Genomic DNA, 461,373 nt, shown 5'->3' with positions numbered 1-461,373 from the left:
CAACGCCTTGGTCCTCTCACCCGGATGATGTCACCGGGCGATCTGGGGCAGTGGGTCAAGCCGTTCGTTTTTCTGGATCTGTTCGAGTCTGTGCCCTCAACCGGCACGGGGTTCAGACCGCATCCGCATTCGGGTATTGCAACGCTCACCACTTTCCTCGAAGGCAGCATGACCTATGGCGATACCACCGGAAAACAGGGGGCGATGACCGCGGGATCGGTCGAGTGGATGCGTGCCGGCAGCGGGGTGTGGCACGCCGGCGAGCCTGCGCCAGACCACATGATGCGTGGATATCAGCTCTGGATTGCGCTGCCGCCATCGCTTGAGCTTGCGCCTGCGCAGAGCCTGTATCTGGAACCGGAACAGATCGCGCGCGACGGGCCGGCGCGCATCCTGCTTGGTCGCTATGGCGACAAAGTCAGCCCGATTCCGCTGCCCGTGTCCATCACCTACCTTCACGTCCGACTGGCGGACGGCGAACGCTGGACCTACCAACCCGCCGCCGATCACGATACGGCGTGGCTGGCGCTGAACAGCGGCAAGCTGCATGTCGGCGGTACGGTGCTTGAGCGCGAACTGGCGGTGTTCGCGCAAGGTAATGAGGCAATCGGGATGACGGCCGAGGGCGAGGTCGAGCTGGTCATCGGTTCAGCGGCTAAACATCCGCATCCGCTCGTGATGGGCGCGTATTCAGTTCACACCTGTATCGAGGCGCTCGCCGAAGGCGAACGTACGATCAACCAACTGCAACACAGCCCGGCGTTCGCCGCGCTTAACCGCCGCGAAGCGCGGTGGTCATAACGTCATTTAAAAGGAACTGTCTGTATGCAAAAGAAATCTGTCCTTGTTATTGGCGGTGGGGCGGCAGGGCACCAGATCGCTTATCAACTGCGCGATGCGGCGAACGTGACCCTCGTTGATCCCAAAACCTACTGGGAAGTGCCGATGGCGGTCCCGCGTTTGCTGGTCGCTCCTGACAGTCTGCCGGCGCAAATCCCTTATGACAGCTTCATCGGCACGGTGCGGTTCATACAGGGTAAAGCGGTGGGGTTGACCGACCACAACGCGCACGTGGCGCTGACGGATGGCAGCGAAGGCACGGTGTCATTCGATTATGCGGTGATCGCCACCGGGTCAGCGTATATCGATCCGCTTATCAAGGCCCAGGCGCCGTTGAGTACAAGCCGCACCGCCGAAATCCGGTCGATGCACAAACGTCTGCGGGAGGCACGCTCCGTGGTGGTGGCGGGGGCCGGGCCGGTTGGTATCGAGATTGCCGCAGAGCTGTGCGAGGCGTTTCCCGATCTGGCAATCACCGTGGTTCACAGTGGTAAGACGGTACTGAATAGCGCACCGGACAAATTTCCCCAATGGGCGGAAAAAGATCTGCGCGACAAAGGCGTTAAATTTGCGCTCAACGATCGCGTTGTGCTGCCCGCGCCCGGTGAACAGCCTGTGGACGGTAAGGTCGTCACTCACTCGGGACTTATGCTCGCGGCCGATGTCGTCATCTGGGCGGCGGGAGCGAAGCCGGTGACTGATTTTGTGGCCAGATCGTGGCCTGAGGCGGTGCAACGCAACGGCTTGATCAACGTCGATCACTATCTGCGTGTGGAAGGTCATGACCGGGTGTTCGCTGCCGGTGATATTACTAACCTGCCTGAAAACCGGCTGGCGATTATCGCCGGGCTGCACGCCAAATCGATTGTTGCGAACATCAAGCTGTTGATAGCCGCGAATCAGCCGTCCGAGGCCAGGCTTAAACCTTACAAACCGGTACAGCCCGGTAAAGGCATGGGTAAAGTCATGGTGGTCACGCTTGGCCGCAACGACGGTCTGACTTCGCTACCGTTCGGTCAATTCCGGGCGCCATTTTTCGCCCGCAAGATCAAAGCGCGCGATATGCTGGTGGGGATGTCACGCAAGGCCGTTGGCCTTTGACAAAAGGATGTGTTCTCGTGTCACTGTAGCCATCAGAAAGCGGATTATTTGCGGGAAATAATCATGTGAATCAAATAAATGAATAGCAGCTAGTTGAGTAGCTGCTATTTGTCTGCAACACCGCGACTGGTTTGGCAAACGACGATGTGTTTGCCAAACCACGACGTGTTCGTCAAACCACGATGGAAGCGATTATGCCGTGGTGTTGATGTTGCGGCCGATTGCCGGATTAGCGGGCAACTGCGGAATGGACTGAATGAGACTGGCTACCGTATCCTTCTGATTATCCAGTGATTTCTTCAGAACACTCGTACTGATCTCGCTGCTCAGTTGCATGTTGCTAAGACCGGTGGAAAGTGATGCGATCTGTGAAACATCCATCTTGGTTATCCTGTTTCTGCGTTTGAAGAGGCCCGATATGCAAGGGGGAATTCCCTGCCCATCAGTACACCGATGAGCTGGCGGCATATGCGCCAGCTTTTTTATGGTATCGGTTTTTTCTGTTCAAACTTTAGGCTAGCAGACAGAGCACATTACCGCCGCTCTTTTCATCTCATCGCACTATCTTTATCAGCGAGCTATTTTTCTCAAAGAACCATTTGTCTCGACGAACCATTTGTCTCGACGAACCATTTGTCTCGAAGAACTATTCGTCGAAGAACCAGTAGCCTTGATTAACCAGCTCGGTCAGTTCCGCAACGAAAGCCGGATTGCGCAGCGCCTCGCCGAGTTCCTTTTTCCCGAGAGTGGTGTAACGGCACAGCGCATCGGCGGCTTCCGGGGCGACCGTTTCCAGCCTTTCGCTGTTGATGAAAAAACTGTCGCCGATATGCAGCACCCGCAGTCCGCTTAAGCGGGTCAGGATTTCGCCGGACATCAGGGCGTCGGCAATCTCATCCGGCTCATAGGGCGGCTCTGCGGGGGCGATATCCAGCTCGTGGCGCGGCGTCGTCACGAAGCGACCGAACCACTGTTTAAAGTCTTCCGGCTGATTGAGCATGTCGATCATCATCGCGCGCAGGCGGTCGAGCTCATACGCTTCCACCCGGCCTGGATGTTCCCGGCAGGTTAAATCAGGGTCGCTGTAGTGCTCGCCGCCGAGATCGTTTTCCAGCGCATAGTCGGCAAAACTGCTGATTAAATCCCTGCCGTTTGGCCCGCGGAAGCCGACCGAGTAATTGAGCGTGGTTTCAAAGGTGAAGCCGTCGTGCGGGAAGCCCGGCGGAATATATAAAATGTCGCCCGCTTCAAGCTCTTCATCGATGATCGGCGTGAAAGGATCAACGTGCAGCAGCGCCGGATGCGGGCAGAACTGCCGCATCGGCAGCTTATCGCCAACGCGCCAGCGGCGGCGGCCCATCCCCTGAATGATAAACACGTCGTACTGGTCGATATGCGGTCCGACGCCGCCGCCCGGTACGGAAAAGGAGATCATCAGGTCGTCTAAACGCCAGTCCGGCAGCACGCGAAACGGACGTACCAGCTCGGCAGACGGGGCATGCCAGTGATTAACCGCCTGGGCTAACAGCGACCAGTCGGTTTCCCCTAAATGATCGAACTGCTCAAACGGCCCGTTCCACGCCTGCCACTGTCCATTAACATGGCTGACGATGCGGCTGTCCACCTCCGGCTCCATCGCCAGTCCCGCCAGTTCATCCGGCGTAATGGGGTCGACGAAGTTCGGGAACGCATTTTTTAATACAACAGGTTGTTTTTGCCAGTATTTTTCTAAAAATTCGGGCCAGTTAAGGTTAAGTTGATAAGCCATACTTTCACACCAGTGAGAAGACAAACGGGCCTGATTATAAAGAGGCTAACGTCCGTACCGCCTTGTCATTGGTCAAGATCGCGCGCTCGGGGAATCATCATGTGGTGGAAGACCGGTTATGGCTGGAGCAGAATCGTGGCGGAGAAACGCCATCTTATACGAGGGGGCGACCATGCCTGTATCAGTCTAAAAGCCCGGTCTAGACCGGGCATAGCAGATATCAACCTGGATCAGGCAGTGGCTCAGCGTCAGGCCGTTAATACGATTTTCCCGACGTTAAGGCCATCCTCCATGCGCTGATGAGCAACACTGGCCTCTGCCAGAGGGAATACGCTATCAATAACCGGTGACAACCCATCTTTGCCGAAATGAGACAGCCAGCGCGCTCTGAACCGCCGGGACATCTCATGCTTCACATCCTGGGAACGCGATTTCATGACCGTTCCGATGATCTGCAAGTGACGATAAAGAACACGATCCAGCGGAAGTTTCGCGTTTTCAATGCCCCCCATAATGCCAATCTGTATCAGACGTCCACCGAAATTGAGTGAATTCACATTACGTTCCAGGTAGGACGCACCAATAAAATCAAGGATGAGATCCACGCCGCGGTTATCGGTCAGATCGGAAACGACGTTGGCAAAATCCTCTTTAACGTAATCGATGGCATGGTCCGCCCCCATGCGATGGACAAGCGCGTGCGCCGTCTCCTGGGCGGTGGTGATGACCGTCGCACCGACCGCATGAGCCAGTTGCACCGCAGCACCGCCAACGCCGCCGGCGCCGGCATGAATGAGGACGGTTTCACCCGCTTTCAGTTTACCAAGATGGATTAACGCTTCATGTGCGGTAACAAAGGTCTCGGTAATGGCGGCTGCATGAATATAATCAAGACTTGCCGGGATGGGCATCGCCATACGGTAATCAATGCGGGAAACCTCGGCATACGCACCGCCACCGACGATCCCCATCACTCGGTCGCCGATGGCATACCCCTTAACCTGATCCCCTACCGCAATGACATCACCGGCGATTTCGAGACCCATGATGGTTGAGTCGCCAAAATCCGGACGTCCATATCCGCCTTTACGATGCGTCAAATCGGCACGATTAACGCCAGCGGCACGTGTCCGTACCAGCAGGTCATTGGGACGAATTTCGGGTTCCGGAACCTCACGGAGTTTGAGCACATCAGGTGCTCCAAACTGGTCAAAAATGATTGATTTCATGGCTGTTTCCTGTGAAAAAATTGGTTTAAACGGGGTGCCGGCATAAATGGATATACCGGCAGGGTATGTTCAGGCTGCGCCGTCCTCGCTGAATGTTGCGTTCGCGACTGCCGATGCGGTGATGGCGGCAGGAAAGCCTGCGTAGAAAGCCAGATGGGTGATGACCGCGCTGAGTTCTTCCCGGGTCAGCCCATTTTCAATACCCCGACGTAAATGGGCGGGCAGTTCGTTCGCATGATTCAGGGCGATCAGGCAGGCGATGGTGATCAAACTGCGATCGCGGGGAGCCAATGCCGGGTTAGTCCAGACCTGAGAGTACAGCGGCTGTTCGACAAAATCAGACAGCTCGGGAGTGAAGGGCCGGGCGGCAGCGCGGGGACGGGTAAAATCAATCGCTTTCATGGTGTGTTCCTTATCTTTGGTGATTCGGGTCAGGTTATGCATCAAATCTGGCTGATGAATTTGTTGGTCAGATAGTGTCCAATCCCTTCGGTGCCCCCTTCAGAGCCATGACCGCTTTCCTTCATTCCCCCAAAGGGCAGTTCCGTCGCGATGATGCGGTACTGATTGATGCCGATCATGCCGGCTTCCAGACCGTCCCCCACATCCATTGCGGTGCGTGCGTCACGGGTAAAGGCATAGGCAGACAGGGCATAGGGCAGGCGATTCGCCTCCGCCAGACCATCTGTCAGGGTATCGAACGGCATCAGGACCGCGATTGGGCCAAACGGCTCTTCATGCAGGATGCGGGCGTTCATCGGGACGTTGGCGAGCACCGTTGGCTCAAAGAAAAAGCCGGGGCGATCAATACGTTTCCCACCTGTCAGTACCTTCGCGCCCCGTTCCACCGCATCAGCAACCAGCGATTCCATCTTTTCCAACTGGCGCTGATTGGCCAGTGGGCCGACCTGCGTTTTGGCGTCCATGCCGTCACCGATAATCAGTTTCTCCGTTGCGCTAACAAAGCGCTCGGCGAAGCGATCATAGGATGCGCGCTGGATTAAAAAGCGGGTTGAGGATATACAGATCTGCCCGGTTCCACGGAACCGGTTGGCGACCCCGCCATCCGCGGCAGCGTCGATATCGGCATCGTCAAAGACCAGCACCGGGCCATGTCCGCCGAGTTCCAGGGTAATCGGCTTCACACCCGCCGCCGCCCGCTCGGACAGCAAACGGCCCACAGGTACCGAGCCGGTGAAGGCGACTTTGCGGATGATCGAAGAGGCAATGAGCTGGGATGAGACCTTATCTGGTACACCGAATACGACCTGCAGAACCCCTTTGGGAAGGCCCGCGTCATCAAGGCAACGGGCCAGCGCCAGGGCGGTTGCCGGGCTTTCCTCGCCGGGCTTCAGAATGACGCTGCAGCCTGCCGCCAGCGCCGCAGAGAGTTTTCGGGCCGGCGTTATCGCCGGGAAATTCCAGGGGGTAAACGCGGCTACAGGGCCAATGGCCTGTCTTTTAACCAGTTGCTGCACGCCGGGGCGATTCGCCGGTACCACGCGCCCGTCGATACGACGGGCTTCTTCTGCAAACCATTCAAAGTAATCGGCCGCGCGCAGCACCTCATCACGGCTTTCCGACAGCGGCTTGCCTTCTTCCTGGGTCATCTGGGCGGCAATGAGTTCCGCACGTTCGCGCATCAATGCCGCAGCATCTTTCATTATTTGCGCACGTTCGGCCGGTACTGTGCGACGCCATACTTCAAATCCCTCTTGGGCGCTATCCAGTGCGTTATTCAAATCAGCCGTGGTGGCCAGCGGCAGTCGCCCCAGCGCATCCCCCGTAGCCGGATTAATGACGGAGACGGTATCGCGGTTGCCGGCTTCCAGCCAGTCGCCATTAATAAATAGGTAGAGCGGATCATAGGTGGTGGTTTTCATATTTTCTTTCCCGGTTCGATGATGTCTGTAGGTGAACTTGCTGTGGGAAGAATATTAAGATTGGGGGAACTGACTGATAAGATGGCTTCTCCCCACAACAGCTATGCAGGAAATGCACAGATGCAGTCAGAGAAATTCGCCGAGTTCCTGAGCGTTTTTGTTGATGTCGCGCGCGAGAACAGTTTTTCTGGAGCCGGTCGTCGTCGTGGACGCACCCCTTCCTCGATCGGCCGCCAGATTGATGCGCTTGAGGCGCATCTTGATACGCCGTTGTTTCTGCGCTCAACCCGACATCTTACGCTGACGGATGCCGGCGAAGCGTTGCTGATCCGGGCAAGACAAATACTGGATTCACTGGCGGACGCACAGCAGGAGCTGGCCTCGATGAAAGGCGCCGTTACGGGCATTTTGCGGGTGGCGTGCTATCCGACATTCGGCAAACGCTACGTACTTCCCGTCATGGCGCAACTGACGCAGCAGCATCCTGATTTAAGGCTGGAACTGGATTTGACGGAACGGCTGGCAGACCCGGTTGCTGAGCGGCTGGATCTGGTTATCCGCATCGGTGATATGGCCGACAGCACCCTGATAGGCAGTCGCATCGGTACACAGACCCGGGTGCTGTGCGCCAGCCCGGCGTATCTGGCAAAGGCGGGAGTACCCGCCACGCCAGAGGAGATGTCGACGCATCGCCTGATCGATAAACTTCACGGTTCTGACCTGCTAAACTGGGCCAGTGTGCTGGGGCAGCCGGTACGCGCAGCTGGCTTTCCCCCGATGTTCGGTTGTGATGATTTTGACGCCATGCGACTGGCGGCAGTGGCGGGGATCGGTATCGCCTGGCTACCGGACTGGGTGGTTGGTCCGGATATCAAAGCGGGTCTTCTGACACAGCTGTTCCCGGCGTTGTGCCTGCAACCACAGGCATCGACGGGTATTTACGCATTACGCGCACTGAGAAATCCGCCAGCCCGCGTAACGGTTTTCCTTGATGCGTTGAGGGCCTATATCGGTCAGCCGAATACCTGGTCACTGACTGATTCGGTTGGCATCTGTGCTGAATGAGCCGTAAGTCCATCCAGAAACGTGATGCAGAACGTAAGCCTTATCGGCGTATTTAGTGGCATCCGGTAGAAGGGGAGGTCAGTCCACTCTGTGACGGCTCTGTTAGTAAACGCTGTCAAAGAACAACAGAAGACGATAGATAAGCTGATTACGCGGGTAGTTGCGCTGGAGTCTGCTAAATCATCTTGATAATCAATGTTTTCATTACAGCACCCGTTAGAGCACCTGTTGATATTGAAAAGTCGTAGCGATTAGATGTAACTGATTGACGAGATGGTACGCCCTACAGGATTCGAACCTGTGACCTACGGCTTAGAAGGCCGTTGCTCTATCCAACTGAGCTAAGGGCGCCTTGATGGGATACAGTCGCTTGGCGATGTGGGCTGGATTATACCGGGCATCCCTGATGAGTCAATGAATTGGCGCGCGATTTGGACTGGTCGGCGAATCCCTGAACAACCTTCGTATAGCTCGCTGTTATTCCTGCAAATGAAGCCGGTACCTCGGAAGCGATCTCGTAAATCGGACAGTTTCGGCGATATCTGTTTGAGTTTTACCTCCATTGCTGAGTAAGTTATTAGCCATCTCGCCTGCGGGTATCGCTGCAGGTTTCTGTTTCATCCCAGGGCAACCGGCGTAGGAATTGCCGCACCGGTTGACGACAGTATCAAGGGCACGTTGGGTGTATGCGTAAAGGGCTACTCGGAATTTACGGTTGGATGCTGCTGGTGGCGCTGTTTGCCTTCAGTTCGGTAAGTATGGCCGCGACGGATCCTGCGCCGGATGGGCAGGAGGAAACCGCGGACAAGGTGAATGTGGATACCGAACTGCTAAAGCTGCAGAAACAGCTTGATGGCATCAAACAACAGGTGTCCGGCACCACCACTGACGCCAAACTTAATGTATTGAACGATACCACGCTGGAACTGGTCGCCAATGCGGATAAACTCGCCGGCATCCTGACGCCGATGCGTGCGCAATTGCAGGCGCAACTGGACGTTCTGGGGCCGGCGCCGCAGCCGCAGGCCGCCGTGAACGAAACCGCCGAGGTCACGCGTAAGCGCGCCACGCTTAACCAGCAGAAACAGAAACTGGATGCGCAGGCCAGTCAGGTGCAGGCGATAAAAACCGGGGCGGAGAACCTGTCGACGCAGATTCTGGCGCTGCGCCGGAATGCGCTGAAAAATCAACTGGCGCTCAACTCCGGCAGTATTCTTGGCAGCCGCTTTTGGTCACCCATTATCAAGCCGATGCAGGAAGACATCGAGCGGTTATCCGATTTGAAGGATGACCTGAGCGAGGCGTTTATTGCCGCCTGGCAACCCGGATGGCGTTACGGGTCGGCGTTTTTTCTGCTGCTGGCGGCGGCGCTGAGTACGGCGGGGCGAAAGCTACTGGAGAAATATCTGGCGCGGGCGGGCATTCATTTGCTGCCGGAAGGTCGTTTGAGACGCAGTTTTCTGGCTATCGCGGTGGTGTTTTCCACTGTGCTGACGATGGGGTTGGCGGTCCTGCTGGTGGATTATGTTTTCACTCGTCATGGCGATGTGACCGATCGTACCGAGGGATTCATGGAAAGCCTGGTCCGGCTGGTGGTGTTCTGTTCGATGATTTCCGGGCTTGGGCGGGCTTTTCTTTCCAATAAACGTCCGTCGTGGCGCCTGCCGGCGATTGCCAACCCGGTGGCGCGGGCGATGGAACCTTTCTCGATTATCGCCACCGGCTTTATCGTTGTTTTTGGGGTAATTGAGCAGATCAATACTGTCAGCGGCATTTCGGTGGGGGTGACGATAGTCGGCAACGGCCTGTCGTCGCTATTTCTGGCGCTGACATCCGGGGCGATAGCTCTGCGCAGCGATCAGATTCGCCGGCGTATGGTGGAAGCCGGCGAAACGCCTGAAGCGCGCTCAACCCTGTCGGGATTGATTCATCTGGCCGTACTGTTGACCACGCTGGCGGTGCTGGTGTCGCTGCTGATTGGCTATATCTCGCTGGCGCGTTTCCTGACGTATGAACTGGTGTGGGTCGGCATGGTGCTATCCCTGCTGTACCTGTCGACCACTTTTGTGGAAGACGTGTGTGAAAGCCTGTTTTCCCCGGCTTTTGCCAGCGGACGGCAGATCAAACGAACGTTGAATCTGGATGATCGTCATCTGGATCAGGCTGCGGCTATTTTGTCCGCCGGGTTGAAAGTGCTGTTGATTCTGATGGCCGTGGTAGCATTGCTGAATGGCACGTTTGGTTCGACCACGCCGGTTGATCTGGTGCAGAAAGCGGTGGAGATCTGGGGTGGGAAGGGTCTGGAATCCATCAGTATCGTCCCCGCCCATTTGGTTAATGCCGTGGTTCTGCTAGTTATCGGCATTTACAGCCTGCGCGTATCCCGCCGCTGGCTGGAGCACGAATTCTTTCCGAAAACTACGCTGGAAGCCGGTATCAAGGCCTCTCTGGTGACGTTGTATTCCAATATTGGTTACATCCTGATTATTCTGCTGACGCTGGCGACGCTGGGTATCGAGTGGAGCAAGCTGGCGTGGATTGTCAGCGCCCTGTCGGTCGGGATTGGTTTTGGTTTACAGGAGATCGTGAAGAACTTTATTTCCGGGCTGATTCTGCTGACTGAACGGCCAGTCAAAGTGGGCGATCTGGTTAACATCAGTGGTGTTGAGGGCGATATCCGGCGCATCAATGTGCGCGCTACGGAAATTCAGTTGGGGGACCGTTCTACGGTGATCGTGCCCAACTCCCAGTTTATTTCACAGAATGTGCGCAACATTACTATGGGTAATCCGCAGGGGGTGGCGACACTGGCGCTGACCTTCCCATTGGATATTGATCCGGATGTGGTTAAAAACATTCTGCTGGATGCCTACTACGCGCATGAAAAAATTCTGGAAACCCCGGCGCCGTCGGTGATGTTCAGCCAACTGACCCCAAATGGCATGGTGCTCAGCGTGACCGGGTATGTAGGCAGCCCGCGCATGGTGGCGTCGGCCAAAAGCGATCTGTTGTTCGATATCATCAAACGCCTGAGAACAGAGAATATTCCGTTGGCGGTGCCGCAGAAAATGGTGCTGGAAAGCAATGTAGATGTTGCTGCGTTGCAGGCGGATGCGTTGCCCAGACAGTAAAAACGGTTGCTGTGTGCGTGCAACACATCACGGCAAACAGAAGCAGACCGGCTTTCATGCTTGGATGACGAGCCGGCCCGCAACGTGAGTGGGTTAACGTGTCTGCGCGTGGGCCATCTCGATGTAGATGTCGCGCAGGCAGCGTGTGACCGGACCTGGCTTGCCGTCACCTACCTGACGACCGTCGATTTTCACGACCGGCAAGACAAATGAGGTAGCGGAAGTGATGAAGATCTCCCGCGCCTGCCAGGCTTCTTCCGGTGTGAACGGGCGTTCTTCTACAGCAATCTGCTGTTGCTCGGCCAGTTTCAGCAGGGACTGACGGGTAATGCCGTGCAGGATGTCGTGGCTCAGCGGACGGGTAACGACGGTATTGTTTTCCAGCACGATATAGCAGTTGCAGGAGGTGCCTTCGGTGACAAAACCGTTTTCGACTAACAGCGCATCGTCTGCCTGATGGGCGTGGGCGTACTCTTTCGCCATACAGGCGGCCAGCAGGCTGACCGTTTTGATATCGCGGCGATGCCAGCGGATATCCGGGCAGGTGACTACGGACAACCCGGTGTCGGCTTTAGGATGATTGATGAGCGGACGATCCTGGGTGAACAGGACCAGCGTCGGTCTGACCTCGGCCGATGGAAAGTAGAAATCGCGATCGCCGCCGTTGCCGCGGCTGAGCTGAAGGTAAATCGAGCCTTCCTGCAGGTGGTTTCGTTCAATCAGTTGCTGGTGGATGGTTTTAAGGTCATCGATCGACACCGGCAGAGATAAGGATAGCTCGCGACAGGAACGTTGCAGCCGCACCAGATGCGCATCCAGATCGACCAACCCGCTATTGATGACGGACGTCACCTCATAGACGGCGTCGGCAAACAGAAAACCGCGATCGAACACCGAAATGGTGGCTTGAGATTCCGGCAGGTACTGACCATCAACATAAACACTGCGCTGCATGACAACACTCCTTAATGATGTCGGGCATAAAAACCATGCCGCACTGCCGTATTGATGGGAGGCAATGGCTTCAGGCATGAAAGAAAATTCAGGAATCGGACGGGCAGTTCTGCCGGCAGCAGTCGGAGGCATTGGGGGCAAAGATTGTCGCGCGTCGTAACCGCGCATAAAGATACTGATTTCTTTGATTGGGTGAAAGAGCGTTGCAACAGTCTGTCACAGGAAAAAGGCGGCAAAGAGACGTCGGCGGCGGTTAACCTTGACGCCTCATCAGCAAGCTGAAATGTGGGTGACAAAAAATAATCGCCAGGCGATCTCGACAAGTCTCTGCCAACTGGGATAGGGTGAATAACGGTCCGTTTTGCGGGCCAGGCGTCGCTCGGACGGTCCGGGCGCTCACGTTATCCTGAGGATCCTATGGCTGATTTTAATTCTCCGCGCCGTTTCTCGCGCATCGAACGTCTCCCCCCTTATGTTTTTAATATCACTGCTGAGCTGAAAATGGCCGCCCGTCGTCGGGGTGAGGACATTATTGATTTCAGCATGGGTAACCCGGATGGCCCCACGCCGCCGCACATTGTCGAAAAACTGTGTACGGTGGCCCAGCGTGAAGACACCCACGGTTACTCCACATCGCGCGGTATTCCCCGGTTGCGCCGGGCGATTTCCCGCTGGTATGCCGATCGCTATCAGGTGGATATTGATCCGGAAAGCGAAGCGATTGTCACCATCGGCTCCAAAGAAGGTCTGGCGCATCTGATGCTGGCGACGCTCGATCACGGCGACACCGTGCTGGTGCCCAACCCCAGTTATCCGATCCACATCTATGGCGCGGTGATTGCCGGCGCACAGGTGCGTTCGGTGCCGCTGGTTGACGGCGTTGATTTCTTCAACGAGCTGGAGCGGGCGATCCGCGAAAGTATTCCCAAGCCTAAGATGATGATTCTGGGCTTTCCGTCAAACCCGACCGCACAGTGCGTGGAGCTGGATTTTTTTGAGCGGGTCGTGGCGCTGGCCAAACAGTACGGGGTGCTGGTGGTGCATGATCTGGCGTATGCCGACATCGTTTACGATGGCTGGAAAGCGCCGTCGATTATGCAGGTTCCCGGCGCCAAAGAGATCGCGGTGGAGTTCTTTACGCTGTCGAAGAGCTACAACATGGCGGGCTGGCGCATCGGTTTCATGGTTGGTAACCCGGAGCTGGTGAGCGCCCTGGCACGTATCAAGAGTTATCACGACTATGGTACGTTCACGCCGTTGCAAGTGGCGGCGATTGCTGCGCTGGAAGGCGATCAGCAGTGCGTGCGCGATATTGCCGAGCAGTACCGTCAGCGTCGTAATGTGCTGGTGCGCGGTCTGCATGAAGCTGGCTGGATGGTGGATGAACCGAAGGCGTCGATGTATGTGTGGGCGAAGATTCCGGACGCCTACGCCCATCTGGGGTCGCTGGAGTTCGCCAAGCGCCTGCTGGCGGAAGCGAAAGTCTGCGTATCGCCCGGTATTGGATTCGGCGATTACGGCGACACGCACGTGCGTTTCGCATTGATTGAAAATCAGGATCGCATTCGGCAGGCGGTGCGCGGCATCAAAGCCATGTTCCGGGCTGACGGGGTGTTGTCCGGCAATAACTTGTTGTCCGGCAGTAAAAAGGGCGAGTAAGCCTGTCGGGTGCACTTGCAGAAATATTTTTCTGATGGTTTGATCACGCAGTCCTTTGCCGCCGCTTGTGGCGGCAAAGGGATAATGATTTGCTAAGCGGATGTCCAATCCGGGCATCCCAGAGATGGAACTTAATTAATAAGACGAGTCGAGTCATGCATGTATCTTCGCTAAAAGTGGTCCTTTTTGGTGTCTGTTGCCTGAGTCTGGCTGCCTGTCAGGCACCGGCGCCGGTGAAAAACACCGCTTCCCGCAGTGCGGCCAGCGTGCCGGCTAATGAGCAAATCAGCCAGTTGGCGTCATTGGTGGCGGCCAGTAAATACCTTCGGGTGCAGTGTGAGCGCAGCGATTTGCCGGATGACGGCACCATCCTGAGAACGGCGGTGAACGTGGCGGCGCAAAAAGGCTGGGATACCAGTCGCTATCAATCTTTGCCGCAATTGAGCGAGAACCTGTATCAGGGGCTGTTGAAAGACGGCACGCCGAAAGCGACGCAGTGCTCTTCATTCAATCGCGCCATGACGCCGTTTCTTGACGCCATGCGCACCGTCCGCTAAGAGAGAAGCAACTGCATGATGTGCAGTTGCTGTGTTATTTCTTCGTTGTTCTGACCGTTTTTTCCGGTTTTGACGTCGGCTCCGGGTCATTGACCTGTGCGGCGTCAGCGCCCGGTTTCCCGCCCGGCCAATCCTGTAACGAATCCAGAATGAACGCTTCGCCGTTAAAGCTGAAGATCACCATATCCTGCTCAATCTGCTCGATCACTAACCCCTGATACGGGCTGTCGCCTTCCCGGTAGCGTTCTCCGTTCAGGGTCACGCTGCGTTTGTCCGGATCAGATGTATAGACATGCGCGCTGAAAGCGATATAAGGCAGCTCACCGGGTTTGGCCGTTTGCCAGCCGACCGCGGATTTTAGCGGCTTATCTTCCGCTGCGGCATCTGGCGAGGTCGCGGTTTCCCTGTTATCCGTAGCGGCCTGAGGCGGGGGCGTAGCCTCGGCGACTGTTGCTGTTGCAGGCGCGACGATCTTGATCGGCGGGGCGGCAATTGCCGCAGTGGGGACTGAAAGCGAAGGAGGGCTGACATCCGCCCAGCGTTGATGACCAAACCAACCCAGCGCGAACAGCAGCAGCGCGTAGACAACCAGCAAATAACCGGGGATGCGGTAACCGGTCTGGATTGATGATGTCACTTCCGGTGTTTTTTTCACGTTTTACCTCAAACGTTATACAACCTGACGCTCATCCTGAGCGCACCATTACAGATCTTGACGGAGCGTCTGATGCCTCATTTTTCAGGGAATGAGAAGGAATAATCAACGTTTCATCCCATTTATGTGACCTGAATGCCATTTCGACAACATTCTATTACGCTGATCATTAATGCCGGTAAAACTTTGAGGCTGGTCGCAAAAAAAAACCGGCAATATGTTTTAATGAAACGGCGTTTTACTATCATAATGCCGCTGTTTCTGTTTGCCAGTGTGCAAAGAGGCGGTAGTGACAACGGCAGAACGGGTATCGGCATTGGTGCAGGTAGAGCATGGCTAAAGGTGTGTGGCAAACATACTATCATCCCATTGCTCAATGGTCGCAACGCAATTATACCAGTGCGTGTGCGTGAATACCGGCGTGATTGTGGTTGGATTAACGTACGGCAGGATGGCAAATAACGGTTGGTGATTAAATGAACCGTTATTAAATATTATTTGTGCGATGTTCGACTCGTTATCGTCCCGCATCCCGGCATAGATAACCGAGGCGTTAGAATTAAGGGACTATGCCTGTAGCTTGTACAGATAATAAGCGTAAGCTCGTTTATTGGGTAGATATACCCAAAATAATTCGAGTTGCAGGAAGGCGGCGACGCAGCGAATCCCCAGGCGCTTACATGAGTAAGTGACTGGGGTGAGTGAGGAAAGCCAACGCATCTGTAACTTGAAGTATGACGGGTATAAATGCCATTTATCGTGTGAATCGGTAATATCCACCATGATATGAAGTAAGTGTGTAAATGAGATGTAATTTTCTTGTGTCGCAGAATATTTTCCCGCTCCTGAGACGCAACGGTAAATGCGAGCATGGCCGATTGCGTCAGGCGTTTATCGGAAAATAGTGGGAAAAATGGTTGCTGACCGGGGGATTGTCTTGTCATTAACCTGAGTTATATTATTGGGCGTTTTAGCCTTATCCGGCACGGTGATATTGCGTGCAGATCGCCTGGCATAAACAGGAAACAGGATGCCTGTCAGCCAGTAACACGATTGCAGACAGGTTGAGTACATGCGTGACGTGACTGGCTGAAAACGGTCGGAACATGAATTTCATGCTGGCGCTCACGGCCTTTCCGGCGAATCGGTTGGCGAGAGAGTAATCCGTTATCCGGGCAGGCGGCTTATATGGCCGGTGCGGCATTAAGACAGCAACAATGCAGAAGCGTCGCTTTCAGGAATGGCTGCCATGCCCCCGAAAACCGGCGCTGTATGGCCCTTATTCCACGTTCGTGAACGTGGCAAGGATAATCGGCGAACACATAGGGATAATGTTTGCAGATGAATATCTCGAAACTGCCACCGCTATCTCCGTCTGTCATCAGACGGATTTTATTTTATCTGCTGATGCTGCTCTTTTGTCAGCAATTGGCCATGATCTTCTGGCGTATTGGTTTACCGGACAATGTGCCGGTCGCCAGCGTGCAGATTACCCCGGCACAGGCCAGACAGCAGCCTGTCACCCTGAATGATTTTACGTTATTCGGCGTTTCTCCCGAGAAAAATAAGACGGGCGCGCTGGATGCGTCGCAAATGAGCAATCTGCCTCCTTCTACGCTGAATCTTTCGCTGACCGGCGTTATGGCTGGCGACGACGATTCCCGTTCTATCGCCATCATCAGCAAAGACAACGAACAGTTCAGTCGCGGCGTCAATGAAGAGGTTCCCGGTTATAACGCCAGAATCGTATCGATCCGGCCGGATAAAGTGGTGCTGCAGTATCAGGGGCGTTATGAAGTGCTGGGATTATACGGTCAGGAGGATAACGGCCAGGACGGCGTCCCTGGCGCGCAGGTCAACGAGCAACTTCAGCAGCGCGCATCCACCACCATGAGCGATTACGTCTCTTTCTCCCCGATCATGAACGACAGCAAGCTGCAGGGCTACCGGTTGAATCCGGGGCCGAAGAGCGATTCATTCTACCGCGTCGGACTTCAGGATAACGACATGGCCGTTGCCCTGAACGGGTTGGATTTACGTGACGAAGAGCAGGCGAAAAAAGCCATGGAACGCATGGCTGATGTGCATAACTTTACCCTGACGGTGGAGCGGGATGGTCAGCGTCAGGATATTTATATGGAATTTGGGGGAGACGAGTAACGTGCTTGGCAAAGGGATCAAAAAAAGCTGGGGGTGGCTGGGGCTAACCGTTCTCCTGCTTGGCTCGCCGTGTGGCTGGGCTGCCGAATTTTCAGCCAGTTTCAAAGGAACCGATATTCAGGAGTTCATCAATACGGTCAGTAAGAACCTGAACAAAACGGTGATTATTGACCCGACGGTTCGCGGCACCATCAGCGTGCGCAGCTACGACATGATGAACGAAGGGCAGTATTACCAGTTTTTCCTTAGCGTGCTGGATGTGTATGGTTTTTCGGTGGTGCCGATGGATAACGGCGTATTGAAAGTCATCCGTTCCAAAGACGCTAAATCGTCTTCCATTCCGCTGGCTAATAACGAACAGCCGGGAATCGGCGACGAACTGGTGACCCGCGTGGTGCCGCTCAACAATGTGGCGGCACGTGATTTGGCTCCGTTGCTGCGTCAGCTCAACGATAACGCCGGCGCCGGCACCGTGGTGCATTATGAGCCGTCCAACGTGCTGCTGATGACCGGGCGCGCCGCGGTCATCAAACGTCTGGTGGATATCGTCAATACGGTGGATAAGACCGGCGATCGTGAAATGGTCACAGTCCCATTGACCTACGCATCGGCGGAAGACGTTGCCAAACTGGTGAACGATCTCAACAAGAGCGATGAGAAGAACGCGTTGCCAAGCACCATGCTGGCTAACGTGGTGGCGGATGGCCGCACCAACTCAGTGGTGGTGAGTGGTGAAGAAAACGCCCGTCAGCGTGCGGTGGAAATGATCCGCCAGCTGGATCGCAAACAGGTGGTGCAGGGCGGAACCAAGGTTATCTACCTCAAGTACGCCAAGGCGCTGGATCTGATTGAAGTGCTGGCCGGCAACGGCACCAGCGGCAACCGCAATTCGTCGTCGAATGCGTCGCGGCCGTCATCGCCGCGTTCCAGCAGCAGCTCAAACAGCAACAGCAACTCCGGTTCGTCCAGCAACTCGTCTTCCGGCAGTTCGTCTTCGTCGTCCAGCTCCAGTATGGGATTTGGCTCCGCGTTTGGTTCGACCAGCAGCTCGGGCGGCCGCACTATCACGATTCAGGGCAAAGAAGTGACGGTTCGCGCCCATGATCAGACCAACTCGCTGATCATTACCGCGCCGCCCGATATCATGCGGGACCTGGAGCAGGTGATCAATCAACTGGATATTCGCCGTCCGCAGGTACTGGTGGAAGCGATCATCGCCGAAATTCAGGATGCCGACGGGTTGAATCTGGGGATCCAGTGGGCCAACAAGCGTGCTGGCATGACCCAGTTCACCAACACGGGCATACCGATTTCAACGGCGGTGATCGGAACCGATCAGTTCCGCAGCGACGGTACGTTGACGACGGCGTATGCCAGCGCACTCAGCAGCTTCAACGGCATTACCGCCGGTTTTTATCGCGGCAACTGGTCAATGTTGCTGACCGCGCTGTCCAGCGACAGCAAAAACGATGTACTGGCGACGCCGAGCATTGTGACGCTGGATAACATGGAAGCGACCTTTAATGTGGGTCAGGAAGTGCCGGTACTGACCGGTTCGCAAACCACATCGGCCGATAACATTTTCAATACCGTCGAGCGTAAGACCGTCGGTATCAAGCTGCGGGTAAAACCGCAGATCAACGAAGGCGATTCGGTGTTGCTGCAAATTGAGCAGGAAGTCTCCAGCGTGGCGGACAGCAACAGTAGTACCAACAGTTCGCTGGGCGTGACTTTTAATACCCGCACCGTGAACAATGCGGTGATGGTCACCAATGGCGAAACTGTGGTCGTGGGCGGCCTGCTCGATAAAACCGCCGTTGAAACCAATAACAAGGTACCGTTGCTGGGCGATATTCCGTGGCTGGGCAGCCTGTTTCGTTCGAAAAGTCAGACGGTGAGCAAACGCAACCTGATGCTGTTTTTACGTCCGAGCATTATTCGTGACCCAAGACAGTTCCAGGAAGCGTCGATCAACAAATACCGTTCTTTCAACAATGAACAGCAGCAGCAACGCGGCGAAGGCAACGGCGTGCTGGACAACAATACCCTGCGTTTGTCCGGTGGCAACACGTACACCTTCCGTCAGGTACAATCGTCTATCTCCGCCTTTTATCAGCCGGAGGGGCGATGAGCGATCAGCCTGTCAACACGCCTGAACTGCGACCGGTGCTGCCGTTTGCCTTTGCCCGGGCGCAGCAGATTCTGTTGTTGCAGGATGAATCGGCTACGGCGGCGGAAGTGGTGTGCGTGCCCGACACGCCTGCGCCGGCGTTGCTGGAAGCGCGCCGGGTCGCCGGGGTGCCGTTGACGGTGAGTCAGGTCAGTCCGGAAGAGTTTGAGCGGCAACTGGTGATGCGCTATCAGCGCGATTCCGAAGAGGCGCGCCGCCTGATGGAGGACATCGGCAACGATATTGATTTCTACACGCTGGCGGAAGAGCTGCCGGACAGCGACGATTTGCTGGATGGCGAAGATGACGCGCCGATCATTCGACTGATCAACGCCATGCTCACCGAAGCCATCAAGCACAAGGCCTCGGATATCCATATCGAAACCTTTGAACGTCACCTGTTAATCCGGTTTCGTATCGATGGCGTGCTGCGGGAAATCCTGCGGCCGCAGCGTCAGCTGGCGTCATTGCTGGTTTCCCGTATCAAAGTTATGGCCAAGCTGGATATCGCCGAAAAGCGTGTCCCGCAGGATGGCCGCATGGCGCTGCGCATTGGCGGCCGCGCTATTGACGTGCGTGTGTCGACGCTGCCGTCCAACTACGGCGAGCGCGTCGTGTTGCGTCTGCTCGACAAGAACAGCGTCCGGCTGGATCTGGAAGCGTTGGGGATGGCCGAACACAACCGTCGCCAACTGGATATGTTGATCCACCGTCCGCACGGCATCATTCTGGTGACCGGGCCTACCGGCTCGGGGAAAAGTACCACCCTGTATGCGGCGCTGAGCCGTCTCAATTCCGCCGAACGCAACATTATGACGGTGGAAGACCCGATTGAATACGAGCTGGAAGGCATCGGGCAGACCCAGGTCAACCCTAAGGTCGATATGACCTTCGCCCGTGGTTTGCGCGCGATTCTGCGTCAGGACCCGGATGTGGTGCTGGTGGGGGAAATTCGTGACGGCGAAACCGCGCAGATCGCGGTACAGGCGTCGTTGACCGGCCATCTGGTGCTGTCCACGCTGCATACCAACAGCGCGCTGGGCGCGTTGTCCCGTCTGCAGGATATGGGTATCGAGCCGTTCCTGTTGTCCACATCGCTGTTGGGGGTGCTGGCGCAGCGGCTGGTACGTACGCTGTGCCCGTCCTGCCGTCAGCCTTATGTCCTCAACGACGAACAGGCGCAGCAGACCGGTCTGGTGGCGGGGACCACGCTCTACCATCCCGGCGGCTGCGAAAAGTGCAACTACAGCGGTTACCGCGGCCGTACCGGCATCCATGAACTGCTGCTGATCGACGATACGGTGCGCAACGCCATTCATCACGGCGAAAGTGAACTGGGTATCGCCCGGATGCTGGGCGACAAGCGGGTTACGATTCGTCAGGACGGGCTGGATAAGGTTCTGGCGGGCATCACCACCTGGGAAGAAGTGGTGCGTGTAACGAAAGAGGAATGACATGGCGCTGTTCCAGTATCAGGCATTGAACGCCCAGGGAAAGAAAAGTCAGGGCATGCAGGAAGCGGATTCTGCTCGTCACGCACGTCAGTTGCTGCGTGAAAAGGGACTGGTGCCGGTCAAAATTGAGGAACAGCGCGGCGAAGTGACTACCCGCAGCGGCTTCTCTCTGTCGTTGCGTCGTTCGCATCGCATTAGCGCCAGCGATCTGGCGTTGCTGACCCGTCAACTGGCGACGCTGGTGGCGGCGGCATTGCCGCTGGAAGAGGCGCTGGACGCCGTGGCGAAACAGAGCGAAAAGCCGAAGCTAAGCGCGCTGATGGCGGCGGTGCGCGCCAAAGTGGTGGAAGGGCATTCGCTGGCCGAGGCGATGGGCAATTTCCCCGGCAGTTTCGAGCGTCTGTATTGCGCTATGGTGGCGGCGGGCGAGGCATCCGGCCATCTGGATGCGGTGCTGAACCGGCTGGCGGATTACACCGAGCAGCGCCAGCAGATGCGCAGCCGTATCCAACAGGCGATGATTTATCCTTGCGTGTTGACCCTGGTGGCGATTTCGGTGGTGTCTATCCTGCTGTCCGCCGTGGTGCCCAAGGTGGTCGAACAGTTTATCCACATGAAGCAGGCGCTGCCGCTGTCCACGCGGTTGCTGATGGGCGTCAGCGACGCGGTGAGAGCCTATGGGCCTTGGGTGGTTTTATTGCTGGTGTTGGCGGTGATGGGGTTGCGCGTGTTGCTGCGGCAGGAAAAGCACCGTCTCGTCTTCCATCGGCGTTTGTTGTTCCTTCCCTTGATCGGGCGTATTGCACGGGGGCTTAACACCGCCCGTTACGCCCGCACCCTGAGCATTCTTAATTCCAGCGCCGTGCCGCTGTTACAGGCGATGCGCATCAGCGGCGATGTGCTGACCAACGATTACGCCCGCTTCCGGCTGGGGCAGGCGACCGATGCGGTGCGTGAAGGCGTGAGCCTGCACAAAGCGCTGGAGCAGACGTCGCTGTTTCCGCCGATGATGCGTCACATGATCGCCAGCGGCGAGCGCAGCGGCGAACTGGATGGCATGCTGACCCGCGCGGCGGATAATCAGGATCGCGAGTTCAGCGCCCAGATGACGCTGGCGCTGGGGTTGTTTGAACCGCTGCTGGTCGTCAGCATGGCCGGCATTGTGTTGTTTATCGTGCTGGCGATTCTCCAGCCGATCCTGCAGTTGAATACCCTGATGAGTATGTAGCGAAGATTGATACGTTTAATGAGGTAACGAAAAGATGGAACGACGTCAGCGAGGTTTTACCCTGTTGGAAATCATGGTGGTCATCGTCATTCTCGGCGTACTGGCCAGTCTGGTTGTCCCGAACCTGATGGGCAACAAAGAAAAAGCCGACAGGCAGAAAGCCATCAGCGACATAGTCGCGCTGGAGAGCGCGCTGGATATGTACAAGCTGGACAACAGCCGTTACCCGACGACTGAGCAAGGGCTGGGGGCGCTGGTGAAAAAACCGACCACGCCGCCGGAACCACGCAATTACCCCCAGGATGGTTATATCCGCCGCTTGCCGCAGGACCCGTGGGGCGCGGAATACCAGTTGGTCAGCCCCGGCCGTCACGGCAAGGTGGACGTGTTCTCCTACGGTCCGGATGGTATGCCGGATACGGATGACGACATCGGTAACTGGAATGTCGGCAACGGCGCGCACAACAACGGTAGTAACGGTAACGGGAACCCCTGATCGTGCGTCAGCGGGGATTTACGCTGCTGGAGATCATGCTGGTGGTGTTGCTGGCCGGTGTGGCCGCCACGCTGGTGATGATGGCGATTCCTGCGCCTAAGCAGCAGGACAGCGGCTGGCAAATCGCCCGCTTCAAGGCGCAACTGCAGTATGCGGTGGAGGACAGTCAGATGAATGACCATATTCTGGGCATTTATATTCAACCTCGCCGCTGGCAATACGCGTTGCTGCAACGTCAGGTGGTGGAGAATTCTCCGGAAGATCAGCAACGCCTGCGTTATGTCTGGGTACCCTGGCAGCCGTACCGGATGTCCTCGCCTAGCGAGTTACCGGATGGCTTTCAGATCGAGCTGTCCACGCAGGTGGGAGCCGCGGGGGATGGCGCCGGGTTTTCGCCGGGCAATGGCGACCCGCACATCCTGATCCTGCCGGGCGGCGAAGTCACGCCATTTCGTCTGACTTTGCACAATGGCAGTAGTTCCGCCTGGCTGCAGGTGGATACCAATGGTCGGGTGCAAACGTCGCCGGAAGCGGAGCAGTAAGGGATGAAACAGCAGGGAATGACGTTGCTCGAAGTGATGGTGGCGCTGGTGATTTTCGCGCTGGCCGGACTGACGGTGCTGAAAACGACCGCACAGCAGGCGAACGGGCTTGGTCGGCTGGAAGAGAAAACTTTTGCGCTCTGGATTGCGGAAAACCAGCAGGCGGCGATGCGGCTGGAAAAACAGTGGCCGCAGACGCAATGGGTAGACGGTGAAGTCAATTTTGCCGGCTCGCTCTGGTTCTGGCGTATTCAGGGCGTGGCAACGGCGGATACGCGAGTGCGCGCGGTAGATGTTGAAGTTCGTCATGAGCGCGACAGCCGGGCCGCCGATGCCGTATTGCGCAGCTATCAGGTTCAGCCGGGAGAACCCGCGCAGTGAAACGGCCAAACTGCGGATTTACCCTGCTGGAAGTGATGCTGGCGCTGGCGATTTTCGCCGCGCTCAGCCTGGCGGCTTCGCAGGTGATGAATGGTGTGATGCGCAACGACGAGGTTTCGGCGCGTAAAGAGGCTCGTCTGGCGGAGTTGCAACGGGCTTTCTCCCTGATGGAACGGGATTTTTCACAAATCGTTCCCCGCCGTAGTCAGGGCTATGAGCTGGGGTTTTACGCCGAACGCTATCAATTAAGCAGCGCCGACTGGGCGGTCAGTTTCATCCGCAATGGCTGGCTCAATCCGCTGGGTATTATGCCGCGTTCTGAACTGCAACGCGTTGGGTACCGCTTGCGCGGCGATACGCTGGAACGGCTGTTTTATGATTCTTCCGAGCCGCTGTCTACGCAGGAGGCGGCGATACGTCCGGTGTTAACCGGCGTGACCGGGTTTGTATTGCGCTTTTTCGGCAAGGATGGCTGGCAGGATCGCTGGGACGATCCGGCTCATCTGCCGCAGGGCATTACGATTGTCGTTACCTTGCGGGACTACGGTGAGATTACCCGCGTGTTCCTGGTGACGCCGCGCTATGTGGAGGCGCAGCGCAAGGGCGGCCCGAATGGCAATAATGGCGATGAGAACAAGGACGAGAACAATCAGGATCAGCCGCCGCAGGAAAATACCGATTCGTCCGGCGAGCAGAATCAGGCATCGCCGGACGACAACGGCGGAGGTGACTCATGAGTCGTCGGCAACGCGGCGTCGCCCTGTTGATTGTGATGCTGATGCTGGCGTTGATGGTCACCATCGCCGCGTCGATTACAGAGCGCAGCGGCAAGGCGTGGCAACGCACCAGCAATTTGCTCAACCGTACGCAGGCTCGCTGGTATGCGCTGGGCGCGGAGGCGTTGATTTCCAGTTCGCTGCAGCGTGACGCTCAGGCATCGCCGGAAAGCACCTTTATCGGTCAGCCCTGGTCGAAGGTGGATCACCAGATGATGGCGGATGGCAGCGAAATTCGTGCGCAGGTGCTGGACGGTCAGGCGTGTCTCAATCTTAACGCGCTCAGTCCGGCCAAAAAACCGATGCCCAATAGCGCATCCGGTAATAACAATAATGGTAATAACAATACCAACAGCAACGCCGGCAGCGGTAATACCGACACCAACAATCAAAGCCCGCCTTCCAAAGGCGGTAATCCTGAGCAGGGGCCTTATGCCGCTCAGGTATTTCGGCAGCTGCTGATGGTGCTGGGCGAAGATCCGAAGCAGGCCGAGCGCGTAACGGATGCGGTGCGCGACTGGATCGACGAGGATAGCGAACCGTTGATGAACGGCGCGGAAGACGACAGCTATGTCAACTTTCATCCCGGCAACCAGCGTATGACGGACGTCACGGAACTGCGGGCGGTCATGGGCGTGGATGCGGCGCTGTACCGCCGGTTGCTGCCTTATGTGTGCGTGTTGCCGGTGGACAAGCTGGTTGTCAACGTCAATACCCTGACGCCAGAGAGCGCGCCATTGCTGTCGGCGCTGTTCATGGGGGAGATGAGCGTGGAAGCGGCCGAGCGCGTTTTGCTGCAACGTCCGCCTCAGGGATGGCGCAATCTTAATGAATTTATGGGGCTGTCGCCACTGCCGGAAAACGCTAAAACCGGCGTCCGCCAGGTGCTGGCGATCAAGAGCGACTGGTTCTTCGCCGATATTCAGATACGGGTGGACGACAGTGAATTCTATCAACGCAGTCTGTTTCATCGTGGCAAGCAGATTGAGGTGGTACAACGTCAGTACGGGGGATATAGGACGGTGAACCCATGAACAGGGCCGAGAACGTCAGCGGCAAACAACAGCTGATTCTGCGGTTGTCCGCAGAGACTTCAGACAGCCTGGAATGGCTGATCTGGTCTGTCAGCCGCCACCAGACCCTGACGCAGGGCAACGGAACGCTGGAGCGTCTTCAGACGGTGCTGGCGGATTATCCGGTGATGTCGGTGCGGGTGCTGGTGCCGTCGACCGACGTCACGTTTCATAGCCTGTCGTTGCCGCGTCAGTCGCGCCGACAATTGCTGCAAGCCATTCCGTTTATGCTGGAAGAGCAGGTGGCGAGCGATATCGACCAACTGCATTTTGCCGTCATGGAGATGCAAGGGGATAACGCGACCGTCGCGGTGGTGCAGAAATCACGACTGCGGTCATGGCTGAACCTGTGTGAGACATTGGGCGTGCCGGTAGAGACGGTTGTGCCGGATGTGATGGCGCTGCCGCGAGCCGACAGCGCCTGGAGCGCCATCAGCCATCAGAATCTGTGGCTGTTCCGGTTGGATACCGGTATTGGCATGGCGGCGGAAGATAGCTGGTATCAGTCGCTGCTGGCCGGTTTTCAGCCGTTGCCCGCCGTGCACTGCTATAGCCCGGTGCCTGCGTCGGCTTTGACCTGGCAACCGCAACCGGTGACGGATTTGCTGACGCTGGCCGCGCAGGCCAGCCTGCCGATGAGTATGGATCTGCGACAGGGCGAATACGCGCCAGTGAAACCCTGGAAACAGGCGGTACTGCCGTGGCGCAATGTGCTGATCGCCTTGTTCGCCTGGCTGCTGCTGGTGCTGGGCGAGTCGGTCTGGACCCATTACCAGTTGTATCGTCAGGCGGATTACTGGCGTCAGGAGAGTGTGCGGATGTACCGCAAACTGTTTCCGGACGAGAAACAGGTGGTGAACCCGCGTGCGCAGATGCAACGTCATTTGCAGGAGGCGCGTTCCGGCATGAGCGGCTTTGCGCTGACGGAACAGATGAACCGGTTGCAGCAATTGGTGGCGCAGAATGACGGCGTGTCGCTGCAATCGCTATCGTACGATCGCAGCCGTGATGAACTGCGCCTCAGCCTGCGTGCGACGTCTTATGCGCAGATGGAACAGTTCCGCCAGCAGGCTCAGGCCTATTTCCAGATCCCGCCGGGTGAAATGAAGCAGGAAAAAGACCATGTGGAAGGCCAGTTAACCCTGAGGAGTCAGCCATGAATGAATTGCGTCGTCGCTGGCAGATAATGAGCCAGCGCGAACGGATGATGACGCTGGCGTGCGGCGGTCTGGTGCTGTTGTGCCTGCTGTATTATTTGTGCTGGGCGCCGTGGCAGGAGCAGGCGCGGCAGTGGCGGATGACTATTGACCGCGAGCGCCAGACCGTGCGCTGGATGCAGCAACAGGCGCCGCGTTTGCCGCCGACGGAGGGCGCGCGGCGGCAGATCGCCGGGCGGGACATCAGCCTGACGGTGCTGGTGCCGCAAAGCGCGGCCCGCTACGGCATCACCGTGCTGCGTATGCAGCCGCAGGAGTCGCAGGTGTCGGTGACGCTGGCCCGTAGCGATTTCAACAATCTATTGCACTGGCTGGCAGAACTGGAACAGAAAAACGGCGTGATCACCCAGGGACTGGATGTCACGGCAGTTCCCAACAGCGCCGGCATGGTGGAGGTGACCCGGTTGTCGCTGGAGCGGGTGCTGTAACCGGCAAAACGGTCAGCCTGCCTGACGCTAAACGGCAGGCTGGGCTTGATGCCGCCGCCGACAATCAACCAGTCTGCGCGCCGGCGCGCAAAAAACGATGTCTGTGATTCACCGGTCTGGCACGGGCTGGCGTCTTGTGTCAGCATACCAGGCCATCAGGGATCGGGATGGGAGAACAACATGGATCTGATCGCCTTTGCCAGCGCATTTCCGCGTATCTGGCTGACGGCGTTGTTATTGCTGGGGCTGATTACCGGTAGTTTTCTCAACGTGGTGATTCATCGACTGCCGGTGATGCTGGAAAGGCGCTGGCAGCAGGACGCGCGTTTTCAGCTCGGTCAGCCCGTTGGCGCGCCGTCTTCCCGTTATGACCTTTGCTGGCCGCCATCGTCCTGTCCTCATTGTCATCAACGACTGCGTGTGCGCGACAACATTCCGCTGCTGAGCTGGATATGGCTACGCGGGCGCGCCCATTGCTGTGGTGGCGCGATATCCTGGCGCTATCCGCTGATTGAGTTGCTGTCCGGGTTATCGTTTCTGTTGGCCGGGCTGCTTTGGCAGCCGGGGCTGGCGTTGCTGGGGGCGTTGCTGTGTTTTGGCATGCTGCTGACGCTGGCGGCTATCGACGCCCGAACCCAGTTACTGCCGGATGTCATGACCCTCCCGCTGCTATGGGGCGGTTTGCTGTTTAATCTGGCGGATACCTTTGTGCCGCTTGAGCAGGCTGTGGTCGGCGCGATGGCGGGCTATCTGTCGCTGTGGCTGATTTACTGGGCATTTCGTCTGCTGAGCGGGCGTGAAGCGCTGGGGCAGGGGGATTTCAAATTACTGGCCGCGCTGGGCGCCTGGCTGGGCTGGCAGGCGCTGCCGAATCTGGTGTTGATTGCCTCGTTGTCTGGATTGGTGGCGACACTGTTGTGGCGGCGCGTGCGCCGTATCAATATGCAGCAGCCGCTGGCGTTTGGCCCCTGGCTGGCGGTGGGCGGCGCAATCAGTCTGGTGCTGAATGTGCTGGGAGGCTGGAGTCACTGAGCCGTCACCGGTCGTTGCCAGGCGGCGCTGAGCACCGGAAATCCCCATAAAAAAACAGGCTGGCAGAGTGGCGCCAGCCTGTCGTTTGTTCGTCTTTCGTGTGTGCCTGATAATTATTTTTTGTTGTTGCCCCGACAGGAGCCGCCTGTCGAAGTGGATGGTGAAATACCGTCAGGGTTATTCCAGCATCAGTAAAAAAGTGCCTACCCACAAAAACAGAATAAATGAAACTCCCATGAACAAGTACTTCACTGATTTCTCTCCAGCAGTATCACGCCAGCAATGATTCCGATTGTGCGTTTCACCGTTCGGGAACTGCCTGGTTCTGAGCCGTTCCCCCAGCCATCGCTGCCATTTGCAGACAGATGACGGAATCGGCGCTAAATCTACGCTGGGTCAGGGGCGAAATTCAAGAGGAACGGCTTTAAATCCGATGGGGATAGCATTAAAAAGCATTGACGGCACGCTGCCCGCCAGGCGAAAGGCAGCGGTTTGCCGATGTTGAGAACAACGGATCAGATTATGCCGACAAACACCATTTTTGAGCAGTTGTGCCAGCGCCTTGAACAGGAGCGGGCGCGTTATCGGGTCGTGCATCACGACAGCGCCGGGCGCTCGGAGGAGGTGGCGCGGATACGCGGCACCGAACTGGGGCAGGGGGCCAAGGCGCTGGTCTGCCATGTCAAGGGTAATGGCCTGCGCCAGCATGTGCTGGCGGTATTGCCGGCAGACCAACAGGCGGATTTAACCCGTCTGGCGCAGGCGTTGGGCGGCACCCGCGCGTCGCTGGCCAGTCCGGCGGAGGTCGACGCCCTAACGCACTGTGTGTTCGGCGCCATTCCGCCATTCAGTTTTCATGCTGATTTGCTGCTGGTGGCCGACCCGATGCTGTTTACCCGCTTTGATGAACTGGCGTTTAATGCGGGATCGCTGACCTGCTCGGTGATTCTTAATACCGACGATTACCGGCGTATCGCCAGCCCGCGCGAGCTGGCGTTTTCCCGCCTATCCGGGTAGGCCAAAAAGAGACGCCTCAACAGGTGTCTGGTGTAAAAAGCACAATAACTCAGCCGGATAAGCCGGTCAGGCGGCGTACTTGAATGAGGCGTGGCTGCGAAGGGAGAGCGAATGCGGGTCGCGCGACTAGGGGGGGTGGTTAGCGGCACGAATAATTAAGGAACACAGTCTAGGATACAAATCGGGAATCACGTGGTAGGCTGTAAGCCGGTGCTGATATTGTTATCAGATTGTAATGAATAGGGTGTAAGGGACGACGGTAGCACTGATGGTGTCCGTGTCACCCTGGCAGGCAATCAACAGGGAGACACAGAACCTGATGCAGACAACAGAAGTAGACCAGCGTCTGACGGACATCGACCCGCGCCTGATCATGGTGTTGGTGCCGGGGCTGCGCGACAGTGATGAAGAGCACTGGCAGAGCCACTGGGAGCGGCGGTTTCCGTTCTGGCGGCGTATCCGTCAGAAAGAGTGGTATCAGGCGGATCTGGACCGGTGGGTGCTGGCGATTCGCCGCGAACTGGCGGCCTGTGATCGGCCGGCGGTGTTGATTGGTCACAGCTTTGGCGCGCTGGCCGCCTGTCATGTGGTCCAGCAAGGTATGGAAGGTATCGCCGGCGTGATGCTGGTGGCGCCGGCTGAACCCATGCGCTTTGAAATTGAAGATCGTATTCAGGCCGAACGACTGGCGGTGCCCAGTCTGGCGTTCGCCAGCCACAACGACCCGTTAATGACGTTTTCCCGCGCTGAATACTGGGCGCACGCCTGGGGCAGCGATCTGGTTGATGTCGGCGAGGGCGGTCACATTAATGCGGAGTCGGGGTTCGGCAAATGGGAATACGGATTGCAGCGGCTGGCCGCCTTTGCCGGGCAACTCGCGCCGGCAACCTGATATCGCTCCGGCGTGCGGGGACGTAAGCACACGTCTTCGCCGCGTTATAACCGTTTACCCTGTTATAACCGTTTACCGCGTTATAATCATTCACCTCGTTATAACCAATATGCTGCCATTAGCACCGAATGGTCTGGCAGCGCTCTTCACGATGGTGTATATCCCTATTCCTTCTATTTATTACGCTGATGCCACGAATCGTCAGGCGGTGTCACCGTCCGATGCGGACAATGACGCCGTAGCCGTTCGTTGAGTTCAGCCGTTCACTTGTTGGGTGTCAACGAAAAGGAAAAAGCTATGCCAGATTTGTTTGATCCAATCCATATTGGCGCTATCAAGGCAGAAAACCGTATTGTCATGGCGCCGCTGACCCGCATGCGCGCTTTCGACCAGCGGATCCCCAGCGCGTTATCACTGGACTATTACGTTCAGCGCGCCAGCGCCGGGATGATCCTGACTGAGGCTACTGCCGTCACTCCGCAGGGCGTCGGCTATCCCAATACGCCGGGGATCTGGTCGGACGAACAGATCGAGGGCTGGAGCCGCATCAATGCGGCGGTACACGCGGCGGGCGGCAAAATGGTGCTGCAAATGTGGCACGTGGGGCGCATTTCCGACCCTGTTTATCTGGATGGCGACTTGCCGGTGGCGCCCAGCGCCATTGCGGCGGAAGGGCATGTGGCGACCATTCGTCCGTACAAGTCTTATGTGGTGCCGCGAGCGCTGGAAACCGAAGAAGTAGCCGCTATCGTGGAGGATTTTCGCCGGGCGGCGGAAAACGCCAAACGCGCTGGCTTTGACGGCGTGGAAATTCATGCCGCCAACGGTTATCTGTTCGACCAGTTCCTGCATGACGGCTCCAACCTGCGCACCGACCAGTACGGCGGTTCCATCGCTAACCGGGCGCGTTTTCTGTTGGATACGGTGGACGCCGTACTGACCGTGTGGCCGGCGGATCGGGTCGGCGTGCACCTGAATACCATGTCCAACACGCACTCCGTGCAGGATTCCGACCCGCAGGCGCTGTTCGGCTATGTGGCTGAGCAACTGAACGATCGCCAACTGGCGTTCATCTTTGTGCGTGAAGCGCTGGATACGCCGCAGCGCATTCTGCCGCTGATTCGCAAAACGTTCAGCGGCGTGGTGATCGCCAACGATGGTCTGACCCGTGGCGCCGCTGAGCAACTGCTGGCGGACGGCGAGGCGGATGCGGTGTCGTTTGGCCGGGTCTATATTTCCAACCCGGATCTGGTTGAACGCCTGCGTCGCGGCGCGCCGCTCAACGAGCTGAACAGTAATACTATCTATGGACCGGGCGCGGAAGGTTACACCGATTACCCGGCGCTGGCGGAGTAACAAGCAATAGTCCTTAAGTACAGGATAAAGCATTTTTCCGGCGTCAAAAACTGTGCTGAGGTGAACGACTTCGCCGGATGCGCGGCAGGGAAGCCGCGCAAGCCCGTGCCGCGTCTGGAACGCGTCACGGGTGGTCCGAATAGCGAAGTCGAGCACCGAAGGCACCGCGAAGCGGCACAGTTTAGCCCCCAGCCAGAGGTCAAGGAGAGGCGGCGTTTGAGCCTCTTCTTGTCGTGCGTGCGATGAAGCGGCAAAGAAATGACACCGCTTATCCCGCACGAAACTATTCACTGACCGGACAAGCTTCACCATTCATAAAACAACATAGCTGTTTGTCAACAGCCTCAAAGGAGGCCATTGGCCTCCTTTCTTACATTTACGGCTGAATAACGGCCGTGGTCAGCCGGGCGATGCAGCAGCGCCGCTGGCGCTCGTCCACGATCTCTATCTGCCAGACCTGCGTCTGGCGGCCCAGATGCAACGGTTGGCAGATGCCCCGAACCTCGCCCTGCGCTACCGCCCGCAGGTGGCTGGCGTTGATTTCTACGCCGACCACGCTGGCGCCCGGTTCGGTACAGAGCCAGCCCGCCACCGAACCCAGCGATTCCGCCAGCACTACTGAGGCGCCGCCGTGCAGCAGGCCGAACGGTTGCCGGGTGCGGGCGTCCACCGGTAGGGTTGCTTCCAGACTGTTGTCCGTCATGTGGGTAAAGCGGATACCCAGATGGGACACCATGCAGTCATCGCTCATCTGATTGAGCGCCTCCAGTGAGGTGGCGCGTTTCCAGATCATGCTCATTTCTCCATGAAAACCGGTCATGCGCCCAGCGTGGCGCCGCCGTCGATCACCATATCCTGTAGCGTGACGTGGCTGGCGAGATCGGAAGCCAGAAACAGCACCGCATCGGTGATTTCGCGCGGATGGGCGATTTTGCCGAGCGGAATCCCCAGTTTGAACTGCTCGGGAAAACCGGCGATGGTGTGTTGTTCCGAGGCGGGTGAATGCCACAGGCTGCGTTGCATCGGCGTGTCGGTGGAGCCGGGCGACACCAGATTGCAACGCACGCCGTATGGCGCCAGCTCCAGCCCAACGGTCAGGCACAGGCTGCGCAGCGCCGCTTTGGACGCACAATAGGCCGCCATGCCGGCCCGCGGTACATGCGCGGCGTTGGAGCCAATCGAGACAATCGCGCCGCTGCGTTGCCGTTGAAACTGCGGGATCAGCGCCTGAAACAGGTGAAAGGCGCCGCCGGCGTTAACATTCAGGCAATCCTGCCAGTCCTGCTGACTGAGTGCTTCGGTCTGGCCCATGCGCAGGATGCCGGCGCCGTTCACCAGCACATCCAGACGCGGTGTTTGCGCCAGCAGCGTCGCGCAGACATCGGCAACGGTAGCCGCGTTGCTGATATCCAATTCGATGGCGCGAAACGGCGGTTTGTCGGCGGAAAACGCGCGGTCGAATCCGGTGACGGTAGCGCCCGCGTCGGCGAAACGACAGGCAGTGTCATAACCGATGCCGCGCCCGGCGCCGGTCACCCACACCTGTTTGCCGCTGAAATCCAGCGTGACGCTCATGCTTCCTCCCGCTGAGGCTGACTAAGCAGTTGGTGCCAGTGGCGCAACGTGGGGTTTTTCACCAGCGCCACGAAGTCGAGGTCATGTCCCTGCTGACGCCAGCGGGTAACCAGCGACATGATGCGCACCGAATCCAGCCCGTAGTCCAGCAGGTTGTCGTCGTCGCCGATGTCATCGTCGTCATCCAACAGCGGCAGCAGCTCGGCGCGCAAACGCGCCAGGCCGGCATCCGCCTGCGGGGCGAGCGCTTCCAGCAGTTGCCTGCTGGTCAGCACCCGGCCGCAACGCCCGGCGGTGTAACGCAGCGCCATCAGGTGCTCTTCCTGAGAGAAATCCGCCAGCGCGTCGGCGATCATGAACGGTTTGATATCACGCATAAACGCATCGGTGGCGGTGGTCAGGCAACCGATGTGCGCGTATACCCCGCAGATAATCAGCTGATCGCGGCCTGCCGCTTTCAGTCGTTGTTCCAGATCGGAACGGTGGAACGCGCTGTAGCGCCATTTCACCAGCACGGTGTCGTCCGAATCCGGCGTCAGGGCCGCGGCGATTTGCTGTTGATCCGGGTGACGGTTCAGGCCCGGCCCCCACATGTCGTTGAGCAGCGCCCGGTCGGCGTCGCTCTGTTGGTTGGGTTGCGCGGTGTAGAACACCGGAATGCCCTGCTGGCGGCACGCCTGACGGATGAGCGCGACATTGGCGACCAACTGCTCGGTCAGCGGGCTGTTTTCTCCCCAGAAATTGAGGAAATAGTTCTGCATATCGTGAATCAGCAGGGCGGCTCGCGAAGCATCGACCGACCAGTTAACCTTGTTGACCGGCAATTGCTCCACGCCGGGAAGCGGGTAGGCGTTCAGTTTTGGAATAGCCATGGTTTATTCTCCTGCGGCGGCGGCCGCCACGCGCTGTTGCGCCAGCTGGCGTAACCGCTGTTTATCGACTTTGCCCACCGCGGTTTCCGGCAGGGTAGGCAGTTGTTCAAATCGGTCCGGCAGTTTGTAGTCGGCGATGCCCTGTTCGCGCAGATGGCGACGCAGCGCCACCGCTTTGAGCGGTTCGCGGGTGACCAGAAACGCGCAGCTTTTCTCGCCCATCATCGGGTCCGGCACCGCTACCAGTGCGGCGTTGATGACCGCCGGGTGACGCAGCAGCAGGTTCTCGATCTCCTCGGCGGCGATCTTTTCCCCGCCCCGGTTGATCTGATCTTTTTCGCGGCCCACCACCTGCAAATAGCCATCCGCCTGCTGGATCACCAGATCGCCGGAGCAGTAAAAACCGTCATCGTTAAATACCTGGCGGTTGTGCGCCGGGCTGCGGTAGTAACCCCGAAAGGTGTAAGGACCGCGCGTCATCAGTCGGCCGGGTTCGCCGTGCGGCAACGGGTTGCCATCGGCATCGGCCACCCACACTTCGTCATCGTCGCTGATCGGGCAGCCCTGAGTGGTGAAACGGTGGGCATCGTCGTCGTCCAGTCGGGTGTAGTTCACCAGTCCTTCCGCCATGCCGAACACCTGTTGCAGCTGACAGCCCAGTTCCGCCGGCACCCGTCGCGCCAGCGCTTCGCTTAAACGCGCACCGCCGACCTGCAATACCTGCAAGCTTGCCAGCGCGCGGCGATCGCCGGATAACGCCACCGCTTCCAGCCACAGCGTGACGGCGGGCGGCACCAGCGCGGTCAGCGTGATCTGGTGTTGGGCAATCAGCGGGAAACAGCAGCTTGGGCTGGGGTCGCTCGCCAGCACCACCGTGCCGCCGGCGTAAAACACGCCCAGCGCGCCCGGCGAACTGAGCGGATAGTTGTGGGCGGCGGGCAGGGCGCACAGAAAGCGGGTGTGCGCGTCGACCCGACAAATCTCCACGCTGCCGCGAATGCTGTAGTAGTAATCGTTGTGGGTGCGGGGGATCAGCTTCGGCGTGCCGGTACTGCCGCCGGAAAGCTGGAAGAACGCCACCTGATCGGCGGGCGTCGGCGTGGCGGCCAGCAGGTCGCCGTCTTCCAGTAACAGCTGTGACAGCGCCTGCGCTGAGTCGGCATCGCCCCGCAGAATCACCTGCTGCAGCGACGGGCAGCGCCGGCGCAGTTCGTCGATAAAGCTATCGTCGGCAAACAGCGGATGGCTACGATCGGCGATCAACAGCGTCGGGGCTATCTGGTCGGCGTAGGCGCACAGCTCGCTGCGCTGATGGCTGAACAGCGCGTTCACCGGCACGATGCCGGCGCGCAGCAGCGCGAAGTAAGTCAGATAGAATTCGTCGACGTTGCCCAACTGCACCAGCGCGGTCTGTCCCGGTTTGATCCCCCGGCGTTGCAGCGCGCAAGCCAGTTGCGCCACCTGCTGATTCATCTGTCGGTAACTGATGGCGCGCTCGCCGCAGATCAACGCGGTGCCGTCATTGTCGGCGTGTCGGGTCAGGATGTCGCCCAGCGGCACATCCTGCCAGTAACCCCGTTCGCGATAGCGCTGTTCCAGCTCGGGCGGCCAGCGGGTGAATTCAATCATCATGCTGCACACTCCTGATCCTGTCGCAGACCAAATGCGCGCAGCATGGTGCTCAATTTAACGCCGGTTTCGTGCCATTCGGACACCGGTTGAGAATCCGGCACGATGCCCGCGCCGGCAAACAGCCGTACCCGGTTTTGTCGGACTTCGCCGCAGCGAATGGTGACGACCCACTGACCGTTGCCTTCATCGTCGCACCAGCCGACGATGCCGCCGAACAGCCCGCGCGAGAACGGCTCCAGTTGGGCGATGCGATCTCTGGCCGCTTCGAAAGGTACGCCGCACAGCGCCGGCGTGGGGTGCAGCAGGCAGGCGATGGACAGCGCGTTTTCCTGCGGGTCCAGCACGTCGCCCTGAATCCGGGTAGCCAGATGCCACAGCACCGGCGTGCTCAGTAGCTCCGGCGTGTCCGGAATGGTCAGCGTCCGGCAGCGTGAGGCCAATACCCGGCGGATGTCATCGGTCACCAGCCGGTGCTCGTGGCGATCTTTGGCCGACGCCATCAACATGCGGCGCAGGCGCTGGTCTTCCACCGGGTCGTCGCTGCGGCGGGCCGAGCCGGCCAGCGGTTGCGACACAATATGATGGCCCTGCTTGTTCAGCAGCAGTTCCGGGCTGGCTCCCAGCAGCGCGCCCTGTTCCAGCGGCACGTGGAAGTTATAGCTCCACGGGTTCTGGCGGTTGAGTTGCAGCAGCAGGCGAATCGAATCCAGCGGTTGCTCGGTATCGATATCCAGCAGGCGGGACAGCACGATCTTGTTCAGCTCGCCGCTGCGGGTCGCGGCGACCCCGGCGCTGACCATCTGGCAAAACGCATCCTGCTCCGGCACTTCGCGTATCTGACGCACGGTCAGCGGCGACGCGGACGGCGTGTCGTGCTGCAACGTCTCGCGTGCGAACCAATGGGACTGTTGCGGCACGAACAGCCTGGCGGGCTGGCGTTTGTCGAACGGGATGGCGCCAACCAGCAACGGCCGGGCGATACCGTCCTGTCGGGCGCGGGCAAACAGCGTTTTTACCTGTTGCTGAACGTCGCCTTGCAGGTGACCGCCGTCTGCCACTGCCGTCGCCAGAGTGGCGTAACATCCGCGGGCATGCAGGCTGTTGTCGGGGGACAGAAACAGAAAATCATCGTGCTGAAGCGTGCGTGCATCCAGCGATGAAGAGGTGGCTGCGAGCGTTGACACGGGGGTTATCCTTATGTCGTGAGTGAACAAAATGGTGGCGCTCAGGCGTCACCGCAGGGCGGGAAAACCCGCCCTGCCGCGTATTACCAGCTGTAGCTAACCGTGGCGACGACCGTGCGTCCGCTGCCGTAGAAGCAGGCGGTATCGCCGCCGCACGACGCCACATAGCGCTTGTCGGTCAGGTTGTTGACGTTCAACTGCACCGCAGCGCCTTTCAGTTGCGAGGCGAGCGAGCCCAGTTCATAACGCGCCATCGCGTCGTACAGGGTGTAAGCCGGTACCTTGAAGCTCTCCGCGTTATCGCCGTAGGTAGAACCGATATAACGCACGCCGGTGCCCAGCGTGACGCCTTTCAGCGGACCATTCTGGAAGCTGTAGCTGCCCCAGGCGGAAGCGGAATGACGTGGAATGGATGACGGCGTTTTGTTGACCTGGCTGGCGGTGTAACTTTCCTTGGTGACCGCATCGGTATAGGTGTAGGCCGCCATCAGGTTGATTTCCGGCGTCAGTTGCGAGTGAACTTCGGTTTCCACCCCTTTGGATTTCACCTTACCGATCTGCTCGTTGTATTTAGTCACGCTGTTGTACGACGTGATGTTTTTCTGCGTGATATCGAACAGCGATACGGTCAGCAGGGTATTACTGCCCTTGGGCTGGAATTTCACCCCCACTTCCTTCTGCTCACCGGTGGTCGGTTTAAAGGCTGGCGTGCCCGGCGCGCCGGAATCCAGGTTGGGTTCGAACGAGGTGCTGTAGCTGGCGTACGGTGAAATGCCGTTGTCGAAGGCGTACAGCAGACCAGCGCGGCCGGTGAATTTGCTGTCGTTTTGCTGGGTCGTGGTGCTGGTGGTGCGATCCTGCGTACGTATTTCGCTCCAGTCATGACGGCCGGACAGCAGCAGATTCCACTGGTTCCATTCCATCTGGTCTTGCAGATAAACGCCGACCTGATCGAGTTTTTTCTTGTAAGACTGGTTCAGTGCTAACTGACTGTCGCTGACCAGATAAGAACCGCCGTAGTTGGGGTTCGCCCAGTCAAAATTGTACTGGTTGCCGCTGTTGCGCCAGTAGTTGTAATCGCGGTCCTGCCATTTGTAATCCAGTCCGCCCAGCAGGGTATGTTCCACCTCACCGGTTGCCAGTTTGACCTTGATCTGGTTATCCAGCCCCAGTTCATCGGCGTTCAGTTCTTCGCGCACCTGACGGCGGGACAGGGAGGTATCGGAGATTTCCGGGTTACTCCAGGTATAAACCAGATACTTGTAGCGTTCCCGCAACTGGGAATAGCGAAGGTTTTGCTGGAAGGACACGTTGTCATTGAAGGAGTGATCGAAAATATAACCGATGCCGATCTGTTCGCGTTTTGAGCGGTTGTAGTTAGGGTCGCTGACATTCAGGTCCTCTGGAATATAGCCAGCGCTGGCTTCGGTCACGGTGCCGATTTTCGGCAGGAAATTGCGGTAACCGGCCTTCGGATCGTTCTGGTAGCTGGTCAGCAGCGTAAAGCTGGTGTCGCTGTTAGGCAGCCAGGTGATCGCCGGCGCGATGGCGACGCGTTTCTCTTTGTAATCCTTGACGAATTCATCGCGGGTGCTGGCGATGCCGTTGAGGCGATACAGCAGGGTTTTGTCGTCGTTGAGCGCGCCGCCGAAGTCAAACGCCGCTTCGCCCAAATGCTGGTTGCCGGCGCTGAACTGCACCTTGCGGATGGTTTCAGCGGTCGGGCGTTTGCTGGTCATGCTGATCAGCCCGCCGGGGTTAACCTGGCCGTACAGCACCGAGGCCGGGCCGTGCACCAGTTCCACTCGCTCCAGCAACCAGGGGTCGATTTTCCCCAGCGCGGCGCCCTGACCGCTCAGACCGTAGCTCAGGCCGTCGAGGAATTTCGGCGCGTAGCGGAAACCGCGGGCGATCACTTCATCGTTGCGGTTGGAAGAACCACGATAGTTGGTGACTACGCCGCTGGAGTAATTCAGCGCGTCAGAAACAGAGGAAACCGCCTGCGCGTCCATCTGGTCGCGGGTCACGACGGTGACCGCTTGCGGAGTTTTTATCAGCGGCGTGCTGGTTTTGGTGCCGGAGGCGCTTTCTTTCGCCACGATGCCTTTCAGCGGCGCGGTGACGCTTTCACCGGCGTTGGCCGACACAATCATGGTATCGGTGCTGGTGGTGTCGGCCGCCTGCGCGTGCGCCGCCATCAGCAGAGTGGAAGCCAGCACGGCTGGCATCGCCTTTTTATTTCCCTGCCAAGACTTTAATTTTTTTAATTGTTTATTCCTGGTGCTATGCATCAGTTATCCCCTCCTGTGAAAGACCTTATTTTTTGTGTGTTTCAGGCTTTATATTCACCGGTCTTGTCATTCATCCCATTTAATCAATTAATTGACTTTAAATTCATCAGGTTAATTTTTGGTGGCGTGTTTTGTGACCGGAGTATGAGTTTGTTTATCCCGCCAAAAATCGGGAATTGCATCTTATTGCAAATGTAAATGGTTCTCAATATTATTTCTCTTGTCTATAGAATTGTAAATCGTCTAACCAACTCATTAGCTTGGTTAACTAAATGTAAGAAAAACGTAAAGGGGCAGACCCCGGGAGGTTTTGATGCCGGCAGCACAGCCGTCAGGTTTCGCCGCAACACTTTTGTCATCGCCTCAGGCAGGGGAAGAGGTCTGGTGGCAACAGGTTGTCAGGTTGGGAACGCCACTGGTGGAAGTACAGGATGCCGGGCGAGTGCGGGTGACGTTTCTCTGGCGCGATCCGGACGGTGACGAACGCTATTCCGCCATCCGGCGGGTGTATGCCGATATCAACGGCGTGACCGATCACCACAGCACCGATCCGCAGAGTCTGGAACGGTTGCCCGGCACCGATGTCTGGCACTGGTCGATGAGCATCGAGCATGACTGGCGCGGCAGCTATTCCCTGATTCCCATCGTGGCGGCGCAACTGCCGCCGGTGTTTAGCGACGATGAGCAACTGCGTGACGAACAGCAGCGGGAGTGGTGGTGTTCGCTGTTTCCCTGCGCGATCGCCGATCCGCTCAATCCGGGCCAGCCGTGGGGAGAACAACTGTCGGCCGCTCATATGCCGGCGGCGCCGTCGCAGCAGGCCTGGGGCGCGGTGGATAACGGCTCGGCGTTACCGCCGGATGCAGCCTGGCTGACGGTATTTGACTGGAAGAGCGAACAGCTCGACAACCAGCGCCGTATCTGGCTGTACACCACCGGCAGCAACGAAGCGCCGGCCCGGCGGCCGTTGTGCATTGTGCTGGACGGGCAGAAATGGGCGCAGGAGACACCGTTATTTGCCGCGCTGGACGCGGAAACCGCACAGGGCAATCTGCCGCCTGCCGTCTGGCTGTTTATTGACGCCATTGACGGGGAAACCCGCTGCCGGGAACTGCCGTGCGATGCCACCTTCTGGCAGGCGGTGCAGGATGAATTATTGCCGCAGGCGGCGCGACTGGCGCCGTTCAGCGACGACCCGGACCGCACAGTGGTGTCCGGGCAGAGCTACGGCGGACTGGCGGCGCTGTACGCCGGTCTGCACTGGCCGCAGCGCTTCGGCCGCGTATTGACCCAGTCCGGCTCTTTCTGGTGGCCGAATCTGCAATTCATCACCGATTTTGACCTGCGCGACACGCTGGAACCCGGCGTGCTGGTCACGCAGGTAGGGCAGGGCGGACGGACGGCGTCGCCGCTGGTGATTTTTCAGGAAGCCGGGCGGCGCGAAGCCGATATCGCCTTCGTCAACCAACAGATGCATGACGCGCTGACGGCGGCGGGGCATCGGGTTCACCAGCGCGTGTATGCCGGCGGGCATGACACCCTGTGCTGGCGCGGCGGGTTGATTGACGGCTTCCGTTGGTTGCTGAGCGACGCGGGCTTACCGGCGGCGTCCCGGGATTAAGTATGCATGCTGCCGGCGTCTGACGGACGGCGGCGGCTCAATAACACGAGGTAATAACAATGAGTCAGGAACAACTTAATCCGTTTGACGATGATCGTCTGGCGTTTCTGGTACTGGTCAACGAACAGCAGCAATACAGCCTGTGGCCGGAGTTTGCTGCGGTGCCGGCAGGGTGGCGCGCGGTATACGGGCCGCAGTCCCGTGAGGCGTGCATCGCCTATACCGAAACCCACTGGCAAGACATGCGCCCGGCCAGTCTGCGGACCACTGAAGCCTAACCGGCGTTCACCAGTCAGGAATGTTTCCGTTGACGGAGTAAGGAAAACAACGTGTCAGAGCTATTCAACGAAGCTGAATCATCCAGCGAATCAGAGCTATCCATCGCATCAGAACGACCCAACGAGTTAACGCCGGCGCATCAGGCGGATTCTCTGGAACTGCCGCTGGTAGCGGCCCAACCCGGTATCTGGATGGCCGATCAAATCGCCAGCCAGCCGAATGCCTTTGCCGTGGCGCATGCGCTGGAGCTGTGCGGCCCGGTCGATCCGGTTCGCCTGTCGGCGGCCATCCGTCAGGGGCTGGCGGAGGCGGATACGGTACAGGCTCGTTTTGGCCTGAACGATCTCGGCGAGCCGGTGCAGTGGCTGCCGTCCGCACCGGATGCCGCAGGCATCCGCGAACCGGAATCGCTGGATTTCAGCGATCCGGCGCAAGGCGAACAGGCGGCCTGGGCGCTGATGCGTGCGGATCTGGCGGCGCCGCTGCCGGCCGATGGCGGGCAACCGCTGTATCGTCAGGCGATAATGCGGGTGTCGGCGCAGCCGGAGCGGTGGTTCTGGTATCAGCGTTTTCATCACCTGATGCTGGACGGTTTCAGTTTTGACGCCCTGACCCGACGGATTGTGGAGATTTATAACGCCCTCAGCGCCGGCGAAACGCCGGCGAATTCGCCGTTTACGTCGTTTGCCGACGTGGTGACGGAATATCAGGCGTGGGAGCGTTCGCCCGCCTGCCGGCAGGCGGCGGCATTCTGGCGCGAGCATGCCAGCGATTTGCCGGCGCCGGTGTCGCTGGCGGCGGACGTTTGCGCCCCGGCGCCGGCGGAAACCCGTACCCTGCATCAGCGGGTGACGTTGCCGGTCGCGCCCTTTGTCGCGCTGGCGGAGCAACGGTTCGGCGCTAAGGTGCAACCGGCTGAGATCGCCATGGCGGCGCTGGCGGTATACCTCTACCGCATGAGCGGCGAATCGCGGCTGTCCGTCGGTTTTCCGTTCATGCGGCGTATGGGGTCGGCGGCGCTGTGTGCCTGCGGGCCGGTGGTCAACGTGTTGCCGCTGCAACTGACGCTACAGCCGGATATGACGTTGATTTCCGCCACTCAGACGCTGCTGGCGGAAATCAGGGCGGTGCGGCGTCATCAGCGTTACGAAGCGGAGCAGTTACGACGGGATCTCGGTCTGGTCGGCGGCAGCGAAGGGCTGTACGGGCCGGTGATGAACTTCAAGGTCTACAACGCCGGGCTGACGCTGGGAAACACGCCGGTAACGACGCACGTACTGGCGATGGGACCGGTAGACGATTTGGAATTTACCCTCGGCGTGCAGGATGGCGAACTGCAACTGGAACTGGTCGCCAACCCGGCGCGTTACGACGGCCCGTCGCTGCAGGGGCACGCGCAGCGTTTACAGCATCTGTTGGCGCAACTGGTGCAGCAGCCGGATCGGGCTATCGGCGCGCTGTCCCTGCTCAGCGACAGCGAATGGCGGCATATCGACGGATGGGGCAGCGGCCCGCATCTGACCATACCGGCGACGCTGCGTTCGGTGCTGGATTGTCTGCAACAGCAGGTGCGGCAGCAGCCTGATGCGCTGGCCGTTGCCTGCGGCCGCGACCATCTCAGCTACCGCGAGCTGTCGGCGCGGGTGATGCAACTGGCGCGCAAGCTGAGGGCGCAAGGGATCGGCGCGGGGGATGTGGTGGCGATCGGCGTGCCACGCTCGGTGTCGTCGGTCGTGGCGATTTTCGGGGTGCTGACCAGCGGCGCCGCCTACATGCCGCTGGATCTGGATTATCCGCGTGAACGTCTGGCGCTGATGTGCGACGACGCGCGTCCGGCTTTGTTGCTGACCCACAGCGCCGTGCGCGCGCAGATGCCGGAACTGCCGCAGGTGCTGTGTCTGGACGACGCCGCCTTGCGGGCCGAGTGCGCCCGGTTGCCCGCACACCTGGTGACGGACGCGGAGCGGTGCGAGCCGCTGTGCGGCGAACATCTGGCCTACATGATTTATACCTCCGGCTCCACCGGAAAGCCGAAAGGGGTGATGAGCACCCACGCCGGCTTGCTCAACCTGATGATGTCCCATTCGAGCTTCCTGTTCGGCCCGGCGATAGCGCGTTTCTCACAGCAGCACGGCCGCCGCCTGCGCGCCGGACACACCGCGTCATTCTCCTTTGACTCCTCGTGGGAACCGCTGTTTTGCATGATGATGGGCAGCGAACTGCACATTTTCGACGAGGAACTGCGTAAAGACGCCTGGGCGCTGGTGCAGCATCTTAATCAGACGCCTATCGACCTGATGGACATCACGCCGTCGTTCTTCACCCAGATGATCGACAGCGGCCTGCTGGAGGCGGATAACCACCAGCCCGCATTCATCATGATCGGCGGCGAAGCGGCCACGCCGCGGCTGTGGCAACTGATGCGTCAGCATCCGCAGATGGAAATTCATAACTACTACGGGCCGTCGGAATACACCATCGATACCCTGGGCGCGCGGGTCACGGTGGCGGATCAGCCGGTTATCGGTCAGCCGGTCGCCAACACCCGGGTTTGGCTGCTGGACAACCAACTGCGCCCGGTGCCGGTAGGCATGCCCGGTGAACTGTACATCGCCGGGCCGGGGCTGGCGCGCGGCTATCTGCGCCGTCCGGATCTCACCGCCACGCGCTTTGTCGCCTGTCCGTTTATACCGGGCGCGGTGATGTACCGCTCTGGCGATCTGATGCGCTGGCGTCATGACGGTCAGCTGGCGTTTATCGGCCGTGTTGACCACCAAATCAAGGTACGTGGCTTCCGCGTGGAGCTGGGTGAAGTGGAAAACGCGCTGGTGGCGCTGGCCGACGTCAGCACCGCGGTGGTCATCGCCGAACCGCTTGGCGCGACGTACCGGTTGATTGGTTATTGCTCGGTGCCGGACGACGCCATCCGCGAACAACCGGATGTTGCCGCTCGCCTGTTGGCGCAGTTGGCGGAGCAACTGCCGGATTACATGATCCCGGCGGTGCTGATGGTGATGGCGGAACTGCCGCTGACCGTCAACGGCAAGATTGACCGTCAGGCGTTGCCGAAGCCGCAGCAGGCCGCCGCGGTGGCCGGGCGCGAACCGGCCACCGAACAGGAACGGCTGATTTGCCAGTCCATCGCCAGCCTGCTGAAGCTGGACAGCGTTAGCGCGGAGGCGGATTTCTTCGCGTTGGGCGGTGACAGCATTTCCGCTATGGGATTGGGCACGCTGTTGCGTCGCGCCGGCTGGCAACTGCGGCCGAAGGTGATTTTTGCCGAACGCACGCCGGCGCGTATGGCGCAGGCGATGCAGCCGCTGGCGGCCGTTTCTGCGCCGGCGCGCACGGTACGGCATGGCGTGGTGGACGGCCTGCCGATTGTGCACAGCTTCGCCCGACTGGCGGGTATCGAGAGTCAGTTTGCCCACGGCGTGTTCCTGTCGGTGCCCGACGCGCTGCAACCGGCGCACCTGACACAGGCGCTGACGGCGCTGGCGCAGGCGCATCCGGCGTTGAGCGCGCTGACCCGCGACGGGCAACTGGTGATTGACGCGTCTTCGCCGGCGGCCGTGTCGGTACACAGCGAAACGCTGGCGGCGCAGGAGCCGGTTGACGCGGCGGCCGAACGGGCGTTTGAGACGGCGGTGGCGCGTCTCGACCCGGCGGCGGGCCGGATGATGCAGGCGGTACTGCTGCAACGCGGCGACCGCGCCTGCGGGCTGGTGCTGGTTGTCCACCACTTGGTGGTGGACGGCGTATCGTGGCGCGTACTGTTGCCGGAATTGCGTCAGGCGGCCGAGGCGGCGATGGTCGGTCAACCGGCCGTGTTGCCTGCCGAAGAGTGTTCGTTGGTCGACTGGTCCGCCAGCCTGAAAGCGCAGGCGACGGCGCGGCGCGCCGAATTGCCGTTCTGGCAATCCGCGCTGACGGCGTCGCTGCCGCGGCTGGGGCAGCGACGTCTCGATCCGTCGCGCGATCAGGAACAGAGCCGACAGCTGGCGCGCCGGGTACTGGACGCCGGGTTGACCCATGCGGTGCTGACGACCCTGCCGGAACGCTATCAGGCACGGGTGGACGAGATCCTGCTGGGCGCGCTGATGCTGGCCTGCCATCGTCATTTCGGCGTACAGCCGCTGCGGCTGGCGCTGGAATCCCACGGACGTATCGATACCACGGATGGTCTGGATCTCGGACGTACGGTTGGCTGGCTGACCGCCGAGTACCCGGTGTGTATTGACGCGCCGGCGGAGCAGGCCGCCACGCCCTGGGCCATCCTGCGGTCGGTGAAGGGCGCGCTGCGGGCGGTGCCGGATCGCGGCGTCGGTTATGGCGTGCTGCGTTATCTGGATGAGCAAAGCGCCGGGGAACTGGCGACGCTGGAAGACAACGCGCCGGAGATCCTGTTCAACTATCTGGGACGGTTTGAGGCGGGCGAAGGACCCTGGTCGCCGCGCCGCAGCGACCGCTATTTCCGCGATGCCTTTGCCGTGGCGCAGGCTCCAGAGATGCCGCTCAGCCATCCGCTGGACATCAATATTTTCGTCGATGAAGGTGAACAGCCGCAATTGGCCATCCACTGGGGATGGGCGCAAGGGGTGTTCGAGGCGGATGATATCGAGGCGCTGCATCAGGGCATGACGCAGGCGATCGATGAGTGGCGGGAACTGGCGGGCTATCCGCCGTTGTCGGATACGCTGGTGTCCGCCGAAGTGGCGCAGGCCAGCGTAAACGACGCGGCGCTGGAACGTTTGCGTCAGCACTACGGGCCGCTGGCGGCGGTGCTGCCGGTGCTGCCGTTGCAGCAAGGGCTGCTGTTTCACGCTCAACTGGCGGACGCCGCCGGCAGTTATAACTCGCTGACCCGATTGTCGCTGCGCGGCCCGCTGTCGGTCGCGCAATTGAGTCAGGCGCTGGAGGCGGTGGTGCGTCATCATCCGCAGCTGGCGGCGCGCTTCGATACCGAACAGGCGTCAGCGCCGTTGCAGGTGTTGCCGATACTGCGTGACGACCATTGTTACTGGCCGCTGGATCACCAGACTTTGCCCGCGATGCCGGCAGACGAGGAAGCCGATGCATTGCTGGCGCTGGAAAAAGCTGAACTGGCGCGCGATTTGTTCCACCAGCCTTCGTCAATGCTGCACGCCTTGCTGGTCAGCCACGCGGACGGGGAACGGCACACGCTGTTTCTTAACGCTCATCACCTGGTGGTGGATGGCTGGTCGACCCCGGTGTGTCTGCGCGATCTGTTCACCGCGCTGTATCAGGGCAGTAGCGCGTTGACGCCGCACGCGGTGCCGTATGCGGACATTATCCGCCAGTTGGCGGCCCGCGACGCACAGGCATCGCGTCAACGCTGGCGCTCCGTGCTGGCAGGCGCGCGCCCGACGCTGCTGTTTGGCGACGGTCCGCATCACGGCGACGTCCGCGAGCTGGAACTGCTGCCGGGGCCGCAACTGGAACAGGGGCTGCTGTCGCTGTGCAAACAGCATGGTCTGACGCTCAACAGCGTGATGCAGGGCATCTGGGGGATGCTGCTCAGCACCGGCAGCGGCGCGGACGATGTGCTGTTCGGCTCGCCGGTGTCCGGTCGGTTCGGTCAGATTGACGGCATCAACCAGCAGGTCGGGCTGTTCAGCAATACGCTGCCGGTACGGGTGCGGCTGGATGCGTCGCGGGCGCTGTTGCCGCAGCTGGCCGAACTACAGGCGCAGCAAATCCAGCTGATTGAGCACGACGATGTGGGGCTGGGGGAAATCCAGCAACTGGCCGGCACCGGTACGCTATTCGACACCCTGCTGGTGGTGGAGAACTACCCGGATGGCGATGAGCTGAGTCAGGCGGGGCAAGCGTTGCGCTGCGAGTCGGTCAACAATCGGGGTTACACCCACTATCCGCTGACGCTGCTGGTGCTGCCCGGCAAACGGCTGCGGTTGCTGATGGAATACCGCGACAGCGTGGCGCAGCCGCAGCGGCTGGCGCAGCGCCTGTTGCTGCTGCTGGAACAGCTGGTGGCCGTGCCGGAGCGCCCATTGTCGGCCTGGAACCTGCAACTGCCCGAGGAACAGGCGCTGCTGGCGGCGGTCAACCGCACCGAACAGCCGGTGCCGCCGGGCACATTACATCAGGCGCTGGCGGCGCAGGCGCAACGCACGCCGGATTGCATCGCGCTGGTGGATTGCCAGCATCAGTTGACTTACCGTCAGGTACAACGGCAGACCCGCTTGCTGGCCGACAGGCTGATCGACGCCGGCGTGCGGCCCGGCGACATCGTGGCGGTGGCGCTGCCGCGCTCGGTGCGCCTCAGCCTGGCGCTGTACGCCATTCTGGAAACCGGCGCCGCCTGGCTGCCGCTGGATACCGGCTACCCGGATGAACGACTGGCGCTGATGGTGGAGGACGCGCAACCCCGGTTGATGATCACCGAAAGCAGCCTGCAGCCGCGCTTCGCCGAGCTGGCCGAGTTATTGCTGCTGGATACGCTGGCGGATGAACGCCAGTCGCCGCGTCACCCGTCGCCGCAGGTTGCGGAACAGCAGGCGGCTTACGTGATTTACACCTCCGGCTCCACCGGTCGCCCGAAAGGGGTGGTGGTCGGCCATCAGGCCATCGTCAATCGCTTGTGGTGGATGCAGCATCAGTACCCGTTACAGGCGGATGACGTGGTGCTGCAGAAAACGCCGTGCAGTTTCGATGTCTCGGTGTGGGAGTTCTTCTGGCCGCTGATGGTCGGCGCCCGGTTGGTGATGGCGCCGCCGGATGCGCACCGCGACCCGGATGCGCTGGTGCAGTTGATCAACGACTATGCGGTGACCACCCTGCACTTCGTGCCTTCCATGCTGGCAGCCTGGGTGAGCGCGCTGGAGACGCGCCCGCGGGCGGAGATCGGCTGCGGCAGCCTGCGGCGGGTATTCTGCAGCGGCGAGGCGTTGTCGCGCGAACTGGCGCTGAATTATCAGTCGCTCATCGCGGCATCGCTGCATAACCTGTACGGCCCGACCGAAGCGGCGGTGGACGTCACCTGGCAACCGGCGTCCGGCGAGGCGTTGGAGCGCTGTCAGTTGCCGGGCATTCCCATCGGTCTGCCGGTGTGGAACACCCAACTGCGCATTCTGGACGGTGCGCTGCGACCGGTGCCGGTTGGCGTACCGGGCGATCTGTATCTGTGCGGCATTCAACTGGCGCAGGGATATCTGCGTCGGCCGGATCTGACCGCCAGCCGCTTTGTGGCGGACCCGTTCGCCACCGGCGAGCGGATGTACCGCACCGGCGACATCGCGCGCTGGCTGGAAGACGGCACGGTGGACTATCTCGGCCGCAGCGACGATCAGTTGAAAATCCGCGGGCAGCGCATCGAACTGGGCGAAATCGAGCAGGTGCTGCTGGCGCAGCCCGGCGTGGCGCAGGCGGTGGTCGGCGCGCGCGAGCTGGGCGGAAAACAGACCCGCCTGCACGGCGCCGATGCCCGGCAACTGGTGGCCTGGCTGGTGCCGCAGGCGGGGACAACGCTGGATATCGCCTCATTACAACAGGCGCTATCGCAGCAACTGCCCGCGCACATGGTGCCGGTGAGTTACGTGCTGATGACGTCATTCCCGCTCAGCGCCAACGGCAAGCTGGATCGCAAGGCGCTGCCGGCGCCTGCCGGGCAGCAGGCCGCTGGGCGCGCGCCGCAGACGGACGTCGAACGGGCGATCGCCGCGTTGTTTATCGAATTGCTGGCGTGCGAGACGGTATCGGCACAGGACGATTTCTTCGCGCTGGGCGGTCATTCGTTGCTGGCGATGCGGCTGGCGGCCGAGATTCGCCGTCAGTTGCAGCGTTCGCTGACGGTCGGGCAGATCATGGCGGCGCGCAGCGTAGCCAGCATCGCCGCGCTGGTGGAGGGCGACACCGACAGCAGTCAGGACGGCAACGGCGAAACCCTGCCGCTGCGTTCCGGTCGAGGACCGGCGTTGTTCTGTCTGCATCCGGCGTCGGGCTTTGCCTGGCAGTATGCGGGACTGCTGCGTTATCTGGACGGGGATTACCCGATCGTCGGGCTGCAATCGCCGCGGCCTGACGGGGTGATCGCCCGTTGCGAATCGGTCGACGAGATGTGCGATCGCCATCTGGCGGCCATCCGGTGCCTTCAGCCGCAGGGGCCGTATTTCCTGCTGGGCTATTCGCTGGGCGGTACGCTGGCGCATGGTATCGCGGCGCGATTGCAACAGGCGGGCGAAACGGTGTCGTTCCTCGGTCTGCTGGATACCTATCCGCCGGAAGGGCAGGACTGGGCCGCGCCGGACGAGGCCGATGCCCGCGAGGAAGTGGCGCGCGAACAGGCCGGTTTTATGGCCGACACGCAGTCTGAGGACGATCCGCAACTGCGGGCGGAGCGGGCGGCGATGTTCGGCAACATTGTCGCCAACTATCAGGATGCGGTGCGGCTGTTGTCATCGGCCCGGTCATCCCGTTACGCAGGCGACGCTACGTTGTTTGTGGCGACCCGCACGCTGCCGGCTGATATGGATGTTGATGCCACCTGGGCGCCGTATGTGAGCACGCTGACGCAGTATCCTCAGCTTTGCGAGCACGCGGACATCCTGTCGCCGGCGTCGCTGGAAAACCTGGGGCCGTTGCTGAATAGGCTGCTGCGCAGGTAATCGGGATATTGGCCGACAATAGTCGGCTATGGAGGCTGTAGACAACCATCTTAATCGTCAGCAATGGGTTTTTCTGGCGTAAAAAACTGTGCCGAGGTGTTCGTCTTCGCCGGGTGAGCCGCATGGACGCGGCGAAAGCCCGTGCCGCGTCTGGAACGCGTCACGGGCGGCCCGAACAGCGAAGGCGAACGCCGAGGGGACCGCGCCAGCGGTACAGTTTAGCCATCAGCCAGAGGTCAAGGAGAGGCGGCGTTGAGCCTCTCCTTGTCGTGCGTGCGATGATGTTGCAAAGGGATAACGGATGTCATCAAGCACGAAACCTCTCGCAACTCCAACATAAATCACCAATAACAAAACAACAGCGCTGTTTGTCAACAGCGTCAAGGCGCCGGGTGATGGCGGCCGCAGGGGACGATCAGCGGGGTGTGGGAGACTGGATCGTCGATGATGACGCAGGCCATGCCGAACACCTCCTGCACCAGTTCGGCGGTGATGATATCGGCGGGCGTGCCCTGGGCCATCACGGCGCCGGCGCGCATCACGATCAGGTGGTCGGCGTAGCGGCAGGCCTGATTGAGGTCGTGCAGTACCGCCACCAGCGTGCGGTCATGTTGCTGATTTAGTTCACGGAACAGGTCCAGCAGGTCGATTTGATGGGCGATATCCAGCCAAGTGGTGGGTTCGTCCAGCAACAACAACGGCGTTTGCTGCGCCAGCACCATGGCGATCCAGACTCGCTGGCGCTGCCCGCCGGAGAGCTCGTCCACGCTGCGCTCCGCCAGTTCGCTAACGTTGGTGGCTGCCATCGCCTGTTCCACCGCCGTCTGGTCCGCGTCGCTCCACTGGCGCAGCAGCGTCTGGTGCGGGTAGCGTCCGCGCGCCACCAGATCCATCACCGTGATGTTGTCCGGCACGATGGCGTGCTGCGGCAATAGCCCCAGTTGCCGGGCCAGCGTTTTGGTGGGAATGCGGTGGATACTGGTGCCGTCCAGCAATACATCGCCCGCCATCGGTTTCAGCAGGCGGCACAGCGCGCGCAGCAGGGTGGATTTGCCGCAGGCGTTGGGGCCGATGATCACGCTGAATTTACCGGCCGGGATCGCCACGCTCAGATCCCGGGCGATGATTTTGTTGTCGTAGCCCAGCGTCAACTGCTCGGCGCGCAAAAGGTGTGTCATCAGAATCACTCTTTACAGACAAATTAACGTTGCTGATTACCGGCGTGATTCGCGGATCAGCAGCCAGATCAGATACAACCCGCCGATGCTGACCGTCACCGAACCCACCGGCAACTGTCGGCCGGTAAACAGATGCTGGGCGACGATATCGGCCGTCAGCAACAGCAGGCCGCCCACCAGCGCGGCGGCGCATAACGGCACCGTGCTGGCGCGGGTCAGACGGCGCGCAATCTGCGGCGCCGCCAGCGCGATAAAGGAAATCGGTCCGGCGCTGGCGGTCACCACCGCAATCAGCACGATGCCGCACAGCATCAGCCACAACCGGCTGGCCTCCGCGTTGACGCCCAACGCCCGGGCGCTGTCGTCGCCCATTTCCAACAGTTGCAGACGCCGGGCCAGCAGCAGCGTCGCCAGCAGCGTCAGCGGAATCAGCAGCAGCGCAGGCGCGGCTTTACTCCAGGTCATGCCGTTCAGTGAACCGGCGCCCCACAGCGCGGCGGTCATCACCGTTTCCAGCGCGCCGGTGATCATCAGCCAGGTGTTGAACGCCGACAGTATCGCGCTGACCGCGATGCCGACGATGATCAGCCGAAATCCGCTGATTCCCCGTCGCCATGCCAGCAAATAGACCGCCAGCGCCGTCGCCAGGCCGCCCAATACCGCGCCGCCGGCAATCTGGTAGTAGCTGCCGTGCAACAGGATGATGGTGACCAGCGCCCCGGTATGGGCGCCGGTGTTGAAACCGACGACGTCCGGGCTGCCCAGCGGGTTACGGGTCAGCGACTGAAAAATGGCGCCGCTGACGCCCAGCCCGGCGCCGAGCAGCAGCGCCATCACCGCGCGCGGGGCGCGCCACTGAGTCACGACGGTGACGGTGCTGGCCTCGCCGTGGCCGGCCAGCGCCTGCCATACGGTGGGCGCCGACAGCGGCAGGGTGCCGAGGCTGACGGCCAGCGTCAGCAGCGCCGCGCCGCCCAGCAGCAGCGACAGATTGATCCACAGCGCGCGCAGCGGCAGCCGGCCGCTAATCAAGCCGGCAGGCGCGCGCAGAAACAGGGTTCGGGTAGACATGGCGTGGCCTTCCTAGGACTTGCGCTGACGCACCAGCCAGATCAGGACCGGCGCGCCGATAAAGGCGGTGACGATGGACACCCGCAATTCGCCCGGCACCAGCAGGCGGCCGACAATGTCGGCACTCAGCAGCAGTATCGGTGCGAACAGCAGCGAATAGATCAGAATCCAGCGTTGATCCGGCCCGGCCCAGCCGCGTGCGATATGGGGGATCATCAGGCCGACGAACCCGATGGGGCCGGCCAGCGCGGTGGCGGAACCGCACAGCAGCATCACCGATAACATCGCGATCACGCGGATTAACGCTACGCGGGTGCCGAGCGCGGTGGCGAGATCTTCACCCATGCTGAGCGTATTCAGCGAGCGGGCGGCGAAAAAAGCCAGCGCGCAGCCCAGCAGTATGGTGGGCGTCACCCAGGCGATATTGCCCAGCGAGCGGATGTCCAGCGTTCCGGCTTCCCATAAGCGCAGCTGATCAAACGCCAGCGGATTGAGCAGCGACAGCGACGAGGTGAAACCGGACAGCACGGCGCTCAGCGCCACGCCCGCCAGCGTCAGACGTATCGGGTTGACCCGTCCGCCGCTCAGGGTGCCGATGATCCACACCATCAGGCTGGCCGCCAGTACGCCAAGCCAGGCGAAGCCGAGCCACGAGGCCATACCGGTGATGCCAAAGAAGCTGATGCCCAGCACGATGGCGAAGCTGGCGCCGGCGTTGACGCCGAGGATGCCGGGGTCGGCCAGCGGGTTGCGGGTCAGCGCCTGCATCACCGCGCCGGCCGCGCCCAGCGCCATTCCCACCAGAATACCGGCCAGGGTGCGCGGCAGCCGCGCCTGCAAAATGATGGTGCTGTCCGGGCCTTGCAGGTTGCCGGTCAGACTGTGCCAGACCACTTCCGGCGCGATGGCGCGAGCGCCCAGCATCAGGCTGGCGAGACAGATCAATGCCAGCAGCAGCAGACAGGGAATCACACCGGCAATCCGCCGGCCAGTTAACGATGACAGCGCGCGCGGCAAGGGAGCTGGCGCGGTGGTCTGGGTGGGAAAGGGTGACCTCACTGATAAGAATCGCTTTATTAAAAAATGCATATGATTATTATTATCATTAATGTTGTGGCGTAGCTAGGATAGCATACGGGCTTCGGCAAAGACATTGACCTGAAGCCGGATTGGCGCCATTTACCGCACTGCCCGGGCCGCGAATGATAGCGGCGCGATTCTGATAGAAAGCATTTTGATTAAGAACAGGAATTCAACAAACGCTCATGGCTAAATCTTCTTTTTTTCTCGACTTCAGTTTGCTGAAGCAGAATGCGCATTTTCGCGCCATTTTTGTGGCTCGCATGTTGTCGGTGTTTGCGCTCGGCATGCTGACGGTGGGGGTGCCGGTACAGATTCAGGCGATGACCGGCTCTACGTTGCAGGTCGGGATGGCGGTGGCGCTGGACGGCATCGGCATGTTTATCGGGCTGATGCTGGGCGGGGTGCTGGCGGACCGCTTCGATCGCCGCAAACTGATCCTGTTTGCCCGCGGCACCTGCGGGCTGGGATTCGTGGCGCTGAGTCTGAATGCGTTTTCCGGCTCGCCGTCATTACTGGCGCTCTATGTGCTGGCCGCCTGGGACGGTTTCTTCGGCGCGCTGGGCATGACGGCGCTGATGGCGGTGATTCCGTTGCTGGTCGGGCGGGAAAATCTGCCAGCCGCCGGCGCGCTGACCATGCTGACGGTGCGGTTGGGTGCGATTCTGTCGCCGGCGCTGGGCGGGGTGATCATCGTCGCGGGCGGCGTGGGTTGGAACTTCGCCGTCGCCGCGGCCGGAACGCTGGCGACGCTGATCCCATTGGTGCGGCTGCCGTCGATGAAACCGGCACCGGGCAAACCGGAGCATCCGCTGCAGGCGCTGGCCGGCGGGGTGCGCTTCGTTTGCTCCCATCCGGTGGTGGGCTGCGTGGTGCTGCTAGGCATGCTGGTGAGCGTGGTCGGGGCGATGCGGGTGCTGTTTCCGGCGCTGGCGGGCGATGCTTACCACGCCGGGCCGTCGGCAGTGGGATTGATGTATTCCGCGGTGCCGCTGGGCGCCATGATAGGCGCGTTCACCAGCGGCTGGGTATCGGGGACGCAACGACCGGGAAAGATTCTGCTGGGCTGCGCGACGGGCGCCTTTCTGGCGGTGGCGTCGCTGGGGCTGTTCAGCCATTTGCTGCCTGCGCTGCTGGCGCTGGTGTGCTACGGCTACTTTAACGCGATCACCTCATTGCTGCAGTTCACCCTAATCCAGAGCCATACGCCGGATCACCTGCTGGGGCGGGTCAATAGCCTGGGGACGGCGCAGGATGTCACCGGCGATTCGGTGGGCGCGCTGATTCTGGGGTTGATGGGCAAACTGCTGGCGCCGGCGACCAGTATTCTGGCTTTTGGCGCCGCCGCCGCGCTGCTGGGCGGCGTGATCGCGCTGCTGGTGCGTCCGCTGCGCCAGTGCCGCTTTGGCGAACCGGCGGCGTCGCCGGATGAAGAAGAAACCGGCGACGCGGTACACGAGGGCTAGGCGGCGTATTACAGCGCCGGCATACCCCAGTCCGTCAGCGGGATGCCGGCTGGCGGAAGTACTGTTCGATCTTGCTTAGCATGTTGCTGGCGCTGTAGTAATCGAGCCGGAAGGTGTCCGGTCCCATCGCCCAGATGCGGTGCTGTACGACCGGCTCCAGGTGGCTGAGGAACGGGTTGGCGATGACCCGATTAACGGTATCGTCGTCGTTGGCGAACAGCAGCAGCGATTGGCCGTTGAGGCTGCCCGCCATGTTCTCGCCGGAGATTTGCAGAATATCCTGTCGTTTACCCATCCGGGTTTCGGTAGGCAGGTTGTCCGGTAGCGACGCCAGTTGGAACCCCAGTTCCGACAGCAATTGTCCCTGCGCGGACGCGTGCGTCCACAAGTTGACCCCGCGGCCGTCTTCATAATACACCAGCGCCGACACCGGCTGAGGCGGCAGTTGAATCGTCTGCTTCACGGTCTGCACCCGTTGCTCGAAACGTTCAATCACCTGTCGGGCATCGGTTTCGTGACCAATGGCTTCGCCCAGATACCCGGCCAGTTGCTGCCAGCTTTTATCGCCGTAATCCACCACCAGCGTCGGCGCGATGGCGGAAAGCTGCTCATACAATTTCAGGGCGGAGTCGCCGCCGGTCGCCGCAATAATGATCATGTCCGGCGCGGCGGCGGCGATGGCTTCCGCATTGGGTTCGGTGATGTAGAGCGGTTTGACGCCGCGGGCTTTCGCCTCGGCGCTCCACTGGCGAAAGAACCCCTGATCGTCGGCCACGATGGTATTGGGGCTGGTGGCGCCGGAGCCGATCAGCGGCGCATTGATCGCCAGCAGCGTGCCGCTGATGGTTACGCTGGTAGACACGATGCGCTGAGGCGCGTGGTCGAGCGTCACGGGGCCTTTCAGCGTTGGTACCGTGCGGGGCCAGCCCGTCGACGTTGCCGCCGAGGCGCTGTGATCGGGCGAGGCGGCGTTATCGCAACCGGCGAGCAGCAGCATCGCCATCAATCCCCATATCCACATAATGCCGCGGTTGTTTCTATTTCCGGATACACCTGTTCCGGATAGCACGCCTGCCGCGCGCCGGTCTGATCCCACCATACGATTACCTGTTACCTGTCGAGCATGAAAAAGAGTGCTGCAAGGTTATCGATAATGCGTCTCATAAACAACGTTATCAGCCGAATCATGAATTTATATTAATAATTCTTTGAGTCGAAAATTATCAGTCATACATGCTGGTTTTTTTAGATTGGGTAATTTCATCGGTTTTTTAAGGTAAAAAGCGCGATCTGATATGTGAAGTTTTGTCAGTGATTACTCAAATCTCTGTATAACGATATTAAAAAGTGTAATAACATTAATGTGTCTATCCATTAGGAGAGACAGCAATATTCGTACAAAACAGGTCACGAAGACCTTAAGGCTGCCTTTGACGTCCGGTGTCAGGAGGCTTGCTTTCCTTTTCATTGGATCGTGAGAAGGCGTACCCATCATTATCATGCTCGGAAAACGGACTTATGTCGCAGATAAGAAAGCATATTTCTCTGGGGCGCTGCCTGCTTGCCGCGGGCAGTTTATTGGCGGCGAATGCCGCTTATGCGGATGAAACCTGTGTGGCGGGGAACTGGCAGGTCAGTAACGTCAGTGACATGCCGGCAGCACAGTATCAAACCGAACATTTTGCCTTTCGTTGGAATAATAGCAGTCAGGTTAACCGCAATGACGTGGTTGCCGCGGGCAAACAGCTGGAGCTGATTTGGGATAAATTCATCAACCAGATCAAATTCCCGCAGCCGTATTGCAACGCGACCGTCAAGTACAAAGCGAATATTCATATCGACCCGTCCTTCGGCCTGAACGGCGGGATTGCCGATGGCGGCACCATGGGAATGTGGATCGGTCCCGGCGCGCTGCTTGACCACTGGGGTCTGGCCCATGAGTTTACCCACGCGTTGCAGGGGCAGACCGGCAGCTTCCAGTCTTACGGCAATCAAAACTTCGTCGGCTGGATTTGGGAATCTCACGCCAACTGGATGGCGCATCAACTGGACGAATACCGCGGCACTTCCGCGCATTGTTCCGACATGCTGGTGAACTATCCGCATCTCTATCTGGGTTCGACCCGCGATCGCTACTGTAACTGGCAGTTCATGGAGCATCTGAAGAACCGCTACGGTTACAGCGCCGTCAATGACATGTGGGCCAAAGCGCCAAAAATCGGCAGCGCCGAGCAGAACACCACCGATCCGATCAGCGTGCTGAAGAGCAACATGGGCTGGAGCCAGTCCGAGTTGAACGACTTCTTCGGCGACTGGGCGATGCGCAACGTCAACTGGGATTACACCGACCCTGATGGTTACGATCGCGGTAGCTTCTACCGTCGTACTTACGGCGGTTACGGCGCGGTGACGCCGTCGCAGGGCAACGCCGATAAACTGCTGCGCACCACGGCGCTGGACCCGGTCAGCGCCTCTGGCGTGAGACGCTTCGCCGTGCCGTTCGATCAGGCGCCGCAGCGTTGGGGCTACAACATTGTGCGCCTGATTCCGGATAGCGGCGCCACCAAGGTGACCGTGTCGTTCCAGGGCGTGGTGCAGAGCGCGCCGGCGGTCAATAGCCTGCCGGGCCTGAAGAACGATCCGGTTTCCCTTACCCAGCCGGATTCCGACTGGCGCTGGGGGTTGGTGGCGATCGACTCCGCCGGCAAGAGCCGTTACAGCGCGCTGCAACGCGGCGCATCGGCCAAAATCAGCAACTTCGCCGTGAAATCGACCGACAAAGGGTTGTATCTGGTGGTGATGGGCTCGCCGTCGCAAATGCACCAGATTACCTGGGATCAGGCCTACTACTCGCTGTACCGCTACCCGTGGACGGTGGATCTGACCAACGCCTGGGCGGAAGGTTCGCAGCCGAACGCGCCGACGCCGACCGCCAATGGTCGCCGTCACAGCAACGGCGGCGGCTGGGTGGCTAATGGCGCGGAAGTGGCGTCGACCGCTTATGTCGGGCCGTACGCTCGCGTTATCGGCGGCAAGGTGCTGGATTATGCCCGCATCGAAGATCACGCCACCGTACTGAGCGGCACCGTATCCGGCAACGCCCGGGTCAGCGGCCTGACGGTGGTGCAGGGCGACACGGTGATCAAGGACAACGCGCAGGTTAACACGGTGTTCAAAGGACCGGGCGCTTTCGAGCGCGGCGTGGTGGTATCCGGCACGGCGCAACTGCGCGGCGATGCTGAGATTCGCGGCGTTTCCACCTCCAGAGGCGTGTTCTACGGCTTCATTGACGAGAATGAAGTGAAGGACAGCCGGGCCGGCGCCAACCTGACCGACGCGGTACCGGAAGTTACCGAACGTCCGGCCTACGCCAGATGATAACCGGCTGAATAAGCCATCAGCATGAAAAGGGAACGGGGCGACCCGGTTCCCTTTCTATCAGGGACATCATGCGCGGCGGCGTGAAACGGAACCATGCGCCGTCAGCCATGATACGCAAAGGAAAAGTAAAGGATGAAGCTATGACACACATAAGGACCGTGGCCCGGATGGTCAAAGGCGCGCTGATTATCGGCGGCCTGTTTACGTTCGCCCCGGCGTTTGCCGACGAAACCTGCGTGGCGGGCAACTGGCAGGCGGACGCTTCCACCGACATGCCGGCGGTGAAGTACCAGAGCGCGCATTTTGTCTTTCGCTGGAAAGACAGCGATGCCGGCAAACTGAACATAAAGGATGTGGAAGTCGCGGCGAAGCGCCTGGAGCTGGCCTGGGACAAGTACATCAACCAGATCAAATTCCCCGAACCCTACTGCAACAGCAAAGTGAAACTCAAGGCGAATGTCCACCTTGATCCTTCGTTTGCGCTGACCGGCGGCCTGGCGCCTAACGGCAGCATGGGAATGTGGATTGGCACGGAAGAGCTGAAAAACGACTGGTCGATCAATTGGGCGATGCCGCATGAACTGGCGCATGCGCTGCAGGGGCAAACCGGTGGTTTCCAGGCGACCGCGCCGGACAGCATCAACTATATGGGCTGGTTCTGGGAAGCGCATGCCGACTGGATGACCCATCAAATGGACAACATCCACCACAACCTGACCGGCAGCGCGGAAGAGGCGATCAATAACCCGCATCTGTATCTGGGCACCACGCGCACCCGCTATGGCGGCTGGCTGTTCCTGGAGAATCTGAAAAACCGCTATGGCTATAAGGCGGTGAACGATCTGTGGGCCAACGCGCCGAAAGCGGGCGAGCCGGGACAAGGGACCGCGGATCCGTTCTCCGTGCTGAAAAGCAACATGGGCTGGAGCCAGTCCGAGCTGAATGATTTCTTCGGCGACTGGGCGCTGCGCAATGTCGGCTGGGATTACACCGATCCGGATGGCTACAATCAGGGAGCGGTCTATCGTCGCATTCTGGGCGGTTACGAGGCGCAGACTCTCGACAGCAGCCTGTCATACCGTCTGCTGCGTACCGCAACCCTGGATCCTGTCAGCAACACCGCCGGCGCACGGCGTTTTGGCGTACTGTTCGAACAGGCGCCGCAACGCTGGGGCTACAACGTGGTGCGGTTGATCCCGGATAACGGCGCCAGCCGTATCAGCGTGAAATTCAACGGCGCGGTGCAGAACGTGGCGGCGGTGAATCGTTTCCCCGGACTGAAAAACGACCCGGCCACGCTGCAATCGCCGGATTCCGACTGGCGTTGGGGCGTGGTGGCGGTGAATGCGTCCGGCAAAGCGCGCTACAGTGCGTTGCAGCGCGGCGCCAGCGCTTCCGTCAATAACTTCTCCGTCAAAAAAGGTGAAAACCTGTATCTGGTGGTGATGGGGACCCCGACGGAAATGCATAAAATTAAGTGGGATCAGGCCTACTACTCGCTGTACCGCTACCCGTGGACGGTGGATCTGACTAACGCCTGGGCCGATGGCAGCCAGCCGAATGCGCCGACGCCGACCGCCAACGGTCATCGCCATCGTAACGGCGGCGGCTGGGTAGCCGACGGCGCGCAGGTGGATGAAAGCGCTTATGTCGGGCCGTACGCCAGAGTGCTGGGCGGCACGGTGTCGGGCAACGCGCGCATTGAAGATCATGCGATCGTGCTGAACGGTACGGTGTCGGATAACGCTCGCGTCAGCGGTCTGACGATCATTCAGAATAATACGGTGATTAAGGACAACGCGCAGGTTAATACGGCGTTCTGGGCGCTGGGTCTGACCGTTCCGGGGCTGGCGGTATCAGGCGATGCCCAATTGCGTGGGGATATCGATGCGCAAGAGGCGAACATGTCGGTATCGCGCGGCGTCTTCTATGGTTATCTGACCGGCGCGGAGATTCGCGACGGGCAATCCGGCGCTAACCTGACCGGGGCAGTGCCGGAAATTACCGAACGCCCGGCTTACGCTAAGTAAGTGCTGGATAGATAACGGCATTCACGCTGATGTCAGAATGAAATAACGGGGCGAAAGCCCCGTTTTCAATCCTTTCGAGCCACCCGCGCGGCGGCGATCTTCACACGTCTCGCGTGATAAACGGCGGGTAACGCAGCGGGTTACTGACCGTTCCAGGCACGGATTTGCCGATCACGCACCTGCAGTTTCTGTTCCGGCGTCAGCTTGTTGTAGTCGCTGCTGAGGCCGCTTTCCCAATCGCCGTACAACGGGTTGGGCAGTACGATGAATTGCGTACCGAATTTCGCCTGATTATTGCTGACGAATGCCCGACGTGCGGCATTGTCCTTGTGGTAGGTCGCCTCACCGAAGTCGTTCAGGTTATCCCCCACGTACAGCACAATGTCATTGCCCTGAGCGGCGATATCATCAAAGCGCGCCTGCTTGTTGCTGTTGCCCTTGCTTAGCCACAGCGTCTGGTCGTTCACGTTCGGAAAACCGAGTTTGACCAGGTTGTCACGCGTATCGCTGGCTTCGATAATCAGCCGGTTGGACACATAAAAAACCTGGCCGCCATGACTGTTGACATAACGGGCGAACTCCACCGCGCCCGGCACGGCCAGCGCCTGACGGGCCTGGGACCAGCGGTTCCAACTGAGCGGGCTGAATGATTTATGTTCTTTGGCCTGCCAGCCGCTGTAGGCGCTGTTGTCCAGCATGGTTTCGTCGATATCGACCACTACCGTCTTTTTCTTGCCCGGTTTGGCCGGCGCCGCGTCGAACGCCATCCGCGCGGTATTGAACGCCTGATAGCATAACGCCTGATATTCACCCGATTGCTGGAACCAGTTCAGGGCCAGCACCGACTGGTTGGCGAGCGTTGTCTGCGCATCCTGAGTTGCGGGCGTGGTGCAGCCGGTTAACGCCAGCACTGCCATCAGGGCGCTGGCGCTGAAAGTCAGCTTTTTCATGGTTTTTCCTTTGTTTTTGGCGAGCAAGGCGAGAACGCCGAGCTGGAATAGGAATAGTGTGGTAGTGGTATCGAAGCAGGAATATATCGGGGAGTAAATATGCTGGTTTTATTTGTACGCACTTTTTTAAGAACTGTCACGAATCGGCTCACAGGGGAAATCGGTGGGAATCGTAATGAAAACGATCCCACGACAACGAACTTAGCCTGTTGAAATGGTAAATACTATGCCGGAGAGTCAATAAAAAAAAGGAAACTCATAATGAGGGCAGATAATTGTAATGCGAATGATATGAACGTCATGGAATAAATTATCTTTTTATTAAACGGAAAATACTTCGTTTTTTTAATGCGTTTTATTTATTGTCGATATATCTTGCTGCGCGTTCTGTCGAGTCTTATTTATAACGGCGATTTATGGCGGTTTTATATCATCGAGATGACAAAAATATTTTTTCTTCATCAGCGCTTTTAATAGAAAATGGCTGGGAGATTTTCAGGCTGGTGATAGAAAACGCGATAAAACTGTTGGGGAAACGCTGCAGCAATACCCGACGCAGACAACAAAGCCGGGAATCATGATTTTTGGGAGTTATTTGGAAATTTTAAAGGCGTAGTGATGGCGTTGGGTGCGAATCCTCCTTTGCTGGAAAGGCTGTTGGTTTCCTGAAAAAAGCCTTTTATAGTATGAAAAAAAGTGGGGATAAAAATGGATGACAAAGCATATTGCTTCTGACAGGTGATAATTTTATATCGCTATCATTCATTGGTTTTGTTTTTTGAAACGAATAACGACTGTGATATTTATATTTAGGATAATAAGAATCCGCTCTGGCTAAAGATTGAATCCTGACTAAAAAAGCAGTTATGATGACTTCCGACCAGCCAGATGTTCGAGCTGGTATTTATTCACAGTTGTAACATGGGTGTTGTCATTGTGGTAATTAATATGAGCCACCCATCTTTCTTTTGCTTTTTAAAAGCACTTACAGGCATGACGCCTAATTAAGTAAAACAGAAACAGGAGATGATATGTTTTTTAAGAAGACAGCTGTTCTGGCAACACTCCCCCTTTGGATTGCGTTTGCGGCTCACGCCGATGATTTTGACAAGCTGGATCAGGCGCTGCCTTCCGGCGTTAACGCCGCGTCGATTGCGCCGGTATTCGATTTCGATACGGACGGTTGTCTGCCCAGCGCCGGGATCAGCCGCAGCGGCAAGCAGAATGGCGGCCTTAACCCGACCGGCAGCCTGACAGGCGGTTGCCGCTGGTCCACGTTTCTGGACAAATCCAACACGTTGCATCGTTACGCCTGCGTCAATAACGGCGGCAACCGCTACTGCGGCCACTTTTACGCGCTCTACTTCCTGAAAGATCAGATTGTGGCCGGCATCAAGAGCGGTCATCGCCACGACTGGGAATATGCGGCGGTCTGGACCAAAAACGGCGCCGTGACGCACGGTAGCTACAGCGCGCACGGTAAGCTGACGACGGCGGCCGCATCCAGCCTCGACAAACAAAATGGTCACCTGAAGTTTGTGTACCATAAAGACGGCGGGCTGACCCACGCTTTCCGTTTTGCCAAATCAGGCGAACAGGCGGAAAACCCCTACAACACTTTCGTTACGCCGGATATTGTCAGCTGGTACTCGGTGCATGGCGATGGCGTCAGCAATCAGGACATGCGCAACAAGATGAATACCTTCAACTACGAATCGGCTGATATCCCGATGAAGGACGGCAACTTCCTGTCTAATCTGAACAACGGCAAACCGGGTGATTACCCGAACTTCACGCAGGCCAGCGTGGACAGCTCCCGCTAATGCCTCCGGCCGGGCTGGATGGCCCGGCTATTTGTGATTCCCTCCATCTTTTTTAATCATCCTTGCGGCATGCATTACATGTTATTTCGCGTTTTCCCTATTTACGGTTTACGGCGCAAACCGTTGCTGGCGTAAACCGTGTGCGACGAATGCCGGTATCAGGAGGACGGGGACGGATTGATTTATGGTTGCAGACGAGATATCAGGCTGTAGCCAGCAGAATGTGCTGAGTGACGGGGCGATATAAAGATGAATGATAGGCTTATATAGGGGGGGTGAATTGACTGGCGTCCCCAGCAGGGATCGAACCTGCAACTAGCCCTTAGGAGGGGCTTGTTATATCCATTTAACTATGGGGACTGCGTTGGCGCCGCATTATAACCGATTTGGCTGTCGCCATAAGCACTTGCCGGTGCGTTTGCTCAATCCGCCACCAGTTTTGGCCTGAATAGCGGCCTTAATCGTGGTATCTTTCGCTACGCTGGCCGTCAGACAAATGGGTGACGGACTACGCAAATCACTGAATTAGGGTGCGATCGCACAATTGGTGCTGGAATTATACCGGTGCCTGAAGCAGGATCCGCATCCTCCAATGTTGACCGTCGCGTCAGTCGATGCGACGGCGGTTGTTTCCCGAGCAAGGGTGTCCAGCATGAACCGGACAATTCTGAAGCGCTGACGGGAGGGGCGTCACTTCTGGCGCCGCTATTAAACGATCGCCATTTTTCCAACAGACCGCCGCTGGCGGCACGGGCAAACCAAAGCCCGGTGTATTAAGATGATAACATGTGGCCTTGTGCGCTGGCGGCCCGATGGCAGGTCGTGCGGACTGCATGAAAGTTCAGCAGGGAGATACGTTATGAATTTTCGTCTGGGTGGTGTGGTACTGGCGAGCGCATTGCTTGCCGGCTGTGCCAGCTCTAAAACCTCAGCGCCTGAGCAGCGTTCGGATCCGCTGGAAGGATTCAACCGCACCATGTTCGGCTTCAACTACAACGTGCTGGATCCGTATGTGGTGCGCCCGGCAGCGGTGGTCTGGCGCGATTATATGCCGCAACCGGCGCGCAATGGTCTGACCAATTTCTTCGTCAACCTGTCTGAACCCGCCACCATGGTGAACTATTTCGCCGAGGGTAAACCCTATCAGGCGATGATTCACTTTAACCGCTTCTTCCTTAACACCTTGCTGGGGATGGGCGGCCTGATCGACGTCGCGGCAATGGCGAATCCGAAACTGGCGAAAGAAGAGCCGCACCGTTTCGGCAGTACGCTGGGGCATTACGATGTAGGCTACGGGCCTTATCTGGTGCTGCCGGGTTATGGCAGCGCCACGCTGCGTGAAGACGGCGGCGGGGTAGTGGATACGCTTTATCCGCCGTTGAGTTATCTCACTTTCTGGATGTCCGCCGGCAAGTGGGCGGTGGAAGGACTGGAAACCCGCGCCCGCCTGCTGGATTCCGACGGGCTGCTGCGTAATTCGTCCGACCCTTATCTGATGGTGCGCGACGCCTATTTCCAGCGGCACGATTTCCTGGCTAACGACGGTAAATCCGCCCCGGTGGCAAACCCGAACGCTAAAGCGATTGAAGGCAGTCTGGACGAAATCGATTCAGATAAATAAGCGTTTTTTTAGTATTGATAGGCGCCTGCGGGCGCCTTTTGTCACAACTCTTCTTACCTGCCCGCCTGAAACCCGCCAAACTGATTGTTTGTGAAACGTTATATTGTTGTTGAGCGTTTATTTAATTACATAAATTTATTTCCACCGTCTATGTAACAATAATAACAGCCGGTTAGAGAGGGTAACGATTCAGCAGCCCTGAGCAGCAATCCGCGTATGGCGTAACGCGCTCTTATCTCCGCCTGCCGTCAGCCATTTTTGCTCTATGCTGAAATAGACGAAGGCGTTGTCGCGCACCTGCTACGGGTTGCCGCCGTGTTTCTCATGGCTCATCGCTCCTGCATCGTTATCTCGCTAATCTGGAATCACCCTTGTTCACCTGCAGGGATGACACATTGACATAACGGGACATAAACATGAAAAAACTATTGGTTACCACCTTGTGTCTGGGCGCCATAGGGCTGGCACAGCCTGTCATGGCGGAAGAAAGTAAGGCAGTGGATGTGGTGCTGATCGGCGGTGGCGTCATGAGCGCCACGCTGGGCACCTATCTGCAGGCGCTGGAGCCGAACTGGACCATCAGCATGGTCGAGCGTCTGGATAATGTGGCGGAGGAAAGCTCCAACGGCTGGAATAACGCCGGTACCGGCCACTCCGCTTTTATGGAACTGAACTACACGCCGGAAAAAGCCGACGGCTCGATTGACATCAGCAAGGCGGTCGAAATCAGCGAAGCGTTCGAAGTTTCCCGTCAGTTCTGGTCTTATCAAATTTCTCACAATGTGATGAAAGACCCGTCGTCGTTTATCAATAGCGTGCCGCACATGAGCTTCGTGTGGGGCGACGACAACGTTAATTACCTGCACAAACGTTATCAGGCGCTGCAGCACAGCACCCTGTTCCGCGGCATGGAGTTCTCCGACAACGCGGATCAGATCAAGCAGTGGATCCCGCTGGTGATGGAAGGGCGCGATCCGCAACAGAAGATTGCCGCCACCCGTATGCCGATCGGCACCGATGTCAACTACGGCGAAGTCACCCGCCAACTGGTGGATGGGTTGAAACAGCATACGACTTTCAACCTGAAACTGAGCAACGAAGTACGCGACATCAAGCGCAACCCGGATAAAACCTGGGACGTAGTGGTTGCCGACCTGAAAAACGGCGGTAAAGAAAGCGCGATCAAAGCCAGGTTCGTGTTCATCGGCGCCGGCGGCGCGGCGCTGCAACTGCTGCAGAAATCCGGCATTCCTGAAGCGGGCAACTATGGCGGTTTCCCGGTCGGCGGCGAGTTTCTGGTCACCGATAATCAGGACATCGTAAAACGCCATCTCGCCAAGGTATACGGTAAAGCCTCGGTTGGCGCGCCGCCGATGTCCGTACCGCATCTGGATACCCGTATCTTCAACGGCAAGCAGGTGTTGCTGTTCGGGCCGTTCGCTACCTTCTCCAGCAAATTCCTGAAAAACGGTTCGCTGTGGGATCTGTTCTCGTCCATGAACACCTCCAACTTTATGCCGATGGTAAATGTGGGGATCGATAACTTCGATCTGGTGAAATACCTGATCGGTCAGTTAATGATGAGCGACGATGACCGTTTTGCCGCGCTGAAAGAGTACTTCCCGCAGGCCAAACAGTCTGACTGGCGTCTGGCGGTGGCGGGTCAACGCGTACAGGTCATCAAGAAAGACAAAGATCTGGGCGGCGTACTGAAGCTGGGCACCGAGATTGTCAGCGACAAAGACGGCTCCATCGCCGCGCTGTTGGGCGCGTCGCCGGGTGCGTCCACTGCTGCGCCGATCATGCTGAGCCTGATGCAGACCGTGTTCAAGGATAAGGTTGCGACGCCGGAATGGCAGGCCAAACTGAAGGAAATCATTCCGTCTTACGGCCAGAAACTGGAAGGCAATATCGACCTGACCAACAAGATCCGCGGTTACACCAGTAGCACGCTGAAACTGAACTATATGGAAGTGAAGCCGGAATAATACCGCCGGCATAGCCGACTTCCCATAAAACCAAAGGCCGCGATAGCGGCCTTCAGATTTCTGACAAAGCCCTTAAGTACAGGATGAAGCATTTTTCCGGCATCAAAAACTGTGCTGAGGTGGGCGACTTCGCCGGGTGAGCGACAGGACGTCGCGAAAGCCAGTGCCGTGCTGGGAGCACGTCACTGGCGGCCCGAACAGCGAAGGCGAACGCCGAAGGTAGCGTGCAGCGCCACAGTTTAGCCCCCAGCCAGTGGTCAAGGAGAGGTGGCGTTTGAACCTCTCCTTGTCGTGCGTGCGATGAAGCAGCAAAGAAATGACACCGCTTATCCTGCACGAAACTATTCACTGACCGGACAAACTTCACCATTCACAAGACACAGAACTGTTTGTCAACAGTCTCAAGGCCGCGATAGCGGCCTTTTTTACGAATACGGGTTAGGTACCCGGGTTAGAAACTGTAGTTGAAGTTCACGCCGTACAACCACGCCCGGCCTTTAGAGGTAAAGGTGTAAGAGGGCAGGTTGGCCGCGACGCCGGCTTCGTGAATCGTCACTTTCTGACCGTGCATGTAAGACACGCCCACATCCACCGAGGCGTCTTTGTTGAAGGCGTAGGTGGTGCCGGCGCTCAGCCAGAGACGATCCTGATCCGGGATGGAGATGGTGCGTTTGTCGGCCGGTACCGGGCTGTCGTCAAACGCGATACCGGTGCGGAAAGTCCAGTTGTCGTCGTAGTAGTACGTGGTGCCCAGCGCGATGCGGTAGGCATCGTGGAAGCGTTCGTCTTTCTGGAACAGTTGCTGGCCGTTGCTGCCGGTGGCGCGCAATTCCTGGAAGGAACTCCAGCTGGTGTAGGCCAGACTGTAGTGAACCGCCCATTGCGGGGCGACGCGGTGGTAAGCGGAAAGCTCCCACATTTCCGGCAGGTTGAGCGTCAGCTTGCCGGGGATGGTGGCGCCGCTGGTGCCGCGCGGCGCCGCCAGGTCGCTTCGGAAGGAACCATCAAAGTCGATGTCGACTTTGGAGCGGTAACTCAGGCCGAAGCGGTTGTTTTTATCCAGTTCATACAGGATGCCGGCGTTCCAGCCATAGCCCCATTCTTTACCATCCAGATGAGTGATCTCGGACGTTGAGCGTACGCCCAGCGCCGGACCGACTTCGCCGGCGTTACGCACAATCTTGGCATCGGCGTACACGGCGTTGACGCCCAGACCAAAGCTGAAATGCTGGTTGAGGCGATAGGCCGCGCTCAGATTCAGGTTGGAGGTTTTCAGGTCGGTTTTGCCCGCGATGGAACCGGCGCTGAAATTGTCGCTGAATTCAGTCGCCAGACCGAAGTTGGTGGTGGCGGATGCGCCTACCGCCCACTGCTCGTTCAGCGGCATGATGAAATGCAGGTTGGGCACCCAGGCGTGCGGCGCAATATTGTCTGCGCTGGCGTCACGGCCGGTGCTGCTGGAGCCGCGCAGGTCGATGTCCGGGTTAATGTAGGTCACGCCGCCGGAAAAGGCCGGACGATCAAACATCGTCATGGTCGCCGGGTTGCGGCTGCCGGAGGTCGCATTGTCTGCAATGGCGCTTTCACCCGAAAAGGCGCGCCCCAGGCCGGATGAGGAGAACTCATTCAACTGGAAACCTGCAGCGGTTGCATTGGATGCCATTAGCGCCAGCGCCACAGCAAGTGATGTTTTCTTTAACAGGACTTTCTGGCTCATGACCGAAACCTCACTGAACGTTTGTAATTTTTGTTAAGCGTGTAACAAGGGACGCGCATTGTAGGGGGGGTTAATGGGCTGACAAATCAGACCAGTTGCGAAAAGTATAAAAGTAAAACGATGAAATGTTTTCTTTCAGTTCCACAAATGTTGCAAAAATGATTCAGAAATTAGATCCAGTTAACAAATGTCATGATTATGTTTAGATGATTTAGCCTATTTCATTGAAAAATAACGTTAAGATGTGATTTACATCACGTAATACCCCTTTAATCGGTAAGTGCTAGTGATAGACGGCTGTGGTGAGTAAAATGGGGGCAGAATAGATGGATAGCGTGCTTCCGATTGTGGAGGCGCCTGTCGCCGCAGAGGAGTTTTGCCATGACAAACGCGATTAACAAATGTAGCGCAGAAGAAACCGCCGCCTGTTGCTGTGTGGATGTGGGAACCGTAATGGATAACACCGATTGCACCGCATCTTACAGCCGTGTATTTCCCCACCGCAGCGACGCGGAACAGACGCAGAAGCAACTGACGGAAAAAGCCCGTTCGGTTGAATCCGAACCTTGCGTGATTGACGCCCGTCTGTCCGAGGCGGAAGGCGGATTCAAACTGGATATGGATTTCACGTTTAGCTGCCAGGCTGAAACCCTGATCTTCCAGCTGGGCCTGCGCTAACCGGCCATCCTGAGCTAGCCCGCGATCACGTTAACCGCGATCAATAGCGGCGTGCTTGCCTTCGCTTTGCGGCTGACTCGCTGAGATCAGCCGCATTCCCCGAGTCTTCCCGCCTCATTATTCTTTCTGTTTCATTATCTTTGCCGCCTTATTCCCGTTGCGTATGAGCGCCCGGAAGCGTGGCGCGGCTCGCTGTTTGGTATCTGCTTGTTTGCATAATGTAATCTTCAGGTTAACAATGAGTTCAGACCCCATCGGTCTCTGAAAAGGGATGAACGGAATGGTTATGCGCGAACGCGAAGTAGTGCCGCTGGTCACCCGGCGTGGCGACCGCATTGCGATTGTCAGTGGGCTGAGAACCCCATTTGCCCGGCAGGCAACGGTTTATCATGGTATTCCGGCGCTGGAGCTGGGCAAGCTGGTGGTCAATGAGCTGTTGCTTCGCAGCGGCGTCGAACCGGAGCTGGTGCAGCAACTGGTGTTCGGGCAGGTAATTCAGATGCCGGAGGCGCCCAATATCGCCCGCGAAATCGTGCTGGGCAGCGGCATGAGCGTGCATACCGATGCTTATAGCGTCTCCCGCGCCTGCGCCACCAGCTTCCAGGCGGTCGCCAACGTGGCGGAAAGCATTCTGGCCGGTGCTATCGACATCGGCATCGCCGGCGGCGCTGATTCGGCTTCCGTGCTGCCTATCGGCGTCAGCAAGGCGCTGGCGCGTACGCTGGTCGATCTTTCGCGCGCCAGAACCTTCCGCCAGCGGCTGGCGTTATTCGCTCGCCTGCGGCCACGGGATTTACTGCCGGTGGCGCCCGCCGTGGCGGAGTATTCCACCGGGCTGCGCATGGGCGATACCGCCGAGCAGATGGCGAAAGACTACCGTATCAGCCGCGATGCGCAGGATGCGTTCGCTCATCTCTCCCATCAACGCGCCGCGCAGGCCTGGGCCGACGGCGTACTGCGTGACGAGGTGATGACCGCCTGGGTGCCGCCATATAAGCAGGCGATTAATGAAGACAACACGATTCGTCGCGACAGCGCGCCGGAACAGTATTCCCGCCTGAAACCTGCCTTTGACCGTCGCTACGGCAGCGTGACCGCCGGCAACAGTTCGCCGTTAACCGACGGCGCCGCCGCCGTGTTGCTGATGAGCGAATCCCGCGCCAGCGAACTGAAACTGACGCCGCTTGGCTACCTGCGCAGCTATGCGTTCAGCGCTATTCCGGTACAGCAGGACATGCTGGCGGGGCCGGCGTACGCCACCCCGCTGGCGCTCGATCGGGCTGGTATCCGGCTCGATGATCTGGCGCTGATCGACATGCATGAAGCCTTCGCCGCTCAAACACTGGCTAATCTGCACCTGTTCGCCAGCGCTGAATTCGCCCGCGATAAACTCGGGCGCAGCGCGCCGGTGGGGGAGGTGGACCGGGAGCGCTTCAATGTGCGGGGCGGCTCGATCGCCTATGGGCATCCGTTTGCCGCGACCGGCGCGCGCATGATCACCCAGACGTTGCATGAACTGCGCCGGCGAGGCGGCGGATTGGGGCTGGTTACCGCCTGCGCGGCAGGCGGTCTGGGGGCAGCCATGGTGTTGGAGGTAACGCAATGACCGAGCTGAATTCGATGCATCAGGCGCACGAACATGAGGCGCACGCCGCTTTCCAACTGACGCTACGCCCCGATCATATCGGGGTGATTACCGTGGATGTCCCCGGCGAGAAAGTGAATACCCTGAAAGCGGAATTCGCGGAACAGATGCGCGCGGTGCTGACGCAGGCCCGACAGCACAGTGGCCTGCAAGGGCTGGTTATCCTCTCCGGCAAGCCGGAATCGTTTATCGCCGGGGCGGATATCGGCATGCTGGATGCCTGTGCCGACGCGGCGGCGGCGCAGGCGCTGGCTGAAACCGGGCAGGAAACGCTGGAGGCGATCGCCCATCTGCCGTTCCCGGTGGTGGCGGCCATTCACGGCGCCTGTCTGGGCGGCGGGCTGGAACTGGCGCTGGCTTGCGATTATCGCCTCTGTACGCCGGACGACAGTACCCGTCTCGGGTTGCCGGAAGTGCAATTAGGGCTATTGCCGGGCGCAGGCGGCACCCAGCGGCTGCCGCGTCTGATTGGCGTGGACCGCGCGCTGGAGTTGATCCTGACCGGGCGGCAGTTGCGGGCGACTCAGGCGCGGCGGCTCGGGTTGGTGGATGAGGTGGTGCCGCACGCGGTCTTGCTGGAGGCGGCGCTGGGCTTTATCCGCCGGGGTAAACGCCAACCGTCTTCGCCCGGCTGGCGGCATCGGTTACTGATGCTGCCTTACGTACGCCGCTGGCTGTTTGAGCGGGTGCGGCGACAGACGCAGGCGAAAACCCAGGGCAATTACCCGGCGACGGCGCGTATCCTGGCGGTGGTGCGGCGTGGTCTGGAGCAGGGCAGTCAGGCTGGCTATCAAGCGGAGGCTCGCGCTTTCGGCCGACTGGTGGCGTCGCCGGAGTCCGTGGCGTTGCGGCGACTGTTTTTTACCGCCACGGCCCTGAAAAAAGATCGGGGCGCGCCGGTCGAACCCGGCCCACTGCGCCGGGTCGGGGTGCTGGGCGGTGGTTTGATGGGCGGCGGCATCGCCGGCGTCACCGCGCTGAACGGCCGATTGCCGGTAAGGATTAAAGATATTCATGAGCAAGGCATCACCCTCGCGCTGCGCAACAGCTGGCAACGGTTGAGCAAACAGGTCGAGCGCCGCCGCATCACGCCCGCAGAGCAGCGGCGGCAAATGAGCCTGATTTCCGGCGGGACCGATTACCGGGGATTTGAGCGCGTCGATGTGGTAGTGGAAGCGGTATTCGAAGATTTGGCGCTCAAACAGCAGATGGTGCGGGAAACCGAAGCGGTGACGCCGCCGCATGCGGTGTTTGCCACCAATACGTCGTCGCTGCCGATTCATCAGATCGCCGCCGGCGCCAGCCGGCCCGAGCAGGTGATTGGCCTGCACTATTTCAGCCCGGTGGACAAGATGCCGCTGGTTGAAGTTATTCCGCATGCCGGAACCAGCGAGCAGACGTTGTCCACCACGGTGGCGCTGGCGAAGAAGCAGGGCAAGACCGCGATCGTGGTAGCGGATAAAGCCGGGTTTTATGTTAACCGTATTCTGGCGCCTTACCTGAATGAAGCGGCTCGCTGCCTGCTGGAAGGCGAACCGGTCGAATCGGTTGATCAGGCGCTGGTGCGTTTCGGTTTCCCTGTCGGCCCCTTTACCTTGCTGGATGAGGTGGGGATTGATGTGGCGATGAAGATTGTACCGGTACTGGTGGCGGAACTGGGCGAGCGGTTTTGTGCGCCGCCGGCGCTGGAAGCCATTGCCCGCGACAATCGTAAAGGCCGCAAGAACGGCCGCGGCTTTTATCGCTACGATCAGTCGCGTTATGAACGGTTATGCGGTTTGTGGCGGCGTCGGGGCAAAGTGTCCGATGGCAGCCTCTATCCATTGCTGGATGTGACGCCCAAAGCGCATCTGGATCCGGCGCTGATTGCGCAGCGCTGCGTCATGATGATGCTGAATGAGGCGGTGCGCTGTCTGGATGAAGGAGTGATCCGCCGTCCAGGCGACGGCGACATCGGTGCGGTGATGGGAATCGGATTTCCGCCGTTTCTGGGCGGCCCGTTCCACTACATGAATCAATTAGGGATAGAAACGGTGGTGGGAACCCTGCTGTCGTTGCAGGCGCAGTACGGCGATCGGTTTGCGCCAGCGGAAGGGCTGCTCCGGCGACAGTCGCAGCTGGTTGGCTTTGCTGATGAAACGGAGCGCTGAGCGGGTGAAGGAGAAACCTAAACCCGTTATCCACCCTCGTTTTTTATTCTTGTCGGATGAGTAAATAATAAATTAAAAAGCCGAAAGGCAGATTTTTTGAATGAAATAACCCAATCTTGTTTAAAAAATTATTTTATTGGCTGACGAAAAACTTTATTTATCGGATTCACTTTTAGGTGAAAAAATTAATTGATAAAAATGCTGAATGCAATGATGCATTAGCGGAGTGATAATTGTATTTTATTGAAAATGCTTGCTTTTTATTTAATCGGTCCATCGTTTTTACCACCCAGTGCAACAATTCCCTGAATGCTGGGCATAATACCGCGCTGAATTATTTAAACGTACTGTATTCGGCACCGGTGTTTTCTCTGTTCACTATAGTGAGGCGGGGTATTTTTTCCAGTGTTTCCCGCGGTTATAAGATGAAAAAGTGTAAAAGTGTCAGAAAAATAAAACCGGTGCCGGTTTATTCTGTATTGTGGGGATTGATAATTTTTTTATCTGAATGAAAATTATTTTTTAGTCTAAACTGCTGTTAAATGAAATCTAAAAGCGAGCCGACAGCATATTATGATGACGTGATGCCGGCTTTGCCCTGAAAAAATTAAGGTTAATTGCCTGAAAAAACGGGAGGTTGCCGACTACGGCGTGATTGCGGGGCCGTGGCGCAGCGTGGCGCATGATGCGGTTGGTTGCGATTCGCCGGCAATTGGGGTAAAAAAATGCGCTTTGCGCTGGTCAAAACGCCATCAGCATGATGTGGCGATGCCCGATACCAGGCTGTGACCTGCCGCAAAACGGCTCCGTGCCGATTCAGCTAATCTGAAGCTATCCCCAGGGTTTTATTGCCCTTTTTCATCAATATAGCGGTGTAATATGCAAGTTTTGATCATGCGTCATGGTGATGCCGTACCTGACGCCGCCAGTGATGCGCTCCGGCCTTTAAGCAGCCGGGGAGATGAAGAATCTCGTCAGATGGCAGCCTGGCTCAACGATCAGTCGATTGATATTGATCGGGTACTGGTGAGCCCTTACGTACGGGCTCAGCAGACGTTGCAGGTCGTGGCGGAGGTGTTGCCGCTGCCGGAAAGTGAATGTCTGCCGGAGCTGACGCCGGGAGGCAACGCCGAACTGGTGTGCGACTATCTGCTGGCGCTGGCGAAAGAAGGCACCAGCGCGGTGCTGGTGATATCCCACCTGCCGCTGGTGGGATATCTGGTCGCCGGGCTGTGCCCGTCTGAGACCGCGCCCATGTTCGCCACGTCGGCCATTGCCAGCGTCGAGCTGGATGATGTCTCCGGTGCGGGCGTATACCACTGGCAGGTCACGCCGTCCCAACTGACGGCCAAAGTTAAACCCTGATCGTCCGACAACAGGCGCCGTTAGCGGCTCCTGTTCGGTTTTCATACGGTTTCCCGCCGCAGGCGATTTTCCAGAACGGCGAAGAAGGTGAGGAGAGGAGGGTTATTCCTCGTCGGCGCTTTCCTGCGCCACCAGCACCAGTAAGGCCGCATTGCCGCCGAATTCCTTCGGCGCCTGATGAAACGCCAGCACGTCCGGGTGTTGGGCCAGCCACAACGGCGTTTGCTGTTTAAGAATGTGTTTGCCGTGGCCGTGCATCACGCAGGCGCAGTAGACATGTTCGCGCCGACAGGCGGCCAGCAGCGCCCCCAGTTCCTGCTTGGCTTCCAGCTGCGTCAGTCCGTGCAAATCCAAAAACAGTTCCGGCGAATAGTCGCCGCGACGCAGTTTCTTCAGCTCGTAATGACTGGCGCCCGGCCGGACATAGCGCGTCGGCCCGTCATTCTCCAGTTGCGGCTGGAATTCGTCCGAGAAATAGAAACTGGCGTCCACCTGTTCCTGAATCATCCGTCGTGGCGGCAATGCGCCGGGTTTGGTACGGGCCGGACGGTGAACATAGGTGTCCTGACGTAACCGGGTGGCGCCCGCCACCGACGTGCGGAAAAGCGCCTGCTCCTCGTCATCAAGCATGAATTTTTTTTTCATTTTGCGTCACTCTGTCATCGTCGCGGTTCTGTTGCAGAACCTCAATACGGTATCCGCATAGTTTCGGTGTCCGCATAGTTTTGATATTCGCATAGTTTACCTGTTCCGTGCCGGTCGCTAAACAAAACCTTATCGTTGCATCCCCCGCTCCGCGCCGTCCGGCGGTGATATCTGCTGATTTGTCGCCGTCTTCATGGCAAACTATTGCCATCACAGAAACATGCGATTACAGAGACAGTAGTCTGTGGAGGACAAACTTGGACAAAATTTTCGTCGATGAGGCGGTCAACGATCTGCATACCATTCAGGATATGCTGCGCTGGACAGTGAGCCGGTTTAACGCCGCCAACGTCTACTATGGACACGGCACCGATAATCCGTGGGATGAGGCGCTGCAACTGGTGCTGCCCAGTCTGTTTTTGCCGATCGATATTCCGGAAGACATGTACCTCGCCCGGCTGACGTCCAGCGAGCGTCATCGCATCGTCGAGCGGGTGATTCGCCGCGTCAACGAGCGTATTCCGGTGGCTTATCTGACGAACAAGGCCTGGTTTTGCGGACTGGAGTTTTATGTCGATGAGCGGGTGCTGGTGCCCCGTTCGCCGATTGGCGAGTTGATCAACAATCGCTTTGCGTCGCTGTTGCCCAACGCGCCGCATCATATTCTTGATTTGTGCACCGGCAGCGGTTGCATCGCCATCGCCTGCGCTCAGGCGTTCCCCGAAGCGGAAGTGGATGCAGTAGATATTTCCGACGAGGCGCTGGCGGTGACCGAACAGAATATCCAGCAGCACGGCATGGAATACAACGTGACGCCGATCCGTTCCGACCTGTTCCGTGACCTGCCGGCGATTCAGTATGACCTGATCGTCACCAATCCGCCGTACGTGGATGAGGAAGACATGGCCGACCTGCCGCAGGAATACCGCTTCGAACCGGAGCTGGGACTGGCGGCGGGCAGCGACGGCCTGAAGCTGGTGCGCCGGATTCTGGCATGCGCGCCGGACTTTCTTACCGAAGAGGGCGTGCTGATTTGTGAAGTCGGCAACAGCATGGTGCACCTGATGGAGCAGTATCCGGATATTCCGTTTACCTGGCTGGAGTTCGACAACGGCGGCGACGGCGTCTTCATGTTGACCCGTTCCCAACTGCTGGACTGTCAGGCGCATTTCAGCCTTTACCGGGATTAATCCCTCCGCAGGGCGGCGGGCGGTAAATATCCGTCTGGCGCCCTGATGTTTTTTCAATGCTAAGGAGCCGTGATGGCAGGAAACAGTATTGGTCAGTTTTTCCGTGTCACCACCTTTGGTGAATCTCATGGCATCGCTCTGGGATGCGTGGTGGATGGCGTACCGCCGGGTATTCCGCTGACCGAGGCCGATTTGCAGCACGACCTGGACCGTCGTCGTCCGGGGACTTCTCGTTACACCACCCAGCGCCGCGAGCCGGATCAGGTGCGTATTCTGTCCGGGGTGTTTGAAGGCGTGACTACCGGCACCAGTATCGGTCTGTTAATTGAAAATACCGATCAGCGCTCGCAGGACTACAGCGCTATCAAGGATCTGTTCCGCCCCGGTCACGCCGATTACACCTATGAGCAGAAATACGGCATCCGCGATTACCGCGGCGGCGGTCGCTCTTCCGCCCGTGAAACCGCTATGCGCGTGGCCGCCGGCGCCATTGCCAAAAAATACCTGCAACAGCTGCACGGTGTGGTGATCCACGGCTATCTGGCGCAGATGGGCGATGTGGTGTGCGAACTGAAAGAGTGGGCGCAGGTGGAGCAAAACCCGTTTTTCTGCCCGGACGCGGACAAGCTCGACGCGCTGGATGAACTGATGCGCGCCCTGAAAAAAGAGGGCGATTCCATCGGCGCGAAAATCACGGTGGTGGCTGAGTCGGTGCCGCCGGGGTTAGGCGAGCCGGTGTTTGATCGTCTTGACGCCGATCTGGCCCACGCGCTGATGAGCATCAACGCCGTCAAAGGCGTGGAAATCGGCGACGGCTTCGCGGTAGTGAACCGTCGCGGCAGCGAAAACCGTGATGAAATCACCCCGGAAGGCTTTCAGAGCAACCATGCGGGCGGCATTCTGGGCGGCATCAGCAGCGGTCAGGCGATCACCGCCCATCTGGCGCTGAAACCGACTTCCAGCATCACCGTGCCGGGGCGCACCATCACCCGCGACGGCGACGCAACGGAAATGATCACCCGCGGTCGCCATGACCCGTGCGTGGGAATCCGCGCGGTGCCGATTGCCGAAGCGATGATGGCGATTGTCCTGATGGATCATCTGCTGCGCCAGCGCGCACAGTGCGCGGACGTGACGAGCCAGGTTCCCCGTTGGTAACACTATAAAAACACGGTAATACACCGAACACGAATACCATAAAACAATGAAAACAAACTGGATTGGGATGGTGGCGCTGCTGTTTTGCAGCGCCGCGCTGGCGAAGACACCGTGGCAGGAGATAACCCACCCGGTGGCAGGCCAGCCTCAGGCCATCGGCGCGTTTGCCAATGGTTGTATCATCGGCGCACAGCCGCTGTCGCTGCAGTCGTCTGATTATCAGGTGATGCGCGTCGACCAGCGGCGTTACTTCGGTCATCCGGACCTGCTGGCGTTCATCCATCGTCTCAGCGCCGGCGTGCATCGCGCCACCGGCGGCACCGTGCTGATCGGCGACATGGGCATGCCGGCCGGCGGACGGTTCAACAGCGGTCACGCCAGCCATCAGTCGGGGCTGGATGTGGATATCTGGCTGCAACTGCCGCGTCAGCGCTGGAGTCAGCAGCAGTTGCTGCAGCCGCAACCGCTGGATCTGGTGCTGGCGGACGGTAAAAACGTCAATCCGCGCGCATGGTCGCCGGATGTGCTGAAGCTGGTGAAGACGGCAGCGCAGGATAATGACGTAACGCGCATTTTCGTCAATCCGGCCATCAAAAAGCAACTGTGCCTGGAAGCCGGCGGCGATCGCAACTGGCTGCACAAGGTCCGGCCGTGGTTCGCCCATCGCGCGCACATGCATGTGCGGCTGCGTTGTCCGGCGGATAGTCTGGAATGTCAGGATCAGGATGCGCCGCCAGCGGGCGACGGATGCGGCGCTGAACTGAACAGCTGGTTCCAGCCGCGCAAACCGGGCGCCGAACCGCCGGCCAAAACGACGCCTCCCCCGTTGCCGCCTTCCTGTCAGGCGTTGCTTGATCGCCATCTGATTGCGGAATAATTCATGGAATGGTTCGTTGTTGGGCCGGATATTCTGGCCCTGTTGTTTCTGGCTAGCGTGATCGCCGGATTTGTGGATTCGATCGCCGGCGGCGGCGGGTTGCTGTCCATTCCGGTGTTGCTGGCGGCGGGGCTGTCGCCCGCTCAGGTGCTGGCGACCAACAAATTGCAGGCGGTGGGCGGTTCGTTTTCCGCCAGCCTGTATTTCATCCGCCGCAAAGCGGTGGACATGCGAATACTGAAGCTGGCGGTGCCGCTGACCTTGCTGGGCGCGATGTTCGGCGCCTGGCTGATTCAGCAGATTCACGCCGATTTCCTGCGTAAGTTGCTGCCGGTGCTGGTGATCGGTATCGGCCTCTATTTTCTGCTGATGCCGAAAGTGGGGGATGAGGATCGGCATGCGCGCCTGTCGCTGTTGCCGTTTTCCCTGCTGGGCGGCGCCTGCGTCGGGTTTTACGACGGCTTCTTCGGGCCGGGTGCCGGGTCGTTTTATGCGCTGGCCTACGTCACCCTGCTGGGTTTCAATCTGGCGAAAGCCACCGCGCACGCCAAAGTGCTCAATTTCACCTCCAATTTCGGCGGCCTGGTGTTTTTCATGCTGGGCGGTCAGGTGGTATGGGGCGTGGGTTTGGTCATGCTGGTCGGGCAGATTATCGGCGCCCGGCTGGGGGCCAGAATGGTGCTGACCAAGGGGCAGAAACTGATTCGCCCGATGCTGGTGATCATGTCCGCCCTGATGAGCATCAAATTGATTCATGACAACCACGGCAGCGAGATTGCCCGCTGGCTGGGACAGCTATTCTGATGACGATGTTGACTGAAACTGCACACACTCACCATTACGACCAGTTGATCGCCGTATTCAACCGGTGTTTTAGCGAGGAATACAACACCCGGCTGGTGAAGGGCGACGATGAGCCTATTTACCTGCCGGCCGACGATCAGGCGCCGTATCACCGCATTGTGTTCGCACACGGGTTTTATGCCAGCGGCATGCACGAGATTTCCCACTGGTGCATCGCCGGTGAAGAGCGGCGCAAATTGGTGGATTTCGGCTATTGGTACTGTCCGGACGGACGCGACGCCGCGACCCAGAGCCAGTTTGAGTCGGTGGAAATCAAACCGCAGGCGCTGGAGTGGATGTTCTGCGTGGCCGCCGGCTTTCCGTTTAATGTCAGCTGCGACAATCTGGATGGCGATGTCGATCCGGATCGCATCGCTTTCCAGCGCCGGGTGCACGCGCAGGTCATGATTTATCTGCAACAGGGCGTGCCCGGCCGACCTGCGCGCTTTATTCAGGCGCTGCGGGACTTTTACCACACTGCGCCGCAAACCGCGGCGGACTTTCCTTATCCGGCCGATCTGTGATGATCGGCGGGCAACACGATAACTGAGGACCATTAATGATCGCAGAATTCGAGGCGCGCATCCTGACGCTGATTGACAATATGGTGGAGCACGCCAGCGATGATGAACTGTTTGCCAGCGGTTACCTGCGCGGCCACCTGACGCTGGCGGTGGCGGAAGCCGAAGCGCATGGCGAACAGACGGCGCAGGCGCTGCATGCCCGGGTACAGGACAGCCTGAACAAGGCGATTAATAACGGCGAGCTGTCGCCGCCGGATCAGGCGCTGGTCGCCCAGGTTTGGGAATCGTTGTATCAGCAGGCGCAATTGCAGTAACACGCGCGAGGGTCGGAATGGGCGCCCGCCTGTGTCGACCTGTGATGGGGTCTTAACCCTTCGCTGAACCTGATTTCGTGACCGGCAGGCGTGCGGTCACGAAATCTAACAGGCGTATCTTCTGGCCCGGACATCATCCGGCTGTCTCAACGGCGCGACAAATCTACAGCCCGTGTTTTTGTCTTAACCGAAACAGTAACGCCTGTCTGGCATGGGCGACGCGCGGCTGGCGCAGCGCGCTGGGTTGCCAGAGTAAATAGTAACTTCGGCTGGCACGCGCTACGGGGGCGGGAATTTCACTCAGCTCTCCTCGTTCGATATAGGGCGTGCATAAATACGCAGGCAGGGCGCTCCAGCCAAATCCCTGGCACAACAGGCTGCATAAGGCGCGTAAGTCTTGCCCGACCATGGCGGGAAGGATGGCCGGCGCCTGCACACGGTTCGCCGTAAACCAGTTATCGATAAGCGGGAGCGTCAGGCTATAGGCCAGCACCGGTTCGGTTTGCATCGCCGCCAGGGTATCCGGCGTGTTCATCAGCCGGGCGACGACCTGGGGCGACGCGACCGCCATCACTTCGTCGGTCAGCATCAGCTCGCTTTTCAACCGGGTGTCATGCGAGGGCGCCGCCGAGATCCCCAGATCACAGTAGCCCTCAATCAGGCTTTGGGTAATCGCGTCGTAATCCCCGGTTTGCATCCGGACGCGCACCCCCACCTCCAGCAGCGGCAACAATTGTTTGGCTACGACTTCGGCCAGAAAATCCGCATGACCAATGATTTGTAATGCGCCAGCCAATTCCAGTGAACGCGCTTTCACCGAGGCCAGTGCGTTTTCCGCCTCATCCAGCCGATCGCCAATATCCGCCGCCAGTTCATCGGCCACCGACGTGGGGACGACGCCTCGCGTTTGCCGCTCAAACAGTGGTCGCCCAATCGACGTTTCCAAACCGGCGACATGCTGTGATACCGCAGGCTGCGTCAGGTTAAGCGTGCGTGCGGCGCCGCTGATAGAGCGTTGTCGATACACCTCAATAAAGGTTCTCAGCCGAACAAGAGACATGTATCACCCATAAAATTTTTTATATCCACACCTAAATATGCTAGTTGGTCACAACTGATTAACGTCGCTAAAGTGCGCTCTATCAAAACATAACTGCCTTTTATTCGGAAGGCGGTTTGCAGGAAGTAAAGGAAAATTTATATCAAAGCCGGACGGCAAGCGAAGGGATCGCACTCCAGCGTTACGGTTTGAGCGGATTCGTCCGCCTGCTGCGATCCAAATAACGGTGAGCCGAATGGATACGCGCTTTTTGTTTTCCCGCCTGTCGGGAAGAAAGACACCACACGATTGTTAAGGATTCACCATCATGCCTTTAGCGCAAACGACCAACGATTTAAAAGCGATATTGCAGACCATGAAGAATGCCCACATCGCCACTGGCCCGGCCGACGCCGCGCTGCGCCGCGACAGGCTGCTACGCAGCGCCCGGCTTATCCGGGAAAATTATTCGTCGCTCAGTAAAGCGATGGATGCGGATTTTGGTCATCGCAGCGTGTATCAGTCGCTGGTGGCGGATATGGCGACGACGGTGAAAACGCTTGAGCATTCCGCGGAGTACGTAGCGCAATGGATGAAACCGGAATTCGTCGACAGCCCCGTGCCGGGCATGCAGGCCTGGATACAGCATCAGCCGCTGGGCGTGGTCGGGGTGATCAGTCCGTGGAATTTCCCCATCAATCTGGCATTTGGGCCGCTGGCCGGCGTATTTGCCGCAGGCAATACCGCGATGCTGAAGCCTTCGGAGCTGACGCCCGCCACCTCGGAACTGCTGGCGGAACTGATCGCGCGTTACTTTGACCCGCTGGAGCTGGAAGTGGTGTTGGGCGACGCGGCGATTGGCGCTGCGTTCAGCAGCCTGCCTTTTGATCATTTGGTCTTTACCGGCAGTTCTGCCGTTGGTCGCCATGTGATGCGTGCCGCAGCCGATAATCTGGTGCCCGTTACACTGGAACTGGGGGGGAAATCGCCGGTGGTCATCGACCGTGATGCGGATGTCGGCCTGGCGGCGCAGCGTACCCTGACCGTGAAGACCTTTAATGCCGGTCAGATCTGCCTCTCCCCTGACTACGTCATGTTGCCGGGCGATCAGGTTGATGCCTTTGTTCAGGCCGGCAAGGCGTTTATGGCTCAGGCATTCCCGACGCTTCAGAACAACCCTGACTATACGTCGATCATTACGCCGCGACACTATGAGCGTCTGGTTGGTCTGTTAAAGGATGCTGAAAAACAGGGCGCGACGCTGGTGAGCCTGGCGCCTCAGGGCGAGCCGGATTTTGATGCGGTTTCCCGCAAGATCGCGCCGCATCTGGTGCTGAATGTCACCGATGAGATGCAGATTATGCAGGAGGAGATCTTCGGGCCATTGTTGCCGGTACGCACCTGTCATTCGCAGGAAGAGGCGATTGCGTACATCAACGCGCATCCGCGCCCGCTGGCTGCGTATTACTTTGGTCAGCAGTCGGCGCGGCAAACCGCGTTTGCTGAACGGACCACGTCAGGGGCGCTGGTCATCAATGATGTGATGACGCATGCCAGTAACGACGCACTGCCTTTTGGCGGGGTGGGGGCTTCCGGCATGGGCGCTTACCACGGCATTCATGGTTTCCGCCGTTTTAGCCACGCCAAAGCGGTTGTGGTTCAGGATGAAGAGGGCGCATCCAACCTGCGTTTGCGGGCGCCCTATAGCGACAAAGTGTCTCAGCTTGAAGCGTTTTTGAAAGGCTGATGCGAACGACCTACTGAATTAGTGAGTTAAGGAGAATGACGATGAAGGTACTGATGGTATTGACGTCCCACGACGCGCTGGGAAACACAGGCAAGAAAACCGGGTTCTGGCTTGAGGAATTCGCCGCCCCTTATTACACCTTCAAAGATGCCGGCGCTGATGTGGTGCTGGCGTCGCCGGCAGGCGGACAGCCGCCGCTGGACCCGAAAAGCGATTTGCCGGAATTTCAGACCGAACTGACCCATCGCTTCAAGGCCGACCCGGCAGCACAGCAAGCGCTGGCTTCCACGGTGAAACTGGACAGCGTGCGTATGGAAGATTTCGACACGGTGTTTTATCCGGGCGGTCATGGTCCGCTGTGGGATTTGGCGGAATCACCGGTTTCCATTGCGCTGATCGAAGCATTTGAACGGGCCGGAAAACCCATCGGTTTCGTGTGCCATGCTCCCGGCGTCTTGCGCCATGTCAAGGCCGCCAATGGCGAGCCGCTGATCAAAGGTCGCCGGGTCACCGGGTTTACCAACACGGAAGAAGCGGCAGTGGAATTGACGGATGTGGTGCCGTTTTTGATTGAAGACGAGTTTCAGAAACTGGGCGGGTTGTATTCCAAAGGCCCTGACTGGCACCCTTACCTCGTCGAGGACGGTAAGCTTATCACCGGCCAGAATCCGGCCAGTTCGGAAGCGGTCGCCAAGGCGTTGTTAAAACAACTGGCCTAATCGGCTGACAAAGGAAACAGGCAGAATGACCATAAGATTGCATCATCTGAATGCTTCGCGTTCCATGCGTATTCTCTGGTTGCTTGAAGAGGCGCAGCTTCCCTATGAGCTGATCCGCTACCAGCGCAATCCGCAGACGCAACTGGCGCCGGAAGCGCTCAAGGCTATCCATCCGCTGGGTAAATCGCCGGTGGTGGAGATTGACGGCAAGGTGATTGCCGAGTCCGGCGCCATCGTTGAGTACATTATCAGTAAATACGCGCCGCAGCTGGCGCCCGATGAGCAGGATGCGGGTTATGCCGACTATCTGCAATGGATTCATTTTGCGGAAAGCTCGGCCATGCTGCCGGTATTACTGAAAGTCTTTAATCAGTTTGAGAAAAATACCGGTCAGACGCTGAAGTTTCTGGATGATTATGCCGAGGTGGAGTTCAAAAAAGTATTTTCCTATTTGAACGACTACCTGGCTTCACGCGAGTTTATTGTTGGGCAGCGCCTGACCGGGGCGGACTTTATGTTGGGGTTCGTGGTGAAGCTGGTCACGGAGCGCTTTAATCTGGGGCAACAGTACCCCCATATTCTCCGTTATTCGCAACGCATTGCGGATATCCCGAGCTGGCAGCAGGCGCAGCGTCTGGAATCAACTCAGGCCTGACGGCTTTTACTGATTTTAGAACGGTTATCTTGTCTTAAAAGGGAGTTACAACTATGGCTGTTGAGAAAGTACTTTATCGCGCCCAGGCTTCGGTGACCGGCGGACGGGATGGACATGCGGTTTCCGATGATAATCACCTCGATCTGAAACTGACCACTCCGCGCGAGCTGGGCGGCCTTGGCGGTTCCGGCACCAACCCCGAGCAACTGTTTGCCGCCGGTTACGCGGCCTGTTTTACCGGCGCGCTGAAACTGGTGGCTTCCAAGGAGAAAGTGTTGGTTCCCTCCGCCACGGTGATTGAAGGTCTTGTCGGCATTGGTCCATCCGGCGGCGGTTTTGGTATCGAAGTTGAACTGCGCATTACCATTCCCGGCATGGACAAGGCGCAGGCTCAGGCGTTGGTGGAAAAAGCGCATCAGGTTTGCCCCTATTCCAACGCTACGCGCGGCAATATCGATGTGACATTGACCGTGTTGTAATTGTTTTTCGGATAAGTGTTGTAATTGTTTGTCGGATAAAGGGATGGCGCTCACACGGCCATCCCTGTTCCCTATTTTCAACGTGGGCTATTGCAGCCAGAAACAGAGCGCATAAAACACGCCCAGACTCGCCATCACCGCCAGCATGGTGTGGCGAACCAGCAAGGCGATCGCCACGCTGCCCACCGCGCCCCATAAGTACGGGTTGTCCGGAAAGGGACGCAGCGCTTCCTGATGCAGCAGGATCACCGGCCCGCAAATGGCCGTCAGCAAACAAGGCGCAGAGTAGTTGAGCGCTTGCCGGAACAGCGCGGGTAGCCTGACGGGAACGCCGGGTTCCAGAAACACGTAGCGGTAAGCAAATACGACCAGCGCCAGTAACAGTAATAATCCCCAACTCATGATGTTTCTCCGTTAAGCCGCGCCATCAGAACCGAAACGGCCATGCCGCCGAGGCCCGCTATCATGATCGCCCCTTCGATGCGCCAGTAAGCCAGCAGCATCGACATCAACAGTGAAAACAGCGTCCCCGCCAGCACCGGCAGGCGTTTGACCATCGGTACCACCAGCGTGATAAAGGTGGCGACGATGGAAAAATCCAGATGGTAGCGATCGAGATGGGGAATCGCATTCGCCATCATCACGCCCGCCAGACTGCATACCACCCAGCACAGATAAAACGTCAGCCCGGCGCCGAGTAGATAGGCGGTGGTCAGCCGTGTCTTTGCGGCTATCGCCAGCGCGAATAACTCGTCGGTCAACAGAAAACCGAGCAACAGGCGATAACGGGCTTTCAGCGGCGCGATGGTAGGGCGCAGCGTTAGACCATAAATCAGGTGCTGGGCGGTAATCACCATGACGGTCAGCAAGATAGTCATGACGCTGCTCCCCGACATCAACAGGCTCAGCGTCACCAACTGCGCCGCGCCGGCGAAGATAACCGCCGACATCCCCACCGCTTGCCAGAATGTCAGCCCGGCCTGTACCGCCATTGAACCCGCCAGAATGCCCCAGGGAATAACCGCCACGCACAGCGGCAGCATAGCGACTGCGCCGCTAAGGAATTGGTTGGATGCCGAGTCCGACGGATATCGTCGTGATAAGGCGGTGAAAGGTGAAAATGACATAACCACGATTCTCTTCTTCAACGAATAAGCCGGAAGAATAGACAGAAGAGCGGCGGCGGTATTGAAAGAAATTGCCTGATGTCTGATTACTTCAGAGTACGGACAAACTCACCCGGCGTGATGCCCATTGCGCGTTTGAAATGACGATTGAAGTGGCTCTGATCGGAGAAGCCGCACTGGGATGCGGTGTCAGACAGGCTGACGCCCTTTATCAGCAGCGAGCGCGCCTGACGCAGGCGAGCCTGAACCAGATAAGCATGGGGCGTCATGCCCAGCAGCGCCTTGAATTGTCTGAGAAAATGCCACGGGCTAAGGCCGGCTGCCTCCGCCAGTTGCAGCAGGCTGATATCCTGCTCCGGGCATTCGTCAAGCCACGCTTTCGCCCGCAGAATGGACAGGCTCGCCGATGGCAAGGTCCGTCCGTCGGAGCGGGTTTTGCTGTAGCGCATCATCAGCCAGCTCAATGATGAAAACAGCAGGGTTTCTTTCAACAGGCTATTGCCTGCCTGCGGCAGCAGGGTGAAGGCCAGCCGCAATTGCGCCGACAAGCCGGGGTCATGCAAGACGGCATCGGGAAACCACGGCGTGGCGCCTTGCGGCACGCGCAGGTCGCGCGACAGGTGGCATAACAAGTCCGGCGAAGGATAGATGGCGCGGTAGGACCAGCCGCTGGCGACTTCGGCGTGGCCGGTATGAATTTCATCGGCATTGACCAGAATGATATCGCCGGTGGGGGCGACGTGTTCATCGCCGGTACGATAGAAACGCTGCGCGCCTTCCTCAATCACGCCGATACAGAAATTCTCGTGCGAATGGCGGGAAAAACGCTGGTGATGGTAGCGAGCCTGCAGCATTTCCAGCCCGCCCAGATCTTTCAGGTGGTGAAACTGCACTTCTTCCCGCGATGAAGGTTTTCCCATGAACCGCTCCCGAATCCTGTTTGGTATAAAATTGCTGCCGTATTGAATGCGCTATCTGAATTCAACTATACCGCTTTGCCTTTTAGCAGTTTTCTCACCCAAAACCGATTGGGGTGCAACGCCGCCAGCGTATCGCTGTCCAGCGGCAGCGGTTCGCCGAACAACTGCGATGCCAGTATTTCAGCGGCCAGCGGCGCAGAGCATAAACCGCGTGACCCCAACGCGCCAATCAAATAGAGATTCGGCCAGGACGGGGCGGCGGCTACTTCGTCGCCGTCAGCCAGCCGTTCTGGCAGATCCTGATAACACGCCAGTGTCTGTGGGTAATCCGGCACCTGACCCAGCAACGGCAGATGATCGCGGATCGCGCAGCGCACGCCGCAACGCGCCTGTTGCCCGGAAATGTCCACCTCGGTGGGCCAGTCACTGTCGGGCAGACAATCAATCAACCGCTGACGGTTCTGCTGTTGATCGGTTTCACGGTAATCCGTATCCGTATCGCCGCGATGATAGCTGGCGCCGATACAATGCGTGTGGTGATGCGGGCTGACCGGCGTCAGGTAGCCATCGTAGCACAGCACCTGACGCAGCGTGGACAGCGACGGCGTGTCGGGGACGTGGCTGACCTGACCGCGCACCGCGTAGACGGGCAGGCGGCGGGTCTGCTCCCAGTCGCTTACCTGATGACCGTTGGCCAGCACCACCGTGGCGTGTTGACGCTGACGGCCGTCCGCCAGCGTCAGCTGCCAGCCGCTGTCGGTGTGGGCGAGTGCGGCGACGGCGGTAGATAAATGCGCCTGCAGGCCCTGCCGGCAGGCCAGCGCAAAGGCCGATGCGGTCAGCTCGGCCGGGCATAGCCAGCCGCCTTGCGGGTAGGTAAGGCCGTGGGTGTGCAGCGGTACGCCGGCCTGTTCGGTCAGGGTGCGCGCGTCCGCCGGGCGTACCAGCGTCTCCGGCCAGTTGCCGGCCAGTATCCGGGTGATTTTGCGCGTGCTTTTTTCATCGTAAGCCAGCTGGCTGACGCCGCACCAGTCGTGTTCAAACGTCACCCCTTGCGCGGCGAGAGTGTCATAGCAGCGGCGGGCGAAGCCGAACGCGGTGGCGAAAAATCCCGATAACGCATCCTGCTTGTCGTTCAGCAGCGGATAGAGCGCGCCCTGACGATTGCCGGAGGCGCGTTGTCCCACCTGTTCGTCGGCGCAGTACAGCGTCACCCGCGCGCCGCGTCGCAGCAGCGCGAGCGCCGTCAGTACCGCCGCGACGCCGCCGCCGACAATCGCCACCTCCTGCGGGTGTGTGGCCGCAGGACGCGCGTACCAGGGAGTGGGGTGCGGCTGTTCACTGCTGTGCGACACCGTGCCGCACAGCATTTCCCGTTTCTGACCGAATCCCTTGATTTTGCTGACGTCAAATCCCGCCTGTTGCAATCCCCGGCGCACAAAACCGGCCGCGGTAAAGGTCGCGAACGTCCCTCCGTTGCGACACAAGCGCGCCATGGCGTGAAATAACGCATCGGTCCACATGTCCGGATTTTTGGCCGGGGCGAATCCGTCGAGAAACCAGGCGTCGATACGCCGGGTCAGGCTGTTGTCCAGTTTGGGCAGCAGGGCGTTGACGTCGCCGAACCACAGGTCCAGCGTGATGCGCCCCTGCGCCAGAATCAGCCGGTGACAACCGGGCAGCGCCAGCGGCCAGTGCCGGCGCAGTTCGTCGGCGAAAGGCGCCAGCTCCGGCCAACTGGCGTGCGCGGCGGCCAAATCCGACTGGCGCAGCGGAAATTTCTCAAAACTGATGAAGTGCAGCCGCTGCAGCGCGGCGTCCGGTTGTTGCTGGCGAAACTGTTCGAACGCCTGCCACAGCGTCAGGAAATTCAGTCCGGTGCCGAAGCCGGTTTCCGCCACGGTGCAGACCGGGCCGGGATGGTCGGAGAAACGCTGCGGAAAACCGTTGCCCTGCAGAAAGACGTAGCGGGTTTCCGCCAGGCCATCCTGGTTGGAGAAATAAACGTCATCAAACTGTTGCGATACAGGTGTACCCTGAGCGTTCCAGTTCAGGTCTGCATGCTGGATGGAAGGGCTTGTCACGGCAACTAACTCATTATTCAAGCGGTGGCGAGATTTTAGCGAGCGGTTTATTAAGTCGCAAATTTGAGAAAAGTTAGTCTGATCGGACTTGTTCAGCTTACATCTGTACGCTAAAGTGCGGAGCTAAATCCAAACTCTACAAGCGGAAGAGGTATTGAATGAAACGTGCGGTGATTACTGGTCTGGGTATTCTGTCCAGCATCGGTAATAACAAAGAGGAAGTGCTGGCATCCCTGCGTGAAGGCCGTTCTGGCATCACTTTCTCCGAAGAGCTGAAAGATTCTGGCATGCGTAGCCACGTCTGGGGTAACGTCAAGCTGGATACGGCGGGCCTGATTGAACGTAAAATTGTACGTTTCATGAGCGATGCCTCTATTTACGCTTACCTGTGCATGGAAGAAGCCGTCAAGGATTCCGGGCTGTCCGAAGAAGCCTACCAGAACAATCCGCGCGTAGGGTTGATCGTTGGTTCCGGCGGCGGTTCCCCGCGTTTCCAGGTGTTTGGCGCTGACGCTATGCGTAGCCCACGCGGCCTGAAAGCGGTCGGCCCTTATGTCGTGACCAAGGCGATGGCTTCCGGCGTGTCCGCCTGTCTGGCGACGCCGTTTAAAATCCACGGCGTCAACTACTCCATCAGTTCCGCTTGCGCTACGTCCGCGCACTGCATCGGCAACGCGGTCGAGCAGATTCAGATGGGCAAACAGGACATCGTGTTCGCCGGCGGCGGCGAAGAGCTGTGCTGGGAACTGGCGTGCGAATTCGACGCTATGGGCGCGCTGTCTACCAAATACAACGAGACGCCGGAACGCGCTTCCCGTACTTATGACGCGGATCGCGACGGTTTCGTTATCGCCGGCGGCGGCGGTATGGTGGTCGTGGAAGAGCTGGAGCACGCGCTGGCGCGCGGCGCGCATATCTACGCTGAAGTGGTTGGCTATGGCGCGACGTCCGATGGCGCCGACATGGTAGCCCCGTCAGGCGAAGGCGCGGTGCGCTGCATGAAGCTGGCGCTGCAGGATGTCGATACCCCGGTGGATTACATCAATACTCACGGCACCTCAACGCCGGTGGGCGATGTGAAAGAACTGTGGGCGATCCGTCAGGTGTTCGGCGACAACGTTCCGCCGATCTCTTCCACCAAAGCCATGACCGGTCACTCGCTGGGCGCCGCGGGCGTGCAGGAAGCCATCTATACGCTGCTGATGTTGGAGCACGGTTTCATTGCGCCGAGCATCAACGTTGAAACGCTGGACGAGCAGGCGCAAGGCATGAACGTCGTCACCGAGCCGACCGAACGTCAGCTGACTACCGTGATGTCCAACGGTTTCGGTTTCGGCGGCACCAACGCCGTGCTGGTGATGCGCAAATACGCGCAGTAACCGCGAAAATATAAAAAATACCGGGCTTGCCCGGTATTTTTTTGTCTGACGATCGTTGCCGCCAATCCGCTTTTCTCTGCCGCTTTCTCTGATTTCCCGCGCGTTACAGCACTACTCACATCAGCTTACAGCACGACCCACATCAGCAAGGCCACCACCAGGATCGCTACCAGCGCCAGCCCGATAGGTTTATTGACCAGCGACCGCCATTCCTGCGGCAAGGCGACGATGAGCGGGTTGATAAACGGCTGCAACGGCGCGGCGGAAGCCTCCTGGATCTGCTGGAGTCGCCGGCGGTAGAGGAACGTCACCACGTCGCTGATTTGCGAAGGGGTGAGCGGCGTTTGTGGCGTAATGTTCAGGGTGCTGCGGGTGAAATCCTGCAACAGTTGTTGTTCCTGCTGATCGAGCGGCTGTTTCAGCGCCGCCTGCAGCGTATGCAGGGTGGGCAGGGTATGCTGCTGCAACAGAATGCTTTGGGTGTTGAGGAACTGGCTTAACACCTGAAAGTTCTTCGCCGGAATCGGATCGCCGGTTTTCAATCCCTGCATGTCCATCATCGTTTGCCAGACTTTACCCGGCGATTCGCCGGTCAGCGCCACCAGCTTTGACACCAACTGGTTGAGCTGGTTGTGTTCCGCGGGCAGCAGCGCGCGGTCCAGCAGCGCGGTCGCCGCCGGCGATGAATTGGCGGTGAACCCGTCCGGAATGACGCCGGCTTGCAGCATGGCCGCCAGTTGCTGAGACGTTTGCGGCAGCGGCGGCGGTATGGTGGCGGCGGTAGGCGTCTGGGGAAACTGAATCGGCTGCCCTGTCGCGGTATTGCCAAACGGCAGGGTATTGCCCCCCGTGGACAACAGCGTGGCTGCCTGCGGCAACTGGCCGTTTTGCAGCAGCGTCACCACCAGCTTTAGCTGCGAGGGCGTCAGCGAACTCAGCACCGTGTGGCCGAACTGCTGGCGGATGAAATCGCTGACGGCCTGACGGTTATTCCCCTGCGACAGCAGGCTGGTCAGCTGTTGCAGCAACTGGCGGGTATCCTGCGACCCCTGTACGGTCGTCAGTCGGTTCTGCAAACTCTGCTCGGCAGCCGGAAACTGGCTGGCAAGCAACTCCGCGTTATTTTTCGTGCCGAGCTCTGCGCGCACGGTTGCCCAGACTTCCGCCGGCTTGGCGCCGCTCAGGGTGGAAATCTGCACCACCAGCTTTTCCAGCGTGGTGCGCTGCGCCAGCGTGAGCGGTGAATCGTCCGTCTGGGATGTCGCGGTTTTCGACAACGCGGTTTCCAGCGTTTTTTCTCCCTGCAGGGAAACATTGCCGGGGTTACTGATCGGTTGCATGGTGTGATCCTTACCGTAAACGCTCGACGGGATTTCGCATCAACCCGATGAAATTATCGCCATCATACCCACTGTCATCATAACAACGGCGCGGTATTACCGATAGTTCGTCGGGCGTGAACAGGCGAAAATTCCGCTGAACCGAACGAAAAGGCGAGAAAACGCATGACCGGCGTGACGCGCGCCGATTCCGACGGGCAAAGCGGCGCGCGGAGATAGAGTAATCCGCGGCGCTCGCGTTATGCGGCCGGTGCCGGGGCTACGGTGGGCGGGCTGCGGGTACGGATTGCCGCCGGCCTGATCGGGCATATCCATGATGATGTGACAACACGGTTCCACAGTAACCAGCCTGCCGCTTTGACAACGGTTTCTTGCGGCCCGGTATGATGCCAGAACGCCGGCGGGTGCCGTTCCCGTCGTCAGTGTTACCCTGTGCCGGTTTGTGGCAGAATAATGCCCTTCGTTTCATCGCTGCGGCGCGGGTGTCGTCAGCGGTCTATCAGGAAAGCCAACGTGAAAATCCTAGTTGATGAAAATATGCCTTACGCGCAGACGCTGTTCAGCCGTCTGGGCGAGGTGACGGCGGTGCCGGGGCGGCCGATTCCGACGGATGCCCTGAACGGGGCGGATGCGCTGATGGTGCGTTCGGTCACCAAAGTGAACGCCGACCTGCTGACCGGCAAAGCGGTGAAATTTGTCGGTACGGCGACGGCGGGAACCGATCATGTCGATGAAGCGTTTCTGCGCCAACAGGGCATCGCCTTTTCCGCTGCGCCCGGTTGCAATGCGATTGCGGTGGTGGAGTATGTGTTTTCCTCGCTGCTGATGCTGGCGGAACGCGATGGCTTCAATCTGACGGATCGTACCGTCGGCATTATCGGGGTAGGCAACGTGGGCTCCCGTCTCAATGACCGGCTGACGGCGCTGGGCGTCCGCACGCTGCTGTGCGACCCGCCGCGGGCGGATCGCGGCGATAGCGGGCCGTTCCTGTCGCTGGACGAGGTGGTGGCGCAGGCCGATGTGCTGACTTTTCACACCCCGCTGCTGAAAGACGGCCCTTACGCCACCTGGCACAGCGTGGATGCCGCGCTGCTGGCGCGTCTGAAAGACGGCGTCATTCTGATCAACGCCTGCCGTGGTCCGGTGGTGGATAACGCCGCCTTGCTGACGGCGTTGCAAGGCGGCAAAAACCTCAGCGTGGTGCTGGATGTGTGGGAGCCGGAGCCGGAGTTGTCCATCGAACTGCTTGATCGGGTCGACATCGGCACCGCGCATATCGCCGGTTATACGCTGGAAGGCAAAGCGCGCGGCACCACCCAGGTTTTCGAAGCCTGGAGCCATTTCATCGGTCAGCCGCAACAGGTCGCCTTGTCGTCGCTGCTGCCGGCGCCGGAACTGTCCGAGGTCACCCTGACCGTGCCGCTGGATGAGCGTCAGCTCAAACGGTTGGTGCATCTGGTGTATGATGTGCGCCGTGATGACGCCCTGCTGCGTCAGGTGGCGCATGTACCCGGCGAATTTGACCGGTTGCGCAAGTTCTATCAGGAGCGGCGCGAGTGGTCATCGCTGCATGTCGTCTGCGCCGATCGGGAGAGTGCAGACCGGCTGAACCGGCTGGGTTTCACCGCGTCGGTCAACGATCACTAATTTCCTGTATCAAAATCAGATTAATCCGGGCGGTGCGATCATCGTCCGGTGTGTTTTATTCATTATTGTTGGGGAGAACGATCACATGTCCAATGGCTGGAATATCGCGCTGCTGGGCGCGACCGGCGCCGTCGGCACCGCTTTGCTGGAGCTGTTGCAGGAACGTGAGTTTCCCGTGGGTGAGCTCTATGCGCTGGCGAGTGAAAACAGCGTCGGCGAGAGCCTGCGTTTTAGCGGCCGTTCGCTGCGGGTGGAAAACGCCGCGGATTTCGACTGGTCGCAGGTACAACTGGCTTTTTTCGTCGCCGGTATGGAAGCCAGCGCCCGCTATGCCGACGCGGCGGGCAACGCCGGTTGTCTGGTAATTGACAGCAGCGGCCTGTTCGCGCTGGAGCCGGACGTGCCGCTGGTGGTGCCGGGCGTCAACCCGCACGTGCTGGCGGATTACCGCAACCGCAATCTCGTGGCGGTGGCGGACAGCCTGACCAGCCAGTTGCTCACCGCGATCAAACCGCTGATGGAGCAGGCCGGGCTGTCGCGTCTGCATGTGACCAACCTGCTGTCGGTGTCGGCTCACGGCAAGGCGGCGGTGGATGACTTGGCCGGTCAGAGCGCTCGTCTGCTCAACGGTATTCCGGCCGAGCCGGGTTTGTTCCCGAAACAGCTGGCGTTCAACCTGTTGCCGCTGCTGGCGGATACCGAAGGCAGCGTGCGTGAAGAGCGTCGGCTGGTGGAGCAGGTGCGTAAGGTATTGCAGGACGACGGCCTGCCGATTTCGGTCAGTTGCGTACAGTCGCCGGTGTTTTATGGTCATGCGCAGGTGGTGCATCTGGAAGCGCTGCGCCCGCTGTCTGCCGATGAAGCGCGCGACGTACTGGCGCAGGCGGGCGATGTGGCGCTGAGCGAGGAAGACGACTACCCGACGCAGGTGGAAGACGCGTCCGGCAATGTACAACTGAATATTGGCTGCCTGCGCAACGATTACGGCATTCCCGAACTGTTGCAGTTCTGGTCGGTGGCCGACAATATCCGTTTCGGCGGCGCGCTGATGGCGGTGGAAACCGCCGAGCGGCTGATTGAGGAGTACCTGGGGTAATGACGGCGTTGCAGCACGCGGATGACGAGGCGCCGCTGAAAATCGCCCTGGGGATCGAGTATGACGGCAGTCGTTATTACGGCTGGCAGCGTCAGGCTGAGGTGGACAGCGTTCAGGGTTGCCTGGAGGCGGCGTTGTCTCAGGTGGCGAACGAGCGAATCGACGTATTTTGCGCCGGTCGCACCGACGCCGGGGTGCATGCGACCGGGCAGGTGGTGCATTTCACCACCCGGTCGGTGCGTAAGGATGCCGCCTGGACTATGGGCGTCAACGCCAACCTGCCGCCGGATATCGCGGTGCGTTGGGTGAAAACGGTGGATGACGCGTTTCATGCCCGTTTCAGCGCCACCGCTCGTCGTTACCGCTACGTGATTTATAACCGGCGCTTCCGGCCGGCGATCCTGTCGCGGGGCGTGACGCACTACTACCTGCCGCTGGATGCCGAGCGCATGCACCGCGCCGGTCAGTGCCTGCTGGGCGAGAACGATTTTACCTCGTTCCGGGCGGTGCAGTGTCAGTCGCGCACGCCCTGGCGTAACCTGATGCACCTGCGGGTGGTGCGTCAGGGGGACTATGTCGTGGTGGATATCAAGGCCAACGCGTTTGTGCATCATATGGTGCGTAACATTGTGGGCAGCCTGATGGAAATCGGGTGCGGCAACCAGCCGGAAAACTGGATGGCCGAACTGCTGGCGGCAAAGGATCGAACGCTGGCCGCCGCGACGGCGAAAGCCGATGGACTGTATTTGGTTTCGGTGGATTATCCGCAGGATTTCGGTATTCCATGCGCGTCGATGGGACCGCTGTTTCTGCCGGATGAGGCGATTTAAGGGTAACTGGCGCGTCGTCAACGAACGGCGAAGTCGGCATTTGAACTGAATAAGGACGCGATTATGCTGGATTTTGTACGGTTTATCATTGATTTCATCCTGCACATTGATGTGCATCTGGCCGGGTTGGTGGCGCAGTATGGCGTGTGGATCTACGCGATTCTGTTCCTGATTCTGTTTTGTGAAACCGGCCTGGTGGTCACGCCGTTCCTGCCCGGCGATTCGCTGCTGTTTGTGGCGGGCGCGCTGGCCGCGTTGCCGACCAATGACCTGAACGTTCACCTGATGGTGACGCTGATGTTGGTGGCCGCCGTGTTGGGCGATGCGGTGAATTACACTATCGGCCGACTGTTCGGCGAGAAATTGTTCCGCAATCCCAACTCGCGCATTTTCCGGCGCAGCTATCTGGATCGCACCCATGCGTTTTATGAACGTCACGGCGGCAAGACAATAATTCTGGCGCGCTTTGTGCCGATTGTGAGAACATTTGCGCCCTTTGTCGCCGGGATGGGGCACATGCGTTACCGCGAGTTCGCCCTGTACAACGTGACCGGGGCGCTGCTGTGGGTGCTGTTGTTCACCTATGCCGGCTACCTGTTCGGCGATCTGCCGGTGGTGCAGGAGAACCTGAAGTTATTGATCGTGGCGATCATCTTCATCTCCATTCTGCCGGGGTTGATCGAGTTCTGGCGGCATAAGCGCGCCCTGACGCGGCAAAATATGAAATAAGTGGAAAATTATTTTAACATCCGGTTTGACCAGTTTTTTATCCACACGTCCGGATCGTTATGGTTTAATGAGCAGCATTTATGGCTGTGTTTGTATAAACAAGCCTGAATGCCAATGTCTTATCCCGGCGTATCCGGGATGCGATATCGCTTTATCGGCGGCGTTGCCAGGGATGGGGTAACGTGTAGCAGCGTACTGGCTGGTGCCAGGTTCAAGCAGAAAGGTTATCAATGAGCTGGATTGAACGAATTCTTAATAAAAGTAATGTCACGCCAACCCGCAAGGCGAATATTCCTGAAGGGGTGTGGACTAAATGTGACAGTTGCGGTCAGGTGCTTTACCGCGCCGAGCTGGAACGCAACCTGGAAGTGTGTCCGAAATGTGATCACCACATGCGGTTGTCCGCCCGGGCTCGTCTCCATGCGTTTCTGGACAAAGAAGGCATGGTGGAACTGGGCAGCGAGCTGGAGCCTAAAGATGTCCTGAAATTCAGAGACTCCAAAAAATACAAGGACCGTATCGTCTCGGCGCAGAAGCAGTCTGACGAAAAAGACGCCCTGGTGGTGATGAAGGGCACGCTGTACGACATGCCGGTGGTCGCCGCTTCGTTCGAATTCTCCTTCATGGGCGGTTCTATGGCGTCTGTCGTCGGCGCGCGGTTTGTCCGTGCCGTTGAGCAGGCGCTGGAAGACAACTGCCCGCTGGTTTGCTTCTCCGCCAGCGGCGGCGCCCGTATGCAGGAAGCGCTGATGTCGCTGATGCAGATGGCGAAAACCAGCGCGGCGCTGGCGAAAATGCGCGAACGCGGCTTGCCGTACATTTCGGTGCTGACCGACCCGACGATGGGCGGCGTGTCCGCCAGTCTGGCGATGCTGGGCGATCTGAACATCGCCGAGCCGAAAGCGCTGATCGGTTTTGCCGGCCCGCGCGTTATTGAGCAGACGGTGCGTGAAAAGCTGCCGCCGGGCTTCCAGCGCAGTGAATTCCTGCTGGAAAAAGGCGCCATCGATATGATCGTCCGTCGTGCGGATATGCGCTACAAACTGGCGAGCATCCTGTCCCGGTTGACGAATCGCCCGGAGCCGCAGGAATCTGCCGTGGCGCGGCCGCCCGTCTCGCCTGAATCACAGAGTGAAGCCTAATCAATGATGTACCGGGAGCAGGGCGGCGTTGTTGCCGTGTTCCCGGCAGCAATCAACCGTAAGTCAGTGAACGGGACTCATGGATAATCTTCAGACACCTCAAGCCACGTCGCCTCTGGCCACGTGGCTTCACTATCTTGAACATCTACACTTCCAGACCATCGACCTCGGTCTGGAGCGCATCCAACTGGCGGCGGAACGCCTGCATCTGCTGCAACCGGCTCCCCGCGTGTTTACCGTAGCCGGCACCAACGGCAAAGGCACCACGTGCTGCACGCTGGAATCCATCTTGAGCGCCGCCGGGCTACGGGTTGGCGTGTACAGTTCACCACACCTGCTGCGTTATACCGAACGAGTGCGCATTCAGGGCCGCGAATTGCCGGAGTCCCGGCACGCCGAGGCATTTGCCGCGATCGAGGCCGGTCGCAACGGCACTTCGCTGACCTATTTTGAGTTCGGCACGCTGGCGGCGCTGTGGTTGTTCAAGCAGGCGCAACTGGATGTGGTGATTCTGGAAGTCGGGCTGGGCGGCCGTCTGGACGCCACCAATATCGTGGATGCCGATGTCGCGGTCGTTACCAGCATCGCGCTGGATCACACCGACTGGCTGGGTAACGACCGGGAAAGCATCGGCCGTGAAAAGGCGGGCATTTTCCGCGGGAACCGACCGGCCGTGGTGGGCGAACCGGATATGCCGGCATCGATTGCCGCCGTAGCGCAGGAAAAAGGCGCGCAGCTGTTTCGGCGTGGGTCTGACTGGCAGTTTTCACTGCAGGACGGCGGCTGGCGCTGGCAGAGCGGCGATGTTCATTATGATGGATTACCCATTCCTACCGTGCCGCTGGCGAATGCGGCGACCGCCCTGGCGGCGCTGCAAGCCTCCGACATTGTTCTGACTGTCGACGCCATCCGTCAGGGGCTGCGTCAGGCGCAATTGCCGGGACGTTTCCAGATTGTGAGCGAAAAGCCGTTGTTGATTCTGGATGTCGCGCATAATCCTCATGCTGCGGCCTACCTGGCCGCGCGACTGGCTGATTTACCGCGCGCCGGCCGGGTTCGGGCGGTGATTGGCATGCTGGCGGATAAAGACATCCCCGGCACGCTGGCGCATCTTAAGCCGCAGGTGGATGTGTGGTATTGCGCTCCGCTGGAGGGGCCGCGCGGCGCCGATGCCGGGCTGCTGGCCACGCATCTGGATCACTGTACGTCATTCCCGGATGTGGCGACGGCCTGGCGGCAGGCGATGCAGGACGCCGGCGAAGATGATGTAGTGATTGTTTGTGGTTCTTTCCATACTGTCGCGCATGTGATGGAAGCGCTGGACGGGAGCGGAACGCATGGCGAGTAAATTTCAGAATCGCCTGGTAGGAACTGTTGTGCTGGTGGCGCTGGGGGTGATCGTGCTCCCCGGCCTGCTGGATGGTAAGAAAAAGCATTATGAAGATGACTTCGCCGCTATCCCGTTGGTTCCCAAACCGGGCGATACGCTGGAAGCGGAGTCGATGCCGCCGATAAATCAGTCGCTGCCGGCCCAGCCGCCTGAAGGGGCCGAGGCGGCGATGCAGAGTAAGAATGCGTCCGCTGCGGAAACGGCTGAAGAGCCGGATTCCGCGCAATCCTCCGCCCGTCATGGCGCGTCCCAGCCGTCGTCTTCCCGCCCGGCCGCAACGCCGGCGCCGGTGGTGACAGAACCACGTGCGCCGGTTCAGCAAGTGGCGCCGCCAGCGATGAAGGCGCAGCCGGCGAAGCCTGAAGCCAAAAAACCGGAAACCAAACCGGAAAGCCGGCCGAAGCCCGAGGCGAAAGCGACGGAGAGCAAGGCGGCTGAAAGTAAGCTGGCCGGAAGTAAGCAGGCCGAAAGTAAGCCGGCTGAAAAACCGGCCGACACCCGCGCGGCGGAAGCCAAAACGGAAAACAAAGCGCCGGAAAGCAAGCCGACGCCTCAGGAGCAGACGCCAGCCGGTCAGGCCTTTGTGGTGCAATTGGGCGCGCTGAAGAATGCCGATAAGGTCAATGAGATTGTCGCCAAGCTGCGTCTGTCCGGTTATCGGGCCTATACCGTGCCGTCGGCGCCAGTGGCGGGGCAGATAACCCGTATCTACGTCGGGCCGGATGCCTCGAAGCAGAAATTGCAGTCGGCGCTGGGCGAGTTGCAGCAGCTTAGTGGGCTGAGCGGGCAAGTCCGGTCGTACAGCGCGCGCTAAGGCGGCTAATCAGCCTATACCCAAAATAATTCGAGTTGCAGGACAACACGTTCACGTGTTGAACAACGCAACGCGTTGGACCTTTAGGGCAAGGCTCATAAGAGCCTTGTAACGCGGCAACAGAGTGAATCCCCAGGAGCTTACATCAGTAAGTGACTGGGGTGAGCGAGAGCAGCCAACGCATCTGCAACTTGAAGTATGACGGGTATATACAAGCAGGGGTAGGGGAGCGAGGCGACCTTGCCCCTTTATTTTGTGCGCGGAGCACTGAAGTTTTGTGGCGGAGCACTGAACCGCTATCGGCGGCGCGCGACGGACAGGGGCGCTATCCGTATGGCGGCGAGAGGTTTTTTTTATTTCTTCGCCTATCGAAAAAATCGGCGGGAAATACGCTACGCAAACGTTTTCTTTTTCTGTTAGAATGCGCCGCGAACAGGATGACCGGCGCTGCGATTGTCATCGTTCATTATTAGGATAGTTCATGGTTTGGGTTGATTACGTCATTATCGGTATTATCGGATTCTCGGCTCTGGTCAGTCTCATCCGGGGGTTTGTACGTGAAGCGCTGTCACTGGTGACCTGGGGGGCGGCGTTCTTTATCGCCAGCCACTACTATGCCTATCTCGCGGTCTATTTCACGCGGTTTAATGATGAGCTGGTGCGCAACGGTATCGCCATTGCCATTCTGTTTATTGCGACGTTGATTGTGGGCGCTATCGTTAATTATGTGATCGGTTCGCTGGTTGAACGCACCGGACTGTCAGGCACTGACCGGGTACTGGGCATTTGCTTCGGTGCATTGCGCGGTGTGTTGATCGTTTCCGCGCTGCTGTTCTTTCTGGATACCTTCACCGGTTTTTCACAGAGTGCCGACTGGAAGCAGTCCCATTTAATCCCGCAATTCAGTTATATCATCAGGTGGTTTTTTGACTACCTGCAAAGCACGTCGAGTTTCTTGCCGCGGCACATCTAGCCGCGGTAGCGCTGATGAGGAAAAGACCACATGTGCGGTATTGTCGGTATCGCCGGTTTTACACCGGTCAACCAGTCGATTTATGACGCGTTAACGGTGTTACAGCACCGTGGGCAGGATGCCGCGGGCATCGTCACCATTAATGATGCCAACTACTTTCGCCTGCGCAAAGCCAATGGCCTGGTGAAAGATGTGTTTGAAGCCCGGCACATGCAACGGTTGCAGGGCAACATGGGGATCGGCCACGTGCGCTATCCCACCGCAGGCAGCTCCAGTGCCTCAGAGGCCCAGCCGTTTTACGTCAATTCCCCGTTCGGGATTACGCTGGCCCACAACGGTAACCTGACCAACGCCCATGAACTGCGTAAAAAGCTGTTTGAAGAAGGGCGCCGTCACGTCAATACCACCTCGGATTCTGAAATCCTGCTGAACGTGTTTGCCAAAGAGCTGGATCGTTTCCAGCATTATCCGCTGGAAGCGGACAACATTTTTGCCGCCGTGGCGGCGGTGCATCAGCAGATTCGCGGCGCTTATGCCTGCATCGGCATGATCATCGGTCACGGTATGGTGGCTTTCCGCGATCCGAACGGCATTCGTCCGTTGGTTATCGGCAAGCGCGAGCTGCAGGATGGCCGCAACGAGTACATGGTGGCGTCGGAAAGCGTGGCGCTGGATACGCTGGGCTTTGAATTTCTGCGCGATGTGGCGCCGGGCGAAGCGGTATACATTACCGAGAACGGCCAGCTGTTCACCCGTCAATGCGCGGAAAACCCGAAAAGCCACCCGTGCCTGTTCGAATATGTCTATTTTGCCCGTCCCGATTCCTTCATCGACAAGATTTCGGTCTACAGCGCCCGCGTGCGTATGGGCCAGAAGCTGGGCGAAAAGATTGCCCGCCAGTGGGAAGAGCTGGATATTGACGTGGTGATTCCGATTCCGGAAACGTCCTGCGATATCGCGCTGGAAATCGCCCGCATCATCAACAAGCCGTACCGTCAGGGCTTTGTGAAGAACCGCTACGTCGGCCGTACCTTTATCATGCCGGGCCAGCAAACCCGCATTAAATCAGTACGTCGCAAGCTGAATGCCAATCGGGCGGAATTCCGCGGCAAGAACGTGTTGCTGGTGGATGACTCCATCGTGCGCGGCACCACTTCTCAGCAGATCGTGGAGATGGCGCGTGAAGCCGGCGCGCGTCGGGTTTATCTGGCCTCCGCTGCGCCGGAGATCCGTTTCCCGAACGTGTACGGCATTGATATGCCGAGCGTCAACGAACTGATCGCTCACGGTCGTGAAGTGGAAGAGATTCGTAAGATCATCGGCGCCGATGCGCTGATTTTCCAGGATCTGAATGACCTGATCGAAGCGGTGCGTGAAGACAACCCGGAAATCGTTCAGTTTGAATGCTCAGTGTTCAACGGCGTCTATGTCACCAAAGACGTGGATCAGGACTATCTGGACTATCTGGAAGCACTGCGTAACGACGACGCCAAGGCGATGCGCAGTCAGAATGAAGTCGAAGATTTGGAACTGCACAACGAAGGGTGATGATCGATCGCTAATCGTGGTTAAAAAGGGAGCGCAGGCTCCCTTTTTTGTCGCTGTTATTCTTGCCAATCCTCTGGTGATGCGGCAAAGTCAGCGCACATGTTTTACCGTCTCTGTTGCGGTGGGTCTGAGAGGTGAGAATGAAGCGACTGATTGTCGGTATTTCCGGCGCCAGCGGCGTGATATATGGGGTGCGGTTGTTGCAGGTACTGCAGCCGATCGCCGGGATTGAAACTCACCTGGTGATGAGCCCGGCGGCCCGGCAAACGCTGTCGCTGGAAACCGATCTGACCGTGCGCGATGTGCAGTCGCTGGCCGATGTGGTGCACGATTCCCGCGATATCGCCGCCAGCATCTCGTCAGGCTCGTTCAAAACGGCAGGTATGGCGATTCTTCCCTGTTCCATCAAGACGTTATCCGGCATTACCCATAGCTATACCGACAGCCTGCTGACCCGCGCGGCGGACGTGGTGCTGAAAGAGCGTCGCCCGCTGGTGCTGTGCGTGCGGGAAACGCCGCTCCACCTCGGTCATTTGCGCCTGATGAATGCCGCCGCCGAAATGGGCGCGGTGATCATGCCGCCGGTGCCCGCGTTTTATCACCGCCCACAAACTGTGCAGGATATCGTCGATCAGACCGTCAACCGGGTGATTGATCAGTTTGACATTGCGCTGCCCCAGGATCTGTTTACGCGCTGGCAGGGTGCGTAACCGCCTCATTTGCAATAATAAGCCATGTCATCGCGTCACCGGGCCGGCCGGTGTCGGAGTGAAGGTTTGCACTTTTTTGTGGCGTGATGTTTTTTATGGTGCATCGATATGCACCAATATCGTGCATTTAATGCGAATCACTCGCGTCCTGGTCGTTATCCCGATAGCATGAGTTGACATAATTCATTGATTATATTGATGCGGCTATCATGATCACCACGCCTGATTTTATGCAGAATTGCATATTCTTTATGGCATAAAATTTGCTATGTTTTGACAAACAACGTGCGGATTAACGCACACGGCAAACGCATTCATCACAACAATTTCGCGGTCAGATTTCACGAATCACTTAGGCATACACAATCATAAAATAAGGGTAACGCAATGAAAAAAATGTTGAAACTTTTGCCCCTTGCGCTGGTATTCGCAGCAGGCAGTGCCCTCGCCGAGGTTCCGAAAAATATCAAGATTGGCACCGACCCCACTTATGCGCCGTTTGAATCCAAGGACGCCAGTGGTCAACTGGTCGGGTTTGATATCGATCTGGCAAAAGAATTGTGCAAACGCATTCAGGCAAACTGTACTTTCGTCGAGAGTGATTTCGACGCGCTGATCCCGTCGCTGAAAGCGAAAAAGATCGACGCCATCATTTCCTCCCTGTCCATCACCGAGAAACGCCAGCAGGAAATCGCCTTTACGGACAAACTGTACGCAGCCAATGCCCGTCTGATCGCCAAAAAGGGCTCGCCGATTCTGCCGACGCTGGAGGCGCTGAAAGGTAAGCGTGTCGGCGTGCTGCAGGCATCCACGCAGGAATCTTACGCCAACCAGTACTGGCAGCCGAAAGGCGTTGATGTTGTCGCCTACCAGAATCAGGATCTGATCTATGCTGATCTGACCGCCGGCCGTATTGATGCCGCATTCCAGGATGAAGTGGCGGGCAGCGAAGGCTTCCTGAAACAGGCCGCAGGCAAAGAGTATGTGTTTGCCGGCCCGGCGGTGAAAGACGACAAACTGTTCGGCGTCGGCACCGGTATGGGGCTGCGCAAGAACGAAACCGAACTGAAAGCCGCGTTGGATAAAGCCTTTGCGGCCATGCGCAAAGACGGTACCTACGACACGCTGGCCAAGAAGTATTTTGACTTCGACGTTTACGGCGAATAAGCCTTCCTGATTAACCTCTGCCTGCTCCGTGCAGGCAGATGTGTGCCTTTTCTGAGCGGATTGATGTAATGCTTTATGGCTATTCCGAATTAATCATGGATGGCGCGCGCATGACGTTGCAACTGGCGTTGTGCTCGCTGGTGCTGGCGCTGCTGATCGGTCTGGTGGGGGCGGCGGCCAAGCTGTCGTCCAGTCGATTGTTGTCCGGCTGTTTTTCCGGTTACACCACCCTGATTCGCGGCGTACCGGATCTGGTCCTGATGCTGCTGATTTTTTACGGTCTGCAGATGGCGCTCAACAGCCTCACCGAAGCGCTTGGCCTGGATCAGATCGATATCGACCCGCTGGCGGCGGGGATTATTACGCTGGGATTTATTTACGGCGCCTATTTCACCGAAACCTTCCGCGGCGCTTATCTGGCGGTGCCTCGCGGTCAGATTGAGGCGGCGGTGGCGTTTGGTTTTACGCCGATGAAAGTGTTTCGCCGCATCATGTTCCCATCAATGATGCGCTTTGCGCTGCCGGGAATCGGCAACAACTGGCAGGTGATTCTCAAATCGACCGCGCTGGTGTCGCTGCTGGGGTTGAGCGACGTGATAAAAGCGACCCAACTGGCCGGAAAGGGAACCCATCATCCGTTCTTTTTCGCCATTGTGGCCGGCGTGCTGTATCTGATTTTTACCACCCTTTCCAATGGGGTGCTGTGGTGGCTGGAAAAACGCTACTCGCAGGGAGTCCGGAAAGTAAATTATGAGTGAGATTCTGCAACAATACTGGCAGGCCCTGCTGTGGAGTGACGGCTATCGCCTCACCGGGCTGGCGATGACGCTGTGGCTGCTGATTGTGTCGGTGACCATCGGCGGGTTGATGGCGGTTCCGCTGGCGGTAGCCCGTGTTTCGCCCCGTCGCCGCTACCGGTTGCCGGTATGGGCCTTTACCTATGTGTTTCGCGGCACGCCGCTGTATGTGCAACTGCTGGTGTTCTACTCCGGCGTGTACAGCCTGGAAATCGTGCGCGGCACCGATCTGCTGAACGCGTTTTTCCGCAGCGGCCTGAATTGCGCCATTCTGGCGCTGGCGCTTAATACCTGCGCCTATACCACCGAAATCTTCGCCGGCGCCATTCGTTCGGTGCCGCATGGCGAAATCGAAGCTGCCCGCGCCTATGGCTTTTCGCGTTTCAAACAGTACCGCTGCATCATTCTGCCGGGCGCGCTGCGCATCGCGTTGCCTGCCTACAGCAACGAAGTCATCCTGATGCTGCATTCCACCGCGCTGGCTTTTACCGTGACCGTGCCGGATTTGCTGAAAGTGGCGCGCGACATCAACGCCGCTACCTACAAGCCGTTTTACGCGTTCGGCATCGCAGGCGTGATGTATCTGGCGGTATCGTTCGTGCTGATCTCGTTGTTCAGAAAGGCTGAGCGCCGCTGGTTACGGCATCTTCATACCCGTTCATCCCATTAACCGTTCATTCCATTAAATAGTGCAGGAACAGACAAAGCATGCAGAATAATAAGCTGATGGTGACGGAATTACGTAAGCGTTATGGTCAGCATGAGGTGCTGAAAGGCATTTCATTACAGGCTAAAGCCGGGGACGTTATTTCTATTATCGGTTCATCGGGGTCGGGTAAAAGCACCTTGTTGCGCTGTATTAACTTTTTGGAAAAACCCTGTGAAGGGTCGATCCATGTGAATGGTCAGGAAATTCACATGGTGCGGGACAAAGACGGGCAGCTCAAGGTATTCGACAAGAAACAGCTACAGCTGCTGCGCACCCGGTTGACTATGGTATTCCAGCATTTCAACCTGTGGAGCTTCATGACCGCACTGGAAAACGTGATGGAAGCGCCGGTGCAGGTGCTGGGGCTGAGCAAGGCGGAAGCCCGCAAACGGGCCGAGTTCTACCTGAACAAGGTGGGGATCACCGGCGCATCACAGGAGAAATACCCGTCCGATTTGTCCGGCGGCCAGCAGCAGCGAGTGTCCATCGCCCGCGCGCTGGCGATGGAGCCGGATGTGCTGTTGTTTGACGAGCCTACGTCAGCGCTGGATCCGGAGCTGGTGGGTGAAGTGTTGCGCATCATGCAGCAACTGGCGGAAGAGGGCAAAACCATGGTGGTGGTGACCCACGAAATGGAGTTCGCCCGGCATGTCTCCAGCCATGTGATTTTCCTGCATCAGGGGCTGGTGGAGGAAGAAGGGCCGCCGGAGGCGGTGTTCGGCAACCCGCAAAGCCCGCGTTTGCAGCAGTTCCTGTCCGGTGCGCTGAAGTAACGTTCCGTACCGTCACGTCGTCCCCGCACCGGTTGGCCCGCTCAGCCTGCGCGGGGACGCAGCAAATCGTTCAGCGCCTCTTCCAGTTCAAAGAAGCGAAAACCGAAACCGGCTTTCTCCAGCCGCTGCGGAATAGCCCGTTGCCCGCCCAGCAGCAACGTCGCCGCTTCACCCATCAGTATCCTGAGCGCCCAGCCGGGCGTGCGCACAAAGCCGGGGCGATCCAGCGCGCTCGCCAGCATGGCGGAAAATTTCTCGTTACGCACCGGATAGGGCGACACCATGTTGAACGGGCCGCTCAGAATCGGGTTATCCAGCAGGTACAAAATAGCGTTGGTCATATCGTCGATATGGATCCACGGCAGGTATTGCTTGCCGGAGCCGATCGGGCCGCCTAATCCCAGCCGGAAAAGCGGCAGCATTTTTGTCAGCGCGCCGCCTTCGGCAGACAGCACCACGCCGGTGCGCAACAGGCTGACGCGGGTTTGGTCGCTTTCCGCTTCCAGCGCCAGCGCCTCCCAGCGCGCGCAGAGTTCATGGGTGAAGTCATCGTGAGGCGGTTCATCTTCGGTCACCAGCGCTTGCCCCTGATCGCCGTAATAGCCGACGGCCGAGCCGGACAGAAACACAGAAGGCGGCGTTTGGCTATGGCGAATCAACTGCGTCAACTGGCGGGTGATATCCCAGCGGCTTTGACACAACCGCGCTTTTTGGGCTTTGGTCCAGCGTTTGTCGGCGATCGGCTCGCCCGCCAGATTGATGACGCCGTCAAAACCGTCCAGCGAGGTTTGCTCCTCCAGCCCGCGCCAGTAATCAACCTGAGCGCCCCACAGCCGTCGCGCGCGTTCCGGAGAGCGGGTCACTACGGTTACCTGATGTGACAGGGACAGCAAACGCGTAATCAGATGACGTCCAATAAGGCCGGTTCCCCCGGTGATCAATAGCTTCATAGCTGGCCTCGCTTCGTATGTCAGGTTATTCCCTTCCGCCGGGCAGTCGTGCTACGCCCGCTGGAACACCGTCTCTCCATCTCGGTTTCAGCATAGATGATTCGCTTTCGCCTGCCGGTGATATTAACCACATCTCAGGGAACTTTTATCAGCGGAACAAGCACTTTTCAAACCAACAGCGTAGCGTGGCAGGATGACGGAAAATAGTTTGATGGCGGTAAATCATCGAGGGAAAATCACGCCCGGTAAACCGGGCGTGGCGGCTAGCCCGATTAGGCTTTCGCCGCGAGTTGGTAGGCGCGCTGCGTGGCTGGGCGTTCACGGATGCGCTCAAACCAGCTTTTCACCGCCGGGAAGGCATCAATGTCGATGCGCTGGCGTTCGTGAGACACTACCCAGGGGTACGTGGCGATGTCGGCAATACTGTACTCATCGCCCGCCAGCCAGGTGTGGTGGCGCAACTGCGTGTTCAGCACGCCGTACAGCCGCTCTGTTTCTTTCTGATAGCGGTCAATGGCGTAAGGCACCGGCTGAGGCGCGTAGTGGTTGAAATGGTGGTTTTGCCCCAGCATCGGCCCGAAACCGGCCACCTGCCAGAACAGCCATTGCAGCGTGGCGGCGCGCTCCCGTACGTCGGTGCTCAAGAACTGGCCGGTTTTCTCGGCCAGATAAAGCAGAATGGCTCCGGATTCGAACAGGCTGATCGGCTCGCCCCGATCGGCAGGTTGCCGATCCACGATGGCGGGAATTTTGTTGTTGGGGGAAATTGCCAGAAATTCGGGTTTGAACTGATCGCCAGCGCCGATATCCACGTGGTGCAGTTGATAAGGTAACTGTGCTTCTTCCAGGAACAGGGTGATTTTGTGACCGTTCGGGGTAGGGGCGTAGTACACGTCAATCATGACTCATCTCTCCATAGGGGAGTCATCAGCCAGAAACTGAGGACTCTGAAAAACAGTTGGCAGGCAAAGCCTAGCACTTTCCCGCCTGAAACATAAATAACCGTTATGGCTATCCTTTCCCTTTCGCTCCGGGCGGCGCGTATCTGTGCGGAAAAGCAATAAGCCGATAATTTTGACCGGTGATGACATGGGTTTTTGGTACTATAGCGGGACCCAATCTTCTCACGCATCGGGATAGAATTATGAAACTGATGTTTGCGTCTGACCTGCATGGCTCGCTGTCTGCCACTGAAACCCTGTTGACCCGTTTTGAACAGAGCGGCGCCGACTGGCTGATCCTGCTGGGCGATTTTCTCAACCACGGCCCCCGCAATCCGTTGCCGGATCGTTACCAGCCGGCGGATGTGGCGAACCTGCTGAACCGTTATGCTTCACAGATTATGGCGGTGCGGGGTAACTGCGACAGCGAAGTTGACCAGATGCTGTTGCAGTTTCCGATCACCGCGCCCTGGCAACAGGTGCTGCTGCCTGACAACCGCTTATTTGTGACTCACGGGCACCTTTATCACCCGGAAAAACGGCCGCCGCTGCACGCCGGCGACGTACTGGTGTTCGGTCATACCCATATCCCGGTGGCCGAGCGACGTGACGATATTTACTGTTTCAATCCCGGCTCTGTCAGCCTGCCAAAAGGCGGCTATCCCGCCAGTTACGGCCTGCTGGATAACGGCGTGTTGCAGGTTGTGCCATTGCAGGGTGGGGAGGCTATTGCACAGGTTGCGATTAGCCACTAACTTAGACGCTACTCTCACATCACATCAATAATTCCAATATTTTTAAAAACTGATGCGCGTGACCGCGCCACGACGAAAGGGTTTCAGAGGATGGTGGAACAAACACAGACGGCAGGCACGGAGTGGGTCGACATCGTTGATGAAAACAACGAGGTTATCGCCCAGTCGAGTCGCCAGCAGATGCGCGCTCAGCACCTGCGGCACCGTGCTACCTACATTGTTGTACATGATGGCATGGGCAAAATTCTGGTCCAGCGCCGCACCGAAACCAAAGATTTTTACCCCGGCTGGCTGGATGCAACCGCAGGTGGCGTGGTGCAAAGCGGTGAAAATCTGCTGGAATCGGCGCGCCGTGAAGCGGAAGAGGAGCTGGGAATCGCCGGCGTGCCGTTTGCCGAGCACGGTCTGTTTTACTATGAAAGCGATGACTGCCGGGTATGGGGCGCGCTGTTCAGTTGCGTAATGCACGGCCCGTTCGCCCTGCAGGCGGAAGAGATTGACGAAGTCAGCTGGCTGACGCCGGAGGAGATCACGGCGCGCTGCGATGAGTTCACCCCGGATTCACTCAAGGCGTTGTCGTTATGGCTAAGCCGCAACAGCGGCAGCAACGACTACGTTAAACCGCAACGTGTGTCGTCACGCGCCCAGAACGATGATTCGGCTGGAACGGAAGATCGCGACGCGGTGGAAGAAGAGCATTGAGTTAGGTTGTTCCGAAGGGTTATCCATAAAAAACGCCAGCGTTTGCTGGCGTTTTTGCTTCTGTCTTACCGGCGTATCGAAAGATGCGCCGGTCATGCCGTCGATCAGGCGATCTGGGTGGCCTGAATGGCGGTCAGCGCTACGGTGTAGACAATGTCGTCCACCAGCGCGCCGCGGGACAGGTCGTTAACCGGCTTACGCATGCCTTGCAGCATCGGCCCGATGGAGATCAGGTCGGCGGAACGCTGTACCGCTTTATAGGTGGTGTTGCCGGTGTTGAGGTCCGGGAACACGAACACGGTGGCTTTACCGGCAACCGGTGAGTTCGGCGCCTTGGACTGCGCTACGTCGGCCATGATGGCGGCGTCGTACTGCAACGGACCGTCGATCACCAGATCCGGGCGTTTTTCCTGCGCCAGGCGGGTCGCTTCGCGGACTTTATCCACATCGCTGCCGGCGCCGGAGTTACCGGTCGAGTAGGAGATCATCGCTACGCGCGGTTCGATGCCGAAAGCGGCGGCGGAGTCGGCGGACTGAATAGCGATTTCAGCCAGCTGTTCAGCGGTCGGATCCGGGTTGATGGCGCAGTCGCCATAGACCAGAACCTGCTCCGGCAGCAGCATGAAGAACACGGAGGATACCAGCGAGCTGCCCGGTGCGGTTTTGATCAACTGCAACGGCGGACGGATGGTGTTGGCGGTGGTGTGAACGGCGCCGGATACCAGACCGTCTACTTCGCCTTGTTCCAGCATCAGGGTGCCCAGCACCACGTTGTCTTCCAACTGCTCGCGGGCGACCACTTCGGTCATGCCTTTGCTCTTACGCAGTTCGACCAGACGCGGTACATAGCGCTCACGAGCTTCGACCGGATCGACGATCTCGATGCCTTTGCCCAGTTCAACGCCCTGCGCAGCCGCTACGCGCTGAATTTCATCCGGGTTGCCCAGCAGCACGCACTGCGCGATGCCGCGTTCGGCACAGATGGAGGCAGCCTTGACGGTACGCGGTTCGTCGCCTTCCGGCAGCACGATGCGTTTGCTTGCCTGACGTGCCAGTTCGGTCAGCTGATAGCGGAAAGCCGGCGGAGACAGGCGGCGTGAGCGTTCAGACGCTGCGGTCAGCGAATCGATCCACTGGGTATCGATATGGCGCGCCACGTATTCCTGTACTTTTTCCACGCGTTCGTGGTCGTCGGCCGGCAGTTCCAGGTTGAAGCTCTGCAGGTTCAGCGAGGTCTGCCAGGTGTTGGTATTAACCATGAATACCGGCAGGCCGGTCTGGAAGGCGCGTTCGCACAGTTTGCTGATGGCCGGGTCGATTTCGTAGCCACCGGTCAGCAGCAGGGCGCCGATTTCAACGCCGTTCATGGCGGCCAGACAGGCGGCAACCAGTACGTCCGGACGGTCGGCGGAGGTGACCAGCAGCGAACCCGGACGGAAATGTTCCAGCATATGCGGAATGCTGCGGGCGCAGAAGGTCACCGATTTCACGCGGCGGGTCTGAATGTCGCCGGCGTTGATCACGCGTGCGTTCAGGTGGTTGGCCATGTCGATGGCACGGGTAGCGATCAGATCGAAGCTCCACGGCACGCAACCCAGAATCGGCAGCGGGCTGTTGGCAAACAGCAGCTTCGGATCGATATTGGCGACGCTGGCTTTGGTGGAATCATCGAAAATTTCGGACAAATCGGGACGGGTGCGACCCTGTTCATCCACCGGTGCGTTCAGCTTGTTGATGATAACGCCGGTGATGTTTTTATTCTTGCTGCCGCCGAAGCTGGAACGGGCGATGTCGAGACGCTCTTTCAACTGAGCCGGGGAATCGTTGCCCAGCGCCAGTACGAAGACGATTTCCGCGTTCAGCGTTTTAGCGATTTCATAGTTCAGCGCGTTGGCGAACTGGTGTTTGCGGGTCGGCACCAGGCCTTCTACCAGCACGACTTCCGCGTCTTTGGTGTTTTCGTGATAGCGGGCGATGATCTCTTCCAGCAGCACGTCCTGCTGGTTGCTGCTCAGCATCGACTCCACATAGCTCATCGTCAGCGGCTCGGCGGCCGGAATGGCGGAGGTGGCGCGGACGATGGTGGTGGTCTGATCCAGTGCGTTTTCACCGGAACGCGGCTGTGCGATAGGCTTGAATACGCTCAGGCGCACGCCTTTCTGTTCCATGGAACGAATGACACCCAGGCTGACGCTGGTCAGGCCCACGCTGGTGCCAGTAGGAATCAACATGATTGTACGGGACACGGCTTAACCTCTGTTTGCGGTTGCTCGTTGTTCAAAAACGATGCTTCTAAAACAACTCCGTCAGCCGAAGCTGACGGAGTGGGGAGACTTATCAGGCGGTCAGGCGCAGCGCGTCCTGAGCGATGACCAACTCTTCGTTGGTCGGGATAACCAGAGCCGGACGGGCGCCGTCTTTGGCGATGTTGCCGCCTTTGCCGAAGCGGGCGGCCAGGTTACGTTCGTGGTCGACTTCGAAGCCCAGCAGACCCAGCTGTTTCAGCGTCAGTTCACGCACCATAGCCGCGTTTTCACCGATGCCGCCGGTGAAGATCACCGCGTCCAGACGACCTTCCATCAGCGCAGAGTAAGACCCGATGTACTTCGCCAGACGGTGGCAGTACACGTTCATGGCGCGTTTGGCGTCTTCTTTGGTTTCGTAGTTGTCTTCCACATAACGGCAGTCGCTGGTGACTTCAGTCAGGCCCAGCAGGCCGGATTCTTTGGTCAGCAGCTTGTTGATGCTTTCCACGCTCATGCCCAGGGAATCGTGCAGGTGGAAAACCACCGCCGGGTCGATGTCACCGCTACGGGTGCCCATCACCAGGCCTTCCAGCGGGGTCAGACCCATAGAGGTATCCACGCACTTGCCGTTGCGGATAGCGGAAACGGAACCGCCGTTGCCCAGGTGGCAGGTGATCACGTTCAGTTCTTCTACCGGCTTGTTCAGGACTTTCGCCGCTTCACGAGAAACGAAGTAGTGGCTGGTACCGTGAGCGCCATAACGGCGGATGTGATGTTCTTTGTATAATTTGTACGGCAGGGCATACAGGTAGGCTTCTTCCGGCATAGTCTGATGGAACGCGGTGTCGAAGACAGCGACGTTCTTGTCTTTCAGGTGCGGGAATTCCTTCAGTGCTTCTTCGATGCCGATCAGATGAGCCGGGTTGTGCAGCGGCGCGAACGGCACGGCGTCCTTGATGCCCTGCAACACGTCGGCATTGATCACTGCTGATTGCGTGAATTTTTCGCCGCCGTGGACGATACGATGACCGATTGCTACCAGTTGAGCAGACAGTTCCGGCTTCTGGCTGAGGATGGTGTTAACGATGAAGCTCAGTGCTTCGCTGTGGGCGGCACCGGCACCCAGTTCAGCTTCCTGCTTGCCACCGTCAATTTTCCATTTGATGCGCGCTTCAGGCAGATTGAAACACTCGGCCAGGCCAGACAGGTATTCGTCTCCGTTGACGGCATCAATGATGGCGAACTTCAGGGAAGAGCTGCCACAGTTAAGGACCAGTACTAACTTACTCGACATGGAAGTACCTACTTGTTATACATGGTTAAAAAAATGTCACACAACAGCCAGCGTAGCGCAGAAGGCGGTTGACATTTATGATTAACATCATGGCCGGGTGATTTTTCCAGACATGACGGCGGAAAACGCCGATGTAACAACCGCCCGGCAGCGTATGAAACGCCCCGGCCTGGCGACATCGGCGCGGCAAAAACGGCGACAGCAGACACACATGACGTTCGCTACGCGCTGAATCAACAGTGACCGGATTCGCCAGCCGACGCAACGAAACGCTGCCTGAAACAGCGGATGGCTAAACAGCGAGTGCAGAACAACGGTGTCATACGGCTTTTTATCGCAGCCCAAAAGGCTATTTTAGGATACCGATAGCAATCATTAAACACAAAATATATTTTAAGCTTGTCAATTACAGTTGGTGATTTATACAAATTTTTTATTTTTTATATGTGAAGTTGAGGTTGAGCATGACGACGAAACCCTCCGGTAAGACAGGATGGCTACAATTATTCCGTCTGGGCCAGCACTATATGAAAACCTGGCCGACGGATAAACGTTTGGCGCCGGTGTTTCCTGAAAATCGCGTGGCGCGCGCCACCCGGTTTGCCATTCGTATCATGCCGCCGCTGGCCGTCTTTACCCTGACCTGGCAAATCGCGCTGGGCGGGCAACTGGGGCCGAGCGTGGCTACCGCGCTATTCGCCCTTGGCTTGCCGATGCAGGGATTATGGTGGCTGGGGCGACGTTCTGTCACTCCGTTGCCGCCTTCCTTATTACAGTGGTTTCATGAAATTCGTAATAAGCTGCTGGCGTCGGGAATGGCGCTGGCGCCGGTGGAAGGACAGCCCACTTATCAGATGCTGGCGGACGTGCTGAATCGTGCCTTCAGGCAGCTCGACAAGACGTTCCTGGACGATCTTTGATGTAAACCCGGTTTTTAGCCAAAGACGCTGACATTTTTTCCATTGGATTCTGTTTTAAATCAAGAAACGAACGCCAGCCAGTATGCGATTCTGCTGTCAATATCCCTTTAGCCGGAATCAGATTCAGGAGTGCACCATGGAAATGACTAATGCTCAGAGACTTATCCTGTCCAATCAGTACAAAATGATGTCAATGCTGGATCCCGATAATGCGGAACGTTACCGCCGCCTGCAAACTATCATCGAACGGGGTTATGGGTTGCAAATGCGGGAACTGGATCGTGATTTTGGCGATTTAAACGAAGATGTGTGCCGTACCCTCATTAATATTATGGAAATGCATCATGCGCTGCAGGTTTCCTGGGCCAACCTGAAAGAGAAACCGGACATGGATGAGCGCCGTGTGGCGTTTCTTGGCTTTGATGCCGCTACCGAGGCGCGCTACCTGGGTTACGTGCGCTTTATGGTGCACGTGGAAGGGCGCTATCCCCACTTTGATTCCGGCACGCATGGCTTTAACTCACAGACCAAAATGTGGGATAAATACATCCGCATGCTGGCGATTTGGCAATCCTGCCCGCGTCAGTATCACCTGAGTGCGGTGGAGATCGCGCAAATCATTAATGCCTGATAAGTTCGGGGCCGGTAAATAAAGAAGGGGCTTTCTGTGGAGTGTAAAGGTTTTCTGTTTGATCTTGACGGCACGCTGGTGGATTCACTGCCCGCGGTGGAACGGGCCTGGAGCAACTGGGCAAAAGATCATGATATCGACCCGCAGACGGTTCTGGATTTTATTCATGGCAAGCAGGCCATCACCTCGTTGCGTCATTTTCTGGCTGGCGCCAGTGAAGAGACGATTCAGCGCGAGTTTGTCGCGCTGGAGCAGGTGGAAGCGACCGATACCACCGGTATTGCGGCTATGCCGGGCGCTCAGGCGCTGTTGGTCAGGCTGGACGAGTTGAATATTCCGTGGGCGATCGTGACGTCGGGAACGGTGCCGATTGCGCATGCTCGCCATCGCGCCGCGGGGTTGTCTGCTCCGCGCGAGTTCATCACTGCGGAGCAGGTGGCGCATGGCAAACCGAATCCGGACGCGTATCTGCTGGGCGCGCAGCGGTTGGGGCTGGCTCCTGCCGAGTGCGTGGTGGTCGAGGATGCGCCGGCCGGCGTGCTGTCTGGTCTGACTGCGGGGTGTAAGGTTGTCGCGGTGAATGCGCCGGCCGACACGCCGCGTCTGGACGAGGTGGATGCCGTATTACATTCCCTTGAGCAATTGCAGATTTCGCGTACAGCGGGTGGCTGGGTCAATATCACCCTGAAATGATGCCCCAAACCGGAGTAAACATGATCAAAACCCTGCTTTGTCAGGGTTTTTTTATGGCATGCTGATTTTCAGCGGTTTCTCCGGGGAATGCGTTTCCAGCTGGAATACCGCCTGATGAATAAGGACTGTTAACGTCAGGAGGAGGCATGTTGAGCAGTTCGCTGGTCTGGGTTGTCATGCTGTTATTGATTGCCATTGCGCTGTTTGCTACCGGCAAACTGCGCATGGATGTGATTGCTTTGCTGGTGATTGTGGCGTTCGTGCTAAGCGGCACGCTGACGCTACAGGAGGCGCTGATCGGTTTCAGCGATCCGAACGTATTCCTGATCGCCGCGCTGTTTGTGATCGGCGAAGGTCTGGTGCGAACCGGGGTGGCCTATCAGGTCGGCGACTGGTTGATGCGCGTGGCCGGGCAGAGTGAAACCCGCATGCTGATTCTGCTGATGTGCACCGTGGCGCTGCTGGGCGCCTTCATGAGTTCGACCGGCGTGGTGGCTATTTTTATTCCAGTGGTGCTGAACGTCGCCGCGCGGATGAAAACCACCCCGGCCCGCCTGATGATGCCGCTGGCCTTCGCCGGGTTGATCAGCGGCATGATGACGCTGGTGGCGACTCCGCCCAATATGGTGGTCAGCAGTGAGCTGATGCGTACCGGTATGGCCGGGTTCAGCTTTTTTAGCGTCACGCCTATTGGTGTGGTGGTGTTGCTGATCGGTATCGCGTATATGTTGGTGGCCCGTTTTTGGCTGACCACGACGGACAGCGATAACTTCAAGGAAGGGTGGAAACGTAAAACGTTTCGTGACCTGATCCGGGAATATCGACTGACCGGGCGCGCGCGCCGGCTGGCGATCCGCACCGGCTCACCGCTGATTGGTCAGCGCCTGGATGATTTGCAATTACGCCAGCGCTACGGCGCCAACGTGGTGGGGATTGAGCGCTGGCAAAAATTCCGGCGCATTATGGTCAGCGTCAGCGGCAATAGCGAATTGCGCTTGAATGATGTGCTGCTGATCGATATGTCGGCATCAGACGTGGATCTGCGTGAGTTCTGCGCCACCCAGCGCCTGGAACCGATGGTGCTGCGCGGCGAGTATTTCTCCGAACAGGCGCGGGATGTGGGCATGGCTGAAGTGTCGCTGATCCCGGATTCCGGACTGCTGGGCAAAACGTTGCAGGAGGCGTCGTTTCGCAGCCGCTATGGGTTGACGGTGGTGGGCATTCGTCGGGACGGCGAGGCGCTGGAAGGCACGCTGGCTGACGAAGCATTAAAGCTGGGGGATATTTTACTGGTGATTGGCGACTGGAAAAACATCCGCCTGCTGCACCAGCACAAGCACCACTTTATTGTGCTCAACCTGCCGGCGGAAGTGGATGAAGTGGCGCCAGCCAGTAATCAGGCGCCGCATGCGCTGTTTTGTCTGGCGCTGATGGTGGCGATGATGCTTACCGATGAAATCCCCAACGCTATCGCCGCGTTGATCGCCTGCCTGCTAATGGGTCAGTTTCGCTGCATCGACATGGAAAGCGCCTATCGCGCCGTGCACTGGCCGAGCCTGATCCTGATTGTGGGAATGATGCCGTTTGCTCTGGCGTTGCAGCAAACCGGCGGCGTGGCCTTGGCCGTCAAAGGGTTGATGGAAATTGGCGGCGATGCCGGTCCGCATATGATGTTGGTGTGCTTGTTCCTGCTTTGTGCGCTGACGGGCTTGTTCATTTCCAATACGGCGACGGCGGTGCTGATGGCGCCGATCGCCGTGGCGGCGGCGGAGCAGATGCAGGTTTCGCCGTATCCTTTCGCGATGATTATCGCTATTGCCGCTTCCGCTGCGTTTATGACGCCGGTTTCTTCGCCGGTGAATACGCTGGTGCTGGCGCCCGGCGGGTATCGTTTCAGTGATTTTGTTCGGGTTGGGGTGCCGTTCACGCTGTTGGTGATGGCGGTCAGCGTGGTGATGGTGCCGTGGCTGTACCCATTTTGAATGCAAACATGTGTGAACAGCCTGACTGACCTGCTGTCAGGCTGTGCGCCGCGCTCATTGGTGGCTGACTAAAGCGGCGACTCCTGGCTGATTTCATCCAGCGACAGGCTGAAGCTTGGAATAAACACCGTCATGAAATAATCCATTTCCGGGCTCTGGCGCTGCTGGAGCGTCTTTTCCAGTCGGGCTTTGGCCAGCAAAAATTCGTTATTGCCGGCCGACAGTTCTTCCAGACACTTCAGGTACGCGCAAAGCGCATCCGCCTGTTTCACGATGGCGTGCTCTTCTTCGCTGATATGGGATTCATCAAGCAGCGGGCTGAAATCCTGCTGCAGTTCGGCAGGCAGCATCGCAATCAGGTTCTGGCGGGCAATCTTTTCAATCTTCTTGTATTCGTGGGCAATCTGCGCGTTGTAATACTTGATGGGGGTGGGCATGTCGCCGGTCAGCACTTCACTGGCGTCATGGTACATCGCCAGCAGGGCAATGCGACCAACATTGAGGTTGCCATTGAATTTGCGGTTTTTGATCACCGCGAGGGCATGAGCGACAAACGCTACCTGCAGGCTGTGCTCGGAGACATTTTCGGTCCGGACATTGCGCATCAGCGGCCAGCGGCTAATCAGTTTCAGGCGGGACAAGTGGGCGAAGAAATGACTTTGAACCATAAGTGTCTCTCGGTGTACAGCATTAGGGGTTCATTGTGGCGGCTCCGGCATCAAGAAGCAAATCAGGCCGGGGGGAGCGGGAAAAGGCTCAGGCTGCAGGGGAGCAAACATGCCCGGCGCCAGTGCGGTGCCGGGCATCATCCTGATTACTGGTGATAACCTTCCAGGAAACGGCCAAATTTGTTGATCGCCATTTCCAGTTCGTCAACACGCGGCAGGGTTACGATACGCAGGTGGTCTGGCTCCGGCCAGTTGAAGGCGGTGCCTTGTACCAGCAGCACTTTTTCCTGCAGCAGCAGATCCAGTACCAGCTTCTGGTCGTCATGAATGTTGAAGCGTTTGGCGTCAATGCGGGGGAACATATACAGCGCTCCGCTCGGTTTGACACAGGATACGCCGGGAATCTGGTTGATCAGTTCCCAGGCGCGATTACGCTGCTCGTATAGACGCCCGCCAGGATGAATGAATTCGCTGATGCTTTGGTAACCGCCCAGCGCGGTCTGAATAGCATGCTGCATCGGCACGTTGGCGCACAGACGCATCGACGCCAGCATTTCCAGCCCTTCAATATAACCGCGAGCGTGCTTTTTCGGTCCGTTCAGCACCATCCAGCCCTGACGGAACCCGGCCACACGATAGGTTTTGGACAGACCGTTGAAGGTGACGGTTAACAGGTCAGGCGCCAGCGCGGCAATCGAATGGTGCTGAGCGTCATCGTAGAGGATCTTGTCGTAAATCTCGTCGGCGAAAATGATCAAGTTATGCTGGCGGGCAATCTCGACCACTTCCAGCAGCAGTTCTTTGCTGTACACCGCCCCGGTCGGGTTATTGGGGTTGATGATCACGATCCCGCGGGTACGAGGAGTGATTTTACTGCGAATGTCATCCAGATCCGGGAACCAGCCCGACTCTTCGTCACAGCGGTAATGCACCGCATGGCCGCTGGAAAGCGACACGGCCGCGGTCCACAGCGGGTAATCCGGCGCCGGCACCAGCATTTCGTCACCGGTATTCAGCAATGCCTGCATCGACTGGACGATCAGTTCGGAAACGCCGTTGCCGATATAGACGTCTTCCAGCGTCACGTCGCGCATATCGCGAGCCTGATAGTGCTGTACGATGGCCTTGCGGGCGGAATAGAGTCCTTTGGAATCGCAGTAGCCTTGCGCAGTCGGCAGATTGCGGATGACATCCACCAGAATTTCATCCGGCGCATCGAACCCGAAAGGCGCCGGGTTGCCGATGTTCAGTTTGAGTACCTTGTTGCCTTCTTCTTCCAGCCGTTTTGCTTCTTTTAATACCGGACCACGAATATCGTAACAAACGTTTTCCAGTTTTTTCGATTTTTCTATCGGTGACATTTAACAAACCTTTTACAGGATCCTATTCCTGATGAGTAATCGCCTAACCCGCCTAATGTACTCTTCCCGCCGTGTGTTTTGAAGAATCATTACCATGGCTGTGAAGCCGGTTCCAGATAACGCTCAGAGCCAGAGCGACAAATGACATCATTGTTAATGAATTGTAATTGATCTGTGATGGCGCTTTGGGTTTTTGACCCGAGATTGAGAGCGGGATCTATAAAACAGCCTCTGGTGCCGGTAAATTATCCAGCCGGATCGCATGACGAAGCATTAATCATGTCCAGATGGTGGCCGCAAGGAATAATCTCGGCAGCAATTGAGGTATTTTTTATACCTGATTCAAACGCTGAAACCGGTATCATAAAATGATGGCTGCCGTGAGGGTTATAAAAAAACCATTTTTTAAATACGGTAATGGCAGAAGAGCAAGGAAATGTTTCTCTATGTGGAAATGAAGGGGGCGTATCTTATCCGAAAAAAATAAAACGCAGCCAACTCGCTGATAATAAAAAATGGAGTTATTTAAACGAATAGTGAAGAAATCAGGGTAAGAATAAAAAAGACAGGGTATATCTCATTGCTCATAAGATAATTCTTTGACTGGAGAAAACCTCCTCGCGTAACTTCATGAAAATTTATGTTACATGTGACATTCTTGCGTGTTATTTAACAAATTTACAAAAATTTATTAATCTTTACATAAAAACTGAGTCACATGGTGATAGTAACTCACTGTATTAATGGTATTTGCGTGCGAACGGCGCCAGGTTTGGTCTGAGAGCTACTTTTGGGGAAGTGAAAGGATAGTGAAGTGAATTCATCAGGTGGCTTGATGGTTTTTATGATTGAATTAAAACGGGATTTCAAATTGAATAGCGCGATTTAAGAGTTTGCTGATGTTTTAAACGTAATGTCTTTTTCAAGCAAACGGAGAATCAATGATGCACAAAGCATGCGTTAAAAGTGAAAAATAAGAGATGTCGTTTATTTGGGTGAGCGTGTGTCATAACGTAAGCGCAATCAAAATCTTATATCCCTTCATTGTAAATTGCCGGTGAAGTGAGACAGCTGGTTTTTTTTTGATTTTTATTTTATTATCTAAAATAAATAAAAGGGTTCTTTTTGAAAGTCTGATTACGTCATAAGATGCTTAAATAAGGAGGCTGAGGGAAGAGGCGATTCGGACAAAGGAATATACATGGCCTTTTGCCGTAACCGTTCGTCTGCGATACTGTCCGTCTTATATTGTGCGTCCGGCCCTTGCCGGGGCATCAACATCAACACCAGGTATGTTTGTTAAAAATTAAAATAGATAAGTGAAGAACCGTATGACAAATACAAGTCGCCCTGTCCTCAACCTTGATCTCGATCTGTTGAGAACGTTCGTCGCTGTTGCAGATTTGAACACGTTTGCAGCCGCCGCTGTGGCTGTGTGCAGAACACAGTCGGCAGTGAGCCAACAGATGCAGCGTCTGGAGCAGTTGATTGGTAAGGAGCTGTTTGCCCGCCACGGGCGAAACAAGCTGCTGACCGAGCATGGCATCCAGTTTCTTGGATATGCCAGAAAAATCCTGCAATTTAACGATGAGGCCTGCGCCTCTCTGATGTATAGCGATATTCAGGGCACCCTGACTATCGGCGCGTCTGATGACACGGCGGATACCATCCTGCCTTTCATCCTGCAGCGCGTGACTACCGTGTTCCCGAAACTGTCGATCGCCGTCAGTATCAAACGCAGCGCAGAAATGGCGGATATGCTGCAACAGGGGAAAATTGATCTGGTCATTACTACGAGCAACAGCGACGATTTGCCGCATGTGTTGCTACGCACGTCACCGACGTTATGGTATTGCTCGGCCGATTATCAGTACCAGCCGGGAGAGACTGTTTCGCTGGTGGTGCTGGATGAACCGAGCCCGTTCCGCGCGCTGGCGCTGGAACAACTGACCGCCGCAGGTATTCCGTGGAAGATCTCTTACGTCGCCTCTACGTTGTCTGCGGTGCGTGCGGCGGTAAAAGCCGGTCTTGGGATTACCGTGCGTTCGGTAGAAATGATGAGTCCGGAACTGCGCGTGCTGGGTGAAGAGGAAGGCTTGCCGAAACTGCCTGATACTCGCTATTACCTGTGCAGGAATCCGGATCATGACAACGAGCTGACCAATGCCATTTTCAGCGCTATCGAGTCCGGTACCCGTTCGCATTTGCTGCCGGTCAGCACAGGAACGGAAAACGATACGCGGGAACCGCCGGCAGATGAATCATTAAAAGATATTACCTGAGTACAAACATAGCGGGGTGAAAGGCCCCGCTATGGCTTAGGCTTCCATCCTCCAGTCAGTCTTTGCCATGCTGATTTTCTCACCACGGTTTGTCCGTTCACTTCTGTGCGTCCGTTTTGTCCCTCTTTGTCTAATGCGCTGTTTGTGTTCTTTTTTTATTAAAACTGCATTTCTATTTTTTTAAAGCCATGTTGACCGAATGAAAAGGTTAATGGTTGAGCAATTGATGCAATTTTTTTACTAACATAAATGAAAAAAGTGTGCCCTGGATCAAAAAATACCCCTATTAACACTATGGGGGAACAGGAATTCTTGCCGAAAATGTTATAGTCACCCTGCCAATAAGGGCTTTGTGTGGGTGGAATCGTTAACGTGAAGCGGTTGACTGACTCGATTTAGTCAACGTGTTACACACAAAATGTTAACGAAACTGCGTGCATGTAAAGTAATGTGCTGTTATTTTTAGTGGCGTTGAAAATAAGGTTACATAACAGGGAATCAGGCCTCATTAAACAGCCGCTTAACCTTATAAGTTGTGGTGTTTTTGTGGCGAAAAATCCTTCCTTTTAATCGATGTGGCGACGAACTGCCGACAAAAGAGCAGGTGTCTGATCACTTTTGATGAGTAAGCAAGAGTATGTCAACAACTACTGAAGTCCTCGCCCATCACTGGGCTTTTGCGCTATTCGTTATCGTTGCTGTAGGTCTCTGCGGCTTTATGCTGCTCGGCGGCTTCCTGTTGGGAGGCAGAGCCCGGGCCAGACACAAAAACATTCCTTATGAATCAGGTATCGATTCCGTTGGCTCCGCGCGGTTGCGCCTCTCCGCCAAGTTTTACCTGGTCGCCATGTTTTTCGTTATTTTCGACGTTGAAGCCCTCTATCTCTACGCCTGGTCCGTATCTATCCGGGAAAGCGGCTGGATAGGCTTCGTCGAGGCCACAATTTTCATTTTGGTGTTGTTGGCTGGTTTGATCTATCTGGTGCGTATCGGCGCGTTGGACTGGACGCCGTCGCGTTCAAAAAGACAAGTCGTGAAATCCAATGTCGTGACTCAGACCACCAACACTCATCAGCAGTAATAGCGAGGCATTTAGAAGATGGATTATACGCTCACCCGCATTGACCCGGACGGTGAGAACGACCGTTACCCCCTCCAGAAGCAAGAGATTGTCAGCGATCCGCTTGAACAGCATGTCAATCGCAGCGTTTTCATGGGCAACCTCGAACAGTCGCTGCACAGCATGGTCAACTGGGGGCGCAGCAATTCCCTGTGGCCTTACAACTTCGGTCTTTCCTGCTGCTACGTGGAAATGGCGACGTCGTTTACTTCGGTGCATGACGTTGCGCGTTTTGGTTCTGAAGTTATCCGCGCCTCACCACGTCAGGCGGATTTCATGGTTGTGGCCGGTACGCCGTTTTTGAAAATGGCGCCGGTCATTCAGCGTTTGTACGACCAGATGCTGGCGCCAAAATGGGTAATTTCCATGGGGGCCTGTGCGAATTCCGGCGGTATGTACGATATTTATTCCGTGGTGCAAGGCGTGGACAAGTTCCTGCCGGTTGATGTGTACATCCCGGGATGCCCGCCGCGTCCGGAAGCCTACATGCAGGCGCTGTTGCTGCTGAAAGAGTCCATCGGTAAGGAGCGCCGCCCTCTGTCATGGGTGGTAGGCGATCAGGGGGTTTACCGCGCCAATATGCAATCCGAGCGCGAACGTAAACGGGGAGAGCGCATTGCGGTAACCAATCTGCGTTCTCCTGATGAGATTTGACCCTGTGAGTGAAGGCTGTAGTGGCTACGTAAGATCACGATAAATTCATATCACGATAAATCGTGTGTAGCCATTATCAGTCACAGAAATAGCACGTTTACTGTGGTGACATATTTATGACAGATTTAACGACGCACGATGTCGCTCTGCCTGCGTGGCAAACCCGTGATCATCTGGATGATCCGGTCGTCAGCGAGCTGTGTAACCGTTTTGGACCGGAAGCATTTACCGTTCAGGCAACCCGCACTGGCCTGCCGGTGGTTTGGGTGAAACGTGAGCAGTTGCTGGACGTAGTGGCTTTTCTGAAAAAACAGCCCAAACCTTATGTGATGCTGCTTGACCTGCATGGCGTGGATGAGCGTCTGCGTACCCATCGCCAGGGCCTGCCGGACGCCGACTTCACCGTTTTCTATCACCTGATTTCGATTGAGCGCAACCGCGATATCATGCTGAAGGTGGCACTGTCGGAAAACGATCTGAACATGCCGACCCTGATCAAACTGTTCCCCAACGCTAACTGGTACGAACGCGAAGTGTGGGACATGTTTGGCATCACCTTCAAAGGGCACCCGCACCTGACGCGCATCATGATGCCGCAGACCTGGCAGGGGCATCCGTTGCGTAAGGATTTCCCGGCGCGCGCCACCGAGTTCGATCCCTTCGTGCTGACCAAACAGCGTGAAGACATGGAGATGGAATCCCTGACTTTCAAACCGGAAGAGTGGGGGATGAAGCGCGGTACCGACAACGAAGACTTCATGTTCCTGAACCTGGGGCCGAACCACCCGTCCGCGCATGGTGCTTTCCGTATCATTCTGCAGCTTAACGGCGAAGAGATCGTCGACTGTATTCCGGATATCGGCTATCACCACCGCGGCGCGGAAAAAATGGGTGAACGCCAGTCCTGGCATAGCTATATCCCTTACACCGACCGTATCGAATACCTCGGCGGCTGCGTGAACGAAATGCCGTATGTACTGGCGGTGGAAAAGCTGGCCGGTATCGAGGTGCCTGAGCGCGTGAACGTTATCCGCGTCATGCTGTCCGAACTGTTCCGCATCAATAGCCACCTGCTGTACATCAGTACCTTTATTCAGGACGTCGGCGCGATGACGCCGGTGTTCTTTGCGTTTACCGATCGTCAGAAAATTTACGATCTGGTGGAAGCGATTACCGGCTACCGCATGCATCCGGCCTGGTTCCGTATCGGCGGCGTGGCGCACGATCTGCCGCGCGGCTGGGAACGTTTGCTGCGTGAATTCCTCGACTGGATGCCGGCGCGTCTGGATACCTACATCAAGGCGGCGTTGCAAAACAGCATCCTGAAAGGGCGTTCACAAGGCGTGGCCGCCTATAACGCCAAAGAAGCGCTGGAGTGGGGCGTAACCGGCGCCGGTCTGCGCGCTACCGGCATCGCATTCGACGTGCGTAAATCACGGCCTTACTCCGGTTATGAAAACTTCGACTTTGAAGTGCCGGTAGGCGACGGCATCAGCGACTGCTACAGCCGCGTGATGCTGAAAGTGGAAGAGCTGCGTCAGAGTCTGCGTATTCTGGAACAATGCCTGAAAAATATGCCGGAAGGTCCGTTCAAGGCCGACCATCCGCTGACCACGCCGCCGCCGAAAGAGCGTACGCTGCAACACATTGAAACGCTGATTAACCACTTCCTGCAGGTTTCCTGGGGGCCGGTGATGCCTGCTAACGAGTCATTCCAGATGATCGAGGCCACCAAAGGGGTTAACAGTTACTACCTGACCAGTGACGGCAGCACCATGAGCTACCGCACCCGTATCCGCACGCCGAGTTTCCCGCATTTGCAACAGATTCCGTCGGTGATTCGCGGTTGTCTGGTATCCGACCTGATCGTATACCTCGGTAGTATTGATTTTGTCATGTCAGATGTGGACCGCTAATTATGCACGAACATAACAACACTCAGGATTCGATCGATGCTCCGGCGCAGGCCGCCAGCGATGTTTTTGTGTTAAGTGACACAGAGCGCGACGCTATCGAGCATGAAAAACACCACTACGAAGATGCGCGCGCCGCGTCTATTGAAGCGCTGAAGATTGTGCAGAAACACCGTGGCTGGGTGCCGGATGGCGCGATTGACGCCATTGCCGAGGTTCTCGGTATTCCTGCCAGCGACGTGGAAGGCGTGGCGACGTTCTACAGCCAGATTTTCCGTCAGCCGGTCGGGCGCCATGTAATCCGTTACTGCGACAGCGTGGTGTGCCATATCACCGGTTATCAGGGGATCCAGGCGGCGCTGGAAAGAAAGCTGAATATCAAGCCCGGCCAGACTACATTTGACGGCCGCTTTACGCTGCTGCCGACCTGCTGTCTGGGAAACTGCGACAAGGGTCCGACCATGATGATCGACGAGGACACCCACAGTCAGCTGAAGCCTGAAGATATCGATTCGTTACTGGAGCAGTATCAATGAGTAAAAACATTGTTCTGACGGCTGAACAGCATCCCCTGACCTGGCGTCTGCGCGCAGACAAACAGCCGGTGTGGCTGGACGAATACCGCAGCAAGAACGGTTATGCAGGAGCCCAAAAGGCGCTGACCGGCATGGCGCAGGATGAGGTGGTGACCCTGGTCAAGGATGCCGGCCTGCGTGGTCGCGGCGGCGCGGGTTTCTCCACGGGTCTCAAGTGGAGCCTGATGCCGAAAGATGAAAGCATGAATATCCGCTATCTGCTGTGTAACGCGGATGAGATGGAGCCGGGCACTTACAAAGACCGCCTGCTGATGGAGCAGATGCCGCATCTACTGGTGGAAGGTATGCTGATCGGCGCTTATGCGCTGAAAGCCTATCGCGGCTATATCTTCCTGCGCGGCGAATACGTTGAAGCGGCGGCTAATTTGCGTCGTGCTATCGCTGAAGCGACAGAAGCAGGGCTGCTTGGTAAAAACATTATGGGCACCGGCTTTAATTTCGAGCTGTTTGTGCACACCGGCGCCGGTCGCTACATCTGTGGTGAAGAAACGGCGCTGATCAACTCGCTGGAAGGCCGTCGCGCCAACCCGCGCTCTAAACCGCCGTTCCCGGCTTCCGCCGGCGCATGGGGCAAACCCACTTGCGTAAACAACGTGGAAACGCTGTGCAACGTGCCGGCCATCATCGAGCATGGTGTGGAATGGTATCAGGGGCTGTCTGCCGGTAAGAGTAAAGACGCCGGCACCAAGCTGATGGGCTTCTCCGGTCGGGTGAAAAACCCGGGCCTGTGGGAGTTGCCGTTTGGTACCACCGCCCGCGAGATTCTGGAAGATTACGCCGGCGGTATGCGTGATGGTTTGACGCTGAAAGCCTGGCAGCCCGGCGGCGCCGGTACCGACTTCCTGACCGATGCGCATCTGGATCTGCCGATGGATTTCGAAAATATCGGCAAGGCCGGCAGCCGTCTGGGTACGGCGCTGGCGATGGCGGTCGACAATGAAATCAACATGGTATCGCTGACGCGCAATCTGGAAGAGTTCTTCGCTCGCGAGTCTTGCGGCTGGTGTACGCCGTGCCGCGACGGCCTGCCGTGGAGCGTCAAGATTCTGCGCGCGCTGGAGCGTGGGGAAGGGCAGCCGGGCGACATTGAAACGCTGGAGCAGCTGTGCCGCTTCCTGGGGCCGGGCAACACCTTCTGCGCCCACGCGCCGGGGGCGGTCGAACCGCTGCAGAGCGCCATTAAATATTTCCGGGACGAATTCGAGGCAGGCATCGCCAGACAGGTTGTCAGTAACGCCAAACCGATTGGCGGCATTCAGCCCAACCTGCTGAAACAGCGCTGGTAATCGCGCAATCCGGCGTGTTGAGCATCACGCCGGGATTAAACGCCGATTCATCCCGCAGACAGAATTTTTGATTAGTGCCCGCCGAGGCGGGCTGTTATGGAAGCATGCTGACTATGGCAACGATTCATGTAGACGGCAAAGAATATGAAGTGGACGGAGCGGATAACCTGCTGCAGGCTTGTCTGTCTCTGGGACTTGATATCCCCTACTTTTGCTGGCACCCGGCGCTGGGGAGCGTCGGTGCTTGTCGCCTGTGTGCGGTCAAGCAGTACCAGAACGCGGAAGATACCCGTGGTCGTCTGGTGATGTCCTGTATGACGCCGGCGTCGAATGGCACCTTTATCGCCATTGACGATGATGAGGCGAAGCAGTTCCGCAAGACGATTGTGGAATTTCTGATGACCAACCATCCGCACGACTGTCCGGTTTGTGAGGAAGGGGGCAACTGTCATCTGCAGGATATGACCGTAATGACGGGCCACAATTTCCGTCGTTACCGTTTCACCAAACGTACACACCACAATCAGGATCTCGGCCCGTTCATCTCCCACGAAATGAACCGCTGCATCGCCTGTTACCGTTGCGTGCGTTATTACAAGGATTACGCCGACGGCAAAGACCTGGGCGTTTACGGCGCGCATGACAACGTCTATTTCGGTCGTCCGGAAGACGGTGTGCTGGAAAGCGAATTTTCCGGCAACCTGGTGGAAGTCTGTCCGACCGGGGTCTTCACCGACAAAACCCATTCCGAGCGTTATAACCGCAAATGGGACATGCAGTTCGCGCCCAGCATTTGCCAGCAGTGCAGCGTGGGTTGCAACACCAGTCCGGGCGAGCGTTATGGCGAATTGCGCCGTATCGAAAACCGCTATAACGGCAGCGTGAACCACTATTTCCTGTGCGACCGCGGCCGTTTTGGTTACGGCTACGTCAACCTGAAAGATCGTCCGCGTCAGCCGCTGCAACGCCGCGGTGATGACTGGATCGCGCTGAACGCCGAGCAGGCGCTGCAGGGCGCCGCCGATGTGCTGCGTCAGGCGAAGAAGGTGATCGGTATTGGTTCGCCGCGCGCCAGCGTGGAAAGCAACTTCGCGTTGCGCGAACTGGTCGGCACCGGCAACTTCTACACTGGCGTCTCTCAGGCGGAACAACATCGCCTGCAGCTGATGCTGAAAGTGCTGAAAGAGAGCGGGGTGCATACGCCGTCTCTGCGTGAAATCGAAGGCTACGACGCCGTGCTGGTGTTGGGCGAAGATCTGACCCAGACCGGCGCGCGCATTGCGCTGGCGGTGCGTCAGGCGGTGAAAGGTAAAGCCCGTGAAATGGCGGCGGCTCAGAAAGTGGCCGACTGGCAGATTGCGGCGATCCTGAACATCGGTCAGCACGCCAAACACCCGCTGTTCGTCACCAACGTCGACAGCACCCGTCTGGACGATATCGCCGCCTGGAGTTATCGCGCGCCGGTGGCTGAGCAGGCCCGACTCGGTTTTGCGATTGCCCACGCGCTCGACAATGCCGCGCCGGCGGTCAGCGATCTGCCGGCCGATCTCAGCCAGAAAGTGGACGTGATTGTTCAGGCGCTGGCTGGCGCGCGTAAGCCGCTGATTATCTCCGGCACCAACGCAGGCAGCGACGATGTGATCGCCGCCGCCGCCAACGTCGCCAAGGCGCTGAAAGGCCGTGGCTCCGATGTCGGCATTACCTTTGTGGCTGCCTCCGCCAACAGCATGGGCGTAACCATGATGGGCGGCGGTTCGCTGGATGAAGCGCTGTCGCAACTGGAAACCGGCGAAGCCGACAGCGTGGTGGTGCTGGAAAACGACCTGTATCGTCATGCGCCTGCCGCCCGTGTGGATGCCGCGTTGGCGAAAGCCGCCAACCTGATTGTGCTGGATCACCAACGCACCGCGATCATGGACAAGGCTGGGCTGGTGCTGTCCTCCGCCAGCTTTGCGGAAAGCGACGGTACGCTCGTCAACCAGGAAGGCCGCGCTCAGCGTTTCTTCCAGGTCTATGACCCGACCTACTACGACAGCAAGGTGGTGATGCTGGAAAGCTGGCGCTGGCTGCATTCCCTGTACATCACCTACAACAGCCGTCAGGTGGACTGGACGCAGTTGGACCACGTGATTGACGCTTGCGTTAATGCGTTGCCGCAGTTGGCCGCGATCAAAGACGCCGCGCCGGATGCCTCCTTCCGCGTCAAGGGCCAGAAACTGGCGCGTGAACCGCATCGTTACAGCGGTCGTACCGCCATGCGCGCCAACATCAGCGTCCATGAGCCGCGTCAGCCGCAGGATAAGGACACCATGTTCACCTTCTCAATGGAAGGGAACAACAGTCCGCTGGCCGAGCGTCAGCAGGTGCCGTTTGCCTGGGCGCCGGGCTGGAACTCGCCGCAGGCGTGGAACAAATTCCAGGATGAAGTGGGCGGACATCTGCGCCACGGCGATCCGGGCGTGCGCCTGATCGAAGCCGGCGACGCTTCGCTGGCGTATTTCAGCCAGATTCCTGCGCCGTTTGCCCCGCAACAAGGGCAGTGGCAGGTTGCGCCTTACTACAACCTGTTCGGCAGTGACGAGCTGTCGCAGCGCTCCGGCGTTATCCAGCAGCGTATGCCGCAGGCTTGCGCGGTAGTAAATCAGGCCGATGCCGCATTGCTGGGCGTCAATGCCGGTGCGTTGCTGGACATCACCTGTGGTGGTCAGACGCTGCGTCTGCCGGTGCGTCTGAGCACTGAGCTGCGTCAGGGCCAGGTTGGTTTGCCGCTGGGCTTCCCGGGGATTGCTCCGGTGCTGGCGGGCGCGACCGTTGAAATGCTGCGGGAGGCTGCGCAATGAGTTGGTTGACTCCGGAAGTACTGGACATTCTGGCCACCGTCGGCAAAGCGATCGTGATTCTGCTGGTCGTGGTGAGCTGCGGCGCGCTCATGAGTATGGGGGAGCGCCGTCTGCTGGCGCTGTTCCAGGGGCGTTACGGGCCTAACCGCGTGGGCTGGGGCGGTTCGCTGCAACTGGTGGCGGACATGCTCAAGATGTTCTTCAAGGAAGACTGGACGCCGCCGTTTGCCGACAAGGTGATTTTCACCCTGGCGCCGGTGATTGCCTTTACTTCGCTGTTGCTGTCGTTCGCCATCGTACCGGTCAGCCCGACCTGGCAGGTGGCCGATCTGAACATTGGGGTGCTGTTCTTCCTGATGATGGCGGGCCTGGCGGTTTATGCCGTGCTGTTCGCCGGCTGGTCCAGTAACAACAAATACTCGCTGCTGGGCGCGGTGCGCGCCTCTGCGCAAACGCTGAGTTATGAAGTGTTCCTCGGGTTGTCCCTGATGGGCGTGGTGGCGCAGGCCGGCTCGTTCAACATGGCCGATATCGTTAATGCGCAGTCCACGGTGTGGAACGTGGTCCCGCAGTTCTTTGGCTTTATTACCTTTGCGATCGCCGGCGTAGCGGTATGTCACCGTCATCCGTTCGACCAGCCGGAAGCCGAGCAGGAACTGGCGGATGGCTACCATATCGAATATGCCGGGATGAAGTTCGGTCTGTTCTTCGTTGGCGAATACATCGGTATCGTGACGGTTTCCGCGTTGATCGTGACGCTGTTCTTCGGTGGCTGGCACGGACCTTTCCTGCCGCCGTTCGTCTGGTTTGCGTTGAAGACGGCGTTTTTCATGATGATGTTCATCCTGATTCGCGCTTCGTTGCCACGTCCGCGTTATGACCAGGTAATGGCATTCGGCTGGCGGGTGTGTCTGCCGCTGACGCTGCTGAACCTGCTGGCGACCGCCGCAGTCATTCTGTACAACGCTTGATAGGGGTGAATAAACCATGACACTGAAAGAACTTTTGATTGGTTTCGGCACCCAGGTACGCAGTATCTGCATGGTGGGTTCCAACGCGTTTAAAAAGCGTGAAACCAAAATGTATCCGGAAGAGCCGGTGAATCCGCCGCCGCGTTTTCGCGGCCGCATTGTGCTGACCCGCGATCCGGACGGACAGGAGCGTTGCGTAGCCTGCAACCTGTGCGCCGTGGCTTGCCCGGTAGGGTGTATCTCCCTGCAGAAGGCGGAAATGAAGGATGGCCGCTGGTATCCGGAGTTTTTCCGCATCAACTTCTCCCGCTGCATTTTCTGCGGCATGTGCGAGGAGGCCTGCCCCACCACGGCTATTCAGCTGACTCCCGATTTCGAAATGGGTGAGTTCAAGCGTCAGGATCTGGTGTACGAAAAAGACGATCTGCTGATCTCGGGGCCGGGTAAATATCCGGAATACAACTTCTACCGGATGGCCGGTATGGCTGTTGATGGGAAAGAGAAGGGCGAAGCCGAAAACGAAGCCAAACCCATTGACGTTAAAGGCCTGCTGCCCTAAGGAGCCAAGCATGGAATTCGCTTTTTATGCGACTGCGATTATTGCGGTACTGGCAACATTGCGTGTCATTACCCATACCAATCCAGTACATGCATTACTTTATCTGATTGTTTCGTTACTGGCGGTGGCCGGTGTGTTCTTCTCGCTGGGGGCGTATTTCGCCGGGGCGCTGGAGATAATCGTTTACGCCGGCGCCATCATGGTGTTGTTCGTCTTCGTGGTGATGATGCTGAACCTCGGCAACTCGGTGGATGAGCAGGAAAAACTGTGGCTGAAACCCAGCGTATGGGTAGGGCCGGGCGTGCTGTCCCTGATTCTGCTGGCGGTTATCGTCAAAGGGATTCTTAGCGTCACCGGTCAGAACATCGCGGGCAATATCGTGGATGCCAAAGCGGTCGGCATCAGCCTGTTCGGGCCGTATGTGCTGGCGGTGGAGCTGGCGTCGATGCTGCTGCTGGCGGGTCTGGTGGTGGCTTTCCACATCGGCCGTGAAGACAAGCGCGGAGAGCTGATTGCCAAAGATCAGGATGCCGACAAGAAAATAACGGAGGAACGCGCATGATTCCGCTACAACATGGCTTGCTGCTGGCGGCCATCCTCTTCGTGCTGGGGCTGACCGGGCTGGTGATTCGCCGCAATCTTCTGTTCATGCTGATCTGCCTGGAAATCATGATTAACGCTGCGGCGTTGGCTTTCGTGGTCGCCGGCAGCTATTGGGGGCAACCGGATGGTCAGGTGATGTATATCCTGGCTATTACGCTGGCCGCGGCGGAAGCCAGTATTGGCCTGGCGCTGCTGCTGCAGCTGTATCGTCGCCGTCAGACCCTGAATATTGATACTGTCAGTGAGATGCGCGGATGAACTTACTCTACTTAACAATTCTGTTTCCGCTGATCGGATTCCTGTTGCTGGCCTTCTCTCGCGGGCGCTGGTCGGAAAATGTTTCCGCCACCGTCGGGGTGGGGTCTATTGGGTTGGCTGCGCTGGTGACTGGCGGAGCCGTGGTGGATTTCCTCAGCCAGCAACAGCCTGGTGGGGTGACCTTCTTCAGCCAGCATCTGTGGAGCTGGATGACGGTCGGCAAGTTCGACATCGGCGTCACGCTGGCGCTGGACGGATTGTCGCTGACCATGTTGTCGGTCGTGACCGGCGTGGGTTTCTTCATCCACCTGTTCGCTTCCTGGTACATGCGCGGTGAAGAGGGCTATTCCCGCTTCTTCGCCTACACCAACCTGTTTATCGCCAGCATGGTGGTGTTGGTGCTGGCGGACAACCTGCTGCTGATGTACCTCGGTTGGGAAGGGGTGGGGCTGTGCAGTTATCTGCTGATCGGTTTCTACTACACCAACCCGAACAACGGCGCCGCGGCGATGAAAGCGTTCATCGTGACCCGCGTGGGCGACGTGTTCCTGGCGTTCGCGCTGTTTATCCTGTACCGCGAGTTGGGGACGCTGAACTTCCGCGATCTGATGGTACTGGCGCCGCAGCATCTGGCCGAAGGCTCCCCGGCGATCACCTGGGCGACGCTGATGCTGTTGGGTGGTGCGGTCGGTAAATCGGCACAGTTGCCGTTGCAGACCTGGCTGGCGGATGCGATGGCCGGTCCGACGCCGGTTTCCGCGTTGATCCACGCCGCGACCATGGTGACCGCGGGCGTGTATCTGATCGCCCGTACCCACGGCTTGTTCCTGCTGGCGCCGGACGTGCTGAATCTGGTCGCCAATGTGGGCGCCGTCACGCTGTTGCTGGCCGGTTTCGCCGCGCTGGTGCAAACCGATATCAAACGCGTGCTGGCCTACTCGACGATGAGTCAGATTGGTTACATGTTCCTGGCGCTTGGCGTACAGGCGTGGGACGCCGCTATTTTCCACCTGATGACCCATGCGTTCTTCAAGGCGCTGCTGTTCCTGTCGTCCGGTTCGGTGATCCTGGCCTGCCATCACGAGCAGAACATCTTCAAGATGGGCGGTCTGCGTAAAACCATTCCGCTGGTGTATGCCTGCTTCCTGGTGGGCGGCGCCGCGCTGGCGGCGTTGCCGATGGTCACTGCCGGCTTCTTCAGTAAGGATGAAATTCTGGCAGGCGCCTGGGCCAACGGTCACATTAATCTGGTGATTGCCGGTCTGGTGGGGGCGTTCATGACGTCGCTGTACACCTTCCGGATGATTTTTATCGTGTTCCACGGTGAAGCAAAAACCAAGGCCCACGCAGGCAGGGGGATTTCCCATCACCTGCCGTTGCTGGTGCTGCTGGTGCTGTCCACCTTTGTCGGCGCTCAGATTGCGCTGCCGCTGCACGGCGTACTGCCGGCCACGACCGAGCTTGAGCACGGTCAGGTCATGACGCTGGAGATCGCCTCCGGCGTGGTGGCTATTGCCGGTATTCTGCTGGCGGCCGCGCTGTGGCTGGGCAAACGTCAGTTGGTGACGAGCATCGCCAACAGCGCGCCGGGCCGTTTCTTCTCGACATGGTGGTTCCATGCGTGGGGATTCGACTGGCTGTATGACAAGGTCTTCGTCAAACCGTATCTGGCTATTGCGACGTTGCTGCAGCGTGACCCGCTCAATGCGCTGATGAACATTCCGGCCATCCTGACCCGCTGGGGCAACCGTGCGCTGATCGTCAGCGAAAACGGGCAGGTGCGCTGGTATGTCGCCTCAATGGGGGTCGGCGCCGTGGTGGTGCTGGCGCTGCTGTTGCTGGTCTAAGCGATGCGGTAATGCAGAGGGGCGGGGCGCTCGCTGATGAGTGGCCCCGCAGGCAGCAAGTTTTTCGTTTTCTTTAATTTAGGGACACAAAACGCCATGCTACTACCTTGGCTGATTCTTATCCCCTTTATCGGCGGCCTGCTGTGCTGGCAGCTCGAGCGTTTTGGCACTCGCGTGCCGCGCTGGATCGCGCTGATCTCCATGGGGCTGACACTGGCGCTGTCACTGCAGTTGTGGCTGCAGGGCGGCTTTTCGCTGGCGACACCGACGGGCCTGCCGCAATGGCAGTCGGAGTTCGTGCTGAACTGGATACCGCGCTTTGGTATCTCGATTCACCTGGCGCTGGACGGACTGTCATTGCTGATGGTCGTGCTGACCGGCCTGCTGGGCGTGCTGGCGATCCTCTGTTCCTGGCGTGAGATTCAACGCTATCAGGGCTTCTTCCATCTCAACCTGCTGTGGATTCTCGGCGGTGTGATTGGCGTCTTCCTGTCCATCGACATGTTCCTGTTCTTCTTCTTCTGGGAAATGATGCTGGTGCCGATGTACTTCCTGATCGCTCTGTGGGGACACAAAGGCTCTGATGGCAAGACCCGTATCGCGGCGGCGACCAAGTTCTTCATCTATACGCAGGCCAGCGGTCTGGTGATGCTGATCGCCATTCTGGCGCTGGTGTTCGTACACCATAATGCCACCGGCGAATGGACCTTCGATTATTCCCGTCTGTTGAAAACGCCGATGTCCTACGGTCTGGAATATGCGTTGATGCTGGGCTTCTTTATCGCCTTCGCGGTGAAAATGCCGCTGGTGCCGCTGCATGGCTGGTTGCCGGATGCGCACAGTCAGGCGCCGACCGCCGGTTCGGTCGACCTGGCGGGGATTCTGCTGAAAACCGCCGCCTACGGTCTGTTGCGTTTCAGCCTGCCGCTGTTCCCGAACGCTTCTCACGATTTTGCGCCGATCGCCATGTGGCTGGGTGTCATCGGCATCTTCTACGGCGCCTGGATGGCGTTCAAACAGACCGACATCAAACGTCTTATCGCTTACACCTCGGTGTCGCACATGGGCTTTGTGATGATTGCCATCTATTCCGGCAGTCAACTGGCCTATCAGGGCGCGGTGGTGCAGATGATTGCCCACGGCCTGTCTGCCGCCGGTATGTTCATCATTTGCGGTCAGCTGTATGAACGCCTTCACACTCGCGATTTGCGTCAGATGGGCGGTTTGTGGGGGCGTATTCGCTACTTGCCTGCGCTGTCGCTGTTTTTCGCGGTAGCCACGCTCGGGATGCCGGGTACCGGTAACTTTGTCGGCGAATTCATGATTCTGTTCGGCAGCTACCCGGTAGTGCCGGTGATTACGGTGATTTCCACTTTCGGTCTGGTGTTTGCTTCCGTTTATTCGCTGGTGATGATGCAGCGCGCTTTCTACGGCGCCGCCAAATCGGACACGCCTTTGCAGGCAATGAGCGCGCGCGAACTGTCGCTTATTCTGCTGCTGGTGGTGTTGCTGGTGCTGCTGGGCGTTTATCCGCAGCCGATCCTGGATACGTCCAGCGCGGCGATGGCCAATATCCAGCAATGGTTTACGTCATCGGTTCAGGGTTCAACAATTTCAACGACAGGGCTGTAATTCGCCATGACAATAACTCCTCAACAACTAATCGCGATATCGCCACTGTTAATCGTTGGATTGACAGTCGTGGTTGTGATGCTGTGCATTGCGTGGCGACGCAACCATTTTGTCAACGCTACGCTGACGGTCATCGGCCTGAACATCGCGTTGTTATCGCTGTATCTGGTCGGCCAGGTTGGGCCGACCGATGTCACCCCGTTGATCCGGGTGGACGGATTTTCGATGTTCTATACCGGCCTGGTGCTGGCGGCGAGTCTGGCGACCAGCACGTTCGCCTACCCGTGGCTGGAAGGCTACCCGGACAACAAAGATGAGTTCTATCTGCTGGTGCTGATTGCCGCACTGGGCGGTATTCTGCTGGCGAGCGCCAACCATCTGGCGGCGTTCTTCATCGGCATCGAACTGATCTCCCTGCCGCTGTTCGGTATGGTGGGCTATGCCTTCCGTCAGAAGCGTTCGCTGGAAGCAGCCATCAAATACATGCTGCTGTCCGCCGCCGCGTCCTCGTTCCTGCTGTTCGGTATGGCGCTGGTGTATGCCGATTCCGGCAGCCTGAGCTTCGCCAGCCTTGGCAAGAGCCTGAACGACCACCAGTTGCATGCGCCGCTGTTGTTGGTCGGCCTGGGTATGATGCTGGTCGGGCTGGGCTTCAAGCTGTCGCTGGTGCCGTTCCACCTGTGGACGCCGGATGTGTATCAGGGGGCGCCGGCGCCGGTGTCTACCTTCCTGGCGACCGCCAGTAAGATCGCTATCTTCGGCGCGGTGATGCGTTTGTTCCTGTATGCGCCGTTGGTGGACGCCGAATCGGTGCGCACTACGCTGGGTGTGATCGCTTTCGCGTCGATCCTGTTCGGTAACCTGATGGCGGTGGCGCAGAGCAACATCAAGCGTCTGCTGGGGTACTCGTCCATCGCGCATCTGGGCTACCTGCTGGTGGCGCTGATCGCGGTGCAGACTCAGCAACTGGCGCTGGAAACTATCGGCGTGTATCTGGCTGGTTACCTGTTCAGCAGCCTGGGCGCGTTTGGCGTGGTCAGCCTGATGTCCAGCCCGTATCGGGGGCCGGATGCGGATTCGCTGTTCTCTTACCGCGGTCTGTTCTGGCATAAGCCGATCCTGTCTGCGGTGATGACGGTGATGATGCTGTCGCTGGCGGGTATTCCGATGACGCTGGGCTTCTTCGGCAAATTCTACGTGCTGGCGGTAGGCGTGAATGCCCACCTGTGGTGGCTGAGCGCGGCAGTGGTGGTAGGTAGCGCCATCGGCCTGTATTACTACCTGCGCGTATTGATAAGTCTGTATCTGAGCGCGCCGCAAACCCTGAACCGCGATACGCCGAATAACTGGGCGTTGACCGCAGGTGGCGTTGTGGTACTGATTTCGTCGGTGTTGGTTCTGCTGCTGGGTCTCTATCCGCAGCCGCTGATTTCGCTGGTGCAACTGGCGCAACCGCTGATGTAATCCCTCAGTATCCCGTACTGAAAGCCGCGAATATCGCGGCTTTTTTATTATTGCGGGTTTATCGCCTTCACCTTCGTGGTTCTGTATCCAAATCCTGCCTCTATTTCTAATTTCCCTTCTTTTGAATCAGTTATCGGGTTTCATTCTGTACGGAAAAATATCGATACAGTGTCTTTTCCCGGTTTAGGAAAATATCTGATTGCCCGAAATGAGCATGCTATTTACTTTCCCCAGACGTTTTCGGTCTGGAAATAATGACAAGATCTTTTTTTATTTACAGTCCTTCTGCAACACGTCGGACTAATAAAGAAGGCTGGTTATTTTATCCATTAAATTCAATAAATAATGAGTTTTATCAGGTCAAGGGGATGATGAGATGGCAACATGTGACAAGGTTGGATACAGAATGACATTCCGGGATGTTTTTATTTTCCTGATGACATTAGTGGTATTTGATAGCCATGCCGATGGTCCGCCGGCAGTAAATGAAAGTACGCAGGATGAAAATAAAGAGGCTGATTTTCTATTTGAAAATCCGCCGCATTTGCAGCGACTGGTCAGGTCGCTATTGCAGAACCATTTTAGCGGGGTACAGGAGGGAAACAGAGAAAAATATTATGAACTGGATGTCGGGTATGTAGACGGAAAAATTTATGATCCGTCGCAAAACCGTTTCCAAAAGGTGCATTTACGGGGCTACACCGGCAGTACGGACAGACAGCCGGTTATTGGGGCGCCGTTTGTGGCGCCGCAGATTGATGTCATGCCCGGCGATACGGTGCGTATTCTGCTCAAGAATAATTTGCCGGTAGATAGCAGCTGCCAGCCGCATCAGATGAATGGTGGCGCGATAGCCCATTCTCATGCCAGCATGGCGCAAACGGCGTCGAAGGATTCACAGCCGTCGTCGAAACTGTTCGATCCGCCTCACTGCTTTAATGGCACCAACCTGCATGCCCACGGCGCCTGGATCAGCCCGGCAGGCAATAGCGACAATGTGCTGTTGTCGGTGAATCCGGGCAACAGTTTCGAATATCAGTACAACTTCTCGCAGGATATTCCGGCCGGCACTCTCTGGTATCACTCACACCGACATGGTTCCACCGCGTTGCAGGTTTCCAGCGGCATGGCAGGGGCACTTATCGTACATGGCAACCGCAAACCTACCGAAGCCTCGAACGGCGATCTGGATACGCTCCTGATCGATCCCGACAGTCAGCAGCCATTTCCCGAGCACACGGTATTGTTTCAACAGATTCAGTACGCCTGTCTGGGGCAGGACGGCAAGCTGAAGCGGGATAAGCAGGGCAATATCAACTGGAATTGCCGCCCGAATGAGACCGGCGTAATTGAAGATTACGATCAGTTCGGCCCCGGTACCTGGCAGGCGTCCGGCCGCTGGACCAGCATCAACGGCGTGGTGTTGCCGACCTTTAAAGCCACGGCCGGGCAGGTAGAGCGCTGGCGGCTGATTCACGCTGGCGTGCGGGAAACCATCAATCTGGAGTTCCGCAAGATAAAGCCGGGCCAGAGTCTTAACGAATTGCATCGCAAGGCTTATCTGGGCAATTTACGCCGCCAGGACGTGGGGGCGCTGATTAATGAACTCTGCTCCGGCGAAAAAGTGCCGTTCCAGGTGGTCGCCGCCGATGGCCTAACCATGTCCCACTCGCTGACGGCGGATAAGGTAACGTTGCAACCGGGGTACCGTTACGACCTGCTGGCGATGTTTCCGCAGGCGGGTGGGTATTGCATGATTCAGCCGCAGCAGTCCATGACGGGCAGCATTACCGGTAAGGCTCAGGGCAACAGTTTGCTGGGGTTTGTTTCCGTATCCGGCACGGACAGCATTGCCGTGCAGGACGTTGTGCCTACCTTACGGCAGAAACTGACCTATTCGGCGCAGAAGCTGATGCCGGAAGAGGTGCGTCAGGCGGTTATTCGCGATCTGAATCGTGACGATAACCAGATCTATCTCACCCGGTTCGCGCCGCATACAAGGGATGTGAGTGATGAAGAGATTGCCGGTCAGCCAAAACAGAAAATCGTCTTCTTTGCCGGCGGCACGCAGCCGAATACAAACAACGTCTTCGCTATTGGTCACGATTTTGGCGTCGAGAAAGTTAACAGTGTGTGGTTGCCGAAACACATACAGGCTTATGACCCGAAGCGAATTGACCTGACTTTGCCGCTATGGGCGTCGCAGGAGTGGGAGCTGCGTTCGTACAGCGTCAGCCATCCGTTTCATATCCACGTGAATCCGTTCCAGATTATCGCGATTTATGACCCGCAGGGGCGTGACGTCAGTTTGCCCGGTGTCACGGAAGCCGATGGCGACAGCCAGTTCGCCGGCTTGAAAGGGCAGTGGAAAGACACGATTTTCGTCAAAACCAACCTGTTGCCCGGCCAGTTGACGGGTACGCCGCAAAACTATTATCGCGTACTGCTGAGAACTCGCTATCAGCGCTATATCGGCGAATTCGTACTGCATTGCCACATTCTGGACCATGAGGATCAGGGGATGATGGAAAATGTCGAGATTGTGCTGCCGCAAACGCAAAAGGGCCAAACATCGTCAACGAAGTGACCAGGAAGAAATCAGATACAGGAATGAAGAAGACTGCGGGATATTTGCCGGAAGGGAGTGAAAAAACTAAAGCCGCCTCGTCTGGATGATTGGGGCGGCTTTTAGTTTACGGCGCTCATGTTAAAACGGGCTGATGATGGAACCGATACGTTCGCAGTAACTTACGTAGATGTCGCCCAGTTTTTTGAAGAAGCTGATGAATGCGTTCATGTGGTGTCTCCATTATCGTCGTTGAGGTTTTGTGTGATGTTCATCACGGTTTTGATAATAATAGATAAGGAACGCTATTTCAACTTTTTCGTGATGAAAGTCACATTATTTTGAAGGCGATGGCATTGTCGGAGGAATAACAGGCCGCCGTTCTGGCGGCCTGTCAGCGGGCGGAGCCGCGTGCTAGAGAGTAATATGCCCGTTAATCAAGGTGTTGCTGAGGCCGCCAATCCACGGCTGGCCGTCAATGTAGGAAACATTGACCCGGCCGTCCCGGTACAGCATGGTGCCCTGACGTACCCGATAACCGAGCGTGTGGTCTGCCTGCTCCGGCAACGGGCTGTGCTGAATCACTCTGGCAATACAGGCGTTGGCGCTGCCGGTTACCGGATCTTCCACCAGCGCATCATTCATGACAAAGAAGGCCCGTACTTCATAATCGGCGGGACCGGCGTGGTCATGCGGGCCGTAAATCGCTACGCCGTCGGTCTGTCCGAGTTGCTGCAATCGTTGTAGATGCGTGGCGTCCGGGCGCGCCTCCAGACAGGCGCGCGCGCTTTCCATCCGCACCGTCAGCCAGCGGATACCCATCTGCACGTTGACGGGACGATGATTCGGATGACGCAGATGGCTTCCGATGGCGCTGTCGAGCAACGCGTCATACTGAGGATCGAGCTCAGTCATCGTGACGTCCGGCGCGCGAAAGGCGAGCTGGCCGTTATCGCCGATAGCCACCGGCACCAGCCCGACGCCGCATTGCTGGATCACCTGATGCGGCACATGCGGCGTCAGGCCGGATTCCAGTAACGCGTGCGCGGTTCCCAGCGTCGGATGCCCGGCGAACGGCAATTCTGCCGACGGGGTGAAAATACGCACCCGATAATCAGCCAGCGGATCGTCCGGCGGCAGCACAAAGGTAGTTTCCGACAAATTAGTCCAGCGGGCGATGGCCTGCATCTGTTCATCGCTGAGGCCGTCGGCGTCGAGAATGACGGCCAGCGGATTGCCTTTGGCGGGATGATGGCTGAACACATCGACCTGTTTAAAACGGCGTGATGACGGCATCTGATCTTTCCTTCTGCGATCGGGAGCAGAGCTCATTATGTACGGTTAACAAGATGTTGTCGTGTCTGTCGTCAGGCGTGATCGCACGCTGATGTCGCTGCGGCGGGCATCAAATCCGCGCCTGATTAAAAAACGTTCAATAATCGCCGGGATTCTGTGTTTCGCTTGTGGCATAATGCGCGCCAAATCACATTCCGAATCGAGTAAGTGCTGTGCTGGTAACCAATAATATTACGATGCAATTCGGCAGTAAGCCGTTGTTTGAAAACATTTCTGTCAAATTTGGCGGCGGTAACCGCTATGGATTGATCGGCGCTAACGGCTGCGGCAAATCCACATTCATGAAGATCCTCGGCGGCGATCTGGCGCCGAGCGCAGGCAATGTCGCCATCGACCCGAATGAGCGTATCGGCAAACTGCGTCAGGATCAGTTCGCGTTTGAGCAATACAGCGTGCTGGATACGGTGATCATGGGGCACGCCGAACTGTGGGAAGTCAAAGAAGAACGCGACCGTATTTATGCGCTGAGTGAAATGAGCGAGGAAGATGGCTATCGGGTCGCGGATCTGGAAGTCAAATACGGCGAAATGGATGGTTACAGCGCTGAATCGCGCGCCGGCGAACTGCTGCTGGGCGTGGGGATCCCGCTGGAGCAACATTACGGGCCGATGAGCGAAGTGGCGCCAGGCTGGAAGCTGCGTGTCTTGTTGGCGCAGGCGCTGTTTTCCAATCCGGATATTCTGCTGCTGGATGAACCGACCAACAACCTGGACATCGATACCATCCGCTGGCTGGAGCAGGTGCTGAACGAGCGCAACAGCACCATGATCATCATTTCCCATGACCGTCACTTCCTGAACATGGTCTGCACCCATATGGCGGACCTGGATTACGGCGAATTGCGTATCTATCCCGGCAACTACGACGAGTACATGACGGCGGCGACGCAAGCGCGCGAGCGTCTGCTGGCGGACAACGCCAAGAAGAAGGCGCAGATTGCCGAACTGCAGTCGTTTGTCAGCCGCTTTAGCGCCAACGCGTCCAAATCGCGTCAGGCGACTTCCCGCGCCCGTCAGATAGATAAAATCCAGCTGGAGGAAGTGAAAGCGTCCAGCCGTCAGAACCCATTCATCCGTTTCGAACAGGACAAGAAACTGTTCCGTAACGCGCTGGAAATCGACGGGCTGACCAAAGGCTTTGATAACGGTCCGCTGTTCAGCCAGTTGAAAATGCTGGTGGAAGTGGGGGAGAAGGTGGCGATTCTCGGTACTAACGGGATCGGCAAATCCACCCTGCTGAAAACGCTGGTTGGTGAACTGACGCCGGAATCCGGCATGGCCAAATGGTCGGAAAACGTCCGTATCGGTTACTACGCGCAGGATCACGAGTACGAGTTTGATGGCGATCTCACCGTGTTTGACTGGATGAGCCAGTGGAAACAGGAGAATGACGACGAACAGGCGGTGCGTAGCGTGCTGGGGCGTCTGCTGTTTTCTCAGGACGACATCCGTAAAAAGGTCAAGGTGCTGTCCGGGGGTGAAAAGGGTCGGATGCTGTTCGGTAAGCTGATGATGGAAAAACCGAACGTTCTGGTGATGGACGAACCGACCAACCACCTGGATATGGAATCCATCGAGTCGCTGAACATGTCGCTGGAGATGTATCAGGGCACGCTGCTGTTTGTGTCTCACGACCGTGAATTCGTCAGCTCGCTGGCGACCCGCATTGTGGAAATCACTCCGGGTAAAGTGATCGATTTCAGCGGCAACTACGAAGATTATCTGCGCAGCCGCGGAATCCAATAACGTTTTGCCTTTCGGAAAAAAGCAGCCGCTCGTCGGCTGCTTTTTTTATTGCCCGAAATGTTAAAAAGACGGCGAACTGAAATCGGGCGCGGCGAGGGAGAAATAATGCTGGGTAAAAAACAACCGCAGCCTGCGCTTTTATCTTTCGTTTAGGCAGAGACATTATCCTGCAATCATACTTTTAAAAGTAAAGTATCTAAAATAATTGAATTGACTGATGAGCAGATGATGAATGTAAACGGATGACGGGAAAATAAAATCATCTTTAAGTTAATTTGAGGTAAAATCATTTAAAATCAATATGATAATAATTTTATTATAACTGATATAAGTCGCTGTTAAATCGATTAAGCTATTGTGGATCACAAAAAAATTATCCGTTTGTTACGCATTGAGATATTTTCTCATTTAATCTGACATGCCGTGCTTTTAAAAAAGAAATGTCGCGGAGAGCCTCACAGAAGACGTACAAATAAAATGGTTATTCCCCGGCCGATTGATAGAGATCAAATCGGTGACGTTATTCTCCTCATTATTCTATGCCGACACGTAAATGTGTTACTTCGACCTGGCTACAGGAGAATAATAAAGAATGAATGGGGAAAATATGATGCTTTCCCATCACGGCATCAATCGCCGTGATTTTATGAAGCTATGTGCAGCACTTGCCGCCACCATGGGGTTGAAAGAGGCCGCCGCCGCAGATATGGCCCAGTCACTGATGTCTCCCCAGCGTCCGCCGGTGATCTGGATTGGCGCGCAGGAATGTACCGGGTGTACGGAATCCCTGCTGCGCGCCACCCACCCGACCATTGAAAACCTGCTGCTGAATACCATCTCGCTGGAATACCACGAAGTCCTCTCCGCCGCATTCGGCGAGCAGGCGGAAGAAAACAAACACCGCGCCATCGAGCAGTACAAAGGCAAATACGTACTGGTGGTGGATGGCTCCATCCCGCTGAAGGATGGCGGCATCTACTGCATGGTGGCCGGCAAGCCGATCGTCGAGCATATCCGCGCCGCCGCCGAGCATGCCGCGGCGATCGTCGCCATCGGTTCCTGCTCCGCCTGGGGCGGGGTGCCGGCCAGCGGTTCCAACCCGACCGGCGCCGCCAGCTTGCAGGACGTGCTGCCGGGCAAAACCGTTATCAATATTCCCGGTTGTCCGCCTAACCCGCACAACTTCCTGGCGACCGTGGCGCACATCATCACTTATCAGCGCGCGCCGGCGCTCGACAGCCAGAACCGTCCCACCTTCGCCTATGCCCGACTGATCCACGAAAACTGCGAGCGTCGCCCGCATTTCGACGCCGGCCGCTTCGCCAAAGAGTTTGGCGATGAAGGACACCGGCAGGGATGGTGCCTCTACCATCTGGGTTGCAAGGGGCCGGAAACCTACGGCAACTGCCCGACGCTGGAGTTTTGCGACGTGGGCGGCGGCATCTGGCCGGTGGGGATTGGTCACCCGTGTTATGGCTGCAACGAGCAAGGCATCGGGTTTACCAAGGGCATTTTCCAGTTGGCCAACGTGGAAAACCCGACGCCGCGCGTTGAGAAACCGGCGGTCACCAGCCCGGAAGGCGGCAACAGTTCCGCTACGGCCACGGGGCTTATCGGCGGCGTGCTGGGGGCGGTGGCGGGCGTCAGCCTGATGGCGGTGCGTGAACTGGGCCGTCAGCAAAAACAGCAGGACGCCGGCAACGCATCCCGGGAGGGTTAAGCCGTGAACAGACGCAATTTTTTCAAGCTGGCTTCCGCCGGGGCGTTGCTGGCGGGCACGCCGCTGGCGACTGAAGCGGCGGCCACCAACCGGCCGCCAATTCCCGGTTCGCTCGGCATGCTGTACGACTCCACGCTGTGTGTGGGCTGTCAGGCGTGCGTGAGCAAATGCCAGCAGGTCAATAAGCTGGACTATAAGCCGGATAGCTCGGTCTACAGCGGCGGCGCGGCGACCTGGTCCAACAACGACAAGCTCAGTCCCTATACCAACAACATCATTCAGGTATGGCGCAGCGGCGACGGCAAAAACAAGGATCAGGTACAAGACGGCTACGCCTACATCAAGAAGCAGTGCATGCACTGCGTCGACCCCAACTGCGTGTCGGTGTGCCCGGTTTCGGCGCTGAAGAAAGACCCGAAAACCGGCGTGGTGCATTACGACGCCAGCGTCTGTACCGGCTGCCGTTACTGCATGGTGGCCTGTCCGTTCAATGTGCCGAAGTACGACTATGAAAACCCGCTCGGCAAGCTGCACAAATGCGAGCTGTGCAACCAGCCGGAACTGGCGCGGCTTGATAAGGGCGGCATGCCGGGGTGCGTAGAGGTTTGTCCGACCGGCGCGGTGATTTACGGCACCCGCGAGCAGTTGCTGGATGAGGCGAAACGTCGGCTGGCGCTCAAGCCGGGCGACGAGTACGCCTATCCGCGCCAGACGCTGAGTAGTAAAGACGCCTACCTGCACACCGTGCCGACTTACGAGCGTTATGTGTATGGCGAGAACGAAGCGGGCGGCACGCAGGTGCTGGTGCTGGCCGGGGTGCCGTACCAGAACCTGGAGATGCCGACGCTGGATTCGCTGTCTACCGGCGCGCGTTCGGAGCACATCCAGCATACCTTGTACAAGGGGATGGTGCTGCCGCTGGCGGTGCTGGCCGGGTTGTCGGTGCTGGTGCATCGCAATACCCGCGCCGAGCGGGAAGAGACGCACGATTCACAGGAGAAACCTCATGACGGCGCATAAAGCAAGTCCGTTGGGCGGGCGGCTGGTGAGCTGGCCCGTAATGCTGCTGGCTCCGCTGGTGGCGATTTGCGCGATCCTGATCGTGAAACGTCTGTTTCTGGGGATCGGCTCGGTGGCGGATCTGAACGGCGGCTACCCGTGGGGGATCTGGATCGCCTTCGACCTGCTGGTCGGCACCGGTTTAGCCTGCGGCGGCTGGGCGCTGGCCTGGGCGGTGTACGTGTTCAATCGCGGCGAATACCACCCGCTGGTGCGCCCGGCGCTGCTCGCCAGCCTGTTCGGCTATTCGCTGGGCGGGTTGTCGATCACCATCGACGTTGGGCGTTACTGGAACCTGCCGTACTTTTACATTCCCGGCTACTTCAATACCAACTCGGTGCTGTTCGAAACCGCGGTGTGCATGACCATCTACATCGGGGTGATGGCGCTGGAGTTCGCGCCGGTGGTGCTGGAACGCTTCGGCTGGAAAGTGTCGCTGAAACGGCTCAATAAGGTGATGTTTTTCATCATTGCGCTGGGAGCGCTGCTGCCTACCATGCACCAGTCGTCGATGGGGTCGTTGATGATCGCCGCCGGCTATAAGGTGCATCCGCTGTGGCAGAGCTATGAACTGCTGCCGCTGTTGTCGCTGCTGACCGCGTTCATCATGGGCTTCTCGATTGTGATTTTCGAAGGCTCGCTGGTGCAGGCCGGGCTGAAAGGGCGCGGGCCGGACGAACAGGCGTTGTTTCGCAAGCTGACCGGGCTGGCCCACGTGCTGGTGCTGCTGTTTGTGGTGCTGCGCTTCGGCGAGATCGTCTGGCACCAGAAAACCGCGCTGCTGTTCGCCGGCGACCGGTTTTCGGTCATGTTCTGGTGCGAAGCCGGTCTGATGCTGCTGCCGCTGGTTCTTCTGCGGCTGAAACGTTGCCGTCATGACGCCCGCTGGCTGTTCGTCAGCGCGCTCAGCATGTTGTTCGGCGCAGCCCTGTGGCGACTGAGTTACTCGCTGCTGGCGTTCAATCCGGGCAACGGCTACCACTACTTCCCCAAAGCGCAGGAGATCCTGATTTCCATTGGCTTCGTCGCCATTGAGGTCTGCGCCTACATCTTGTTAATCCGCCTGCTGCCGGTACTGCCCGCGCTGAAAGGCGAACATACGCATCATCAGGCTGAGGTAAAGCATGAGCCAACGCATCACCATTGATCCCATTACCCGTATCGAAGGGCATCTGCGCATTGATTGCGAAATTGAAAACGGCAAGGTCACCAAAGCCTGGTCATCCGGCACCATGTGGCGCGGTATGGAAGAGATCGTCAAAGGGCGCGACCCGCGCGATGCCTGGATGATCGTGCAGCGTATCTGCGGCGTGTGCACCACGGTGCACGCCATCGCCTCGGTGCGCGCGGTGGAGAACGCGCTCGGTCTGAACGTGCCGGTCAACGCCCAGTACATCCGTAACCTGATTCTGGCGGCGCACAGCATCCACGATCATATCGTGCATTTCTATCAACTGTCGGCGCTCGACTGGGTGGATGTGACCTCGGCGCTGAAAGCCGATCCGCAGAAAGCGGCGGCGCTGCTCAAAGGGCTGTCCGACTGGCCGCTGAATACCGCCGCCGAGTTCACCAAAGTGCAGCAGAAACTCAAAGATCTGGTAGCCAGCGGCCAGTTGGGGATTTTCGCCAACGGCTACTGGGGCCACCCGGCGATGTCGCTGCCGCCGGAAGTAAACCTGATCGCCGTCGCCCACTATCTGCAGGCGCTGGAATGCCAGCGCGACGCCAACCGTATCGTGGCGATTCTGGGCGGAAAATCGCCGCACATCCAGAATCTGGCGGTCGGCGGCGTGGCGAACCCGATCAATCTGGACGCGCCGAGCGTGCTCAACCTGGAACGGCTGATGTACGTGAAAAGCTTTATCGATCGGCTGGGCGATTTTATCGAGCAGGTCTACAAGGTGGACTGCGCGGTGATTGCCGCTCACTACCCGCAGTGGCTGACGCTGGGACGCGGCGCCGATCACTACCTGAGCGTGCCGGAACTGCCGACCGACAACAAAAACGGCAGTTTCCTGCTGGCGGGCGGGTATATCGAAAACAGCGACCTGTCGCGCTACCGACCGATCACCAGCCACAGTGACAAGTTCCTGATCGACGGCATCCGCGAGAGCGGCAAGCACGCCTGGTATCAGGACGATCAGCCGCTGGCGCCGTGGGAAGGGTTGACCCGTCCTAACTACACCGGCTGGCATGAAGACGGCAAGTACTCGTGGGTAAAATCGCCGACTTTCTACGGCAAAACCGTAGAAGTAGGGCCGCTGGCCTGGCTGCTGTGCGGTCTGGCCGCGAAGCATAAAGACACGCTGGTGCATTTCGATCAGGTAAAAGCCGCTTATAAAGCGCTCAGCGGCCATCAACTGGAAGAGAAACACCTGCACTCCACGCTGGGCCGGGTGATTGGCCGTACCGTGCACTGCTGCGTGCTGAAAGATACGTTGGCGCAGCAGTGGCAGGCGCTGGTCGACAACATCGGCAAAGGCGATCACCAGACCTTCATCAAACCGGATCTATCGCCGGACACCGAATTTCACGGCGTGGGCTTCGGGGAGATGCCGCGCGGCATGCTGTCGCATTGGATCGTGTTCAAAAACGGCAAGATCACCAATTATCAGGCGGTAGTGCCGTCCACCTGGACCTCCTGCCCGCGCAACGGCGACGACAAGCCCGGCCCGTACGAGCAGTCGCTGGTGGGCACGCCGGTGGCCGACCCGCACAAGCCGCTGGAAGTAGTGCGTACCATCCACTCCTTCGACCCGTGCATGTCCTGCGCGGTGCATGTAGTGGATACCGTCAACGGCAATGAAGTGACTCGGGTGAAGGTGCTGTGATGAACATACTGGTGCTGGGGATCGGCAATATCCTGCTGAGTGACGAAGGGGTTGGGGTGCGGCTGGTGGAACGGCTGGAGCAGCGGTTCGACTGCACGCCCGCCATTGAGGTGGTGGACGGCGGCACCTGCGGCATGGAACTGATGGAATGCATGGCCGGGCGCGATCACCTGATCGTGGCCGACGCCGTGCTCACCGGTCAGGCGCCGGGCAGTGTGACGGTGCTGCGCGACAGTGACGTGCCGGCGCTGTTTACCCGCAAGATCTCCCCGCACCAGTTGGGGCTGGCCGATGTGCTGATGGCGCTGCAACTGACCGGCGAGTTTCCCCGCCAGCTAACGCTGGTGGGGGTGGAGCCGGAAGCGCTCGATTCCGGCATCGGCCTGTCCGATACCGTTACCCGCGCGCTGGAACCAGCGTTGCAGCGCATCATCGCCGCGCTGCGCCAGAGCGGCGTTGCGGTAACTGAGAAGAGCGCGCAGGAGGTGTGTGGTGACTGACATTTTTTCCGCGTCGGCACTCGACGGCAGTAATAATCCGCCTGCAATACCCGGTGAGCGCAAAGAATCGGACTGGATTGCGGGGCATGATCAGAGTCCGGTGGCCTGGCTGGAGGCTGAGTTCAGCCGTATCGCGCAAGAGCGGATGCGGCTGTTGCCGTTTTATCGCGATGGCATTCCGGTGCGGGCCTGTGGGTTTACCCTGTTTGAACAGCAGTGGTTCGGCTGCCTGTTGACGCCGTGGATGCTCAGCCTGCTGGTGTTGCCGGGACCAGGACAGCAGTGGCCCCGGCGCGTGCTTTCCACCCGGCTGGCGCTGGAGCTGCCCTGCGGCAGCGTAAAGTTTGTCGTCAGCGAGAGTGACGACGGGCGGCAGTACCTGTCCTGCTCGCTGATGTCGCCGCTGGACTCGGCGCTTGGCGCCGAGCAGGCGCTGCAACTGGCGCAGCAAAGCGCGTGTATGGCGCTGTCGTTGCCGGTGCGCGACGCCGACGCTCCCGCAAACCTCAGCCGTCGCGTGCTGTTCAGTCGTTACCGGAGTTAGCGGCATGCATGAAATTTCCATGTGCTACAACGCGCTGGAGTTGATTGAGCAGCAGGCGCGTCAGCATGGTGCCCGGCGGGTGACCGGCGTCTGGCTGGAGATCGGCGCGCTGTCCTGCATCGAAGAGAGCGCGTTGCGGTTCTGTTTTGAATCGGTTTGTCGTCAAACGCTGGCGGAAGGCTGCCAGTTGCATCTGGCGGTGCGCCCGGCGCAGGCCTGGTGCTGGCAGTGTAGTCAGGCGGTAGAGGTAGCCGACCACGACAGCGGCTGCCCGCATTGCGGCAGTCATAGCCTGCGGGTCGAGAGCGGCGACAGCCTGCAACTGAAGCAACTGGCGATTGAATAACACGCCGTCGCCATGCCGGCGTGCAATCAGTAAAAAACGGTCTGGTTGACCGGAGGAGTCGTATCAATGTGTACCACATGCGGTTGTGGCGAGGGAGAGCGTCGAATCGAAGGCGATGAGCCGACCCATTCACACGACCATCCCCATACGCACGATCACCACCACGAACATAGCCACAGTCATGACCATGTCCACTCGCATCCCCATGAACACCATCACGATGGGCATCACCATGAACATGACCATCACCATGACGATGCGTCGGTCGCGCCTGGCGTGATCATTCATCATCACCACTACTACTATCACCACGGCGATGTGCATCACCATTATCACGGCGCGTCACGCCCGCTGGCGTTGCGTCGTGCGCATGATCACTCACACTCTCATGATGAGCACTCGCATGCTCATCATGAACACGCCCAGCCGGAAGCGCGCTTTCAACCGGTGGAACAAGAGCAGCATCTGCACTATGGGCAAGGGGCGGCCGGCACCCATGCGCCGGGCATTGGTCAGCAGCGCCTGTTGCAGATCGAGATGGATGTGCTGAGCAAAAACAATCAACTGGCGGCGCACAACCGCGAGCATTTCGACGCCGATCGGATTCTGGCGTTGAATCTGGTGTCCAGCCCCGGCTCCGGTAAAACCACGTTGTTGACCAGCACGCTGCATTTGCTGCGTGAACAGGTGCCGTGCGCGGTGATTGAAGGCGACCAGCAGACCACCAACGACGCCGAGCGTATCCGTGCTACCGGCGTCCCGGCGATTCAGGTCAACACCGGCAAAGGCTGCCATCTGGATGCGCAAATGGTGCATGACGCCATGCATCGGCTGCAACTGCCGGCGCACAGCCTGCTGTTTATCGAGAACGTCGGCAATCTGGTGTGTCCGGCCGGTTTCGATCTGGGCGAACGTCACAAGATAGCGGTGCTGTCGGTGACCGAAGGGGAAGACAAGCCGCTCAAATACCCGCATATGTTTGCCGCCGCTTCGTTGATGATCATCAACAAGATCGACCTGCTGCCGTATCTGGATTTTGATCTGGAAGCCTGTGTCGCCAATGCGCGCCGCGTCAATCCGCACATCGAGGTGATTGCGCTGTCCGCCCGCACCGGCGAGGGGATGGAAGCGTGGCTGGCCTGGCTGGAAGCACAGTTGCTGGGAACCGAGTTGGCGAAAACGCCCTCACAACCGTCGCTGTTATCAGGAGCCTAATCATGTGCCTGGGCGTTCCCGGAAAAGTGGTCGCGGTTGGGCCGGATCTGCATTACCCGGCGCGGGTGGATGTCTGCGGCGTACAGCGCGAGGTGAACATCGCGCTGGTATGCGAGGGTGACCCGGCGGCGCTGGTGGGGCAGTGGGTGCTGGTGCACGTCGGCTTCGCCATGAGCCTGCTGGACGAGCAGGAGGCGCAGGAGACGCTGGCGGCGTTGCAATCCATGCAGGCGGTCGGGCTGGAACTGGATGAAGTACGGCAAACCGGAGTCATTTATGCAGTACGTTGATGAATTTCGCGATCCTGAGCTGGCGAAAGCGTTGTTGCAGCGCATTCAGGCGCTGGTCGACGCGATGCCGCAACTGAAAACGCGCCCGTTGCAGTTGATGGAAGTGTGCGGCGGACATACCCACGCCATCTTTAAATTCGGTATCGACCGATTATTGCCGCCGGAAATCGAGTTTGTACACGGGCCGGGCTGCCCGGTGTGCGTGTTGCCGATGGGGCGGATTGACGCCTGTCTGGAGATCGCCGCCCGTCCGGAGGTGATTTTCTGCACCTTCGGCGACGCCATGCGGGTGCCGGGCCGCAACGGGTCGTTGCAGGACGCTCGCCGCCACGGCGCTGATGTGCGGGTAGTCTACTCGCCGCTGGACGCGCTGGCGCTGGCGGAACAGTTTCCTGATCGGCAGGTGGTGTTTTTCGGGCTGGGGTTCGAAACCACCATGCCGAGCACCGCGTTGACGCTGCAACAGGCCAAACGCCGCGGTATCCGTAATTTTTCGCTGTTCTGCCAGCACATCACCATTATCCCGACGTTGAAAAGCCTGCTGGAACAACCGGATTTACGTATCGACGGCTTTCTGGCGCCGGGGCACGTCAGCATGGTGATTGGCGCTTATCCCTATCAGCCGTTGTGCGAGCAGTTTCACAAGCCGTTTGTGGTCACCGGTTTCGAGCCGCTGGATATTCTGCAGGCGCTGCTGATGCTGGTGCAGCAACTGCACGACGAGCGCTGCGAGGTGGAAAACCAGTACCGCCGCATCGTGCCGGACAGCGGCAACACGTTGGCGCAGCAGGCGATGGCGGAGGTGTTCGAAACCAAAGCCAGCAGCGAGTGGCGCGGGTTGGGGGAAATCGCCGATTCCGGCATGCAACTGCGGGCGGAATACGCCGAATTCGACGCTGAGCGCCGCTTCAATCCGCAGCAACAGCAGGTGGCGGACGAGCCGTTGTCGCGCTGCGGCGAGGTGCTCACCGGGCGTTGCAAACCGGGCGACTGCCCGCTGTTCGGCCAGCGCTGCACGCCGCAAAACGCTATCGGCGCGCTGATGGTGTCCTCGGAAGGCGCCTGCGCCGCTTATTATCAGTATCGCCGGGAGTGCGCCTGATGAAGAACACGTTATTACCCAAAGAGATTACCCTGGCGCACGGCAGCGGCGGGCAGGCGATGCAGCAACTGATCGAAGGATTGTTTCTGCAGGCGTTTGATAATCCGTTGCTGGCGGAGCGCGAGGATCAGGCGCGTTTGCCGCTGGCCGCATTAAGCGAGCAGGGCGACCGGCTGGCGTTCACCACCGACAGCTACGTCATCGATCCGATCGAGTTTCCCGGCGGCGACATCGGCAAACTGGCGGTGTGCGGCACGGTTAACGATCTGGCGGTGAGCGGCGCGCTGCCGCGTTATCTCTCCTGCGGCTTTATTCTGGAAGAAGGGCTGGCGGGTGAGACGTTGCTGCGTCTTGTCACCTCAATGGCGCAGACCGCCCGCGACGCCGGGATCCAGATCGTTACCGGCGATACTAAAGTGGTGCCGCGCGGCGCGGCGGACAAGATTTTCATCAATACCGCCGGTATCGGCGTGATTCCTCACCACCTGCGTTGGGGTACTGGCGAAATCCGTCCCGGCGATCGTCTTATCGTCAGCGGCACGCTGGGGGATCATGGCGCCACTATCCTGAATCTGCGTGAGAAGCTGGGGCTGGAAGCGGAGCTGACCAGCGATTGCGCAGTACTGACGCCGCTGATTGCGCCGCTGCGTCAGATTGACGGCGTTCGCGCCCTGCGTGACGCCACCCGCGGCGGGGTGACGGCGATCCTGCATGAATTCGCGCAGGCCAGCGGCTGCGGTATGGAAGTGCAGGAGAGCGCCTTGCCGGTCAAACCGGCGGTGCGCGGTATCTGCGAACTGCTGGGGCTGGAGGCGCTGAATTTCGCCAACGAAGGCAAACTGGTGCTGGCGGTGTCGCCGGAGGCGGAAAACCGGGTGCTGGACGCCTTGCGGTCGCATCCGCTGGGGCGAGATGCCGCGGTTATCGGCAGCGTCACCGATAAAAAACAGGTGCGCCTGTGCGGCGTGTTCGGCGCCTCTCGGCTGCTGGATTTACCCCACAGCGAGCCCATGCCAAGGATTTGCTGAACGTTAGTGGGTTATAGGCTACCAGCCCATTCAGTACGTGCAGGACGGCGTTTTTCCGGCGTCAAAAACTGTGCTGAGGTGGACGACTTCGCCGGGTGAGCGGCATGGATGCCGCGAAAGCCCGTGTCGTGCCGGGAGCACGTCACGGGCGGCCCGAATAGCGAAGGCGATCGCCGAAGGGACCGCGTTAGCGGCACAGTTTAGCCTCCCAGCCAGTGGTCAAGGAGAGGCGGCGTTTGAGCCTCTCCTTGTCGTGCGAGCGACGAAGTGGCAAAGAAATGATGCTGTTTATTCCGCACGAAATTATTCACTGACCAGAAAAAATTCACCGTTTGCAAAACAACCCGGCTGCTTGTCAGCAGCCCAGATATGCGGGATGCGCCGGTGTCCATACAGTAACACTTACAGTGATAGCTTATGATGTCACCACATCACGACGGAATTGGAATCCGCGTTAAAGGCAAGGTGCAGGGGGTGGGGTTTCGCCCCTATGTCTGGCAAATCGCCCATCGTCTTGGCGCCAAAGGTAGCGTGCTCAACGACGGCGCGGGCGTGCTGATCCGGCTGTGGCCGGCGAGCGTCGAGGCCGATTTCGTGGCGGCATTGTACGCCGAATGTCCGCCGCTGGCGCAGATCGACCAGGTAGCATGTCAGCCCTACCGCTGGGAGACGCTGCCGGACGATTTCGTGATTGAGCACAGCGGCGCCGGGCAGATGGATACCCACATCGTGCCGGATGCCGCCACCTGCGAGGCGTGCCGTCAGGAGTTGTTTGACCCGCATAACCGCCGCTACCGTTATCCGTTTATCAACTGCACCCACTGCGGCCCGCGTTTTACCCTCATTCGGCAGATGCCCTACGACCGCCCGAATACCGCGATGGCGGCGTTCCCGTTTTGCCCGACGTGTCGGCAGGAGTACCAGCACCCGGCGGACCGGCGCTTTCATGCCCAGCCCAACGCCTGCCACACCTGCGGCCCGCAGGTGTGGCTGAGCGACGCTCACCGCATCGTGGCCCACGGCGATGACGCCATCATGCAGACGGCGGCAGCCTTGTGCGCCGGGCGAATCGTGGCACTAAAAGGGTTGGGCGGGTTTCATCTGGCCTGCGACGCCACCGATGCGCAGGCGGTAGCGCAGTTGCGATCGCGCAAGCATCGCCCGGCCAAGCCGCTGGCGGTGATGTTGCCGGACGCCGGCTGGCTGACGCAGTGCAGCACGGTTGTGGAACCCGCGTCGGCGCTGCGCCTGATGCAAAGCCCGGCGGCGCCGATTGTGCTGATGCCGCTACGACAGGATGGCGCGCTGGCGGCAGGAGTTGCCCCCGGTCTGGATGAAGTGGGATTGATGCTGCCCGCCAATCCGTTGCAGCATCTGCTGCTGGCGGCGGTGGCGCGGCCGCTGGTGATGACCTCCGGCAATGCCGGCGGTAAGCCGCCGGCGCTGGATAATACCCAGGCGCTGGCCGATTTGGCGGGTATCGCCGACCTGTGGCTGCTGCACGATCGCGATATCGTGCAGCGGGCCGACGACTCGGTGGTGCGGATGCAGGGGGAGCGGGCGGAGATGCTGCGGCGCGCGCGCGGCTATGTGCCGGATGCCTTGCCGCTACCGCCGGGGTTCAGCGAGCAGCCGGCGTTGCTGGCGATGGGCGCGGATCTCAAAAACACCTTCTGCCTGCTGCGCGATGGGTCCGCGATCGTCAGCCAGCATCTGGGCGATCTGGCCGATGACGAGGTGGAACGGCAATACCGGCAGGCGCAGACGCTGTTCGCCGATATCTACCGGTTTACACCGCAAGCCATCGCGGTGGATGCGCACCCCGGTTACGCCAGCCGCCGTCTGGGGCAGCAGCAGGCGGCGCAGTTGGGGATACCCTGCATGGAGGTGCTGCACCATCACGCGCATATCGTCGCCTGCATGGCCGAGCACCAGTGGCCGCGCGACGCCGGGCCGGTGATCGGTCTGGCGCTGGATGGCATCGGCTACGGCGGCGATAACCGCTGGTGGGGCGGCGAATGCCTGCGGGTGGATTACACGCAGTGCCGGCATCTGGGCGGTTTGCCCGCGGTGGCGCTGCCGGGCGGCGATTTGGCGGCGCGTCAGCCGTGGCGCAATCTGCTGGCGCAATTTCTGGCGTTTGTGCCGAACTGGGAAACCTTACCGCAAGCCGGCGCGATCCCCGCTAACGCAACGCCGCTGTTGACGCGCGCTATTGCGCGCGGGCTCAACGCGCCGCCAGCGTCGTCCGCCGGGCGGTTGTTTGACGCAGTGGCCGCCGCCTGCGGGTTTGCCGGCGAACAAAGCTGGGAAGGCGAGGCGGCCTGTTGGCTGGAAGCGCTGGCCCGGCAGCATCAGGATGAAACGCCGCCGGTGACCATGCCGCTCTCCGGCAAGCAACTGGATCTGGCGACGTTCTGGCGGCAGTGGCTGGCGTATCACGCTGCGCCGGCCGACCGCGCCTTTGCCTTTCATCTGGCGCTGGCCGACGGGCTGGCGGCATTGGTGCGTCAGGCGGCGCGGGAACAGGGGCTGAATACGGTGGCGTGTTCCGGCGGGGTGATGCATAACCGTTTGCTGGTCAATCTGTTACGTGAGCGGCTGGCGGATTTTACCCTGTTGATGCCGTCGCGTTTGCCGGCCGGCGATGGCGGTCTGGCGTTGGGTCAGGCGCTGATTGCCGCCAGCCGCCTGTCAGCGTAGCGCTAACTGTTATGGTTTTTTTACGTCAGACTGTATCTGTTCTGATTTGCGCGCCTATGCTACCTTCTCGCATGAATAACGCTGTGCCGGGAGGATTAGCGTGGACGAAGTCAAACGTATTCTGAGCGAAGAAATCGAGCGTCTGAACCGTGAAGAGCGGCGTGACAATCGCATCCGCTTCAGCCGTAAATTCATGGTGAGCCACCCTTATCTGTTCGGCGGTATGCTGGTGAGCTATGTGCCGGTGGCGCTGATTCTATGGTACGCGCCTTATTTCGGCGCGCCTTATGTGGCCGGGTTTACGCTGTTTCTGCTGCTGATGTCGCTGGCGATGTCGATGGATATCAATCCGCGCTACCGCTTCGAGGATATCGACGCGCTGGATTTGCGGGTGTGTTACAACGGCGAGTGGTATAACAGCCGCCATGTGTCGCCCCAGACGCTGGAGTTGTTGCTGCAGAGCCCGCAGGTGGCCGGGTCGGTTAAAGACGGCGTCGCCAGGCTGTTACAGACCAAGGGTTACCTCTATTTTTACGACGTCTTTTCTCTGGCATACCGTTCATCCACCCGGTCAATCCCCGGCTGATCGGTATGGGCGCCGCCTGTTGCCGATATGAGTAAAGTTCAACGGCATGAGGCGGTGACAGGGCGCGTCCCGCGTGGTACGTTCAAAACTCATCTTGTTTAAAGTCCCCGAGGCAAGCGACGCGCCATGACGACGTTAACCGCGAATTTCCCCGTTTCATCCCGACCGCCTTCGCTGCTCATTGTGCAGATGGGCGAACCGCCCGAACCGATCGCTCATGCCGTCGGCCAGCAGGCCGACTGGTTCGGCAGCGCGCTGGCCGATGAAGGCGTGCGCCTGCATGTGGTGCGGCCGGACGCCGGCGACGCTTTGCCGAACCTCGGCGAGCATGACGCCGCCATCATCAGCGGTTCCTGGTCGATGGTGACCGACCGGCTGGACTGGAGCGAACGCACCGCCGACTGGTTGCGCCAGAGTGTGGATGCCGGGCTGCCGGTGCTGGGGGTGTGCTACGGCCATCAGCTGTTGGCGCATGCGCTGGGCGGTACGGTGGCGGATAACCCGAATGGCCGGGAAATGGGCTTGAAGACCGTGACGCTGCATGACGACGCCGCGGAAGACGCACTGTTGACGGCGATACCGACGCAGTTCAGCGCCTACCTCAGCCATCTTCAGTCGGTGGTAGCGCCGCCGCCCGGCGCACAGGTGCTGGCGGCATCGGAACAGGATGGTTGCCAGATTATTCGTTATACGCCGCATACCTTGTCGTTTCAGTTCCACCCGGAGATGGATGCGGCGGTGATGAATGCCTGCCTGCGTCATTGCGCGTTGCCGGAAATGGCCGACAGCGCCGAGCCGGTGTGGGCGCGGCGGTTGCTGCTGGATTTTGTCCGGCTGGCGTTATCCCGCTCACTGGCGTTATCCCGCTAAGGAGTTCTCCGCTGGCGAAATTCGAACAACTGGCCGATCAGATGCAGGCGCAGTTACAGGCCGGCATCTGGCAACCGGGAGAAAAATTGCCGTCGCTGCGCGAAAAGGCGGTGCATTCCGGTCTGAGCCTGATGACGGTGCTGCATGCCTACCAACTGCTGGAAAGTCAGGGCTGGATCATTTCACGCCCGCAGTCCGGCTACTATGCCGCGCCGCGCGAACGGCCGATCGCGCCGCCCGCCAGCGGCGACGCGGTGCACCTGACGGAACACGTTGATATCAACAGCTTTATTTTCGATGTGCTGCACGCCAGCCGCTCGCCCGGCGTAGTGCCGTTCGGTTCCGCCTTTCCCGATCCACGGCTGTTTCCCCAGCGCCAGTTGACCCGCTCGCTGGCGACGGTGGCGCGCCGTATGCAACCTGAAAACGCGGTGGACAACCTGCCGCCCGGCAACGAGCGGCTACGCAAGCAGATAGCCCAGCGCTACGCGCTGCAGGGCATCGCCGTGTCGCCGGACGAGATCGTCATTACCAGCGGCGCGATGGAGTCGCTCAATCTGAGCCTGCAGATGCTGACCCGGCCCGGTGATTATGTGGTGGTGGAGTCGCCGTCGTTTTACGGCGCGTTGCAGGCGATCGAACGTTTACAACTGAAAGCCATCGCTATCGCCACTCACCCGCACACCGGCGTCGATCTGGCGGCGTTGCGCCAGGCGTTACACGATTATCCGATTCGTGCCTGCTGGCTGATGACCAACTTTCACAATCCGCTCGGTTGCACGCTGGCGTGGGAGAAAAAGCAGCAACTGGCCGCGCTGTTGCGCGAGCATCAGGTGCCGCTGATTGAAGATGATGTCTACAGCGAACTGTACGCCGGCACCTATCGCCCGCTGCCGGTCAAGGCGCTTGATAGTGACGGGCAGGTGCTGCACTGTTCGTCTTTCTCAAAGAATCTGGTTGCCGGATTCCGGGTCGGCTGGGTGGCGGCGGGGCGCTGGGCGCAAGGTATTCAGCGGCTGCAACTGATGAGTACGCTCTCCGCCAGCGCGCCGATGCAACTGGCGGTGGCGGATTATCTGGCCACCAGCAGCTACGACAGCCATTTGCGGCGTTTACGGCGTACGCTGGAGCAGCGTAAACACCGGTTGTATCAGGCGATGAAGGTGCATTTCCCGGCCGGGGTGGACATTTATTACGCTGAAGGCGGCTATTTCCTATGGCTGGGGCTGCCGGAAGCGTTCAATAGCATTGAACTGTATCAGCAGGCGTTGGCGCAGGGCATCAGCATTGCGCCGGGCAGAATGTTCACCACCGGCGATAAATTTGACCGCTATTTTCGTATCAATACCTCTTTCGAATGGCAGGAAAAAACGGAAAACGCCATCATCGCGCTGGCCGCTCTGCTGAAAAAAGGGCTGTCCTCTTCCTGACGCCGATACTCTGGTTGAATGCCAGACGCCGTCGGCTCATTACTTATCTCCCGGCTATGGCCGCATAGATACCGCTTGTTCATTAATACCGGGACGTTCATTTTTATTTTTTTCTTCGGCAGGTGATTGCCGCCGGTTTTCGTCGTAAGCGCTGTCGGAAATATGATTATTTAATTTTCCGATTTATTTCTTTTCAATCTGACTGGTTTATTTATTTTCAGCCGGAAGATTATCGTCGTTATTTTTTTATTAGTGACGATTGTCATCGTTATTTTCTTGTTATTAACGAAGGTGTAAAAATAGATTATAGATAGCGGATTTTTTATAAAGAAATTCTTAATTATTTCCAATTGGAATAACACCGTCGCGGTCTTTTCTCGTTACCGTTATGTAAAAAAATATACAGCGACACGGTGTGTTAGCGCGATTTGGTAATGAGAATTATTCTATTTAAGCTGGTGATAACGTTAAAAAACGGACTGTCTGTGGTGGATTGTGATGGATTTGTTGTTGTTGAGATAATTAATTGGCGCTTTTTATTCATCAGTTCATAATACATATGTTTGGTGGGGGTTTATGCGTTATTCCTGCCATCATTCATTCATATCAATAAAGCATTAATACATAAATACGATGTATACCCCAAATAGCTTGAGTTGCCGGAAAGCCAACACATCGGCAACTTGACGTATAAAGGGTATAGCTCTGAGTGATGTCGTGCGAGGAATCTCCATGCAGGTCAGCAGAAGGCAGTTCTTTAAAATATGCGCAGGCGGTATGGCTGGAACCACGGTCACCGCGCTGGGCTTTTCTCCCAGTGCCGCGTTAGCCGAAACGCGGCAATATAAATTATTACGCGCCAGAGAAACCCGGAATAATTGCACCTACTGTTCAGTCGGGTGCGGGATTCTGATGTACAGTCTCGGCGACGGCGCCAAAAACGCCAAAGCATCCATTTACCACATCGAAGGGGATCCGGACCATCCGGTCAGTCGCGGCTCGTTGTGCCCGAAAGGCGCCGGACTGGTGGACTTCATCCATAGCGACCAGCGCCTGAAATACCCGGAATACCGTGCGCCCGGTTCCGACAAGTGGCAGCGCATCAGCTGGGAAGAGGCGTTTGATCGCATCGCCCGGTTGATGAAAAAAGACCGCGACGCCAACTTCATCGAGAAAAACAGCGCCGGGGTGACGGTTAACCGCTGGCTGACCACCGGGATGCTGTGTTCGTCGGCGGCCAGCAATGAAACCGGCATTCTGGATCAGAAATTTGCCCGCGCGCTGGGGATGGTCGGCATCGATACCCAGGCGCGCCTGTGTCACGCCCCGACCGTGGCGGCGCTGGCGCCGACGTTCGGTCGCGGCGCCATGACCAACAACTGGGTGGACATCAAGAACGCCAACGTCATTCTGGTGATGGGCGGCAACCCGGCGGAAGCGCACCCGGTCGGCTTTAAGTGGGCGGTGGAAGCCAAGGTGAAAAACGGCGCCAAGCTGATCGTGGTCGACCCGCGTTTTAACCGCTCCGCCGCGGTAGCGGACCTCTATTCGCCGATTCGCGCCGGCTCCGATATCACCTTTCTGCTCGGCGTGGTGAACTACCTGTTGAGCCACGACAAGGTGCAGATGCCGTATGTGCAGGCATACACCAACGCCAGCCTGATCGTGCGCGACGACTTCAGTTTCGACGAGGGGATTTTCAGCGGTTACAGCGAGAAAGAGCGCAAGTACGACCGCACCTCCTGGCAGTACGAACTGGATGAGAACGGTTTTGCTAAACGCGATATGACGCTAAGCCATCCACGCTGTGTGTGGAACCTGCTTAAGACGCACGTCAGCCGCTATACGCCGGATCTGGTGACCAACGTCTGCGGCACGCCAAAGCAGGACTTTCTCACCATTTGCGACCTGCTGGCCTCCACCAGCGTGCCGGATCGCACCGCCACCATCATGTACGCGCTGGGCTGGACGCAGCACACCTCCGGCGCCCAGATGATCCGCACCGCGGCGATGATCCAGCTGTTGCTGGGCAACGTCGGTATGGCGGGCGGCGGCGTGAATGCGCTGCGCGGCCACTCCAACATTCAGGGTTATACCGACCTGGGGCTGCTGTCGCTGAACCTGCCGGGGTACATGCCGCTGCCGTCGGAAAAACAGACCACGCTGAAAGATTATCTGGATCAGATCACCCCGAAAGCGCTGCTGGCGGATCAGGTCAACTACTGGAAGAACACGCCCAAGTTTTTTATCAGCATGATGAAAAGCTTCTGGGGCGATAAGGCGCAGAAAGAAAACGACTGGGGCTACGACTGGCTGCCGAAATGGGACAAGAGCTACGATGCGCTGGCTTACTCCCGCATGATGCTGGACGGCAAGGTCAACGGCTACGTCGTGCAGGGGTTCAACCCGATAGCCGCATTTGCTGACTCCAACAAGGCGCGCGACGCGCTGGCGAAGTTGAAATACCTGGTGATCATCGACCCGCTGGCGACGGAAACCTCCAACTTCTGGCAAAACCACGGCGAACTGAATGACGTCGATCCGGGCAAGATTCAGACCGAAGTGTTCCGCCTGCCGTCGAGCTGTTTCGCCGAGGAAAACGGCTCCATCGTCAACTCCGGCCGCTGGCTGCAGTGGCACTATCAGGGCGCTGAGCCGCCGGGTGAGGCACGCCACGACGGCGTGATTATCGCCGGTCTGTTCCTGCGTCTGCGCGAGCTGTACGCCAAAGAAGGCGGCGCCAACCCGGCGCCGGTGCTGAACATGAGCTGGGATTATCTGGAGCCGGACGATCCGTCCGCCGAGGAGATCACCAAAGAGGCCAACGGTCGCGCGCTGGCGGATCTGTTCGATGACAAAGGCAACCTGCTGCTGAAGAAAGGGCAACTGCTGCCTGACTTCTCCCTGATGCGCGATGACGGCTCCACCGCCAGTTTTTGCTGGATTTACGCCGGTTCCTGGACCGAAGCGGGCAACCAGATGGCGCGACGCGACAACGCCGATCCGTCTGGTCTTGGCTGTACGCCGGGCTGGGCCTGGTGCTGGCCGCAGAACCGCCGCATTCTCTACAACCGCGCCTCGGCGGATGAACAAGGCCGCCCGTGGGATCCGAAACGCGTGCTGCTGAGCTGGAACGGTCAGAAGTGGAGCGGTATCGACGTGCCGGACTTCGCCGCCACCGTCCCGCCGGGCAGCGCCGCCGGTCCGTTCATTATGCAGGCCGAAGGGCTGGGCCGTCTGTTTGCTATCGACAAGATGGCGGAAGGGCCGTTCCCGGCGCATTACGAACCGACCGAATCGCCGCTGAAAACCAATCCGGTGTACAGCAAGGCGCTGATTAACCCAGTGGCGCGCATTCTGGAAGCGGACCGCTCGCGTATGGGAACGGCAGACGAGTTCCCGTTCGTCGCCACCACTTATTCGATCACCGAGTTGTTCCGCCACTGGACCAAGCACGCGCGCCTTAACGCCATCGTGCAGCCGGAGCAGTTCGTCGAAATCGGCGAAGGACTGGCGAAGCAGAAGGGGATTCAGGCCGGCGATGTGGTGAAGGTCAGCAGCAAGCGGGGATACATCAAGGCGAAAGCCGTCGTCACCAAGCGTATCCGCACCCTGACGATTCAGGGCAAACCGGTGGAGACCATCGGCGTGCCCTGTCACTGGGGCTTTGAAGGCACCACCCAGAAAGGCTTTATGGCGAATATCCTGACGCCGCATGTCGGCGACGCCAACAGTCAGACGCCGGAGTACAAGGCGTTTCTGGTCAATGTGGAAAAGGCGTAGTCGCGGAGAAACACTATGGCAATGCAATCACAAGATATCATCCGTCGCTCCGCGACCAACTCACTGACGCCGCCGCCGCAGGCTCGCAACCACAAAGAACAGGTCGCCAAACTGATCGACGTGACCACCTGTATCGGCTGTAAAGCCTGTCAGGTGGCCTGTTCCGAGTGGAACGACATCCGCGATGACGTCGGACACAACGTCGGGGTGTACGATAACCCCACCGATCTCAGCGCCAAATCCTGGACGGTGATGCGTTTCGCCGAATTCGAGGAGAACGGCAAGCTGGAATGGCTGATCCGCAAGGATGGCTGTATGCACTGCGCCGATCCGGGCTGCCTTAAGGCCTGCCCGTCGGAAGGGGCGATCATCCAGTACGCCAACGGCATCGTCGACTTCCAGTCGGAGCATTGCATCGGGTGCGGCTACTGTATCGCCGGTTGTCCGTTCAACGTGCCGCGCATGAACAAGGACGACAACAAGGTGTACAAGTGCACCCTGTGCGTCGACCGTGTGGAGGTTGGTCAGGAACCGTCCTGCGTGAAGACCTGCCCGACCGGGGCGATTCATTTCGGCACCAAGGAAGAGATGAAAGTGCTGGCGGCCGAACGAGTAATAGACCTGAACAGCCGTGGTTACAGCAATGCCGGTCTGTACGACCCGGCCGGCGTCGGCGGTACGCACGTGATGTACGTGCTGCATCACGCCGACAGGCCGCAGTTGTACAACGGCCTGCCGGCCAACCCGAGCATCAGCCCGGCGGTGACCTTCTGGAAAGGTATCTGGAAACCGCTGGCCGCTATCGGTTTTGCCGCCACCTTCGCCGCCAGCGTATTCCACTACGTGGGTATCGGTCCGAACCGGGTAGAAGACGATGACGAAGCGCACCACGAGGGCAAGCAGCATGAAAAAGAGTAATCGGATTCAGCGTTACAGCGCACCCGAGCGCATTAATCACTGGATTGTGGCGTTCTGCTTTGTGTTCGCCGCACTGAGCGGGCTGGGTTTTTTCTTCCCGTCGCTCAACTGGCTGATGAATGTGCTGGGTACGCCGCAGCTGGCGCGCATCCTGCACCCGTTTGTCGGGGTAGTGATGTTTGTCGCTTTCCTGCTGATGTTCTTACGCTACTGGAAACACAACCTGATTGAACGCAGCGACCTGGAGTGGGCGAAAAACATCCACAAAATCGCCCGCAACGAAGAAGTCGGCGATACCGGTCGTTATAACTTCGGTCAGAAATGCGTGTTCTGGCTGGCGATTACCAGTCTGCTGCTGTTGCTGGCGAGCGGGATCGTGATCTGGCGGCCGTACTTCGCGCCGTCGTTCTCCATCCCGGTGATCCGGGCGGCGCTGGTGGTGCATTCGGTGTCCGCGGTCGGTTTGATCCTGACCATCATGGTGCATGTGTACGCCGCCTTGTGGGTGAAAGGCACCATCACCGCGATGGTGGAGGGCTGGGTTTCCAGTTCCTGGGCGAAGAAACACCATCCGCGCTGGTATCGCGAGCTGCAATCCAAAGCGCAGGATAAGCACTGATCCTAATTCGCAAACTGGTGAAGTCTGTGGTTGATGGTGAGGTTTTTCAGCGTCAAAAACTGTGCTGAGGTGGGCGACTTCGCCGGATGAGCGGCATGGACGCCGCGAAAGCCTGTGCCGTGCTGGGAGCACGTCACAGGCGGCCCGAACAGCGAAGGCGAACGCCGAAGGAACCGCGCAGCGGCACAGTTTAGCCACCAGCCAGAGGTCAAGGAGAGGCGGCGTTGCGCCTCTCCTTGTCGTGCGTGCGATGAGATAACAAAGAAACGACACCGTTTATCTCGCACGAAACTATTCCCTAATCAGACAACCTTAACCGTTCACAAAGCAATACGGCTGTTTGCCTACAGCCCAACTCAGCGATTTACCAGTTTTGCCGGCAGCGCCACCACCAGCAGCGAACTGAGCAGCAGACAGAAGGCGAAGAACCACAGTGCGCCGCTGCCGCTGCCGGTTAGCTCCATAGCGAACCCCATGATTGAATTGCTGACCAGGCCGGCGATATTCGCCAGCGAGCAGGCCAGCGCAAAGCCGGTAGCGGCGGCGGTGCCGGTGAGGAAGGTGGCGGGCAGGCTGAAGAACACCGGCACGGTGCCAATAATGGTGGCCTGCGCCACCGAGAACAGCAGCACCGTCATTACGATATTCTGGGTGAAGAAGGTGCTCGCCACCATCGCCGCCGCGCCCAGCCAGAACGGCACGATGATGTGCCAGCGCCGTTCGCGCAGCCGGTCGGAGCTGGCGCCGAGCAATACCATGCCTGCCAGCGCCGCGATGCTGGGGACTGCCGTCAGCAGGCCAATCTGCCCGATATCGGCCACGCCGGCTTTTTTAATGAAGGTCGGCAACCAGAACCCCATGGCATAGGCGCACAGCAGAATCGAGAAATCGATGCCGCCCAGCATCCAGACTTTCAGGTTGAAGAAGCCGTCGCGAAAGCGGTGTTTCATATACGGCGCTTCGCGGGCGTCGATTGCCAGATCGGCGCGCACCTGCGCTTTGTCCGTCTCGCTCAGCCAGCGCGCCTGATCAACGCCGTCCGGCAGCAGCCAGAGGGTCAGCACGCCAAGCAGTACGCTCGGCAGCCCCTCCAACAAAAACATCCACTGCCAGCCGCGCAGCCCGTGGGCCAAATCAAAATGCGACATAATCCAGCCTGACAGCGGGCCGCCCACCACACTGGAAAGCGGCAGGCCGATCATGAACAGCGAAATGATGCGACTGCGCCGCCAGGAGGGGAACCAGCGCGTCAGGTAGTACAACACGCCGGGCAGAAAACCGGCTTCCGCCGCGCCAAGCAGAAAACGCAGCACGTAGAATTGAACCGGCGTGGTGACAAACATCGTCGCGGCGGACAGCAATCCCCAGCTGATCATGATGCGCGCGATCCAGATTCGGGCGCCGACGCGTTGCAGAATCAGGTTGCTCGGCACCTCGAACAGAATATAGCCGACGAAGAACAGCCCGGCGCCGAGGCCGAAGGCGACGTCGCTGAGCGCCAGCTGATTCGCCATCTGCAGTTTCGCCAGCCCGATATTGATGCGGTCAAGGTAAGCGGCGAGATAACACAGGCACAGGAACGGGATCAGCCGCCAGGTGATTTTGCGGTAAACCGACGCGATAGCGCCCGGCGTGGGTGTCTGAGAATAAACTGCGGTCATGTATGTCGTTTCCAGCATTAGACGGAGTTATCGTTATACCTATCAGGCGGTGTCCCTTGACCGTGCGCATCCGTGGCTGACGCCCTTTCACCGAGTGTCCGAACCTGTGCGCCGGATCGCCGCCGCGTGCCTGCCGGCGCGCCAGCGGCGCCAATAGTAAGGGCACAGCCTGAGTTCTGTCGGCGAAAGACAGCCACCCAATTTTGCGGTCGATAGCCGGTCGTGTCTATCCAGTTTGGCTGATGTTTTCCATTCCCAGGCACGGCTCGGAAAATCACTCCTTATTGTGAGGAATAACCTGCTAACATGAGGGCATCAGAACGGGGGCCGGCGTGGTATTCGCACGGCCCCTGCCACGTGGATAAACAGGAAACATAACCTGATGAGTATTCGTATTGTGCCGCAGGAGCAACTGGCCGACAGTGAGAAAACCTCAACCATCGGCACGATTCCTCCCTTGCTGTTCGCTAACCTAAAAAGCCTGTACAGCGGTCGTGCCGAGCGCCTGCGCCAGCTGGCGCAGGATCACCCGCTGGCGGATTACCTGCTGTTTGCCGCCGAAGTGGTGGACGCGCAGGAAAAAGTGCGGCATGACCATCCGCTGGAGAAGGACCTCGCCGGCCTGTTGCACGATAGCGCGCACAACAGCAGCGTGCAAAACAGCGCCGGACGCCCGCCGCTGGATGCCGCCACGTTTGCGCGCGATCCGCACTGGCATACTCTGCTGCAGGCGTTGATTGAAGAACTGAAAGCCACCGCCAGCGGCCAGGTACTGACCACGCTGGAAAACCTGGAAAAGATGCCGGCGCAGCAGTGGGACGCGCTGGCGGATGCGCTGATCGCGCAACAATTCACGCCGGAAAACAACGATAAGGCGCCGTTCGTCTGGGCGGCGTTGTCGCTGTACTGGGCGCAAATGGCGACCCAGTTACCGGGGCGGGCGCACGCCGAGCAGGGCGAGCATCGCCAGTTTTGTCCGGTGTGCGGCAGCATGCCGGTCTCCGGCGTGATACAGATTGGCGCCACCAGCGGCCTGCGCTACCTGCACTGTAACCTGTGCGAAACCGAATGGCATATGGTGCGTATCAAATGCAGTAACTGTGAGCAGGCGGGTAAACTGCACTACTGGTCACTGGATGATGAGAACTCTGCCATCAAGGCGGAAAGCTGCGACGACTGCGGCACCTACCTGAAACTGTTGTATCAGGAAAAGGATCATCGGGTGGAAGCGGTGGCGGACGATCTGGCGTCACTGGTGCTGGATGTGAAAATGGAAGAAGAAGGGTTCTCCCGCAGCAGCATCAATCCGTTCCTGTTCCCGGACAGTAGTCAGTAAGCGGAATAAGTTGCCTGCTGGAACGGTGTTGACTCACGGGAGCCAACGCCGTTGTTGTGGATTTGGTCTTTCTCTCTTCTGCTTTTATTCCAGTCGATGCTGCATTATTTTTTACGGCAGTAATTTATTCTTTTATCAAAAAAACTAATAGAATAATTGGCGTGAAGCTATTTTTAATCTCTTTTATTGCCCCGAATTTATTCTTAAATAGTTTTTCCCTCACCCGACTGACCGGCTCGTTTTTTCCCCAGCCAACAGACAAGCACGATTTTTTTATACCCTGAAGAACCATTATAGTGGCGCAGCCTCACGGGAATTATCCAGTTAGTTCATCAGGAATAATCGTCTGACAAACGATTATAAAATGTTTTTTTAAATCATTTTAAGGACTGTATTTATTATGAATACTGCTACTAACGTTAATCGCCTGCCGGGATACACTCAGGGCGCACAGGTCATTCGTGTTAAAAAAGTACGTCAACAAATTGATGCTATTAATGGCATCGTTTATTCCCAGATTAAAAGCCTACAACAAGTACATCAGTTGGAAATGTCCCTGCTCGTCCCCCGTACTACCGCCCTGAAACCGGCGATTGTCTATTTTCCCGGTGGTGGGTTCCGTTCGGCTTTCTATGAGAAATTCATTGAAATGCGCATGGCGCTGGCGGAATCCGGATTTGTTGTCGCGGCGGCGGAATACCGTGTTATTGCCGACCAATACCCGGCGTTGATCGAGGATGCCAAATCAGCGGTGCGTTACCTGCGTGAGCACGCGGCGGAATACGGCATTGACCCGACCAGAATCGGCGTACTGGGCGATTCCGCCGGTGGCTATGTCGCGCAAATGGCGGGAGCGACGAATGGGCAGCGAAACTTTGACAAAGGGCAGTTTCTGGATAAATCGTCCGATGTGCAGGCGATCGCCACCCTGTATGGGATTTCCAGTTTGCTAAATATTGGCGAGGGCTTTCCGGAAAATATGCGCAAAGTCCACGAATCGCCCGCGGTGCCGGAAGCCCTGCTGGTGAATGGCACTGCGTTTATGGATTTCCCCGGCGCCAGCATTACCAGCGATCCGGTCAAAGCGCTTAACGCCAGCCCGATGGGCCAGCTCAGCGGAAGAAAACCGCCGTTTCTGATCATGCACGGCAGCACCGACAATATCGTTTCGCCGCTGCAAAGCAAACAGCTCTACGAGGCATTGGTCGCGGGCGGCAACCGGGCGGAATATGTGCTGCTGGAAGGAGCTGGGCATGGCGATATTTACTGGTTCCAGCCGGTGATCATCAGCAAAGTCGTCAGTTGGTTTAAACAAACGCTGGGTGAACCAACCCCGGCCCCTGCCTTGTCTGGCGGCGATGATCCCACTGAAGGCCGTTTGTAATCAGGATAAGCCCGTGCCGTGAATCTTGCCGGCACGGGCTGTGCGCGCAGGGGAACTCCGTGATTCAGCGCGATGACTGACTGCTCATCGCCGCGTACCGGTTCATCTCTTTTCCGGTTGATCTCCCCGAGCGGTGCATTTCAGGGATAACAGCAGATAGGCGATGACCGCCAGCAGGTAACATCCCAGAATCACCAGCGCCATCGACAGCGCGCTGGTGCTGCCGGTCAGCCCGGTAAACGGCACGCTCAGCGCGCCGAGCGCGAACATGCTCAGACCAATCAGCGCCGAAGCGCTGCCGGCCTTGCTGCCCTGGCTCTGCATCGCCAGCGATGACGCGCAGGGGCCGACAATCCCGATCATGGCGATGGCGAAAAACAGCGGGATCAGAATGCCGATAAGCGGCGCGTGCAGCAACCCGGCCACCGTCAGCACCAGCGCCGAGATGACCGAGACAGCCAGTCCGGCGTGCAGCACGCGCTGCTCGCCAAAGCGCAGGCTAAAGTGGGAGGCCAGCTGTCCGGCGGCGATCAGCCCGATGCCGTTGACCGCAAAACACAGGCTGAACGCCTGCGGGCTGAGCCCGTACACTTCCTGCAGCACGAACGGCGAGGCGCCGATGTAGGCGAACATGCCGGCGCCGCACAGCCCCTGCGCCAGACACAATCCCATGAATGTTCGCTCCCGCAGCAGGCTTCCCAGCGACGACAGCATCGAACCGACCCCGCCGGCGATGCGCCGCTCGGCGGGCAGCGTCTCGTTTAGCCGCAGCAGACACATCGCCAGTAACAGAAAAGCAATCACCGCCAGCAGCACAAAAATACCGCGCCAGTCGGTCACGCCCAGCAGCAGACCGCCCAGTACCGGCGAGAGGATCGGCGCCAGGCCGTTGATCAGCATCAGCAACGAGAAAAAGCGGGTCAGGGCATGACCGACATACAGATCCCGCGCGACGGCCCGGGACAACACCGCGCCGCCCGCGCCGGCGATGCCCTGCAACAACCGGGCGACGATCAACTGGCCGATATCCTGCACCAGCGCGCACCAGACCGAAGTCAACAGCAGCATCGCCAGCGACAGCAACAACGGCAGGCGCCGGCCCAGCTTGTCGCTCAGCGGGCCGAAGATCAACTGACCGGCGCCCAGCCCGAGCAGGCCGGCGGTCAGGCTAAGTTGGGTGGCGGCCGTCGAGGTGGCGAGCGCGCCGGTCATCTGCGGCAGCGCCGGGAGGTAGAGGTCGGTACATAGCGGGCCGAGCGCGGCCAGCGTACCCAGAATCAGGGCGTATTCGAGTCGTGAACGGGATGATTTTTCAGTCATGGCGTCTTATCAGGAAACAGTGAGTCAAACAGGGATTGGTACAGCGGTTCCAACACCGCGACCGGGGCGCGCTGCGGAATCACACTGCGGAATGTCGTGCCTTCGCACAATACCGCCATCAGTTCGGTACGCGCGGCGATTTCCTCATCCGAAAAATGCGGAAAGCGGTGTTTCATCAACGTACTGGCACGGGTAAACATTTGCTGGTCGGCCTCCTGCATGATGCTCGCCACCCGCGGGTTACGGGTGGCTTCCGATGCCACTTCCAGCATCAGCAGGTTGTCATCGTCATCGCTGTCCCCGGCGATCGGTAACTGACGGCGGGCCAGCAGCGGCGCAAAACGCCGGGGGTCTTCATTTTCCGGCGTCATGCGCTGTAGCCGGATATCGACGATACGCCGCACGATCTCCTCAATGATGTCGTCTTTGTTGACGAAATAGCGGTAAATCTGCCCGACGCTAAGCTGCGCCTGCGCGGCGATTTCCGCCATGCTGGCGCCGTGAAAGCCGGACTGGCGAAAGCAGCGGCGGGCGGCGGCGATGATCTGATCACGCCGGGCCTGCGTCTTGTCTTCATGATGGGGTGATGGCATAGCATTGCTCCAATGCCTGGATAACGTTGCTAACGCTATCCTTGCAAATTTTATAAGAAGTCTGACGTCAAATTTTTTATATTGAGAACGAACGTTCATTCTCAATTCTAGGACAGGACTTGATGCGAAGTAACAACTTTATTGTAACAGTGGCTACGTGCGCTGCGCTGTTGACGGGATGCGATCGCAGCGCTGTTTCACCGGCGTCATCACAGCCGGTGGCGGTGACCGTGCAGACGCTGCATGGCGCACCCGTCACGCTGCACAGCGAACTGACCGGCCGCGTGACGGCGGCGATGGTATCCGAGGTTCGCCCGCAGGTGGATGGCATTATCCAGCAACGGTTATTTACCGAAGGCAGCGAAGTGAAAGCCGGGCAGATGCTGTATCAGATTGACCCGGCCAGTTATCAGGCGGCGGCGGATCAGGCCGCCGCGGCGCTGAAAAACGCCCAGTCCACCGTGCGCTCGGCCAAACTGAAAGCCGAACGTTACGCCCGGCTGCTGAAAGAAGAGGGGGTGTCGCAGCAGGACGCGGACGACGCGCAGGCCACCTATGAGCAGGATGTCGCCAGCGTTGCGGAAAAAACCGCCGCCCTGAAAACCGCGCAAATCAACCTGGCGTATACCCGCATTACCGCGCCGATTTCCGGCCGCATCGGTATTTCGTCGGTCACGCCGGGCGCGCTGGTGACCGCCAGCCAGAGCACCGCGCTGGCCACCATTCGCCAACTGGACCCGATCTACGTCGACCTTACCCAGTCCAGCAGTCAGCGGCTGGCGCTGCTGGCGCACCAGAAACAGCAGCAGGCGGCGGTAACGCTGACGCTGGAAAACGGCCAGCCTTACAGCCAGCCGGGCGTGCTGAAACTGGCGGAAGTGGCGGTGGATGAAGCCACCGGTTCAGTGACGCTGCGCGCCGAGTTCCCTAACGCCGGGCATATGTTGTTACCGGGCATGTTTGTGCGCGCCACCGTGGAAACCGCCAGCGTGCCTGACGCCATTCTGGCGCCGCAGCAAGGCATCCTGCGCGACACCAAAGGCAATGCCTATGCGCTGGTGGTCAACAACCAGCAGGTGGTGGAGCGGCGTGAGGTGGAAACCGGCGAAGCGATGGGCAGCCGCTGGCTGATCACTCAGGGGCTGAACGCGGGTGACCGGCTGATTACCGAAGGCACCGACAAGGTGCGCACGGGCGATAAAGTCACCGCCGTTGAGGAGAGCGCCCGGTCGGATACGGCGACGCCGCGCACGACGGAGGCCCGCTGATCATGTTCTCCCGTTTCTTTATTCATCGCCCGGTGTTTGCCTGGGTGATCGCCATTGTCATCATGCTGGCGGGCGCGCTGTCGATTGAATCGCTGCCGGTGGCGCAGTACCCGAATGTGGCGCCGCCCTCCATCGCCATCAAAGCCAGTTACCCCGGCGCTTCCGCCGACACGCTGGAAAACAGCGTGACCCAGGTGATTGAGCAGCAGCTCACCGGGTTGGACGGGTTACTCTATTTTTCTTCCTCCAGCGATTCGAGCGGCGATGTGCGCATCACCGCCACGTTTACGCAGGGCACCAACCCGGATACCGCGCAGGTGCAGGTGCAGAACAAGGTGCAACAGGCCACCAGCCGCCTGCCCACTGAAGTGCAACAGCAAGGCATCACGGTGACCAAGTCCCAGCAGGATTTCCTGCTGATCATGGCGTTATACGACACCACGGATAAAAGCACCGCCGCCGACATCGCCGACTACATGGTCAGCAACCTGCAGGACCCGCTCTCCAGGGTAGACGGCGTCGGCAGCGTACAGGTGTTCGGTTCCCAGTACGCGATGCGCATCTGGCTGGACCCGACCAAACTGGCGGCGTACAGCCTGATGCCGTCGGATATTTCCTCCGCGATCGAAGCGCAGAACACCCAGGTCTCGGCCGGGAAAATCGGCGCGCAGCCGGCCGGCAGCGATCAGCAATTGACCGCGACCGTCACCGCGCAATCACGGCTGAAAACCCCGACGCAGTTCCGCGACATCATCGTTAAAAGCGAATCCAGCGGCGCGCTGGTGCGCCTTGGCGACGTGGCGCGGGTCGAGCTGGGCAACGAGGACTACACCACCACCACCCGGCTGAACGGTCACCCCGCCGCCGGGATCGCGGTGATGCTGTCGTCCGGCGCCAATGCGCTGGCGACGGCGGAGCGGGTGAAAGCCAAAGTGGCGGAGTTCACCCCGCAGATGCAGCAAGGCTACGAAGTGTCCTACCCGAAAGACAGCACCGACTTTATCAAGGTGTCGGTGGAAGAGGTGGTGCAGACCCTGTTTGAAGCCATCGCCCTGGTGGTGCTGGTGATGTTTCTGTTTCTGCAGAACCTGCGCGCCACGCTGATCCCGGCGGTGGCGGTGCCGGTGGTATTGCTGGGGACGTTCGGCGTGCTGGCGGTGTTCGGGTACTCCATCAATACCCTGACGCTGTTCGGCATGGTGCTGGCGATTGGCCTGCTGGTGGATGACGCCATCGTGGTGGTGGAAAACGTCGAGCGGCTGATGCGCGATCAGGGGCTGTCGCCGGTGGTGGCCACGGAACAGTCGATGCGCGAGATTTCCAGCGCGCTGATCGGGGTGGCGCTGGTGCTGAGCGCGGTGTTTCTGCCGATGGCGTTCTTCGGCGGATCGACCGGGGTGATCTATCGGCAGTTCTCCATCACCATCGTGTCCTCCATGCTGCTGTCGGTGGTGGTGGCGTTGACGCTGACGCCGGCGCTGTGCGCGGCGTTGCTGAAACCGGCGGTGCATTCGTCGCCGGACGGCAACGGTTTCTTCGCCCGTTTCAACCGTGGGTATGACCGTTTGCAGCAGCGCTATACCGGGCGGGTGGCGCATGTCATTACCGGACCGTGGCGCTATCTGGCGCTGTACGGTTTGCTGATCGTGGCGTTGGGCTTACTGTTCCTGCGGTTGCCGGGCGGCTTCCTGCCTAACGAGGATCAGGGTGATGTCATGGTGCAGTTTACGTTGCCGGCTGGCGCCACCGAAGCCCGTACCAGTAAGGTGGGGGAACGCATCGAGCACTATTTCCTCACCGAGGAAAAAAACAATGTTGAAGCTATTTTCGTGATTTCCGGCTTCAACTTCAGCGGCAGCGGACAGAATGCCGGGATGGCGTTTGTAGCGCTGAAGAACTGGAGCCAACGCCCCGGCAGCGCGAACAGTTCCGACGCCATCGCCCATCGCGCCATGCAGGCGCTGTCCGCGATTCGCGACGCGCAGGTGTTCACCATGTCGCCGCCGGCGGTGCAGGGGCTGGGCCAGTCTGACGGCTTTACCTTTGAATTGCAGGCTACCGGCAATACCGACCGCAGTCGTTTACTGGCGTTGCGCGATCAACTGCTGGCGGAAGCGGCGAAGAATCCGCAGCTGTCCGCAGTACGCCCCAACGATCTGGTGCAGATGCCGCAGCTACAGGTGGACCTCGACTACGCCAAAATCCGCGCGCTGGGGCTGTCGATCAGCGATGTCACCAGCACGTTGAGCAGCGCCTGGGGCGGCACCTACGTCAACGACTTCATCGATCGCGGCCGGGTGAAGAAAGTCTACATTCAGGGCGACGCCGGCTCGCGCGGCCAGCCGTCGGATCTCGACAAGTGGTTCGTGCGCGGCACCGACAGCAGCGGCAACAGCGTAATGACGCCGTTCTCCGCCTTTGCCGCCACCCGCTGGAGCTACGGCCCGGAAAGCCTGTCGCGTTATAACGGGCTGGCGTCTTACGAAATTCAGGGCACCGGCGCGCCCGGCGTCAGCTCCGGCAAGGCGATGGACGAGATGGAAGCGCTGGCGCGCGCGCTGCCTGCCGGCACCACCTTTGCCTGGAGCGAGCTCTCTTATCAGGAACGGCTGGCCAGCGGGCAGGCGATATCGCTCTACGCCATGTCGATTCTGGTGGTGTTCCTGTGCCTGGCGGCGCTGTATGAAAGCTGGAGTATTCCGTTCTCGGTGATGATGGTCATCCCGCTCGGGGTGGTGGGCGCGGTGCTGGCCGCAACATTGCGCGGGCTGGAAAACGACGTCTATTTTCAGGTGGCGTTGCTTACCACCATCGGGCTGTCGGCCAAGAACGCCATTCTGATCGTGGAGTTCGCCGAAGCCGCTTACCGGCGCGGCGCCACGCTGTATGAAGCGGCGCTGGAAGGGGCGCGTACGCGTCTGCGGCCGGTATTGATGACGTCGATGGCGTTTATCGCCGGGGTATTCCCGCTGGCGGTGGCGACCGGCGCAGGCGCCAACAGCCGTATCTCCATCGGCAGCGGTATTGTCGGCGGTACGCTGACCGCCACCGTGCTGGCGATTTTTCTGGTGCCGATGTTCTTTGTGTTGGTCAGACGGGTATTCCCCGGTCGCCACACGCAAACATCGCCATCCACCTCGATGCCGACGCCTACGCAGGGAGAAAACTGATGCGCGTTATTATGACGTTACTGACCGGCGCTATGTTGTTATCCGGCTGTTCGCTGGATCCGCACTATCAGCGGCCGTCCGCGCCGGTGCCTGACGCCTGGCCGCAAGGGGCGGCCTATCATGCGGCGGCGGCGGCCCGCCAGCCGGCGGATGATATCCCGTGGCGCGAGGTGCTGGTGGACGATCGTCTGCGTCAGGTTGTCGACATGGCGTTGTCGGACAACCGTGATCTGCGCAAAGCGATTGCCGATGTGGAAGCGGCGCGCGCGCAGCTTGGCGAAAAGCGCGCGACGCTGCTGCCGACCATTAACGCCGGGATAGATGGCGATCGCAGCCGTTCGCTCAGCAGCAGCGGCAATGGGACGGTATTGAGCAGCAGCTACGGCGCCAGCCTGTCCACCAGCGCCTTTACGCTGGATTTGTTTGGTAAAAACCGCAGCCTGACCGGCGCGGCGCGGGAGGCGTATCTGTCCAGCGCCGCCACCGCCACCAGCACCCGGCTGACGCTGATCGCCGATACGTCCACCGCCTGGGTGGCGCTGGCGACCGCCCGCAGCAATCTGGCGCTGGCGCGTCAGACGATGGAGAGCGCCGGGCAGTCGCTGGCGGTGACCCGCAGCCGGTTGCGTAATGGTGTGGCGTCGGCGGTGGATGTGGCGCAGGCGGAAACCGTCTACCAGCAGGCGCGGGCGGACGTCGCCAGCGCGCTGACCACCGAAGCGCAGGATAAGAATGCGCTGGACCTGCTGGCCGGGCGCCCGGTGCCGGAGGCGCTGTTGCCTGCGGATGTGGCGTCGCTGGCGCAGGCGGTGAAACCGGTCGCCGCCGGTATTTCGTCCGCCGCGTTGTTGCGCCGTCCGGATGTGCAGGCGGCGGAACATACCCTGAAATCGGCCAATGCCAATATCGGCACGGCGCGGGCGGCGTTCTTCCCCAGCATTACGCTGACCGCCAGCAACGGCCTGAGCAGCGAGGCGCTGTCGTCGCTGTTCAGCGGCGGCGCGCACGTCTGGTCGCTGGCGCCGGCCGTCAGCCTGCCTATCTTTGACGGCGGCGCCAACCTGTCGGCGTTGCGCTACGCCGAGGCGGAAAAACAGGGCTATGTCGCCAGTTACGAGAAAACGTTGCAGACCGCGTTTCGCGAAGTGGCCGACGCGCTGGCGCGCAAAGGCACGATTGATGAGCAGCAGGCGGCGCAACGCGATTACGTGGCGGCGGCCGAGCGCAGTTATCAACTGGCCAGCAACCGCTACCGCGCCGGGGTCGATACCTACCTCAACGTACTGGATGCCCAGCGCACGCTGTACAGCGCTCGTCAGTCGTTGCTCAGCCTGGAACAGTCGCGGCTGGATAATCTGATTACGCTGTATAACGTATTGGGAGGTGGGGTGAAATAATATTTTTCGGCAGAGCGGGGATTATTTCCCGGCTCTGCCTTTTTAAATCTGGTTATATTTTTACTGCTGTTTTTTCTTTTGATAAATCGATTTTTTAGACTTAATACAGCAAGGATAATGGAGCGTATTCTGTCGGTCGCCAACGATTGCGACGGAAAACCGACTTACAACATCACCTATGACGCGGCCGGTAAAACGCCGCTGCTGATTGGCAAGCGGATTTATAATTCCGCCGGCCACTCTTCGGAAATTGGCAAGCAAAGTAGCGCCACAAACGGCGATATTGTGCATCTGGTGAATAATCTGTTCGACTCGAATTCAAAAATAAGATGTTCGCCACGCTGGATGCCGATATCGGCGCACAGCAGTTTGGACTGCCCCCACACCGATAGACGATCCTGCCCTATAGTTTGGAATACCACGCGCCGGTTTGGTGCTGGTCAGCCCGTTGGTTGCACAACCGCCTGAGCAGGCGCACTATTTGTATCAGGCGCACTATTTGCATATGTATTGCATAATGTGGCAATCGGCGGTGTAGAGAGAAGAGAGAATGGTAGCGGACCCTTCAACGACAATTCGTTTTCTGATGGCTTCGCGCCAGTGTGAACTGAATAGCCTGCGCGGGCTGCTGCAAAGCGGCGAGCTGGTGGGGCGCATCAGCCAGCTGGTGCACATGCTGCAACGCGAACGCGGCACCTCCAACCTGTTCCTGTGTTCGGACGGGCGGCTGTGTGTGGATGAACTGCCGCAGCGCGAGCAGGATGTGCAACAGGCCGAGTCGCAATTTATGGAACAACTGGATGACCTGGCGCAGCGCGCCGGGTCGTTGCCGCAGGCCAGCCGGCTGTTCAGCCGTGCCGCCAGTGTGGTTTACACGCTGGGGTTGCTGCCGTCGCTGCGCCAGCAGGTGCGGCAACGCGCGTTGCCGCAGTCGGACGCGATGACGGTGTTCAACGACATCATCCGCCATCTATTGACGCTGGTGTTCGAAGTGTCGGATACCGCGGCGGAGCCGGTGATTGCCCGGGCGCTGGTGGCGATGTTCAGTTTCATGCAGGGCAAGGAATTGGCCGGTCAGGAGCGGGCGGTCGGCGCAGCCGCGTTTGCCGCCGGTGAATTTCCGGTCAGTACTCAGCAGACATTGCTGGACCTGATCGAACGTCAGGAGCGTTGTTTCGATACCTTCGCCAATTTCGCCGATGACGTCAGCCGTGAGCGCTGGCTATCGCTGGCGACCGATCGGGAATTTGAACGACTGCGACGCGTGGCCTGCACCCGCGCGCCGGACAACCTGCCGCTGGAAGGCAGCCTGCAATGGTTCGCGCTGGCGACGGCGCGTATCGACGCCATGAAGCAAATCGAGGATCGGCTGGAGCAGACGCTGATGCAACTGTGCCGCGATCGTATCGCCGCCGCCGAGCAGGCTTGTCTTGACCAGCAGGCGGATGTCGCCGGCCTGATGGCGGCGCAGCAGGGGGAAGACCACAGCTATTCGGTGTTTATCGCCCGCTCGGAGATGGAGCAGGGCGCGGCGGCGCACAGCTGGCTCGACAGCGACGGCGTGCGGCCGCAGCTGGGGCGTTCGCTGCTGTCGCTGGTGCAACAGCAGGCGCGGCGTCTGCAGGCGCTGGATCATGAACTGGCGGCGATGCGCGCGACGCTGGATGAGCGGCGCCAAATCGACCGGGCCAAGGGCGTGCTGATGCAGCACCGGGGCTTAAGCGAAGAAGAGGCGTATAAAACCCTGCGCCGTATGGCGATGAACCAGAATAAGAAACTGATCGAGATTGCCAACGCCATGCTGGCGGTGGCGGATGTGTTTCAGGATAACCCCTGATGGAACGCGGCGAGTTTGCATGGCGTTAACTGGAATCCGCTCGCCGTGAATGCACATAAAGCGTGCGTGATTTGCCAGATAACGGTGCAGCCGAAGCCGTTATCTTCCCACCGCTCTGACGCGTATAGCGGCGGTTGTTCGTTTTCGCCATTGGCCTGATATCCCGGCTGAATTGATCCAGCTCAATATTAGCCGCGCTTTCGGCGAGCAGAATAGCCCCATCGGGACGCGTCGGTTATCCGGCGCGGCATGGACGGTCCACTCAATGTGCTGTCAGGTCACAGGGATATCTGACAGGTTGGCACACACCTTGCTTCATCTCCGGTAACAATTCACTGCGACTTTTTCGTGCTAATGGCGGTACGGAAAAGCGCTGGGCAAAGGCGTCCATAAGCGTGCGATTTTCGCATGGCTTATGGACGCCTTTTTGTTTTTGCCGCCGAAACGGCGGGTTGCCGAGGTGTCGTTGATGAGTGATTCCAAAACCGATAACAAAACCAATAACCAAACACAGGCGTTTTCCCGCCGCCAGTTTCTGGTGGGGAGCGCTGCGCTGGGCGGCGCCATGTTGCTGCCGGGAATAATGAACCGCGCCTGGGCGGCCGGTTCCGATGCCCCGGAGAAGAAAGAGGTGCGCATCGGTTTTATTCCGTTGACCGACTGCGCATCGGTGGTGATGGCGTCGGTAAAAGGTTTTGACAAGAAATACGGCATCACCATTGTGCCGAGCAAGGAAGCGAGCTGGGCCGCCGTGCGCGACAAGCTGGTGTCCGGCGAACTGGACGCGGCGCACGTGCTCTACGGGCTGTTGTACGGCCTGCAGGCCGGCGCGTCGGGGCCGCAGCACAATATGGCGGCGCTGATGACGCTGAACAACAACGGTCAGGCGATCACTCTGTCCAATAAGCTGCGCGAAGCCGGCGTGAGCGATGCCGCCAGCCTGAAGCGTTTTATTGCGGCCAGCCCGGCGGGGACTTACACCTTCGCCCAGACGTTTCCCACCGGCACCCACGCCATGTGGCTCTATTACTGGCTGGGCGCGGCCGGCATCAACCCGTTTGACGACGTGCGCACCGTGGTAGTGCCGCCGCCGCAGATGGTGGTGAACATGAAGATCGGCAACATGAGCGGTTTCTGCGTCGGCGAACCCTGGAACCAGCGCGCGATTACCGACGGCCTCGGGTTTACCGCCGCCACGTCGCAGGATATCTGGCCGGATCACCCGGAGAAGGTGCTCGGCACCAGCGCCGAATGGGTTAACGCCAACCCCAATACCGCCCGCGCGCTGACGGCGGCGGTGCTGGAAGCCTCGCGCTGGATCGACAGCTCGGACGACAACCGGCGCGAAACCGCCCGCGTCATCGCCGGGCGCGCGTACGTCAACACCCAGGAGGAGACGATTGTCGGCCGTATGCTGGGGCAATACGACAACGGCGCGGGCAAAAGCTGGCAGGACGCGCACGCCATGCGCTTCTACCACGACGGCGAAGTGAACTTCCCGTATCTGTCGGACGGGATGTGGTTCCTCACCCAGCACAAACGCTGGGGCCTGCTGGCGCAGGAGCCGGATTATCAGGCGGTGGCCCGTCAGGTCAATCGCATCGATATCTACAAACAGGCGGCCAGTGCGGTCGGCAACGTGCCGCTGCCATCCGGCGAGATGCGCAGCAGCGTATTGATTGACGGCAAGCGTTGGGACGGCAGCGATCCGGCCGGTTATGCCAACAGCTTCAGCGTGAAAAAGTAACGGAGAGCGACCATGAAAACGCAAGCCCAGATTCTTTCGATCGTGCCGGAGCCGACTGACACGCCGCACCACAATGCTGTCGCGACCGACGCCACCGTTATCGCCTTACCCGAAACCGTTGGCGTAGCTGCACCGGCGCCGACCGTCGCCTCGCCGCGCGCCGTCTGGCGGCCGCGCCTGAGCCGATGGCTGTCCCGGCTGTTGCCGGGCGGCGTCGGCATGATCCTGCTGCTGGCGGTCTGGCAGCTCGCGGCGCTGAGCAGCAAAGGTTTCCCGACGCCGTGGCAGACCTGGCTGGCGGCGCAGAGCATTTTTGCCGACCCCTTTTACGTGGCCGGCCCCAACGATCAGGGCATCGGCTGGAACGTGCTGGCGTCGCTGGAGCGCGTCGGCATCGGTTTCGGGCTGGCGGCGCTGGTGGGCATTCCCGCCGGTTTCCTGATTGGCCGCTTCCGGTTTATGGCGGCGATGTTCAACCCGATTATTTCGCTGTTGCGTCCGGTCAGCCCGCTGGCGTGGCTGCCCATCGGCCTGCTGCTGTTCCAGCGCGCCGAGCCGGCTTCCAGCTGGACCATTTTTATCTGCTCCATCTGGCCGATGATCCTCAACACCGCCGAGGGGGTGCGCCAGATTCCGCAGGATTATCTCAACGTGGCGCGGGTGCTGAAGCTGTCCGAATTCACCATCATGCGCAAGATCCTGCTGCCGGCGGTGCTGCCGAGCGTGCTGACCGGGGTGCGGCTGTCGATCGGCATCGCCTGGCTGGTGATCGTGGCGGCGGAAATGCTGACCGGCGGCATCGGTATCGGCTTCTGGATTTGGAACGAGTGGAACAACCTCAACGTGCCCAACATCATCATCGCCATTCTGGTGATTGGCGTGGTCGGGCTGTTACTTGAGCAAGGGCTGATGTTGCTGGCCAAACGCTTCAGCTATGAAACCCGTTAAGGAGAAACGTATGCGCGATCAACCGATTATCCGTATTCAGCAGGTCAGTCAGCGTTTTTCCACCGCCAGCGGTTCGTTCCTGGCGCTCGATAACGTGAGTTTCGATATCCATACCGGGGAAACCCTGAGTTTGATCGGGCACTCCGGCTGCGGCAAATCAACGCTGCTCAACCTGATTGCCGGGCTGACGCTGCCGACCAGCGGCGGCCTGCTGTGCGACAACCGCGAAATCGACGGTCCGGGGCCGGAGCGGGCGGTGGTATTCCAGAACCATTCGCTGCTGCCGTGGCTCACCACCTACGATAACGTCGCGCTGGCGGTGAAGCAGGTATTCCGCGGCCAGATGAGCAAGGCGGAGATGCACGAGTGGATCGTCCATAACCTGGAGCTGGTGCACATGGGGCACGCGCTGAACAAGCATCCGCATGAGATTTCCGGCGGCATGAAGCAGCGGGTGGGCATCGCCCGCGCGCTGGCGATGAAACCCAAGGTGCTGCTGATGGACGAACCGTTCGGCGCGCTGGACGCGCTGACCCGCGCCCATTTGCAGGACGCGGTGATGGAAATCCAGCAGCGGCTGAACACCACCATCGTGCTGATAACCCATGACGTGGATGAGGCGGTGTTGCTCTCCGACCGGGTGCTGATGATGACCAACGGCCCGGCGGCCACGGTGGGCGAGATCATGACGGTGGCGCTGGAACGCCCGCGCTCTCGCGTCGCGCTGGCGGATGACCCGCGTTATCACCAGTACCGTCAGCAGGTGCTGCATTTCCTGTATGAGAAGCAGCCGCACGCGGCCTGACGGGAGGAAGCAGCGATGAGCGCGCATCTGGTGATTATCGGCAACGGTCTGTCCAGCGCGCGGCTGGTAAAGCGACTGGGGCAACTGGCGCCGCAACGCTACCGCGTCACCGTCATCGATCGCGAGCCGCGCGACAGCTATAACCGCGTGCTGCTTTCCTCGGTGCTGGGGGGCGAAAAAACCTTTGAGGACACGCAGTTAGAGCCGGCGCCGGCAACGATGGACGTGACCATACTGACCGGCGAGTCGGCGCTACGTATTGATCGGGCTACGCGGGAAGTGATTACCGATCGCCGTCGCCTGACCTATGACCAACTGGTGTTCGCCACCGGTTCCCGCCCGTTTATGCCGCCGTTGCCGGGCATCGACCTGCCGGGCGTGATGGGCTTTCGCACGCTGGATGACGTCGAGCGGATGTGGGCGGCGGTGCGACAGGGAAAGCCGGCGGTGGTGATCGGCGGCGGATTACTGGGGATTGAAGCCGCCGCCGCGCTGCGATTGCAGGGTGCCGCGGTGACGCTGCTGCACCGCCACGCCCGGCTGATGGAGCGTCAGCTCGACGCCACCGCCAGCGACCTGTTGTGCGCCCGGCTGCATGAGCGCGGCATCCGTTGCCTGACCGGCGTGCAGATTCAGGCATTATCCGGTAACGAATTGTCCGGTAATAAATCGTCCGACGGCGAGCAGGTAGAGGCGGTCGAACTGGCGGACGGTACGCGCTTGCCTGCTGGTCTGGTGGTGGTGGCGACCGGCGTGCAGCCGGTGTGTGAGCTGGCTCGCGACAGCGGCCTGGCGTGCGGGCGCGGCATTCTGGCCGACGGCCAGTTGCGCACCGCCGATGAATACGTCAGCGCATTCGGCGAGTGCGCTGAAGTGAAGGGTGAAACGGTCGGGCTGGTGGCGCCCTGTCTGGCGCAGGCCGATGTGCTGGCCGCCCGGCTGGCGGGGCAACCGGTGGCGGATTACGCGCCGGCGGCGCTGGCCACCCGACTGAAAGTTACCGGGATTGACGTGGTGAGCGCGGGGGAGTTGCACCCGCAGGAGGGCGATCGACTCCACTCGCTGTCAGACCCGCTCGGCGGCCATTATCGCCGCCTGATATTCCGCGACGACCGGTTATGCGGCGCGCTGCTGTTCGGTCATGTCAGCGACAGTCCGCAACTGCTGGCGGCCATGGAGACCAGGCTGCCATCGGCACCGTCGTCGCTTTTGTTTGGTCTGTCTTTTCCTGAAGTAGACATACGGCCTGCGGCCGTAAGGATTTCTGTCATGAGTAAACCCGTATTGGTGGTAGTGGGGCACGGCATGGTCGGGCACCACTTTCTGGAGCAACTGGTGGAACGCAGCCTGCACCAACAGTATCACGTGGTGGTGTTTGGCGAGGAACGCCATCCGGCCTATGACCGGGTACATTTGTCCGAGTATTTTGCCGGTCGCAGCGCCGAATCCCTGTCAATGGTCAGCGAGGGCTTTTTCGAACAGCACGACATTGAATTGCGCACCGGTTGCCAGGTGACGGAGATTGACCGTCAACGCCGCTGCGTGCGCGACGCGAACGGCCAGGAAACCCCGTACGACCGGCTGGTGCTGGCGACCGGTTCCTACCCGTTCGTGCCGCCGATGACGGGCAACGATCGCCCCGGTTGTCTGGTGTATCGCACGCTGGAGGATCTGGACGCTATTGCCGCCGAAGCGCGCGAATCGCGCAGCGGCGTAGTGGTGGGCGGCGGTCTGCTGGGGCTGGAAGCCGCCAACGCGCTGCGCCAACTGGGGCTGGAAACCCATGTGGTGGAATTCGCCCCCAGACTGATGGCGGTGCAACTGGACGACGGCGGCGCGCAACTGCTCAAGCGCAAGATTGAGGCGCTGGGCCTGCAGGTGCACACCGGCAAGGAAACCCGCGCGATTACGGCGGGCGAGCAGGCGCGCCACCGGATGAATTTCGCCGACGGCACGGCGCTGGAAACCGATCTGGTGCTGTTTTCCGCCGGTATCCGCCCGCGCGATCAGCTGGCGCGTGACGCCGCGCTGGAGATCGGCGCCCGCGGCGGCATCGTAATCGACGACTATTGCCAGACTTCGGATGACGCTATTTTCGCCATTGGCGAGTGCGCGCTATGGCAGGGACAGATGTTCGGGCTGGTGGCGCCGGGTTATCAGATGGCGCGCACCGTTGCCGCCCGGCTGGCGCAACAGGAGCAGTCGTTCACCGGCGCCGACATGAGCACCAAGCTTAAGCTGCTGGGGGTGGACGTGGCGTCGATCGGCGATGCTCACGGTAAAACCGAGGGCAGCCTGAGCTATCAGTGGAACGACGAACCGAATCAGGTCTATAAAAAAATCATTGTTTCGGCGGACGGCAAACGGCTGCTGGGGGCGGTGCTGGTGGGCGACAGCAGCGATTACAGCACGCTGTTGCAGATGAAACTCAACGACATGACCTTACCTGCGCACCCGGAAAGCCTGATTCTGCCGGCGCTGGACGGCGCGGCGCCGAAAGGGCTGGGGGTGGCGGCGTTGCCGGACAGCGCCCAGATCTGCTCCTGCCATAACGTCAGCAAAGCGGACATCTGTGCGGCGGTGGACAACGGCTGCACCGATCTGGCGTCGCTCAAGGCCTGCACCAAGGCGGGCACCGGCTGCGGCGGCTGCGTACCGCTGCTCAAGCAGGTGATGGAGTACCAGTTGCAGCAGTCGGGCATCGAGGTAAAAAAAGACATTTGCGAGCATTTCGCCTATTCGCGTCAGGAGCTGTACCACCTGATCCGCGTCAACCGTATCCGTAGTTTTGGCGAGCTGATCGCCCGCCACGGTCATGGGCTGGGCTGTGAAATCTGTAAACCGCTGGCCGGATCGATGCTGGCGTCCTGCTGGAACGATTACGTGCTGAAACCCGAACACGTACCGTTGCAGGATACCAACGACCGTTTCCTGGCCAATATCCAGAAAGACGGCACCTACTCGGTAGTGCCGCGCATTCCCGGCGGCGAGATTACCCCGCAGGGATTGATCGCCATCGGTCAGGTGGCCGAACGTTATCACCTGTATACCAAGATTACCGGCGGCCAGCGGGTCGATCTGTTCGGCGCGCGGCTGGAGCAACTGCCTGCTATCTGGCAGGAGCTGATCGACGCCGGGTTTGAAACCGGTCATGCCTACGGCAAGTCGCTGCGTACCGTCAAATCGTGCGTCGGCTCCACCTGGTGCCGCTACGGCGTGCAGGATTCCACCTCGCTGGCGATTGCGCTGGAGCACCGTTACAAAGGGCTGCGCTCGCCGCATAAGCTCAAGATGGCGGTTTCCGGTTGCACCCGCGAATGCGCCGAAGCGCAGGGCAAAGACATCGGCGTGATCGCCACCGACAAGGGTTGGAACCTGTATGTGTGCGGCAATGGCGGCATGAAACCGCGTCATGCCGACCTGTTCGCCAGCGATCTGGACACCGATACCCTGTTCCGGCTGATCGACCGCCTGCTGATGTTCTACATCCGTACCGGCGACCGCCTGCAGCGCACCAGCGTTTGGCTGGATAACCTGGAAGGCGGCATCGACTACCTGCGGCAGGTGGTAATCGACGACAGCCTGGGAATTGCCGACGAGCTGGAAAACGAGATGCGCCAGGTTATCGACAGCTATCAGTGCGAATGGCAGACCACGCTGGCGCATGACGAACACCGGGCGTTGTTCCGCGCCTTCCTTAACAGCGACACGCCGGATGAAGCGGTAGTGATGGTGCCGGAGCGCGGTCAGCCTCGCCCCGCCCGTCTGGAGGAGAAGACGACGGCGGCATCAGAGGCGGCTGGCGTGGAAGGCTGGCAGTGCGTCGGCTTCCTCTGCGATATTCCGGCGAATGCCGGCATGGCGGCGCGGGTCGGACATCAGCAGGTGGCACTGTTTCATCTGCCTGCCGCACAGCCGGGGCAGGCGGGACACGTGTTCGCGCTCGATAATCAGGAGCCGGGCAGCGGCGCCAACGTTCTGTCGCGCGGCCTTGTCGGCGACGTGGCGGGCGAGCCGGTGGTGATTTCGCCGTTGTACAAAAAGCGTCTGCGTCTGCGTGACGGCGTTAGCCCGGATGACAGCCAACTGCGGGTGCGCGCCTGGCCGGTGCGTGTGGTACAGGATCGTATCTGGGTGGCGAACGAACCGATGGCGGTGGCGGCGGCCGACATGGCGGAGGCGTTATGAGCGGCTGCCGCACCACCTGTCCTTACTGCGGCGTGGGCTGCGGGGTGATCGCCACCCCGCAGCCGGACGGGAGGGTGACCATTGAAGGCGATCGCCAGCACCCGGCCAATCTGGGGCGGTTGTGCGTCAAAGGCTCGGCATTGGGCGACACGTTGGATCTGCAAGGGCGGCTGCTGTGGCCGCTGGTTGACGGTCATCGCGTCAGCTGGGATCAGGCTCTGGATCGGGTAGCGCAGTCGCTCGGCGACATTATTGCGCAGCATGGCCCGCAGGCGGTGGCGTTTTACGGTTCGGGGCAACTGCTGACCGAAGACTATTACGTCGCCAACAAGCTGATGAAAGGATTCATCGGCAGCGCCAACATGGATACCAATTCCCGGCTGTGTATGGCATCGGCGGTGGTCGGGTACAAGCGGGCGCTGGGCGCCGATGCGGTGCCTTGTAACTACGAGGACATCGAACAGGCCGATTTGGTGGTGCTGGTCGGGTCCAACACCGCCTGGGCGCACCCGGTGGTGTATCAGCGGCTGATGCAGGCCAAACAGCAGCGCCCGCACATGCGGGTGGTGGTGATCGATCCGCGTCAGACCGCCACCTGCGATGCGGCGGAGTTGCACTTGCCGCTGGCGCCCGGCAGCGATGCCGGGTTGTTCAACGGGCTGCTGCGCTGGCTGGCGCAGCGGAACGCTCCGGTTCCCGACGGGCTGAGCGGCGTGGAGGCGGCGCTGGCGGCCGCCGATGACTGGACGGTGGAGCGGGTGGCGGAATTCTGCCAACTGGACCGCGAGGACGTCGCCTGTTTTTACCAGTGGTTTAGCGACACCGATAACGTGGTGACGCTTTATTCGCAGGGCATCAACCAGTCCTCTTCCGGCAGCGACAAATGCAACGCCATCATCAACGTGCATCTGTTCAGCGGCCGTATCGGCCGGACCGGGTGCGGCCCCTTTTCGATTACCGGTCAACCGAATGCGATGGGCGGGCGCGAAGTGGGCGGGCTGGCGAATCAGCTGGCGGCGCACATGGGCTTCAGCCCGCAGGAAGTGGACCGGGTCGGCCGTTTCTGGGGCAGCGACCGGGTGGCGCCGGCGCCGGGATTGATGGCGGTGGATCTGTTCCGCGCGATTGAAGCCGGGCAGGTCAAGGCGGTGTGGATCATGGGCACCAATCCGGTGGTTTCCATGCCGGAGGCGGATCGGGTGCGGCAGGCGCTGTTGCGCTGCCCGCTGGTGATCGTCTCCGACGTGATGCGCCACACCGATACCGCCGACTGTGCGCATGTCCTGCTGCCGGCGCTGGCGTGGGGGGAAAAGGACGGTACGGTTACCAACTCCGAGCGCCGCGTTTCCCGTCAGCGCGCCTTTCTGCCCGCGCCGGGCGAAGCGAAAGCCGACTGGTGGATACTGTCGCAGGTGGCGCAACGCATGGGATTTGGCGCGGCGTTCGATTATCGCCACCCGGCGCAGATCTTCCGTGAGCACGCCGCCTTGTCCGGATTTGAGAATCAGGGACAGCGTGCGTTCAACATCAGCGCGCTGGCAACGCTCAGCAATGAACAATGGCAGCAACTGACGCCGGTGCAGTGGCCGGTCACCAGTGCCGTCAGCGACGGTACCGCGCGATTGTATACCGACGGGCGCTGCTGGCACCCGGACGGTAAAGCGCGCTTGCTGGCGATCACGCCGCAACTGCCCGCCAATCCGCCGTCACCTGCGTATCCGCTGGTGCTCAACACCGGCCGGGTACGCGACCAGTGGCACACCATGACCCGCACCGGCAAGGCGCCGCGTCTGATGCGTCATCTGCCGGAACCTTATTGCGATCTTCACCCGCAGGATGCGCTCAACGCCGGCGTTCACGACGGCGAACTGGTGCGCATCAGCGCCGAGTCGGGCTGGATGCTGGCGCGGGCGCAGGTCCAGCGCGGGCAGCAGCGCGGCAGCATCTTTGTCCCCATGCACTGGAACCGGCAGTTTAGCGCGCAGGCACGGGCGGATAGCCTGGTGGCGGCAGTGACCGATCCCTATTCCGGTCAGCCGGAAAGCAAGCAGGCGCGGGTGCGTATCCAACGCTGGCCCGCTGTGTGGTTCGGCGAACTGTTTGTGCGCGGCGACGTGACGGCGCCGGACTGCGGCTACTGGAGCCGTATTGCCGCCGACGGCGTGTCCCATTACACGATCGCCGGCGAACAGACGCCGGAGCACTGGCTTGACTGGCTGGCCCGCCAGTACGGGCTGGACGGCGTCGACTATCAACAGGCGCAGGGGGACGGCGGCCTGTTTCATGCGGTTGGCTGGCTATCGGGGCAGGTGGCGGTGGCGCTGTATGTCGACGCTCGCCGGCCGGTTCTGGAGCGCGAGACCATCCTGACGGCGTTTGCTGCGCCGCCGCAACAGACGCCGGACCGGCTGGCGTTGCTGGCCGGGTGCGCGCCGCAGGGTGAAGCGCCGCAAGGGGCGACCATTTGCAGCTGCTTCGCGGTGGGAGAACAGCGCATTATCGACGCCATCCGCCAGGGGTGCCACAGCGTGGCGCAACTGGGCGAACAACTACAATGCGGGACCAATTGCGGGTCTTGCGTGCCGGAACTGAAGGCGTTGCTGCAACACTATGCCACGCCGGACACATTACGCCGGGCGGGCTGAGCCACGCCCGGATAAGGAGCCATCAACATGAACCCTACTCTGAACACTCTGATGGCGCGGGGCCATCAACGTCAGCCTCTGCTGGCCGGCGATGTCTGGCTGGTGGGCGCCGGCCCGGGCGATGCCGAACTGTTGACTATCAAGGCGCTGCGGGCGATTCAGCAGGCGGATGTGGTGGTACATGACCGGCTGGTCTCCGCCGATATCATGGCGTTGGTGCAGCCGGAAACGTTGCGCATCGACGTCGGCAAGCAGCAGGGACACCACGCGTTGCCGCAACCGCAAATCAACCAGTTGCTGATGGAGCTGGCGCAGGCCGGGCAACGGGTGGTGCGGCTTAAAGGCGGCGATCCGTTCATTTTCGGCCGCGGCGGCGAGGAAATGGATTATCTACAGCAACAGGGCGTGACCTGCCATGTGGTGCCCGGCATCACCGCCGCCACCGGTTGCGCCGCGGCGGTGGGGCTGCCATTAACCCATCGGGACTGCGCCCAGTCGGTGCGTTTTATCACCGGCCATGCCCGCGACGGCGAACCGCAACTGGATTGGGAAACGCTCGGCGCCGGCCAGCAGACGCTGGTGTTTTACATGGGGTTGAGCCATGCCAGCCGCCTGTGCCAGAAATTAATTGCCAATGGTCTGCCCGCCAGTACGCCGCTGGCGATTATCGAGCGCGGCACCCAGCCGGAACAACGTTTGTTGACCGCCACGCTGGCGACGTTGCCAACGCTGATGGCGCGTTATCAGCCGCAGTCACCCAGCCTGCTGGTGGTGGGGGAGGTGGTGCGTTTCAGTCGTCACCCGGCGCTGACGGTCGCCGGCGAGGCGATGATGAAGGTGGGAACGGTGGCGGCGTAAACGACTGCCGCCCAATCACGGGCGGCAGCTTGCAGGCGAGGTTTATTTTCTGCGTGCAATCGCATCGGCGAGCGCGTTCATCTGATCGGCGATCAGCGCGGTGATTTTTTCGTCTTTCAGGTTGCCCTGATCGTCAAAACCGCCGGCAAAGGCGTTGGCGAACACTTCCGGTTTATTCAGCGGATGGATGTTCAGGTAGATACAGCTCTGCCGCAAGTGGTATTGGGCGCGGGAGGTGCCCATACCGCCGCCGGCGCCCATCAGCGCGGCCGGTTTATCGTTCAGGATGGTGGTGTCCGGCAGGCGGGAGATCCAGTCAAGAATGTTTTTCAGCGCCGGCGCCATCGAATAGTTGTATTCCGTACAGGCGAATACGAAGCCGTCCGCTTCGCTGGCCTGACGCGCGATACGCTGCACCGAGGCGGGAACCTCGGTCAGGTCGGCGTTATAGAACGGTACATCCAGCAGGTCGGCGATCTCAAGCGTGACGCCCGCCGGCAGCACGGACTGCGCGGCGCGCAGCAATCCCCGGTTGGCAGAGGCTTTACGCAGGCTGCCAGCAATACCTAACAGTTTGATATCACTCATGGTGTTGTCCTTTTTGTATGAAAAGAAAATCACCGGGATCACGTCGGCGCGCACCGCGTCTCCGTTTGTCCCTGACTCGTCATAGCATAGAGCGTGGGTGGGAAAATGCCATTAGCCCGATGGGTTGATTTGTCGCTGTGAGCCTTGATCCACGAGAGATTCAATACCGGTGGGTTAGTGAAAATACATCAGTTCAACTATAGTATCCGCTCCTTTTCTTATCTGTTTACTTAACATGAACTTATTAACATTGATCTCAAGGATGTTGGTGCTGGGTTTCGTTTGTATGGTGGGTATGGCGCAGGCAACGCCGGTGGTATATAGCGGCAAGCTGGGGACGACGCCGGTGGTGCTGGAGCTGGATATACGCTCGGATGGCAAAGTGGAAGGACGCTATTTTTCTTCCATGGAACATGTGACGCATTCACTTTCTGGCTCTCGGAGTGAGCAGGGTACGTTGGCGCTGGAGGTCAATGACGACGAGGATTCTGACGTGGTTGATGACGAGTCAGAGGCTAAACCGCCTGTTAACCGGGTCTTGACGCTACGAGCCGCCGGTGAACAGGGATGGCAAGGTGAGTGGCGTGAAGGGGAGACAGCACCTGTGGTGGTGGTGATGTTGCCAGCCGTGCCGATGGAGTCTACGGCGGTGGTCAAACTATCGCTTTTTATGCAGTCGCTTTATGCTCTATCCATGTATGATTTTTTGTTCCAACAAGGCTATGAGTTGAAAATGGTCAAGGAAGGCGTTGTCAATGGTTACCATGTGGAATGGTGGCAAGATCCGCTGACACATTTTTCAATGTTTCAGGTGATATCCGGTTACCCGGCAGAGCAGCGCGAGCAATTGAACGCCAAATTGCGTGATGACTTTTGGCAGATCCTGATGCGCCCGACGTGGTGTGGTGACAAGAATATTTTTGGGGTGAAAATTGGTTTTCTGTCACCGAATGTCGCCAGCTATATCATATCCGGGCAACACAGCTGCCCAGGCGCAGCACATCCGACGTCTGAAATTTTTACCCGCACGTTTCGCGTCAGTGACGCAACACTGTTGTCGCTGTCCGACCTATTTTGGGTTGGTGAGCGGCCTGTACCGGATGAAGACGCCATTGAGGATGATTACTGGGAAGGCACTTTTTCTGTCTGGTTAAAAGAGCAGTTCGACAAGCTATACCCGGCTCAGATGAGCAAGACGGGCGATGCAGAAGGGGCATTCGATGGTTGTAATTATACTTCTGAGAATATCTGGGTCGATACGCCCTGGTATCTCACCCGCAAGGGCATCTACTTCCAAACTATGACGCCTAATATGTTGAGTACCTGTAATGATAGTGGCTGGGAAATTTTGCCATGGAAATTGGTAAATCAGCATCGTGGCCGTCTGCAAGGTTTGACGCTGCCCTGATTTTCTATCTGTGATAAATCCATGCGGGCTTGTAATCTAATGTGAGCCTGCATGGCAGTCACAGCTGCATATACAAGCACAAGGTTCTCTTTTTTATCCAGATAAAATGAGACGCCGTTTTGTTTTTGATTACGGCGCATAAATTATTTCCGTTATAGTATCCACTTCCTTTCTTATCTATTTACTTAATATGAACTTATTAACATTGACCTCAAGGATGTTGGTGCTGGGTTTCGTTTGTATGGTGGGTATGGCGCAGGCAACGCCGGTGGTATATGGCGGCACGCTGGGGACGACGCCGGTGGTGATGGAGCTGGATGTTCAGTTGGATGGGCGCGTGGAGAGCCGCTATTTTGTTGCATCGGAACGTGTGACTCACCATATTAACGGCCAGCGCAGCAAGCAGGGGCAGGTGACGCTGAATATTGATGTGGATGCGTCGGACAGTGACGACGAGGCAGACGCAAAGCCGGCGAGCAGCCCAGTCATCACGTTACGTCCTGCCGATAATAATGGCTGGCAGGGCGAGTGGCGTCAGGGGCAGGGTACGCCGCTCACCGTTAAACTGTCACAGATGATGCCGATAGCGACAGCCGGATTGTCGCCCTTTATGCAGTCGCTCTACCAGCTCTCGCCTTATGACTATCTGCTGCGTGCAACGGCTGAACCGGCGATGGTTAAACAAGGCGTCGTTAACGGTTATAACGTGGAATGGTGGCAGGATCCGAGCGCTAAACTGTCAATGTTTCAGTTGACCTCGGGCTACCCGGCGGAACGGCTCGCTGCCCTGAACGCCGCGCTGCGAGACAGCTTCTGGCACACGGTTCTGGCCGTTGCGCAGTGTGAACATTCGGATGACAAGGTAAAAATCAGCCTGCTGTCGGCGAATGTGATCAGCTATGTGGTATCTGGCGATAGAAGCTGCGGCGGCGCACACGGTTATATGGAGGTGTCGCCTCGGGTGCTGCGTGTCTCCAATGCGAGCGAGTTGAGGCTTTCTGATTTGATGTGGGTCGACGAATCGCCGGTGCCGGATGCCTTCGCTATCCCTGATGACTATTTGCGGGAAACCTTGCCGACATGGCTAGCTGCACAGTTTGCCCGGCTCTACCCGGAACAGACAAAGGTGATGGATGACGAGAGCGAGGATGCCTGTGATTACACTTCTCCAGAAGTGTGGGCGAATGCCCCCTGGAGCCTGACATCCAAAGGTATCTATTTCCAGACCATGACCCCTAATCTGACTTCGCAGTGCAAAGGCTCCGGCTGGGAAATCCTACCCTGGGACCTGGTCAAACAGCACCCCGGGCGGCTGAAGGATTTGCCGTTGCCGTAACGCCCGTCGTTATCGCTGGCGGTAGTAGAGCTTTTTCTATAGCTGAATGGATATGGAATATGAATGAGTTGATAAGGAATATAGGGCGTCTGGGGTGTTTGCTGGGGCTGATGCTGCTGACAAACTGTGCGATGGCTGATGAGGTAGTGGTGTATCAGGGTAAGCTTGGCAATGCTGGTATCGTCATGACCCTGACCTTCTCTGATAACGGCGTGGAAGGTCGCTATTTTTATAGCCAGTATCGCAAAGATTTACCGTTGAGCGGTAAATGGGACAAACCGGGCGTGCTGGTGTTGCGGGAGGGTAAACCTCAGTGGGATGGTCAGGATCAAGCGGACAAACCGGTGATGACGCTGCGTACCGATAACCAGAAAAACTGGCAAGGCGAGTGGCGCAGCAGCAAAGGAAAAACTTACCCGGTTACGTTGTCGCCCGCGGTCTTGCCTGCGGCGTTGTCGCCGTTTATGCAGTCGTTGTATCAATTATCGCAGTATGAATATTTGCGTCAGGCACAGACCGTACTAGCGATGACGAAAAAAGAGACGGTCAACGGGCATGAGATTGAATGGTGGCAGGAGCCTATGTCCGGTATGACAACGTTCCAGATTGCATCCGGTTACAGTGATGAGCAGCGCGGCCGACTCAACACGGTGCTGCAAACGCTATTATGGCAAAACGTCATTGATTATCATCATTGCATGATGGTGAGCCAGTATCAGGGCGAAGCGATGTCGGTAGTTGAAATTCAGTTGCTGTCGCCATCCGTGCTGAGCATCTCTGATCTGCGAAGCAGCATATGCGACGGAGGCCATAGTTCAGGTAACTGGCCCATCAGGTTACGTGTTAGCGACGGACACCCGTTGGTACTGAGCGATGTGCTGTGGGTAGGGGATGGCCCGATGCCGGACAACTCGACGATTGAGAAAGGTGAGTATAACAATACAATTCTTCCGGCCTGGCTGGTGACGCAACTGACGCATTATTATCCGGAACAGATGCGCACTCCGGTGAGTAGCGACGACTGCGATTACAGCAATCAGGATATCTGGAATGGCTACGATAATAACTGGGTTTTGACGCCGAAGGGCATCCTGTTTTTACCTTCGTTTTCAGATGCTCAGCAACCTTGTGCCGGCGAGACTTGGCCTGTCATACCCTGGGACCTGGTCAAACAACATCCCGGCCGTCTGAAGGATTTGCCGTTGCCGTAACAGGCGCTTCTCCGGTTAATCGCATGTGCCAAAAAACAAGGCCCGTCGCCATCTGGCGCGGGCCTTGTCGTTTCTTTGCCGTCGTTCAGGATGCGGCGCGGCGGGAGGCGTCGGTTACTGCACCCGCACGTCAAAACCGGGGAAGTATTTTTTCGCCAGTTGCTCGACGGTGCCGTCGTCCTTCACCTGTTTGATGGCTTTATCCAGCTCGGCTTTCAGCGCGGCGTCGCTTTTACGCAGACCAAAACCGATACCGCTGCCGAGAATGGCGGCGTCGTCCACCGCCTTGCCGATAAAGGCGAAACCTTTGCCTTCCGGTTTATCCAGGAAACCGGACTGACCGGCCGCCGCCATCACCAGCGTACCGTCCAGGCGGCCTGCCGCCAGATCGTCATACGCCAGATTCTGGTCTTTGTAAGAAGTCACGGTAACGCCTTTCGGCTCCCAATGCGCCTTGGCGTACACTTCCTGAATCGACCCCTGCAACACGCCGATGTTCTTGCCTTTCAGCGCTTCCGGCGTCGGCGCCAGACCAGTGTCCGGCTTGCCGACCAGTTGGGTCGGAATGCGGTAGATAGGCGCGGTAAAGTCGATCGCTTCCTTACGTTTTTCGGTGATATTCATCGCGGAGTTGATGGCGTCGAACTTTTTGGCCTGCAGTGCCGGAATCAGGGCATCAAACGAGGTTTCAACCCAGGAGCATTTGAAATTGCCTGCTTTACAAATGGCGTTACCCAGATCGATATCGAATCCTTCCAACTGGCCCTTGGCGTTTTTGCTTTCAAACGGCGGGTATTCCGCTTCCAGCCCAAAACGCAGTTCAGTCTGCGCCAGTGCGACGGAGGAGGACAGTAAACCCAGCGACAACATCAACATGCTTAATTTTTTCATATCGGGAACGATCTCCGGTAAATCAATGAGTAATCTTTAAACGGCAATCAACATCACACAGTAACAGCCATCACACACAAATCGAGCGCAACCGCATTTATCGGCGCTCCGCGGCCTGACACAGGGCTTTCGCGCCGGCCAGCAGCGTCTCGTCATCTTTGGAGAACGACAGACGAATCAGTTTATTGTCGGTGCCGTCGGTGTAAAACGCCGACAGCGGAATGGTCGCCACGCCGTGGTCGACAATCAGCCGTTTGACCATGTCGCTGTCGCTTTCGTCGCTGAAGTGCGCAAAGCTCGCCAGCATGAAGAACGAACCGGCGGAGGGCAACAGTTCAAACGGTCCGTGCTGTAAGGCGTTCGCCAGCAGGTCGCGTTTATGCTGATAGAACTGGCCGAGCGACAGGTAGGTCGCTGGGTCCGTCATGTAGTCGGCAAAGGCGTACTGCATCGGCGTGTCGGCGGAGAACATCATAAACTGGTGGATTTTGAGGATCTCGTCCATCAGCGCCGCCGGAGCCAGACAGTAACCGACGCGCCAGCCGGTGACGTGAAAGGTTTTGCCGAACGATGAGACAATCACGCTGCGCGCCGCCAGTTCGCTGTGGGTCGCCATGCTGTGATGGCGCTGGCCGTCAAACACTACGTGCTCGTAGACTTCGTCAGACAGGATCACGATGTCAGTGTTGCGAGTCAGGCGCGCCAGCTGCGCCAGATCGTCGGCGCTCAGCACCTGGCCGCTGGGGTTATGCGGCGAGTTGATGATGATCATGCGGGTGCGTGGGCTGATGGCCGCCTGCACTTCGTCCCAGTTGATGGCAAAGCTCGGCACGGCGAGTTTCAGCGCCACCGGCGTTGCGCCCTGTAGCCGGACGATGGGCGCGTAGCTGTCGAACGACGGCTCAAAATAGATAACTTCGTCGCCCGGATGCACCAGCGCGGAAATGGCGGAATACAGCCCTTCGCTGGCGCTGGCGGTGATGGTGACTTCCTGTCCGGCGTCGTAGTGCTGGCCGTACAGGCGTTTGACTTTCTCCGCCACCACCTCTTTGAGCGACACCAGCCCGGACATCGACGCGTACTGGTTATGACCCTCGGTCATGGCGCGCGTCACCCCGGCGATCAGCTCGGGAGAGCAGGGAAAGCTGGGCGCGCCCTGAGACAGGTTGATGGCGTTGTGCTGGCTGGATAACTGACCGATAACGGTAAAAATAGTCGTGCCCACATCCGGTAATTTGGAACTGAACTGCACCGGGGTTTGAATCGGCATGGGGGTCTCCGTTGAGTGCCATAGCAGACCCGCACGTGAGCGAACGGTACGATAGAGAAGCCCTGTCTGCTAAAATTTATTGGTTGTACGTGAATAACTATTCATGCATTAGACGTTGCTGCCGGTAGTACTACAATCGAATTGTTGTCATAATAGCCATGAGAAAAATGCATGGCTCGCGGCAACTATTTATCGCAATAGAGCAATAAGATGTGGTGATGGTTGCCGCCGCTTGCCGCGAAATCGGGGCTGACGATGCCGCTCGCATCAGGAAACGATACTCAGGCTCGCACCGCTTTTTCTGCATAGTTATGTAATCAGTTTTCTTATGACCGCCTGACGGAGAGCGCGTATGACCCTAAATAACCGCATCCCGCCGCTGAATGCGTTGCACGCTTTTGTGGTGACCGCCCGTCATCTCAATTTCACCCGGGCGGCGGCGGAGCTGTTTGTCACGCAAGGCGCGGTAAGCCGGCAGATCGCATCGCTGGAAGCCTGGCTGGGCTTCGCGTTGTTTCAGCGCCATGCCCGTGGTTTACGGTTGACGCCGCAGGGCAGTCAGCTGTTGCCGGAGGTTCGCGAGGTGTTTGACCAACTGTTTCGGGTGACGAACCGGGTGCGTGAAGGGCGTTCAATCCGCATGAAGGCGCCGACCTGCGCCATGCGCTGGCTGGTGGCGCACCTGATGACGCTGGAGCAGCGGCGGCCGGATATCCATGTCTCGCTAACGACGACCACCGAACACGGCGTCGATTTCCGTCACGAAGATTTCGATGTGGCGGTGGTGTTCGCGCCGGATGCCGCGCCGCGCCAACATGACGGCAAGCTGTTCGACGAGGTGCTGTCGCCGGTGCTGGCGCCGCATCTGCTGCCTGCCGGGCAAGCGGCGTTGTCGCCGGAGCAACTGGCGCGTTTGACGCTGTTGCATCCGACCCATGACCAGCGTGACTGGAAGTTGTGGCTGAAAACCCACGGCATCGGCGAGCAGGTGATGCGCCGTAATCAGCAGTTCGACACCATGGATCTCGCCATCAGCGCCGCCATTCAGGGCTTTGGCGTCGCGATGGCGGATGTGACGCTGGTGGCGGAAGATATCCGGCGACAACGGCTGGTGATGCCGTTTACCGAAACGGTGAAAACCGGCGCGGCTTATTATCTGGCGCACCGGCCTGGGTTGGATGGACATACGCAGGCAGAATGGCTGACGGATTTTCTCGCCAGCTTTACTGATTGCCTGCCATCCGGTCAGGACTGACGCAGCCAGGGGGTGTTCAATACGACGCGCCCGGCGTCAAAATCGACCGTAATACGCACACCGAGCGGCAGGGTCAGCATCGGGTGCGTATGGCAGCAATCAAAATCCGCCAGCACCGGCAGCGGTTGTCCGTTAAGCACTTCGCGCAGTACGGTCAGCGAATCACGGCCGGTGCCCTTATCATCGAACTGTTCGTGCTTGCCCAGCATCACCGCCGCGACCCGGTCAAACACGCCGCATAGCTTCAGGTGGGCAAACGCGCGCTCCACGGTGGCGATGTCCTTCAGCGAGTCTTCCAGCAGCAGAATATCGCCGTCTTCAATCGCCGGCATAAACGGACTGCCCCAGATCCCCGCCATGGTATTGAGGTTGCCGCCGATAAGCCGCCCCTGATAAACGCCGCTGCCGTCGAAGCGCCACTGGTTGGGATGGGTGATTTTGGCGCGCGATTGTTGATTCCAGTCCAGCCGCTCGTCGGTCCATCCCGATGGCATGCGATAGGCGTGTTCAGACCGCGCTGCGCCGGTCAGCGTGGCGAAGCCGGCAAAGGTGTCGTCCACCAGCGGCGGGAATTCGCCAAACGACGCCACCAGCGCCGGGCCGTAAAAGGTTACGAGTCCGGTTTGGGCATACATGCCAAGCAAGAGCGCGGTGACGTCGGAATAGCCGATGATGATTTTCGGATCGCGGCGCAGGGCGTCGTAATCAATATAGGGCAGCAGCGAGTTGCTGTTGCTGCCGCCAATGGTCGACATGACGCAGCGTACGGCAGGGTCGCGGATCAGCGTGTTCAGTTCGTCAACGCGCGCGGCGATGCTGCCGGAGCGGTAGTGGTCGGTTTTACCGGTCAGCGCGCCGGCGCGCAGCCGGTAGCCGTGCTGCTCAAGAAAGACTTTCGCCCGTTCAAAGCGTGCCGGGGCAAAGTGGGTTGCGGGCGAGGACGGTGAGAAAAAACCGATGGTATCGCCCGGGCGCAACGGTGGGGGTAATAACAGTGCATGGGACATGGCTCTCTTTCTCCTGGCTGGAAGACGCTTTGGCACCCCTCACAATAGGGCTATTTCACTTGCCATTTTGGACCTGGGCAGTGCTCGAAATCCTCACGGACTCATAAGAATTTCTTTTTAATTGTCTGGCAACATAAAAAATAATTTTCGACACATTTTTATAAATGGCTGCGAATAACAATGTCGGTAACGTTTCGCAGGCTGAATATGACCGTAAGCCATCAGTTTCTTCTTATGAAACTCTGTTTCATTCTATTTTATCCGTCCGGCGAGAAAATCGCTAACCTTCTGTCTAACCTTGAGTTTCTATATAGTTTTTCCTCGCTTTCGATGCCTGCGTTGCCGATTATCACGCCCAGTGCGGCCATGACGGATAGTCTTTTCAGGCAGGACATAACAGTTGCAGACACAACATAACGACAAACGACATCACACAGGACAGGGTTTACAGCAATGAAGATTTCGACACGATTATGGAGTTTCACCGGGATGCTGTCGCTGGGCATTCTGATCATGGGGGCGATCGGCATGTTTACCGCCGAGAAAGCAAATCAGTCGTTAAAGACCGTGTATGAAGACCGCACGGTGGTGCTGGCGCAACTAGAGCAACTGGAATGGCTGGTGCAGCGTAACCGGGTGCTGATCATGGATATGCTGTTGTTGCCGGAGGCGGCGAATAAGCAACAGCGGGTTGACGAACTACGCCAGAATCTCAACCGGATCGATCGGGTGTGGACCGACTACCGCGCAACCTACCTGACGCCGGAAGAGACACAACTGGCGGACCAGTTTGCCGACAGCCTGCAGCGCTATAACCGCGAAGGCGTGCAGCCGACCGATGCGGCGATCCGGGCCGGGCAGATGGAACAGGCAATACGTCTTTATGATGAGAAGGTCAGCACGCTGGAAAAACAGGGCCATGCGCTGCTCAGCCAACTGGTGACGCTGCAGGTCAACGTGGCTAAAGACGAATACACCGGTTCGGTGCAACGTTACCAGTGGCTGAAAGCGCTGGCGATTATGGCGGTGCTGGCGGGGATTGCCGGCGCGGCGCTCTTTGGCTGGATGATGGTGCGCAGCATTGTCCGCAGCCTGGCGCAGGCGCAGGCGGCGGCCGAAGCGGTGGCGGACGGCGATCTGACTTATCCGATCAACGCCAGCGGGCGTGATGAGATCGCCACCGTGCTCAATGCGCTGTCGCATATGCAGTCGAGCCTGATTCGTATCGTGACGCAGGTGCGGCATGGCGCCGAGTCGGTAGGGGTGGCCAGCGGCGAAATTGCCCACGGTAACCATGATCTGTCCGCGCGTACTGAGTCCCAGGCCAGCGCGCTGGAACAGACCGCCGCGTCGATGGAGCAACTTTCCGCAACGGTGAAACAGAACGCCGACAACGCCCGGCAGGCCAACCACCTGGCCCAGACCGCCAGCCAGGTGGCGGAGCAGGGCGGCGCAGTGGTGACGCAGGTGGTGGACACCATGCGGGAAATCAACGACAGCGCCCAGCGCATTGCCGATATCATCGGCGTGATCGACGGCATCGCCTTCCAGACCAATATTCTGGCGTTGAATGCCGCCGTGGAAGCCGCGCGCGCCGGCGAACAAGGGCGTGGTTTTTCCGTGGTGGCGGGCGAAGTGCGTGCGCTGGCGCAACGCAGCGCGGAGTCGGCCCGTGAGATAAAAACGCTGATTTCCGCCAGCGTGGGGCGAATCGAAAGCGGCAGCACGCTGGCGGATACTGCCGGGCACACCATGCAAGAAGTGGTCGATAGCATTCGCCGGGTGACCGACATCATGGGCGAGATCAGTGTCGCCAGCGGTGAGCAGAGCAGCGGGGTGTCGCAGGTGGGCGAGGCGGTATCGAGCATGGAACGCACCACCCAGCAAAATGCGGCGCTGGTGGAAGAAATGGCCGCCGCCGCGGGCAGCCTTAATAGTCAGGCAGAAGAACTGGTGCAGGCGGTCGGCGTGTTCCGGCTATCGGGCAAAGCGCCCGGCGTGCGGCCGGACACCGGTGTCGCCGGGCACGAACTGTTACTGGGGTATAGCCGGTAAATTCATGCCGGCGGCAGAAAAGGCAACCCGGCCATTGGATTAACATGATGACCGGGTTGCTGTGCCGGATACCGATGTGAGTCGCGAGTGCAACCGCGCTCAGTCGGCATACTCGCACTCTGCGGGGCGATATCAGTAACCGATGGCGGCGCCTGCCGGGCGACGCGAGTCGTTGGCGCCGTACAGATACCCTTCACGCACCTTACCGGATACCGCCGAGTCGTTGCCGGAGTTGGCGGGGATCACCCCTTCCACGCCGGGCAATCCGACCATAATCAGCTCGGTTGCGCCCCACGGCGTTTGTTCCACCATCTTATAGCCGCGCTCTTTTAACAACGTGAGGGTATCGGCGGACAGACCGCGCTGTTCGTAATACACCTCATCCGGCAACCATTGATGATGGATACGCGGCGCATCTACCGCTTCCTGCGGCAGCATGCCGAAGTCGAGGATATTCAGCGCGCTTTGCAGCGTGATACTGATGATGCGCGAGCCGCCCGGCGAACCAAGCACCAGGAAGATCTTGCCGTCTTTGGTCACCAGCGACGGGCTCATCGACGACAGCGGGCGTTTGCCCGGCGCGATGGCGTTGCGCTCGCCCTGTACCAGCCCGTAGAGGTTTTTCTCACCCACTTTGACGGTAAAGTCATCCATCTCGTCGTTCAGGAAGAAGCCGGTGCCGGGGGCTATCACCACCGCGCCGAAGCGGCCGTTCACCGTGTACGTGGTGGAGACGGCGTTGCCCAGGCTGTCGACAATCGAATAATGGGTGGTTTCCGGTTTTTCATGCGGCTCCATGCCGGGTTTTACCTGTTCGGACGGCGTGGCTCGGGTGTCGTCGATTTTCTTGCGGATTTCGGCGGCATAGTCTTTGTTCAGCAGCCGGTCGACCGGGTTTTTGACAAACTCCGGGTCGCCCAGATAGGTGTTGCGGTCCATGTAGGCGTGACGCATTGCCTCCGTCATGACGTGGATTGCCTGCGCCGAGTTGAATCCCATGCTCTTCAGGTCGTAACCTTCGAGAATATTCAACGTTTCACACATCGTGACCCCGCCGGAGCTGGGCGGCGGTGACGAGATGAACCGATAGCCGCGATAGCTACAGGTGATCGGCTGGGTTTCGGTTACGCGATAGTTGGCGAAGTCCGCCGCCGTCAGGATACCGCCGCCTTTTTTGGCGGCGTCCTCGATGATTTGCGGGAGTTTGCCGTGGTAGAACGCGTCCGGTCCTTTATCCGCGATCGCCTGTAGCGTATTAGCCAGATCGGTCTGCACCAGACGGTCGCCCGGTTGCAGCGCCGAGCCGTCCGGACGCAGGAAAATACGTGCTGACTCCGGGTCCTGCTTAAAGCGTTTGACGGTGGTGTCAAGAATGTCGGTGTCGCCGCGGGTCAGAACAAAACCCTCCCGCGCCAGCTTGATAGCCGGCGTCATGACCTGTTCACGGGTCAGCTTGCCGTATTTCTCGCGTGCGGTTTCCAGCCCCAGTACCGTACCGGGAACGCCCGCCGCCAGGTAGCCATACAGGCTGGCGTCTTTTTTAACTTTACCTTCCGCATCCAGATACATAGTGGCGGACGCGGCGGCCGGCGCTGTTTCACGGAAGTTGATAAAGGTATCTTTGCCATCCGCCAGATGGATGGTCATGAACCCGCCGCCCCCAATGTTACCGCAGCAAGGGTTGACCACCGCCTGTGCGTAACCGACCGCTACCGCGGCATCAATGGCGTTGCCCCCCATTTTCAGGATATCGACGCCGACCTGCGACGCCAGATATTGCGAGCTGACCACCATACCGTTCTTCGCTTCCACTGCCGGTATGGAAACCGCGTGGACTGCACCGCTGACCAGCAATGCAGTCAGACTTAACGGCAGCAGCCATTTTCCCGATGCCATAAAACCCCCTTGTTGTGTTATTGGCGTTGTTGTTATTGATGTTTTGTCTGTTGTGTTTTTGACATGCATACCGCATGCCATTGTTCATGTTGGGTAACATGGCGTTATCAGTGTAAACGTTGCTACATGGCATGCCCGGAAAATCATCAGGAGTGTGATCGAACAAGGGCTTATGCTGTTTTGGCATAGTCTGCGCCTAATGGTTCTATCGCTGCCGGACCGGCGCGGGCGGCCGCCGCCCTGACCAAAAGACTGTTATAGCGCAAAGCTAACCCACTGTATCTGTAAGCCTTCCTGCATCCCTGCTTAACTCACCGGCATCTTTTTCAGCGCACCATTCAGGAGAACGCGAGGATGAGCGAGAAAAAACTGTCGGATAATGAGCGCCTGAAGGCGCAGAGTCATTTCCTGCGCGGTACGATTCAGGCGGATCTGGCTGACCCGCTGACCGGCGGCTTTGTCGGTGATAATTTCCAGTTGATTCGGTTTCACGGCATGTATCAGCAAGACGATCGCGATATCCGCCAGGAGCGTATCGCCCGGAAACTGGAGCCATTGCACACGGTGATGCTGCGCGTCCGTCTGCCCGGCGGCATCATCACGCCGCGTCAGTGGCTGGGGATTGACGAATTCGCCCGGGAGCATACCCAGTACGGCAGTATCCGCATTACCAACCGGCAGACGGTGCAGTTGCACGGTGTTTTGAAAAACGATATCAAGCCGGTGCACCGTCTGTTGCACCATTTGGGGTTGGATTCCCGCGCCACGGCGGGCGACGTCAACCGTAACGTACTCTGTACCGCTAACCCGGTGGAGTCGGTGTTGCACCGGCAGGCCTGGGAGTGGGCGAAAAAAATCTCTGAACATCTGCTGCCGCGTACCAACGCATACGCCGAGGTCTGGCTGGATAAGGAAAAAATCCTCCGGCAGGAGGAAGAACCGATACTGGGGAACAGCTATCTGCCGCGTAAATTTAAAACCGCGGTGGTTATCCCGCCGCAAAATGATGTGGATCTCCATGCCAATGATTTGAGTTTTGTCGCTATCGGCGAGCACGGTCGTCTGGTCGGTTTTAACGTGCTGGTCGGCGGCGGCTTGGCGATGACTCAGGGCGACGCCAGCACCTATCCCCGTCTGGCGAGTGAGTTTGGTTTTATTCCGTTGGCGCAGACGCTGGCAGTGGCTGAAGCCGTAGTGTCTACGCAGCGGGACTGGGGCAACCGTGAAAACCGGCGCAATGCCAAAACCAAGTACACGCTGGAGCGGGTCGGCGTCGAGGTCTTCAGGGCGGAGGTAGAGCGCCGCAGCGGCGCGGTCTTTGCTCCCATCAGACCCTATACGTTTTCCGGACGGGGCGATCGTATCGGCTGGGTGGAAGGGATTGACGGTCACCACCACCTGACGCTGTTTATTCCCAGCGGGCGTTTGCTGGATAAGTCCGATGCGCGCTGGAAAAGCGGGGTGGCGGCGATAGCCCAGGTACATCAAGGCGATTTTCGCCTGACCGCGAATCAAAACATCATTATTGCCGGCGTAGCGGCGGATGCACGGGAGCGGATTGATGCGCTGGCCCGGCACTATAATCTGATCACGCCGTCACTGAGCGAGCAGCGTAAAAACTCGATGGCTTGCGTATCGTTTCCCACCTGTCCGCTGGCGATGGCGGAAGCCGAGCGCGTATTGCCGGACTTTGTGACCGCGCTTGAAGAAAGCCTGCGGCGTTATGGGGTGGAGGATGACGCCGTCATTTTTCGGATTACGGGCTGCCCCAATGGCTGTGGCCGGGCGATGCTGGCGGAAATGGGTTTGGTCGGTCGGGCTGTCGGGCGTTATAGCCTCTACCTTGGCGGCAATCGCGAAGGGGCGCGTATCCCGCGGCTGTACCGCGACAACATCGATACGCCGACCATTCTGGAAGAGATTGACCGACTGATCGGCTGTTGGGCCAGTGCGCGGCAAGCTGGCGAAGGCTTTGGCGACTTCGTGATCCGCACCGGCATTGTGACGCCGGTCGTTCATGCGCCGGTGGATTTTCATGCGGCGCCGGGTGCGTGATACCTCATACCGCGATTCTGCGCCGTACAGCATCACGGTATGAAAAGAGATAATGCGGGCGAGGTGGTGTCTGGCTTGCACCAGACACGCCACCCTGTAACTCGGGATAGATGACTGTAGCTTTGCCGCAGGCATCAGCCTTGAGCCATGTGTCTGGCGTAGGCCTCACGCACGGTAGCGACGATTTGTTCACAGACCGCCTGTTCGGAAGGACACTGTTGGCGGATTCGCCGGCAGTGTTCCGCAATATCCGGATCGTCCAGCAGGCGTTGCAGTTTATCTCCCAGCTTGTCCATGTCGCTTTCCTGCAGCCATTCGCCGCATTTCATGGCGGTTACCCGGCGGGCGTTGTCGAATTGATCAAAGGCGCTGGGAATAACCAATTGGGGGATCCCGGCCGCGAAAGCTTGCGCCATCGTGCCAATGCCGCCGTGATGGATAATGGCGGCGCATCGATGCAGGTATTGGCCCAGATTAATATGGCTCTCGGCACGAACCCCCGTATCGTCGGCCAGCTCATGGTACGGCTGGCCGACGATCAGGCACTGGTAGCCGCGTTGCCGGATTTTTTTCACCAGCGCGATTGCCAGCGGGCGTTTGGTGCTGAGCGCCCAACTGGGCATGAAAACCACCGTGCGTTCACGCGCGATAAACTGAGCCAGGTCATCATCCTGTTGATTATCCAGCAGGTTGAACAACGGAAAACCAACCTGACGAACATGAGCCGGCCAGTCTGGCAATGGCGAGGCAAACCATTGCGGAAACAGGCACAGCAACGCCGCATCGGTGCGATGCGTCCATGATGTCAGGACACGTTCGATACGCGGCAACCCCAACTGGATTCTGAACGCATTAATAAAAGGCGCCAGTTGGCGGTCGGCCAGATATTTCTCGGCGAGATACAAAAACAGACGGCGTAGGCGCATCGGTAATCGGCGAACCCACATCAGTTGCCGATGGTAGGGCGGATCGTAGCTGGAGATAAACGTCGACGGCGTGACGCGAACCGGAATGACGCAGCATCCACGGGTTTCGCTGAACATTTTGGCGGTGAAGGACCACAGCGAGGTGAGAATGACGGAGGAGTGGTCTACCCAGGGCACTAGGGCGTCATAGGCTGGTTGCTGCTGCGCGTTCATGAAATTGACCATTTCATTGAAGGCGGATTGGTGATGCCACAAGCGTTGCGAATTGACGGCTCGTAAATAATCTTCGCTGGTGCCGACTGAAATAAAATTAAGCCCTCTTTCTTTTGCGGTTTGCTCAAAATAAGGATTGGTACAAAGATAAACATCCAGTCCGGCATTCTTCAATGCTTCACCTATTTTGATGAAGGGATAAACATCCCCGGCCGAGCCAAGCGTGGACAGAAATACCCTCATGATTCCCTCCCTGAATCCAGAAATAACGGGTGTGCTCTTATCCCTGAGCTGTGTTTATTGCGGTAATGAATGGTGGTGCGGATTGATGTTTTTTAACTGTCTCCATCGTTGCGTTTCTTGCCCGATGGGCGGCGGCTGCGCTGAAGGCAATCGTCACGTCCAGAGTGACGTCGCGTCGCACCGCGCTTATCGTCATCTGGCTGCAATAATAAACATCGGTTGGGTTGTGTGTTATCGCGAGTATAGGTGAGGCTGTGCACGACTGTACAGGTATTATTTCCCCCGTATGTTTTTAATATCAATCTGGTGTTGGTTCGTTATTTGTATATAGAAATAAAATAGTAAATTGAAAAATAACACCAATAGATTATCACCTTGGTTTTTTTATTATGAGATAAAGAGAGTAAAACTAATCGGATGACTATTATCTGATTTTCATCATGCACGATCGTGGAAAGACGTCATGACTCGCTTGCATTATGATTAGCCTGCCAGATGCGGCAGTCCTGATACCGTGGCATTGTTGATTACTGGTCTGTCGTTGGCGCTGACCGGTGGGGGCGCTCCGTGTTCCATAAAGGAAAACGCCTCGCGATTCTTTCGAATTGCAAGGCGTTGAATTTGGCTCCTCTGACTGGACTCGAACCAGTGACATACGGATTAACAGTCCGCCGTTCTACCGACTGAACTACAGAGGAATCGCTAAGTGGTGTGGATGATAGCGATAGCCTGACAGCTTGTCAAAGCATGTTAACGCCAGGTGCGACTGTTTGCTGAACTTATAACCAAATGATTGAAATTGCTGCGGTAGTCGGCGCTTTTCATGTCGGGTGAACCGTTGAACTCGTGAGCGAGTGCACTTTCAGATAGCAACGATTGCACCGTTTTGGTGCATGAAAATCCTGACGCCAGGATCCGGTGGACAGCGATAGGGGGATTAGTATTGTTACTGTCACCGCTATCACCATTGCTTTTACTTATTTTTAAGCGGGTTAAGCCACCGCCACACTTTTTTTGATGATAGAGAAATGATCTGGCGCGCTTCTTGCTACTACTTAGTCGTAACTATTCAGGAGGTACACATGAATCTGAGACGACTCAAATACTTTGTGAAAATCGTTGATATCGGCAGCCTGACCCAGGCCGCTGAAATGTTGCATATCGCGCAACCAGCGCTGAGCCAGCAAGTTGCCACGCTTGAAAGCGAAATGGAGAAGCAACTGCTGGTCCGTAGTCGTCGTGGCGTGACGCCGACTGAAGCGGGCAAAATTCTGTATTCACATGCACAAACCATTTTGAATCAGTGTGAACAGGCTAAGCACGCAGTGAATGGTGTACGGCAAACGGTAAGCGTCTAATCGGGTACGGTCAGCTACATCATCGGGCGTAGCTGACCGTATTGGTTAGGGGTTGTTTTAATGCGTCACGCCAGGGCGTTGACTCTGCGACGGCGAATAAACTGATAGGCGATAGCCAGAACCACAAACCACACCGGCGTAACCATCAGCGCCTGCAAGGTATCCGGCTGCAATGTCAGCAGTACCATCACGAAAGCAAAGAAAGCCAGACATACCCAGCTCATTACGATTCCCCATGGCATTTTGTATGCAGAGGTTTGGTGCAACTGCGGCCGGTTCCGGCGGTACACCAGATAAGAACACAGAATGATACTCCACACGAACATGAACAGAATGGCGGACACGGTGGTGACCAGCGTGAAAACCGTCATGACGTTAGGAATTAAATAGATCAGTACGACGCCGGAAAGCAGGCACAGGCACGAGAAAAACAGCCCTGCCGAGGGTACCGCCCGTTTTGACAACCGACCGAAACGCGCCGGCGCATCGCCTTGTCTGGCCAGCCCAAACAGCATGCGGCTGGTTGAGAATACCCCGCTGTTGGCCGACGACGCGGCGGAAGTCAGCACGACAAAATTAATAACGCTGGCGGCGGCCGGCAAGCCGACTAACACAAACATCTCCACAAATGGGCTGCGGTCTGCTGCAATGTGGCTCCACGGCGTAACCGACATAATCATCATCAGCGCAAACACATAAAACATAATGATACGTATCGGTATGGCGTTGATTGCGCGCGGCAGAACCACCTTCGGGTTTTTGGTTTCCGCTGCCGTGGTGCCGACCAGCTCAATACCGACAAAGGCAAACACGGCTATCTGAAAGCCGGCGAAAAAGCCGCTGAGTCCTTTAGGAAACATACCGCCGTCCTGCCAGAGATTGGTCACGGATGCCACCGCGCCGGAAGGCGATGTAAATTGCATGATAACCAGAACCGCACCAATCACGATCAGCGCGACGATGGCGACAATCTTGATCATGGCGAACCAGAACTCCATTTCGCCAAACAGTTTGACGGTGGCCAGATTTAAGGTCAGCAGCAGCAGGACGCATAACAGGGAACTGATCCACTGCGACAGATCCGGAAACCAGAATTGTGCATAAGCGCTGATGGCGACGACATCGGCAATGCCGGTCACGACCCAGCAAAACCAGTAAGTCCAGCCGGTAAAAAAACCGGCCCACGGACCCAGCAGGTCGGCGGAGAAGTCGCTGAACGATTTGTAGTTGAGGTTGGAGAGCAGTAACTCGCCCATCGCGCGCATAACAAAGAACAGCATGAACCCGATGATCATATAAACGAAGATAATTGATGGGCCGGCAAGGCTGATGGTTTTCCCTGATCCCATGAACAGGCCGGTACCGATGGCGCCGCCGATGGCAATCAACTGAATATGGCGGTTGGTTAGATTGCGCCGCAGATCGCTATGCCCGGTGGCGTCCGGGACGTGATGCGTTTGTTCTGTCATGTAATGTGATTTCCGGATTGTGTCTGCCAGGGTGAGGGCGTTTGTCAGGTCTCGCCCATTACCCATGTGATATAAGAAGTTAGAATGGTTAATAGTAACACGGTATTCTTCTCATGATGAGTTGAGGCGTAATTCCTGTCACTTCGGTACGTGCTTCACGCGGTGGTGAATTTATATCCATGAATCAATCGGAAGACGAACGGTAGCCCGTGCGAGAGAACAAAATAGTGATAGGTTACAATGTGTTCGCCGATTCCCCTGTCTGCAAAAAAATAAGATGAACTATTTGACAGATGGCGTTAAGAAGAGAATAATCCGTCCCCGTTGGGTCGTTAGCTCAGTTGGTAGAGCAGTTGACTCTTAATCAATTGGTCATAGGTTCGAGCCCTATACGACCCACCAACACTTCCTTTCATTCGTGCTAATGTATTTATTCCCGCAGAAACATTTTTTCACTATTTAATTTCCAGCTTGATTACTCTGTAGGTCTATTCTGATTAAAGAATACTATTCCCAAATAGATCACAATTACTAAGTTTTTATCTTGTCATTTATCTGGTAATAACCGGATTTGTTGACGAAATATAAATCATAGTGTCAACATTCGCGCATTGTTGCGTTTATTTTTGCTTGTTTATTGTGCGGGGAAAACGGTTCATACCCATCGGACAATAGCGGATTACGCTGATGTCCGATGAGCTTTGATTAGCGGCGATAGACTGTTTTGATTTGCTTAATAGTGGTGCCGAATATTTCCGCCTGTGCAGGGTCTTCCAGTTGGGCAATGTATTTTTCCATGCTGACGATAACCTTGCCTGCATCAGCCTGACCAATGGATTTCAGCATCAACGTCATCAGCACTTTCAGGCAGCTAACTTCATGCGCCAACGTTTCGGGTGTGGAGGCTGTCGGAAAGTCGTTGTTGTTCATAGTGTCTCCTGTAACAAACGGAAGCCGGCGTGGTGGAGCCAGAGACTGGTTCTGTGCAGCACACACGCCGGCGACATAACAAAATTTGGCTTTATTATACCATAGGTGCCAATGCATCTGGTCAGGAAAATAACCACTCAGCCCCATTAAGTTGTATTCTTTTTATCTGTTTATGCCACATTCTGCCTATATTTTGTTAACGTGTTTTTGGCTTTTAAATGCGTTTGATTAGATACATTGCAACTTTTATATGGATATTTTGGGGCAGGTGTATTATTTGTAGTAAACAGTCGGTGCGGCAAAGTGACAAGAGCGTTACAATGATGGAAAAGAAAGCAATCGCGCACCTAATTGCCTGTACTTACAAAACTTGATAATCTATTGATTAAATTTAGAATTTGACATTTTTCAGACAGTGAAGCTGTCTGTTTCTCTAAAAAACCAGGTTGGAAATATGAATACTGTGATGGAAGTGAGTTCCGCGTCTGATGCACAGTCGCTATCATTCAGGAACTTAGAGAATATACCACATGGTAGAATAAAAAATACATTTTTAATTAAAAAGTGTATTCATTTTTTCTAAACCACGTAGTACCACCTGCAACAAACTCGTCTGTAAGTGTTACTCTTTTTGGAGAATTGTTCTTTGATTAGCGTTTTTCTTGTTGATGACCATGAACTGGTGCGAGCAGGGATACGGCGCATTCTTGACGATATTAAAGGCCTCAAGGTTGTTGGTGAGGCGCAGTGCGGTGAAGATGCGGTCAGATGGTGCCGTAATAACAGTGCGGACGTTGTGCTGATGGATATGAACATGCCAGGAATCGGCGGTCTTGAGGCAACACGCAAAATTGTACGATTTTCCCCTGAAATTAAAGTTATAATGCTAACGATTTACACAGAGAACCCGTTACCTGCTAAAGTGATGCAGGCGGGGGCAGCGGGCTACCTTAGCAAGGGCGCCACGCCGGAAGAGGTGATATGCGCCATCCGCTCTGTGCATGCCGGCAAACGATATATTGCGTCGGATATCGCTCAGCAAATGGCGTTGAGCCAACTGGAGCCGCAGACAGAAACGCCGCTGGAGTGTCTGTCTGAACGCGAATTGCAGATTATGATGATGATCACCAAAGGGCAAAAAGTGACGGAGATCTCCGATCAACTCAACCTTAGCCCGAAAACGGTCAACAGCTATCGTTACCGAATGTTCAGTAAGCTGAACATTAACGGCGATGTGGAGCTGACGCATCTGGCGATTCGCCACGGTTTATTTAGTGCGGAGACATTGATTAGTAGTGACTGAACGTTTTGACGCCCAGGCTTTTCTGAAGACCGTAACCAGTCAGCCTGGGGTTTATCGTATGTACGATGCCAGCGACACGGTGATCTACGTCGGTAAAGCCAAAGATCTGAAAAAACGCCTTTCCAGTTATTTTCGTGCTCATGTCGCCAGCCGTAAAACAGAGGCTTTGGTGAAAAGTATCCGGCAGATCGATGTGACGATCACGCATACTGAAACCGAAGCCCTGTTGCTTGAGCACAACTACATCAAACGCTATCAGCCGCGTTACAATGTGCTGTTGCGTGACGATAAGTCCTACCCAATGATTTTCCTCAGCGGGGATACGCATCCCCGCCTGTCGGTTCACCGCGGCGCCAAGCACGCCAAGGGCGAATACTTCGGCCCGTTTCCCAATGGCAATGCCGTGCGCGAAACCCTGATGCTTTTGCAAAAGCTGTTCCCCATTCGTCAGTGTGAAAACAGCGTCTACCGCAACCGCTCGCGTCCTTGCCTGCAGTATCAGATCGGCCGTTGTCTGGGGCCGTGCGTGAGCGGTCTGGTCAGTGAGGAAGAGTATCAGCGCCAGGTCGAGTATGTGCGTCTCTTTCTGTCCGGCAAAGATCAGCAGGTGTTGACCCGCCTGATCGATCGCATGGAAACGGCAAGCAGGGAATTGCGATTTGAGGAAGCCGCGCGTATTCGCGATCAGATCCAGGCGGTGCGGCGGGTGACCGAAAAGCAGTTTGTCTCCGGCGACGGCGATGATCTTGACGTGATCGGTGTAGCATTTGAAGCCGGAATGGCGTGTGTGCACGTGCTCTTTATCCGTCAGGGTAAAGTGTTGGGCAGTCGCAGCTATTTCCCTAAAGTTCCGGGAGGAACAGAGCTGGCGGAAGTGGTGCAGACGTTTGTCGGCCAGTTCTATTTGCAGGGTAGTGTTTCCCGCACCTTACCGTCTGACATCCTGCTGGACTTCTCGCTGCCGGAACATCAGTTGCTGGCCGAGTCTCTGACCGAACAGGCCGGCCGCAAGATCCAGATTCAAACCCGGCCGCGTGGTGACCGCGCACGCTATCTTAAACTGGCGCGCACCAACGCCCATACGGCATTGACAACGAAGTTGTCGCAGCAATCGACGGTCCAACAGCGCCTGGCTGCGCTGGCGTCTGTTCTTGGGATCGAAAAAATCAACCGTATGGAATGTTTCGATATCAGTCATACCATGGGGGAACAGACCGTGGCGTCCTGTGTCGTGTTCAATGCGGATGGGCCGCTGCGTTCGGAGTATCGCCGCTACAATATCTCCGGTATCACGCCGGGCGATGACTATGCCGCCATGAATCAGGTGCTCCGGCGTCGGTATGGCAAGTCGATTGACGAAGGCAAGATTCCTGATGTTATCGTGATTGACGGCGGCAAAGGGCAACTGGCGCAGGCCAAGGACGTCTTTGCGTCATTACAGGTGCCCTGGGACAAATCACGCCCTTTACTGCTGGGGGTCGCGAAAGGCAGCGATCGCAAGGCCGGGCTGGAGACGCTGTTCTTCGAAGCGACAGGCGAGGGGGTAGCATTGCCTGCCGATTCGCCGGCGTTGCACGTAATTCAGCATATTCGTGACGATTCGCATAACCATGCCATCAGTGGTCACCGCAAACAGCGTGCTAAAGTAAAAAGTACCAGTTCGCTGGAGACCATCGAAGGGGTGGGACCGAAGCGGCGGCAGATGTTATTGAAATACATGGGCGGATTACAGCCGCTGATGAACGCCAGCGTGGAAGACATCGCCAACGTACCGGGAATTTCGCATGCGTTGGCAGAAAAAATCTTTCATGCATTGAAACACTAGAGGCAATGTAGCAACATAACCCTATTATCTTTCGGGCCAGACAGTTACCCAGACGCTATGCGATTTAATATACCAACGTGGCTTACCCTGTTTCGTGTTGTACTAATCCCATTCTTTGTGCTGGCGTTTTACCTGCCATTCAACTGGGCACCAATGGTATGTGCGGGCATCTTTGTCTTTGCGGCGGTGACAGACTGGTTTGACGGTTTTCTTGCCCGCCGGTGGAAACAAACCACGCGTTTTGGCGCCTTTCTGGACCCTGTGGCCGACAAGGTCATGGTGGCGGTTGCGCTGGTGCTGGTGGCTGAGCATTATCATTCCTGGTGGATTACGCTGCCCGCCGCCACGATGATTGCCCGTGAAATCATCATTTCTGCATTGCGCGAGTGGATGGCGGAGCTGGGTAAACGCAGCAGCGTGGCGGTGTCCTGGATTGGTAAAATCAAAACCACGGCACAGATGGTCGCGCTGGTCGGTTTGCTGTGGCGGCCTGAACGCATGGTGGAGGCCGCTGGCGTGGCGGCGCTGTATGTGGCCGCGGTGCTAACGTTTTGGTCGATGTTTCAGTATTTGAGCGCTGCCTGGCGCGATTTGCTTGAACATTGATCGCCTCGCCTTAAAAAACAGCAAACGATTCAGGTGGGATGATAATTTTATTGACTCACTGCGTCAGGTAAGTAGAATGCACCGCATCGACAGCGACACAGTTTATTGAAAACGCTTGATAAACAAGATGTTCTGTAGAATGCGGGAATAGCTCAGTTGGTAGAGCACGACCTTGCCAAGGTCGGGGTCGCGAGTTCGAGTCTCGTTTCCCGCTCCAAATCGATTTAGCAGTAGCATCAAGGTAAGGCGCGTTGGCAGAGTGGCCATGCAGCGGATTGCAAATCCGTCCACCTCGGTTCGACTCCGGGACGCGCCTCCAAAATCTGAGCCCAGATGGTGGAATCGGTAGACACAAGGGATTTAAAATCCCTCGGCGTTCGCGCTGTGCGGGTTCAAGTCCCGCTCTGGGCACCATGTGCTAACGCCTTGTAATATAAGAAAATAATTAAAAGAACATGACCGCCACGAGGCGGTTTTTTTGTGCCTGTAATTTGGCAAGTGGCGCCCAAATGGCGGCAGAGTGGCAGCGCCCGTTTTTCGGGTATAAAAAAGGCGGCCTCCGGTAAGCCGCTATTGCTAACTATGGTTGAATAATTAGCGTCTGCTCAGGTCGTTAGTGCTGCTGTGGTATCTTTCAGTGGATTGTCATGTCTTTGCACCGCTTGTTATTCAGCGCATAATCGCCGACGTTTTTGGCTATATACCCTGCTGCGTCGCCTTTAAAGCGGTGCTTATAGTCAAAACGGTTTTCCATGCGTTCGGTTCAGCGATTGAGCGGGGGAAAGGCATATAAACGCTGAGAATAACAACAGGCATTCACTGGTTACCTGTGATAATGCTTTATTCGGAATAGTCTTAGCGATATGCTGCGTTCATTGACAATAAAAAGGAGTCTTTATGCTTCAGAATTACTTTTATGATCAGCATGATGTCGCAAGAAGTGATGAAGAGAAAAGAGAAATAGTCATTTCAGCTATACTCGAAATCATCAAAGAAGGCGCCAGCGAAAGTGGAGTGCAAGCCGCTCTGGATGCGATCGGTAGTAGAATCACCGAGACTGCCGATATCATTCAGCGTGCGCTAGAGAATGATTAATTACTAAAACGATTGTGGCCGCCCCTCGGGCGGTTTTTTATTGCCGTCACGACAGGTCTATTTAATATGTAGCCACCGGGTCGAAACGTGAACAGCCCGCTACCGCCATCCCTGAAAACCAGACCTGATTTAGGCTGAAAGCTATGAGCGACTGGCTTGAATGGGAATACCTCAATTTCCTGGCTCGGTCGCCCTGACATCCCGGTCTGAAACTTCGTTTTCCAACTTTGCCTTCCTATGATTCATCTTGCCTCAAGGGCGGAGATCATTGCGTTGCCGCTACGGTATCCCTAGTGCCTGATTGATTCCCTGAAGCTACCGTAGCGCTGGGCGTTGCATCGCTTTTTGCCTGACAGGTAATAATGGTATCCACCTGGTCGGCGCAAGTCGCCAGCGCGGCTTCGGTTTCATCCAGCAGGCTGTTCAGCTCACCGTTGGTTTGTGGACTGGCTGCCGGGAACCGGCAGGGCGTCAGTCTGGGACAGCCATTCACGGTAAGCACGGCCACCTGCGAAGGTGGGGCGCTGACGCAGCCGGATAATATCAGCAGGCAGATCAGTGTCAGCCCAGCGTTTAAGCGCTTCGTTCTCATGTTGTAACCTCATCACCACTTTTTGCCGTTCAGAGAGCGCCGCCTGAGTCTCGGCGGCCATGTCGCGCAGTCGTGCCTGTTCACGGTTGTTGCGTTCAGCCTGTTCGGACAACGTTTTCAACTGGCCGGATTTTTCATCCAGCGCTGTCTGTTGTAACGACAGTGTCTGCGCTTGCTGGTCGGTTAACTGACGAGCGTTGTGCAGCCGCCAGGACTGCACGCCGACCCCTGCGCTAAGCGCAATCATGATGACTGCGATGATCATGGCGCTTTTCATGCCAGTTTCCCGCCCGCTTGCTGGTACACGGCGACCAGCCGTTCGGTGTTATGCTCGCGCTGACCGTAGCCTGCTCCCGGCAGTGAGGCCCAGATGTTGTTGCACCGGGTAATGGCGCTGGTAAGCCGGCCTTGCGTAATGTCGTCCAACGCACGCTGTTCCCGAATTAGTTGGATAGCCAGCGTATCCTGCGAATCGGGTCCGAAATCCGGCAACGCCAACTGGGTCTTGTAGGTTGGCCAGTAGCGGTAGAGCTGCTGATAGCGTCCGGCTGCCGTGGAGCGCTGCCCCTGCTTGTTGAAGATTTTTCCCGGACGACCATTGGCGAATGGATGATCCCGGTAGTCGGTGAAAATCTCTGGTTTGCCATCAATCCCGGTGACAATCACGTCGTAACCACGATTACAGGTGAGCGGATGCGTTGCGGTTCCTTCGGAAAAGGCCAGCATGTCCAAAAACGCAATAAGGTTAGGGTTATTGAGCATCGTTATTTTTCTCCGGTGTGCTTTTTTTGCCCAGTTGGCGAACGCGGCGTTGAATAAGCAGTTCGATAGTCTGGTAGCCAGCGATGCCCAGTGCGGCGCCGATACCATTGATAGCGACGGGCGACAGGTCAGGGAACTGTACCAGTGCGATGCCTGCCATCATTGAGACAAAACCTCCCAGCATTACGCGACCAATAAACAGCCGCAGTGTGATGGGCTCACTGCCCGCCAGCACTTTGCCGACGGCAATCAGCGTGCCGATGATAAATAGAGAGACGATGCTTTTATCTGTTTCATTCATGAGTGAGTCCAGTCGTTGGTTTTTCAGGCAGAGTAATAACTGCGGAGATAACAGGATGTTTTCACGCGTTGTCTCGCGTTATATGCCCGTCATTAAACCAGTTGACGTATGGCGGTGGCAGCGATGGGTGATGGCTCAGTTATCAGCAAACACGGGGATGCTGGATGCGGTAATGAGGGGATGAACAGTTGATGTTGTCAGTCATGGTGATAGTAAGGCATTCGTGCGGCAATATCTTTATCTGCTATTAAATATAATGGTTATTCTATTCACATATATAATGATGCTCTCATTTCTGAATTAATACACTAATAATGTGATTTTTATTTAGATAAGCGAGAAATGGCTTTTTTTGTATTTTGCTTGATGCTTTATCACGGTGTATGCGCCATGAATGGCATATGTATCTTTAACAACCGCATACCATTCAGTTGCGGTCGGTATTCATATACCGTAAACGTAGTATACTCACGCTACCTCAATATGCAGGATGCAATGTACTCAGAACAGCTTCTGTTCAAGGAAAACCGAAGGAATGGTACCCTTCCAACGTAATTTTTCACAGTGACAAGCTGATTCATTGGCTATCGATTTTAGATGTAGCGGATCGCAGCCTTTTCCCCGCCTGACGACATTTGCTGGAGTATGCATCTTGAGGCCGATGGATAGATGATTTTTACAACATCATGAGGCAAAGGATGAAATATTTAAATTGTTTTATCAGTACCGGGTTAGCAGCATTTTTTCTGGTAAATAGCACATCAGTTATGGCAGCGGATTGCAGTTCGGATCTCACCAGCGGAATTAGCACCAAGCGTATTTATTATGTTGCGCCGAATGGCAACAGCAGCAATAACGGCAACAGCTTTAATTCTCCGATGAGTTTTTCTGCCGCTATGGCGGCGGTTAACCCCGGCGAGTTGATTCTATTGAAACCGGGAACCTATACCATTCCTTATACTCAGGGTAAAGGGAATACGATTACATTCAATAAATCCGGGAAAGAGGGCGCGCCAATTTATGTGGCCGCCGCCAATTGCGGCCGGGCGGTATTTGACTTCTCATTCCCGGACAGTCAATGGGTACAGGCGTCTTACGGGTTTTATGTGACCGGCGACTACTGGTATTTCAAAGGGGTAGAGGTAACACGAGCCGGCTATCAGGGGGCTTATGTAATTGGTAGCCATAATACCTTTGAGAATACGGCATTCCATCATAACCGTAATACCGGACTTGAAATCAATAACGGCGGTTCATACAACACGGTAATTAATTCGGATGCCTACCGTAACTATGATCCCAAGAAGAACGGCAGTATGGCCGATGGATTTGGACCGAAACAAAAACAAGGTCCGGGTAACCGTTTTGTTGGTTGTCGCGCCTGGGAAAACTCGGATGATGGATTTGACTTGTTTGACAGTCCGCAGAAAGTGGTGATTGAAAACAGTTGGGCTTTCCGTAATGGCATCAATTACTGGAATGACAGCGCGTTCGCCGGCAATGGCAATGGGTTTAAACTGGGCGGAAATCAGGCGGTTGGCAATCATCGTATTACCCGCTCTGTCGCATTTGGCAATGTGAGCAAAGGCTTTGACCAGAACAATAACGCTGGTGGCGTTACGGTGATAAATAACACGTCATATAAAAACGGCATTAATTATGGTTTCGGGAGCAAAGTTCAGTCAGGGCAGAAACATTACTTCCGTAATAACGTGTCGCTGTCTGCTTCTGTAACGGTCAGTAATGCGGATGCGAAGTCCAACTCATGGGATACGGGGCCGGTGGCTTCCGCGTCCGATTTCGTCAGCCTGGACACTTCTCTTGCTACCGTATCTCGTGACAATGACGGCACCTTGCCGGAAACTTCATTATTCCGTTTGTCGGCTAGCTCAAAGCTGATTAATGCGGGGACGAAAGAGAGCGATATCAGCTATTCAGGCAGTGCACCGGATTTAGGCGCTTTTGAACGCAATTAAGTGACGGATGTTATATATCAGGGCTGCAATCGTGCAGCCCTGTTTTTGATGTGAAGCAAATTAATCAATCAGTTACAGCTACCAACCTGCGCCCAGGAGGCGTCGCTGCCCGGAACGGATGAGGTGTACCAGTTTGCGGTGTAAAGGTTGCCTTTATAGACGATCGATTGGCCCGCTTCATTATGGCTGGGCTGCCCGCCCGCCCAGTCTTTGCTGGCCCAGTTGGGGTAAACGTTGACATTGGCGCAATCGGCGGTGGCCGATGTGTCGGTTGTGGCAGGTTCATCAACGGTGGGGCTGGTGGTGGTATCAGTTGATGGATCGGTTGTTGCGCTGGCGGCGTTACCCACTTTGTATGGCCAGCTTTGAATGATCGATTTTACTTTTTTGCCAGACTCGGTCAGGTTTTTAGAGTCCGGATAATAAGTTGATGCTCCTTCGTTTTTATCATTCAACGCCCAGTTTGCGTTGCTGATATTGTTATCTCGCATAAACGTTACCCAGGCGTCGGTCTCCGTCTGGTTCACTCCGCCATTGCCGTCCGCATTAACTGCGCCCCACTCGGTGACGAAAAGTGCAATACCGTTATTTAACGCCTGGCGTGCTTTATTGCGTAATGATTCGCCATGGGTTCCGGCGTAGAAATGCAGCGTATAGGCGATATTCTTGCCGTTGATCGGATCGCGCGAGGCTTCATCAACGTTTTGCGACCAACTGGGCGTGCCGACAATAATCAGGTTATCCGGATCAATGGCGCGAATGGCGGAAATCACGGCTTCGGCATAAGGTTTAATGGTATTGCTCCATGATACCTGAAGCGGTTCGTTGTAGATTTCATAGATGACATTCGGCTTGTTGCCATATTTACGCGCCATTTCCTGGAAGAAGCGGATAGCTTCACTGCGATTGTTTTCTGCAGAATGCGAGTGCCAGTCAATAATGACATACATATCGTTGGCAATTGCGGCATCCACCACTTTTTCAACTTTGGCCTTGTTGCCAGCCGGGTCCTGAAGATAACCACCGCTTTCCTGAACGCCCATGGCGGCGCGAACAATACTGGATTTCCAGTCTTTTTTCAGCGAAGCAACGGTATCGGCCGTGTAGAATTTTTCGCCGCCCCAGCCATTATTACTCCAGAATAAGCTATTGCCGGCAAAACTCTTGGCTTTTTCACCTGCGTAGATTTTATTACCGTTGACGGATAGCGGCTCAACACTCGCCCAGGCATTACTGGAAAGGCAGGCAAGGCTTAATCCTAAACAGGCGCAAGACAGAAACAGCTTTTTACGTGGGGGGTGTTTTTTGCTATCGATAGCGGTATTTTTATCCAAATAAGAGAGAGGCATAAATGAATCTCCATTTCATATGACTATGAGTCAGTGGTAACTGTAAATAGAATATGTGGCTGGTTTTATTCTATTCAGTCGGCGTGTTCATCAATATTGCAATACCTGCATATGATGAAACTCTCTAGGTTATAGTGGATTTTCTACAGTAGATCCAGATGCCCGATTCATTCTCGGAATTTTCAATACGCTCTTTGCCGATTATGTGGATTATCATAGCGAATGCGTAATCGTGTTATTTTCCTGATGATGCCCTGTGGTTTCCTAAAATATTCACTGGGAGGAATAAACTGACGATATAAGGCGATGAAAAAGAGTAATTGTGCTGTTTTATTAATGCTTGATGAGGAAGAGGGAAGACCGCAGCAGGGATAATAAGCTCCGCTGCTGCGGTGACTGGTGAATTACACACCCAGTTTTTTGTGATACTCGGCGCGGGTTTTTTTCAGTTCATCCGTAGCGGCTTTGGCTTCCTGCAGTTTGCCTGCATCAACCAGCGCGATAGCCGCGTCGATTTGCTTCAGCAGTTTTTCCAGACCTTCGTTAAACACTGCGCTATTCGGGCTTTTATTGAACTCCGGATCTGCTTTGGCCTTGGTCGCATGGGCTTTCAGATTCAGCAGATCTGCTTTCAGCGTGGCGGCGTCATTAGCGCTGGAAGCGCTTTTGTAGCTTTTCGCCATGGCGCCCATTTCGTCTTTGACGGCGGCCTGGCTGGTGAACGGCAAGGCTACAGTAGACGCCGCGATTGCCAGACCGATAGCCATAATTGTTTTTTTCATTGCTCACTCCTGTTAGTTAGCCAGATGGCGGGGTTTATACCCTTATTAGTTTTCGGCAGTATTCACGACCCAATATGTATGGTCAAATGGATTTTATATTGCAGGATAATGATAATTATTAAAAATAAAGAAAATCGTGACACTTTCTTAGTCAAATGATTAGCCGCTGTGATGATTTTTTTCTTATTGAAATATTGAACGTCGTATTCCTAAATACGTTTTTGAGGATGCTGATTTTCTTACCTGTCCTGGTTAACCGTAGGTTTGTAGCGCCATAACCATTTACCGCTGACCATGCGGTGATAAAACAGCGCTCCACGGACGATCCAGTCAAAAAACATCCCCATCCAAACGCCGATCACCCCAAATCCCAGCATAATGCCCAGAATATAACCGGCTATCACCCGGCACCCCCACATACCAGCCAGCGCGACCCACATAGTATAGCTGGCATCTTTGGCTCCCTTCAGGCCGGCGGGTAGTACCCAGGATGCGGCCCATATAGGCATGAACAACGCATTCAGCCAGATCAACTGTTTAACCACGGTAATCACATCGGGTTCGTTGGTATACATTGAGGCCATCAATCCGGCGGTAGGCACAGAGAGTAATGCCAGTGCGCACAAACCAACATTGGAAAGCCAGAAGATGTACTTCAGTTGCCGTTCCGGTTGCATGCGTTGTCCTTTACCCAGACGTGACCCGACAATGATGGTCGAGGTCGAACCCAGGGCGTTACCTGGCAGGTTGATCAGCGCGACGATTGAAAAGGCAATAAAGTTGCCTGCGATGACCTCGGTCCCCATGCCGGCGACAAAGCGTTGGGTGATCAACTTCCCCACATTAAACATGACCGATTCGATGCTGGCCGGAATACCGATGCTGAGCACCTCATAGAGAATCGTGGTGGTGAACGGCGCGAAGTAACTCTGAAACGGGATGCGCAGCGCGCCGTTGAAGCCTTTGGTCAGCGCGAGCACGACGCATAACGCGCCCAGATAGCGAGAGAGCGTGATCCCCAGCCCCGCGCCAATGAACCCCACGCCTTTCCATGAGGCCACGCCGTAAATCAATACGCCGCTGAGCAGAATATTCAGGATATTCATCCCGATATTGATGATCATCGGCAAGCGGGTGTTGCCGGCGCCGCGTAATGCGCCGCAACCGACCAGCGTGATAGCCAGCGCCGGGTAACCCCATACGGTAAGGCGCAGGAATGTCAGCGCCAGTGATTTCACGGCCGGCTCGGCATTATAGGCAATCAGGTCGATAATGACTTGACCGGCAAATTCCACCAGCACCACCAGCAGCAGGGAGATCAGCACCAATAATGAGATCGATTGCCGTGCGGCTTGCCGGGCCTGTTTACGATTACGCTGACCAAGACTGAACGCCACCACGACGGCAGTCCCCAACGCGACTGCGGTGAAAAACGCAATAATCAACATGTTGAAGCTGTCCGCCAGCCCTACGGCGGCCATGGCTTCTTTGCCCAGCCAGCTAACCAGGAAGGTGCTGAATATCCCCATCAGCACCACACACAGCCCTTCGATAAAAATGGGAACCGCTAATGGCGTAATTTCCCGCCAGAACAGGACTCGATTGGAATGACGTTTTTTGTACCAGGCGGTGTTTCTCAATGTACTCAACAGCTGTTTGGCTGTATTCAAAATCATGTTACCTATCTTCGTATCACAGGCGGAAGGAGGACAAATGTCGCGAGCCTTTTTCATCACGAACTGAGCGTGTTCCGCGTCTAAACCAGAGTGCAGTCGCCGGCAAGCGTAAACCGAGATCAGACAGGCTTGCGTTATACCGTGAACATAGCGGTTGAATTGCATGTTCATAAAACTATTCACCGTGGTGATTATAAAAGTATGTTGGGCAAGGTGGAGTCGGTGATATCAGAAAAACAGCAATTCAGATGAAACGATGTTTTAAAAGTATGCGGCGATATATTCATCTGTCAGTGGCGCGAATGCAGTGCTGATGTGCCGTGTATGCCGATGGACAAAAACTGAGAAATTCCCTATTCGTCCGGCTATTCACGCTATATATATTCCTTATGGTTTCCATTCATTACAAAGGTCGTACCATGTCTAAATCCTCTTTTTCAGCACTGGCGATGGTGCTGGCTACCTCTGTTTTTTCGGCTTCGGTTCCGGTATTGGCAGAACCCGGAGGAAAAGGGCCGGGTAATGGCGGATTCGATTATCAATCGCAACGCGATAACCCTCGCCAACAGGGAGGACACCCAGGGGCTGCCCGTTCATCAATGCCCGACGATGGCGGGCGATCGCCGGATCATAATCGCTTCTCATATAATGATGCGCGGCGTCTTGCCGTCGATCATGGCTTTACCGGTTATCGTGGGCTTCCTCCCGGCGTTGCGAAGAATCTGTCCAGAGGGAAACCGCTGCCGCCGGGGATTGCACGCCGTGCCGTGCCCCCTGAAATGCTGCGTGGGTTGCCGTCTTACCCGGGGTATGAGTGGCGGATTGTCGGTAAGGACCTGGTATTGATTGCGATCAGCACGGCGGTAGTGACCACCATTATCAACGGTGTGTTTGACTGATGGCCGCGTCTGGAGCGTGAGCGTGAAATAGAAATAAAGGAAAAGAGATGTTCAGTCATATCATCCTCGGCGCCCGGGATATCGACCTTATGGTCCGTTTCTATGCTGCTATTTTGGAGGAACTTGGTTTTGTCCCGGTTGAGGAAGAGCCTGGCGGCCCGGCAGGGCAAGGGTGGCATATCCCGGGGCGGCGTTGGCCGCAGTTTTATGTGCAGGTCCCGTTCAATGGTTTGCCGGCGACCTGGGGAAATGGCACGCAGGTCAGCTTCGCTGTCAGCTCGCCGCAGGCTGTACGTCACGTTTGGCAAACCGCGTTATCGCTGGGAGGCGCGGATGAAGGCGCGCCAGGACTTCGCCCGCACTATGCGCCTGACTATTACGGCGCATACTGTCGTGATCCGGAAGGCAACAAGCTGTGTTTTGTCTACACCTCTGAGTTTGACAATACCGTCGGCGGATTGGCATAAATGTTTGCGTATAAGCCGTACGGCAGGGCGGGACGAAAGAAAAAGAGGTGAATGATTGAACGTAAATGATGTAGTGACAGTAAAGACCGATGGCGAAGTGCGCAGAGAAGGGGTCATTCTGGCGGTGGAACCGTTTCAGGAAGGAATCATGTACCTGATTGCACTGGAGGACTACCCCGAGGGGATCTGGTTCTTCAACGAACTTAACAGCCCAGAGGGAGTCTTTGTCGAACCGCGTCAACCTGCGGAGAAATAACAGGCCGATACGGTCACCCGCATCGGCCTGTACGCATCAGAAGGTTTCCCAGTTATCGTTGCCGGATTTAGCGCTGGAAGAAGAGCTCAGCGCCGCGGTTGACGTAGCCAATAGCGGTTTTGACGCCAGCGGGGCCGGGGCGTAACCCTTATCCTGACGATGGCCGGTAAGTTTGAAGGCGGATACCGCGCGGGTCAGCACCATCGCCTGTTCTTCGAGCGATGAGGCGGCGGCAGAAGCCTGCTGCACCAGCGCGGCGTTTTGTTGCGTGACGCTGTCCATCTCGGAAATCGCCTGCCCGACCTGAGTGATGCCGCGGCTTTGCTCATCCGAGGCAGAAGCGATTTCATTCATAATGTCGGTCACGCTGCTTACGGCCTGAACGATTTCGTGCATGGTTTGACCCGCCTTGTCTACCTGTTCTGAACCGCTATGAACCAGAGACACGGATTCGGAGATCAGGCCTTCAATTTCCTTGGCGGCTTGAGCACTGCGCTGCGCCAGGCTGCGCACTTCTCCCGCCACCACCGCGAATCCCCGGCCTTGTTCGCCCGCGCGGGCCGCTTCTACCGCGGCGTTCAACGCCAGGATGTTGGTCTGGAAGGCGATACTGTTGATCACGTTGGTGATTTCAGAAATTTTCCGTGAGCTGCCGGAAATGCTGTTCATGGTGTTAACCACGTTTTCGACGATTTCACCCCCTTGTTTCGCCTTGCCGGAGGCATTAGAGGCTAGCTGGCTGGCATGGTGCGCGTTGTCGGAGTTCTGTTTTACGGTGGCGGTCAACTGTTCCATGCTGGCGGCGGTCTCTTCAATCGCCGCCGCCTGCTGCTCGGTGCGGGAAGAGAGGTCGCTATTACCGGCCGTAATTTCGGTGGTTCCCTGATAAATGGAGTCTGCGCTGTCGCGCACGGTGGAAACCGTATGCACCAGCGATGCCTGCATCTGCTGGATGTTCTGGCTCAGGATGCCGATTTCATTTTTGCCATAGGTTTCGTTAGGCTGGGTCAGGTCACCCTGAGCAATGCGTTGAATACGCTGTACCAGACGGTTCATCGGCTTGATCAGCGTACCGCGCAGGAACATGAAGGTCAGCAGGGTCATGGCGATGGCGATGGCGAAGCTGACGGCCATCAGCGTGTAACCCATCATGGCCTGATATTGCGCATTGCTATTAAGCGCTTTGGCTCGCTCGGTACGGAAGGCAATCGCCTTCAGCAATGGCTTATTGTAGGCTTCGTCCAGTACACGGACCTCTTCCGATTCGTGCGTCAGTATTTCTTCGAAATAACCATCTTTCGCCGCCTTAAGCATCGGCATGATGCCTTTTTCAACGTAATCGTTATAGGCCTTATTCAGTTCCGGTTCCAACGCCAGATCCGTGTCGGTTTTGACGGTACGGTTCTCATAAACTTTGAAGGCGTCCTTCGACGAAGCAATGCGTTGTTCCGCCTGCTTCAGGTTGTTATTGAATACTTCCGTGTCGCCAACGCGAACGGCGGCGCCAGCCTGGATAATGAGCAGGCGGGCGGTTCTGAGATGGTTGGAACTGTTTGACAGCCCGAGGCGGACGTCAATTTCCTGAGTAACGTAATCCAGGCTCTGATTGGCGCGCACCAAAAAGTAGCTGGCGGTGCCGATAGCCAGGGCGAATAACAGCATGATCCCGCCCAGAATGATGACAAATAACGGCACCAGTCCAAGATTACCCAATATGCCGGTTTTACCCTGTTGTTCAGACTTTGACATCATTTTCATATCCATTCGCTCATTTTCAGGAAAAATATATGTGCATCAACCGTACTACGCGCAGGTGTAGTTTGGGTGTTTTTTGTTTCTGGAAACAGCTGTGTGGCGATCCGTACTCAAATACCAACATAATCTAACATCGGCATATAATGTGAAACATTCATGAATTTCAATGCGATGTCGATCACGAATCTGGCGGCAGAGGCATATCGGATCCTGTTATTTATATATTTCAATTATTAGGCAATTAATCGGCGTGACGGATGTCTAAAAACGGGAAGGCGCGTACCCGGAAACGGCATACGCGCATGACGCATTGGACTACGGTGTCCGGCTAATCAGGAACGGCGGTTTAATAACTTTGACGCAGAATTCGGTGGGCGGCGGCACGGTCAATATCCTGGTGTTCCCCCTGCGGCAACAAATGAAACTTTTCCAGGTTCGCCAGAATATCGTCAATTGCGGATTCGGGCAGGTTGTAGTCGCGCATTCGGGTTTTCACTTCCATGGTTTCAAAGAACTCCCGTGTTTTCTCGATAGCCAGTGAAATCAGGCTTTCCTCATCCGCAGCGGTAAGATTCCATACTCGCTGGGCGTACTGCACCAGCTTGTCATGCTTTGTGCGACGCTGCACATCAAGCAGCGAAGGCAGAAGTACCGCCAGCGTTTGCGCATGGTCCAACCCGAAAAGCGATGTTAACTGGTGACCGATACGGTGCGTTGCCCAGTCCTGAGGCACGCCGGCGCCGATCAGTCCGTTCAGGGCCAACGTGGCGCTCCAGGTGAGCGTCGCGCGAACATCATAGTTTTCCGGTGCCTGTATGGCTTTGGGGCCTTCTTCTATTAATGTCAGCAATAACCCTTCGGCAAATCGATCCTGCACTTTGCCATAGACCGGATAGGTCAGATACTGCTCCAGCACGTGTACGAATGCATCCACTACGCCATTCGCAACCTGACGCGATGGCAAAGTGTAGGATTTCCGCGGATCGAGAACAGCGAACTTGGGAAACAACAGCGGGTGACTATAGCCGGCTTTGGCGCCGGATTGCTTGTGGGATACCACAGCCGTTGCATTCATTTCCGAACCGGTCGCCGGCAATGTCATCACGCACCCGATCGGCAACGCAGACTGGATTGGCGCCCTGGCAAGCCAGGTATTCCAGATATCAGCCTGTGTGCTCGCGGCCGCGATAAATTTGGTTCCGTCGACCACCGAACCGCCACCTATCGCCAGCAAAAAATCAATCTTGTTCGCCTTTACGACGTCGACTGCGCGCATCAACGTCGCATATTGCGGGTTGGGTTCAATACCGCCGAATTCGAAGCAGGTATAATGGGTCAATAATTGTCGGATTTCATCCAGCGTGCCGTATTTTCTGGCGCTGCCTCCGCCATAAGTTATTAGTATGCGGGCGTTTTCCGGAATGTATTTGACAATCTCAGCCAGTTTGCCTGGCCCAAACAGGATTCTCGTCGGGTTGAAATACTCAAAATCCAGCATGAAAATGGCTCCAGTGTTTCGTTATATGGACATAAAATACACTAATGAAATAGTAACTTTGGTGATAAAATTAGAAATATTAATGTAAATCAAAGTGGTTGTAGAATCGGGGTTTAATCTGATAAGCAGCTGTGTCAATTTTTTACTTTTAAAATCAATTAATTGATTTTGTCATACTGAACGAAACTCTATTGCGGGGAGTTTTTTTCTCCTGTTGTGATCATATTGTGTTCAGGAAAATTTCACAGCAGGGTAAAAATCAGTGAAATATTATGTTTTGCCTCTTTCATTTTTGTGATGCAGATCACATAATTATCAAAATGCTGATATGCCTGCGTTGTATGAGTCAGGCCGAAGGCGGTACAGTGGCGGAGGATTAGGATTAATCCTACGTTCTATGTTGGACGCAATACAGAGAAAGGATGAGCCTGGAGTTATGAAGAGATGGAGCCTCAGACGCATCAATGTTGATGCTGTATTTTTCGTCATATTAGAAGATTATAAAGTAGTAGAATTATCTGGCACCGATAGTTTTCATGCCACCTATGGAGAGTGATTGTTTAGCGGGTGAGCAGTCTATCACCTAACTTATGTTTGAAACATAGTCTGTCGGGATGGGAATATGGGTACCTCTGAATTGCTCAAGCACATTTATGACATCAATTTGTCTTATTTGTTACTGGCTCAGCGATTAATAAACGACGAAAAAGCATCAGCGATGTTCCGGTTGGGTATCAATGAAGAAATGGCTGAGGCATTGATGCAGCTGACTTTGCCGCAAATGGTAAAGCTCGCTGAAACCAATCAACTAATATGTCATTTCCGCTTCAGTGATCACAATACGATTAAGTTATTAACACAAGAATCCCGGGTTGATGATCTGCAACAGATCCATACCGGTATTTTATTGTCGAGTCATTTATTACAAGAGCTGTCTTCAAAAGAAGAAGGCTTGCCTAAGAAAAGGGCATAATGATGGCGGAGAAAAGTATTGTTCAGGAAGCTAAGGATATCCAGCTGGCGATGGAACTCATTTCACTGGGTGCGCGCCTGCAGATGCTGGAAAGCGAGACGCAATTAAGTCGCGGTCGCTTAATCAAGCTTTATAAAGAATTACGAGGCAGCCCTCCGCCTAAAGGAATGTTGCCGTTTTCTACCGACTGGTTCATGACATGGGAACAGAATATCCATTCTTCCATGTTCTATAACGCCTATCTGTTTTTACTCAAAAATGGACAATGCACCGGTGTCGAGGCAGTAATCAAGGCTTATCGCCTTTACCTCGAACAATGTGCTCCTCAAAGCGATGTGCCTTTGCTGGCGTTGACCCGCGCCTGGACATTGGTTCGTTTTGTGGATAGCGGCATGCTGCAGCTGTCCTCATGTAATTGCTGCAAGGGGATGTTTATTACCCATGCACATCAGCCCAAGAATAGTTTTGTCTGCAGTTTATGCCAGCCACCCTCCAGAGCAGTAAAAAGACGTAAACTTTCGCCGAATGTTGCCGATATGATACCTCAACTGCTGGACGAACAGGTTAAACATGCAGTCTGAGCCTGATGGCGATTTTGTGGTTCTGTCATCGCGCGTTCATTGCCCGATGGCAGTATTCCCTCCAAATAAGTCGTTGGTAAGACTGCATTTATAACTCTCTCCGCCACCCTTTTACTATCTATAAGGAATTCTTGTGCTGGTTATATTGGGTTATCTTGTCACTATAGGCTCCATACTTGGCGGTTATCTTATCGTGGGTGGCGAGTTGGGGGCGTTGTATCAGCCTTCGGAACTGTTGATTATTGGTGGCGCGGCTGCTGGTGCGTTTATTGTTGGTAACAACGGCAAAGCGATAAAGGCGACGCTGAAAGCGCTTCCCACGCTGTTGAAAGGATCCCAATATACGAAAGCCGTATACATGGATCTGATGGCGGTATTGTTCCGGTTGATGGCCAAATCCCGCCAGCAGGGTATGCTTTCGTTGGAGTTTGATATCGACAACCCAAAAGAGAGTGAGATTTTCTCGAATTATCCCCGCATCCTTTCTGATAACTATATCGTAGAGTTCGTCACGGATTATCTGCGACTGATGGTCAGCGGCAACATGAATGCGTTTGAAATCGAAACGCTGATGGATGAAGAGATCGAAACTGTCGAACATGAAGTCGAAGTGCCGGCCACCAGTCTGAACCTGATGGGGGATGGTTTGCCGGCATTCGGTATCGTGGCGGCGGTCATGGGGGTTGTGCATTCATTGGCGTTTGTTGATCGTCCTGCAGCCGAGCTGGGGATGATGATCGCCCATGCGATGGTGGGTACGTTCCTGGGGATTTTGCTGGCATATGGCTTTGTGTCGCCGCTGGCGTCGCTGTTACGTCAGAAGAACTCAGAGAAGCTCAAGGTTCTTCAGTGCATCAAGGTGACACTGTTATCCAGCCTGAATGGTTATGCGCCGCAGATTGCTGTTGAATTCGGTCGTAAAACTCTTTATTCAACAGTGCGTCCTTCATTTACCGAGATGGAAGAGCATATTCGTAATGTGAAGGCACCGGCACAGCAGGCATCGGAAAATGACGCATGAAACACCAGCATCCCATTATCCGCAAAAAACGTAAATCGGGGCATGCCGCTCATCATGGTGGTTCATGGAAGATTGCTTATGCCGACTTCATGACCGCTATGATGGCTCTCTTCCTGGTCATGTGGCTGATTGCCATTTCCTCACCTTCCCAGTTGGCTCAGATTGCCGAATATTTCCGCACGCCATTGAAAATTGCCATCACGTCCGGTCCGAAGATGAGTGATGCCTCCAACCCCATCCCGGGCGGCGGTTCGGATCCTACTCAGCAAGAAGGCGATGTGAAGCGGCAGATTGACACCATGGATGGCCGTCTTGAGGAAATCAAACTGAACAAACTGCGGGAGCGGCTCGATCAGTTGATTGAGGCCGATCCCCGTCTTAAAGCGTTACGCCCGCACCTGTTGATTGAAATGGTGGATGAGGGGCTACGCATTCAAATTATTGACAGTAACAATCGCCCAATGTTTAAAACCGGCAGCGCCCAGGTTGAGCCTTACATGAGCGATATTTTGCGAGCCATCGCGCCGATTTTGAATGATATTCCCAATAAAATCAGTTTATCGGGCCATACTGATGATGCACAGTATGCAATGGGGGAGCGAGGCTACAGCAACTGGGAGTTGTCGGCCGATCGCGCTAATGCTTCCCGGCGCGAACTGATTGTTGGTGGACTGGCTGAGGGCAAGGTTTTACGCGTAGTTGGAATGGCCGACACGATGAATTTAAAGCAGGCGAAGGGAGGCAGCGATGCCATCAACCGGCGAATCAGTCTGGTTGTCCTGAACAAGCAGGCGCAGGAAAACATCGAACGTGAAAATGCTGAAAGCAGCGCAGTAAACATTGATAAAATAGAGAATTTACAGAACATGGGGATGGAAAAGGCCAAACCTGCTACCGCGCCTGCCGATAACGGTAACAGTACGGCTACACCACAACCCGAAACCAATGGGACGCCTGCATCTGGCTCAACTGTGGCTCCAGCCCAAGCACCGGCAACGACGGCGCCGGCATCGGGGGCGAATGGCGCGTCGACGACAGGACGTCGGCAGCCTACTACAGCTTTGCCAGCAGCACCTGATAGCCAGGCGACACCTTCTTCAACAAGCCGCGATTCACAGCAGAGGTGACCCACGTGAGCATGGACATGAGTGCTTTTTATCAAACATTCTTTGATGAAGCAGATGAATTGTTGGCGGACATGGAGCAACATTTATTGCAACTTGATCCGTTAGCGCCCGATACGGAACAGATGAATGCCATATTTCGCGCTGCTCACTCGATTAAAGGGGGCGCGGGAACGTTCGGTTTCACGGTATTGCAGGAAACCACACACATATTAGAAAACCTGTTGGATGGTGCCAGACGCGGTGAAATGCGATTGAGCACTGATATCATCAACCTGTTTTTGGAAACCAAAGATATCATGCAGGATCAGTTGGATGCTTACAAAACCTCGCAAGAGCCCAACGCCGAAAGCTTTGAGTATATCTGTCAGGCTCTGCGCCAGCTTGCTCTGGAGTCCAAAGATGATGGTGCTGCCGGAGCGGCCTCTGTCAAGGTAAATGCTGAACAACCGGTTTCCGCGTCCCCTACGCCGGCTTCCGCCGGCGGTCATTCGGGATTGCGTATTGCCCTTACCAACCTGAAAGAGTCAGATATTCCTCAGTTGCTTGAAGAATTGGGGAATCTGGGTACGGTAAAAGATACGGCGCAGACCAGCAACAGTGTTGAGTTAACGCTGGAAACGTCAGCCAGTGAAGATGACATCAGCGCTGTGCTGTGTTTTGTGCTGGAGCCGGACCAAATCAACTTCAAATCTGCCGCTCAGGCAGCGCCAGCCGACGCTGCTCCGCCAGTTGCTGCGGTGGTCGAGCCGACTGAGCCTGCGCCTGCGCCAGTTGCCCCCGTTCAGCCTGCTGCGCCAGTGGCGGCTGCACCGGCGGCCAAGCCTGCAGGCGGCAATGATGCAGCCAAAGGCAGACAAAAAGCCGGTGACACCAGTATCCGTGTAGCGGTGGAAAAAGTTGACCAGCTCATTAACCTGGTTGGTGAACTGGTGATTACTCAATCCATGCTGGCTCAGCGCTCCAGTGCGCTGGATCCGGTCGCTCATGGCGACCTGCTTAATAGCATGGGGCAGTTGGAAAGAAACGCGCGTGACCTGCAAGAGTCCGTGATGTCGATCCGTATGATGCCGATGGAATATGTATTCAGCCGTTTCCCGCGTCTGGTTCGCGACCTGGCCGCCAAGCTGGGCAAAGAAGTTGAACTGACCCAGTTGGGAAGTTCAACCGAGCTGGATAAGAGCCTGATCGAACGTATTATTGACCCGTTGACGCACCTTGTACGTAACAGTCTGGACCATGGTATCGAGTCACCGGAAAAACGTATTGAAGCGGGCAAATCGGCTGTCGGAAACCTGACGCTGTCTGCGGAACATCAGGGCGGCAATATCTGTATCGAAGTGATTGACGACGGTGCGGGTCTGAATCGCGAGCGTATCCTGGCCAAAGCCCTGTCCCAGGGGATGGCGGTGAGCGATAGCATGACTGACGAAGAAGTCGGTATGCTGATTTTTGCTCCCGGTTTTTCTACTGCCGAGAAAGTGACCGATGTGTCGGGTCGTGGCGTGGGCATGGATGTGGTGAAACGAAATATCCAGGAGATGGGCGGGCATGTTGAAATTCATTTCGTGAAAGGTAAGGGAACCACCATCCGCATTCTTCTGCCGTTGACGCTGGCGATCCTGGATGGCATGTCGGTCAAGGTCAATAGTGATGTATTTATCCTGCCGCTTAACGCGGTTATGGAGTCTCTGCAGCCGCAGGCCGAGGATTTGTATCCTCTTGCTGGAGGAGAGCGTGTGCTGCAGGTCCGTGGCGAATATCTGCCACTGGTTGAGCTGTATCAGGTATTCGATGTCGCCGGAGCAAAAACGGATGCCACTCAGGGTATCGTTGTTATCCTGCAGAGTGCCGGCCGTCGTTATGCCTTGCTGGTTGACCAGTTGATTGGTCAGCATCAGGTTGTTGTGAAGAACCTGGAAAGCAATTATCGCAAGGTGCCAGGCGTTTCAGCCGCAACTATTTTGGGTGATGGTAGCGTAGCGCTGATTGTGGATGTTTCTGCGTTGCAGGCGCTTTATCGGGAAAAGCGTGTGGTTGAAACCGCAGCTTAACAGCAAATTACAGCTATAGATTAAAGGTGAGAAACATGACTGGACTTGCAAATGTCACAAAATTAGCAGGCGAGACAGTAGGTCAGGAATTTTTGATTTTCACGCTGGGTGACGAAGAGTACGGCGTGGACATTTTGAAGGTTCAAGAGATTCGCGGTTACGATCAGGTCACTCGTATTGCCAACACGCCGAGCTTTATTAAAGGTGTTACCAACCTTCGCGGCGTCATCGTGCCGATCGTCGATTTGCGCATCAAATTCATGCAGCAGGAAGTCGATTATGATGACAATACGGTCGTCATTGTTTTGAATCTGGGACAGCGTGTAGTGGGCATCGTGGTTGATGGCGTGTCTGACGTGTTGTCACTGACTGCTGATCAAATTCGTCCGGCGCCGGAGTTCGCGGTGACCCTGTCGACGGAATACCTCACCGGACTGGGTTCTCTGGGCGAGCGTATGCTGATTCTGGTTGATATTGAGAAGCTACTCAGTAGCGAGGAAATGGCGCTGGTTGATAGCGTCATGAAGGTTTAATAAACCAGCCATATTGGGCCACTTCGGTGGCCCATGTCATTTGATACCCTCAATCTCTGGAATTCAAAAGTTATAGAGATGCACAAGCATCAGTGATCGTTGTTATTAAGGCTTAATATGCTGAATCGTGTAAAAGTTGTTTCCGGGATCGTTATCGTTCTTGGACTATTCATTGCTCTTCAAATCATTTCTGGTGGGTTATTTTTTAATGCACTGAAGTCGGACAGAGATATCTTTACGACGACACGAATTATTAATCAGCAGAAATCAGAACTGGAATCTACCTGGTCTTATTTATTGCAGACGCGTAACACGTTGAACCGTGCAGGAACACGTTATGCCATGGACGCATCAGGCGGGGCATCTGGCGGCGTATCAGCCAAGGAGCTGATTGAACTGGCGAAAAAACAGCTGGTTATCGCCAACACCCACTTCGCCAACTATGAAAAGATCCCTTATACCAATCAGCAGGATCCGGCTGTGGCTCAAGTGGTGAAAGATAATTACACCACGTTGAACAGCGCGTTAAGCGAACTGATTGTTTTTATCTCTAACGGTAGGCTGAAGGAGTTTTTTGATCAGCCGACTCAAAGTTTTCAGGACAAGTTCGAGAAGGCCTATTATTCTTACAAAGAATCTTACGACAAAGTCTATGCTAATGCCGTAGAGGAAAATAATTCGGCTTATTCAACGGCATTATGGTTGCTGATATCGGTAGCGATACTGGTTGTCGTGATGGCGCTGCTTGTTTGGCTGGGTATCAATCGTTCACTTATTCAGCCATTGACCAATCTTATTGAACATATCCGGCATATGGCGAAAGGCGACCTGACTACCCGGATTGATTTCCATGGCACGAACGAAATGGGGATTCTGGCGGATAGCCTGCGCCATATGCAGACTGAGTTCTTTACGACGGTCAGTGCGGTTCGGCAGGGCGCAGAAGCCATTTATACCGGCGCATCGGAAATCAGCGCTGGCAATAGTGATCTGTCGTCACGAACCGAACAGCAGGCGGCGGCGCTGGAAGAAACTGCGGCCAGCATGGAGCAGTTGACATCCACCGTGAAACAGAACGCCGAGAATGCGCGTCAGGCAAGCCAACTGGCGTTGAGCGCCTCCGAAACAGCGCAGAAAGGCGGCAAGGTTGTCGATAACGTGGTGAAAACCATGCATAACATCGCTGGCAGTTCGCAGAAGATTGCTGATATCACCAGCGTGATCGATGGTATCGCCTTCCAGACCAATATCCTGGCGCTGAACGCTGCTGTTGAAGCGGCCAGAGCCGGAGAGCAGGGAAGAGGCTTTGCTGTTGTGGCAGGCGAGGTGCGTAACCTGGCCCAACGCAGCGCTCAAGCGGCAAAAGAGATTAAATCTCTGATTGAGGATTCGGTAAATCGGGTTGAAGAAGGCTCCGTACTGGTCGAAAGTGCCGGGGAAACCATGGGCGAGATCGTCGGTGCCGTCACGCGCGTTACTGACATCATGGGCGAAATTGCTTCTGCGTCTGAGGAGCAAAGCCGCGGTATCGATCAGGTTGGCCTGGCGGTGACCGAGATGGACCGCGTTACCCAACAGAACGCCTCGCTGGTGGAAGAATCTGCCTCTGCGGCGAATGCGCTTGAAGAGCAGGTTCGGGTACTGAATCAGGCAGTGGCCGTATTCCGTTTGTCGGATGCTACGATGGCGGCCGGACGCCCCGCTGCGATTGCCTCACGGGCGCCGGTTTCCAAACCGGTTCTCCTGGCAACGCCGGCTTCCGCAGAGAAAGAGAAAAAGGCCAGAGCCAGTAAAACCACCGATAACTGGGAAACCTTTTAATCGCTGAATCGGATGGGCCAGGTTATCGGCCCATCCGATAAATAGACAAGCAATAATGAAAATTTATCCTGAGCAACAATAGCAATGCTGAGTATAGATTTTCATCTGATGATTTTTGCAGCTTTCTTTTTTCTCACTAATGAAAGTTGCATCACGGAACAAAAAAATGGCAGGGAGACGCTATATTGGATGATGTTTACTTAAGATATTTTTAAGGGATTCTGTGCCTTAATGTTACGCAGCCGGTATTGATACGGCTGTGGTTTTGAGACAAAGGTTGCAGTTTTAATTTTTGTTACCGTTATGACGCTTCTTTAGTTAAAGAAAGGTTTAATACGGCCGATTGATATAAGTAATGCCAACTGTATAGGCGTATTTTAACGGCATTCTGGGCGTGATTGTCAGTCAGATGCGGCTGATCGCACTCAGAGGCGTATGGCGACGATAAGGGTTGCATTATTTTTCGGTGAGCAATCTTCACGATGAACAATGCCGAAAAGGCATCAATGTAAACCATCGCATGATTACCGCCATTAATCCGTCGGAGAAGGGCTGATAAAAGCATGCTTCCCGCTGGTATTCTGGGTGGTATCCGGTTCATCGCATAAGAAGATGCCGGAGATTAAAGCATGAGACCTGTAATAGCTATAATGGGAAGTCTGATTGGAAAACAATAAAATCATCTATCCATTTTCGGGCGGTCAGATATGAAAAATACACCATCGCCAAATCGTTCAGGTTCTACATCTATTTTGAGTCAGATGGTTGAACGGTTGCCGCTGTCTGATGTTCATTTCCGAAGAATCAGCCAGCTTATCTATCAGCGCGCCGGCATCGTGCTGGCCGATCATAAACGTGAGATGGTCTACAACCGTCTGGTCAGACGGCTGCGTTTACTGGGAATCAACGATTTTGGTCAGTACCTTGCTTTGCTGGAATCGGACCCGAACAGTGCCGAATGGCAGGCATTTATTAATGCGCTAACGACCAATCTGACGGCGTTTTTTCGTGAGGCGCACCATTTCCCCATTCTTGCCGAGCACGCCCGTAAACGGCCCGGAGGGTACAGCATCTGGTGTACCGCTGCGTCTACGGGAGAAGAGCCTTACTCATTGGCGATGACTCTGGCTGAAGTCTATGGCGACCGTGCCAGTAACTGTCAGATCATAGCCAGCGATATTGATACACAGGTTTTAGAGAAAGCGTCTGCCGGCATTTACCGGCAGGAAGATCTGCGTTCGCTTTCTCCACAGCAGATGCAGCGTTTCTTTTTGCGGGGAACCGGGCCGCACAGCGGGTTGGTCCGTGTTCGGCCGGACCTGGCGAACATGATACATTTTCAGCAAGTGAATTTGTTGGCTCCCGAGTGGTCTCTGCCAGCGCCTTTTGATGCGATCTTTTGTCGTAACGTAATGATTTATTTTGATAAAGAGACCCAGGAGCGCATTTTGCGTCGTTTTGTTCCGCTGCTTAAACCGGGCGGATTATTGTTTGCCGGGCATTCAGAGAACTTCAGTCAGATCAGTCGGGAATTTTACCTGCGCGGGCAGACTGTTTATGGGCTGGCTAAGGAAAGATAATGAGCAAAATAAAAGTATTATGTGTTGATGATTCTGCGCTAATGCGTCAGATCATGACCGAAATCATTAATAGTCATCCCGATATGGAGGTGGTTGCCACTGCACCTGACCCTTTAGTGGCGCGTGATTTAATCAAGAAGTTCAATCCGCAGGTGTTGACGCTCGATGTGGAAATGCCGCGTATGGATGGCCTTGATTTTCTTGAAAAATTAATGCGACTTCGTCCAATGCCGGTGGTGATGGTGTCTTCGCTGACCGGTAAAGGTTCGGAAATTACTTTGCGGGCGCTTGAGCTCGGGGCGATCGATTTTGTTACCAAGCCTCAGTTGGGCATTCGCGAAGGGATGTTGGCATACAGTGAACTGATCGCGGAAAAAATCCGTATGGCTGCCAAGGCGCGTTTGCCCCAGCGCAACGCGGCGCCTGCGCCTACGGTGTTGATCCCCAGTACACCGTTGCTTAGTAGTGAAAAACTGATCGCAATTGGCGCCTCAACCGGCGGCACCGAGGCGATCAGGCATGTCTTACAGCCGTTGCCGCCGACCAGCCCGGCGTTGCTGATTACTCAGCATATGCCGCCGGGATTTACCAAGTCTTTCGCTGAGCGGTTAAATAAACTGTGTCAGATTACAGTGAAAGAGGCCGAAGACGGTGAACGTGTCCTGCCGGGGCATGCGTATATCGCGCCTGGCGCCCGCCATCTTGAGCTGGCGCGTAGCGGTGCGAACTATCAGGTAAAATTGCATGATGGCCCGCCGGTTAATCGTCATCGTCCTTCTGTTGACGTACTGTTCCACTCTGTTGCACAGTACGCCGGGCGAAATGCGGTAGGAGTAATCCTAACTGGCATGGGAAATGATGGGGCCGCGGGAATGCTGGAACTTCATAAAGCGGGAGCGTATACGATCGCGCAAAATGAAGCCAGCTGTGTGGTATTCGGTATGCCGCGAGAGGCTATTGCACTCGGTGGTGTCGATGAGGTGGTGGATTTGCACCAGGTGAGTCAGCGGATGCTGGCACAAGTTTCTGCCGGACAGGCATTACGTATATAGCAGCTCCGGGTGAGCAATAATATTAGGAGTAGGTATGGCTGATAAAGAACTCAGATTTTTAGTAGTGGATGATTTTTCGACGATGCGTCGTATTGTTCGAAATCTACTAAAAGAGCTGGGCTTCAACAATGTGGAAGAAGCGGAAGATGGCGCTGATGCTCTGAACAAGCTCCGTTCAGGCGGTTTCGATTTTGTCATTTCTGACTGGAACATGCCTAATATGGACGGACTTGAGCTGTTGCAGGCTATCCGTGCCGATGGCACGCTTTCCAAGCTTCCCGTTCTGATGGTAACCGCTGAGGCAAAGAAAGAGAATATTATTGCTGCAGCACAGGCTGGTGCCAGTGGTTATGTTGTTAAACCGTTTACTGCCGCTACGCTTGAAGAAAAACTGAGTAAGATTTTCGAAAAGCTTGGTATGTAAGGAGATGCCATGAATCCACATCCGATGCCCATTAACGATCATGCGTCTGCCACAGAGATTATTTCTCGTATCGGGCAACTGACACGCATGCTGCGTGATAGCCTGAAAGAGCTTGGTTTGGATCAGGCGATCACTGAAGCGGCGGAAGCGATTCCAGATGCTCGCGATCGTCTTGATTATGTAGTCCAGATGACCGCACAAGCGGCAGAGCGCGCATTGAGCTGTGTTGAAGCAGCCCAGCCTCGTCAGAATCAACTGGAAGAAGAATCCAAATCCCTGAAGGTTCGCTGGGATCAGTGGTTTGAGAATCCGATTGAATTGTCGGAGGCGCGTGAGTTGGTTACCGATACGCGCAATTACCTTGAATCCGTCCCAGACCATACTGCGTTTACCAATGCTCAGTTGCTGGAGATCATGATGGCTCAGGATTTCCAGGATTTAACCGGGCAAGTGATTAAGCGCATGATGGATGTTGTTCAGGAAATTGAAAAACAACTGCTGATGGTCTTGCTGGAAAACATTCCGGAAAAACCGTCTGAAACCCGTCGTGCGAATGAAGGCCTGCTTAATGGGCCTCAGGTTGATAAAACCGCTGCAGGTATTGTTTCTAACCAGGATCAGGTTGATGACCTGTTGGATAGCCTGGGTTTCTGATTTTTCCCCGACACCCATTGCATCCGTATGAGTGGGCATCGTGGCGTAAGGTATGTGGATGTTTACGATCGGGCGTGTCCCGATCGTAAATTCCTGCGCCCCGTCTTATGCAATAAAATAAATAGCCGCTTATTTTCTCCTTTTTTCTACCCATCATGATTTGCCGGATTTGTCATGCTAGCGGTGTATAACTTTATGTCAGCGGGCATTAACAGGAGCGGCTGTAGTGGCAGACGATAGCGATCTGGAGAAAACAGAAGCTCCCACCCCCCAACGAACGGAAAAAGCCCGAGAAGAAGGTCAGATTCCCCGATCGCGAGAATTGACGTCGGTGCTTATGTTGATCGCCGGCCTGGCGATTTTGTGGGGAAGCGGCTCCGGCATGGCAGCCAGACTGACTGATATGATGGCCAAAGGATTAATATTTGACCATAACTTCATCAGCGACGAGCGGTTAATTATTTCCCATGTCGGTTCGTTGATCGAGCAGGCGGTGATGGCGCTTGTCCCTATCTTATTCGGTCTGGTGCTGGTTGCCCTGGCAGCGCCGATATTGCTGGGGGGACTGATTTTTAGCACCAAGGCGATTAGCTTCGATTTTGGTAAAATGAATCCGCTATCTGGGTTGAAACGTATGTTTTCAACCCATGTACTGGCCGAATTATTTAAAGCCATCCTCAAAGCCGTCATTGTCGGCTGCATTACTTTCTGGTTTCTCAAGCACAACTGGAATAGCATGCTGCACCTTGTGTCTGAGCCATTGGGGATCGCGATAAAAGATGCGCTGAACATTGCCTTCCTGTGCTGCTTCTGGGTGATCCTGGGGCTCTTTCCCATGGTGGCTTTTGACGTGGGCTGGCAGATATGGAGCCATATTAAGCGGCTGCGTATGAGCAAGCAGGAAATCCGCGACGAATACAAAGAACACGAAGGGGATCCGCATATCAAGGGCCGCATTCGCCAGCAGCAGCGGGCGATGGCCCAGCGTCGAATGATGGCGGATGTACCGAAAGCGGATGTGATTGTTACCAACCCGACCCACTATGCCGTGGCACTGAAGTATGATGAGAAGAAAATGCATGCGCCCAAGGTATTGGCCAAAGGCACCAATCAGATAGCGCAGCGCATTCGCGAATTGGGAGCAGAGCATCGTATCCCGATTCTGGAAGCACCGCCGCTGGCACGCGCCCTTTACCGTCATACTGAGATTGGGCATCACATTCCCACCGGATTATACGCCGCAGTCGCTGAAGTGCTTTCCTGGGTCTACCAGCTCAAGCGCTGGAAACGTGAAGGCGGTTTGATACCGCGTAAACCTAAAAACTTACCTGTGCCGGATGCACTGGATTTTGCTAAAGAGAAAACAACCGATGGCTAATCTGGCCTCTTTGCTTCGCCTACCAGGCAATATGAAAGGTTCCCAATGGCAGATCCTGGCAGGACCTGTTCTGATATTGCTCATCTTGTCGATGATGGTTCTGCCGTTGCCACCGTTTGTTCTGGACTTGTTGTTTACGTTTAACATCGCACTGTCCATTATGGTGCTGCTGGTCGCCATGTTTACCCAGCGCACACTCGATTTTGCCGCCTTTCCTACCATTCTGCTGTTTTCCACGCTGTTGCGTCTGTCGCTCAACGTGGCATCGACTCGTATCATTTTGATGGACGGGCATACCGGCGCCGGCGCCGCCGGGCGTGTGGTTGAAGCCTTCGGCCACTTCCTGGTGGGCGGTAATTTTGCCATCGGTATTGTGGTGTTCATTATCCTGGTGCTGATCAACTTTATGGTTATCACGAAGGGTGCCGGCCGTATCGCTGAAGTTGGCGCGCGCTTTACGTTGGACGGTATGCCAGGTAAGCAAATGGCTATTGACGCCGACCTGAATGCTGGGTTGATTGGTGAGGATGAGGCCAAGAAACGGCGTTCTGAAGTGACCCAGGAGGCGGATTTCTACGGGTCCATGGATGGTGCCAGTAAGTTCGTGCGGGGTGACGCCATCGCCGGGCTGATGATTATGGCCATCAACATCATCGGCGGATTGCTGGTAGGGGTGGTTCAGCATGATATGGTGCTGGGACAGGCGGTTGAGAACTACACCCTGTTGACTATCGGTGATGGTCTGGTGGCGCAAATACCAGCTCTGGTGATTTCAACCGCGGCCGGTGTGATCGTGACTCGAGTCAGTACCGATCAGGATGTTGGTCAGCAGATGGTGACCCAGCTGTTCAATAACCCGCGTGTCATGGTCCTGAGCGCCGGGGTGTTGGGCTTGGTCGGTTTGGTCCCCGGCATGCCTAACTTCGTTTTCCTACTTTTCACCAGCGCGTTGTTAGGGCTGGCCTGGTGGATGCGGAAAGGGGAAAGCAAAGCGGAGTTTGCAGCGAATGAAGCCGCGGCTGCGGCGCCTGTTACACCGCAGGTGGTGGAGGCCAGTTGGTCTGATGTGCAACTGGAGGACCCGCTCGGTATGGAAGTCGGGTACCGCTTAATTCCGATGGTCGACTTTCAGCAAAATGGCGAGTTGCTCGGGCGTATTCGTAGTATCAGAAAGAAATTTGCTCAGGAAATGGGTTTTCTACCCCCGGTCGTGCACATTAGGGACAATCTGGATCTGCAGCCAGCTATCGTATTCTAATGAAAGGGGTCGAAATCGGCAGCGGTGAAGCCCATCCGGGACGCTGGATGGCGATCAATCCCGGCAATGCGGTAGGTACCTTGCCAGGTGATTTGACTAAAGATCCCGCTTTTGGCCTGCCGGCGATCTGGATTGAAAGTGCGCTGAAAGAGCAGGCGCAAACACAGGGATATACCGTAGTTGAGGCCAGTACGGTCGTGGCTACGCACCTGAACCATTTACTCAGCCTGCATGCCAGTGAGCTGTTCGGCCGTCAGGAAGCGCAGCAATTGATGGACCGCGTGTCTCAGGAAATGCCGAAGCTGACCGAAGACTTTATTCCGGGCGTAGTGACCTTAACGACGCTGCACAAGGTGCTGCAGAATCTGTTAAGTGAACAGGTTTCGATTCGGGACATGCGCACGGTTATTGAAACACTGGCCGAGCACGCGCCGGTGCAAACCGATCCCTATGAGCTGACTACCGCGGTGCGTATTGCGTTGGGGCGGGCTATCACGCAGCAGTGGTTCCCGGGCGATACGGAGCTGCAGGTTATTGGCTTGGACAGTGCGCTGGAGCGTTTGCTGTTACAGGCGCTTCAGGGCGGCGGTGGTCTGGAACCCGGATTGAGCGACAGACTGCTGGAACAGGCAAAACAGGCATTGCAGCGACAGGAAATGCTGGGAGCACCGCCGGTGTTGCTGGTTAACCACGCACTGCGCGGATTATTGTCACGTTTCCTGCGCCGCAGCCTGCCGCAAATTGCCGTATTGTCGAACCTCGAGATCAGCGATAGCCGGCAGATCAGAATGACGTCGATGATTGGTGAGTCTTCCTGATGAAGAACATGTTGATAGTCGGTCTTTTTAGTTTAGCGACAGGGGCGTTTTCATTTAGCGCCCACGCTCAACAAGGCGGGTGGAATACAAGCCTGACTGGGCCATCATTTCAATACAAGGGCATGCTGGCCTCTTCGCCTGCGTTGCTTCCTCCCCCTGGGTTGGGCGTAACGGCCGCCCAATCCGTGACGGTAATCTACTGGCGATATCAACTGAAATCGCCAGCGCCGATAGATCTTGCCGTCAAGCTCTGCGCCGCTAATCGTTGTATCAATCTGGATGGCGCCAGCGGGCAAACTCGCGGATTGCAGGGCGTACCCGCCAACAGCGAGTTCAGGATGTTGTTCTATGTGCCTGGAAGCGGGCGGATGGCTACGTCGGTGGATGTGGCATCCAATGAAATATCAGTGAACTATAAATAGTGCATTGAAATTATATGCACTGATATTTCTATGACAAGATGCGCGAGTAAGCCGACTGGTTTAGTTCAAATCAGATACTGATTCTTCGGCCAGAAATAGAATTGCTTCGAGATTGACCGTCCGGTCCGTACAGAGACTGTGCGTGACGAGGTTTCAATACCGCCAGCGCTTTTTCGTTGTGATCGAGATGATAACCAAGCAGTAAGCCGTTATGCTGGTTTTTATCGCGCAAAGATTCACTTAACGCGGTGATCTGTTGCCAGGTTTGTTCCAGGGTTGCATGGCTAGAGTAAGGCGCTTTTACTCGCAACACTGATTCTCCCTGCAGGCGAATTTTATCCAAATGCTGGATAGTCGATAACAGAGAGCCCTTTTTATCGGTAATCACTTGCAGAGCTGGCCCATCAACATGGCCTGCACAGAGCAACAACTGCTCATCAGACAGCACAACCTCGAGTTCACGCATGTTGAACAGCAGTTGCTCCAGCAGCTTTACAAGTTTTTCCATAGGGTTAGTCGCCTGCGATTAAGTCCTGAGCATCTTTAATTAATGCATCAGCAATTTTACCGACGTTCATTTTTAATGAACCGTCACGAATAGCCTGCTTCAGGGTTTCTACGCGCTGCATATCGATGTCCTGCGACGACGGTTGCATCAGCTTGGACTGCGCATCGCTTAGTTTAACCTGAGTACCGGTCACACCGCTTTGCTGCCCGGTTTCTTCCTTCCGCTTCAATTTTGCTACGTCGCCGGTATCCCGGGGTTGAACCTGGCTTACCGGTTTGACTGACTGGGTCCGATCAATGCTCATGGTAGTGTGCTCGTGTCATGAAAAGTATAAATGATGATAATCAATGAGATAGCTAACACCATCTAAAACTGGCATTTATTTAACCAGTATATCATCAGCGACTATGTACATCATATCGGCAGCATTGAGCATTACTTTAGCAAATTATTGTGAGATCAGAATAATCCCATCGTTGGTTGCGATGCCTGATACGACCTGCCCTGAAGCCGTGCGTGCTCTGGCAGATTGGCCCGAAGCCGCATTGTTCATCGCCTTTCCTTCGCTGCGTACGTTAAAACCATCCCCCTGGGCCAGAATCTGCACGTTTTGCCCAGCGCGGATCACCCAGGGTTTTCTAATCATCACCTGGGTGATGGGCTGGCCTGGGGCGATATCCCGCAGCGCCACTGCGCCCTGGGCCTCTTCCGGGGTGAACAAGGCGCGGGGAGGGAGTTGATCGATCCTGCCGCGGATGGTTCGAATATCGCCGGACGTCAGTTCTGTTCCCCGGCTGACCGGAGCCGCGGCGACCACATAGTTTCCAGTAACCTGCACTTCGACCTGAACGAAACGCCGTTCTTGGCTACAGCGAACAGATACTGAAAGATTGCCCCACATTTTGGCATTCCCCGGCAGTGAGATCTGTGGATTTTCACAAACGGGCCATTGGGCTTCAGGCGTCTTTACCACCACATTAATCGTATTGGACGAGCTTTTAAAATTATCCGAAAAAAAGCGGGAAATTTGTGATGCAAGATCGGCAGCATTCACCAGTACCGGGGCAAACAAGATACCCAAAATCGATAACTGTATGTATTTTCTGATATCCGGCATCAGTCTTACGCTCTCCAAAACCCGTTTAATTTCACGGTATCAGTGTAACGGTACTTGCTTACAGTTAAGGCAATAAATAGCGCTTCATTTTATGTCTATTCTTGCGATGATTTTTACAGGATGAGAATTATCCTACCAGCACTAAAGTTTAAATTGCGGAGGGAGCATGCTCGATAAATTGGATGCCGCGCTACGGTTTCAGCAAGAAGCATTGAATCTCCGTGCCCAGCGTCAGGAGATTTTGGCTGCCAATATAGCCAACGCGGATACTCCTGGTTATCAGGCGCGTGACATTGATTTTGCCAGCGAACTGAACAAAGTCATGGAACAAGGGCGTGCCAGCGGCCAGTCAGTATCGCTGAGCCTGACGTCTGCACGACACATTCCCGCTCAGACAGTGCAACCGCCCGAACTTGATCTGCTCTACCGTGTCCCGACTCAGCCGGCTCTTGATGGCAACACGGTTGACATGGATCGCGAACGTACCAACTTCGCGGACAACAGTCTCAAGTATCAGAGCAGCCTGACGCTTATCGGCGGGCAGATTAAAGGGATGATGTCGGTACTTCAGTCCGGGTCATCATAACAGCATTGGCGACAGATATAAGGTTGATGTCTCATGTCGTTACTTAATATTTTCGATATTTCCGGCTCGGCGCTCTCTGCCCAGTCTCAACGCCTTAACGTTAGCGCCAGTAACCTGGCTAACGCCGACAGCGTTACGGGACCCGATGGTCAGCCCTATCGCGCCAAGCAGGTGGTTTTTGAGGTCGATGCTGCTCCGGGGCAGGCGACTGGTGGTGTGAAAGTCGCCAAAGTGGTCGAAGATCCTTCTCCGGAAAAACTGGTCTATCAGCCGGGAAATCCGCTGGCCGATGCCAAAGGCTATGTCCGCATGCCGAATGTGAATCCTGTCAATGAAATGGTTAACACCATTTCGGCGTCCCGAAGCTATCAGGCGAACGTGGAAGTATTGAATACCACAAAATCGATGATGCTGAAGACATTAACCATTGGTCAGTAATCTGGAGAATTCATGGCTACCACATCTTCTGTCAGTGACGTCCAAAGTACTACATCAACGACGTCGACATCGTCTGTCAGCGGAAGTACCAGTGCTGACTTACAGAATAGCTTCCTGACTCTGCTGGTTGCTCAGCTGAAAAATCAGGATCCGACCAACCCGATGGATAACAACCAGTTGGTCTCTCAGCTGGCTCAGTTAAACACGGTGAGCGGCATCGAGAAGCTGAACACCACACTGGGGTCCATTTCCACGCAAATCAACAGCAACCAGTCCATTCAGGCCGCCTCATTGATTGGTCACGGCGTGCTGGTGCCGGGCACCAAAGTGCTAGTCGGCAAGGAAACGACTACGCCGTTCGGCGTTGAGTTGGAAAATGCGGCGGAGAACGTGACCGTCAATATCACCGACAGTTCCGGCAAAGTGGTTCGCAGTATGGAACTGGGTTCATTGAGCGCCGGGGTTCATGCCTATTCCTGGGATGGCAAGGTCTCTGATGGTACGGCCGCACCAGATGGCGCTTATACAATTTCGGTTTCCGCTACCTCAAATGGTACTCAGCAGGTAGTAGAGGCTCTGAACTACGCGTACGTGAATGGCGTGGTCACCAATAGCAGTGGGGCATTACTGGACCTGGGCCTGAGCGGTCAGTCCACGCTGGATAATGTACGTCAGATTTTGTAGCAGTTACGGATATAACGCGCGTCACTTTTTTAGTGAATAACAGTTCATCAATATTCAGGAGAGCACTATGAGCTTTTCTCAGGCGGTCAGTGGCTTAAACGCTGCCTCTAACAATCTGGACGTGATTGGCAACAACATTGCCAACTCCGCTACCGTTGGTTTCAAAGCCAGTAATATCTCTTTTGCCGATATGTATGCCGGCTCCAACGTAGGTCTGGGGACCCGAGTTGCATCCGTACTGCAGGACTTTAGCAACGGTTCTATCACCGGTACGTCTCGTTCGCTGGATGTAGCCATTAACGGGAATGGTTTCTATCGTCTTCTTAACAGTAACGGCAGTGTGGTTTACAGCCGTAACGGTCAGTTCACCTTAGACAGCAGCCGTAATATCGTCAACGCGCAGGGGCTGCAGTTGACCGGTTATCCCGCCACCGGTACTCCGCCGACCATTCAGCAAGGTGCAGACCCGGTGGCGCTGAGCATACCGGAAACCACTATGTCGGCCAACGCGACGACCACGGCATCTATTATCGCCAACCTGAACTCATCGGATAGCACCAATACCTGGGACGCGACCGATCCGACCAATACCTCAAACTACAAGGGTTCCATCACTACCTACGATAGCTTGGGTAACGAGCATAACTTTGCGCTCTATTTTGTGAAAAGCGCCGCCAACAGCTGGAACGTGTACGCTCAGGATACCAGCATTACCGGCGCCGGTTTCCAGGGGCCGACCACGTTGTCCTTTAATAACAGTGGTGCGCTGACGACGACGACGCCGGCGACGTTAACCATGGCGACGTTGAATGGTTCTGCCGCCAGTACCTTTACGCTTGCGTTTACCGGCACAGTACAGCAGAACAGCGGTTCCAATAGCACCAAGACGCCAACACAGAATGGTTATGCTCCGGGTGAATTGACCGGTTACAGCATCAGTAACGATGGTACGGTTGTCGGCTCTTATTCCAACTCGAAAACCCAGGTACTTGGGCAGATTGCGCTGGCTAACTTCGCTAACCCGGAAGGGTTGTCTCCCCAGGGGGATAACGTTTGGGCGGCAACCAGTAATTCTGGTCAGGCTGTTGTCGGTCTGGCAGGTTCCGGCAACCTGGGCAAACTGGTTGGTAAGGCGACGGAAAGTTCCAACGTCGATATGAGTAAGGAACTGGTTAACATGATCGTTGCCCAGCGTAACTATCAGTCGAATGCGCAGACCATCAAAACGCAGGATCAGATTCTCAATACACTGGTCAACCTGCGTTAATTATCATAACGGGGATATTGCATGGATCACGCTATCTATACAGCGATGGGCGCAGCAAGCCAGACGCTGGAGCAACAGGCCATTACGTCGAACAACATGGCCAACGCCTCGACGCCGGGCTTTCGCGCGCAGCTGGCTGCGATGCGTGCTGTGCCGATCCAGGGGGTGACCAACGAGACGCGCACACTGGTGATATCATCAACTCCTGGGGCGGATACCACCCCGGGTTCGATGGATTATACCGGGCGTTCGATGGATGTTGCCTTGTCGCAGGACGGCTGGCTGGCGGTGCGTGCTGCGGACGGCAGTGAAGCCTATACCCGCAACGGTAATATGGAAATCAACGCCAACGGGCAGTTGACCATTCAGGGCAACCTGGTGATGGGCGACGGCGGCCCGATTGACGTTCCGCCTCAGACTCAGCTGACTATCGGCCCTGACGGTACCATCAATGCGTTAAACCCTAGCGATGCCGCGAACACGGTTACCCAGATCGGGCGCCTGAAGCTGGCCAAGGCGACGGGAACTGAAGTGACCCGTGGCGACGACGGGCTTTTTCGTGTGTCCCCGGCCGCGCAGCAGCAGCGCGGTGCGGTATTACAGAATGACGCAACGGTCAGGGTAATGCCGGGGGTACTGGAAGGCAGTAACGTCAATACGGTTGAATCGATGGTGGAGATGATTTCCAACTCGCGCCGTTTTGAGATGCAGATGAAAGTGATCAGCAGCGTTGATGATAATACGCAACGTGCTAATCAGATACTTGCAATGAATTAAGTGCCCTTGCGCACAGGAGTGACTCGATGATCCGTTCTTTATGGATTGCCAAAACCGGTCTGAACGCCCAGCAAACCAATATGGATGTCATATCCAACAACCTGGCGAACGTCAGCACCAATGGTTTTAAGCGTCAGCGTGCCGTATTTGAGGACCTGATGTACCAGACAGTTCGTCAGCCAGGGGCGCAGTCTTCAGAACAGACCACACTGCCGTCAGGTCTGCAACTGGGGACTGGTGTGCGTCCGGTGGCAACCGAGCGCATTCATACGCAAGGCTCCTTTTCCGAAACCGGTAATGTGAAGGATATGGCGATCAAGGGCGCCGGTTTCTTCCAGGTGCTGATGCCGGATGGAACCACGGCGTATACCCGCGATGGCTCTTTCCAGCAGGACTCCAACGGTCAGCTGGTGACATCCAGCGGCTTTCAGGTCCAGCCGGCGATCACTATCCCGGCAAACTCCAGCAACCTGACGGTTGGCCGCGACGGGGTGGTCACCGTGACTCAGCAGGGGCAGACTGCGCCGGTGCAGATCGGACAGCTGAACCTGGCTATGTTCATCAACGAGGCGGGCCTGGAAAACCTCGGCGAAAACCTGTATGCGGAAACCGCCAGTTCCGGCGCGCCGACTCAGAGCACGCCTGGCCTGAACGGAGCGGGTCTGATTTATCAGAAATTCGTTGAAACATCGAACGTGAACGTCGCCGAAGAGTTGGTGTCGATGATCCAGACTCAACGCGCGTATGAAATCAACAGCAAGGCGATTTCTTCCACCGATCAGATGTTGCAGAAACTGACCCAGCTGTAATCTTTCCTGGGTAATGCTTGTTAAATAGGGTGGCGTTTTACTGATTTGCGGCTGGAATGCAGATGGGTAAAGTGGCCACCTTGATTCAATATGTGGATAGATTACTGAAAGTAAGGCGATATCCGTAGTGATGATGAATACGAAGTCGGTTGCAGCGTTGCAGCCATGTCGGCCCCGTCTGCTGGCATACGTGATGATGTTAACACTGTCCGGTTGCGCCTATATACCTCATGACAAGGTGGTGACCGGGCCAACGACAGCGCAGCCTGCACCGCCTTTACAGGCTATTCCCAACGGTTCTATTTTCCAGACCGGGCAGGCGATGAACTATGGCTATCAACCGATGTTTGAGGATCGTCGCCCAAGGAATGTAGGGGATACGCTTACCATTGTGCTGCAGGAAAACGTCAGCGCGAGCAAGAGTTCGTCGGCGAATGCCAGTCGTGATGCTTCCGGCTCGTTCGGTATGACCACGACGCCGCGTTTGCTGGAAGGCCCACTGGGCAATAACCGGGCCGCATTTAACGCTACCGGCAAAGATGACTTTACCGGGAAAGGCGGCGCCAACGCGAATAACACCTTTACCGGGACTATCACGGTTACCGTGGATCAGGTGCTGACGAATGGCAACCTGCACGTTGTGGGTGAAAAACAGATTGCAGTTAATCAGGGAACCGAATTTATTCGTTTCTCCGGGGTGGTAAACCCAAGAACTATCAGCGGCAGCAATACCGTACCGTCAACACAAGTGGCGGACGCGCGTATGGAATATGTGGGTAATGGCTACATTAATGAAACGCAGACCATGGGCTGGCTGCAACGGTTCTTCCTTAATGTTTCGCCGTTCTAAATTGATGAGGCATACAATGCGGATCACTTCAATCTTTACCGTTCTTCTTGCTTTGCTGATGGTGGTGGCTCCGCCTGCATCGGCCGAGCGTATCCGCGATCTGGTGAGTATTCAGGGCGTGCGTGATAATGCCCTGATTGGCTATGGTCTGGTGGTGGGGCTGGATGGCACCGGTGACCAAACCACGCAGACGCCGTTCACCACTCAAAGTCTGAACAACATGTTGTCTCAGTTGGGGATTACCGTTCCGGCTGGTACCAACATGCAGTTGAAAAACGTGGCTGCCGTTATGGTGACGGCAAAGTTGCCGGCGTTTGCCCGTTCGGGACAACCGGTGGATGTTGTCGTTTCTTCGATGGGTAACGCCAAGAGCCTGCGCGGCGGTACGCTGCTGATGACGCCGCTGAAAGGGGTGGATAATCAGATCTATGCTATCGCGCAGGGGAACGTATTGATCGGCGGCGCTGGCGCATCCGCGGGCGGCAGCAGCGTGCAGGTAAACCAACTGTCGGGCGGGCGTATCAGCGGCGGTGCAATCATCGAGCGTGAACTGCCCAATACTTTTGGCACCGGCAATACCATCATACTGCAGTTAAATCAGGATGATTTCACCATGGCACAGAGCATCAGCGATGCCATCAACCGTTTTGGTCGCGGTGGTTCGGCAGCTCCGCTGGACTCGCGTACTGTTCGGGTTGTGGTGCCTGCCGGCAACAGCGCTCAGGTGAGGTTCCTGGCCGACATGCAGAATATTGAGGTGAATGTCGGCACGCTGGACGCCAAGGTTATCATTAACTCTCGTACTGGCTCGGTGGTCATGAACCGCAATGTCCAACTGGAGAACTGCGCGGTCGCTCAGGGCAACCTGTCCGTTACCATCAACCAGCAAAATGTGGTCAGTCAGCCGAACACGCCGCTGGCAGGCGGGCAAACGGTCGTGACACCGCAAACGGAAATCTCCATGCGTCAGGAAGGCGGCGCGCTGCAACGAGTCAACTCCAGTGCGAACCTGAACAGTGTGGTCAGAGCATTGAACTCGCTTGGCGCCACGCCGATGGATCTGATGTCAATTCTTCAGGCGATGGAAAGTGCTGGTTGCCTGAGAGCGAAGCTGGAAATTATCTGATGAGCGATATGAAGGCGTTTAACAATCCTGCTTATGAGACACAGTCGCTTAACTCGCTGAAGCGGGATGTATCCAGTCATCCCCAGAGCCGGGAAGGGATTCGCGCTGTGGCTAAACAGTTGGAAGGCGTCTTCGTGCAGATGATGATGAAGAGTATGCGTGACGCGTTGCCGAAAGATGGCATTTTCAGCAGCGATCAAACCCGCATGCTCACATCAATGTATGACCAGCAACTGGCCCAGCAAATGTCGTCGGGCAAGGGGCTGGGATTGGCTTCCGTAATTGAAAAACAGATGATGGGCCAGGGCATTGCCGGGAATGAACCCGCATCGACGGCGCCTTTCAAACCCGATGGTCAATTAGCCCGGGCCATGCCTTCGTTTGTGCTGGAACAGATGGTGCGTAAGGCCGTCCCCAAACTACCGGAAAAATCGTCGGCGTTGCCGATGAGCAGCACCGACTTTATCTCCCGGTTGTCCACGCCAGCCATGCTGGTTAGCCAGCAAAGCGGTATCCCACATCATCTGATTATGGCGCAGGCTGCTCTGGAGTCCGGTTGGGGGCAGCGTGAGATTCCTACCGCCGATGGCCGTCGCAGTCACAACATTTTTGGTATTAAAGCTGGCAGTAGTTGGGATGGCCCGGTCACGGAAGTTACCACGACAGAATACGAGCAGGGCATCGCCAAAAAGGTCAAAGCCGCCTTCCGTGTGTACGGTTCTTATCTGGAAGCATTAAACGATTACGCCAAATTACTGACGCAGAATCCCCGTTATGCCGGTGTTTCTGCTGCGGCCACCGCAGAACAGGCTGCGGTGGCGCTGCAACAGGCAGGGTATGCGACTGACCCGGCTTATGCGAAGAAGCTGGTAAGCATGATTCAGCAGATGAAAAACTCGGGTGAAAAGGCGGTTCAGGCCTATACGCACGACCTGAGCGGGATTTTCTAATTTTCCTCAAGTTTTCAGCCCGTCTGCCGATAGCTATACAAGTTAATTTATAACGGCGATATCTTTTTGTGCCCGGTAATAGGTACTGCCCTGTCTGTGCATGAGTAAGAGTAAAAGGAACCCAGCATGTCCAATTTGATTAACACCGGAATGAGTGGTTTGAGTGCTGCCCAGGCGGCGTTGAGTACCGTCAGTAACAACATCAGTAACCAGGCTGTTACAGGGTATAGCCGTCAAAATGCACTGTTGGCACAGAACAACGGCACCAATCTTTCCGCCGGTTATATTGGCAACGGGGTCAGCGTTGTCAGCATCAATCGTGACTACAATGATTTCATTGCCAAACAGTTACGTGCGGCACAGACAACAAGCAGCGCGACCACGTCGTATTACAGCCAGATCTCCAAGATCGATAACCTGTTGTCGAGCAGTTCATCCAGCCTGTCCACCACAATTCAGGACTTCTTTAAGAACCTGCAGAACCTGACCAGCAATTCCAGCGATTCCTCAGTGCGTCAAACCGTGCTGGGCAAAGCCGGAGCCTTGGTCAATCAGTTCAAGATTACCGATCAGTACCTGCGTGATATGGACAGCAATATCAACGGCGAGATTTCCATCACCGTTACGCAAATTAATACTTATGCCAAACAGATTGCGGATATCAACGATCAGATTATTCGTCTGAAGGGCGCCAATAACGGCGCGTCGCCGAATGATCTGCTGGACCAGCGCGATAACCTGGTTAATGACCTGAACAAGCTGGTTGGCGTGGATGTGGCGGTCCAGGATGGCGACATTTACAACGTTGCATTGAAAAATGGCCTGACCCTGGTTCAGGGCAAAAGCTACAATACGCTGGTCGCTACGCCATCCAGCACTGACCCGGCTCGCACAACTGTTTCTTACAACGATGCGATCGCCGGCGTGAGTGAAGTAAAAGAAAGCACCATTACCGGTGGTTCTCTCGGCGGTTTGCTCAATTTCCGTACCAGTACGCTGGATAGCGCCCGCAATCAGTTGGGACAGATGGCGCTGGCGTTTGCCGATGCTTTCAACCAGCAACACAAAGCCGGGTACGACCTGAACAATGATCTGGGCGGGGATTTCTTTGGCGTTGGCTCATCCGTCACGTTAAAGAGCGCCAAAAATACGTCTGCTACCGAATTGACCTCTTCCTATCTGAGCGATACTTACTCAATGCAGTACAACGGAACGTCATGGAGCGTTACCCGCTCTGACGGTACGACAGCAGCCTCAACCCTGTCCGGCTCTGCATTGACCTTTGATGGTTTCACTATCGATATTTCCGGTTCGGCTGCATCAGGCGATACTTTCAGTTTCAAAGTATCACCGGGGCAATCATCCATTTCGCAAACTGCGCCGACCGGCTCAACGTCCGCCGCTTCGTTGACGCGTAACGACACCAACTACATTAAGGCAAGCGACTATAGCGTCAAATTCGTTGGTCCGGCAGCTAATGACTGGTCGATCACGCGTTTGTCGGATGGTGCCGACCTGTCTTCCTCTGCGACGTATACCGCAGCCAGCGGTTCGACGTCGGCCAGTCTGATTTTTGACGGGATGAAACTGGATATCTCCGGTACGCCGGCAGCGAAAGACCTGTTTACGGTCAAGGGTGTTCGCGATGTCGTCGTGGATATGTCGGTGAAAGTGACGGATTCGTCCAAGATTGCGGCGGCCGGTGTTTCGCTGACGTCAGCCGGTGGTGGCGTGAGTGATAACACCAACGCTAAAGCGTTACTGAATTTGCAGACCAGCAAGGTTGTAGAGAATAAATCCAGTATCAGTCAGGCGTATGCCAGTCTGGTCGGGGATATCGGCAACAAAACCAGTACCGCCAAGGTTACCGATACATCACAGAAAAATGTGGTGTCGCAGCTGACTACTGAGCAACAGTCTGTATCCGGCGTCAATCTGGATGAAGAGTATGGCGATCTGGTTCGTTTCCAGCAGTATTACATGGCGAATGCCAAGGTAATCCAGACTGCTTCGACGATCTTTGATGCCCTGTTGGCGATCCGTAGCTAAATTTGTGACGAGAAACAGTAAGGAATAAGTTATGCGACTGAGTACCAGTATTATTTTTCAGCAGAGCATGCAAGGCGTCACAGATGGATTGTCATCCTTCAGCAAAACAGGCCAGCAGCTTGCCAGCAACACTCGCGTGTTAACCCCTTCTGATGACCCGATAGCGGCGTCCAAGGCGGTTATGGTCAACCAGGCGCAGGCACAAAACGAGCAATATACGCTGGCGCGCACCTTTGCTGAAAATGGCATGAATAGCGAATTGTCTGTGCTGACCAACGTGGCGACCGCATTGACCTCGGCCAGCACGACGCTGTTAAGCGCGGACGGTACAAAGAATGATAACGATCGCCAGCTTATTGCAACCTCTCTGCGTGGCCTGAAATCTCAATTGCTCAATCTGGCAAACAGTACGGATGGTAATGGCAGCTATGTTTTCGGTGGCTACAAGACCGACTCTCAGCCGTTTACTACCAATGCGTCCGGCACCGTTAGCTATGTGGGTGGTAATCAGGCCATTTCCCAGCAAGTGGATGCGGACCGTATCATGACGGTCGGGCATATTGGTTCCGACGTATTTAACAACGCGAGCGGTACCGCGGACATCTTCAGTGCGCTGGATAGCGCGATTAGCGCGCTGGAAACTCCGCTGGAAGGCGCCACTGACGCCGTGAAGAGTGCCAATACTGCATCAATCAGCGCAGCCAGTCAGAGCCTCAAGAACGCGCTGACTAACGTGTCTTCTGCGCAGGCAACGCTAGGTGTTCAACTGCAGGAGATCGACACGCTGGATAGCATTGGTACCGATCGTACTACGGCGAACAAACAGACATTGAGCGACCTGGTTGACATCGATATGGTTGCGACCATCTCCACATATATGATGCAACAACAGTCTCTGCAGGCTTCATATAAAGCCTTTAGCGATATGCAAAGTCTTTCGCTGTTCCAGCTTAATAAATAAAACGGAATAGCGACCCGTATTTGGATACGCTTAAACCGGGCGTATTCTTTTTGGCATGTCATCCTTAATAAGATGACATGCTTTTTTTTGCCGTGTATTTCGCAATGCGAATCAGGCCATTTTGGATAAGCCGGTAAGGTGGAGGAAGATACCGAATAAATGGGCGGGTTACCCGGCAAAGCGGCTTAATAAGTCAGTTAATAAATCGTAGGTTTCGCCGAACAGTTTTTCTGCATAAGGCGAGAGCAGGAAGATCAGAAAACCCACGGTGATGATCCCGGCGAAGAGGGTGATGGGAAAGCCGATGGCAAAGATGGTTAGCTGTGGCGCGAGCCGGCTTAATAAGCCAAGCGCCATGTTGATAGTCAGCAGCAGTGTGATGAGGGGCAGGGCAAGCATCAGCCCGTTAGAAAATATCCTTCCGCCAGCCTCGGCCAGGGTCATAAATACGTTACCGCTGATCGGTTCGGCATTGATGGGGATGGTGTGAAAACTGTCAACCAGCAGCGATATCAACCATAGATGCCCATTCATGCTCAGAAAAAGCAGCAACGCCAGCAAGTTCATGAATCGTGCAACCACCGGCATATTCGGGCCGCCGCTGGGGTCAAAGAAGGTCGCAAACGAAAGCCCCATCTGCAGACCGATAATCTCACCGGCCAGACGGATAGCCGCAAACGCCAGTTGCATAGCAAAGCCCAGCATCGCGCCTATCAACACCTGTTGACATAGCATCCAGACACCGGCCGCGGAAAATATTGGAATCGAGGTATGGGGAATGCTCGGTGTAATGACAATAGCGATCAGCACTCCCAGACCGATCTTTACCCGGCGAGTGATAGAGCGTTCGCTAAAGATCGGCGCGGTGCTAATAAGCGCGAGGATCCTGACCAGTGGCCAGAAAAACTGGTTGAACCAACCGATCATGTCGATGCTGCTGAGGGTGACCATGTCTATCCAATCATGTTGGGAAATTGGCTGAACATTGTGCGCATATAATCAAGAATGACGCTGAGCATCCAGGGGCCAGCAACCACCAGCGTGAAAAATACCGTCAGCACTTTGGGAATGAATGACAGGGTCATTTCGTTGATTTGTGTGGCTGCCTGGAGCAGGCTGATAATCAAGCCGCTGACCAGTGCGGCGACAAGAGGAGGGCCTGCCAGCATCAGCGCTATTTTCATTGCTTCATAGCCTAAAGCCATGACGGATTCAGGAGTCATACAGGCATTCCTCTGATGTGGTGAACAGCAGTAACCGCATCGACTAAGTATAGAAACTCTGGGCCAGCGACCCCAGCAACAATTGCCACCCGTCAACCAGCACGAAGAGCATCAGCTTGAATGGTAACGAGATGGTGGCCGGGGGAACCATCATCATACCCAGCGCCATCAGTACACTGGCTACAACCAGGTCGATCAGCAGAAAAGGAATGAAAATCGTAAAACCGATCTGAAAGGCGGTTTTTAGCTCGCTGGTAACATAAGCCGGCACCAGTACCCGCATTGGAACCGCTTCCGGGCCTTGCAGTGAGGGAATCTGCGCCAGACGGGTAAATAAAGCCAAATCCGCTTCCCGGGTTTGCCGGAGCATGAATTCACGCAACGGCTGCGAGCCTTTTTCGATAGCCACTTCCATACTGATTTTATCTTCACTGAACGGACGATAGGCTTCGTCATAGATACGGTTCAGTACCGGAGACATCACAAAAAAAGTCAGAAACAGACTCAGTCCCAGCAACACCTGGTTGGGCGGCGCGGTTGGCGTTCCCAATGCGTTGCGCAGCAGGCTCAGGACGATGATGATACGGGTAAAACAGGTCATCATCAGCAATACCGCCGGAATAAAACTCAGCGATGTGATGAAAACCAACGTCTGAATCGGCAATGACCAGCTCTGCCCGCCGTTAGCCAGGGGCTGGCTGATAATACCGGGCAACTGCGCCAGTGCATGGGGGGCGATCATGAACAGAATGGAAGCCGCAGGATAACGTAGCAGGCGCAGCCATGCGGAGAAAGAAGTCGGACGCAGGGTGGTACTCATTCGGTTTTTTCCGGACGCGTGGTCGCTTTCTTGAGAAACTGGAGAAAATCGGCTGGCGCAATTTTTTCTACCGATGCCGCTGCGTTGCCAACGGGACGCGCGGGCAGGGTATGTAAATGGGTGATCTGCTGGGCGGTTACCCCTAATACGAGCCAGGTATCGTCGACTTCAACAATCACGATACGTTCGCGTTGCCCGACTAGGCAAGACGATACCACTTTCATAACATTGCCGCTTTTGACCTGCGGCGCGATACCCAGTTTGCGTAACAGCCAGGCGACCAGCAAGATCAACAACAGCACACCGCACAAGGCGGTGCCGATTTGCGACAACAGCGCGCCGCCGGAAATAACGGATTCAGCAGCCGCGGGCGGCTGCTGAATGGTAGAGACAGTCTGTTGTGCGGTACCCGTCATTAACGGCCTAACCTGCGCATACGTTCTGACGGCGTAATAATATCGGTGATACGTACGCCATACTTGTCAGAGACGACCACGACTTCACCTTGAGCAATCAGATATCCGTTAATCATAATATCCAGCGGCTCACCGGCCAGGCCGTCCAGCGCTACCACGGAGCCCTGCGACAAACGCAGCAACTCTTTGATGGTCATTTTGGTGCGACCGAGCTCGACCGTCAGTTTGACCGGGATATCCAGAATCAGATCGATATCCTGCATTGAACCCTGCGTGTCCTGCACATCAAAGTTCTTAAAAATACCTTCGGTACTACCCGGCGCGCTTTTTTCTGCCGACTGCTGCTCGCTAAATGCATCAGCCCACAGATCGTCCACGGAATCCGTTTCTTCGGACGGTTTCTTGATGTCACTCATTGAGCGGTTCCTCGTCATTCAGAGAATTTAAAATGGGGTTAATCAAGTGTTCAACACGCAAGGCATATTGACCATCTAACGTACCGTATTGACAGGTCAGCACCGGCACGCCATCAACATGAGCCACCAGGCGTTCAGGTTTATCAATCGGCAAAATATCTCCGGGTTTGAGTTTCAAAACCTTTGACAGTCGAACCGGGATATCGACAAAGTTGGCAACCAGCTCCAGCTCCGAGTGCTGTACCTGCTTTGCCAGTGTTTCACGCCAATGCTGGTCTTCCTGCTGAGAGTTCTCCAGCGGCGGGTTAGCCAGCAATTCGCGTAAAGGCTCAATCATGGAGAACGGAATACAGATACTGAATTCACCGGTCAAGGTCCCGATTTCCAGATGGAAAGGGGTCGTCACCACGATATCGTTCGGCGATGTGGTGATGTTGGTGAATTTTACCTGCATTTCCGAACGCACATATTCCACATCTAACTTATAAATCGCATTCCAGGCATCACTGTAAGCTTCGAGCGCCAGTTTAAGCATCCGGCGCACAACACGCTGCTCGGTATGCGTAAATTCACGACCTTCAACCTTGGTGGGGAAACGACCATCGCCGCCGAACAGGTTGTCCACGGCAATAAAGACCAGGCTGGGGGAGAACACAAACAGAGCCGTGCCGCGCAGCGGCTTCAGATGTATCAGGTTGAGGTTGGTCGGAACCGGCAGGTTACGCGCAAACTCATGATACGGCTGAATCTTGATAGCACCGACAGTAATATCCGGGCTACGACGAAGCAGGTTGAACAGCCCCATACGGAACTGACGTGCAAAACGTTCGTTGATGATCTCCAGCGCCTGCAGACGTTCACGAATGACGCGCCGTTGTGTATTGGGATCGTAGGGTTTGACATCCCCGTCTTTCTGCGAAGCAGCGTTGCTGGCATCAGCGCTACTATCGCCACTGTCACCGTTTAGCAGAGCGTCAATCTCTGCCTGTGAAAGAATGCTGTCACCCATAGTGATTACCGCAAAATGAAAGCAGTGAACAGGACATCGCTGACTACCTGGTTAGGTTGTCCAGGAACCAGCGGTGGGCTTAATACCTGCTTGATATCTTCAACCAGTTTTTGCTTGCCTTGTTCCGTTGCCAGAACAGACGAGCTCTGACGAGAAAACAGCATAATCAAACGACTGCGAATTTCCGGCAGATAATTGGTCAGGCGCGCACGGGTCGCTTCATCCGGCAGTCGCAGGGTGATCCCCACATACAGCACCCGATCCGGGTTGTTATCCGGAGATAACAGGTTAACGGTGAATGTATCCAAAGGCATGAACACCGGCGCTGGCGGCGGAGGCGGTTCGCTAGCTGCCGTTTCGGCTTTTTTCTGACTCAATAACCACCAGCCGGCACCCGCTGCGGCAGTGGCTGCCAGGGCGATAACAATCAAGAGTATCAGCCAGAGGGACCTCTTATTACCGCCTGACTGGGCTTTCTTATTAGACGTAGCCAATGATATATCCTGTTATTTATCAGTATCTAATGGCAAAGTCAGCCATTAGATAAATGCGTGATATCACGATTATCCCGCCTATTCACCGCTTCAATACAATGAATAAACAATAAAAAAAGCGTTAACTTCTTCATTAGGCAAAGATATCGACGCCATTAATACCTGTTGCCATTGACTGCAGCTGTGCCGGGACCGCCAGCGGTTCAACTTCGGCGGCGGTATGCTCGGATTGGCCGAATTGCTGCTGATAAGACGAGGCGTTGCCGCCGCCGTTACCATTGGCGTTGCTTGCCACTTGCTGCTGTGACTGCTGCCAACTGCCGGCATCCGACCCTACACTGCTCTGCCCCAGGTTGATACCGCTCTCGGCCATCGCGCTGCGCAGGTGGGGGAGGGCGGACTCCAGGGCGGAACGCACCTGGCTGTTACCGGAAACCAGGTGAATTTGCGCCTGATTATCTTCGATTTTCAGCATGATATGCAGTGAGCCCAACTCTTCCGGGTGAAGTTTCAGCTCAGCGGTCTGCTGCCCGTTACGGCTAAACATCACGACCTGCTGACCCAGCGCATCATTCCACTGCTGAGTACCCAGCGGCACGTTGATCTGGCTGGTTACGTGCTGGGCTGCGGGTTGCGTTGGCGTGGCGTTGCTGGCGAACAGCGACGACAGCGTCTGCAATGACGAGTTGGCGCTGGCATCGGCCGGTGCCGATGCGGCTATCGGATTACTGGCGCTGTCTTCCTTACGGGATGTCAGCAGAGTGCTATCTTTGGACTGGTCAACTGCCTGCAATCCGGTATTTTTGGCCGCGGCAGAGGTGCTCACGGCAGTCAGGGACGAGGCCGTCGAGCTATCCGTTGTTGCGGATGCTTTCAGTGTAAAATCGCCTTGTGACGATGAATCGCCGGTTTTTGCCGAACCCAGCAACGAACTCAACACGCTGTTGCTGGTCTTGCCGTTTTTCAACTCACTCAATCCATCGGATAAAGACGGGTTGGACGCCGTGCCTTCAGTTGCCGCTTTTGTCTGCGCTGTAGTTTGTACCGGAATCATGGCAAACAACGCTTGCATAGCCAGCGCATCGGTATCAGTCGCTTTCTCGTCCTTTGCACTGACTTTCTTTTGAGCCTTGGCCAGCAGCGATTCAAGGGAATTGCCTGATTGCAAGTCAGCCAGCGTCAACGTCCCTTTAGTCAAGGCGCCCAGAATGGCATTCAATTCGTCACTGTTTGCTTCAATGCCGCTTTTTGCCAGTGCGTCTTTGAAATCGGCGCTTTCCTGATCGCTGATAATGGTTTTTTTGGCGGACTGTGCCGTTGACAGTTTCTGCGAGAGCAACTGAACAAAATTTTCCGGTAGCTGGTCTTTGCCCAGCAGCGCAAGTAAGGAATTCCCCTGAGGCGCAGTTGTGCTTGCATCAGTCGTTGTGGTGATCGGCATTGCTGGCAAGTTCATAATTATGTTTTCCTCATTGATGCGCGTTGGGCGAATTCATCCATCCGCTTTTGTTCCAGGCGATTTTCATGCGCCAGCATTTTAGTCTGTTCACGCTGTTGCAATGTACTAAATGCATTCAGTCGCTGCTGCTTTTCCTGCCAGGCTTTCATCGCCTGATTCAAACGAGAAGTCCAATTTAATAACTGATGCTGGTGCTGCTCAATCGCTTTTTCCAGAGTCAAAATAAATTGCTGATAATTTTGCCAGGAGGTATTGGCCATGCCTTCGGTCATTGAGTCATTAAGCCGCTGGCGATAATCATCATGGTAACCTAACAACGCATTAAGTTGCTGTTCAGCCTGCAAATAGGCTTTTTGTACCTGACCCAGATGCGTTGTCGCAGCATCGACCTCTTTTTGGGCCAAATCACGCAGCATGACGAAGGTAGATTGAGTTCTCATTCACCCTCCTACCGATTATACGGGAAAATGTTATCCAGTGCCTGACAGGCTTCCTCAAATGAGCTTCGCTCAAACATTCCCTGCTGCAAAAAATGTTGCATCTGCGGATAAAGCTGTATTGCCCGATCAAGCAACGGGTCGCTACCGGCGGCATAAGCGCCGACATTAATCAGATCGCGGTTGCGCTGATAACTGGATAACGACTGCTTGAATTGCCTTACCGCAGAATAATGGTTTTCATCTATCAACGCCGTCATCGCACGGCTAATAGACGCTTCGATATCAATAGCCGGATAATGTCCGGACTCTGCCAATTGGCGGGACAGCACGATATGGCCGTCCAGAATGGCGCGAGCCGAGTCGGCGATCGGGTCCTGCTGGTCATCGCCTTCGGTCAGCACCGTATAAAACGCGGTGATTGAACCGCCGCCGGAAATACCGTTGCCCGCACGCTCTACCAGCGCAGGCAATTTGGCGAAAACCGAAGGCGGGTAACCTTTGGTTGCCGGCGGTTCGCCAATCGCCAGTGCGATTTCACGTTGAGCCATCGCATAACGCGTCAGCGAATCCATAATCAACAATACATGATGACCACGGTCGCGGAAATCTTCTGCGATGCGCGTAGCATAAGCTGCGCCCTGCATACGCAGCAGGGGAGAGACATCCGCCGGGGCGGCGATCACCACAGAGCGCGCAAGCCCTTCGGTGCCGAGAATGTTTTCAATGAAGTCTTTAACTTCGCGCCCACGTTCCCCGATCAGGCCGACTACGATCACATCGGCTTGAGTATAGCGCGCCATCATTCCGAGCAGCACACTTTTACCAACACCGGAACCGGCGAAAAGCCCCATACGCTGACCACGGCCCACCGTCAGCAATGCGTTGATGGCACGCACGCCGACATCCAGAACGTGTTCAATCGGCGTACGCTGGAGCGGGTTGAACGGCGCGGTCACCAGTGGCGCGGTGTAGCCGGTATCAGGTGCAGGAAAACCATCCAACGGTTTGGCGCTGCCATCCAGTACGCGGCCCAGCAATGCCGGACCCAGCGGTAGCTGCTTGCCCTGACTGCTGCCGGAAAGACCAACGCGTTCATAGACCCGGGCTCCCGGGATGATCCCTTCGACTTCTTCAAGCGGCATCAGAAATAGTTTCTGGCCGTTAAAACCGACGACTTCACTTTCCACTTCGTCAACCTGATTGCCGTTCTGACGTTCAATCAGGCAGGTCGAACCCAGCGGCATGTGCAGGCCGGTCGCCTCAAGCACCAATCCCGTCGCACGCGTCAGCCGTCCATAACGGCGTATTGCAGGCGTATTGGCGATACGCTTTTCAAACGTATCAATAGAAGAGAGCCAACGGGAAAGACGCACAGTCATCAGAGTTCTCCCGGTGCTGCCAGTCGGCAAAGTTCATGCCAGCGGGTGGCAATGCTGGCGTCCAGATCCCCTTCTTCGGCGCTGACTTTGCAGCCTCCGGGATGCAATTGGTTATCTGCCAACAACCGCCAGCCGTGAAGGCTGAGGGTAGGGCCGAGGTGTTGTTCCACCCGCTCCAGGTCCGATGGGTGCACACGCAATTGCGGCTTGCCGCTGAACATGGGTTCCTGCTGGATCAACTGCTGTATTTGCCCCATTAGCGCAGTGCCGTCACAAACCGGCGACTGACCAATTACCTGCTTGGCGGCGGTTAAGGCCAACTGCATCAGGCGTGAGACAATGACGCTGTCCAGAGCGTCCAGCGTTTGCTGGAATTCATTGACCATCTGTTGCATCTGGGCAATAACCGGTTGCTGCTGCTGAGCCGCATCCTGTAAACCCTGCTGTGTGCCGGTCTGGAGTCCGTCCTGATAACCGGCGGCGTAACCCTGTTGCTTGCCTTCGGCAAACCCGTTTTCCCGCGCCTGCTGCAGCACCTGTTCGCGCAGGGTTGCCAGATCATCCTCCGACTGCTGAAAATCAGACATGCCGAAGAAGTCGTTGTCTCCCGGTTGCGCCGACGGCGAAGCCGGAGAGGACGATGCCGACGTCCCCACATCCGCGACAGCGGGTGTGGGGGCGGAAAGGTCATCCAGTTTCCACGGCTGCCAGTCAAGATTGCTGGAAGAATTAGACAAACGCGTCATCACCACCACCGATAATCATTTCGCCGCTGTCTGCCAGTCGACGTACAATGAGCAAAATGGCTTTCTGTTCGTTTTCCACCTGGGACATACGTACCGGGCCACGAGTTGCCAGGTCGTCGCGCAGGATTTCCGCCGCACGCTGCGACATGTTGCGCAGGAACTTCTCGCGCAGCGGCTGTTCGGCACCTTTCAGCGCGATCAGCAGAGACTCGGATTCCACTTCCTGCAGCAGACGCTGGATACTGCGGTCGTCCACTTCCACCAGGTTTTCGAACAGGAACATTTCGTCGATAATTTTCTGTGCCAACTCGCCATCGAATTCGCGTACGGCATCGATAACCGCTTCTTCGTGCTGCGTTTTCATCAGGTTGATGATCTCTGCCGCAGTACGAACACCCCCCATCTTGCTGCGTTTGAGGTTTTGACCGTCCAGCAGCCCGTTAAGTACTTCGGTCAGTTCCGCCAGAGCGGACGGTTGCACCCCGCCGAAGGTGGCGATACGTAGCATAACGTCATTACGCATGCGCTCGTCGAAGTGAGCCAGAATATCCGCCGCCTGTGCGCGTTTGAGGTGCACCAGGATGGTGGCGATAATCTGCGGGTGCTCGTCGCGGATAAGGTCGGCGGCGCTTTGCGGCTCCATAAAGTTGAGCGTTTCCATACCGGTAGAGGTTTCCTTGCTTTCAAGGATATCTTCCAGCAGGCTGGAGGCACGCTCTTCACCCAATGCCTTGACCAGGACAGAACGAAGGTATTCGCCGGCATTCACACCTAACGCCGCATACTGCTCGGCCTCAATATCAAACTCGCGCAACACTTCCAGCAACTCAGACTGAGAGACCTGTTTCATGTTGGCCATCGCAGTACTGAGATGCTGCACCTCGCGGGTTGAGAGGTGCGTAAAAACTTCTGCCGCACGGTCTTCACCGATAGTCATCAATAAGACGGCGCTCTTTTCTGTACCTGTCAGACTCATAGTTCGTTACTCATCCAGTGGCGGATTACCAGCGCGACGACGCGAGGATCATTTTCGGCCAGTTCACGGATACGCTGACTGTGCATCTCTGCATGGGCCCGCTGCTCGGATTTCCGATGCAATTCTTCTTCCATCGTGCTGAGCGTGACGGTGACATCCGCATCCTGACCGCGCAACGAGGCGGCCGCTTCGGCTGCTTCCTGCAACTGCGCACGTCTCTGCAACTGCGGACGCACCAGTTTACGATACAGAATCCAGCCAACAATCAGTACCAGCAGCCAGCGGCCTACTTCGGTCAGCAGATCGAAGAACACCTGTTTCTGCCAGAAGGGCAGTTCGCCGCCAGTGGCGTCTGTAATGGTGAACGGTGTATTAACCACGTTCAGGGTATCACCGCGGTCACTGGAGAATCCCATGGATTCACGAACCAGCGCTTCGATTTTCTTCAGTTGTTCATCATTGAGCGCTGCCGGCTTGCCGTCCTCACCCTGCGTGTAGTTAACCACGACAGCGACAGACAAACGTTGAATATTGCCGGTGTTTTGTTTGGTGTGCCGAATGGTGCGATCAACTTCATAGTTGATCGTCTGATCGTGGCGGCTGTTGTAGGTTTGATTGGCCGCGTTGCCGGCAGAAGATGTCTGGTTATTGGTTCCCGCCGCGTTAGCATTGGCGTTGTTGGCATTGTTCGCGTTATTAGCGTTATTTGCCGGCGGGGTAGAAATGGGCGCGGTCGGCGCCGGTGTCGGTGTATTCGATAATGCGCCAGGTACGCCGCCTACGTTAGGACCACCGCGCTGATCGCTCTGACTGGTTTGCTGAGAGCGCACCGCAGCCTGATTCGGCGTCTGGTTAGGTTGATACTGTTCATCAGTCTGTTCGCGGCTGGCGAAGTCGATCTGGGCGGTGACTTGCGCATGAACGTTGCCTGCGCCGACCACAGGCGTCAGAATCGCTTCAATCCGGCGCTGGTAATTGCTTTCGACTTCATTGGCATACTTCAGTTGCGCGGCATTGAGGTCGCGCCCAGAACTGTCATTTTGCGTCAGCAGTTTACCGGTCTGGTCAACGACGGTGACCTTGTCGGCCGGCAGGCCTGCTACGCTGCTGGAAACCAGGTAGGTAATGGCGCTAATCTGGCTGTCATCCAGCGCTCGTCCCGGTTGCAGGGTAACGGTAACTGCGGCGGAAGGGGATTTCTGTTCGCGCACGAACAGCGACGGCTTGGGAATGGCCAGATGTACGCGCGCATTCTGGATCGGTCCCAGGGTTTCCATGGTTCTCGCCAGTTCGCCTTCCAGCGCGCGTTGATAGTTGATCTGCTCGCTGAACTGGCTGATGCCGAATTTTTCCTGGTCAAGCAGTTCAAAGCCAACAGCACCGCCTTTCGGTAAGCCCTGCTGCGCGAGCTTCAGGCGGGTTTCATAAACCTTGTCCGATGGGATCATGATGGCCGCGCCGCTTTCGGTGAAGCGGTAAGGGATATTCATTTTGCCCAGTTCGGAGACAATACTGCCGCCATCACGTTCATTGAGGTTGGTGTACAGCACCCGATAATCGGGGCCGCGAGCCCACAATGACAGGGCGACAACAATCGCAATAGTTGCAGCGGAAGCAATCAGTAACGGGATTTTAGGGTTGGCACGCAAACGGTTGAGTATCTCGCCAAAGCTTTTCCCACCGGTTGCGGCGCCGGATGTTAAGGCGTTCATACTCTATCTCTGCCTGGTTGCTGAACGATATGGGTAACGTTGTAACGTAACAAAACAGAACTCCCTGATTGCGCAATCATAAAAACTCATCGCCTACATTTACCGGCATGCCATTATTTTCCGTTACGCAAAATTTGATGGGTCGATAAGCTGGCATTTTTAATGTCATTTATACGATTTACTACCTTATGGATATGGTAGCGTATTGAACCTGTAAAGAGATGTATGTGAAATAAACGGCGCTGATGGCGCAGTTCGTTTGCTACATATACATATGTTTATCATTTATTTGGTTTTTATATCATTCTCAATCTGTAGTTGAGGAAACAGGCATGTCTATTCAGGGTATCGACGCGGTATTGCAGCAGATGCAGATTACCGCAACCAAAGCGGCCGGTGGATCGGATTCCAACGTTGCGTCCCAGTCTGGTTTTGCCGGCGAGCTGAAAGCTGCGCTCGAAAAAATCAACGAAACACGGACGCAGGCACAGACGCAGGCTGAAGCATTTACGTTGGGCAAGCCGGGGGTCGCGCTGAATGACGTCATGGTTGACAACCAGAAGGCCTCTATTGCTTTGCAAATGGGGGTTCAGGTGCGCAATAAACTGGTCTCGGCTTACCAGGAAGTCATGAATATGACGATATAATCGGCAAGCAAAACGCTGCCCGGTTATACCCGCTTTTTATTGATTGTTATATTCGGATGATTGTTGTATTCGGCAAACATCCCGAGACAAGGGGGGGAATGACCAACGGTTATTCCCCCTGATTTTTGCCTGATTTTTTTGAAGTAAAAAGAGCCCGTTCTGGGAAGTGTCAGGGCTCGTCTACAGGAACAGTGTTAATCAGGGCTGCGGTTTTCCCGGAAGTATATCGTTGGAGAACTCGGCATAAGTGTTGTTAATCGATTTTTGATTCTGTGACTGCTGGATGAGCACCGCCAGCTCCTGCATTCTGTTCTGCAGCAGCTCTTTCACCTGTGATTCCGTATCCAGTATGTCCTGAAGAAGCTGCCGGAACTGTAATTGCACCGTGCTGGGAATATTGGCAGGAACGGTAATCTGACTGATTCTCTCTATTGACTGGATATAAACTATTTCCTGTTCAACAACATCATCCCATAATCCATTAAGCGCCATGGCCTTGATATTTCGGATGAGTTTGAGTAACCCCTGATACTCAATTAGTAATGGAGAGAGGTTTTCCATTAGCGCGTTTCCGTCGTTGGTTGATAACCAGGTCCAATTTGTTTCCAGGCATCCGCAATATTACCGAGGAGAGCCTCCACTTCTATGATTGCCTGCAAATCGTTATTGATATTGGCATGCAATAACCGACGCACCATGTAATCGTAAAGATCGGAAAGGTTCTCTGCCAGTTCGCCACCTTTTTCCATATCCAGTCCGAGTTTCAACCCATTACTGATAATATCGATGGCTTTGGAAAGGGCATTCCCTTTTCCGACAATGTCATTCTGTTCAAGAAGAATTCTTGCCCGGACAAGCGCGCTCTTGGCACCGTCAAACAGCATAACAATCAGTTGATGCGGACTGGCGCTCATTACCGCGCTTTCCACACCTACTTGAGCATAAGCCTGACTGACATTCTTTCTATACATGACCATGCGTTGGATAACCGATTAACAATAAATAAAAAGATAATAATATTCGTAACTGTATGACGTGCGGTAAATCCCGGCACGTCATACATTCCTGATTTGATTAGCTCGAACTGCTACTGGTTTTGTTAAACTGCTGCGTCAGGTAAGTACTGGTTGAATTCAGTTTGGCCAGCAAGGTGTTGAGCTGAGCAAACTGGGTCTTATAACGCGCCATTGTAGAATCGATGCCATTCTGAATGCTTTCGATTTGCTTAGTTAATGAAGCCTGATTGGTCTTAATGCTGCTTTGGGCGGATTTTATCAGGCCATCGCTAGAGTCCAGCGTCTGAGTCAGGTACTTTCCTGCCTGAGTTGCAAATCCGGTGGTGGTGCCGTTGCCGACAAAGAACTGCGTCACACTGCTGGCGCTGGTTTTCAGCGTACTTTCCAGCTTGGTGGTGTCGACGGCTAGTTTGCCGCTATTTGTGGGATCTTGAGTAATCCCCAAATCAGCCATAATGTGCAAAGAGCCGCTACTGCTTTGGAAGTTACTCAGCAAACCCTGCAACTGCCGCTGGACGGTGCGGATAGTTCCATCACCAACCAACGCGCCATTGCTTGACGATTGGCTACCATTGGCCTTTTCGGTCGAGCTTGGCGCGGTGTAGTTGGTCTGCGCTTTAATGACATCCAGCACGTTATTATAAGCGCTGACCCACGCCTGAACCGCTTTCTCGGTATTGGTGATATCCGATGATACGGTCAGTGTTTCCGCTGTAGTGCTGGAGGACGTTGATTTAAGATTCAACGTTACGCCGCTGATAGCGCTACTCACGGTGTTGCTCTGACTGGTGACGGACATGCCGTTCAGCGTAAACGTCGCATCTTTAGCCGCGACCTGCTCAGTAAAGCTGCCCAACGAGCTGGAAAGCGATCCGCTGACTGAAATGGTCATAGCGGATTGAGTGCCGGTATCTTTTGCCGTCAGCATCAAATAATTATTGGTACCGTTATTAATGATACTGGCACTGACGCTGCCACCGGCATTGTTGATAGCATCACGGATATCATTTAACGATGTTTTGTCATCGGTCAGTGTAATTTTCAGCGGCGTAGACTGACTGGACTGAGTAATCGTGATCGTGCTGCTGGTGCTGGAAGTTCCACCTGATACCAGAGCGGTCGATGCGCTGCTGAAACCACCGGAAATCTGTGACTGAGCCTGAGCAAGCTGGCTGACAGAAATGCTGTAGGAACCGGCAACTGCACTACTGTTAGTGGTTGCGCTGAATGAAGTGTTGGTGCTGGTCACCGCAGTTGAGGTGATGGTCTTCATGTTCTGCAGCGTTGACGTGGCGCTCTGCAGGCTCTTCATCGCCGCTTCAACCGCGCTGTAGGCCGTTGCCTGCGCGCTTAACGAAGTTTGTTTGTTGGTGTACGGTGTCAGTTTTTGGCTTTCAGCGGATTGCAGCTTGGTCAGTAATCCGCTCAAGTCCAGTGATCCACCACTTGTTGTTGTAGCCAGGCTCAAACCTACCGATGAAATGTAGTCTGCGGTACTGCTAACCGTCGTAGCCATAGAGATACCCTTCCGTTTAAATTGTGAACTGACAGTCTTATCGGCACTGTATACGAAAAGTTTACAGACGTAATGTAAATTTCAGCGTAATCGTTATCCTCCGTGATTTCCATCGCGCCTGAGCCGTCTGCGGGATTCTATCCTGGCACGATACGTATGATGCCGGGATCAACAGCTGTAATCGGGCATTTTCGGCTTGCCGAAGGCATTAAGTGTGTCGCCAGTATCCGTTTGGCTGGCGGGATGTTCAGCAGCTTATGGCAGCGTATCCACGCGTTGGATGCCCATGACCTGACCACATGACTGTGTTATCGACCGAGTATGTCGGCTCGCCTGCGATGAAACCTTCATCGCGTCTTGGGCAGTAAGCCTGGGTCGATGCGCCAGATACCTTATAAAGTATAGAGAGAGAATGAAGCGGGCGCTTTTCATTCGTTATCGCGTTGCCTATAGCCGACGCATGATGTTTGATTAGCGCGGTGTCGAACGCCGCCTTTACTGCGTCGTTACATTTTATAGCAGGTCGCTGAATATAGAATGACCGGTTATCACATTCCCTGCAAGTTGCCGCCTTTCCTTTATTCTCCTTGCCGTAAGCGTCGGCCTGACTGGTTTTTTTCGGGGGATACGAAAATTTCAAAAAAAAACTAAAGGTTGTTTTACCCCGGCCGATACAGTTAGTGACGGTGATGACACCGGGGGCAACAGCCCATCCCCATTAATAGAGATGAAAGGAATATAATTATGGCAGTCATTAATACTAACAGTATGTCGCTGTTGGCCCAGTCCAACCTGAACAAATCACAATCTTCCCTGCAGACTGCTATCGAACGTCTGTCCTCTGGCCTGGCTATCAACAGCGCCAAAGACAACGCCGCAGGTTCTGGTATCGTTAACGGCATGACCGCTCAGATTCGTGGTCTGACCCAGGCTTCCAAAAACGCCAACGACGGTGTGTCTCTGGTACAGACCGCTGAAGGTAACCTGAACACCATCAACGACAACCTGCAGCGTATCCGTGAGCTGGCCGTACAGGCAGCGAACGACACCAACGGTACTAACGACCGTACTGCTATCCAGACTGAAATCAACCGTCGTGTTGACGAAATCAACCGTGTTGCTGCCAGCGCAAACTTCAACGGCAAAGCGCTGCTGGACGGTACCGTTAACGCCACTGGTTTCAACATCCAAGTTGGCGCCGGCACCACTTCTAACGATGCCATCTCCGTTGGTAGCTCTGCACTGATCAACGCCACCACTGGTGGTCTGGGTATCACAACTTCCAATACCGACGTATCTACTGCTGCAGGCGCTACGGCGCTGGTTGCTGCGATTGATACTGCTCTGCAGACCATCAACACCGCTAAGGCAAACATCGGTGCGACTCTGAACCGCTTCCAGTCTACTATCGATAACCTGAGCAACACCATCAACAACCTGAGCAGCGCACGTAGCCGTATTCAGGATGCTGACTACGCGACTGAAGTATCCAACATGAGTAAGGCACAGATTCTGCAGCAGGCTGGTACTTCTGTACTGGCTCAGGCTAACCAGGTACCGCAGACTGTTCTGAAACTGTTGCAGTAATATCTGTTTACGCAGTCTCGAATTGAAAACCAACCCTTTGGGGTTGGTTTTTTTTATTTTGTGACATAGCCGGGATAAATAAATTTATCAGAATAAAAATCGGCTTCTTAAGCGACGAAATAGGGAAGTTATAATTTGATGCTCAGAGGATTGGTGAAAAGGGTTTTCTTATATACTACAAACAATTTTATCTCCGCATAAAGTATTGAAGGAAATTCCTTGTGACCATGCCAGATACACAGCCTTTAGCGAATAATGACGACCTGGGTGAAGATACTGGTAAAATTCCATTGAGTTCGATGGCCCCTCCCGTTCCTTACACTGCACCTTTCCATCTGCAAGCCACTGCACATCTTTACGGCATCACATCGGCTGCGCCGGAAAATGCGCGCGTACTTGAGATCGGGTGCAAGGATGGCGGTAATTTGCTGCCTTTTGCGTTGGCAAACCCCCATTCGCAGTCTGTCGGGGTCGATCTTGATGCGGAGCAAATTGAAAAAGGCAGTGCGCTGATAAAACAGCTGGAACTGGATAATATCGCGTTATTTGCCTTGGACCTCGAATCTTTGCTGGCTTGCGATCCTGGGAAATTCGATTACATCATTATCCACGGTCTGTTCAGTCTGATTGGCGGTGAAACGCGGGAAGCGTTGCTGCGATTCTGTAGCGAGCACCTGACCGCAGAAGGCATCGTCTGCTATTGCTACAACACTTATCCGGGATGGAAGACCGGCGAAGTTCTGCGGGACGCCATCCAGCTTCACAGCAGTCTCGCCAATGATGAAAAGACGGCGCAATCCAGCGCCCGCGCGATGCTGACCTACCTGTCTTTGGGAACGTCTGCGGATAACCCCCAGAATGCGGCGCTGAAAACCTTCATTGAACAAGCTGAAAAACAGTCCGATGTGGATTTTGCGCTGCATTATCTGCAGGGGCTGAACCAGCCTTGTTACTTCGTTGATTTCTATTCACAGATTACCCAAACCGGCTTTGCCTATGTCGGCGATGTTCGCGCCTACACAGAACTGGCGGGGCATTACGGCGATCAGGTTTCACGCTTGCACGAAACGATTTGCCCTGAAAATACCACCTATCTGCGCCAGCAATATCTGGATTTTGCTGTTAACCGTTCTCAGCGATTCAGCATATTGGTCCCGCAGGAAAGGTCCGGGGCGATTCTGCCTGAACCTGATCTTGCAAAACTGATGGACTTCAATTGGGCCGGAAATTTTCAGCGTGTCAGAGCGGATGACGATAGAACGTTGAATGCCCACACTTCCGGTACCGGCGAAACCATCAGCACGGAAAACCCGGTGGTATTAAGTATCCTGGATGTATTGGGGGAGGCCTGGCCTGCCAGTTTGACGTTGGATCAATTGGTCTTTAATACCCAACTGCCGGAAAAAGAAGCGGAGAATCATCGGCAGGATGTGCTGGACGCGCTAAAGAATCTTTTTGTGAAAGGGATCGGCGGCATCTACACGCGGATGGGAAATTGTTCTTACCGGAACAGTAGGCATAAGACGCTGACCGGGTTGCCCGGTATTGCCACGACCGATCTGGCATTCAATTTCTGGCATGAGCCGGTGTCGCTTGATAGTGATGAACGGCAGTTCCTGCAACAGTTGTCATCATCGACCCTGAGCAAGGATAAGGCGTTTTACAGCCGGCTCTGGGCGCTGCGTAATAAAGGCGTGATATGGGGAACGCCACGCGCGTGGCGAGACTATTTGCAGGAAGCGATCGTGACGGCGGATGCCGGGCAGGTTGCTGTTTATGTTCAGTCGTTGGTGATGTACACCAGTGAAACCAATGCCGGCGGCTTTGTTGAACCGGAAAAATCATCGGCACATAAAAAGAATAAGCCGCAGGATAGAAACCCGCTCAACCGGAAAGTGTACGAAGAGATTGATCGGCTAACCGCACTGGGGCAGTTTGCCGAGGTCAGAACCAAAGCGGAAGAGATTATCAGTACCTATCCCGATAATCTGTGGGTCTGGTACCCCTTCGTGAATACCTATGTTCGTACCGGCGATTTTGATGGTGCGCTGAGCATCATTACCCGAGCAATCGCACTGATGCCTTTCAACTGGGATTTTTATGTTGATCTGGCGGTGTGCTTCTGGAAAAAGAACGAACTGCATCAAGGCATGGCGTTGACCAGGAAAGTACTGCGTTGTGATAAGCAAAAAGGGTTGGCGTGGGATACGCTGGCCATCTTGTTGAATATCACCCATAGCCTGGACTCAGCGTTTAAATGTATGGAGAAAGCGCTGCAGATTGAACCAGAAAACCCCAACTTTATCAGTCATATGGGGATGGTTTGTCATAATCTGGGGCGGAAGGACGCCATTCAGTACCACCGTAAAACCATTGAGTTGATGCCCCATGCGTTTCATCTGTACAGCAACCTGCTGTTAGGGTTGTCCCACGATGTCAACGTGACGCCGCTGGCGCTATTCCAGGAGCACCTGGCATTCGGTAAGCGCGTGGAAGAAGCGGCTGAACGCTATCATTGCCATTTTGCCTACTCCCTCGATAAAGCAGCCCAGCGCCCACTGCGCATTGGTTTTATTTCCGGCGACTTTGGCAACCATCCGGTGACGAATTTCCTGGAGCCGATCTGGAATTCGCTTGATCGAAACACGTTCTCGCTTTACGCCTACTCAAGTTTTCAGCGTCACGATGAAAAGGCTGAGAGCCTAAAACAGACCGCGGCCGGCTGGCATGATGTCGACAAGATGGGCGATCTGGAACTGGCGACGCTCATTAATAAAGATGAAATCGACATCCTGATCGATCTGTCCGGGCATACGGCTTACAACCGGTTGCCGGTGCTGGCGCTGAAACCCGCGCCGATTCAGATGACCTGGATTGGTTATCCCGGCACAACGGGCATGACGAGCGTTGACTACATCCTGCTTGATTTGCATTACCTCCAGGGGGGCGCGCTCGATCCATACCTGACGGAAAAAATCATTTATCTGCCTTCGGTGAAATATTTTGAGCCGGTTAAAGATAGCCCGGAGGTGAATGAACTGCCGGCATTGAAAAACGGTTATCTGACGTTTGCCAGTTTCAACCGTCCGCAGAAAATCACTGACGAAACGCTGGCCCTGTGGGCCAAGGTTCTGACGGCGATGCCGGATTCCCGGTTGATCATGGGGTACATGACGGGGCAGGAAACCATCGACTATTTCCGTGACCGGTTGGTCGAGTTCGGGGTGAAAGAAGAGCAACTGTCTTTCCGCATGCGGACCGGGCTGAAAGAATATCTGGGAATGCACCGTGAAGTGGACCTGCTGCTGGATACTTATCCCTATACCGGCGGGACCACGGTGAGTCACGCCGCTTGGATGGGCGTACCGGTGCTGACCCGTGAAGGCGAGTCCATCGCCTCACGTCAGGGCAGCGTCACCATGCGTATCCTGGGGCTGGACGACTTTATCGCGACGGAAGAAGACGAGTTTGTACAAAAGGCGCTGTACTGGCGTCAATCACTGGAAAAACTCAGTGACGTGCGCGCCGGAATCCGGGGGCGCATCGCCGCCAGAATGAATTCCGTCCTGTCGCCGTCCGTCTATTTCGAACGCGCAATACGCAATGCGTGGCAGATTTATTGCGACGGAAATGAGCCCAGAACATTCAGCATTGACTGGGAAAACGAATCATAAGTTTACGTAAAACCCGAAGGGGCTGCTTTCCACCTCGATAACAAGTCGGTGGAGGCAGCGGTAATCGCGATAATAAACAGACAATGCTGCTTTATGCATGGCGACATAAGCGCAAGGACAGGTGAATGATGAGCAAGAACATCTATGTAACGAGCCCTTTACTGCCTCCGCTTGATGAATTTATGCCCTATCTGGAAAAGATATGGGATAACAAATATCTGACGAACGGCGGGCCTTTTCACCAGCAGCTTGAACAAGCGCTGGCCGAGTATCTGGGCGTCAAGCATCTGTGTTTATTCACCAACGGCACGCTGGCGCTGCTGACGGCGCTACAGGCGCTGCGCATCACCGGCGAAGTTATCACCACGCCTTATTCGTTTGTGGCGACGTCTCACTCGTTATTGTGGAATAACCTCAAGCCTGTCTTTGTCGATATCGATCCGGTTACCTGCAACCTGGATCCCAAAAAGATTGAAGAAGCGATTACGCCGCTCACGTCCGCCATTCTGCCTGTCCACTGTTATGGTATTCCCTGCGATGTTGATCGGATCCAGAACATTGCAGATGTTTATGGCCTGAAGGTGATTTATGACGCCGCACACTCTTTCGGCGTGAAAAAAGATGGCGACAGTATTCTGAATTATGGCGATCTCTCGATTCTAAGTTTCCACGCGACCAAGGTGTTCAACACCATTGAAGGCGGCGCCATTATTTGTCCCGACGCCAAAATGAAGAAACGGATCGATTATCTGAAAAACTTCGGCTTTGCGGATGAAACCACCGTGGTCGCCCCCGGTATTAACGGCAAAATGAACGAAGTGCAGGCGGCGTTTGGTTTATTGCAACTGAATTATATCGATCAGGCGCTGGAAGACAGAAAACGCATTTATCACTATTACCGCGACGGGCTGGCGCAGATTAATAGCATCAGGACGTTGAGCGTGCCGGATTCAATTGACTGGAATTATGCCTATTTCCCGCTTTTTGTTAATGATTACTCGTTCGATGTGCGCGAGAAACTGTATGACGCCCTGAAAGAGCACGGCATCATGTCGCGCCGGTATTTCTACCCGTTGATCAGCAGCTTCCCGATGTACCGCGGTCTTGGCAGCGCGAGCGCCGAGAATTTGCCGGTGGCGACCGACATCGCCAACGCTGTGTTATGCCTGCCCATTTATCCAGGCCTGGAAACCGGCGATCAGGACCGCATCATTGAGATTATTGGGCGTACGTTGAGTGAAAACGTGCGTTAAGTGACAGGCTTGCTCTCGCCCCAGGGGGGAGTGCGCGTTCCCTGTCGCAGCGGGGAGCCTGAGAAAATATTGGTAACAGAGAATGGATATGTCGACTATAGATGCCTTAATGCTTGATGCGGGTTTTTCTGCGCTGCCGCTGCTGGAAGCGTGCCTGGAACAGGGCGTTGCGATTGGTGTGTGCAGCGGTAAACCCGGCGATCCTGGTCATATCCGGGCAACCCGGTCGATTGTCGAAGATTATTCGGACAAAGAGGCCATTCTCGGCATTGTCAGAAAAGAAAATATTAAGGCTATTTTGCCCGGCGTGACGGATGTTTCTTATGAAACCGGCGCCTGGGTCGCGGAATCGCTGGGCATGCCCGGTTTCGATTCGGTTGAGACAACGGCGATCCTGCTGAAAAAGGATGCGTTCCGTGCTTATGCGCAGCGTAAAGGACTGCCGATTCCTAAAGCGGTGCGTGACATTGAATCGGTGGGGCAACTGTCGTACCCGATTCTGGTCAAGCCAGTCGATGCTTATAGTGGCCGCGGCATTACTCAGGTTCAGCGCGAGCAGGATATTCTGCCGGCTTACCAGTCGGCCGCGTCGGCATCGGTAAGCGGTCAGGTGGTGATAGAAGAGTTCAGGCAAGGCTCGCTGCACAGCCATTCGGCGTTTATTCGTAACGGCGAGATTGTCTGTGAGTTCTTTGTTGATGAATATTGCACGGTCTACCCTTATCAGGTGAACAGCAGTTGTGTTGCTCATCAAATGAGTGAAACGCTGAAAAATGCCGTCAGTGACTGCATCAACAGCATTGTCGCCGACCTGAAGTTATGCGATGGCCTGCTGCATACGCAATTTATCGCCAATCGCGACGATTTTTGGCTGATTGAATTGACCCGGCGTTGCCCGGGCGATTTATATTGCCAGCTGATTCGTTATTCCACCGATATCCCCTATGCGGAATATTTTGTGGCGCCTTTTTTGTCACTGCTGTCGACATTCGCCAATAAGCGGCCGGCAGCCCGCCATTATGTCGCCAGACATACCGTATCGGTGTCTGAAAAAACGATCTTTAACGCGCTGCGTTATCACCAGTTGCCTGGTGAGTTACTGGAGAGTGTCGTGCTGAAAAAAAGCGGCGAAGTGCTAAATCCGGCGCCAGGCGATCGCGCTGCCGTTGTGTTTATGACCTTCGATGAAGAAGCCGCGTTGCTGAAAAGTACCGTGAACCTGAAAAATCACCTGGTGGTGAGCCACTCTTTTCTGGGGAAAGAGAAATGAAAAGCATGACAAACGACGGTGAGGCATTAAAAGTCGGGTTCATCGGCGGAGGCATTAATTCGGCAATCGGTGAAACGCACAAGATTGCTTCGCAGATGGATGGTCACTTCGAACTGGTATCAGGTTTTTTCAGCCGCCATGATGACATCAATCAGCAAACCGCCGCCAGTTGGGGAATTCATGAAGACCGCGTGTACCGCGATTTGACCGGATTTTTGCAGGCGGAAGCCAGTAAACTGGATGCGGTTATCATTCTGACGCCGACGCCGACGCATAAAGATATTGTGATTGCCTGCATTGAGCATCAACTGCCGGTTATCTGTGAGAAGTCGCTGGCAACCAGCGTAGAGGAAGTAGCCGAGATTCAGCATGCGCTGGAACAAATGAACGGGACTCTGCTGGTCACTTTCAATTATTCCGGTTACCCGATGGTCAGGGAGCTGAAACAGCGGATCGCCGATGGCGAGCTGGGCCAAATCAGGCAGGTCATGGTTGAAATGCCTCAGGAAGGTTTTCTGCGCCATGTGAAGAGCGGGGCGGTGCCGCGCCCGCAGGACTGGCGTCAGCATGACGGCGTGATCCCTACCGTGTCGCTGGATTTGGGGGTGCATGCCCATCAGATGGTGGATTTCATCATCGGCGAGCAGGCGCAGGATGTGTATGCGGTGCACCATCGGTTCGGTGAGATCCCGGACGTGGTGGATACGGTTCACTGCATCTCTGGCTACACCAATCAGGTAGTGTGCAATTACTGGTATACCAAAGCGGCGCTGGGTTACCGCAACGGGCTGCGTATCCGGGTTTATGGCAGCAAAGGATCGGCTGAATGGTTGCAGATGGACCCTGAGCATTTGAAACTCAGTAATATCAACGGCGTCTCCTATGTGATCGACAGAACGCATCCGGATAACCTGATCGCATCTCAGCCACGGTACAACCGGTTTAAAGCCGGCCACCCCGCCGGATTTATTGAAGCGTTTGCCAATTACTACGAGGACATCGCTTCTTATCTGAAAGAAGGCGCGTGCGAGTATGTGTTTGGCGCCGATGTTGCGATGCGCGGTATTCGTTATCTCCAGGCCGCCGCCGCCAGCGCGCATAAAGGAGAGAAGGTTCGAATTACGGAGTAAATCCGCGATTTGATAAATATATAAATCAATGTGTTGCTGAGTTTGTACTGTATCGGTTTAGAGATCACCCGGTGTTACTGTCGCTAAACTTTTACTGGTAAGCCGCGTTTGCTGATAACAGCATGTCGGAGCGGTGCATGATGAGGGTGATGACTCATTGCGATATCAGAAGGTATTGGAGAGAAGACGAATGAATACAGCCAGTAAGCCTGCGGCAGCGCACAGCGCAACAGCTGACTTTTTTGAACGGTTTACCCGTGCCGATGGTGTTAAACACTATGTACTGGGTGTTAACCAGTATGCGGAGGCCGTCGCCAGAGTCGCGCCGGTTGACGGCTTTATTGACGAATACACCGACCTGACGACATGGCTGGGAAAGCCGGTGCTGCGCCTGAATCAAATCGAGAAGGACAGCATGGTGGTGTCTGCAGTGACCAATTCCCGTCCCAGAACCGGCGTGGAAAAACTGAAGGCAGCAGGCGTCAAAGAGGTGATGGACTATTTCGCGTTTGCCGATTTGAGCCACGGCGCAGTGCCACAGCTTGAATGCATTACTGATATGCGTAAAGAGTATGCGACCAACACCGCGAAATTCGAGTGGATCCGCGGGCTGCTGGTTGATGATGAGTCCCGCCAGGTATTTGACGACATTTTGCGTTTTCGCCTGGAGGCCAACCTGGCCGCGATCGACAAATACGATTTTTGTGTCGACAGACAGTATTTCGAACCGTTCGTTGCGTTTTCCGATGGCGAAGTTTTTGTCGATGGCGGCGGGTTTGATGGTTTTACCAGCCTGGAGTTCGCCAAACGTTGCCCTGGGTATGGCGGCATCCATTTCTTCGAACCGGGCAGCGATACGCTGGTGCTGGCTAAAAAGAATATGCAGCATCTGCATGGCGTTACCTACCACCCACTTGGGCTGTTCGACCGGAATACGACGCTGAGCTTTTCCTCGGGCGATGGTTCTGCCAGCCATATTTCGGAGGAAGGGAACGTAAAAATTGAAGTGGCGACACTGGATAGCGTAGTTAATGAGCCCGTTACCTTTATCAAGCTGGATCTGGAGGGAGCGGAAATCGCCGCGCTGACCGGAATGAAACAGCATATTCTGGATGATCACCCGAAGCTGGCAGTGGCGGTTTATCATTATCCGAGCGACTTCTGGAAAATTCCCGAATATATCCTGAGCTTGCGGAGTGATTATCGCATTTATCTGCGCCACTATACCGAAGGATGGGCTGAAACCATCATGTTCTTTATCCCGGCGGCCAACTGATGAGCTATTTTCCGGGTGGTTGTGCAGACCATCCGGAAAGGCATTCTGTAATATGTCTGATCATGTTGCCGTAACAGTAAATACAATGAATTGAAGGTTGTTTATGGCGGATTACACGCATGTAAAATCGACGCATCAATATTATCGGGATGTGTTCAGCCGGGAGTTGATGATTGGCGATATTGGCGACTTGCCGAAAGAGATTATCGTTGATGTGATTGTCAATAGAAGCTGTGATATTTATACCCTGAACAAAAATCTGGCTGCCAGCCAGAGCAATTTACCAGAAGCTCAGGATCGCGCGCTGAGATTGCTGCTGAATGCGATTGCCTTGTCTAACCTGGCGCTGGATGAAAAATGGAGCGGTCAGCAAGTACATATGCCGGCCGAGTATATTGACAGTGTTGTCCGTTACCTTAGCGACGTATTAGAGCTGGCGCCGAATCTTGAATATCTGGTCGCCTCTATTCAGCTGCTGTACCGGATTGGCGCGACAGAACATGCCGTTTCCCTGATCGAAAACAATCTGGACGCTCTACAGGATGTGCCTGTTATTTTTAAGATTCTGCTGCTCACCTGCATTCTGGAAGACGATTACGAGTATGCGCTGCTACTCGTCAAAAGAATGACCGCCAACTCCTATCTTATTGGCGAAGATCCGCTGACGTTACTGATGGTCGTCTCGACTATATTCAAAAGTGGTGGTTATCCTGACTCATATATTGATTTCAGTTCGCTAGTATCGAAAACAGAGAACATCAATTATGAGCATTATCAGTGGTTACAGCAAAGAGATAATGATAATGACAAACCCACCATACTTATCGCGTGTGATGTTAAATACTATCATCAGCATGCCGTACATCTGATTTATTCACTCTATGAGACCAACCGTGAAAAATTCAATGTACACCTTCATGTCTATAATATTGACGAGGTGACGGCTGAAGATATCAAAGCGAAACATGCACAGTTTCCTGAGCTGAATATTTCCTGTACCACCGAGCCAGTTGCCGATGTATTTGGTATTAATGTTCACTATGCCTGCAGACGATTTGTGGCGGCTAATTATCTGTTGCCTATCGTCAAGGGGCCGCTGATTATTGTCGATGCGGATTGCCTGATGAAGAATGGCTGGCAATTTGTCGAGCATACTGTGGCATCAGCGGATATTGCTTTGACGAAAAGCGAAAGCTCGCCGTTCTGGGAAAAAGCCATTGCCGGATTTGTCTACCTGAACGGTGGCGAGGAATCCAGGCGATTCATCAAAAAAGTTGCTTTGTTTATATGGAATAATTTGATGAAGAATAATGCTGTCTGGTTTTTGGATCAGGTCGCATTGTCTGCCGTTCTGGATGGCGTGGGGAAATCTACCCATATTACGCGGATTGATGCGTCTTTTGTCTGTGACGTCAATCACAGAGAAAGCTCATTCGCCTGGGTAGTGACAACTATCAAGGATGCACAAAACCGCTATTCGGAATATAAAGATTATCTTGTTGAAAAATATGGCAATAAGCTTAATAGCTAAAATTGACTGAGCAGTAGGAATAAGGTGCCAGTGGGATGGTGCCTTATTCCTCAGCCATATTTTATTATGCTGATTATCCGATACGGCGGTTTATCAGCGTAAGCATCTGCAAACAGGCTGATTCTCTTCCGTCGTCATGACTATTATTGTATTAATAGTTTCTTGCATTATCAGTCAATAACTGTACATCACAAAAATGGCTGACTCTGACCGAGGGAAGGTACCCACCTTACGCTATAGCGGCTACAATATTCAGAAATGGGAATCCGGTTGCATATCTGAAAAAAGCCTTTTTTCTACACCTATTCTGCCGATTGCCATAGTATGCTAAACGCATAATGTTGCTGAGCACCTTAATTTTATAGGTATTTATCACTGTGAGCGAACTGTATACCGCTGAAGGCACAATGGATAAAAATTCATTATGGAAGCGCTATGTTCCCCTGGTGCGCCATGAAGCCTTACGCTTACAGGTTCGTCTTCCGGCAAGCGTCGAGCTCGATGATCTCCTGCAAGCGGGGGGCATTGGGCTGCTCAGTGCCGTAGAACGTTATGATTCGTTGCAGGGCACGGCATTCACCACCTATGCCGTGCAACGTATTCGTGGCGCGATGCTGGATGAGCTGCGCAGCCGGGACTGGGCGCCGCGCAGTGTCAGGCGTAACGCCCGGGAAGTCGCTCAGGCAATGCAACAGGCTGAACAGTCACTCGGCCGGGCTCCTACCGAACAGGAAGTAGCCCAAACCCTGAATATCTCGCTGGAGGAGTATCGCCAGATTCTTCTGGATACCAACAATAGCCAGTTGTTTTCTTACGATGAGTGGCGGGAAGAGCATGGGGATAGCGCTGAGGCGTTACTGGAAGGAAATGAAGAAGCCAATCCGTTAAATCAACTGATGGACGTGAATTTACGCCAGCGAGTGATGGACGCGATTGAGAGCCTACCAGAGCGAGAGAAAATGGTGTTGACCCTCTATTACCAGGAAGAACTTAACCTAAAGGAGATTGGGGCGGTTCTGGAAGTCGGGGAGTCGCGCGTTAGTCAGTTGCATAGCCAGGCGATAAAGCGTCTGCGTGCGAAATTAATGAGTGACGTTTAATTTTGGAGCGCGCAGATATGTAGTTGTACCCACACTACTGTCAGGAATGGACTCATGCCTCAAGCAACCAGGAAGAAGCAGCTTCTGAGCCGTTATTTGAAAGACTTCAAACACAGGCAAACACACTGCGCCAATTGTGCCAAGGAACTGGATCGTGTTTCGCTGGTATTTCGCGATCAGCTCATCAATAAAAAGTCGATAGCCATGATGGATCGGCTGATTGACAACACTATCTGGGAATCTGTGCAGGAAGAACTCATCCCCTTATGTCGTTTCTGCAGTGAAGTTTCCTGCAATACACACGCCAATTATTTCGATATCAAAGCGTTCACGCAGTATCTGATCGAACAGACTGAGGTGCGCCACAGCACGATGCGGGAATATGTCATCCGCTTGCGGCGTCTTGATGAATTGCTGCTGTCGAAGAATTACCCGCAGGAGAGCTTCTCCTCGGATGGCAATATTCAGCAGCGTATTTGCGATTATTTGCCTGATATCGAGCAGAATACATACCGCAGCGCTCTGCGGAAGTACGATCAATATCTGCACTGGCAGAAGCATTACTAACCTTCGCATTCCTCCGCTGGCCGGCGGAGGAAATCCAGCTCATAGTTTTATGTTATGGTGATGTGAAAATACTTGCCATACCGGGGCAAAATATAGCACTGTCATCTTAATGACATCTGTGGGCGGTAATTTCATCCTCAGATGTCGGGTGCCTGATACGGTCAATCATTATTCACCCGAATAGTTATTGTCACAGTGAGGAGCGCGAATGGTAGAGTCCTTCCCTGGACGGAATAGTCAGCAAATTCGCCCGTATTTACCGCTTCATCGATGCGGAGGATCTCCCTCCCGCTTCATTTTCTCACTGTCCCCTGGTTGTTGCGATATGGTCCCTGGAGTGATTCCCGCTCCATTCTTCAAAGCCGATGCCGAACGCGCCGTCATGCCACTAAAGGCGACAGCGCCAACTTCGCATCGGCTTTTTTCATTCCACCTGCGTTACGGCTTAATAAGGAAGCCAAACCTCATTTGTGAACAAAACACCGTCGGCCCTGGGTCGTACGGTCAGTGAAACAAACTGTAAGGTGCCACTATGGGAAGACAAAAAGCAGTGATCAAAGCGCGTCGTGAAGCCAAACGTGTTATCAGACGCGAATCGCGCAGTCATCGTCAGCGTGAAGAAGATTCGGTCACTTCTCTGGTTCAGTTGGGCGGCATTGAAGCTATCGGTATGGCGCGTGAAAGCCGCGACAACTCAGTGATTGAGGCCCGAACCCCAGCTCAGGAACACTACTTGTCTGCAATAGAAAATAAACAGTTAATCTTTGCCACCGGTGAGGCGGGTTGTGGCAAAACGTTTCTCAGTGCGGCCAAAGCGGCCGAAGCACTGCTTCATAAAGAGGTTGAACGTATTATTGTTACGCGGCCGGTATTGCAGGCGGAGGAAGATCTCGGCTTCCTGCCGGGCGACATCGCGGAGAAATTCGCGCCTTATTTTCGGCCGGTGTATGACGTGTTGCAACGTCGGCTCGGCTCTTCCTTCTTGCAGTACTGCCTGCGGCCGGAAATTGCCAAGGTGGAGATCTCGCCATTCGCCTATATGCGCGGACGGACGTTCGAAAACGCAGTAGTGATTTTGGACGAAGCGCAGAACGTTACCGTCAATCAGATGAAGATGTTCCTGACGCGTCTGGGCGAGAATGTCACGGTGATTGTCAATGGCGATATTACGCAATGTGACTTGCCTGCCGGCGTGAAATCGGGCCTGCGCGATGCGCTGGAGCGATTTACGGAAGATGGTATGGTGGGCATTGTCACCTTTGGCAAAGAGGACTGCGTCCGCTCCGAGCTGTGCCAGCGTACGCTGGTGGCGTATTCCTGATTCACGGTTGGCGTAAAAGCGAGAAGGGCTGCGTGAGCAGCCCTTTTATTCACCGGAACGCCAGGTCAATCAGTGATGGCCGAGGCGTAATGGCTGTATGTCGTTCATGGCATACGAGTCGGTAAAATGGCCGTTCCCCTGCAGTTTGAAGGCCTCCACCGACTGGCGCAATTTGGTTGCCTGCTCGTTGAGTGAGTCCGCTGCGGATGAGGCTTGCTCCACCATGGCGGCATTCTGCTGTGTAACTGCCTCCATCTGGTTGATGGCGGTGTTAATCTGGGATATGCCGCGACTTTGTTCTTCCGACGCCAGCGACACTTCATTGACCAGGCTGGACACGTTCTGAATTACGCCTTTCACGTTATTGATGGAATCACGGACTTCGTCAGCCTGCACCGCACCATGCTGTACGGCGGCAATCGCACTGTCGATCAGCGTCTTGATCTCTTTGGCGGCGGATGAGGAACGCTGGGACAGCGTGCGGACCTCGCCGGCCACCACCGCGAAACCACGCCCATGTTCGCCTGCCCGTGCGGCTTCCACAGCGGCATTCAGCGCCAGGATATTGGTCTGGAAGGCGATACCCTCAATGAGGTTGGTGATATCGGCTACTTTTGCGGACCCGTTGGCGATCTCTTCCATCGCGTGCATCATACGCTGCACCGCTTCATCGCCATGTTGGACCGCAACGCTCGCTTGCTGACCCAGCCGATTGGCCTGGGCGGTATTGTCGACATTACTTTCGATGGTGGATGAGATTTCATGCATACTGGCGGCGGTCTGTGCCAGCGAAGAGGCCTGTTCTTCCGTTCTGGCGGAAAGGTCTTCGTTGGCGGCGGCGATTTCACCGGATGCCGTTGAAACGCTTTCACTGGCGGAACGCACGTTAGCCAGAACGGTGGCGAACCGCTGAATCAGGTTGTTAAAGGCGCTGGCGGTCTGGCCGATTTCATCGTTCTTTCTGGTGTCGGCCTGCAGGGTTAAATCCAGATTTTCACTAACGGTGAGCAGCGTCTGACGCAGGGCGTTCAGGCTGGCGCGCACATAGCTGATAATCACCGTGGACAAGGTGCCGGCGGCGAGCAGGGCAACCACAATCAACCCGACCAGCCCGAAGAACGCCTGTTTGAAACTGGTGGTATTTTGCTCCTGCAGTCCGCCGGCCAGACCGACGTTGTAGTTGTACTGATCCTGAAAGCCTTTTACCAGTTTCTCCTGAGCCAGCGTGACATAGCCCCGAGAGGCAAAGGCCTTCTCTGCGGCCTGAGTATCGGTTTGGGACTGCTGAAACAGCTTATCTTTAGCGGCACGGAAGTCGCTCAGATATTGCAGATTATCATTAGCCATCTGCGCATCTTTGTTGTCAGAGACCAGATCCTTTTTATACGTGGCATTCAGTTTTTCAACGCTGCTCAGCGAGTCATCAAGCGCTCGTTTTAAGGTATTGCGCTGTTGCTCTTCCCGGGTAAGAAAAATAAGCGCCAGATCGCTACGTGCATCGTTTAATGCATTATTCGATTTCACCAAATTATCAAGGCTGGGTAATGTGTTAGTCATCACATATTCCAGACGATCTTTTGACTGGCTAAGTGAATGAAGACCGAAACCACCTACGCTAATCAGCGCCAGGGAAAATATACTGATTGCGATAGCTAATTTTTTCACAATGGTCATGTTGAAATGCTCCGCCAGAAATGAGGATGGAGGTAAAAAAGTATAATTATCTTACCGCGCTGAATTTATTTTATTTAGATTAAGTGAACATTAATGACAATAAAAAATCGATTTTTATTTAGGTTTCCATGGAAAATATAAGCTGGATGATTAATAGTTTGATTTGTTATTTGGTTCTTATATCAACGAGTTGTTTAATGTTGGGATAATATGATTGCAGTATTCTAGAGAGGGCAGTGTTAAAGAGAATGCATGGAACAGATTGTCATGTAAAGGAAAGTTAATATTTTTTGCTTTTAACAAATGGTTTTTCTTTTCTGTGAACATCTACCGTTGCGATGCTGTATGGCAACGGGCCATCTTGTCGACTTCGGCATGGATTCTCGCCGAGCCCGATCGCGGGTAAAAAACCAGACATGGTTTGGGAAGGGAAGACGTAGGTTCGGTTGGGATAGACTTGCGCGCAGCGCTCGCCATACTGGTCGTCTACGGCGGTCCAAAACGGCGGGCCGTTTTGTCGAATCCTGTCGCGGGTTCTCATCCGTCCCATCAGCGGTTAAAAAACAAAAACCCCAGACGCAAGTCTGGGGTTTTTGTTTTTAATCTGGCGGTGAGGGAGGGATTCGAACCCTCGATACGTTTTCACGTATACACACTTTCCAGGCGTGCTCCTTCAGCCACTCGGACACCTCACCGGATTGTCGCCGTCAGGGGCAACGGGGCGCTACTATAGGGAGTCACCCTGTTATGGTCAAGCAGTATTTCAGGCTTTTGAAACGTCTGGCTAACTGTTGTTCGACCTGAACGGAAGCACGCCAAATAACCGATAAAAAAAGACCACCGCCGGGGCGGTGGTCAGAATAACGCTACCCGGCGGAATTAGTTCAGCAGGGATTTGATGTAGCTGGTCAGTTCAGCGTTGGTGCTGTTAGCGAAGAAATATTCCTGGAATTTCGGACCGGCAATAGCGCCTTTGACCAGATCCTGATCCAGACCTTTCAGAATGGTGATCAGGTCGCGGTAGGTCACCTCTTTAACGGCATCCAGGATTTTCTTGTTACGCTGCTGCGGAACTACGCGATCGCTCGGGTAGCCGCGGCCGCCTTCTTCTTTGAACAACTGAGTGAACAGGTTTTCCAGGTTCAGCTCGGCGCCCCAGCCAAAGCCTTTGGCGTAAGGCAGAGAAACCGCGTTACCGTTGTTGATCTGGGAGAACAGGTAAGCGTCAGACGGGTCAACAACCAGACCACAGATCACACCCGGGAAAGAGTTACAGGCCAGCATGGCGCCCTGACCAGTACCACAACCCGTGACCACGAAATCAGCGGCACCGGAGTTCAGCAGGATGGCAGCCAGGATACCGTTCTGGATGTAGGTCAGCTGTGCAGCATCTTCAACAGCATATTGACCGTAGTTGTATACGGTGTGACCCTGCGGCTCAACGGCTTTGGACAGGGCTGCGGCGATAATCGCGTTCTTTGCGGCCTGGCTGTTCTCGTTAATCAGTGCAATTTTCATGTTCGTTCCTTTATATGTGCGGACAACTACATTTTTTAAAACACTATTTCATTTCGATGGCCCAGTATACCTTGCTCGCCAGAAACCGCAAACCACCAGAAACCGGAATTGATCGCAAAAACGTGAGCTGATCGATCTCTCGCGGTTGTCGTCGTTCCTGCGATTTGTGGGGTGGATTTATTTTTGATTGATCGTTCAATTAAAAAAAGTTTCAATGAACCCTTGATAACCAGACAACAATTCGGCTGACGCAGCCGTAATACGTCCGCCGCAGGAGGTGTTTATGCCCAAAGTCGGGATGCAACCGATCAGGCGACAGCAATTGATCGACGCCACATTGATGGCGATTGACGAAGTGGGACTGCATGAGGCGTCCATTGCGCAGATTGCCCGACGAGCGGGCGTTTCTAACGGCATCATCAGCCACTATTTTCAGGACAAAAATGGCCTGCTTGACGCCACCATGCGTTACCTGTTGCGTCTGCTGGGCACCGCCGTCAGAACGCGTCTGGCCGCGCTGACGTCAGACGACCCCAGGTTACGGTTACAGGCGATGGTGGCAGGGAATTTCGATGCGAGCCAAACCAGCGCCGCAGCGATGAAAACCTGGCTGGCCTTTTGGGCCAGCAGCATGCATTCCCCCAACCTTTACCGACTGCAACGCGTCAGCAGCCGCCGGCTTTATTCCAACCTGTGCGTCGAATTTCGTCGCTGTTTGCCGCGTGAAGAGGCACGCCGCGCGGCAAGAGGCCTGGCGGGATTGATTGACGGATTGTGGCTGCGCAGCGCGCTGAACGACAAGGGAGGAAGCCGGGAGGAGTCTCTGGCGGTTGCCTGCCACTTTATCGACTGCCTGCTGAAGACGGCGCCCTGCGCCACACCTGAACAGGAGAACTGATCATGTCACGTTATGGTTTACAGCCGCTGTTTATCCACGGCGAACGGGTCAACAGCGACGGTAACGACAGCTTTCCTGCCGTTAATCCGGCGACGGGCGAAGTCATCGCCCAGCTACAGGAAGCCACGGTCGGCGATATCGAACGGGCGGTCGCGTCTGCGCAGCATGGGCAACGCGTATGGGCTGCGATGACGGCGATACAACGGGCACGGGTGTTGCAGCGCGCCGTGGCGATACTTCGCGAACGTAATGACGAGCTGGCATTGATGGAAACCCATGATACCGGCAAACCGTTGGCGGAAACCCGAACAGTGGACATCGCCACTGGGGCTGATGTGCTGGAGTATTACGCCGGGCTGGCGCCATCGCTGGAAGGGCAGCAGATCCCGCTGCGCGATCTGTCCTTTGCCTATACCCGGCGAGAGCCGTTGGGCGTGGTGGCGGCGATTGGCGCCTGGAATTACCCGATTCAGATTGCGCTCTGGAAATCCGCCCCTGCGCTGGCGGCGGGCAACGCCATGATCTTTAAACCCAGCGAACTGACCTCGCTGACAACCTTGCAACTGGCGGAGATCTATCATGAGGCGGGGCTGCCGGCGGGCGTATTCAATGTACTGACCGGTAGCGGCAAGCGCGTTGGTCAGGCGCTGACGCGTCATCCTGGCATCGCCAAAGTGTCTTTTACCGGCGGTGTGGTGAGCGGCAAAACGGTGATGGCGAATGCCGCTGAGTCCAGCCTTAAAGCGGTGACGATGGAACTGGGCGGTAAATCGCCGCTGATTATTTTTGATGACGCCGATTTGGATCGGGCCGCCGATATCGCCATGGCGGCCAACTTTTTCAGTAGCGGCCAGGTGTGTACCAATGGTACGCGGGTATTTATCCCGGCTGCGCTGAAGCGGGCTTTTGAGCACAAAATTCTTGAGCGCGTGGCTCGTATCCGCATGGGCGACCCGACCGACCTAACGGTGAATTTTGGTCCGCTGGTGAGCGTTGCCCACCGGGAGTCAGTGCTGCGTTACATCGAACTCGGCAAGACACAAGGCGCCAGATTGTTGACCGGAGGCGATGTGCCTGAAGGCGACGCATTCGCTCGCGGCGCCTGGGTGGCTCCCACGGTATTCACCGATTGCCGGGATGACATGACCATCGTGCGCGAAGAGATTTTCGGGCCGGTGATGAGCATCCTCACATACGGCGATGAAGAAGAGGTGATTCGGCGCGCCAACGCTACCGATTATGGATTGGCGGCTGGCGTGGTGACGCGCGATATCAGCCGGGCGCATCGGGTTATCCATCAGTTGCAGGCCGGAATCGGCTGGATCAACACCTGGGGCGAATCGCCGGCGCAGATGCCGGTCGGCGGTTACAAGCACTCGGGCATCGGACGTGAAAACGGCATCGTCACGTTGCAAAGTTACACCCAAACCAAATCCATTCAGGTCGAACTGGGAGATTTCAATCCGATTTTTTAATGCTGACGGAGAATGACATGGATTATGACTACATCATTATTGGCGCCGGCTCTGCCGGCAACGTGCTGGCCGCCCGGCTGACGGAAGACCCTGATGTCAGCGTTCTGCTGCTGGAGGCGGGCGGGCCGGACTACCGGCTGGATTTTCGAACTCAGATGCCGGCCGCACTGGCCTGGCCGTTACAGGGGAGGCGCTACAACTGGGCGTATGAAACCGATCCTGAGCCGTATATGGATAACCGGCGGATGGAGTGCGGGCGCGGTAAAGGATTGGGCGGATCGTCGCTGATCAACGGCATGTGCTACATCCGCGGCAACGCTATGGATTTTGAACACTGGGCGAGCTTGCCCGGCCTGGCAGACTGGCGCTATCGCGACTGCCTGCCGTATTTTCGCCTGGCGGAACGGCGCGATAGCGGCGCTGATGCATATCACGGCGATCAGGGACCGGTGTGTGTGACGACACCCAAAGCGGGAAACAACGAGCTTTTTCATGCGATGGTCGCCGCAGGCGTACAGGCGGGTTATCCGCGTACGGATGACCTGAACGGCTATCAGCAGGAAGGGTTTGGCCCCATGGATCGCACGGTAACCCCCGACGGACGCCGGGCCAGCACCGCCCGCGGTTATCTGGACATGGCGCGGGGGCGAGCGAATCTGACCATCGTGACCCATGCGCTGACCGATCGCCTCCTGTTCGACGGCAAGCGGGCGATCGGCGTCAGCTATCTGCGTGGCGACAGCAATCAGCCGCAGCAGGTTTTCGCCCGGCGTGAAGTCCTGCTGTGCGCGGGAGCGATTGCATCGCCGCAGATATTGCAGCGCTCCGGCGTCGGCCCGGCGGATTTGTTGCGCAGTCTGGATATTCCGCTGGTGCAGCATTTGCCGGGTGTGGGGCAGAATCTGCAGGATCATCTGGAAATGTATCTGCAGTACCGCTGTAAACAGCCGGTTTCGCTTTATCCGGCGCTGAAGTGGATCAATCAGCCGAAGATTGGCGCCGAATGGTTGTTTTTCGGTACCGGTATCGGCGCCAGCAATCAGTTTGAAGCCGGTGGGTTTATTCGCAGCAGCGAAGCATTTGACTGGCCTAACCTGCAATTCCACTTTTTACCGGTGGCGATCAATTACAACGGCTCTCAGGCCGTGCGTGAACACGGTTTTCAGGCGCATGTCGGGTCGATGCGTTCGCCAAGCCGCGGCCGTGTCCATCTGCGATCCGGCGATCCGCGTCAACACCCGAGTATTCTGTTCAACTATATGTCGACTGAACAGGACTGGCAGGAGTTTCGCGCGGCGATTCGCATTACCCGGGAAATCATGTCGCAGCCGGCGTTGGATCGTTATCGGGGGGTAGAAATCAGTCCGGGGCCGCAGGCGCAGAGTGACAACGAGCTGGATGCGTTTATTCGCCGGCAGGCGGAAACCGCCTACCATCCTTGCGGTTCCTGCAAGATGGGGCAGGATGCGATGGCGGTGGTGGACGGTCAGGGGCAGGTGCACGGGCTTTCCGGATTGCGGGTGGTGGATGCGTCGATCATGCCGCAGATTATTACCGGTAACCTCAACGCCACCACGATCATGATGGCGGAGAAAATCGCCGATCGGATTCGCGGACGTACGCCGTTACCACCCAGCGAGGCGGATTTTTATGTCGCGAGCTCCGTGTCGGCTCATCCGGAATGAACCCTTAACAGCAATATACGCCATGCGGCGCGTCGTCATACGGCGAGTAGCCGTGCAGGGAAATCGCAGATAAAAAACGGCGGTAAGAGAGTGTGTTGAAGGGAAGGGATAACCTGTGTCGGCATTGCCCTTTATAGCAAAACGCGGCGTTAGCGCCGCGTTTTATCTGCTGTCAGAAGGTGCTGGTATCTTTGAACAGACCCACTTTCAGGTCGGTTGCGGTGTAGATGAGACGACCGTCGACCAGAACTTCACCATCTGCGATGCCCATGATCAGCTTACGGTTGATAACGCGTTTAAAGTGAATGCGATAAGTCACTTTTTTCGCCTCCGGCAGTACCTGGCCGGTGAATTTCACTTCGCCCACGCCCAGTGCGCGGCCTTTTCCTTCGCCGCCCAGCCAGCCGAGATAGAAGCCTACCAACTGCCACATGGCATCCAGACCCAGGCAGCCTGGCATCACCGGATCGCCGATGAAGTGGCAACCGAAGAACCACAGATCCGGACGGATATCCAGTTCTGCTTCCACATAGCCTTTTCCATGCAGACCGCCTTCTTCGGTCATCGAGATGACACGATCCATCATCAGCATGTTGCCGGCCGGCAGTTGTGGTCCCTGCGGACCAAACAGTTCACCGCGTCCGCTGGCGAAAAGGTCTTCTTTGGAATAGGAATCGCGTTTGTCTACCATGTTTCTATAAGCCCTGTTTTTGTGGAGCACGCAGGTTAGCGTACAGATGTACGCTGAGCAAGTCTGTTGCTTCTGGACCAACCAGTTTCCTCAACGGAAAAACCACGGGAAGCGGCGGCGTTCCGGAGGCGCCAACTGCGCGATCCGCTCGCGGATCGCCGCCAGCAGACTGGGCTGCCGATCGTCATCATACGGCATCTGGGTCAACAGCATCAGCGCTTCGGCCACCGAATCCACGATGTAGATATGGAATTGCCCTTCACGCACGGCGTCGACCACTTCCGGCTGCAGACACAGATGACGCTGATTGGTCGCTGGAATAATTACGCCCTGTTTGCCGGTCAAACCACGACGCTGGCATACTTCGAAAAAGCCTTCGATTTTTTCGTTGACGCCGCCGATCGGTTGCACATGCCCAAACTGATCGACAGAGCCGGTGACGGCCAACTGTTGATTGATGGGGAGCAGCGACAGGGCGCTGACCAGCGCGCTGAGCTCAGCCAGCGAGGCGCTGTCGCCATCGACTTCACTGTAGGACTGTTCAAACACGATCGATGCGGAAAACGGCAACTGCTGTTCCAGTTCCAGTTCGGAAATCAGGAACGCCTGCATAATCATCATGCCTTTGGCGTGCAGGTTGCCGCCCAGCTCAGCCTTGCGCTCGACGTCGGTCAGCTCGCCGTCGCCTGGGTGCACCACGCAACTGATGCGGGTCGGTTCGCCAAACATCAGCGGATAACCGGGATACTCCAGCACTGATAACCCATTAACCTGACCGATCATGTCGCCTTCGGTTTCGATCAGGATCTGACCAAGCTCGATTTCGTCCTGCATACGTTCGGACAGGTAACCTTCACGCCAGCGACGCGCGGTAACGGCATCAATAATAGCCTGCCCGGTGATGTCTTCCTGACGGGCATAGAGCGCGGCGTGTTTGAGCTGATGGAGCAGCCACTGCGGGCACAAGGGGACATTACCCTGATCGCCGCTATAGCGCACCGCCAGCGTAAACAGTTCCGGCCAGGCATCGGCGGCCAGCAGCGGCAACTGGTTTTCCAGGCATAACGCATTGATGTAGGAACACCAGTGCACCATGTCTTCGGGTTCGATCAGCTGCAACTGTGATTCAAATTCGCCATAAATCGCCAGTTCGCCCAGCTCCGGCTCCATCTCATGGATATCGCCCAGGCTTTCACGATCGCCAAGCACGATCAGACGCAAATCGACCGGCATCGGCGGAATCTCTACCGGCAAGGGCCGCCGTTCGTCGGGAGACAGCCAGTGGTACTGACCGTCAATGATGATCTGCTTGAGCCGCAGCCACATCAGCGGCTGCGCCAGTAATGTTCGGGCGGACAGAATCAGCGTACCGCCGTTGACGCGATGGAGCAGGCCGGGCTGCAGGCTGATATCGTCTTTGTACACCCGCACACAGCCAAACAGCTGTTCCGGCTCGATCCACTCCTGATAGCCGCAGCGCAGGGTGGCCGCAAAATTGTCATCCGGATATTGGGCTGGCTGGATACTGATTTGACGACCGTCGATCTGATAACGGTTACCATGCAGCGTTTCCGATTGTCGGGCCGGTAGATGAGCGATGGCATTGGCAATCAATGCCAGATAAGCGTTGTTCTCCTGCGCCTTCAACAACATGAATCGGGAAGGCGAGCGGGGATGGCAGAAAATCGTCAGCGCATCGGCCAGGCGCGGCTGTACCGCTGAGAACTCGGCGGGGGCAAGTTGGGCTGCCTGGGAGAATAATGTCTGATATGGCGTATGATCGGGCAGCAGTTGCTGCCATTCGAGTCGGTTACTGGTCAAAGTATCTGCTGTAATCGTTTAAAGGAAAACCGTAATTATACAAGAATTCTTGGGGCTGCATATGCACTGAGTCCGGAGATGCGAACAAGAGAACATCCACAGGCGAATTTTTGGACGAAAAATAGTCAGCAAGGCATTGCCTGAAACGGGAATATCGGGCAACAATGGGGACAAGTTCAGGCACGTTACACGGTCACTAAAGAATAATGTATGAAATATCAACAACTAAAAAATCTTGAGTGCGGCTGGAAGTGGAAGTACCTGGTCAAAAAACATCGCGAAGGCGAGCCAGTCACGCGCTTTATCGAGCAAAGCGCGGCCGATGAAGCCGTAGATCGATTGCTGAAAATGGAAAGCCAGCCAGTACTGGTGCTGGAGTGGATTGCGCAGTGCATGAATCCGGCGCTGGAAAACCGCATGAAACAGACGATCCGCGCCCGGCGCAAACGGCACTTCAACGCCGAGCACCAGCATACCCGCAAGAAATCCATCGATCTTGAATATCTGGTCTGGCAGCGTCTGGCGGCGCTGGCGCAGCGCCGCGGCGTTACCCTGTCGGAGACAATCGTGCAGTTGATCGAAGACGCGGAGCATAAAGAGAAATATGCCAGCCAGATGTCGCTGCTCAGGCAGGATCTGCAAGCGATGCTGAACCAGCCGCCGGAAAACGAATAGTCTGATTAATGTATGCCAGCGATAGAAAACGGTCTGACTGTTAAAACAGAACAGACATCAGCGCTGGCGAATCCTTATTTTCCGTACGACCCGCATTTTGAACCGGGCAGCAAATATCATGTCTGCTAATTCATTAAGTGATAATAATTAAAAAAATGAAAAAACGATCACCACTGGAAAACTTAATGGCCAGGTGACGCCGATTAATATTGAGGCCAGAAAGCGCATGGTCAGAGAATTATCTTTGCTCATAAAAAAAGTAAATAGCATCGAGACCGAAAGGCCCAGGAAATAGAGGGTTCTGATCATTTCCCACAGGTGATGGTGTGACACATTTACTTCCTTATGGTTACAGGGGCGCGTATTCTATGCTGTTAAAACTTTTCGATCAATCGATTAACCTGCCTGATGCCCGGATGCGCCCGCGGATGGACAACCCCCGCTACGCGGCCGCTGGCGGAGCGCTTTGGTTCGCCTCCACGTACCGGTGAGCCGTCATCTGTCGGCTGATGCGTCGGTAAAATGTTAACAACGTGGTATCGCGTTGTTGGCGCCGTCGGTCAGCCGTGCATTCGTTGTAATAATATTACGCGCAGTCTCGATTTATTTTTGATGGACGTGTCAAAGAATACAGATCCGGAAGAATCCGAACCTCAATTGATAATTTTTTCAGCGGCTATTTATTTACAGGTGGAACGGATAGCTGAAAATGTTAAATCCATCCGGCGCAGACAGCCGATATGACAAAGATAAAACGCCGGATGAAAAATGTGAGATAAAACTGCGATCTATATCACATCAAAAGTATGCTTGTTTTATATTTTTTTGTGGTTTTCATGACATTTATATTAATTTTTTGTTTCAGTATGGACTTTATCAGGAGACTGGCATAGTTTGAGATTTTCTCCTGCCATAAAGGTAATGAAATGAGTGAGATATCAAGTCTGTCACTGAAAATCCCGTTGGATCTGAAAGAAAAGATCAAAGCGGCTGCGCTGGAAAACGAGGTCTCGATCAGTGCTGAGGTCAGTGCTCGTTTGCTGAAAAGTTTTGATATCGAAGACCATGCCCATGACGCTGATGAGGCAGAGATCGTTGATAGTCAGAATACGGAAGAGATCGTGGAGCAACCGCTGACGGCGAAGGAAATCAAAAAACTTCGTCAGTTGCTGAAAGGCAAAGGCACTTCCAGGAAGAAGTAATTCCGGCTTTCGCATGCTGTATCCATCGCAGGGATACAGCATTCATCCCACCTTCATGCTGTTCTTCCTCATTTCCCCATTTTTTCTTTTGGCTCGCGTATAGCGGACGTCAGGGGCGAAAGCGCCTGTGGCAACGTGGATGATATCTGTACGTGACAAGGCGCGGGCGACGATTTCAGATAATCTGGCGGAACTCTTACGGCATTCTACTTACTTAACCTCAAAGGGACGGTAAATGGAGAGAACGTGGCAATTCCCGGTCGATAATCGTTAAAAACCGGGTAAGAATCATCGAGCGTAATAGCGAGGAATAACCATTAAGCAGGTAAGACGAAAGGTATCTGAATGAAATAAGATTCACTTTTCTGTTAGAGAATTACCCTGAAAGCGTAAATATTCGACTGGCTTTCCCAAAATTTGTCGAGCATTTTTCTGTTCTATCGTAGACTGACGCCAATTTCAGAAGAAAAATTTTGGGTGTAATGATATTTCTTGTATGGAAAGTCACGTGAGTTATCGCGTGACGAGGTAGAAATTTCTGTAAGATTTTTTTTGTATTAACAACAACGCACTTATCATTCCTTTTATAATGTGAAACAATCCGCTATCAGCGTGGTCTTAGACAAGGTGATTGCGCTGATAATGGGGATGGCAGGATGCCGCATCCGATTATTGTTAATCAATAGCCGGAATAAATAACCGTGCCGCGGTTTAGGTTTTGGCCTGAACCGTGGCATGGTTACTTCACCTGCTGATTCATGGCGGGAATTGGTGATCACGGAGGATAAAATGATTCCCAGGACTGGAATAACACGTTGGCGTGTTCATTGCGCCGACTGGATTGGTTCGACTTTCACCCATACCGGGTTCCATCATTCAGACTCTACTGCATGGCGTGCAGGTAAGAGCTCTGTGCTGTTACCTCACCCCGTTTCTCTGCTGTCCAGGCAGCGATGGCTTGCCGATGGCTCATCTTGCAATGGAATGACTTTCTTAAGGTATGGAGCCTGGTAAATATAAATCATTTGCCACTTGATTTTTAATTGGATTGTAACCGAAAGGATTTTATTAAAGGGGCTTGCAATGAATTTTTCTAATTTAAAAATAGGCTATAGACTGGCAATCGGATTTTCATTTCTTATCATTATGCTACTGATCGCAGGGGCAGTGGCATTAAGTAATCTGAGCGATTTTAACCGTAAGATGGATTATACCGTTTCCGAACTTTATCCGATGACGGCAAAAGGAAATAAACTGATCGATGAGCTGAATAATGCCCTATTGGGACAGCAACTCATATTGATGCTGGATTCTAATGAGGATATTAAACGCAAGAATGAAGAAACCAAGGGACATTCTGCGGAGATTACGGCCTTGCTGGCCGATTTAAGCAAAAATGTCAAAGATGCTCGCTCAGCCAGTCTGCTAAGTGATATTCAACAGATTCGTAGTGAATATAGCGTATCGGGAAATAAGCTGATGGATCTGGCCAGCCGCGGCAATAAGCAAGACGCGGTGGCAGAATTGATTAATGTTTCTCTGACGTTGCAACAAAAATATAAGGACAAGGTAGCCGAGTTCATTGACTATCAGGATGATCTGATGATGAACGCGCGGGAAGCGGTGCAAAAGAGCTATACCGATATTCGCATGGTCTTGTGGCTGGTTTTTATTATTAGCATCGTAGCCGGAGGGCTGATCGCCTGGTGGATCACCCGTAGTGTGACGCAGCCGCTGCAGGAGGCGTTAACGCTGGCGGAAAAGGTCGCGAAAGGCGATTTGACTACCGAAGCCTCTGCCTGTGCGCAGGATGAAACCGGCAAGTTGTTGCATGCGCTGTATGAAATGAATGACAGCCTGCGTAACATTGTTAGTCAGGTGCGTGATGGCGCGGAAACCATATCTTCCGCCGCATCGCAGATTGCCGCCGGCAATCAGGATCTGTCCGCCCGTACCGAAGAACAGGCCAGTTCTCTGGAACAGACCGCCGCATCGATTGAACAACTGACCGCCACCATCAAAAATACGGCGGCAAATACGGAGCATGCGGCTTCGCTGGCGGGGCAGGCTTCCGAGATTGTTCGCCAGAGCGGCGAAATGATGGCGGATGTCACGCGGGAAATGCGCGAAATCCGAAGCGGATCCCAGCGCATGGCGGAAATCATCGGCGTGATTGACAGTATCGCCTTCCAGACCAATATTCTGGCGTTGAATGCCGCGGTGGAAGCCGCCCGCGCCGGTGAGCAGGGAAGGGGATTCGCCGTTGTGGCTAGCGAAGTCCGGGCGCTGGCGCAGCGCAGCGCCAATTCGGCCAAGGAAATCAAGGAACTGATTGATAACTCGGTGCAGAAGGTGCAGGACGGCATGTCGCTGGTGGAAAATACGGAACAGACGATGGGCGCAGTGATTGATAATGCGCACAACGCCGATGGCGTGATCACTGAAATCGCCAAAGCCAGTCTGGAGCAGAGCGAAGGCATCAACCAGATTAACCTGGCGATTGGGCAGATCGATACCACGACGCAGCAGAATGCGGCGCTGGTGGAAGAATCTGCAGCGGCGGCGCTTTCTCTGCAGGAACAGGCACAAACGCTGGCAAAAACCGTCAGTGTGTTCAAACTTAATAGCAACTGGTCCGACAAAGGAACGACGCGGCGGCAGCCGGGAGGAAAGGGGCTGGCGCTGGCCGGTTTGCCGGGCGCTAAAGACGCAACCGGATCTGATGCGCCGGAATGGGCGACCTTCTGATTCGTGATAATGTTGAATGAAAACCGCAGTCGATTATGACTGCGGTTTTTTTACATCCGCCCGTGCTGACTGAACATGTGCGTTGGCCGATACAACATGCCGGCACGCGTCAGTCATACCGGCCTTCGGTGGTCAGTCGGAATGTTACGCCGTCTGACGTTGTCGCGACCAGCGCCAGATATCGACCAACAGGAACATGACCAGACTGATCCCCATCACCGGCAGGCTGACCGCCAGCGCACCCGTAATAACCAGCACCAGCAACCGAAGGCGGCCGTTCAGTTGCAGGAAGGCGGTCGTCAGTGTTTGCAGTGGGTTATAGGGGGAAGGACGCGCCGGCCGACGGCTCCACCACATCCGGTATCCCCAGACGATCAGAGAACAAAGCCCGAGGCCGAATGCCGACAGCAGCAGTTGATTGGCTAGTCCGAACAGTACCCCCATATGCGCGTCAATCCCCCAGCGTGTCAGTTTGGCTACTAGCGGATAGTCGGCAAAATTGACTTTGTCGATGACGCGGAACGTCATCGGGTCAATCGCTACGGCGTCAACCTGCGTGGGCCATGCCCGATCAATTTCGCTAACGGTCCACGCCCGCTGAACCCTGGATGCCGGGCGAATCTCTATTTTCCCGGCATCAATTCCCGCGGCTCTGGCGGCAGCCAGTACACTATCAAACGTTTGCGGCGTGGTCTGGGAGACTGCCGGATGCATTGGCATCGACATCATGTCGTGTTCGGCATGCGCCGAGGGAGGAGAGGGCGGCGCTGTATCAAGGCGGGTATTGACCGACGGCGTTTGCCAGCCCATGACCGCACGAAGCTGGGCGACGTTGTCGCCGGCCCAACGCGACCAGGTCAGGCCGGTCGCTGAAAAGAATAACAACCCGACCAGCAGCAACAGGCCGGTAACCGCGTGATTGCTGCGTAATCGCTGGCGTTGCCGGGCCGGACTCAGGCGCCCTGCGGCGGGGCGGTGATGCAGGCGAGGATGATTTTTGCGGGTCGAGATCCAGATATACAGGCCGCCCAGGGCGGCAATCCATAGCCAGGAGGCGGCCAGTTCGCTGTAGTTTCGGCCAAGATCGCCCAGCAACAGACTACGGTGCAGATAATCCAGGCTGGTGCGAAACGGCAGAATGCCGCTGGTGCCGTATACCGTGAGCGCGCCGCGGATGTCGAGTGACACCGGATCTACAAATACCGCAAAACTTTCTGATGGACCGAGATCGGGCAGGGAAAACATCACCCGCGTCGTCTGCCCGGCTCCCGGCGCCGGGCGAACCGCGGTTAGCCGGGCGTGCTGGGCCTTATCGCCCAAAGCGTGGGTCGCCGCCGTAATTTGTTGCGACAGCAACGTAGGCGCTCCTGCGGCGTCAGTAAACAACTGGTGAGAATAGAGTTTTGATTCAATCTGCGGCGTCAGCACATACAGCGTGCCGGTCAGCGCCGCGATAAAGATGAACGGGCCGATGAATAATCCGATATAAAAATGCAACCGCATCAGCAATGCCTGCAACGCTGCGCGCTGTGAGCGGACCTGACTGTTGCGAGTCGCGTCGTACGTTAGCGGTGTATCAATGACCGCTCCCGCCTGAATGAAGGATGTCTCGGTTTTTGACTCGGACATAAAACCTCCGCATAGGGTAAGCCAGCAGTCGACAAAGATGAATGTCACTCCTGTCGACAGGCGTGGTTGTTCAGCGGCATCTGGTGATAAAAAACCATCAGCAAGAGTGACCGTAAGCGGTGTCAGACACGGCTTTAATGAACAAATGGTTTTGATGGTAATGGCTTATCCACGAGGAGGGGCGCGGGGTAGCGGTGAAAGGAAACGTGGGTTATGGAACAGGGAATAGACGGGGAGAAGCGCTTGCCAGCGAGGCGACCAGACGGCGACGACAGCTTGAAGCAGGCCTGATAATGCCAGCAGCGGCAGATAAGAAAGCAGCACGCAGTAACCGCAGGCGGCATGATCCATGCCCATGCCCATCTCATCCATATCTCCTTTGGGCGTCGCAGCAGAAACCATGGCATGGTGGCTGTGATGCTCCGGCATGGAGAGGCTGGCGGAAGGCGAATGGTGATGTGGGCGCGGCGATATCTGAACGTGATGACTGGCCCGCAATGACTGCGAGATGGACGGGGCCAGAAAGATCATGACAAGGGCCAGTATCCCCAGCCAGGCTGGGGTTCGCCGTTGTCTCAGTTCAAACAGAGACATGCGTTACATGTGACGATGAGAAAAAGGCAACATAGCCGACACTGTACCCGATCATGGAATAAGGGTTAAGAAAATGTTCTTTTTTGATCATCCCTGGTGAAAAAGTTGCGTTCCGCTTTCCATAAAACACCGGTTAATGGGCGTCAGACCCAGAAGTTTCTTGCTACTGCGGTCATGTGAGAGGAAAATTTACCCTCGTTTCTCAACGGACTAATCCTAGGCATTTTTAGGGCGATATCCGTTATGGTTTTTCATCCTGAAAAGGCGGTTTGTCATTTAGGCGCGTCGATGTTGTTTAAACGATGACCTATTATGATGAACCATTCTTTTCTCAAGTTGTCGGAAAGCTAACTTATCCATTAATATGGGTTTTAGTTGATTTAGGCACACATACAGGGGGAGATGTGCTGGTTAATAAATTTAGGGTTAAGCAGCGGGTTGCTAATCTTCGCTGGGTTTCAGCTGCGGTCATGCTGTCTCTGACATCATTGCACGCTTGGGCTTTTTCCATTGACGATGTTGCGCAGAAGGCGGAAAAGCTTGCTGAAAAGGGGTATGAAGCGCCAAAGAGTAATCTTCCGGCCCAGTTTCGCGACATGAAATTCGCCGATTATCAGCAGATTCGCTTCAACCAGGACAAATCCTACTGGAATTCGGACCAGACGCCTTTCAAACTGCAGTTCTACCATCAGGGTATGTATTTTGACATTCCGGTCAAAATCAATGAAGTGACTGCCACTGAAGTCAACGAAATCAAATACTCTACCGACTATTTCAATTTTGGTTCCGTCAACCACGATCCGGCGACGGTGAAAGATCTGGGTTTCGCAGGCTTCAAGGTCCTGTACCCGATCAACAAAGCGGATAAGCACGACGAAATCCTCAGTATGCTGGGGGCGAGCTATTTCCGCGTGGTGGGTAAAGGACAAGTGTATGGTCTGTCGGCCCGCGGCCTGGCTATCGACACGGCGTTACCGTCCGGCGAGGAGTTCCCGCGTTTCCGCGAATTCTGGATTGAGCATCCGAAGCCGGAAGACAAACACCTGGTGATTTACGCGTTGCTGGATTCTCCGCGTTCCGTCGGCGCCTATCGCTTTGTGCTCTATCCGGGCAGCGACAGCATGATGGATGTGGAAGCCAAGGTTTATCTGCGCGACAAAGTGGGCAAACTGGGCGTAGCGCCGCTGACCAGCATGTTCCTGTTTGGGCCGAACCAGCCGTCTCCGACGCTGAACTATCGTCCGGCGCTGCATGACTCCAACGGCTTGTCTATCCATGCCGGCAACGGCGAGTGGATCTGGCGTCCGCTGAATAATCCGAAGCACCTGGCGGTGAGCACCTATACGATTGAGAATCCGAAAGGCTTCGGGTTGCTGCAGCGTGGTCGCGATTTCTCCGGTTATGAAGATCTGGACGATCGTTACGATTTGCGTCCCAGCGGCTGGATTGAAACCAAAGGCGACTGGGGTAAAGGCAAGGTAGAACTGGTAGAGATTCCGACCGCGGATGAAACCAACGATAACATCGTGGCTTTCTGGACGCCGGAAAACCTGCCTGAGAAAGGCAAACCGCTGGAAGTTAAATACCGCCTGCATTTCACCAAGGATGAAGAAGCGCTGCATTCGCCGGAACAGGCCTATGTGATGCAGACCATGCGTTCAACCGGCGATGTGAAACAGTCCAATCTGATTCGTCAGCCGGACGGCACCACTGCATTCCTGGTCGATTTCGCCGGCGGCAAAATGAAGGAGCTGGATCCGAATGCGCCGGTCGCGTCACAAGTCAGTATCGGTGACAACGGCGAAATTGTGGAAAACACTGTTCGCTATAATCCGGTAACCCATGGCTGGCGTCTGACACTGCGTATGAAAGTGAAAGACAACAAGCAGCCGACGGAAATGCGAGCGGCATTGGTCAATGGTGAAACTACATTGACTGAAACCTGGAGCTATCAGCTGCCTGCTAATGAATAAATCAACTTCTACTCTCGAGTATATCGAGAAATTGCCTCTGCCTGCCGAGCAGGCAGAGGCCCTGCGTGAGAGCTTGTCCTCGTCTCAGGATCTGTCTTCCCTGCATCATTCTTTGTCTGATGATTCTGTCGTCACTATGCAATCGCCGGATGATGTTCCGCTGGTTTCCGTACCGCGTCGTCTGGAACTGGCGTGGGAAGACGGGTTGAACGGCGGTAAGCAACTGGGTAAAGACCGTGAAGGGCGTACTGCGCTGCAGGCGATGCCGCGTATCACTCGTGCTTCTATGTTCCCTGATGCCTGGCAGACGAACCCGATGGTGCGCTGGTGGGATATGCTCAACGGGCGCTCCAAACCACTTCGTCATCAGTACAAGACGGCGGAAGAGAACGAAGCGGAAAATCGCTGGCGCAGGGTAGGGACGTTGCGCCGCTATATCCTGTTGTTGCTGACGCTGTTCCAAACCGCTATTGCTACCTGGTATATGAAGACCATTCTTCCTTATCAGGGGTGGGCGCTGATCGATCCTTTCGCGATGGTGCATCAGGACGTATGGCGTACGGTTATGCAACTGCTGCCTTATGTGCTGCAGAGTGGGATTTTGATCCTGTTCGCTATCCTGTTCTGTTGGGTCTCGGCCGGTTTCTGGACCGCGTTGATGGGGTTCCTGCAGCTGCTGATCGGCAAGGACAAATACAGTATCTCGTCGACAACGACCGGCAATGAGCCGCTGAATCCGGAACACCGCACGGCGCTGATCATGCCGATCTGCAATGAAGATGTGGAACGTGTGTTTGCGGGATTGCGGGCGACTTACGAGTCGGTTGCGGCTACCGGCGAGCTGGATCATTTCGACATTTATGTGCTCAGCGATAGTAACGATCCGGATATTTGCGTCGCCGAACAGAAAGCGTGGATGGATTTGTGTCGTGAAGTTGGCGGTGCGGGTCGAATCTTCTATCGCCGTCGCCGTCGCCGTGTGAAGCGTAAGAGCGGCAATATCGACGATTTCTGCCGTCGCTGGGGCAATCAGTACAGCTATATGGTGGTGCTGGATGCCGATAGCGTCATGAGCGGCGAGTGCCTGACTTCGCTGGTTCGGTTGATGGAAGCCAACCCGAGAGCTGGGATTATCCAGTCTGCACCGCGTGCATCGGGTATGGATACGCTGTATGCCCGCTGCCAACAGTTTGCTACTCGTGTTTATGGCCCGCTGTTCACCGCCGGTTTGCACTTCTGGCAATTGGGTGAATCCCATTACTGGGGTCATAACGCCATTATCCGTGTTAAACCGTTCATTGAGCATTGCGCACTGGCGCCGCTGCCGGGTGAAGGGTCGTTTGCCGGTTCCATCCTGTCGCATGACTTTGTTGAAGCCGCGCTGATGCGTCGTGCCGGGTGGGGCGTGTGGATTGCCTACGATCTACCGGGTAGCTATGAAGAGCTGCCGCCTAACCTGCTGGATGAATTGAAACGCGACCGTCGCTGGTGTCACGGTAACCTGATGAACTTCAGGCTGTTCCTGGTTAAAGGCATGCATCCGGTGCACCGTGCGGTGTTCCTGACCGGGGTCATGTCTTACCTGTCCGCGCCGTTGTGGTTCATGTTCCTGGCGCTCTCCACGGCATTGCAGGTGGTGCATACGCTGATGGAGCCGCAGTACTTCCTGCAACCTCGCCAGCTGTTTCCGGTATGGCCGCAGTGGCGGCCGGAACTGGCGATAGCTTTGTTCTCGACAACATTGGTTCTGTTGTTCCTGCCGAAATTGCTGAGCGTCATTCTGGTATGTGCTAAAGGTGCTAAGTCTTACGGCGGAGTGGCCAAGCTGTTTATCTCGCTGCTGATTGAAATGCTGTTTTCCGTGCTGCTGGCGCCGGTACGCATGCTGTTCCACACCGTGTTTGTGGTCAGCGCGTTTCTGGGATGGTCGGTGCAGTGGAAATCACCGCAGCGTGATGATGATGCGACACCCTGGAGCGAAGCCTTCACCCGCCATGGTTCTCAGCTGCTGCTGGGACTGGTTTGGGCGATTGGCATGGCATGGCTGGATTTGCGCTTCCTGTGGTGGCTGGCGCCTATCGTATTCTCGTTGATCCTGTCGCCGCTGGTATCAGTACTGTCCAGCCGTGCCGGCGTGGGGCTGGCCTGCAAACGCGCCAAGCTGCTGCTGATCCCGGAAGAGTTCGAGCCGCCGCGTGAACTGGTGGCGACCGATGAGTATTTCCGTCGCAATCGTGAGCGCAAGCTGGAGCATGGTTTCATGCATGCGATCTTTGATCCGTCAATCAACGCGCTGACCAGCGCAATGGCGACGGCGCGTCACCGCTTCAGCAAGCCGATTGAGGATATGCGTGAACAACGCGTCAATGATGCACTGAGTCGCAAACCGCAGGATGTTGATGGCAATCTGCGTCTGGCGTTGATTAGCGATCCGGTGACGTTGGCTCGCCTGCACCATCGGGTGTGGAGTCAGCCGGATACTCACAGCGACTGGCGAAGCCATTACCAGACGCTCGCCGCTCCGGTGATTAAAAGCGCCCAGTAAGTCAGGGTGATCGACGAAAAAGCAACGGCCAGTCCGTTGCTTTTTTTATGGGCTGATTCTGTCCATTATCAGGATTACGTTCATCCCACACCGGAGAACCGCTTTATTCAGGTTCAGATACCGGTATGCGATTGGGCTTGCGGCGTAGAGAGAACCATGAGTAGAACGCGTTGATCATCACGACGGCAGCGGTAACCAGAAATACGGCTCTGAACCCAAAGCTGGCGGAAATGCTGGCGCCCAGTAGCGGCCCCGTCACGTTGCCGACATCACGGAATGATTGGTTATAACTGAATATCCGGCCGGCGACCTGATGAGAAGAATGGTAGATCAGCAACGTTTGCACGGCGGGTAACAGTGCGCCGTCAGCGGCCCCCAGCAGGAAACGCAGCAACGCCAGTTGCCAGGGCGACTGTACGAACGCCATCGGGATGAGTAGTAGCACCGAGAGTATCAACATGGCGATCAGGATGCGCTCCGGGCCAATCTTGTCGCCGAGTTTTCCCAACCGTGGGGCGCTCAGCAGTGCCGATACGCCCGGAATGGCGGCGATAGCGCCGCTGATAAAGGCCAGATTATCGGTCTGACCCGCCAGTTCACGCACATACAACGTCAGAATTGGCGCGATAGAGCCGGTGGCTATCTGGATAATCATGGTTGTCACAAACAGGCTCATCACCAGATGCGGGTTTTTCAGTGAAATCATCACCTGGCGCCCGCTGAGCATGTCCTTTTTCCGAACGGGCTCAATTCGTTCCCGAATGAGAAAGAGCGTAATTAGAAAACAGATGAACAAGACCACCGCTGTGATGAAGAAGACCGGCCGCAAGCCAAAGGTATCCGCCAGATAGCCGCCTAAGAGCGGCCCGAGCAGCGCACCGCCCACTGCGCCGGTGGACAGGGTTCCCAGCGCCCAGCCGCTACGATTGCGGGGAACCTGGGTGGCGATCAGCGCATTGGCATTCGGCACGAAGCCGCCCAGGATACCCAATGCCGCTCTGAGCAGCAGGAATTGCCAGATATTTTGCACCAGCCCCATCAACGCCATCACTATCGCCATTCCTAACGCAGAGCGCAGTAGCATCAGCTTGCGCCCTTTACGATCGGCAAGACGTCCCCAGAACGGCGAAGCGATAGCTGAAAACAGGAAGGTAATGCTGAAAACCACGCCCGACCACAGATTCAATTCTTCATGGCCCTGTATGCCGAGTTGCTCAACATACAGTGAAAGAAAAGGCATGACCAGGCTGAAAGCGGCCCCGGTAAAGAAACACCCTAACCAGGCGATGTAGAGGTTGCGTTTCCAGTCAATCGGGGCGGTATCATCCATCGTATTTTCCTGACTGGGTTGTCCCAGGGCTTAGTACAGCGAAGGTTCCCCGACAGGGCGTGTTTTGAAGCGTCGATGCAGCCACATATATTGGTCCGGCGCCAACAGGATATTTTCTTCAACCAGTTTGTTCATCCAGGCGGCGGTCGCTTCTTCGCTTTCCTGCGGAATATCCAGCTGTGCCGGCTGAATAATCAATTCATAACCCCTGGCATCCGGCAGGCGGCGGGGAACAAACGGGACGATAGCGGGTTTGGCGGCTCGGGCCAGCATGTAACTGCCGACTGTGGTCGCCGTTTTCTCGACGGCAAATAAGGGAACGAATACGCTACTGCGCGGACCGTAGTCATGGTCGGGAGCGTACCAGATAATTTCGCCCTGTTTCAGGGCGCGAATCATGCCTTTTAAATCCTTGCGATCCAGCATAGATTTGTTGGAACGCATTCTGCCCCTGGTTTGCAGCCAGTCGATCAGCTTATTGTCATTGGGTCGGTAAACGCCGATCCCGGCATTTTGCAGACCGAAGATGCGCGCGCCCAATTCCAGGGTCAGAAAATGCAGACCAATCAACAATACGCCGCGCTTTTGCTCACGCAGAGGCTGCATATTTTCAATACCGATCACCTTGAACCAGCGCTCTACCCGCCAGTCAGGCCAGAACCACGCCATACCGGTTTCCATCACCCCCATGCCGACGGATTCAAAGTTTTTCTTCACCAGTTGTTCCCGTTCTTCTGCGGGCATATCCGGAAAACAGAGTTGCAGATTACGATGGGCGATAGCGACGCGGCGTTTTAGAAAGTGCATGGACAATCTTCCCAGCCCGGTACCGATGCGGTAAATGAAAGGATAAGGCAGCAACACCAGCAGATAGAGAAGAACAATGCCTGACCACGTCGGCCAGTAGCGAGGGTGTAAGAGTGAGCGATGGAAAGAGGGGATTTGTGTCATAGCCTCAGTATCAAAATCAAAAAGCGGCGAACAACACGCCGACGGTTAACATAATGATCAGCGCTTTCCAACAGAATAGCCGAAAGCGGCGTTGTTAAGGAAAGAATACGCTTGTTGCTTTTATCCGCAAATTCAACACGGTATCTATAATAACATTTGAGGGATATGGGTTTTAGCGTTTGGTGACATTGGGCGGAACAGCCCCCGCACTGGCGGCGGGGGGCATCAATTTATAGCGGGGTGAACAGCCCTTTGGCGTAATGTGGTTCGCAGCGCCAGTACTGGGGAGGCGCGATAACTTTTTCTTTCAGCCGGATCGCCGCGTGCCACGGCCAGCGCGGATTGAACAAAATCGCACGCGCAAGGGCTACCGCATCCGCCTCTTCAGTTGCCAGAATCGCTTCTGCCTGTTCCGGTTCAGTGATCAAGCCGACGGCGATGGTCACCAACCCGGTTGCCTGACGAATTTTTTGTGCGAAAGGCACCTGATAATTGGGGGCGGGATGAATTTGTTGTAAGGGCGACAGACCGCCGCTGGAGACATGAATATAGTCGCACCCCAATTCGCGCAGCAATTTGCCGAGTTCAATAGATTGCGCCAGATCCCAGCCGCCTTCGACGGCATCAGTGGCGGAAATACGGACGCCCACGGCTTTATGCGGCGGAAACACTTCACGCACAGCCATATAGACCTCGCGCAGCAGGCGCATTCGGTTGGTCAGCGATCCCCCATATTCATCATCGCGCTGGTTGGTCAATGGCGAAAGAAATTGATGCAACAGGTAGCCGTGAGCGGCGTGGATCTCGATCAAATCGAACCCCAGCCGATCTGCCCGTCTGGCCGAGGCGGCAAAGGCATCAATCAGGTTCTTGATTTGATCGTGGCTCATGGCGACAGGCGGGGTGTCATCCGGGTGGTAAGGCAAGGCGGAAGGCGCCACTGTCTGCCAGCCGCCTTGCTCTGGGGGCAGGAAGGTTCGATTGGCCCAGGGCGCGCCGGTTGAGGCTTTGCGGCCGGCATGGCCGAGCTGGATGCCCAACGGGATGGCTGAATGTTTGCGGATGCCCCGTACAACCGGCGCCAGTGCACGTTCGGTATCGTCGTCCCACAGGCCGAGGTCCTGTGGCGAGATGCGCCCTTCCGGCAGGACGGCGGTGGCTTCCAGAATCAATAATCCGGCGCCGGAATGCGACAACGTACCCAGATGCATCATGTGCCATTCGGTCGCTTTACCATTTTCAGCTGAGTACTGGCACATCGGCGCGATGATGATGCGGTTTGGCAGCGTCAGGTTTCCCAATGCCAATGGGCTGAACAGTTTGCTCATGAAGATAACCTCCGTCTGAGATATACCCGGGAAACATTGCCAGAGATGTCGCTGCGCCTGAAATAACGATTTCACATTCCGATATGCACGTCATTCACTGACACTATGCTATCCCTCGTGTATGATGCGGCGGCAATTTATTGTTTGCGCAACATCGCCTTCATAATATTTTAACGCCATTCACCTCAATAAAAACAGGATCGTACACCATGCCAGTGTTACATAACCGTGTTTCCAATGAGGAACTGAAAGCGCGCATGCTCGCTGAAACCGAGCCGCGTACCACAGTGTCCTTTTACAAATATTTCCAACTGGATGACCCGCAAGCCTTCCGCGATGCGCTCTATATCGCCTTTAGCCATGTAAAGGTATTCGGCCGCGTTTATATCGCCAGAGAAGGCATTAACGCGCAGATCAGCGTTCCGGCCAGCCATTTTGAGGACTTTCGCCGCGCCCTGTTCGGCTCGCATCCGGCTCTGGACGGAATTCGGCTGAATGTCGCACTGGAAGATGACGGTAAGTCATTCTGGGTATTACGCATGAAAGTGCGGGATCGCATTGTCGCCGATGGCATTGATGACGCCAGCTTCGATCCGACCCAGGTCGGTCAGTATCTCAAAGCGGAAGAGGTCAACCGGATGGCGGACGATCCTGATACGTTGTTCGTGGATATGCGTAATCATTATGAGTATGAAGTCGGCCATTTTGAAAACGCGATTGAAGTGCCTTCCGATACGTTCCGCGAGCAGTTGCCGATGGCGGTCGATATGCTGGCGGACGCGCGCGACAAGAATATCGTGATGTATTGCACCGGCGGGATTCGCTGTGAAAAAGCCAGTGCCTACATGCTTCATCATGGTTTCAGAAATGTCTATCACGTGGAAGGCGGCATCATCGAATACGTGCGGCAGGCCAAAGCCAATGGGTTGCCCCTCAGGTTTATCGGCAAAAACTTTGTATTTGACGAACGGATGGGGGAACGAGTATCCGGGGATGTGATTGCCCATTGCCATCAATGCGGTGAGCCGTGCGATACCCATGTCAACTGTAAGAATCAGGGATGCCATTTACTGTTTATTCAATGCCCGACGTGCGCGGAAAAATATGAGGGATGCTGTAGCGCCGTGTGTCAGAATGAGATCCGGTTACCGCTTGAAGAGCAGCGTCAGCGCCGGAAAAATCGTGAAATCAGTATGAAGATCTTCAATAAGTCTAAAGGATTGCTGAATACCACTCTGGGTATTCCCGCCCCGGAAGAGAAAAAATAACGCTGATGGCGAAAAGCGCAGAGTCTATGAAAGACTCTGCGCAAATTATTATTTCTGACGAATACCTTCAACCGAAATGATCAGATCCACTTCCTGAGAAGCCGGGCCAAGATCGGTAGTGATATTAAAATCTTTCAGTTTAAGCTTTCCTTCGGCTTCGAAACCGGCACGATAATTCCCCCACGGGTCGTTACCCTGACCAATTGCTTTCGCTTCCAGCGTCAGCGGTTTAGTTACGCCATTCAATGTCAGATTGCCGGTAATTTTCAATTCATCGCCGTCTTTTTTCACTTCGGTGGATGCGAATGTCGCCTGAGGGTGCTTGGCGACATTCAGAAATTCGGCGCTGCGAATATGTTTATCACGTTCGGCATGATTGGTGTCAACGCTGTTGGTATTGATGGTTACGCTGACTTTGTCTGCGGAAGGATTATTTTCATCAAAGGTAAATGCGCCGTCGAAATCCTTGAAGGTACCGTATAACCAGCTGTATCCCAGATGCTTGATACGGAACTGAACAAACGCATGTTGTCCTTCCTTGTCAATTTTATAATCGGCAGCGGTAGCGGCTCCCGCGAAGCTAAACAGGGAAGCCATAGTCACGCCCAGAATTGCTTTCTTAAACATTGGTCTTTCTCCTTGAACCCAGAATGAATTAATCCGCCTGTCTACCCAACATGCGTTTTAACGTAGCGTCACGATCGATAAAGTGATGTTTAAATGCCGCCAGCGCATGCAAGACGGACAAAATGACGACCGCCCATGCAAGATACAAATGGATGGTACCGGCGGTATCCGCCTGATCCTGAATCCCGCTCAGCGTAGCGGGCACTGAGAACCAGCCAAAGACGGAAATTGGCTGACCTTCGGCGGTAGAAATCAGATAACCGCTAATCAGTATGCTGAATAACAACAGATACAGGAAAATATGCGCCAACGTGGCGCCGATACGGGTCAGTGTGGAATAGCTGGATAGCGGGCGAGGAGGAGGAGAAACCCAGCGCCATATCACCCGGAACAGCAGAGCCAGAAACAGCAATATGCCTATACCTTTATGTATTTCAGGCGCGTTGTGATACCAGGGATCGTAATATCCCAGGGCAACCATCCATAGCCCTAATGCAAACATGCCATACACTGTGGCAGCGGTAATCCAGTGCAGCAGCACGCTAATGTGCCCATAGCGGGTTGACGTATTACGCCAAAGCATTATTGAAATCCTTATCGTAGGTTAACCTTTGTTTCAGGAAATTAAACATCCGTAAACATAAAATCAATATAAAAATGACCTATCCAATATGATATTTTTATATTTCAATAAATTTGAAGGTGGTGCGGATTTATTATTCAGGATGACTGTGTAAGTTTATTAAAACATTTCTTTATTTATTTAAATTCAGGAAGATAAATGCTTTTTTATTAAATTGGGTTATTTGTTTTTCTGATTTTATTCTTTTGGTAATTTATTTTTATAAACAAATCAGATGCTAAATTTGTTGTAATGAAGATATAGACGGTAAGACACCGCTCTGGGGAGCGGTGTCAGGGGAGAGAATGGCATTGGTGAATGGTGATAAATATAAAAAATATTAATGCTTAAGATAGTCGGCAGGTTGATATTCATTCGATTCGATTTTGGCAATCCCAGCCTCAAGGATTGAGATAAGCTGTTTTGCCACGTCCGTGGTTAACCATAATGTCCGGTCAACCTGCGCCTCATCTGGCGCCTGGTCCGCCGTAGAAAGGTAATGCAGGCGGATCATCATTGCGTCATAACTGTCAACGGTACTGATATCCCAGCCTACTAGCGGGTGCGTTTGAATAATCTCATTTTTTCTGTCCATAAATACCCCTTATTGACTAGTTACTACCGTGAGTGACTAAACGAGGTTTAAGACGGCTCTTGTAGCTGAGCAATATCAGTATATCTCTGTCAGATTCATTTATGGAAATTAAATGTAAAAAAAACTCAAGTGGATGTTTCAGTTAATTATCTGGTGAAATGAACGATGATTCCTGAACAAAAATAGTACAGCTCGTTAATGTGAACGTGCGATTCAACGCGATATCCGAGGAAAAAATGAAGAGGCCAGACGCAAGAGGACTGGCCATTAGGTAACCTGTGCGGATGGAGAAAGGACTACTCGTTTTGAATAAACCAGTCGTCAGCGCTTTCCCATGTCTCCTGCAGGATCTCCGATATTCTCTCTTTATCGTCCTTGTTACCGCCAAAGACGCTCAGATTATTGGCGGCAGCGTAACGGACGTGTACGGGGGTATCCGGATAAATGCCATGAACCCGGTGACTCAGTTCATCGGTCAGCGCTTCAAGTGCGCCTGCGGGCAGCGGGGTCGTTTTTGCTATGGTAAGTTCAATACGCATGGTTGCCTTCTTATGTGACTGTGTTTTTATACAGTATATCAGGGAAGGCAACAACATGAATAAAAAATGCGTACAAAGTGACTCCCTGGCTGGCAGGGAGTTCGGCGCTATCAGGCGACAGACCAGTTCAGGCTCTGGCCGGCAAGAAACGGAATGATAGTTTCTTCGCCTGCGACAATTTCTTCCGGAAACTGCACCGGCTGGCGGCGTAATTCAAGCGTGCCTTCGTTAACCGGCAACCCGTAAAAGCGTGGGCCATTCAGGGAGCAGAACGCTTCCAGTTTATCCAGAGCGTTCAATTCCTCGAATACGGTGGCGTAGGCGCTCAATGAGGCCTGCGCGTTGAAAACGCCGGCACAGCCACAGGACGATTCTTTACGGTGTTTGGCATGCGGGGCGGAGTCGGTGCCGAGGAAGAATTTCTCGCTACCGCTGGCGACCGCTTCGCGCAGAGCCTGCTGGTGTGTGTTGCGCTTGAGGATCGGCAGGCAGTACAGATGCGGGCGGATGCCGCCCACCAGCATGTGATTGCGATTAAACATCAGATGCTGCGGAGTGATGGTGGCCGCAACGAAACGATCGGCAGACTGCACATACTGGGCGGCTTCGCGAGTGGTAATGTGCTCAAACACCACTTTCAATTCCGGGAACTGCTGGCGCAGCGGCTCCATGATGCGCTCGATGAAACGGGCTTCGCGATCGAAAATGTCGACTTCCGGATCGGTGACTTCGCCGTGAACCAGCAGCGGCATGCCCAGTTTTTGCATCGCTTCCAACACCGGGTAGATGGTTCTGATATCCGATACGCCGTGGCTGGAGTTGGTGGTGGCATGTGCCGGATAAAGCTTGGCGGCGGTAAAGACACCTTGTTGATAGCCCGAGATGATTTCGTTTTTGTCCAGCGACTCTGTCAGGTAACAGGTCATCAATGGCTGGAAGGTCTCGCCGGCTGGAACGGCGGATAAAATCCGCTGCCGATATGCTTCAGCCTGGGCCGCGGTAGTAATGGGCGGCGTCAGATTCGGCATCACGATCGCTCTGGCGAAAAGTCGGCTGGTATAGGGCAAAACAGCCTTGAGCATCTGATCGTCACGCAGATGAAGGTGCCAGTCGTCAGGACGACGAATCTTCAGAACATTCGGCAAGGGGGTCATGAAAAAACTCCGGCGGTCGGTAAATAACGTCCCTGAAACAGGGAGTGATATGGCGGGGGGTAAGCATAAGCGGAAAGTGTAGCGAATGCATCCGTTTGTTGTGAAAAGGTTGAAATTAGCCTGCAGTTGGCGTTTTATGGTTGGATATTCAATCGGTTGTTATATTCATGGAGTATTATGATGGAAATTCGTATCGTCGCCAGCGTTCAGGCTAAGCCGGAGTTCATTAACGATGTTGCGGCCGCTGTCCGGCAGGTTGTTGCGCCGAGCCGTCAGGAAGCCGGCAATCTGCAGTATGAGTTGCATGAAGAGTTGAACAAAACCGGTTCGTTCGTGTTCTTCGAACGCTGGAAAAGCCAGGAGGCTATCAACGAGCACGAGCAGACTGCGCATTTTCGCGCGCTTGTCGCTCAACTGGAAGGCAAGATCGATGGCATGGACATTAAGTTGCTGCAGCCGATTGCCTGAAAAATAATGCCCGTCATGGACGGGCATTAAATGGGAATAAGCACCCGCCGAAGCGAGGTGCTTTTTTTATATTATTCCACCGGCCGTGTCGCTGGCGCGCTGGCCTGATTCTCGGCAGCATGACCACCGGCAGAACCTTTACCGGTGAAGGCAAATGCCGGGCGCTGCCAGTCGCTGACGCGCGGTGCATCCGGAACATATGCCGGCGCAGGTGCGCGAGTCATCGGCGCGGCGGCATGGTGATGGCGGGCCGACACTACGGTCGTGGTCTCAGCTGGCTCCGGCGCGGCAACCGGCTCCTGAGCAACTGGCGTATTCTCAACCTGCACCGGCTCGTGAATAACCTGCGGTTGTTCAGTTACCTGCGTTTCGGCGGGTTCGCTGCTGGTTGTCGCGTCGCTATCAGCAACACCAACCTCATCAGCAACAACCGCGGCGGGAGCCTGTTCGACAGCCTCTTCAACACGAGCTGCGGTTTCCACGGGTTGTGGTACCGGCGCCGGTGTTACCTGAGGTTGAGGAATCTCTTCCTGTACGCTGGCGCCGAGATCCTGAGTCGCTTCGCTCTGCACGGTTTCTTGCTGCGTCGGAGCGGATACTACGGCTAGCGTTTCCGTTGCCGGGGCGTTTGCCGGAGCCGTATCCAGAACATCTACCGCTTCCGGGAGCGTAGCGACCGCTGCTGCCGCCAGTTCCGGTACGACTGAAAGCGGGGCGTCAATGGACTCGGATACCTGCTCTTCCACCAGCTCTGGTTGCTGCGGCTGGGCTACCGGATAGCGAATCCAGACTTTGCCTGAGGCCATTTCCGGTGAGGCTGAAGCCTGTGCCATCGGCATCGGCGACTGCGCCGGGTAGCGTTCATCGCGGTAACGACGACGACGCTGACCGCTGACTCGCAGATGGCGAGGCGAACGGCGAGATCGACGCGGCAGACCATTTTCGCGGTTGCTTTCAGCCGCGTCATTTTCCGTATCAGTTCCCTCAGCAGCCAATGCGACAGGTTCAGTCACTTCAACCACGGACGGTTCCTGAACGTACGGAACGGCGGGAAGCTGCGCTTCGACATTCTCTTCTGTGGCATCGCTGTCCTGAACCCGCACTTTCTGGGTCAGTTGGCGACGTTGACGACGCTGCATCACCTGTGCCGGTTTTTCCTGCTCGGCACCTGCGTCTTCCGCGTCGACAGCCACGGTGTTCAGCTCTTTAACTTCGCTCTGCGCCTGACGTTTTTCTTCCTGGCGGCGGCGTTGACGCTCGGCGCGCTGCTCACGACGTTGTTCATCACGCGCGGCTTTGTCTTGTGCAGAGACTTCCGCTACCGGCGCAGTTTCGATGTCGGCGTTCTGCGACGGCGTGCGCTTGTTACGGCGCTGTTCGTCACGCTCGCGCGGCTCGCGATTGTCGCGGGTGCGTTCGCGACGACCGGATTGGCGGCGGTTGTTTCGGCGTTCCTGCTTTTGTTCCTGCTCATCGGATGCCGATTCGACAGTTTCAGCCGGTTTGTCTTTGGCGTCGGCCGGCGCGGCAAAGATGCCTTTCAGCGCGCCGACAAAACGACCGAACAGACCACGTTCGGAAGAGGCCGGTTGTTTTTCCGCTTTCGGAGCGGCAACCGCCGGGGCTGGCTTGGTTTCAGCCGGCGGAATGTCCGACATGGTGAAGGACGCCAGAGCCGGCTGTTCCGGTACCCGACGTTCGGACACCTGTTCTTCCGGCGAGGGCTGTGATTCGACATCCAGCAGCTGAGGCAACATATAGCTCAGGGTCTGCTTTTCTTCGCCTTTGCGGATACGCAGTACGGAGTAGTGCGGGGTTTCCATACCGTCATGCGGTACGATAATGGCGCGAACGCCCCCCTGACGTTTCTCAATCGCGTTGACCGCTTCACGTTTCTCGTTAAGCAGATAAGATGCGATGGGAACAGGTACGATAGCGTGGACTTCTTTGGTGTTCTCTTTCAGCGCCTCTTCTTCAATCAGACGCAGGATCGACAACGACAGCGATTCATTGTCACGGATGGTGCCGGTGCCGCTACAGCGCGGGCAGACATGGTGACTGGATTCGCCCAGTGACGGGCTCAGACGCTGACGGGACATTTCCAGCAGACCAAAGCGGGAGATACGGCCGATCTGGATGCGGGCGCGATCCTGACGCACCGCGTCACGCAGGCGGTTTTCCACTTCGCGCTGATGGCGGACCGGGGTCATGTCGATGAAGTCGATGACGATCAAACCGCCCAGGTCGCGCAAGCGAAGCTGACGGGCAATCTCATCCGCCGCTTCCAGGTTGGTGTTAAAGGCGGTTTCTTCAATGTCGCCGCCGCGGGTTGCGCGAGCGGAGTTGATATCAATGGCGGTGAGCGCTTCGGTGGTGTCGATAACAATCGAGCCGCCGGAAGGCAGACGTACTTCACGCTGGAAAGCGGATTCGATCTGCGATTCGATCTGATAATGACTGAACAGCGGGATCTCGCCGGTATACAGCTTGATTTTACTGCTGAAATCCGGGCGCCCCAGCGCAGCGATATGCTCTTTGGCCAGTTCCAGAATTTTCGGGTTGTCGATCAGAATTTCGCCGATATCCGGACGCAGATAATCGCGGAACGCGCGAACGATAACGTTGCTTTCCTGATGGATCAGGAACGGCGCGGCACGACCTTCCGCCGCTTTCTTGATCGCTTCCCAGTGCTTCAGGCGAAACGCCAGATCCCACTGCAGTGCGTCGGCGGATTTGCCCACACCGGCGGTGCGGACGATCAAGCCCATACCGTCCGGCAGTTCCAGCGAGCCCAGCGCTTCTTTTAATTCGGTACGGTCATCCCCTTCGATACGGCGGGAAATACCGCCTGCCCGCGGGTTGTTCGGCATCAGCACCAGATAGCTGCCGGCCAGACTGATGAACGTGGTCAGCGCAGCGCCTTTGTTACCGCGCTCCTCTTTGTCCACCTGAACGATGACTTCCTGACCTTCACGAAGCACATCTTTGATGTTCGGGCGGCCATGCGCATTGTAGTTGCTGGGGAAGTATTCACGGGCGATTTCTTTGAGAGGGAGGAAGCCATGTCGCTCTGCGCCATAATCAACAAAAGCGGCTTCAAGGCTGGGTTCTATGCGGGTGATCTTGCCTTTGTAAATGTTTGCCTTTTTCTGTTCATGACCGGGGCTTTCAATGTCCAGATCGTAAAGCCGCTGACCATCAACCAAGGCAACACGCAACTCTTCCTGCTGAGTTGCGTTAATCAACATTCTTTTCATCGTACTTAACTCGTTATTTTTACTTGCATTATTGATAGAGCTGCGGATGAACGGAGGCATGACCGGAGGGGACCGATGGCCTCGTGTCTTATCGCAGGGGCGTCAACCTCACGGTTGTCGCCTGCATAGAGGCGCATGTTTCGGTAGCCTGTATTTCCTGATGGAATACAGCGCATTTACTGCGGGAACAGCTTCTGAAAATAGGTTGCCAGATCTGATTCCATATGCCGGCCAAGCTGCAAACCACAGCTCGCTAACTGCCTGATTATTCAATACGTCTTACGCCATTGCTGCGTTTATGAGTAATCCGGCAAAGATAATAATTCCGCAATTTCCCCTGTTTTACCGGAAATCAGCACGGAAAGCCAAAGCATTATTCCATTGCTGATACGTCGATAGCAAGGTGACTTTGCCTGTCAATATAAAGTTTGTTGTGCTGTTTTTAACCAAACTGAAACCAGTTGATGCTGAAATCAGTCGGGATGCGAACAGTAACAATATCTTCATAAGCCAGACTGACAGTTAAGCATAGAAAAAGATGTGGCGCTATCGGTGTGTGCTATTTAGAATCCGCCTCCATGAAAACAGAGAACCCAACCGTACAGTTTCTGACGGTTTCCTCCGAGGAAGCCGGTCAGCGAATCGACAATTTTTTGCGCACCCGGCTTAAAGGCGTGCCGAAAAGCATGATTTATCGCATCCTGCGCAAAGGCGAGGTGCGGGTGAATAAAAAGCGCATCAAGCCGGAATACAAGTTGCTGGATGGCGACGAAGTGCGCATTCCGCCGGTGCGTCAGTCGGAGCGTGAAGAACCGGCGGTTTCCGCCAGCCTGGATAAAGTCTCGGCGCTGGCTGATTGCATCCTTTATGAAGATGATTATCTGTTGCTCCTGAATAAACCGTCGGGCACGGCGGTGCACGGCGGCAGCGGACTCAGCTTCGGCGTGATTGAAGCTCTTAGAGCGTTGCGCCCTGAAGCGCGCTTCCTGGAACTGGTTCACCGTCTGGATCGTGACACTTCCGGCGTGTTGCTGGTGGCTAAAAAGCGCTCGGCGCTGCGTGCGTTGCACGAGCAGCTGCGCAGCAAGGGGATGCAGAAGGATTATCTGGCGCTGGTCCGCGGTCAGTGGCAGTCGCACTGTAAGGCGGTACAGGCGCCGCTATTGAAAAATGTGCTGCAAAGCGGTGAACGTATCGTCCGGGTTAATAGTGAAGGAAAGCCGTCTGAAACGCTGTTCAAGGTAGAAGAACGGTTCGATTGCACCACGCTGGTGCGCGCCAGCCCGATTACCGGGCGAACCCACCAGATTCGCGTTCACACCCAATATGCCGGGCACCCGATAGCGTTCGACGATCGTTACGGCGATCGTGAATTCGACGCCCAACTGGCGGATACCGGGCTCAAACGCCTGTTCCTGCATGCGCAGGCGCTGCGTTTTGAGCATCCTCACACCGGTGAGACGCTGCGTATTGAAGCGCCGCTTGATGCCGCCTTGCGTCATTGCCTGCAAGCTTTGCGGCAGCGCCAGAAATAAGCGTGCGCCGCGTCCCTGATTACCCGCAGGGACGTGGTTTGCACCTCGCCATCATCACGGTAATAACGGATTCACGCCTTCCTCTCGCAATAATTCCAGCAGCGTAATCAGCGGTAAACCGATCAGGGTATTGGGATCCCGGCCGGATAACCGGTCAAACAGCGCGATGCCAAGCCCTTCGCTTTTAAAGCTGCCGGCGCAGTCAAAGGGATGTTCGCAATCGACATAGCGTTCGATTTCGCATGTGCTGAGCGTACGGAAATGCACCTCGAACGGCTCTACTACGCATTGCAGACGCGCGGTTGCGCTGTTGAATAAGGCCAGTCCGGTATAAAAAGTGATGCATCGTCCGCTGGCCTGTTGCAATTGGCGTATGGCGTTTTCCCGGGTGTGAGGTTTGCCGGTGATGACGCCCTCCAGCACACAGACCTGATCGCTGCCGATGATCAGGTTGTCGGGATATCGCCCGGCCAGCGCGCGGGCTTTGCCGGTCGCCAGTCGGCCGACCAGTTCGCCGGCGCTTTCGCCGTCGGCCGGAGTTTCATCGATATCGGGCGCCGCGCAGACAAACGGCAGCCCCAGTTTTTCCAGCAGGGCTTTGCGGTACAGAGAGGTGGAAGCAAGGACAATTCGGGACATAAATGCAAACCAGGTCATAGCGTAATCAGAGAATGCATTTTAAACTGTCTGCCGCTTTAGAAGCGAATTTGGGTGTGCGAAGGCAAATTTGGGTGAAAGCACTGACATCGCCACCTTTTTCTTTGACTCTCCGTCGTTACGACGTTAATATGCGCGCCCTATGCAAAAGGTAAAATTACCCTTAACCCTTGATGCGGTTCGCACTGCTCAAAAGCGTTTAGATTATGTTGGTGTCTATACGGCTGAACAGGTGATGCGTGTTGCCGAATCAGTGGTTAGTGTGGACAGTGATGTGAATGCGACGCTGTCGTTCAGCATTGACAGCCAACGGCTGGCGGTGATTGATGGACAGGCTGATGTGACGGTGACGTTGCTGTGTCAGCGCTGCGGCAAGCCTTTCGAACATCAGGTCCACGCCACGTTCTGTTTTAGCCCGGTCATCAGTGATGAACAGGCCGAAGCCTTGCCGGAAGCGTATGAACCTATCGAAGTCAATGAGTTCGGTGAGGTTGATTTGCTGGCGATGGTTGAAGATGAGCTTATCCTCTCTTTGCCCATTGCGCCGGTGCATGATTCTGAACACTGTGAAGTGTCCGAAACGGATATGGTGTTTGGTCAGTTACCCGCCGAGGCGGAAAAACCGAATCCATTTGCCGTATTAGCCAGTTTAAAGCGTAAGTAATTAAGGAGTAAGGTCCATGGCCGTACAACAGAATAAACCTAGCCGTTCCAAACGTGGTATGCGTCGTGCTCACGATGCGCTGACCACTTCCGCTGTATCCGTAGATAAAGTTTCCGGCGAAACGCATCTGCGTCACCACGTCACTGCGGATGGTTACTACCGCGGTCGCAAGGTTGTTGCCAAGTAATTCCTGCGATTTAGCAAGGAAACACTTTGACGCGCCTAACCTTGGCGTTAGATGCAATGGGCGGGGACTTCGGTCCCTGCATTACAGTGCCTGCAGCGTTGCAGGCACTGGCTTCTAATCCAGACCTCCATCTGCTGCTGGTTGGCGACCCTTCTGCGCTTACTCCATTACTCGCTAAAGTCGATTCCCCTTTATTTTCCCGTTTGGAAATCGTGCCGGCTGAATCGGTAATAGCTGGCGATGCGCGTCCATCCCAGGCTATTCGTGCCAGTCGGGGGACATCTATGCGCATCGCTCTGGAGTTGATCAGGGAAGGGCGAGCGCAGGCCTGCGTTAGCGCAGGCAATACCGGCGCATTGATGGGGCTGGCGACATTATTGATCAAACCCATTGAGGGGATTGATCGTCCGGCATTGGTGACAATGCTGCCCCATCAGCAGCACGGGAAGAGCGTGGTGCTGGATTTGGGCGCGAATGTTGATTGCGATAGCGCAATGTTAGTGCAGTTCGCCGTGATGGGATCGGTCATGGCGGAAGAAGTGCTCGGATTGCAGAATCCGCGCGTGGCGTTGCTGAATATCGGTGAAGAAGAGAGCAAGGGGCTCGCTAGTATCCGGGGCGCAGCGGCGCAACTGAAAACCATGCCTTCGATTAACTATATCGGTTATCTGGAAGGCAACGAATTACTGACCGGCAAAACGGATGTGATGGTCTGTGACGGTTTCGTGGGAAACGTCACGTTGAAAACCATGGAAGGTGTAGTGCGAATGTTTCTGTCTCTCCTGAAGGGCTCGTCCGGCAGGGGAGAAAGTCGGCAAGCACAGCCATGGTGGTTGAAATTTTTAGGGCGCTGGTTGCAACGGCGTCTGGCCAGGCGGTTTGGACACCTGAACCCTGACCACTATAACGGCGCATGTCTGTTAGGATTACGTGGAACTGTCATAAAAAGCCACGGTGCAGCAAACCAGAATGCGTTTGCTGTTGCAATTGAACAGGCGATGCAGACGGTGCAGCGGCAACTCCCGGAGAGGATTGCGTCGCGACTAAAGGCTGTATTACCCAAGAGTGACTGAGCGTACATGTATACAAAGATTCTCGGAACGGGAAGCTATTTGCCCGAACAAATCAGGACGAACGCTGATTTAGAAAAAATGGTGGATACGTCGGACGAATGGATCGTCACACGTACCGGTATTCGCGAACGCCGCATTGCTGCTCCAGATGAAAGCGTTGCCTCCATGGGGTACCGTGCCGCGCAGAACGCGCTCGACATGGCGGGAGTCGACAGTAATCAGGTCGGCTTGCTTATCGTAGCGACCACGTCGTCCAGCCATGCTTTCCCCAGTTCGGCCTGCCAGATCCAGCAGATGCTGGGTATTAAAGACACGATCGCCTTTGATCTTGCCGCCGCCTGCGCGGGATTCGCCTATGCATTGAGCGTGGCCGATCAGTATGTGAAAAGCGGCGCGGTGGATTATGCATTGGTCATCGGTTCCGATGCCTTGTCCAGAACGCTCGACCCGGCCGATCGCGGCACTCTGATTCTGTTCGGCGACGCCGCTGGCGCTGTCTTGCTGGGCCGCTCGGAAGAGCCGGGAATCCTTTCCACGCATCTGCACGCAGATGGTCGCTATGGCGATCTTCTGACATTGCCTTATGCGGATCGCCAGGAACCGCAGCCTGCTTATTTGACGATGGCGGGCAACGAAGTATTTAAAGTCGCCGTAACGGAACTGGCCCACATTGTCGAAGAAACGCTGGATGCGTCCGGCCTGAATAAAAGCGAACTCGACTGGCTGGTCCCTCATCAGGCAAACCTGCGCATTATCAGCGCCACCGCTAAAAAACTAGGCATGGGCATGGATAAAGTGGTGGTGACGCTGGATCGTCACGGTAATACGTCCGCCGCTTCCGTTCCTTCCGCACTGGATGAGGCCGTCCGCGATGGTCGTATCCAGCGCGGTCAGTTGATTTTGCTGGAAGCGTTTGGCGGCGGCTTTACCTGGGGCTCTGCTCTGATTCGTTTTTGATTTATCAGGACGTATGACTATGACGAAATTTGCAATGGTATTTCCCGGTCAGGGTTCCCAGTCGGTGGGTATGCTGGCTGAACTGGCTGAAAAATTCCCGCTGATCAAAGAAACGTTTGACGAAGCCTCCTCGGTTCTGGGATATGATCTGTGGCAGCTTTCCCAGCAAGGACCAGCGGAAGAACTGAACAAGACCTGGCAGACCCAGCCGGCGCTGTTAACGGCGTCAGTCGCTCTGTGGCGCGTCTGGCGGCAGCAGGGCGGCGCGTTGCCGACGCTGATGTCCGGCCATAGCCTGGGCGAATATTCTGCACTGGTGTGCGCCGGCGTTCTGGATTTCAAGCAGGCGGTCAGCCTGGTTGAACTGCGCGGCAAACTGATGCAGGAAGCGGTACCGGAAGGGACCGGCGCAATGTATGCCATCATCGGTTTGGATAATGATGCGATTGCCGCAGCCTGTGCCGAAGCCGCGCAAGGTCAGGTAGTTTCGCCGGTCAACTTCAACTCGCCGGGGCAGGTGGTTATTGCCGGTAACAAAGAAGCGGTTGAGCGCGCGGGCGCAGCCTGTAAAGCTGCGGGTGCGAAACGCGCGTTGCCGTTGCCGGTCAGCGTACCTTCCCACTGTGCGCTGATGGAGCCGGCGGCCCGTAAGCTGGCGGATGCGCTGGAAGCGATCACCTTTAATGCGCCGGACGTACCGGTGGTCAATAATGTGGATGTTCGCGCTGAATCCGCACCGGAAGCGATTCGCAGCGCGCTGGTGCGCCAGTTGCATAACCCGGTCCGTTGGACGGAATGTGTCGAATACATGGCCGCGCAGGGTGTGGTTACCCTGGTGGAAACCGGCCCTGGTAAGGTGTTGACCGGGCTGACCAAACGAATCGTTGATAGTCTCACGGCAACGGCGATTAATGATCCTGCTTCCTTATCGGCAGCGCTTGAACAGTAAAAACGGTGAAGATAATGAATTTTGAAGGAAAAATTGCCCTGGTGACGGGCGCAAGTCGTGGCATTGGTCGGGCGATTGCCGAGACGCTGGCTGCCCGCGGCGCCACCGTAATCGGTACGGCCACCAGCGACAAAGGGGCGGCGGATATCAGCGAGTGGCTGGGGCCGAAAGGCAAAGGCTATGCGCTGAACGTTACGGATAGCGCCTCGATTGAAAGCGTTTTAGCCAGCATCAAAGAAGCGTTCGGCGATATTGATATTCTGGTGAATAACGCCGGTATTACGCGTGATGATCTGATGATGCGTATGAAAGACGAAGCCTGGCAGGAAGTGCTGGATACCAACCTGAGCTCCGTTTTCCGGCTGTCCAAGGCGGTGCTGCGCGCCATGATGAAAAAACGTTTTGGCCGCATCATCACTGTAGGGTCTGTCATCGGTTCCCGCGGCAACGCCGGTCAGGCCAACTATGCCGCCGCCAAGGCTGGACTGGTTGGCTTTAGCAAATCGCTGGCGCAGGAAGTCGCGTCTCGCGGCATCACCGTTAACGTGGTGGCGCCGGGCTTTATCGAAACCGATATGACGCGGGCATTGACAGAAGAACAGCGTGTGGGCATTTTGGCGAATGTTCCTGCCAACCGTCTGGGTGATGCGAAAGAAATCGCCAGCGCTGTAGCGTTTTTAGCCTCTGATGAGGCGGGTTACATTACTGGCGAAACATTGCATGTCAATGGTGGCATGTATATGATCTGATAAGCAACACCGTAATTTGCGTTAATTTGCAGCGAAAACTGCAAAAAGCACAAAATCTTGGTTCGACCAGTCTTGATTTTGTTGCATCTTTTTCAACATTTTATACACTACGAAAACCATCGCGAAAGCGAGTTTTGATAGGAAATTTAAGAGTATGAGCACTATCGAAGAACGCGTTAAGAAAATCATCGTTGAACAGCTGGGCGTTAAGCCGGAAGAAGTCGTGAACAATGCCTCTTTCGTTGATGACCTGGGCGCTGATTCTCTTGACACTGTTGAGCTGGTAATGGCATTGGAAGAAGAATTCGATACCGAGATCCCAGACGAAGAAGCTGAAAAAATCACGACTGTTCAGGCAGCCATCGATTTTATTCAGGCTAATCAGCAGTAATCGAACATATCTAGGCGGTCGCTCGACCGCCTAAGTTTTCTTCTACCTCAGTATCTTTTTTTTCCCTCCCTGGAGGATCAGCGTGTCTAAGCGTCGAGTAGTTGTGACTGGTCTGGGCATGTTATCTCCTGTCGGCAATACAGTAGCGTCAACCTGGAATGCTCTGCTTGCCGGTCAGAGTGGCATCAGCCTGATTGATCATTTCGATACTAGTGCCTATGCAACGCGTTTTGCTGGCTTAGTAAAAGACTTTAATAGTGAAGATTTCATCCCGCGCAAAGAAGCGCGCAAGATGGATGCCTTTATTCAATACGGGGTTGCAGCCGGCATTCAGGCCATGCAGGATTCAGGCCTTGAGGTGACGGAAGCCAATGCGAGTCGTATCGGAGCCGCTATCGGGTCAGGTATTGGTGGTCTGGGGCTGATTGAGGAAAACCATGGCGCGCTGGTGCATGGTGGCCCGCGTAAAATCAGTCCGTTCTTTGTGCCATCCACCATTGTCAACATGGTCGCCGGGCACCTGAGCATCATGTTCGGCCTGCGTGGTCCAACCATTTCCATTGCCACCGCATGTACTTCTGGTGTGCATAACATCGGCCACGCTGCGCGCATTATCGCGTATAACGATGCCGATGTTATGTTGGCCGGCGGGGCGGAAAAAGCCAGTACGCCGCTGGGTGTTGGCGGATTCGGCGCAGCGCGCGCCCTGTCGACCCGCAACGATAATCCGCAGGCGGCAAGCCGTCCGTGGGACAAAGATCGCGATGGCTTCGTGCTGGGCGACGGCGCCGGCATTCTGGTGCTGGAAGAATATGAGCATGCCAAAAAGCGCGGAGCGAAAATCTACGCTGAAATCGTAGGTTTTGGCATGAGCAGCGACGCCTACCATATGACGTCTCCGCCGGAGAATGGCGCTGGCGCGGCGCTGGCGATGGAAAATGCCTTGCGTGATGCAGGTATTACCACGGAGCAGGTGGGTTATATCAATGCGCACGGTACGTCCACGTCGGCGGGTGATAAAGCCGAAGCACAAGCGGTGAAATCGGTTTTCGGTGCGGATACCCGCGTGCTGGTCAGCTCGACCAAGTCCATGATCGGCCACCTGTTGGGGGCTGCGGGCGCGGTGGAGTCGATCTTCTGTATTATGGCGTTGCGCGATAAGGCTGTTCCGCCGACCATCAACCTGGATAACCCGGATGAAGGCTGCGATCTGGATTTCGTGGCGCACGAAGCTCGTCAGGTGGCCAATATGGAATACACGTTGTGTAACTCCTTTGGTTTCGGCGGCACCAACGGTTCCGTGGTGTTCCGCAAAGTCTGATGCGATGTTTTAATGAAGAGCCCGGTTCTGCCGGGCTTTTTTTTGTCTGACTGAAAATCGGATATTGCCGCTTGCCGGACGCCCAGACGACTGACAGGCTTGCACCCTGGCCGAGGAGACGAATATGTGGTGGATTGACGGAAAAGCGGAGCAATGCCTGCCGGTATCGGATCGCAGCGTACAGTTTGGCGACGGCTGTTTTACCACGGCCAGGGTTGTGAACGGCCATATTGTATGGCTGGAGCGACATATTCGGCGGTTGCAGCAGGCGGCGGAAAAATTGTTGTTGCCCGACCCGGACTGGCAGCGACTGAGCGATGAGATGCAGCAGGCCGCCGAGGGCCGCGTTGACGGCGTGGTGAAAGCCATCATCAGTCGGGGCAACGGCGGCCGCGGCTACAGCCCGGTGGGATGCCACAAACCGGTGCGCATTGTTATGCAGGCGGCGTACCCGCGACACTACGCTCAATGGCGTCAGGACGGCATCCGACTGGCGCTGAGTCCGGTTCCGCTGGCGCAGAGCGCCTGGCTGGCGGGGATAAAGCATCTAAACCGGCTGGAGCAGGTGTTCATCCGCATGCATCTTGAACAGTCCGGCGCTGATGAGGCGCTGGTGCTTGACACCTCCGGGGCGCTGGTGGAATGCTGTGCGGCTAATTTATTCTGGCGCAAGGGAAAGCGGGTTTTCACGCCGGATGTATCGCTTGCCGGCGTTGACGGCGTCGCGCGTCGGCATATTATGGCGCTGTTGTCGGCATCGGCGTTTGAGCTGCATGTGGTGACTGAACCGCTGGAAACGCTGGCGGACGCAGACGAAGTGCTGGTGTGCAATGCGTTGATGCCGGTGATACCCGTAAACCAGGCGCATAGCTGGTGTTATCGCTCACGAGAGTTGTTCGACTTTCTGAGCCCTAACTGTGAGTCATGATGTGTTATGAAGAGAATAAAATGGGGTCTTGGGATTATTGTTCTGCTGGCGCTCGGTGCCTGGTGGGGCTGGAAACAGATACAGCACCTTGCCGATTCACCGTTGGCTATCAGACAGGAAACCATTTTTACTCTCCCGGCCGGCACCAATCGTGAAGCGCTAAAAGAGCTGCTGGTAGAACAACAAATTATTGGCGCCAGCGGCTGGTTCCCTTGGTTGCTGCATCTGGAGCCGGAACTGGCGGCGTTTAAGGCCGGGACCTATCGGCTGACGCCTGCGATGACGGTGCGCGACATGCTGGCGTTGCTGGCCAGCGGCAAAGAAGCGCAGTTTTCGCTGCGGTTTGTGGAAGGTTCGCGCCTGAAAGACTGGCAGGAAACGCTGAAGTCGGCGCCTTATCTCAAGCACACGTTGGATGATAAAACACCGCAGGAAATCGCCGAAGCGATGGGGTTGAAAGACAAGCCTAACCCCGAAGGCTGGTTTTATCCGGATACGTATCTGCACACTGCGGGCATGAGCGACAAGTCGATCCTGCAGCGCGCGCACCAGCGGATGACGAAAATGCTCAATGACGTCTGGCAGGGGAGGGACGAAGGGTTACCCTATAAAACCCCGGACGACCTGTTGGTGATGGCGTCGTTGATTGAAAAAGAAACCGCTATTAATGAAGAGCGGCCGCTGGTGGCCTCGGTATTTATCAATCGCCTGCGCGCCGGTATGCGGTTGCAGACCGACCCGACGGTGATCTACGGCATGGGGGACAGCTATAACGGCACCATTACCCGCAGTGCGCTGGAGGCTCCCACGCCGTACAATACCTATGTCATCAGCGGGTTGCCGCCCACGCCGATTGCCATGCCGGGCAAGGCGTCCCTCGAAGCAGCCGCGCATCCGGCCAAAACCGGCTATCTCTATTTTGTGGCCGACGGCAAGGGTGGACACAAATTTACCACCAACCTGAACGATCATAACCGCGCCGTGCAGGCGTATCGTTCCGCGCAGGCTGCCGCCGGAAAGGAAAAGAATGAACAGTAAATTTATCGTAATTGAAGGTCTGGAAGGCGCGGGTAAGACCAGCGCTCATGCGGTGGTGGTGGACACGCTGCGGACATTCGGCATTGATGACATTGTGTTTACCCGTGAGCCCGGCGGCACGCCGCTGGCGGAAAAGCTGCGTGAGTTGATCAAACAGGGCGTGGCGGATGAAAAGCTGACGGATAAGGCCGAACTGCTGATGCTGTATGCGGCGCGCGTGCAGCTGGTGGATAACGTGATTCGACCAGCGCTGGCCCGCGGCGCCTGGGTTGTGGGCGATCGGCACGATCTCTCTTCCCAGGCCTATCAGGGCGGCGGCCGGGGTATCGATGCGCGATTGATGACCTCGCTGCGGGATACCGTGCTGGGCGATTTCCGCCCTGACTTAACGTTGTATCTGGATATTTCGCCTGAGCTGGGGCTTAAACGCGCCCGCCAGCGCGGCGCGCTGGATCGCATCGAGCAGGAGTCGCTGGCGTTTTTCGAGCGCACCCGCGCCCGCTATCAGCAACAGGCGGCGGCCGACGCTTCTATCGTGACGATTGATGCATCCCGCGACCTGGCGCTGGTCAATGCCGACATCCGTCAGGTCTTGTCTGACTGGCTGCGGCAACTGAACGGGCGAGGGGAGTGAGCGACTGATGGAGTGGTATCCTTGGCTGAATGCGCCTTACCGCCAGTTGCTGGCGTCGCATCAGGCGGAGCGCGGCCATCATGCGCTGTTGCTGCATGCTATCGACGGTATGGGCGACGCCTCGCTGGCGTACGCATTCAGCCGCTGGCTGCTGTGTCAGCAGCCGGATGGCGCAAAGAGCTGCGGACGCTGCCACTCCTGTGAGTTGATGAACGCCGGCACCCATCCGGACTGGCATACCCTCAGCCCGGAAAAAGGTAAGCACAGTCTGGGCGTTGACGCGGTGCGCGATGCGTTAGAGCAAGTGTACCAGCGCTCGCGGCAGGGTGGTGCGAAGGTGGTTTGGCTGCCGCAGGCGGAAAGCCTGACCGAAGCGGCGGCCAATGCGCTGCTGAAGACGTTGGAAGAGCCGCCGGCGCAAACCTATTTTCTGCTGGGATGCCGCGAACCGGGACGGTTGCTGGCGACGATGCGCAGTCGCTGCCTGCATTTGTACCTGGATGTGCCGGCTGAGCCGCAAGGGATGCAATGGCTGCGCGGACGCGGACATCATGATGAGCTGGCGCTGCAGACCGCGTTGCGACTGGCGGCGGGGGCGCCGCTGGCCGCTGAAGCATTGCTGCAGCCGGATAGCTGGAAAGCGCGTCAGGCGGTTTGCCAGCAGCTGGCGCAGAGCCTGCAGTCCAGTGATGCGCTGGCGCTGTTGCCGGTACTCAATCATGATGACGCCGATCGTCGTATTCACTGGGTGAGTACGCTGTTGCTGGATGCGCTGAAATGGCGCCATCAGGCTGCCGATCAGCGGACCAACCTGGATCAGGCGCCGCTGGCGGCGCAATTGGCGTCACAGCTTGGCGACGCCCGCCTGCACCACGGCCTGCGGCGCTGGCTACACTGTCGTCACCAACTGTTGTCGGTGACGGGCGTTAACCGCGAATTGTTATTGACGGAACTGTTGCTGGCGTGGGAGAGCCTGTTGTCGTCTCCGACGCTGCCGGTGTCGTCATCTTTTTCCTGAATACCGGATACCCTTGATTATGTTGTTAGTTGATTCCCACTGCCACCTTGATGGTTTGGATTATCAGTCGCTGCACAAAGACGTGTCTGACGTGCTGAACAAGGCCCGTGAGCGCGAGGTAGGCTTTTTTCTGGCGGTGGCGACCACCTTACCGGGATTCCGCGCCATGACCGAATTGATCGGCGAACGCGACAATGTGGCGTTTTCCTGCGGCGTGCATCCGCTCAGTCAGGAAGAGCCGTACGATTTCGCCGAGCTGCGCACACTGGCGGCCTCACCGTCGGTTGTCGCGTTGGGGGAAACCGGGCTGGATTACTATTATCAGCAAGACACCATCCCGCAGCAGCAGGCATCGTTTCGCGAACATATTCGCGTTGGCCGGGCGCTGAATAAGCCGGTGATTGTGCATACCCGTTCCGCCCGTGAAGATACGCTTGCCATCCTGCGTGAGGAAAAAGCGGACGAATGCGGCGGCGTGCTGCACTGCTTTACCGAAGATCGGGAAACAGCGGAGAAACTGCTGGATTTGGGGTTCTATATTTCCTTTTCCGGGATTGTGACTTTCCGTAATGCCGACGCATTGCGCGACGTCGCGCGTTACGTGCCGCTGGACCGGCTGCTGATTGAAACCGATTCCCCGTGGCTGGCGCCGGTTCCCTACCGCGGCAAGGAGAATCAGCCCGCCTACGTGCGCGATGTGGCTGAATATCTGGCTGTACTCAAAAATGTCAGTCTTGAACAGCTGGCATCCACCACTACCGAAAATTTTGCTCGGCTATTCCACATTGATGCAGCGCGGTTGACCGTGGCCTGATACTGGTTGAGAATACGCGAGTTTTTTTTGGCTTCGTAATTAATCGCTGATAATCCCTGCCATTTGCAGCTTGCGCTGTACGGTGGCGGGGTTAATTTTTAGCGTTAGATCACAAACCATAAGACTTCTGATAGTAACGTGGGTTTCCCATGAGTTGAAACGTGACTGCTATCAAACATTTGATGCAACATTTATTTTACTCTGCGTAAAAATTAATGAGGATGCATATCACATCCCGACCGCGTGAAGGATGACCTCCCCACCTTCATGCGAACTGTCAGAAGTAGAAGCACTATTACTCAGGAGCACTCTCTATATGTTCAAGAATGCATTTGCAAACCTACAAAAAGTAGGTAAATCGCTGATGCTGCCAGTATCCGTGCTGCCTATCGCCGGTATTCTGCTGGGCGTCGGGTCGGCCAACTTTAGCTGGCTGCCGGCGGTTGTTTCCAGCGTGATGGCGCAGGCGGGCGATTCGGTTTTTGCCAACATGCCGTTGATTTTTGCTATCGGCGTAGCGTTGGGCTTCACCAATAATGACGGCGTGTCCGCGCTGGCTGCGGTGGTGGCTTACGGCATTATGGTGAAAACCATGGCTGTGGTTGCGCCGCTGGTGCTGCATATGTCGCCGGCAGATATCGCCGCTAACCACATGGCTGATACCGGCGTGCTGGGGGGGATTATCGCCGGTGCGATTGCCGCCTACATGTTCAACCGCTTTTACCGCATCCGCTTGCCGGAATACCTGGGCTTCTTTGCCGGTAAGCGCTTTGTGCCGATCATCTCCGGCCTGACCGCCATCATCATCGGTGTGGTGCTGTCGTTCATTTGGCCGCCGGTGGGCAGCGCGATTCAGACTTTCTCTCAATGGGCCGCTTACCAGAACCCGGTACTGGCGTTCGGTATCTACGGCATCGTTGAGCGCAGTCTGGTGCCGTTCGGTCTGCACCATATCTGGAACGTGCCGTTCCAGATGCAGGTCGGCGAGTTCACCAACGCTGCGGGTCAGGTGTTCCACGGCGATATTCCGCGCTATATGGCGGGCGACCCGACTGCGGGTAAACTGTCTGGCGGTTTCCTGTTCAAAATGTATGGTCTGCCGGCCGCCGCGCTCGCTATCTGGCATTCGGCTAAACCGGAAAATCGCGCCAAAGTGGGCGGTATCATGATCTCCGCTGCGCTGACCGCGTTCCTGACCGGTATCACCGAGCCGATCGAGTTTTCCTTCATCTTCGTGGCGCCGATTCTGTATGTCATCCACGCGGTGCTGGCCGGTCTGGCGTTCCCGATCTGTATTCTGCTTGGCATGCGTGACGGCACCAGCTTCTCGCACGGTCTGATCGACTTCATCGTACTGAGCGGCAACGGCAGCAAACTGTGGCTGTTCCCGATCGTCGGCCTGTGCTATGCCGCGGTGTACTACACCGTGTTCCGCGTGCTGATCGCCAAACTGGATCTGAAAACCCCAGGCCGCGAAGAGTCTGCGTCCGAGCAGTCTGCTCAGGGCAACTCTGAAATGGCGGCGTCGCTGGTTTCCGCATTCGGCGGTAAAGAAAACATCACCAACCTGGATGCTTGTATCACTCGTCTGCGCGTCAGCGTGGGTGATGTGTCCAAAGTTGACCAGGCCGAGCTGAAGAAACTGGGCGCGGCGGGCGTGGTGGTGGCCGGTTCCGGCGTGCAGGCGATCTTCGGCACCAAGTCCGATAACCTGAAAACCGATATGGACGATTACATCCGTAATCACTGAAATATCCGTAACCACTGACGGATTACGGGGAGTTGACGAAAAGGGGCTACGGCCCCTTTTTTACATTCTGCATTTTTACAGCCCGCTTTTTTATATTCTAAAATGCCTCCCGGCAGGACAGAATCGTTTCCCCTCACCGGAAGTTCGGCAGTAGGATAACTGACGCTGCCGTGCGTGATACGCCCGTTGTCAGTCACGACAGTGGATAACCAACGCCGCTCTGCCCATAACAACATCGTCTATCAGCGGCGTACCACAACATCATTCTTTCAGAGGGAACAGTATGCGGATTTCAGCTGAGCGTTTAACGCAGATAGCCTATGAACTGTTGCGTAACACCGGGTGTGACCACGACGAAGCCGAGTGCGTGGCGCTTCATCTGGTTGGCGCGAATCTCAAGGGGCACGACAGCCACGGAGTCGGCATGTTGCCGGAATACGTCAGTTTCATCGCGCAGGGCATCATGCATCCCAACACCCCGGCCCGTTTGCTGCAGGATGGCGGCGCGGTGCTGCAGTTCTCCGGCGATCGCGGGTTCGGGCAGCGCACCGGGCGCGAAGCGATGCAAGCGGCGATTGAACGGGTGAAGACCACCGGTATTTGCCTGATGACGCTGGCGTCGACCTGTCATCTGGGGCGTATCGGCACCTACGGCGAAATGGCGGCGCAGGCCGGTCTGATTTCGATTCACTTCGTTAATGTCGGCGATATCGCGCCGCTGGTGGCGCCGTTTGGCGGCAGCGAGGCGCGTTTTGGCACCAACCCGATCTGTATTGCCTTCCCAGGCAGCGACGACAACCCCGATTTTATTCTGGACTTCGCCACCAGCATTGTGGCGCTGGGTAAAACGCGCGTGGCCTGGCTGGCGGGGAAAATCTTTGATGAGCCGGTGATGCTGGACAGCGACGGACGCCCGAGCGCCGATCCGCGGGTGATGTGGGAAGGCGAGGCGACCGGCGCGTTGCTGCCTATCGCGCGTCACAAGGGCGGCGGCCTGATTCTGGCGGCGGAACTGCTGGCGGGCATTTTGTCCGGCGGCGGCACCATTCAGCCGGGCAATGCGCGCGAAGGCGCCATCGTCAACAACATGACCACCATTGTGATCGATCCGTCTAAACTGGTGGGGATGGCGTGGCTGAAACAGGAGTACGATGCCATGTTGGCGTATGTCCGCGCCTCGCGCTCGCCGGATCCGTCCGTGCCGATTCTGATTGCCGGCGAACCGGAACGTCAGGCCCGTCAGCAGCGTCAGGCTGAGGGCATCGCCATTTCCGAGGGAGAGTGGCGGAAAATTACCGACGCCGGGTGTTCTCTGGGGATGCCGGCGGCATTTTTCGCGGCATAACGCCGGTGCTACGCGTGGCGAGCACCGACAAAGAGAGTTGAAAAGTATTGGATTTATCACTCATACTGCAAGCCGCATCGCTGAACAGCGCTCGTTTTTAAAGGAACTGTGTTATGGCTGAAGAAACCATTTTCAGTAAAATCATTCGTCGGGAAATCCCCGCCGATATCGTGTATCAGGATGAACTGGTGACTGCCTTTCGCGACATCGCGCCACGTACCCCCACCCACATTCTGATTGTGCCGAATGTCCTGATCCCCACCGTGAATGACACCGCGCCGGAGCATGAAGCGGCGCTTGGCCGCATGATCACCGTCGCAGGCAGTATTGCCCGTCAGGAAGGGATTGCGGATGACGGCTACCGTCTGATCATCAACTGCAATCGCCACGGCGGTCAGGAGGTGTATCACATCCATATGCATCTGCTGGGCGGTCGCCCGCTGGGGCCGTTGCTGGCCGGTTGATGCGGTCATGCGCGTATTCTCATCAGGCGCATTGGCCGCCTTGCTGCTGGGCATGTCGCTTGTCGGATGCAGCAAGACGGCCAGTCTGACCATTAATTCCAAACAGACGCTGGTGCTGGACGCCTCGGTGATGGCGGCCGGCATTAGCGCCTCTCGTCCGTCGCTGTCGCGCGGCGGCGCGGGTCAGCAGGCGTCGGCCCGTATCAGCAATACGTCGGGGCAGCCGGTGACGCTGCACTACCGTTTTTACTGGTATGATCAGCAGGGGCTGGATGTGCCGCCGCTGGGTGTCAGCCAGACGGCGGTGATCCCTGCCCATACGGATATCTCCCTTGTTGCCACGCATGCTGACCCGGCAGCCAGCCAGGTACGGCTTTATCTTTTTCTCTGATGCGTGATTGAGAGGACAGACATGAAAAAATATCTTGGCATCGTGCTGATGGCGCTGGTGATTGCCGGCTGTACCAGCCGCGCGCCGCAAACGGAACAACCGGCCACTATCGAGCCCGCCGTCCCCACACCGTCGAAACCGCAGTTGCCGCCGGCAGAAAGTCAGCCATTGCCGACGCCGCCGAAGATTCAGGTACCGGTGTTGGACTGGTCGGCCGCGGCTACGCCGTTGGTGGGGCAGATGGTGAAAACCGACGGCATCGCCAGGGGCAGTATTTTGCTGCTGAACAAGCTTAAAAATAACACCAACGGTTCGCTGCAGACCGCTCAGGCGACTACCGCGCTGTATAACGCGCTGGCGTCTTCCGGGCAGTTTACGATGGTGTCTCGCGAACAATTGGGCGTTGCCCGGCAGTCGCTGGGATTATCGGAAGAAGACAGTCTGGAGTCGCGCAGCAAAGCGGTGGGGTTGGCCCGCTATGTCGGCGCGCAATACGTGCTGTATGCCGACGCCAGCGGGGACGTGAAGTCACCGGATCTGTCGATGCAACTGATGCTGGTGCAGACCGGCGAAATCGTCTGGTCCGGCAATGGCACGGTTCGCCAGCAGTGAGGCGCTGAACGCGCTGTTGCAGCAGGCTCTGCCGGCGGTAGCGACCGCCGGTTTTTATTTACAGCCGGTCAACGGCCTTAGTCACCAGAGCTGGCGCGTTCATTCTCCGGCCGGGCTGTGGCTGGCGCGCGGCGAAACGCCGCAGGGGCGCCAGCTTGGCACCTCCCGACAGCGTGAATTTCATGTGCTGCGGCACCTGGCCGGGCAGTCGCTGGCACCGCATCCGGTGTGCTGGCGCGATGGCTGGTTGCTGGTGCAGTGGCTGGCGGGCGAGCTGGCCGATGAGCGCCAGTTTGCGCAGGCGGAAGGAGAACTGGCGGCGATGCTGGCGCGTCTGCATCATCAGCCGCGTTATGGCTATCCGTTGCCGTTGAAACGCCTGATGGCGCATCACTGGCACCATATGGACCCAGCCCGACGCTCGCCGCGTCTGAGGCGCGTCTATCAGCAGGTGGTGGATAAGCCGCTGCCGACGCCGTTACTGATCGCGCCGCTGCATCTGGATGTGCATCCCGGCAACCTGCTGCGTACCGAGGCCGGCTGGCGATTGATTGACTGGGAGTACGCGGCGGACGGCGATATCGGGCTGGAGCTGGCGTTGCTGTTCCGGTCCTGCGAGCTGGATGAAGCGCGTCAGCAGGATTTTTTGCAGGCGTATTGTCGGCACTGGCGCCACCTGCGCCCGGCGTCACTGCGGCGGCAGGCGGCGCGCTGGCAATATTGGGTGGATTATCTGGTGCTGATGTGGTTCGAAGTCCGCTGGCGGCAGACCGCTGAGGCGTATTACCGACAGACGGCTGACGCATTGCGGCGGGCCGCGGGATGGCGCGATTGAGTCTTTCTCTCTGGGGGGCGTTTGCGCGGGCCGTTTGATTATCAGGCCGATTTTTCCATCATGCCGATGTGGCAATCATACAGAAGGGGTGTTTGTGGGGCCGTTAATGTTAGATGTGGCCGGCTATGAGCTGGACGCGGAAGATCGCGAGGTGCTGGCGCATCCGCTGGTGGGTGGCGTGATCCTGTTTAGCCGTAACTTTCACGACGCCGACCAGTTGGCGGAACTGGTGCGTCAGATGCGTCGCGCTTCTCGCGAGCGGCTGGTGGTGTCGGTCGATCAGGAAGGCGGGCGCGTGCAGCGGTTTCGCGACGGTTTTACCGCGCTGCCGGCCGCGCAGTCGTTTGCCGCGCTGAACCCGTTGCCGCAGGCGCAACTGCTGGCGGAAGAAGCGGGCTGGGTGATGGCGGCGGAGATGATCGCCATGGATATCGATATCAGCTTTGCGCCGGTACTGGATGTCGGGCACCAGAGCGCGGCGATTGGCGACCGTTCCTTCCACGACGACCCGGACACCTTGCTGGCGGTGGTGGAGCGTTTTATTGCCGGCATGCGTGCCGCCGGTATGAAGGCGACCGGCAAGCATTTCCCCGGTCATGGCGCGGTAACGGCGGATTCCCACAAGGAAACGCCGCGGGACGAGCGGTCGCTGGCGCAAATTCGGGAACGGGATATGCGGGTGTTTCGGGAATTGATCGCCCGCCAGCAGTTAGATGCGGTGATGCCGGCGCACGTGATTTATACCGATGCCGATCCCCGCCCGGCCAGCGGGTCGCCCTACTGGCTTAAACAAGTGCTGCGTCAGGAGCTGGGATTTGGCGGCATCATCTTCTCGGATGATCTATCGATGGAAGGCGCAGCGGTGATGGGCGGTTACGCCGAACGCGCGCAGGCGGCGCTGGACGCGGGGTGCGACATGATTCTGGTATGTAACCAGCGTCAGGGCGCGATCAGCGTGTTGGATAACCTGTCTCCGGTCAAAGTACCGGGGTTGGAGACGCTCTATCATCGGGGGTTGATCACTCGCCGTGAACTGCTGAATTCATCGCGCTGGAAACAGGCGACGTCGCAGTTGACGGCACTGAGTGAACGCTGGCAGGCGCATAAAGCCGCCGGTTAAATCACCTGCTAAATGAGGCTGGAGGGAAGGCACCGATGATCATTTATTTGCACGGTTTTGATTCAAGCAGTCCGGGTAATCATGAGAAAGTGCTGCAGTTGCAGTTCATCGACCCGGATGTCCGGCTGGTGAGCTACAGTACCCTGCATCCGCGCCATGATATGCAGCATCTGCTCAGGGAAGTGGACAAGATGCTGCAATTGAATGCGGATAACCGCCCGCTGATTTGCGGCGTCGGGCTGGGTGGCTTTTGGGCTGAACGCATCGGTTTCCTGTGTGATATCCGCCAGGTGATGTTCAATCCCAACCTGTTCCCGCAGGAAAACATGGAAGGCAAAATCGATCGTCCGGAAGAGTACGCAGACATCGCCACCAAGTGCGTGGAGAATTTCCGCGAGAAAAACCGCGATCGCTGTATGGTGGTGCTGTCGCGCCACGATGAAATGCTGAATAACCAGCGCAGCGCCTGTTTGCTGGGCGAATACTACGAAATCATCTGGAATGAGAGCGAAGGCCATAAATTCCGCGATATCTCGCCACACCTGCAACGCATCAAGGCGTTTAAATCACTGGGGTGATTTTTCCTCTACACTGTCTTTGTGGCTGTCAAACCCGCGTCAGGCTGGGGCGACAGCCGCTTTCCCTCTGCTGACCTGCTGCACTAACTTGTTGGATCTCAACGTCTAATTCTTCGCTCTGACGATCTGTAACTAAAATAAATTGATATAAATCAATTTTGGTATGACCAAATGACCTTACATGCTATTCTCATCGCATATATCCAATTTTCATTATCATAACCATATGTAATATAAGGATATTATTTTTTTACCCTTTATTAACTATTGGTTCACAAATTTTCAGGGGGTCATTTTGACATCATTGCCAATCAAGAAAATCGTGATTGTCGGCGGTGGCGCCGGAGGGCTGGAGCTGGCAACCAGTCTGGGGCATAAGCTGGGTCGTAAGAAGAAGGCGGAAATAACACTGGTGGATCGCAACCACAGCCACCTGTGGAAACCGCTGCTGCACGAAGTGGCGACCGGCTCGCTGGATGATGATATGGATGCGCTGAGTTACCTGGCGCATGCCCGCAATCATCACTTCAATTTCCAGTTGGGTATGATGACCGACATCGACCGCGAGCAGCGTACCGTCCAACTGGCCGAAATCCGCGGCGAGCAGGGGGAACTGCTGGTGGCGGCCCGTTCACTGTCGTACGACATTCTGGTGGTGGCGCTGGGCAGCACCTCCAATGACTTCGGTACGCCGGGCGTCAAAGATCACTGCATTTTCCTGGACAACCCGAAACAAGCCCGCCGTTTCCATAACGAAATGCTCAATCTGTTCCTCAAGTTCTCCGCTTCTCAGGGGCTGCAGGAGAAGGTCAATATCGCGATTGTCGGAGGGGGCGCCACCGGGGTGGAGCTGTCCGCCGAACTGCACAACGCGGTGAAACAGCTGCACAGCTACGGTTTTGACAGCCTCAGCAATCAGGCGCTCAACGTCACGCTGGTGGAAGCCGGGGAACGTATTCTGCCGGCGCTGCCGCCGCGTATTTCTGCGGCGGCGCACCATGAACTGACCAAGCTCGGCGTGCGCGTGCTGACCAAAACCATGGTGACCAGCGCCCAGCAGAACGGCCTGAACACCAAGGACGGCGAGTTTATCGACGCCGATCTGATGGTATGGGCGGCGGGTATCAAGGCCGCCGACGCCATGAAGGACATTGCCGGTCTGGAAACCAACCGGATCAACCAACTGGTGGTGGAGCCGACGCTGCAGACCACGCGCGATCCGGCTATTTTCGCCATCGGCGACTGTGCGTCCTGCCCACAGCCGGGCGGTGGCTTTGTGCCGCCACGCGCGCAGGCTGCGCATCAAATGGCGTCGCGCTGTTACAGCAACATCCTGGCGCTGATGAATAATCAGTCGCTGAAGCCTTACGTCTACAAAGACCACGGTTCGCTGGTGTCATTGTCTAAATTCAGCACCGTCGGTAGCCTGATGGGCAACCTGATGCGCGGTTCGGTGATGGTGGAAGGACGTATTGCCCGCTTCGTTTACATTTCGCTGTATCGCATGCACCAGATTGCGCTGCATGGCTACATCAAGACCGGCCTGATGATGTTGGTCGGCAGCATCAACCGGGTGATCCGCCCGCGTCTCAAACTGCATTAAGGCCGGATAGCTCTGGTCTGGCGTCTCGGTTGCCCGCTATTCGGCGGGCAACCTGTTATTCCCCGCTATATTGTTCACATCACAGAATAAAATATTGCACTAACACCAACTAAAGGTAAGAAAACTCTCAAATGTGACGGTTTTGTTATCTGTGCAACCTTTTTGAGGTAGAAATCCGATTGAGAGTACCTGGTGGATTAGGCAGACTTCATCACGTCAGGCGGCGTAGCGCGCACGCCGCGCCCCGGAAGGTGGGGCTTTCGGGTTAAAAGCCATCAGCCCGTTATGAGCCGTAAGAGCGCTCAACGCAGGGTGGAGTGGAGGATGCGTGGTTATTTATTCAGGAGGTTTCCTGTGAACAAGTCAATGTTAGCGGGTGTGGGTATTGGTATGGCTGCAGCTCTGGGTGTGGCAGCCGTCGCCAGTCTGGATGTGTTTGCGTCCAGACCGCAGTTTGCACAGGTGCTGACAGCAACACCTATCAAAGAAACCGTGAAAACGCCGCGTCAGGAATGCCGTAATGTCACCGTGACGCATCGCCAGCCGGTGCAGGATGAAAACCGTATTGCCGGGTCGTTGCTGGGCGCCGTGGCCGGCGGCGTGCTGGGGCATCAGTTCGGCAATGGCCGTGGCCGCGATGTGACGACGGTAGTCGGCGCGCTGGCCGGGGGATACGCCGGCAATCAGGTGCAGGGAAAAATGCAGGACGGTGATACCACCACCTCCACGCAACAGCGTTGCCAGACGGTGTATGACAAATCGCAGAAAGTGCTGGGTTATGATGTCACCTATAAAATCGGCGATCAGGAAGGAAAAGTGCGGATGGACCGCGATCCCGGCACCCGTATCCCGCTCGATCGCAACGGTCAGCTGATTCTCAGTCAGTCCAGCTGATGCGGCGGACAGGCAGGCCCGCGTTGTCACGCTGCTGACCGCGGGCCTGATGCCGTCGATACCGCCCGCCTGACTCATGCATCATATAAATCGGTATCCTGCACCGGCGAGTGGCGCTGGCTGGGCCGAATGCGTTTGACCGAATCTCTCACCGCCAGCGTACCGTTAAGCAGAATATTGCCGGTACCTCGTCCCGGCTGCATCAGCTGAAGCTGCAATAATCTCACCGCCTCTCGTCCCAACTCTTCACGCGGGATCAGCACCGATGTCAGCGGAATATCGTGCACCGCCGCCAGATTGGCGCCATCCATGCTCATGACCGATATATCCTGCGGCACGCGCAGCTTCGCTTTATGCAGCGCATTGACGGCGCCCACCGCCATAAAGTCGCCGCCCGCCAGTATGGCGGTAGGGTACTGTTCCTGCGGGCAGGCGGCCAGAAAGTCAGTGACGGCCTGTTCCGTTTCTGCGCTGCCGAAGCCACGGGGCGTCAGTAAATGGATGTCGTCAATAAAAGGCAGGTTGTGCTGTTGATAGGCATCACGAATGCCCGCCAGTCGCCACTCCATGGTGTAGCGCCGCAGGCACAGCAGGGTCAGGATCTGACGGTGCCCCTGATCGATCAGATAGTTGGCGGCAAATTCGCCGATAAGCTGGTGCGCAGGCGACACGCCGGACAATTTCATTTTGTTGTCGAGACAGTTGACCAGCACGCAGGGTTTGTTCAATTCGGCCGCCAGCGCGTGAATATAAGGATCGTCAATGCCGATCAGAATGGCGCCTTCGGTTTCCGGCGACGACATTTTTTCCAGAAACAGCGCCGCATCGCTGTCGTTTTCCGCCAACCCGCAGTAGCGCAGGCGTACATCGTGCGAGTCCAGCGAGTCGAGAATCCCTTCCAGTACCTTATGGTAGAAAATATCCGCCCGGCTATTAAAAGCGCGCTCCGGCGCGAACACCGTCAGGCTATTAAGCAGCAAGCGGCCGGTGGCCAGATGATCCATCACGCCGTATTGCCGGGCAGAGGTCAGAATTCGCGTCCGCGCCGCATCGCTGGTATTGGATTTCCCCGCCAGCACCCGGGAAACGGTACTGACGGAGAAGCCGGTTTGCATGGCGATTTCACGAATTTTGAGGTTTTTTTTCATTTTGTGATCCCGTTCAATTTGAATCGTGAAAAAATTTTCATCACCAGAAAAAAGGCGTCGGACGGCGGATAAATGGCCGGAAAGAATATATTTCGACGCTACCATGAAAATAGTTGCAAAAAAGTGAGTATCTCCGGCTTTTTAATTTTTCTACGCTGAATCGGTCGTGATTCTTCAGGCGTCATCACGCCGAAGAATACGTCGTCACGACATAAAAATACTTATAAAAATCCGAACATTAGAACATCAGGATGGTGTTGCGCCGGGAGGCGTTTCACTGTTGTCTGCCGCAAGGAGATCACCATGAGTCTCGACGTTAATTCCTCGCCCGTCATCAATGAAAAACGAAAATTCAAACAATTGCGCTGGTGGATACTGGCGTTATTTCTGTTTGGCGTCACCGTTAATTACATTACCCGCAATTCGCTGGGTATTCTGGCGCCCGAATTAAAAACGGTGCTGAATATCACCACCGAGCAATACTCCTGGATTGTCGGCGCTTTCCAATTGGCCTATACGCTATTTCAGCCTTTATGCGGATGGCTGATCGACGTGATTGGATTAAAGCTGGGCTTCATGATCTGCGCCGTGATTTGGGCGCTGATGTGCCTGCTGCATGCCGGCGCCGGGAGCTGGGTGCAGCTTGCCATTTTGCGTTTCATGATGGGCGGGGCTGAAGCGGCGGCCACGCCGGCCAACGCCAAAACCATCGGCGAGTGGTTCCCCCGCCAGGAGCGGCCCATCGCCGCCGGTTGGGCCGGCGTGGGCTTTTCCATCGGTGCGATGCTGGCGCCGCCCATTATCGTGGTCGCGCACTCCGCTTTCGGCTGGCAAGGGGCATTCCTGTTTGCCGGGGTGCTGGCGATGTTGTGGGTGGTGTTGTGGTGGCTGTTTTACCATAACCCGGGAGAACACCCGCGCCTGAGTAAGGAAGAGCTGGCGTTTATCCGTCAGGACAATGAGCCGGAGCCGGTGAAACAACCGTTTTTTACCGCCATGAAGACGGTGATGAAAAACCGCCGTTTTTACGGCATCGCCATTCCCGCGTTTATGGCGGAACCTGCCTGGGCGGTGCTGAGTTTCTGGGTGCCGCTGTACCTGGCCAAAGAGCGTGGCATGGATTTGAAACAAATCGCCATGTTCGCCTGGCTGCCGTTTCTTGCCGCCGACTTCGGCAGTATCGCCAGCGGCTACCTGACCCGGCTCTACGCCCGGTGGTTTGGCTGTTCACGCATCAACTCGGTGGTGGGCAGTTCGGTAACCGGCGCGTTTCTGATGCTGTCGCTCGCGCTGGTCAGCGTGACCCAAAACCCCTATCTGGCCATCATCCTGATTTCGATTGGCGGATTCGGCCACCAAATTATTTCCTGCATGCTGAGCGCCGTCGTGGTGGATTCGTTCGATAAAGGCCAGATGGCGACGGTCAACGGTATGCGCGGCGCCAGCGCGTGGATTGCCAGCTTCCTGTTTTCACTATTGATTGGCGTTACCGCCGACAGGATTGGCTTCAGTCCGCTGTTTGTCGCTATGGGCTTTTTTGATTTATTCGGCGCGCTGTTCCTGATTGCGTTCATCGCGGAACGTCGCCAGCGCGCGCACTGACAGAACCTCCGAATAGACGAGTGATGCTATGAAGACATTGAAACATTGGGTATTGCACCATCAGGCCGAGGATCGGGTTGAACTGCTGGTGGACGGCGCACACCGCTTTTTGTTGTACGTGCTGGCGCCGGGGCTGATGCGGGTACTGATTAAACAGCATGGGGAGCTGCGGTTGAATCGCACCTGGAGCATTGCGCCGCAGCAGGACGTACCGTGGCAGGGCCGGGAACGGGAGAACAGCGAGGGATTCACGCTGCCGGGCTATACGCTAAGTTGGCAAGGCGATGCCTTGCAGATCAGCACCGGGCCATTGCGGGTGACGGTGCATCAGCCGCTGTGGCTGGCATGGGAATACCTTGATGCGCACGGGCAGTGGCAACCGCTGGCGTCCGATCGGCCGACCGGCGCCTATCTGCTCAATATGCACGGCGACGGCGTGGCGCACTATCAGCGGCGTACCCCGCAGGAACGCTGCTACGGGCTGGGGGAAAAGGCGGGCGACTTAAACCGCTCCGGTCGTCGCTTTGAATTCCGCAATCTGGATGCGATGGGCTATAACGCGCAAAGCACCGATCCGCTCTACAAGCACCTGCCGTTCACCCTGGTCAATCAACCGGGGGCTAGCTACGGCGTGTTTTACGACAATCTCAGCACCACCTGGCTGGATCTGGGCAACGAGATCGATAATTACCACCCGGCTTACCGGCGCTATCAGGCCGACGCCGGGGATCTGGATTATTATTTTCTGCTCGGCCCCGCTATTCTCGATGTGACCAAAGCCTTTGTCCGGCTTACCGGCAAAACCTGTTTCGGCCCCAAATGGAGCCTCGGTTACAGCGGGTCCACCATGCATTACACCGACGCGCCGGACGCTCAACAACAGCTGTTGTCCTTTATCGAACTGTGTCGCCAGCATGCGATTCCGTGCGATTCGTTCCAGCTCTCGTCCGGCTATACCTCAATTGGCAACAAACGTTACGTGTTCAACTGGAACTACGACAAAGTGCCGCAGCCGGAGCAAATGAGCCGGGCATTCCATGATGCCGGTATGCACCTGGCTGCCAATATCAAGCCTTGCCTGTTACAGGATCACCCCCGCTATCAGGAGGTGGCGGCCAAAGAGCTGTTTGTGCGCGATTCGCAGTCGGACAATCCGGAGCGCTCCAGCTTCTGGGACGACGAAGGCTCCCATCTGGATTTCACCAATCCGGACACCGTCGCCTGGTGGCAGGAGAACGTGACCCGGCAACTGCTGGAAAAAGGCATCGACTCCACCTGGAACGATAACAACGAATTCGAGATCTGGGACGGCGAAGCGCGCTGTCATGGCTTTGGTCAGCCGATTGCCATCAAGCATATCCGTCCGCTGATGCCGCTGCTGATGATGCGTGCCTCGATGGAAGCGCAGCAGCGGTTTGCGCCGACGCTGCGGCCTTATCTGATTTCGCGCTCCGGCAGCGCCGGTATGCAGCGCTACGTGCAGACCTGGAGCGGGGACAACCGCACCAGTTGGCAGACGCTGCGCTACAACACCCGTATGGGGGTCGGCATGAGTCTGTCCGGCCTGTATAACGTGGGCCATGATGTGGGCGGTTTCGCCGGCAATAAGCCCGATGCCGAGCTGTTTGCGCGCTGGGTGCAAAACGGGGTGATGCATCCGCGGTTTACCATTCACTCGTGGAATGACGACGCCACGGTCAACGAACCCTGGATGTACCCGGCGGTGACGCCGATTATCCGTGACGCCATCCAACTGCGTTATCGGCTGTTGCCGTATCTGTATACCCTGCTCTGGCAGGCGCATGCGGATGACGAGCCGATGTTGCGCCCGACCTTTTTGGATCACGAGCATGACCCGCGTACCTTCGGGGAAACCGACGATTTCATGCTGGGACGCGATCTGTTGGTGGCGAGCGTGGTGGAGCCGGGACAACGCCGGCGGGAGGTCTATCTGCCGGATAATGGCGACGGCTGGTATGACTTTTATCGCGGCGGCTGGTTCAGCGGCGGGCAAACCGTGACGCTTGATGCGCCGCTAGAACGGCTGCCGTTGCTGGTGCGGGCCGGAGCGATGGTGCCGCTGTCGGCGCGTACGGATTTCACCTGCCCGGCGGAAGATGACCAGCGCACCCTGTTGCTCTTCCCGCTGACGGGCAATGGCGTGCAGCAAGGGCTATTGTTTGAAGATGACGGAGAAACGCATCGCTGGCGCGACGGACAGGCGTTGTGGCTGCGTTGGGAGGTGTGTTGCAGCGCCCGGCGTATCGATATCACCTTCCGCCCGGAAGGCGCCTTCATTCCGGCGTGGCGGATGTTGACCGTACAGCTACCGCCTGACGAACGGCGCGCACTCTATATCAACGGCGAGCGCAGCACGCAGTATCGGTTGCCAGCCAACGGCTAACCCGACGGGCGGCGCGCGCCCGGTTGGCTGATGCGCCGCCCCGTGACCGATCTCGCCTTATTGCCTGCCGGATGCGGCGTCCCGTTTATCAATAGGCAGCGAAGGGGTATTATCAATCGCACATTGGAGGTTTTATACCGTCATACTTCAAGCTGCGGGTGTATTGGCCTTCCTGCAACCTGAAGTATGACGGGGATAGGCTTTTATTCAGGCACCGGGAAGACATATGCTGGATAATTCAGAAGTTCAACGCTATCTGCAACGTATTGGCGTCAGTTTATTGCCTGCGGAGCCAGCTTTACTGCTGCATCAGCTCCATCTTGCTCATCTTACGCATATTCCGTTTGAAAACCTGGATGTGGTGTTCGGGAAACCGATACGCCTGGACCCTTCCGCCATCTATCGCAAGATCGTTGATGAGCGACGCGGCGGGTTCTGCTACGAACTCAATTACGGATTTTATCTGCTGCTGAAGGCATTGGGGTTTGACGTGCAACTGCTGTCCGGTCAGGTGTGGAACGACGACGGTCATTACGGGCAGCCATTCGATCATCTGTTTCTGAAAGTCGAACTGCCGCAGGGGGCGGTGATCGCCGATATCAGTTTCGGCGATTCGTTCTGTGTGCCGGTGCCGTTGTCTGGCGCGGTGTCCCGCGAAGATCGGGTCAGCTATCGGGTGGCGGCCACGGATGACGGCTACCAGTTGCAGCAACTGACGGCGGGCCAGGCGTGGAAACCTCAGTACAAGTTTACGCCGCAACCCCGACAGTTGGAGGAGTACGCCGACATGGCGCATTACCACCAGACCTCGCCGTCGTCGCCTTTCACCAGCAAATCGCTTTGTACCCGCGTAACGCCGCAAGGGCGAGTGACGTTATCGGACAACCGTCTGATCGTGACCCGACATGGGCAGAAAAGCGAACGAAGGCTCGACAGCCATCGTGATTATCTGGACTGCCTGCAACAGCAATTCGGGATTGTGCTGACTGACGATTACGACAGCCAGCGCTGGTTTGAACGCCTCACGACAGCCGTGTCCTGAGGCGTTTGACGAACGGAATACCGTTTATCGGCACCGTGTTTTAACGGAATAATGTGTTAACGGAACAGTGTCTCGGCCCAGCGGGCCAGCCCGGCGGTGACGGAACCGAAGTCGTCGCCGCTGGCGATCGGCACATCGGGCAGACATTCGCTGATGGCGGCGCGCAGCAACGGCGAGCGGGCGCTGCCGCCGGTCAGGTAAATCACATCCGGTCGGGTCTGACTGTTTTTCTGGGCCTGAATGAGCTGCTGTTTGATGTGCTCCAGCGGCTGGGCGATCGCCTCTTCCAGTTGATTCACGCTGACGCGGGTTTCCAGATCCGGCGCGATAAACGGCAGGCTAGCTTGTGAGGTGTCGGCCTGCGACAAGGCGATTTTCTGCTCTTCCGCCAGCCGAACCAAACGGTAGCTGAGCCGCTGGCGCCATACCGTCAGCAGGCGCTCTACCCGGTCGGGTTCGCGCGCATCGCGGATCAAATCGCGCAGCAGCTTGCCGCAGGCGCTGCTGTAGAATTCCGCCTGCGCCGGCACGTCGTTGATGGCGACGGCGTTCCACCAGGGCAACACCGGCAGCGCGGTGCCTTTCTCGGTGATGCCGTTCATCCCCAGCAGCGGGCAGAACTGCCGAAACGCCAGCATGATGTCCAGATCGTTGCCGCCGACCCGACAGCCGCTGTGACCCAGCAGACTTTCCTCGCGTTCGCGGCGGGCGCGCCAGTCTGGCCCCATCAGCAGCATCGAACAGTCGGTGGTGCCGCCGCCGATATCCACGACCAGCACCCGTTTTTCCTGCTGCAGCGTGGCTTCGAAATCGAGGCCGGCGGCCACCGGTTCAAACTGGAACGCGACCTGCCGGAATCCGGCGCGTTGTGCCGCCCGTTCCAGAATGCCTTGTGCCTGACGGTTGGACTCTTCGCCGCCTATTCCCTGAAAGTTGATCGGCCGGCCAATCACCGCCTGCTCGATCGGCTGGTCGAGCTGTTGCTCGGCCTGCTGGCGAATGTGCAGCATCATGGTGCAGACCAGATCTTCAAACAGCGCTATTTGCTGGGCTTTCAGCCCGGTGGCGCCGAGAAACGACTTGGGCGATTTCACGAACCACACGTCTTGCGGGTCATCCATGTAATGCGCCAGCGCCGCCAGCCCGAACCTGACGCTGTCCGGCTGAACCCGAATATCTTCCTCACTGTTGTGGTTGATGGCGCGTTGCAGCAGTTGGGCGTTTTCACCTTCCGCCGTGACCTGATGATGCCGCCACAGCCATTCGCTGACCGCCTCGCGGCTGGGCGCGCACAGCATCGACTGCAAATAGGGAGACTGTTGCTCCAGCCGCAGCAAGCGCGGCGTCCCGTTTTCCATTACGGCCAGCGAGCAGTTGGCCGTACCATAGTCAAAGCCGACAAACATTGTTTTTTTATCCCCATGCCAGTAGAGAAGGGGCGGGAATTTACCGCTTGTCTCCGAGCTTGTAAAGACGGAGGGACGGATAAACCGTGTTTATCGTCAGACGTCGGTGAAGCGACACGCTGGCTCAGCGTTTGCTGAGCCAGGTTCGCGCCAGTTCGTCAAACGGCAGCGGTCGGGAGAAGAAATATCCCTGCATGAAATTGATCTGTTTGCGAGATAGAAACGCGGCCTGATATTCGGTTTCCACCCCTTCGGCGACGGTCATCAGGTTCATCTGTTGCGCCAGATCGATAACGCAGTTGACCAGCGTGCTGGATTGCGGATCGTCCTCGTCGATCATGCTGACAAACGACTGATCGATCTTGATGACGTTCACATGCAGTTTTCTGAGATAGTCAAAATTGGAATAGCCGGTGCCGAAATCGTCCAGCGCGATCAGCACGCCGGCGTCGCTTAGTTTTTTGAAGAAGGCGATAGTCTCCGGTGTAATTTCGATTTTTTCCCGCTCGGTAATTTCAATGATCAAATGCACTTTTTTCTCGCCAAAAGCGGCGATGAAGTTCTGACAGTCGGTAATAAAATCGTCGGACTGGCAGTGTTGGGCGCTGATATTGATGCCGATATGCAAATGGTCCGGCAGGGTGTCGAGATGGGATGTTAAATCGCGCACTACGCTGCTCATTAACGAGCGGGTCATCGGGATAATCAAACCGCTTTGTTCACACAGCGGAATAAAAATATCGGGGGAAATAAAACCGCTCTTCGGGTGATGCCAGCGCGCCAGCACTTCCACACCGTAAATTTCCTGTGATTCGGTGGCGATAACCGGCTGGTAATAGGGCAGCACTTCCTGATTTTCGATGGCGCGTCGAATGCCGTCATAAGGCGAGTTGAAACGTGTCGAATATTTATAAGCCAGAAAACCGGAGCCGAGGGCAATCAGGAACACCACCAGCAACGTCATTTTTTCCTGATTCCAAAAGTCGGCAAGAGAATATTTGTCGTCGTGGGGAAAAAGGATGGAAAAGTGGTAGCGGCTGGAAGGGATAATGACAAAATTACGCGAATCGTCGAGGTTAAATGCCGATACCTTATTATCACGCGATATCCAGGTATTGCCGACCAGTAAATACAGGTCCCGCCGCTTGCTGAGTAGATCCAGCACGTTGGTTAAATGCTGGCCATGTATCGCCACGCCGATGCTGCCGTCCGCCGTGGTGCCGAGATACATAATCAGCGTCCTTTCCGGCGTGACGGAGTTGCCGGCCAGCAGCGCCAGTTCCCGCATATGAAAGCGTCCCAGCGACGCCGGGCGATTATCCACGCCATACAGCGACGAACAGTACACCACATCATTTTTTATCAGGCTGACGGTACGCAGATGGCTGGCGATCGCCGCCGTCATATTCAACTGTCGGATGACGTCAGGCGTGCAGGACTGAGCCAGTAGCGGTTTGCTGTCTTCCACCGCATCTTTAGCTTCGTCGAGGATATCTTCGATATTTTTGACCGCCCTTTCCGCGTTGGCGTAAGCGCTCTTACGCTCAGCACGATAGTCCTGGTAGTAAATAGCACATAAGCCCACGGCGAACATCGCTAAAAAGGTCAAAAAAGCGATTAGTTTATTCATTTGTGTGTGGCCCTTTAGCTGACCTTATAGTTTTTCTATACCCGTTACATTTTAAGTTGCAGGTGTGTTGGCTTTATTACTCGGCCCTCCCTGGACCTTGCCTCTGCGGGGCTACTGCACGCTGCGTTCAACTCTGCTTACTGTTGAGTTGTCGTTCCCCCGTCACTGATTTGAATAAGCGCCTGGGGGTTCGCGCGGTTGCCGCCTTCCTGCAACTCGAATTACTTGGGTATATATCGGCGGTTATTCCTTTGATTTTAGTCGGGCCATCACAAATTAGGGCAGAAAAATAATCAGGCGGCACACGTATGCTGTGCCATCTCCTCCAACAGGGTGGTGATAAACGTCAGCCGTTGCGGATATCCATTCAGATCCTTGATGAATTTCAACCGGCTGGGGCCATCCAGACGATAAACTTTTGGGTCGCGCTGCAGCAGGCCGATCAGATGGGTGGGATCGACGCGATTATGCTGGCTGAATTCGACAAAACCGCCCTTGTCGTTACCTTCGATACGCTTGATGCCCAGTATTTGCGCCTGCTGACGCAAACCGGCTACCTGCAACAGATGGCGGGCGGCGTCCGGCAGTTTGCCGAAACGGTCGATCAGTTCCGCCTTCAGGTCATCCAGTTCGTTGTCGTTTTTGGCGCTGGCGATACGCTTGTAAAACGACAAGCGGGTATTGACGTCCGGAATGAAGTCGTCCGGCAACAGGGCCGGCAAACGCAGTTCCACGTCGGTCTGGCTGCTGATCAAGTCCTCCAGCGATGGCTCTCGTCCAGCTTTGAGCGACTCCACCGCACTTTCCAGCAGGTCCATGTATAGCGAGAAGCCGACGCTTTCCATCTGGCCGCTCTGGTCTTCGCCGAGCAGTTCGCCCGCGCCGCGAATTTCCAAATCGTGGGTGGCGAGGGCGAAACCCGCCCCCAGATCTTCCAGCGAGGCGATGGCTTCCAGCCGTTTGTGGGCGTCGCTGCTCATCGCCTTGGGATTCGGCGTAAGCAGGTAAGCGTAAGCCTGATGGTGAGATCGCCCGACGCGGCCGCGCAGCTGATGCAACTGCGCCAGACCGAAGTGGTCGGCGCGTTCGATGATGATGGTATTGGCGCTCGGAATATCGATGCCGGTCTCAATGATGGTGGTGCATACCAGCACATTGAAACGCTGGTGATGGAAATCGTTCATCACCCGCTCCAGATCGCGCTCGCGCATCTGGCCGTGGCCGATGGTGATACGGGCTTCCGGCACCAGCTCGTTCAGCCGTTGGGCGGCTTTCTCGATGTTTTCTACGTCGTTGTAGAGGTAGTACACCTGCCCGCCGCGCAGGATTTCACGCAGGATAGCCTCACGCACCACCAGACTATCGTACTCGCGCACAAAGGTTTTGACCGCCAGACGGCGTGCCGGCGGCGTGGCGATGATCGACAGATCGCGGATGCCGCTCATCGCCATGTTCAGGGTACGCGGAATCGGCGTCGCGGTGAGCGTCAGGATATCGACGTTGGCGCGCATCGCCTTGATCCGCTCTTTGTGGCGCACGCCGAACCGGTGCTCTTCATCGACGATCAGCAAGCCCAAATCCCGCCAGCGCACATCGCTTTGCAGTAATTTATGGGTGCCGATCAAAATATCCACCTTGCCTTCCAGCGTCTGCTCCAGCACCTGGGTTTGTTCTTTCTGGCTACGGAAGCGGGACAGCATTTCAATACGCACCGGCCAGTTGGCGAAACGGTCGCGGAAATTGTCGAAGTGCTGCTGAGCCAGCAGGGTGGTCGGCACCAGCACCGCCACCTGCTTGTGGTTTTCCACCGCCAGAAACGCGGCGCGCATCGCGACTTCGGTTTTGCCGAAGCCGACGTCGCCGCACACCAGCCGGTCCATCGCCAGCGGGCGGCACATATCGCTCAGCACGGCGTTGATGGCCTGCGCCTGATCCGGCGTGGTATCAAACGGGAATCCCTGACAGAACAGCTGATACTGTTCCCGATCGTGTTTGAAGGCGAAGCCGGTGTGAGCGGCGCGCTGGGCATAGACATCCAGCAGTTCGGCGGCCACGTCACGCACTTTTTCCGCCGCTTTCTGCCGCGCCCGCGTCCAGGCGTCGCCGCCCAGCTTGTGCAACGGCGCGCTGTCCTCGGCGCCGCCGGCATAGCGGCTGATAAGATGCAAAGACGATACCGGCACATACAGTTTGTCTTCGCCGGCGTAATGCAGAATCAGGTATTCCGCCTTGATGCCGCCCGCTTCCAGCGTGGTCAGCCCGGCATAACGGCCGACGCCGTGTTCGAGGTGCACCACCGGCTGGCCCGGGCGCAATTCCGCCAGGTTGCGGATCAGGGTATCGGTGTTGATGGTGCGGCGGCTGTCCTGGCGGCGACGGCTGACGCGCTCGCCCAGCAGATCGCTTTCGCAGATCAGGGTGCGCTGGCGCAGGGTATCAATAAAGCCGTGCTCGCTGGCGCCTATCATCAGGTAGCAACCCGGCGACGCCGTCTGCTCCAGGCTCTTCACCGGCGCAGGGGACAGCTTGATACGGGACAGCAACTCCTGCAACGTTTCCCGGCGACCCTCGCTTTCCACGGAAAAGACAATCTGCCCGCCGAACTGCTCCACGAAACGGCGCAGCGCATCCAGCGGCGATTTATTCTGGTGCTGGATAGCCAGATCCGGCAGCGGCTGGTAACCCAGATTGATATTGGCGGCTTTATCCGGCAGCGTGTCGCTGCGCAGTTGTACGCGCGGCCATTGTTTGAGTTCGCCAAACAGCGAATCAACCGGCAACCACAGCGTATCCGGCGGCAACAGCGGGCGCATTGGGTCGACCCGGCGGCTGTCATGGCGCTGCTGGATATCCTGCCAGAAACGCTCGGCGCCTTGCTGAATATCGCCGGTATTAACCAGCAGCGTATCGGCCGGCAGATAGCTGAACAGCGCCGGCAACGGCTGACTGAAGAACAGCGGCTGCCAGTATTCGATCCCGGCGGGCAGGGTGCCTTTGCTCACCTGCTGATAGACGTGCTCGGCGTCGCGCCTGACCTCAAATTGCTCGCGCCACTGGCTGCGAAACAGCTCAATGGCGGTTTTGTCGGTAGGGAACTCGCGTGCCGGCAACAGATGAATGTGTTCGACTTCATTCAGCGTGCGTTGGGTATCGGCGTCAAACAGGCGCAGGCTGTCGATTTCATCGTCGAAGAAATCGATACGGAACGGCTCTTCGCTGCCCATCGGAAACAGGTCGAGCAGCGCGCCGCGGGTGGCGAACTCGCCATGCTCCATCACCTGATCGACGCTGCGGTAACCGGCCTGTTCCAATTGATTGCGCAGCCTATCGCGCGACAGACGCTGGCCTTTTTTCAGCATCAGCGCATGGCCGTGCAGGAACGCGTGCGGACACACTTTCTGCATCAGGGTATTGACCGGCAGGATCAACACGCCGCGCGTCAGCGAGGGTAACTGGTACAGCGTGGATAAACGGGCGGAGATAATTTCCTGGTGGGGCGAGAAACTGTCGTACGGAAGGGTTTCCCAATCCGGCAGCATCATGACCGGCTGAGCGGTAAACTGCCGAATTTCGTCGCGCAACCGCAGGGCATTCTGCATGTCAGGGGTAATCAGCACCACCAGTCCGGCGTGACGTTCAACGATCTCGGCGCATTCGACGGCGCAGGCTGCGCCGGTAAGCTGACCTAACAGGCGTTGTTCACCCGCTTTGCCAGGCAAGGTATAGCGATATTGTTCAGGCATCATCCGATTATCAGGTCTCGATATCCACTAAGAAAAAGTCGGGAAGAGAGAGGGTTAGGGTTCCATAAAGTGGTACTACCCTTTATTATCCTTGTTCACTTTGCTTTAGCAACCTCATCCAGACGGATTTCATGTATCAACCTGTCGCACTTTTCATCGGCCTGCGCTACATGCGAGGGCGGGCCGCGGACCGCTTCGGGCGGTTTGTTTCCTGGTTGTCCGCTATTGGCATCACCCTCGGCGTGATGGCGCTGGTCACCGTGCTGTCGGTGATGAACGGCTTTGAGCGGGAACTGGAAAACAGCATTCTGGGGCTGATGCCTCAGGCCATCATCACCACGCCGCAAGGCTCCCTTGATCCGCAGACGCTGCCGTCTTCTTCGCTGTCCAGCCTGAAAGGCATCAGCCGTGTCGCGCCGCTGACGACCGGCGACGTGGTGCTGCAAAGCGCCCGCAGCGTGGCGGTGGGCGTGATGCTCGGCGTTAACCCCGACGAGCAGGAGCCGCTGGCGAACTACCTGGTCAATACCCGTTTGCAGCAACTGCAGCCGGGGCAGTATCAGGTGATTCTCGGCGAGCGGTTGGCCAGTCAGCTTGGCGTTAAGCCGGGCGACCAGTTACGGCTGATGGTCACCAGCGCCAGCCAACTGACGCCGATGGGGCGCGTGCCCAGCCAGCGTTTGTTTACCGTGGCCGGCACCTTTTCCGCCCGCAGCGAAGTGGATGGCTATCAGTTGCTGGTCAATCAGCAGGACGCCTCACGCCTGATGCGCTACCCGCTCGGCAACATTACTGGTTGGCGGCTGTGGCTCAATCAGCCGCTGGCGGTGGACACGCTCAGCCAGCAGGCGTTGCCGCCGGGGACGGCGTGGAAAGACTGGCGCGAACGCAAAGGCGAGCTGTTCCAGGCGGTGAGGATGGAGAAAAACATGATGGGGCTGCTGCTAAGCCTGATTGTGGCCGTCGCCGCGTTCAATATCATTACCTCGTTGGGCTTGCTGGTGATGGAAAAACAGGGCGAGGTCGCTATTTTGCAGACGCAGGGGCTGACCCGCCGCCAGATTATGGCGGTATTTATGGTACAGGGCGGCGGCGCCGGTGTGATGGGGGCGCTGGTCGGGGCGATACTGGGTATGGTGCTGGCCAGTCAGCTCAATACACTGATGCCGATGCTCGGGCTGCTGATTGACGGCGGCGCGCTGCCGGTGCAGATCCTGCCGGCGCAGGTGATCGCCATTGCGCTGGTGGCGATGCTGCTGGCGCTGCTTTCCACGCTTTATCCTTCCTGGCGCGCGGCCGCCACCCATCCCGCAGAGGCTTTACGTTATGAGTAATTCACCTTTATTGCAGTGTCGTCAGCTGTGTAAACGCTATCAGGAAGGCAACCTGTCCACCGATGTGCTGCGTGATGTGTCATTCGAGATGCAGACTGGCGAAATGATGGCGATCGTCGGCAGTTCCGGCTCGGGCAAGAGTACGTTGTTGCATTTGCTGGGCGGGCTGGATGCGCCGACGTCCGGCGACGTGATATTTCAGGGCCAGGCGCTGAACCAGCTGTCGGCCGCCGCCAAAGCGGCGATACGCAACCGCGAGCTGGGTTTCATCTATCAGTTTCATCACCTGCTGCCGGACTTCACCGCGCTGGAAAACGTGGCGATGCCGCTGTTGATAGGCAATGTGGCGCCGAAAGAGGCGAAAGAGAAGGCGCAGGCCATGCTAGCCGCCGTTGGTCTGGCTCAGCGCAGTCAGCACCGCTCTTCAGAACTGTCCGGCGGCGAGCGTCAGCGGGTGGCGATTGCGCGCGCGCTGGTCAATAGCCCGTCGCTGGTGCTGGCGGACGAACCTACCGGCAACCTCGATCAACGCACTACCGACGCCATTTTCGAATTGCTGGGTGAGCTGAATGTGCGTCAGGGCACCGCTTTTCTGGTGGTGACCCATGACCTGCGTTTAGCCAGCCGCCTTGGCCGTCAGCTGGAAATGCGCGACGGTCAGTTGCAGCAGGAATTGACCCTGATGGGGGCGCCGCAATGACCTTTCCTCCGCTTTCGCTGCTGGTTGGATTGCGCTTCAGCCGTGGGCGCCGCCGCAGCGGCATGGTGTCGCTGATTTCGGTGATTTCCACCCTGGGCATTGCGCTCGGCGTGGCGGTGCTGATCGTCGGTCTGAGCGCGATGAACGGCTTCGAGCGCGAGCTAAACAACCGTATTCTGGCCGTGGTGCCGCATGGCGAAATCGAAGCGGTCAACCAGCCGTTCCGGGACTGGCAACCGCTGTTGCCGAAGATTGAACGTGTTCCCGGCGTCGCCGCCGCGGCGCCTTACGTCAGTTTTACCGGTTTGCTGGAAAACGGCGCTAGCCTGAAGGCGATCCAGTTCAAAGGCGTGGATCCCGAACAGGAATTGAAACTTAGCGCCTTGCCGCAGTTCGTGCAGGATAACGCCTGGTCGCGTTTTCATGCCAGCGCGCAGCAAGTCATTATCGGCAAGGGCGTGGCGGATACGCTGGGCGTGAAAAACGGCGACTGGGTAACCGTGATGATTCCCAATAGCGACCCGCAGATGAAACTGCTGCAGCCGAAACGCATTCGGTTGCAGGTGGCCGGTATTTTGCAGCTAAGCGGCCAACTGGATCACAGCCTGGCGCTGGTGCCGCTGGCCGATGCTCAGCAGTATCTGGAGCTGGGCGACGGCATCACCGGTATCGCCATCAAGGCGCAGGATGTGTTTGCCGCTCAGAAGCTGGTGCGTGACGCCGGCGAAGCCATCAATGTCTATGTGTATATTCGCAGTTGGATCGGCACTTACGGCTATATGTACCGCGATATTCAAATGGTCCGCACCATCATGTACCTGGCGATGGTGCTGGTCATCGGCGTGGCCTGCTTCAATATCGTTTCCACGCTGGTGATGGCGGTGAAAGACAAAAGCGGAGATATTGCCGTATTACGGACGCTGGGAGCGGGCGATGGGCTGATCCGCGCCATTTTTGTCTGGTACGGTCTGTTGGCCGGACTGCTCGGCAGCGTGGTGGGTACGGTCTTGGGGATTGTCGTCACGCTGCAACTGACCCCGATCATTCGCGGTCTTGAGGCGCTTACCGGCCATCGTTTTCTGTCCGGCGATATTTATTTCATCGATTTTCTGCCGTCGGAGCTGCATATGATGGATGTGATTATCGTGCTGGCCACTTCGCTGGTGCTGAGCCTGATTGCCAGCTGGTATCCGGCCCGCCGCGCCAGCCGCATCGACCCGGCCCGGATATTGAGCGGCCAGTAAACCCGCGCGTCACTGCGCGAGCGCAGTGGCGGCGTCATGCTGTCTGAAGCTGAGGGAGCGTCCATGTATTACGGTTTTGACATCGGAGGCACCAAGATCGAGCTGGCGGTGTTTGACGCCGATCTGCAGCGTATCTGGCAAAAACGGATTCCCACTCCCCGGGACGATTATGATCTTCTGCTGCGCACCCTGCTGACCCTGACTGAAGAAGCCGATGCGTTTGTCGGCGGGCGTGGATTGGTCGGCGTGGGGGTGCCCGGAATGGAGAATGCCGACGATGGTACCCTGTTCGCCGCGAATCTGCCCGCCGCCCTGGGGCGGCCGTTGCGCGCCGATCTCAGCCGATTGCTGCAACGCGAGGTTCGGCTCAGCAACGACGCCAACTGTTTTGCGCTTTCGGAAGCCTGGGACGAGGCGTTTCGCTCCTATCCGGTGGTGCTGGGGATTATTCTCGGCACCGGCATGGGCGGCGGTCTGGTGGTCAATGGGCAGGTGGTGGACGGGAAGAATGGCATCGCCGGCGAATTCGGTCATTTTCGTTTGCCGGTTGACGCATTGGATATTCTCGGTGAGACGATCCCGCGCGTAAAATGCGGCTGCGGTCGCGTCGGTTGTGTGGAAAACTACCTCTCCGGGCGTGGGTTCGAATGGTTATATGCGCATTTCAACCAGCGTATGCTGTCGGCGCCGGAAATTATTGCGGCGTTCTACGCCGGCGATCCAGAGGCGCAGGCGCATGTGGATCGCTATCTGGCGTTGCTGGCGGTGTGTCTCGGCAATCTGCTGACGCTGGTTGACCCGCATCTGGTGGTGCTGGGCGGCGGCTTGTCGAATTTTGACGAGATTTATCGCCAGTTGCCGCAGCGATTGCCGGGCAGCCTGTTGCCGGTGGCCCGCGTGCCGCGTATTGAAAAAGCCCGTTATGGCGATGCGGGCGGCGTGCGCGGCGCAGCATTGCTACACTTGATGGGTCAGCCGACGCCGCGTCAGTCCTAATGACGGGCACGACTGACAATCCCGCTGTCAGGGCGGACGCAGAGCGTATTAGTCGATGCGCTCTCAAGACAATCTAAGGAGCAGACATGCACTCGCGTCAGCGATTACACCGTTTTCGGCAGCGAAAGCGTCTCCGTCATCAGCGTTTGTGTGCCCGCATTTTTCATCTTGATTATCTGGTGGTCAAAAACGTGAATAAACCACGTGTTGTTGTCCTTACCGGAGCAGGGATTTCTGCCGAATCCGGTATTCGCACGTTTCGTGCCTCGGATGGACTGTGGGAAGAGCATCGGGTGGAGGATGTCGCCACCCCGGAAGGGTTTCATCGCGATCCGCAAACGGTTCAGAATTTTTACAACCAGCGTCGCCGCCAGTTACAACAGCCGGAGATTGCGCCCAACGCCGCGCATCTGGCGCTGGCGGAACTGGAAGCGGCGCTTGGCGATCATTTTCTGCTGGTAACCCAGAACATTGACAATCTGCATGAGCGCGCCGGCAGCAAGCGCATCATCCACATGCATGGCGAGCTGTTGAAAGTGCGTTGCAGCCAGAGCGGGCAGGTCTTTGAGTGGACGGGCGACGTTTCCGTGGATGAGCGTTGCCACTGCTGCCAGTTTCCGGCGCCGTTGCGTCCGCACGTGGTGTGGTTCGGTGAAATGCCGCTGGAGATGGAACGCATTTATCATGCGTTGTCGCAAGCAGACCTGTTTGTTGCCATCGGTACCTCGGGCAACGTCTATCCGGCCGCCGGCTTTGTGCACGAAGCACAGGTACACGGCGCTCATACCGTGGAACTGAACCTGGAGCCCAGCCAGGTGCAGAGCCAGTTCGACGAACATATCTATGGTCCTGCCAGCAAAGTGGTGGCGGAATTCGTTCGCACCTGGCTGGCGCGACACCCGTCAGCCTGAACCTGATGACTTGCCCGCCCAGCGCGGGCGTATGGCGCTGGGCATGGGGTCGTTCAGCGGCGGATGTTCCTGCATCAGCGCATCACGGCGGGCGCGCAGGCACTCTTCAATCTGGTCGAATGGCAGGTTGGCTTCGTGGTTGTAGAAGCTGTATTCGCATTCGACGCAGTTGCCGGATGGCTCGGTCTGCCGGCTTTCGTTTTTTCGCCGGCCGCGATACAGCGTGCGCCAAAGGGATGTCAGCATAATTTACCCCGCAGAATGACTGGTTGATGATGATCTAACAGATGTGTTGATAATGACCTATAGATATAAAGGTAGCCGAGATTGCGGCGATTAAAAAACAATCAATCTGGATAAGATAATCACATCTCATACAATGCGGCGGGGGAATGGGTCATGATCCCTGGCGGCATACTTTGCGAGCCGCTTTCCATTCCCTGGCGAAAATTCACGGCATCAGCTTGATATCACTGCGGATATGCGCATCATGATTGCCATTATCCGATTTTTCATTGCAGGCGACCCCATGCAGTCAACCCCGGTGCGTTATACCCAACTGAAACAGCAGCAGCGCAGGCGAGATCGCCAACGGCTGTTGGGGTTATGGCTGTTGCTGGCGGTCGGCGTGGCGATAAGCCTGTGCGCCGGCGAGCGCTGGATTGGGCCGGCGCACTGGCTGGATTCGGACTCATCGTTGTTTATCTGGCAGCTCAGATTGCCGCGCACGCTGGCGGTGATGCTGGTCGGAGCGGGGTTGGCGATGGGCGGCGCGGTGATGCAGGCGGTGTTCGATAATCCGCTGGCCGAACCGGGGTTGCTCGGCGTATCCAGCGGCGCAGGCGTGGCGCTGGTGCTGGCGGTGCTGATAGGACAAGGGATGCTGCCGGTCTGGAGCCTCAGCCTGTGCGCCATCGCGGGCGCGCTGCTGGTGACACTGATGTTGCTGCGTTTTTCCCGCGCCGGGGTGTCCAACGCGCGCCTGCTGCTGGTCGGGGTGGCGCTGAGCATTATCTGCAACGCGCTGATGACCTGGGTTGTCTATTTCAGCACCAGCCTCGATTTGCGCCAGCTGATGTACTGGATGATGGGGGGATTCAGCGGGGTCGACTGGCGTTACGGCGGATTGATGTTGCTGATGCTGCCGTTGCTGGCCTGGCTGGCGCGTTGCGGCGGGGTGCTCAATCAACTGGCGCTGGGCGAGCTGGCCGCTCGGCAGTTGGGGGTCGCGGTATTTTACTGGCGCAATGTGCTGGTGTTGGCGATGGGCGCGCTGGTGGGCATCAGCGTAGCGCTGGCTGGAGTGATCGGCTTTGTCGGGTTGGTCATCCCGCATATTTTGCGCTTGTGCGGGCTGACCGATCAGCGCTATCTATTAACCGGGTGCGGGCTGGCTGGCGCCGTTGTGCTGATGCTGGCGGATACGCTGGCGCGCACGTTGCTGGCGACGGCGGAGCTGCCGGTTGGCGTAGTCACCGCCACGTTGGGAGCGCCCTGGTTTATCTGGCTGCTGCTGCGCCATCAGGCGTGATCCCCGCAATGATGAACAGGCCGGCGGGCAAGCCGGTGTGACGAAAAAGGAACAGACGATGAGCAATACGCTATACGCAATTCCCCTGCAAACTATCGATGGCCGTCAGGCATCGCTGGAAAACTGGCGCAACAACGTGCTGCTGGTGGTCAACGTTGCCTCGCAGTGCGGGCTGACCAAGCAATATGAAGCGCTGGAGAATCTGTATGAAACCTATCGTGACCGCGGGTTTGCGGTACTGGGGTTTCCCTCCAACGAATTTGCCGGGCAGGAGCCGGGCAGCAATGAAGAGATACACGCGTTTTGTCGCGGGACGTTCGGCGTACAGTTCCCGATGTTTGGCAAAATTGATGTCAACGGGAGCGGGCGCCATCCGTTGTATCAGGCGTTGATTCAGGTGCAACCGGAGGCGCTGCGGCCGCAGGGTAGTGAATTTTACGAGCGCCGCGTCAGCAAAGGGCAGGCGCCGGCTCATCCGGGCGATATCCTGTGGAACTTCGAAAAATTTCTGATCAATCGCCGTGGCGAGGTGATAGCGCGTTTCTCGCCGGATATGACGCCGGATGACGGCGCGATTATCAAAGCTATTGAGCAGGCGCTGGCGCAGTAACGGTGTCTGCCCAACCGCTGCTGTACCTGCACAACGTTAGCGTCGCCGGACGTTTGTCATCGGTGGCGGTGCGTTGCCGCCCGGGCGAACTGGTGCACATTATTGGCCCCAATGGCGCGGGTAAGAGCACGCTGCTGGCGTTAATGGCCGGATTACAGCCGGGGGACGGCGAGACGCTGCTGTTGGGGCAGGCGATTGCCGACTGGTCGGCGCGCGATCTGGCGAGGGTACGCGCCTACCTGCCGCAACACCATAGCGCACTGGCGTTGATGCCGGTGTTCCAGTACCTGCAGTTGCACCAGCCGTCGCGTTGCGATGCTGAAAGCGTGGATAAGGTGGTGGAGCAGTTGGCCGAGCGATTGTCGCTGACGGATAAACTACGTCGTCCGCTGGCCCGGCTTTCCGGCGGCGAATGGCAACGGGTCAGATTGGCGGCGGTGCTGCTGCAAGTCTGGCCGACGCTCAATCCTTCAGCCCGGTTATTGTTGCTGGATGAACCGGCCGCCAGTCTGGATATCGCCCAGCGTGTGGCGCTGGATTCATTGCTGGCAGAGCTGTGCCGGGCCGGGATTGCGGTCATCGCGTCGGGCCACGACCTGAACCATACCCTGCATCATGCCGACCGGGTATGGCTGATGTCGCGTGGCGGGCTGATGGCGCAAGGGGCGGTCGCTGATGTGATGCAGCCGGAAACGCTGTCCCCGGTATTTGGGGTGGCGTTTACGCGTTATGCGCTGGACGGCCGCCACTGGATGCTGGCGCAGCAGGAATGACGGCATCGGGGGGAAGCCCCGATGCCAGGCCGATATGGTTTCCGGCTGGTTCGTGGGTGACGCCAGGCAAAATGTTCTTCGTAACGCGCTGTCACAACAGAAAAATTCTCTGTTTTCGGCCGATTAATGCCCGGGCGCAAATGATAATATGACGTAATTCGGTTTTTGTGGGTGTTCTTCACCAACAACTGTTCTTCATCAACAACTGTTCTTCGTCAACAGTTATTCCCCGTCAACAGCGAGCACGATGCATGAAGTTCTGGAGATTCTGGTTAATACTGATGGCGCTGTTTCTGGCTGGATGCAGCAGCCACGTTCCGCAGAGTACTCGCCTGGGCGATGCCGGCGAGGTGCGGGCGCAGTTGCACGCCCAACTGGCAAAGTGGCGTGGCACGCCATATCGCTATGGCGGGCTGGATCAGAACGGCATCGATTGTTCCGGTTTTGTTTATCTGACGTTTCGTGACCGGTTCGGCTTGACGCTGCCGCGCTCGACGGAGGAGCAGACTGAAGTCGGCACTCGCGTCGATCGTGACGCATTACTGCCGGGCGACCTGGTCTTTTTCCGTACCGGCAGCGGCGAAAATGGGCTGCATGTCGGCATCTACGACAACAATGATCAGTTTATTCATGCCTCCACCAGCCGTGGCGTTATGCGATCGTCGCTGAACAACGTTTACTGGAAACGGGCCTATTGGCAGGCCCGTCGCATCTGATTTTCCGACCGCCCGGCGGCGGTCAACTGCTATTCGGAGTTTCGCCATGCCTGCACTGCGTTTGCTGATTTCCGACTCTGTCGATCCCTGGTTCAATCTGGCGGTGGAGGAGTGCATTTTCCGGCAGATGCCGACCACGCAGCGGGTACTGTTTTTATGGCGCAATGCGGAAACCGTGGTGATCGGTCGGGCGCAGAACCCGTGGAAAGAATGTAATACCCGGCGCATGGAGCAGGATGGCATCAAACTGGCGCGGCGCAGTAGTGGCGGCGGGGCGGTATTCCACGATCTCGGCAATACCTGTTTTACCTTCATGGCGGGCAAACCCGGCTATGACAAGAGCGTTTCCACCGGCATTATCCTGCAGGCGCTGGCAATGTGCGGGGTGACGGCGCAGGCATCAGGGCGCAACGACCTGGTGGTTGAAACTGCGGATGGCGTGAGAAAGATTTCCGGTTCCGCCTATCGGGAAAGCGCCGATCGCGGTTTTCATCATGGGACGTTATTGCTGGCGGCCAACCTTTCCCGTCTGGCCGATTACCTCAATCCGGATGTTAAGAAATTGCAAGCCAAAGGCATTGCATCGGTACGTTCGCGGGTGGCTAATCTGGCGGAGTTGTTGCCGGGGATTAGCCATGAGACGATTTGCGATGCCGTTACGCAGGCATTTTTCGAACATTATCAAACCCGGTGCCAACCGGAGATTATCTCACCTGACGTTTTACCGGATCTGCCAGGGTTCGCTGAATTGTTCGCGCGCCAGAGCAGTTGGGCGTGGAATTTTGGTCAGGCGCCGGAATTTACCCATATGCTGGATACCCGTTTTGACTGGGGTGGCGTGGAACTGCATTTCGACGTGGAGCGTGGCGTCATCAGCCGTTGTCAGCTCTTTACCGATAGCCTCAATCCCACTCCGCTGGAAGCGCTGGCGGAGCGGCTGGAAGGGGTGTCATACCGTCCGGATGCGCTGGTGGCTGTTGGCGAGCGGCTGGCGGAGGATTTTCCCCAACAGCATAACGAAATAAACGCATTGATTGTCTGGTTATCGGAAAGTATTCGTTAATAATTTGAAATGGGTATTAGGGCTTTGTCTGAAAAATGAAAAACGGATTGTTTTTCGATACCACCGAATTATAGATTAGTGTCGGTTCTGGTAGTAACCAAATGGGTATTCGCGTGAAGAAAAGGATTGAGATTATTTATCATATCTTCTTACGGGTATTTAGGCGTACGATTGTTGAATCGGAATAATAGCTGCTGAATCAGCATAATATTATGTGCCCCGTTTGAGTATCATAGTTAATAATCTTTAATGTTTCTGGAGTGGTAGCAGCGAATAGGATTCAGGTCAGGCATGCATTGTCTGGCTGCCCGTTACGGCGGGTTTAACCTTTTTAATCTGGCTATAACACTATGCGTATCCAGCTTGAAGTTGACTATGTCAGTCAGTATCTTTTCTCTCCGATTTATCATCTGGATTCACGGTTGCTGGCGCTAGAGATGATCGGACGTTTCCAGAGCACGGCAGGAAGTCTGTCCATGCCACAGGATATCTTACTGGGCATGCTGAACCATCGGCAGAAGCGAACCTTGCTGAGAGAGCAACTGGCAATCCTGAAGGATAAATCAACCTGGTTTATCAATAACCGGGTGACTGTTCTGCTGAAGATCGATCATACATTGACGGAGTTTCTGGTTAATGACGAGTCGCTGGGCCAGGAGTTTCGCGCGCTGCCTTTTTTGCAGCTTGAAATTAATGAGAGTTTTCCTGATATATCCCGTGGGCGGGATAATTCTCAACTGACTAAATTAAGCCAGTCTTTCCATTTATGGCTGGATAATTTCGGTTCCGGAAAAATGAATCTGAAGCCATTTTATGATGGTATGGTTGCCAGTGTGAAAATGGACGCCGCGTTTATCAATAAATTATTAACCCGACCCGCGTCTGTTTCTATTATTAATCCGATGTTGCAGGTGATGAAAAAACATTGCCCCTCGCTGAAAGTCGTGGCGAAAGGGATTGATAATATAGCCAGTTTTGAAAAAATATGTGAGCTTGACGTCAACGCTGTCCAGGGACAATTATGGCCGAGCTTGCCGCCGGAAGCGTTGGATAATGCGCTGATGCCGGTTGCCTGTTACGGTTAGCCAATGCGGGCGTCCGGCTGCGGCTGGCGCCTGCTGCCTGTAGGCCATACGCTATCTATATTATTTGTTAATGTTTCCATACGGCTAATATCCCTGTATTTATTCCGTGTTAATTCTCCTGCCGCGGTTCTACACTGACGGAAAAGGGGGAATTATGTCGCATCACCTTCTGTTTAATAACCATTATCACCAGCAACTACCGGGGTTTTACACCGAGCTGACGCCCACGCCATTGCAGGGTGCGCGTTTGCTATATCATAACGCCACGCTTGCTCAGGAACTGGGGTTATCGGACGACTGGTTTGACGGCGACAACCGCCGAATCTGGACCGGAGAACGGCTGTTGCCGGGCATGGCGCCGCTGGCTCAGGTGTACAGCGGTCATCAGTTCGGGGGCTGGGCCGGGCAGTTGGGTGATGGACGCGGCATCCTGCTCGGACAACAGCAACTGGCGGATGGACGTACACAAGACTGGCATCTTAAAGGCGCGGGATTGACCCCCTATTCACGCATGGGCGACGGCCGGGCGGTATTGCGCTCGGTGGTGCGCGAATTTCTGGCGTCGGAAGCGCTACACCATCTCGGCATTCCCACTACGCGTGCGCTGACTATCGTCAGCAGCGACCATCCGGTACAGCGTGAGCAGGAAGAGCGGGGGGCGATGCTATTGCGAGTGGCGGATAGCCATGTCCGTTTCGGTCACTTCGAACATTTCTATTACCGCCGCGAACAGGAAAAGGTGCGTCAGCTGGCGGAGTATGTCATCGCATGCCATTGGCCGCAGTGGCAGCAGGAAACCGATCGCTATTACCTGTGGTTCAGCGATGTTGTGGAACGCACTGCGCGATTGATTGCTCACTGGCAGGCCGTTGGCTTTGCCCACGGTGTGATGAATACCGACAATATGTCCATTCTTGGCCTCACCATCGACTACGGCCCGTACGGTTTTATGGACGATTATCAGCCCGGCTACATCTGTAACCATTCGGACCATCAGGGGCGTTACGCATTCGATAATCAGCCGGCGGTGGCGTTGTGGAACCTGCACCGCCTGGCGCAGTCGCTATCGGGGTTGATGTCCAGCGATATCCTGCAACGGGCGTTGGATCGCTATGAACCCGCGTTGATGCAACGTTTCGGCGAACTGATGCGCGCCAAACTCGGTTTTGATACGCCGCAGGCGCAGGATAACGAATTGCTGGTGGGGCTGTTGAAGCTGATGCAGCGCGAGCAGGCGGACTATACCCACATTTTTCGACTATTGTCGGAAACAGAACGGCACAGCAGCCACTCACCGTTACAGGACGTGTTTATCGATCGCCCGGTATTTGACGATTGGTTCAGTACGTACCGTCAGCGGCTGGCGCTGGAAAGCGTTGACGACGCGGAGCGCCAGCGTCGGATGAAGCAGGCCAATCCGCGTTATGTGTTACGCAATTATCTGGCTCAGCAGGCGATAGAACAGGCGGAGCGGGAGGATATCGGCTTACTCGGGCGTTTGCACCGGGCGTTGCGTCAACCCTATGCGGAGCAGCCGGACATGGCCGATCTGGCCGCGTTGCCGCCGACATGGGGCAAGCATCTGGAGATTTCCTGTTCCAGCTAAAATACGTGGCCTCGGTAGGCGAGTCTGATGGGGAACGATAAGATAACTGACTGTATGATGGTCAGAATTAGGGGAGTAACTGGCTTATTATTTCCCATGCCACGCCGTAAAATCAGTATAAACTAGGGAGTACCCCGCCATTATTCGTGACGCGGTTTGCCCGTCAGGGCGAACTATTCCGAGCGCCACGGCGGTTTGTTGCAACGGATATATCGGTTGCGAAAAATAATTGGCTAACAGAAACAGGCCGGTTGCGAAAAACGCAGTGTGATAAAAGCAGTGTCATTTTATGTACAGGGGATAAATGGATGTTGTTAGTCAAACGAAATACACAAAGACTGCTTCTGGGGGTAGCCAGCTCGATTTGGCTGGGTAGTCTGTTGACTTCGTTTTCCGCTCAGGCGGCTTCGCCGATTGCACCGGGCAGTGCAGTGTCATCGGCCGCGTCAAAAAGTCATACCTCTGTTACCGCTGGTTTGCCCGCCGGTATTTCACCTCATTATCTTGGCGAATTGACCGCGCTTTATACGCGCCAGCACATGCAACCGATGTGGAGCGACAGCCACGTCGTCAAAGCGTTTCAGCAGCAACTGGCGGAAGTCGCGCTTTCCGGTATTCAACCGCAATTCACTACCTGGGTCACCTGGCTGACCGACCCGAAATTAAACGGTTTTGCCCGTGATGTGGTGCTGTCGGACGCCATGCTCGGGTACATGCAGTTTGTCGCCGGGGTGGAGAAAAACGGCAACAGCTGGTTGTACAGCAGTGTTCCCTATAAGTTGGCTATGCCATCGGCGGAGATGATTGAGCAGTGGCAGCGGGCGGTTGCATCGGGCAACGGGCTGGCGTTTATTGCATCGCTGGCGCCTCGTCATTCCCAGTATGCAAAAATGCACGACGCGTTGAAAAACATGCTGACGGACAACCGTCCCTGGCCGAAACTTATACTGGCGGACTCATTGCGTCCCGGCGATGAAAGCAACGCGTTACCGGTTTTAAAAGAGATTCTGCTGCGAACCGGCATGTTGAATCAGGATGGTGCCGCGATGCCGCTGTTTAATGAGGCGTCATCAGGTGATACATCGCCGCTGCGTTATGACGGAGCGGTTGTGGATGCGGTGAAACGCTTCCAGCACTCGCAAGGGCTGCAGGATGACGGCGTGATTGGTAAACGAACCCGCGACTGGCTCAATGTCTCTTCGCAGATGCGCGCTACGTTGCTGGCGTTGAATATCCAGCGCCTGCGGCTGGTGCCGGACAAGGTCAGCAGCGGCATCGTGGTCAATATTCCCAACTACTCGCTCAGTTACTATCAGAATGGCGCGGAGATTTTGTCGTCAAAGGTGATTGTCGGTCAGCCTAAACGCAAGACGCCGCTGATGAACAGTTCGCTGAGCAATGTGGTGATGAATCCGCCGTGGAACGTGCCTACCACGCTTACCCGTCAGGACATCATTCCTAAGGTGATTCAGGACCCGGGGTATCTGCAGCGCCACGGTTATACCGTACTGTCAGACTGGACCGAAAGCGCTCAGCCGATTGATCCTTCGATGATCGATTGGCCGATGGTTTCGGCCAGCAACTTCCCGTACCGCCTGCGTCAGGCGCCGGGGGACAGCAATTCGCTGGGGCGTTATAAGTTCAATATGCCGAATACGGACGCCATCTACCTGCATGATACGCCTAACCATAATTTGTTTCAGAGAGATATCCGGGCGCTGAGTTCGGGATGTGTGCGTGTTAACAAGGCATCGGAATTGGCGGCACTGTTATTGCAGGATGCCGGCTGGAACAATGCCCGTATTTCGTCAACCCTTGAGCAGGGCAACACCACTTATGTGGCGGTGCGCCAAAGAGTACCGGTGAATTTTTACTACCTGACTGCCTGGGTGGCTGATGATGGCAAACCGCAGTTCCGCACAGATATTTACAATTATGATGATACGGTGAAAACCGGCGCGCTGGCTTTGTCTAAGGTTGGATTATTATTACAGTAAGTATCCGTAATGCGGGCAATTCTCGGGTTGCGTCCACGGGCGTTGTCAGGCGAAAAGCGGTGGGACCTCGCGCCAGAGTTGGCGTAAAGCCGGTTGACGCTCCTGCCGCAGGCAGTTAAGGTGCGAAGCGGTGCATTTTTTACGTACCGCTTCACCTGTTGTTCTTCTCTTCGCTTTTTTTAGCCCAGGGTACTCAAGCTTTATGGAACACATTGATAATCATCGACGCAAATGGCTGGCGCTCGGCGGCGCGGCGTTAGGAATAGCACTGCTACCGGGTCAATCGCTGGCTTCGTTATCTACGGCTCGTCCGCGCATTCTTACGCTGAACAATATCAATACCGGTGAGCGCCTCAAAGTCGAATTCTTCGATGGTCGTCGTTATAACAAAGAAGAGTTATCCCGGTTAAACCATTTCTTCCGCGATTATCGGGCGAACAAGGTCAAAACCATCGACCCGGCGCTGTTTGATCAGCTATACCGCCTGCAAGTCATGTTGGGTTCTGCCAAGCCGGTACAGCTGATCTCGGGTTATCGTTCTTACAGCACCAATGAGGATTTACGGTCGCACAGTAAGGGCGTGGCAAAACAGAGCTATCACACCCAGGGAAAAGCCATGGACTTCCATATCGAAGGGGTCCAACTGGCTAATATTCGAAAAGCCGCGTTGAAAATGCGTGCCGGCGGCGTTGGCTATTACCCGCAGAGCAATTTTGTGCACATTGATACCGGCGCGGTTCGCACCTGGTAACATGAATCACTGAGTGGGCGAAGTCGGCATTCCCTTGAACAAGGATTGAAGTAAAACGGAGCGGTATGAAGTACCAGATTATTCCAGTCACAGCTTTTAGCCAGAATTGCACGCTGTTATGGTGTGAAAAAACGTTGCAGGCCGCCATTGTTGATCCCGGCGGCGAAGCAGACAAAATCAAGCAGGTTGTGGCGCAGACCGGCGTGACGGTGACGCAGATTCTGTTGACGCATGGTCATCTGGACCATGTGGGTGCCGCGGCGGCGCTGGCTGAACATTTTCAGGTGCCGATCGTTGGCCCGCAACAGGCAGACGCCTTCTGGCTCGACGGGCTACCCGCCCAGAGTCGGATGTTTGGTTTGAATGATTGTCCGCCGCTGGTGCCGACCCGCTGGCTGGAGGAAGGCGATACCGTCGCCATTGGCGAATCGGTATTATCGGTTCTGCACTGCCCGGGGCACACGCCGGGTCATGTGGTATTCATCGATGAACAGGCGCGTTTTGCACAGGTTGGCGATGTGATTTTTCGTGGCGGAGTAGGGCGTAGTGACTTCCCACAAGGGAACCACCAGGCGCTGGTGGATTCCATCCGCAACAAGTTGTTCCCGCTGGGCGATGATATCGCTTTCATTCCGGGTCACGGACCCATGTCCACATTTGGTGAAGAGCGCCGTACTAACCCGTTTGTGCGCGATACTGACTGATTCCCATTGTATTGGGCAATAAAGAGGCCAGCATATTTGCTGGCCTCTTTGTCTGCATGCGCCCTTTAAAAAGGGCGGCAAGTATCATTACAGCACTGCAACGATGGCTTCGCACAGCGGCGCCATATTTTCCGGTGTCATGCCCGCCACGTTGATTCGGCCGGAGTTCACTGCGTAAATCCCAAATTCGTTGCGCAGACGCAGCACCTGATCCTTGCTCAGTCCACTGAAAGAGAACATGCCATTCTGATTGATGATAAAGGAGAAATCCTGATTGGCGCCTTTTTCCTGCAGCGTACTGACGAACAGGTGACGCATGCGCTGAATACGTTCACGCATTGCCGTCAGTTCCTGTTCCCAGATGTTACGCAGCGACTCGTTGGCGAGCACCGTCGCCACAACCGCCGCACCGTGTGACGGTGGGTTGGAATAGTTGGCGCGGATCGCCGCCTTGACCTGGCTGAATGCGGTGTCGACAGTAGCGGTATCTGCCGCCACGATAGTGCAGGCGCCGACACGCTCGTTGTACAAGCCAAAGTTCTTGGAGTAAGAACTGGCGACGATTAATTCTTTGTGTTTGGCGGCAAAAATGCGCAACCCTTCGGCGTCTTCATCCAGACCACGGGCAAAACCCTGATAGGCGAAGTCAAACAACGGCAGCCAGCCTTTTTCCAGCGCCAGATCGGCCAACTGCGCCCACTGCGCTTGTGTTGGGTCGATGCCGGTGGGGTTATGACAACAGCCATGGAACAGCACAACATCGCCGGCCTGAGCCGCATTGAGGCTGGTCAGCATACCGTCGAAATCCAGCGCGTGGTTAACCGCATCGTAGTAAGTGTAATCACAGACTTCGAGGCCGACGGCAGTGAAAATATTTTTGTGGTTCGGCCAGCTCGGGTTACTGACCCAGATACGCTTGGCGCTGGTCTGGTTGGCAATGAAGTCTGCGGCGACACGCAGGCCACCGGTGCCGCCCGGCGTTTGTGCGGTGCGTGCTCGTTTATTCGCAATGATCTCGCTCTGCTTACTGAACAACAGTTCCTGAGTGCAACGGGCAAATTCCGGTATGCCATCGATACTCAGGTAGTTTTTGGTGGTTTCTGTTTCCAGCAACAGCTGTTCCGCTTTTTTAACACTGGTGAGTACCGGCGTCTTACCTGTTTCGTCTTTATAGACACCAATCCCCAGATTGATTTTATGAGGACGCTCGTCAGCGCGAAACAGGTCGGCCAGCCCAAGAATCGGGTCGGCAGGTGCGGCAGAGATTTTTTCAAACATTGCGAAGTAATCCATGACAGAGAGTAAACAGAAATAGCAGGTTAACGCCAGCGCCCGGCTTTGCCAACCGTTTGCATCAAAAGAAACGGAAATAATGGCGGGAAGGAATGTGGTGGTATAAATACCCAGTAGAGAAGAAGCAGACGAGATACCGCAGAAATAATAAAGCCAGGAACATGTCCTGGCTTTGCCTCTTTACGTTGAAAACGTAAAAGGGATTAGAACTGGTAGGTCAGGCCGGTGAAGACGCTGTTGCCGGTTCTTACGCTGTACGGGTTGTTATCGTTGTCGATCAGGTTGATCGCGTATTCAACAGAGGCGGACAGATTCTTGTTGAAAGAATAAGTCGAACCCACGCTGACATACTTGAGGACATAACCGCTGGTACCTGCACCTGCGCCGGTTTCGTCATCTGCTTTAGCAGAGACGTAAGCCAGAGACGGTTTCAGACCGAAATCGAAGGTATACTGTGCAACAGCTTCAAAGACTTTGGTTTTATCAGCGAATGCAATATTGGCTGCGTTAACGAAAGTCAGGTTGCGGTACTGACCGTAGGTTGCGGCAACGTATACATTGTTCGCATCATATTTCAGACCGGTAGCCCAGGCTTCAGCTTTCTTGCCTTCACCCTGTGCCAGCTGCGCATCAGTGCGGTCCACGGCTTCATAAGAAGCGATGATACCTACGCCAAACGGAGCGGTGTAAGAAGAAGAAACACCCCAGCCGTCGCCATTCTGGCGTTTCAGAGCACGTTGCGGGTTGGAAGAAGAAACAGAGCCATCACCAGTGCGTTCATTTTTGGCCTGATACTGCAGACCAAAGTTCCAGCCATCAACCAGACCGAAGAAGTTCTTGTTGCGATAGGTCAATACGCCAGAGTTACGGCCAGTAATGGTATCGGTGTAGCTGTTATCACCGCCCCATTCCGGCAGTACGTCGGTATAAGAAATACCGTCATAGGCGATGCCTTTGTTACGGCCGTAATCCAGAGAGCCAAATTGGGCAAACTTCAGACCGGCATAGGCATAGCGGGTTTTGCCTTTGCTGCCGTTGGTGTCTTCACCTTCGCTGCCATTGAATTCATATTCGAAACGACCGTAACCAGTCAGGTCGCTATTGATTTTGGTTTCGCCAGTGAAACCTAAACGGGCGTAGGTTTTGTCACCGTCGCCAAACAGCGTTTTGCTCTGATCACCGAAAATGTAACCTGCATGCAGTTTACCGTTCAGATCCAGTTTGTTGCCGTCTTTGTTGTAGATTTCAGCGGCGTTTGCTGCACCAGCAGCCAACAGCGCCGGGATAGCCACTGCCAGAATATTACGTTTCATCATTATGAATACCCTCATTGGTCATATCATCTCGGTTACAGGCAAAAATTCGTCACTAATGGAACTTTCAACCAGTACCGATGTCTTTTGTACCCGGAGGCAGTGTTTCATCCACTATAAGGTTTATCCACCTCACAAATGATACCAAATAGCACTTTGTGAAACAGAAAGAAACTCAATGTTTCAATATGTAAATTTAACTGTGTTTCTGAGTTTTTATCAGACCAATCGGATAGAAAAAATGTAAACATTAATTTTTCTTAAGATTTAAAGGTGATATGGATGATTCTAAAATGAACATAATTAGCGATGTCATTCTTTTATTTTCATAAAATTGCAATGAAAGTCACATTTTATCGCAATGTATGTTGTGGAGAATGAAAGCGGCAAAAATGAGTTATGCATTAGCAATGTATAACTATTTTTAATTATTGTGACGCATGTGGCATAATTAAAAACGCTGGTTGCCGAAGCAAACCAGCGTTTTCTTGCATGATATTGGCCGATTAATTTTCTCGGCACTTCCCAATTTAGAACTGGTAAATCACGCCCGTTGCAACAGTGTTAGCAGTGCCAACGCCATATGGGTTGCTGTCATTGTTAATCAGATTGATTTTATACTCTGCAAACGCAGAGAAGTTTTTGTTAAATGCGTAAGTGGCTGCAACGCTGACATATTTAGTGATGTAAGCGCTGGTTTTCTGAGCTGAGGTATCATCGTCAGCTTTAGCAGAAACGTAAGCCAGAGACGGGGTCAGGCCAAAGTCAAAGTTGTACTGGGCGACAGCTTCGAAGATTTTGGTTTTATCAGCGAAAGTGTTAGGGCCTACAGCACTGAGGTTATGGTACTGACCGTAAGTTGCAGCAACGTATACATTGTTCGCATCATATTTCAGACCAGTTGCCCAAGCTTCAGCTTTTTCGCCGACACCGGTAGCTTTCTGAGCGTCTGTCAGGTCAACAGCTTCGTAAGAGGCGATAACACCAACACCAATCGGAGCGGTGTAAGATGAAGAAACACCCCAACCGTCGCCATTCTGACGGGAGATTTTACGCAGCGGGTTAGACGAAGAAACTGAACCGTCGCCAGTACGTTCGTTTTTGCTCTGATACTGCAGACCGAAGTCCCAGCCATCTACCAAACCAAAGAAGTTTTTGTTGCGGTAAGTAGCAACACCGCTTGAACGACCTGTGATGCTATCAGTTGCGCTCTGGTCGCCACCAAACTCCGGCAGAACATCGGTATAAGAAATACCGTCATAAGCGATACCCAGGTTACGACCGTAATCCAGAGAACCGAAATCAGCGAATTTCAGACCGGCATAAGCATAACGAGTTTTGCCTTTGCTGCCGTTGGTGTCTTCACCTTCTTTGCCGTTAAACTGATATTCAAAACGCCCATAACCAGTTAAATCGCTGTTGATTTTGGTTTCGCCTTTGAAACCCAGACGGGCATAAGTCTGATCGCCGCTGCCATCTGCAGTGGTATTAGCATCAGAGAAATAGTGTTTTGCTGCAACACGGCCATTCAGATCCAGCTTGTTACCGTCTTTGTTGTACACTTCAGCCGCGTTAGCTGCACCGGCAGCCAGCAGAGCAGGAATTACCACTGCAAGAACATTGCGCTTCATCATTATTAATTACCCTCATTGGTGTTATTCAGACTTCTGCATCACAATTAAAAAACCTTAACGGAACTTTATTGCGAGCACAGTTGTCTTCCTGTGTCTTCACGCAGTTTTCCATTCACGCCCTCGTTTATCTACCGTTTAAATGATACTAATTTCGTAAAAACGTAATAATTGGAAAAAATATATTTCAAAATGTAAAAATAAGGGAACTTTATGACACATTCATTAAGCAAAAAAAGAAGGGCACCCATAAGGTGCCCTTCTTAGTGCAGATATCTGTTTTTCTTATGTTATTTTTTGCTTAGAAGGTGGCGCTGCGCGGTGTGCGCGGGAACGGAATAACATCGCGCACATTTTGTACACCGGTTACATAAGCAATCAAACGTTCAAAACCGAGACCGAAACCAGAATGGGGGATGGTGCCGTAACGACGCAGATCGCGGTACCACCAGTAGTCTTCTTTACTGAGTCCCATTTCCTCCAGACGGGCATCCAGTTGTTCCAGACGCTCTTCACGCTGGGAACCACCGATAATTTCGCCGATGCCCGGCGCCAGTACGTCCATTGCCGCCACGGTTTTGCCGTCGCTGTTCATGCGCATATAAAATGCTTTGATATCTTTCGGGTAGTTTTTGACGACGACAGGCGCCTGGAAGTGTTTTTCTGCCAGATAGCGTTCGTGCTCGGAAGACAGGTCGATGCCCCAGGAAACCGGGTTTTCAAATGTCTGCCCACAGTTTTCCAGGATAGTGATAGCATCGGTGTAATCCACCTGGGCGAAGTCAGAGCTGACAAAACGCTCCAGCCGGCTGATGGCGTCTTTATCCACGCGTTCAGCAAAGAATTTCATGTCATCGGCACGTTCTTCCAGTACGGCCTTGAACACGAACTTCAACAGGTTTTCCGCCAGCGCGGCGACGTCGTCCAGCGTTGCAAACGCCACTTCCGGCTCGATCATCCAGAACTCCGCCAGGTGGCGGCTGGTGTTGGAGTTTTCAGCACGGAAGGTCGGCCCAAAGGTGTAGATTTTAGACAGGGCGCAGGCATAGGTTTCGCCGTTAAGCTGGCCGGATACGGTCAGGAATGCTTCTTTACCGAAGAAATCTTCGCTGAAATCCACTTTGCCCTGATCGTTGCGCGGCAGGTTTTCCAGATCCAGTGTGGATACCCGGAACATTTCGCCGGCGCCTTCGGTATCGGAGGCGGTAATGATCGGGGTGGAAACCCAGTAGAAACCGCTCTGATGGAAGAAGCGATGGATAGCCTGCGCCAGCGTGTGACGCACACGGGCGACGGCGCCGACCAGGTTGGTGCGTGGGCGCAAATGCGCGACTTCACGCAGGTATTCGATGCTGTGGCGTTTGGCCGCCATCGGATAGGTATCGGGATCTTCCACCCAGCCGACTATCTTGATTTCGGTCGCCTGCAGCTCAAAACTTTGGCCTTCGCCGGGAGATTCCACCACCTTGCCGGTGACTTCCACCGAACAACCGGTAGTCAAACGCAGAACATCGCTCTGGTAATTGGCAAGATTATTATTGACGACGGCCTGTAGCGAATCAAAGCAGGAACCGTCATAGACGGCAATAAAGGAAATACCGGCTTTAGAGTCTCTCCGGGTACGTACCCAGCCGCGCACGGTGACGTCACTGTCAACGGCGACACGGCCTTGCAGTACGTCGACTACAGGCACTACGCTCATAACATTCTCTCTATTGGTGAAATTTAATGGGTAACTGTCACTGCCCAGCAACGGGCGTTTCGTTATGTTACTTGTCGTTAGGCAGGACACAAGCAGAAATCACCGGAACGCGCCAAGTTTTACGCGATTCCGGTGCTGCCGGCTTAAAGAGTAGTCAGTCGTACAGGAGGCACGATGCTCAGGAGGCTTTTTTCACTCGCGGCAGATCAAACGCCTTGCGCAGCGCGCTGACGAACGCCTGATCCTGGCAAATGGTTTTTCCCGGGCTGTCTGACAGCTTGGCTACCGGTTTGCCGTTGCACTCCACCAGTTTGATGACGATATTCAACGGTTTGACGCCGGGGATATCGCAGGTCAGGCGGGTGCCGATACCGAAGACCACGTTGATGCGTTGCCCGAAGTGACGGTAAAGGTGCAGCGTTTTTTCCAGATTGAGGTTATCGGAAAACACCAGCGTTTTGCTCATCGGATCGATATCCAGCGCGTGATAATGGGCGATGGCTTTTTCACCCCATTCGATCGGGTCGCCGGAGTCATGCCGTAATCCCTGATAGCGCCGGGCGAATTGCCGGTCGAAGTCGCGCAGGAAAGCGTCCATGGTGATGCAGTCGGTCAGCGCGATACCGAGCTGCTCCGGATATTCCTGCAGCCAGGCGTCCAGCGCGGCCCGTTGACTGTTGGCCAGCGTCGGGCTGATCTGCTGATGAGCCTGGAACCATTCGTGCGCCTGGGTACCGACCGGCGTCAGTTGCAGGCGTCGCGCCAGATCGTAGTTGCTGGTGCCGATCAGATAAGGGAACTCCGCCTTGAGAGTCCGCACGATCTGGTGCTGAACCTCACGAGAGAAACGACGGCGGGTGCCGAAATCCATCAGTCTGAAACGGCTGAGGTCGGTATCGGCGCTGTGCTGGCGAAAACGCGCCAGCGTGTCGTGCAACTGGCTGAGCGCGGCGGCGACGTGCTCGCCGGGCGTGCGGGCGCGGTGCACCACTTCACTGATGACCGCCAGCAGCGGCACTTCCCACAGAATCACTTCGCGCCACGGCCCGGTGATACGAATATCCAGCTTGCCCTGATGATTGCTGACGCGGATTTGCGCCGGATTAAAGCGGAAGGTTTTCAGCCAGTCGAGATAGTCGGTTTTGAAAAACGGCAGGGAAGCGAGGTAGGCGTACTCATCGTCATGCAGCGACAGTTGGCTCATGGCCTCTACCTGCGCCCGGATCTCATCGGCATAGCACCCTAACAACTCATCGCCGCGGCAGCGAAATTCAGCGGCCACATGCACATCATGATAGTGATGGTAGACCGCTTGCTGCATATGCAGTTTATAGGCGTCGGTATCCAGCAATGAGGTCAGTATCGGGGCAGTGTGTAAAGTCATAATGCGTTACCGCATCCTCGTTTAATACAATTTACAAGCTAATGCAAGTGACTGTCTTGGTCATCGACAGCGAGAGCCAACTGTCTGTTCAATTGGGCTTATCACATCATATTGGGCGGATGAAGGCGAGATTCAATCGTGCGATTGTGACAAAAAAGTATCTGTTTTTACCGCCTATTTAACATGAGTGGTTGAATTATAATGTTTTTTATACTAAACAAAATTACCGGGAAAATCGACTTACCGTCACGACAGCATATGAAAAGCAGGAAAGTTTGCATTCCGACAGTCACTCCCCTTTAATAGACGTAACAGCCTGTTGAATAACGGAACTGCGTACAAAGTAGACGGGATCAGGCACGTAAGCAGGCGATAATGCGGTTTCCCGCTTACCGGCGGATAAATGCCGGCGCAGGGAGGCTGTTTACCCCTGTTTACTGTGTGAATACATAAAAGACGGCGATTATTGCCCGACTGCGCGGGTTCTTCGTAGCCGGTAGCATTCGGTGTGTTAACCGCGTTTTTGTTCTTCTATATATAAGGAAGAACGAATGCGCAGCCAGGGCATCCTGCGCCGTCATCATTACTGCTGTCATTAAGGTAATCAGTCATGAGTCAACAACCACAAGTCAAATACCGGCACGATTACCGCGCGCCGGACTATACCATTACCGACATCGCGCTGGATTTTGACCTGCACCCGGAACAGACCCGGGTGGTAGCCGTCAGCCAGGTAGTGCTGCAAGGAGAGCAGGGCGCAGCGCTGAAACTGGATGGTGAAGGACTGAAATTACTGAGCGTGCAGGTCGATGGTCAGGACTGGCAGGCGCACCGTTTGCTGGAAGGCGGCCTGGAACTGACCGGGTTGCCGGAGAAATTCACGCTGCGGATTGAAACGGAAATCAGCCCGGCGACCAACAGCGCGCTGGAAGGGTTGTATCAGTCAGGCGAAGCGCTGTGCACCCAATGCGAAGCGGAAGGATTCCGCCACATCACCTATTATCTGGACCGCCCGGATGTATTGGCGCGTTTCACCACCCGTATTACCGCCGATAAGGCGCGCTACCCGTACCTGCTCTCCAACGGTAACCGTGTGGCGCAGGGTGAACAGGGCGAAGGCCGCCACTGGGTGGAATGGCAAGATCCGTTCCCGAAACCCTGCTACCTGTTTGCGCTGGTGGCCGGCGATTTTGATGTGCTGCGCGACAGTTTCATCACCCGTTCCGGTCGAGAAGTGGCGCTGGAGCTGTTCGTGGATCGCGGCAATCTCGACCGCGCCGACTGGGCGATGACCTCGCTGAAGAACGCCATGAAGTGGGATGAAACCCGCTTTGGCCTGGAATACGACCTCGACATTTATATGATCGTGGCGGTGGATTTCTTCAACATGGGGGCGATGGAGAACAAGGGGCTGAACATTTTCAACTCCAAGTTTGTGCTGGCCAAGGCTGAAACCGCCACCGACAAGGATTACCTCGGTATCGAAGCGGTGATCGCCCATGAATATTTCCACAACTGGACCGGTAACCGCGTGACCTGCCGCGACTGGTTCCAACTGAGCCTGAAAGAAGGGCTGACGGTGTTCCGCGACCAGGAGTTCAGCTCCGACGTCGGCTCCCGCCCGGCCAATCGTATCGACAACGTGCGCGTCATGCGCGGCGCACAGTTCGCCGAAGACGCTAGCCCGATGTCCCACCCGATTCGTCCGGATCAGGTTATCGAGATGAATAACTTCTACACCCTGACGGTTTATGAAAAAGGGTCGGAAGTGATTCGTATGATGCACACGCTGCTGGGTGAAGAGAAATTCCAGGCGGGAATGCGACTGTATTTTGATCGTCATGACGGCAGCGCCGCCACCTGTGACGATTTTGTGCAGGCGATGGAGGACGCGTCCAGCGTCGATCTGTCCCAGTTCCGCCGCTGGTACAGCCAGTCCGGCACGCCGGTGGTGACGGTACGCGACGATTACGACGCCGCCACCCGTCAGTACCGCCTGCACGTCAGCCAGACGACGCCGGTCGGCGCCGATAAGCAACCCAAGCTGCCGCTGCATATCCCGCTGGATGTGGAATTGTACGATACCGAAGGGCTGGTGATCTCGCTGCGTCAGAAAGGGCAGAAGCTGGGTTCGGTGCTGAACGTGACCGAAGCGGAACAGACGTTCGTGTTTGACGATGTCCCCTGCCAGCCGGTGCCGTCGCTGCTGCGCGAATTCTCCGCGCCGGTAAAACTGAACTACCCCTGGAGCGATGAGCAACTGACGTTCCTGATGCGTCACGCCAGCAATGCGTTTTCCCGCTGGGACGCGGCTCAGAGTCTGCTGGCCAACTACATCCGCCTGAACGTGGCGCGTTATCAGCAGAAACAGCCGTTGTCGCTGCCGATGCACGTGGTGGATGCGTTCCGCGGCGTGCTGCTGGATGACCAACTGGATCCGATGCTGGCGTCTCAGATCCTGTCGCTGCCGAGCGAAAACGAAATGGCCGAACTGCTTGACGTCATCGATCCGGACGCTATCGCCGCGGTGCGTCAGTCGCTGGTGCAAACGCTGGCGCAGGAAATGGCGGATGAACTGCTGGCGGTATATCGCGCCAACAAACTGGCGTCCTACCGCGTTGATCAGCAGGATATGGGCAAACGTGCGCTGCGCAATGTGTGCCTGAGCTATCTGGCGTTTGCCGATCGCTCCCAGGCGGACGCGCTGGCGGCGGCGCAGTTTACCGATGCCGACAACATGACCGATTCGCTGGCGGCGATGGCGGCGGCTGTCGCTGCGCAACTGCCGAGCCGGGATACGCTGCTGGCGGCCTTTGACGAGCGCTGGCATCAGGATGGTCTGGTGATGGACAAATGGTTCGTCCTGCAGGCCAGCAGCCCGGCCAGCGACGTGTTGAACCGGGTGCGTGAATTGCTCAACCACCGTTCCTTCAGCCTGAACAACCCCAACCGTCTGCGTTCGCTGGTCGGCTCGTTCTGTGCGGGCAACCCGTCGGCGTTCCACGCGGTAGACGGCAGCGGCTATCAGTTCCTGACGGAGATGCTCAGCGATCTGAACACCCGCAACCCGCAGGTGGCTTCCCGCCTGATTGAACCGCTGATTCGCTTCAAGCGTTACGACAGCAACCGTCAGGCGCTGATGCGTCAGGCGCTGGAAACGCTGAAAGGGCTGGAAAACCTGTCCGGCGATCTGTTCGAGAAGATAACGAAAGCGCTGGGGGCGTAAGCGCAACCAAAATAATATCAGTGTATTATTGATATTATGGCAATAATAAAGAACCACCGCTGTCGACAGTCGGTGGTTTTTTTATACCTGGAATGGGGAACATATATCAGGCATGCGCCTGCGATCGGTGCGGTGCATCGCGGGACACGGTTGGCGTCAAAATCCGCTCCAGCACCTGCGCTTCCAGTTCGGCCAGCCGGGCGGAGCCGCGGCGACGCGGTCGCGGCAGGTCAATCGCCACATCCAGCCCGACCCGGCCTTCTTCGATCAGGATCACCCGGTCGGCCAGCGCGACGGCTTCGCTGACGTCGTGGGTCACCAGCAGTACGGTAAATCCCTGTTGCAGCCATAGGGATTCGATCAGCCCCTGCATTTCGATACGCGTCAGCGCGTCCAGCGCGCCAAGCGGTTCATCCAGCAATAACAGACCGGGACGATGGATCAGCGCGCGCGCCAGCGCCACCCGTTGTTTTTGCCCGCCGGACAGCGCGGCCGGCCAGTCGGCGGCCCGTGATGACAGCCCGACCGCGTCCAGCGCCTGATGCGCAGCCGTGCGCCATTCGCCGCGCAATCCCAGTCCGACGTTGTCGAGCACCCGCTTCCAGGGCAACAACCGTGCTTCCTGAAACATCAGCCGGATATCGTCGCGCGCCTGATGCAGCGGGGCGCGGCCGGCCAGCAATTCCCCGCCGCTGGCGTGCTCCAGACCAGCCAGCAGGCGCAGCAGGGTGCTCTTACCGCAGCCGCTGCGGCCGACTACGGCGACGAACTGACCGGCCGGAATGTGCAGGTGTACGTCATGCAGAATAGTGCGCTGACCATAGCGCTTGGTGACGCCGTTGATCAGCAACGGGGTGCCGGCGTTAAGGCGGGCCGGCGCAGCGGTATTGAGCGCAGTGGTGTCGAGAGTCATGCGTGTTCCTCCGTTAATTGCCAACTGGGGTGCCAACGCAGCCAGATGCGTTCCAGCGTCAGGGCGATGACGTCAGCCAGCTTGCCCAGCAGGGCGTACAGAATGATCGCCACCACCACCACATCGGTTTGCAGAAATTCGCGGGCGTTCATCGCCAGATAGCCGATGCCGGAACTGGCGGAGATGGTTTCCGCTACGATCAGCGTCAGCCACATCAAGCCGAGCGAGAAACGCACGCCGACCATGATCGAGGGCAGCGCGCCGGGCAGCAGCACCTCGCGGAACAGCCGGAAGCCGGACAGGCCGTAACTGCGCGACATTTCCAGCAGGCCGCTGTCGATATTGCGGATGCCGTGATAGGTGTTGAGGTAGACAGGGAACAGGGTGCCGAGCGCCACCAGAAAGATCTTGGCGCTCTCTTCAATGCCGAACCACAGAATCACCAGTGGGATCAATGCCAGATGCGGCACGTTGCGCAGCATCTGCACCGAGGTGTCCAGCAGGCGCTCGCCGGTGCGGGACAGCCCGGTAATAAAGCCAAGCGCCAGCCCCAGCGCACCGCCGATGGCAAACCCGATCAGCGCACGCCAGGTACTGATACTGAGGTGCTGCCACAGTTCACCGCTGCGGGTCAGCCGCCAGAAGGTCACGGCAATCGCTTCCGGCGAAGGCAGGATCCGGGTGGAGAGCCAGCCGACGCTGGACGCGAGCTGCCAGACCGCCACCAGCAGCAGCGGCAGCAGCCAGGGCGTCAGGCGTTCGGTAATAAGCGTCAGTGTCTTGCGCATGCGGCCGCCCTCAGCTCTGCGCCGCTTTCAGCAGCGGGACAAACTCGTTGCCGACGATTTCGCCTTGCGAACGCAGAGGCTGCGGTTGCGGCACTTCCGGTACCGCCACATCCAGATGTGGAAACAGCAGTTCGCCCACTTTGTAGGCTTCCTCCAGATGCGGATAGCCGGACAGAACAAACGTATCGATGCCCAGATCGGCGTATTCCTGAATGCGTTGCGCCACGGTTTGCGGGTCGCCCACCAGTGCGGTGCCAGCACCGCCGCGCACCAGACCGATGCCGGCCCACAGGTTGGGGCTGATCTCCAGCTTGTCGCGGCGACCGCCGTGCAGCGCCACCATGCGTTGCTGGCCCACCGAGTCAAAACGTTTCAGCGATGCCTGCGCCTGAGCGATGGTGTCGTCGTCCAGCCGGGAGATCAGGCGGTTGGCGGCCTGCCAGGCCTCTTCATTGGTTTCGCGCACAATGACGTGCAGGCGGATGCCGAAACGTACGCTGCGCCCTTGTGCGGCGGCTTTGGCCCGTACGCTATCCAGCTTTTCTTTTACCTGCGCCGGCGGCTCGCCCCAGGTGAGGTAGAGTTCTACCTGTTCGGCGGCCAGATCCAGCGCCGCGTCGGATGAACCGCCGAAGTAGAGCGGCGGACGCGGCTGTTGTACCGGCGGGTAGTGCAGCTTGGCGCCTTTCACCTGAATGTGCTTGCCGTCGTAATCGACGGTTTCGCCTTCCAGCACCCGCCGCCAGATACGGGTAAATTCGGCGGACGCTTCATAGCGTGCTTCATGATCGAGAAACAGCCCTTCGGCGGCCAGTTCGTCCGGGTCGCCGCCGGTCACCAGATTAAACAGCGCCCGGCCGTTGGACAGCCGATCCAGCGTGGCGGCCTGACGGGCGGCCAGCGTGGGCGAGATGATCCCGGGGCGTAGCGCCACCAGAAAACGCAGACGCTGGGTGACCGGGATCAGCGATGACGCCACCAGCCAGGAGTCTTCGCAGGAACGGCCGGTAGGGATCAGCACGCCGCCGAAACCCAGTCGGTCCGCCGCTTGCGCGATCTGTTGCAGGTAACCGTAATCAACCGGGCGAGCGTTTTCGCCTTTGCCAAAGTAGTGCCCATCGCCGTGAGTGGGCAGGAACCAGAAAATATTCAGACTCATTGTCATCGTCTCCATGAAATCAGGCAGGATTAGTGTGCTGCCGGGGCGCGCCAGATGCGGCTGGCGACATCCAGCCTGGTGGGAATCAGGCGGTTTTCGTAAAACAGGTCGGCGGTGTGCTGCTGCGCTTGCAGAGTGCGTTCATCCACCGGTTTGATCACCGTCACCGGACGATGATCGAAATAGGTGCTGATAACCGCTTCCGGCAACCCCATGGCGTTGGCCAGCAACGTAACGCTTTGCGAACGCTGGCTGATGGTCAGGGCGTCGGCCTGGGTCAGCGTATTGAGTAACTGTTGCAGGAAAGCGCCGTGTTGTTCGGCATAACGGCGGGACGCCAGGTAAAACGAACCGGTCAGATTCAGGTCGGTACCGTCGGCCAGTACCCGCACGCCGCCTTGCAGCAGCGCGGCGGAATAGTAGGGATCCCAGATGGTCCAGGCATCAACGTTACCCTGCTGGAATGCGGCGCGAGCGTCGGCCGGCGTCAGGTAGGTCGGCTGAATATCGGCGAATGTCAGCCCTGCTTTCTGCAGATTGCGCAGCAGCAGGTTGTGGGAACTGGATCCTTTCTGGAACGCCACCTTGCGGCCTTTCAGGTCGGCGACGGTTTTGATCGGGCTGTCGCTCTTGACCAGAATCACTTCGGCTTTAGGTTTGGGCGGTTCGACACCGATGTAGACCAGATCGGCGCCGGCGGCCTGTGCGAAGAGCGGCGGGATATCGCCGGTACTGCCGACATCGATGCTGCCGATGTTCAGCGCTTCCAGCATTTGCGGCCCGGCTGGAAATTCAATCCAGCTGATTTTGGTGTGCGGGAACTGTTTTTCCAGCAACTGATGGGTCTTAGCCAGCACCAGGCTGACCGAACCTTTCTGAAAACCGATACGCAACTGTTCAGGGTCGCTGGCCGCGTGGGCGAGAGCGGACACGCCGAGCGCGCCAGAGAACAGCAGTGTCAGGGCGGCTTGTTTAATCCGGGACAACATAGCATTTCTTTCCTTATATAAAGCAGCCGGTCAGGCGCTCTGACGCAAGGGTTCGGGCTGACGGCGAATCAATGCCTGAAAGAAGATATTCAGGGCGTCTTGCAGACGGGCTTCCAGCGCATCGCTGAAGATCGGGGTTCGGTCGTAGTGGCTGATCTGGCTGTCATCTGCGAACACGCCCTGCAGAATTTCCTGTGCTTTCAGCGCGTTCAGCACCGGTTTAAGGCTGTAATCCACAGCCAGCATGTGGGCGACGGAGCCGGCGGTGGACAGCGGCAGCACCACTTTGTGTTCCAGCGCTCGCTCCGGCAACACGTCCAGCAGCGCTTTCAGGCCGCCGGAAAACGACGCTTTGTAAATCGGGGTGGCGATCAGCAGGCCGTCGGCGCTGGCGAGTTGTTCATTCAGGGTTTGCAGCGCTGGGCTGTCGAAACGGGCATTGAGCAGGTCTTCCGGCGGAAAGTTGTGCAGGTGCCACGGCAACACCTCGGCGCCTTTGGCTTCCAGCCATTTTCCGGCGTGATGCAATAAAGCGGTTGAACGGGAAGGGTAACGCGGGCTACCTGCCAGTGTTATAACGCGCATGGTGACTCCTTATATACCCGTCATACTTCAAGTTGCCGATGCGTTGGCTTTATTACTCGGCCCATCCCTGGGCCTCGCCCCTTGCGGGGCCGCAGCACGCTGCGTCGCCGGCTTTCTGCAACTCGAACTATCTAGGGTATAACCAATAATTATCAATTATCACGATTTAATAACAGTTTGGTCAGTCTGGCAGACGCGGCGGCGGTTCGAAAAATGATTTATTGTGGAATGGAAAGTGAAAAAACGAATAAAAAATCCGCAATGCGCGGCGTATAAAGGAAAACGATTGCGTCGTCGCGGCGTTTTTTGGCCCAGGTCAATTCCCTTTCGCCTGACGATGGACGATAATACGCCCCCGGTTTGTAACCGGGAATCCAGGAGAAGTCATGTATCCCCTCATTCGTAAAGCGTTATTCCAGCTCGACCCTGAACAGGCGCACGAGTTTACCCTGCATCAGCTGCGCCGCATTACCCACACTCCGTTTGAATGGTTGGTTCGCCAGTCGGTTCCCACCAAGCCGGTGACCTGCATGGGGCTGTCGTTCCGCAATCCGCTGGGGCTGGCCGCCGGGCTGGATAAGGACGGCGAGTGTATCGATGCGCTCGGCGCCATGGGGTTCGGCTTTATTGAAGTCGGCACCGTTACGCCGCGCCCGCAGCCGGGCAATGACAAGCCGCGTTTGTTCCGGGTGGTGGAAGCCGAAGGGCTGATCAACCGCATGGGCTTCAACAATCGCGGGGTGGATAATCTGGTGGAGAATGTCAAACAGTCGCGTTTTGGCGGCGTGCTTGGCATCAATATCGGCAAGAATAAAGACACGCCGGTGGAACAGGGAAAAGACGATTACCTGATTTGTATGGATAAGGTCTATTCCCATGCCGGTTATATTGCCATCAATATTTCCTCTCCCAATACGCCGGGATTACGCACGCTGCAATATGGCGATGCGCTGGATGATTTGTTACAGGCTGTAAAAAATAAACAGGCTGAGCTGCACGCCCATTATCAGAAATATGTGCCGGTCGCGGTAAAAATTGCGCCGGATCTTTCTGAAGAAGAATTGATCCAAATTGCCGACAGTCTGGTGCGCCATAATATCGATGGCGTGATCGCCACCAATACGACGTTGGATCGTCAATTGATCCAGGGGCTGAATCATTGCGGGCAAACCGGTGGATTAAGCGGGCGTCCATTGCAGTCGCGCAGCACCGAAGTGATTCGTCGTCTGTCGCAGGAATTGCAGGGGCGGTTGCCGATTATTGGCGTAGGCGGAATTGATTCGGTGGTCGCCGCCAGAGAAAAATTAGCTGCCGGGGCGACGCTGGTTCAGATTTATAGCGGATTTATTTATCGCGGACCGCGTCTGATTAAAGATATTGTTACCCATATCTGATTTTTTCATTCCTGCTATACGGCGTGGGGGTTTATTTCTCCTCCGCGCTGGTCTATATTTTCTTCGTTTGTGCAAAAATACAGCATCACATGCCTGATGGGTTATTTTTAACGCGGTCGCACCCGACGAATGGCGTAATACCCTAAATAATTCGAGTTGCAGGAAGGCGGCAAGTGAGTAAATCCCGATGAGCTTACTCAGGTAAGTGATTCGGGTGAACGAACGCAGCCAACACACCTGCAACTTGAAGTATGACGGGAATACCCTAAATAATTCGAGTTGCAGGTATGTTGGTTGCGCTAATTCATTCCGGTTGCTTATTGATGTGGTGGCCGATTATTCATCCGGGCCTGTTTTCCGGTACTTTGGCATCAGCAAGGCATAACTGAAGGTAATACGATGAAATTAATCCCTGACGATAGCTGGCGCTGGTATTTCGATACCGAACAGGCGCGCCTGATGCTCGACTTGGCTAACGGCGTGGTATTCCGTTCCCGTTTTTCTTCCTCAATGCTGACGCCGGATGCCTTTATGCCGAGCGTGTTCTGCGTGGAGGATGCCGCGCTGTTTTTCACCTATCAGGAGAAATGCCAGGCGCTGGCGTTGTCCGCCGAAGCCCGGGCTGAGCTGGTGCTGAATGCGCTGGTGGCTAACCGTTTCCTGAAACCGATGATGCCGAAAAGCTGGCACTTTGTGGCTCAGGGCGCGGTCGCATCATCACCGCAAACCGGCGATCAGGTTAGCGTGCAGTTGAATGAACGCCCGGAGGCGGCGAATTTTATGGTGGTGGAAGCCGGGGATAAAGCCAGCCTGTGCGTGCTGGCGCAGGAGCAGTTGGCAATCAGCGGCAAGACCATGCAACTGGGCGACGCCATCAAAATCATGCATGACCGTCTGCGCCCTGTTGCGGATAAGAACGACGAAACATCGCCGCATTACGCTTTCGCCGGCTAAGAACCTATCTCAATCGGGCTTTTTACCGTCACTCATTCATCGCATTACTGGCGGCTGTCAGGCTAACTGGATATCTCCTGCCGGAATGCAACTGCACGCCAGAATCGTCCCGTCTTCGCCCAGCGCGCTGGCTTTCAGCGGCGACACTTCGCCATCGGTCAACGTCAGTCGACAGCAACCGCACAGCCCGGCCCGGCAGGAATAGGGCACGCGGATCCCCTGTTGTTCGAGCTGTTCCAGCAGGATTTGCTGATTGTTGCCGGTAAAGCGCTGACCCTGATACGCGATCTGCACCGCTTTGACGGCGCTGGCCTGCGGCGTCAAACTTTCAGTGGCGGCGCCCGCGCCATAAGGCCGCGGCGGTTTGGTGGCGAGGATCTCGACGCTGTCGCCGGCGCGAATGACGCCGCTGTTGCGGGCGATCAGATTCATGCCGAAATCTACGTCGCCGTTTTCCGCCGTACGGTATTGCTGCAGCGTCGTCAGCGGCTCGCCGGACGGATGACGGCGCCCGCGTTCGACGCTCACCGTGGTCAGGACGCAGCGGCTGCAGGGTTTGGTCACATCGAACACTACTTCGCCGACCCGCACGGTCTGCCAGCTGTCTTCGGCGTAAGCCTCGGCGCCGCTGACGATCAGATTAGGGCGGAACTGCTCGATGCGGATGCCTGCGCTGCAACGGCGGCGCAGATCGTCGAATGAGGCGTCGTTGATCAGCAGGAAAGGGTAGCCGTCGGCAAACCCCAGCGGAATATCCGGGCGGCGTTTGACGCGGCGCGACGGTTCCGGTCCTTGCCAGCGCAGTTGCACCGGACGCTGCAGATAATCGCTCAGCCAGCGGTTAACCGCTTCCGGCGCGATGCGGGCCTGAAAATGGTTGCCCCAGACTTCGGTCGGTGCGGTAGCGGGGGCGAAATCGTCAAAGCGCACCAGGCATGTCCGGCCGTCGGGCGCGGACAGGAAAACGCCATCGTGGGTCAGCGCCGGCGTGAACAGTACCAGTTGCGGAAACTGGCGGGCGGTAATGAAGGTGCCATCGGGCTCGGTGATCATGAAGATGCGGTCAAACGCCAGGCCGCTGGCGCTGGCCATCGCCTGCGACAACTGGATACCGCGCATGGATTTGACCGGGTGAACAAAAAGCCGACTTAACACGATCACGGTGAGGATTTCCTTGCTGACGTAAAGCGGCAACTTTATGACAAGCCGCCGGGATTAGCTATAATGCGCCTCAATTTTCTTTAAGGCTCCCGGTTTTCCTGAGGGCGCGTTTTTCCAGGGCGCTTTCTGGTTGGGGAGCGTTCTTTATTAAGCTAGTTCTTCATTAAGGTACTAGTTCTTCATTAAGGTAATAGTCGCGATATGAACTCTCTGTTTGCCAGCACGGCGCGTGGTCTGGAAGAATTGTTAAAAAGTGAACTTGAAGCGCTGGGCGCGCAGCATTGCACCGTGGTGCAGGGCGGGGTGCACTTTCAGGGAGACGATCGGCTGCTGTACCAAAGCCTGATGTGGAGCCGGCTGGCGTCGCGCATCCTGCTGCCGCTCAACGAGTTTAAAGTCTACAGCGATCTGGACCTGTATCTGGGCGTGCAGGCGGTGGACTGGAGCTCGGTATTCAGCGTCAACCACACTTTTGCGGTGCATTTCACCGGCACCAATGACGAGATTCGCAACAGTCAGTACGGTGCGCTCAAGGTCAAGGACGCGATTGTGGACAGCTTTAGCCGCAAAACCGGCCAGCGCCCGGACGTCGCCCGTCAGCAGCCCGATATCCGTATTAATGTGTTTCTGCAACGCGAGAAAGCCAGCGTGGCGCTGGACCTGAGCGGCGAGAGTCTGCATCTGCGCGGTTATCGCGAAATGGCCGGGCAGGCGCCGCTGAAGGAGAATCTGGCGGCGGCGATCGTGTTGCGATCCGGCTGGGAAGCCGGCACGCCGATGGTGGATCCGATGTGCGGCTCCGGCACGCTGCTGATTGAGGCGGCAATGATGGCGGCGGATCGCGCGCCCGGTTTGCACCGTCAGCACTGGGGTTTCCTGGCCTGGCAGCAGCATAACCCGACGCTGTGGAAAAGCATCACCACCGAGGCGCAGGAGCGCGCCCGGGCCGGCCTGCAAGCCACGTCTTCCCGGTTCTTTGGCTCCGATGTTGACCGCCGCATGGTGGACATCGCCAGCGCTAACGCGCGCCGCGCCGGGGTCAGTTCCCTGATTCGGTTTGAATCCGCCGACGCCACGCAACTGAAAAATCCGCTGCCGCAGGGGCCGACAGGTACGGTGGTCAGCAACCCGCCTTACGGCGAGCGTCTGGAGAGCGAGCCGGCGCTGATTGCGTTGCATAACCTGCTCGGCCGCAAAATGAAAAGCGAATTCGGCGGCTGGAAACTGTCGCTGTTTAGCGCCTCGCCGGAACTGCTCAGTTGCCTGCAACTGCGTGCCGATCGCCAGTTCAAGGCCAAAAACGGCCCGCTGGAGTGCGTACAGAAAAATTATCAACTGGCGGAAAAAGAAGACGGCGCTGAGAACACGGCGACGTTCGCCGAGGATTTCGCCAATCGTCTGCGTAAAAATCTGCGCAAGCTGGAGAAATGGGCCGCGCAGCAGGGGATCGAATGTTATCGCCTGTATGACGCCGACCTGCCGGAATATAACGTGGCGGTGGACCGTTACGGCGAGCGGGTGGTGATTCAGGAGTATGCGCCGCCGAAAAGCGTCGATGCCCAGAAAGCCCGCCAGCGGTTGTTTGATGTGATCAACGCCACCCTGAGCGTGCTGGGGTTGCCCGCCAGCCATCTGGTGCTGAAAACCCGCGAACGTCAAAAAGGCAATAGCCAGTACGAAAAACTGGCCGAGAAAGGCGAGTTTCTGCAGGTATCGGAATTCAACGCCAAACTGTGGGTCAACCTGACCGACTATCTGGACACCGGGCTGTTTCTCGATCACCGCATCGCCCGCCGCATGCTGGGCGAGATGAGCAACGGCAAGGATTTCCTCAACCTGTTCGCCTACACCGGCAGCGCCAGCGTGCACGCCGGGCTGGGCGGCGCGCGTTCCACCACCACGGTGGACATGTCGCGCACTTATCTGGAATGGGCGGAGAAAAACCTGCGCCTCAACGGCCTGACCGGTCGCCAGCACCGGCTGCTCCACGCTGATTGTCTGGCGTGGATGCGCGAGACTCGTGAACAGTTTGACCTGATTTTTATCGACCCGCCGACCTTCTCCAACTCCAAGCGGATGGACGAGTCGTTCGATGTGCAGCGTGACCACCTGATGCTGATGACTCAGCTCAAACGTATGCTGCGCCCCCGCGGCACCATTCTATTTTCCAACAACAAACGCGGATTCCAGATGGATCTGGCCGGACTGGCCGCGCTGGGACTGGAGGCGAAGGAAATTACCGGACAAACCTTGTCGCAGGATTTCGCCCGTAACCGTCAGATTCACAACTGCTGGCTGCTGAAACACGCCGGCGAGGAAAAATAACTACTATGTCATTGATCAACTTATCCGGCGCCTGGCTGTCGTTCAGCGATGCGCCGCTGTTGGACAACACCGAACTGCATATTGAAGACAACGAGCGCGTGTGTCTGGTTGGGCGCAACGGCGCCGGCAAATCTACGTTGCTGAAAATTCTGGCGAAGGAAATACCGCTGGATGACGGCCGGCTGGTGTACGAGCAGGACCTGATTGTGGCGCGTTTGCAGCAGGACCCGCCGCGCGATGTGGCCGGCACGGTGTTCGATTTCGTGGCCGAAGGCGTGGCGGCGCAGGCCGAGTACCTGAAAGCCTACCATGTCGCGTTGCGGTTGGTGGGGGAAGACCCCAGCGAGAAAAACCTGAACCAACTGGCGAAGATCCAGGAAGTGCTGGACCATCAGGGGTTGTGGAAGCTGGAAGACCGCATCAACGAGGTGCTGGAGCAACTGGGGCTATCGGCGGACACGCCGCTGTCGGCGCTGTCCGGCGGCTGGCTGCGTAAAGCGGCGCTGGGGCGTGCGCTGGTCAGCGCGCCGCGGGTGCTGTTGCTGGATGAACCCACCAACCACCTGGATATCGATACCATCGACTGGCTGGAAGGCTTCCTCAAGACGTTTTCCGGCAGCATCGTGTTCATTTCCCACGACCGTTCGTTTATCCGCAATATGGCGACCCGCATTGTCGATCTGGATCGCGGCAAGATGGTGTCCTGGCCGGGCGATTACGACAATTACCTGCTGGGTAAAGAAGAGGCGCTGCGGGTGGAAGAACTGCAGAATGCCGAATTCGACCGCAAGCTGGCGCAGGAAGAGGTGTGGATCCGTCAGGGCATCAAGGCCCGTCGTACCCGTAATGAAGGCCGCGTGCGGGCGCTCAAGGCGATGCGTCAGGAACGCGCCGAGCGCCGCGAAGTGATGGGCAGCGCCAAAATGCAGGTGGAAGAAGCGGCCCGCTCCGGCAAGATCGTCTTTGAACTGGAAGATGTTCATTATCAGGTGGACGGTAAGACGCTGGCGTCCGGTTTTTCCGCTCAGGTGCAGCGCGGCGATAAAATCGCGCTGGTCGGGCCGAACGGTTGCGGCAAGACCACGCTGCTGAAACTGATGCTGGGGCAACTGGCGCCGACGTCGGGACGCATTCACTGCGGCACCAAGCTGGAAGTGGCGTATTTCGATCAGCATCGCGCCGAGTTGGACCCGGAAAGAACGGTGATGGACAACCTCGCCGAAGGCAAGCAAGAGGTGATGGTCAACGGTCGTCCGCGCCATGTGCTGGGTTATCTGCAGGACTTCCTGTTTCACCCGAAACGCGCCATGACGCCGGTTAAAGCGCTGTCCGGCGGGGAACGCAACCGTCTGCTGCTGGCCCGGCTGTTCCTGAAACCCAGCAACCTGCTGATTCTCGACGAACCGACTAACGATCTGGACGTGGAAACGTTGGAACTGCTGGAAGAGTTGCTGGAAAGTTATCAGGGCACGGTGCTGCTGGTGAGCCATGACCGTCAATTCGTCGACAACTCGGTGACCGAGTGCTGGATTTTTGAAGGGAATGGTCTGATTGGCCGCTATGTCGGCGGCTATTATGATGCTCAGCAACAGCGTGCCTCCGCCGCGCCGCTGCGAACGTCAGCATCGGTAAAAAGCGCGCCGCAGAAAGAAAACCGCAGCAGTGAGAACGTGCAGAGCGCGCCGGCCGCACAGCCAGCTAAACGCGGCGGCGGTAAGCTCAGTTATAACCAGCAGCGTGAACTGGAACAGTTGCCGCAACGTATTGAAGTGCTTGAGGCGGAAATCGAAAACCTGCAACAGCAGATGAACGATCCGGCGTTCTTTTCCCGGTCGCACGATGAAACCCAGCCGGTGCTGACGGCGCTGGCTGAAGCGGAGCAGCAACTGGAAACCTGCTTTGAGCGTTGGGAAACGCTCGAAGCCCAGAAGAATGGCTAAGATATCGCCGGCGTTGACGGGGAGTGGGAATTCCCTGACCTAAACGCGACGCTGAGGCGAGCGCCTGTGTCGGTTGAACCGTCAAACGGGCATCATTAACCATGATTTCGAGGCCAGGGCGGGGCGGCGGTTGCGCCTTTTCCTGGCCTGCGATCGTAGTGGTTGCAAGGAAGCGGTGGTTGTGAAGAAACACGCTGGCTTATCTCGCATGTTATCGTGCCTGTGCCGCCATAAATCCAGTATCGACAACATCGCGATTTTTCGTATCAGCCATGCCACCGGAGGCGGCGAATGTGTGTTCATCACCATCACTATGACCGGCATATGCTGTGTCCGCACTGTGACTTGCTGGTAGAGCTGCCGACGTTGCATGATGGGCAGCGCGCGGTGTGTCCACGTTGTAAAACCTCGTTGTCCAGCCGTCAGCGTGAGCCGCGGTGGCGGCCGACCAGCTTTGCGTTTAGCGCGCTGATCATGCTGCTGCTGTCCATGCTATTTCCCTTTGTCTCGATGAGCGTCGCCGGTATTCGCAGCGAAATCACCCTGCTGGAAATCCCGCGGGTGATGGTGGCGGAAAACTATGCCAGCATGGCGACGCTGTTTCTGCTGTTTGCTCAACTGGTGCCGGCCTGTTCCATGGCGGTGATTCTGCTGCTGTGCCTGCGCGTGCCGTTGCCTGATACGGTGCGGCGTCTGTTCACCAAGACGCTGTTCCAACTGAAAAGCTGGGGCATGGCGGAGATCTTTCTGGCGGGCGTGTTGGTCAGTTTTGTAAAACTGATGTCGTATGGCGATATCGGCATCGGCGCCAGTTTCGTTCCCTATATCGTTTTTTGCCTGTTGCAGTTGCTGGCGTTCCAGAGCCTCGATCGCCGCTGGCTGTGGGATGACGTCGCGCCGCCGCCGCCGATGCCGGCAGGGCTGGAAACCGGCCGCAGCGGGCTGGATCAAGGCGTGCGCGCCTGCACCTGCTGTAGCGCTATTCTGCCCGCCGATGAGGTTCGCTGTCCGCGCTGCCATACGCACGGCCATGCCCGGCGGCGTCACAGCCTGCAATGGACGCTGGCGCTGCTGCTGACGTCGGTGCTGCTGTACGTACCCGCCAACGTGATGCCGATTATGGTTACCGAAGCGCTGGGTCATAGCATTACCTCGACGATCATGTCCGGCGTGATCCTGCTGTGGGATTCCGGTTCGTGGCCGGTGGCGCTGGTGATTTTCATCGCCAGCATCATGGTGCCGACGCTGAAAATGCTGGCGATGGGCTGGCTGTGCTGGTGCGCCTACGGCTCACGCCGTTACGATACTGAGCGGCTGCATCTGGTGTATGAGGTCGTGGAGTTTGTCGGCCGCTGGTCCATGATCGATGTCTTTGTCATCGCCGTGTTGTCGGCGATGGTGCGTATGGGCCGACTGATGAGCATTTATCCGGCCATCGGCGCGGTGTTGTTTGCCACCGTGGTCATACTGACCATGATTGCTGCGATGACCTTTGACCCCCGCCTGTTGTGGGATCGGCATCACGTGCAAGGAGAGGAGCGTTCCGTTGACGAAAACTAATCAAGGCATGGCGCAGATCGAAAGCATCAAACGCTGGTCGCCGGTATGGATTGTACCGATTGTGACCGTGCTGATTGGCGCCTGGATTCTGTTTTATCACGTGAGTCATCAGGGGCCGGAAATCACGCTGACCACCAGTAACGCCGAAGGGATCGAGGCGGGAAAAACGGCGATCAAGAGCCGCAGCGTGAACGTGGGAGTGGTAGAAAGCGTGATGCTGAGCGAAGACCTGCATCAGGTGGAAATCAAGGCGCGTCTTAACGACGGCATGGATAAACTGCTGAGCAAGGATTCGGCGTTCTGGGTGGTGAAACCGCAGATCGGCCGCGAAGGCGTTTCCGGGCTGGGGACGCTGTTGTCCGGTTCCTTCATCGAGCTTCAGCCGGGGTCCAGCAAGGAGGACAGCCGTGCTTTCAAACTGCTGGATTCGCCGCCGCTGGCGTCGCCTGACGCCAAAGGGATTCGCATCGTCCTGAATAGCGATCAGTCCGGGCAGTTGACCGCCGGCGATCCGGTGTTGTTCCGCGGCTACCGGGTCGGCTCGGTGGAAACCAGCCATTTTGATCCTACGGCCAGAAAGATGCAGTACCAGCTGTTTGTCGCCGCGCCCTATGACCAACTGGTAACGGCGAATGTCCGTTTCTGGAAAGACAGCGGCGTGGCGCTGAATTTGTCCGCGCAGGGGATGCGGGTGGAAATGGGGTCGCTCAGCACCTTGCTAAGCGGCGGCGTCAGCTTTGATGTGCCCACTGGTTGGGAGAAGGGCAATCAGTCCCATGAGCGCGACGAATTCCAGCTGTTTGACAACCAGAACAGCATTCAGGACTCGCTGTATACCGAGTACAAAGAATACCTGCTGTTTTTCGATGAGTCGGTACGCGGTCTGCAAGCGGGCGCGCCGGTCGAATTCCGCGGCATCCGGCTGGGAACCGTCGCCGAAGTGCCGTTCTTCCCGCGCAGTCTGCCGCAAAGTTTCGACAGCGACTACCGCATCCCGGTGCTGGTGCGCATCGAGCCGGGCCGGCTGAAACAAGGGCTGCGCGACCAGATCAATCTGGAACAGGAACTGAGCAAGGGCGCCGTATCTGGTCTGCGGGCGTCGATGAAAACCGCCAATCTTCTGACCGGCGCGCTGTACGTGGATCTGGATTTTTATCCGCAGCAGAAAGGCCGCGTGACGTCGCTGGCCTCGATGGAGGGGTATCCGGTGTTGCCGACGGTCAACGGCGGCCTGACGCAGATCCAGCAGAAGCTGATGTCGGTGCTGGATAAAATCAATAACCTGCCGCTCAACCCGATGGTGGAGCAGGCGACGAAGACGCTGGCGGAAAGCCAATCCACCCTGCGCGAACTGCAGAAAACGCTGGCGTCGCTCAACAAGCTTACCAACAGCGAGGCGATGCAGCAGTTGCCGGAGGACTTGCAGCGTACGCTGCGCGAACTGAACCGCAGCCTGCAGGGCGTACAGCCCGGTTCGCCGGCGTATAACCGTATGGTGGGCGATATGCAGCGGCTGGATCAGACGCTGCGTGAATTGCAGCCGTTGCTGCGTACCCTGAACGACAAGAGTAATGCTCTGATCTTCGAGGCACCCGGTGCCCGTGATCCACAACCGAAGAAGGCGAAACCATGATGAAACGATGGCCGTTGTGGCTGGTGTTGTTGCTGGGCGCCTGTAGCAGCCCGCAGAAAGTCTATTATCAACTGCCTGCCGCCACGCAGAGCACCAGCCTCTCGGTTGCGTCGACCGAAGGGCGCCAGCTGTGGGTGGCCCCGGTCACTCTGGTGGATTCGCTGGCTGGGAACGGCATCGTGTTCCAGACTTCGGCGGTGCGTTACACCATCGCGACCAATAATCTGTGGGCCAGCCCGCTGGACCAGCAGTTGCAGCAGGCGCTGGTGGCGTCGTTGCGTAACGGCCTGCCGGGCTGGCATGTCGCCGCCACCGGCGCCGCCAGCGATAGCGCCTCCAGTTTGCAGGTCAATGTGACGGCGTTCCAGGGGCGGTTTGACGGCAAGGCGGTGATTCGCGGCGAGTGGGTGCTGCAGGGGAGTAAACGTGTCGTCACCCAGCCGTTCAACATCGAAGTGCCGCAGGCCGAAGACGGTTATGACGCGCTGATCGGCGCGCTTGGCAAGGGCTGGCAGCAGGTGGCGGAGCAGGTGCGCCAGCGCCTGCAGGCTGGCGCCTGATACCCACCCGACGTGGATACCGGGCTGCCTTATATACCGAGATGAATTGAGTTATAGCAAATACCTCTGGATCCCGTTTTTGTGATCGCGATCGGGTTCCAGGGGTTTTGTTTTTGTCTCAGCCTGTTAGGCCAAAATGTGGCTTTGTCTCACAGAAAATTCTTTATTCTGGTTCACAAATATGACAATGGCGTGAATTTTGCGCCTTGATCTTCGCCTCCCGAATGGCTATTCATAGGGTGTGGTTGCACGAAAAGTAACCACTGTTTTCTTTCCACCAGAGTCGAAATGAGGGAAACAAGGCATGAAGAGACAGAAAAGAGATCGTCTGGCACGGGCGCATTCACGGGGCTACCAGGCTGGTATCGTTGGCCGGTCCAAGGAGCTCTGTCCTTATCAATCGATCGATGCCCGGTCTAACTGGTTGGGAGGTTGGCGAGAGGCCATGGAGGACAGGGCGGCGATTGCCTGATCGCACCTTGTCAATCGAAAAGGGAACAACCTCCGCCGCGGCGGAGGTTTTCTTTTTTAGAGCGCAACGATGCTTCATAGCGGAATGATGCGCCGAATGGCTGTTGGTCAGTCCACAAAACGACTGTCCACCGCATCCGCCAGCATCGCCAGCAGACGTTCGCTGTCCTGCCAGCCGAGGCAGGCGTCGGTAATCGACTGACCGTAGGTGAGTTGATCCGGATGGTGCAGCGGTTGGGTGCCTTCCACCAGAAAACTCTCCGCCATTACGCCGGCGATAGCGCCGGCGCCGCTGCGAATCTGGTCGCATACCGCCTGTGCTACGGTCAACTGGCGCTGAAATTGCTTCTGACTGTTGCCGTGGCTGAAATCCACCACCAGCCGTTCCGGCAGCGCAAATTCCCGCAGCGCGGCACAGGCTTCGGCAATGTGCTGCTCTTCGTAGTTGGGCGTTTTGCCGCCGCGCAGAATGATATGGCCGAACGGGTTGCCGTGGGTCTGGTACACCGTCATGCGGCCGTGTTTATCCGGCGACAAAAACATGTGGCGCGCCCGGGCGGCGCGGATGGCGTCAACCGCGATGCGCACATTGCCGTCGGTGCCGTTCTTGAATCCCACCGGACAGGAGAGGGCGGAGGCCATTTCCCGGTGGATCTGACTCTCGGTGGTTCGTGCGCCGATCGCCCCCCAGCTAATGGTGTCGGCGATATATTGCCCGGTGACGATATCCAGAAACTCGGTGGCGGTCGGCAGGCCGAGCGCGTTGATATCCAGCAACAGCTGGCGCGCCTGCGTCAATCCCTCATTGATCAGGAAACTGCCGTTGAGCAGCGGGTCGGCAATCAGCCCTTTCCAGCCCACCACGGTGCGCGGTTTTTCGAAGTAAGTTCGCATCACGATTTCCAGCCGGTGCTGGTAGGTGGTGCGCAATGCCGCCAGCCGCTGGGCGTATTCTCTGGCGCTATCAATATGGTGAATGGAACACGGGCCAATGATCACCAGTAAACGGCGGTCTTGCCCGGAAAGAATGCGTTCTATGCGTGCGCGCGAGGCGATGACGGTGTCGGCGACATCCGGCGTGAGAGGAAGTGCGGTCAACAGTTCATGGGGCGTCATCAGACTGGCAAGTCGCTCACTGCGCAGCTCATCAGTTGGTTGCATGTGTAGTCTCTGAATGTACGTGGCGCCTATCCCGTTAGGTATAGGCTTTTTTATGAATAACCATCAGGTCTGGCAGAAAGCGCGGGGAGGTGGCCGTGGGGCCACCGATATTTTTCCGGGTCCGCCTGGCCGCGATGGCGATAGTCTATCACAGCCAACCCCTTACTCCGATGAGTGAAAAACAGCTAATACATACGTCGATTTATGCCCATCAGGTCGATAATGCGGGCGGAAATCTCTTCCACCGAATAATTAGTGGTGTTGATGTAACGGATTTGATGACGGCGGAACAGCGATTCCACCTCGCTCAGTTCCATACGGCATTGCCGCAGCGAAGCATACCGGCTGTTGCCGCGCCGCTCTTCACGAATGGCCGCCAGCCGTTCGGCGTCGATGGTTAGGCCGAACAGCTTTTGCTGATAAGGCTTGAGCGCTTCCGGCAGCAGCAGGTTGTCCATATCGTCGGCGGTGAAAGGATAGTTGGCGGCCCGGATGCCGAACTGCATCGCCAGATAAAGGCTGGTCGGGGTTTTGCCGCAGCGGGAAACCCCCAGCAGGATCACCTGCGCCTGATCGAGGTTGCGCAACGAGATGCCGTCGTCGTGGGCCAGCGTGTAATCGATCGCGGCGATACGCGCGTCATATTTGATCAGGTTGTTGGCGGTCAGCCCGTGGGTGCGGTTGGCCACCGGCATCGGCGAAACGTTCAGTTCCTGTTGCAACGGCGCTACCAGCGCCTGCACGATGTCCTGGCAGAATCCTTCGCTGCCGACGATGATATCGCGGATAGCCGGCGTGACAATCGAATAGAACACCAGCGGGCGCACGCCATGCTGACGGTACAGGGTGTCAATCTGCTCGCGGACGGCCGCCGCCCGGGCTTCGTTATCGACGAACGGCAGGGTATAACTGACGGTGCTAACCGGAAACTGGGACATCACCGCGTGACCGAGCACTTCCGCCGTAATGGCGGTGCCGTCGGACACATAAAATACGCTTCTTTCCATACAGACTCCTCCAATGCCTTCGCTGGCTATCATAAGACTTTTGTGCCGGAAATCAGGTGTTTCATGACTTTTTTATTAAAACGCCATTTCATTATCTTCATGATTACGATGGTATTATTCTACAATATTGGGATTTTTCTGACTTTTAGCAATCCAAAACCCTGAATTCCTCTTTTTTTCACCAGGTTGATCGATTCACCTTTCCGTCCTTTTTGAAACCCTGTGCTACGCTCATAAAGCCGAAACTCATTCATGGCGAAATATTTCACACCCTAATTCTTTACACCGTAACTGTATGCAAAAAGGATTATTTTCGATGTCTAACAACGGCCCTGATATGCGTAATGTCCTGTGGTATAACCAGCTTGGTATGCACGACGTTGAGCGGGTGGGAGGCAAAAATGCCTCTCTGGGGGAAATGATCACCAATCTGTCGGAACTTGGGGTGTCGGTTCCGAATGGTTTTGCGACAACCGCCCAGGCGTTTAATGACTTTCTCAACCAAAGCGGCATCAACCAGCGGATCTATGAACTGCTGGACCGTACCGATGCCGACGATGTCAGCCAGTTAGCCAAAGCCGGCGCGCAGATCCGCCAGTGGGTCATCGACACGCCGTTCCAGCCGGAGCTGGAGCAGGCAATCCGCGACGCGTACCGGCAACTGGCGGACGGCGAGCCGGACGCGTCGTTCGCGGTGCGTTCTTCCGCCACGGCGGAAGATATGCCGGACGCCTCCTTCGCCGGCCAGCAGGAAACCTTCCTTAACGTACAGGGCATTGATGCCGTGATGGTGGCGGTGAAGCATGTGTTTGCTTCGCTGTTCAACGATCGCGCCATTTCCTATCGCGTGCATCAGGGCTATGACCACCGCGGCGTGGCGTTGTCCGCCGGGGTGCAGCGCATGGTGCGCTCCGATCTGGCGTCTTCCGGCGTGATGTTTACGCTGGATACCGAGTCGGGCTTCGATCAGGTGGTGTTTATTACCGCCGCCTGGGGGCTGGGCGAGATGGTGGTGCAGGGCGCGGTCAACCCGGATGAGTTTTATGTGCACAAACCGACGTTGCTCAGTGGCAAACCGTCGATTGTGCGCCGCAATATGGGATCGAAAAAAATCCGCATGGTGTACGCCGCCACGCAGGAGCACGGCAAGCAGGTGCGGGTGGAGGATGTGGAAGAGGCGCAGCGCACCCGTTTCTGTCTGAGCGATGATGAAGTGCAGGCGCTGGCGCATCAGGCGTTGCTGATTGAAAAACACTATGGCCGCCCGATGGACATCGAATGGGCCAAAGACGGCCACACCGGCAAACTGTATATCGTGCAGGCGCGTCCGGAGACCGTACGTTCCAATGGCCAGGTGATGGAGCGTTATCATTTGCCGGCCGGCGGCAAGGTGCTGGTGGAAGGGCGCGCCATCGGCCATCGCATCGGCGCGGGCGAAGTGAAGATCGTCCATGACATTAGCGAAATGCATCGGGTGAATGCCGGCGACGTGCTGGTGACCGACATGACCGACCCGGACTGGGAACCGATCATGAAAAAGGCGGCGGCGATCGTCACCAACCGCGGCGGGCGGACCTGCCATGCGGCGATCATCGCTCGTGAACTGGGTATTCCGGCGGTGGTGGGCTGCGGCGACGCCACCGAGCGGCTGCAAAGCGGCCAGAAAGTGACGGTATCCTGCGCCGAGGGCGACACCGGCTATGTTTATCAGGACCTGCTGGATTTCACCGTAAAAAGCTCGCAGGTGGATGCCATGCCGTCGCTGCCGCTGAAAATTATGATGAACGTCGGCAACCCGGATCGGGCGTTCGATTTCGCCTGCCTGCCCAACGAAGGGGTGGGGCTGGCGCGGCTGGAGTTCATCATCAACCGCATGATCGGGGTGCATCCGCGCGCCTTGCTGGAGTTTGAACAGCAGACGCCGGAATTGCAGCGCGAAATCCGTATTCTGATGCAGGGATACGACGACCCGGTCGAGTTCTACATCGAACGGCTGAAGGAAGGCATCGCGACGCTGGCGGCGGCATTCTGGCCGAAGCGGGTGATCGTGCGTCTGTCCGACTTCAAGTCCAACGAGTACGCCAACCTGCTGGGCGGCGCGCGCTACGAGCCGGAAGAAGAAAACCCGATGCTGGGCTTCCGCGGCGCCGGTCGTTACGTGTCGCCGGACTTCCGCGCCTGTTTTGCGCTGGAGTGCGAGGCGGTGAAACGGGTGCGCAACGACATGGGGTTGAGCAACGTGGAAGTGATGATCCCGTTTGTGCGCACCGTGGCGCAGGCGCAGGCCGTGGTGGCCGAGCTGGCCAGTCAGGGGCTGAAACGTGGCGAGAACGGTCTGAAAATCATCATGATGTGCGAAATTCCGTCCAACGCGCTGCTGGCGGAGGAATTCCTGCAGCATTTCGACGGTTTCTCCATCGGTTCGAATGACATGACCCAACTGGCGTTGGGGCTGGACCGCGACTCCGGCGTGGTGTCTGAACTGTTCGACGAGCGCAACGACGCGGTGAAAGCGCTGCTGGCGATGGCGATCCGCGCCGCGAAAAAACAGGGCAAGTACGTCGGGATCTGTGGTCAGGGGCCGTCCGACCATGAGGATTTTGCCGCCTGGCTGATGGATGAAGGTATCGACAGTCTGTCGCTGAACCCGGACACCGTGGTGCAGACCTGGCTGAGTCTGGCAGAGAAACGCTAAGCCGTTATCCGTCTATTCGACGTTATTGAAGCCATACCCACCGCCCGCCGCACTGCGCCGGGCGGTTTTTTTTATGCCCGCGTTTGGTGATGTGAGATAAGGCGAGTGAAGAAGACGGGAGACAAAAACGCAGCAGGCGCCACAGGACGAGAAAGAGGGAAAGCAACAGATAAAAAAAAGCCCACCTCAGGGGATGGGCAAAGACTACACACAGCAATTCGTTACTAGCTCTGACGAGGAGAAACCTCACTGACAAACATTACGTTAACAATAGCTCCGGGTATGAATACTAGGTTTTGGGGCGATCGGAGTCATTAGGAATCATCCTAATGGTTAATTATTTTTGAATAATAGATTTGTCATGCAAGAATTTTTGTCATGAAAACTGATCTAATAGCAGATTAACTGCCGTAAATGATGAAAATTGGCTGAGAGGTTTCCTAAAAATATAAAATTATCTTACATATTAGGAGTAATCCCGATGCGTGATGCACCGGGAAATGGATGTGAAAATCAGGGTTTCTTGTGGTGGTGAGAAATTGCGCGTATCGGCGGCGGTTCCGGCGACTCTTTCATCCAGGCCGACAGCAGGCGATAAGATACCGCCAGCACGACCGGACCGATAAACAACCCGATCATACCGAATGCCAGCAGGCCGCCGATCACGCCGGACAGGATCAGCAACATCGGCAAATCAGCGCCCATACGAATCAGCAACGGGCGGATGATGTTGTCCAGCGTGCCAACCACGCAGCTCCAGATCAGCAGGATGGTGCCCCAGGTGGTATCGCCGCTCCAGTAAAGCCAGATAATGGCGGGAATCAGCACCGTCAGCGGGCCGATTTGCGCCACGCAGGACAGAAACATCAGTACCGTCAGCAACGTGGTGTAGGGAATCCCGGCCAGCGCCAGACCAATGCCGCCCAGCACCGACTGCACAATCGCCGTCACCACCACCCCGAGGGCGACCGCCCGGATGGCTTGCGCCGCCAGAATCACCGCCGAGTCGCCGCCCTGACGCCCGAGGCGAATGGCGAAACGACGTACACCCAGCGCGACCTGGTCCCCCTTGCTGTACAGCAGCACGCTGAACAGCACCATCAGGGCGCAGTGCATCAGGAAACGGCCGATATGCGCCGCCTGTGATACCACCCAGGAAGCGGTCTGGCCGATATAGGGCTGGATTTTGGCCATCAGCGCCGGGCCGCCGCTGTGCGCCAGTGAATACCAACTACTGTGCAGCTTGGCGCCCACCAGCGGGATGGACTGCAACCAGTCCAGCTCCGGCGGGGTAATCCGCCCCTGCGCGCCGATCCAGCTAATCAGATTCGACGCGTTGTCAATCACGCTACTGACCAGAATCGAGGTCGGGAACACGAACAGCAGCACCAGCAGCACGGTCATGACCAGCACCGCCAGCGAGCGGGATCCCCAAAGTATTTGTTGCAGACGGATTAGCAGCGGCCAGGTGGCGATGACCACCATGCTGGCCCAGGCAAAGCCGAGGATAAACGGTTGCACCACCCAGAAACAGGCAATAATCAAAATACCAATAAACAACAAGCTGAACAGGATTCGCGCGAGGTCGAATCGCTGTGACTGAGATTGTTTCATCAAGAGAGGTTACCTCGTTAATTCAGGCGACAGGCCTAATGCAAAATGATGAAAACGGGGCTGGCTGTCGTCCCTGATGGCTGATAATGCAAAGGATTTGAGCCAGAATTTATCATGCGTGATTTCCGCCGGTTTGCACAGTGATTCCTGACCGGGAGGGCGAATCGTCAGCGTTATGCCGCGGGCGCGCCAGCCGCCGCAACCCTAAGTTTTTATTGATCCATTAACGCACAGCCGGGGGAAATGTGATAAAACGAAGGAGCCGCGGATGGCCGACGCGTCGCCTGCCGGCATTTAGTTTATTGGCAAATAGTTTATTGGCAAACACCTCTCGCACGGACAGGGTCAACACATAATGATCCCACAGATCACACAAGCGCCGGGAATCGTTCAACCGGTGCTGAGCTTTTTGGAAGCCTTGAAGCAAAACGGTTTTACCGGCGATATCGCCACTCAGTACGCCGACCGCCTGACGATGGCGACGGATAACAGTATTTATCAACTGCTGCCGGACGCGGTGGTTTTTCCCCGTTCTACCGCCGACGTGGCGCTGCTGGCCCGTCTGGCTGATGAGGAGCGCTTTCGCGAGCTGGTCTTCACGCCGCGCGGCGGCGGCACCGGCACCAACGGACAGGCGCTCAATCACGGGATTGTGGTGGATATGTCCCGCTACATGAACCGTATTCTGGAAATCAACCCGGAGCAGGGCTGGGTACGGGTGGAAGCCGGGGTTATCAAGGATCAACTGAACCAGTACCTCAAGCCGTTCGGCTACTTTTTCGCGCCGGAGCTGTCTACCAGCAACCGCGCCACGCTCGGCGGCATGATCAATACCGACGCCTCGGGGCAGGGCTCGCTGGTGTATGGCAAAACCTCGGATCATGTACTGGGGCTGCGCGCGGTGCTGCCAGGCGGCGAACTGCTGGATACCCAGGCGATGCCGGTGGCGCTGGCGGAACAGCTGGCGCAGGACGATTCGCCGATCGGTCGCATTTATCACACCGTATTGCATCGCTGCCGTGAACGCCGTGAGCTGATTATAGAAAAGTTCCCCAAACTGAACCGCTTCCTGACCGGTTACGACCTGCGTCATGTTTTCAGCGATGACATGCAAACGTTTGACCTGACTCGCATCCTGACCGGCGCCGAGGGGACGCTGGCGTTCATTACCGAAGCGAAGCTGGATATCACGCCGTTGCCCAAGGTGCGGCGGCTGGTCAACGTCAAATATGACTCGTTTGATTCCGCGCTGCGCAACGCGCCGTTTATGGTGGAGGCGCGGGCGCTGTCGGTGGAAACGGTGGACTCGAAGGTGCTGAATCTGGCGCGCGAAGACATCGTGTGGCACTCGGTCAGCGAACTGATTACCGATGTGCCCGGCGAGGAGATGCTGGGGCTGAACATTGTCGAGTTCGCCGGCGACGACGAGCCGCTTATCGACAGTCAGGTGGCGTCGTTGTGCGAACGTCTGGATGGGCTGCTGGCTGCCCGCGAGGCGGGGGTGATCGGTTATCAGATTTGCCGCGATCTGGCGGGTATCGAACGCATTTACGGCATGCGCAAGAAAGCGGTCGGCCTGCTGGGCAACAGCAAAGGGCTGGCGAAACCGATTCCGTTTGCCGAAGACACCTGCGTGCCGCCTCAGCATCTGGCGGATTACATCGCCGAGTTCCGCACGTTGCTGGACAGTCACCATTTGAGTTACGGCATGTTTGGTCACGTGGACGCCGGTGTGCTGCATGTGCGCCCGGCGCTGGATATGTGCGACCCGCAGCAGGAAGTGCTGATGAAGCAGCTGTCCGATCAAATCGTGGCGCTGACTGCCAAATATGGCGGTTTGCTGTGGGGCGAACACGGCAAAGGCTTCCGCGCCGAATACAGCCCGGCATTCTTCGGTCCGGAGCTGTATGAAGAATTGCGCCGGGTCAAGGCGGCGTTCGACCCGGACAACCGCCTCAACCCCGGCAAGATCTGTGCGCCGCTGGGAGTGGACGCGCCGATGATGCAGGTGGATGCGGTGAAACGCGGCACCTACGATCGGCAGATTCCGCTGACGGTGCGCACCGCGTATCGCGGCGCGATGGAGTGCAACGGCAACGGCTTGTGCTTTAACTTCGATACCCGCAGCCCGATGTGCCCGTCGATGAAAATCACCGGCAACCGTATTCATTCGCCCAAAGGTCGCGCCACGCTGGTGCGCGAGTGGCTGCGACTGCTGTCGGAGCAGGGGGTGGATCCGCTGGCGCTGGAAAACGCGCTGCCGCATCAGCGCGTCAGTTTCCGCGGACTGATCGCCAAAACCCGCAACACGCTGGCCGCGCGTCAGGGCGTGTATGACTTCTCGCACGAGGTCAAAGAGGCGATGTCCGGCTGTCTGGCGTGCAAAGCTTGCTCCACCCAGTGCCCGATCAAGATTGATGTTCCCGGTTTTCGCGCGCGTTTCCTGCAACTGTACCACACCCGCTATCTGCGGCCGGCGCGGGATTATCTGGTGGCCGGCGTGGAAAGTTATGCTCCGCTGATGGCGCACAGCCCGAAAACCTTCAACTTTTTCCTGCGCCAGCCGTGGGTGAATGCGGTCAGCCGCACGTTCATCGGCATGGTGGATTTGCCGTTGCTGTCGACGCCGTCGCTACGCCAGCAATTTGTCGGCCATCGGGTGATGACCACCACGCTGGAACAGCTGGAGCAGATGTCGCCGCAGGCGCGTGCCGATCATGTGCTGATCGTGCAGGATCCGTTTACCAGCTATTACGACGCGCAGGTGGTGGCGGATTTTGTCCGGCTGGTGGAAAAGCTGGGGTTGCGACCGGTGCTGCTGCCGTTTTCGCCGAACGGCAAGCCGCAGCATATCAAAGGGTTTCTGCAGCGCTTTGCCAAAACCGCCGGTAAAACCGCGGAATTCCTCAACCGGGTGGCCCGTCTTGGCCTGCCGATGGTGGGGGTGGATCCGGCGCTGGTGCTATGCTACCGGGATGAGTACCGGGAAGTGCTGGGCGATCGGCGCGGCGATTTTCAGGTGCAACTGGTGCATGAGTGGTTAACGGCGCTACTGACCCGCCGCGACGATCGCGCGCCGGCGCTGCGCGACGAACCGTGGTATCTGTTCGGTCACTGCACCGAAACCACGGCGCTGCCGGCCAGCGGGCAACAGTGGTCGGCCATTTTTGCCCATTTCGGCGCCCGGCTGGAAAACGTCAGCGTCGGTTGTTGCGGCATGGCGGGCACCTATGGTCATGAGAGCCGTAATCTGGCGCACTCTCAGGGGATCTATGCTCTCTCCTGGCAGCCGTCCCTGCAACGGTTGCCGCAGGCGCGCTGTCTGACCACCGGCTACTCCTGCCGCAGTCAGGTTAAGCGTATGGAAGGGCGTGGGTTGAAACATCCGTTGCAGGCGTTGCTGGAGCTGGTGTGATGCTGTGGAAACGTACCGTAGATATTGAGCAGTTGAATCAGATGGCGGTGGGCGGCATGGCCGGTCATATCGGCATCCGCATGACGCGCCTGACCGACGATACGCTGGAAGGCGTGATGCCGGTGGATCATCGCACGCGTCAGCCTTTCGGGCTGTTGCATGGCGGTGCATCGGTGGCGCTGGCGGAATCGCTGGGGTCGATCGCCGGTTATCTGTGTTCGGAAGGCGAGCAGCGGGTGGTGGGGGTGGAAATCAACGCCAACCATCTGCGCGCGGTAACGGAAGGTGAGGTGCGCGGCGTTTGCCGCGCGCTGCACACCGGCAAACGGATGCAGGTCTGGCAGATTGATATTTTTGACAGCCGGGATCGGTTGTGCTGCACCTCGCGGTTGACTACGGCGGTGATCACGCCGGACGCCTGACCTCCCGCCAATCGTTACGCTGCTGTCGGGTACCCAGCCCGGCAGCCTCTCTCTCTTCAGGGTATAAAACTTCAGGGGATAAACGCCACCCGCTGCATAAAATCGGTTTGGAACGCGGTGGCTTTGTCCCAGTTGCCCATTAGGCTGAATTGCGTGCAGATGCGCTGCAACGTCTGGCGCGCAAAGTAGTAACTCTGTACCCGGAACAGGTGGTCGCGCTCGGCATTGTTGATTTCATGAATCAGGCGCTGGTGGATCTTGATCAGGCTGAACAGGTAACTGTTTTCGTCGCCCTGCTGCTGGCTCAGCTCCGCCATTTGAACGCCGGTCAGGTAGTAGTGCCGCAATTCGCCAATCTCGCCGTCATCCCGCTCCAGCGATAACTCCGCCAGATAAAATTCCATCGTGGCATTCCGCAATTGCCGCCGGTAGTCATCAATCTGCGTCTGCAACCAGGCTCTGAACGGGAACATGTCCGGCACCTCATATCTCAAATAAGAATCATTATCATATTTTTAAGCGCCTCATCATGCAACGCTCCGGTGTGCATTCACCGGCAAGAGGCGATCGCGATCGCATTTTCTGCATGAAACGTGCTGAATTTATCATCATGTGCTTGCGGCGGAGAATTTTTGGCATGGCAGAAGCGTTCAAAAAATAGACTGATTCAGAGGTGTTATACTGATGATAAGAGAATGTTGATAGCACTAACAGGTAAAACCATAGGTATAAATTATCAATTTTTGCTATATCAATAGTCAGTTATTGGTTTTCGGGGCGGTGAGCGCCGAAACATCGCTTGCGGATGGCGCGTACTGAACCCTGTAACCGGGAAAAGCCCCGCTATCATCCGGAAAAGCCCCCACAATCACCCGGTTGATGTAGTAATAATTATCATTAACATTGTGTGAGTTCTGACAGTATCGATATCCGAATCGATCAAGCCGAAGGAAACGGATGTCATGCGGTCGGTATCACAGCCCGCCGTGCGGGGGGCAATAACAGTAAACGAGGTGATTCCGATGCAAACGCACGATGTAGAAACTTTTTCACTGGACGAACAGGCATGGCAGGGATTGACGCTGACCGATAGCGCCGTGGCCCATATCAGTAACCTGATGCGGCGGGATGAGTCGGTGCAGGGTATCCGGCTGACGGTTAAGCAGTCGGGTTGTGCGGGTTTCGGTTATGTACTGGAACTGGTGCATCAGCCTGATCCCACCGATCTGCTCTATCAGCGCGAAAGCGCGCGATTGTTCATTCCGCTCAAGGCGATGCCGTTTCTCGACGGTACGGAAGTGGATTTTGTTCAGGAAGGCATCAATCAGGTATTCAAATTCAACAATCCCAAAGCCCGACATGCCTGTGGGTGTGGCGAAAGTTTTGGGCTTTAAGCGGCGACACGATTATGGCGCGTAGTAATGTAGACGTATCCGACGATGTCCAGACCTGGCTCGATGACGGCCGTTATAAAGAGGGCTTTTTCACCGAGCTGGCGATGGACCAACTGGCCCACGGCATCAATGAAGACGTGGTGCGGGCGATTTCCGCCAGACGTAATGAACCGGAGTGGATGCTGGAGTTCCGGCTCAGCGCTTACCGGGCCTGGTTGCAGATGGAGGAACCGCACTGGCTGAAAGCGCATTACGAGCGGTTGAACTATCAGGACTACAGCTATTACTCCGCGCCCTCCTGCGGGCAGTGCGACGACAGCTGCGGTTCCCAGCCGGGCGCACAGCAACAGCCGGCCGGCGATGTCGCCCACAGCAATTACCTGACCCGCGAAGTGGAGGACGCTTTCGACAAATTGGGCGTACCGGTACGGGAAGGCAAAGACGTGGCGGTCGACGCCATTTTCGATTCGGTATCCGTCGCCACCACCTATCGGGATGAACTGGCGAAGCAGGGCATCATTTTCTGTTCGTTCAGCGAAGCGATTCAGGAACATCCGCAACTGGTGCGCCAGTATCTGGGCACAGTGGTGCCCGCCAACGACAATTTCTTCGCCGCGCTGAATGCCGCGGTGGCGTCGGACGGCACCTTTGTCTACATCCCGAAAGGGGTGCGCTGCCCGATGGAGCTGTCGACCTATTTCCGTATCAACGCCGCCAAGACCGGTCAGTTCGAGCGCACCATTCTGATTGCCGACGACGACAGTTATGTCAGCTATATCGAGGGCTGTTCAGCGCCGGTGCGCGACAGTTACCAACTGCATGCGGCGGTGGTGGAAGTGATCGTCAACAAGAATGCCGAAGTGAAATATTCCACGGTGCAGAACTGGTTCTCCGGCCAGGGCAGCGAAGGCGGCATTCTCAACTTCGTGACCAAACGCGCGCTGTGCGCCGGCGACCATTCGCGTATGTCGTGGACGCAATCGGAAACCGGGTCGGCGATCACCTGGAAATACCCGAGCGTGATCCTGCGCGGCGACTACTCGGTGGGCGAATTCTTCTCGGTGGCGCTGACCAGCGGTCACCAGCAGGCGGATACCGGCACCAAGATGATCCATATCGGCAAGAACACCCGCTCGACCATCATCGCCAAGGGGATTTCCGCCGGACGCAGCGAGAACACCTATCGCGGGCTGGTGAAGATCATGCCCAGCGCCACCAATGCACGCAATTTCACCCAGTGCGATTCGATGCTGATCGGCAGCGACTGCGGCGCGCACACCTTTCCCTACGTGGAGGTGAGGAACAACAGCGCACAGCTGGAACACGAAGCCACCACTTCGCGCATCGGCGAGGATCAACTGTTCTATTGCCTGCAACGCGGTATCAGCGAAGATGACGCTATCTCAATGATAGTCAACGGTTTCTGCAAAGACGTGTTCTCGGAGCTGCCGCTGGAGTTCGCGGTGGAAGCCCAGAAATTGTTGTCCATCAGCCTCGAACACAGTGTGGGTTGATGATGCGCCAACACCACGGCACGCCATGCACCGCGCAGCGGTGTCGATAATCATGAGCGTCGGGTAAGACGCCGGAAGGGTAAGAGTATGTTAACGATTGAAAACTTGAACGTCAGCGTCGAAGACAAACCGATCATCAACGGGTTGAACCTGCAGGTTAACCCGGGCGAGGTCCACGCCATCATGGGGCCGAACGGTTCGGGCAAAAGTACTCTGTCCGCCACGCTGGCCGGGCGCGAGGACTATGAGGTAACCGGCGGGTCGCTGCGTTTCAAGGGCAAAGATCTGCTGGAACTGTCGCCGGAGGAACGGGCCGGCGAAGGGATCTTCATGGCGTTTCAGTACCCGGTGGAAATCCCCGGCGTCAGCAATCGCTTTTTCCTGCAAACCGCGCTGAACGCCGTGCGCGCCTATCGCCAGCAACCGACGCTGGATCGGTTCGATTTCGAGGATTTCATCGACGATAAAATCCGGCTGCTGAACATGCCGGACGACCTGCTGACGCGTTCGGTCAACGTCGGTTTTTCCGGCGGCGAGAAAAAGCGCAACGACATTCTGCAAATGGCGGTGCTGGAACCCGAGCTGTGCATCCTGGATGAAACCGACTCCGGGCTGGACATTGATGCGCTGAAAATCGTCTCCGGCGGCGTCAACGCGCTGCGCGACGGTAAGCGCGCCTTTATCATCGTCACCCATTACCAGCGCATTCTGGACTATATCCGGCCGGATTACGTACATGTGCTCTATCAGGGGCGAATTGTGAAATCCGGGGATTTCTCGCTGGTGAAACAGTTGGAGGAGCAGGGCTATGGCTGGCTTACCGACCAACAGTAAAGCGCAACAGGCGCTGCAGCAGTGGCAGCGCCTGTTTGACGCCGCGGCGCCGCGCGCCGATGAGGCGCAGCAGCACTGGCAACAGGTGATGCAACTGGGGATTCCCCACCGCAAGCTGGAGCACTGGAAGTACACCCCGCTGGAGCGGCTGCTTGAGCATGAATTCACCACGGTAGCGACCGAAAGCGAGGTCACGCCGGCGCAGCGCGACGCGCTGGCGCTGCCGGTCGACGGCTGGCGATTGGTGTTTGTCGACGGTTGCTTCAGCCGTGCGCTGAGCGACGCCGATATCGGGCCATATCAGGTGGAGGTGATTCCGTCAGCCCGGCGACAGCCTGGTTTGCCGCCAATTCAGCCGGAGGTGTTTTTGCACCTGACGGAGAGCCTGGCGGCGGAACAGACGCTGATTCAGGTCGACAACGGCGTGACGGCGGAGAAGCCGCTCTATCTGCTGCATATCAGCAGTGGGCGGCCGGCGTCGCTCAATACGCTGCATTATCGCCATCATGCGCGTATCGGCGCAGGGGCCAGCGCCACGCTGATCGAGCATTACGCCAGTCTGGAAGGGGCATCTCACTTTAGCGGCGCGCGCCTGACCATCGATGCGGGTGAAAACAGCCGTACCGAGCACTACAAGCTGGGGTTCGAAGCCGCCGACAGCTATCACTTCGCTCACAATGACTTACGTCTGGCACGAGACGCTCAGCTTCATAGCCATAGTTTTCTGCTGGGGGCCGGGCTGACCCGTCATCACACCAGCGCGCAGATAAACGGCGAAGGCGTGACGTTGTCGATGAACAGCCTGATGGTGCCGACCGGCAACGAGGTGTGCGATACCCGTACCTGGCTGGAACACAATCAGGGGTTTGGCGAAAGCCGCCAGTTGCACAAGGCGATTGTGCGCGATCGGGCGCGCGGCGTGTTCAACGGCTTGATCAAGGTGGCGCCCGGCGCCCTGAAGACCGACGGCAAGATGACCAACAACAACCTGTTGCTGGGGCGACTGGCGGAGGTGGACACCAAACCTCAGTTGGAAATCTATGCCGATGACGTGAAATGCAGCCACGGCGCGACGGTCGGGCGCATCGACGAAGAACAGCTGTTTTATCTGCGTTCACGCGGTATCGGCGAACAGGCGGCGCAGCAGATGATTATCTTCGCGTTTGCCGCCGAACTGACGGAGGCGATCCGCCATGACGCGCTGCGTGACGCGGTGCTGGAGCGAGTGGCCCAGCGCCTGCAGGCACTGGGAGGAGAAACAGCGTGAATTATCCCATCGAGCATCATCCGGTCGATCATTACCCTATCGATCGGGTGCGGGCGGATTTCCCGATTTTGCAGCAATCGGTCAACGGACAGCCGCTGGCCTATCTGGACAGCGCCGCCAGCGCGCAGAAACCGCTGGCGGTTATCGACCGTGAGCGGGATTTCTACCTGCACGAGTACGCGGCGGTGCACCGCGGCATTCATACCCTGAGCGCCCACGCCACCAGCGCGATGGAGGAGGTGAGGGCGAAGATCGCCACCTTTATTCATGCCGCTTCGGCGGAAAACATCGTGTTTGTGCGCGGCACCACCGAAGCGATCAATCTGGTGGCCAATAGTTATGGTCGCGTCGTGTTTCAGCCCGGCGACAACGTGGTGATCAGCGAAATGGAGCACCACGCCAACATCGTGCCCTGGCAGATGCTGGCGCAGGCGCGCGGGCTGACGCTGCGTATTTTGCCGATCACCGATGACGGCCAACTGGACATGGCGCAACTGCCGGCATTGCTGGATGAACGCACCCGGCTGGTGGCGGTGACGCAGGTTTCCAACGTGCTGGGCACGGTTAACCCGCTGGCGGAGATTATCCGTCAGGCGCATGCCTGTGGGGCGAAAGTACTGGTGGATGGCGCGCAGGCGGTGATGCACCAGTCAATCGACGTACAGGCGCTGGATTGCGATTTCTACGCGTTTTCCGGCCATAAACTGTACGCGCCGTCAGGCATTGGCGTGCTGTACGGCAAAAGCGAGCTGTTGCAGGCGATGCCGCCGTGGGAAGGCGGCGGCGCCATGATCCGCGAGGTCAGCCTGACGCAGGGCACCACCTATGCCGATCCGCCGTGGCGCTTTGAGGCGGGCTCGCCGCATGTCGCCGGGATTATCGGTCTGGGAGCGGCGCTGGATTATGTCTCCGCGCTGGGGGTTGAGGCGATTCAGGCGCATGAGGACCAACTGATGCGCTATGCGCTGGCGTCGTTGGTCGAGGTGCCGACGCTTCATCTGTACGGTCCGGCGCATCGGCAGGGTGTGATCGCCTTCAATCTGGGGCGTCACCATGCGTTTGACGTCGGCAGCTTTCTCGACCAGTACGGCATCGCTATTCGTACCGGCCACCATTGCGCCATGCCGCTGATGAGCCGTTATGGCGTACCCAGTATGTGCCGCGCCTCGCTGGCGCTCTATTCCTGTCAGGATGAGATTGACCGATTAGTGGCGGGTCTGCATCGTATACATCGTCTGTTGGGCGAGTGAGCTGACGGCAGAAAGTCATTGTTTCTGGAGCATTGTTTCTGGAGCATTGCTTCTGGAGTATTGTTATGGCGCAAATTGCTAGGGCGCAACTGCCGGAACCGCAGAAACTGCTGCGGAATTTTTCCCGTTGCAGCAACTGGGAAGAGAAGTACCTGTATATCATTGAACTGGGCGCCGGTCTGGCGCCGCTCAGCGACGCACAGCGTCAGGACGGCAACCGGGTGTCCGGCTGCCAGAGCCAGGTGTGGATCGATCTGGCCTGTGACGCACAAGGCAACGTGGTGCTGCACGGCGACAGCGATGCCGCTATCGTCAAGGGATTGATTGCCATCGTGTTCAGCCTGTATCAGGGGCTGACCGCCCGGGAGATTGTCGAGCTGGATGTGCGCCCCTTTTTCGCGTCGCTGGCGCTGACCCAGCACCTGACGCCATCACGATCGCAAGGGCTGGAAGCCATGCTGCGCGCCGTGCGGACGCGGGCGGCTGCGCGGGTATAACGCCCGCAGGGCGCGGCTCCCGCGCCCTGATACGTCACATTTCAGAATCCATCCGGTGGATTTCCTGCTAACCTGCTTTTATCCTTGGGAACTTCCAATGATCAAAAGAGATTCAACCTATTGATAAGCAATAAGAAAGAAGGTGTCTGCCAACGGCAATTCACCCGCGCCTTTTTAGGGCGTGACCTCGTGTCGCGCTCTGGCGCTCACCCGATCTTCAGCAGTAAAACAGGAAACCGATAATGAAACGTGCGCTTACCCTGATGGGATTATTGTTTACCTCCTGTCTGGCGGGCATGCAGCCTGCCAGTGCGACGGAATATCCTCTGCCACCCCCTGATAGTCGTCTGATCGGGGAAAATATCACCTATACCGTGCCCAATGACGGGCATCCGCTGGAAACCATCGCTTCCAAATTCAAAATCGGCCTGCTCGGTATGCTGGAAGCCAACCCCGGCACCGACCCCTACCTGCCCAAGCCCGGCTCCAGCCTGACGGTTCCGTTGCAGATGCTGCTGCCGGATACGCCGCGGGAAGGGGTGGTGGTCAATCTGGCGGAACTGCGGCTGTACTATTTCCCGAAAGGGAAAAATACGGTGGTCGTCTATCCGATCGGCATCGGTCAGCTTGGCCGCAATACGCCGGTGATGGTGACCCGCGTTATCGAGCGGCGTCCGAATCCGACCTGGATCCCTACCGCCAACATTCGTCGTCACTATAAAGAGCAGGGGATTACGCTGCCGGCGGTCGTGCCCGGCGGGCCGGACAACCCGATGGGATTGTTCGCGTTACGGCTGGAGAAAAGCGGCGGCGTGTACTCGATTCATGGCACGAATGCCGATTTCGGCATCGGTATGCGGGTGAGTTCCGGTTGTATCCGTCTGCGTCCGGAAGATATTGAAGCGCTGTTTAATGACGTGCCGGTAGGCACCCGGGTACAGATCATCAATGAACCGATCAAGATTGCGGTGGAACCTGACGGGAAACGCTATGTGGAAGTGCATCAGCCGCTGTCGCGCACCGATAAGGATGACCCGCAGACCATGCCGATTGCGCTGAGCCAGAAGGTAAAAGCCTTTATCCACAATGACGATACCGATGCCGAAGCGGCTCAGGACGCGATTGTGCGCCGTTCCGGTATGCCGGTGCTGGTCAATGCCGGGCAGAGCGTTCCTCATCAGCCGCTGCTGCAACAGCAAGGGGCGCCGATATCGGCGGTGGTGACATCCCCGTCGCACTGACTATTATTGCCTTAACTACTCACTTTAACTACTACCACCTTACCCACCACCTGTGTCAGGACGTTATAAACGGGCGTTCTGACACGCCAGACTTGTGTTTGGTAAGGCGATGCCCGGTAACGCGATGTGCAATAAGGCGAGCGGCACGCTCAGGAAGACGGTGTGGTGAGAGCAAAGGGAAGGGCAAAAAAAATGGCGCACAATGTGCGCCATTTTTCATTCAACCAGTTCTTACTTCTTGTAAGTACGAACCTGGTTGTCCAGGCGCTGGTTAGCACGAGCTGCGTCGTCTTTAGCAGCCTGCACGTCGGTAGCCAGAGCGTCAACTTTGCTGGTCAGAGCAGATACTTTTTCGTTCAGAGAAGAAACGTCAGAAGACAGCTGATCCAGTTTAGCATTGCTGGAGCAACCAGCCAGCAGAGTGGAACCCAGGATTACCGCGCCCAGTACCAGTTTAGTACGATTCATTATTAATACCCTCTAAATTGAGTTAATCTCCATGTAGCGTTACAAGTATTACACAAACCGTTTTCTGATGAGAATAAATTTTTGATGGGAACATGCTTAATTTTGATCGTTCGCTCAAAGAATCATCGAGTTTTACAGACAGGTTAAAAAAGTAAGGAAAACAGCGCTATCTTATCAGATTACTCCGACCTTCACGGCCGCGGATATACCTTTTTTGTATAACCGATCGCGCTATTTATCAGCGATAAACATGGCGACAAAATAAAAAGCGCCCCGCAGGGCGCTTTGAAATATTCTCATTATCGAATTACAGGCGGTGTACCGAAGAGGTATTGGTGGTGCCGCTCGACACCAGCGCGCCGGAAACCATCACCACTACGTCGCCTTCCTGAGCGAAGCCGCTCTTCAGCGCCGCTTCCTTGCCGATGCGGTAGAAATCATCGGTAGACGCGATCTCTTTCACCAGCAGCGTTTCCACGCCTTTGCTCAGCAGCAGCTGACGCGCGGTGATTTCGTTGGTGGTCAGCGCCAGAATGCGGGCATTCGGGAAGTACTTACGAATGGATTTGGCGGATTTGCCGCCGTGGGTGGCGACGACGATCAGCGGCGCTTCCAGTTTCTCTGCAGTTTCCACCGCACCGCGGCATACCGCTTCGGTAATGCGCAGTTTGCTGGTGTTTTGCAGTTTATCCAGACGCGATTTCATCACTTTATCGGTGCGTTCGCAGATGGTTGCCATGATGGTGACCGCTTCCAGCGGATATTTGCCTTTGGCGCTCTCGCCGGACAGCATCACTGCGTCGGTGCCGTCGATGATGGCGTTGGCGACGTCACCGGCTTCAGCGCGGGTCGGACGCGGGTTCTTGATCATCGAGTCCAGCATCTGGGTCGCGGTGATCACCACTTTGCGAGCCTGGTTGCATTTTTCGATCATCATCTTCTGAGCGAAGATCACTTCTTCGACCGGGATCTCAACGCCCAGGTCGCCGCGGGCTACCATGATGCCGTCAGAGGCTTCCAGAATGTCGTCGAAGTTGTTCAGACCTTCCTGGTTTTCAATCTTGGAGATGATCTGGATGTGCTCGCCGCCATGCTGTTTCAGGTGGGCGCGGATCTCTTCCACGTCGGAACGTTTACGGATAAAGGACGCCGCTACGAAATCGACGCCTTGCTCGCAGCCGAAAATCAGGTCGCGTTTGTCTTTTTCCGCCAGCGCAGGCAATTGGATGGAAACGCCCGGCAGGTTAACGCCCTTGTTTTCACCCAGATCGCCGTTGTTCAGCACTTTACAGATAACTTCGCCGCCCTTGATCTCGATGACTTCCATACCGATCAGGCCGTCGTCGACCAGTACGGTGTTGCCGACGCTCAGGTCGTTGGCAAAACCGGCATAGGTTACCGCCACGCGTTCCTTATTGCCGATGACGCTCTGGTCGGTCGTGAAGGTGAAAGTCTGACCGGCGGTCAGGGAGGCGTCCGCGCCGTTTTCCAGCTTGATGGTCCGGATTTCCGGGCCTTTGGTATCCAGCAGGATCGCTGCTTTCTGGCCGGTTTTTTCCGTGATGGCGCGCAGGTTCTTGATACGTTGACCATGCTCGGCGTAGTCACCGTGGGAGAAATTCAGGCGCATTACATTCATGCCTGCGTTCAGCAGTTTGCCCAGTACTTCCTCTGATTCGGTTTTCGGGCCGATGGTACAAACGATTTTAGTCTTTTTCATAACGGTAGTTTCTACAAGTTGTGATGGATAAAAAAACAGGGTGACCGGCGGTTAACCGAAGCTGAACCTCCGGGGATAATACGTTTGCGACTGCGAGAGAATGATAAGTATAGATGGTGACAGGCGAGGGAGAGGAAGCTGCACGTGGCCGGATATTGCCCATAATCAAGAGTGGGCGAGGCGGCAATATCCCTGAGGATTGTGTTGTTAGTTGTGTTTTTGTCAGTGGCACGTGGATTCGCTGAAACCATTCAATGAAACGACGTTCCGTATTATAGTTATCAGGCAAAGAGATACAAGCCATTGAACGGAAGGATAACGCGTATTTTCGTGCTCTTGCGCAAAAAAATGTGCGATTTATTGTTTTTACACAAACTTGTTGCGCAAATGCACGAAGAATATCTGCCTGTCGGTGCGAAATGAGCCAGGTGCCTGGGGCGCTGCCGGCTGGTCTGGCAATGGTATACGCGGGTGATCCGGCGTTATTCAGGTACTATCGCCTGCTATCAAAAAATCGCCGTAATAATTTGATTCCTCAGTACATGGATTGCGGCGACTTGCGTCAGTCTGCGCCACCGGCTGGCGTTAACCCGTACAACGAGTGCTAACCTCATTCGGCGTTGAACGCCCCCACGACTAACTGAACGCGGTATCCGACTCGAAAGCCGGCTACACCGCTAATATTCTCACTCACTGCACCCAAAAAGCGATGAGCTATGTGAGTAAAAAGGTGCTGCCTGGCTGATGTACAAAAATAGTTCCTCCCTGCTAACGGCTTGTTGTTAAGCTAATGCGATGAGTAATCGATAATTTGGGGAATATGATTCCCTAATTATGGGAAGGAAGGCACTTCCCTGCAAAGAGCGAGATTATGGAACTGAATCGTATAGGTGACATAGCGGCCTTTGTGGCTGCTGTTGACTTCGGGAGTTACACGCGCGCCTCCGGCAGTGTGGGTTTGTCCCGTTCGGCCATTGGAAAAAGCATCACAAGGCTGGAATCTCAGTTGGGCGTCAGGCTGCTCAACCGGACGACGCGCCAGCTCAGCCTTACGGAAGAGGGGCGCATCATGTATGAGCGGTGCAAACAAATTCTTGAGGATCTGGAAGAGGTCGACGCAACCATGGCGCGCCGGCGGGAAAAACCTACCGGAACCCTGCGGTTAACCGCGCCGCTCTCGTTAGGGCAACGGCACGTACTGCCCGTTATCGATCGATTTTTGAAAAAATGGCCGGAGCTGAGAGCCGATATTGTGTTTACCGATCGCTACGTCGACCTTATCGAAGAAGGGTTTGATATCGCTATCCGCATTGGCGAGCCCAAAGACGACTCGCGGATACTCACGCGCACCATCGCGACGCAGCATATGGTGACTTGCGCCTCGCCTGAATACCTGGCAAGGCGTGGCGTTCCTGCGACTCCGGAGGAATTAAGCAAACACGACACCGTTTTTTTCCGTAGCGCTGAGAAGCGCCGAAACTGGCGTTATATTACTCCGTCCGGGGAGTTTATTTATGACGGACCAAGCCGCATGGATATTGATAGTTCAGAAGCCATGTTATCTTCGGCCATTGCTGGATTTGGTATTATTCAATTACCCGATTATCTGGCCTTTCAGGCGCTTGAGAATGGCGAGTTGGTTGCTATCTTAACGGAATTTAAAATAGAACCTGAGCCGGTACGGATAATCTATCCATGTAAAAGACATCTGTCGCCCAGAGTTCGAGGCTTTGTTGATTTAATCGCCGATGAATGGCGAAACAAAGACGTACCCTGGCGAACAATAAGCTAGGTTAAATTCTTCTCATTTTTGTTTTTTTTATGTTATAGCCAAAATAATTCGTGTTGAATGACGGCGGTAACCGAGTGAATCTTCAGTTGTCTGAATAAGTCAGTAGTTGGGGGCACAAGTGCCGCCAGCGCTCTTGTGACTTGAAGTATGACGGGGATATGGCATTAATGCGATGTATGGCGTTAATGCCTTCGTTTCACATCCGCTCTCCACGTTCCCCTGTTATGGGAAGCACATTCCCTAATCTTTCCTCTAGTATGCGAATAACAGATAAATCTTACCGATGTAGTTATTATCATTCTGGAGCAAAAATGAAGGATTATCGTTTTCTTAAACCTATAACACTTCCCAATGGCGTTGTGATTAAAAACCGTGTCGTGCTTCCACCCATGACTGAACAGATGTCTTTCGAGGACGGAACCGTAACGCTGGAAGAAATAAATTATATGCAACAGCGTGCGGGCGGCGTAGGTTTGTTTATTACACCGGTAGCGTACATTAATAAGGAAGGTAAAGGATTTGAAGGGCAACTGGGCGCTGATGACGACAGTAAAATCCCCGGGCTTGCAAAATTGGCTCATGCTATTAAATCACGCGGGGCAAAAGCCATTCTGCAAATTTTCAGCGCAGGGCGAATGACTAATTCATTGATAACCCGCGGATTGCAGCCGGTTAGCGCCAGCGCCGTGGCCGCGCCGCGAAATGGTGCTGAGACGCCACGTGAACTCAGTTCCGCCGAGGTCGTCAGCCTAATCAGCGATTTTGCTCAGGCGACGCGAAGAGCGATTCAGGCCGGCTTTGATGGGATCGAACTGCATGGCGCCAATACGTATTTATTGCAGCAATTTGTTTCGCCTCACTCCAACCGGCGTACCGATGAATGGGGCGGAAGTCTTGATAAAAGATTAAACCTGCCCCTGACCGTAATCGATGAAGTGATGAAGATCAAAAACAAATATGCATCGCCTTCATTTATTGTGGGATATCGGTTATCGCCGGAGGAAATTGAAGAACCCGGCATCACGCTGGATGACACCAAATATTTCGTCGGGAAATTGCAGCAAACCGAACTTGATTATATCCATGTTTCTATGGGGTCGGTATGGCGTTCATCAATACGTGATAAAGACAATACGGCGCCGATTATTACGCAGATTAAGCAAGAAAGTCATAAAAAACCGGTTATTGCGGTAGGTAATGTCAGAACGCCTGAACAGGCCGAAGAAGTGATGCAGAGCGGTATTGATTTTGTTGCGCTGGGTCATCAGCTTATTATTGAACCTAACTGGGTTGAAAAGGTGGTTTCTGGGCATGAAGATACGATTCGTTACCACTTGCATGCCGCCGATTTGGACGATTTAGGCATCAAGCCTCCCTTCCTGGAGTTTATTCGGGATATGCCGGGTTTCGATATACTTGGCCTCAAAAATGACTCTGCCCGACAGATAGATAATGTGACTTATCTTTGATTGATATTCCCGGCAGCCCACTCATGCAGTGGGCTTTTTTTGATTTATGAACGGCAATAAAAAATGTAGTGAATAAATACGTCCCTTCACCTGAGAAGCACATTCCCCAGTTATTGTTTTATTGAATTACAATACACTTCAGCGAATTATTTAACCGGTATTTACATGACCCAACTTATATTACCTCCGTACCTCCAGCAACATACCGCATTCAAACGTGTCCTTGCGGTAAATCGGATAAGGCGAGTGATCCATTTTCAGGTATCGCTCGGCTCGGCCATAAACGTAGCGCTGGCCTTATGGCTGAGTATGGCAATCTGGCAGAGTGATGATTCAGGATTTCGCCAAATGATTAAAGTGTGAAATCTGATGCCAATATTGTTGGTTTTTACAACCAATACGCCCGCCAATTTCAACAGCGAAAATTTATAATATTCCTTCCTGAAAGGAGTATTTATGTCCCGCTTTTTTACATTTTCCCATGCCGGAACCTTTGCCCATGAATTCAGCAGGGGGCTGCTGGCCGCTATCCCGGTGATGATTGGGTTCGTGCCGTTCGGCTTATTGCTGGGCGCGCAGGCTGTGCAGAAAGGCTTTTCGGCGCCAGAATTGATGTTGATGACCGGACTGAATTTCGGTGGCGGTTCTGAATTCGCTGCGCTGTCACTCTGGACGTCACCTCCCCATGTTCTGACCATCGTGCTCGTCAGTATGTTGGTTAACAGCCGTCATCTTCTCATGGGGGCATCACTCGCGCCTTTTCTGGCCTATCTTCCGCGTCGTCACGCGTTTCTGGCGCTGTTTTTTATGTGTGATGAGAGCTGGGCAATGAGTGTCGCTGACGCCGCGAAGCGTCGCCGGCAGGGTGTTTCAGGCTTCAGTATGGGGTTTTATGCCGGGGTGGCATCTGCGCTGTGGCTCGCCTGGGTTATTTCAACGGGGGTCGGCGTCATTGTTGGACCGGTTCTCGGTGATGTGACTGCATGGGGCTTCGACATGGCATTCCCCGCCGTTTTTCTGGTGATTTTAAAAGGGATGTGGCGCGGGTTGCCGCCCGCACTGCCGTGGCTGGTCAGCCTTGTTTGCGCGGCGGCGACCTATCATTTTTGGCCCGGCGCGGCCTATGTGCCTGTCGGCGCGACAACGGGGATCCTCGCAATATTGCTGCTGAACGGGAAAACATCATGAGCCTCACATTGCTGACCATCCTGCTGATGGCGATCACGACGTATCTGACACGCATAGCCGGTTATGCGCTGTTGCATGGAAGACGACTGGGGCCGCGTGTAAAAGCCGTGGTGGAGGCCGCTCCCGGCTGCGTGCTGATCACGGTCATCGCACCCCATTTCGTCACCACCGAACCGGCCGACCAACTGGCATTACTTATTTCATTGCTGGCCGCCATGCGATTTTCACTGCTCCCTGTGGTGATCATCAGCGTGCTGACAACGGCATTTTTACGCCATCTGCTTTGACGGAAGGCACCCGGCAACGGCGTTTGCAACCGACGTCATTACAATCGACGTCATTACAACCGAGCTCACGATAATGACGTCGATCCAGAAAGTCGTTCTGTATTCCTGTGTGGTCAGTATGGCGATGGTGATAGCGGGATGTCTGGAAAATCTGGTCTGGCGTCTGGCTGACAGTTATCCGCACGCGCTGTCACAGATACGTTATGTTGAGAAGGCGGAGTTGCTGACGCCGCAGGCGATGCGGCACATCTGCAATCTCCCGTTGACGCCACCGGAGCTGGTACGCAAAGCCAATGGCTTATGCTTGCACTGCGGCACGCCGGGGTTTGAGGGTATGTACAGGATAGAACTCTACGGCAAGTGAAAGAGTGGATAAGCGTGGATGAAAGAATAGCGGGTGTGAGCCCGCGATTCTTCTTATCGGACCGGGAGTTCAGTTGTCTGTTTAATCGTCTGCATCGGGAGCTCGGTTTTGATGCTCTGCACCCCTTTAATCCGCGCCAGATGTTTGATCTGAAATTGCCGATAGGCATTTAAATCAGTTGCAACGACCCGCAAGATAAAATCGCAGTCGCCGACCATCAGATGACACTCAACGACTTCAGGCAGCCTCGCGACCTCGCGGCAGAAGTGCTCAACCGTTTCTTCCCCCTGACTTTGCAGCCAGATACGGACAAAAACGGTCAGGTTAAGCCCAACGGCCTGAGGATTCAGGATAGCCACATAGCGATCGATGGCGCCGCTGTCTTCGAGGTTTTTTACACGCCGAAGGCAAGGGGAGGGTGATAAGCCGACTTTTTCCGCCAAAATATTGTTTGGGATTCGGCCGTCTTTTTGCAATTCACGTAAAATGCGGCTATCAATTTCATCCATTTTTAGCATTGCATACCATTGGTAAGTGAGTCTTTGGTTCAGTATGCTACAAAATTCAAAATCATGCATTCAGGAAAGGTAAATGCGTGTTTTATGGCAATGCGATTGCGTTTCTGTCTGTATTTTTTGATTGCAGATTGGTATTTGCAGCCGGTGACAATTCATCGTACACCGCGATAAATTCTCCCGGTACGTCAGTGGATTGCAGTTCGAGAGTGAAGTCCCGGCCCATGTTGCCGTCAGAAGGCAATCGAGTTGTTGACGTCTGTTAATAATAGGCCGCGTTGGGTTTGTGTCGATCCCGGTCACGTTTCCGTCACCGGGAGGTTGAGCCCGCGCGCGCCGGTGGTAAGTTAGCGTCTACAGGTTGTGCCCGGTCAGTAACATTGTTGTGTTGCGGCGGCGCGCAATCCGGGGTTGCTACTGCCATTGGCAGGCAAAACCAGATGTTCGCGTTTGCGGCGAGCGTCTGGTTTTTTTGTTTTCAGGGGTCGGACAATGAAGATCGCCAAAATATTGAATAATAATGTCGTCACGGTCATGGATGAACAGAACAACGAACAGGTCGTGATGGGGCGGGGGCTGGGATTCAAAAAACGGCCGGGGGATACGGTGGACGCCGCGCTTATCGAAAAAATCTTCTCGCTGCGCAGCAGCGAGCTGACCGCACGGCTGAGCGACGTGCTGGAACGCATCCCGCTGGAGGTGGTGACCACCGCCGATCGGATCATCGCGCTGGCGAAAGAGAAGCTGAGCGGCAACCTGCAGAATAGCCTCTACATTTCATTGACCGACCATTGCCACTTTGCCATCGAACGCCACCGGCAAGGGGTGGATATCCGCAATGGACTGCTGTGGGAGGTCAAGCGGCTGTATCAAAAAGAGTTCGCCATCGGGCTGGATGCGCTGGACATTATCCACCGGCGGCTGGGAGTTCGGTTGCCGGAAGATGAAGCGGGCTTTATTGCGTTGCATCTGGTGAACGCCCAGTTGGACAGCCATATGCCGGAAGTGATGCGTATTACCCGCGTGATGCAGGAAATCCTGAATATCGTCAAATACCAGCTGAATCTCGACTATAACGAGCAGGCATTCAGTTATCACCGGTTTGTGACTCACCTGAAGTTCTTTGCTCAGCGATTATTGGGGCACTCGCCGGTATTTAGCGAAGACGAATCGCTGCACGATGTGGTGAAAGCAAAATATACGCTGGCGTATCACTGCGCCGAGAAAATCCAGGATCACATTATGCTGCATTACGACTATAGCCTGACCAAGGAAGAGTTGATGTTTCTGGCCATTCATATCGAACGGGTGCGTTCGGAATTACAGGAGCAGGCGGCAGAGTAAATTTCGGGTACGGAAAACCGAAGTTTGCGTGATATCACAAAATAACAGATTGTCCGGGTGAAACGCTTGTCAGAATAAATCGCACTGGTAATCTGTAAAGCAATAAATATGGATTGCGACTGTATACCCCAGCGGAAAATACAGGCAAAACCTGAACCGTTTTTGCGAGCCTTGCGCCGCGATGAGACGGTTCAGGTTTTTTTTTGTCTTGAATATGGGGTGTCCTGAAACCGTATATAGCGGTCACTCAGCGGTTTTCTCCGGGCATGGATCGAGCATTAAGGATGTAGCAATGAATTACGAAACATTAGCCAGTGAAATAAGAGATGGCGTAGGCGGTAAGGACAATATCATTAGCGTGATACATTGCGCCACGCGCCTGCGGTTTAAACTCAGGGACAATGCCAACGCCAATGCCGATGCGCTGAAAAATAATCCGGGCATTATCATGGTGGTGGAAAGCGGCGGTCAGTTTCAGGTGGTGGTGGGCAATCAGGTGGCTGATGTTTATCAGGCGCTGCTTTCCCTTGACGGTATGGCCCGCTTTAGCGACTCGGCCGCGCCGGAAGAGGAGAAGAAAAATAGCCTGTTTGCCGGTTTTATCGACATCATTTCCAGCATATTTACGCCATTTGTCGGCGTGATGGCGGCGACGGGGATCCTGAAAGGCTTTCTGGCGCTAGGCGTCGCCACCCATTTTATGTCGGAAAGCAGCGGCACCTATAAATTGCTGTTCGCCGCCAGCGACGCGCTGTTTTATTTCTTCCCCATTGTGCTGGGTTATACGGCCGGCAAGAAGTTTGGCGGCAACCCGTTTACCACGCTGGTGATTGGCGCCACGCTGGTGCATCCGAGCATGATCGCCGCTTTCAACGCCATGCAGACGCCGGATCACCCAACGCTCCATTTTCTGGGTATCCCGATTACCTTTATCAATTACAGCTCCTCGGTCATTCCGATTCTGTTCGCCAGTTGGGTATCCTGCAAACTGGAAAAGCCGCTGAACCGCTGGCTGCATGCCAATATCCGCAATTTCTTTACCCCGTTGCTGTGTATTGTCATTAGCGTTCCGCTGACCTTTCTGCTGATTGGGCCGAGCGCCACCTGGCTGAGCCAGATGCTGGCGGGCGGATACCAGTGGCTGTACGGGCTGAATTCATTGCTGGCCGGCGCCGTGATGGGCGCGTTGTGGCAGGTGTGCGTGATTTTCGGGCTGCACTGGGGCTTTGTGCCGCTGATGCTGAACAATTTCAGTGTGATCGGACACGATACTCTACTGCCGCTGCTGGTGCCGGCGGTGTTGGGGCAGGCCGGCGCTACGCTGGGCGTGCTGCTGCGAACCCGCGACCTGAAGCGCAAGGGGATCGCCGGGTCGGCGTTTTCCGCGGCGATTTTCGGGATTACCGAACCGGCGGTGTACGGTGTGACGCTGCCGCTGCGTCGCCCCTTTATCTTTGGCTGTATCGGCGGAGCGCTGGGCGCGGCGGTGATGGGATATTCCCATACCACCATGTATTCATTCGGTTTTCCCAGCATTTTCTCCTTCACCCAGGTGATTCCGCCGACCGGCGTGGACAGCAGCGTGTGGGCGGCGGTGATCGGCACGCTGGCGGCCTTTACGTTTGCCGCGTTGACCAGTTGGTCGTTTGGCGTGCCGAAAGATGAAACGCAACCGGCGGCAGCGGATAGTCCGGCGGTACCAGTGGAAACGCAGGATAACGCTGGCGCCGTTCGTGACGAGACGCTGTTCAGTCCGCTGGCCGGTGAGGTACTGCCGCTGGAGCAGGTGGCCGATCGGACCTTCGCCAGCGGCGTGATGGGCAAGGGGATCGCCATTCGGCCTACGCAGGGACGGCTGTACGCGCCGGTAGACGGCACCGTGGCGTCGCTGTTTAAAACCCACCATGCCATCGGCCTGGCCTCGCGAGGCGGCGCAGAGGTGCTGATACATGTCGGCATCGACACCGTCCGGCTGGATGGCCGTTATTTTACCCCGCATGTGCGTGTCGGCGATGTGGTGCGCCAGGGCGACCTGCTGCTGGAATTTGATGGCCCGGCCATTGAGGCGGCAGGCTATGACCTCACCACCCCGATTGTGATTACCAACAGCGAAGACTATCGCGGGGTCGAACCCGTCGCCAGCGGCAAGGTGGACGCCAATGCGCCGCTGACGCAACTGGTGTGCTGAATGATTATTGAACAGAAAAAAGGAGACGAGTGATGAACAACCCTTTCCCGGAGCATTTTTTATGGGGCGGCGCGATTGCCGCCAATCAGGTGGAAGGCGCCTATCTGACGGATGGTAAAGGACTTTCCACGTCGGATTTACAGCCTCAGGGTATCTTCGGCGAGATTGTGACGCGCCAGCCGGGCGACAGTGGTATCAAAGATGTGGCGATTGATTTTTATCACCGTTACCCGCAGGACATCGCGCTGTTTGCCGAAATGGGATTTACCTGCCTGCGCATATCGATAGCCTGGACGCGTATTTTTCCGCAGGGTGATGAGGCAGAACCGAACGAAGCGGGGTTGGCGTTTTACGATCGGCTGTTTGACGAGCTGGCAAAGTACGGCATCCAGCCATTAGTGACGTTGTCACACTACGAAATGCCGTACGGACTGGTGGCAAAACACGGCGGCTGGGGCAACCGGTTGACCATCGATTGCTTTGAGCGCTACGCCCGCACGGTGTTTACGCGTTATCGTCACAAGGTCAAACGCTGGCTGACGTTCAACGAGATCAATATGTCGCTGCATGCGCCCTTTACCGGCGTGGGATTACCGGCGGACAGCGACAAAGCGGCGATTTATCAGGCGATCCATCACCAACTGGTGGCCAGCGCCAGAGCAGTGAAGGCCTGCCACGACATCATTCCCGACGCGCAGATCGGCAATATGCTGCTGGGGGCGATGCTCTATCCGCTGACCAGCAAGCCGGAAGATGTGATGGAAAGCCTGCACCAGAACCGGGAATGGCTGTTCTTCGGCGATGTGCAGGTGCGCGGCGCGTATCCGGGGTATATGCATCGTTATTTCCGTGAACAGGGCATTACGCTGAATATCACGGCGCAGGATACGCAGGATCTGCAATCCACCGTCGATTTTATTTCCTTCAGCTATTACATGACCGGCTGCGTCAGCACCGATGAAGCGCAACTCGAAAAAACGCGCGGCAATATTTTGAATATGGTGCCGAACCCGTATCTGGAAAGCTCTGAATGGGGCTGGCAAATTGACCCGCTGGGGCTGCGTTATTTGCTCAATTTCCTGTACGACCGTTATCAAAAACCGCTGTTTATTGTCGAGAACGGTTTGGGTGCGAAAGATAAGCTCGAAGAGAATGGCGAGATTCACGACGATTATCGTATCCGCTACCTGAATGATCATCTGGTACAGGTCGGCGAAGCCATTGCCGACGGCGTTGAGGTGTTGGGGTATACCTGCTGGGGGCCGATCGATCTGGTCAGCGCCTCGAAAGCGGAAATGTCCAAACGTTATGGCTTTATTTATGTTGACCGCGATGATGCCGGCCAGGGGTCGCTGGAACGTCGACGTAAAAAGAGTTTTTACTGGTATCAGTCGGTTATTGCCAGTCACGGAAAAACGCTGACGCGCTAATCTACCTCAAGTCATTCGCATTGCAGGAAAGCCAATGTATCTGCAACGTGAATTATAGCGCGTATCAATATATCTGAAGTCAACCTGCGGGTAGTGATATCCGCAGGCTATTGACGCTCGCCGTTAATCGGCAGGCGTGAGTTGTTGTTTTTCTTTATCCGATTATCCGACGGGAATGTGAATATGAAAATAAAAAATAGCTATTTGGTGATAGCCAGTCTGTTATATCCGGCATCGTTTATTTCCACGGCGGCGCCATTAACAGTTGAACAACGACTGGCGGCGCTGGAAAAAGATTTACAGGAAACCAAACAGGAGTTGCAGCGTTATAAAGAACAGGAGAAGAAAAATAAAACCATCACCCTGGTCAGGGATAATTCCGCCGCCAGTACGGGGAATAAAAATAATACCGGCAGCGCAGCGAAAACCGCTACGCCGATCGCAGATAACGCCTTGTCTTCTGTGGCAGTATCACCCGACAGTCGCGCTTCCATGACATTGCATGAACTCAGCCAGTATGTAAAAGAGGATATCGGTTTTACCTATTCCGGTTATTTCCGTTCCGGCTGGGCCACCGGTTCGCAGGGGTCGCCCAAATCCTGGGCCATTGGTTCGCTGGGGCGATTTGGCAATGAGCACACCAGTTGGTATGACCTGATCCTGAAACAACGGGTGTTCAACAAAGACGGCAAATCCGCCTATGGGGTGATAAAACTGGACGGTAACGTCGGTCAGTCCTATTCCGGCGGCTGGTTTGGCGAAGACAGCAGCAATGAAAACAAATTGCAGTTCTCGGATATTTATCTCACCACCACAGGGTTCCTGCCGTTTGCGCCGGAGGCGGATTTCTGGGTCGGCAAGCATGCGTTGCCGGTGTATGAAATTCAGATGCTGGATTGGAAGAGTAATAAAACCGACTCCGCCGCCGGCGTAGGGGTGGAAAATATCAAAGCGGGCGTCGGCTCTATTGACTTGGCGCTGACCCGTGAAGACATCGATGTTTATAACCGCGACCTAACCAAATATCAGCAGATGAATACCAACGCGGTCGAGGCGCGCTATAAAGGCATTCCGTTATGGAACGGCGCCAGCCTGATGGTACTGGGGAAATACGCGATGGCTAATAAAAACGATACCCAGAAAAGTAATGAAGCCAACAACAACTATTTTCCGATGAAGGATTCCTGGCTGGGCGGCGTGGTGCTGCGTCAGGCATTGCCGAACAACGGCTTTAATGAGTTTACCGCCCAGATGGCCAATAACTCGATTGCCAGCAGCCTGGCGCGCTATGCCGGATCCAGCCCGTTTGTGGCGGTGAACGGTAAATACTACGGCGACCACAGCGGCGGCACGGCGCTGCGTCTGATTTCGCAGGGGGAGATGTATCTACGCCCGGATGTGATCATGGCTAACGCGCTGGTGTATACCCGCGGGCAGGATGTCTACAGCTATGACACCGGCGCCCATACCGATTTCGACAGCGTGCGCGCGGTGGTCAGACCGGCCTACATCTGGAGCAATTACAACCAGAGCGGCGTCGAGCTCGGCTATTTCAGCCAGACCAACAAGAATCAGGCCGGGAAGTATTTTACCGAGTCAGGCTATAAAACCACGTTGTTCCACACCATCAAGGTCGACACCAGCATGCTGGCTTCCCGTCCGGAAATCCGCTTCTACGGCACTTATATCCGGGTGCTGGATAACGAACTGGATCAGTTCACCTTTGCCGATAGCAAGAAAAATCAATTTACCGCCGGCGTTCAGGCTGAGGTCTGGTGGTAAGCCCCCAGACACAGCCCGCCCGTTTTTACCCTGTACCAATAAAAAAGAGGTTGAGAATGAAAACCAGGAAAACCAGTCTGTGCCTGTTGCTCTCCGCATTGAGTTTATCCGCGCCGCTGGCGGCGCTGGCCGACGCGGGCGCTATCCCGGCGCTGCCGCGCGCCGACGTGGCGACCCGGCACTACCTGTCGCAGGTCAACACGGATAACAGCATTACTTTCCGGCTGTTTGCGCCGGACGCCAAATCGGTAAGCGTGGTAACCGGCGCGACGCCGGAAACCTGGGTCGCGCACCCGATGACGAAAAACGATCTGGGCGTTTGGTCGTGGCGCAGCGAGCCGCAGCGGCCCAACCTGTACGAATACTTCTTTAATGTGGACGGCTTTCGCAGCATTGATACCGGTTCGGCGTTGCCCAAACCGCAGCGTCAGGTCAACACCAGCATGATTCTGGTGCCGGGCAGCGTGCTGGATACCCGGGCGGTGCCGCATGGCGAGCTGCGCACCGTGACGTATCACTCGGCGTCGCTGAAATCGGAACGGCAGGTCTATGTCTGGACGCCGCCGGGTTACACCGGCACCGGCAAGCCGCTGCCGGTGCTGTATTTCTACCACGGGTTTGGCGATGCCGGTGATTCCGCCGTCACACAGGGCCGCATCCCGCAGATTATGGATAACCTGCTGGCGGAAAAAAAGATTACGCCGATGCTGGTGGTGATCCCGGATACCGAAACCGATGTTTCCGACGCCATTCCGGAGGATTTTCCACCGAAAGAGCGGCGCAAGACGTTTTATCCGCGTAACGCGGCGGCAGCCGATCGTGAGCTGATCCACGACATTATTCCGCTGGTCAGCGAACGGTTTAATGTGCGGCGCGATGCCGACGGCCGGGCGCTGGCCGGGCTGTCGCAAGGCGGTTATCAGGCGCTGGTGTCCGGGATGAGTCATCTGGAGCACTTCGGCTGGCTGGCGACCTTCAGCGGCGTGACCACCGAAACGGTGCCGAACGCTCAGGTCACGGCGCAGTTGGGTAACGCCGCCGGTATCAATCAGCAACTGCGCAATTTCACCGTGGCGGTGGGCGAGAAGGATACGGTGACCGGTAAGGATATCGCCGGGTTGAAAGCGCAGTTGGAACAGAAAGGCGTGAAATTCGATTACCGGCAGTATCCCGGTTTAGGGCATGAAATGGACGTCTGGCGGCCGGCGTACATCGAATTTGTGCAGAAAGTCTTCAAATAACCACTGTTGTCAGACTGCTGACAAACCCTATAAGTGCAAAATGACGGGTTTTCAGGCGTTAAAACTGTGCTGAGGTGGGTGACTTCGCCGGATGCGCGGCAGGGAAGCCGCGCAAGCCCGTGACGTGTTGGACAAAAACGTCGGGAACGTTTTTGAACAGCGTTTACGCTGGCCCGAAGGGCGAGCCCCAGGGATGGGGCGAGTAACCGCGTCACGGGCGGTCCGAACAGCGAAGGCAAACGCCGAAGGAACCGCGCAGCGGCACAGTTTAGCCATCAGCTAGTGGTCAAGGAGGAGTGGCGTTTGAGTAACCGTGTTGCCAGTCAAGTGTTTCAACTGGCTACCAACCCATAATTTGTATTAGCTCAGATTTGAACCGACACTTTTGTGGCTCAGGACCATACCTAATCTGACGGACAACTTTGTGCCAGAAACGGCCGTTGCTGGCACTATTTCTTCTTATTAAGCATCGACTTTAAATCGGCAAAGGGATTATAGGTGGCTGCGCCAACATCTTTTTGCGCGTCTTCCCCCGCCACAACGGTTGTACCGTACTGCTCGGCTTCAGTGTACTTCGCGTGTTCGTGGTCATGGCAATACAGACACAACAACTCCCAGTTGCTGCCATCTTCCGGGTTATTGGTATGGTCGTGATCGATATGGTGAACCGTTAATTCGCGTAGGTTTGAATAAACAAACTCCCGTGAGCAGCGCCCACACACCCATGGATAGATTTTTAGTGCTTTCTCACGGTAACCGCTTTCCAGCCGCGAGTAGTTTTTTGGGATCAAAGCCATTGCCGATGCCACCTGTTATAAAGAGATAATTTTACAATATATCCCATATATGGAACAGAAATAGACTGTTCGTCGTAGTCCGTTCCCCCGCTCGTTGCCGACTGTCAGGTTTAATCGTGTTCTAACACAGAACACTGGCAGACCAAGTTTGAGCCAATACACGCACGAACCTATTCACTTTCACTGACAAAATTCACTTTCACTGACAAAATTCACTGACCAAACAACATTCATAAGACAACATGGCTGTTTGTCAACAGCCCCACGGTCACGGACCCACGGGCAGGGTATCCTGCCCGTTTTTCTATTTAATATTCAAATCTTTATAGCGCCCAAAGATAATATAGGACCGAAGGGTGAAAAACCCGACAACAGCTCCCGAAGAGACGGCTAATAGCAGAATCATGGGAATGCTAAGAACATGATCAACCGCAATTTCCTGACGATAGCCAATATAATAACGAAGAGGGAAATAGAGTAAAAAAATTGTAATAATAGAACACGTCCCCGGCACAGTTATTGTGCCTTCCTTACTGCCAGGGCTATAGATCTGAGATGAAAAAATTCGCTTTGCCGCAATCCCGCCGACAATACAGCCCAATAACCATATCAGACTTGAAGTCAGGATGTTGCCTTGTCGTAGTAAAGAGATAATCGAAAAAACCATAAAACAGCCTGGGATAAGTAACAGCAGCTTAATGCTAACCTCTTTTTTAAAACAAAAACTTATACAATAAAATGTAGTTGAAACCAAAAGCACAATTACCCACGCAGGCATCCCTGTTACAATCTCTAACATAATAACTCCATTTAAAATATGCTATTCATCAGTAATAACAATTTGTCATCAATAACGCCATCAATATAGATAAAGGCCGTTTTTATGTTAGCTGACCGTCGTTGGTTGAACAAATAAAATCATTTCGTCCTCAATCCGGTTTTTTGTAATTTTTAGTATAAATAAGATTATTGTATGGCCAGGACGCCGAACGGTAGCCTCTGTCGTCCCTGTTCACAGGACATAATGTGTTATCAAACGCCGGGTATTGAGCACAATAGATTAACGCTCCCCAGGTAAAAGTCGTTGTTATATTTTTTAACGCGCAGAATTAATCATGGTGATAATGAATTCTTTGTATGCTAATTAATGTTGGTGGTCTTGATATGACATTTTGATGATGTTTTTATGACAATTTTATGATGCTTAAATATGTATTTAATAATTCGCAAGCGACTTAATTAAGATCTGGTAGATAATGTTGTGAAAAATATTTGCATTCCGTTATCTCATTAGTGAAATTTATTTTTTATGGTTTTTTCATTCTGAATATAGCGTAAGTTGTGTTTTTTTGTTTCAAGTATAATTTGATAAAAATCAGTATCTTATTGTTTTTCATCATTCGGATTTTTCTGATTGCATAGCCGTTATTTACATATTGACAAAAAAATTAAGAAAATTGCATTAGGTGGGTGAATGTTTTTGATGCAGTATTCGTTAAAACCATTTATTTAATGAAAATCGGATATCAAACTTGTTGATCTGCTAATGAGTCATACGTCGGAAAGACTATATCAAAAATAATTCGAATTGCAGGAAGGCGCGACGCAGCGAATCCCCAGGAGCTTGAACAAGTAAGTGGCTGGGGTGAGTGAGTAAAGCCAATGCGCCTGCAATTTGAAATGTGACGGGTATATTTGGTGGCTCAGGTGATGGCATCAATTCTTGCGGAAAATAATAAACATATGGACATGGATGATGGGTATGGATATTGCAATTATCGGGATCGCTTGTCGGTTCCCTGATGCCAATGACTACAATGAATTCTGGCAAAATATAATTCATCGGCGCAATTCGGTTGCTGAAGTTTCTGATGCTAACAAAGATACGTTGCCGTATAACCGAAAGTTTTTACAGTGGCCAGACGCCAGTGAAAAACGATGGGCTGCTTTTGTTAATAACGTTGATGGTTTTGATAATCAATTCTTTGGCGTTATTCCTAAAGTTGCCGAGACAATGGATCCACAGCAACGGATTATGTTGGAACTTACCTGGTCTTGTTTGGAAGATGCAGGTATTCCTCCGTCAACACTGCGGGGGCATAAAGTCGGTGTTATTCTTGGTGTTTTCAATAACGATTATAAAGAATTACAGGAAAACACCAATGCGCCAATAGAGGCGCATCATTCTACGGGTACGGCAACATCTATTATTGCTAACCGTATTTCACATTTCTTTGGCTTTCACGGCCCGAGTATTGCCATTGATACCGCCTGTTCGGGTTCATTAAATGCGATTCACAGTGCGATTCAGGCAATCACTAATGGTGACTGCGATGTTGCTATTAGCGGCGGCGTGAATCTTATTTTAACCGCCACCCGGCATCAGTCTTTTGCCAAAATGGGAATGCTGTCGCCTACCGGCGCCTGCCACTCTTTTGATAGCCGTGCTGATGGTTATGTGCGTGGGGAAGGGGCGGGGGTTTTATTACTGAAGCCATTAGATAACGCGCTGGCTGACGGCGACGTTATTCACGGGGTCATCAAAGGCAGCGCCATTAACCATTGCGGCACCACCTATACGCTCACCTACCCAAGTGCCGAAGCGCAGGCGGAGGTGATTATTGCCGCCAATACGCACGCCGGCGTGCCGGTGCGTTCCATTGGCCTCATTGAGGCGCACGGAACCGGGACGCCGAAGGGCGATCCCATTGAGTTTGAAGGGCTTACCAACGCATTCAGCCGGCTCGCTCAGCAACAGGAAACCTCGCTGGATGAAGCTTTCTGCGGTGTGACGTCCGTTAAGAGCAATATTGGTCACCTTGAAGCGGCAGCCGGCGTTGCGGGCATCATCAAAGTATTGCAGGCTTTTAAACACCGCAAACTGCCGCCATTACGAAATTTCTCTGCGCTTAACCCAAAAATTGACACGACTTCCACGCCTTTCTTCTTCGTTGATGACGCCCGCGACTGGCCGCGTATTGATGCTGATACGCCGCGCCGGGCGGGGGTGAGCTCGTTTGGATTCGGCGGAACCAATGCCCATATCGTGCTGGAAGAAGCCCCTGAGCCGGTGAACCCGTCGCATCAGGACAACCAGCCTACGGCGGATACCCCTTATTTGATTGCGCTGTCTGCCAAAAGTCCGGCGGCGCTGTTGCAACGTCAAAAAGAGTTGATCGACTGGCTGGGTGAGCATCCCGAGGTATCGCTGAATGATGTGAGCGCGACCTTGCTGACTTGCCGCGATCACTTCGCTTATCGCTATAGCTGCGTGGGCCGTGATGGCACGGCGATTATTCAGGCACTGACGCAGGCGGCGGAGCAAGGCCCGCTGGCGTTGCAGGAACACGCGACGGATGATGCGCAGGCCATGGAAAACGCCTGCGCTGAAGGGGCTGCTGTGCTTGATGCGATGCGCGAGGCGGATGCGACCGTAGCGAACCGGCTGTTGCAGCAACTGGGGGAATGTTATCAGCGTGGCGTGCCGCTTGATTGGACCCGGCTATTTGACGGCGAGCGTCCAGCGCGCATTGCGTTGCCCGGTTACCCGTTTATTCATACGTCGTTTTGGCTGAGTGATGGTTACCGTACCGATTCCCCTTTCCCGGCGCTACGTGGCGCGCGTCACCGTGTGGTGAATGTCGGCAGTTCCCGCTATAAGGCTCAGCTTCAGGGCAATGAGTTTTTTATTGCCGGTCATCAGATCGGCGGTCAGACGATACTGCCGGGGGTGGCCTATCTGGAGCTGGTCCGTGCCGCCTTTACTGATGCCATTGATTTAAAAGACATCGACGCGCTACGTTTCTCTCAGGTGGCCTGGTTAAAGCCGCTTGAGTTCCATGATGCCGCGACGGAACTGTACATTCAGCTTGATCCGCATGAACCCGGTAAACAGTGGCTGTTCCAGGTCCTCGATCACGAGCAAACGCTTTATTGTCGGGGAACTATTGGGTTTTCCAGAACTATCGGGTTTTCCAGGGAAGCGCGCCCGGCGATGCCGGCTGACGATGCGCATACACGCGATGCGATGGCCTGCTACCAACTGCTTGATAGTTTGCAGATGTGCTACGGCGCGGGGCTGAGGTCTATCCGTCAGATAACTTTCGATGACCGCGCCTGTGTGGCGCATCTGGTTCTGCCGGATGCGCATAGCACTGACACGCATAGCACTGACACGCATAGCACTGACACGCATAGCACTGACACGCATAGCACTGACTCGCATAGCACTGACTTTGTGATTCATCCGTCTTTGGCTGATGGCGCCTTGCAGGCTGCGGTGGTCTGGGCGACCGAGAAACGGCGTGCAGCGCCGCAGGAGAACGAGCAGGGGGCGCTGGTCATTCCTTTCGCGCTGGAAGGGCTGGAGTTATTGCATCCTTGCAGTTCGGCGATGACCGCAACCATGACCTTGTCTGGCGAGCATGCTACCCGCGATGGCGTCTTCAAGGTGGATATTCATGTCAGCGAGGCGAACCACCCTGAACGCGTGGCGCTGATATTCCGTGGCTTAAGCTTGCGCGTTCTCGGTGACAGCCTTGCTGCAACAGATCAGGCGAAATCCGAACATTCACCGCCTGCGCTGCCTGAAACCGTCAACCTCTATCAGCCGTACTGGATTGAAAAACCGGTGTCAGACGCTGATGAACCGATGGAGCAGGTGGTGCTGGTGGGCGGTGAACAGGATGTTGACTGGCTCGCCAACCTCATCGCGCAGTCGGAAAATCCGCCGCAAATGCAGCGGATCCTGTTGGCATCAACGCCTGATGTGAGTCGCGAGCCGGATCGCGCGTGGGTTCGTGCGGGCAATCATGACGACTTCATCGCGGCGGTGGATGCGCTGTTGTCGCAGGGGGCTACGTTTGAACGTGTGCTGTGGGCCAGTGCGCCGCAGGCCGGCGCTGATTTTGCAGCTCGCCTGAACAACGGCCCGCATAGCCTTTTTGCCCTGACGAAGGCAATGATGCGTAAGGTTAAGAAGGCCCGGTTTGTCCATTTCCATCTGGCTGACGAGAGCCTGCCGGATGTCGCTGCCATCAGCGGTTTTTATCGGACGCTGCGTGTCGAAAAACCGGCCTACATTGGCCGTGTGGTGCACTGTGATTCGGTTGTGGAGGGCGCGCCGGATACGGGCATCGTCATCCCGGCGTTGATCAAAACCGAATTCAGTGACGTCTCCAAAGATGCGGATGTGCGCTATATCCAGGGCGTGCGTCGGGTGCGTCGCTTTGTCACCGAGGCACCGTTCTCCGCGCCCTCCCGTTCGCCGGTGAGCGCGAAGGTGGCTGATGCGGTTAACCAACCGGTATCCGCCCCGGCGGCCTTGCGCCGACAGGGAACCTACCTGATTACCGGCGGGTTAGGCGCGTTAGGGCTGATTTTTGCCCGTTTCCTGTGCTCGCGCTATGACGCAACCGTTTATCTGAGCGGGCGCTCCGCGCTGGATGAAAAACGACAGCAACAGCTTGATACGCTTCATGCGCAGGGGGGCAATGCCATTTATCTGGCGTGCGATATGAGCGACCCTGATAGCGTTCATGATTTGATCGCAACGATCCGCGCATCGGGCCGCACGCTGAACGGCATCATTCATTCTGCCGGCGTCATCGAAGACAACTTTATTCTGCGTAAAAGCCCTGACGCGTTCGGGCGGGTCATTACCCCGAAGGCCATCGGCACCTGGCTGCTCGATGAGGCAACCAGCGACTTGCCGCTCGACTTTTTTGCGCTGTTCTCTTCGGTGACCGGTGTGCTCGGCAATATGGGCCAATGCGATTATGCCTTTGGCAATGCCTTTGAAGATTACTTCGCTTACCAACGTAATGTCCGGCAACAGCGGGGAGCGCGCAGCGGTAAAACCCTTTCGCTGAACTGGCCTTACTGGCAGGACGGCGGTATGCGGCTGACCGAGAAAGAAGCCGATTTCCTGAAGAGCCAGTTCGGGATTGTGCCGCTGCTGACCGACGACGGCATCGCTATTTTCGATTATGCCCTGCAAAGTCAGGCGTCGCAGATAGTGGTGATGCCGGGCGTGCCGGGTGAACGTGCGCGCATTGACGAGGTGCTGGGCGTTGTCGAACCCGCGCCGCAGCCTCTGCTGTCTGACCCGGCGGCGGCTGCCACGACTGATGCCAATGACCCTCACGCATTGCAGGATGTGGTGATCCGCTATTTGTCCGACTTGTTTGCCAAAAAGTTACACATCCCGCCGTATTTCGAGCGTCATGGCTTTTTTCGTGATTATGGCTTCGATTCGGTGGTGGTGATTGAACTGGTCAATGAGTTGAAAAACACCTTCGGCAGCGCGTTGCCGATGACGCTGTTCTTTGAATATCAAACCATGGACGAGCTGAGTCGCTTCCTGCTTGAAAACTGTCAGCAAGCCTGCCGTGGTTTGCCGGGCGGCGCACCGGCGGGCACTGGCGCGCTGCCTGCGTTTCATATCGCCTCGTCGGCGGCGAATGCAGTACATGCAGCGGCGCCAGCGCACCGGACGACGCAACCGAGGGTAAACGATGACGATATCGCCATTATCGGTATCGCCGGGCGTTATCCCGAAGCGGATAGTCTGGAGCAGTTCTGGAGCAACCTTGCTCAGGGGCGCGACTGCATCATCGATATTCCGTCCGATCGCTGGGACGCGCGTTGGTTTCAGGCCGGCGCGGCAACGCCAGGGAAAAGCTACAGTCGTTGGGGCGGGTTCCTTTCTGGCGTAGAACGCTTTGATTTCCGTTATTTCAATATTTCGCCGAAAGAAACGGAAATTATGGACCCGAATGAGTGGCTGTTCCTTGAAACGGCGACGCACGCCATTGAGGATGCGGGATACACCGCGGATCAGCTGGCGCCGTTGCAGGCTGGGCGTGAGAACCGCGTCGGCGTTTATGTCGGCATCATGTGGGGGGATTACCAGCTTCATGCCGTCACCAGCCCGGAGAACGAGTGGACCACCTCTCACTCGTCTTACTGGTCGGTGGCAAACCGTGTTTCGCACTTTTTCAACTTCTCCGGCCCCAGCATGGCGCTGGATACGGCCTGTTCATCGTCATTGACGGCTATCCATATTGCGTGCCATGCCATTCGCAGCGGCGATATCCCGGTTGCCATTGTGGGCGGCGTCAACCTGTCGTTGCATCCTTATAAGTATCATCTGTTATCCAATATGCACTTCCTCTCTTCAGACGGTCGCTGCCGCAGCTTTGGCGAAGGCGGCACCGGGTATGTGCCGGGAGAAGGGGTTGGGGCGGTGGTGCTGAAGCCGTTGTCTCAGGCCCGGGAAGATGGCGACCATATCTACGGCATCATTCGCGGTACGGCGGTTAACCACGGCGGTAAAACATCGGGCTTTACGGTGCCTAACGCGAAACGGCAGGCGGAGTTGATCGCTGAGGCGCTGGAGACGGCCAATGTCAATCCGCGTCATATCAGCTATGTCGAAGCGCATGGCACCGGCACCAAACTTGGCGATCCGATTGAAGTCAGCGGCTTGAATAAGGCCTTTTCGATTGCCGGAGAGAATACCAAGTACTGCGCCATCGGCTCGGTCAAGGCCAATATCGGGCATCTGGAAGCCGCCGCCGGCATGTCGGCGCTGACCAAAGTGCTGCTACAGATGAAACACCAGACGCTGGCGCCGTCCATCCAGTCAACCGCGATTAACCCGTTTATCGATTTTCAGGGCGGGCCGTTCCGTGTGCAGCAATCGCTGGAACACTGGCAGCGTCCGGTGCTCGACGTGACGCAGGAGGATGGTCAGCGCGTTAGCCGGGAAATTCCGCGTATCGCAGGCATCAGTTCGTTCGGCGCGGGTGGCAGCAATGCGCATCTGATCGTCGAAGAATATATTGCGCCGCCGCCTTCGGCCGCTGACCCGCGGAAACCGGCGTTAATCGTGCTGTCCGCCCGTCGTGAGGCGGCGTTGCAGACGATGGCCGGACAGCTTGCCGACGCTATTGAACGCCATCCGGAACGGTCGCTACAGGATGTGGCTTATACGCTACAGGTTGGGCGCGTTGCGCACGAATACCGACTGGCTTTGGTGGCAGAGGTCGCGGCGGATGCGGTCAACATGCTGCGAGCGTATAGCCAGCAGCAGTTATCGGGATTGATCACCGGCCATCGCGACAACGCGCGTCAGGCGACCTCGACGCCGCCGTTGGCCGAGTGGATAAAGCAGGGGCGCCTTGGCGCGCTGGGCGAAGCCTGGGCCAATGGGCATGCGGTGGAATGGCGCCAGTTACACGCGGCGCATGCCCGTCGGCGTGTTTCTCTGCCCGGTTATGCGTTCCAGCGTCAGGACTGCTGGGCGCCGACCTTGCCCGCCGCCACGCCGTCAGGCTCCGCCGTGTCGGGTGTTGCTGCGCTGCACCCGCTGATTGACGCCAATATCTCCACGCTGACCTCGCAGGCATTCCGCAAGCGGCTGCGTGCCGACGAGTTTTTCCTGAGCGATCACCGTCTGGGCGATAACCGCATTTTGCCCGGCGCGGCCTATATTGAGATGGCATTGAGCGCCGGCGAGCTGGCGTGGCAAGGCCATGTGTTGCCGCTTACCGGCGGCAGGCCCCTGTTTGCGCAGGTGCAGCATGTTCAATGGCGTCAGCCGATTATGCTCGCCAGTGATGCTATGGAGATAGAAATCTCGCTGGCGCCATCGCAGGGGGGGCTTGATTTTGAAATTTACCGGGCGGACGGCGAGCAACGTCATATCTATGGCTGTGGTCGCTTGTGTGACGAGACATCGCCTCAGCCAGAACCTGCCAACCTGCAAAGGTTGTTGACCAACGGCCAGGTTTATCAGCGTAACGATATCGATGTGGCTTTCAAACAGCGTGGCTTTACTTTCGGCCCGACGTTTCAGGTGCTTGAGTGTTTGTACGCGAATGCCGAAGAGGCGCTGGCGGAGCTGAAGTTTCCTGACGGCTTGCAGATAGCGCCGGTTGTGCAGCCGTTTATCCTGCCGCCTTCGCTGCTGGATGGGGCATTCCGCACCGCGCTGGGCATCGGCGGTTTTAGTGCAACGGCGAATACGCTAGAGGTACCGGTGGCGCTGGCACGGTTGCAGATATTCAGGCCGATCGACGGCGTTTGCTATGCCTACGCCCGCCGCGACAACGCGCCCGGTTCGGCGACGGCAAGCTACCACATTGATTTGCTGGATAGCATCGGCAATGTGGTGGTCAGGCTCACCCAGTTGCAAACCCAGGCGGTGCCGCATCTGGGCATGAACGCTTCACGCGTCGTGACGCCGACGAAATCCACCGCGCCAATGCGTGCCGGCAATGCCGATGCGCCTCAGCCGGTTGCGACGACGTCGGCGATTTCTGCCTCGCCGCGCCAATCGTCCGGCACCGGTTCTGCGCATGATGCCGTCGTCAATACGTTAATCGCGCATGTCATCGACGTGACCAAACTGGATGCGGGCGAAGTCACCGCCAGCGGACCGTTAGCGAATTATGGTCTGGATTCCATGATGATTCTGGCGCTGAACGAGAAACTTGCCGCTGCGTTTGAGGGCCTGCCGCAAACCCTGTTCTATGAATACCAGGACCTCGCTTCACTGGCTGATTTTCTGCTGGAAAACTACCCTGAGCAGGTGACGGCGCTCGCCGGCATCGCGTCGGCTGCGAGCGTGGCGGCGCCGGGGACAGTCGGTACCCGCCCGGTACGTGACGACGTGCTGGATTATCTGGTAGCCAGCATTATTGACGCCACGAAGCTTGATGCGGGCGAAGTGCGACCGGCTACGCAGTTGTCGGATTACGGCCTGGATTCCATGATGATCCTGGCCCTGAACGGTAAGCTGGCGGTCACCTTCGGCGAGGTGTCGCAAACCCTGTTCTATGAGTATCAGGACCTCGACTCACTGGCCGATTTCCTCTGTGAGAGCTATCCCGAACAGGCTGCCGCCTTGCAGTCTGCGGCGGCGAGAGCCACGCCAGCGCCGGTGGCGTTGTCGCAGTCCAAAGTCAGTCACGCTGCGGATCCCGTTGCTGAAGCGGATAGCGTGGTTAAACCGGATAGTTCGACAAATCCGGTAGCGGCGATCGGTGATGTGGTGTTTGACAGTTTGACGGCGGCTGTCGGCTCGGCGGCGGCAAACTGCTCTGCACTGACGCCGCTCTGGCAGTGGCCGCTGGATACGGTCGATCTCATTCGCTTACAGCATGAGCTGGATGCGCGTGTTGCCGGCGTTGACGCCGCCGCCGTCTACCGTTATCAGACGCAGGCTGAGTGGGCCGACGCGATACAGGCCGCGCAGCAGCCAGCGTCTCGGCACCACGCCGCGACGCCGGTATCGTCCTCACGCCCGACGTTGGCCAGTCTGTTAAATCATTCTCGTCTTGATGCGCTGCGGCGTCATGCGCCGGGCGAAGCCGGATCGGCTGGTGTGAAAGATGACATTGCCGTTATCGGGCTCAGCGGCCGCTATCCGGGGGCCGGCAATGTGGATGCGTTCTGGGCCAATCTTACCGGCGGCGTAGACAGCGTCACCGAAATTCCCCTGTCACGCTGGGACTACCACCAACATTATTCGCCGGAGCGGGGGCCGAAGAATAAGGTCTACAGCAAATGGGGCGGGTTTATCGATGGTATTGATCAGTTCGATAGCCAATATTTCAACATATCGCCCCGCGAAGCGGAGCTGTTGGACCCGCAGGAGCGGCTGTTTCTGCAAACCGCGTGGGAGTGTATTTCGGACGCCAGCTATTCCCGTCACGCCCTGAGCAAGGCACAGGTCGGCGTCTATGTCGGGGTGATGTGGGCGCAGTATCAATGTATTGACACGACGGAGAAACAGCATGAATCCGGCTGGGCCATGTCGTTGCACTCATCGGTCGCCAACCGGGTTTCCTTTTACTTCAATCTGAATGGTCCGAGCGTGGCGCTGGATACCATGTGCTCATCGTCACTCACCGCGCTGCATATGGCGTGCCAGGCGATCCAGAACGGTGACTGCAACATGGCGATAGCCGGCGGCATCAATCTGATCGTGCACCCGATGAAGTACTACCAGCTGGGGCAAAACCAATTCCTGTCCAGCGATGGGCGCTGCCGTGCCTTTGGCGAAGGTGGCGATGGTTATGTTCCCGGCGAAGGGATGGGGGCGGTGTTGCTCAAACCGTTGCAACAGGCGATCACCGACGGCGACCAGATTTATGGCGTGATCAAGGCAACGGCTATCAACCACGGCGGCAAAACCAGCGGCTTTACCGTGCCGAATCAGGCGGCACAGAGCAACGTTATCAGCACCGCGTTAGCGCGGGCAGGCTGGAACCCCGCCTCGGTGGATTATATTGAGGCGCACGGCACCGGCACCATGCTGGGCGACCCGATTGAAATCTCCGGACTTGCCAAAGCCTTTTCGACTATCAACGCACAACGTAACGTACCACAGGAAATCACCCTGCCGGGGCATTGCCGCATCGGCTCGGTGAAAAGCAATATCGGGCACCTTGAGTCTGCCGCCGGTATCGCCGGGTTGACCAAGATCCTGCTACAGATGCGTCATCGTCAGATCGTGCCGTCGCTGCACTCACAGACGCTGAATACGAAAATCAACTTCGTTGCCTCGCCGTTTCGCGTGGTGCAGTCGCTTGAACCGTGGGAATCGGCGGCTGATCATCCGCGCCGCGCCGGCCTGAGCGCCTTCGGTGCGGGTGGTTCGAACGCCCATGTGCTGATAGAAGAAGCGCCGGCATTGGCAGCGGCCGGCCTGCGGAGTGGCGAGTCGCGGTTGTTCGTGCTCTCGGCGGATAGTGAAGCGCGTTTATCGCGGTATGTAGAGCGCATGGTGCGCTTTCTCGGTCAGGCGGTACGTGAACCGCAGACGGCGCCTGATTTTGACTCGCTGGCCTTTTCTTCGCTGGTCGGGCGCGATGCCATGACCGAGCGTCTTGCTGTGGTGGCGAGCAGTCTGGGCGACTTGCTGAGTCAGCTTGAGCAATACCAGCGCGACGGCGCGGCGAAATCGCTGTTCCGTGGGCGGATTGCCGGCGGCAGCGAGCGTCTGGATACCATTCTGGACGGCAAACAGCTTGATGAGCTGGTTACCGGCCTGGTGCAGGAGCGTCAGTTGCTGCGTTTAGGGCGGTTGTGGACCACGATGCTGGATGTGAACTGGCCGCAGTTCGCGCCGGCACTCTTCACTGGCAACGGCGCGGCGAGCGCGGTGCGCCGGGTGTCATTCCCGCCGTTGCCGCTGATGACGCGTAGTCACTGGCTGGCTCTGCCTGCTGAACAGGATAGACAAGGCCGCGTTAACTCGCTGCACCCGTTGATCGACGAGAATATTTCAACGCTGTCGCAGCAGAAATTTACCAAACAGTTGACCGGGCAGGAGCGCTATCTGCGCGATCATGTGGTGGGTAGCCGTGACGCACGGATGATCTTACCCGGTTCGGCTTACATCGAAATGATCCATGCGGCGGGCCAGCTGGCGATGGAAAGCGACTGGAGCGTGGCGTCAGTCCGCAACCTGATGTGGATGAACGCCATTCAGGTGGACGGCGAGCCGGTGGCGGTGGAAATCTCTCTGGCGCATGCCAGCGGCGATAACGTGCAGGTCGCCATCCGTAACCGCCACACCGATGCGCTTTCGCTGGAAGCCGAACTGGTCTATCGCCCAGACACGGATGTGCCTGAAGAGGAGTGGATCGATCTTGACGCATTGCGTAACAGTGGCAAACACGACAGCGATCAGGCCGCCATCTACGCCGATTTTGCCAAAATGGGCTTTGCCTATGGCCCGAGCTATCAGGTAACGCGCGAGCGTTATCGCTTCGCGGATGCGGCGCTGAGCCACTTGTGCCTGCCGGATGGCCTACCTTCTACCGATGCGTTTTATCTGCATCCGTCACTGTTGGACGGGGCGCTGCGTACCTGTCTGGCGGTGGGGCTGGAGCCGGTGGAATACGCCACGCCTATCGTGCCGTTCTCTCTGGGGGAGCTGGAGTTCCGCCACCCGCTCGGCGCAGAGTGCTATGCCTATGTCACGCCAGCCCAATCGCAGACGGCAGGTCAGCACCTGGGCAGCGCCATTCAAAAGCACGACATTACGCTGGTGGATACCTCCGGCCGGGTACTGGCGCGTCTGAAAGACTTTGCCGCCCGCCGGCTGGAGAGTGATGCCGGCAATAAGGCACCGTCTGTGACGTCACAAGACGTGCAGTACTACGCCTATGAATGGCAGGCATCGCCGCTGCCGGAGCGCGTATCCGGCACGGCGGTGAATTCTGAAGCGGCGCGGGTGTTGGTGCTCAGTGATGACGACACCCTGGCCGAGGCGCTGCGCGCGCGTTACGGCGATGACGCCAGCGTGATTACGGCGATGTCAGCCAAGGCGTTTACCCAGCACGATGCCCATCGATTCAGCGTCGATACGCAATCCCAGGCCAGCGTACAGACATTGTGCGAGCAATTGGCGGCACAGCAGCTGTGGCCTACCCACATTGTGCATGCCATCGGCGCGGATAAGCACTTTGACGACTTGCCCGTCGCAGGCGCGGCGTCGTTATTGCATGCGGGATTGCAGTCGCTACGGCACCTGTTTGTGGCGCTGGAAACGGTAACACCGGGGCAGGCGCTACGCTGTGTTAACGTTTATACCGCACAAGCGGAGCAGGTTGAGCCACAGCAGGATGCGCTCAGCGGCTATGCTCGCTCGTTGCTGACGATTAACCATCGCTTCGAGCTGTTCACCTTGCGTAGCGATGCGGATAACGCCACTACGCTGGCGAATGACGTTTATCAGGAGTTCGTCCAACGTCCACAGCCGGTGGCCGGTGTCGAAGTCGCTTATCGGCAGGGTATCCGCTATCAGCGTCAGGCTGGCGAGATCACCCCGCCGGATGCAGACGGTATGGGAAGCCAGCCGCACCTGAATTTTGTTCATCGCGGACATTATGTGATAACCGGCGGCGCCGGCAAGCTGGGGCTGCTGATGGCGCATTATCTGGCGTCCCGTTATCAGGCTCGCATCGTGTTGAGCGGCCGTTCGGCCCAGCCGGACGAAACGGTGCAGCAGCAATGGGTGGCGATGCGTGAGCACGGTGCCGAAGTGCGCTACATCGCGGCGGATGTGGCGCAGGAAGGGCAGGCGGAAGCCTTGATTGCCCAAGCCAAAGCGGCGTTCGGCGCGGTAGATGGCGTGCTGCACTGCGCGGGCGTCGCCAGCGCAACGCCTATCACGGCACTGTCGGATGCGGAGTTTTATGCGCTGATTGGCCCGAAGGTGGACGGTCTGGTCGCCCTCGACCGTGCCACGGCGCAAGAGCCGCTCTCTGTCTTTATCAACTTCTCTTCCGTTTCAGCGGTACTCGGTGATTTGGGATCTGGCGCTTACGCCGCCGGTAATCGCTTTATGGATAGCCATGCGGTATGGCGCGACAGCATGGTGAAAAAAGGGCTGCGCACCGGCCAGACGCTCTCGGTCAACTGGCCGCTGTGGGCCAGCGGTCAGATGAACATCGAGCAGGAGGATGCCAGCCTGTTTGCGTTCTCCGGTATGGCGGCATTAGGCCAGGATGCGGGCATTATCGCCCTCGAACGCGCCTTGCTCGAACAGCGTTCGGCATTACTGGTGGCGGTCGGCGACCGTAGCAAGGTTGCCCGTTCCCTGCGCATTCAGGCCGAGGCGATGGCGCTTCCCCTCCCGCAAACCGCGGTGAGCGTCGTGACCGAAGCGCCGCGTCATCAGCCGACAGCGGCGGCAATGCAGCCCGGCGATAGCGCTTATCTGCACAGCGAGCGCGCGCTCAAAGAGCGGATTTCCACCATCACCAAACTGCCGGCCAGCGATATCGCGGTGGACGCCACCTTTGAGCAGTTAGGGATGGACTCCGTCATGCTGATGGAGCTGCGCGCGGTGCTGGAGAAAGAGTATGACGGGCTGCCGAAAACCGCGCCGTTTGAGTTTAATACCACCGCCAAACTGGCCGGGTATCTGTGTGAGCGTTATGGCGTAACGCCGGCGCATGATGAGGTAGCGGCGACGCGGCCGCATCCTGCTGCCGAAGCGGTAGATAACCATCACGCCGGCGCGCCGGCTGCGGCGAATATCAAACGGACGATGCCTGCCGCCGCCAGGAATCCCCTGCGTTCACGGACGATGCGTACATCATTGTCGTCAGCCGCCAGTGCCGCCGGTTTTAATGCCGAAAGCGACGCCGTGGCGATTATCGGTGTGGCGGGCGAGTTCCCCGGCGCCGAGAATCTGGCGGATTTCTGGGCGGATATTCAGGCGGGCAAAGAAAATCTGACCACGATTCCGCAGGCGCGTTGGGCTATCACGCCGGACGATAACGGCAATCCGCATTACGTGAATCGCGGTGGCTTCCTCAACAATGTGGATTGCTTTGATCCCGAGATGTTCCGTATGAGCAGCGAGGAAGCCAGTCGCCTCGATCCGCAGGTTCGTGTGTTGCTGCGTAGCGCCTGGCATGCGCTGGAGAACGCGGGTTACACCCCGGCTGCGCTTAACGCGCAACAAGTCGGCGTGTATGTCGGGGCGATGAACGAAGATTTTACCTGGGTGATGGCCGAGATTTACGCCCGCACGGGGCGCTATCCGGGCGCCGGGTCGGTTGTCAGTGAGCTGGCGAATCGCATTTCGTTTTTGATGAATCTGCGCGGGCCTAGCTTCTGCGTTGCCACCACCTGCGCCTCATCGCTGACGAGCGTGCATGTCGCGCGCAAAGCCATCCTCGGCGGCGAATGCGATATGGCGCTGGCAGGCGGCATTAATCTGAGCCTGCATCCCAGCAAATATATGTTGCTGCAGGAGATGAAGGTGCTCTCTGCCGACGGCAAGGAGCATACCTTCGATGAGCGCGCCAATGGCCTGATCCCGAGCGAAGGCAGCGGCATGGTGGTGCTCAAACGCCTGAGTCGGGCGCTGGCTGATGGCGATCACATCTATGGCGTGCTGCGGGGTTCCAGCATCGGCCATGCCGGTACCGGGGCGGGGCAATACCTGCCGAACCTGACGGTGATGGAAGACACCGCCGTTCGGGCTATCAACGAGGCGCGTATCGATGTTAACGAACTGAGCTACATCGAAAGCCACGGTGCGGCGACCGAATTGGGCGACCCGATTGAGTTGAAGGCATTGTCCAACGCGCTGCGTCGTCAGACTAACGCGCAGCAGTTCTGCGCGTTGGGCACCAAAGCCAACCTGGGGCACATGGAAGCCGCATCGGGCATCTGTTCGTTGATTAAGGTGCTGTTGAGCATGCAGCACGGGCGTCTGTCGCCGTGCGTCAACCTGCACCGCATTAACACCTCGTTTGAACATGAAACCTCGGCGTTCCTGTTCCCGCGCGAGGCGCAGGAATGGCACGCCAATGCCAGAGGCACGCGTCTGGCCGGGATCAACGCCTATGGTATGGGCGGCTCTACCGCCTTTATGGTGGTGGAATCTGCCGAGGAGGTGGTAAGGCAGCACGCCCGCCACACCGCGACTGGCAGGGATAACGCGCCAAATAGTCCGCAAATCGTGGTGTTGTCGGCGCTGTCAGCGGAGCGTCTGGCGGCTTATGCCGTCGAGATGCGTGACTTTGTTAAGCAACAGGGCCGTGCGCTGTCGCTCGCTGACCTTGCCTACAGCAGCCAGATTGGGCGCGTCACGCTGGACCATCGGCTGGCGATCGTCGCCACCAGCATGGATGAGCTGGTGGCAAAACTGGACGGCTTTATTGCTCAACCGACCGCTGAACATAGCCTGCGGGAGATGTATAGCGGCAACGTACGCCACAGCAAAGACGTCCCGCAACTGATCGCCGGCGAGGCGGGTAAGAGCTTTATCCGTGCGCTGGTGCAAAACCAGCAGCTCGCCAACGTTGCCACGCTGTGGAGCCGAGGCTGCGACATCGACTGGAGCCTGTTGCACCACGGGGAACCTCGCCGTCGCGTGCCGTTCCCCGGCTATCCCTTTGCGAAAGAACCCTGTGATCTCTACGCCGCGCTGCGCCTTGACGCGCCGCAACGGCAAACCCCTCACCGCGACCCCGTGGTGGCTGATGCCGCAGACGCGCTCGCCCCGTTAACCGTGCCGCAGACATGGTTTGCCCGCACGTTGCCTGTGGGGGCGGTAGACGTTCGTAATGATGAGTCATTGCAGGCGTTCTGGGTGGAGCAGTTACACGCCAAAGAGGACGTGGGTTCGTTGACGGCGTCGGTATTGCTCGGCGGCGCCGCTGTGCAGGACGGCGAGGCGACTCAGCCGCTTAGCCTGTCTGTGGAGCAGCTAATCGACCCTGACACGGTGACGGCGGTGCAAGTCTGCACCCAGCGTCAGGAAATCGCGCTGGAAACGCTGGTAGCCGCCGGCTGGGCACTGCTCATCAATCGTCATGCGCGGGTCAAACAGGCGCAGTTTGGCCTGATCCGGCATGTTAATGACGACCGTTTCCAGATGATCCCCGCCCGTATTCAGGTGGTTGGCCGCTATAAGACCGCCGCCTGGCTCAACGGCGTTGAAACCCAACTGGAGAAATGCCTTGAGCATGCCGGGGCCACGCTTGAGCAGATAGCGCACTGGGTGGGCGATGCCGGACAGTTCGATAGCGCGGTGGCGCTCCTGGCCGACGGTATCGAGGTGAACCCGGCTATCCCGGCGTTGTTTGCGGCGCACCCGCAGCTGCGTCTGGCGATGTTGGTCCGCATTGAGGAGAACGGCGTGCAGGTGCGTCTGGCGTGCCGGGGCGTGGATACCCAGATAGCACAGCTCAATCAACTGCTTGAGCAGTTCGTGCTGCTGCTGGAGGGGCTGGCCCGTCATCCCGATAAAAATCCGGCGGCGCTGTCGATGCGCAGTAAAGGGGAAGGGCGTAAGGCCTTTTTGAAAACGCTTGAAAAACTTCATCAGCAAGATCAAACACTATGAAAATACTGATTACCGGAGCAAACGGATTTGTTGGGCTCAACGTGGTAAAAGCGCTGGTCGCCGCCAACCATCAGGTAACGGCCTATGTGCGGGCGACATCCAACGTGAGCTTTCTGGAACCTTTCGGCGTCACCCTGGTGCGCGGCGAATTACAGGATAGCCAGCGCCTGCGCGCCGCGATGGCCGGGCACGACGGGGTGATCCATACCGCGGGCAATACCAGCAGCAACCCGCGTGACTGGCCGCTGCTGGCAGCCGTTAATGTGGAAGGGACCCGTTCGGTGATTGAGGCGGCGCTGGCGAGCGGGGTATCACGTCTGGTGTATACCAGTACCAGCTCGACGATAGGGGCGGATAACGACCCGGCCGCCGAGGCGACTGAAAACACGGCGCTTGCCGGGTTTCGTGCCAGAAACCCGTATGCCAAAAGTAAGTTGCAGGCGGAGGAGCTGGTGTACCGTGCCTGCGATCGCGGCTTGTCCGCCGTCATCCTCAACCCGACGGAAGTGCTGGGGGCTTACGACTATTCCATGCAGTGGGGACGCATGGTGCTGGCTGTCGCCTATAACCAGCTGCCGTTCCTGCCCCCCGGCGGCGCCAGTTTTTGTGGCGCGAGCGCGGTGGGTGACGCGCACGTCAGTGCCTTGACCAACGGCAACGCCGGCGAGCGTTACCTGATTGCCGGAGCCAATACCCGTTATAGCGAGCTTATCAACACCATTGAAGCGGTTGTGCCGTGCAAGGCGAACCGGCCTCAAACCCCTTATTCGTCTGTCTATCTGAAAACGTGGCTTCAGGAAAAACTGCCCTGGCTGGTGCGTGGCGAACCGGTGCTGGACGCCTATCGTCTGCGTGTTTTCGGCGGGGTTTATTACTTTAGCAGCGCCAAAGCAGAGCGTGAGCTGGGCTATCAGCCTTCTCCCTTAAGCCAGATGGTGGATGAGTGCGTGTCCTGGTATCGGGGAAACGGTTTTATTGCGTCTTAGCGAGCGGAAGCATTCTCCGAGAGAGAATAAATAACCAAGGAGGTTTTTATAATGGATTTTCATGATCTGGTCGAACTTGAGCGTAAGCCTTTCAAAGAACGCGTCAAATTACGTTATGGCACCTATTTAAAAGAAGTAGAAAAAGGCTTTATGTTCAGCCGCCAGGGGATGGGGCCTGTCGATGCGCAGATGCAATACAAAGATCTGCACAGCGACGACTTCAGGAACGTGCTGGTGTTTGGCTCCAACAGCTATCTCGGCCTGGCTAACCATCCTTATGTAAAAAGTCAGGTGGTTGAAGCGGTAGAGAAATACGGTATCGGCACCGGCGGGTCACCGGCATTTTCCGGCTATACCAAGCAACATCGGGATCTTGAGCTGCGTCTGGCGGCGCTGGCCGGCCACGAAGACGCGGTGCTGCTGCCGAGCGGCTATATGGCAAATCTGTGCTGGGTTAACGGATTGATGAATCGTAACGACATCATCATCTATGACCAGAACAGTCATGCCAGCGTGATCAACGCCGTCAAAATGACCAACGTGCCGTTCTTTACCTTTGATCCCGAGCGTCTGGATGAGTTTGAGGCGATGCTGCCTAAAATTCGGGCGCGCTCCAAACCGAATGCCCAGATTTTCTCCACGGTTGAAGGGGTGCGTTCTACCGACGGTTCGATCATCGATCTGAAGCGTTATATCGAGATTTGCCGGGCGCACGACATCATCATCATTCTGGATGACGCTCATGGTTTAGGCACCATGGGGCGCACCGGCAAGGGGACGCTCGAACATTTAGACCTGTTAGGCCAGGTAGATTTGCGGATGTCCACCTGCAGCAAATCGCTGGGCGCGCAGGGCGCTTTTATTTCCGGCAGCCGCGAGCACATCTTTATGCTGCGGAACTTCTCTTACCCTTACCTGTTTACCTCGGGGTTGGCGCAACCGACGATTGCGGCGATTTCCGCGGCATTAGACGTGATGGAGCGTGAGCCGGAGCGCATTGCCCGTTTGCATGACAATGTGCGTTACATGCAAGACCTGCTGGAAGCGAAAGGCTTCAACATTCTTCGCGGCGAATCGGGAATTATCCCGGTCTTTTTCAGCAAGCTTTCTGTCGTAGGCAATATCAATCGCCGTCTTTTCGAACGCGGCGTGTTCGCCAACATCATGGAATACCCGATGGTTCCCCCCGATAAAGAACGCCTGCGTATTTCGGTGATGTCGACCCATACCCGGGAAGAGATCGAGCAGGTCGTTGAGCTTATCACTGAGGTAGCGCGCGAGTTTGACGCACTCTAATGGATTGGATGAAGGAGAGAAGAAATGGATGCTCAGAAAGAGATTCTCGCGGTGGTGCTCGACATTATTAACGGCATCAAAAATACCGGGTTTACGCCTGATGTCGTGGAGTTGGATTCGTTTATCGGCGGCGAGCTTGGCGTGGATTCGGTCGAGATGCTGGAGTCCTGGTACGAGATCGAGAAGCGGCTCCACATCAAGGTCAACGACGGCGATAAGCGCGGTATTTACACGCTTGGCGACCTGATCGGCACGATTGAGGCCCATCTACCGGCAGAGGCTGTCAAGTCCTGACCCCGCGAGCGGCTGGTGGGATAAGCAAGCAACGTTAAGTGACAATCCTAGGGAACAGTAATAGGAGATTTATGTCTTCTTCAATTTGGGTATTTCCTGGTCAGGGATCGCAGCAGAAAGGGATGGGGGATGGGCTGTTTGAGCGTTTCCCCGAACTCGTTAGAGAGGCCGACGACGTGCTCGGTTTCTCGATTCGAGAGCTGTGCCTCAACGATCCGCAGGGCGTACTTGGTGAGACGGAATTCACCCAGCCGGCGTTGTTTGTTGTCTCAGCGCTCGGGGTTCTTGCCAATCGACAAGACGGCGTGGACGCGCCGGACTGCTATGCCGGTCATAGTCTGGGGGAATTCGCCGCGCTGTTTGCGGCCGGGGCGTTTGACTTTGCCACCGGCGTCGCGCTGGTAAAAGAACGCGGTAGGCTGATGTCGACAGCGCCGCGCGGTGCGATGGCCGCCGTTCTGGGCATCGAGCTGAATCAGGTGACGGCGTTACTGGCTGCGTCACCGTTTAGCGGCATTGATATTGCCAACATCAACTGCGCGCAGCAGATCGTCATTTCAGGGCTGTATGATGACATTATTGCCTGTGAAACGCTGTTTACCGCTGCGGGTGCGCGTTATATCAAGCTGAATGTGAGTGCGGCGTTTCACTCGCGCTATATGCGTGATATCGAAGCCCGGTTTGCACAGTTTGCCCAGCGTTTTACCTTCAATCCGCTCAATGCGCGGGTGATTTCCAACTACACCGCGCATGACTATCCCACATCCGATTACCTTGAGCTGTTGGCGCGCCAGATAAGCCACCCGGTCCGCTGGTACGAAAGTATGTCGCGGCTGCTGGCGTCTGGCGAGGTCAAACAGCACGAAATTGGACCGGGGCAGGTGCTCACCAGCCTGTTTGCGAAAATCAGCGCGCAACCGATGGCGCTGGCGGATGAGACGGCGCCCACGGCCAAAAACGTTGCCAGTTCCCCCGCCGCGCATGCATCCAACCATGCATCCAACCCCGGCGTGGTGTTTATGTTCGGCGGGCAGGGCTCGCAGTATTACGGCATGGGGCATGAGCTGTATCGTCGGAATGACGCGTTCCGCAGCCAGATGGACATCTGCGATGCCCTGTGTCGCCAACACACCGGCTACAGTCTGCTGGATACGCTGTATGACGACGCTCGCCGCCATCTGCCGCTCTCTGATGTCGCGTTGTCGAATGTGGCGTTACTCAGCGTGGGCGTCAGCCTGAGCCATATGCTGAAAGCCGAGGGCGTCAAACCTGACGCGGTTCTGGGATACAGCCTGGGAGAGTGCATCGCCGCGGTCGTCGCCGGCGTACTGACGCTGGATGATGCCATAAAACTGGTGGTGTCGCAGGCGCACTTACTGCGCGATAAAAGCGCAGGCGGCGGGATGATGAGTGTGCTGGCGCCGGTAGCGCATTTCCATACCCATGCCGCGCTGTATCAGGGAACCGAGTTAGCCAGCATTAATTTCCAGAATAACTTTGTGGTCAGCGGCAATCGGGCGAGTCTATCGGCGCTCAAAGAACGTCTGACGCAACGGGACGTTATCTCGATGCTGCTGCCGGTTGAGCAACCTTTCCACTCGTCCGGCATCGCCGCCATCGAGACGGATTTCCGGGCGCTGGTCGATACCTTGCCGAAACATCCCCCCGAAATGACGGTTTACTCCGCGCTGCTGGGGACGTCGGTTGAACGCTGGGATAGCGAGTATTTCTGGCGCGTCTTGCGTGAACCGGTCGATTTCTACCGCTTAATGCAGGGGTTGGCGGCGAAAGACGAGGCATTTTTTATTGATCTCAGCCCAACAGGCACCCTGTCAACGTTCATCAAATACGGTTTTGCCGCGCGCATTCAGCACGGCGCTGTCATCAATCAATTCGGCAGGAACGCCGAAAGCCTATCCAACTTACTGAATGTTATAAAAAATCATTCCAGGCAAGTTGTCACGGAGGGAGCCTGACCCATGGCTATCACGCAGGAAAATATGCTCTTGTCGCGTAAGGACACTGCCGTGGCGTATTGGCAGCGCTATCTTACCGGGGCGCAAACAACGGCCAACGCCAACCTTGTTAATGCCACGGAGAGCGAGGATGCCAAGGCCGCACTATCCTCCGCTGCGCAAGAGGTCGGTGTGCTCGTCTCCCACGTGGGGCGGGCGCTGAGTACCGAACTGCTGGCGCTGGTGCAGCGTGAGTCCACTTCGTGGGATGTGTTGATGACGGCGGCATGGGCGCTGCTGTTAAGTAAGCACAGCGGCGAGGAGGAGGTGCTGTTCGGCAAGCGCTTTGCTGCCAGCGACGCAGGGGAAGACTGTGCCTTGCCGTTGCGGTTGATTATTGATGGCGACCGCTCCTTGCAGCACTGGTTTGGCGATATTGCCGCCGTGTTTGAGCAGCATCAGCGCCATGCCGATCTGATGCCGGATGCCTTTGCGCGCGGTGTCGGTTCCCCATCCAGCCCACCGCTGTTTGAATCACTGATCGGTGTGTATGACGAGCAAGGCCCGGAGCAGGAAAGCCCCGTCGAGCCGGTGCCGCTGCAGCTTATCGTGCAGACCGGGACGACGTTGTCGTTAACGCTGCACTATCGTCAGGGCGAGATGAGCGATGCGGATGCGCATAACATTCTCAATCGGTTGCAGCAGCTGCTGTCCAGCTTTGCGCAAGGCAGCGAGCGGACAGTGGGTGAACAGTCACTGCTCAGTCGCGCTGAAAGTGAACGCGTTATTCACGAATGGAATGCGACCGAACTCGATGTGGCGTTGGATCACTCGCTCTACGCCCTGTTTGCCGAGCAGGTCGCGGCCAGAAACGACGCCACCGCGCTGGTGGCCGGTGATGAGCGGTTAAGCTATCGGCAGCTTGCCGAACGCGCCGAACGGATTGCCGCAGGGCTACGCCGTGTCGGCGTGACGCAGGGCGATCGCATCGTGCTGAGTATGGATAAAACGCCGAATCTGATCGCGTCCATGCTGGGTATCATCAAGTTAGGGGCCGCTTATGTGCCCGTCGGTCTGGATGCGCCGGCCGAACGTCGCGCCTTTATCATTAACGATGCGAACGTGCGCTGGACGCTGACCAGCCGGGCCGATCGGTCAAATTTCGACGAAGACGCAAGCAGCGCCTTGCTGTGGGTTGAGGATTATCTGCAGCAGGCGCAGCCGGATGGCGGGCAGCGTGAGGATGTGTCCGCTGACACCATCGATCCGCACACCATCGATCCGCACACCATCGATTCGCACGCTATTGCCTATATCATCTATACCTCTGGCACAACGGGCACGCCGAAAGGCGTGGAGATAGCGCATCGCAGCCTGATCAATTTCTGCGCCTGGTGCGAACACATCGGGATTTTTAGCGTCGGACAGCCCATTACCCAGTTCGCGCCTTATACCTTTGATGCATCAGCCGGCGAAATTTTCGGTACCTTGACCCGCGGCTGTGAACTGCATCTGCTGTCGAATGCGGTGATCCAAAACCCGCCGGCGTTGATGGCGTACATGACCCAAAACGACATTCGTTTCTCGGCGTTCCCGCCGCCGTATCTCACGCACTTAGATCCGGCTCTCGTGCCGCAAGGCATGACCATTTTGACCGCGGGTTCGGCACCGACGCTCGGGCTGATTGCGCGCTGGAGCGAGCGCTGCCGGTACATCAATGGTTATGGCCCGACGGAAACCACCATTATGTCGTCGGCATGGATGCGTGGCTTTGAGCAGAGCCAGGATACCCGCCTGAGTATCGGGCGGCCGATCGCCAATACCCGTATGTACGTTGTCGATAATCTGGGCCAGCTTTGTGCGCCCGGTATGGCGGGTGAAATCTGGATCGGCGGTGAAGGCGTCGCGGTGGGGTACATGAATCGCCCTGAATTGACCGCCCGGCAGTTTATCGCCGACCCCTGGGTTGCCGGGGGCCGAATCTACCGCACCGGCGACATCGGGCGCTGGTTTGACGATGGTCGCATCGAGTTTCTTGGCCGCCGCGATCACCAAATCAAACTGAGCGGGTACCGTATTGAGCTGGGTGAAATCGAGTCGCGGATTGCCGCGCTTGAGCACATCAAAGACGCTACCGTTATCGGTATCACGCCGGGTGGCGGCGAAGCGCGGCTGGTGGCGTATGTGGTGCCCGAGGCGGGTTGCAGCGGCGGTGCGATTGCGCAATGGCGCGAGGCGCTCGCCACCCAACTGCCCAGCTATATGATCCCGGCGGCGTTTGTGGTGATGGAGTCGCTGCCGCTGACCGTCAACGGCAAGATCGATCGCAAAGCCTTGCCGCTACCGGACAACAGCGCTTACGTGCAGCGTGACTTTGAAGCCCCCCACGCCGGTACGGAAGCGACGCTGGCGCAGTTATGGCAGACCATTCTTGGCGTGCATCAGGTCGGACGGCAGGACAACTTCTTCGAACTGGGCGGTCATTCACTGTTGGCGATGCAACTGCAAGCGATGCTGCGCGAGCAGCAGCTCTACACCGATGCGCCAACCATCTTCGCTCATCCGGTGCTGGCCGATCTGGCGGCACAGATTACCCATCAGGATGACGCTTCGCCGGCGTGGGTGGTTCCGGCTAATCGGGTGACGCCGGAAACCACGGCGCTTCATCCGGCGCTGTTCCCGTTGGTGTCGTTATCTCAGCAGCAGATAGACCAGATCGTGGCCCGCACGCCCGGTGGCATCGCCAATATTCAGGACATCTATGCGCTGGCGCCGCTGCAGGAAGGCATCCTCTTCCATCATCTGTTCGATGAGGCCGGCGACCCTTACCTTCAGTGTGGCCACCTGTCGTTTACGCACCGACAGACGCTGGACCGATACCTGGAGGCTATTCAACGCGTTATCGATCGCCATGATATCTTGCGTACCGCGTTTATCTGGCAAGGCCTGGAGACGCCGGTGCAGGTTGTGCTGCGCGATGCACGTTTGCAGGTCACAACGCTCAGCGTTGACGCCCGGCATGGCCCGGTGGTGGCGCAGATGAAGGCGCGCTTTGATCCTCAATCCAACCGCATCGATCTCACCCAGCCGCCGCTGCTGCGCATGGTGGTAGCCTACGACGACGAACAGGCATGCTGGCAAGCGTTGATGTATATCCATCATTTGGTGGATGACATTCCCTCATTGCAGATGTTGCTCGCTGAGATTCAGGCATTCCTCACTGGCAAGGGGGAGAGTTTGCCTGCGCCGGCGCCATTCCGTCATCACGTGGCGCGCCTGCAACAGCGTAGCGATACCCAGCAGCAACTGGCCTTTTTCAGCGACATGCTGGCAGATATCACCGAACCGTCGGCGCCGTTTAATCTCAAGAGCGGCCATCTTAACGGCCAGCGCATCAGTGAAACACGGCGTCCGCTTGAAGCTGCGCTTGCGCAGCGGCTACGCGCTCAGGCCCGCCGCCTTGGCGTCAGCGTGAGTAGTCTGTGCCATTTGAGCTGGGGACGGGTGCTGAGCGCCGCCTGCGGCAGCGATAGCGTGGTGTTCGGCACGGTACTGTCGGGGCGTATGCACGGCGAGAACAGCGATAAAATCATGGGACCGTGCATCAATACGCTGCCGTTGCGTCTTGACGTGGGGGAGGTGTATGCGGTTGATGCCGTGCGTCAGACGCATCAGCGTCTCTCCGCGCTGATAAAACATGAGCACACTACCTTATCGCTGGCGCAACAGGGCAGCGGCATTGTGGCGCCGACGCCGATGTTCAGTACGGTGTTCAACTACCGTCGTAACCGCCCGACAGACGTGGACGTGTTAGGGGGGATTGAGTTTGACGGCGTGGCCTGGCACGGCTTTGACGAGCGCACCAACTATCCTATCTCGATTTCTGTGGATGACGCCGACGTCGGCTTTGATATCGGCGTTCAGGCGATTGAGTCGCTGTCTGGCGAGCGCATTTGGGGTTACTTCCAGCAGAGTATGCTTAGCCTGGTGGAGGCGCTTGAAGTCGAGGCCACCGCGTCTGCTGCGCCGGTGCCGCTGTATGAGCTGACGGTGCTTCCGCCAGAAGAGCGCCGGCATCTGCTGAAAAGCTGGAATGATACGGCGCTGCCGTTCCCGGCGATGACGATGATTCATCAGTTGTTCGAGCAACAGGTCGCGCAACACCCCCAGGCGCCGGCGCTGCAAATGGGCCACGTCCGCCTCAGTTATGCCGAGCTTAACCAGCGCGCCAACCGGCTGGCTCACTACCTGATAGCGCAAGGCGTGGCGCCGGATACGCGCGTGGCGGTGTGTACGGAGCGCACCGAAACCATGCTCATCGCCTTACTGGCGATCCTCAAAGCCGGGGGCGCCTACGTGCCGCTCGACCCTGAATATCCCGCCACCCGGCTGGCCTATATTCTTGAGGATGCCACACCGAAGGTACTGGTGGTTGACCGGCGTGGGCGCGACCTCTTTGGGTCTGCGACCGGCGGTGATGTTACGGTGGTCGATCTGGAGCGTGACGGCGCACGTTGGGAAGAACTGCCTGGCGGCAACCCGGATGTGGCAATGCTCAACGCCAGACATCTGGCGTATGTGATTTACACCTCGGGGTCGACCGGCAAGCCGAAAGGCGTGATGGTTGAGCACCGTCAGGTGGTCAACTTCCTCACCGGGATGCAGGCGTTATTCCACCTCAGCGCTGAAGATTGCCTGCTCTCCGTCACCAGCATTTCATTCGATATTGCCGGGCTGGAGCTGTATTTGCCGTTGATGACGGGCGCGTCGATTGTGCTGGCGAGCCGTACTCAGGCGATGGATCCTTACGCGCTGCTTAATCTGTTGCAAACCCTGAATATCACTATCATGCAAGCCACGCCGACCACCTGGCGCTTGCTGGTGGATACCGACCCAACGCCACACCCGCAGTTGAAGATTCTCTGCGGCGGCGAAGCGCTGCCCAGTGATTTGGCCCGGCGCCTGCATGCCTTCGGCGAGTCACTGTGGAACCTCTACGGACCGACGGAAACCACGGTGTGGTCAACCTGCAATCGCGTCAATGCAGAGGACGTCGCGCAATACAACCAGTCGATTGGCCGTCCGATTGCCAACACGCAGGTCTACCTGCTGGACAGACACGGCAAACCGGTGCCGATGGGCGCTATCGGGGAGCTGTATATCGGCGGTGACGGCGTTACCCGTGGTTATCACCAGCGCCCGGAGCTGACCGCTGAGCGCTTCATCCCCGATCCGTTCTCAACCGATCCGACCGCGCGTCTCTATCGTACCGGGGATTTCGCGCAATTTATGGACGATGGACGGCTGATTTTCCTCGGACGTACCGATCATCAGCTGAAGTTACGCGGGCATCGTATCGAACTGGGCGAAATCGAAGCGCGGCTGTTAAGCCATTCCTCGGTGCGTGAAGCGGTGGTGGTTGCCAGAGAAGATATTTCCGGGGAGACGCGGTTGGTGGCGTATGTGGTTCCCGGTGCGACCGAAGAGCGTGCAGCAGAGCCATCGCCCGACAGTAATCACCTTGATTTTAGCCTGTTCTTCTTCGGCGCGCATACTGATGCCCGACAGGGATATCACCATTGCGCCGAGGTGACGGAGTTCGGCGATCGGCACGGTTTCACCGCCGTGTGGACGCCGGAACGTCACTTCCACAGTGTCGGCGCGCTGTTCGCTAACCCGGCGCTGTTAAGCGCCTCGCTGGCGGCCAGAACGCGCCATATCCAGCTGCGCTCCGGCAGCGTGGTGTTGCCCTTGCACGACACGCTCTGCGTAGCTGAAGACTGGTCGATACTGGACAACCTGTCGAACGGCCGTGTCGGTATCGGCATCGCTTCCGGCTGGAATCAGCGGGATTTTGCGCTGGCGCCGCAGAACTACGATGCGCGTTGGGACGTGATGTATCAAGGCATTGAGGAGCTGAAAACGCTGTGGCAAGGCGGTAGCGTTTCTCGTCGGGATCATCATGGGAATGACATCTCGGTACAGATTTACCCCACGCCGGTGCAAAAGGAGCTGCCGATATGGATAACCGCTGCCGGCGCGCCGGAAACCTTTGAGTATGCAGGCCGCAGTGGGGCGAATTTGCTGACCCACTTGCTGACGCAGAATATCGACAAGCTGGCTCACCATATCGGGATATACCGCACGGCGCGTGAAAACGCGGGGTTCGACCCCCGCACCGGCACGGTGACGGTGATGATCCATACCTACCTGGGGGAGAACCTTGACGAGGCATTAACGCAGGCCAAAGGACCGTTCCTTGATTATCTGGAGGGACATCTCAGCTTGCTCTCGGGCTGGCTGAAAGAGCAAAACATTCACCTCGATACGCTCCCCAGCGCGGATAAACAGAGCATGCTGGAGTTCGCGTTCAGGCGTTATACCCGTGAGCTGTCATTTATTGGTACGCCGGAATCCGCGCTGTCTGTGGCAGAGAGTCTGCAGGAAGCGGGGGTGAATGAGGTGGCGTGTCTGATCGATTGGATCGTGCCTGAGAATGCGTTATCGGCGCTGGAACACCTGGTGACGCTCAAAGGCATGGTTCAGAGCCTGTTTAGCCGTAAGGCATTGCGTAAACACCTGCAGGATGGGTTGCCGGATTATATGGTGCCGGCCGCCTTCGTGACGCTCAAAGCGTTACCACTGACGCCGAACGGCAAGATAGACCGTAACGCCTTAGTGCCGCCGGATGAGATGTCTTTCGCCCGGCGCGCGTATGTTCCGCCACAGGGGAACATGGAAATCACGATGGCGTCTATCTGGGAAGAACTGCTCGGTGTCGAGCGGGTCGGCCGTCATGATCACTTTTTTGAACTCGGCGGATATTCGCTGTTAGCTGTGCGGTTGATTGAACAGTTGCGCCGCAGGGGACTCAGTATCGAGATTCGCACACTTTTTGACACGCCTATTCTGGCAGACATTGCGGCCAGAACCATTGAGCTTGCGGAGACCCGACTGTGAGCAGGCTATTTCCCACATTTTTGCCAGACGGCCCTGACGGTTTCGTCGCATTGCATTACGTCAATCACTATCGACTACACGTTAGTATCACGGAGGATAAAGAATGAGCGATTTCGAACAATTACTGCTGACGTTGGAACAGGCAAAGATCTCGATATCGCTGGATAACGAGGATTTGGTTATTACTTCAGCCAAAGGCGCGCTAACCAGCGAGATTAAAAGTGCGCTACGCGAGCACAAAGCGACTATGGTGAACGCTCTGCGTAATGGGAAACGCCTGTCAAACGCGTTTGAGGTGGTGGTGCCCGAGAACAAGATTACGCCAGAGACGACGGTGATTACCCCTGAGCTGTTGCCCCTTATCGACTTCACGCAGAAAGATATCGATCACGTGGTCGAACAGGTGCCCGGCGGCGTGAGCAATATTCAGGATATCTACTCGCTGGCGCCGCTTCAGGAAGGGATTCTGTTCCATCACATGCTGGCCAGCAACGGCGACCCGTACCTGCAAACAGGGCAGATGACGTTTGATAGTCGCGAAAAGGTAGACAATTACCTTGCCGCGGTACAACAGGTTATCGATCGTCACGACATCATGCGCACCGGTTTTTACTGGGAAGGGGTATCGACCCCGTGCCAGGTGGTGCAGCGTCAGGCGACACTGCATGTGCTGGAGGTGGACTTGGATCCGGCGAACGGCCCGATCGCCGCACAGCTGGCCGAGCGTTTCGACCCGTCACATTACCGCATCGACCTGGCTAAGCCGCCGTTACTGCACGCGTTTGTCGCTTATGACAAGCACAGCGAACGTTGGGAGATGTTCCGCGTGCTGCACCACCTGATCGATGACATTACCTCGGTGCTGATCCTGTCGGCCGAGATCCATACCTTTTTGGCCGGGCGCGGCCACACGCTGCCCCCGGCACAACCGTTCCGTCGCCTGATTGCGCAGGTTCGTCTTGGTAAGAGCCCGCAAGAGCATGAACGGTATTTCCGCTCGACGCTGGCGGATATCGATGAGCCCACCGCGCCTTATGGCCTGGTCAATATGCTGGATGACTTCGAGATAATCGAAGTCACGCGCAAGGTTCCCCAGCGTTTGAACGACACCCTGCGTGCGCATGCGCGCCGTCTGGGGGTGAGCCTCGGCAGTATTTGCCATCTGGCCTGGGGCCAGGTACTAGCCTGTATCAGCGGTCAGGATGCGGTGGTGTTCGGTACCATTTTGTTTGGCCGTATGCATGCCGGCGACGGTGCCGACCAGATCATGGGGCCATTCATTAATACGCTGCCGATCCGTCTTGATATGTCCGGCGTAAGCGTGGAGGACAGCGTACGCAACACCCACAAACGGCTGGCGGAACTGCTGAGTCATGAGCATGCCTCACTGGCATTAGCGCTGCGTTGCAGCGGCGTGAGCAGCTCCACACCGTTGTTCAACACCCTGTTTAACTATCGCCATAACCGCGAGTCGGAAAGTAAGTCGCTGGATTTTGTGGTGCCGGAAGCCGATCAGTGGGATGGCTTTGAAGAGCGCACCACCTACCCGATCACGCTGTCGGTGGACGACTACGGCAGCGCGCTGGGTTTGAATATTCAGGTGGTGGACTCGCTGGATCCCGAACTGCTGTTCGCCTATACGCAACAGGCGCTTGAGAATATCGCCAGGGCGCTGGATCACGCGCCCAATACGCCGATGCAGCAGATCGCGATTCTGCCCGAGTCAGAGCGCCATTTACTGCTGAATGAATGGAATAATACCGACAAGGTTTACCCTGATGTGACCTATACGCATCAGATGTTCGAAGCGCAGGTAAAACTGACGCCAGCGGCAACGGCGCTGCGCTTTGGCGATCGTGAATTGAGCTACGCAGAGCTAAATGCCTTGTCCAACCAGCTGGCGCACCATTTGCACCAGCAGGGCGTCAAACCCGATGATCGCGTCGCCATCTGTCTGGATCGCAGTATCGAGATGGTGGTGGGATTAATGGGGATCACCAAAGCGGGCGGGGCCTACGTGCCGCTTGACCCTGATTATCCGCAGGAGCGCCTGTCCTACATTCTGCAAGACTCGGCGCCGAAGCTGCTGTTGCTCGACAAACGCGGTCGTGAGGTGACCGCTGCACTCGATACCGCCGGTATCGTTACGCTTGAGCTGGATACGGCGTCTCTGGCGCGCTCATCGTTATCGACAGAATCGCTATCGCCCGCGGCGTTGGGGCTGACGTCGCGCCATCTTGCCTATGTTATTTACACCTCTGGCTCGACCGGCAAACCCAAAGGCGTGGAAAACGAACATCGCGGGCTGATCAACCGCTTGCAGTGGATGCAGGATGCTTATCAGCTCGACGGCAGCGATGCCGTATTGCAAAAAACCACCTTCAGCTTTGACGTGTCGGTGTGGGAGTTCTTCTGGCCGCTTTCTGTCGGCGCGACGCTGGTGGTTGCCCCTCCGGGCGCGCATAAAGATACGCAGGCGCTCGCCGAGGTGATTCAGGCCAACAACATCACCACCCTGCACTTTGTCCCCTCGATGCTGAACCTGTTTCTGGCCAACGACAGCGTGGCGGCCTGCCGTTCACTGCGCCGCATTGTGTGTAGCGGCGAGGCGCTGAGTTCCGCCAGCGTGGCCCGTTGTCACAAATTGCTGCCGGACACGGCGGTACACAACCTGTATGGACCGACGGAAGCGGCCATCGACGTGACGTCATGGACCTGCCCGAAAGATTTGCCTGAAACCGCTACCGTGCCGATTGGCCGCCCCATCGCCAATCTGCGTATCTATTTGCTCGATCAGCACCTGCGCCCGGTGCCGCGCGGCGTGGTCGGCGAGTTGTATATCGGCGGGGTGGGGGTGGCGCGCGGATACCTCAACCGGCCTGACCTGACGGCGGAGCGCTTCGTTAACGACCCGTTTGTCGCCGATGCCGACGCCCGGATGTACCGCACCGGCGACGTGGCGCGCTATCTGGCGGACGGCGATATCGAGTACCTCGGACGTAACGATAACCAGGTCAAAATCCGCGGTTTCCGTATCGAATTGGGCGAAATTGACGCGGAGTTACTCAAACAGCCGTCGATTGGTGATGCCGTGGTGG

General features: G+C 56.5%; 366 protein-coding genes, 8 tRNA genes, 1 other RNA gene and 2 pseudogenes (2 of these 377 running past the window's edge). 256 read left to right on the top strand and 121 right to left on the bottom strand.

Annotation, left to right across the window (positions count from 1 at the left end; genetic code table 11):
• Window positions 1–801: the 3' portion of a pirin family protein gene (locus CVE23_RS15300; protein ID WP_100849848.1), read on the top strand. It extends 60 nt beyond the left edge of the window; only the last 801 of its 861 coding nucleotides appear in the window; its start codon lies off the left edge, out of view; its stop codon occupies window positions 799–801.
• A gap of 24 nt (window positions 802–825) precedes the next feature.
• Window positions 826–1,941 carry an NAD(P)/FAD-dependent oxidoreductase gene (locus tag CVE23_RS15295; RefSeq protein WP_100849847.1) on the top strand — a complete coding sequence of 372 codons (1,116 nt, stop codon included), beginning with the start codon at window positions 826–828 and terminating at the stop codon, window positions 1,939–1,941.
• Window positions 1,942–2,133: 192 nt separating this feature from the next.
• Here the strand turns inward: CVE23_RS15295 and CVE23_RS15290 are convergent, their stop codons facing one another.
• The 5 genes from CVE23_RS15290 to CVE23_RS15270 all read right to left on the bottom strand — a co-directional run bounded on the left by CVE23_RS15290 (window position 2,134) and on the right by CVE23_RS15270 (window position 6,821).
• The gene (locus tag CVE23_RS15290) at window positions 2,134–2,322 is read right to left on the bottom strand and encodes a YjfB family protein (RefSeq protein WP_033112380.1); all 189 of its coding nucleotides are present in this window, start codon (window positions 2,320–2,322) and stop codon (window positions 2,134–2,136) included.
• Window positions 2,323–2,587: 265 nt separating this feature from the next.
• Entirely contained in the window at window positions 2,588–3,709 is a 1,122-nt protein-coding gene (locus CVE23_RS15285) for a ribosomal protein uL16 3-hydroxylase (protein WP_038919739.1), read from the bottom strand.
• Between the two features lie 248 nt (window positions 3,710–3,957).
• Entirely contained in the window at window positions 3,958–4,938 is a 981-nt protein-coding gene (locus tag CVE23_RS15280) for an NAD(P)H-quinone oxidoreductase (protein WP_100849846.1), read from the bottom strand.
• Window positions 4,939–5,007: 69 nt separating this feature from the next.
• Window positions 5,008–5,340: a carboxymuconolactone decarboxylase family protein gene (locus CVE23_RS15275; protein WP_038667222.1), complete on the bottom strand. Its 333-nt coding sequence runs from the start codon at window positions 5,338–5,340 to the stop codon at window positions 5,008–5,010.
• A 41-nt stretch (window positions 5,341–5,381) separates the two neighbouring features.
• Window positions 5,382–6,821 (bottom strand): NAD-dependent succinate-semialdehyde dehydrogenase, encoded by a 1,440-nt coding sequence (locus CVE23_RS15270; protein ID WP_038919737.1) that lies wholly within the window; start codon window positions 6,819–6,821, stop codon window positions 5,382–5,384.
• A gap of 120 nt (window positions 6,822–6,941) precedes the next feature.
• On the opposite strand from CVE23_RS15270, the gene CVE23_RS15265 reads away from it, so the two are divergent.
• Window positions 6,942–7,886 carry a LysR family transcriptional regulator gene (locus CVE23_RS15265; protein WP_100849845.1) on the top strand — a complete coding sequence of 315 codons (945 nt, stop codon included), beginning with the start codon at window positions 6,942–6,944 and terminating at the stop codon, window positions 7,884–7,886.
• Between the two features lie 274 nt (window positions 7,887–8,160).
• Here CVE23_RS15265 and CVE23_RS15260 read toward each other — a convergent pair.
• Window positions 8,161–8,237: transfer RNA gene (locus CVE23_RS15260), tRNA-Arg, on the bottom strand.
• A gap of 335 nt (window positions 8,238–8,572) precedes the next feature.
• Here CVE23_RS15260 and CVE23_RS15255 point away from each other — a divergent pair.
• Window positions 8,573–11,017 carry a DUF3772 domain-containing protein gene (locus CVE23_RS15255; protein WP_100849844.1) on the top strand — a complete coding sequence of 815 codons (2,445 nt, stop codon included), beginning with the start codon at window positions 8,573–8,575 and terminating at the stop codon, window positions 11,015–11,017.
• A gap of 93 nt (window positions 11,018–11,110) precedes the next feature.
• On the opposite strand, the gene CVE23_RS15250 is transcribed toward CVE23_RS15255, so the two are convergent.
• On the bottom strand, window positions 11,111–11,971 hold the full coding sequence (locus CVE23_RS15250) for a D-amino-acid transaminase (RefSeq protein WP_100849843.1): 861 nt from the start codon (window positions 11,969–11,971) through the stop codon (window positions 11,111–11,113).
• A 417-nt stretch (window positions 11,972–12,388) separates the two neighbouring features.
• On the opposite strand from CVE23_RS15250, the gene alaC reads away from it, so the two are divergent.
• Both alaC and outS read left to right on the top strand, forming a co-directional pair.
• Complete coding sequence (alaC, locus tag CVE23_RS15245; protein WP_038919725.1) at window positions 12,389–13,630, top strand: alanine transaminase; 1,242 nt, start codon at window positions 12,389–12,391, stop codon at window positions 13,628–13,630.
• 155 nt (window positions 13,631–13,785) lie between these two features.
• Window positions 13,786–14,187, top strand: a complete 402-nt coding sequence (gene outS / locus CVE23_RS15240; RefSeq protein WP_038919724.1) for a GspS family T2SS pilot lipoprotein variant OutS — start codon at window positions 13,786–13,788, stop codon at window positions 14,185–14,187.
• A gap of 34 nt (window positions 14,188–14,221) precedes the next feature.
• On the opposite strand, the gene gspB is transcribed toward outS, so the two are convergent.
• Entirely contained in the window at window positions 14,222–14,842 is a 621-nt protein-coding gene (gspB, locus tag CVE23_RS15235) for a type II secretion system assembly factor GspB (RefSeq protein WP_049853677.1), read from the bottom strand.
• Window positions 14,843–14,977: 135 nt separating this feature from the next.
• Between gspB and CVE23_RS15230 the strand changes: the two genes are divergently transcribed.
• From CVE23_RS15230 to CVE23_RS15165, 13 genes are all read left to right on the top strand, one after another.
• A complete protein-coding gene (locus CVE23_RS15230; RefSeq protein WP_100849842.1) occupies window positions 14,978–15,304 on the top strand; it encodes a hypothetical protein in 327 nt (108 codons plus the stop codon).
• An 879-nt stretch (window positions 15,305–16,183) separates the two neighbouring features.
• Entirely contained in the window at window positions 16,184–17,002 is an 819-nt protein-coding gene (gspC, locus tag CVE23_RS15220; protein WP_038919720.1) for a type II secretion system protein GspC, read from the top strand.
• A 1-nt stretch (window position 17,003) separates the two neighbouring features.
• A complete protein-coding gene (gspD, locus tag CVE23_RS15215; RefSeq protein ID WP_038919718.1) occupies window positions 17,004–19,133 on the top strand; it encodes a type II secretion system secretin GspD in 2,130 nt (709 codons plus the stop codon).
• Window positions 19,130–20,626: a type II secretion system ATPase GspE gene (gene gspE, locus CVE23_RS15210; protein ID WP_100849841.1), complete on the top strand. Its 1,497-nt coding sequence runs from the start codon at window positions 19,130–19,132 to the stop codon at window positions 20,624–20,626. Before gspD ends, gspE begins: the two co-directional genes overlap by 4 nt.
• A 1-nt stretch (window position 20,627) precedes the next feature.
• Window positions 20,628–21,854 (top strand): type II secretion system inner membrane protein GspF, encoded by a 1,227-nt coding sequence (gene gspF / locus CVE23_RS15205; RefSeq protein ID WP_038667254.1) that lies wholly within the window; start codon window positions 20,628–20,630, stop codon window positions 21,852–21,854.
• Window positions 21,855–21,888: 34 nt separating this feature from the next.
• Window positions 21,889–22,350, top strand: a complete 462-nt coding sequence (gspG, locus tag CVE23_RS15200; protein ID WP_038667257.1) for a type II secretion system major pseudopilin GspG — start codon at window positions 21,889–21,891, stop codon at window positions 22,348–22,350.
• Window positions 22,351–22,352: 2 nt separating this feature from the next.
• Window positions 22,353–22,892 (top strand): type II secretion system minor pseudopilin GspH, encoded by a 540-nt coding sequence (gene gspH / locus CVE23_RS15195; protein ID WP_038919715.1) that lies wholly within the window; start codon window positions 22,353–22,355, stop codon window positions 22,890–22,892.
• Window positions 22,893–22,895: 3 nt separating this feature from the next.
• Complete coding sequence (gene gspI / locus CVE23_RS15190) at window positions 22,896–23,273, top strand: type II secretion system minor pseudopilin GspI (RefSeq protein ID WP_038667263.1); 378 nt, start codon at window positions 22,896–22,898, stop codon at window positions 23,271–23,273.
• Window positions 23,270–24,010 carry a type II secretion system minor pseudopilin GspJ gene (gene gspJ / locus CVE23_RS15185; RefSeq protein ID WP_100849840.1) on the top strand — a complete coding sequence of 247 codons (741 nt, stop codon included), beginning with the start codon at window positions 23,270–23,272 and terminating at the stop codon, window positions 24,008–24,010. The genes gspI and gspJ overlap by 4 nt, the downstream gene beginning before the upstream one ends.
• A complete protein-coding gene (gspK, locus tag CVE23_RS15180) occupies window positions 24,007–25,083 on the top strand; it encodes a type II secretion system minor pseudopilin GspK (RefSeq protein ID WP_038919712.1) in 1,077 nt (358 codons plus the stop codon). The genes gspJ and gspK overlap by 4 nt, the downstream gene beginning before the upstream one ends.
• The gene (gene gspL, locus CVE23_RS15175) at window positions 25,080–26,282 is read left to right on the top strand and encodes a type II secretion system protein GspL (RefSeq protein ID WP_038919711.1); all 1,203 of its coding nucleotides are present in this window, start codon (window positions 25,080–25,082) and stop codon (window positions 26,280–26,282) included. The genes gspK and gspL overlap by 4 nt, the downstream gene beginning before the upstream one ends.
• Complete coding sequence (gene gspM, locus CVE23_RS15170; protein ID WP_038919710.1) at window positions 26,279–26,767, top strand: type II secretion system protein GspM; 489 nt, start codon at window positions 26,279–26,281, stop codon at window positions 26,765–26,767. The genes gspL and gspM overlap by 4 nt, the downstream gene beginning before the upstream one ends.
• 180 nt (window positions 26,768–26,947) lie before the next feature.
• On the top strand, window positions 26,948–27,799 hold the full coding sequence (locus CVE23_RS15165) for a prepilin peptidase (RefSeq protein ID WP_100849839.1): 852 nt from the start codon (window positions 26,948–26,950) through the stop codon (window positions 27,797–27,799).
• Window positions 27,800–27,976: 177 nt separating this feature from the next.
• Here the strand turns inward: CVE23_RS15165 and ypdK are convergent, their stop codons facing one another.
• Complete coding sequence (ypdK, locus tag CVE23_RS23265) at window positions 27,977–28,051, bottom strand: membrane protein YpdK (protein WP_099327210.1); 75 nt, start codon at window positions 28,049–28,051, stop codon at window positions 27,977–27,979.
• A 270-nt stretch (window positions 28,052–28,321) separates the two neighbouring features.
• Here ypdK and CVE23_RS15155 point away from each other — a divergent pair, with 270 nt between their 5' ends.
• The 3 genes from CVE23_RS15155 to CVE23_RS15145 all read left to right on the top strand — a co-directional run bounded on the left by CVE23_RS15155 (window position 28,322) and on the right by CVE23_RS15145 (window position 31,064).
• Entirely contained in the window at window positions 28,322–28,816 is a 495-nt protein-coding gene (locus CVE23_RS15155; protein ID WP_038919708.1) for a YbaK/prolyl-tRNA synthetase associated domain-containing protein, read from the top strand.
• Window positions 28,817–29,135: 319 nt separating this feature from the next.
• Window positions 29,136–29,708 carry an RBBP9/YdeN family alpha/beta hydrolase gene (locus tag CVE23_RS15150; protein ID WP_038919706.1) on the top strand — a complete coding sequence of 191 codons (573 nt, stop codon included), beginning with the start codon at window positions 29,136–29,138 and terminating at the stop codon, window positions 29,706–29,708.
• A 297-nt stretch (window positions 29,709–30,005) separates the two neighbouring features.
• Entirely contained in the window at window positions 30,006–31,064 is a 1,059-nt protein-coding gene (locus tag CVE23_RS15145) for an alkene reductase (RefSeq protein WP_038919704.1), read from the top strand.
• A 376-nt stretch (window positions 31,065–31,440) separates the two neighbouring features.
• Here CVE23_RS15145 and CVE23_RS15135 read toward each other — a convergent pair whose 3' ends face one another.
• From CVE23_RS15135 to CVE23_RS15110, 6 genes are all read right to left on the bottom strand, one after another.
• Window positions 31,441–31,857: a hotdog fold thioesterase gene (locus tag CVE23_RS15135; protein ID WP_022634261.1), complete on the bottom strand. Its 417-nt coding sequence runs from the start codon at window positions 31,855–31,857 to the stop codon at window positions 31,441–31,443.
• Between the two features lie 23 nt (window positions 31,858–31,880).
• Entirely contained in the window at window positions 31,881–32,639 is a 759-nt protein-coding gene (dhbA, locus tag CVE23_RS15130; protein WP_100849838.1) for a 2,3-dihydro-2,3-dihydroxybenzoate dehydrogenase, read from the bottom strand.
• On the bottom strand, window positions 32,636–33,511 hold the full coding sequence (locus CVE23_RS15125; protein WP_100849837.1) for an isochorismatase family protein: 876 nt from the start codon (window positions 33,509–33,511) through the stop codon (window positions 32,636–32,638). The genes dhbA and CVE23_RS15125 overlap by 4 nt, the downstream gene beginning before the upstream one ends.
• Before the next feature lie 3 nt (window positions 33,512–33,514).
• A complete protein-coding gene (locus CVE23_RS15120; protein ID WP_100849836.1) occupies window positions 33,515–35,143 on the bottom strand; it encodes a (2,3-dihydroxybenzoyl)adenylate synthase in 1,629 nt (542 codons plus the stop codon).
• Window positions 35,140–36,327 carry an isochorismate synthase gene (locus CVE23_RS15115; protein ID WP_038667293.1) on the bottom strand — a complete coding sequence of 396 codons (1,188 nt, stop codon included), beginning with the start codon at window positions 36,325–36,327 and terminating at the stop codon, window positions 35,140–35,142. The genes CVE23_RS15120 and CVE23_RS15115 overlap by 4 nt, the downstream gene beginning before the upstream one ends.
• Before the next feature lie 83 nt (window positions 36,328–36,410).
• On the bottom strand, window positions 36,411–38,618 hold the full coding sequence (locus CVE23_RS15110; protein WP_049853684.1) for a TonB-dependent siderophore receptor: 2,208 nt from the start codon (window positions 38,616–38,618) through the stop codon (window positions 36,411–36,413).
• Between the two features lie 313 nt (window positions 38,619–38,931).
• Here CVE23_RS15110 and fes point away from each other — a divergent pair, with 313 nt between their 5' ends.
• From fes to CVE23_RS15095, 3 genes are all read left to right on the top strand, one after another.
• The gene (gene fes, locus CVE23_RS15105) at window positions 38,932–40,239 is read left to right on the top strand and encodes an enterochelin esterase (RefSeq protein ID WP_100849835.1); all 1,308 of its coding nucleotides are present in this window, start codon (window positions 38,932–38,934) and stop codon (window positions 40,237–40,239) included.
• Window positions 40,240–40,298: 59 nt separating this feature from the next.
• Window positions 40,299–40,517: an MbtH family protein gene (locus CVE23_RS15100; RefSeq protein ID WP_038667303.1), complete on the top strand. Its 219-nt coding sequence runs from the start codon at window positions 40,299–40,301 to the stop codon at window positions 40,515–40,517.
• 102 nt (window positions 40,518–40,619) lie between these two features.
• On the top strand, window positions 40,620–49,163 hold the full coding sequence (locus CVE23_RS15095) for a non-ribosomal peptide synthetase (RefSeq protein ID WP_100850482.1): 8,544 nt from the start codon (window positions 40,620–40,622) through the stop codon (window positions 49,161–49,163).
• A gap of 380 nt (window positions 49,164–49,543) precedes the next feature.
• Here the strand turns inward: CVE23_RS15095 and CVE23_RS15090 are convergent, their stop codons facing one another.
• Genes CVE23_RS15090 through fepD form a run of 3 tightly spaced genes read right to left on the bottom strand, consistent with a single transcriptional unit; the run spans window position 49,544 to window position 52,501 of the window.
• Window positions 49,544–50,341, bottom strand: coding sequence for an ABC transporter ATP-binding protein (locus tag CVE23_RS15090; protein WP_038919697.1), 798 nt, complete (start codon window positions 50,339–50,341; stop codon window positions 49,544–49,546).
• A 36-nt stretch (window positions 50,342–50,377) separates the two neighbouring features.
• A complete protein-coding gene (fepG, locus tag CVE23_RS15085; RefSeq protein WP_038919696.1) occupies window positions 50,378–51,412 on the bottom strand; it encodes an iron-enterobactin ABC transporter permease in 1,035 nt (344 codons plus the stop codon).
• 12 nt (window positions 51,413–51,424) lie between these two features.
• Window positions 51,425–52,501, bottom strand: a complete 1,077-nt coding sequence (fepD, locus tag CVE23_RS15080; protein ID WP_100849834.1) for a Fe(3+)-siderophore ABC transporter permease — start codon at window positions 52,499–52,501, stop codon at window positions 51,425–51,427.
• Window positions 52,502–52,677: 176 nt separating this feature from the next.
• Here fepD and entS point away from each other — a divergent pair, with 176 nt between their 5' ends.
• Complete coding sequence (gene entS / locus CVE23_RS15075; RefSeq protein ID WP_038919693.1) at window positions 52,678–53,958, top strand: enterobactin transporter EntS; 1,281 nt, start codon at window positions 52,678–52,680, stop codon at window positions 53,956–53,958.
• Between the two features lie 34 nt (window positions 53,959–53,992).
• Here the strand turns inward: entS and fepB are convergent, their stop codons facing one another.
• The gene (gene fepB / locus CVE23_RS15070) at window positions 53,993–55,057 is read right to left on the bottom strand and encodes a Fe2+-enterobactin ABC transporter substrate-binding protein (protein ID WP_049854800.1); all 1,065 of its coding nucleotides are present in this window, start codon (window positions 55,055–55,057) and stop codon (window positions 53,993–53,995) included.
• A 419-nt stretch (window positions 55,058–55,476) separates the two neighbouring features.
• Between fepB and CVE23_RS15065 the strand changes: the two genes are divergently transcribed.
• Window positions 55,477–57,336 carry an Svx/AvrXca family virulence/avirulence protein gene (locus CVE23_RS15065; protein WP_038919691.1) on the top strand — a complete coding sequence of 620 codons (1,860 nt, stop codon included), beginning with the start codon at window positions 55,477–55,479 and terminating at the stop codon, window positions 57,334–57,336.
• Window positions 57,337–57,479: 143 nt separating this feature from the next.
• Window positions 57,480–59,369: an Svx/AvrXca family virulence/avirulence protein gene (locus CVE23_RS15060; protein ID WP_038921059.1), complete on the top strand. Its 1,890-nt coding sequence runs from the start codon at window positions 57,480–57,482 to the stop codon at window positions 59,367–59,369.
• Window positions 59,370–59,509: 140 nt separating this feature from the next.
• Here CVE23_RS15060 and CVE23_RS15055 read toward each other — a convergent pair whose 3' ends face one another.
• Window positions 59,510–60,319: a 5'-nucleotidase, lipoprotein e(P4) family gene (locus CVE23_RS15055; protein ID WP_038919689.1), complete on the bottom strand. Its 810-nt coding sequence runs from the start codon at window positions 60,317–60,319 to the stop codon at window positions 59,510–59,512.
• Between the two features lie 1,031 nt (window positions 60,320–61,350).
• On the opposite strand from CVE23_RS15055, the gene CVE23_RS15050 reads away from it, so the two are divergent.
• Window positions 61,351–62,142 (top strand): NPP1 family protein, encoded by a 792-nt coding sequence (locus CVE23_RS15050; protein WP_038919688.1) that lies wholly within the window; start codon window positions 61,351–61,353, stop codon window positions 62,140–62,142.
• A gap of 285 nt (window positions 62,143–62,427) precedes the next feature.
• Here the strand turns inward: CVE23_RS15050 and CVE23_RS15045 are convergent.
• Window positions 62,428–62,502, bottom strand: a tRNA-Arg gene (locus CVE23_RS15045).
• 499 nt (window positions 62,503–63,001) lie between these two features.
• On the opposite strand from CVE23_RS15045, the gene mlaA reads away from it, so the two are divergent.
• Window positions 63,002–63,763 (top strand): phospholipid-binding lipoprotein MlaA, encoded by a 762-nt coding sequence (mlaA, locus tag CVE23_RS15040; protein WP_038919687.1) that lies wholly within the window; start codon window positions 63,002–63,004, stop codon window positions 63,761–63,763.
• 416 nt (window positions 63,764–64,179) lie between these two features.
• A complete protein-coding gene (gene mqo, locus CVE23_RS15035; RefSeq protein WP_038919686.1) occupies window positions 64,180–65,751 on the top strand; it encodes a malate dehydrogenase (quinone) in 1,572 nt (523 codons plus the stop codon).
• 451 nt (window positions 65,752–66,202) lie between these two features.
• Here mqo and fadL read toward each other — a convergent pair whose 3' ends face one another.
• The gene (gene fadL / locus CVE23_RS15025; protein ID WP_100849833.1) at window positions 66,203–67,468 is read right to left on the bottom strand and encodes a long-chain fatty acid transporter FadL; all 1,266 of its coding nucleotides are present in this window, start codon (window positions 67,466–67,468) and stop codon (window positions 66,203–66,205) included.
• A gap of 381 nt (window positions 67,469–67,849) precedes the next feature.
• On the opposite strand from fadL, the gene CVE23_RS15015 reads away from it, so the two are divergent.
• The 4 genes from CVE23_RS15015 (at window position 67,850) to sixA (ending at window position 73,306) form a co-directional block, all read left to right on the top strand.
• Window positions 67,850–68,146: a YfcZ/YiiS family protein gene (locus CVE23_RS15015; RefSeq protein WP_072093503.1), complete on the top strand. Its 297-nt coding sequence runs from the start codon at window positions 67,850–67,852 to the stop codon at window positions 68,144–68,146.
• A gap of 286 nt (window positions 68,147–68,432) precedes the next feature.
• Window positions 68,433–69,752 (top strand): acetyl-CoA C-acyltransferase FadI, encoded by a 1,320-nt coding sequence (fadI, locus tag CVE23_RS15010; protein WP_371205854.1) that lies wholly within the window; start codon window positions 68,433–68,435, stop codon window positions 69,750–69,752.
• Complete coding sequence (gene fadJ / locus CVE23_RS15005; protein ID WP_100849832.1) at window positions 69,749–71,941, top strand: fatty acid oxidation complex subunit alpha FadJ; 2,193 nt, start codon at window positions 69,749–69,751, stop codon at window positions 71,939–71,941. Before fadI ends, fadJ begins: the two co-directional genes overlap by 4 nt.
• Window positions 71,942–72,820: 879 nt before the next feature.
• A complete protein-coding gene (sixA, locus tag CVE23_RS15000; RefSeq protein WP_038919681.1) occupies window positions 72,821–73,306 on the top strand; it encodes a phosphohistidine phosphatase SixA in 486 nt (161 codons plus the stop codon).
• A 102-nt stretch (window positions 73,307–73,408) separates the two neighbouring features.
• Here the strand turns inward: sixA and smrB are convergent, their stop codons facing one another.
• The gene (gene smrB, locus CVE23_RS14995) at window positions 73,409–73,951 is read right to left on the bottom strand and encodes an endonuclease SmrB (protein WP_038667348.1); all 543 of its coding nucleotides are present in this window, start codon (window positions 73,949–73,951) and stop codon (window positions 73,409–73,411) included.
• Window positions 73,952–74,208: 257 nt separating this feature from the next.
• Between smrB and prmB the strand changes: the two genes are divergently transcribed.
• From prmB to CVE23_RS14965, 6 genes are all read left to right on the top strand, one after another.
• Window positions 74,209–75,141: a 50S ribosomal protein L3 N(5)-glutamine methyltransferase gene (gene prmB, locus CVE23_RS14990; protein WP_038919678.1), complete on the top strand. Its 933-nt coding sequence runs from the start codon at window positions 74,209–74,211 to the stop codon at window positions 75,139–75,141.
• A gap of 72 nt (window positions 75,142–75,213) precedes the next feature.
• Window positions 75,214–76,299 (top strand): chorismate synthase, encoded by a 1,086-nt coding sequence (gene aroC / locus CVE23_RS14985; RefSeq protein ID WP_100849831.1) that lies wholly within the window; start codon window positions 75,214–75,216, stop codon window positions 76,297–76,299.
• Window positions 76,300–76,345: 46 nt separating this feature from the next.
• Window positions 76,346–77,176 (top strand): penicillin-insensitive murein endopeptidase, encoded by an 831-nt coding sequence (gene mepA, locus CVE23_RS14980; protein WP_100849830.1) that lies wholly within the window; start codon window positions 76,346–76,348, stop codon window positions 77,174–77,176.
• A gap of 3 nt (window positions 77,177–77,179) precedes the next feature.
• A complete protein-coding gene (locus CVE23_RS14975) occupies window positions 77,180–77,980 on the top strand; it encodes a sulfite exporter TauE/SafE family protein (RefSeq protein ID WP_038667361.1) in 801 nt (266 codons plus the stop codon).
• Window positions 77,980–78,543 (top strand): elongation factor P hydroxylase, encoded by a 564-nt coding sequence (locus CVE23_RS14970; RefSeq protein ID WP_082170923.1) that lies wholly within the window; start codon window positions 77,980–77,982, stop codon window positions 78,541–78,543. Before CVE23_RS14975 ends, CVE23_RS14970 begins: the two co-directional genes overlap by 1 nt.
• A gap of 35 nt (window positions 78,544–78,578) precedes the next feature.
• Window positions 78,579–78,857, top strand: coding sequence for a YfcL family protein (locus tag CVE23_RS14965; protein ID WP_038919675.1), 279 nt, complete (start codon window positions 78,579–78,581; stop codon window positions 78,855–78,857).
• A gap of 163 nt (window positions 78,858–79,020) precedes the next feature.
• On the opposite strand, the gene CVE23_RS14960 is transcribed toward CVE23_RS14965, so the two are convergent.
• A complete protein-coding gene (locus CVE23_RS14960) occupies window positions 79,021–79,917 on the bottom strand; it encodes a LysR family transcriptional regulator (RefSeq protein ID WP_038919674.1) in 897 nt (298 codons plus the stop codon).
• Between the two features lie 307 nt (window positions 79,918–80,224).
• On the opposite strand from CVE23_RS14960, the gene CVE23_RS14955 reads away from it, so the two are divergent.
• The 4 genes from CVE23_RS14955 to CVE23_RS14940 are packed head-to-tail and all read left to right on the top strand — an operon-like array spanning window position 80,225 to window position 83,496.
• Complete coding sequence (locus CVE23_RS14955) at window positions 80,225–81,643, top strand: coniferyl aldehyde dehydrogenase (protein WP_038919673.1); 1,419 nt, start codon at window positions 80,225–80,227, stop codon at window positions 81,641–81,643.
• Between the two features lie 41 nt (window positions 81,644–81,684).
• A complete protein-coding gene (locus CVE23_RS14950; RefSeq protein ID WP_100849829.1) occupies window positions 81,685–82,362 on the top strand; it encodes a type 1 glutamine amidotransferase domain-containing protein in 678 nt (225 codons plus the stop codon).
• A 25-nt stretch (window positions 82,363–82,387) separates the two neighbouring features.
• The gene (locus tag CVE23_RS14945; RefSeq protein ID WP_038919671.1) at window positions 82,388–83,017 is read left to right on the top strand and encodes a glutathione S-transferase family protein; all 630 of its coding nucleotides are present in this window, start codon (window positions 82,388–82,390) and stop codon (window positions 83,015–83,017) included.
• A 53-nt stretch (window positions 83,018–83,070) separates the two neighbouring features.
• The gene (locus CVE23_RS14940; protein ID WP_038667380.1) at window positions 83,071–83,496 is read left to right on the top strand and encodes an organic hydroperoxide resistance protein; all 426 of its coding nucleotides are present in this window, start codon (window positions 83,071–83,073) and stop codon (window positions 83,494–83,496) included.
• Between the two features lie 87 nt (window positions 83,497–83,583).
• Here the strand turns inward: CVE23_RS14940 and CVE23_RS14935 are convergent, their stop codons facing one another.
• From CVE23_RS14935 to mnmC, 4 genes are all read right to left on the bottom strand, one after another.
• Window positions 83,584–83,898 carry an AzlD domain-containing protein gene (locus tag CVE23_RS14935; RefSeq protein ID WP_038667383.1) on the bottom strand — a complete coding sequence of 105 codons (315 nt, stop codon included), beginning with the start codon at window positions 83,896–83,898 and terminating at the stop codon, window positions 83,584–83,586.
• Window positions 83,895–84,623 (bottom strand): AzlC family ABC transporter permease, encoded by a 729-nt coding sequence (locus CVE23_RS14930; protein ID WP_188726071.1) that lies wholly within the window; start codon window positions 84,621–84,623, stop codon window positions 83,895–83,897. Before CVE23_RS14930 ends, CVE23_RS14935 begins: the two co-directional genes overlap by 4 nt.
• A gap of 86 nt (window positions 84,624–84,709) precedes the next feature.
• A complete protein-coding gene (locus CVE23_RS14925; protein ID WP_100849828.1) occupies window positions 84,710–85,543 on the bottom strand; it encodes an AraC family transcriptional regulator in 834 nt (277 codons plus the stop codon).
• A gap of 65 nt (window positions 85,544–85,608) precedes the next feature.
• Window positions 85,609–87,627, bottom strand: coding sequence for a bifunctional tRNA (5-methylaminomethyl-2-thiouridine)(34)-methyltransferase MnmC2/FAD-dependent 5-carboxymethylaminomethyl-2-thiouridine(34) oxidoreductase MnmC1 (gene mnmC / locus CVE23_RS14920; RefSeq protein ID WP_100849827.1), 2,019 nt, complete (start codon window positions 87,625–87,627; stop codon window positions 85,609–85,611).
• 158 nt (window positions 87,628–87,785) lie between these two features.
• On the opposite strand from mnmC, the gene fabB reads away from it, so the two are divergent.
• Window positions 87,786–89,006 (top strand): beta-ketoacyl-ACP synthase I, encoded by a 1,221-nt coding sequence (gene fabB, locus CVE23_RS14915; protein ID WP_038667395.1) that lies wholly within the window; start codon window positions 87,786–87,788, stop codon window positions 89,004–89,006.
• Window positions 89,007–89,131: 125 nt separating this feature from the next.
• Here the strand turns inward: fabB and flk are convergent, their stop codons facing one another.
• Window positions 89,132–90,346: a flagella biosynthesis regulator Flk gene (gene flk, locus CVE23_RS14910; protein WP_049853710.1), complete on the bottom strand. Its 1,215-nt coding sequence runs from the start codon at window positions 90,344–90,346 to the stop codon at window positions 89,132–89,134.
• A gap of 513 nt (window positions 90,347–90,859) precedes the next feature.
• On the opposite strand from flk, the gene pdxB reads away from it, so the two are divergent.
• The 14 genes from pdxB (at window position 90,860) to hisP (ending at window position 104,671) form a co-directional block, all read left to right on the top strand.
• Window positions 90,860–91,993, top strand: a complete 1,134-nt coding sequence (gene pdxB / locus CVE23_RS14905) for a 4-phosphoerythronate dehydrogenase PdxB (RefSeq protein ID WP_038919665.1) — start codon at window positions 90,860–90,862, stop codon at window positions 91,991–91,993.
• A gap of 85 nt (window positions 91,994–92,078) precedes the next feature.
• The gene (locus CVE23_RS14900; protein ID WP_100849826.1) at window positions 92,079–93,089 is read left to right on the top strand and encodes an aspartate-semialdehyde dehydrogenase; all 1,011 of its coding nucleotides are present in this window, start codon (window positions 92,079–92,081) and stop codon (window positions 93,087–93,089) included.
• On the top strand, window positions 93,089–93,919 hold the full coding sequence (truA, locus tag CVE23_RS14895; protein WP_038919662.1) for a tRNA pseudouridine(38-40) synthase TruA: 831 nt from the start codon (window positions 93,089–93,091) through the stop codon (window positions 93,917–93,919). The genes CVE23_RS14900 and truA overlap by 1 nt, the downstream gene beginning before the upstream one ends.
• Window positions 93,920–93,982: 63 nt before the next feature.
• Complete coding sequence (locus CVE23_RS14890) at window positions 93,983–94,648, top strand: DedA family protein (RefSeq protein ID WP_369831404.1); 666 nt, start codon at window positions 93,983–93,985, stop codon at window positions 94,646–94,648.
• A gap of 230 nt (window positions 94,649–94,878) precedes the next feature.
• Window positions 94,879–95,790 (top strand): acetyl-CoA carboxylase, carboxyltransferase subunit beta, encoded by a 912-nt coding sequence (gene accD / locus CVE23_RS14880; protein ID WP_038919661.1) that lies wholly within the window; start codon window positions 94,879–94,881, stop codon window positions 95,788–95,790.
• A 79-nt stretch (window positions 95,791–95,869) separates the two neighbouring features.
• Window positions 95,870–97,138 carry a bifunctional tetrahydrofolate synthase/dihydrofolate synthase gene (folC, locus tag CVE23_RS14875; protein WP_038919660.1) on the top strand — a complete coding sequence of 423 codons (1,269 nt, stop codon included), beginning with the start codon at window positions 95,870–95,872 and terminating at the stop codon, window positions 97,136–97,138.
• Window positions 97,128–97,994: a cell division protein DedD gene (gene dedD / locus CVE23_RS14870; RefSeq protein ID WP_100849825.1), complete on the top strand. Its 867-nt coding sequence runs from the start codon at window positions 97,128–97,130 to the stop codon at window positions 97,992–97,994. The genes folC and dedD overlap by 11 nt, the downstream gene beginning before the upstream one ends.
• Before the next feature lie 481 nt (window positions 97,995–98,475).
• On the top strand, window positions 98,476–98,967 hold the full coding sequence (gene cvpA, locus CVE23_RS14865) for a colicin V production protein (protein WP_024106620.1): 492 nt from the start codon (window positions 98,476–98,478) through the stop codon (window positions 98,965–98,967).
• 30 nt (window positions 98,968–98,997) lie between these two features.
• Window positions 98,998–100,515 (top strand): amidophosphoribosyltransferase, encoded by a 1,518-nt coding sequence (gene purF / locus CVE23_RS14860; RefSeq protein ID WP_038919657.1) that lies wholly within the window; start codon window positions 98,998–99,000, stop codon window positions 100,513–100,515.
• A gap of 140 nt (window positions 100,516–100,655) precedes the next feature.
• Window positions 100,656–101,225, top strand: coding sequence for a UbiX family flavin prenyltransferase (locus tag CVE23_RS14855; RefSeq protein ID WP_038919656.1), 570 nt, complete (start codon window positions 100,656–100,658; stop codon window positions 101,223–101,225).
• A gap of 387 nt (window positions 101,226–101,612) precedes the next feature.
• Window positions 101,613–102,392 (top strand): lysine/arginine/ornithine ABC transporter substrate-binding protein, encoded by a 780-nt coding sequence (locus tag CVE23_RS14850; protein WP_038919654.1) that lies wholly within the window; start codon window positions 101,613–101,615, stop codon window positions 102,390–102,392.
• 68 nt (window positions 102,393–102,460) lie between these two features.
• Window positions 102,461–103,150, top strand: coding sequence for a histidine ABC transporter permease HisQ (locus CVE23_RS14845; RefSeq protein ID WP_038919653.1), 690 nt, complete (start codon window positions 102,461–102,463; stop codon window positions 103,148–103,150).
• Window positions 103,143–103,859, top strand: a complete 717-nt coding sequence (locus CVE23_RS14840) for an ABC transporter permease (protein WP_038667446.1) — start codon at window positions 103,143–103,145, stop codon at window positions 103,857–103,859. The genes CVE23_RS14845 and CVE23_RS14840 overlap by 8 nt, the downstream gene beginning before the upstream one ends.
• Before the next feature lie 38 nt (window positions 103,860–103,897).
• A complete protein-coding gene (hisP, locus tag CVE23_RS14835) occupies window positions 103,898–104,671 on the top strand; it encodes a histidine ABC transporter ATP-binding protein HisP (protein WP_038919652.1) in 774 nt (257 codons plus the stop codon).
• 41 nt (window positions 104,672–104,712) lie between these two features.
• Here hisP and CVE23_RS14830 read toward each other — a convergent pair whose 3' ends face one another.
• The gene (locus tag CVE23_RS14830; RefSeq protein WP_100849824.1) at window positions 104,713–105,621 is read right to left on the bottom strand and encodes a TIGR01777 family oxidoreductase; all 909 of its coding nucleotides are present in this window, start codon (window positions 105,619–105,621) and stop codon (window positions 104,713–104,715) included.
• 272 nt (window positions 105,622–105,893) lie between these two features.
• Window positions 105,894–106,523, bottom strand: coding sequence for a GSH-dependent disulfide bond oxidoreductase (yfcG, locus tag CVE23_RS14825; RefSeq protein WP_038919649.1), 630 nt, complete (start codon window positions 106,521–106,523; stop codon window positions 105,894–105,896).
• Between the two features lie 242 nt (window positions 106,524–106,765).
• On the opposite strand from yfcG, the gene yfcE reads away from it, so the two are divergent.
• Window positions 106,766–107,317 carry a phosphodiesterase gene (gene yfcE, locus CVE23_RS14820; RefSeq protein WP_038667458.1) on the top strand — a complete coding sequence of 184 codons (552 nt, stop codon included), beginning with the start codon at window positions 106,766–106,768 and terminating at the stop codon, window positions 107,315–107,317.
• Between the two features lie 90 nt (window positions 107,318–107,407).
• Window positions 107,408–108,019, top strand: coding sequence for an NUDIX hydrolase YfcD (gene yfcD / locus CVE23_RS14815; protein ID WP_049853705.1), 612 nt, complete (start codon window positions 107,408–107,410; stop codon window positions 108,017–108,019).
• 104 nt (window positions 108,020–108,123) lie between these two features.
• Here yfcD and pta read toward each other — a convergent pair whose 3' ends face one another.
• Both pta and ackA read right to left on the bottom strand, forming a co-directional pair.
• Window positions 108,124–110,265, bottom strand: coding sequence for a phosphate acetyltransferase (pta, locus tag CVE23_RS14810; protein ID WP_038667461.1), 2,142 nt, complete (start codon window positions 110,263–110,265; stop codon window positions 108,124–108,126).
• A gap of 91 nt (window positions 110,266–110,356) precedes the next feature.
• Window positions 110,357–111,559, bottom strand: a complete 1,203-nt coding sequence (ackA, locus tag CVE23_RS14805) for an acetate kinase (protein WP_038919647.1) — start codon at window positions 111,557–111,559, stop codon at window positions 110,357–110,359.
• 464 nt (window positions 111,560–112,023) lie between these two features.
• Between ackA and yfbV the strand changes: the two genes are divergently transcribed.
• From yfbV to CVE23_RS14780, 4 genes are all read left to right on the top strand, one after another.
• A complete protein-coding gene (gene yfbV, locus CVE23_RS14795; RefSeq protein ID WP_038919645.1) occupies window positions 112,024–112,479 on the top strand; it encodes a terminus macrodomain insulation protein YfbV in 456 nt (151 codons plus the stop codon).
• A 136-nt stretch (window positions 112,480–112,615) separates the two neighbouring features.
• Window positions 112,616–113,110: a YfbU family protein gene (locus CVE23_RS14790; protein ID WP_038667469.1), complete on the top strand. Its 495-nt coding sequence runs from the start codon at window positions 112,616–112,618 to the stop codon at window positions 113,108–113,110.
• Between the two features lie 36 nt (window positions 113,111–113,146).
• Entirely contained in the window at window positions 113,147–113,803 is a 657-nt protein-coding gene (locus CVE23_RS14785; protein WP_049853703.1) for a sugar phosphatase, read from the top strand.
• A gap of 146 nt (window positions 113,804–113,949) precedes the next feature.
• Window positions 113,950–115,785, top strand: a complete 1,836-nt coding sequence (locus CVE23_RS14780) for an SLC13 family permease (protein WP_174213748.1) — start codon at window positions 113,950–113,952, stop codon at window positions 115,783–115,785.
• Between the two features lie 68 nt (window positions 115,786–115,853).
• Here CVE23_RS14780 and yfbR read toward each other — a convergent pair whose 3' ends face one another.
• Window positions 115,854–116,453 carry a 5'-deoxynucleotidase gene (gene yfbR, locus CVE23_RS14775; protein WP_038667475.1) on the bottom strand — a complete coding sequence of 200 codons (600 nt, stop codon included), beginning with the start codon at window positions 116,451–116,453 and terminating at the stop codon, window positions 115,854–115,856.
• A 146-nt stretch (window positions 116,454–116,599) separates the two neighbouring features.
• Window positions 116,600–117,814, bottom strand: a complete 1,215-nt coding sequence (locus CVE23_RS14770; RefSeq protein WP_038667479.1) for a pyridoxal phosphate-dependent aminotransferase — start codon at window positions 117,812–117,814, stop codon at window positions 116,600–116,602.
• Between the two features lie 1,331 nt (window positions 117,815–119,145).
• Between CVE23_RS14770 and lrhA the strand changes: the two genes are divergently transcribed.
• The 15 genes from lrhA (at window position 119,146) to CVE23_RS14695 (ending at window position 138,426) form a co-directional block, all read left to right on the top strand.
• Window positions 119,146–120,096 (top strand): transcriptional regulator LrhA, encoded by a 951-nt coding sequence (gene lrhA, locus CVE23_RS14765; protein ID WP_038919642.1) that lies wholly within the window; start codon window positions 119,146–119,148, stop codon window positions 120,094–120,096.
• 637 nt (window positions 120,097–120,733) lie between these two features.
• Window positions 120,734–121,177 carry an NADH-quinone oxidoreductase subunit A gene (locus CVE23_RS14760; RefSeq protein ID WP_038667485.1) on the top strand — a complete coding sequence of 148 codons (444 nt, stop codon included), beginning with the start codon at window positions 120,734–120,736 and terminating at the stop codon, window positions 121,175–121,177.
• Window positions 121,178–121,195: 18 nt separating this feature from the next.
• On the top strand, window positions 121,196–121,870 hold the full coding sequence (locus CVE23_RS14755) for a NuoB/complex I 20 kDa subunit family protein (protein WP_012885398.1): 675 nt from the start codon (window positions 121,196–121,198) through the stop codon (window positions 121,868–121,870).
• Between the two features lie 116 nt (window positions 121,871–121,986).
• Window positions 121,987–123,786 carry an NADH-quinone oxidoreductase subunit C/D gene (gene nuoC, locus CVE23_RS14750; protein ID WP_038667488.1) on the top strand — a complete coding sequence of 600 codons (1,800 nt, stop codon included), beginning with the start codon at window positions 121,987–121,989 and terminating at the stop codon, window positions 123,784–123,786.
• A 2-nt stretch (window positions 123,787–123,788) separates the two neighbouring features.
• Complete coding sequence (gene nuoE, locus CVE23_RS14745) at window positions 123,789–124,319, top strand: NADH-quinone oxidoreductase subunit NuoE (protein WP_038667491.1); 531 nt, start codon at window positions 123,789–123,791, stop codon at window positions 124,317–124,319.
• Window positions 124,316–125,665 (top strand): NADH-quinone oxidoreductase subunit NuoF, encoded by a 1,350-nt coding sequence (gene nuoF, locus CVE23_RS14740; protein WP_013318705.1) that lies wholly within the window; start codon window positions 124,316–124,318, stop codon window positions 125,663–125,665. The genes nuoE and nuoF overlap by 4 nt, the downstream gene beginning before the upstream one ends.
• A 113-nt stretch (window positions 125,666–125,778) precedes the next feature.
• On the top strand, window positions 125,779–128,505 hold the full coding sequence (gene nuoG / locus CVE23_RS14735) for an NADH-quinone oxidoreductase subunit NuoG (protein WP_100850481.1): 2,727 nt from the start codon (window positions 125,779–125,781) through the stop codon (window positions 128,503–128,505).
• Complete coding sequence (nuoH, locus tag CVE23_RS14730; protein WP_038667494.1) at window positions 128,502–129,476, top strand: NADH-quinone oxidoreductase subunit NuoH; 975 nt, start codon at window positions 128,502–128,504, stop codon at window positions 129,474–129,476. Before nuoG ends, nuoH begins: the two co-directional genes overlap by 4 nt.
• A 16-nt stretch (window positions 129,477–129,492) precedes the next feature.
• Window positions 129,493–130,035: an NADH-quinone oxidoreductase subunit NuoI gene (gene nuoI / locus CVE23_RS14725; protein WP_013318702.1), complete on the top strand. Its 543-nt coding sequence runs from the start codon at window positions 129,493–129,495 to the stop codon at window positions 130,033–130,035.
• Between the two features lie 10 nt (window positions 130,036–130,045).
• Window positions 130,046–130,597, top strand: coding sequence for an NADH-quinone oxidoreductase subunit J (nuoJ, locus tag CVE23_RS14720; protein WP_022634183.1), 552 nt, complete (start codon window positions 130,046–130,048; stop codon window positions 130,595–130,597).
• Complete coding sequence (gene nuoK / locus CVE23_RS14715; protein WP_012769142.1) at window positions 130,594–130,896, top strand: NADH-quinone oxidoreductase subunit NuoK; 303 nt, start codon at window positions 130,594–130,596, stop codon at window positions 130,894–130,896. The genes nuoJ and nuoK overlap by 4 nt, the downstream gene beginning before the upstream one ends.
• Window positions 130,893–132,743 carry an NADH-quinone oxidoreductase subunit L gene (gene nuoL, locus CVE23_RS14710; RefSeq protein ID WP_100849823.1) on the top strand — a complete coding sequence of 617 codons (1,851 nt, stop codon included), beginning with the start codon at window positions 130,893–130,895 and terminating at the stop codon, window positions 132,741–132,743. The genes nuoK and nuoL overlap by 4 nt, the downstream gene beginning before the upstream one ends.
• Before the next feature lie 96 nt (window positions 132,744–132,839).
• Window positions 132,840–134,375, top strand: a complete 1,536-nt coding sequence (gene nuoM / locus CVE23_RS14705) for an NADH-quinone oxidoreductase subunit M (RefSeq protein ID WP_038919639.1) — start codon at window positions 132,840–132,842, stop codon at window positions 134,373–134,375.
• 6 nt (window positions 134,376–134,381) lie between these two features.
• A complete protein-coding gene (gene nuoN, locus CVE23_RS14700) occupies window positions 134,382–135,839 on the top strand; it encodes an NADH-quinone oxidoreductase subunit NuoN (protein WP_038667504.1) in 1,458 nt (485 codons plus the stop codon).
• Between the two features lie 406 nt (window positions 135,840–136,245).
• Entirely contained in the window at window positions 136,246–138,426 is a 2,181-nt protein-coding gene (locus tag CVE23_RS14695; protein ID WP_082170922.1) for a multicopper oxidase family protein, read from the top strand.
• Window positions 138,427–138,819: 393 nt separating this feature from the next.
• On the opposite strand, the gene CVE23_RS14690 is transcribed toward CVE23_RS14695, so the two are convergent.
• Window positions 138,820–139,701, bottom strand: coding sequence for a PhzF family phenazine biosynthesis protein (locus CVE23_RS14690; RefSeq protein ID WP_100849822.1), 882 nt, complete (start codon window positions 139,699–139,701; stop codon window positions 138,820–138,822).
• 212 nt (window positions 139,702–139,913) lie between these two features.
• On the opposite strand from CVE23_RS14690, the gene CVE23_RS14685 reads away from it, so the two are divergent.
• The 19 genes from CVE23_RS14685 to fdoI all read left to right on the top strand — a co-directional run bounded on the left by CVE23_RS14685 (window position 139,914) and on the right by fdoI (window position 163,050).
• Entirely contained in the window at window positions 139,914–141,506 is a 1,593-nt protein-coding gene (locus tag CVE23_RS14685; RefSeq protein WP_038919636.1) for an ABC-F family ATPase, read from the top strand.
• Window positions 141,507–142,098: 592 nt separating this feature from the next.
• A complete protein-coding gene (gene hybO, locus CVE23_RS14680) occupies window positions 142,099–143,226 on the top strand; it encodes a hydrogenase 2 small subunit (RefSeq protein WP_100849821.1) in 1,128 nt (375 codons plus the stop codon).
• Between the two features lie 3 nt (window positions 143,227–143,229).
• A complete protein-coding gene (gene hybA / locus CVE23_RS14675) occupies window positions 143,230–144,246 on the top strand; it encodes a hydrogenase 2 operon protein HybA (RefSeq protein WP_100849820.1) in 1,017 nt (338 codons plus the stop codon).
• Window positions 144,233–145,432: a Ni/Fe-hydrogenase cytochrome b subunit gene (hybB, locus tag CVE23_RS14670; RefSeq protein ID WP_100849819.1), complete on the top strand. Its 1,200-nt coding sequence runs from the start codon at window positions 144,233–144,235 to the stop codon at window positions 145,430–145,432. The genes hybA and hybB overlap by 14 nt, the downstream gene beginning before the upstream one ends.
• Complete coding sequence (gene hybC / locus CVE23_RS14665; RefSeq protein ID WP_038667520.1) at window positions 145,410–147,116, top strand: hydrogenase 2 large subunit; 1,707 nt, start codon at window positions 145,410–145,412, stop codon at window positions 147,114–147,116. Before hybB ends, hybC begins: the two co-directional genes overlap by 23 nt.
• The gene (locus CVE23_RS14660) at window positions 147,116–147,616 is read left to right on the top strand and encodes a HyaD/HybD family hydrogenase maturation endopeptidase (protein WP_100849818.1); all 501 of its coding nucleotides are present in this window, start codon (window positions 147,116–147,118) and stop codon (window positions 147,614–147,616) included. The genes hybC and CVE23_RS14660 overlap by 1 nt, the downstream gene beginning before the upstream one ends.
• 46 nt (window positions 147,617–147,662) lie before the next feature.
• The gene (hybE, locus tag CVE23_RS14655; protein WP_167389575.1) at window positions 147,663–148,160 is read left to right on the top strand and encodes a hydrogenase-2 assembly chaperone; all 498 of its coding nucleotides are present in this window, start codon (window positions 147,663–147,665) and stop codon (window positions 148,158–148,160) included.
• Between the two features lie 4 nt (window positions 148,161–148,164).
• Complete coding sequence (gene hypA, locus CVE23_RS14650; RefSeq protein ID WP_038667526.1) at window positions 148,165–148,506, top strand: hydrogenase maturation nickel metallochaperone HypA; 342 nt, start codon at window positions 148,165–148,167, stop codon at window positions 148,504–148,506.
• A 66-nt stretch (window positions 148,507–148,572) separates the two neighbouring features.
• Complete coding sequence (hypB, locus tag CVE23_RS14645) at window positions 148,573–149,721, top strand: hydrogenase nickel incorporation protein HypB (RefSeq protein WP_100849816.1); 1,149 nt, start codon at window positions 148,573–148,575, stop codon at window positions 149,719–149,721.
• 2 nt (window positions 149,722–149,723) lie between these two features.
• Complete coding sequence (gene hybG, locus CVE23_RS14640; RefSeq protein WP_100849815.1) at window positions 149,724–150,011, top strand: hydrogenase maturation factor HybG; 288 nt, start codon at window positions 149,724–149,726, stop codon at window positions 150,009–150,011.
• The gene (hypD, locus tag CVE23_RS14635) at window positions 149,998–151,113 is read left to right on the top strand and encodes a hydrogenase formation protein HypD (protein WP_038919630.1); all 1,116 of its coding nucleotides are present in this window, start codon (window positions 149,998–150,000) and stop codon (window positions 151,111–151,113) included. Before hybG ends, hypD begins: the two co-directional genes overlap by 14 nt.
• A complete protein-coding gene (gene hypE / locus CVE23_RS14630) occupies window positions 151,113–152,141 on the top strand; it encodes a hydrogenase expression/formation protein HypE (RefSeq protein WP_038919629.1) in 1,029 nt (342 codons plus the stop codon). Before hypD ends, hypE begins: the two co-directional genes overlap by 1 nt.
• 417 nt (window positions 152,142–152,558) lie before the next feature.
• Window positions 152,559–154,844 carry a carbamoyltransferase HypF gene (gene hypF / locus CVE23_RS14620; protein WP_100849814.1) on the top strand — a complete coding sequence of 762 codons (2,286 nt, stop codon included), beginning with the start codon at window positions 152,559–152,561 and terminating at the stop codon, window positions 154,842–154,844.
• Between the two features lie 100 nt (window positions 154,845–154,944).
• Complete coding sequence (locus tag CVE23_RS14615; RefSeq protein WP_038919625.1) at window positions 154,945–155,430, top strand: YlaC family protein; 486 nt, start codon at window positions 154,945–154,947, stop codon at window positions 155,428–155,430.
• A 126-nt stretch (window positions 155,431–155,556) separates the two neighbouring features.
• Complete coding sequence (locus tag CVE23_RS14610; RefSeq protein WP_100849813.1) at window positions 155,557–156,300, top strand: glutamine amidotransferase; 744 nt, start codon at window positions 155,557–155,559, stop codon at window positions 156,298–156,300.
• Window positions 156,301–156,311: 11 nt separating this feature from the next.
• Complete coding sequence (locus tag CVE23_RS14605; protein WP_100850480.1) at window positions 156,312–157,730, top strand: aminotransferase-like domain-containing protein; 1,419 nt, start codon at window positions 156,312–156,314, stop codon at window positions 157,728–157,730.
• 732 nt (window positions 157,731–158,462) lie between these two features.
• Window positions 158,463–161,513 (top strand): formate dehydrogenase-N subunit alpha, encoded by a 3,051-nt coding sequence (gene fdnG, locus CVE23_RS14600; RefSeq protein WP_100849812.1) that lies wholly within the window; start codon window positions 158,463–158,465, stop codon window positions 161,511–161,513.
• Between the two features lie 15 nt (window positions 161,514–161,528).
• Complete coding sequence (gene fdxH / locus CVE23_RS14595) at window positions 161,529–162,431, top strand: formate dehydrogenase subunit beta (RefSeq protein ID WP_049842387.1); 903 nt, start codon at window positions 161,529–161,531, stop codon at window positions 162,429–162,431.
• Window positions 162,418–163,050: a formate dehydrogenase cytochrome b556 subunit gene (gene fdoI, locus CVE23_RS14590; protein WP_038919622.1), complete on the top strand. Its 633-nt coding sequence runs from the start codon at window positions 162,418–162,420 to the stop codon at window positions 163,048–163,050. The genes fdxH and fdoI overlap by 14 nt, the downstream gene beginning before the upstream one ends.
• Before the next feature lie 356 nt (window positions 163,051–163,406).
• On the opposite strand, the gene CVE23_RS14580 is transcribed toward fdoI, so the two are convergent.
• Window positions 163,407–164,711 carry an MFS transporter gene (locus CVE23_RS14580; RefSeq protein ID WP_100850479.1) on the bottom strand — a complete coding sequence of 435 codons (1,305 nt, stop codon included), beginning with the start codon at window positions 164,709–164,711 and terminating at the stop codon, window positions 163,407–163,409.
• 382 nt (window positions 164,712–165,093) lie between these two features.
• Between CVE23_RS14580 and fdhE the strand changes: the two genes are divergently transcribed.
• The gene (fdhE, locus tag CVE23_RS14575; protein ID WP_100849811.1) at window positions 165,094–166,047 is read left to right on the top strand and encodes a formate dehydrogenase accessory protein FdhE; all 954 of its coding nucleotides are present in this window, start codon (window positions 165,094–165,096) and stop codon (window positions 166,045–166,047) included.
• Between the two features lie 400 nt (window positions 166,048–166,447).
• Window positions 166,448–167,431, top strand: a complete 984-nt coding sequence (locus CVE23_RS14570) for an alpha/beta hydrolase (protein ID WP_100849810.1) — start codon at window positions 166,448–166,450, stop codon at window positions 167,429–167,431.
• 102 nt (window positions 167,432–167,533) lie between these two features.
• Here CVE23_RS14570 and CVE23_RS14565 read toward each other — a convergent pair whose 3' ends face one another.
• Window positions 167,534–168,751, bottom strand: coding sequence for a multidrug effflux MFS transporter (locus CVE23_RS14565; RefSeq protein WP_100849809.1), 1,218 nt, complete (start codon window positions 168,749–168,751; stop codon window positions 167,534–167,536).
• Entirely contained in the window at window positions 168,748–169,344 is a 597-nt protein-coding gene (locus tag CVE23_RS14560) for a TetR/AcrR family transcriptional regulator (protein ID WP_167389552.1), read from the bottom strand. The genes CVE23_RS14565 and CVE23_RS14560 overlap by 4 nt, the downstream gene beginning before the upstream one ends.
• Window positions 169,345–169,466: 122 nt before the next feature.
• Here CVE23_RS14560 and CVE23_RS14555 point away from each other — a divergent pair, with 122 nt between their 5' ends.
• The 11 genes from CVE23_RS14555 to cobA all read left to right on the top strand — a co-directional run bounded on the left by CVE23_RS14555 (window position 169,467) and on the right by cobA (window position 188,207).
• Window positions 169,467–170,612, top strand: coding sequence for an efflux RND transporter periplasmic adaptor subunit (locus CVE23_RS14555; RefSeq protein ID WP_038919617.1), 1,146 nt, complete (start codon window positions 169,467–169,469; stop codon window positions 170,610–170,612).
• 2 nt (window positions 170,613–170,614) lie between these two features.
• A complete protein-coding gene (locus CVE23_RS14550) occupies window positions 170,615–173,782 on the top strand; it encodes an efflux RND transporter permease subunit (protein WP_100849807.1) in 3,168 nt (1,055 codons plus the stop codon).
• Window positions 173,782–175,179 (top strand): efflux transporter outer membrane subunit, encoded by a 1,398-nt coding sequence (locus CVE23_RS14545; RefSeq protein WP_100849806.1) that lies wholly within the window; start codon window positions 173,782–173,784, stop codon window positions 175,177–175,179. The genes CVE23_RS14550 and CVE23_RS14545 overlap by 1 nt, the downstream gene beginning before the upstream one ends.
• 117 nt (window positions 175,180–175,296) lie before the next feature.
• Window positions 175,297–175,647: a hypothetical protein gene (locus CVE23_RS14540; protein WP_100849805.1), complete on the top strand. Its 351-nt coding sequence runs from the start codon at window positions 175,297–175,299 to the stop codon at window positions 175,645–175,647.
• 82 nt (window positions 175,648–175,729) lie between these two features.
• Window positions 175,730–177,016: a nitrate regulatory protein gene (locus CVE23_RS14535; RefSeq protein ID WP_100849804.1), complete on the top strand. Its 1,287-nt coding sequence runs from the start codon at window positions 175,730–175,732 to the stop codon at window positions 177,014–177,016.
• 469 nt (window positions 177,017–177,485) lie between these two features.
• Window positions 177,486–178,763 carry a CmpA/NrtA family ABC transporter substrate-binding protein gene (locus CVE23_RS14530; RefSeq protein WP_038669468.1) on the top strand — a complete coding sequence of 426 codons (1,278 nt, stop codon included), beginning with the start codon at window positions 177,486–177,488 and terminating at the stop codon, window positions 178,761–178,763.
• 12 nt (window positions 178,764–178,775) lie between these two features.
• Window positions 178,776–179,711 (top strand): nitrate ABC transporter permease, encoded by a 936-nt coding sequence (ntrB, locus tag CVE23_RS14525; protein ID WP_038919613.1) that lies wholly within the window; start codon window positions 178,776–178,778, stop codon window positions 179,709–179,711.
• Between the two features lie 10 nt (window positions 179,712–179,721).
• On the top strand, window positions 179,722–180,516 hold the full coding sequence (locus tag CVE23_RS14520; RefSeq protein ID WP_038919612.1) for an ABC transporter ATP-binding protein: 795 nt from the start codon (window positions 179,722–179,724) through the stop codon (window positions 180,514–180,516).
• Window positions 180,517–180,531: 15 nt separating this feature from the next.
• Window positions 180,532–184,704: a nitrite reductase large subunit NirB gene (nirB, locus tag CVE23_RS14515; protein ID WP_100849803.1), complete on the top strand. Its 4,173-nt coding sequence runs from the start codon at window positions 180,532–180,534 to the stop codon at window positions 184,702–184,704.
• Complete coding sequence (locus CVE23_RS14510; protein WP_100849802.1) at window positions 184,701–187,349, top strand: nitrate reductase; 2,649 nt, start codon at window positions 184,701–184,703, stop codon at window positions 187,347–187,349. Before nirB ends, CVE23_RS14510 begins: the two co-directional genes overlap by 4 nt.
• 27 nt (window positions 187,350–187,376) lie before the next feature.
• Window positions 187,377–188,207, top strand: a complete 831-nt coding sequence (gene cobA, locus CVE23_RS14505) for a uroporphyrinogen-III C-methyltransferase (protein ID WP_100849801.1) — start codon at window positions 187,377–187,379, stop codon at window positions 188,205–188,207.
• A gap of 42 nt (window positions 188,208–188,249) precedes the next feature.
• On the opposite strand, the gene CVE23_RS14500 is transcribed toward cobA, so the two are convergent.
• Window positions 188,250–188,795 carry an NADPH-dependent FMN reductase gene (locus CVE23_RS14500; protein WP_038921042.1) on the bottom strand — a complete coding sequence of 182 codons (546 nt, stop codon included), beginning with the start codon at window positions 188,793–188,795 and terminating at the stop codon, window positions 188,250–188,252.
• A gap of 262 nt (window positions 188,796–189,057) precedes the next feature.
• Between CVE23_RS14500 and CVE23_RS14495 the strand changes: the two genes are divergently transcribed.
• From CVE23_RS14495 to CVE23_RS14485, 3 genes are all read left to right on the top strand, one after another.
• Entirely contained in the window at window positions 189,058–190,203 is a 1,146-nt protein-coding gene (locus CVE23_RS14495; RefSeq protein ID WP_225623139.1) for a hypothetical protein, read from the top strand.
• Window positions 190,204–190,420: 217 nt separating this feature from the next.
• Window positions 190,421–191,539 carry a hypothetical protein gene (locus CVE23_RS14490; protein ID WP_225622594.1) on the top strand — a complete coding sequence of 373 codons (1,119 nt, stop codon included), beginning with the start codon at window positions 190,421–190,423 and terminating at the stop codon, window positions 191,537–191,539.
• Window positions 191,540–191,598: 59 nt separating this feature from the next.
• Complete coding sequence (locus tag CVE23_RS14485) at window positions 191,599–192,750, top strand: hypothetical protein (protein ID WP_100849798.1); 1,152 nt, start codon at window positions 191,599–191,601, stop codon at window positions 192,748–192,750.
• A 114-nt stretch (window positions 192,751–192,864) separates the two neighbouring features.
• On the opposite strand, the gene CVE23_RS14480 is transcribed toward CVE23_RS14485, so the two are convergent.
• Together CVE23_RS14480 and CVE23_RS14475 are read right to left on the bottom strand one after the other, a co-directional pair.
• Window positions 192,865–193,641 (bottom strand): ABC transporter substrate-binding protein, encoded by a 777-nt coding sequence (locus CVE23_RS14480; protein ID WP_038919607.1) that lies wholly within the window; start codon window positions 193,639–193,641, stop codon window positions 192,865–192,867.
• Between the two features lie 97 nt (window positions 193,642–193,738).
• Window positions 193,739–194,911, bottom strand: a complete 1,173-nt coding sequence (locus tag CVE23_RS14475) for a pyridoxal phosphate-dependent aminotransferase (RefSeq protein WP_038919606.1) — start codon at window positions 194,909–194,911, stop codon at window positions 193,739–193,741.
• A gap of 352 nt (window positions 194,912–195,263) precedes the next feature.
• On the opposite strand from CVE23_RS14475, the gene CVE23_RS14470 reads away from it, so the two are divergent.
• Window positions 195,264–196,166: a LysR substrate-binding domain-containing protein gene (locus CVE23_RS14470; protein ID WP_100849797.1), complete on the top strand. Its 903-nt coding sequence runs from the start codon at window positions 195,264–195,266 to the stop codon at window positions 196,164–196,166.
• Here CVE23_RS14470 and CVE23_RS14465 read toward each other — a convergent pair.
• On the bottom strand, window positions 196,157–197,173 hold the full coding sequence (locus tag CVE23_RS14465; RefSeq protein ID WP_100849796.1) for a S66 family peptidase: 1,017 nt from the start codon (window positions 197,171–197,173) through the stop codon (window positions 196,157–196,159). The two genes, CVE23_RS14470 and CVE23_RS14465, sit on opposite strands and share 10 nt — an antisense overlap.
• 453 nt (window positions 197,174–197,626) lie before the next feature.
• Here CVE23_RS14465 and CVE23_RS14455 point away from each other — a divergent pair, with 453 nt between their 5' ends.
• Window positions 197,627–199,228, top strand: coding sequence for a methyl-accepting chemotaxis protein (locus tag CVE23_RS14455; protein WP_100849794.1), 1,602 nt, complete (start codon window positions 197,627–197,629; stop codon window positions 199,226–199,228).
• A 132-nt stretch (window positions 199,229–199,360) separates the two neighbouring features.
• Here the strand turns inward: CVE23_RS14455 and ggt are convergent, their stop codons facing one another.
• Window positions 199,361–201,124 (bottom strand): gamma-glutamyltransferase, encoded by a 1,764-nt coding sequence (gene ggt, locus CVE23_RS14450; protein WP_038919600.1) that lies wholly within the window; start codon window positions 201,122–201,124, stop codon window positions 199,361–199,363.
• A gap of 336 nt (window positions 201,125–201,460) precedes the next feature.
• Here ggt and cysI point away from each other — a divergent pair, with 336 nt between their 5' ends.
• Window positions 201,461–203,179, top strand: a complete 1,719-nt coding sequence (gene cysI / locus CVE23_RS14445) for an assimilatory sulfite reductase (NADPH) hemoprotein subunit (protein WP_255412306.1) — start codon at window positions 201,461–201,463, stop codon at window positions 203,177–203,179.
• 134 nt (window positions 203,180–203,313) lie between these two features.
• Here cysI and CVE23_RS14440 read toward each other — a convergent pair whose 3' ends face one another.
• Both CVE23_RS14440 and CVE23_RS14435 read right to left on the bottom strand, forming a co-directional pair.
• Window positions 203,314–204,561, bottom strand: a complete 1,248-nt coding sequence (locus CVE23_RS14440; protein ID WP_049855364.1) for a glycosyltransferase — start codon at window positions 204,559–204,561, stop codon at window positions 203,314–203,316.
• 622 nt (window positions 204,562–205,183) lie between these two features.
• Window positions 205,184–205,259, bottom strand: a tRNA-Asn gene (locus CVE23_RS14435).
• 384 nt (window positions 205,260–205,643) lie between these two features.
• Between CVE23_RS14435 and CVE23_RS14430 the strand changes: the two are divergent.
• Window positions 205,644–205,910 (top strand): annotated as a pseudogene (locus tag CVE23_RS14430) (LysR family transcriptional regulator); the annotation flags it as partial.
• Between the two features lie 74 nt (window positions 205,911–205,984).
• On the opposite strand, the gene cycA reads toward CVE23_RS14430, so the two are convergent.
• Window positions 205,985–207,388: a D-serine/D-alanine/glycine transporter gene (gene cycA / locus CVE23_RS14425; protein ID WP_049855036.1), complete on the bottom strand. Its 1,404-nt coding sequence runs from the start codon at window positions 207,386–207,388 to the stop codon at window positions 205,985–205,987.
• 326 nt (window positions 207,389–207,714) lie between these two features.
• On the opposite strand from cycA, the gene CVE23_RS14420 reads away from it, so the two are divergent.
• Window positions 207,715–207,790, top strand: a tRNA-Lys gene (locus CVE23_RS14420).
• A 303-nt stretch (window positions 207,791–208,093) separates the two neighbouring features.
• Here the strand turns inward: CVE23_RS14420 and CVE23_RS14415 are convergent.
• Complete coding sequence (locus CVE23_RS14415; RefSeq protein WP_022634132.1) at window positions 208,094–208,318, bottom strand: DUF2594 family protein; 225 nt, start codon at window positions 208,316–208,318, stop codon at window positions 208,094–208,096.
• A gap of 646 nt (window positions 208,319–208,964) precedes the next feature.
• On the opposite strand from CVE23_RS14415, the gene uvrY reads away from it, so the two are divergent.
• From uvrY to CVE23_RS14380, 7 genes are all read left to right on the top strand, one after another.
• Window positions 208,965–209,621 (top strand): UvrY/SirA/GacA family response regulator transcription factor, encoded by a 657-nt coding sequence (uvrY, locus tag CVE23_RS14410; protein WP_022634131.1) that lies wholly within the window; start codon window positions 208,965–208,967, stop codon window positions 209,619–209,621.
• Entirely contained in the window at window positions 209,614–211,446 is a 1,833-nt protein-coding gene (gene uvrC / locus CVE23_RS14405) for an excinuclease ABC subunit UvrC (RefSeq protein ID WP_038919596.1), read from the top strand. The genes uvrY and uvrC overlap by 8 nt, the downstream gene beginning before the upstream one ends.
• Window positions 211,447–211,503: 57 nt before the next feature.
• Window positions 211,504–212,052, top strand: a complete 549-nt coding sequence (gene pgsA / locus CVE23_RS14400) for a CDP-diacylglycerol--glycerol-3-phosphate 3-phosphatidyltransferase (protein WP_022634129.1) — start codon at window positions 211,504–211,506, stop codon at window positions 212,050–212,052.
• 141 nt (window positions 212,053–212,193) lie between these two features.
• Window positions 212,194–212,269, top strand: a tRNA-Gly gene (locus CVE23_RS14395).
• Between the two features lie 28 nt (window positions 212,270–212,297).
• A tRNA-Cys gene (locus CVE23_RS14390) sits at window positions 212,298–212,371 on the top strand.
• A gap of 8 nt (window positions 212,372–212,379) precedes the next feature.
• Window positions 212,380–212,466, top strand: a tRNA-Leu gene (locus CVE23_RS14385).
• 483 nt (window positions 212,467–212,949) lie between these two features.
• Complete coding sequence (locus CVE23_RS14380; RefSeq protein WP_038919595.1) at window positions 212,950–213,147, top strand: hypothetical protein; 198 nt, start codon at window positions 212,950–212,952, stop codon at window positions 213,145–213,147.
• 265 nt (window positions 213,148–213,412) lie between these two features.
• On the opposite strand, the gene lysC is transcribed toward CVE23_RS14380, so the two are convergent.
• The 4 genes from lysC to CVE23_RS14365 are packed head-to-tail and all read right to left on the bottom strand — an operon-like array spanning window position 213,413 to window position 214,802.
• The gene (gene lysC, locus CVE23_RS23090; protein ID WP_231348877.1) at window positions 213,413–213,691 is read right to left on the bottom strand and encodes an Rz1-like lysis system protein LysC; all 279 of its coding nucleotides are present in this window, start codon (window positions 213,689–213,691) and stop codon (window positions 213,413–213,415) included.
• Window positions 213,576–214,016: an Rz-like lysis system protein LysB gene (gene lysB / locus CVE23_RS14375; protein ID WP_038919594.1), complete on the bottom strand. Its 441-nt coding sequence runs from the start codon at window positions 214,014–214,016 to the stop codon at window positions 213,576–213,578. Before lysB ends, lysC begins: the two co-directional genes overlap by 116 nt.
• Window positions 214,013–214,501: a glycoside hydrolase family 24 protein gene (locus CVE23_RS14370; RefSeq protein ID WP_038919593.1), complete on the bottom strand. Its 489-nt coding sequence runs from the start codon at window positions 214,499–214,501 to the stop codon at window positions 214,013–214,015. The genes lysB and CVE23_RS14370 overlap by 4 nt, the downstream gene beginning before the upstream one ends.
• Window positions 214,491–214,802, bottom strand: coding sequence for a phage holin family protein (locus tag CVE23_RS14365; RefSeq protein WP_038667845.1), 312 nt, complete (start codon window positions 214,800–214,802; stop codon window positions 214,491–214,493). Before CVE23_RS14365 ends, CVE23_RS14370 begins: the two co-directional genes overlap by 11 nt.
• A 698-nt stretch (window positions 214,803–215,500) precedes the next feature.
• On the opposite strand from CVE23_RS14365, the gene pelL reads away from it, so the two are divergent.
• On the top strand, window positions 215,501–216,778 hold the full coding sequence (gene pelL, locus CVE23_RS14360) for a pectate lyase PelL (protein WP_038919592.1): 1,278 nt from the start codon (window positions 215,501–215,503) through the stop codon (window positions 216,776–216,778).
• Window positions 216,779–216,846: 68 nt separating this feature from the next.
• Here the strand turns inward: pelL and CVE23_RS14355 are convergent, their stop codons facing one another.
• From CVE23_RS14355 to CVE23_RS14345, 3 genes are all read right to left on the bottom strand, one after another.
• Window positions 216,847–218,127 (bottom strand): cellulase family glycosylhydrolase, encoded by a 1,281-nt coding sequence (locus CVE23_RS14355; protein ID WP_049855039.1) that lies wholly within the window; start codon window positions 218,125–218,127, stop codon window positions 216,847–216,849.
• Between the two features lie 404 nt (window positions 218,128–218,531).
• Window positions 218,532–218,909, bottom strand: a complete 378-nt coding sequence (locus CVE23_RS14350) for a cytochrome b562 (RefSeq protein ID WP_038919590.1) — start codon at window positions 218,907–218,909, stop codon at window positions 218,532–218,534.
• 239 nt (window positions 218,910–219,148) lie between these two features.
• Window positions 219,149–220,585 (bottom strand): EmmdR/YeeO family multidrug/toxin efflux MATE transporter, encoded by a 1,437-nt coding sequence (locus tag CVE23_RS14345; protein WP_100849793.1) that lies wholly within the window; start codon window positions 220,583–220,585, stop codon window positions 219,149–219,151.
• 419 nt (window positions 220,586–221,004) lie between these two features.
• Here CVE23_RS14345 and CVE23_RS14340 point away from each other — a divergent pair, with 419 nt between their 5' ends.
• Genes CVE23_RS14340 through dsrB form a run of 3 tightly spaced genes read left to right on the top strand, consistent with a single transcriptional unit; the run spans window position 221,005 to window position 222,207 of the window.
• The gene (locus CVE23_RS14340; RefSeq protein ID WP_100850478.1) at window positions 221,005–221,484 is read left to right on the top strand and encodes an anti-virulence regulator CigR family protein; all 480 of its coding nucleotides are present in this window, start codon (window positions 221,005–221,007) and stop codon (window positions 221,482–221,484) included.
• Between the two features lie 47 nt (window positions 221,485–221,531).
• Window positions 221,532–221,951, top strand: coding sequence for a VOC family protein (locus CVE23_RS14335; protein WP_038919586.1), 420 nt, complete (start codon window positions 221,532–221,534; stop codon window positions 221,949–221,951).
• Between the two features lie 55 nt (window positions 221,952–222,006).
• Window positions 222,007–222,207 carry a protein DsrB gene (dsrB, locus tag CVE23_RS14330; RefSeq protein ID WP_049855041.1) on the top strand — a complete coding sequence of 67 codons (201 nt, stop codon included), beginning with the start codon at window positions 222,007–222,009 and terminating at the stop codon, window positions 222,205–222,207.
• 36 nt (window positions 222,208–222,243) lie between these two features.
• On the opposite strand, the gene CVE23_RS14325 is transcribed toward dsrB, so the two are convergent.
• On the bottom strand, window positions 222,244–223,971 hold the full coding sequence (locus CVE23_RS14325) for a methyl-accepting chemotaxis protein (RefSeq protein ID WP_038919584.1): 1,728 nt from the start codon (window positions 223,969–223,971) through the stop codon (window positions 222,244–222,246).
• A 337-nt stretch (window positions 223,972–224,308) separates the two neighbouring features.
• A complete protein-coding gene (locus CVE23_RS14320) occupies window positions 224,309–225,460 on the bottom strand; it encodes an iron-containing alcohol dehydrogenase (RefSeq protein ID WP_100849792.1) in 1,152 nt (383 codons plus the stop codon).
• Between the two features lie 622 nt (window positions 225,461–226,082).
• On the opposite strand from CVE23_RS14320, the gene flhD reads away from it, so the two are divergent.
• From flhD to CVE23_RS14250, 14 genes and pseudogenes are all read left to right on the top strand, one after another.
• A complete protein-coding gene (gene flhD, locus CVE23_RS14315) occupies window positions 226,083–226,433 on the top strand; it encodes a flagellar transcriptional regulator FlhD (protein WP_038667870.1) in 351 nt (116 codons plus the stop codon).
• Between the two features lie 2 nt (window positions 226,434–226,435).
• Window positions 226,436–227,014, top strand: coding sequence for a flagellar transcriptional regulator FlhC (gene flhC, locus CVE23_RS14310; RefSeq protein WP_038669508.1), 579 nt, complete (start codon window positions 226,436–226,438; stop codon window positions 227,012–227,014).
• Between the two features lie 133 nt (window positions 227,015–227,147).
• The gene (motA, locus tag CVE23_RS14305; RefSeq protein ID WP_038667872.1) at window positions 227,148–228,035 is read left to right on the top strand and encodes a flagellar motor stator protein MotA; all 888 of its coding nucleotides are present in this window, start codon (window positions 227,148–227,150) and stop codon (window positions 228,033–228,035) included.
• Window positions 228,032–229,162: a flagellar motor protein MotB gene (gene motB, locus CVE23_RS14300; protein WP_038919582.1), complete on the top strand. Its 1,131-nt coding sequence runs from the start codon at window positions 228,032–228,034 to the stop codon at window positions 229,160–229,162. Before motA ends, motB begins: the two co-directional genes overlap by 4 nt.
• Window positions 229,163–229,179: 17 nt before the next feature.
• On the top strand, window positions 229,180–231,213 hold the full coding sequence (gene cheA, locus CVE23_RS14295; RefSeq protein WP_174213773.1) for a chemotaxis protein CheA: 2,034 nt from the start codon (window positions 229,180–229,182) through the stop codon (window positions 231,211–231,213).
• A gap of 35 nt (window positions 231,214–231,248) precedes the next feature.
• Window positions 231,249–231,746, top strand: a complete 498-nt coding sequence (cheW, locus tag CVE23_RS14290; RefSeq protein WP_013318523.1) for a chemotaxis protein CheW — start codon at window positions 231,249–231,251, stop codon at window positions 231,744–231,746.
• A 117-nt stretch (window positions 231,747–231,863) separates the two neighbouring features.
• Complete coding sequence (locus CVE23_RS14285) at window positions 231,864–233,567, top strand: methyl-accepting chemotaxis protein (protein WP_049855044.1); 1,704 nt, start codon at window positions 231,864–231,866, stop codon at window positions 233,565–233,567.
• A 707-nt stretch (window positions 233,568–234,274) separates the two neighbouring features.
• Window positions 234,275–235,147, top strand: a complete 873-nt coding sequence (cheR, locus tag CVE23_RS14280) for a protein-glutamate O-methyltransferase CheR (RefSeq protein ID WP_013318521.1) — start codon at window positions 234,275–234,277, stop codon at window positions 235,145–235,147.
• The gene (locus CVE23_RS14275; RefSeq protein WP_013318520.1) at window positions 235,147–236,199 is read left to right on the top strand and encodes a protein-glutamate methylesterase/protein-glutamine glutaminase; all 1,053 of its coding nucleotides are present in this window, start codon (window positions 235,147–235,149) and stop codon (window positions 236,197–236,199) included. The genes cheR and CVE23_RS14275 overlap by 1 nt, the downstream gene beginning before the upstream one ends.
• Before the next feature lie 34 nt (window positions 236,200–236,233).
• Window positions 236,234–236,623: a chemotaxis response regulator CheY gene (gene cheY / locus CVE23_RS14270; RefSeq protein ID WP_013318519.1), complete on the top strand. Its 390-nt coding sequence runs from the start codon at window positions 236,234–236,236 to the stop codon at window positions 236,621–236,623.
• A gap of 9 nt (window positions 236,624–236,632) precedes the next feature.
• Entirely contained in the window at window positions 236,633–237,277 is a 645-nt protein-coding gene (cheZ, locus tag CVE23_RS14265) for a protein phosphatase CheZ (protein ID WP_013318518.1), read from the top strand.
• A gap of 226 nt (window positions 237,278–237,503) precedes the next feature.
• Window positions 237,504–238,655 (top strand): flagellar biosynthesis protein FlhB, encoded by a 1,152-nt coding sequence (flhB, locus tag CVE23_RS14260; RefSeq protein ID WP_038919577.1) that lies wholly within the window; start codon window positions 237,504–237,506, stop codon window positions 238,653–238,655.
• Window positions 238,648–240,731 (top strand): annotated as a pseudogene (flhA, locus tag CVE23_RS14255) (flagellar biosynthesis protein FlhA). Before flhB ends, flhA begins: the two are co-directional and overlap by 8 nt.
• Window positions 240,731–241,153, top strand: a complete 423-nt coding sequence (locus CVE23_RS14250) for a flagellar protein FlhE (protein WP_049855046.1) — start codon at window positions 240,731–240,733, stop codon at window positions 241,151–241,153. The pseudogene flhA and the gene CVE23_RS14250 overlap by 1 nt, the downstream one beginning before the upstream one ends.
• 70 nt (window positions 241,154–241,223) lie before the next feature.
• On the opposite strand, the gene CVE23_RS14245 is transcribed toward CVE23_RS14250, so the two are convergent.
• The 3 genes from CVE23_RS14245 to flgA all read right to left on the bottom strand — a co-directional run bounded on the left by CVE23_RS14245 (window position 241,224) and on the right by flgA (window position 242,778).
• Window positions 241,224–241,661 (bottom strand): flagella synthesis protein FlgN, encoded by a 438-nt coding sequence (locus CVE23_RS14245; protein WP_038919573.1) that lies wholly within the window; start codon window positions 241,659–241,661, stop codon window positions 241,224–241,226.
• Window positions 241,662–241,665: 4 nt separating this feature from the next.
• Window positions 241,666–241,965, bottom strand: coding sequence for a flagellar biosynthesis anti-sigma factor FlgM (gene flgM, locus CVE23_RS14240; protein ID WP_038667902.1), 300 nt, complete (start codon window positions 241,963–241,965; stop codon window positions 241,666–241,668).
• Between the two features lie 144 nt (window positions 241,966–242,109).
• Window positions 242,110–242,778, bottom strand: a complete 669-nt coding sequence (gene flgA / locus CVE23_RS14235; protein WP_100849791.1) for a flagellar basal body P-ring formation chaperone FlgA — start codon at window positions 242,776–242,778, stop codon at window positions 242,110–242,112.
• A gap of 166 nt (window positions 242,779–242,944) precedes the next feature.
• On the opposite strand from flgA, the gene flgB reads away from it, so the two are divergent.
• From flgB to flgL, 11 genes are all read left to right on the top strand, one after another.
• A complete protein-coding gene (gene flgB, locus CVE23_RS14230) occupies window positions 242,945–243,364 on the top strand; it encodes a flagellar basal body rod protein FlgB (protein WP_033567706.1) in 420 nt (139 codons plus the stop codon).
• Window positions 243,365–243,397: 33 nt separating this feature from the next.
• On the top strand, window positions 243,398–243,802 hold the full coding sequence (gene flgC / locus CVE23_RS14225) for a flagellar basal body rod protein FlgC (protein ID WP_038919571.1): 405 nt from the start codon (window positions 243,398–243,400) through the stop codon (window positions 243,800–243,802).
• Window positions 243,803–243,814: 12 nt separating this feature from the next.
• Window positions 243,815–244,486 carry a flagellar hook assembly protein FlgD gene (flgD, locus tag CVE23_RS14220; RefSeq protein WP_038919570.1) on the top strand — a complete coding sequence of 224 codons (672 nt, stop codon included), beginning with the start codon at window positions 243,815–243,817 and terminating at the stop codon, window positions 244,484–244,486.
• 67 nt (window positions 244,487–244,553) lie between these two features.
• Window positions 244,554–245,753 (top strand): flagellar hook protein FlgE, encoded by a 1,200-nt coding sequence (gene flgE / locus CVE23_RS14215; RefSeq protein WP_100849790.1) that lies wholly within the window; start codon window positions 244,554–244,556, stop codon window positions 245,751–245,753.
• 21 nt (window positions 245,754–245,774) lie between these two features.
• The gene (locus tag CVE23_RS14210; RefSeq protein ID WP_038919568.1) at window positions 245,775–246,530 is read left to right on the top strand and encodes a flagellar basal body rod protein FlgF; all 756 of its coding nucleotides are present in this window, start codon (window positions 245,775–245,777) and stop codon (window positions 246,528–246,530) included.
• Between the two features lie 26 nt (window positions 246,531–246,556).
• Window positions 246,557–247,339 (top strand): flagellar basal-body rod protein FlgG, encoded by a 783-nt coding sequence (flgG, locus tag CVE23_RS14205; protein WP_038919566.1) that lies wholly within the window; start codon window positions 246,557–246,559, stop codon window positions 247,337–247,339.
• Window positions 247,340–247,472: 133 nt separating this feature from the next.
• Window positions 247,473–248,189, top strand: a complete 717-nt coding sequence (locus tag CVE23_RS14200; protein WP_033112348.1) for a flagellar basal body L-ring protein FlgH — start codon at window positions 247,473–247,475, stop codon at window positions 248,187–248,189.
• A gap of 16 nt (window positions 248,190–248,205) precedes the next feature.
• A complete protein-coding gene (locus CVE23_RS14195) occupies window positions 248,206–249,315 on the top strand; it encodes a flagellar basal body P-ring protein FlgI (protein ID WP_038919565.1) in 1,110 nt (369 codons plus the stop codon).
• Window positions 249,315–250,265 carry a flagellar assembly peptidoglycan hydrolase FlgJ gene (flgJ, locus tag CVE23_RS14190; RefSeq protein WP_038919564.1) on the top strand — a complete coding sequence of 317 codons (951 nt, stop codon included), beginning with the start codon at window positions 249,315–249,317 and terminating at the stop codon, window positions 250,263–250,265. Before CVE23_RS14195 ends, flgJ begins: the two co-directional genes overlap by 1 nt.
• A gap of 126 nt (window positions 250,266–250,391) precedes the next feature.
• Entirely contained in the window at window positions 250,392–252,314 is a 1,923-nt protein-coding gene (gene flgK, locus CVE23_RS14185) for a flagellar hook-associated protein FlgK (protein WP_038919563.1), read from the top strand.
• Between the two features lie 31 nt (window positions 252,315–252,345).
• Window positions 252,346–253,275, top strand: coding sequence for a flagellar hook-associated protein FlgL (gene flgL, locus CVE23_RS14180; protein ID WP_100849788.1), 930 nt, complete (start codon window positions 252,346–252,348; stop codon window positions 253,273–253,275).
• Between the two features lie 168 nt (window positions 253,276–253,443).
• Here the strand turns inward: flgL and fliR are convergent, their stop codons facing one another.
• From fliR to fliF, 13 genes are all read right to left on the bottom strand, one after another.
• Window positions 253,444–254,226, bottom strand: a complete 783-nt coding sequence (gene fliR, locus CVE23_RS14175) for a flagellar biosynthetic protein FliR (RefSeq protein ID WP_049855049.1) — start codon at window positions 254,224–254,226, stop codon at window positions 253,444–253,446.
• 2 nt (window positions 254,227–254,228) lie between these two features.
• Window positions 254,229–254,498, bottom strand: a complete 270-nt coding sequence (gene fliQ, locus CVE23_RS14170; RefSeq protein ID WP_013318499.1) for a flagellar biosynthesis protein FliQ — start codon at window positions 254,496–254,498, stop codon at window positions 254,229–254,231.
• 43 nt (window positions 254,499–254,541) lie between these two features.
• A complete protein-coding gene (gene fliP / locus CVE23_RS14165) occupies window positions 254,542–255,240 on the bottom strand; it encodes a flagellar type III secretion system pore protein FliP (RefSeq protein ID WP_369831436.1) in 699 nt (232 codons plus the stop codon).
• A gap of 74 nt (window positions 255,241–255,314) precedes the next feature.
• The gene (gene fliO / locus CVE23_RS14160; RefSeq protein ID WP_049855050.1) at window positions 255,315–255,734 is read right to left on the bottom strand and encodes a flagellar biosynthetic protein FliO; all 420 of its coding nucleotides are present in this window, start codon (window positions 255,732–255,734) and stop codon (window positions 255,315–255,317) included.
• Window positions 255,734–256,150, bottom strand: coding sequence for a flagellar motor switch protein FliN (gene fliN / locus CVE23_RS14155; RefSeq protein WP_038919556.1), 417 nt, complete (start codon window positions 256,148–256,150; stop codon window positions 255,734–255,736). The genes fliO and fliN overlap by 1 nt, the downstream gene beginning before the upstream one ends.
• Window positions 256,143–257,159, bottom strand: a complete 1,017-nt coding sequence (gene fliM, locus CVE23_RS14150) for a flagellar motor switch protein FliM (RefSeq protein WP_038667932.1) — start codon at window positions 257,157–257,159, stop codon at window positions 256,143–256,145. Before fliM ends, fliN begins: the two co-directional genes overlap by 8 nt.
• 5 nt (window positions 257,160–257,164) lie before the next feature.
• The gene (fliL, locus tag CVE23_RS14145) at window positions 257,165–257,653 is read right to left on the bottom strand and encodes a flagellar basal body-associated protein FliL (RefSeq protein ID WP_038919555.1); all 489 of its coding nucleotides are present in this window, start codon (window positions 257,651–257,653) and stop codon (window positions 257,165–257,167) included.
• A 133-nt stretch (window positions 257,654–257,786) separates the two neighbouring features.
• Window positions 257,787–259,109 (bottom strand): flagellar hook-length control protein FliK, encoded by a 1,323-nt coding sequence (locus CVE23_RS14140; protein ID WP_049855051.1) that lies wholly within the window; start codon window positions 259,107–259,109, stop codon window positions 257,787–257,789.
• Window positions 259,110–259,111: 2 nt separating this feature from the next.
• Window positions 259,112–259,552 carry a flagellar export protein FliJ gene (gene fliJ, locus CVE23_RS14135; RefSeq protein WP_038919553.1) on the bottom strand — a complete coding sequence of 147 codons (441 nt, stop codon included), beginning with the start codon at window positions 259,550–259,552 and terminating at the stop codon, window positions 259,112–259,114.
• An 8-nt stretch (window positions 259,553–259,560) separates the two neighbouring features.
• Complete coding sequence (gene fliI, locus CVE23_RS14130) at window positions 259,561–260,931, bottom strand: flagellar protein export ATPase FliI (RefSeq protein WP_038919552.1); 1,371 nt, start codon at window positions 260,929–260,931, stop codon at window positions 259,561–259,563.
• Window positions 260,931–261,686: a flagellar assembly protein FliH gene (gene fliH / locus CVE23_RS14125; protein WP_100849787.1), complete on the bottom strand. Its 756-nt coding sequence runs from the start codon at window positions 261,684–261,686 to the stop codon at window positions 260,931–260,933. The genes fliI and fliH overlap by 1 nt, the downstream gene beginning before the upstream one ends.
• Window positions 261,661–262,653: a flagellar motor switch protein FliG gene (gene fliG / locus CVE23_RS14120; RefSeq protein ID WP_013318489.1), complete on the bottom strand. Its 993-nt coding sequence runs from the start codon at window positions 262,651–262,653 to the stop codon at window positions 261,661–261,663. Before fliG ends, fliH begins: the two co-directional genes overlap by 26 nt.
• Complete coding sequence (gene fliF, locus CVE23_RS14115) at window positions 262,650–264,365, bottom strand: flagellar basal-body MS-ring/collar protein FliF (RefSeq protein ID WP_100849786.1); 1,716 nt, start codon at window positions 264,363–264,365, stop codon at window positions 262,650–262,652. Before fliF ends, fliG begins: the two co-directional genes overlap by 4 nt.
• A gap of 332 nt (window positions 264,366–264,697) precedes the next feature.
• Here fliF and fliE point away from each other — a divergent pair, with 332 nt between their 5' ends.
• Window positions 264,698–265,012: a flagellar hook-basal body complex protein FliE gene (gene fliE, locus CVE23_RS14110; protein ID WP_038667944.1), complete on the top strand. Its 315-nt coding sequence runs from the start codon at window positions 264,698–264,700 to the stop codon at window positions 265,010–265,012.
• 198 nt (window positions 265,013–265,210) lie between these two features.
• On the opposite strand, the gene fliT is transcribed toward fliE, so the two are convergent.
• From fliT to fliD, 3 genes are all read right to left on the bottom strand, one after another.
• Window positions 265,211–265,573, bottom strand: a complete 363-nt coding sequence (fliT, locus tag CVE23_RS14105) for a flagellar protein FliT (protein ID WP_038667946.1) — start codon at window positions 265,571–265,573, stop codon at window positions 265,211–265,213.
• Window positions 265,573–265,983 (bottom strand): flagellar export chaperone FliS, encoded by a 411-nt coding sequence (gene fliS / locus CVE23_RS14100; RefSeq protein ID WP_049855053.1) that lies wholly within the window; start codon window positions 265,981–265,983, stop codon window positions 265,573–265,575. The genes fliT and fliS overlap by 1 nt, the downstream gene beginning before the upstream one ends.
• Before the next feature lie 103 nt (window positions 265,984–266,086).
• Window positions 266,087–267,544, bottom strand: a complete 1,458-nt coding sequence (gene fliD / locus CVE23_RS14095) for a flagellar filament capping protein FliD (protein WP_100849785.1) — start codon at window positions 267,542–267,544, stop codon at window positions 266,087–266,089.
• A gap of 744 nt (window positions 267,545–268,288) precedes the next feature.
• Between fliD and CVE23_RS14090 the strand changes: the two genes are divergently transcribed.
• The 10 genes from CVE23_RS14090 (at window position 268,289) to phoH (ending at window position 282,253) form a co-directional block, all read left to right on the top strand.
• Complete coding sequence (locus CVE23_RS14090) at window positions 268,289–269,131, top strand: flagellin N-terminal helical domain-containing protein (RefSeq protein WP_049855055.1); 843 nt, start codon at window positions 268,289–268,291, stop codon at window positions 269,129–269,131.
• 299 nt (window positions 269,132–269,430) lie between these two features.
• The gene (locus CVE23_RS14085) at window positions 269,431–272,805 is read left to right on the top strand and encodes an O-linked N-acetylglucosamine transferase family protein (RefSeq protein ID WP_225622593.1); all 3,375 of its coding nucleotides are present in this window, start codon (window positions 269,431–269,433) and stop codon (window positions 272,803–272,805) included.
• 128 nt (window positions 272,806–272,933) lie between these two features.
• Complete coding sequence (locus tag CVE23_RS14080) at window positions 272,934–274,058, top strand: DegT/DnrJ/EryC1/StrS family aminotransferase (protein ID WP_049855155.1); 1,125 nt, start codon at window positions 272,934–272,936, stop codon at window positions 274,056–274,058.
• An 88-nt stretch (window positions 274,059–274,146) separates the two neighbouring features.
• Window positions 274,147–275,328, top strand: a complete 1,182-nt coding sequence (locus CVE23_RS14075; protein ID WP_100850476.1) for an ATP-grasp domain-containing protein — start codon at window positions 274,147–274,149, stop codon at window positions 275,326–275,328.
• A complete protein-coding gene (locus tag CVE23_RS14070; RefSeq protein ID WP_100849784.1) occupies window positions 275,325–276,458 on the top strand; it encodes a Gfo/Idh/MocA family protein in 1,134 nt (377 codons plus the stop codon). The genes CVE23_RS14075 and CVE23_RS14070 overlap by 4 nt, the downstream gene beginning before the upstream one ends.
• Window positions 276,459–276,648: 190 nt before the next feature.
• Entirely contained in the window at window positions 276,649–277,734 is a 1,086-nt protein-coding gene (locus tag CVE23_RS14065; protein ID WP_042860250.1) for an FkbM family methyltransferase, read from the top strand.
• A gap of 103 nt (window positions 277,735–277,837) precedes the next feature.
• Window positions 277,838–279,265 (top strand): hypothetical protein, encoded by a 1,428-nt coding sequence (locus tag CVE23_RS14060; protein ID WP_100849783.1) that lies wholly within the window; start codon window positions 277,838–277,840, stop codon window positions 279,263–279,265.
• A gap of 377 nt (window positions 279,266–279,642) precedes the next feature.
• Window positions 279,643–280,365 carry an RNA polymerase sigma factor FliA gene (locus CVE23_RS14055; protein ID WP_013318476.1) on the top strand — a complete coding sequence of 241 codons (723 nt, stop codon included), beginning with the start codon at window positions 279,643–279,645 and terminating at the stop codon, window positions 280,363–280,365.
• 54 nt (window positions 280,366–280,419) lie between these two features.
• The gene (fliZ, locus tag CVE23_RS14050; protein WP_038667959.1) at window positions 280,420–280,932 is read left to right on the top strand and encodes a flagella biosynthesis regulatory protein FliZ; all 513 of its coding nucleotides are present in this window, start codon (window positions 280,420–280,422) and stop codon (window positions 280,930–280,932) included.
• Window positions 280,933–281,464: 532 nt separating this feature from the next.
• On the top strand, window positions 281,465–282,253 hold the full coding sequence (gene phoH, locus CVE23_RS14040) for a phosphate starvation-inducible protein PhoH (RefSeq protein WP_038919546.1): 789 nt from the start codon (window positions 281,465–281,467) through the stop codon (window positions 282,251–282,253).
• A gap of 69 nt (window positions 282,254–282,322) precedes the next feature.
• Here phoH and CVE23_RS14035 read toward each other — a convergent pair whose 3' ends face one another.
• From CVE23_RS14035 to CVE23_RS14025, 3 genes are all read right to left on the bottom strand, one after another.
• Window positions 282,323–283,927 (bottom strand): methyl-accepting chemotaxis protein, encoded by a 1,605-nt coding sequence (locus CVE23_RS14035; RefSeq protein WP_100849782.1) that lies wholly within the window; start codon window positions 283,925–283,927, stop codon window positions 282,323–282,325.
• A gap of 605 nt (window positions 283,928–284,532) precedes the next feature.
• Window positions 284,533–284,622 (bottom strand) — tRNA-Ser (locus CVE23_RS14030).
• A 184-nt stretch (window positions 284,623–284,806) separates the two neighbouring features.
• The gene (locus CVE23_RS14025) at window positions 284,807–285,445 is read right to left on the bottom strand and encodes an RpiB/LacA/LacB family sugar-phosphate isomerase (RefSeq protein WP_038667967.1); all 639 of its coding nucleotides are present in this window, start codon (window positions 285,443–285,445) and stop codon (window positions 284,807–284,809) included.
• A gap of 283 nt (window positions 285,446–285,728) precedes the next feature.
• Here CVE23_RS14025 and betI point away from each other — a divergent pair, with 283 nt between their 5' ends.
• The 3 genes from betI to betA are packed head-to-tail and all read left to right on the top strand — an operon-like array spanning window position 285,729 to window position 289,503.
• On the top strand, window positions 285,729–286,343 hold the full coding sequence (betI, locus tag CVE23_RS14020; RefSeq protein WP_100849781.1) for a transcriptional regulator BetI: 615 nt from the start codon (window positions 285,729–285,731) through the stop codon (window positions 286,341–286,343).
• Between the two features lie 2 nt (window positions 286,344–286,345).
• Window positions 286,346–287,818, top strand: a complete 1,473-nt coding sequence (gene betB / locus CVE23_RS14015; RefSeq protein ID WP_100849780.1) for a betaine-aldehyde dehydrogenase — start codon at window positions 286,346–286,348, stop codon at window positions 287,816–287,818.
• Between the two features lie 17 nt (window positions 287,819–287,835).
• Window positions 287,836–289,503 (top strand): choline dehydrogenase, encoded by a 1,668-nt coding sequence (gene betA / locus CVE23_RS14010; protein WP_100850475.1) that lies wholly within the window; start codon window positions 287,836–287,838, stop codon window positions 289,501–289,503.
• A 172-nt stretch (window positions 289,504–289,675) separates the two neighbouring features.
• Here the strand turns inward: betA and fabA are convergent, their stop codons facing one another.
• Both fabA and CVE23_RS14000 read right to left on the bottom strand, forming a co-directional pair.
• Window positions 289,676–290,194 carry a bifunctional 3-hydroxydecanoyl-ACP dehydratase/trans-2-decenoyl-ACP isomerase gene (fabA, locus tag CVE23_RS14005; protein ID WP_033567674.1) on the bottom strand — a complete coding sequence of 173 codons (519 nt, stop codon included), beginning with the start codon at window positions 290,192–290,194 and terminating at the stop codon, window positions 289,676–289,678.
• Window positions 290,195–290,284: 90 nt separating this feature from the next.
• On the bottom strand, window positions 290,285–292,015 hold the full coding sequence (locus CVE23_RS14000; RefSeq protein ID WP_049855062.1) for an AAA family ATPase: 1,731 nt from the start codon (window positions 292,013–292,015) through the stop codon (window positions 290,285–290,287).
• Window positions 292,016–292,225: 210 nt separating this feature from the next.
• Here CVE23_RS14000 and matP point away from each other — a divergent pair, with 210 nt between their 5' ends.
• The gene (gene matP / locus CVE23_RS13995; RefSeq protein ID WP_022634045.1) at window positions 292,226–292,690 is read left to right on the top strand and encodes a macrodomain Ter protein MatP; all 465 of its coding nucleotides are present in this window, start codon (window positions 292,226–292,228) and stop codon (window positions 292,688–292,690) included.
• Window positions 292,691–292,837: 147 nt separating this feature from the next.
• Here matP and CVE23_RS13990 read toward each other — a convergent pair whose 3' ends face one another.
• Window positions 292,838–293,023, bottom strand: a complete 186-nt coding sequence (locus CVE23_RS13990) for a GhoT/OrtT family toxin (protein WP_023637881.1) — start codon at window positions 293,021–293,023, stop codon at window positions 292,838–292,840.
• A gap of 593 nt (window positions 293,024–293,616) precedes the next feature.
• On the opposite strand from CVE23_RS13990, the gene CVE23_RS13985 reads away from it, so the two are divergent.
• Both CVE23_RS13985 and CVE23_RS13980 read left to right on the top strand, forming a co-directional pair.
• Window positions 293,617–293,892, top strand: a complete 276-nt coding sequence (locus CVE23_RS13985) for a hypothetical protein (RefSeq protein WP_038667978.1) — start codon at window positions 293,617–293,619, stop codon at window positions 293,890–293,892.
• Between the two features lie 1,083 nt (window positions 293,893–294,975).
• On the top strand, window positions 294,976–296,640 hold the full coding sequence (locus tag CVE23_RS13980) for a methyl-accepting chemotaxis protein (protein ID WP_038919537.1): 1,665 nt from the start codon (window positions 294,976–294,978) through the stop codon (window positions 296,638–296,640).
• A 144-nt stretch (window positions 296,641–296,784) separates the two neighbouring features.
• On the opposite strand, the gene CVE23_RS13975 is transcribed toward CVE23_RS13980, so the two are convergent.
• Both CVE23_RS13975 and CVE23_RS13970 read right to left on the bottom strand, forming a co-directional pair.
• Window positions 296,785–298,269 carry a PepSY-associated TM helix domain-containing protein gene (locus CVE23_RS13975; protein ID WP_100849779.1) on the bottom strand — a complete coding sequence of 495 codons (1,485 nt, stop codon included), beginning with the start codon at window positions 298,267–298,269 and terminating at the stop codon, window positions 296,785–296,787.
• Between the two features lie 165 nt (window positions 298,270–298,434).
• Window positions 298,435–298,863, bottom strand: coding sequence for a DUF2946 domain-containing protein (locus CVE23_RS13970; RefSeq protein ID WP_100849778.1), 429 nt, complete (start codon window positions 298,861–298,863; stop codon window positions 298,435–298,437).
• 470 nt (window positions 298,864–299,333) lie between these two features.
• Here CVE23_RS13970 and CVE23_RS13965 point away from each other — a divergent pair, with 470 nt between their 5' ends.
• Both CVE23_RS13965 and mdoH read left to right on the top strand, forming a co-directional pair.
• Entirely contained in the window at window positions 299,334–300,836 is a 1,503-nt protein-coding gene (locus CVE23_RS13965) for a glucan biosynthesis protein G (protein ID WP_107759778.1), read from the top strand.
• The gene (mdoH, locus tag CVE23_RS13960; RefSeq protein ID WP_100849777.1) at window positions 300,829–303,381 is read left to right on the top strand and encodes a glucans biosynthesis glucosyltransferase MdoH; all 2,553 of its coding nucleotides are present in this window, start codon (window positions 300,829–300,831) and stop codon (window positions 303,379–303,381) included. The genes CVE23_RS13965 and mdoH overlap by 8 nt, the downstream gene beginning before the upstream one ends.
• A 103-nt stretch (window positions 303,382–303,484) precedes the next feature.
• On the opposite strand, the gene mdtG is transcribed toward mdoH, so the two are convergent.
• The 3 genes from mdtG to CVE23_RS13945 form a co-directional block, all read right to left on the bottom strand.
• Window positions 303,485–304,711 carry a multidrug efflux MFS transporter MdtG gene (gene mdtG, locus CVE23_RS13955; RefSeq protein ID WP_038919532.1) on the bottom strand — a complete coding sequence of 409 codons (1,227 nt, stop codon included), beginning with the start codon at window positions 304,709–304,711 and terminating at the stop codon, window positions 303,485–303,487.
• Window positions 304,712–304,741: 30 nt separating this feature from the next.
• The gene (locus tag CVE23_RS13950; protein ID WP_100849776.1) at window positions 304,742–305,662 is read right to left on the bottom strand and encodes a Kdo(2)-lipid IV(A) acyltransferase; all 921 of its coding nucleotides are present in this window, start codon (window positions 305,660–305,662) and stop codon (window positions 304,742–304,744) included.
• A gap of 230 nt (window positions 305,663–305,892) precedes the next feature.
• Window positions 305,893–306,990, bottom strand: coding sequence for an NADH:flavin oxidoreductase/NADH oxidase (locus tag CVE23_RS13945; protein ID WP_100849775.1), 1,098 nt, complete (start codon window positions 306,988–306,990; stop codon window positions 305,893–305,895).
• 209 nt (window positions 306,991–307,199) lie between these two features.
• Here CVE23_RS13945 and trhO point away from each other — a divergent pair, with 209 nt between their 5' ends.
• Window positions 307,200–308,258, top strand: coding sequence for an oxygen-dependent tRNA uridine(34) hydroxylase TrhO (gene trhO, locus CVE23_RS13940; RefSeq protein WP_100849774.1), 1,059 nt, complete (start codon window positions 307,200–307,202; stop codon window positions 308,256–308,258).
• Window positions 308,259–308,306: 48 nt separating this feature from the next.
• On the opposite strand, the gene CVE23_RS13935 is transcribed toward trhO, so the two are convergent.
• The 5 genes from CVE23_RS13935 to pyrC all read right to left on the bottom strand — a co-directional run bounded on the left by CVE23_RS13935 (window position 308,307) and on the right by pyrC (window position 311,795).
• Window positions 308,307–308,885 carry a YceI family protein gene (locus CVE23_RS13935; RefSeq protein WP_038667996.1) on the bottom strand — a complete coding sequence of 193 codons (579 nt, stop codon included), beginning with the start codon at window positions 308,883–308,885 and terminating at the stop codon, window positions 308,307–308,309.
• Between the two features lie 28 nt (window positions 308,886–308,913).
• A complete protein-coding gene (locus tag CVE23_RS13930) occupies window positions 308,914–309,468 on the bottom strand; it encodes a cytochrome b (RefSeq protein WP_038667998.1) in 555 nt (184 codons plus the stop codon).
• A gap of 379 nt (window positions 309,469–309,847) precedes the next feature.
• The gene (gene bssS, locus CVE23_RS13925) at window positions 309,848–310,102 is read right to left on the bottom strand and encodes a biofilm formation regulator BssS (protein ID WP_013318447.1); all 255 of its coding nucleotides are present in this window, start codon (window positions 310,100–310,102) and stop codon (window positions 309,848–309,850) included.
• A gap of 296 nt (window positions 310,103–310,398) precedes the next feature.
• Complete coding sequence (dinI, locus tag CVE23_RS13920; RefSeq protein ID WP_038919528.1) at window positions 310,399–310,641, bottom strand: DNA damage-inducible protein I; 243 nt, start codon at window positions 310,639–310,641, stop codon at window positions 310,399–310,401.
• A 110-nt stretch (window positions 310,642–310,751) separates the two neighbouring features.
• Window positions 310,752–311,795: a dihydroorotase gene (gene pyrC, locus CVE23_RS13915; RefSeq protein ID WP_038919526.1), complete on the bottom strand. Its 1,044-nt coding sequence runs from the start codon at window positions 311,793–311,795 to the stop codon at window positions 310,752–310,754.
• Window positions 311,796–311,975: 180 nt separating this feature from the next.
• Between pyrC and CVE23_RS13910 the strand changes: the two genes are divergently transcribed.
• Window positions 311,976–312,263: a putative quinol monooxygenase gene (locus CVE23_RS13910; RefSeq protein ID WP_038919524.1), complete on the top strand. Its 288-nt coding sequence runs from the start codon at window positions 311,976–311,978 to the stop codon at window positions 312,261–312,263.
• Between the two features lie 71 nt (window positions 312,264–312,334).
• Here CVE23_RS13910 and rne read toward each other — a convergent pair whose 3' ends face one another.
• The gene (rne, locus tag CVE23_RS13905) at window positions 312,335–315,520 is read right to left on the bottom strand and encodes a ribonuclease E (protein ID WP_100849773.1); all 3,186 of its coding nucleotides are present in this window, start codon (window positions 315,518–315,520) and stop codon (window positions 312,335–312,337) included.
• A gap of 578 nt (window positions 315,521–316,098) precedes the next feature.
• Between rne and rluC the strand changes: the two genes are divergently transcribed.
• Window positions 316,099–317,055: a 23S rRNA pseudouridine(955/2504/2580) synthase RluC gene (gene rluC, locus CVE23_RS13900; RefSeq protein ID WP_100849772.1), complete on the top strand. Its 957-nt coding sequence runs from the start codon at window positions 316,099–316,101 to the stop codon at window positions 317,053–317,055.
• Between the two features lie 54 nt (window positions 317,056–317,109).
• On the opposite strand, the gene CVE23_RS13895 is transcribed toward rluC, so the two are convergent.
• On the bottom strand, window positions 317,110–317,694 hold the full coding sequence (locus tag CVE23_RS13895) for a Maf family protein (protein WP_038921030.1): 585 nt from the start codon (window positions 317,692–317,694) through the stop codon (window positions 317,110–317,112).
• Between the two features lie 160 nt (window positions 317,695–317,854).
• Between CVE23_RS13895 and yceD the strand changes: the two genes are divergently transcribed.
• The 23 genes from yceD (at window position 317,855) to CVE23_RS13780 (ending at window position 338,027) form a co-directional block, all read left to right on the top strand.
• On the top strand, window positions 317,855–318,376 hold the full coding sequence (gene yceD / locus CVE23_RS13890; protein WP_038668008.1) for a 23S rRNA accumulation protein YceD: 522 nt from the start codon (window positions 317,855–317,857) through the stop codon (window positions 318,374–318,376).
• A gap of 16 nt (window positions 318,377–318,392) precedes the next feature.
• A complete protein-coding gene (gene rpmF / locus CVE23_RS13885) occupies window positions 318,393–318,563 on the top strand; it encodes a 50S ribosomal protein L32 (RefSeq protein ID WP_012769343.1) in 171 nt (56 codons plus the stop codon).
• A gap of 26 nt (window positions 318,564–318,589) precedes the next feature.
• Window positions 318,590–319,636, top strand: a complete 1,047-nt coding sequence (gene plsX / locus CVE23_RS13880) for a phosphate acyltransferase PlsX (protein WP_038919521.1) — start codon at window positions 318,590–318,592, stop codon at window positions 319,634–319,636.
• Window positions 319,637–319,642: 6 nt separating this feature from the next.
• A complete protein-coding gene (locus CVE23_RS13875) occupies window positions 319,643–320,593 on the top strand; it encodes a beta-ketoacyl-ACP synthase III (RefSeq protein WP_038919520.1) in 951 nt (316 codons plus the stop codon).
• 19 nt (window positions 320,594–320,612) lie between these two features.
• Window positions 320,613–321,542: an ACP S-malonyltransferase gene (fabD, locus tag CVE23_RS13870; protein WP_038919519.1), complete on the top strand. Its 930-nt coding sequence runs from the start codon at window positions 320,613–320,615 to the stop codon at window positions 321,540–321,542.
• Between the two features lie 14 nt (window positions 321,543–321,556).
• Window positions 321,557–322,291: a 3-oxoacyl-ACP reductase FabG gene (fabG, locus tag CVE23_RS13865; RefSeq protein ID WP_013318435.1), complete on the top strand. Its 735-nt coding sequence runs from the start codon at window positions 321,557–321,559 to the stop codon at window positions 322,289–322,291.
• A gap of 154 nt (window positions 322,292–322,445) precedes the next feature.
• On the top strand, window positions 322,446–322,682 hold the full coding sequence (gene acpP, locus CVE23_RS13860) for an acyl carrier protein (protein ID WP_012765204.1): 237 nt from the start codon (window positions 322,446–322,448) through the stop codon (window positions 322,680–322,682).
• 82 nt (window positions 322,683–322,764) lie between these two features.
• On the top strand, window positions 322,765–324,003 hold the full coding sequence (gene fabF / locus CVE23_RS13855; RefSeq protein ID WP_038919517.1) for a beta-ketoacyl-ACP synthase II: 1,239 nt from the start codon (window positions 322,765–322,767) through the stop codon (window positions 324,001–324,003).
• 124 nt (window positions 324,004–324,127) lie between these two features.
• Window positions 324,128–324,931, top strand: a complete 804-nt coding sequence (gene pabC / locus CVE23_RS13850) for an aminodeoxychorismate lyase (protein ID WP_100849771.1) — start codon at window positions 324,128–324,130, stop codon at window positions 324,929–324,931.
• 6 nt (window positions 324,932–324,937) lie between these two features.
• Window positions 324,938–325,969: an endolytic transglycosylase MltG gene (gene mltG, locus CVE23_RS13845; protein ID WP_100849770.1), complete on the top strand. Its 1,032-nt coding sequence runs from the start codon at window positions 324,938–324,940 to the stop codon at window positions 325,967–325,969.
• Complete coding sequence (tmk, locus tag CVE23_RS13840; RefSeq protein WP_100849769.1) at window positions 325,959–326,603, top strand: dTMP kinase; 645 nt, start codon at window positions 325,959–325,961, stop codon at window positions 326,601–326,603. Before mltG ends, tmk begins: the two co-directional genes overlap by 11 nt.
• Before the next feature lie 7 nt (window positions 326,604–326,610).
• Entirely contained in the window at window positions 326,611–327,621 is a 1,011-nt protein-coding gene (gene holB / locus CVE23_RS13835; RefSeq protein WP_100849768.1) for a DNA polymerase III subunit delta', read from the top strand.
• A 19-nt stretch (window positions 327,622–327,640) separates the two neighbouring features.
• Window positions 327,641–328,435, top strand: a complete 795-nt coding sequence (locus CVE23_RS13830) for a metal-dependent hydrolase (RefSeq protein WP_100849767.1) — start codon at window positions 327,641–327,643, stop codon at window positions 328,433–328,435.
• A gap of 316 nt (window positions 328,436–328,751) precedes the next feature.
• The gene (gene ptsG, locus CVE23_RS13825; protein ID WP_100849766.1) at window positions 328,752–330,185 is read left to right on the top strand and encodes a PTS glucose transporter subunit IIBC; all 1,434 of its coding nucleotides are present in this window, start codon (window positions 328,752–328,754) and stop codon (window positions 330,183–330,185) included.
• A 283-nt stretch (window positions 330,186–330,468) separates the two neighbouring features.
• Window positions 330,469–331,530 carry a malate/lactate/ureidoglycolate dehydrogenase gene (locus tag CVE23_RS13820; protein ID WP_100849765.1) on the top strand — a complete coding sequence of 354 codons (1,062 nt, stop codon included), beginning with the start codon at window positions 330,469–330,471 and terminating at the stop codon, window positions 331,528–331,530.
• Window positions 331,531–331,643: 113 nt separating this feature from the next.
• Window positions 331,644–331,994 (top strand): purine nucleoside phosphoramidase, encoded by a 351-nt coding sequence (hinT, locus tag CVE23_RS13815; protein WP_013318426.1) that lies wholly within the window; start codon window positions 331,644–331,646, stop codon window positions 331,992–331,994.
• A gap of 7 nt (window positions 331,995–332,001) precedes the next feature.
• Complete coding sequence (locus CVE23_RS13810; RefSeq protein WP_038919509.1) at window positions 332,002–332,385, top strand: YcfL family putative periplasmic lipoprotein; 384 nt, start codon at window positions 332,002–332,004, stop codon at window positions 332,383–332,385.
• Between the two features lie 21 nt (window positions 332,386–332,406).
• Window positions 332,407–332,997 (top strand): penicillin-binding protein activator LpoB, encoded by a 591-nt coding sequence (lpoB, locus tag CVE23_RS13805; protein WP_038919508.1) that lies wholly within the window; start codon window positions 332,407–332,409, stop codon window positions 332,995–332,997.
• Window positions 332,975–333,832: a phosphotransferase gene (locus tag CVE23_RS13800; protein ID WP_038919506.1), complete on the top strand. Its 858-nt coding sequence runs from the start codon at window positions 332,975–332,977 to the stop codon at window positions 333,830–333,832. The genes lpoB and CVE23_RS13800 overlap by 23 nt, the downstream gene beginning before the upstream one ends.
• 94 nt (window positions 333,833–333,926) lie before the next feature.
• On the top strand, window positions 333,927–334,952 hold the full coding sequence (gene nagZ, locus CVE23_RS13795; protein ID WP_100849764.1) for a beta-N-acetylhexosaminidase: 1,026 nt from the start codon (window positions 333,927–333,929) through the stop codon (window positions 334,950–334,952).
• A gap of 35 nt (window positions 334,953–334,987) precedes the next feature.
• Window positions 334,988–335,530 (top strand): alpha/beta hydrolase YcfP, encoded by a 543-nt coding sequence (ycfP, locus tag CVE23_RS13790; RefSeq protein ID WP_038668043.1) that lies wholly within the window; start codon window positions 334,988–334,990, stop codon window positions 335,528–335,530.
• 295 nt (window positions 335,531–335,825) lie between these two features.
• Complete coding sequence (locus CVE23_RS13785; RefSeq protein ID WP_100849763.1) at window positions 335,826–337,133, top strand: NAD(P)/FAD-dependent oxidoreductase; 1,308 nt, start codon at window positions 335,826–335,828, stop codon at window positions 337,131–337,133.
• A 354-nt stretch (window positions 337,134–337,487) separates the two neighbouring features.
• A complete protein-coding gene (locus CVE23_RS13780) occupies window positions 337,488–338,027 on the top strand; it encodes a glycine zipper 2TM domain-containing protein (protein ID WP_038919503.1) in 540 nt (179 codons plus the stop codon).
• Window positions 338,028–338,101: 74 nt separating this feature from the next.
• Here CVE23_RS13780 and CVE23_RS13775 read toward each other — a convergent pair whose 3' ends face one another.
• Window positions 338,102–339,175, bottom strand: a complete 1,074-nt coding sequence (locus tag CVE23_RS13775) for a LacI family DNA-binding transcriptional regulator (protein ID WP_100850474.1) — start codon at window positions 339,173–339,175, stop codon at window positions 338,102–338,104.
• 303 nt (window positions 339,176–339,478) lie between these two features.
• Here CVE23_RS13775 and CVE23_RS13770 point away from each other — a divergent pair, with 303 nt between their 5' ends.
• The 3 genes from CVE23_RS13770 (at window position 339,479) to CVE23_RS13760 (ending at window position 344,223) form a co-directional block, all read left to right on the top strand.
• On the top strand, window positions 339,479–340,777 hold the full coding sequence (locus CVE23_RS13770) for an MFS transporter (protein WP_038668050.1): 1,299 nt from the start codon (window positions 339,479–339,481) through the stop codon (window positions 340,775–340,777).
• A 28-nt stretch (window positions 340,778–340,805) separates the two neighbouring features.
• Window positions 340,806–343,181, top strand: a complete 2,376-nt coding sequence (locus CVE23_RS13765) for a glycoside hydrolase family 31 protein (RefSeq protein WP_100849762.1) — start codon at window positions 340,806–340,808, stop codon at window positions 343,179–343,181.
• Between the two features lie 226 nt (window positions 343,182–343,407).
• On the top strand, window positions 343,408–344,223 hold the full coding sequence (locus tag CVE23_RS13760) for an arylamine N-acetyltransferase family protein (protein ID WP_100849761.1): 816 nt from the start codon (window positions 343,408–343,410) through the stop codon (window positions 344,221–344,223).
• A 56-nt stretch (window positions 344,224–344,279) separates the two neighbouring features.
• Here CVE23_RS13760 and yegD read toward each other — a convergent pair whose 3' ends face one another.
• The 3 genes from yegD to mfd all read right to left on the bottom strand — a co-directional run bounded on the left by yegD (window position 344,280) and on the right by mfd (window position 351,005).
• Window positions 344,280–345,629 carry a molecular chaperone gene (yegD, locus tag CVE23_RS13755; protein WP_100849760.1) on the bottom strand — a complete coding sequence of 450 codons (1,350 nt, stop codon included), beginning with the start codon at window positions 345,627–345,629 and terminating at the stop codon, window positions 344,280–344,282.
• A 124-nt stretch (window positions 345,630–345,753) separates the two neighbouring features.
• A complete protein-coding gene (locus CVE23_RS13750) occupies window positions 345,754–347,259 on the bottom strand; it encodes an EAL domain-containing protein (RefSeq protein WP_100849759.1) in 1,506 nt (501 codons plus the stop codon).
• A gap of 293 nt (window positions 347,260–347,552) precedes the next feature.
• Window positions 347,553–351,005, bottom strand: coding sequence for a transcription-repair coupling factor (gene mfd, locus CVE23_RS13740; protein WP_188726072.1), 3,453 nt, complete (start codon window positions 351,003–351,005; stop codon window positions 347,553–347,555).
• Window positions 351,006–351,133: 128 nt separating this feature from the next.
• On the opposite strand from mfd, the gene lolC reads away from it, so the two are divergent.
• The 5 genes from lolC to cobB all read left to right on the top strand — a co-directional run bounded on the left by lolC (window position 351,134) and on the right by cobB (window position 356,187).
• Complete coding sequence (gene lolC, locus CVE23_RS13735; RefSeq protein ID WP_038668061.1) at window positions 351,134–352,336, top strand: lipoprotein-releasing ABC transporter permease subunit LolC; 1,203 nt, start codon at window positions 351,134–351,136, stop codon at window positions 352,334–352,336.
• Entirely contained in the window at window positions 352,329–353,036 is a 708-nt protein-coding gene (gene lolD / locus CVE23_RS13730; protein WP_100849757.1) for a lipoprotein-releasing ABC transporter ATP-binding protein LolD, read from the top strand. The genes lolC and lolD overlap by 8 nt, the downstream gene beginning before the upstream one ends.
• Window positions 353,033–354,280, top strand: a complete 1,248-nt coding sequence (gene lolE, locus CVE23_RS13725) for a lipoprotein-releasing ABC transporter permease subunit LolE (RefSeq protein ID WP_100849756.1) — start codon at window positions 353,033–353,035, stop codon at window positions 354,278–354,280. The genes lolD and lolE overlap by 4 nt, the downstream gene beginning before the upstream one ends.
• 63 nt (window positions 354,281–354,343) lie before the next feature.
• Complete coding sequence (nagK, locus tag CVE23_RS13720) at window positions 354,344–355,276, top strand: N-acetylglucosamine kinase (protein ID WP_100849755.1); 933 nt, start codon at window positions 354,344–354,346, stop codon at window positions 355,274–355,276.
• Window positions 355,277–355,362: 86 nt separating this feature from the next.
• Window positions 355,363–356,187 (top strand): Sir2 family NAD+-dependent deacetylase, encoded by an 825-nt coding sequence (cobB, locus tag CVE23_RS13715; RefSeq protein WP_038919492.1) that lies wholly within the window; start codon window positions 355,363–355,365, stop codon window positions 356,185–356,187.
• On the opposite strand, the gene CVE23_RS13710 is transcribed toward cobB, so the two are convergent.
• Window positions 356,179–356,433 (bottom strand): hypothetical protein, encoded by a 255-nt coding sequence (locus CVE23_RS13710; RefSeq protein WP_049855087.1) that lies wholly within the window; start codon window positions 356,431–356,433, stop codon window positions 356,179–356,181. The genes cobB and CVE23_RS13710 overlap by 9 nt on opposite strands.
• 283 nt (window positions 356,434–356,716) lie before the next feature.
• Here CVE23_RS13710 and btuC point away from each other — a divergent pair, with 283 nt between their 5' ends.
• From btuC to CVE23_RS13660, 10 genes are all read left to right on the top strand, one after another.
• Window positions 356,717–357,718: a vitamin B12 ABC transporter permease BtuC gene (gene btuC / locus CVE23_RS13705; RefSeq protein ID WP_100850472.1), complete on the top strand. Its 1,002-nt coding sequence runs from the start codon at window positions 356,717–356,719 to the stop codon at window positions 357,716–357,718.
• A gap of 58 nt (window positions 357,719–357,776) precedes the next feature.
• Window positions 357,777–358,328: a glutathione peroxidase gene (locus CVE23_RS13700; RefSeq protein ID WP_100849754.1), complete on the top strand. Its 552-nt coding sequence runs from the start codon at window positions 357,777–357,779 to the stop codon at window positions 358,326–358,328.
• 2 nt (window positions 358,329–358,330) lie between these two features.
• Window positions 358,331–359,101: a vitamin B12 ABC transporter ATP-binding protein BtuD gene (gene btuD / locus CVE23_RS13695; RefSeq protein WP_100849753.1), complete on the top strand. Its 771-nt coding sequence runs from the start codon at window positions 358,331–358,333 to the stop codon at window positions 359,099–359,101.
• A 251-nt stretch (window positions 359,102–359,352) separates the two neighbouring features.
• Window positions 359,353–359,817 (top strand): NlpC/P60 family protein, encoded by a 465-nt coding sequence (locus tag CVE23_RS13690; RefSeq protein ID WP_038668077.1) that lies wholly within the window; start codon window positions 359,353–359,355, stop codon window positions 359,815–359,817.
• Window positions 359,818–359,863: 46 nt separating this feature from the next.
• Window positions 359,864–360,880 carry a lipoate--protein ligase gene (lplA, locus tag CVE23_RS13685; RefSeq protein ID WP_100849752.1) on the top strand — a complete coding sequence of 339 codons (1,017 nt, stop codon included), beginning with the start codon at window positions 359,864–359,866 and terminating at the stop codon, window positions 360,878–360,880.
• A gap of 350 nt (window positions 360,881–361,230) precedes the next feature.
• Window positions 361,231–361,965, top strand: coding sequence for an EAL domain-containing protein (locus CVE23_RS13680; protein WP_100849751.1), 735 nt, complete (start codon window positions 361,231–361,233; stop codon window positions 361,963–361,965).
• A 154-nt stretch (window positions 361,966–362,119) separates the two neighbouring features.
• A complete protein-coding gene (locus CVE23_RS13675) occupies window positions 362,120–363,571 on the top strand; it encodes a protein adenylyltransferase SelO (RefSeq protein ID WP_100849750.1) in 1,452 nt (483 codons plus the stop codon).
• Window positions 363,572–363,879: 308 nt separating this feature from the next.
• Window positions 363,880–365,568 (top strand): L,D-transpeptidase, encoded by a 1,689-nt coding sequence (ldtD, locus tag CVE23_RS13670; protein WP_100849749.1) that lies wholly within the window; start codon window positions 363,880–363,882, stop codon window positions 365,566–365,568.
• 202 nt (window positions 365,569–365,770) lie between these two features.
• Window positions 365,771–366,319 carry a peptidoglycan L,D-endopeptidase MepK gene (gene mepK, locus CVE23_RS13665; RefSeq protein WP_049855092.1) on the top strand — a complete coding sequence of 183 codons (549 nt, stop codon included), beginning with the start codon at window positions 365,771–365,773 and terminating at the stop codon, window positions 366,317–366,319.
• Window positions 366,320–366,384: 65 nt separating this feature from the next.
• Complete coding sequence (locus CVE23_RS13660) at window positions 366,385–367,023, top strand: MBL fold metallo-hydrolase (RefSeq protein ID WP_038919484.1); 639 nt, start codon at window positions 366,385–366,387, stop codon at window positions 367,021–367,023.
• Window positions 367,024–367,110: 87 nt separating this feature from the next.
• On the opposite strand, the gene CVE23_RS13655 is transcribed toward CVE23_RS13660, so the two are convergent.
• The 5 genes from CVE23_RS13655 to pncB all read right to left on the bottom strand — a co-directional run bounded on the left by CVE23_RS13655 (window position 367,111) and on the right by pncB (window position 374,346).
• Window positions 367,111–368,301 (bottom strand): amino acid aminotransferase, encoded by a 1,191-nt coding sequence (locus CVE23_RS13655; protein WP_100849748.1) that lies wholly within the window; start codon window positions 368,299–368,301, stop codon window positions 367,111–367,113.
• Window positions 368,302–368,519: 218 nt separating this feature from the next.
• Window positions 368,520–369,632: a porin gene (locus CVE23_RS13650; RefSeq protein ID WP_100849747.1), complete on the bottom strand. Its 1,113-nt coding sequence runs from the start codon at window positions 369,630–369,632 to the stop codon at window positions 368,520–368,522.
• A gap of 527 nt (window positions 369,633–370,159) precedes the next feature.
• Complete coding sequence (locus tag CVE23_RS13645; RefSeq protein ID WP_100849746.1) at window positions 370,160–371,263, bottom strand: porin; 1,104 nt, start codon at window positions 371,261–371,263, stop codon at window positions 370,160–370,162.
• Between the two features lie 298 nt (window positions 371,264–371,561).
• A complete protein-coding gene (gene asnS / locus CVE23_RS13640) occupies window positions 371,562–372,962 on the bottom strand; it encodes an asparagine--tRNA ligase (RefSeq protein ID WP_100849745.1) in 1,401 nt (466 codons plus the stop codon).
• A gap of 178 nt (window positions 372,963–373,140) precedes the next feature.
• On the bottom strand, window positions 373,141–374,346 hold the full coding sequence (pncB, locus tag CVE23_RS13635) for a nicotinate phosphoribosyltransferase (protein WP_100849744.1): 1,206 nt from the start codon (window positions 374,344–374,346) through the stop codon (window positions 373,141–373,143).
• Between the two features lie 610 nt (window positions 374,347–374,956).
• Between pncB and pepN the strand changes: the two genes are divergently transcribed.
• On the top strand, window positions 374,957–377,572 hold the full coding sequence (pepN, locus tag CVE23_RS13630) for an aminopeptidase N (RefSeq protein ID WP_100849743.1): 2,616 nt from the start codon (window positions 374,957–374,959) through the stop codon (window positions 377,570–377,572).
• 106 nt (window positions 377,573–377,678) lie between these two features.
• Here pepN and ssuB read toward each other — a convergent pair whose 3' ends face one another.
• The 5 genes from ssuB to ssuE are packed head-to-tail and all read right to left on the bottom strand — an operon-like array spanning window position 377,679 to window position 382,006.
• Window positions 377,679–378,485 carry an aliphatic sulfonates ABC transporter ATP-binding protein gene (ssuB, locus tag CVE23_RS13625; protein ID WP_049855098.1) on the bottom strand — a complete coding sequence of 269 codons (807 nt, stop codon included), beginning with the start codon at window positions 378,483–378,485 and terminating at the stop codon, window positions 377,679–377,681.
• Complete coding sequence (gene ssuC / locus CVE23_RS13620) at window positions 378,482–379,273, bottom strand: aliphatic sulfonate ABC transporter permease SsuC (protein ID WP_100849742.1); 792 nt, start codon at window positions 379,271–379,273, stop codon at window positions 378,482–378,484. The genes ssuB and ssuC overlap by 4 nt, the downstream gene beginning before the upstream one ends.
• Before the next feature lie 10 nt (window positions 379,274–379,283).
• Window positions 379,284–380,432 carry an FMNH2-dependent alkanesulfonate monooxygenase gene (gene ssuD, locus CVE23_RS13615; protein ID WP_038668112.1) on the bottom strand — a complete coding sequence of 383 codons (1,149 nt, stop codon included), beginning with the start codon at window positions 380,430–380,432 and terminating at the stop codon, window positions 379,284–379,286.
• A 29-nt stretch (window positions 380,433–380,461) separates the two neighbouring features.
• Window positions 380,462–381,421, bottom strand: coding sequence for a sulfonate ABC transporter substrate-binding protein (locus tag CVE23_RS13610; protein ID WP_038919472.1), 960 nt, complete (start codon window positions 381,419–381,421; stop codon window positions 380,462–380,464).
• A 30-nt stretch (window positions 381,422–381,451) separates the two neighbouring features.
• Window positions 381,452–382,006, bottom strand: coding sequence for an NADPH-dependent FMN reductase (ssuE, locus tag CVE23_RS13605; protein WP_038919471.1), 555 nt, complete (start codon window positions 382,004–382,006; stop codon window positions 381,452–381,454).
• 386 nt (window positions 382,007–382,392) lie between these two features.
• Between ssuE and pyrD the strand changes: the two genes are divergently transcribed.
• Both pyrD and CVE23_RS13595 read left to right on the top strand, forming a co-directional pair.
• On the top strand, window positions 382,393–383,400 hold the full coding sequence (pyrD, locus tag CVE23_RS13600; RefSeq protein WP_038668117.1) for a quinone-dependent dihydroorotate dehydrogenase: 1,008 nt from the start codon (window positions 382,393–382,395) through the stop codon (window positions 383,398–383,400).
• 399 nt (window positions 383,401–383,799) lie between these two features.
• Window positions 383,800–384,354: a cell division protein ZapC gene (locus CVE23_RS13595; protein ID WP_100849741.1), complete on the top strand. Its 555-nt coding sequence runs from the start codon at window positions 383,800–383,802 to the stop codon at window positions 384,352–384,354.
• Window positions 384,355–384,411: 57 nt separating this feature from the next.
• On the opposite strand, the gene CVE23_RS13590 is transcribed toward CVE23_RS13595, so the two are convergent.
• Complete coding sequence (locus CVE23_RS13590) at window positions 384,412–385,515, bottom strand: YcbX family protein (protein WP_038919467.1); 1,104 nt, start codon at window positions 385,513–385,515, stop codon at window positions 384,412–384,414.
• 201 nt (window positions 385,516–385,716) lie between these two features.
• On the opposite strand from CVE23_RS13590, the gene rlmKL reads away from it, so the two are divergent.
• The 6 genes from rlmKL (at window position 385,717) to rmf (ending at window position 394,005) form a co-directional block, all read left to right on the top strand.
• Window positions 385,717–387,840 (top strand): bifunctional 23S rRNA (guanine(2069)-N(7))-methyltransferase RlmK/23S rRNA (guanine(2445)-N(2))-methyltransferase RlmL, encoded by a 2,124-nt coding sequence (gene rlmKL / locus CVE23_RS13585; RefSeq protein ID WP_038919466.1) that lies wholly within the window; start codon window positions 385,717–385,719, stop codon window positions 387,838–387,840.
• 5 nt (window positions 387,841–387,845) lie between these two features.
• A complete protein-coding gene (locus CVE23_RS13580) occupies window positions 387,846–389,780 on the top strand; it encodes an ABC transporter ATP-binding protein (protein WP_049855102.1) in 1,935 nt (644 codons plus the stop codon).
• Between the two features lie 291 nt (window positions 389,781–390,071).
• Window positions 390,072–391,340, top strand: a complete 1,269-nt coding sequence (pqiA, locus tag CVE23_RS13575) for a membrane integrity-associated transporter subunit PqiA (RefSeq protein WP_071605212.1) — start codon at window positions 390,072–390,074, stop codon at window positions 391,338–391,340.
• The gene (gene pqiB, locus CVE23_RS13570; protein WP_038919463.1) at window positions 391,327–392,973 is read left to right on the top strand and encodes an intermembrane transport protein PqiB; all 1,647 of its coding nucleotides are present in this window, start codon (window positions 391,327–391,329) and stop codon (window positions 392,971–392,973) included. The genes pqiA and pqiB overlap by 14 nt, the downstream gene beginning before the upstream one ends.
• Entirely contained in the window at window positions 392,970–393,533 is a 564-nt protein-coding gene (gene pqiC, locus CVE23_RS13565) for a membrane integrity-associated transporter subunit PqiC (protein WP_039694772.1), read from the top strand. Before pqiB ends, pqiC begins: the two co-directional genes overlap by 4 nt.
• A 304-nt stretch (window positions 393,534–393,837) precedes the next feature.
• Window positions 393,838–394,005, top strand: a complete 168-nt coding sequence (gene rmf, locus CVE23_RS13560) for a ribosome modulation factor (RefSeq protein ID WP_012769408.1) — start codon at window positions 393,838–393,840, stop codon at window positions 394,003–394,005.
• Between the two features lie 107 nt (window positions 394,006–394,112).
• On the opposite strand, the gene CVE23_RS13555 is transcribed toward rmf, so the two are convergent.
• Both CVE23_RS13555 and ppsR read right to left on the bottom strand, forming a co-directional pair.
• Entirely contained in the window at window positions 394,113–395,165 is a 1,053-nt protein-coding gene (locus tag CVE23_RS13555; RefSeq protein ID WP_100849739.1) for a 3-deoxy-7-phosphoheptulonate synthase, read from the bottom strand.
• A gap of 185 nt (window positions 395,166–395,350) precedes the next feature.
• Window positions 395,351–396,172 (bottom strand): posphoenolpyruvate synthetase regulatory kinase/phosphorylase PpsR, encoded by an 822-nt coding sequence (gene ppsR, locus CVE23_RS13550; RefSeq protein ID WP_038668134.1) that lies wholly within the window; start codon window positions 396,170–396,172, stop codon window positions 395,351–395,353.
• Between the two features lie 316 nt (window positions 396,173–396,488).
• Between ppsR and ppsA the strand changes: the two genes are divergently transcribed.
• A complete protein-coding gene (ppsA, locus tag CVE23_RS13545) occupies window positions 396,489–398,867 on the top strand; it encodes a phosphoenolpyruvate synthase (RefSeq protein ID WP_038919459.1) in 2,379 nt (792 codons plus the stop codon).
• A 169-nt stretch (window positions 398,868–399,036) separates the two neighbouring features.
• On the opposite strand, the gene rprA is transcribed toward ppsA, so the two are convergent.
• Window positions 399,037–399,147: antisense sRNA RprA (rprA, locus tag CVE23_RS13540), an RNA gene on the bottom strand.
• A 233-nt stretch (window positions 399,148–399,380) separates the two neighbouring features.
• A complete protein-coding gene (gene ydiK, locus CVE23_RS13535) occupies window positions 399,381–400,484 on the bottom strand; it encodes an AI-2E family transporter YdiK (protein WP_038668139.1) in 1,104 nt (367 codons plus the stop codon).
• A 352-nt stretch (window positions 400,485–400,836) separates the two neighbouring features.
• On the opposite strand from ydiK, the gene ydiJ reads away from it, so the two are divergent.
• Window positions 400,837–403,896 carry a D-2-hydroxyglutarate dehydrogenase YdiJ gene (gene ydiJ, locus CVE23_RS13530; protein ID WP_100849738.1) on the top strand — a complete coding sequence of 1,020 codons (3,060 nt, stop codon included), beginning with the start codon at window positions 400,837–400,839 and terminating at the stop codon, window positions 403,894–403,896.
• Complete coding sequence (locus CVE23_RS13525; RefSeq protein WP_100849737.1) at window positions 403,896–404,318, top strand: hotdog fold thioesterase; 423 nt, start codon at window positions 403,896–403,898, stop codon at window positions 404,316–404,318. Before ydiJ ends, CVE23_RS13525 begins: the two co-directional genes overlap by 1 nt.
• A 71-nt stretch (window positions 404,319–404,389) precedes the next feature.
• Here CVE23_RS13525 and CVE23_RS13520 read toward each other — a convergent pair whose 3' ends face one another.
• Window positions 404,390–404,791, bottom strand: coding sequence for a hypothetical protein (locus CVE23_RS13520; RefSeq protein ID WP_038919455.1), 402 nt, complete (start codon window positions 404,789–404,791; stop codon window positions 404,390–404,392).
• Between the two features lie 549 nt (window positions 404,792–405,340).
• Here CVE23_RS13520 and sufA point away from each other — a divergent pair.
• From sufA to CVE23_RS13485, 7 genes are all read left to right on the top strand, one after another.
• On the top strand, window positions 405,341–405,712 hold the full coding sequence (gene sufA, locus CVE23_RS13515; RefSeq protein ID WP_038919454.1) for a Fe-S cluster assembly scaffold SufA: 372 nt from the start codon (window positions 405,341–405,343) through the stop codon (window positions 405,710–405,712).
• 14 nt (window positions 405,713–405,726) lie between these two features.
• Complete coding sequence (sufB, locus tag CVE23_RS13510; RefSeq protein WP_038919453.1) at window positions 405,727–407,226, top strand: Fe-S cluster assembly protein SufB; 1,500 nt, start codon at window positions 405,727–405,729, stop codon at window positions 407,224–407,226.
• Between the two features lie 87 nt (window positions 407,227–407,313).
• Entirely contained in the window at window positions 407,314–408,060 is a 747-nt protein-coding gene (gene sufC, locus CVE23_RS13505; protein ID WP_022633952.1) for a Fe-S cluster assembly ATPase SufC, read from the top strand.
• Window positions 408,035–409,327, top strand: coding sequence for a Fe-S cluster assembly protein SufD (gene sufD, locus CVE23_RS13500; RefSeq protein ID WP_100849736.1), 1,293 nt, complete (start codon window positions 408,035–408,037; stop codon window positions 409,325–409,327). The genes sufC and sufD overlap by 26 nt, the downstream gene beginning before the upstream one ends.
• Complete coding sequence (sufS, locus tag CVE23_RS13495; protein WP_100849735.1) at window positions 409,324–410,577, top strand: cysteine desulfurase SufS; 1,254 nt, start codon at window positions 409,324–409,326, stop codon at window positions 410,575–410,577. The genes sufD and sufS overlap by 4 nt, the downstream gene beginning before the upstream one ends.
• Before the next feature lie 65 nt (window positions 410,578–410,642).
• Window positions 410,643–411,074 (top strand): cysteine desulfuration protein SufE, encoded by a 432-nt coding sequence (gene sufE, locus CVE23_RS13490; protein ID WP_049855106.1) that lies wholly within the window; start codon window positions 410,643–410,645, stop codon window positions 411,072–411,074.
• A 242-nt stretch (window positions 411,075–411,316) separates the two neighbouring features.
• Window positions 411,317–412,315: a L,D-transpeptidase family protein gene (locus tag CVE23_RS13485; protein WP_038919450.1), complete on the top strand. Its 999-nt coding sequence runs from the start codon at window positions 411,317–411,319 to the stop codon at window positions 412,313–412,315.
• Window positions 412,316–412,546: 231 nt separating this feature from the next.
• On the opposite strand, the gene CVE23_RS13480 is transcribed toward CVE23_RS13485, so the two are convergent.
• Window positions 412,547–412,783 carry a major outer membrane lipoprotein gene (locus tag CVE23_RS13480; RefSeq protein ID WP_012769424.1) on the bottom strand — a complete coding sequence of 79 codons (237 nt, stop codon included), beginning with the start codon at window positions 412,781–412,783 and terminating at the stop codon, window positions 412,547–412,549.
• A 307-nt stretch (window positions 412,784–413,090) separates the two neighbouring features.
• Complete coding sequence (gene pykF / locus CVE23_RS13475) at window positions 413,091–414,503, bottom strand: pyruvate kinase PykF (protein ID WP_038668161.1); 1,413 nt, start codon at window positions 414,501–414,503, stop codon at window positions 413,091–413,093.
• A gap of 871 nt (window positions 414,504–415,374) precedes the next feature.
• On the opposite strand from pykF, the gene CVE23_RS13470 reads away from it, so the two are divergent.
• From CVE23_RS13470 to CVE23_RS13450, 5 genes are all read left to right on the top strand, one after another.
• Window positions 415,375–416,295 carry a LysR family transcriptional regulator gene (locus CVE23_RS13470; RefSeq protein WP_100849734.1) on the top strand — a complete coding sequence of 307 codons (921 nt, stop codon included), beginning with the start codon at window positions 415,375–415,377 and terminating at the stop codon, window positions 416,293–416,295.
• Between the two features lie 311 nt (window positions 416,296–416,606).
• Window positions 416,607–417,764 carry an NADH-dependent flavin oxidoreductase gene (locus CVE23_RS13465; protein WP_100849733.1) on the top strand — a complete coding sequence of 386 codons (1,158 nt, stop codon included), beginning with the start codon at window positions 416,607–416,609 and terminating at the stop codon, window positions 417,762–417,764.
• 456 nt (window positions 417,765–418,220) lie between these two features.
• Complete coding sequence (locus CVE23_RS13460; protein ID WP_038919446.1) at window positions 418,221–418,952, top strand: AzlC family ABC transporter permease; 732 nt, start codon at window positions 418,221–418,223, stop codon at window positions 418,950–418,952.
• A complete protein-coding gene (locus tag CVE23_RS13455; RefSeq protein WP_038668178.1) occupies window positions 418,949–419,239 on the top strand; it encodes an AzlD family protein in 291 nt (96 codons plus the stop codon). Before CVE23_RS13460 ends, CVE23_RS13455 begins: the two co-directional genes overlap by 4 nt.
• Before the next feature lie 73 nt (window positions 419,240–419,312).
• Window positions 419,313–419,603, top strand: a complete 291-nt coding sequence (locus tag CVE23_RS13450) for a hypothetical protein (protein WP_038919444.1) — start codon at window positions 419,313–419,315, stop codon at window positions 419,601–419,603.
• A 53-nt stretch (window positions 419,604–419,656) separates the two neighbouring features.
• Here CVE23_RS13450 and CVE23_RS13445 read toward each other — a convergent pair whose 3' ends face one another.
• Complete coding sequence (locus CVE23_RS13445) at window positions 419,657–420,121, bottom strand: Lrp/AsnC family transcriptional regulator (protein ID WP_049855109.1); 465 nt, start codon at window positions 420,119–420,121, stop codon at window positions 419,657–419,659.
• A 489-nt stretch (window positions 420,122–420,610) separates the two neighbouring features.
• On the opposite strand from CVE23_RS13445, the gene licT reads away from it, so the two are divergent.
• From licT to CVE23_RS13420, 5 genes are all read left to right on the top strand, one after another.
• Window positions 420,611–421,462 (top strand): BglG family transcription antiterminator LicT, encoded by an 852-nt coding sequence (gene licT / locus CVE23_RS13440; protein ID WP_100849732.1) that lies wholly within the window; start codon window positions 420,611–420,613, stop codon window positions 421,460–421,462.
• A 292-nt stretch (window positions 421,463–421,754) separates the two neighbouring features.
• Window positions 421,755–423,650 carry a PTS beta-glucoside transporter subunit IIABC gene (gene bglF, locus CVE23_RS13435; protein ID WP_100849731.1) on the top strand — a complete coding sequence of 632 codons (1,896 nt, stop codon included), beginning with the start codon at window positions 421,755–421,757 and terminating at the stop codon, window positions 423,648–423,650.
• A 32-nt stretch (window positions 423,651–423,682) separates the two neighbouring features.
• Window positions 423,683–425,080, top strand: a complete 1,398-nt coding sequence (locus CVE23_RS13430) for a glycoside hydrolase family 1 protein (RefSeq protein WP_100849730.1) — start codon at window positions 423,683–423,685, stop codon at window positions 425,078–425,080.
• A gap of 183 nt (window positions 425,081–425,263) precedes the next feature.
• Window positions 425,264–426,862 carry a carbohydrate porin gene (locus CVE23_RS13425; protein WP_100849729.1) on the top strand — a complete coding sequence of 533 codons (1,599 nt, stop codon included), beginning with the start codon at window positions 425,264–425,266 and terminating at the stop codon, window positions 426,860–426,862.
• Window positions 426,863–426,960: 98 nt separating this feature from the next.
• A complete protein-coding gene (locus CVE23_RS13420) occupies window positions 426,961–428,103 on the top strand; it encodes an alpha/beta hydrolase (RefSeq protein ID WP_371206766.1) in 1,143 nt (380 codons plus the stop codon).
• Window positions 428,104–428,552: 449 nt separating this feature from the next.
• Here CVE23_RS13420 and yajD read toward each other — a convergent pair whose 3' ends face one another.
• From yajD to CVE23_RS22895, 3 genes are all read right to left on the bottom strand, one after another.
• Window positions 428,553–428,900, bottom strand: coding sequence for an HNH nuclease YajD (gene yajD / locus CVE23_RS13410; RefSeq protein WP_100849728.1), 348 nt, complete (start codon window positions 428,898–428,900; stop codon window positions 428,553–428,555).
• Window positions 428,901–429,204: 304 nt separating this feature from the next.
• Complete coding sequence (locus CVE23_RS13405; RefSeq protein WP_038919435.1) at window positions 429,205–429,699, bottom strand: hypothetical protein; 495 nt, start codon at window positions 429,697–429,699, stop codon at window positions 429,205–429,207.
• Between the two features lie 768 nt (window positions 429,700–430,467).
• Complete coding sequence (locus tag CVE23_RS22895) at window positions 430,468–430,743, bottom strand: hypothetical protein (RefSeq protein WP_167389534.1); 276 nt, start codon at window positions 430,741–430,743, stop codon at window positions 430,468–430,470.
• On the opposite strand from CVE23_RS22895, the gene CVE23_RS13400 reads away from it, so the two are divergent.
• The 7 genes from CVE23_RS13400 to solG form a co-directional block, all read left to right on the top strand.
• Window positions 430,657–446,784 (top strand): SDR family NAD(P)-dependent oxidoreductase, encoded by a 16,128-nt coding sequence (locus CVE23_RS13400; RefSeq protein WP_100849727.1) that lies wholly within the window; start codon window positions 430,657–430,659, stop codon window positions 446,782–446,784. The genes CVE23_RS22895 and CVE23_RS13400 overlap by 87 nt on opposite strands.
• Window positions 446,781–447,770 (top strand): NAD-dependent epimerase/dehydratase family protein, encoded by a 990-nt coding sequence (locus tag CVE23_RS13395; protein ID WP_100849726.1) that lies wholly within the window; start codon window positions 446,781–446,783, stop codon window positions 447,768–447,770. The genes CVE23_RS13400 and CVE23_RS13395 overlap by 4 nt, the downstream gene beginning before the upstream one ends.
• Before the next feature lie 51 nt (window positions 447,771–447,821).
• Complete coding sequence (locus CVE23_RS13390) at window positions 447,822–449,066, top strand: aminotransferase class I/II-fold pyridoxal phosphate-dependent enzyme (protein WP_038919431.1); 1,245 nt, start codon at window positions 447,822–447,824, stop codon at window positions 449,064–449,066.
• Window positions 449,067–449,090: 24 nt separating this feature from the next.
• On the top strand, window positions 449,091–449,360 hold the full coding sequence (locus tag CVE23_RS13385) for an acyl carrier protein (protein ID WP_038919430.1): 270 nt from the start codon (window positions 449,091–449,093) through the stop codon (window positions 449,358–449,360).
• Window positions 449,361–449,431: 71 nt separating this feature from the next.
• Entirely contained in the window at window positions 449,432–451,336 is a 1,905-nt protein-coding gene (gene fabD, locus CVE23_RS13380) for an ACP S-malonyltransferase (protein ID WP_072093567.1), read from the top strand.
• A gap of 3 nt (window positions 451,337–451,339) precedes the next feature.
• Window positions 451,340–458,275, top strand: coding sequence for a non-ribosomal peptide synthetase (locus tag CVE23_RS13375; RefSeq protein WP_100849725.1), 6,936 nt, complete (start codon window positions 451,340–451,342; stop codon window positions 458,273–458,275).
• Window positions 458,276–458,378: 103 nt separating this feature from the next.
• Window positions 458,379–461,373, top strand: partial view of a solanimycin non-ribosomal peptide synthetase SolG gene (gene solG, locus CVE23_RS13370; RefSeq protein ID WP_100849724.1) — the 5' portion only. Its footprint extends 497 nt past the window's final position; only the first 2,995 of its 3,492 coding nucleotides appear in the window; the start codon lies at window positions 458,379–458,381; its stop codon lies beyond the right edge, outside the window.

Origin of the sequence: Dickeya fangzhongdai (assembly GCF_002812485.1) — a bacterium.
GTDB classification, from domain to species: Bacteria; Pseudomonadota; Gammaproteobacteria; order Enterobacterales; family Enterobacteriaceae; genus Dickeya; species Dickeya fangzhongdai.
The sequence above is the reverse complement of the archived record's forward strand: the minus strand, read 5'-3'. Positions and strand labels throughout refer to the sequence as shown.

Coding starts and splice junctions, on each gene's coding strand:
- mqo (WP_038919686.1), top strand. CDS start 64,180: ATGAAAAAACTATTGGTTACCACCTTGTGTCTGGGCGCCATAGGGCTG.
- CVE23_RS14325 (WP_038919584.1), bottom strand. CDS start 223,971: ATGGATATGAAAATGATGTCAAAGTCTGAACAACAGGGTAAAACCGGC.
- CVE23_RS14855 (WP_038919656.1), top strand. CDS start 100,656: ATGAAGCGACTGATTGTCGGTATTTCCGGCGCCAGCGGCGTGATATAT.
- fabB (WP_038667395.1), top strand. CDS start 87,786: ATGAAACGTGCGGTGATTACTGGTCTGGGTATTCTGTCCAGCATCGGT.
- CVE23_RS15060 (WP_038921059.1), top strand. CDS start 57,480: ATGACACACATAAGGACCGTGGCCCGGATGGTCAAAGGCGCGCTGATT.
- CVE23_RS13580 (WP_049855102.1), top strand. CDS start 387,846: ATGTCATTGATCAACTTATCCGGCGCCTGGCTGTCGTTCAGCGATGCG.
- CVE23_RS15150 (WP_038919706.1), top strand. CDS start 29,136: ATGCAGACAACAGAAGTAGACCAGCGTCTGACGGACATCGACCCGCGC.
- CVE23_RS13595 (WP_100849741.1), top strand. CDS start 383,800: ATGAAATTAATCCCTGACGATAGCTGGCGCTGGTATTTCGATACCGAA.
- flgK (WP_038919563.1), top strand. CDS start 250,392: ATGTCCAATTTGATTAACACCGGAATGAGTGGTTTGAGTGCTGCCCAG.
- CVE23_RS14940 (WP_038667380.1), top strand. CDS start 83,071: ATGGCTGTTGAGAAAGTACTTTATCGCGCCCAGGCTTCGGTGACCGGC.
- CVE23_RS13425 (WP_100849729.1), top strand. CDS start 425,264: ATGAAAATAAAAAATAGCTATTTGGTGATAGCCAGTCTGTTATATCCG.
- CVE23_RS15270 (WP_038919737.1), bottom strand. CDS start 6,821: ATGAAAACCACCACCTATGATCCGCTCTACCTATTTATTAATGGCGAC.
- CVE23_RS13945 (WP_100849775.1), bottom strand. CDS start 306,990: ATGAGCAAACTGTTCAGCCCATTGGCATTGGGAAACCTGACGCTGCCA.
- fepD (WP_100849834.1), bottom strand. CDS start 52,501: ATGCATTTTTTAATAAAGCGATTCTTATCAGTGAGGTCACCCTTTCCC.
- outS (WP_038919724.1), top strand. CDS start 13,786: ATGCATGTATCTTCGCTAAAAGTGGTCCTTTTTGGTGTCTGTTGCCTG.
- btuC (WP_100850472.1), top strand. CDS start 356,717: ATGCAGTCAACCCCGGTGCGTTATACCCAACTGAAACAGCAGCAGCGC.
- CVE23_RS13460 (WP_038919446.1), top strand. CDS start 418,221: ATGTCCCGCTTTTTTACATTTTCCCATGCCGGAACCTTTGCCCATGAA.
- CVE23_RS14900 (WP_100849826.1), top strand. CDS start 92,079: ATGTCCAATGGCTGGAATATCGCGCTGCTGGGCGCGACCGGCGCCGTC.
- CVE23_RS14560 (WP_167389552.1), bottom strand. CDS start 169,344: ATGCCATCACCCCATCATGAAGACAAGACGCAGGCCCGGCGTGATCAG.
- CVE23_RS14970 (WP_082170923.1), top strand. CDS start 77,980: ATGACGATGTTGACTGAAACTGCACACACTCACCATTACGACCAGTTG.
- CVE23_RS14195 (WP_038919565.1), top strand. CDS start 248,206: ATGCGGATCACTTCAATCTTTACCGTTCTTCTTGCTTTGCTGATGGTG.
- smrB (WP_038667348.1), bottom strand. CDS start 73,951: ATGAAAAAAAAATTCATGCTTGATGACGAGGAGCAGGCGCTTTTCCGC.
- sufD (WP_100849736.1), top strand. CDS start 408,035: ATGGCTGGCTTACCGACCAACAGTAAAGCGCAACAGGCGCTGCAGCAG.
- ggt (WP_038919600.1), bottom strand. CDS start 201,124: ATGGCATCGGGAAAATGGCTGCTGCCGTTAAGTCTGACTGCATTGCTG.
- CVE23_RS13765 (WP_100849762.1), top strand. CDS start 340,806: ATGAAGACATTGAAACATTGGGTATTGCACCATCAGGCCGAGGATCGG.
- rlmKL (WP_038919466.1), top strand. CDS start 385,717: ATGAACTCTCTGTTTGCCAGCACGGCGCGTGGTCTGGAAGAATTGTTA.
- CVE23_RS14610 (WP_100849813.1), top strand. CDS start 155,557: ATGACGACGTTAACCGCGAATTTCCCCGTTTCATCCCGACCGCCTTCG.
- flgA (WP_100849791.1), bottom strand. CDS start 242,778: ATGCCGGATATCAGAAAATACATACAGTTATCGATTTTGGGTATCTTG.
- CVE23_RS13950 (WP_100849776.1), bottom strand. CDS start 305,662: ATGACACAAATCCCCTCTTTCCATCGCTCACTCTTACACCCTCGCTAC.
- CVE23_RS14565 (WP_100849809.1), bottom strand. CDS start 168,751: ATGACTGAAAAATCATCCCGTTCACGACTCGAATACGCCCTGATTCTG.
- CVE23_RS14790 (WP_038667469.1), top strand. CDS start 112,616: ATGGAAATGACTAATGCTCAGAGACTTATCCTGTCCAATCAGTACAAA.
- ssuB (WP_049855098.1), bottom strand. CDS start 378,485: ATGACTCTCGACACCACTGCGCTCAATACCGCTGCGCCGGCCCGCCTT.
- CVE23_RS14955 (WP_038919673.1), top strand. CDS start 80,225: ATGCCTTTAGCGCAAACGACCAACGATTTAAAAGCGATATTGCAGACC.
- CVE23_RS13470 (WP_100849734.1), top strand. CDS start 415,375: ATGGAACTGAATCGTATAGGTGACATAGCGGCCTTTGTGGCTGCTGTT.
- lolC (WP_038668061.1), top strand. CDS start 351,134: ATGTATCAACCTGTCGCACTTTTCATCGGCCTGCGCTACATGCGAGGG.
- fliF (WP_100849786.1), bottom strand. CDS start 264,365: ATGAACGCCTTAACATCCGGCGCCGCAACCGGTGGGAAAAGCTTTGGC.
- CVE23_RS14440 (WP_049855364.1), bottom strand. CDS start 204,561: ATGAGGGTATTTCTGTCCACGCTTGGCTCGGCCGGGGATGTTTATCCC.
- entS (WP_038919693.1), top strand. CDS start 52,678: ATGGCTAAATCTTCTTTTTTTCTCGACTTCAGTTTGCTGAAGCAGAAT.
- CVE23_RS13485 (WP_038919450.1), top strand. CDS start 411,317: ATGAAACGTGCGCTTACCCTGATGGGATTATTGTTTACCTCCTGTCTG.
- hypD (WP_038919630.1), top strand. CDS start 149,998: ATGCAGTACGTTGATGAATTTCGCGATCCTGAGCTGGCGAAAGCGTTG.
- ppsA (WP_038919459.1), top strand. CDS start 396,489: ATGTCTAACAACGGCCCTGATATGCGTAATGTCCTGTGGTATAACCAG.
- fliT (WP_038667946.1), bottom strand. CDS start 265,573: ATGGAAAACCTCTCTCCATTACTAATTGAGTATCAGGGGTTACTCAAA.
- CVE23_RS14555 (WP_038919617.1), top strand. CDS start 169,467: ATGCGAAGTAACAACTTTATTGTAACAGTGGCTACGTGCGCTGCGCTG.
- folC (WP_038919660.1), top strand. CDS start 95,870: ATGGATAATCTTCAGACACCTCAAGCCACGTCGCCTCTGGCCACGTGG.
- CVE23_RS14530 (WP_038669468.1), top strand. CDS start 177,486: ATGAGTGATTCCAAAACCGATAACAAAACCAATAACCAAACACAGGCG.
- CVE23_RS13465 (WP_100849733.1), top strand. CDS start 416,607: ATGAAGGATTATCGTTTTCTTAAACCTATAACACTTCCCAATGGCGTT.
- fliZ (WP_038667959.1), top strand. CDS start 280,420: ATGCCTCAAGCAACCAGGAAGAAGCAGCTTCTGAGCCGTTATTTGAAA.
- flgM (WP_038667902.1), bottom strand. CDS start 241,965: ATGAGCATTGATCGGACCCAGTCAGTCAAACCGGTAAGCCAGGTTCAA.
- CVE23_RS13660 (WP_038919484.1), top strand. CDS start 366,385: ATGAAGTACCAGATTATTCCAGTCACAGCTTTTAGCCAGAATTGCACG.
- aroC (WP_100849831.1), top strand. CDS start 75,214: ATGGCAGGAAACAGTATTGGTCAGTTTTTCCGTGTCACCACCTTTGGT.
- CVE23_RS15230 (WP_100849842.1), top strand. CDS start 14,978: ATGCCATTTCGACAACATTCTATTACGCTGATCATTAATGCCGGTAAA.
- holB (WP_100849768.1), top strand. CDS start 326,611: ATGGAGTGGTATCCTTGGCTGAATGCGCCTTACCGCCAGTTGCTGGCG.
- CVE23_RS13555 (WP_100849739.1), bottom strand. CDS start 395,165: ATGCAACCAACTGATGAGCTGCGCAGTGAGCGACTTGCCAGTCTGATG.
- pqiA (WP_071605212.1), top strand. CDS start 390,072: ATGTGTGTTCATCACCATCACTATGACCGGCATATGCTGTGTCCGCAC.
- nuoG (WP_100850481.1), top strand. CDS start 125,779: ATGGCAACGATTCATGTAGACGGCAAAGAATATGAAGTGGACGGAGCG.
- lplA (WP_100849752.1), top strand. CDS start 359,864: ATGCCTGCACTGCGTTTGCTGATTTCCGACTCTGTCGATCCCTGGTTC.
- fliE (WP_038667944.1), top strand. CDS start 264,698: ATGTCTATTCAGGGTATCGACGCGGTATTGCAGCAGATGCAGATTACC.
- CVE23_RS14580 (WP_100850479.1), bottom strand. CDS start 164,711: ATGACCGCAGTTTATTCTCAGACACCCACGCCGGGCGCTATCGCGTCG.
- mdoH (WP_100849777.1), top strand. CDS start 300,829: ATGAATAAATCAACTTCTACTCTCGAGTATATCGAGAAATTGCCTCTG.
- fadL (WP_100849833.1), bottom strand. CDS start 67,468: ATGAGCCAGAAAGTCCTGTTAAAGAAAACATCACTTGCTGTGGCGCTG.
- ntrB (WP_038919613.1), top strand. CDS start 178,776: ATGAAAACGCAAGCCCAGATTCTTTCGATCGTGCCGGAGCCGACTGAC.
- motB (WP_038919582.1), top strand. CDS start 228,032: ATGAAACACCAGCATCCCATTATCCGCAAAAAACGTAAATCGGGGCAT.
- CVE23_RS14075 (WP_100850476.1), top strand. CDS start 274,147: ATGTCGACTATAGATGCCTTAATGCTTGATGCGGGTTTTTCTGCGCTG.
- CVE23_RS13645 (WP_100849746.1), bottom strand. CDS start 371,263: ATGATGAAGCGCAATGTTCTTGCAGTGGTAATTCCTGCTCTGCTGGCT.
- CVE23_RS14485 (WP_100849798.1), top strand. CDS start 191,599: ATGAATGAGTTGATAAGGAATATAGGGCGTCTGGGGTGTTTGCTGGGG.
- asnS (WP_100849745.1), bottom strand. CDS start 372,962: ATGAGCGTAGTGCCTGTAGTCGACGTACTGCAAGGCCGTGTCGCCGTT.
- CVE23_RS14200 (WP_033112348.1), top strand. CDS start 247,473: ATGAATACGAAGTCGGTTGCAGCGTTGCAGCCATGTCGGCCCCGTCTG.
- betA (WP_100850475.1), top strand. CDS start 287,836: ATGGATTATGACTACATCATTATTGGCGCCGGCTCTGCCGGCAACGTG.
- fliR (WP_049855049.1), bottom strand. CDS start 254,226: ATGGTCACCCTCAGCAGCATCGACATGATCGGTTGGTTCAACCAGTTT.
- CVE23_RS13610 (WP_038919472.1), bottom strand. CDS start 381,421: ATGTTGTCCCGGATTAAACAAGCCGCCCTGACACTGCTGTTCTCTGGC.
- hybC (WP_038667520.1), top strand. CDS start 145,410: ATGAGCCAACGCATCACCATTGATCCCATTACCCGTATCGAAGGGCAT.
- fepG (WP_038919696.1), bottom strand. CDS start 51,412: ATGTCTACCCGAACCCTGTTTCTGCGCGCGCCTGCCGGCTTGATTAGC.
- CVE23_RS13690 (WP_038668077.1), top strand. CDS start 359,353: ATGAAGTTCTGGAGATTCTGGTTAATACTGATGGCGCTGTTTCTGGCT.
- CVE23_RS14455 (WP_100849794.1), top strand. CDS start 197,627: ATGAAGATTTCGACACGATTATGGAGTTTCACCGGGATGCTGTCGCTG.
- CVE23_RS15295 (WP_100849847.1), top strand. CDS start 826: ATGCAAAAGAAATCTGTCCTTGTTATTGGCGGTGGGGCGGCAGGGCAC.
- CVE23_RS13760 (WP_100849761.1), top strand. CDS start 343,408: ATGCTGGATAATTCAGAAGTTCAACGCTATCTGCAACGTATTGGCGTC.
- CVE23_RS15065 (WP_038919691.1), top strand. CDS start 55,477: ATGTCGCAGATAAGAAAGCATATTTCTCTGGGGCGCTGCCTGCTTGCC.
- nuoK (WP_012769142.1), top strand. CDS start 130,594: ATGATTCCGCTACAACATGGCTTGCTGCTGGCGGCCATCCTCTTCGTG.
- CVE23_RS14890 (WP_369831404.1), top strand. CDS start 93,983: ATGCTGGATTTTGTACGGTTTATCATTGATTTCATCCTGCACATTGAT.
- CVE23_RS14950 (WP_100849829.1), top strand. CDS start 81,685: ATGAAGGTACTGATGGTATTGACGTCCCACGACGCGCTGGGAAACACA.
- cheW (WP_013318523.1), top strand. CDS start 231,249: ATGACTGGACTTGCAAATGTCACAAAATTAGCAGGCGAGACAGTAGGT.
- cobA (WP_100849801.1), top strand. CDS start 187,377: ATGAACCCTACTCTGAACACTCTGATGGCGCGGGGCCATCAACGTCAG.
- CVE23_RS14090 (WP_049855055.1), top strand. CDS start 268,289: ATGGCAGTCATTAATACTAACAGTATGTCGCTGTTGGCCCAGTCCAAC.
- mepK (WP_049855092.1), top strand. CDS start 365,771: ATGGAACACATTGATAATCATCGACGCAAATGGCTGGCGCTCGGCGGC.
- gspL (WP_038919711.1), top strand. CDS start 25,080: ATGAACAGGGCCGAGAACGTCAGCGGCAAACAACAGCTGATTCTGCGG.
- rpmF (WP_012769343.1), top strand. CDS start 318,393: ATGGCCGTACAACAGAATAAACCTAGCCGTTCCAAACGTGGTATGCGT.
- CVE23_RS13895 (WP_038921030.1), bottom strand. CDS start 317,694: ATGTCCCGAATTGTCCTTGCTTCCACCTCTCTGTACCGCAAAGCCCTG.
- CVE23_RS13810 (WP_038919509.1), top strand. CDS start 332,002: ATGCGCGTATTCTCATCAGGCGCATTGGCCGCCTTGCTGCTGGGCATG.
- cheA (WP_174213773.1), top strand. CDS start 229,180: ATGAGTGCTTTTTATCAAACATTCTTTGATGAAGCAGATGAATTGTTG.
- accD (WP_038919661.1), top strand. CDS start 94,879: ATGAGCTGGATTGAACGAATTCTTAATAAAAGTAATGTCACGCCAACC.
- CVE23_RS14335 (WP_038919586.1), top strand. CDS start 221,532: ATGTTCAGTCATATCATCCTCGGCGCCCGGGATATCGACCTTATGGTC.
- CVE23_RS14080 (WP_049855155.1), top strand. CDS start 272,934: ATGAGCAAGAACATCTATGTAACGAGCCCTTTACTGCCTCCGCTTGAT.
- CVE23_RS13930 (WP_038667998.1), bottom strand. CDS start 309,468: ATGCTTTGGCGTAATACGTCAACCCGCTATGGGCACATTAGCGTGCTG.
- CVE23_RS14690 (WP_100849822.1), bottom strand. CDS start 139,701: ATGCCGTCATCACGCCGTTTTAAACAGGTCGATGTGTTCAGCCATCAT.
- pelL (WP_038919592.1), top strand. CDS start 215,501: ATGAAATATTTAAATTGTTTTATCAGTACCGGGTTAGCAGCATTTTTT.
- CVE23_RS14370 (WP_038919593.1), bottom strand. CDS start 214,501: ATGCTCAATAACCCTAACCTTATTGCGTTTTTGGACATGCTGGCCTTT.
- CVE23_RS14365 (WP_038667845.1), bottom strand. CDS start 214,802: ATGAATGAAACAGATAAAAGCATCGTCTCTCTATTTATCATCGGCACG.
- fadJ (WP_100849832.1), top strand. CDS start 69,749: ATGACCGAGCTGAATTCGATGCATCAGGCGCACGAACATGAGGCGCAC.
- ackA (WP_038919647.1), bottom strand. CDS start 111,559: ATGTCGAGTAAGTTAGTACTGGTCCTTAACTGTGGCAGCTCTTCCCTG.
- gspG (WP_038667257.1), top strand. CDS start 21,889: ATGGAACGACGTCAGCGAGGTTTTACCCTGTTGGAAATCATGGTGGTC.
- CVE23_RS14550 (WP_100849807.1), top strand. CDS start 170,615: ATGTTCTCCCGTTTCTTTATTCATCGCCCGGTGTTTGCCTGGGTGATC.
- mlaA (WP_038919687.1), top strand. CDS start 63,002: ATGAATTTTCGTCTGGGTGGTGTGGTACTGGCGAGCGCATTGCTTGCC.
- fliI (WP_038919552.1), bottom strand. CDS start 260,931: ATGACTGTGCGTCTTTCCCGTTGGCTCTCTTCTATTGATACGTTTGAA.
- CVE23_RS13650 (WP_100849747.1), bottom strand. CDS start 369,632: ATGATGAAACGTAATATTCTGGCAGTGGCTATCCCGGCGCTGTTGGCT.
- pabC (WP_100849771.1), top strand. CDS start 324,128: ATGTGGTGGATTGACGGAAAAGCGGAGCAATGCCTGCCGGTATCGGAT.
- gspI (WP_038667263.1), top strand. CDS start 22,896: ATGAAACAGCAGGGAATGACGTTGCTCGAAGTGATGGTGGCGCTGGTG.
- CVE23_RS14065 (WP_042860250.1), top strand. CDS start 276,649: ATGAATACAGCCAGTAAGCCTGCGGCAGCGCACAGCGCAACAGCTGAC.
- CVE23_RS14490 (WP_225622594.1), top strand. CDS start 190,421: ATGTTGGTGCTGGGTTTCGTTTGTATGGTGGGTATGGCGCAGGCAACG.
- CVE23_RS15290 (WP_033112380.1), bottom strand. CDS start 2,322: ATGGATGTTTCACAGATCGCATCACTTTCCACCGGTCTTAGCAACATG.
- fdnG (WP_100849812.1), top strand. CDS start 158,463: ATGCAGGTCAGCAGAAGGCAGTTCTTTAAAATATGCGCAGGCGGTATG.
- CVE23_RS14925 (WP_100849828.1), bottom strand. CDS start 85,543: ATGGGAAAACCTTCATCGCGGGAAGAAGTGCAGTTTCACCACCTGAAA.
- CVE23_RS13395 (WP_100849726.1), top strand. CDS start 446,781: ATGAAAATACTGATTACCGGAGCAAACGGATTTGTTGGGCTCAACGTG.
- purF (WP_038919657.1), top strand. CDS start 98,998: ATGTGCGGTATTGTCGGTATCGCCGGTTTTACACCGGTCAACCAGTCG.
- mfd (WP_188726072.1), bottom strand. CDS start 351,005: ATGATGCCTGAACAATATCGCTATACCTTGCCTGGCAAAGCGGGTGAA.
- fabA (WP_033567674.1), bottom strand. CDS start 290,194: ATGGTAGACAAACGCGATTCCTATTCCAAAGAAGACCTTTTCGCCAGC.
- yfbR (WP_038667475.1), bottom strand. CDS start 116,453: ATGGTTCAAAGTCATTTCTTCGCCCACTTGTCCCGCCTGAAACTGATT.
- matP (WP_022634045.1), top strand. CDS start 292,226: ATGAAATATCAACAACTAAAAAATCTTGAGTGCGGCTGGAAGTGGAAG.
- fdoI (WP_038919622.1), top strand. CDS start 162,418: ATGAAAAAGAGTAATCGGATTCAGCGTTACAGCGCACCCGAGCGCATT.
- flhC (WP_038669508.1), top strand. CDS start 226,436: ATGGCGGAGAAAAGTATTGTTCAGGAAGCTAAGGATATCCAGCTGGCG.
- CVE23_RS13970 (WP_100849778.1), bottom strand. CDS start 298,863: ATGTCTCTGTTTGAACTGAGACAACGGCGAACCCCAGCCTGGCTGGGG.
- betI (WP_100849781.1), top strand. CDS start 285,729: ATGCCCAAAGTCGGGATGCAACCGATCAGGCGACAGCAATTGATCGAC.
- sixA (WP_038919681.1), top strand. CDS start 72,821: ATGCAAGTTTTGATCATGCGTCATGGTGATGCCGTACCTGACGCCGCC.
- ssuD (WP_038668112.1), bottom strand. CDS start 380,432: ATGAGTCTGAATATTTTCTGGTTCCTGCCCACTCACGGCGATGGGCAC.
- CVE23_RS13390 (WP_038919431.1), top strand. CDS start 447,822: ATGGATTTTCATGATCTGGTCGAACTTGAGCGTAAGCCTTTCAAAGAA.
- CVE23_RS13385 (WP_038919430.1), top strand. CDS start 449,091: ATGGATGCTCAGAAAGAGATTCTCGCGGTGGTGCTCGACATTATTAAC.
- CVE23_RS15280 (WP_100849846.1), bottom strand. CDS start 4,938: ATGAAATCAATCATTTTTGACCAGTTTGGAGCACCTGATGTGCTCAAA.
- fliO (WP_049855050.1), bottom strand. CDS start 255,734: ATGACGGGTACCGCACAACAGACTGTCTCTACCATTCAGCAGCCGCCC.
- CVE23_RS14355 (WP_049855039.1), bottom strand. CDS start 218,127: ATGCCTCTCTCTTATTTGGATAAAAATACCGCTATCGATAGCAAAAAA.
- mdtG (WP_038919532.1), bottom strand. CDS start 304,711: ATGGATGATACCGCCCCGATTGACTGGAAACGCAACCTCTACATCGCC.
- CVE23_RS14695 (WP_082170922.1), top strand. CDS start 136,246: ATGACATTCCGGGATGTTTTTATTTTCCTGATGACATTAGTGGTATTT.
- cheY (WP_013318519.1), top strand. CDS start 236,234: ATGGCTGATAAAGAACTCAGATTTTTAGTAGTGGATGATTTTTCGACG.
- fabD (WP_038919519.1), top strand. CDS start 320,613: ATGACGAAATTTGCAATGGTATTTCCCGGTCAGGGTTCCCAGTCGGTG.
- gspK (WP_038919712.1), top strand. CDS start 24,007: ATGAGTCGTCGGCAACGCGGCGTCGCCCTGTTGATTGTGATGCTGATG.
- CVE23_RS13875 (WP_038919520.1), top strand. CDS start 319,643: ATGTATACAAAGATTCTCGGAACGGGAAGCTATTTGCCCGAACAAATC.
- CVE23_RS13445 (WP_049855109.1), bottom strand. CDS start 420,121: ATGCTAAAAATGGATGAAATTGATAGCCGCATTTTACGTGAATTGCAA.
- CVE23_RS14495 (WP_225623139.1), top strand. CDS start 189,058: ATGTTGGTGCTGGGTTTCGTTTGTATGGTGGGTATGGCGCAGGCAACG.
- trhO (WP_100849774.1), top strand. CDS start 307,200: ATGCCAGTGTTACATAACCGTGTTTCCAATGAGGAACTGAAAGCGCGC.
- CVE23_RS15135 (WP_022634261.1), bottom strand. CDS start 31,857: ATGATCTGGAAACGCGCCACCTCACTGGAGGCGCTCAATCAGATGAGC.
- CVE23_RS14345 (WP_100849793.1), bottom strand. CDS start 220,585: ATGATTTTGAATACAGCCAAACAGCTGTTGAGTACATTGAGAAACACC.
- fliM (WP_038667932.1), bottom strand. CDS start 257,159: ATGGGTGACAGCATTCTTTCACAGGCAGAGATTGACGCTCTGCTAAAC.
- ptsG (WP_100849766.1), top strand. CDS start 328,752: ATGTTCAAGAATGCATTTGCAAACCTACAAAAAGTAGGTAAATCGCTG.
- yfcG (WP_038919649.1), bottom strand. CDS start 106,523: ATGATTGACGTGTACTACGCCCCTACCCCGAACGGTCACAAAATCACC.
- CVE23_RS15275 (WP_038667222.1), bottom strand. CDS start 5,340: ATGAAAGCGATTGATTTTACCCGTCCCCGCGCTGCCGCCCGGCCCTTC.
- nuoC (WP_038667488.1), top strand. CDS start 121,987: ATGACAGATTTAACGACGCACGATGTCGCTCTGCCTGCGTGGCAAACC.
- rmf (WP_012769408.1), top strand. CDS start 393,838: ATGAAGAGACAGAAAAGAGATCGTCTGGCACGGGCGCATTCACGGGGC.
- licT (WP_100849732.1), top strand. CDS start 420,611: ATGAAGATCGCCAAAATATTGAATAATAATGTCGTCACGGTCATGGAT.
- sufC (WP_022633952.1), top strand. CDS start 407,314: ATGTTAACGATTGAAAACTTGAACGTCAGCGTCGAAGACAAACCGATC.
- CVE23_RS15255 (WP_100849844.1), top strand. CDS start 8,573: ATGCGTAAAGGGCTACTCGGAATTTACGGTTGGATGCTGCTGGTGGCG.
- pqiC (WP_039694772.1), top strand. CDS start 392,970: ATGATGAAACGATGGCCGTTGTGGCTGGTGTTGTTGCTGGGCGCCTGT.
- fepB (WP_049854800.1), bottom strand. CDS start 55,057: ATGGTGGGATCAGACCGGCGCGCGGCAGGCGTGCTATCCGGAACAGGT.
- CVE23_RS13775 (WP_100850474.1), bottom strand. CDS start 339,175: ATGAAAAAAAACCTCAAAATTCGTGAAATCGCCATGCAAACCGGCTTC.
- CVE23_RS14060 (WP_100849783.1), top strand. CDS start 277,838: ATGGCGGATTACACGCATGTAAAATCGACGCATCAATATTATCGGGAT.
- CVE23_RS14535 (WP_100849804.1), top strand. CDS start 175,730: ATGGTAGCGGACCCTTCAACGACAATTCGTTTTCTGATGGCTTCGCGC.
- CVE23_RS14035 (WP_100849782.1), bottom strand. CDS start 283,927: ATGACCATTGTGAAAAAATTAGCTATCGCAATCAGTATATTTTCCCTG.
- bssS (WP_013318447.1), bottom strand. CDS start 310,102: ATGGACAGAAAAAATGAGATTATTCAAACGCACCCGCTAGTAGGCTGG.
- pepN (WP_100849743.1), top strand. CDS start 374,957: ATGAGTCAACAACCACAAGTCAAATACCGGCACGATTACCGCGCGCCG.
- flgB (WP_033567706.1), top strand. CDS start 242,945: ATGCTCGATAAATTGGATGCCGCGCTACGGTTTCAGCAAGAAGCATTG.
- cheZ (WP_013318518.1), top strand. CDS start 236,633: ATGAATCCACATCCGATGCCCATTAACGATCATGCGTCTGCCACAGAG.
- CVE23_RS13400 (WP_100849727.1), top strand. CDS start 430,657: ATGGGTATGGATATTGCAATTATCGGGATCGCTTGTCGGTTCCCTGAT.
- lysB (WP_038919594.1), bottom strand. CDS start 214,016: ATGAAAAGCGCCATGATCATCGCAGTCATCATGATTGCGCTTAGCGCA.
- ppsR (WP_038668134.1), bottom strand. CDS start 396,172: ATGGAAAGAAGCGTATTTTATGTGTCCGACGGCACCGCCATTACGGCG.
- ldtD (WP_100849749.1), top strand. CDS start 363,880: ATGTTGTTAGTCAAACGAAATACACAAAGACTGCTTCTGGGGGTAGCC.
- CVE23_RS14935 (WP_038667383.1), bottom strand. CDS start 83,898: ATGAGTTGGGGATTATTACTGTTACTGGCGCTGGTCGTATTTGCTTAC.
- CVE23_RS14415 (WP_022634132.1), bottom strand. CDS start 208,318: ATGAACAACAACGACTTTCCGACAGCCTCCACACCCGAAACGTTGGCG.
- gspE (WP_100849841.1), top strand. CDS start 19,130: ATGAGCGATCAGCCTGTCAACACGCCTGAACTGCGACCGGTGCTGCCG.
- ssuE (WP_038919471.1), bottom strand. CDS start 382,006: ATGCGCGTTATAACACTGGCAGGTAGCCCGCGTTACCCTTCCCGTTCA.
- CVE23_RS13750 (WP_100849759.1), bottom strand. CDS start 347,259: ATGAATAAACTAATCGCTTTTTTGACCTTTTTAGCGATGTTCGCCGTG.
- tmk (WP_100849769.1), top strand. CDS start 325,959: ATGAACAGTAAATTTATCGTAATTGAAGGTCTGGAAGGCGCGGGTAAG.
- CVE23_RS14770 (WP_038667479.1), bottom strand. CDS start 117,814: ATGTCACCGATAGAAAAATCGAAAAAACTGGAAAACGTTTGTTACGAT.
- pyrD (WP_038668117.1), top strand. CDS start 382,393: ATGTATCCCCTCATTCGTAAAGCGTTATTCCAGCTCGACCCTGAACAG.
- CVE23_RS13985 (WP_038667978.1), top strand. CDS start 293,617: ATGAGTGAGATATCAAGTCTGTCACTGAAAATCCCGTTGGATCTGAAA.
- mepA (WP_100849830.1), top strand. CDS start 76,346: ATGAAAACAAACTGGATTGGGATGGTGGCGCTGCTGTTTTGCAGCGCC.
- nuoL (WP_100849823.1), top strand. CDS start 130,893: ATGAACTTACTCTACTTAACAATTCTGTTTCCGCTGATCGGATTCCTG.
- sufE (WP_049855106.1), top strand. CDS start 410,643: ATGGCGCAAATTGCTAGGGCGCAACTGCCGGAACCGCAGAAACTGCTG.
- ydiJ (WP_100849738.1), top strand. CDS start 400,837: ATGATCCCACAGATCACACAAGCGCCGGGAATCGTTCAACCGGTGCTG.
- yajD (WP_100849728.1), bottom strand. CDS start 428,900: ATGGCTTTGATCCCAAAAAACTACTCGCGGCTGGAAAGCGGTTACCGT.
- acpP (WP_012765204.1), top strand. CDS start 322,446: ATGAGCACTATCGAAGAACGCGTTAAGAAAATCATCGTTGAACAGCTG.
- CVE23_RS15050 (WP_038919688.1), top strand. CDS start 61,351: ATGTTTTTTAAGAAGACAGCTGTTCTGGCAACACTCCCCCTTTGGATT.
- CVE23_RS15155 (WP_038919708.1), top strand. CDS start 28,322: ATGCCGACAAACACCATTTTTGAGCAGTTGTGCCAGCGCCTTGAACAG.
- CVE23_RS14470 (WP_100849797.1), top strand. CDS start 195,264: ATGACCCTAAATAACCGCATCCCGCCGCTGAATGCGTTGCACGCTTTT.
- CVE23_RS13830 (WP_100849767.1), top strand. CDS start 327,641: ATGTTGTTAGTTGATTCCCACTGCCACCTTGATGGTTTGGATTATCAG.
- CVE23_RS15110 (WP_049853684.1), bottom strand. CDS start 38,618: ATGCATAGCACCAGGAATAAACAATTAAAAAAATTAAAGTCTTGGCAG.
- flgC (WP_038919571.1), top strand. CDS start 243,398: ATGTCGTTACTTAATATTTTCGATATTTCCGGCTCGGCGCTCTCTGCC.
- nuoM (WP_038919639.1), top strand. CDS start 132,840: ATGCTACTACCTTGGCTGATTCTTATCCCCTTTATCGGCGGCCTGCTG.
- CVE23_RS14540 (WP_100849805.1), top strand. CDS start 175,297: ATGGAGCGTATTCTGTCGGTCGCCAACGATTGCGACGGAAAACCGACT.
- lrhA (WP_038919642.1), top strand. CDS start 119,146: ATGACAAATACAAGTCGCCCTGTCCTCAACCTTGATCTCGATCTGTTG.
- CVE23_RS14965 (WP_038919675.1), top strand. CDS start 78,579: ATGATCGCAGAATTCGAGGCGCGCATCCTGACGCTGATTGACAATATG.
- yfcD (WP_049853705.1), top strand. CDS start 107,408: ATGGTGGAACAAACACAGACGGCAGGCACGGAGTGGGTCGACATCGTT.
- fliG (WP_013318489.1), bottom strand. CDS start 262,653: ATGAGTCTGACAGGTACAGAAAAGAGCGCCGTCTTATTGATGACTATC.
- CVE23_RS14275 (WP_013318520.1), top strand. CDS start 235,147: ATGAGCAAAATAAAAGTATTATGTGTTGATGATTCTGCGCTAATGCGT.
- CVE23_RS13980 (WP_038919537.1), top strand. CDS start 294,976: ATGAATTTTTCTAATTTAAAAATAGGCTATAGACTGGCAATCGGATTT.
- CVE23_RS15090 (WP_038919697.1), bottom strand. CDS start 50,341: ATGACACACCTTTTGCGCGCCGAGCAGTTGACGCTGGGCTACGACAAC.
- lolE (WP_100849756.1), top strand. CDS start 353,033: ATGACCTTTCCTCCGCTTTCGCTGCTGGTTGGATTGCGCTTCAGCCGT.
- fabD (WP_072093567.1), top strand. CDS start 449,432: ATGTCTTCTTCAATTTGGGTATTTCCTGGTCAGGGATCGCAGCAGAAA.
- CVE23_RS14840 (WP_038667446.1), top strand. CDS start 103,143: ATGAGTGAGATTCTGCAACAATACTGGCAGGCCCTGCTGTGGAGTGAC.
- fabG (WP_013318435.1), top strand. CDS start 321,557: ATGAATTTTGAAGGAAAAATTGCCCTGGTGACGGGCGCAAGTCGTGGC.
- fliD (WP_100849785.1), bottom strand. CDS start 267,544: ATGGCTACGACGGTTAGCAGTACCGCAGACTACATTTCATCGGTAGGT.
- dinI (WP_038919528.1), bottom strand. CDS start 310,641: ATGCGTATTGAACTTACCATAGCAAAAACGACCCCGCTGCCCGCAGGC.
- hybB (WP_100849819.1), top strand. CDS start 144,233: ATGACGGCGCATAAAGCAAGTCCGTTGGGCGGGCGGCTGGTGAGCTGG.
- hybG (WP_100849815.1), top strand. CDS start 149,724: ATGTGCCTGGGCGTTCCCGGAAAAGTGGTCGCGGTTGGGCCGGATCTG.
- pykF (WP_038668161.1), bottom strand. CDS start 414,503: ATGAAAAAGACTAAAATCGTTTGTACCATCGGCCCGAAAACCGAATCA.
- CVE23_RS13770 (WP_038668050.1), top strand. CDS start 339,479: ATGAGTCTCGACGTTAATTCCTCGCCCGTCATCAATGAAAAACGAAAA.
- CVE23_RS14660 (WP_100849818.1), top strand. CDS start 147,116: ATGAACATACTGGTGCTGGGGATCGGCAATATCCTGCTGAGTGACGAA.
- CVE23_RS15165 (WP_100849839.1), top strand. CDS start 26,948: ATGGATCTGATCGCCTTTGCCAGCGCATTTCCGCGTATCTGGCTGACG.
- mltG (WP_100849770.1), top strand. CDS start 324,938: ATGAAGAGAATAAAATGGGGTCTTGGGATTATTGTTCTGCTGGCGCTC.
- CVE23_RS14830 (WP_100849824.1), bottom strand. CDS start 105,621: ATGAAGCTATTGATCACCGGGGGAACCGGCCTTATTGGACGTCATCTG.
- nuoH (WP_038667494.1), top strand. CDS start 128,502: ATGAGTTGGTTGACTCCGGAAGTACTGGACATTCTGGCCACCGTCGGC.
- flgG (WP_038919566.1), top strand. CDS start 246,557: ATGATCCGTTCTTTATGGATTGCCAAAACCGGTCTGAACGCCCAGCAA.
- CVE23_RS14975 (WP_038667361.1), top strand. CDS start 77,180: ATGGAATGGTTCGTTGTTGGGCCGGATATTCTGGCCCTGTTGTTTCTG.
- CVE23_RS13455 (WP_038668178.1), top strand. CDS start 418,949: ATGAGCCTCACATTGCTGACCATCCTGCTGATGGCGATCACGACGTAT.
- pyrC (WP_038919526.1), bottom strand. CDS start 311,795: ATGACCCCCTTGCCGAATGTTCTGAAGATTCGTCGTCCTGACGACTGG.
- nuoN (WP_038667504.1), top strand. CDS start 134,382: ATGACAATAACTCCTCAACAACTAATCGCGATATCGCCACTGTTAATC.
- CVE23_RS14570 (WP_100849810.1), top strand. CDS start 166,448: ATGAATACTGCTACTAACGTTAATCGCCTGCCGGGATACACTCAGGGC.
- CVE23_RS13520 (WP_038919455.1), bottom strand. CDS start 404,791: ATGTTCCCGTTCAGAGCCTGGTTGCAGACGCAGATTGATGACTACCGG.
- phoH (WP_038919546.1), top strand. CDS start 281,465: ATGGGAAGACAAAAAGCAGTGATCAAAGCGCGTCGTGAAGCCAAACGT.
- CVE23_RS13405 (WP_038919435.1), bottom strand. CDS start 429,699: ATGTTAGAGATTGTAACAGGGATGCCTGCGTGGGTAATTGTGCTTTTG.
- cycA (WP_049855036.1), bottom strand. CDS start 207,388: ATGACAGAACAAACGCATCACGTCCCGGACGCCACCGGGCATAGCGAT.
- nuoI (WP_013318702.1), top strand. CDS start 129,493: ATGACACTGAAAGAACTTTTGATTGGTTTCGGCACCCAGGTACGCAGT.
- CVE23_RS14070 (WP_100849784.1), top strand. CDS start 275,325: ATGAAAAGCATGACAAACGACGGTGAGGCATTAAAAGTCGGGTTCATC.
- yegD (WP_100849760.1), bottom strand. CDS start 345,629: ATGTTTGTCGGCTTTGACTATGGTACGGCCAACTGCTCGCTGGCCGTA.
- CVE23_RS13680 (WP_100849751.1), top strand. CDS start 361,231: ATGCGTATCCAGCTTGAAGTTGACTATGTCAGTCAGTATCTTTTCTCT.
- fdxH (WP_049842387.1), top strand. CDS start 161,529: ATGGCAATGCAATCACAAGATATCATCCGTCGCTCCGCGACCAACTCA.
- lpoB (WP_038919508.1), top strand. CDS start 332,407: ATGAAAAAATATCTTGGCATCGTGCTGATGGCGCTGGTGATTGCCGGC.
- flgL (WP_100849788.1), top strand. CDS start 252,346: ATGCGACTGAGTACCAGTATTATTTTTCAGCAGAGCATGCAAGGCGTC.
- CVE23_RS13675 (WP_100849750.1), top strand. CDS start 362,120: ATGTCGCATCACCTTCTGTTTAATAACCATTATCACCAGCAACTACCG.
- gspM (WP_038919710.1), top strand. CDS start 26,279: ATGAATGAATTGCGTCGTCGCTGGCAGATAATGAGCCAGCGCGAACGG.
- CVE23_RS13910 (WP_038919524.1), top strand. CDS start 311,976: ATGGAAATTCGTATCGTCGCCAGCGTTCAGGCTAAGCCGGAGTTCATT.
- CVE23_RS15015 (WP_072093503.1), top strand. CDS start 67,850: ATGACAAACGCGATTAACAAATGTAGCGCAGAAGAAACCGCCGCCTGT.
- CVE23_RS14465 (WP_100849796.1), bottom strand. CDS start 197,173: ATGTCCCATGCACTGTTATTACCCCCACCGTTGCGCCCGGGCGATACC.
- fes (WP_100849835.1), top strand. CDS start 38,932: ATGCCGGCAGCACAGCCGTCAGGTTTCGCCGCAACACTTTTGTCATCG.
- lolD (WP_100849757.1), top strand. CDS start 352,329: ATGAGTAATTCACCTTTATTGCAGTGTCGTCAGCTGTGTAAACGCTAT.
- flgD (WP_038919570.1), top strand. CDS start 243,815: ATGGCTACCACATCTTCTGTCAGTGACGTCCAAAGTACTACATCAACG.
- bglF (WP_100849731.1), top strand. CDS start 421,755: ATGAATTACGAAACATTAGCCAGTGAAATAAGAGATGGCGTAGGCGGT.
- CVE23_RS13430 (WP_100849730.1), top strand. CDS start 423,683: ATGAACAACCCTTTCCCGGAGCATTTTTTATGGGGCGGCGCGATTGCC.
- hypE (WP_038919629.1), top strand. CDS start 151,113: ATGAAGAACACGTTATTACCCAAAGAGATTACCCTGGCGCACGGCAGC.
- CVE23_RS15250 (WP_100849843.1), bottom strand. CDS start 11,971: ATGCAGCGCAGTGTTTATGTTGATGGTCAGTACCTGCCGGAATCTCAA.
- CVE23_RS14945 (WP_038919671.1), top strand. CDS start 82,388: ATGACCATAAGATTGCATCATCTGAATGCTTCGCGTTCCATGCGTATT.
- flgJ (WP_038919564.1), top strand. CDS start 249,315: ATGAGCGATATGAAGGCGTTTAACAATCCTGCTTATGAGACACAGTCG.
- truA (WP_038919662.1), top strand. CDS start 93,089: ATGACGGCGTTGCAGCACGCGGATGACGAGGCGCCGCTGAAAATCGCC.
- CVE23_RS14025 (WP_038667967.1), bottom strand. CDS start 285,445: ATGAAAATTGCACTGATTAACGAGAACAGCCAGGCCGCAAAGAACGCG.
- rluC (WP_100849772.1), top strand. CDS start 316,099: ATGAAAACAGAGAACCCAACCGTACAGTTTCTGACGGTTTCCTCCGAG.
- CVE23_RS14780 (WP_174213748.1), top strand. CDS start 113,950: ATGTTGAGCAGTTCGCTGGTCTGGGTTGTCATGCTGTTATTGATTGCC.
- flk (WP_049853710.1), bottom strand. CDS start 90,346: ATGCAACCGATCAGTAACCCCGGCAATGTTTCCCTGCAGGGAGAAAAA.
- CVE23_RS15100 (WP_038667303.1), top strand. CDS start 40,299: ATGAGTCAGGAACAACTTAATCCGTTTGACGATGATCGTCTGGCGTTT.
- CVE23_RS14210 (WP_038919568.1), top strand. CDS start 245,775: ATGGATCACGCTATCTATACAGCGATGGGCGCAGCAAGCCAGACGCTG.
- CVE23_RS15125 (WP_100849837.1), bottom strand. CDS start 33,511: ATGGCTATTCCAAAACTGAACGCCTACCCGCTTCCCGGCGTGGAGCAA.
- fliN (WP_038919556.1), bottom strand. CDS start 256,150: ATGAGTGACATCAAGAAACCGTCCGAAGAAACGGATTCCGTGGACGAT.
- CVE23_RS13700 (WP_100849754.1), top strand. CDS start 357,777: ATGAGCAATACGCTATACGCAATTCCCCTGCAAACTATCGATGGCCGT.
- CVE23_RS15265 (WP_100849845.1), top strand. CDS start 6,942: ATGCAGTCAGAGAAATTCGCCGAGTTCCTGAGCGTTTTTGTTGATGTC.
- CVE23_RS14085 (WP_225622593.1), top strand. CDS start 269,431: ATGGCCCCTCCCGTTCCTTACACTGCACCTTTCCATCTGCAAGCCACT.
- ssuC (WP_100849742.1), bottom strand. CDS start 379,273: ATGCGCAAGACACTGACGCTTATTACCGAACGCCTGACGCCCTGGCTG.
- alaC (WP_038919725.1), top strand. CDS start 12,389: ATGGCTGATTTTAATTCTCCGCGCCGTTTCTCGCGCATCGAACGTCTC.
- CVE23_RS13965 (WP_107759778.1), top strand. CDS start 299,334: ATGCTGTCTCTGACATCATTGCACGCTTGGGCTTTTTCCATTGACGAT.
- CVE23_RS14250 (WP_049855046.1), top strand. CDS start 240,731: ATGAAGAACATGTTGATAGTCGGTCTTTTTAGTTTAGCGACAGGGGCG.
- CVE23_RS15120 (WP_100849836.1), bottom strand. CDS start 35,143: ATGATGATTGAATTCACCCGCTGGCCGCCCGAGCTGGAACAGCGCTAT.
- hypF (WP_100849814.1), top strand. CDS start 152,559: ATGATGTCACCACATCACGACGGAATTGGAATCCGCGTTAAAGGCAAG.
- gspF (WP_038667254.1), top strand. CDS start 20,628: ATGGCGCTGTTCCAGTATCAGGCATTGAACGCCCAGGGAAAGAAAAGT.
- CVE23_RS14755 (WP_012885398.1), top strand. CDS start 121,196: ATGGATTATACGCTCACCCGCATTGACCCGGACGGTGAGAACGACCGT.
- yfbV (WP_038919645.1), top strand. CDS start 112,024: ATGACGACGAAACCCTCCGGTAAGACAGGATGGCTACAATTATTCCGT.
- CVE23_RS14510 (WP_100849802.1), top strand. CDS start 184,701: ATGAGCGGCTGCCGCACCACCTGTCCTTACTGCGGCGTGGGCTGCGGG.
- CVE23_RS14320 (WP_100849792.1), bottom strand. CDS start 225,460: ATGCTGGATTTTGAGTATTTCAACCCGACGAGAATCCTGTTTGGGCCA.
- CVE23_RS14245 (WP_038919573.1), bottom strand. CDS start 241,661: ATGGAAAAACTTGTAAAGCTGCTGGAGCAACTGCTGTTCAACATGCGT.
- cheR (WP_013318521.1), top strand. CDS start 234,275: ATGAAAAATACACCATCGCCAAATCGTTCAGGTTCTACATCTATTTTG.
- hinT (WP_013318426.1), top strand. CDS start 331,644: ATGGCTGAAGAAACCATTTTCAGTAAAATCATTCGTCGGGAAATCCCC.
- sufA (WP_038919454.1), top strand. CDS start 405,341: ATGCAAACGCACGATGTAGAAACTTTTTCACTGGACGAACAGGCATGG.
- CVE23_RS13710 (WP_049855087.1), bottom strand. CDS start 356,433: ATGCTGACATCCCTTTGGCGCACGCTGTATCGCGGCCGGCGAAAAAAC.
- CVE23_RS14340 (WP_100850478.1), top strand. CDS start 221,005: ATGTCTAAATCCTCTTTTTCAGCACTGGCGATGGTGCTGGCTACCTCT.
- ycfP (WP_038668043.1), top strand. CDS start 334,988: ATGATCATTTATTTGCACGGTTTTGATTCAAGCAGTCCGGGTAATCAT.
- CVE23_RS15285 (WP_038919739.1), bottom strand. CDS start 3,709: ATGGCTTATCAACTTAACCTTAACTGGCCCGAATTTTTAGAAAAATAC.
- CVE23_RS13655 (WP_100849748.1), bottom strand. CDS start 368,301: ATGTTTGAAAAAATCTCTGCCGCACCTGCCGACCCGATTCTTGGGCTG.
- yfcE (WP_038667458.1), top strand. CDS start 106,766: ATGAAACTGATGTTTGCGTCTGACCTGCATGGCTCGCTGTCTGCCACT.
- CVE23_RS14845 (WP_038919653.1), top strand. CDS start 102,461: ATGCTTTATGGCTATTCCGAATTAATCATGGATGGCGCGCGCATGACG.
- cobB (WP_038919492.1), top strand. CDS start 355,363: ATGCACTCGCGTCAGCGATTACACCGTTTTCGGCAGCGAAAGCGTCTC.
- nuoJ (WP_022634183.1), top strand. CDS start 130,046: ATGGAATTCGCTTTTTATGCGACTGCGATTATTGCGGTACTGGCAACA.
- betB (WP_100849780.1), top strand. CDS start 286,346: ATGTCACGTTATGGTTTACAGCCGCTGTTTATCCACGGCGAACGGGTC.
- fadI (WP_371205854.1), top strand. CDS start 68,433: ATGCGCGAACGCGAAGTAGTGCCGCTGGTCACCCGGCGTGGCGACCGC.
- CVE23_RS15055 (WP_038919689.1), bottom strand. CDS start 60,319: ATGAAAAAGCTGACTTTCAGCGCCAGCGCCCTGATGGCAGTGCTGGCG.
- fliP (WP_369831436.1), bottom strand. CDS start 255,240: ATGATCGCCCCCCATGCACTGGCGCAGTTGCCCGGTATTATCAGCCAG.
- CVE23_RS14380 (WP_038919595.1), top strand. CDS start 212,950: ATGCTTCAGAATTACTTTTATGATCAGCATGATGTCGCAAGAAGTGAT.
- CVE23_RS14850 (WP_038919654.1), top strand. CDS start 101,613: ATGAAAAAAATGTTGAAACTTTTGCCCCTTGCGCTGGTATTCGCAGCA.
- CVE23_RS13935 (WP_038667996.1), bottom strand. CDS start 308,885: ATGTTTAAGAAAGCAATTCTGGGCGTGACTATGGCTTCCCTGTTTAGC.
- nuoE (WP_038667491.1), top strand. CDS start 123,789: ATGCACGAACATAACAACACTCAGGATTCGATCGATGCTCCGGCGCAG.
- CVE23_RS13800 (WP_038919506.1), top strand. CDS start 332,975: ATGGCACGGTTCGCCAGCAGTGAGGCGCTGAACGCGCTGTTGCAGCAG.
- yceD (WP_038668008.1), top strand. CDS start 317,855: ATGCAAAAGGTAAAATTACCCTTAACCCTTGATGCGGTTCGCACTGCT.
- rne (WP_100849773.1), bottom strand. CDS start 315,520: ATGAAAAGAATGTTGATTAACGCAACTCAGCAGGAAGAGTTGCGTGTT.
- CVE23_RS14475 (WP_038919606.1), bottom strand. CDS start 194,911: ATGCCGATTCAAACCCCGGTGCAGTTCAGTTCCAAATTACCGGATGTG.
- CVE23_RS14545 (WP_100849806.1), top strand. CDS start 173,782: ATGCGCGTTATTATGACGTTACTGACCGGCGCTATGTTGTTATCCGGC.
- CVE23_RS13975 (WP_100849779.1), bottom strand. CDS start 298,269: ATGTCCGAGTCAAAAACCGAGACATCCTTCATTCAGGCGGGAGCGGTC.
- pncB (WP_100849744.1), bottom strand. CDS start 374,346: ATGACTTTACACACTGCCCCGATACTGACCTCATTGCTGGATACCGAC.
- CVE23_RS15145 (WP_038919704.1), top strand. CDS start 30,006: ATGCCAGATTTGTTTGATCCAATCCATATTGGCGCTATCAAGGCAGAA.
- CVE23_RS14760 (WP_038667485.1), top strand. CDS start 120,734: ATGTCAACAACTACTGAAGTCCTCGCCCATCACTGGGCTTTTGCGCTA.
- CVE23_RS14520 (WP_038919612.1), top strand. CDS start 179,722: ATGCGCGATCAACCGATTATCCGTATTCAGCAGGTCAGTCAGCGTTTT.
- hisP (WP_038919652.1), top strand. CDS start 103,898: ATGCAGAATAATAAGCTGATGGTGACGGAATTACGTAAGCGTTATGGT.
- flgE (WP_100849790.1), top strand. CDS start 244,554: ATGAGCTTTTCTCAGGCGGTCAGTGGCTTAAACGCTGCCTCTAACAAT.
- fliQ (WP_013318499.1), bottom strand. CDS start 254,498: ATGACTCCTGAATCCGTCATGGCTTTAGGCTATGAAGCAATGAAAATA.
- CVE23_RS13820 (WP_100849765.1), top strand. CDS start 330,469: ATGCGGATTTCAGCTGAGCGTTTAACGCAGATAGCCTATGAACTGTTG.
- CVE23_RS14350 (WP_038919590.1), bottom strand. CDS start 218,909: ATGAAAAAAACAATTATGGCTATCGGTCTGGCAATCGCGGCGTCTACT.
- hypB (WP_100849816.1), top strand. CDS start 148,573: ATGTGTACCACATGCGGTTGTGGCGAGGGAGAGCGTCGAATCGAAGGC.
- hybO (WP_100849821.1), top strand. CDS start 142,099: ATGAATGGGGAAAATATGATGCTTTCCCATCACGGCATCAATCGCCGT.
- CVE23_RS13480 (WP_012769424.1), bottom strand. CDS start 412,783: ATGAATCGTACTAAACTGGTACTGGGCGCGGTAATCCTGGGTTCCACT.
- fliJ (WP_038919553.1), bottom strand. CDS start 259,552: ATGAGAACTCAATCTACCTTCGTCATGCTGCGTGATTTGGCCCAAAAA.
- CVE23_RS14285 (WP_049855044.1), top strand. CDS start 231,864: ATGCTGAATCGTGTAAAAGTTGTTTCCGGGATCGTTATCGTTCTTGGA.
- fliS (WP_049855053.1), bottom strand. CDS start 265,983: ATGTATAGAAAGAATGTCAGTCAGGCTTATGCTCAAGTAGGTGTGGAA.
- nuoF (WP_013318705.1), top strand. CDS start 124,316: ATGAGTAAAAACATTGTTCTGACGGCTGAACAGCATCCCCTGACCTGG.
- dhbA (WP_100849838.1), bottom strand. CDS start 32,639: ATGAGCGTCACGCTGGATTTCAGCGGCAAACAGGTGTGGGTGACCGGC.
- CVE23_RS22895 (WP_167389534.1), bottom strand. CDS start 430,743: ATGAATTATATTTTGCCAGAATTCATTGTAGTCATTGGCATCAGGGAA.
- nirB (WP_100849803.1), top strand. CDS start 180,532: ATGAGCGCGCATCTGGTGATTATCGGCAACGGTCTGTCCAGCGCGCGG.
- CVE23_RS13375 (WP_100849725.1), top strand. CDS start 451,340: ATGGCTATCACGCAGGAAAATATGCTCTTGTCGCGTAAGGACACTGCC.
- dedD (WP_100849825.1), top strand. CDS start 97,128: ATGGCGAGTAAATTTCAGAATCGCCTGGTAGGAACTGTTGTGCTGGTG.
- sufB (WP_038919453.1), top strand. CDS start 405,727: ATGGCGCGTAGTAATGTAGACGTATCCGACGATGTCCAGACCTGGCTC.
- CVE23_RS14140 (WP_049855051.1), bottom strand. CDS start 259,109: ATGAACTTGCCAGCAATGCCGATCACCACAACGACTGATGCAAGCACA.
- CVE23_RS14500 (WP_038921042.1), bottom strand. CDS start 188,795: ATGAGTGATATCAAACTGTTAGGTATTGCTGGCAGCCTGCGTAAAGCC.
- nagK (WP_100849755.1), top strand. CDS start 354,344: ATGTATTACGGTTTTGACATCGGAGGCACCAAGATCGAGCTGGCGGTG.
- CVE23_RS13525 (WP_100849737.1), top strand. CDS start 403,896: ATGCTGTGGAAACGTACCGTAGATATTGAGCAGTTGAATCAGATGGCG.
- flhD (WP_038667870.1), top strand. CDS start 226,083: ATGGGTACCTCTGAATTGCTCAAGCACATTTATGACATCAATTTGTCT.
- hypA (WP_038667526.1), top strand. CDS start 148,165: ATGCATGAAATTTCCATGTGCTACAACGCGCTGGAGTTGATTGAGCAG.
- pgsA (WP_022634129.1), top strand. CDS start 211,504: ATGCGATTTAATATACCAACGTGGCTTACCCTGTTTCGTGTTGTACTA.
- CVE23_RS14930 (WP_188726071.1), bottom strand. CDS start 84,623: ATGTCATTTTCACCTTTCACCGCCTTATCACGACGATATCCGTCGGAC.
- CVE23_RS14480 (WP_038919607.1), bottom strand. CDS start 193,641: ATGAAAAAATTAAGCATGTTGATGTTGTCGCTGGGTTTACTGTCCTCC.
- cvpA (WP_024106620.1), top strand. CDS start 98,476: ATGGTTTGGGTTGATTACGTCATTATCGGTATTATCGGATTCTCGGCT.
- gspC (WP_038919720.1), top strand. CDS start 16,184: ATGAATATCTCGAAACTGCCACCGCTATCTCCGTCTGTCATCAGACGG.
- CVE23_RS13450 (WP_038919444.1), top strand. CDS start 419,313: ATGACGTCGATCCAGAAAGTCGTTCTGTATTCCTGTGTGGTCAGTATG.
- fdhE (WP_100849811.1), top strand. CDS start 165,094: ATGAGTATTCGTATTGTGCCGCAGGAGCAACTGGCCGACAGTGAGAAA.
- CVE23_RS14960 (WP_038919674.1), bottom strand. CDS start 79,917: ATGTCTCTTGTTCGGCTGAGAACCTTTATTGAGGTGTATCGACAACGC.